Origin of the sequence: Longispora fulva (assembly GCF_015751905.1) — a bacterium.
Lineage (GTDB): Bacteria > Actinomycetota > Actinomycetes > Mycobacteriales > Micromonosporaceae > Longispora > Longispora fulva.
Window position 1 is genome coordinate 4857867 of record NZ_JADOUF010000001.1, and the last position, 451398, is coordinate 5309264.

A 451398-nucleotide genomic window follows, 5' to 3' on the forward strand; every position below is an offset into this window, starting at 1 on the left:
CTGCTCCAACTCGCGGATCGTCTGCCACAGGACCTGCTCGCCCTCGGCGTTCCTCGGCGGGAAGAACTCGAAGGAGAACGTCGGGTCGGGGTGCCGGATCAGGTCACCGATCGACGCCGGTCGAGCCGGACGGAAGGACGCGTTGTTGACTGCCACGGTCTGAGAGTACTGGTGGGCGCCCGGGGAGCAGAAGAACCACCATCATTCGGGACGGTCGGCGCTCGCCGCCCAGCCGCGCTCCCCCAACCGGCGGCCGAGACACGGCCAGGACTCCCCGCACGCCCGGCACCTGCGGGGTTGGCAGGTGGGCATGGCCGGTTCGTGCTGTCGGATCAGGTGCGCGGCGAGGCGGCGGAGGAGTTCGGCCGTGGGCGCGTTCTCGGGATCTGGCATGGGTCGATCAGATCGGGGGGCGGGGCGGGTGGGAGGGGCCGCAGTGAGGCCTGGCCCACACTTTTCCGGGGCGGGGGCGGGTCAGCCGGCGCGGCGGGTCGCCGCCGTGATCAGGTCGGTCAGCACAGCGTGCGCCCCCGGCTCGACCGGCGCCCCGTCGAGGGCGTCGTGCGCGGCGGCGGTCAGCTCGGAGATCCGGGCCTCCACGGTCGCCAGCGCCCCGGTGGACACGATCACCTCGCGCAGCGCCGCCACGCCCCGGTCGTCGAGGTCCGGGTCGCCGAGCAGGGTCGACACCACCTCGCGCTGGGCCGGGCTGCCGGCGGCCATGGCCGCGGCGACCAGGTACGTCCGCTTGCCCTCGCGCAGGTCGTCCCCCGCCGGCTTGCCCGTGACGGCCGGGTCGCCGAACACGCCCAGCTCGTCGTCGCGGAGCTGGAACGCTTCGCCGAGCGGCAGGCCGTAGGCGGAGTAGCACTTGAGCAGGGCGTCGTCGGCCCCGGCCAGGGCGCCGCCCATCAGGATCGGGCGTTCGATGGTGTATTTAGCGGACTTGTACACCGCGATCTTGCTGGCCCGCTCGACGCTGGTGTCCCGGGTGGCCACGGCGAGCACGTCCAGGTACTGGCCGGCCATCACCTCGGTGCGCATCTCGTCGAACACCGGCCGGGCCCGCGCCACGGCGACGGTGTCGACCCCCGCGCCGTCGAACAGCTCGTCCGACCAGGCCAGGCACAGGTCGCCGAGCAGGATCGCCGCGGCCCGGCCGAACGCCTCGGAGTCGCCGGCCCAGCCCTCGGCGGCGTGCCGGTCGGCGAACCGGCGGTGGATCGCCGGCAGGCCGCGCCGGGTGTCGGAGGCATCCATCACGTCGTCGTGGATCAACGCGCTGGCCTGCACGAGCTCCAGGCTCGACAGGCACGCGACCACCGCGTCGGTGTCCTGGCCGCCCGCGCCGACAAAGCCCCAGTACGCGAAGGCCGGGCGCATCCGCTTGCCCCCGCCGAGCACGAACTCCGTCAGCGCGTCGGCGACCGGCAGCAGGGCGGAGTCGATCGCGGAGAGTCGCTCGCGCTGGGCGGTCAGGAACGACTCCAACGCGGCGGTCACCCGGCGCTGTAAGGGCGCATGATCGTGGTTCACGGCCCAGACGCTAGTCGATCCGGGGGTGCCCGGAGTGTTCGGGTGCGATCATGCCGTGGAGGTCACGTTACGCCGCGTGTCGGATGGGTCCGTCGACCCGGCGGAATCCGGACCATCAGGTCATCCGGGTCCGGTGCGGGCCCGCCGGCGCCGAGCCGCGGCCGACGCCGAGCGCAGCTCGTCCTCCGGCACCCCGAGCAGTGCGGCCAGCCCGCCCCGCCAGAAGGGTCCGGGCAGCCGGCGGGACCGTTCCCACCGCGAGACCTCGTGCCGGGTCAGGGTGGGCCGGCCGGTCAGCGTGTTGAGCTCGCGGGCGAGCCGGTGCTGGCTCCAGCCCCGGGCCCGGCGTCGGCGGTGCAGGAACTCCCCCACGGTTTCGTACATGCGTTCTATATACGGGAGGGGTGCGACGTCCCCGCCAGGCCGCGCAGCCGGAAGCCGTAGAGGACCAGGGACACGCCCCAGACGATCGACCAGATCCCCAGGGTGACGGCGAGCGCGACCAGACCTTGTCCGGGGCGGACCAGCAGCACGATGCCGAGGAGGACGAAGAGGGCCCCGGAGACGTACAGCAGCCACTCGCCGGTCACCTCCTTGCGGATCTGCCAGGCGGCGTACAGGTAGAGCAGGCCGATGATGATGGACCAGACCGCGACGAACACCAGCAGCACGAGCGCGGTGACGCCCGGCCAGGCGAAGGTGCCGATCCCGGCGACGATCCCGGCGACGCCCATCAGGACGAGCAGCCAGCGGTGCTCGCCTCGGCCGGTGACGCCCAGCCAGCCGGCCGTGACCCCGTCGATGAGGGCGTAGACGCCCCAGACCAGCACGAGGGCGAGGACGGTCACGCCCGGCCAGGCGACGGCCATGATGCCGAAGACGACGGCGAGCACGCCGCGCAGGACGACGAGCCACCAGTTCCTTGCGAGGAGTTCCAGCATGTACCGATGATCAAACGGTCGCCGGGCACGTGTCCGGCGATTCCCGAAATCAGCGCAGAACCTGCTGGAAAGTGTCATAATGGTCGGCCGTGTAGTACAGGTCGCCGTCGTCGCCCGTGATCAGCCGGCGCGCGCCGCGGTCGCTCTCGCCGGGCGTCACCACGGTGTACTCGTGGTAGTAGCCGCCAGCCTTCTGCGGCAGCCGCTGGTCGCGGTTCTCGAAGATCACGCCGTCCTGCTTGTACGGGAACGGCCCGCCCTGGTCGATCAGGGTGAGCGTCTTGCGCCCCTCGGCCGGCAGGTCGGCGACCTTGATCGTCTTCAGCCCCGAGCGGGGCGTGGGGGGCGCGGTGGTCGGGCTGGGCCGGGGCTTCGTGCTCGGCGACTTTCCGGTCACCGGTGCGGTCGTGCCGTCGGGGACAGTGGCGGTGACCTGCGCGTTGTCCTTGGCGGGCGCCGTGGGGCCCGATGCCAACCTGCCGATCAGGAGGACGGCGAGGACCGCCACCACCAGGACCGCCGCCGAGGCGAGCAGGCCCTTCTGCTTAGTGTTCACGCTTCTCCAGCCAGATCCACACCGACAGCGTCGTCAGCACGAGGGCGAAACCGAACCCCAGGTCCTCGACCGGGGCGTGCGCGATCCGCCAGCCGGTGATCGCACCGGGATCATATTGGACGATGCCCCGACCGGTGAGAATCCCGTTGGACAGGAGCTGGAAGAACACGATGATCGGGTACGTCGCCCAGAAGACGCGCCCCAGCAGCAGCCTGGTCCGCAGTACCCCCAGGTCGAGCAGGACCGCGCACAGCAGCCCGGTGCCGACGGCGGCCGTGTAGGTCATCTGGCCAGCACTTTCCTGACCGCCTCGTAGCCGAGGACCGCGCACAGCGGCACGACCAGGAAGAACAGGATCTCCTCCAGCGGCAGCCGGCCCGGCAGGGTGACGCCGAGCAGCTGGCCCGGGTCGTAGTGCCAGTGCCCGGCGGCGACGGCCGCGGCGTCCCAGCAGACGAAGACGGCCGCGACCGGCAGGACCGTGAGCGCGAGTCGCCGCCAGCGCCGGAGCACCCCGGTCCGCAGCACCGGCTCGAGCCAGATCGCCGCGGTCAGGCAGCCGGCGAGCACCAGCAGGTAGGACAGATGCCTCAAAAGCCTGCGGCCTGTGCCCGGCGCTTGACCTCGGTGGACCGGTGGCTGAGCGCGGCGGCCGGCGTGCCCTCCAGGTACTCGTCAGGGGTATAGAGCCACCTGAGTGCTTCTTCGTCGTTGTACCCAGCATCACGCAAGAGGTTCAAAACACCCGGGAGGTGCTTGATCGCGAGCGGGGTCGCGAGCAGCTCGCTCGGCACCCGCAGCACCCCGTCGCGGCGCACCGCGAGGATCTGCCCCTCCCGCAGCAACTGCCGCACCTTGAGGATCGGCAGGTCGAGCCGCTCGGACACGTCCGGCAGGGTCAGCCACTCGGCTGGCGAAATTTCCGTAGTCACCCCACAAGACTAGGGCCTCCCCCAACTCCGCCTCTCGGGTTGGCCACTGGAAGGGATATTCGCCATGAACCTCCGTCGGGAAATCCGCGGAGTACTGCGCTCCGTCCGCTACGACCTGTTTCGCCGGGGCGCGCAGCCGGAGCACCCCACGCATCGAGGCATTGTGCTGCTGGGCCTGTCGTTGCTGGTCCTGACGGTGGCCGCCGCGTCGTACCTCACGGTGCTGGGCGTCGCGCACGCCGTCCGGGACGACTCCGCCGGCACCTCGGCGGCCGGCCGGCGGGACGGCGCCGAGATCCAGACCGACTCGGCGCTCGGCGGCCCGGCCGGGGCGGCACCTCGGGTCACGACGAGCCCGCGGCACCTGGTCACCCGTACCCCGGCGGCGCGGGCGACGACCGTCGTGCGGCCCGAGGAGCCGGTGCCGACGCCGGCCCGGACGTCCGCGGCGCCGACCCCGACGCCGGAGGGCAGCCCCACCCCGTCCCCCGCCCACAGCCCCTCGGCGAGCCCCAGCGCGAGCCCGACGCCCACCGCCACGGCGTCCCCCACGCCCACCGGCAGCGCGCACCCGTGAAGTCGACGGGCCGGGTGAGCCGACGGGCGTGCGCCCGGCCCGTACACTCGCGTGCGTGGACACGACTGTCGCCGACCCCCTGATCGGGGCACTGCTGGACGAGCGGTACCGCATTCGCGGCCGGGTCGCCCGGGGCGGCATGGCGACCGTGTACCACGCGGTCGACGAACGCCTCGAGCGCACGATCGCAATCAAGATCATCCATCCGACGCACGCGGGCAAGCGACAGTTCACCGACCGGTTCGAGCGCGAGGCGAAGATGATCGCCCGGCTCACCCACCCCAACATCGTCGCGGTGTACGACGAGGGCAGCCACGACGGCCTGCCCTACCTGGTGATGGAGTACGTGAAGGGCCGCACCCTGCGCGACGTGCTCAACGACAGGGTCCGGCTGGCGGCCGACGAGGCGCTGGGCATCATGGCCTCGGTGCTCGCCGCCCTGGCCGCCGCGCACCGCGCCGGGCTGGTGCACCGTGACGTCAAGCCGGAGAACGTGCTGTTGTCCGACGACGGCCAGGTCAAGGTCGCCGACTTCGGGCTCGCCCGCGCCGTCGAGGCCAGCGGCGAGGAGAACACCGCGAGCGGCCAACTGCTCGCCACCGTCGCCTACGTGGCCCCGGAGCTGGTCTCCGAGGGGTACGCGGACCCGCGCGCCGACGTATACTCCGCCGGCATCATGCTCTACGAACTCCTCACCGGCCACGTCCCCTACGAGGGCGCGCAGGCCGTCGACGTCGCCTGGCAGCACGTGGAGCGCGACGTGCCGGCCCCGTCGCGGACCGTGCCGGAGATCTCCGCCGGCCTCGACGAGCTCGTCGCCCGGGCCACCCGCCGCGACCCCGGCGCGCGGCCCACCGACGCCGGGGCGCTGCTCGCCGAGCTCAGCGCGGCCCGCGAGGACCTCGGGGCCCCGCGCCCGGCGGTCGCCCGGCACCACCCGGTCCCGCCGCCGACCGCGCCCCCGCTGGCGAATACGGCCTTCACGGCGCTGATCCCGATGGCCCGGCGGGTGGCGCGCCGGCCACCGTTCGCGGTCATCGCGGCCGTGGTCGTGATCGGGCTGCTTGTGGCTCTGGGCGGCTGGTGGTTCGGCGCCGGCCGTTACACCGAGACCCCGGCGCTGATCAACCTGGTGCAGGCCGACGCGCAGGCCCGGGCGGCGAAGGCCGGGTTCTCCCTGAAGGCCGTGGAGGGCTTCAGCGAGACCGCGCCGGTCGGCACCGTCGTCGCCCAGCGGCCGAAGGCCACGGAGTCGATCCTGCGGGGCGGCACGATCGTGGTCACGGTCTCCAAGGGGCCCGAGCGTCACACCGTCCCGGCCGACATCATCGGCATGGACGCCGACGAGGCGATGAAGGCGCTGGCGGGGCAGACGTTCAAGGTGACCCGGAGCCAGGGGTACAGCGCCACGGTCGCGGCCGGGAAGGTCACGGCCGTCGATCCGCCGGCCGGCGCCGTGCTGCCCGCCGGCGCGTCCGTCGGTGTCGTGGTCAGCAAGGGTCCGCCGCCGATCACGGTGCCCAGCGTGGTGGGCAAGAAGGTCGAGGACGCCAAGCGCGAGCTGGAGAAGCTCGGGCTGGTCGTGCGGACCACTGTCGTGAACAACGACCAGGTGGCCAAGGACAAGGTGGTCGGCCAGGACCCGGTCAGCGGCACGGGCGTGGAGGCCAACGCGACGGTGACCCTGAGCGTGAGCGCCGGGCCGCCGGTGGTGGCGGTGCCCGACGTGGGCGGGATGACGTTCGACGAGGCGAAGAAGACGCTGGAGTCGGTGGGGTTGGTCGCGGTCAAGGCGTTCAACTGGCCGGGTGGGCGCAACACGGTCTACACCCAGTCGCCGGGTGCCAATCAGCAGGTGATGAAGGGGTCGACGGTCTCACTCTGGCTCTACTGACCCGGGAGGGCCACCGAGGAGGGCGGCCTTCCCGGGCTTTGATGCTCGGCGGTCAGCAGCCGCAGGTGTAGTAGAGGATGTCCCAGTGGGTGCCCTCGTCGGTGTACAGGTTCCCCGACGGCGCCTTCCACTGGTCGCCCCAGCCGGGGATCACGCCGACGTGCGAGTAGTGCCCCTTGATGTAGTTGGTCACGCAGGTCGTCTTGCTGACGTCGACCTTGTAGCCGTTCCAGTGGCTGTAGGTGCCGGAGGAGTGGCCGGTCTCGGTGCCGCCGGTGATGTTGATGGCGCAGCCGCTGATCCGCTTGAACGTGATGATCCCGCTGACGGTGGACTGGTTGATCTGCTCGTACGAGGTGCAGGTGGAGTTGTTGCGGTCGGTGCAGCCCCCGCTGGAGGAGTGCGTGATGCCGGCGGCCGACAGCTGGCTGGCGGCCTGGGCCTGGGTGAGTTTGGTGGCGGCGAAGGCCGGGCTGGCGAACCCGACGGTGGCGGCGACCGCGACGGCGACAATCGTCAGTGCTCTATGTATCCGCATGCGCCCGACCGTAGGGCCGGGCGGGTAAAGGCCGAATGGGGCGAAGGGTAAACATCTGAACAGGACGCGGTAATACATCGAGGGACGAATGCGGCCAGCCGAACGGATGATGCCCTCTGACCTGCGCGAACCCTTGACGAGACTCCACCCTTAGGGCATCCTTGCTTAGGCCAGGCTAAGCGAAGGGGTGATTCCGTGTTCGTCTGCATCTGCGCGCGGGTGCGCGAGTGCGAGGTCCGCGACGCGATCCGCTTCGGTGCCCGCTGCGAGGAGAGCGTCGGGGACGCGTGCGGCGCGGGTACCGGCTGCGGCTCCTGCCTCGACCGGATCGCGGACCTGATCAGCGAGGAACAGCCAGCTTTGGCTACCCTTAGCGCGTAATTGCCTACCCTTAGCGACGGAGTCGGACACCGGGGGCCTTATCCTGCTGATCATGCAGGGAGATCCCACAGTCATCGAGTTCCTCAACGAGCAGCTCACCGCCGAACTGACGGCCATCAACCAGTACTTCCTCCACTCGAAGATGCAGGAGAACTGGGGCTACACCAAGCTGGCCGCGTTCACCCGGCACGAGTCCATCGACGAGATGAAGCACGCCGACAAGATCACGGACCGGATCCTGTTCCTCGACGGGCTGCCGAACTACCAGCGGCTGTTCCCGCTGCGGATCGGCGAGAGCGTCCCGGAGATGTTCCAGTGCGACATGCTCGTCGAGCAGGAGGCCATCACCCGGCTCCGCAAGGGCATCGAGTACATGCGCAAGGTCGGTGACGTCACGTCCGCGACCCTGTTCGAGGCGATCCTCGCCGACGAGGAGCACCACATCGACTACCTGGAGACCCAGCTCGCGCTGATCGAGTCGCTGGGGCTGCCGCTGTATCTGCAGAACGTGACCGAGCACCCGGAGGCGTAACCGGGTCCGTGCGTGGGCGACGACCGGTTGGTCGTCGCCCACGACGCGTTTCCGGGTACCGCGCGGGGCCGGCCAGCAGCGCCGGGCTCAGGAGCCGCCGTACAGCCGGGCGATCACGTCCTCGATCTCCGGCTCCACCACCGACAGGTCGCGCAACGCCACCACCGCCGCCAGCCGGCCCACCACCTCGCCGACCGTCGCCCCGTCCACCTCGAGCCGGACCCGGGCCCCGTCGACCTCCACCACCCGCGCCCCCGGGATCTCCAACCCCGCCGGCCAGGGCGACTCCAGATCGGCGACGATGCCGCGCCGGGAGTCGTACCGGGCGTGCAGCGCCTCCAGGGATCCGTCGTGCACCACCCGGCCGTGGTCGATCACGACGAGGCGTTCGCAGAGTTTCTCGATGTCGGCCAGGTCGTGGGTGGTGAGCACGATCGTGGTGTCGCCGGTCGCGCCCAGCTCCGCCAGGAAGCCGCGGACGGCCTGCTTGCTCATCACGTCCAGCCCGATGGTCGGCTCGTCGAGGAACAGCACCTCGGGGCCGTGCAGCAGGGCCGCGGTGATCTCCCCGCGCATCCGCTGGCCGAGGGACAGCTGGCGGACCGGGGTGTCGAGGAACTCGTCGAGGTCGAGCAGCACCCGGCAGTTCTTCAGCCGGGCGGCGTGTTCGGCCGGTGGCACGCGGTACACGTGGCGGAGCAGGTCGAAGGAGTCGCGCAGCGGCAGGTCCCACCACAGCTGGGACCGCTGGCCGAACACCGAGCCGATCCGCCGGGCCAGGGTGGTGCGCTGCGGGACCGGGTTCAGGCCGCAGACGCTGACCTGGCCGGCCGAGGGGGTCATGATGCCGGTGAGGATCTTCAGGGTGGTGGACTTGCCGGCCCCGTTCGGGCCGATGTAGCCGAGCAGTTCGCCCCGGTCGATGGCCAGGTCGACGCCGTCAACGGCGGGCACGGTGACCGCCTCACGGCGGAACCGGCCGACCTTCTTGCGAACCGTGAAGTCCTTCCGCAGTCCTCGGGTCTCAATGATCATGATCCGGTACTCCCGTAGTGACGGAGCCCGGCCCGCCAGACCGTCCGGGCGAGCAGGAAGGCGAGCAGCGCGACGGCGGGCGAGGCCCACCGCAGCGGGTCCGGTACGCCGAGCGGGTCCGAGCGGCCCAGCAGCGCGAGCGCCGGCAGGTACGCGACTGTGGCGAAGCCCAGCCCGTAGGCGAACACGCCCCGGAACCAGCCGCCGAACATGCTGGTCGGGTAGTTGGTGAAGTCCCTGCCACCGTACGTGAACGCGCTGCCCACGTCGCCGGAGTCCACCCACCAGAAGGCCAGCGCCGCGAAGACGACGAACACCGACCCGAAGAAGACGGCCCCGGCGATCGGCGCGACGACGGCCAGCACCACAGCGCCCGGGGTCCAGACCACCGGGGCCACGGTCAGCGCGACCCCGTAGAAGACCAGGGCCTGGACGATCCGGCCGAGGCGGCGGCTGGCGAAGTCGAGCACCAGGAGCTGGAGCAGGGCGGACATCGGGCGGAGCAGGACGGTGTCGAGGAGGCCGGTGCGGACGTACACCTTGAGGCGTTCGATCTCGCCGACGAGGCCGTCGGCCAGGCTGAACGCGACCACGGACAGGGCCGTGATCAGGATGACCTCCGTCCAGGCGAAGCCGCCGAGGGACCGGGTGACCCGGAACAGCATGAAGATCGCCCCGATGTCCACGGCCGCCAGGATCGTGGCGGTGACCAGGTCGAGGGCGAAGGAGGCGCGGTACTGGGCCTGGCCGCGCACCGTGGCCGCCAGTACCCGCAGATAGGGGTTGTCAGCCACCCTGCACCACCAGCCTGCGCAGCGCCCGGGCCTGCACCAGCCTGCACACCCCGAACAGCACCACCAGCCAGCCGGCCTGCATCCCGAGCACCTCCCAGGACCGCTTCTCCACGATCACGTCCAGCGGCCCCTGGAACAGCAGCGGGAACGGCGTGAGGTGCAGGAACGCCGCCACGCCGTCCGGCCAGAGTTCGACGGGGAACTGCAGCCCGCCGAACAGCCCCGACATCAGCACCCAGGCCGTCCACACGCCCCGGATGTCCAGGAGCCAGAAACACACGAGCGCGATGAGGTACCGCAGGCAGAAGCACAGTGCCGTCGACAGCACCAGCGCCACCGCGAACAACGCGTAGGTCCACGGATGACGCGGCAGGTACAGGGTGAAGAACGTCGCGCCGACCGCGATCGGGAACGCGAACCGGATCAGCATCGAGTAAAGGAATCGTCCGGACTCCGTGGCCGCCGCGCCCAGCATCAGGTCCACCGGCCGGACCAGGTCGGAGACCACGTTGCCGGTCCGTATCTGCTGCACCAGGTCCGGCTGGCCCCACACGTTGATGACGCCGATGATGCCCTGCGAGACCCACATGTACGTCGCGAGCTGCGACCGGTCGTAGCCCAGCACGGTCCCCCCGACCCCGGCCGCGACTGTGAGGAACACGTAACACTTGAGGAACCCGAAGACCGAGTTGGTGAACGCCATGGCGAACGTGGCCTGCGTATAGGTAGAAAATCGTCTATAACCTGCCCCTGCGAGGGCCAGAAAGGCTCGTAACGAACCGGCCGGAATACTGGCGGCGGGTGCGGTCACGCTTTACCCTCCTATCGACACACAAGCGGCCGAGCCTACGCCGCGCGGTGTCTCCCCGTCAGGCTAATTTTCGCAGGGTGCGTGCGGCATGAGTGACGCGAGTGTGGCCGGTGGCTGGTTCGCCACCCGTCCCTCGCTGCCCGAACCGGTCCGGGTGGAAGACGAAGTTTCGCCCGGTCCGGTGGAAGCGGTGCGAATCGCACCCGTCTCCGCGCCGCCGGCTCCGGCTTCCGTGCCCGTCCCGGCCCCGACTCCCGCACCCGTCCCGGCACCGGTTTCTCCGCCTGTCCCGGCTTCCGCACCCGTCTCCGTCGCGCCACCGGTTGCGGCCGCCCCACCGGTCGATGCCGTGGCACCCGTGGCTCCGCCCGCAGCTCAGGGCCGTGCAGTGGTCTCCGTGACACCTCCGGCGACCCTGCCCACCGCGGCCCCGGCACCCCGGGTCGAGCCGACGCCTCGCGCCCTGCCATCCCATAGCCCTGCCCCCGTCCCCGCGGCGACTCCCGCGGTCCAGGCCGCCGCTCCGGAGCCAACTCCGGCCGTCGAGGCCGTCGCGCGGCCGGTCGAGGTGCCCGCTCGGCCCCCTGTCGAGGTCGCCCCGGCGCCGGCCGTCACCGAGGTGCCCGAGGTGCCCGCGTATGTCCCGACCGACGACGCCGTCCCCTGCGACGGCGATCCCGAGCGGGCCCTCGCCGAGGCGCGCTTCCCGCTCGACCCGGTGACCCTGCGCGAGACGGTGTCCGATCCGGGCCAGCTGCGCTCGATTCGGGCGGCGCTCACCAGTCGGATTTCCGACACTTCCGATCCGGGTACCCGCGCGCGGCTCCTCGGCCTGCGCGCCGTGACCCACCGGCTGCTCGGTGAGTACGACCCGGCGCTCAGCGACGCCCGGCTCGCCGTCGAGCACGCGGAGTCCACCGACCAGCTCCGCCGGATCTCGCTGTCGCGGGCCCGGCTCGCCCGGGTGCACCAGTGGCGCGGCGAGCACCGGGCGGCCGACGAGCTGTACTTCCAGGCGAACTCCACGGAGCTGCCCGGCCCGCTGCGCGCGAGCCTGTTCACGCACGCGTCGCGGTCGGCGTACGACCAGGGCCGGCTGATCGAGGCCGCCACCTACCTCGAGCGCGCCTTGGAACTGCGCCGGCTCACCTACGACGCCGAGCTGATCGGCGAGGTCGAGCTGGTCCTCGACGCGATCGCCGAGCGCGCGACGGCCGTCGGGTTCGGGCCGATGCCCCGGCAGCGGATCTCCCCCGAGCAGCGGGTGCCGGACGGCGACTACGCCGACGCGCAGCCGTATCGCGACGGGCTGGCCTGGGTGCGCCGGGCCGAGGACGACGACTGGATGGCCGTGGACCCGGACGGCCGGGTGGTGATCTCCGCCGGGTACGACGACGTGCGCCCGTTCCGGTACGGCGTCGCGGCCGTGCGCCGGGCCAGCGGCTGGGGCGCCGTGGACACCCGGGGCAAGGTGATGCTGTCGTTCTCCTACGACCAGTTCTGCACGGCCCTGGCCGACGGGCGCTATGTCGAGGGGTTCACCGAGGAGGGCCTCGCCGTCGTGGAGCGGGGCGGGCGCAAGGGCGTGGTGGACCGGACCGGCCGGGTGCTGATCCAGCCCGCGTACCGGGGGCTGGTGATCCACCCGGTGGCGTACCTGATCGTGTCCGCCGAGCACCGGTGGGGCGCGCTGGACCGGCGCGGGGACGAGATCATCGAGCCGGTGTTCGCGTCCCGCGCAGAGGTGATCGAGCACGTGGAACGCATGATGTCCACGGCCCGCCCGGTGCTCTAGCGGCCACCGGGCGGACCGGTCGGACTACGGCCGGGAGGCCGGCGACGCCGTCTTCGCCGGGTCGCGCTCGATCACCGGGTCGAGCACCTCGTCGATCCGCTTCATCAGCTCGACGTCGAGCTTCACGCCGGCGGCCTTGACGTTGTCGCGGACCTGCTCCGGCCGGGACGCGCCGACGATCGCGGAGGCCACGTTCGGGTTCTGCAGCACCCAGGCGACCGCGAGCTGGGCCATGGTCAGGCCGGCCGCGTCGGCGAGCGGCTTGAGCTGCTGGACCCGGGTGAGGGTCTCCTCGTCGCTGACCAGGTTGCTCATGAAGTGCGCGCCGGACTTCTCATCCGTTGCCCGCGAGCCGGCCGGCGGCGGCTGACCCGGCAGGTACTTGCCGGTCAGGATGCCCTGCCGGATCGGCGACCAGACGATCTGGGACAGGCCCAGCTCCTCCGACGTCGGAATCACCTCGGCTTCGATGACCCGCCACAGCATGTTGTACTGCGGCTGGCTCGACACCAGCTGGATGTTCAGCTCCTTGGCCAGGGCCGCGGCCTCGCGGATCTCGGAGGCGCGCCACTCGGAGACCCCGATGTAGAGGGCCTTGCCCTGCCGGACGATGTCGGCGAACGCCGTCATCGTCTCCTCCAGCGGCGTCGCGTAGTCGTAGCGGTGCGCCTGGTAGAGGTCCACGTAGTCGGTGCCGAGGCGCTGGAGCGACCCGTTGATCGACTCCATGATGTGCTTGCGGGACAGGCCACGGTCGTTGCGGCCGTCGCCGGTGGGCCAGTACACCTTGGTGAAGATCTCCAGGCCCGCGCGGCGCTCGTCCTTCAGCGCGCGGCCGAGCACCGCCTCCGCGCGGGTGCCGGCGTAGACATCGGCGGTGTCGAAGGTGGTGATGCCCTCTTCCAGGGCGGCGCGGACGCAGGCCAGGGCCGCGTCCTCCTCGACCTGGGAACCGTGGGTGATCCAGTTGCCGTAGGAGATCTCACTGACGAGAAGGCCGGACCGGCCGAGATGACGAAATTCCATAGGCCCGACCCTAGCTCGTCGACCTACAGCCAGAACCGGATCAGCCCACTGCCTCCGCGCACGAAGTCCCAGGGCAGTCCGACCTTGTCCGTCATGAAGTGCACCACGCCGAAGAAGACCGAGTTGGCCGGCGGCCACCACAGCAGCGCGAACACGAACAGCATGCCCCAGGGCTGGGCCTTGTCCAGGGCGCTGCGCCAGTCGTTGGGCAGATACTCCTGGATGATGCCGTAGCCGTCGAGGCCCGGGATCGGCAGCAGGTTGAGCAGGCCCGCCGTGAACTGGAGGAACCCGAGGAACGCCAGCCCGGCCCAGAACTCCTGGTGCTCCTGCGGGTACGGGTCAGACCAGAACGGCACGGCCAGCGCCAACCCGAACACGATGTTCACCGCCGGGCCCATCGCGCTGATCAGGCTGCGCCGGAACCTGCCGCGCACCGCGCCCCGGTCGATCCACACCGCGCCGCCCGGCAGGCCGATGCCGCCGAGCAGCACGAACAGAAGCGGAAGAACGATGGACAACAGCACATGGGTGTACTTGAGGGGATTGAGCGTCAGATACCCCCGGGCGGCGACCGAATGGTCCCCGCCGCGGTAGGCGGTCAGTGCGTGCGCGAACTCGTGCAGACACAGCGACACGAGCCAGCCGCCGATGACCAGCAGGAACACGTCGAACCGGACGTTGCCGTAGCCGAGGTAGGCCATCGCGCCGCCGGCCAGGGTGAGCGCGACCAGGGCGGCGAAGATCGGACTGGGCCGGAAGTGCTCCCGCCGGGCACCGAGCTGGTAGCTCACGAAAGGAGGCTCATCCGGTACTCCTCGCGGTCGTCCTCGAGCAGGACCACGCTCGTCGCACCGGTGGCCGCGAGGTCGCGCCACTGCTGGCCCAGCCAGGACTCGGCGTCGCCCTGGTTCGGGAACGTCTCGCTCGGACCGTCCACGGGCTGCCCGTCAGCGTCCTCGTACCGCCAGATCCACGCCATTGCGTACCCCTTCGCTCCCGGTGACCGTAGGTCGCCAGCCTAGCCGGCCCCGCCCCTCGCCCCGTAGTCGTAAAACAGGTGGCAGGATGCGAAGTTATGACTGAGGCATTCGGACGGGTACTCGTGCTCGGCGGCATCCGCTCGGGCAAGTCGGAGTACGCCGAGGCGCTGCTGACCGGCGCCCCCCGCGTGACGTACCTGGCCACCGGCCCGAGCCGCGACGACGACGCGTGGGCGGAGCGCGTCAAGGCGCACCTGGCCCGCCGCCCCGAACACTGGACCACCGAGGAGGTCGGCGGCGCGCTCACCGACCGGCTGACGGACGAGTCCGCGCTGCTCGTGGACGACCTGGGCGGCTGGCTGACCGCCGCCTACGACGCCGTCGGCTGGGAGGGCCAGGTCGACCCCGACCCGCTCGTCGCCGCCGTGGCGGCCCGCCGGGGCCCGCTGGTCCTGGTCTCCCCCGAGGTGGGGCTCACGGTCGTGCAGGCCACCGAGTCCGGCCGCCGGTTCACCGACTCCCTCGGCGTCCTCAACCGCCGGCTGGCCGAGGTGTGCGACGGCGTCGTGCTCGTCGTCGCCGGCACGCCGGTGTGGCTGAAGGGCACCCCGCCCGACCGGGCCACCCTGCACCGGCGCAGCCGCACCGCGCCGGTGCGGACCCGGTCCACCCCCGGCGTCGTCGTGTCCGGCGTCGAACTGACCGAGCTGCCCGACCCGTTCGACCCGACCATGATGGGCATGCCCGACGAGGACGCCCGCGAGGCCGCCCGGGAGCGGCTGGCCACCCTGGACGTGGCCGGGCCAGGGCTCGGCGGGCTCGCCGACACCGTGGCCGTCGCCGGCGGGCAGCAGGGCACGACGGCGCCCGTGGAGTACACGGACGTGCGGCTCGTGCTGCTCAACTCCGTCGGCGACGCGCGGCCCGCGGCCGGCGAGGGCGTGTACCCGCTGCTCGCCGACCGGGCCGGGGTGCACCTGGAGATCGTGGAGCTCGCGGCCGACGACGCGGATCCGGTGCACGGCGACGTGCTCACCGCCGAGGAGGTCTCCGCCGCGATCGACCGGGGCCGGGCCCTCGCCGAGCGGGCCGTGGACGGCGGCGCCGACCTGCTGGTCCTCGGCACCCTCTCCGACGCCGGCACCCCGGCCGCCGCGATCGTCTCCCTGCTCACCGGGGCCGAGCCGCCGGCGCTGCTCGCCCGGATCGCCACCGCCGACGGCCACGTCGACGACAACGCGTGGATGGCGCGGGCGGCCACGGCGCGCGACGCGCTCCGCCGGATCCGGGCCGCCGCCCGCGACCCGCGTAGCCTGCTCGGGGCCCTCGGCGGCACGGAACTGGCCGTCGCGACCGGCGTGATCCTGGCCGCCGCCACCCGGCAGACGCCCGTGGTCATCGACGGCCCGCTGGGCGTCACTGCCGGGCTGTTGGCCCGCGACATCGCCGGCCAGACCCGGCACTGGCTGCTGCTCCTCGACCACGGCGGGCACCCGACGGTGAAGCTGGGCGCCGACGTCCTGGGCCTCTACCCGGTCCTCGACCTCAAGCTCGGCCTCGGCGAGGGCGCCAACGCCCTGGCCGCGCTGCCGCTGGCCCAGACGGCCCTCGCCCTCGGCGCGGCCCTGACCAGCGACGTCGAACCCGCCGACGGAGACTCCGACTAGTGCTCGACGGGCTCCGGTTGGCGGTCACCACGTTCACCGTGGCCCCGGTACGCGGCGGCCGGGTCGACCGGGCCACCGCCGGGGCCGCGATGCTGTGGGCCCCGGTGGTCGGCGCAGCCCTCGGGGCGGTGCTCGGCGCCGTCGCGCTCGGACTCCGCTGGGCACACGCCCCGGCGCTGCTGGGGGCCGTGGTCGTCGTCGCGCTCGGGGCGCTCGGCACGCGTGGCCTGCACCTCGACGGGTTGGCGGACACAGTGGACGGGCTCGGCTCCTACGCCGGGCCCGAGCGCGCGCTGGAGATCATGAAGAAGCCCGACGTGGGGCCGTTCGGGGTCGCCGCGATCGTGCTCACCCTGCTCGGTCAGGTGGCGGCGATCGGGGCCCTGCCCACGGCCACCGTGCTCCCGGGGCTGGTCGTGGCGACGGCTACCGGGCGGCTCGCCGTGACCTGGGCGTGCCGGGGCGGGGTGCCTGCGGCGCGGCCGTCGGGGCTGGGGGCGCTGGTCGCCGGTACCACCTCGTGGGTGCCCGCCGCAGGCCTCACCCTCCTGGTCGCGGCGGCGGCGGTCTGGGCCACCCACCGCCACTGGCCGGGGCCGGTGGCGGTCGCGGTCGCGCTGGCGTCGTCGGCGGGGCTGGTCCGGCACGCGGTGCAAAGGTTCGGCGGGGTCACCGGGGACGTGTTCGGCGCGTGCGTCGAGGTCGCCGCCACCGTGACCCTCGCGGGCCTGGCCTGGGCGTCCGCCTAACCACCGGCAACGAGCCGGCACCGGACGCGACACGGCATCGGGGAGGCCGCCGTCCCCGGCGACCTCCCCGATCCGGACGCTGCGGCTACGCCGCGTCGAACTCCTTGACCAGCTTCTTCGGCGCCGTCCGCCGCCACGCCTCCGTCAGCAGGTCCCGCAGCTCGTCGGCCTCGACGCCGGCCAGCTGGACGAGCACCCAGCCGAACCGGCCGACGTACGGCGCGAACGAGTACGTCTCCGGGTCCGACGCGATCAGCTCCGCCTGGTCCTCCTTGGAGGCCTTCACGGACACGTGCCGCGACTCGGTACCCGTGATGGCGAAGATCTTGCCGTTGACCCGGAACGTCACGTCCCCCCAGGTCGGCTCCTCCACCGCCGAGGGCAGCGCGAGCGCCAGCGCCTGGACCTGCTTGAACGTGACCACGGCTACTTGACCGACGGGTCCACGAACGGCGGCTTGACGATCGTGACCACGGACCGGCGGCCGCGCACGTCCAGCTCGACCTGGTCGCCCTCGCCCAGCCCGGAGGCCGTCGAGATCAGGGCCAGCCCGATGCCGATCTTCTTCGTCGGGGAGAACGTGCCGCTGGTGACCTCGCCGACGACCTCGTCGGTGCCGGGGCGCAGCACGGTCATGTGCGCGCGCGGGATGCCCCGGTCGGTGGCCAGGACGCCCCACAGGGTGCGCTGCGGCGCGGCCTTCTCGGCGAGCAGCGCGTCGCGGCCCCAGAACTCGGGCTTCTTCCAGCCGACGGCCCAGCCGGCCCGGGCCTGCACCGGGGAGATCTCCAGGGACAGGTCCTGGCCGTGCAGCGGGTAGCCCATCTCGGTGCGCAGCGTGTCGCGGGCGGCGAGGCCTGCGGCGCGGACCTCGATGTCGGTGCCGAACAGCGCGTCCCACACCTCGCCGGCCTGGGCGGCCGGCACGACCAGCTCGTAGCCGTGCTCGCCGGTGTAGCCGGTGCGGCAGACGGTCAGCTCGGCGTTGCCGAGCTTGGCGGACTCGAAGGACATGTAGCCGTGCTCGGTCGGCAGACCCAGCTTCTCCAGCAGCTCCGCGGAGCGCGGGCCCTGGACGGCGAGCACCGCGTAGTCGGGGTGCTGGTTGACGACCGTGATCCCGTCCGGGGCCGCGGCGACGAGGCGGCGGACGACCTCGGTGGTGTTGGAGGCGTTCGGGATCAGGAAGACGTGGTCGGGGCCGTACACGTAGGCGATCAGGTCGTCGACGACGCCGCCGGTGGCCTCGTCGCAGCACAGCGTGTACTGCGCCTTGCCGGGCGCGATCCGGTTCAGGTCGTTGGTCAGGCACCGGTTGACGAAGTCCGCGGCACCCGGGCCGGACACAGTCGCCTTGCCCAGGTGGGAGACGTCGAACACACCCACGGAATCCCGGACGGCGGCGTGCTCCTTGAGGACACCCCCTCCGGCGTACTCCAGCGGCATCTCCCAGCCACCAAACGGTGCGAACTTCGCACCAAGGGCGACATGCCGGTCGTGCAGGGGCGAGCGGAGGAGCTGTTCTGTCATGGTTGCAACTTATCGCGAGACCAGACCTGGTTAGCATCGGCAGAGAAATCGTTACCCACCGACCGCAACGGAGCATCGTGTGACCACGCTCGCCCTCGCCGACACCGACCCGGCAGAACTTCCCGTCGACGCGATCGTCGTCGGTGTGTACAGCGACGCGGATCCCGCGGCTGCTCCCCTCCTGGCCCAGGGCGCCGAGGGCGTCGACGCCGCCTTCGACGGCAAGCTGGCCGCCACCCTCGCCCTGCTGGGCGCGACCGGCGCGGTCGGCGAGGTCACCAAGCTCGCCTCGCTCGGCGCGACCACCGCGCCCGTCGTCGCCGCCGTCGGCCTCGGCACCGCCGGCCCGGCCCCGGCCGAGACCCTGCGGCGGGCCGCCGGCTCGGCCGTGCGGGCCCTGACGGGTACCGCGAAGGTCGCGCTCGCCCTGCCCGGCCTGTCCGGGGAGGACGGCGGGCTGCGCGCGGTCGCGGAGGGCGCGCTGCTCGGCGCGTACCGGTTCGCCGGGTACAAGTCGAAGCCGGCCCCCAAGGCTCCGGTGTCGACGGTCACGGTGCTGGTCACCGACGCCGCCGACAAGGAGGCCAAGGCCGAGATCAAGCGGGCCGCGGTCATCGCCGACGCCGTCACGCTGTGCCGTGACTTCGTGAACACCGCCCCGAACGAGCTGCGCCCGCCGTCGTTCGCCGACCTGGCGTCCGCCGCGGCGAAGAAGGCCGGCCTCGAGGTCGAGGTCCTCGACGAGAAGGCACTGCGCAAGGGCGGCTACGGCGGCATCCTCGCGGTCGGCGACGGCTCGGAGGCCAAGCCCCGCCTGGTCCGGATCACCTACAAGCACAAGTCGGCCAAGAAGAAGGTCGCCCTCGTCGGCAAGGGCATCACCTTCGACACCGGCGGCGTGTCCATCAAGCCGGCCGCCGGCATGTGGGAGATGAAGAGCGACATGGGCGGGGCGGCCGCCGTGATCGCCGCGATGATCGCGATCGCCGCGCTCAAGCCCAAGGTCGACGTCGTGGCGTACGCGCCGATGGCGGAGAACATGCCGTCGGGAACCGCGTACCGGCCGGGCGACATCGTCACCATGTACGGCGGCACGAAGGTCGAGGTGCTCAACACCGACGCCGAGGGCCGGATGATCCTGGGCGACGCCATCGCGCGGGCCTGCGAGGACGAGCCCAACTACCTGCTGGAGACCTCCACCCTCACCGGTGGCCAGGTCGTGTCGCTCGGCAAGCGGGTGCACGGGCTGATGGGTGACGCCGAGCTGTGCGCGCGGGTCCAGGCGGCCGGTGACCGGGTCGGCGAGCAGGGCTGGACGATGCCGCTGCCGGACGACATCAAGAAGAACATGGAGTCCGACATCGCCGACATCCTCCAGGTTTCGGCGGGTATGGACCGGGGCGGCCACATGCTGCAGGGCGGGATCTTCCTGTCGGCGTTCGTCACCGAGGGCGTCGAGTTCGCGCACATCGACGTGGCGGGCCCGTCCTACCACTCGGGTGAGCCGTACGGCTACATCGCCAAGGGCGGCACCGGCGTGCCGGTCCGCACCCTGATCGAGGCCGTCGAGGACATCGCGCGTAACGGGTAGTCACGATCGTCGGGGGTGCCGTGGCCGCGGGCCGCGGCACCTTCCGACCGTCGGGCGGTTGGCTACAGGCCCTGGGCCTTGCGCCGCGCGTTGTACTCGCGCATCCGGCCCGGGTAGCCGACCTTCGTCACCTCGTACAGCGGGATGGCCAGCTCCGTGGCGAGCCTGCCGGCCGCGTCGGGGCCGGTCACCCGGCGACGGGTCCACTCGCCGTCGTGGGCGATCAGCATGACCGTGGTCTCGGTGACAGTGGTCCTCGGCTCCAGGTACGCCTCGACGCCCTGCCGCGACCGGGCCCACTGCCGCAGGTGCTGCAGATCGGCGTTGACGGCGGCCTTGTCGGCCGTCCGGTCACCCTCGGGCTTGCGGTTCCGCCGAAACCAACCCACCGCTGATTCCTCCCTCGTCCGTCCCGGAAGCCTACCGCCGATCGACCGCGCACCATATATCGTCCAGCGCTCCCCGACCGCTGGCAACCGCGCGGGCTACTCCCGGGAAACGTGTGCTTGGGCACAGCAACCCACGGGTCGCTATGCGGGGACGCACCCTGAAGTGACAAGATGACCACGGAACTGCTGAGTCTTCTAGGAGATCACGTGAGCGACGGTTACGACGTAGTAATCCTCGGCGGCGGCAGCGGGGGCTACGCGTGTGCGTTGCGTTCCGCTCAGCTCGGCCTGACCGTGGCCCTGATCGAGAAGGACAAGGTCGGCGGCACGTGTCTGCACCGTGGCTGCATCCCGACCAAGGCCCTTCTGCACGCCGGTGAGGTCGCCGACTCCGCGCGGCACTCCGAGGACTTCGGCATCAAGGCCACGTTCGAGGGCGTCGACATGCCGGGCGTCAACAAGTACAAGGACGACGTCGTCGCCAAGCTGTACAAGGGCCTGCAGGGTCTGATCAAGTCCGCGAAGATCGACTACATCGAGGGCGCCGGCACGCTGGTCGCCCCGAACACCGTCGAGGTCGCCGGGCGCCGGATCACCGGCAAGAACGTGGTGCTGGCCACCGGGTCGTACTCGAAGACGATCCCGGGTCTCGACCTCGACGGCGAGAAGGTCCTGGCCTCCGAGCACGCGCTGAACCTGCAGAAGGTCCCCACCTCCGCGATCGTGCTGGGCGGCGGCGTCATCGGCGTCGAGTTCGCCTCCGCGTGGAAGTCGCTCGGCGCCGACGTCACCATCGTCGAGGCGCTGCCCCGGCTCGTGGCCGCCGAGGACCCGGACATCTCCAAGCAGGTCGAGCGGACGTTCCGCAAGCGCGGCATCGGCTTCAAGGTCGGCAAGCCGTTCGAGAAGCTCGAGAAGACCGCCACCGGCGTGAAGGTGACGATCGCCGGCGGCGAGACCCTCGAGGCCGAGATCCTGCTCGTCGCCGTCGGCCGTGGCCCGTCCACCGCCAACATCGGCTACGAGGCGCAGGGCATCACGATGGACCGCGGCTTCGTCCTCACCGACGAGCGCCTGAAGACCAACGTCGCGGGCGTCTACGCGGTCGGCGACATCGTCCCCGGCCTCCAGCTCGCGCACCGCGGCTTCCAGCAGGGCATCTTCGTCGCCGAGGACATCGCGGGCCTCAACCCGCCGGTGATCGACGAGTCGGGCATCCCCCGCGTCACGTACTCGGACCCCGAGGTCGCCTCCATGGGCCTCAACGAGGACAAGGCCAAGGAGCAGTACGGCTCGGACAAGATCGAGACGTACAACTACAACCTCGGCGGCAACGGCAAGAGCCAGATCCTCAAGACCCAGGGCTTCATCAAGCTGGTCCGGGTCACCGACGGCCCCGTCGTCGGCATCCACATGGTGGGCGCCCGGGTCGGCGAGCTGATCGGCGAGGCCCAGTTGATCTACAACTGGGAGGCGTACCCGGCCGAGGTCGCCCAGCTGGTGCACGGCCACCCGACCCAGAACGAGGCGCTCGGCGAGGCCTTCCTGGCCCTGGCCGGCAAGCCCCTGCACGCGCACGCCTAAGAGAAGAACCTTACGAGGGAGTCGAACGAGATGCCGGTCTCGGTAACCATGCCCGCTCTCGGTGAGAGTGTCACCGAGGGCACCATCACCCGCTGGTTGAAGCAGGAGGGGGAGCGGGTAGAGGCCGACGAGCCGCTGCTCGAGGTGTCGACCGACAAGGTCGACACCGAGATTCCCTCCCCGGTCGCCGGGGTTGTCGCCCGTATCGTCGTCGCCGAGGACGAGACCGTCCCGGTCGGCGCCGAGCTCGCTGTGATCGCCGGGGACGGCGAGACGGTCGCCGCCGCTCCGGCGGTTGCCGCTCCCGCCCCGGCCCCCGTGGTCGAGGCCCCCGCGCCGGTCCAGGCCACCGCTCCGGTGGCCGCGCCGGCTCCGGCCGCGCCGGCCGCACCCGCCGCTGCGGCGCAGGGCACCGACGTCACCATGCCGCTGCTCGGCGAGTCCGTCACCGAGGGCACGGTCACCCGGTGGCTGAAGCTCGTCGGCGAGACCGTCGAGGCCGACGAGCCGCTGCTCGAGGTGTCCACCGACAAGGTCGACACCGAGATCCCGTCGCCGGTCGCCGGCACGGTGCTGGAGATCCGCGTCGAGGAGGACGAGACGGTGCCGGTCGGCTCCGTGCTCGCCGTCATCGGCGCGGCGGGTGCCGCTCCGGCCGCCCCCGCTCCGGCGGCTCCCGCGCCCGCCCCGGTCGCCCCGGTCGCCCCGGCCCCGCCGGTCGCCGCGCCGGCTCCGGTCGCGCCCGCCCCGGTGGCCCCGGCCCCCGTGGCCCCCGCTCCGGTCCAGCCGGCCCCGGTCGCCCCGGCGCCGGTCGCGGCCACCCCGGCTCCGGCCGCTCCGGCCCGGCCCGCGCCCGTCGCGCAGACCGGTGCCGACGAGAGCAACAACGGCTACGTCACCCCGCTGGTCCGCAAGCTGGCCGGCGAGCACGGCATCGACCTGGCGTCCCTCACGGGCACCGGCGTCGGCGGCCGGATCCGCAAGCAGGACGTCCAGGACGCGATCGAGAAGGCCAAGGCCAACGTCCCGGCCGCTGTCGTCGCCGCTCCGGCTGCCGCCACGACGGCCACCGCCGCCAAGGTCGCCGCCACCCCCAGCCCGCTGCGGGGCAGCACGGTGAAGATGTCGCGCCTGCGCGCCCTCGTCGCCAAGCGGATGGTCGAGTCGCTGCAGGTCGCCGCGCAGCTCACCACCGTGGTCGAGGTGGACGTCACCCGGATCGCCAAGCTGCGCCAGCAGGCCAAGGCCGAGTTCCAGGCCCGGCACGGCGTGAAGCTGTCGTTCCTGCCGTTCTTCTCCCTGGCCGCGGTCGAGGCGCTGCAGATCCACCCGGTGGTCAACGCCAAGATCGACGAGGTGGCCGGCACGATCACGTACCCGGAGGCCGAGCACCTCGGCATGGCCGTGGACACCGAGAAGGGCCTCATGGTCCCGGTGATCAAGAACGCCGGTGACCTGAACCTCGCCGGGTTCGCCCGCCGGATCGCCGACATCGCCGAGCGCACCCGGTCCAACAAGGTCACCCCGGACGAGCTGTCGGGCGGCACCTTCACGCTGACCAACACCGGCAGCCGGGGCGCCCTGTTCGACACCCCGATCATCAACCAGCCGCAGTCGGCGATCCTCGGCACCGGGGCCGTCGTCAAGCGCGCCGTCGTCGTGACCGACCCGGACCTGGGCGAGATCATCGTGCCCCGGTCGATGGTGTACCTGGCCCTGTCCTACGACCACCGCCTGGTGGACGGCGCGGACGCGGCCCGGTTCCTGGTCACCATGAAGGAGCGGCTGGAGGCCGGCAACTTCGAGGCCGACCTCGGCCTGTAGCACCTGAGTCACTAGAGCGGCGGGCCCCATGGGGCCCGCCGCTTGCTCGTGCTCTGGCAATTGATCTAACGCCTTGGCCCGGTGAGGGCGGGGAGGCGAAGGCGGAAGGGTTCTCGCATACCGGGGTTGTATGCGAGGTTCCTGACAACGCACGCATCGTCGTCCTCACCGGGCCCCACTATGCTGCTCTGATGGATCTTGATGGACGGGTGTTCCGGGCCGTGGCGGACGTGGTCGGCGGCGACGTCGGCACGGACACGCTCTTCGCGTACCACCAGGACGGCGACCTGGTCTGGGCCAGCTACTCCGGCGGCTCGATCCGCCTCGGTCACCTGGTCGGCATCCGGTCCGGCGACACCCTCGACTTCCGCTACAGCCAGCTGACCACGGACGGCCGGACGGACGCCGGGCACTGCGTGGCCACGGTGGAGGCCCTCCCCGACGGCCGGCTGCGGCTGCACGAACGTTGGGAGTGGGAGTCGCGCGACGGCGCGGGCACGAGTGTCGTGGAAGAGGTCCGACCCTAGACTGGAGCCCATGCGGGTACTCATGTCCGGAGCGTCGGGTTTCCTCGGCACGGCCCTGTCCCACCACCTCGCGGCGCACGGCCACGAGGTGACCCGGCTGGTCCGCCGGCCGGTGCAGGCCCCCGACGAGTCGCGCTGGGACCCGTACGCGGACGTGGTCGACCTCGGCGCGCCGGACGCGGTGGTGAACCTGTCCGGGGCCGGGGTGGGCGACCGGCGGTGGACCCGCGCGTACAAGCACACGATCCGCGACAGCCGGGTCGAGCCGACGGCCGTGCTGTCCCGGGCGATCGCGGCTGCCCCGGTCAAGCCGAGGGTGATGCTCAGCGCCTCCGGGATCGGCTTCTACGGCGACACCGGCGATGTCGTGGTCACCGAGGACTCCCCGCTCGGTGAGGGCTTCCTGCAGGAGGTGTGCCGGGCGTGGGAGTCGGCGACCCGGCCGGCCGAGGACGCCGGGGTGCGGGTCGCGCATCTGCGTACCGGGCTGGTCCTGTCGGGTGCCGGTGGGCTGCTGCCCCGGATGCTGCCGCTGTTCCGGGCCGGGGTGGGGGGCCGGTTGGGGTCCGGGCGGCAGTACATGCCGTGGATCACGCTCGCCGACTGGCTCGGCGCGGCCACGTTCCTGCTGGACGCTGCGGTGCACGGGCCGGTGAACATGGTCGGGCCGGATCCGGTGACCAACGCGGAGTTCACGAAGGAGTTGGCGTCGGCCCTGCGCCGGCCGGCCGTGCTTCCGGCGCCGTCGGTGGGGTTGCGCGTGGTGCTGGGCGAGTTCAGCTCGGAGGTCCTGGCGGGGCAGCGGGCGATGCCGGCGGCGTTGACGGACGCGGGTTACCGGTTCGAGCACACCACGCTGCCGGCGGCCCTGCACTGGGCCCTGGGCGACTCCTGACCTACTGGAGCTTCACCTTGACCCCGCCGGAGAACAGCGAGTCGTGCAGCTCCAGGCTGAGCAGTTGGCCGTCCTTGGGAATGTCGAAGACGATGAGCCCGGTGACCTCATTGCCAGGATTGATTTCCGTGTACCACACCTGGGCGCTGTCTGGGTTGGCGTAGAGACTGGCGGTGGAGTCAGGGGAATAGCGCGCGTTGTTCGCCCCGAATCCCTTCTGGTTGCTGTCGGACATCGTCTGGGGTTTGTTTCCGATGTTCTTGACGGACAGGGTCACGAGGCAGAACTGTCCCTGAGCACTCTTGTTGAGATAGTCGCCGCCGACCTGGTCCACTCCGCACTCGACCTTCTTGACCACGAACTCGAACTTGCCGTCTCTGACCGGGGTGCCGATGCTGGGTGGCGGTGGTGCCGGCGCCTTGGTCGCGGCCGGCGCGGCCACAGCGCTGCCCTCATGCGGTGTTTCCGCGGTGGCGACCGTCGCGACAAAGCCCGTGCCGAGGGCCGCGATACAACAGAGCACAGCCAGGTGCCCCATTCTGGGTGCGGTCATCGTCGTCTCGATTCATGCGAACGAGAAATGACCTGACATGGCGATTCTACAACTCGACCATTACCCAGGTATCGCATCGAGTGAAAGGGCGGACCCGAGGGAAGCGATGATCGCCAATACCGCCGCTGGATCCCCGGCGCCTTCCACGAGGAGTAATTGCCTTCGCACTCCGGTCGCCGCGGCGCTCGCCCGCAGTCGGGCCACGCACTCCTCGACCGTCCCCACCGGACTGATCGCCAACAGGTGTTCCAGATACGCCGCCGGATCACGGCCGGCTCCCGGCACCAGCCGGACGTAGTCGGCCGTGGTCGCCAGCCAGCCGGGCATGGACCTCCGCAGCGCGTCCGGGTCCCCGACGAGGTGCGCCGACGCGTGCGGGGCGTCCGCCGGCCCCCCGGCCGCCCGATAGCGCTCCAACAACGCGATCTTGGAAACATCGTCATCGTGTACGCCGAGCAGCAGCGGCAACCCGCGCGCCGCCGCGAGTTCCACGGTCCCGGGCGAGGTGGCCGCGACCCACACGGTCGAGCTGCCGGCACCGGTCGCACCGACGACCCCGGCCGCGCCCACCGGCCCCGCCCCGCGCGTTGACAGTCCCAGGTCGACGGGCCGGAAGTCGAAGAACTCCCCCGCCGCCGACACCGACCCGTCCAGCGCGGACAGCAGCACGTCCATCGCCTCGGGGAACCCGTGCTCGTAGCGGGGCAGGCCGGTGCCGAACACCTCCAGGTCCACCCACGGCCCACCCCGGGCCACCCCGAGCCGGAACCGCCCGCCGGACACGGCGTCGAGCAGTAGCGCGTCCTCGGCGAGCGCGACCGGGTGCCGGTTGGACAGGATCGCCGCGGCGGTGCCGACCGTGAGGGTGGAGGTGCGGCCGAGCAGGTAGCCGGCGAGGGTCGGGGCGGAGGCGCAGCGGCCGTACCGGATGAAGTGGTGTTCGGCCAGCCACACGCCGCCGAAACCGGCCCGCTCGGCGGCGAGGGCATAGTCGACGCAGTGGTCGAGGGCCTCTCGGGCGCTCTGCCCGGGAAACTGCCCGGCCAGCAGGAACACGTCCACGGCGGCAGCGACTCCGGCAGGGACGCCGGGTGACGAGGTGTCCACCCCGGGGACGTGCCCCGGGGTGGACGGTCGATCAGCAGTCACGGAGCTCCGGCGACTGGTTGAGCAGCTGGCCGCGCGGCGAGATGAAAGCCTGGTACCGCGCACCGTCCACGGCGGACGGCCGGAACGCCGCCACCCGGTGGCAGTTCTGGAAGGCGAGCTTCACGCCGAAGTGCCGCTCGAGGCCACCCCGGATCGCGTCGGAGGCCAGGGCGCGCAGCAGCTGGCCGCGCTCCGCCTCGCTCGGCGGCGGGATCTCGTGGTCGGCCATCTCGGCCTCGCTGAGCCCGAGGTCGGCGACGACGCCGCTGACGATCTCCCAGGCGTACGGGAGGGACAGCCGGACGCAGTCGACGAACTCCGCGTCGGTGACCGTGCCGGACTCGGCGCGCTCGAGCAGGGCGGTGGGGACATCAAGGGACATGTGCTTCTCCTGTCAGTTGGAAACGGGCAGACCCAGGACGAAGTCCGGGTCGATCTGGTGCGCGAGGTCCTCGCCGGTCTTGGCGTTGGCCCAGGCCGACGCGTTGCGCAGGTGGAACTCCGCGGCCTGGGCGCTGTAGGTGGCCCAGTCCTTCCGGGTCATGTCGACGGCTCCCTTGAGCCGGGCGAGGACGGCCCGGTTGACCTCCTCCAGCGCCTCGATGGGCTGGGGGTGGCCGCGCTCGGCGGACTTGACGTAGCTGGACCGGCCGAGCCAGCCGATCAGGTCCCCGCCGACGTTCTCGCGGAGGAACTCGACGTCGGAGGCGTCCTCGACCTTGTTGCCGACGACGTCGACCCGCACGCCGTACTCGCTGGCGTAGCCGGCGTACTGCCGGTACACGCCCACGCTGCGCAGGGTCGGCTCGCAGACCAGGAAGGTCCGGTCGAACCGGGTGAACAGCCCCGAGGCGAAGGAGTCGGCCCCGGCGGTCATGTCCACGACGACGTACTCGCCGGGGCCGTCGACGAGGTGGTTGAGCACCAGTTCGACGGCGCCGACCTTGGAGTGGTAGCAGGCCACGCCCAGGTCTTCGGTGGCGAATGGCCCGGTGACCATGAGCCGCACGCCCCCGACAGCGCGGGCGAGTGAGTCATAGACCGGGTTGTCCTCGGAGATCCGCAGCAGTCGGGAGCCACGCCCGGGCGGGGTGGTCTTGACCATCGCGGCGGCGGAGCTGATCCGCGGGTTGTCCCCCCGCAGGTACTCCTTGATGTCGGGCAGCGCGTCGCCCATCGCCGGGAGCATCACGGCCTCCTCCTCCGTGGCCCCGAGGGCCGCGGCGAGGTGCTGGTTGATGTCGGCGTCGATGGCGAGCGTCGGGGCTCCGGCGTGGGCGAGGTAGCGGGAAAAGAGCGCGGCCAGGGTGGTCTTGCCGCTGCCGCCCTTCCCCACGAAGGCGATCTTCATTGTGTACTCCGGTAGTGATACCCATTTTCAATAAGGAACGTACCAGCCGGACAAAAGTTACGGACGCCCCTCTCCGGATCACGTCGACGGCACCTGTGTGCCACCACCCGCCGACGCTTCCCCTGAATCCCCGGTCCGGTTCAGGTAGTTAGGCCAGTAAATGTACAAGCCAGACGGCGGGGACGGAACGGTTGAGACGTGCCGAGTTAGACAGGAAGTGGACGCGCGGTGGCGCGCGATAGGCTTCCCTGGTGACACAGACAGCGCCGATAGAGGTCGTCCGCGCCGGGGTCGTCGACTACATGGCCGCGTGGGACGAACAGCGCCGGATCCATGAGGCCGTCGCCTCGGGGGCGGCCACCGACACGATCCTGCTGCTGGAGCACCCGAGCGTGTACACGGCGGGCAAGCGCACCGAGCCGTGGGACCGCCCGGTGGACGGCACCCCAGTGATCGACGTCGACCGGGGCGGCAAGATCACGTGGCACGGGCCGGGCCAGCTCGTGGGGTACCCGATCATGAAGCTCGACTCCAAGCTCGACGTGATCGCCTACGTGCACCGGGTCGAGGCGATGTTGGTCACGGTGTTCGCCGAGTTCGGCGTCGCCACCGCGACCATCTCCGAGCGCAAGGAACGCCGGGGCGCGGTCTGGGTGCTCGAGGACGAGCGCGGCCCGGACCGCAAGCTGGCCGCGATCGGGATCCGGGTCGCCTCGGGCGTCACCCAGCACGGGTTCTCCATCAACTGCGACCCGGACATGACGGCGTTCGACAAGATCGTGCCGTGCGGGATCCGAGACGCCGGCGTCACCTCGCTGACCCAGGAACTCGGCCGCGATGTGCCAGTCTCCGAGGTTCTCCCCGTGGTGGAACGCCATCTTGGCATGCTGCTGCCCTAGATTCTGAGGACATGCGGCGCGCACGGATCCTGGCGGTCACCGAGACGGTCCTCATCGTCCTCGGACTGGTCGGCTTCCTCGTCCTACTCCCGCACGACATCGGCGGGGACGCCTCGAAACGGTTCGAGGCGCTCAGCGCGCTGATCTGGCACGGCCGGCTGATCGGCAACGAGTACTCGCTGGTCGGGCCGCTGTTCGCCACCCCGCTGCTGCTGCTCGGGCACTGGGTGGGGCATGAGGCGGCGTGGACCCAGGAGTTCAACACCCTGGTGTTCGCCCTCGGGGTGTACGTGTCGTGGCGGCTGTTGCGCGGTCACCTGCCCGGGGCGCTGCTGCGCAGATTCTTCCTGGTACTGATCGCCGGCTCGATGTTCGCCGCCCACGTGACCGGCTTCAACGCCGAGGTGTTCACGGCCATGGGCGTCGGCGTCGGGCTGACAGCGGTGGCCGTGCGGGTCGGGATCGCCCTGGGCTGGACGGCGGCCGTGCTCGGCGTGGTCAACACCCCGGCCGTCGCGCTCGGCCTCGGCCTGGTCGTGGTGCGGCGCGGCCTGGAGACCAAGCGGTTGCGGTACGGCCTGGTCGTCCTCGCCACCGCCGCACTGATCCTCGGCGAGAGCTGGCTGCGGCGCGGCTCCCCGTTCGCCAGCGGCTACGAGGGCAACGCCGGCTACCGGACGATCATGCCGTACTCGGGGCTGGAGGGGTTCAGCTATCCGTTCCTGCTCGGGCTGCTGTCCCTGCTGCTGTCCTTCGGCAAGGGCCTGGTCTTCTACGCCCCCGGCCTGCTGCTGCCGGTCCGGGCGACCATGCGCCGGTTCCCGCTGTCCCCCGACGCGGACCTGCGCCGGCTGTACTCCTGGTGGCTGCTCTTCCTCGCCGGCCTGATCCTGATCTACTCCCCCTGGTGGGCCTGGTACGGCGGCTTCACCTGGGGACCGAGGTTCCTGCTGTTCGCCTCGCTGCCCGCGTCGCTGGCGCTGGCCGTCCGGCTGTGGGATCTGGCGGCCCCGCTGTGGGCCCGGCTGCTCACCCTCGGGGCGTGGACGCTGTCGTGCTGGGTGGCGGTGTGCGCGGCGGCGTTCACATCGGCGGCGTTCCCGGACCAGTGCTCCCGCGACACGATGGCCTACGAGGCGTTCTGCCACTACACGCCCGAGTTCAGCGCGCTGTGGTATCCGCTGGTGTTCCATCAGGGGCCGTCGTGGCGCGGCTGGGTCGCGATCGGGTACATCGCGGTGGTGTTCGTCTACCTGGCGGCGCCGCTGGTGCGGTCGATCGCGGTGGACGTGGCGGGTCCGGTGCGCGCCGCGCTGCGCGGGGTGTCGCGCGGCTGGCGCTTCTGAGCAGAGGTGGCCCGACACCGTCCGGTGCCGAGCCACGCTCCCGCTACGGGGTAACTCTGTGCAGGTCTCTCGGGAACAGGGTGACCTCGCGGATGTTGGTCGCGCCGATCAGCTGCATCACGAACCGTTCGAGCCCGATCGCGAAGCCGCCGTGCGGGGGCATCCCGAGCCGGAACACCTCCAGGTAGCTCTCGTACGGGGCCACGTCCTCGCCGCGCTCGGCGAGGGTGGCGACGTAGTCGGCGTACTTGTGCAGTCGCTGCGCCCCGCTGACCAGCTCCAGGCCCCGGAAGAGCAGGTCGAAGCCCCTCGAGTAGGGGGCCTGGCCCGGTTCCGGGTGGGTGTAGAAGGCGCGCTTGAGGGTCGGGTACCCCTCGACGAACACGAAGTCGGAGCCGTGCTCGCGCAGCCCCCACTCCCCGATCGCCCGCTCGTGCGCGGGGGCCAGGTCCAGCTCGCCCGGGTCGGCCCCGGCGATCTTCAGCGCCTCGGCGAAGTGCAAGACCGGAATCTCGACGGGTACGACCGGCAGCTCGAAGCCCAGCCCGGCGGCCTCCTCGATCATCCCGGCGACGACGTCGCGCAGGACGGCCATCACCTCGCGGTGGTCCTGGATGAAGCCCAGCTCGACGTCGAGCGAGACGTACTCGGCCAGGTGTCGGGACGTGTCGTGCGGCTCGGCCCTAAACACCGGCCCGATCTCGTAGACGCGCTCGAACACGCCGACCATCGTCTGCTTGTAGAACTGGGGCGACTGGGCGAGGTAGGCCGTGCCCCCGAAGTAGTCGACCTTGAAGACGCTCGCGCCCGACTCCGTCGCCGAGCCGACGATCTTGGGCGTGCACACCTCCGTGTACCCCTGGGCGTCGAGCACCCGGCGGAAACCCCGGATCGCCGCCGCCGACAACTCGAAGACCCGTTGACGGCTGGGATGACGCAGGGTGACGGCGGCGTGGTCCAGGAGCGTCGGCAGGGTGACGCCCAACTCGGGGCGGAACAGCTCCACCGGCAGCTCGCGGACCGGCTCCGACAGCAGCTCGATGACCGGTTCGGTGAGCTCCACCCCGCCGGGCGCGGCCGGGTTCGCGATGACCGTGCCGACGACGCCGACGACGGTCTCCTCGCCGAACCCGTCGAGCGCGCCGGGGGTGGACACGACCACCTGGGCGAGGCCCGCACGGTCGCGAACGATGAGGAAGGACACCGATTTGAGGACTCGGCGGCGGTGGGTCCAGCCGGCGATCCTGACCCGCTGGCCCACGTGGGCGGCGAGTTGGGACGAGAGAACGCGTTGCATGACACCTCCTGTGGGAACTACTCCCCGGAGGTGTGGGCGATGGGGCGCTTCGCGGTACCACCACACCTTCGCCGCCTCGTGGCGGCCTCAGTCGGTCCGTACGGGGACCATTCGGCAGAGCCAGTGGCGGTTGTCAGTCGCTGGCACCCTGCGACACAGAGAGTAGCGAACGGACGCGGAGTGTTGTCAAGGACATAAGACACGCGGTGGTGAGCCCGGTAACACGCGAGTTCAGGTGGGGGTTTGGCGGGCGTAGGCTGACCGACGTGACTGTGGTGAGCCCTGAAGGACGACGCCTTTTGAGGGTCGAGGCCCGTAACGCCGAGACCCCGATCGAGCGCAAGCCTCCGTGGATCAAGATCAAGGCGAAGATGGGTCCCGAGTACACCCAGATTCGCAATCTTGTCACGCGCGAGGGCCTGCACACAGTCTGCCAGGAGGCCGGCTGTCCCAACATCTACGAGTGCTGGGAGGACCGGGAGGCGACGTTCCTCATCGGTGGCGACCAGTGCACCCGGCGGTGTGACTTCTGCCAGATCGACACCGGCAAGCCGGCCGACTTCGACGCGGACGAGCCCCGGCGGGTGGCCGAGTCGGTCGCCCAGATGGAGCTGAAGTACGCGACGATCACCGGCGTGGCCCGCGACGACCTGCCCGACGGCGGCGCGTGGCTGTACGCGGAGACGGTCCGCCAGATCCACCAGCTCATGCCCGGCTGCGGTGTCGAGCTGCTGATCCCCGACTTCAACGCGAAGCCCGACCAGCTGGCCGAGGTGTTCGACAGCCGGCCGGAGGTGCTCGCGCACAACCTGGAGACCGTGCCCCGGATCTTCAAGCGGATCCGCCCGGCGTTTAGGTACGACCGGTCGTTGAGCGTGATCACCGAGGCGCGCAAGGCCGGCCTGGTCACCAAGTCGAACCTGATCCTCGGCATGGGCGAGGAGCGCGAGGAGATCACCCAGGCGCTCCGCGACCTCGTGGACGCCGGGTGCGAGCTGATCACGATCACGCAGTACCTGCGGCCGTCGCCGAAGCACCACCCGGTCAGCCGGTGGGTGAAGCCGGAGGAGTTCGTCGAGCTCCAGGAGGAGGCCCTGCAGATGGGCTTCGCCGGGGTCATGTCCGGGCCCCTGGTCCGGTCGAGCTACCGGGCCGGTCGGCTCTACCAGCAGGCGTTGGACGCGCGCGTCGCGTCCTGAGGTACCTCTCGGGGACCTCGCGGCAGACGTGCCGCCGCGCGTCGGGTCAGAGACGCGGCGTCACCGTATGACGGTTTTGATTGTGTGTGGGGCGGGTGTCCGGGAGGACGCCCGCCCTCTCACGCGTAGTAGTACTTCGGGCCGCTGAACGCGCCGATCGCGCACAATAGCCAGCCCAGCGCCGGCAGGAACGCCCACGGGTACGGGTCGGTCGAGCCCGCGTACAGGTCCGTGATCGCCAGGGCCGCCACCAGCGCGTAGCCCAGCAGCATCAGGCCGCCGATGATCCGCAGCGCCAGGCCCCGGATGAACGCGAACCCGAGCAGCAGCAGGAACCAGACGATCGTGACCCCGGCGATGATCCCGGTGACCGCTCCGCCCGTCTTGTACTCGCTCCCGCTCGACTCGATCATCGCCTCGCCGACGCCCGACACGAACATGGACAGCCCGCCGGCGGTGCACACGATGAGCGCGCCGATGCCGAAGTTCAGCCAGCGCAGCACCGCCGAGTCGAGGTTGGCGGCGAAGGCGAGCATCGAGCCGAAGAACAGCGACGGGATGGCGAACACGACGGCGTAGACCAGGCCGAAGCCCGGGTGCCGGGTGTCGCCGATCTCGCGCATGATGTCGTAGATCCAGGTGTTCTCGCTCCAGGGCAGGGCGAGGAGGCCGAGAGCGACGAGGCTGACGCCGATGATGGGCAGCAGGACGCTGCCGCTGGCGCGGGCCCGACGACGCGGCGGCCGAGCCGGATAAACCGGGTACGGCGGCGGATATCCGTGAGGCGGTGGCGGGGGATACACGCCCGAGACTGTAGCGACCCCGGGCCACCTCACCAGCTCCGTGATCGGGAACTAGACTCTCGGCATGGCGAAGGCGCAGCAACCAGAAAAAGTTTCCCTCCGCGACCGCCTGAAGCAGATCGGGATGGTCTTCGCGTTCACCGCGAAGCGCGACAAGCTCTTCGTGCCGCTGGTCGTCGTCGCGGTGCTCGTGCCCGTCGTCATAGCGGGTCTGCTCGTGTGGCTGCTGGGTTCGTGGCTGTGGGCCCCGACCGGCGTGCTGCTCGCGGTGCTGGGCGTCATGATCGTGCTGAACCTGCGGTCGAACACGGCGATGATGTCCGAGGCGGAGGGTCAGCCCGGCGCGGCGGCCCAGATCCTGGAGATGATGCGCGGCGACTGGCGGGTCACCCCGGCCGTGCAGCTGACGACCCAGAATGACTTCGTGCACCGGGTGATCGGCCGTCCGGGCGTGATCCTGGTCGCCGAGGGCGCCCCGGGCCGGCTGAAGAGCATGCTCGCCCAGGAGAAGAAGAAGCTCAACCGGGTGGTCGGCGACACCCCGGTGTACGACTTCATCGTGGGGAACGACGGCGACGAGGTGCCGCTGCGCAAGCTGCGGATGTCGATGATGAAGCTGCCCCGCAACATCACGGGCAAGCAGGTCAACGCCCTGGAGACCCGGCTGACGGCGCTCAGCGCTGGCCGGCCGGCGATGCCGAAGGGTCCGATCCCGAAGAACATGAAGCCGCCGCGCGGGGCGTCCCGGGGCCGCTAGCTCCGATTGCTCACCAAGGCCTGGGAACTCCGGTTCTCAGGCCTTGATCATTTTCTCAAGCCTTGATCATGATGGAGCCGACCCAGCGGTCGTGCAGGCCGCGACCGTAGTCGTCCATGATCACGGCGGGGATCACGACGGCGAGCAGCAGGCCGCGCAGGAACGCCCGGGGCACGCCGATCGGCCCGCCGTCGGGCACCAACGCGCATGCGATGTGCAGCACCCGCATTCCGGGGGTCTGACCGAACAGACCCGCGAAGAAGGTGTACTCCACCACTAGGGCGACCAGCGCCCACGCGCCCATCCAGCCGGCCTGGCTGAACGGCGCGACGATGAGCATGCACAGCAGCCAGTCGATGAGCAACGCACCGAACCGTTGGTTCATCGAGGCGAGCTCGACGGGGGTATCCTCGGCCATGATTCCGCAGCGTACCCGGCGGGTGCGCGGCCGCCCCAGGCGCAGGTCTCCGGCGTAACACGCCAGAAACATTTGGGACATGGCGGGGCAACGAGCAGGCCATACTGTCACAGGCAGTCAAGCCCCCTTGCTCGTAGACGGAGGACTGTTGTGTTCGCCAACCCGGAAGAACTGCTGAGTTACCTCAAGGACGAGGACGTAAAGTTTGTCGATGTCCGGTTCTGTGACCTTCCGGGCACGATGCAGCACTTCAACGTGCCCACGGAGTCCTTCGACGCCGCGGTGTTCACCGACGGGCTCGCGTTCGACGGTTCGTCCGTCCGCGGCTTCCAGTCGATCCACGAGTCGGACATGCTCCTGCTCCCGGACGTCACAACGGCCTTCATCGACCCGTTCCGGGCCCAGAAGACCCTCGCGCTGAACTTCTTCGTGCACGACCCGTTCACCCGCGAGGCGTACAGCCGCGACCCGCGCAACGTGGCGAAGAAGGCCGAGGCGTACCTGGCCTCCTCCGGCATCGCCGACACCGCGTTCTTCGGGGCGGAGGCCGAGTTCTACATCTTCGACTCGATCCGCCACGACACCAACGCGCACTCCGGCTACTACTTCATCGACGCCGAAGAGGGCGCGTGGAACTCCGGCCGCGAGGAAGAGGGCGGCAACAAGGGCTACAAGACCAAGTACAAGGGCGGCTACTTCCCGGTGCCGCCGGTCGACCACCAGGCCGACCTGCGTGACGCGATGTCGACGAACCTGATCGACGCGGGCTTCACCATCGAGCGGGCGCACCACGAGGTCGGCACCGGCGGCCAGGCCGAGATCAACTACCGGTTCTCCACGCTGCTCAACGCCGGCGACCAGGTGCAGCTGTTCAAGTACATCATCAAGAACACCGCGTGGCAGGCCAACAAGTCCGTCACGTTCATGCCGAAGCCGCTGTTCGGCGACAACGGCTCGGGCATGCATACCCACCAGAGCCTGTGGATGGGCGGCGAGCCCCTGTTCTACGACGAGGCCGGCTACGGCGGCCTGTCGGACCTGGCCCGCTGGTACATCGGCGGCCTGCTGCACCACGCGCCGTCGCTGCTGGCGTTCACCAACCCGACCATCAACTCGTTCCGCCGGCTCGTCCCCGGCTACGAGGCCCCGGTCAACCTGGTCTACTCGCAGCGCAACCGCTCCGCGTGCACCCGGATCCCGGTCACGGGCACCAACCCGAAGGCCAAGCGCGTCGAGTTCCGGGTGCCGGACCCGTCGGCGAACCCGTACCTGGCGTTCGCGGCCATGATGATGGCCGGCCTCGACGGCATCAAGAACAAGATCGAGCCCCCGGCCCCGATCGACAAGGACCTCTACGAGCTGCCGCCGGAGGAGCACGCGCAGGTCAAGCAGGTCCCGGGTTCGCTCGAGGAGGTGCTCGAGGCGCTCGAGGCCGACCACGACTACCTGCTCGAGGGCGGCGTGTTCACGCCGGACCTGATCGAGACGTGGATCGAGTACAAGAAGGCCAACGAGATCGACCCGGTCCGCCTGCGGCCGACCCCGCACGAGTTCGCGATGTACTACGACTGCTAGAAGTCGCCCCGAGGGTGCCCCTGCCGTGCGCGTCGCGGCGGGGGCACTCCCGTTTCCAGGGCCAGATCACACCCATCATTCGGGTACGGAGGAGCCCGACCCGGCTTCCGCCGGTCTGCGGGGCACTCCTGCCAGGTGGCTGTTGCGTGGTCGTGGCAGGCTGTCGCGGTGGCGGACATGATCGTGACCCTGGTGATCGCGTCGGTGGCGGCGTTCGTCCTGGCGGTGCTGTCCGCAGTGGCCGGATTCGGCGGCGGGGTCCTGCTGTTGCCGGTGTTCACGGGCCTGTTCGGCCTGCGCGTGGCGGTGCCGGTGTTGACGATCGCGCAGGTGGCCAGCAACGGCGGGCGGGTGTGGTTCAACCGCGCGGACCTGTCCTGGCGGCTGATCGGCCGGTTCGCGCTCGGTGCCGTGCCGCTGGCCGCAGCCGGTGGACTCCTGCTGGCCCACGCCCCGTTGTCGCCGCTCAAACGGCTACTGGGCGGGTTCCTGATCGCCGTGGTGGTGTGGCGGCGGATCAACCCGCACCCGAAGGCCCCGACGGACGGCGCGTTCGTCGCGGTCGGTGCGGCTTCGGGCCTCGGGTCGGCACTGCTGGGCTCGGTGGGGCCGTTGACCGCGCCGTTCTTCCTCGCCAAGGGCCTGCGCCGGGCCACGTACATCGGCACCGAAGCCGCCTGCGCCCTGGCGATGCACGGCACGAAGATCGCCGCCTACGGGGCCGGTGACCTGCTCACCGGGCGGGTCCTGCTCCTCGGGGCCGCGTTGACCCCGGCGACCCTGGCGGGCGCGTGGGCGGGGAGGAGGATCGTCGGACGGATCAGCGACCAGGTCTTCGTCCGGCTCATCGAGGCAGGCCTCGTCGTCGCGGGGCTGCTGTTCCTCGCCGGACTCTGAGCCACGGCAAGGCGGATCACACCACTCCAAGATCAAAGAGATACTGATCGTGACGTATGTGGCACACTATGTGTCTAGCGAGTGCCGGACAACCGCCGTACACTCCAATCCAGGGGGTGGAGATGACGACTAAATCTGACCGCATCGAAATGCGAACCGATCCGGAAACTGGGGAACGAATCGCTCAGGCTGCTGAAGCTACCCAGCAGTCTGTATCGGCGTTTGTCCGTGAGGCGGCCACGTACGCCGCCGACAAGATCCTCGCGCGTTTCGAGCACGTCCTCATGCCCGCTGAACAGTTCGACAGACTTTATGAATCGCTCGACACCCCGGACGACGCGCCCAAGATCGCCGAGGTTGCACGCCGCCCTAGGCGGTTCACCCGCAGATGACGAATTGGCAGTCAACCGTCCTGGGCCAAGAGCATGACCTCACCAAGTTCGATTGCGGCAATGCACTCCTCACCACCTGGCTGCACCGGGACGCTCTGCGCTCTCAAGCCGCAGGAGCGGCGCGAACCTTCGTGTGGACTGACGGCGATGACCCGGCGGTTGTTGCCTTCTACTCGCTAGCCCCGACCCGGATCATGCGCGACGAAGTCACGGGCGGGTTGGCAGGCGGCTACTCCCAAATCCCCGGATACCTGATCGCCCGACTTGCGCTCGACAGGTCCCTTCACGGGCAAGGGCTGGGTAGCGAACTGCTCTTCGATGCGATCGGCAGCATCGTGCGCGCAGCCGAAACTGGCGGCGGGCGTCTGATCGTTGTCGACGCGATCGACGATGCGGCGTTCGAGTTCTACCGTCACCACAACTTCAAGGCGGTCGACGGAGGCGTGGCCAGGCGGCTGTACATGAAGATCGCCACAGCCCGCAAGGAAATGCGGATCTCCAGCCTCGACATGGTCCGAGATCCTGAGACTGGGCTGGTCGCAACCACCATCCGCAGGCCAGATGGTTCCGTGTCGCCGCTCGTCATCGACCCTCAGGAAGCCAAAGCCCTCGGCGAGGCCTTCCTGAACCGCGCGGCTCAGGCCGTTCCAGGCGCCCGCGTCAGTTTTGACGACATCATCCTTGAGGTATTGGGGCGAGACCCGCGGCACGACTAGAAGGGCCGGGCCCGCCGGATTGTGCCCGGCGCCCGGCACCACGGCGCAAGGTGCCGCTGCCGACGATCCACGTCCTCGCCCCGCAGATCAACGAACCAGGCGGGGGCCGTCCGGCCCCCGCCCGGCCTTCACCTACCGGACTTGTCCACTACTTCCCACGGCCCGCGCGCCAGGCGTTCCAGCACGATCCGGCGGTCCTCCGGGTCGGCCAGTTCGGCCGCCAGCTTGTCCGCCTCGGCCCGCAGCCGGCCAGCGTCCAGGTCACCTGCCCGGGCGGCGACCCTGGCCAGGCCCTCGGCGGCGAACGCCCGGTCCCAGTCCGCGAAGGCCGCCGGGTGGGCGTCGATCAGTTCGGCGTAGCGCGACGCGTGCCGGGCGGCCACGTCGAGGAGGCCGATCGCGACGGCGACGCTGGCGATCATGTACTCGCCCCGGCCCTGGTTGGCGACCGTGCCGACCTGCATCCAGTGGTAGGTGGAGGCGTAGGCGGCGTAGAGGGCCTGTTCGCGGTCGCCGATCGGGCTGTGCTCGGACAGTCCGCCGTCGAGCACGTCCCAGGTGCCGTTGTTCAGTTCGACGCCGAACCAGCGGTGCAGGTCCTTGCCGCCGCTCTGCTGGGCGACCACGGCGGCGGCGAGTTCACGCCAGCCGGGCTGGCCGTACTCGCGGGCGACCGTCAGTTGGGCGTCGCGCAGGGACAGGTCCACGCCGGCGTCGGGGAGCACGGCGCGGACCCGGGCGAGGGCCGCCGGGTTGCCGTTGGCCGCCGCCCTGCGCAGCTCCTTCGCCTGGGCGCGGAGCTGTCCGAGGTCGGCGTTGTCGGGGATGGTCCTGGTCATGGTGTCCTCCGGTCGTCACCCGGGCCCGCTGCCACCGGGCGCGACGGGACGGCGCGCATGGCTACGCAGAGTGTTGGGGGAATCCAGGGGCACTCGGTGCTTGCCGCGGGCGGGTGGCGTCCTGGTACGCGCTGGGATCACCATAACTCATGGTGCCTGAACAGGGGAGATGACCGGGCATGGGAAGTCCACTAGCATGAATCCCCACGACGGGCAGGGGAGGTTGGGCGGTGACAGATTCGTCGACGCTGGCTGAGAAGATCGATCGTCTCTTTGACATCGTCCGGAGGCCGAATCGCGAGCAGTACAGCCACGAGGAGGTCGCTCGGGCGTGCCGGGAGGCGACCGGGGAGACGTTCTCCGCGACGTACCTGTGGCAGCTGCGCACCGGCCGGAGGGACAATCCGACGAAGCGGCACCTCGAGGCGTTGGCGCAGTTCTTCCAGGTCCCCCCGGCGTACTTCTTCGACGACCAGCAGGGCGCCCGGATCGCCGAGGAGCTGGCCCTGCTGGGCGCGCTCCGCGACGCTGCGGTGCGTGAGGTCGCGTTACGCGCCGTCACCCTGTCCCCCGAAGGGCTCGGCACGATCAGCGACATGATCGAGGCCATCGGGCGACGCGAGGCCAGCCGGCACTCCGGTGCCGCGTAACCGCGCCCTGTGGCGCAGCTGCCGGGACACGGTCTCCCACCTGGCGATCCCCGACCCGTTCGACGTCGGGGAGTTCATCACGGCACTCGCCGGGCAGCGCGGCCGGCCGATCGAGCTGGTGCCGGTGAGCGCGCCCACGGGCTCGGCCTGCGGGCTGCTGGTGAGCACCGACCACGCCGACTACATCTGTTTCCCCGAGGACACCACTCCCCTGCACCGGGAGCACATCCTGCTGCACGAGGTGGGGCACCTGGTGCGCGGCCATGTCGGGACCACGGTCCTCGACGGGGCCGCGGCCGGCGCGCTGATGCCCAACCTATCGGCTGAGCTGGTCCGGCGGGTGCTCGGCCGTGGCGGGTACACGGAGACCCAGGAGCAGGAGGCCGAGCTGATCGCGTCGCTGATCGCCCGGCGGGCCACCCGGCGCAGGACCGACGGCCCGCCGTTGGACCTGAACCTCGCCGACGGGTTCGAACGGCTGCGCTCGGTGTTCGACGGCCGGGACCACCGATGATCACGGCCGTGCCGTACGTGGCGTTCGTGGTCGCGTTGCTGGCCTCCGGGTACAAGTTGATCCGGGGTGGCGGGGCGGCCGGGCTGCGGTACCTGTGCGGGGCGATCGTCTGCTTCGGGGCCGCGGCGGCCGTGCTGGCCCCGGGCACCGTGGTGCTGGCGATCCGCTACGAGGTCTTCCCGCACACGAGCCTGCTCGTCGGCAACGGGCTGATCATGGGCGGGAGCCTGTGCCTGGCACTGCTGTCGCGCACCGTGCACAGCTCCGGCCGGCCCGTGGTGCCGCTGACGGCGTTCGTGATCTGCTACGTCACCATGCTCGTGCTGGTGTTCTCGGAGACTACCGAGTCCACGACCCATTTCAACGACACGTACGGCGACCGGCCGGCGATCGCGCTGGCGACCCTGATCTGCCTGAGCTACATCGGCTGGGGCATGTGCACGTTCTTCCGGCTCCTCGGGCACTACGTCCGGCACGCCGACGAGCCGGTGCTGCGGTTCGGCCTGCGGGTCGTGGCCACAGGTACCGTTTTCGGCCTGTCCTGGGTGGCCTGGACGTCCGTGCGGGCCGTGGGCCGGGTCGTGCACTTCCACCCGCACCTCGACCACCCGCCGCCGGTGTCGACGCTGCTGGGTGCGGTGGCCGTGCTGCTGTGGGCGCTGGGCGCGACCCTGAGCGCGTGGGGCACCCACCTGGTCCGGCCGTACCGCTGGCTGCGGGCGATGCACGGCTACCTGGCACTGGCACCACTGTGGTCGGAGCTGCACGAGGCGTTCCCGGAGATCGCGTTGGAACGGTCCACGTCCCGGCTGCCCTGGGACGCCGGCTTCGCGCTGTACCGCAGGGTGATCGAGATCCGCGACGCGCACCTGGCCCTGCGCGGCTACTTCCATCCCGAGGTGTCCGCCTGGGTCAGGGGCCAGGACCCGACCGTCGCAGAGGCCGCCCGGGTCACCGCGGCGCTCGTCGCGCACGGGGCCGGGCACCGCTATCTGACCTCCCCCGCGCCGCCGCACGATGTCGGGCCCACCGTCGAGTCCGAGGCCGCGTGGCTGATCGGCGTGACCCGGGCGTTCACCGGTTCCCGGACCGTCGCCGAGATCCGCCGACGGGTTCAGGCGGAACTGGGTGTGCCGACCGCATCGGTCACCCGATAGTGTTTCGGCGGCGCGCCCGCCCTCTTTCTAGGAGAAGTCCGTGGCTCTCGAGTTCGTCCAGGTGTCGACCACGGTCGCGTCCCAGCAGGCCGCCGCCGAGCTGGCCCGCAGCGCCGTCGAGGCCCGGCTCGCGGCGTGCGCCCAGATCGCCGGCCCCATCACGAGCATCTACTGGTGGCTCGACAGCGTGGAGTCCGCGCCGGAGTACGTGATCTGGTTCAAGACCACTGTCGAGCGTTACCAGGACCTGGAGGACCACATCCGCTCCGGGCACACCTACGACGTGCCGGAGGTGGTGTGCGTGCCCATCGTCGCTGGCAACCCCGATTACCTGTCCTGGGTCCGCGACGAGTCCACGGCCGTCGAAACCCCACAGGACTGATTCACCGGTTACGGAGGAGCCCGACCCGGGTTCCGACGGCCGTCCTCAGCACCCGCCACAGCAGGACACCTGCCAGGGCCGCCATCAGCAGCGCCCCCGGGAGTTTGGTGACCCTGGCCAGGTTGAAGCCGTCGGGCAGGATGAGGAACGCCAGGCCCGTGGCGACCCAGCCGAGCCAGCGCCGCCAGTCGGCGACGGCGAGGAGGGTGAGGGGCCACAGGGCGTACCAGGGGTGGAAGACCGGGGCGAGGAGCACGGTGCAGCCGAGCGCCCAGCCGGCTGCGGCGACGACGCGTCGGGGGGTGGCGGGGTCTGTTCGGCGTGGCCCGGCAGGGCCGGGGCGCTCCGCGCCCCGGCCCTGCCGGGCCCCCCACGGAAGACCACCCCACCCTGCGGTCCGCACGAAGAGCGCCACCAGCACGATCCCCAACACCCCGATCCCCAACGCCCGCGTCACCGGCACCGCCGTGTGCCCGGCCGGCAGGAACAGGTAGTCGATCGCGAACCCGACCCCGGTGGGCAGGGAGGTCCACTGCCGGGAGTCGCCGCTGCTGACCAGGCCGTCGACCCAGCCGAAGCCGAGCGTGGTGGCGAGGGAGACGAACCAGAGAACGACGGCGGAGACGCCAGCGAGCCCGACCCCGAATCCGAGAACCCTGCCGACCGGGGCACCGATCCGAGACTGGACCCGACCGCCGGGCTCGTCTCCGGCGGGGGTCGCGGCTTCGGCCGGGGTCCCGGCTTCGGTGGTAGCGGGGTCGCGGAGCGGGCCCGCGAGGAGCAGGGCCGCGAACGGGAGCACCACCACCGCCGTGACCTTGATCGCGAGGGCCAGCCCGAGGAGCGCCCCGACGACGAGTACCCCCCGCCAGCCGGGCCGGGCTCGGGTCGCCGCCGCCAGTGCCGCCACCACCAGGCCGATCATCAGGCCGTCGTTGTGTGCCCCGGACACGAGGTGGATGCCGACGAGCGGTGCGGCGAGGCCGAGCCACAGGGCCCGTCCCGGGTCGGTGCCGCAGGCCCGGGCCAGGGCGGGCGCACGCCAGGCGATCAGGAGCGCCCCGGCGAGCGCGATCAGCCGGAGCCAGCCGAGGGCCGCCAGCAGGCTGCCCCCGGCGAGGGCCGCCGCCGCGCCGGCGAGCACGACGAACCCGGGCCCGTACGGCGCCGGCGTGTCCCGCCAGATGAAGGAGACCGTGTCCACCCAGGGGCAGGGCAGGGCGGCGACGCCCTCCGCGTACGGGCTGTGCCCCGCGGCGTAGGTCGCCCCCTGGCAGGCGTAGGCGTACGCGTCCCTGCTGGCCAGCGGCGGGGCGAGCAGCAGCGGCAGCGCCCACAGCCCGGCGGTGACCAGCACCCACCGCACGGACAGCCCCTCCCACCCGGGCCGGGCGGGCGAGCCGGCCCGCCCGAGCCGGGCGGGGCCGGCCAGGCGGAGCCAGGCCCAGGACAGCAGTCCGACGCCGGCGGCGTACAGCACGACGGCCCCGGCCGTGCGGGGGTACCCCAGGATGCCCGGCACCGTGGAGCGCAGGTCGGCGTGCGGCAGCGCCCCGCCGAGGTACCCGGCCACGGCCAGCGCCACGGCCCCCAACAATCCGGTGTATCGGCTGATCCGCACGGAGAACATGCTGTCACGGCCGCCAAACCGGGGCGGCGGACGCTCCCGGCCGGGCATACTCGGAAGGGAGGTGGTGAGTGATGCACGCCACAGTGGGTGACAGGCTCCAGGTACACAGCCCCACGGTCGGGATCAAGGACCGGACCGGCGAGATCATCGAGGTGCGCGGGGCCGAGGGCGGGCCGCCGTACATGGTCCGTTTCGACGACGGGCACGAGTCACTGGTCTTCCCGGGTCCGGACAGCCAGGTCGTGCACCTCCCGGCGGAGTAGGCCGGGCAGACTGGGGGCCATGAGTCCAAGCTGGCGGCGCGCGCTGCCCGCCGTCGCGGTGGCGGCCGTGCTGTCGGTGGGATACCTGCTGGCCCCGCCGTTGGGGACCGACCTGTCGGCTCAGGTGGCCCGGGCCGACTTCTTCGCGGCGCACGGCTTCACCCCGATCGATTTTCGCTGGTACGGCGGGGTGGACCAGTTCGGCTACAGTCTCGTCTCGCCGGCGCTGATGGGTGCGGTGGGTCCTCGTACCCTCGGAATTCTGTCTCTGCTCACGGCGGCGCTCGCCTTCGCGGCCCTCCTGGCGCGGGCAGGCGTCCGGCGTCCGGTTCTCGGCGGCGTGGTCGGCGCGCTGTGCGTCGCCGGCAACCTGGCCTCCGGGCGGGTCACCTACGGCCTGGGCGTCGCGTTCGGCCTGCTGGCGCTGCTCGCCCTGACCGCGCCGGACCGCCGGGTGCGCTACGGCGGCGCGGCGCTCGCCGGGCTGCTCGCCGGCCTGACCAGCCCCGTCGCCGGCCTGTTCGTGGGCCTGGCCGGGGCGGCACTCCTGCTGTCCGCGGCGGTGCCACCGTCCCCCCGGACCGGAGCCGCGCGAACGTCGACGCCCTCCCGGACCGGAGCCGGACAAACGTCGACGCCCGCCGGGACCGGAGCCGCGCGAACACCGCCAACGCCCTTCCCAACCGCAGCCGCGCGGTCAACGGCGCTGCGCGGGGGTGCCGTCCTCGCCGGGGTCGGGGCCCTTGGGCTCGCGCTGACCGGGCTGCTGTTCGGCGAGGGCGGCGTGATGAACATCAGCGCCAAGGACACCCGGGGCGCGGTGATCGCGTCGCTGCTCGTGGCGGTGTTCGCGGCGCACCGGCCGGTCCGGGTCGGCGCACTGCTGTCGGCGGCCGGCGTGTTCGCGGCCTACCTGGTCCCGACCCCGGTCGGCCTGAACGCGACCCGCCTGGCGGTGATGTTCGCCCTGCCGGTCCTGGCCGCCACGGCCAGGCTCCCCCACTGGTCGACCCGCGCCCGCTCCACACAGCCCTCCACCGCTTCGTGGCGCGGCGCCCCGGCGTTCCTGCGCGCCGCCCTCGCCCTGGCCGTCGCCGCGGCGATCTGGCTCCTCGCCCCTCCGGTGGTCCTCGCCGACCTCCGCGACGCCGGCAACCCCGCCAACGAGCGCTCCTTCTACACCCCCCTCACCGAGGCCCTCGGAACCCAGCACGCCACCCGCACCGAGGTCGTCCCGACCCGCAACTACTGGGAGGCCGCCTACGTCGCCCCCCTGGCGCGGGGCTGGCTGCGCCAACTCGACCTCGAACGCAACCCGCTGCTCTACGAGAACCTCCCCGCCGGCACGAAGCTGACCGCCGACAACTACCGCGCTTGGCTGCGCGACAACGCGGTCAGCCACGTCGCGGTGTCCGACGCCGAGCCGTCGTGGCTGGCCCGCCCGGAGGCCGCCCTGATCCGGTCCGGTCTGCCGTACCTCACCGAGGTCTGGCACGACGCGCACTGGCGGCTGTACGCCGTTGCCGACCCGACCCCGGTCGTGCCCGGGCTCGTCGGTCAGGACGCCGTCAGCGTCACCTTCGCCGCCGAGGCCCCCGGCAGCCGGGTGGTCCGGGTGCGCTACTCGCGCTGGTTGCGGATGCCCGGCGGCAGGTTGACGCCCGGGCCGGGAGGCTGGACCACCGCGGAGGTACCCGGCCCGGGCCTGTTCAGAGTGTCCAGCTAGCCCGAAAAAGGACAAGTGCCGCACAGTTACTGATAAAACAGTCGCTCGACGACGGCGCGGGCGTGCCGGGCGGTGCGCAGGTACTCCTGGACGAACTCCTGCGGGTCCCCTGACCGGCCGAGTACCCGGACGATGCCGGCCAGTTCTACCCCGTGTCGGGGCAGTTGGTCGCCGGGCCGGCCCCGGATCAGCATCAGCGCGTCGCGGACCCGGCTGGCGAGCAGCCACGCGTCGCGCAGCGCCTCCTCGTCGGCGGGGTCGAGGCGGAGCGCGGCGAGGGCGGTCAGGGTCGAGGTGCCCCGGACGCCGTGGCGGAGCTGGAGCAGTTGCACGGTCCATTCGACGTCGGCGAGCCCGCCGCGGCCGAGTTTGACGTGTGTGGTCGGGTCCGCGCCCCGGGGCAGGCGTTCGCTGTCGACCCGGGCCTTGATCCGGCGGATCTCGGTGACCTGGGCGAGGGTGAGCCCGTGCGCGGGGTAGCGCACCCGGTCGGCCATCGCGACGAACTCCGCGCCCAGGGTCGGGTCACCTGCCACCGGTCGGGCGCGCAGCAGCGCCTGGACCTCCCAGACCTGGGCCCACTTGGCGTAGTACTGCCGGTAGGCGGTCAGGCTGCGGACCAGCGGGCCCTGGCGGCCCTCGGGGCGCAGCCCGGCGTCGATGATCAGGGGCGGGTCGGGGGCCGGGGCGCCCAGCAGGCTGCGGACCTGCTCGGCGATCCACATGCCCTGCTGTTCCTCGCCGTCGTCGCAGACGAACAGCACGTCCACATCGGATCCGAAGCTCTGCTCCGATCCGCCGAGCCGGCCCATGCCGATGATCGCGAACCGGCCGGCCGGGTTGGCGAGCCGGACCGTGGCGTCGAGCACGGCGTCGGTGACGTCCGACAGCGCCCGGCCGACGGCGACCGGGTCGAGTTTGCCGAGCATGTCGGCGCAGGCGATCCGGAGCAGCTCCCTGCGGCGCTGCGCCCGGATCGCCGAGACCGCCGATTCGGCCGACGTGTGCCGCGCGACCGCGGCCTCGAGTCCCCGCCGCAACGCCTCGGGGGTACTGGGCACCAGCTCCCGGTCCTCGGCCAGCAACCGCAACGCCTCTGGGTCGCGCGCCAGCAGGTCGGTGACGTAGCGCGACAGCCCCAGCAGCCGGGCCAGCCGGAGCGCGACGGGCCCCTCGTCGCGGAGCAGCCGCAGATACCAGGGCGTGGAACCCAACTTCTCCGACACGTGCCGGTACGCGAGCAGGCCCTGGTCCGGGGAGGGCGCGTCGGCCCACTCGGCGAGGAGTACCGGAAGAAGGGTCTTCTGGATCGCCGCCGTGCGCGTCACCCCACCGGTCAGCGCCTCGATGTGCCTCAGCGCCCCGGCCGGGTCGGCGAACCCGAGGATCCCGAGCCGGTCGCCGGCGGCCTTGGCGGTGAGCCGCAGCCCCTCGGTCGGCACCTTCGCGACGGCCTCCAGCAGCGGCCGGTACAGCAGCTTCTCGTGCAGCCGGCGCACCTCGCGGGCGTGCCGCCGCCACTCGCGGTCGAACTCCTCGACGGTGCTGTCCAGCGACCCGGCGAGCCAGCGCAGCCCGTGCGCGTCCGACGGCACGGTGTGCGTCCGGCGCAGCCGCTGCAACTGCAACCGGTGCTCCACGGTCCGCAGGAACAGGTACGCCTGCTCCAGGATCTCCCCGTCGGCCCGGCCCACGTAGCCGCCGGCCGTCAGCGCCCGCAGCGCCGGCAGGGTGCCTGCTGCGCGCAGCGACTCGTCGGCCCGGCCGTGCACGAGCTGCAACAGCTGCACCGTGAACTCGATGTCGCGCAGGCCGCCCGGTCCGAGCTTGATCTCCCGCTCGCCGTCGCGGTTGTGCGCCTCGACCCGGCGGCGCATCGCGCGCACGTCCTCGACGATGTTCGGCCGGTCGCCGGCCCGCCAGACCAGCGGGGTGACGTCGTCGAGCCAGGCCCGGCCGAGGTCGGCGTCGCCTGCGGCGTGCCGGGCCTTGAGCAGGGCCTGGAACTCCCAGGTGTGCGCCCATTTGCGGTAGTACGCCGCGTGGCTGGCGAGGCTTCGCACCAGCGGGCCGCTGCGTCCCTCGGGCCGCAGACCGGCGTCGACCGGCCAGGCGGCCAGGCCACAGCTGGTCATCATCGCGGCGGCGGCGGCGCTGGCGGCGGTCAAGTCGCCCTCGGCGACGAAGATGACGTCGACGTCGCTGACGTAGTTGAGCTCGTTGGCCCCGCACTTGCCCATCGCGACCACGGCCAGCTCGAAGTCCGCCGAACCTCCCGGCAGCGCCTCGGCCATCGTCGCGTCCGCGAGCCCCGACAGCGCCCGCATCGTCGCCTCGGTGTCCACGGCCCCGACAAGGTCGTCGGCTGCGATCCGCAGCAACGACCGCCGGTAGTCGCGCTTGAGGTCCCCGAGCGCCGGCACGTGGCCGTCGAGGGCCGCGATGTCCTCCGGGTACGCGATCAGGTGGTCCCCCAGCGCGGAGGACGCCCCGAGTACGGCCAGCAGCCGCGGCGCGGGCACGCCGGCCACCCCGGCCTCGGCGAGGCGTTGGAGCTGCCGGGCGGCGAGTTCGGGGTCGGCTGGGCGCATTACCGCGGCGGCAGGTCGATCAGGGTCAGCGGCCCCGGGCTCTTGCCCTGGGCCAGCTTGGCGAACCGCTCGGCGAACGGCTGCCACGTCTCGCGCACGTCGTCCATCACGGCCGCGCAGCCGGCGATCACGGTCTCCGCGTCCGTGCCCAGCTCCTTCAGCGTCTCCGCGTCGTTGGTCGCCCAGACCCGGATCATGTCCACGTCGCACTCGATGTGGAACTGCAGCCCCCACGCCCTGTCCCCGACCCGGAACGCCTGGTTGGGCCAGCGGGGCGAGGCCGCCAGCAGTGTCGCGTTCAACGGCAGCTCGGTGATCTCGTCGAAGTGCCACTGCAACGCGTCCGGCCCGAGCGGGATCTCCGAAAACAGCGCGTCACGCTCGGCGGCGTCGCGGCGGGCCACGAACCGGGCCCCGATGTTCGGCCCGTTGCGCGCCCGCTCGACCGTGCCGCCCATCGCCTGGGCCAGGATCTGCGCCCCGAGGCACACGCCCAGGGTCGGCACCCGTTCCCGGACGGCCTTGCGGAACAGCTTCTCCACCGCCGGGAACCACGGGGCGCCAGGCGTGCCGTCCGGGGCCTCGTAGGCGTCCTGCGCACCGCCCATGACCACGAACGCCGCGTAGCCCTCCAGGGTCTCCGGCAGCTCGTCGCCCGCGTGGGGCCGCACGACCTCCAGCTCCAGCCCCGCGCCGGTCAGCCAGTCGCCGAGCCTGCGCAGGTCGTCCTTCGGGTCGTTCTCGATCACCAGCGTCCGCGTCACGCTGCCAGCCTAGGCGATGCCCCCGGAGTGCCGCCGCTCACAGATCAAGACCCTTTTTGCGGGTTACGGCGACACCTGCCCCGGCATCCGTCGGCGGCTCCCGTCGGACAGCCGGGGCGTCAGCCCCGGGTCAGACGTCCTTGCCGGTCTGCGGGCTGTACACGGCGATGTGGTTGCCGGTCGGGTCGGACAGGTGCGCGAAGACCAGCCCGTCGGGGCCGTCGGTCGGCGGGGCGAGCACCTTGCCGCCGGCCGCCACAGCCGCCGCGCACGTGCCGGGCACGTCGGCGACCACGATGTAGAACGTGGCGTAGTTGGGCGCGTGGCCCTCGGTCGGGAACACCCCGCCCCGAATCGACTTGCGCGCCGGGGTCGTGACCTCGCGGTACGGCCCCTGCGCTGAGAACTGCCAGCCGAACACCGAGCCGTAGAAGGCCTCCGTGCTCCCCACGTCGTCGGTGCCGATCTCGAACCAGCCGATCCCGTTCTGCCACTCGGACATGTCGTCTCCTCAGGTGTCGTCGCGACCCGTTGCGGGCCGCAGGCCGTGCGATCGCTCCAGCCTCGGCCCCGTCCGCGACAACGTCCTGTCGGTGATTCCTGTCATACCCCGTCGGTACGGTGCCGGCATGAACCGCACGGACCGGCTGTACGCGCTCGTCGAGGAGCTCCGCGCCGTCGCGCCCCGCCCCCGCAGCGCCCGCTGGCTGGCGGCCCGGTTCGAGGTGTCCAGCCGCACCGTCGAGCGCGACCTGTCGGCCCTGCAGCAGTCCGGCGTGCCGATCTACGCCGAGCCGGGCCGCACCGGGGGCTACGTGCTCGACCGCAGCCACACGCTGCCGCCGGTCAACGTGACGCCGTCGGAGGCGATCGCGATGGCCGTGGCGTTGCACAAGCTCGCCGGCACCCCGTTCGAGGAGGGCGGCCGGGCGGCGTTGCACAAGCTGCTCGCCGTGATGCCCGCCGGCGACGTGTCGGCGACGCGGGACCTGGCCGAGCGGGTGCACATGGTCGGCCCGCCGCAGGCCCCGGTGCCCCGGGCGATCGCGGAGGCGCTGACCGCCGGCCGGGCGCTGCGCCTGATCTACCTGGACAAACAGGGCGCGGAGTCGACCCGGGTGGTCGAGCCGCTGGGCTATGTCGGCGGCCGGGCGTGGTATCTGCTGGCGTGGTGCCGGCTCCGCGACGCCGCCCGGGTGTTCCGGCTCGACCGGATCGTCGCCGTCGAGCGGCTGGACGATCCGGTGCGGCCCCGCACTTTCGGGCGTGACCAACTAGACATCCCCTGCGACCTGCTCAACGGGGTGCCGGTCGTGGGATCGTAGGCAGATGTCTCCCGGCGTGTGGGTCGTGGTGGCCGTGCTCGGCGCGGCGACCGTCGTCGGCATGCTGTGGCGCCGTTCGAACGGCCGGATGCGCGACGTGGCCGACCACACGGCCTCCGGCGGTGTCGCGGCCGGGGACGCGTCGCTGGGCGGCGCGTCGGATGCCGATGTCGGGCATCCCGCGCTCGCCGGGCTCGGGCTGGAGTGGAATCTGCCGGTGACGCTCGTGCAGTTCTCGTCCGCGTTCTGCGCGCCGTGCCGGGCGACCCGGCTGCTGTGCGCGGACGTGGCGGCCAGGATCCCGGGAGTCGGGCACGTCGAGGTCGACGCCGAGCACCACCTGGACACCGTCCGGGCGTTGGACATCCGCCGCACCCCGACCGTGCTGGTCGTCGACGCCGCCGGGCGGATCGTGCGCCGGGCCAGTGGCCTGCCGACGAGGTCACAGCTGATGACGGCTATCGCCGACCTGGTCTGATCTGCGAGAATGGCCGGGCGCCGCCGCGTACCCGAGAAGGCTTTTCGCATGTTGTTGGATCCCCGTGGGCCCCGGTTCTCCGCCGCGGTCACCGCGCTCGTCCTCATCGTCGTGCTCGTCACCGGTTCCGGGTGGCTGGCCCTCGCCCAGGCCGTCGTCTTCGCCCTCAGCGCGTTCCGCCCGGCGCTGTCGCCCTACGGCCTCGTCTACCGTGTGCTGCTCGCGCCCCGGCTGGGACGGCCGGCGGAGCTGGAGCCCGCAGCGCCGGTCCGGTTCGCCCAGCTGGTCGGGTTCGGATTCGCCGCGGTGGCGGCCGTGGGCTATCTGGCCGGTGCCCCCGTCGTCGGGGCCGTGGCCGCCGGGTTCGCGCTGGCCGCTGCGTTCCTGAACTCCGTCTTCGGCCTGTGCCTGGGCTGCGAGGCGTTCCTGCTGTACCGCAGGGCGAGGCACCGCCCGGTCCAGTCCCGCGTCCCGAACCCGGCAGCCTAAGCAGCTCTCGGCGGGCGCGCTCCGCACGCCCGCCGAGAGACACACGGCGCAGACCCCGGACCGCACAATCGCACTGTGGCCGGGTGCGCGCCGCGCACCCGGCCACAGCCGAACAATCGAGCCACGACCCCGACCTTGCCGGATGCGAACCCGCATCTCACCGGGGCGTCCCGAACAACGCCGTCGCACGGCTCCCTACACCAGCAACGCCTCCGCGCGCGACAACTCGTTGCGCTCCTCCTCGGTGAGGTGCGCGTCCGCGGCGCGGAACGCCATCGCCTCCCGGACATGGCTCAGCGGCTCCCCGAGCGCCTCCCGGTACGCGGCCAGCAGGTCCCTGGCCGGCGCGGCCAGAATGCTGTCCCCGGCGGCGACGTGCGCCAGGATGACCCCGGTCACGGCCCGGTCGAGCCCTGGCTCACCGGTGCGGGCGTTGCGCCAGTCGATCACCACCGGTCCCTTGGAGGTGATGATGACGTTGCCGGGGTGCAGGTCCAGGTGCAGTACCCGGTGATCGGGTTTGTTGGGGACCGGCGGGGGCAGCTTGTGCAGCCGCTTGTGCAGCTCGGCGAGCATCTCGCCGGCGCGCTCGGCCTCCAGGTCGCGGGAGACGAGGGCCTCGACCATGGTGGGGCCGTAGAGGCGTTCCATGATGAGGTCGCGTTGCCGGGCCGAGTAGACCCTGGGCACAGGGAAGCCCAGTGTGTGCAGCCGGGCCATGATGGTCTTCTCGCCGGCCGAGTTGCGGTTGCCCTTGTAGCGGCGCAGCACGCGGTCGCGGTCGATGGCGTAGACGTCGGCGTCCCTGCCGGACGCGAGGAGTTCCACTAGAGCATCCCGAGGTAGCGCTGGCGTTCGTAGGGGGTGACCTGTCGTCGGTACTCCTCCCACTCCGCCCGCTTGTTGGCGAGGAAGAAGTCGAACACGTGCTCGCCGAGGGTCTCGGCGACGAACTCCGAGCCGGCCATGACCTCGATGGCCTCGGCCAGATTCTGCGGCAGCGCAGCGTAGCCCATGGCGCGGCGCTCGGCGTCGGACAGGCCCCACACGTCGTCCTCGGCGCCGGGGGGCAGTTCGTAGCCCTCCTCGATGCCGCGCAGGCCGGCGGACAGCAGGACGGCGAACGCCAGGTACGGGTTGCACGCGGTGTCGGGCGAGCGGATCTCGACCCGGGCGGAGTTGGGCTTGCCGTAGGCGGGCACCCGGACGAGCGCGGAGCGGTTGGAGTGGCCCCAGCACACGTACGCCGGGGACTCGGTGATCCGGTTCTCCACGTGCTGCGGGAAGAGCCGCTTGTAGGAGTTGACCCACTGGTTGGTCACGGCGGTGAACTCGCGCGCGTGGGTGAGCAGCCCGGCGATGAAGGAGCGGGCCGTCTTGGACAGCTTCATCGGGTCGGACGGGTCGTGGAAGACGTTGCGTTCGCCTTCGAACAGCGACAGGTGGGTGTGCATGCCGCTGCCGGGCTGGTCGCTGAACGGCTTGGGCATGAACGAGGCGTGCACGCCCTGGCCGAGGGCGACCTCCTTCACCACGTGCCGGAACGTCATCACGTTGTCGGCGGTGGTCAGCGCGTCGGCGTACCGCAGGTCGATCTCCTGCTGGCCGGGGGCGACCTCGTGGTGGCTGAACTCGACGGAGATCCCGATCCGCTCGAGCGCGAGCACGGCCTGCCGGCGGAAGTCGCGGGCGGCGGCGTGGGTGGTGTTGTCGAAGTAGCCGCCGGAGTCGACCGGGCTGGGGACGGAGCCGTCGTCGGGCAGGTCGTTGAACAGGAAGAACTCGATCTCGGGGTGGGTGTAGAAGGTGAAGCCCTTCTCCGCGGCCCGCGACAGCACCCGGCGGAGCACGTGGCGGGGGTCGGCCCAGGACGGTGAGCCGTCGGGCATCAGGATGTCGCAGAACATCCGGGCGCTCTCGCCGGACGCGCCGCCCTCGAACGGGAACACCTGGAAGGTGGTGGGGTCGGGCATGGCGACCATGTCCGACTCGTACACCCGGGCGAAGCCTTCGATCGCGGAGCCGTCGAAGCCGATGCCCTCCTCGAAGGCGGCCTCCAGTTCGGCCGGGGCGACGGACACGCTCTTGAGCGTGCCGAGCACGTCCGTGAACCACAACCGGACAAACCGGATATCACGTTCTTCCAGCGTTCGCAGCACGAACTGCTGTTGCCGATCCACCGTTACGCCCCCTCAGATGACCTGTCACGACTACCGTACGGCCTTCGGGGCAAGATAGGAGCCATGCCGACACTGCGCCTCGCTCTCGCCCAGGTGAACACCACTGTCGGGGATGTCTCCGGCAACGCCGCGCTGGTCCGCGACTGGTGCCGGCGCGCGCTCGACGCGGGGGCGCAGATCGTGGCGTTCCCCGAGATGACGCTGACGGGATATCCGGTGGAGGACCTCACTTTCCGGGAGAGCTTCGTCGCCGCGTCCCGCGCCGCCGTGGACCAGCTGGCTTCCGAGGTACCGCCGGACCTGGCGGTCATCGTCGGTTATCTCGACGCGGACGGCCCGGCCCGGACGGGTTCGGACGCCGCCCGCGACCGGGGCCCCCGCGACGCGCTCGCGCTGCTGCACGGCGGGAGGGTCGCCGCCCGCTACTTCAAGCACCACCTGCCGAACTACGGCGTGTTCGACGAGGACCGGTACTTCGTGCCCGGCGACACCCTCACCGTGGTGCGGATCAACGGGGTGGACGTCGCGATGACCGTGTGCGAGGACATCTGGCAGCCGGGCGGCCCGTTCGCGGTGGCCGGCCGGGCGGAGGTGGGCCTGGTGGTGAACATCAACGCCTCGCCGTACGAGCTGAACAAGGACGACGTCCGGCTGCCGCTGGTGGCCCGTAGGGCGCGGGAGGCGAATGCCGCGGTCGCGTACGTGAACCTGGTCGGCGGCCAGGACGAGCTGGTGTTCGACGGCGACTCGATAGTGGTCTCCGCCGACGGCGAGCTGCTGGCCCGTGGCGGGCAGTTCACCGAGGAGCTGCAGGTCGTGGACCTGCACCTGCCGGCGGCGACCTCCGACGACACTGGCGACTTCGGCGAGATGCTGGTCGCCCGCACCGCGCTGCCGGCGCTGCCCGAGCTGCCGGGCGCGGCCGTCGCGCCCCGGATCGAGCCCCGGCTGGGCGACGAGGCCGAGGTGTGGGGGGCGCTGGTGACGGGGTTGCGGGACTACGTACGCAAAAATGGTTTCCGCTCGGTGATCCTCGGGCTGTCCGGCGGGATCGACTCGGCCGTGGTCGCCGCGATCGCGGTCGACGCGCTGGGCGGGGACAACGTGCACGGCGTCGCGATGCCCAGCGGCTACTCCAGCGAGCACTCCCTCGACGACGCGCAGGAGTCGGCCAAGCTCGGTGGCCTGCACTTCACCGTGCAGCCGATCGGGCCCATGTTCGACGCGTTCATGGCCAACATGAACCTCAACGGGCTGGCGGCGGAGAATCTCCAGGCCAGGATCCGGGGCATGGTCTCGATGAGCCTGTCCAACCAGCACGGCCACCTGGTGCTGTCCACCGGCAACAAGAGCGAACTCGCCGTCGGCTACGCCACGCTGTACGGCGACATGGCCGGCGGGTTCAACCCGCTCAAGGACGTGCCGAAGACCCTGGTCTGGAAGCTGGCCCGGTGGCGCAACACCGTCTCGCCGCTGATACCGGAGAACTCCATCTCCAAGCCGCCGAGCGCCGAGTTGCGGCCCGACCAGCTCGACACGGACTCCCTGCCGCCGTACGAGGAACTCGACCCGCTCCTGCACGGCTACATCGACCTGGACATGGGCAGCGCGGCGCTGAAGGCCGCCGGGCACGACCCCGCGCTGGTGGACCGGGTGCTGCGGATGGTGGACATCGCCGAGTACAAGCGGCGGCAGTCCGCGCCCGGCACGAAGATCTCGATCAAGGCGTTCGGCCGGGACCGCCGGCTGCCGATGACCAACCGGTTCCGCGAGGGCGTGTAATCACCGGCTCCCCGGCGACACATACAGGGGTATGAGGGAACGCGACGAGCCCTGGTTCCGGGCCATGTACACCGAGCACTACCCGGCAGTGGCCCGGTACGCGGTGCGCCGACTCGGCTCACCATCCGCGGCCGAGGAGCTGGCCCAGGAGGTCTTCCTGACCGCCTGGCGACGCCGGGCCGACATCCCCGGCCGGGAACTGCCGTGGCTGTACGGGGTGGCCCGCCGCCTGCTCGCCAACGAGTGGCGGCGGACCCGCCCGGCGTTCGTGGAGCTGACCGACTCGGCGGCCCCGGCCGGCGGGGTCGACGAGCTGCTCGACGTGCGCGCGGCGCTGGCCACGCTGTCCGAGGACGACCAGGAGCTGCTGCGCCTGGTCGGCTGGGAGCAGTTGTCGGTCAGCGAGGCAGCCGCGGTGCTGGGCTGCGGCCGGACGGTGTGCGCCGTGCGGCTGCACCGGGCCCGCAGACGGCTGACCGCCGCCATGGAGCGTGCCGTTCCCGCGACATCCACGCGAAGGGGAGCACTGCTGTGAACAGAGACGTCCAACGAGTCCGGGGCCTCCTCGGCCCGGCCGACCCGGCCCTGAGCACCCCGGTGGGTCCCGGCGACCCCACGGGGCTGCACCTCGACGCCGCGCACGACATCACTCCCGACGGCCGGCAGCCGGTCGTCCGACCTCGGCGCGCCCCCCGGTTCGCCCTGGCGGGCACGTTCGCCGCCGTCCTGGCGGTCGCCGGCGCGGTGGCCGTCGTCAGCCAGCTGGGCGGCGGCACCCCGGCCGCCCGTCCCGGGGCCGGCGGTTCCCAGCCGGGCGCGGTCTGCCTGGCCGCGCTGGCTACGGCGATGGGCGACGCGCCGGCCGACGGCCAGACCGGCCGCTACACGCACGTGCGGATCTCCCAGTACGGCGGCCCGGCGTGGAAGGCCTCCGAGCAGGAGACGTGGATGGCCGCTGACGGCTCGGGCCTGGTGACCATCGACGGCGCCCGCTTGGATATGCCGGCCGCCACGGGCGGCATGCCCGACCAGGCGACCCGGCTCAGGACCCTGAGCGCGAAGAGCGCGACGGCGCTGGACGCCATCGGCAACCTGGGCCGGGCGGGCGAATACCTCACCCGCCCCGAGCGCGCGGTCGTGCTGCGCAACCTCGCCGACACCCCGGGCGTGCACTGCGTGGGCGAGATGAAGGACTCCGCCGGTCGGACCGGGATCGCCGTGACGGCCTACGCCCCGCAGCTCGGCAGGAACCCGTCCACGCCGCTGCCCGCCGGGTTGGACTGCCGGCCGGCGTTCCTCACCTGCCAGGCGACGCTGATCTTCGACAAGCGGACCGGTGAGCTGCTGGCCCGCCTGGAGCCGGACCCGGCCGACCCGACGAAGGTGGCCTACGCGACATACTCGGAACGTAGCCGCACGGACACCTTGGGCTAGCTGTGAGATTGTCCACCCGACCCTGCCGGAACGGCCGGGTCGGGTGGGACGATCGGGCGTAGAACCTCTCACACCCGGGGACCCGCGAGGGCCTCGAGGGACAAGGAGACGACATGTCTTTGTACGGCGGCCCGGCCACCAAGCGCGTACGCACCCGCGATCTCCAGCTCGCCAAGGACAACGGCGAGCGGTGGGCGATGCTCACCAGCTACGACCAGTACACGGCGGGGATCTTCGACGCGGCCGGCATCCCGGTCCTGCTCGTGGGCGACTCCGCCTCCAACAACGTCTTCGGCCACTCGACCACCCTGCCGGTGACGGTCGACGAGCTGATCCCGCTGACCCGGGCCGTCGTGAAGGCCACCCAGCGCGCCCTCGTCGTGGCAGACCTGCCCTTCGGCTCGTATGAGCTGAACGCCGAGCAGGCCTTCAACACCTCCGTGCGGTTCATGAAGGAGGCCGAGGCGCACGCCGTGAAGCTCGAGGGCGGCCGCAAGCGCGCCGGGCAGATCCGGGCCCTGGTCGACGCGGGCATCCCCGTCATGGCGCACATCGGCTTCACCCCGCAGAGCGAACACACCATGGGCGGCTACCGGGTCCAGGGCCGCGGCGAGGCGGGCGCGGACATCCTCGCCGACGCGTACGCGGTCCAGGAGGCCGGAGCGTTCGCCGTCGTGATGGAGATGGTGCCCGGCGACGTGGCGGCCCGGGTGACCAAGGAGCTGCACATCCCCACGGTCGGGATCGGCGCGGGCGCGGACTGCGACGCGCAGGTGCTGGTCTGGCAGGACATGGTGGGGCTGCGGTCGGGCCCGATGCCGCGGTTCGTGAAGCGGTACGCGGACATGGCCAGCGTGCTGGAGAACGCGGCGAAGACCTACGCCGAGGAGGTCCGCGGCGGCCAGTTCCCCACCATCGAGCACACCTTCTAAACCCCTTTTCCCGGTTACTGCGACACCTGCCCCGACACGCGGCGGCGACACTCCCTCGGAGCTGTCGCCGCCGTTCGCCGTCCGCGGAACCCGGGTACCCGGAATGGGAGGTCTGCCGGCGCGCTCGGTGGGAACCTGGAGACGGGAGGCCGGAGATGACGACAATCCTGCCCAGCGCCACGCTCAGCCCCGTGACGCCGGCGTTCGTCGCGGCCCTGCGCCGCTCGTTCGCCGGTGAGCTGTTCGAACCCGGCGACGACGGGTACGAACAGGCCCGGCTCATCTGGAACGGCGCGATCACCCGCCGGCCGGGGCTGATCGCGCGCTGCTCCGGCACCGCCGACGTCCTCGCGACCGTGCGGGCGGCCCGCGAACACGGCATTCTCACGGCGATCCGCGGCGGCGGGCACAACGTGGCCGGCAACGCGCTGTGCGAGGGCGGCGTCGTTCTGGACCTGTCCGCGCTGCGCGGCGTGCGGGTCGACCCGGTCGCCCGGCTGGCCCGGGTGCAGGCCGGCGTGCTGATCGGCGCGCTCGACCGCGAGACGCAGGCGTTCGGGCTCGCCTGCCCGGCGGGGATCGTCACCGAGACCGGGGTCGCCGGGCTCACCCTCGGCGGCGGGATCGGCTGGCTGATGCGGAAGTGGGGCCTGACCTGCGACAACCTGCGGTCCGCCGATGTGGTCACGGCGGACGGGCAGGCCGTGACGGCGAGCCGGGCCGACCATGACGAGCTGTTCTGGGCGCTGCGGGGCGGGGGCGGGAACTTCGGGGTGGTCACCTCGTTCGAGTTCGACGCGCACCCGCTGGGGCCGCAGGTCCTGGCCGGCCTCGTGCTGTACCCGGCGGAGCGGGCCGAACAGGTGCTGCGCGCCTACCGGGACCACCTCACCGACGCTCCCGACGAGCTGTGCACCGGGCTGTCGCTGCGGATCGCCCCGGTGGCGCCGTATCTGCCCGCGTCGGTGCACGGCCGGCCGGTCGTGGGCGTCCCCGTCCTCTACGCCGGCCCGCCCGCCGCCGGCGAACGGGTGGTCGCGCCGATGCGCGCGCTCGCCGGTCCGCCGCTCGTGGACCTGGTCGGGCCGACCACGTTCGCCGTCCACCAGTCCCTGTTCGACAGGTCCGTGCCGGCCGGCCTCGGCTACCACTGGAAGTCGCACTACCTGCCGCCCCTGACCGACGCCGCGATCGCGACCCTCGTCGAGTGGGCCTGGCGGTTGCCCTGCGCGTCCTGCTACACGATTCTCTTCCACCTCGGTGGCGCGGTGGCCCGGCCCGACCCGGCCGACGCCGCGTTCGAGGACCGCACGGCGGAGCACGCGTTGAACGTCAACGCCGTCTGGCAGCCCGGTGAGGATCCCGACCCGCACATCGAGTGGGCACGTGAGCTGTGGTCGGCGATGGCTCCGCACGCCACCGGGGGCGTGTACGTCAACTTCCTCGGGTCCGAGGGCGAGGAGCGGGTCCGGGCGGCGTACGGCCCGGGGAAGCTGGCCCGGCTCGCGGCGGTGAAGGCCCGTTACGACCCGACGAACTTCTTCCGGGTCAACCAGAACATCGCGCCCGGGGCGCCGTGACCCTACCCGTGGGTAGGATGGCGCGCATGGACCTGCCTGACGTTTCCGCACTGACCGTCGCCATCCTCGGCGGTACCGGCGATCAGGGCAGGGGCCTCGCCCTCCGCCTGGTCAAGGCCGGCCAGCGGGTGCTGATCGGCTCCCGCACCGCCGAGCGCGGCCGGGCCGCAGGGGCTGAGGTCGGCGCCGAGGGTGGCGACAACGCCTCGGTCGCGGCGGCCGCCGACGTCGTCATCGTCGCGGTGCCCTGGGCCGGGCACGCCGAACTGCTCGCTGAACTGCGCGCGGAGCTCGTCGGGAAGATCGTGGTGGACTGCGTGAACCCGCTGGGTTTCGACAAGCAGGGTCCGTACGCGCTGGCGGTCGAGGAGGGCAGTGCGGCCCAGCAGGCGGCGGCGTTGCTGCCCGAGTCCCGGGTGACCGCGGCGTTCCACCATGTCAGCGCGCCGCTGCTGCTCGACCCCGAGGTGGCCAGCCTCGACATCGACGTGCTGGTGCTCGGCGATGACCGGGAGGCCGCGGCCGTCGTGCAGGCCCTCGCGGCGCGGATTCCCGGGATGCGCGGGATCTGGGCCGGCCGGCTGCGCAACGCGCACCAGGTGGAGGCGCTGACGGCGAACCTGATCGCGATCAACAAGCGGTACAAGGCACACGCCGGGGTGCGCGTCACCGATGTCTGATCGGGGCGGGTTCCGGGTCGTGTCGCTGGTCCCGTCGTTGACCGAGGCCGTGGCGGCCACCGCCCCGGGAACTCTGGTCGGCGCGACCGACTGGTGCACCCATCCCGCCGACCTCGACGTCGCCCGGGTCGGCGGCACCAAATGGCCGGACGTGGCGAAGGTGATCGCGCTGCGCCCCGATCTGGTGCTCGCCAACCGGGAGGAGAACCGGGAGGAGGACGTCGAGGCCTTGCGCGCCGCCGGGCTCCGGGTGCACGTCACCTATCCGCGCACGGTCGCCGAAGCCCTCGACGAACTGCGGGACATCTGCGTACTGCTCGACAGCCCCGATCCGCAATGGCTGCGAAAGGCGCGGGCGGCGTGGGAGTTCACTCCGGCGGTGACGCGTAAAGTCGCGGTGCCGATCTGGCGGAGGCCGTGGATGTGGCTCGGCGACGACACGTTCGCCGCCGACGTGCTGCGCCGGCTGGGTTACTCGACGGTCCATTCCGGGCGGTACCCGAAAAAGTCGGTGAAAGAAACGATCGACCTGGAACCGGACATCATTGTCTTTCCCGACGAGCCATACGCGTTCCATCCCGGCGACGGTCCGGAGGCGTTTGGAGAGTTTCGCAGCGCGTTTGTGTCGGGCCGTCACCTGACCTGGTACGGCCCCTCTCTGACCGATGCGCCAACCTTTTTGACGGACCAACTGAGCTGAATGGGTCATTGCCCTTTCGTGTTACCGATGTCACGCTCCCGTGGTGCTGAATGTCGTTGAGGAGTACTGGAATCGGGCTCTCGGCCGGGACACCACCCCGGGCGTGCATCTCGTGGCCGACAGCCGGGGTGGACACGGCGTCTACGTTCTCGGCACCCCGGGATGCGTCCGGGTCACGGTCCCCACGGATCTGCTCACCGACGCCGTCCTCGCCGTGCACGAGATCGCGCCGGAGACCCTGCTGACGGCGGAGTTCTGGTCGGAGGCCTTCCCGGACGGCGCGGTCCTCGGGCCCAGCCAGCACCACTACCTGACCGGCACCGACCAGCTGCCCGACCACTCCGGGATCCGCCGGCTCAACCCCGGCGACCACCTGGCGCTCGCCGAGCTGCGCTCCGCGTGCCCCGAGGCGGACTGGGAGGAGGGCGGCTTCGCCGATGAGCCCGGCGCGCTGTTCGGCGCGTTTGACGGCGGCGTGCTGCTGGCGGCGGCGAACCTGACCAACTGGAACGGGCAGCCCACCGACGTCGGTCTGCTCACCCGTCCGGAGGCGCGCCGGCGGGGCCTGGCGACCCGGACGGCGGCGGCGGCCAGCGCGCACGCCCTGCGCCTGCACGGCATCGCCCGTTTGCGGGCCCTGGTGGCCAACGTGCCGTCGATGGCGATCGCCCGCCGCCTGGGCTACACCCCCTACGGCCTCAACGTCTACGTGCGGCTGTAGAACCGCGGATCATGCGGTTACGGTGGGGCCCGACCCGGTTCTGTCGGCGAGTCGGGCCGGCCGGCTAGGCCCGGAACAGCACCCGGCGCTTCTTCGGGTCGGCCTCGGCCAGGGTGACCTGGATCCGCTCCCCCAACGGCATGGTGCCCTCGCACCGGGCGATCACGGCCGGCTCGTCGACGGCGACCACGCCGCCCTTCACTCCGTGCCGGTCGTCGAGGTCGAGCACCGCCGCCTCGAACCGTTCGCCCACCCGGTCGGCGAGCAGCACCGACTCGACCAGGTCGACGGCCCCGCGCTCGGCGGCATTCGCCCGGCGGTCGGTCCTGGACATCACGTCGGGCAGCTTCGGTAGCGCCTGGCGCGCCCAGTCGGGCACCGGCCGGCCGGCGTGCAGGGCGAGGCAGACCTCCGTCGCGTACCGGTCGGCGAGGCGGCGCAGCGGGGCCGTGACGTGCGCGTACGCCGTGGCCATGCCGGCGTGCAGCGGCTGGGCCGGCACCTCCCCGTCGAACGGGGTGTAGCCGGCGCCGCGCATCAGCTCGGCAGCGGCGTCCAGGAACGCGGCCCCGCGCGGCTCGCTCGGCGACACGGTGGCGATCACCTCGCCGACCTTCGCGTCGGCCGGCCACGCGATGCCCAGGGCCTTCGCGCACGTCTTGAGCCGGGCCACGGACTGCGGGTCCGGCGGCGGCATGGTGCGCAGCAGCCCGACCTTGCCGGCGAGCATCATCGCGCCGGCCGCGGCCCCGGTGAGCAGCGAGATCTGCGCGTTGTACTCCTCCAGCGGCGTCTGCCGGCGCAGCTCCAGCCGCCAGCCGTCGCCGTCTGGGGAGATCTCCTGCTCGGGGATCGGCAGGTTGATCGCGCCCCGGGCGAGGCCGCGCGCGACGAGCAGCGGGCCGATCACGGGCAGCAGGGCGATCGACTCGGGCAGGGTCGCCGGGTCCATCTCGTAGTTCAGTTTGGCCCGGCTGCGGACCAGGGCCCGCTCGACCTCGACGTGGGTGGTCGCGCCGTCGGGGGCCAGGTCGATCGTCCACAGCACGGCCGGGGTGTCCTGGTCGGGCAGCAGGCTGGCCTTGCCCTCGGACATCACCTTGGGGTGCAGGGGGACCTTGCCGTCGGGCAGGTAGACGGTCTGGCCGCGCAGCCAGGTTTCGGCGTCGAGGGCGCCGCCGGGGGCCACGAACGCGGCGACGTCGGCGATCGCGTAGTACACCCGGAAGCCGTCGCCCTGGCGGGTGAGGAGCATGGCCTGGTCGAGGTCCATCGAGGTCGGCGGGTCGATGGTGACGAAGGCGAGGTCGGTGCGGTCGGCCCGGGGCTCGGCGTGCGGGCCGGCCTCGGCCTCGGCGACGGCCGCTGGTGGGTATTCGCCGGGCAGTTCCAGCTCGCGGCGCAGGTCTGAGAAGTCGATCCTGGGGGCACTCGAGATCCGGGTCACGCGGTCTTTCTACCAGGTCCAGGTGACTTTTCGGCCGGACGCGCTGAGGCGGGGCCCGGCCACGGACCCCGCCTAGCGAGTTGCACTACTTCTTGGTCGTACCAGTGGATTTGCGGGCTGTTGTCTTTTTCGCGGCGGCCTTCTTGACCGCCTTCTTGACCGTGGCCTTCTTCGCCGGGGCCTTCTTGGCGGCCGTGGTCTTCGTCGGCGCGGTCTTGGTCGCCTTCTTGGCGGCGACCTTCTTGGCCGGGGCCTTCTTCGCCGTCGTCTTCTTCGCGGCCGTCGTCGTCGCCTTGCGGACGGTGCTGGCCTTCTTGGCGGCGACCTTCTTCACGGCGGCCTTCGCCGTGCTCTTGGTCGCGGCCTTCTTCGCCGGGGCCTTCTTGGCCACCGTCTTCTTGGCCACCGTCTTCTTCGCGACCGTCTTCTTGGCCACGACCTTCTTCGCGGGAGCCTTCTTCGCGGCCGTGGTCGTCTTCTTGGCGGCGGCCTTCTTCACCGCGGCCTTCTTGGTGGCGACCTTCTTGGCCGGAGCCTTCTTCGCCGCGGCCTTCGTCGCGGGGGCCGTCTTCTTCGCCACCGTCTTCTTCACAGCCTTCGTCGCGGTCTTCTTGGCCGCGGCCTTCACCGCGGTCGTCTTCTTCGCGACCTTCTTCGCCGGAGCCTTCTTAGCCGTCGTGGCCATGGTTACCTCCTCGAGAACTAGCACTGATATGTATGCAAAGTTCGCACCCGGATCAGGCCTTTTCTCCTTTCCAGCGGGCGTCTTCGGCATCCAGTCGCGCCTCGCGTTCCGCCACCATCTGTACGGCGCGGCTCGCGTCCTGCGCGGTCGCGTACGGGCCGAGGCGGTACTGCCCCGCGCACGCGTCGCCTTCGGTCTCCACGCGCTTGTGCAGCAGGCACCAGTAGTACTGGGCCGGTTCGCCGCTCGCTGAGACACCGCTAGTCATGTGATAAGAGTGCACTCACGAATCGGCACATGTGACGAATTCGTGTAAATACGCCTACGAACTGCTATGTGGAGCAGCGGGGCAGCCCGACAACTCCTTAGCCGAAAACCCTTGTATGCCAAGGAAAAAGTCGCGCGCACACCTGTCGATCGGTGTGCGCGCGCGGTACCAAAAAAATTTGGGGTCAGGGGCGCTTTTTGCCCCGGGAGACGGCCGAGACGACGCCGATCACGGCCGCGACGACGACCACGATCGGGCACAGGATGACCGCGAGGTGCCATGGCTGAAGGGATCCCATGGCGTTCAGGGTAGGGCGCGGGCGCCACCACCGGGGGCCCCGTCACCGTCCGTTAAGGGGTGAGCAGCGTCTTCGCCAGGCGGGGCAGGAAGAACGCCCAGCCGGCGATGTGCGCGGTGCGCTCGTCGGCGTCGGCGGGCGTGTACGGCCCGTGCGTGAGCTCCAGGCGCCCGCCGTCGGCGCGCACGTCCACCCGGAATGCCTTGCCTTCCCCGTCCCACTGCCAGGAGAAGGCGAGATGGGCGGCCGGATCGTGCGCCAGGACCCGGCCGGTGAGCACCCGGCCGAGGTGTTCGAAGTTCACGACGTACATGCCGTCGGCCATGAACAGCTCGCCGCCCCACCAGGCGCGCAGCACGTCGGGGTCAGTGAACGCGGCGATCGCGCGCTCGGCCGGCACTCCGGGCAGGTCGACTCCGGTGCGTAGCTCGCTCATGCGCCCGCCAGGGTGAGAAGTTTGGTGACAGTGTTCCAGTTCCGCGCGGTGCCGACGACGCCGAGGCGGCGTTCCAGGAGGTCGTTGGTGAGCTTGGAGCGGCCGGATCCGTTCGCGTACCACAGGAAGGCCTCGGTACCGTCGACCACGCACTCGTCGGGCGCGAACGGGGCCGGGTCGAGCGTGGCCAGTTTCGCCTTCGTGGGGGCGGCCGACAGGAAGTCGACGTGCACGGACTTCGGGTCGGCGACCCTGTCCGGCCACGGGTTGCGGGCCACGAGGCCGGCCAGCTCGTCGTGGCTGCGGGTCAGCACGCTGACGTTGAGCCCCAGGTCGGCGGTGATCCGGCGTTCGAGGACCCCCGCGATGCCGGGGCCCACGCCCGAGACCACGGCGTTGCCGCTCTGCAGCAGGGTGACGACCTCCGTGCAGCCCAGATCCGTCAGGGCCGCCTTCAGCCAGGCCATCGGAAGTCGGTTGGCCCCGCCGACGTTGACCGCCCGGAGCAACAAGATCCGCCTCATGTCGATCACGCTACCCTTCGGCTATGACAACGGGTCTCGTCCTCATCGACCTCATGCCGCGCATCGTCGCGTTGCCCTTCGCCCCGCACACCGGCGACGAGGTTCTCGAACGGTGTCTGCGGCTGGCGGAGACGTTCCGCGCGCAGGGCCGGCCGGTGTTCCTGGTCCGGGTCGACCGGCCGAACGTCGACGAACAGCCGCCCGGCAGCGGGTTCGCCGACGGCCTGGTCCAGCCGGGTGACGTGCTGATCGTGAAGAACACGATCGGAGCGTTCTTCGGTACGACCCTCGACGCCGACCTCCGGGCGCGCGGCGTCGACACTGTGGTGCTCGGCGGCCTGGTCACCACGATGGGCGTGGAGTCCACGGCGCGGGCGGCCTGCGACGCGGGGTACGAGGTGGAGTTCGTCGAGGACGCCATGTCGGGGTTCGCGGCCGAGGAGCACGACCTCACGGTGGGGCGGATCTTCCCCCGGTTCGGCAAGGTCACGAGGTCCGCGGACTACTGACCTTCCCGGGCTCCCGAGCGGGCCGCCCCGAGCGACGCGGCGGTGACCAGCGCGATCCCGGCCCCCTGGACGAGGCCCGGGATCTGGTGCAGCACCGCGGCCCCCACCACGAGCGCGAACGCCGGCTCCAGGCTCATCAGCGTGCCGAACGCCGACGTGGTCAGCCGGCGCAGCGCGAGCAGTTCCAGCGTGTACGGCAGCACCGGCAGCAGCAGCGCCAGAACCAGGCCGGTGAGGAGCAGTTTCAGGTCGAGGTGCGGCCACGCGGCCGGCGCGCCGAAGAACGCGGCGAACACCGCGGCGGCCGGCATGGACACCGCCAGGCCCTCGATGCCGCCGAACGCGTCGGCGACCCGCTGGGTGAGCAGGATGTACGCGCCCCAGCACGCCGCTGCCCCGAGCGCGAACCCGATCCCGACCAGGTCGGCGGTGCCCCGCCACGGTTGGGTGACGAGCAGGACGCCGCCGAACGCGAGTACCGGCCAGGCCCGGCCGCCCGGGCGGAGCAGGCCGACGGCGAGCGGGCCGAGGAACTCCACGGCGACGGCGGTGGCCAGCGGCAGCCGGGCGACGGCCTCGAAGAACAGCAGCGTGGTGCCGGCGCTGACCAGGCCGAGGACGACGGCCGTGCCGAGGTCGGCGGCGCGCATCCGCCACACCTTCGGCCGGGCGATGGCGACGAACACGACGGCCGCCCAGGCCAGGCGCAGCCACGAGGTGCCGGCCGGTCCGATGGTGGCGAACAGCGACGTGGACACGGCCGCGCCGACCTGGATGATCGCCATCGAGGCGAGGGCGAAGCCGACGGCGGGGCCCCGGGCGGCCGTGGCGGTAGCGGAGGTCATGTCCCCATCGCACCCGACCAGATCGTCCATGTCTATCGCAAGATCATGGACTAACCGTGCGGAAATCATGGACAATGGTGGGCATGGACACCCATCGACTCCAGGTCCTCGTGGAGCTGCACCGCAGGGGCACGATGCGGGCGGTCGCCGAGGCCACCGGCTACGGCACGTCGACCGTCTCCATGCACCTGGCGACCCTGGAGCGTGAGGTCGGCGCGATCCTGCTCGAACGTACCGGGCGGACGGTGCGGTTCACCCCCGCCGGTCGGCGGCTCGTGGAGCACGCGGAGGGCATTCTCGCCGCGATCGACGCCGCGCACGCCGCCCTCGGGCCGGACGGGCCGCCCAGCGGGGTGCTGCGGGTCGCGGCGTACACGAGCGCGTTGTCGGCGTTCGTACTGCCCGTGGTGCGCCCGCTCGCGGGCAGTCATCCGGATCTGCGGGTCGAGTTGCAGGAGCGCGAACCCCCGGAGGTGGCGGCGCTGCTCGCCGACGACGAGATCGACCTGGGCTTCGTGTACGACTACAACCTGGTGCCCAACTTCGCCGAGGTCGAGGCGGCGCGGTACGTCTGCTCGACGCCGATGGTGCTCGCCGTGCCGGCCGGCGCGGCGCCGACCCGGCTGGCGGACCTCGCCGGTGAGCCCTGGGTGGTCAACTCGCGCAGCGACGACGACACGGCGCTGGCGGAGCGGTGCTGCGCGCTGGCCGGTTTCGCGCCCCGGATCACGCACCGCGCCGACAGCCTGGACCTGGTGATGGACATCGTGGCCGCCGGGCTGGGCGTGGCACTGGTCCCCGACTTCCTCGCGCCGCGCCCCGAGGTGGAGCTGACCGCGATCCCGGGCGTGGACGCGCAGCGCCGGATGTACGCGATCACGCGGCCGGGGCGGCAGGCCTGGCCGGCGGCGGCGCTGCTGACCCGCCTGGTGACCGAGTACTCGCGGCGGAACCCGTGAGGCCGCTCGCACCGGCCGGCACCGGCCCTGCCGGCGGCGGCCGGCCCGTGAGGCCGGGGCTTGTCGCGTTCGATCTGGATGGCACGCTCACCCGGGGCCCGAGCTGTCTGGAGAGCATCGCCGCCGCCAACGGGTTCGCCGAGCGGATGGCCGTCTGGGAGACGTCGCGGACCGAGGCGGAGATCCGTGCGGCGCGCACCGGCGTGTGGCCGATCCTCACCGGCCTGGCCCCGGACCGGATCACCGGCCCGCTCGCGGACATCCCGCTCGCCCCGGGCGTGTTCGAGGGGCTGGGGGCGTTGCGCGCGGCGGGCGTACCCGTCGTGATCGTGTCCTTGACCTTCACGCTGACCGTGTCGTGGTTCGCCGAACGCTTCGGGGTCGACGACTTCATCGGCACCCGGCCGCACGGGCGCGGCTTCCGGCACGTGTTCCCGTGGACGAAGCCGGTGCTGCTGGCCAAGCACGCCGCCGGCCTGGGCGTCGCGATGGCCGATGTGGTGGCGGTCGGCGACAGCGTGGGCGACGTGCCGATGCTGCGCGCCGTGGGCCGGTCGGTGTTCGTCGGGCCCACGCTGCCCGACGGCCTCGCGCCGACCTGGCACCTGCCGGGGGCGTCGATCGCGGCGATCACGGCGCTCCTGCTACCGGATCACGACCATCAGACGGTTACGAGTGGCACCTGATCCGGTTTCCAGCGGTTGATCCGGGAGGTCGTCGCCCTCCGCCCCCGAAGGGCGACGACCTCCCGGAGGCTCAGGCCGGATCCACGTCCGCGTAGTCCAGGTTGGGTCCCCCGTTGGCGGTCGTGGCCACCGCCTCGACGGTATTGGCCCCGGCGGCCAGGGTCACCGTCAGCGACGTGCCGGCCCAGGTGTCCCAGTTGGTGGTCGGCCCGAACAGCCGCCCGGCCGAGACCACCGTCCCGTTCACCCGAATGTCCATCGGCCGGTTGACGGCGGTGCCGTTGGCGTACCGCAACGTGAGGGTCGCCGGCCCGGCCGCCGCAGCGTTGACCGTGAACGTCACTGCGCTGCCGACCACGTTGTCGTAGTTGACGAACCCGGTGCCGGAGTACCCCGCGTGGTTGGCCTCCACCGCGCCCTGGGTGACCAGAGCGTTCTCGGCCTCGTAGCGCTGCGACGCTGCACCCGGGTAGTCCGAGCCCACCCACGCCTCGTCGATCCGCAGCCGCTTGTAGCGGGTGGTGTCGGTGGAGGCCGCGTGCGTGTTCACGACTTCGAGGCGGACGTGCCGGGCCGTGGTCGCCGGCAGGTCGATGAACTGCACGCCCCGGCGGCTCGGCAGGGTGCCGGTCCTCACCGGGGTGCCCCAGTTCGTGCCGTCGGCGGAGACGTACACCTTGAAGTCCTTGATCCGGGCGGACTGTTCGGTGCCGGAGCGGGCGTAGCTGACGGAGTCCTCGCGCTGGTTGATCCCCAGGTACTGCACGCGCTTCGGGCTCCCGAGGTCGAAGTTCAGCGACACCGGGGTGGTCTGGTCGCTGTCCCAGTAGGTGCGGTAGTCGCCGTCCCCGGCAGCGGCGGCGCCATGCCCGGTCACCGACGCGCTGGCGGTCAGCGAGGCCGGGGAGATCCCCTGCCGCCCGGCGGTCTCGACCTTGAACACGGTGTCGTACGGGTCCCAGCCGCCCAGCCCCGACAGCCGCAGACTCCCGCCGCTCTGGGTGAACGCGACCGCCGCCCCGGTGCGCAGGTTCGACACCCTGGTGACCTTGTACCCGTTGTCGCGCACCGTCAGCGTCGCCGTCGACGGCCTGGTCAGCACGTGGATGTAGTGCAGGTCCGGATTGGTTCTGCTGACCGTGGTCACCCCGTGCGCGCCGTCGTTCCAGAAGCCCGGTTGCAGGCCGCCGAACCCGTAGCCGCCGCCCTCGGTGCCGCCGATCGACTCCCAGATCTGGTTGAGATAGGTGTTGGCGAAGTTGTTGAACGTGACCTGGTTGCCGGGGAACTTCCCGTTGACCATCGCGGTCTCGGCCATCAGGGACTTGATCGACGAGCCGGTGTTCGTGACCAGCCGGCCGAGGGTGAGCTGGTAGTCGACGGTCGAGTCGGTGCCGCCGTACCACCACGCGCCGGTCGACGGGAGCTTGAAGTCGGCCTCGATCAGGCGCGGGGCGGCGGTGTAGACGGCCTGCGGGTAGTCGTAGGCCGGGGTCATGCCCGTCTTCTGCTCGTTGCTGATCATGTCCATGATCGGCGTGTCCTCGTTGTTGTTGCTCAACGTGAAGCTCGGCCGGTCGGTGCGGATCTTCTGGTACAGCCCGTGGCTCTCCCAGTAGGCGTTGTCGTTGTCGATCCAGAACCCCGACAGATTCGGGTACTTCTGCATCACCTCGACGAAGTTGTCCTGGCTGAACTCGCCGAACCCGTCGCGTTGGGTGAGGTCGACGTTGTGCCCCTTGTAGGCCGAGTAGGCGCTGGAGTCCAGCCACTCGTGGCCGCCCTCGTCGTGCCACTGCGGATCGTCGGTCATGTAGAGCACGACCTTGAGCCCGCCGGCGTTCGCGGCCGTGATCAGCTCGCCGAGGAAGTCCCGCTTCGTGCTGCAACTCCCCGGGATGGCCGACGGCCAGGGCCGGGCGTACCCGAGCCGGCTGTGGAACGTCGCCAGCACCAGGTACTGGGTGTGCAGCTTCTTCGCCTCACTCACCCAGTAGCCCGGGGTCCAGCCGCCGGAGGTGACGGCGTTCTCCCAGGCCGAGCAGCTGGTGTAGCCCGGGGAGGTGCGCATCCCCCAGTGCAGGAACAGCCCGCCGGTCGCGTCCCGCAGGTACGCCTGCCGGGGGTGCTCCACCTCCGCCTGAGCGGGTGGTGTGCCGAAGGCGACGAGGAGCAGGGCTGCGAGGACGGCGATCAGGCCGCTGCCGCGGAACAGGCGCATGGCTACCTCTCCATCCGGGTCCGGAATCCTGAAACGAACAGGAAACCTCATTGACCAACAAGATGGAACATAGGAAGGCCTCTGTGGAGAGTCAAGCGCCCCCACCGCCCACCGGAAAGCCCGCCTTTCCCGCCCCCACTACAGTGTGGCCCGGACGAGAGGACGGCTCGGATGCGGGAACGACTCACGAACGGCTGGACCATGGGCTTCGTCGCCTGTGGACTCGCGGTGGTGGTCATCGCAGCGATCTTCGCGGGGACCACCCTGCGGCCCGACCCGCCGCGCGGGCTCGCCGCCGTCAACACCACCATCACCGCCTACCGGACAAACTCCCCCGAGTGGCAGAGCTTCGCCACCAGGTACCAGACGATGGGCGGCCTGGCGATGACCACACCTGAGAGCGACGTGATCGTGGTCGCCGTGTGGTGGGGAAAAGGCGCCGGCAGAACCCTGAAGCCTGCGACCGACTCGTGCGCCCGGCCCTACACCCTGCCCGTCCCGCCCGGCTGGCAGCCACGCGGGTTCGCGACCACCGGTGACGCGCGGCAGACGGCCATCGCGCGCGACAGGATCGACCTGACCCTGGACGGGTACCCGGATCACACCGCCTACCTCGTGTTCGGCGTTGCACCGGGCACCCTGCCGCCCTCGCCAGCGGCGCAGTCGAGCGTCCGCTGCTAAACGGGCAGCCCCATCGCGCTGGCCTCGTCGATCGCGTAGTACTCGTTGCGGCTGATCGTCGACGTCGCCGCCTCGACGACGCCCCGCACCGTGTCGACGGAATCGGAGGTGAACACGCACACCCCCCGGGTGCCGTCGGCGCTCGGCGCGACGATCGGCAGCGCGGTACCCGCCGGCAGGTCCAACTTTCCGCCCCAGAAGGCCTTCGGGTCGGACACCGAATGAATCGTGAAGACGTACATCGCCGTCTCCTTTCCCTCGCCTCGGCTTTCCCTGGCCTCGGCCCGCTGCCGAGTGGTTGCCGTCAAGGTCACTTCACCACCGCCCGAACTGCCGATCAACTGCAGGATCTGCAGTGGGCGGCGGTAGAATTCACCCATGCCGGGCTACGGTCAGTTCTGCCCGATCGCTCAGGCGGCAGAGGTGCTCACCGAACGCTGGACGCCACTCGTGATCCGCGAGCTGGCGCTCACGGGTAGCTGCCGATTCAACGACATCCAGCGCGGAGTGCCGCTGATGTCCTCCTCGCTGCTCAGCAAACGCCTACGCCAACTGGAACGGGCCGGGATCGTGGAGCACCGGCAGCGCGAATACCACCTGACCCCCGCCGGCCAGGAACTCGGGCCGGTCATCGCCCAGATCGGCATCTGGAGCGAACGCTGGCTGCGCCGCCCGATCTTCGAGGAGACCCCCGACACCGGGCTCCTCATGTGGTGGATCCGCACCACCGTCAAGTGCGACCTGCTGCCCGCCGGCCGCACCGTGGTGCACTTCAACTTCCTCGGGGCCCCGGAGAAGCTGCGCTACTTCTGGCTCGTGCTCCCCGAGGCCGACCTGTGCCTGAGCGACCCAGGGTTCGGCGTCGACATCACGGTCCGCAGCGATCCGAAGACGCTGACCGCCGTGTGGGTGGGGGATCTGGGGCTGGCCGCGGCGCTCGGCACCCACGCCGTCGAACTCGAGGGCCAGCGGACTCTGGTCCGCTCCTTCCCGCGCTGGTTCGGGCTGCACCCGCTGTTCGCCACCGTCGACCACCCGGCCAGCCGCCCCAGGCTCGCGGCGTAGCCCCGCGACCCGCGGCGTCAGCGGTCCGACGGCCGGGCCTTGCGGGGTCAGCGGGGCCGATCCGGTCCTGCGGCGTCAGCCGACGGTCGGTTCGTCGTGCCAGTCCGGGACGGTCACCGTGCCGGATACCCAGTCCCGGCGCAGGATCGCGTAACCGATCGAATCGTGCAGGATGCCGTCCGCCCCCGGCCAGGCGTCGCGGTAATGCGCCTCCTTGACGTAGCCGCAGCGGGGGAACACCCGGCGCATCGCGCTGTTGTCCCGCCGGGTGGTGCCCTCGATCCGGTGCACGTGCGGGAACTCGTCGAACACGTAGCCGGTCAGCCAGACCACCGCCAGACCACCGATCCCCCGGCCCCGGTACGCGGCCCGGATCCGCAGATCGAACAGTGGCGTGTCATCGGTCAAGTCCATCAGCCGGACCAGCCCGACGGTGTCGTCGCCCTCGACGATCCAGAACGTCCGGGCCTCGTCGTTGTCGTAGTAGCCCTCGGACGCGCGCCGGCGGACGGCGTCCCCGTCGACCACGGGCTGGACGTGGAAGGGCCAGGTCTCCCCGGTCAGGAAGTCGACCAGAGCGTCGACCTCGGTGGGCACGAAGCGCCGGTAGCGGAGTTGCACGCCCCGGACTCTACGTCGGTGATCATCAATCGGCTAGGCGAAAAGGATCAGGACGGCTCTTCGGCGCTGGTCACGCGGCGCACGCGTCCGTCAGACATGAACCACAGCCACCCGGTGGTCCTTGGGACGCGAGCCCTCACTGTCCATGACAAGCGCGCCGCCGGTGGCTACTGGGCGTCCGGCCACCCCGCACCCGCCTCCGCCAACGCTTGTTCGGATACCGGACCGTGTTCGGTCTCGAGGATCGCGGACAACTCGGCCAGCAGGTCCATCTCGAGTTGCTTCGCGACGGCTTGCGTCACGTACTGGCTGAACGCGCCACGCCCCACCCGCCGCTGAACAGCCGCAGTCAACTCTTCGGGCATCGAAAAGCTCACGTCGCGCGCCCGGCAGAGCGGCCTGACGTTGTCCGACGGGCTGAGCACGGCCTCCAGCCGCTCGTTGAGCTCTGGCGACGCGACGAGTTCCCGATAGAGCGCGAGCAGCCGAACCAGGTCGGCGTCCCCAACTCTGGGCGGCAGCGAGGCCGCCGATTCAACCGTCATAGGTTCATGCTGCCGCCGGTGGCAACCAGATACCAGTCGATCGCGCCGGTGGTGGTGATCAGGCGAATGGCAGCGGGGGTGGGACCGTGGCCAGGAGGTGGCGGGTGGTTTCCAGGCCCCAGGCGTCCAGGTCGGCGATCCGGTCCGAGCACGAGCGCAGCCCGCCGTAGCCGGCCACCACCTCCGCCCACTCCTCGCGGCGTTCCACGGCCGGCCGGACGATCAGGCAGTCGGGGTCGTTCACCCAGAACCGGCCGTGCTGGAAGGCCCTGCCGACCGTGGACAGCGCGGCACCGGCCTGGGAGGGCTGGGACAGGTCGCCGTCGTGCGGCGCGTACGCCGGGTCCACGTCCGCCGACACCCGCATGCCGTCGACCAGGCCGACGCTGGGCAGGATCGGGGCCCCGCAGCCAAGGAGGTAGGAGTCGCCGATCGCCTCGCGGATGGCGCGCATGCCGGTGGCGTACGCCTCCAGGGGGGTCTGGCCGGACTGGCGGGGGCCGGGGAGGGCTCCGGCGTACAGGAAATCGATTTTGAAGTAGTCGAAACCAGCCTCGTGCAGGCCGGTGAAGACCGCGCGGAGGTGGTCGGTGACGGCCGGGTTGGTCAGGTCGAGGCCGCGCAGGTCCTGGTCCCAGTTGTGGCCGGCGTCGCCGATCAGCCAGTCGGGGTGCTCGGCGGCCAGTTCGCTGCGCGCGCCGACCAGGAAGGGGGCGACCCAGATCCCGGACCGTCGACCGGTACCGGCGATCCGCGCGGTCAGTTCCGTCAGCGAGTCGAACCGGCCGGACAGGGTGAGCCAGTCGCCGATCCCGGACTGCCAGCCGTCATCGATCTGGATCACGTCGACGGGCAGGGCGGCGCGGTGGATGGCGTCGAGGTTCTCCAGGATGTCGGCCTCGGTGACGTCGGTGTAGTAGTGGTACCAGGAACACCAGGCGGTGGGGGCCGGGCGGATCGGGCCCATGCCGGCGGCGCGGGCGAAGTCGTCGGCCCAGGCAGCCAGGGGGTCGACCGTGGCGCTCCCGTTGGAGGTCATGGTGACCGGGCCGTCGGCTGAGACCACCACGTGGCCGTCCACGAGTGCCGCCCGGATCGACGGCACGTCCTCACCACCGGAGTAGACCCGCACCGGCCCGCCGTCGCCGGGGTCCACCGCCAACAGCCCCTCCCCGTGGAACCCCACTTCGGGACCGGGTTTGCCGGGGCGGTAGCTCATCACCTGGGTCGGCGGCCGGACCGGGCGCGGCGAGGTGCCGGTAGCCGGATGCCACGCGGTCGGACTCCAGCTCTGCCAGCCGTGCTCGTAGATCCTGGCTCGGGCCGGGTCCACGGGAATCTCGTCGACAGGTCGCACACGTCACCCCTTGTTGGCGCCGAGCGTCAGCCCGGCCACGAACTGCTTCTGCAGCAGCGAGAACACGAACACCGTCGGCAACGCGACGAGGACCGCCCCGGCCGCCAGCAGGTTGTAGTCGGTGAAGAACTGGCCGCGCAGGTTCTGCAAGGCCGTCGTCACGGGCATCTTGTCCCCGGTGGAGATCAGGACCAGCGCCCAGAGGAAGTCGTTGTAGATCCAGGTGAACTCCAGCGTCGCGAGCGCGCCGAGCGCTGGCCGACATAAGGGCAGGACGATCTGCCGGTACTGCCGCCACACGCCCGCCCCGTCCATCACCGCCGCCTCGGTCAGCTCGTGCGGGATGGTGCGCATGTAGTTGGACAGCACGAACACGCAGAACCCGGTCTGGAAGGCGACGTGGATCAGGATGACGCCCCAGTAGGAGTCGTAGAGCAGTTCGGAGTCCGACATGGCGTACGGCAGCGGGATCCGGTTGAACAGCGTGTACAGCGGGATGAGGAGCACCTGGGGCGGCAGCAGGTTGCCGGCGGTGAACATGACCAACAGGATCTTGCCGCCGGGGATCTTCTGCCGGGTGATCGCGAACGCCAGGAACGAGGCGAGGAACAGGGTCACCAACACGGCCGGGATCGCGATGACCAGGGAGTTCAGGTAGTACTTGGGCATCTCGGCGTCCTGCCACGCCTGGGTGTAGTAGTGCAGGGTGAGGTGCCGGGGCCAGGACAGGTAGCCGTACTCGGCGGTCTCCTGGTACGGGCGCAGGGAGGCGTAGACGGACAGCAGCACCGGGGCGAGCCAGCCGAGGGACACCAGGACCAGGAAGGCGTGCAGGACGACACGGGCTGGTTTGACCCGGCGGCGGGCAGGGCGTTCTCCCGGCTCCCGGGCCCCGGCGGGCAGCGGGGCCTCGGCGACGGCGACGGTCATTGTGCGTCCTCCCGGAAGACCTGGACGAGGTAGATCACGACGAACCCGAGGGAGATCGTGAGCAGGATGACGGCGAGCGCGGAGCCGAACCCGATCCGGCTGGCCTCGCCGACGATGTTGGCGCTGACGAGTACGGACAGCAGTTCCAGGCCGTTGCGGCCCTTGTTGACCACGTACACGATGTCGAACGCCCGCAGCGCCTCGATCACGGTGATCACCAGCACGATCACGTTGATCGGCCGCATCGCCGGGAACACGACCTTGACGAAGGTCTGCGCCTCGTTGGCCCCGTCGATCGACGCGGCCTCCTTGAGGGTCGGGTCGACGGCCTTGAGGCCGGCCAGGTACAGGATCATCACGTACCCGGTGTGTTTCCACGCGACCAGGGCGAGCACGGCCCACAGGTTGATGTGCGGGTCGCCGATCCAGTCGATCTTCGTGCCGCCGATGGCGTTGAGCACCCCGTCGCGGGAGTAGATCAGCTGGGCGATGAAGCCGACGACGGCCAGGGACAGCACCACCGGCAGGTACAGGGCGCTCTGGTAGAGGCGGGTGAACCGGATGCCCTTATCGAGGAGTACCGCGAAGAAGAGCCCCAGCGGGGTGGCGATGAAGCCGAGGAAACCCAGCCAGAGCACGTTGTGCCAGACGGCCGGCCAGAAGGGCGGGTAGTCGCGCACGATCTGGGTGTAGTTCTCGCCGCCGATCCAGCGCAGGGGCGAGATGCCGTCCCAGCGGCTGAAGGACAGCGCGACCGACGCGATGGTCGGGCCCCAGATCAGTGCCACCTCGAGGAGCACCGGGATGCCGACGAGGAGGGCGAACACCGCGAGGTCGCGGCGGGTGAACCGGCGTTTGCGCGCCGACCGGCGGCGCCGCGAGGGCGCCGCCGGGGAGCTGGGAGCCGAACCCACCGGGGAGCGGGCTTCGAGCGAGGGTTGTGCCACGGTGCGAGCCCCTAGTCCTTGAAGATGTTCTTCTTCTGGCTCTCGATGTTCTTGCAGATGCTGTCCACGTCCTTCGGGTTCTTCAGGAACTCCTGCAGGGACGGGATCATCACCGTGGTGGCGAAGTCGGGCCGGGTGTCGCGGTCCATGAACTGGGAGATGTTCTGCGCCCCGCTGATCAGCTCGACGGCCTTCTTCTGCAACGGGGTGTAGGTGCTGGTGTCCGCGCCCTTGTGGGTGGCGACGTTGTTCGGGTCGCTGCCCAGGTACGCGCCCTGCGCCTCCGGGGTCGCGAAGTACTTCAGCAGCTCCTTGGCGCCGGCGACGTTCTTGGCCTTCTTCGTGATCATCCAGCCGTCGATCGGGGCCTCCACGGCCTTCTGCCCGTTGGCCGGGTCGAGCTCGGGGAACGCGAAGAAGTCCAGGTCCTTGCGCTCCTCGTCGGAGAACTGGTTGCCGACGAACAGGCCCAGGACGTGCATGCCGGCCTGCTTCTTCTGCAGGGCCTGCGCGCCCTCCTGCCAGGTCAGGCCGAGCGCGCCGGCCTGGGTGTGCGGGAGGATGGAGGCCCAGTTGTCGAAGACGGCCTTGACCTTCTTGTCCTCCCAGGACTCCTTGCCGGCCATCAGGGAGACGTGGAAGTCGTAGCCGTTGAGGCGCATGTTGATGTAGTCGAACGTGCCCATCGCCGGCCAGCCCTCCTTGGCGGCGAACGCGATCGGGGTCAGCCCGTCGGTCTTCATCTTCGCGGCCAGCGTGCGGTACTCGTCCCAGGTCTTCGGGACCGTGTACCCCTTCTCCTTCCACACGCTCGGCCGGTAGAACACGGCCCACGGGTAGAGGTAGTAGGGCACGAAGTACTGCTTGCCGTCCTCGCCGGTGGACGCCTTCTTGAACGCGTCGGTGTAGCCGCCGCCGATCTCCTTCCACACGTCCGAGACGTCGGTGGCCAGGCCCTGCTTGGCGAAGAACTGCATCCGGTACCCGGCGAACCAGCTGAACACGTCGTCCGGGCTGCCCTTGAGGTACTGGTTGATCTGCTCCTGGAACGTGGTGTGCTCGATGGTGTTGATCTTCAGCGTCTTGCCGCTCTTCTTCTCGAACCCCGTGCCGGCGTCGGCGAGGGCCTTCTTCGGCAGCGCGTCGGAGAAGTTCGAGCCGAGGGTGACCGTCGTGCCGCCGGCGTCCTTGGGGCCGCTGCTACACGCCGCCAGGGTCGGCAGCGTCAGCGCGCCAGCGGCGGCGACCCCACCGCGCAGGGCGGTGCGACGGGAAAATGGGTGGCCGGCGAGTCGTGACATGACCCCTCCATGGGGTGAAAGATGGCAAGAATCAAACGTGAATCTTCATAGACGAACAACGATTACGCCATCGACCACCGTTTGTCAACGAACTCATCCGACCATCCCGTGCAAAGATGCACAGCAGTCGGAGTAGAAGCCGCACATTGGACACCTGAACCTCACGGTCATCCGATGTCTGGCTATTTTGGATACCCCAAACAGGTCACCACAACCCTCATGCCGGGCTCCAAGCCTCGGCATGAGTGTGGTGAGGGGGTATGAGGCGGTCAACGACGGTTGCCGCCAGACGGAAATCAGCCCAGGTACCTACTGCGGGGCGGGGCGCCGGGCCCCGTCAGGCGCGCGCGGCGAGGATGGTGCGGACGAGACGGGCCGGCTCCTCCAGATGCACGTCGTGGCCGGTCGGCAGGAACGCCGTCTCCAGGTGGGGAAGTTCGGGGGCGAGGGCGGCGAGTACCCGGAAAATGGTCTGCCGGCGGGCCGTCATCGCCGCAGCCAGGGGTTCTGGCAGGTGCTCGCACCGCTCCCCCGCGACCACCAGGACAGGACCGCGCACCGCCCGGAGCGTGCCCCACAGGTCGAACTCCCCGATCGCGCCGAGCAGCCGGGCGAACGCCGGATCCCCGTCCGCCGCCAACCCCGCCAGGAACCCGGAGACCACGGTGCACGCCGCCTTCGCCTCATCGGCCGGCAGATCGAAGTCCTCCGGACCCCGGGGCGCGCCGAACCCCTCGACGTTCACCGCGAGCGGGCACTCCGGGTGCCGCACCGCCCACAGTGTCGCGAGCATCCCGCCCAGCGAGTGGCCGATGACGGTCGGCCGGTCGAGCCCCAGTTGGTCGACGACGGCTTCGAGGTCTGCGACCGCGCCGTCCCACGTCCACGGCGCGCGGCCGGAATGGCCGTGTCCGCGCAGGTCCATGGCGACGACCCGCCGGCCGGCGTTCTGCAGATGCGGAACGACCCAGCGCCAGTCCTCGAGGGTGCGCCCGCCGCCGTGCAGGAGGACGACGTCGGGGCCCTCGCCGCCGTGGTCGCGGACCACGATCGGCACCTCGGCCGCGACGGCGATGTCACGGAAAAGCTCAGCCATCGCGTCATGTTCACACCATTGGCGGCCCGATAGCCAATTGTTACCAACCATTGCACTTTTACGGTGTGCAATTTCTCCTGACGTCCATGTCCCATTCGGAGGACGCCTTTCCGCTTTGGCGTTCGGCGGTGAATTTCCCGCGCTTGTGGGGCTTCATTCACCTTCGGGAATTGTGCCTCAGGTGGCGTGTTGGATGAGGTCCCAACGGGTGCCGTAAAGGTCCTCGAAGACGGCGACCGTTCCATAGGACTCCCGGCGCGGCTCCTCCAGGAATGTCACTCCGGCCGCGGTCATCCGTGCGTGGTCGGCGTCGAAGTCCTCCGTGTACAGGAACAGGGCAACCCGGCCGCCGGTCTGGTCGCCGATCCGCGCGGCCTGCTCCGGGGTGGTGGCCTCGGCGAGGAGGAGGCCGGTCCGCGCGCCGGGCGGGGTCACCACGACCCAGCGTTTGCCGTCGGGGAAAGCGGTGTCGGCGGTGAGGTCGAAGCCGACGGAGCCGGTGTAGAAGGCGATGGCCTCGTCGTAGTCGCGTACGACGAGGGTCACGAGTCCGAGATGAACCATGCGTCGATCATGCCCTGCCTGAGGCCGCCTCGCCGGCCCAGTCAGGCTCGGACTCGGTCGGGTTGGACTGGTGTGGTCGCCTTCTGAGGTGGGGCGGCCAGGCTGGGCTTCGGCCGCTGTTGTCGGGACAGGAACCTCCGTAATCGAATGACGGTTGTGGGTTTAGCGGAGTAGGAAGTCCGGGACGTGGTAGCGGATCCGGACCAGGTTCGACGCGAGGCGGATCCGGTCGGCGTCGGTGCGCCACGTGAAGTCCAACGCGTTGGCCAGCCGGTTCACCGTGTTGAACAGGAACCCGACATACAGGGCGTCCAGGATTGCCGTGTCCGACACCCCGGCCGCGCGGACGGCCCGCACGTCGGCCGTCCGGACGGCGTCGGGTTCCAGGGTCACCTTCTCCAGCAGCGCGAACATCGCCGCGACCTTGGGCTCGAAGCCGCCGTCCTGCCAGTGGTCGAGCCGTTCGACGTCCTCGCCGCCGAGCAGAATTGTCGTGGTGGCCTCGTGCACGCCGACGCAGAACCGGCACGCGTTGAGCCTGGACACGAACGCGCCGAACAGCTCCCGCTCCCCCTCGCTCCACTCCGAAGGGCCGCGCATCGCGGACTCGATGAAACGTGTCCAGGGGCGGCCGAAGAGTTCCGGCCGGTACAGCGACACCTGCACCACCGGGTCCGGATCGGTGCGGGACAGCAGGCGCATCAGCCGCAACGCGAGGCGCTGGCGCGGCCGGTGACCCTGGTCGAGGACCCGCAGGCGCACGTCAGTCCGCCTCCCGGACAGCGCGCAGCCCCGCGTCGAGACGCCGGGTGGCCGCGCCGATCGCGGCGGCCAGGGTCAGCTCGAAGATCGCGTCCTCGGAGCACCCGGCCGCGATCAAGCCCTCGATGTCGGCGTCTGTGATCTTGTACGACGCGTCGCGCACCTTCGCGACATAGTCCGCCCACGGCTCGGGCAGCGGGGTCTCGTAGTGCGCCGCCTCGCGCGTGGCCTGCTCGACGGCACCGGGCGAGGCGAGCACCGCGTACCGCAGGTCCATGACCGCCAGGGCATGCCGATCCACAGGCTGGACATTACGCGCAGTGATCGTCAGATGGGTCAGGAACGTGGCGGGTTCTCGGGATCGGCGGTGCTCACGGCCTGGTATGCCGTGTACAGGGGCTTGGCCGTCCCGTCCGCGCGGAGCAGGTCCAGCGCGCCCCCGCCGTGCGAGGCGATGGTGAACTGGCACGACAGCCAGACGTCGTGCGCGCGCAGCATGGCGAACATGGCCCGGACGTAGAAGTCCGCGTATGCCGGGTCCTCCGCCCTGGGGTCGGCGTTGTCGATGGTGTAATTCCATTCGGTGTCGGCGACCGGGATCTGCGGCCCGAGGGGCGCGCCGGTGCGGTCGCGCAGCCCCTGCAGGGTGGAGTCGATCGTCGCCCGGAGGTCGTCGTACCAGGTGCCCCACGCGTCGATCCGCGCCCGCATCGACTCGGGCGTCGCGTTCTCCTCGGCGGTCAGGTAGGTGTGGCTGGACACGAAGTCGGGCACGAAGTCCCGGTCCCGGGTGGCCCGGTAGGTCGCCCCCACCAGCGCCAGGTACCGGCGCAGGAACGCAAGGCTCCGGGCGTCGCTGTTGGCCAGCGCCGGCCCGCCGACGAAGATCTCGAACCCGAGCGACCGGGCGTAGCGCTTCAACTGGGGCACCACGTCCACCCACCAGCTCAGGTAGTCGAGGCTGCTCCAGTCGCAGTAGTGGTCGGGTTCGTTGCCGAACTCGTACAGCGACACCCGGGGACCGGCCGCCCGGATGATCTCCTCGAGCCAGTCCAGGCTCCAGTCGTCCGGGCCGTCGCCGCACTGCCCGTCCCGGATCGGGGGCAACTTGATCAGGGGTACCGCGCCGAGTTCGCCGATGCCGGCGAGGACCGCGTCGAACTCGGCCAGCGGCTGGCGGACGTCGTCGAACCTGGACCACTGTCCCCAGCGGATGACCCTGATCCGGGCGGCGCGGACGTTCTCCCTGGTGGTGGGGTCGTGGATCGCCCGGCCGCCGTCGGTCTCCCAGGAACCGATCTCGCTGCCGTAGATGAGGTCCTGGCGGTCGAACAGGGAACGGTCGGGTGCGGGCGCGGCTGTGGCCGATCCGGAGGCTCGTGCGGGGCCGGCGATGCCTGGAGCGGCAAGGGCCCCAGCGGGTGCGGCACCGGCTGGGCCGGCGATGGTGAGGGCGACCGCGAGCGCGGCCGACGCGGCGCAGAGTCTGACCAGCGCGTGAGCCATCCGAACGCCTCCCCCGTCTCGGCACGCCGACACCCTCGGGTCGGCGGCGCGCCGGTCCACAAGGGGGACGTTACGCCCGGTGCCGGCCTCATGGAGCCGGAACCATTCGGTTGTCATTTAGGAACGATGCTGACCTAATAGCGTTCTAGGCTGCATCCAGAACATCGAGAGCGAAGTCCTGGAGGACAGTCATGAACCGCGAGCGCGCCGACCTGGTCGAGACCCTGGCGAAGCACCGCTTCTTCCTGCGCAACACGACCCGCGACCTCGGGGACACCGACGCCCGCAAGCGCACCACGGTCAGCGCCCTGCACCTGGGCGGCCTGATCAAGCACGTCGCCGCGACCGAGAAAGTCTGGGTGGACTTCATCCTCACCGGCCCGGATGCGTTCATGACGGGCGAGGACTGGGAGGCCTGGGCCGCGCTGCACACGATGTTCGAGCACGAGACCCTGGAGGGGTTGCTCGCGGAGTACGAGAAGGTCGCCGCCCGGACCGACGAGCTGATCGCGACCCTGGATCTCGACGCCGACCAGCCGCTGCCGCCGGCGCCGTGGTTCGAGCCGGGCGCGCGCTGGTCGGCGCGGCGGGTGCTGCTGCACCTGATCGCGGAGACGTCCCAGCACGCCGGGCACGCGGACATCATCCGGGAGTCGCTGGACGGGGCGAAGTCGATGGGTTGAGGCGGGGTGCGCCGGCTCCCGGGGTCGGACCGTCGACCCCGGGGCGCTCGGCCGTTGGGCACAATGTGGTCCGACACTTGTCCCGGGCGGTGCAAGCGGAGGAACGACGAGCGGTGCGGCGACTCCGCCCGCCGGCACGTGCGCCCGGACCGCCGGCCGGGGCTAGATCCGCTGATAGCTCCAGCTGAGCATGTCGTACCCGTCGTAGGGCATGACGCCGTGGAACTGGCGCTGATCGTCGTCGAAGATCATCGGGAGCCATTCGTGGTCGCTGTCCCACATCGGCTTGTCCCGCACCTCGGCGAGGGGAACCCATTCGAGGGTGCCCTCCTCGTTGCCGCCGTGGTGGGTACCGGTGAAGGTGTCGACGCGGAACATGAAGCAGAGCGCGTCCGTGTTGGCGAAGTTGGTCCACATGACCGTGCCGCGCAGTGTGAGGTCTCCGGCGGTGAGGCCGGATTCCTCGGCGATCTCGCGGCGGATGCAGGTGACGGGATCCTCGCCGGCTTCGACGTGGCCTCCGAGGCCCATGTACTTCCCGAAGTGGATGTCCTGGGGGTACTTGTCGCGGCGCATCAGGAGGACGGAGCGGCGGTCCGGGGACAGGATGTAGGCGGTGGTCTGCAGTCTCGGCGAGATCATCCCCGAGTGTGGCACGCGGGGTCAGGCGCGTAGGAGTCGCGCTGTGAACGCTTGATCGGGAGGAGTGCCCCGCGCTCTCATGACCAGGTATTCGAGTAGCTCCGACTCGGACATGGAGTAGTCGGCGCCGTCGAGGACCTCGATCCGGTCGGAACGGTGCGTGACCGTGAAGGTAAGCCCGGCCTCCGCGTCCCCTGCGAAGTCCAGGTGGACCATGCAGCCGTGCGCGTAGGGGTCAAGGGCTGTCTCCGCCGGAGGCAGCCCCGCCTGGACGAATCGTCGCCGCGCGGCCTCGACCAGGTACTCGGCACGCCGGATGTCCTCGCTCACCGCATCATTCTCGCCCAGCTTCCCGATTCCTTCAGGTCCTATGCTCGGGCAAGGAATCAGCGAGTGGCAAGAATCGAGGCCCCCATGATCTGGGAACTCCAGGGTCCACCGCGGTACGTCGTCCTGTTCAGCAGTCCCGACGCGTGGCGCTACTCGATCTACACGACCCAAGGTGGGACTTTGTCGGGGCGGTTGGACATTCCTGCCGATGCGGAGCTGGCGGCGGCACGTCAGGCTGCCGCAGACAAGGTGATCGCGTTCGGGCGGAACTCGTTCGATCTCGGGATGGAAGTCACCTGGCCGGCACCTTACGATTCCGACTCCATGGTCGGGACTTGCCGCCACATGCCGGGCGGCTCGGTCCCGGACACATCCTGACGTCCGGTCACGCTGAGCGCTTCGAGTTCCCCAGGAAGTACTGGGGTGCGCCGGCGCCCGGTGGCTCCCGGACGCCGGCGCGCTTCTCAGCAGGGGTCCTCGCGGAAGGTCACGTAGCTGCCGTGGGTGCCCCACTTGTAGATGGAGCCGTCGCACTCCTCGTACAAGCTCCCGACCATGTTGGTGTGGGCCGCGTCGCTGTACCAGTAGGTGGTGCAGATGGAGCCGTAGGAACAGGCGCGAGCGTATGCCGGGGAGGCCGGCACGACCAAAGTGATCGCGGCGGTGGCCGCGACGAGTCCGGCAATGACGGTACGTCGGATCATCTCAAGCTCCCTTGCTCGGGAATCATTGACAGGATTCTATGTACGCCAGCCAGGGTGCGGCATCGCCGAAACGTCCATAGAGGACACCTGTGCCCTACCGGGTCGCGCGGACCACCCGGGCGCTCAGTGACCAGGACGTGCCGACCGCGCCGGACTCGCGGGCCACGGTCATCGCCCCGTTCGACGCGGGCATCGCGATGTCGGGGACGACCCGGCCGGGTTCGGTCGTCGTAATGGACCAGCCCTGGCCCAGCGGAAGCTCGCCGGCCGGGCAGGTCGGGGACGCGGACTTGTTCAACGAGTCCGACGGCGTCGTCGAGGTCACCGTCTCGGTGCCGGGCGGGTGGTGGCGCAGATGGCGTACGCGGTCAGGAACCAGGAGGCGGTGGTGCCGTCGGCGTCCTCATACCCGGTGACAGGGTCCCTTGGGACCGCCGGGACGCGGCCACTACCGCGCGCCCCTTGCCTCCGAGAGCGCGGTGACGCCAGGGCCGGTCAGTCGCGACAGCGCCACGCCCCGGCCGGTCAGCAGAAGCAGGAGGGCGGAGATCGGACCCTGAATATCCGCGCCCGCGCCGACCGTCCAGTCCGTGTCGGTCGCGGTCAGCCGGTAGCCCCGCAACCGGCGCCGGGCCCGGAACGGCCAGCCCATGAACCAGACCCGCTCCGCACCGGCGCGCGCGGCCGCCACGGGCATCGGATGGCTGCGACCGAGTGGGACGGCGATGTCCTGGCCGTGCACGAGAATGTCGAAGACGATATTGCGGTAGTTGGTGACCACGGGCAGTCTGCGCGAGTCGGCCAGGTCGCGCAGCTCGGCGATCAGCTGGGCGGCCGGGCGGTCGGCGTGTCGGACGGCGAGGTCGTGGTTGAGCCGGTGGAAGCTGCCCCGGGCCCGGACGCCCTCGACGAGCATCGACCACGGGCTGGGGACCTGTGGGGCCAGTGCGACGTGCGCGGCGACGTCGCGGACCCGCCAGCCCGCGCACAGCGACGGCGTCTCCCACTCCGCCGGCGCCAGGCCCGACAGCAGGTCGGCGAGGCCGCGCCGTTGGTCGGCGATCAGCCGCCAGCTCTCTTCCCTGTCCATCGCCACCTCCGAAGTTTGGTACAGTTCTCTGACTATATTAGTCAGAGAATCTGACTAAATTCAAGGAGAAGTCGATGACTGGACCGGTCAACGTCGGGCTGTTGATGTTCATCGCGCACCGGGCGATGGAGCAGCGCGTCCTCGACGCGATCGCCGCCGCCGGGTACGACGACGTCACCGTCGCCCAGGCGCGAATCCTGCAGCGGATCGCCCCCGACGGATCCCGGTTGACGGACCTGGCCGAGCAGGCCCAGATCACCAAGCAGTCGGCCGCGTTCCTCGTCGATCAGCTGGAGAAGGCCGGGTATGTGGAGCGGGTGCCTGATCCGTCCGACGCGCGGGCGCGGCTGATCCGGTTCGCCGAGCGTGGGCTGGAGGCCATTCCGGTGGCCGCGGCGGTCGCCGCGCAGGTTGAGGAGGAGTGGGGGCGGCATCTCGGCGCGCAGAAGATGCGGCAGCTGCGTGCCGCGCTCACGCTGCTGCGCGAGATCACCGACCCCTACGCCTGACGGTGATCGGAGCGGTGATGAGGAAAGTATGGGCCAGCGATATCGCCCATCGACTGACAGAATCCTTCGCATGGAGTACACCGAGGTCATCCGTCGGCGTCGCATGGTGCGCCAGTTCTCCGATCGGGAACTCAGCTCCGAGGCGATCGAGAAGATCTTGGCGAGCGCGCTGCGCGCACCCTCGGCGGGCTTCGCGCAGGGCTGGGCGTTTCTCGTGCTCACCGAGGCCGCCGACCGGGCACGTTTCTGGCGGTTCGCGCCGAACCAGGCCACGCACATGCCCGGGAGCTGCGCGGCACCGTTGATCATCGTGCCGCTGGCCAACGAGGCGATCTACATCGAGCACTACCGGAACAAGGGCAGCAACCTCACCGCGGAGAACTGGCCGGCGCCGTACTGGTTCATCGACACCGGGATGGCGACGCTGCTGATGTTGTTGACCGCCGTGGACGAGGGTCTCGACGGGCTGCTGTTCTGGCTCGTCCCCCCGGCGGAGCGAATCAAGGAGGGCTACCCGACGGCGGAGCACCTCGACGAGTTCCGGGCCGAGTTCGGGGTGCCGGCGGAGTACACGCCGGTGGGCGGGGTCGCGATCGGTTATCGATCCGAGGATCTCGCGCCGCAGCGGCCCGGGCTCGCGGAGGCGCGGCGGGGGCTGGGCGAGGTCGTGCACCGGGGCCATTGGGGCGGGTAGCGCGGTGGCCCCTGACCAGGAACCTGGTCAGGGGCCACGTCCTGTGTGCCTAGTTCACGCCGAAGTAGTAGCTCTGCGGGTCCGACATCGTCCCGTCGGCGCTACGGCTGCGCACCACCAGCTCGTGGAAGGTGGAGTCGGCCGGGGTCCAGGTGATGCTGGCCATCCGGTCCGGCCCGGCCTGTACCGTCGTCTCCTCGCCGCCGTCGAAGCTGTACACGTACGCCGTGACGTTCGGCAACACCGTCGTGAACGTGAACGTGCCGGTCACGCCGGGCCCGCCCGACCAGCCCCACTCCGGGTAGTCGGAGGAGACGACCTGCGGGCGCCCGCCCACGGTGAAGTAGTACGTCACGGAGGGGGTCTGCGTGTCACCGATCCGGCTGTAGACCTCCACGTGGTGCGAACCCGACGTCGCCGGGGTCAGCGTCACCGTGGTCACGCCGCCGGTGCCGGCCGGAGCCGACTGCCAGGCGCCGTCGTCCAGGCGGTACGCCTGCTCGGTCACGTCGGGCCGGCCGGCGGTGATGGTGAACGTGCCGGCCTTGCCCGGCCAGCCGCTCTCCTCGTTCGTCGGGTAGTCGGTCGAGGCGACGGTCGGCGCGCCGGTGTTCACGCCGAAGTTCAGGGAACTCCAGCCGGAGTGCGCGCCGTTGGCCGCGAAGCTCATCACGTAGAGGTACTGCCAGCCGGGCTGGGTGGGCGTCCAGGACACGGTCGCGGTGCCGTCCGGGGCGGCAGCCACGGTCTGCGGGTTCGCCGGATCCGACCCGAACCGGTATTCCGTCACGCCCGGCATGTTCGGCGTGAAGGTGAACGTCCCAGGTTTGCCCGGGTAGCCGGACCACTGGTAGCTCGGGTAGTCGGTGGACGAGACCTGCGGGCTGCCCTCGCCGACGATGAACGTGTAGCTCCGGGGGTCCGACAGCGTCCCGTCGGCGCTGCGGCTGCGGACGGTCATGGTGCTCCATCCGCCGGTCATCGGGGTCACGGTCACGGTGCCGACCCCGTCGACGGCCGCGACGGTCTGCTCGGCCGCGTCGCCCACCTTGTACAGGTACTCCACCACGTTCGGCATCTTCGGCCGGAACGTGAACACGCCCGGCACGTTCGGCCCACCGGTGTAGGTGTTCTCCGGGTAGTCCGTCGACGTCACCGTCGGCGCGGTCGGCACGGTGAAGGCGAACGCGCGCGGCGGCGAGAACACCCCGGCGGCGTTGCGGCTGCGCACGCTCAGCACGTTCGCGCCGCCGTGCAGCGGAGTGACGCGGACCTTGGTCGTGCCGGTCGGCGCGGCGGCGACGGTCTGCGGCGCGCCATCGTTCAGCGTGTACTGGTAGTCGACGACCCCTGTCACGTCCGACCAGAACTCGAACTCGCTGGCGATGCCGACGCCGCCCTTGATCGGGTCGCGGAAGTCCTCGGACGACACGCCCGGGCGGGTCTCGGTGACGTAGAACTGGTACCCGGGGAAGGGTCCGTCGTAGGACCGGTTGCCGGCCCGGTCGACGGCGGTGACCAGCAGGGTGTGCGGACCGCCGGAAACCGGGGTGAGGGTGACCGAGGCCGACCCGCCCGGCCCGGTGGCCGGCAGTGTGCCCCGGATCGCGGCCTGCTCGGGGAAGAACGTCTCGTACTCGTAGGCGACGATGTCGGTGTCACCGTTGGGTTTGAAGGTGAACGTGCCCGGGATGCCGGGGCCGCCGGTGCCGGGCCACTGGTCCGCCGTGTACACGGTCGCCGTCTTCACCGGCGGCTTCGGCGGGGTGTTGTCCACGGTGAAGTAGCAGGGCGCGGTCCACGCCGACTCGTCGGTGCCGTCGGAGGACTGCACGGCCCAGGCGTAGGTGCGCCCGTCGGTGAAGGTCTCGCGCGGGAAGGTGATGTAGACCGGGTAGTCGCCGGACGCGTTGGCGTACGGGTTCTCCCGTACCAGTCTCTGCGTGGGGTTGTCCGTCGGCCACACGGCGAACCGGGCGGTGATGTTGCCCCAGCTGCCGATGTCGGTGTCGGTCACCTTGGCTTGCAGTTCGAGGCCGCCGGAGTAGATCGGGAAGTAGGTCCCCGGCGAGGTGGTCGCGCAGTCACCGTTGTTGACCTTCAGAGCGGTCGGCGTGCCGGGCGGCGTGTTGTACGACAGCTCGATGCCCGACGTCGGCGCGACGAACCGGCCCATCCGGGGGTCGCCCTCGTGCGCATCGGAGATCCGCAGTTCCAGGGTCAGTTTGTCCGCACCGGACGCGACGGCCTTGCGCAACCGGGCGGCGATGTCCCAGGTGACGCGGGAGGCCGGGCAGCCCTCCGCGGCCGCCGGGGCGCCCAGACGCTCCCGCTCGGCCGGACGCTTGACCCAGGTGGTCTTCGTGGAGATCGGGTCGGTGACCCACAGTTCGGTGTGCCGCGCCTGCCGGCAGTCACCGACCGTGGTCTCCGGGGCGACGAGGGTCGCGGAGAAGACATGCAGGCCGCGCAGCGCGACAAGGTCGTAGGTGAAGTAGGACCGGGTCAGGTGGTAGCCGGTCGAGTCGCTACGGGCACCGACCGGCGCGTCCCCGGTCGGGTTGTAGTGGCTGGTCAGCGGCGTGACGACGTCGACGTACGCCCAGGCGGCCGGCGTCACCGTCCTCGTGTACCGCGCGGGGTCGGCGTGCGCCGCCCCCGTCGAGCCGGCCACGACGCCGGCAGCGGCGATCGCGAGGACTGTCAATCGGGTCAGCCAGGACCGACCCACCGAATAGCGTGAGGGAGGCACAGCTTTGCTCCTTAGAGCGACCGGGGTGAGGGGTGTTGCATGACGCCACGCGCCGGATCCGGCGACCACCCGGCCGGGCCCCGTTCCCCGTCCGCGCGCGCCGCCGGTCCACAGTAGATGCGGACCTCGTCACACACCAGCCATCGACGGACGGGTACGTCCGTGGGCGGTGCGAGCGGAGCTTCCCACGAACCGCCGCCGCGCGTCCATCACTATGCCGACGGTCGCGCGAACTGGTATGGGGAAACCGGGCGAACCGGGCCGGATGTCGAACTGTGGCGGTCGGCCGGACGCGAGGCTGGGATCAGTCGTTGTTCGCGAGGCTCTGTTGGTGGGTGCCGCGCAGAGCGAGTGCGGCGTGGACTCCTCCGGCGAGGAGCAGGAGGGCGGTGGCGGTGAAGACGGTGTCGATGCGACCGAAGGCGACTCCCGCGACGGTCGCGTGGGCGCCTGCGGGGAACGCGCCGACGATGGCTCCGGCGGCGGCGATGGAGATCAGTGAGGCGAGCTTGTATGTGGGGGCGAACACCGAGATCACCCTGCCGAGGTGGTCGCGGGGCACAGCGCCCAGGAGCACGGGCGTGGTGACGGTCTCCACCGTGCCGGCGGCGACGCTGAACAGCGCGATGGCGGCGACGGCGGGTGTGATGGCGCCGAGACGGGAGTAGAGAAGAAAGGCCCCTGCGGCGGTCATCAGCGCGATGGTGAAGATCCGGGTGTGCCCGAACCGGTCACCGAGAAAGCCGGAGGTAAGCCCGCCGATGAGAAAGCCGGCCCCCGAGGCCGCTCCGAGCAGGCCGAGCCATTTCGGGGCGGCGTGCAGGTTCTCGCTGACGAAGTACACGTCGAGTGCGCCGAGTGTTCCCGCTCCGAGCATGACGATCAGGCCGGTGATCAGGACGGCGCGCAGCACCCGATGCGCGCCGACGAGCCGCAGCCCCACGAGCAGTTCGGCACCTACGCCGGACTTCGCGGCCGGGCGTGCCCGGCTCGGTTCGCTGGGCGGGTGCGGTGTGCGGATCGAGCGAATCGCCATGAACGAGACCAGAAACGAGGCGGCGTTGACGCCCAGCGCCCACGGCACGCCGGCGGTGATGAGAAGTGGTGCCGCCAGCGGTGGGCCGATGATGGTGGCCATCGCCGAGGCTGCCTGGCCGTAGCTGGAGGCCCGGCCGCGGTGGGCGCTGGGAACGACGTCGCCGATGAGCACGAAGCGCGACGGCCCGAAGAACTGCGCGGCGGCCGTGGTCGCGACCACGGTCAGGGCGATCACCGTCAGCGTCCCCCAGACGGGTACTACCCCTGCCGGCAGCGCGGACAGCACTGTGAGGCCCGCGATCAGCACGCAGCGCAGCAGTTCGGTGCGCAGCATCGTTCGGCGCTTGTCCCAGCGGTCCGCCAGGACGCCGGCGACTGGGGCCACGAGGATGGTCACCGCGGCGATGACGGCGAGTAGGGCGCTGCTGACGGCGGGGGCGTAGGAGCGACCTTTGAGCAGGACTGCGCCGACCCACAGCAGCAGGCTGGTGTCGAAGACCGTGTTGCCGACGAGGGAGACGGCTTGGCCGAACCACAGGCGTCGGTAGTCTCGGTTGATCAGCATGACCATGGGCGCCCCGTCTCCTCACTCCGGTGGCACACACGGTAGCGGCAGGCCGCAACGTCAGTTGGGTGGGCGAATCTTGTTGCGGAACGACGGCTTAGCCGGTCAGATCTGTCAGCAGGTCCGTGAGGACACGTTCCTCCGCCACCCGTCTGCCATGCGCCATCATCACGTCGCGCAGTTGGGGATCCCATCGCGCATCGACCGGAGTCCCGGCAAGAGCCCGGCCTGCCTGGTCGGCTGCCACGGCAGCCAGGTAGTCGGCGCTGGTGTAGCGCCATGGTCGCCACGGGATCCTGGATCCCAGCAGGTTGGCGATCCGGAGGCCGCCCCAGTCGAAGTCGCCATGATAGGCCAGCTCAGCGCCGTCATGGTGGAGAGCTTCGAGGAGCCTCATCGTCGCGGTGCTCGGTTGGCCGTTGACACACACGAGCGGCGGACAGTCTGCATCCAACAGGTCAGCCGCGGCGGCGACGATCGCAGGATTCTCACAGACGAAAACCTGAGCTTTCGTGTACCGAACGGGCTCCCGGGCGAGCTGGCGCAACGTGAGCACGACAGGTTCACCGACCATGACCGCTACCTGTCGACCCAGCCTCGTACCGGGTGCCGCTGGCAGGTTGAGCGCGAGCACGGTGGAGGAGAGTTCGTCGAGGAGGACGCCGACCGTGTCCCACAGCGCGCGTCGACGTTGCGCGGGGGTCGTGTCCGGGTGATCCCCTGTCGACCAGGTCTCGCGGATCGCGGACAGTGCCAGAGCTGCGAGTGGGCGCCCCTGGTCGAGGGCGTGCTCGTCGGTCGTGGTGTCGGCCGCGTACCTCGACAGGGCGACGCCAGCCGCTGGCAGCCCGGCGAGGACCCGCGCGAGTGCGACCATCAGCGGGGCTGCTTCGGCCGGGCTGCCACCGATGCGGCGGATGAGGGCGGCGGTGCGCGGCTCGTCGTACCAGGCCCGCAACTCGGGACGCTGCGCGATGAGCGTCGCCAGTGGGGCGAGTGCGGTGTCCCAGGCTTCGGCGAGGGCCGTTTCCGCCGACGCGCGGTGCGTGATCGGCCCGAGGAGGAGGGTGACTGCCGCGTGCAGGCCGTCGGGGTGCGCGCCGCTTCGCCGTAGCGCCGCGTCGATCTCGTCGAGCGATACGGTCAGCGACGTGCCTCGGCCCGGGGGTCGGCCCAGCAGCGATTCCACCGCACGTCGCTCCTGCGGGCTGGGGCGGTTGTGGGTGATGGTGCCGGTGAGTGGTTGTCCGAGTTCGATCCGGCGGCGGGTTCGTTGGATGAGCCAGGCGGTGTCGGTGCCGCCGAGTAGCCGTCGCAGCCGGTCGGGGTCGATCACTCGAAGAGCCCTTCCTGGTTGTCGGCCGCGGGGCGGGGTTGGGCCGGGATGTGCGGGGTGGGGCGGGGTACCTGTCGGCGTTCGCGCCCGTCCCACTGCCAGGGTGTGACGAGGACGGCGTCGATGCCTTCGTGTCGGGCGAGTTGCGCGATGGCCAGCCCGGGGACTTCGGGGTAGCAGCCCCATTCGCGTTCGCTGGTCATGACCACATCGAGGTCGAATTTGGCCAGGAGGCCGAGGCATTTGGCGCGGGAGTCGTCGTCCACGCCGGCGAAGGCCTCGTCGAGGGCGATGAGCCGTGGGGCGTGCGGGTTTCCGGCCGAGCCGTAGTACGAGGAGGCCGCGGCGAACAGTGGCACGCTGGCGGCCAGTACCCGTTCGCCGCCGGAGGCGGGCCCGGCGGCGGACCGCCATTGGCCGTCCTGGTGGCGTTGGATCGCGAACTCGTGCCAGCTGCGGTAGTCCAGGGCCCGGGTGAGCTGTTCCTGCCAGGTGCCGGCGTCGTCGCGGAGTCGTTCGGCGCTGATCTGTTCGGAGAGGAACTCGCCGACCCGGCGGCGATCGGCGTCGTTCCACACGTCGGAACTTTGCCGCAGGAGTCGCTCGCGGAGTTCGGACAGCCCCGTGGGGGCGTCTTTTCCTGTGCGCCACAGCAGGCGCAGTCGCATGCCCGTGGATGTCGGGCGCTCTTCCAGCTCGCGGTTCATGTCGCTGACTTGCTGTTCGGCGGTGGAGATCAGTTCCTGGAGGGTGCCGGCCACCTCGTTGACCAGGTGGGTCTCCAGCACTTCGCGTTCGTGGGCGGAGAGGACCCGTTGCCGTTCCTCGATCTCGACTTCCAGTGCCGCGGCGAGGTCGGCGACGGGTCGGGTGCGGCCTTGGAAGGTGGTGTCGACGAGCATGGCCTCCTCGCGCACCGACAGTGCTGCGGTGTGGCCGTGGCGGGACAAGCCGTCGGCGAGGAGTTTGAATCCCGCGTTGACCTGTTGCTGGGCGAGTTCCCAGCGCCGGTCGCCGTCGTCGACGTCGGCGAGTTCCCGGTCGATGCTGCGGGCGAGGTGCACGGCTGGGGTGGCGGCCCAGGTCACGGCGGGATCGGGCACATCCAGGTGGGGGCAGGCCAACCGCATCAGGCCGGTGGCGGCGAAGTGCCGCAGCGATTCCACGGCACCGTCGCGGTCCCGGGCCGCGGATGCGAGTTCCTCGGTGAGCGTCTCCTGGCGTCCGAGCGCCTTGCCGCGCGCGTCGAGGGCCTCGCGTTCGGCAGTGCGGGCCTGGCGTTCGTCACGTTCGCATCTGCGTACGTCGGCGGCGGTCTCCGCGAGGCGGCGTTGGAGTTCGGCGACGGCCGTGCCCACGGTCGCGGCCAGGGCGTCGTGGCGTTCCGTGGCGGCGATCGCGGCGAGGGCCGCTTCGGTGTGCTCCGTGGTGGCCTCGGTGAGCCGCATTGTGACCTCGGCGAGTTCGGTGTGGGCATCCGCGGCCGTCTGACGGGCGGCCGACAGTGTCGCCGCGGCGGGCCACAGACTGGCGAGCGCGACCCGGTAGCCGTTGAGTGCCTCGCTGACGGGTTCCAGCTCGGTCCGGTCGGCGGGGAGGTCGACGTCCGTGGCGAATTCTTCTGCCCGGTTGGCGGCGAGTTCGACCTGCTCGGCGGCGTCGTACACCCGGTCCTGGAATCCTTGGTGCAGCTCCGCCAGTCGTCGTCTGGTTTCGTGCGCGGTGCGGACCATCGTGTGCGCCTCGCGCAGTTTCACGTCCTTCGGGACTTCGCCGTGCTCAGCCGCCAACGTGTCCTGCCGTGCCCGCAGTCCGCTGAGGGTCTCGGCGATCTCGGCGAGACGGGTGGCGATCTGGTCGCGTTCGACGCGCAACTCGCCGAGTCTGGCCCGCCGGGCCTGCGTCCGGGCACCCTCACCGATGTGCTCAGCGCCGTTCTTGCGCCACCGTCCGGCCAGGACACCCAGGGTGAACCGGCCGTCGGTGCCCATCCAGGTGTCCGCCGCGGACTGCGGGCCGAGGCCGATCGCGGCCAGGATTCGCCAGACGACCTCGTCTGTCAGGTCGCGGGCCTGCCGGTTCGCCGGGTCGATGGCGGGCCGGAGCACCGTGGTCAGGTTCTCAGCCACTGGTGTGGCGGCGCGGAGAAGCACGTCGTCGGCGTCGGGGAAGGACAGGGTCGCGTCGGGTGACACCCAGGCGTCGAGGATGCCGGAGGCCTCCAGCGCGGCCTCCAACCCCGATCGATCATTTTCGGGTACCTGTGGCATGAAGTCCACGACCTGCCACAGCGGGGCGCCGGCCCGATGGTCGCGGGTTCCTCGGGTGTGTGGCACGGGCGGGGCCTGGTGTCCGCCGCTCTCGAGCCGGTCGATCTCCGCGTCGATGTCGTCTCTGCGGGACTCCCCTGTTCCGCGCTCGCCCTCCAGCGCAGCCTGGGCGCGGGTCAGCTTCTCCGCAGCGTCGCGAAAAGCGACGGTCACGGCGGTCATGGCCGGGTTGTCCCCGTCGAGGGTCTCCACCCACACCTCGAGGGCGGCCAGCATGTCCTCGACGTCAGCCACGTGCAGTTCGGTGCTGTCGGACAGGTGCTCGCCGATCGCCGCCACCAGTTCCGCGCCCACCGTCGCGACCTCGTCTTCCGCGGTGGCGATCCGGCTGTCGGCCGCGGCCAACTGTGCGGTCGACCCGTCGAGCTGGCCTCGGGCGACCCGGAGTCCCTCGGTGGCCTTGTCGACGGCGTCGAGCAGGCCACGGAGCGTCCGCAGGGACGTGGCGCGTCGGGTCACGACGGTCTCGGCGGCGCGCCGGGTCGCGGTGTAGGGCTGCTCGTCTGTGGCCAGGGCAGCAACGACAGTGGCGTCGTGTTCCGTGGCGATCCTGGCCGTCACGGCGCTCTCCGTCGCCGTCGAGTGGGCCCCGGCCAGGGCCCGTTCGGCCGTGTCGAGACCCGAGGTGGCACGGTCGCGCTTGTCGGTGTGCCTGGCCACCGCCGCGACCGCCGTCTCGTAGAGGCCCCGTTGCTGATCGGCTAGTCCGGTCAGTTCCCTGGCCCGCTGGGCCGCTTCCCCCAGGCTCCGGGCGTCGCGCATCTCCGGGCTGGCGCGCAACGCCTCGTCGTGTGCGCTCAGCCGGGCCCGTTCGACGTCGAGGGCTTCGAGCTGGCGCTCGGCCGTCTCCAGCGCGGTCTGGGCCTCCTGGTGCGCCCGCTCAGTGTCGCTGAGGTCGCGGCCCAGCTTCTCGTACCGGCTCTGGGTTTCCCGTGGGCCCGCCGCTCGACGCTTGGAGGCGATCCGCGCGTACCGGTGGTACCCGGTGAGGAACTCGTCCGCGGCCTTCTTCGTCTCCCGCAGCCCTCGCAGGGCTTCACGCTCGTCGTCGAGGCTGCGGAACGCCTCGGCCACCTGAGTGATCAGGTTCTCGTCGAGGGGAGGCAGCGCCTCGGTGAGCGCGGCGGACAGCAGCCGCTCGTCGGGCCGCTTGGACAGTTGGGGCTGGCGGAGTTGGATCAGCAGGGACACCAGCGCCTCGTACCGGGAACCGAGCCCGAACAGCGCCTCGTCCACGGCCCGCCGGTAGTCGCTGGCGCGGTCATAGACCATGCCGCGCTCACCGACGGCCTCCTTGAGTCGTTCCCTGGTCAGTGCCGTCCTGGTGGGGTTCAGCAACGACAGCTCGGGGCCGATCCGCTGGTCGGTGACGAAAAACCAGTGCTTGGCGATGCCCTTGCCCGCGACGGCTTTGAGCCCGCAGCCGATCGTGATGAATCTGGCGGTGCCGTCGAGGTCACGGCGGCCGAACTCCAGCCAGGTGTAGCCGAGCCGTTCCGGGTGCGGGTATTTCCCGCCGAGCAGCAGGTTCCACTCCATGCGTTTGTTGCGGTCGCCGTCGGGTTCGACGCGGTGCGGCGACAGTTCTCCGTCGAGGAGGAACGGCAACGTCAACGCCAGGACCTTGGATTTCCCTGTGCCGTTGTTGCCGCGCAGCAGCAGCGAACCGCCATGGAAGTGGAACTCTTCCATGTCGTAGTAGAAGAGGTCGACGACTCCTGCCCGCAGCGGCTGCCAGCGTTCGCGGGTCGGCTCCGGTGTCATGTCCTTGCTCCGTTGTCGCGGATGGTGGGTTCGGCTAGGGCGTAGCGGGCGATGGCGGGCTTGGCTGTGACCTGGGCGCCGGCCACGGCGATGAGCTTGAGCGCGGTCAGGGCGTGCAGGGCCGCGTTGACCAACTCGATCTCCATCCCGGGGTCGGTGGCGTTCTTGCGCCAGTACGCCTTGTGCTCGGCGGCGAGCTTGCGGGTGAGGGTGTGCAGTTCTTCGACCTCCACCCGGTCAGGCTCGGCCGCGATGTGGCCGGCCAACAGGAGGGTCAGGTGGCTGAGCATGCCCTGGGCCGGCATCCGGATGTCGGTGAGTTCGTCGTCGGGATCGACCATGGCGATGCCCTCGGCGCGCACCTCGCCGACGAGTCCGGTGGCTTCGGTGATCCGGCCGAGGATCGCGGCGCGCTGCCGGGTCAGGTAGGACAGCTCTTCCGCGGTGAGCTCGTCGTAGTAGACGACCGGCTCCTCGAGCAGTTTCCGGGTCAGCCGGTGGCGCAGTGAGCGATTGCGCAGCTCCTCGGTGTCGGGCATGACCTCGGCGGTCAACGCCCGCATGCGCGCCTCGAAGGTCGGTTCGGTGATCGTCGACGGTCCCCGCGAGCCGGTCAACAGGCCGGAGATCACCCTGCGGTCCACGTCATACAACGCGTCCCCGGACGCCCCCAGGTAGGCCTCCTCGTCGCCGGCGACCCGGTGCAGCGCCCCCCAGTCGAGGAGGAGGCGGACGACGGCGATGAGGTCGGAGCGTTCTTCCCGGTTGTCCAGGGCGAACACGATCCCGGCGGCGGTCAGGTCCGGGTCGGCCGCGGCCATCAGGATCTGCTCGGCGAGCCGGCCCAGCGTGACCTGGCTGTCCGCGCGTTCCAGAGCCCCGAGCGCGAGGCAGGTCAGGACGTACCGGCGCCTGCCGAACGGGGCGCCGGAGCGCGGATCGCGGGCCGGGTAGGTGGCGTCATGCACCGTTGGCACGGTCTTGAACAGCCGGGCGGTCTGCGCGTCGACGACCAGCCGCCAACCGGTCTCCCGGTCGAACCAGTCCCGCAACTCGGCGGCCTGTGACCGGATGAGCCGGAACAGGTCGGGGTCGGCGAGGCCGGCCACCAGCAGCGGCCGGGCGAGTAAGGTGCGCACCGCGCGCTGGAAACGCGCGGACCGCTCCTGCGGAAGGGCCGGTTTTCTACGGGTCACCGCGATACCGTCGCCCGAGTCAGGTCGGTGATGTCGATGAGGTGTTGTGGGCCGCTGAGTACACCGTCGGTGGTGTGGATCTCGACGAGGCCGGCGTCGTCGACGAGGGTGAGCCGGACCTCCATGGTGCCGTCCCCTGTCGTGGTCCGCACTTCCTTGGTGTGCGGTCCTCGGGCGGACAGCGCGTCTCCGAGCAGGCCGAGGAAGAGCCGGAACGCCTGCGGGTCCAGCTGTCCCAGGTGAGACAGCAGGACCGGACCGTCGGTGACCAGCCGCGCCCGGGCCGCAGCGGTCTGCGCCGCCTCCTGCGCGGCACGCTCGAGGAGCAGGCGACGGGCATCGGCCCGGTCGATGACCCGGTTGGGTTGCCCGCGCCGCTCGTAGGATCCGGTGCGCCGCAGCTGCGGGCTGACCGCGAGCGGCGGTGCCTGCGCCCACGGGGTGGCGGCGGCGACGCGCTGCTCGGCCCACTCGTCGAGCGTCTGCGCGGTGACCGTCAGGTGCCGGGACGGTCCGAGCCCGAACGCGGCCCGCCACAGTTGATGCGTCGCCGCCTCGTCCGGTGCCTGGGCGAACCATCGGGCCAGTGCCCGAAAGTCAGCCGACCTGTCCGACCGGCCCGACCGCCGCTCGTTGATCACGGCGACCGCGCCCAGCAGCTGGGTGATGGCCCCGATCGCCGCCGACCGCAGCAACCTGGCCTGTGACGGACGTCGGGAATCGGCGCTGATGAACCACGAACGCAGCCCCGCCCACCGGTTCCGCCAGTGCCGCATCGCCTCCGCCACGGCCGCATCCGCCTCATCGTCGATGCCGTCGGGCACCGCGTCTGCCGCCTCCCTGCGGGCCGCGACCTCCAGCAGCGGCTCGACCCCGGCAGCCTCGATCCGCAGGGCCAGGTCCGCGATCTCCGCGCCGGAATTGGCGAGGTCGGCGATGAACCGCTCGATGTAGGAGATGAGCCTTTCCTTGTACGCCAGGAAGGCGTCCACATCATTGTCGGCGAAGTCGATCGTGCGCCGCAGCGACGCCATGAACGCCTGGGCGTTGTCCGCCAGCCCGGAGAACCGCTCGGCCACGCTGATCAACAACAGGTGGGTCTTGGCCGCGTCGAGCTCCGCACCATTTCCGGTGAGGGCGAGCAGCGCGCGCAGTTGGGTCGCGATGTCGGCCAATGCCACCGACTGCAGGACGCCGCGCCGGCCGATCGCGTCCTCGTACACCGCGATCGCCTGCTCCGCGGCCTGACCAGCCGGGGTTAGCTGGTAGAGATAGCGGGCCCGGTGGAAGTCCTCGACGGAGGTGACCCTGCCGGTGTCCGGATCGGCTCGCAGGTTGCCCCAGTGTTCCAACCTGCCGAGCGCCTCGACGACCGCATCCAGGTCATGGGTGAGGTCGAGGGCAATGTCCTCCGGGCGCAGGTGGACGGTGAAACGCTCCTTGGCCCGCATGAAAGCCAGCATCACCTTGCGGTAAAGCGCGGCGTTGGGGGCTTGGAGATGGGCGAATGGGTGCTGGGCGGGAGGGGTCTCTTCGGCCATGCCTCTTTCTCCCGACAGTCGTGCCGGCAGGGGTACTCCATCGGTCACGCTACGTTAACACGTCATCGATGGGTCACCATGTCCCGTTTTCTCACCGGATGAGAATCCACAGATCTGCCACCCGAGTCATGACAGCTCAGCCAGTCGCGCCTTTCGGCCGTGAACGTCTCAAGTTACTCGACGTTGGTCGCCGCAATCGCGGCGTCCGCCATGAACAACGCCTCAGCCACGAGGCTGCTGCGCGAGTTCGGGCACCGCGACCTTCGTCGGATCGCACTCAGTCTTGTGATGGGCACTGTCAGCGGCCAGCTCGTTTCCCCACAGGCTGCCAGTTAGCGGGGAGTCATCTGGCCGGATGGTTACGAACCGTTGCCGCTGGCCGTGCTGGCAGACTATGGGGATGATCGGTTGGCTGCGCGGGGAGGATGCCACGGCCCGTCCGCCGCTCGTTGGACTCGAGACGCTCGATTGGGCGCGGATGCAGGCTAGCGACGGTCACGACGCCGGCGATATCCCGGAGTTGCTCCGGCGACTCGCCTCGGCCCATGAGGGCAAGCCACACCGCTGGGCCGATGCGCTATTGGACGTTGTCCTTCACGGCCATTCCGGCATGTACCTAGAGCCAGCCGAGCATGTCCTGCCGTTCCTGATCGCTTTATGTGGTTCCGAGCGCGTGGACGTGGCCGAAGCTGCGGTTGAGGTGTTGTTGGAGATCGCCGACACCAGAGCATTCCACTCCCCATCGCGCCGACCGAACAGCCCCGAGCTCGACGAGTTCGAGGCCCGAGTCCAAGCCGTCCTCCACGCCGGCGTACCCACTTTTCAACTGCTGCGATCGACATGGCCCTCGCTTCAAGCAACCGCGCAGGAACTGCTCGACATCCTCGAACCTCGCGATCAATAGCCCACCCAGTCAGACGAACGAACCGTGACAGCCTCGCGGCGATCGTCACGGGCGACCATCTTAAGAACGACTACATACCCTGACATCGCGACTGGCCGTACCCGGGGCAATCCAACTGGCCACGGACAGGGCATCGAGCCCACGTCGACGACGGATACGTGCGGCGGTCAACTCCGGCTCACGACTGCGGCGAGCCGGTCGCTGATCGGGGTGATCGACGGAAGCGGCGGCTGCTGGTAGAACCATGCTTTGCGATCCCGCATGACCTGCTCGCCGTCCCGCTGCCAGTCGAAGCCGGGCCGGCGCAGCAGTCTCCTGAACACCTCACTGGCCCGGCTGTGATCGCGGTCGGCGAGGCGGTGAAACGGCAGCGGCGAGACAGACTCGTCATCGAGGTAGTCCAGCACCCGTTCCCGGTAGATTCGGCGGCGCAGCAGAGCGGGGTCAGCGAAGGCGGCCTCGATCAGCCCGAAGTCGGCGTAGAAGTTCAGCCCCTCGACCTCGTCGTAGATCACCGCCACGGTCTCGGAGTCCATCAGACCGGCGGTGTAGTCGACCGGCGCCGGGGGCTTGACTGATGGTCGGGGTGGGGTGCCTTGCGCAGCCAGGGCCGCCAGGATCTCGCGCTCGCTGAACTCCTCGTACTCGCGCATCCGATCGGCGAACTGATCGCCGGGCAGGACCACCAGGTCGGAGCCGAAGAACCGGATGAATCGACTGCGCTCGGCCCGCTGTAGTTCCCAGGCCTGGGCGAGCTTGTCCGGGTTGCGGAGGACCAGCCCTGGCTGACGCACAGCGAGGTCCGCCGCGATCCGTTCTATCTGCTGGCGCTGACCGGCGCGGAAGACCGCTGTCGAGCCGCTGATCAACCACTCCTGCCCGATGGGAACAAGGCGCGTGATCACAAACGAACGCCGGGGCATCTGGCGGAACACCGCAGGCCCCATGTTCGATCGCACCCGGTACCTCAGATCATCGATCAGGTTCACCATGATCAGTGCGTCACCGTCGCGAGCCTGGACCTCGAAGACGCCTTCGACTACCTCGCGCCACCCGAGGAGCAGGTCCCGTTCCTGTTCGGTCAGGTCCCGGCGGGCGGCGACGAATTCCTCGACCACGGTCCGACCATCGCGCAGCCGGTGCTGTAACACGAAGTAGTCGACGAACATGATCAACTGTTCATCGCTGGCCCTGGCCAGCTCCATCCCTTGGCGATGGAGTGCCTCGTGAAAGGCCTGGTCATAGCGCGACCGTTGAGAGAAGGTGACCAGTTCACTCTTGAGGTCACCACTACGCGCCACCAGATCCTCGGTCACCGCCACACCCTCCACCTGTCCGCCTCCCACTACCCTGCCGCACTGAGTCGACCCGACACTATCCAGGATCGAGTTCCTTCCGGGCAGGCATCTCTGACCTGCGCGCGGCCCACAACCGCCTGAACCCTTCGACTTCACACAGAAAACGAGCAGCGCGGCCATTGATGACGCCGAGTTGGTTAGACGCCGAACATCCTGGCCGAATCTCAACGCGAGCGATGGTTAAGCCCGGATCCGGAGTACCCGATCGAGGCGTACACGCCCCGCAGCGCTTCGACGCGCTCGGGTGCTCGATGCCTGCGGCGGACTCTGTAGGGGCGGAGATTCTCCGGGCCGTGACCGGGACACGGGTCACCGTCGTTGGCCCGCCCGCCCTCGACCGGCTCACCTCGGAGGCGCGACGGCGGGTGGGCCGTCGCGCCTCGGTCGGCGCACTACATGCGTGCGGGGGCGCTGATCCCGAGCAGGTCCAGGCCCTGGGCGAGGGTGCGGGCGGTCAGGTCGCACAGCGCCAGCCGGCTCTGGCGGACCTCACCTTCGGAGCGCAGCACGGGGCAGTGCTCGTAGAAGGTGGTGAAGGTCGAGGCGAGGGTGTGCAGGTATCCGGCGAGGCGGTGGAACTCCAGCGTCTCGGCGACGGTGTCAATGACGGGCGCGAAGGCGAGCAGTTCCAACGCGAGCGCCCGCTCGGCCGGCTCGGCGACGAGCACGGTCTGGCGGCCCTGGGGCGGTTCGATGTTGCCGCGGGTGAAGATGGACCGGATCCGGGCGTGAGCGTACTGCAGGTACGGGGCCGTGTTGCCTTCGAACGCGAGCATCCGGTCCCAGTCGAAGACGTAGTCCTTGACCCGGTCGACGGACAGGTCGGAGTACTTGATCGCTCCGATGCCCACGGCCTGGGCGACCTGGGCGCGGGTCTGCGGGTCGAGGTCCGGGTTCTTCTCCCGGATCACGGCGTCCGCGCGGGCGACGGCCTCGTCGAGCAGGTCGATGAGTTTGATCGTGCCGCCGGCCCGGGTGCGCAGCATCTTGCCGTCGGAGCCGAGTACCGAGCCGAAGCCGACGTGTGTGGCCCGCGCGGGCTCGACGAGCCAGCCGGCTTCACGCGCGGTCTGGTACACCATCTCCAGGTGCTGGCGCTGCGGGGAACCGACGACGTACAGCAGCCGGGTGGCTTTGAGTTCCTGGGTGCGGTACCGGATGGTGGCCAGGTCGGTGGCGCCGTAGCCGTAGCCGCCGTCGCGTTTGCGGACGATGACGGGCAGCGGCTCGCCGTCGCGGCCGGTGAACCCGGTCGGGAACACGCACTGCGCACCGCCGGACTCGCGCAGCAGCCCGAGCCGGTCGAGCTCGTCGACGAGCGCGCCGAGGCGGTCGTTGTAGAAGCTCTCGCCGTAGAAGTCGGTCGCGGTGAGAGTCACGTCGAGCTTGTCGTAGACGGCCAGGAAGTACTTCTCCGACTCCGCGCCCAGGAGCCGCCACAGGGCCAGGGTCTGCTCGTCGCCGCCCTGCAGGGCGACCACCCGCTGCCTGGACCGCTCGGCGAAGCCTGGATCGGCGTCGAACTTGACCCGGGCGGCCTGGTAGAAGCCGCTGAGGTCACCGACGGACAGTTCGTGGGCGGCCTCGGTCTCGCCCACGTCGAGCATGTGCTCGATCAGCATCCCGAACGGGGTGCCCCAGTCGCCGAGGTGGTTGGCGCGGATCACCTCATGCCCGAGCCAGGACAGCAGCCGGGCGGCGGCGTCGCCGATGACGGTGGAGCGCAGGTGCCCGACGTGCATCTCCTTGGCGACGTTCGGCGCGGAGTAGTCGATGGGTACGACGTCGGGATGCGCCGCCACGGGCACCCCGAAACGCGGGTCGGCGGCCACGTCGGCGACGAGGCGGCTGAGGGTCGCATCCGACACGGTGAGGTTGATGAACCCGGGGCCGGAGATCTCGATCGCGGCGACCAGGTCGGCGAGGTCGGCGTTGCGGAGGACGTCAGCGGCGATGTCCCGCGGTGCCCGTCCGAGCCGTTGGGCGAGCGGCAGTGCCCCGTCGGCCTGGAAGTGCGCGTGTGCCGATCGCCGCAGCGCGGGATCCGCCGGACCACCTGCCACGACCTCGAACGCGTACGCGAGCCGCTCATTGAGCAGCTTCTCCAGATGTGCCATGCGGGGAATCTAGTCGATCCGGCACGGCCATTTCGCGTCAGTTTCCCGGCGGGACCCGCGTCCGTGGGACCGCCGTGTGGTGGTGCCCGGGCTCGCCATCGTCAGCGAAGTGTTCGTCTTATCGGTTCTGCGACAGCTCGCCGGAGGCCGGACACAGGTCGTCGGTGGCCCTGTGCCGGACGGGATATCACTCCTCGGTAGACCGGCTGGAATGCCGATCGTCTGGTGCTGAGCTGCTGCCAGCTGGCTTGACCGCGTTGACCGTTCACGCTTCCGTTCGCCGCGATCTCGTCGCCTGGATGCCCCGGTAAACAGAGCAGGTTCCGCTTGGGGAATGTCGTGGCGGAGCTGGTCCGTGCTCTGCCATGACTCTGCCAAACCGACGTGTGGGTTGGCAGAGCAGGCCGCCGAATGCTCCGCGACCGGGAATCCGCACTGCGGCAGAGCGGAGGTATCGACCGAATTATGGCAGTGTGTGTTCTTGGCAGAGTTGTGGCAGAGCTCGCGAGAGCCGCTCTGCGGGGATTTCCGGCCTCGGCCGATGTCGCGGGAAGGGTGGGCATGATTCGCCCGCCGCACAGCCGTTTGCTGCATAAGTGCAGGTCAACGCCATGTTGATCTCTCGAACGGTGGTTGTGCCGCGTGCCTGTGGCGGGCTGGCAGAGATCGACCGCGCGGACCCCTAGAGCATGGAAAACAGGGCCTGAGCTGCACTGTTAGAGCTGTGGCAGAGCTGTATGCGTCACTGGAGCTTCCGTCGCCGCGTCCAGCGCGGCTTTCTTCTGACTCCCGGAGCACTGCCATGGACATCATCGGATCAGCCCTGACCGCCCGCGCCTTAGCCCTCGCCGCCTCTGGCGAGGCTTGGCCCCTACTGACGCGCGAGCCGGGTCCTCCGCTCGCGTTGGACTGCGCACCACCGCCACAAACCGCGTCGCCGTCGACGAGGCCTGCCGTCCCTGGACGTGGGCGTCGCAGGAGACTCCCGCCCGTCGGAGCTGCTGTGGCGGCATGTGGATGTGCACGTCGACCCGGCCCGCGACGTCGGGCTCATCGCCGACGGCGACACCCGGTGATGCGTCGGCGTGCGCCTGGCCGGCGAGTCCTGCACCTGTTCGCGGAACCCCGCGGCGTTGGCCGCGGGCTGGAACGGTCCTCGGCGACACGACCTCTGTGGGCGGGCAGGGCCGGTGTGGCAGTGGTGTGGCAGAGCGGGGGCTGTGCGTCAGCTCTGCCAAAACCCGTTTGGTTAGTGACAGGAAACGACGACGGGCTCCAGCAGTTCGCTGCCCTGGAGACCGCACGAGCTTGTTGCCCGTGACCGCCGATCGGATGGTCGCTGCGCGACGGCGTATCACACACTCAGCAGAAAGAAGTCAACCATGACTGTTTACGTAACACGTCCCATAGCCGCGGAAGGGTTGCCTCCGCCGGCCTTCACCATCCTGGTTCCCCAGGCGCCGGCGCGCCTGGCACAGCACGGTCGAGCACCCACCGGGAGCTCACACTTGGCGGGCGGCGCGTCGTTCTCGCCGCCGGCCTTAACGGCCACTAACCCCACAGTGGGGATGGCCGGTCCCGCCCGCAACCGACGACGAGACGACGGTGCGGGCGCCCGTGTGTGGGTCGGTCCGGTGGTCAGTGCCGGGGTCAGTCTTGACACGGACACCCGCACGGACTCCCCGCTGCTCGGTCACCGCAGGTCAACGCCCATCAGTGCTCGACGCGCCGTGATGCTACTGACCCACTGCATGTGGGGTCCTGCCGCAGGGGGACGGCGAAGATGAGAACCAACAACACAGATCCGCTCCTGCGGGCCCAATCAAGTCTCACCGACAGGGACCTGCGCCTGGCCGACTGGCTCTATGACCACGGGGTTCTCACCACCGACCAGATCGCCGCCGCACTGTTTCCGTCCCTGGACTTCGCCCAACGCCGCCTGCTGCGCTTGACCGCCCTCGGGGTTGTGGCGCGGTTTCGGCCGCAGCGATGGGACGGCGGGTCGCACCCGTACCACTATCTTCTCGACCAGCTCGGCACCGAGATCGTCGCCGCGCAACGCAACGACAGCCCGCCCCGCAAGGACCAGGCCCGCCGCCGACGCCACCACCTGACGAACCGGGCCAACCTTGCGCACCTGCTCGGCACGAACCAGGTGTTCACCGACCTCGCCGCGTACGCCCGCACCCACCCGGGCACGGAACTACGGCGCTGGTGGCCGGCTTCCCGCTTCTATGACGGTGCCGGGTTCTACCAACGTGGCGACAATCCCGCGATGATGATCAGTCGGCTTCCGCGCCCTGACGGCCACGGCATGTGGGCGACCGAGGGTCGCGTCGTGCCGTTCTACCTCGAGTACGACACCGGCTCCGAGCCCATCGACACCCTCGTCGACAAGGTCTCGCGCTACTCCACCATCGCCTCGATGGCCATGCGATCCTGGCCGGTGCTGTTCTGGCTGCCGAGCCTGCGGCGCGAACACAACTTCCAAGAACGCCTCGCCAACGCCAAGATCACTTCCGGGGTTCTGCTGGCCACAACGTCGGCTGACTACGTGACCGCGCGCGGACTGTCACCGGCGGAGGAGGTCTGGTGGCTGCACCGCTCTGACGGTCGACGGCGCACGTTGGCCGCCGTCCCGTACATCGACGACGCCCTCGACGGGCGACAGGAGGAGTGACTGGATGGTCGCTGACGCGAGCGTCGACCCGGCCCGGGGCACGTCGGCGGACCCGAAGTAAGGGGATGGTTCAGCTCGGTTCGGCGTCCATCGGCGAAGATGACTTGCTTTCCCGGGCGGATCCTCTAACGTCGTCAGTCACGATAAATGCACTTAAGCATCACCTGGTCGGTGACCCTGTTGACCTGTCCTCGCACCCGGCAGAGAACCCCCCACCCGCCGCAAGACCGGTCGGAGTCCCTGCCGCGCGAAGACCCCAACGGACACACCTCCACCACCCAGCACTACCGCCGCACGTTGCGGATCGACGTTCCCTCGCACGTCTCCCCGGGACGGTCCGCGCTTTCATACGGACGGTCTGAGCCGTCGATCGGCAAGCCGTCCGCAGCCGTCCTCGACGAGTCCGAGTCGTGCGTCGACCTCCGACAACGGGGTGCCTACGTTGCCGTTCGTCGCGGCTCGCCGCGCCACGGCGACGCCCGCTCCTGCGGCGTGCAGGCAGCGGGGCGCTTCACCGCATCAAGCCCGCCGGGACGACCCCGCCTGTGACAGGCTTCGCCAGCCACACCGTTCGGCACCGTCACCGCTGGTCGCATCCACGCGAGCGCGTCGTCCGCATGCGCAAGCGGCAACGCGTCCGAAGGGACCGTCGTGGCCGCAGGCCCGCGCATGCCAGAGCCCCCATGGCTGGGGTGTCGACGTCCAGCCTGGCCGCAGAGGGCCGCCTTTTTCTCTTCGTCCATGTCAACGCACGGGCCCTGGTTCGCGGCAAAGTGTGCCAAAGCGACTTGACGTTTCGGCGAAGTCGAGCGTTGATCTATGTCGTGAAATCCGAATGCATCGCCGCCGATGGGCGACCTGGCGTGACATTGTTCGAGGGTGTGAGCCGACCCTTAGCCGGCGGTCGGCCGGTGCCCCAGCGGACGCGTCGGTGGTCACGGTGACCGCGCCGCGCTGGTTTCGTGATCGCTTCCGCGACGCCGTCTGGGAGTCCGAGCAGCTCACCGCCGACCACAAAGCTGTGGCGGAAACCTACGCCCGCCACGCGCGTGACGCCCACGGCGACAAGTCCGCTGCTGCGGACCTGGCTTGGCTGACGTATGACCGGGTGCAGGTCGGCGCTGGCATACGCAGACGCAGCAACGTGAAGAAGATCCTCGACGATCTTGAGGCTGGCGGATGGCTCGTGGTGGTGCAACGCGTCCATCGCCGGCCGACCGTGTACCGCCTGACCATCCCGACCAGCCGGGCCGCCGACGGCGAAAATGCGACCACCGTAGTTCCGCCTGATGTGACTACGGTAGTTCCGCGACCAGTTCCCGGGCGGAACCACCGTAGTCACAACTATGCCGACCAGGCCCGTGCCGGTAGTCCCGACGTCGGAACTCCACCACTAGAAGAACTACCATCAATCTCATCACCATCAGCCGACGCCGTGCGCCCGGCAGACATCCGCCGGGTCATCGACGCCACCGGCGCCGATGAACACCAAGCCGCCGCGATCATCGCCAAGATCCGCAACGAGAACCAGATCCGCTCGGTCAGCGCATACCTGCGAGCAATCTCTGACGCCGACCTCCGCCTCCACCACGCCGCCCTTCACGGCCACGGCGATCAGGCCGGCGGGGACCTCGCTGCGGCGTTTGAACGGCGACGGAGCGCCGCACCCGACTGCATCCACGGCTATCCCGCAGGCGCGCTTATTCACCCGACGACCGGGCGGGCGATGTGCCCGTTGTGCCGGCGGGGAAGACCCGCGCTCACCCCCAGCCACGGTAGACCGGGCGATTGACGGACTCGCTCACCCGATCGGAGTCGGCCAAAGCGGCGCAGCCGAGCCAGCAGCCAGCTCGTTGGGCTGGTACACGATCTAGCAAAGGAACCTCGTGAAGATCACTCCGCTTAGCAAACACCTGATCGGTCCGGTGCACCACCTGATGACCCTCGGAGAGCCGTTCATCTTCGCCCGGACCACCTCCGACTATTGGGCGTACGGCGAGCTGTTCGCCTCCACCTGCCCGGTCGCTCTGATCGACGACGAGGTGGTGGGCGCCGTCATGGCTTTCCGCAGCCAGGTCGAGCCCAACGAGATCTACATCCAGGACGTGATGGTCCACCCCGGGCACCGGAATCACGGTGTCGCCTCGGCGTTGCTCGGCTCCATCCGGGATCAAGCCGCGACCTGGGGCTGCACCCGGTTGTACCTGACCTCCGAACCACAAAACACTGCCGCGCAGGCCACCTGGCGAAAGCTCGGCTTTGTCAACGTTCCTGGCGACTACGAGGTGGATGAAGTGTCCATCACGAAGGACTTCAAGGGCATGGGCAAGGACCGTGCAGTATTCGAAGTCAGGCTCCATTCCAGGTGAGGTCGGGTGCCCGGAAACGTGCCGACTGATATACCGCGCATCACAGACAAATGTTGTCTGCCCTACCGCACCACCAGGAATGGGCTCGGGTTGCCATGCCAGGTGACCACCAACTCGTCGCGCGCCCTGGTCGCCGCCACGAACAGCAACGACCGCTCGCGTTGGCGTTCCCGCTGGTGCCGTTTGGGGTCACTGTCACGATAGCTTTCGATGCCGCGACGCGGGACGAGTCCGTCACTGATACCGGCCAGGGCGATTCGTTGGTACTCCAGGCCCTTGAAACGGTGCATGGTCCCGACGTGCACGCCGTCATGGGATTTGGGGCCATCGGGGCCGATCTCCACAGCCGGAATGCCAGCCCCCGCCAACAGATCCACGACCTCGGCGACCAGCTCCCGGGTAGGCACGCATACGGCAACGGAACCGTCTGTGGCCGGGCCCCATGCGCGGAGTTGTTCCACGAGGTGTTTGCGCTCGTCCGCCCAAGTGCCGAGGCCCTGGAAGCTGGGCTCACCACCCCGCAGCAGTGACCGGTAGCCGGAGAGGTCCTCTTCCCCGCCGTCGAGGTCGTCGTAGACGGTGCCAGTGAGCAGGCTCAGCGCGGCGTGCAGAATTTGGCGGGTCGTCCGGTAGCTCAACGTCAGCCGCGCCGAGCGGCCCCGGATGTTGATCCCGAGGCTTCCCAGGGTCACGTAGTTGTCGTAGATACGCTGGTGCGTGTCGCCGACCAGAAACATGTCGTTGGGGCCGGGTGCGACCATGGCCCTGAGCATCTTCCAGTGCGCGGGGCTCAGATCCTGCGCCTCGTCAACGACGACGTGCTGGTAGCGGTAGCGCGGGATGCTTCCCGAGCTCTCCTCAGCGTTGGCGGCGTCCACGATCCGGCCGGCGCGGTCAAGTTCCAGGCGTGCGGCGCGTTCCGCGATCTGGCGCCAGGTCCAGACCCCCTGGTCCTCCAGGCGCTTGGTGTAGCGCTCGGTCAGTTGCCAGATCGAGTCGCGTTCCTCACGGGTGAGGGCACGGCCACGTCCAGCTCTGCGTACCTTGAAGTAGTCCGTTCGGGAGTTCACCACCTGGCCCAGGATGACCTGAGCCCACTCAGCTGCAAGGAACTCCGCGTCCCAGCGGTGTTCGCCCAGCTCGAGCAACAGACCATGCCATTCCTCGAGGGCCCGGTTGTCATCGATGATCCGGCGTTGGCCTCCGGCTCCGACCTCCGAGACGAGACGGCTCGCCAGCTTGTCGATGTTGACGATGTCGACCCGGGTAACGAGTTCGGGCCCGCCGAGCGCCAAGAGGCGCTCCCGCAAGTCGGCGGCGAGGTTGCGGTTGAAGGTGGTCAGGAGGATGGGCCGATCGTTGCCAGGTGCGAGCTCAAGGGCGAGGTGTTTGACCCGGTGCAGGGCGACAATGGTCTTGCCTGTGCCCGGCCCTCCTCCGACCCGCGCGGGACCGGTGTAGTCGCGTTCGACGAGCTTGCGCTGAGTGGGGTGCAGGAAGACCTGCCAGCGGGCGAATGACTCTGCGAGGATCGCCTGAAGTGCCGCGTCGTCGGTGGTGACCTGAGTGGCGGGCCGCAGTACCGCGGCCGCGTAGTCCTCCTGGTCGACGGGTTCCTCGCTCGCCACGGGGGCGGTGACCTGTTCGAGTACCTCCTCGAGAGTCTTGCCCTCGTGCAGCGCGAGCAACACGTCAGCTGTCAGCTGCGGGACGCACTCCACCAGCGCGAGGAGGTCGTCCTCCGTGCTGACACGCGCGATCGAGGCCAGCAACGCCTCCGCCACACCAAGGTCCAGCAACTCCTGGTCACTGAAGCGGGCGAAGAGCCCACGAGCCTCGATTTCGGGGCTCTCTTCCGGCTCAGTCGCCGGGATCAAGCGGCCCACCAGGCTGTCCCCAACCGCGGCGAGGTCGATGACCTCAATGCCACCCGTCACCCGGTTGATTTGGTAGGCGTACCGGTCGAGGTTGTCGTAGACGTCTTTTCGGTGTTTCACGGAGACGAGCAGGTAGTCGCCGTCGCCCACGCTCAACAGCAGCGCCCGATAGTCGGCGGACACCCGTGCCGACCACAGCCGGGAGTCGCCCTTGAGTTGCTTGAGCCGGAGCCCCGGGCTGTCGGGATTCTGGCGGAATTTGCTCTGGAACTCCCAGATCGCGCCCTTCTCAGTGCGGGAGAGTTTCAGGATCTCCTTGTCCGCGCGTTCCAGAATCCGCAGTGTCACGACGCCCTGGCTCATCGGGCCCCTTCCTGTCCGCTCTCGACGAGCAGCTCCGCCAGTTCCTCAGATGTCCAGTGCTTCGCGCCGCCGATGGCCCAACCGGCGTCGGTGTACGCCCGGTCGCGGTCCCGGATCTCGCTGTCCGCGTCGCCGAGACCAGAGACGACGATGGCGATCCGCCGGTCCGGCCAGGCGAGCTCTGCCTGCCACGCGTGGTCACCCAGCTCGTAGCCGACCTCAGGCGCGGGCAGGTTCCTGGCCAGGAGGTCGCGGACAAGCGCCTCCAGTCCGGATTCCTGCGGGTCGATGAGTTCGAGAACTCGGCCCCAGCGGGGATCCGCGTCCTGAGGCGCCGGTGTCTGGTCGTCGAACGCGGGTTCGGCTTCGCGTTGCCGACCCAGCCACGCCGCGCTCTCCTCATCAAGAGGGAGAGCCCGCTGGGCCGAAAGCAGACCGGTACCTTCCGTGACGGTCAACAGGGACGGGTCGAAATCGTCCAGCGTGCTGTACGCGAGCTGAACTCCGTCTCCGCCCCCATCCTCGAGGAACTGGACGAGGTTGCCCCAGTAGAGCCACGCGGCCCAGCGGCGCCGGTGCGCGGCCTCGTCCGTGACGATCACGGGTCGACGATCGTCGACGACGGTCAGCGCGGACCAGATCCGGGTGCCGGCACGGCCGTCCACCAGCACCGTCACGGGACAGCCGTTGTCGTCAAGCGCACGGTTCAAGATGATCCCGCCGGGCACCCGGTCCGGCAGTGGTTCCGCACGCACTGAGGCGGCCACCCGGTCAGCGATTCCGCGGGAGTCAGCGGTGGTCTGGGCGGCGTTCGACTGCTTGAGCAGGCCACCGAGCGCACCTTCGGCGAGCCCTCGCCACAGTCGCGGGTCCGGGTTACGGAGGAACTCCAGCAGCGTGTCGACCGGGTTGGTCCACACATGGTCGTTGAGCTCCTGCGCGTCTCGGCCAGTCTGCTGCTTGTACAACGCGCGGGCCGCATTCTGAGCGATGCGCTGGTACGGAGGCCAGACAGCCGCCCGGGACGTGGGGCTGCCTGTCCACGCTTCGACATCGTCCCAGGTGAGCTGGAAGACGAACAGGCCGTGCGCGTGCAGCCGCGCCCGCTTGTCCGCGTCGTCGGCGAGCCGGTTCTTGTCCGGTGCAGCGTGGTAGCCGTACCCGTCGAGGTAGACGGCGACCTCGACGGGGGCCGCGTCCAGCCGGACGAAGTGCACGTCAGGCCTCGTGCCGTACATGGTGTTCTGGAGTTTCATGCGCCAGTGCGCGACGTGGCCGTCGTCGGCGCTGAGCCTGATGTCGGCGATCCGCGCACCGTCACGGTCCGTGGAGCGGGTGATCGTCGCCCGGCTCTCGTCGCGGTTGCCCCAGTCCAGCAGAGCCTTGAGGAACCGCGCCTCCAACTCGCTCTCCACCTGCTGGAACAAGGAGATCTCGTCGGTGCGCTGGCCGGTCTCGACCTCCCAGTTGTCGAGCAGCTCGTCGAGCATGCTCAGCGCCTCGGCCCGGCTCATCAGCGGGTACTCGCGACTCCGCGCGTAGCGGAGCAGGCAACGGTGGCACGCTGGCTTGCCCTCGGAACCGCACCGGCACTCACGGATCATGTGCCTGGCCGCCTCCAGAACCTCCCTGAAGCTGCCGGCGTCACTGAGCCGGTGCAGGTAGCCGGTGCCGCCGGGTTGGGTGTCGTGGATGACGAGATACCGGCGGGTGTGACCCGTCTCCGTGTCCGGCATGACCGCCCTGACGACCCGGAGATGGTCGGGGTCGCCCCCGTACTGTGCGGCGATTCCCAGCCGGAGTGCGGCGGCGAACGACACCAACCGCTCCTCCACGAGCGCCGTCACCGCCGGGACGAGAAGCCGGAGGGCGTCGGTCCGCAATTCGTGCACCAAGACGACGTCCACGTGCTGGGCAGTCTGTGGCGACCGGCGGTTCGGGCACCACAGCCGGTGGTGTTCGGTGCCGGGGACCGGAGCGTTGCCCACGAGAGTGCCCAGTGCCGGGTTGGTGACCGGGGGGCCGTCAATGCTGGCCCCGCCGCATGCCGTACACGTGTAGAACGGGTTGAGCCGGACCTCCTCGCCCGCGAAGGCGTCCGCGGCCGGTCCGTCGTGGCGCATCGCGCCGAGGTTGAACTCCCGGATCACACCCTGGCGGGTGAAGTCGACGCCGAACGTGACCCGGCTGTGCCGCCACGAGCTCTCCACGTGGTCGGGGTCGACGTCCACCGCGATGGCCGTGGAGTAGAACCGCATGTCGCGGTCGTCGGAGTCGTCGCGGATCTTCGCGTCGTCGCGGCGGTCACTGGCCGTGGCCTTCGCGGGGCGCAGCACCTTGTACAGGTTCCCCGAGTCGGCGATCGCCGGATCCTTGCACCGATCACACGGGTCGGTGTTCTCCACGGCCGAAGAGACGCGCGCGAAACCGCAGGACGGGCACACCCGCCAGTTCTCCCACGCCGGACGGCCCGGGGTGCCGATGTCCAGCCCGGACACCTGGTGCTTGTAGCCGCGCGCGTAGTAGGTGTTGCCGGGGGCGAACTCGGTCAGCGCCCGACGGGCCGGACGGTCGTACTCGCGCAGTTCGCTGTGGTACCTGCGGTCGCCGCCGTCCACCTGCTCGTCCCAGGTGAGGGTCGCCTCCAGCGTCGTTCGGCTGTCGATCAGCGCGTAGTTGGGCAGCAGGCCGAACTCGACGAGGGTGCCGTGCGCCGAGGCACGGCCGATCTCCGCGATCCGGCGCGCGACCGCTCTGCGTTCGGACTTCAGGGCACGAAGGTCCCGTGCCTGGTCAGGGTCGGACGCGATCAGTTTGCTCTGCGCGTCATCGATCGCCCCCAGCCGGTACCGCAGGTCCGCGAGCCGCTCGTCCCACGCCTCCTCAGCGCGCCGGGCCGCTTCTTCCAGCCCCTCGGTGGCGTAGGTCCGCAAGACCCCTGCGGCCTCGTCCGTCACATCGTCGCCGAATAAGGCGAGAAAGCGATCGACGGTCGCAGTGGCATCAGGGGCGGCTCCGGAAACGAGACGGGGCAACCAGCCTGACGGGCCGAAAAGCACGGAAGCCCGGCGTGGCATCGGCGGCACACCCGGCAGGCCCTCGCGGGCGGCCAGGTCGATCAGGTGGGCGACGTACTGCCGGCGGAGAATCTCCACCGCCGACAGGTAGCAGCCCGGCGGCACGATCTCGCCGGCGATCATCTCGCGCGGATCAGTGAGGAAGTACCGGTCGCGCTCCGTGCGCCCCACCAGAGTCAGCACGAAGGCGTTGCCGCTGCGTCGCCCGGCCCGGCCGGACCGCTGCACATAGTTGGCCGGCCCGGTCGGCAAAGAGGCGAGGACGACGGCCGACAGGTCGCCGATGTCGATGCCCATCTCCAGGGTCGGCGTGCACGACAGCACATTCGGATCGGTGTACCGGGCGCCCTCCCGAAACTCCTTCTCCACCGTCTCCCGCTGCGCGCGGGTCAGGACACCGGTGTGCTCAGCGGCGACAACTCGGAAAATTCCACCATCCGTGTACAGCTGGCGGTAGTAGTCGCCCATCGCGGACTCGTCGTGGGCCTCGACGAGCAGACCGCTGCACCGGTACCGCTGACACGGCTGCCCCGCCCAGTCCGTGACTCGGTCCGGGTGCACGGTCTGCTCCCACGAACACGCGGCGCACCGCACGCCCGCACCGGCCACCTCGTCGTCCGCCAGGCGGGTGACGCGGATGTGTCCCGGTTGCAGGCCGTACACGACCGTCGCGCTGTCCTCTGTCGCGCCCGAGGCGAGCACCCCGGCAGCGGCCAGGGCGGGGAACAGCCGGACGAGGTAGTCCGTGGCCGCTTCCCGAGGAACACCGAGACACCGGGCGGTCCAGTCCTGGTACCAGTTGCCACGGGCCGTGAGTACATCAAACTGGGTCTTGCTCTTCGGGGCCGTGAGCAGGAACGACGGCGCCGAGACCCCCTCTGGGAACGCGGGCATCCCTGTGGGCCGGCCGCCCCAGATCTGCCAGCGCTTTCCTGCCTGTCGCAGATATCCGTCCAGCCACACATGCCGCACCGCGCCACGCACCCGGAGACGCTCGAGGAGGCCCCGCACGAATGCCAGGTAGCGAGAATCATCCACCGGCTGCTCGAGAAGATCGTGGCCGACCTGATGCATGTCCCGGCATAGCCGCGCGATCATGCCCGGGTCGTCGAGGGCGACCTCGGCGGTGGCTGTCCGGGTCAACTCCAGGGTGCGGCCCTGCCGGGAACGCAGCCCGAACTCCAGGATCGTCGCGAAAGCCAGCCGCTCCCCGATCAGCTCCCACGTCGCCCGGGAGCCCGAATGTTCCCCGGACAGCAACGCGTCGACACCTGGCTGATCGTGCAGATCCGGCGGCACGACCGCGGTCAGGGTCTCCGGGTCCGTCATGGCCGCCGTCACGTCGGCGATCAGGTCATTGAGGGGTACCGGCTGCCCGACCGGCAACTGGCCGACCAACAGCGAACGTAGCGAGAAGGCGTAGGACCGGTTGGCCACGAACCCGGCCCGGTGCGCCGCGTCCTGCACCGAGTCGTTGAACAGCAGGGTTTTGCGTTCCCGCTCGGCGAGTTCGCCGCCGGTGAACAGTTGGGTGATCGCGACGGAAGCGAGCGCGGCTAGGCCAGCACCCAGGTAGCGGATGCCCTGCTCCATGCCGCAGGCCGGGCACTGGTCGACGCCGGCGGCCCGGTCGTCGCCCAGATCACCGAGCACGGCGACCCCGTCGGCGGGTCCTGAGCTGTCCTTGGCGGGATCGAAGGCCCGGATGTGACCCACATCGTTGAGGACCAGGAGGCCCTCCGCCTGACCCAGCTCCTCGACCGTGGCGGCGATCAGGGCCCGGGTGCGCTTCTTGTCCCGGCCGACGCTGGCCTGGTAGATCTTCTCGGCCTCGGTAACCAATTCCTGGGGATCACGCTCCATCGACAGGGCCATCCAGCCCGAGCGTCCGCAGTGCCGACAGTAGACAGCGGGGAGCATCAGCTGGCGGTTGTCAGCGATGACCAGGTCAGCTGCCGGAGTGTCAGGCTCGGGCTCACGTTCCGGCTCCCCGTACCACCCGAACGCCGGGCTCGGGTTGACCGCCCGGCGCATCCGGGAGACGGCCCGCACCCACAAGTGGGTCTCGACGCTCAGGAGCGGGCGCTCGGGCTCCTCCGGGTTCCGGGCGAGCGACAGCAGCGCGATGAACCGGGCGAGCGCCGTCGCAGCCATCTCCGGTTGGGTGCGCAGTGCGCTCCCCCAGATGAAGGCACCTTTGCGGGGCAGCACCTCCAGGATCTCGTCCGGCGTCTTCGGCGTACCGTCGAGCACCTCGAGAATCCCTGCGGTAAGAATATGGCGGCGAAGCCGCTCCCCTAGCCACACCGGGTCGAGATTCGCCTCGCCGAGCGCCACAAACGCGATTCGCGCCATGGCATCGGGGTCGCGTGCCGGGTCGGGGATCTCCGCGAGCTCGGAGGGAGCCGGCAGCGGCAGGTCATAGTCGAGGTCGGTCACCACCTCTTCGGTGGTCGAACGGGTCTCCCCGACCAGGGAACGCTCCTCGAAAACGGTGCCGAAGACCTGGCCGGCGACCTGCCGGATCGCGTCCGCGCCGGTGACGCCCTGTCCCTCGCCCAGCGTCGCCGAGGTGGCCACCGGACAGATGTCACCCAATGGTCGACCGGGCCGACTCTGGCCGGTGGTCGCCGCGAGCCGGCGCAGCAGCATCGCCACGTCAGTGCCCTGCGCGCCGTCGTAGGTGTGGAACTCGTCGAGGACGATGTAAGCCAGGTCGGCGTCCTCCCACAGGGGCAGGTCGTCGCCGCGTTGCAGGAGCACGTCGAGCATCTTGTAGTTGGTGATCAGAATGTCGGGCGGCGTGCGGCGCATCTCGGAGCGCTTCGTCATCACCCGTGGGTAGGTCACTGCGGCCACATCGCCGATGTAGAGGCCGGCCGTCACATCCGCCAGGCCGGCCTGCTCCAGGAAGGCGTTGATGCGCTGGGTCTGGTCGGTGGCGAGGGCATTCATCGGGTACAGCAGGAGCGCCTTGACGCCGGACTTACCCTGCTTCTTCTGCCGTTGACAGTGATCCAGGATCGGGATCAGGAACGACTCGGTCTTACCGGAGCCGGTGCCCGTGGTGACCAGGGTCGGCTCAGCCGGGCCGCGCAGGGTGCTGAGTCGCTCGAAGGCGTGCGCCTGGTGGGCGTAGGGCTTGAAACCCTCCGGTGCCCACTCCAGGTGCTGCTTCCAGTCACCGTTCGCAGGGCGGAAGGGCGTGCGAATCCGGATGTACGGGCCCCGGAAGATGCCCTGCTCGGGGTGATTGAGGAACCCGGTCAGCGCGTCGGCGACGGGGGCGTCGGTGAGCGCGAACGTGGTAGTGAGGTAGCGGGTGAGGTTGCGCCGGAGACTGTCGGCGGCGAGGGTGGGCCTCACGACTCGGACCAACCGGCGTCTTTGGCGGCTTGGAGTCGCGCGGAGAAAACGGCGTGGGCTTGACGCATCTCGGCCTCGCGGTCGGCCTTGCAGAAAGGAGCCTCATAGCCAGCCGGCGGCGCAACTTTGTCAGGATCCTCCAGATGAGCCATCAACTGCACATAATCCTCTTTGGTCTGCCCAAACCCAAAGGTGTACGAGTCCGCGGCGATCTTCCGACCAGCACTATCGAACCACATTTCAGCCTCGCGATCAGCAAGGATTGGGTAGCGTGACTTGTAGAGAGCCACAAGCTCCTCAGCCTCAATTCCGAGCCAAACAGAGACAAGAGCATCGATCTCAACGAGTGCGGCGCGCCGCACACGCTCGGTACGAAGGGGAGTCCCTTGCCCCCAGACCGGACCAACTTCACCGAGCGGGGCAACGCCTGTCCAGCTGACCGCCCATTCTTCATCCAACCAATTTCCGTCATAAAGTTCGGCCCACAGGTCAGCATATGCCCGAGTGAGGCAATTGAGTCTCAATGCACGAACGGCGAGTGCCGTAGCTAGCGGGTTTTCCAAATCGGCCGCTGGCATCGCCTGAGCCTCGGCCGCATGGAGATTCGCCCTCCCAGAAATACGCACCAGGTAGTCCATCGGCAACGCAGCCCAGAATCCAGCATTAAGGACTGTTGTTATATTGTCGGACAGGCGCAGTGAATACAGCCCGTCGATATGGGCAACCCCTGGAGGAATTAGCGCCGAATAGAGTGAGCGCTCCATCGCCTTCGAGTCGATCATTTTACGCCATGCCAGGCGATAGAACTCTGTGTACGGGCGGCCATTCCAGATATCCTGGGCTGCCTGATATTGGTGAATCCCACAGGCCCGAGCATATTTGGTTCGCGGAATTGAGTCGACAGGAAGATTGGTCAAATCGTAGGAATGCCAATCTTTACCTCCCGAAAATGACTCACCGGGCTGTTTCGCAAACGGAGTAGAGACCGACAGATGAGAACCTTGAAATATGACCTCATCCATCGATTTAGGTCTACCGGCCTGCGCGCGAATCAAGCCTTTCTGCTTTGCGCCCTTCTCGTGGAAGCCAGAAGTGGACATTGGCTCCATGGACGCGAGCCGTCGCCCGTAATTCGCCAGCGCCTCGATTGCACTAGCTTCATGCGATGTGATCGGAGAGAGAAGGGGCGTCTCCTTAATCGGCGTAACAGTGTCATCTCGAAACCGCCGCCACTCAGACAAAAGCTCGAGATCCACGTGAATGACACGCGAACCATGCGGGCGCAAGTCCCATGTGCCGTTAAACTTCTGACCCGGCGCACTTCCCGTGCCATCGTGAGCTAAAGAATCCGACAGAACTGTAGCCCCATAGAGTTTGCTCAAATGCAGAAACGCAACATCTTGTTCGCTTCCGTAGGCATGAACTCCAAACTCAATATTTCTTCCAATCGGCACAGCGAATGCCCAATTTGCCGCATTTACAAATCCACCATGCACTCGCAGATGGCGATATGCAGCCGCCCGAAGTCGCCCCTCTCGGGCGCCAACGAAGTGGGTATCTGGGTGTACCAGCGCCGCAGTGCCAAGACTACTTAGATGCCCCCAGACTTGACACATGAAAGCTCGGTAGAGATCCGGTTGAGTGCCGGCGAGAAGTGGATAAGCGACACCCGACCCAAGAAACGCTCCCCCTGCGGTGTTAATTGCAAGTTCTGCCAAATACGAGGATGTTGAAGCAAATTCCATCAATATCGCCGCTTTGCGACTTCGCTTCTCCGCAATATCTGCATCGTGCGCAATCTTGAACCACGGTTCCCGTTCGGCGAGGACGCCATCCTCATCCCACTCTGGTCTCACCCATGGCGGATTTCCCGCCTGGAGGTCGAAACCTCCTCGAGCGAAGGCTTGGGCAAAGTCGAGTTCCCAGTGGAAGAAGCCCTGGCGGTCCGCGATTTCCTCCGCCGCAAGGAGCCAGGGAAAGCGTTCCGCTAGGCGGTGGGGTTCGTCCATGCCGGTCAGGCCCGGGAGCTGGTCCTCGTAGCTTTCGAGGCCGTCGAGGGACGAGAACTGGGAGACTAGGGAGTCGGCCGGGATATCTGCGCGGCCCAAGAGGGCCTCGGCGAATTCGAGCCAGTCGTCCAAGCCCGTCAGAGCCACCTTTTGAGCCAGCTTCTCCAGCACAGTCGCCTTGCGGGTGCCGGTCTGTTTGCGCGGCTTGTTGAGCGCGAGCTTCAATTGCTCCGGCTCGCCCAGGTCGAAGAGCATCCCGTGCTCCCACACCTCCAGCGGCTGGGCCTCTTCATAGACCGGCTGTTCCTCGATCCGGGCCACCGAGTTCTGCCCCGAGGCATACTCCTCCGCCGAACCGTCCAGCAACGCAGCCTTGTCCAGCGGCCAGAACCACAGGGCGCACCACACGTCCATCATGGTCTTGAGCCGCCAATAGGGTGCACCGGGAGCCTCAAGGTCGGCGAGGATCTTCTCCCGGGTGACAGCCCCCTCGACGGCCGGTAGATCCACCCCGCCCCATACGTCGATGTCCCGGCGGATCTCGTTTTCGGAGATCTCCAGGCGCTGGCGTACCAGATCCCAGAGCTTTTCCGCTCTTCTGGTCAGGGCTTGCAGGCGCTGGACCTGGCTCTTCTTTCCCTTCGCGGCTGGGACCTTCTGGATCGCTCGCCGCCAGGCGGCGAGCTTGGCGGTCTCCTCGGGAGCCAGCTCCCGCGCCTCACGCTCGCCCGCGACGGCACCCCAGCCCTTGGCCGGGAGCAGGAAGTGCAGGATGGCCCCGTCGGGGAGCGGAGTCTCCTCGCGGAGGTGGTGGTCGGTCGGTGCGGTGGTCAGCCACTGCTTGTCGGGCAGCTGGGCCGGCTTGTAGAACTTACGGCCGGCGCCGATCAGCGAGTTGCCACGGCGCAGGTGCAGGCCGAACCAGGGCGCGCGCAGCCCCGAGTGCATGACGTTGAGCCAGAGGGAGACCTCGGCCAGTTCGACAGCGGTGCGGTTGAGGTCGACGCCGTAGCAATTGTGCAGGGCGATGTAGGCCTTAACCTTCTGCAATTCGATGGCGTACTGCTCCGGGTCCAGGCTCGAGCCCAGCTCGACCTGCCGGCGGCGCAGATACTCGGCCGCGACCTGGTTGATGGCCTCATTGAGGAAGGCGCCCGAACCCAGGGCCGGCTCGCAGATGCTCCAGTCGAGCAACTCCCGGGCCTCGGTGGTGGTGCCGTCCTGGTCTAGCCGATATTTCAATGCGAGCTGGACCGTCACCTCGGTCAGCGACTGCGGGGTGTAGTAAGAAGCACTGGTCTGGCGGTCCCGGCCAGCGAGACGGTAGACGAACGAGCCGGCCGGGTAGCGGACCCGGCTACGTTCGCTGGTCTCCTCGTGCACCTTGGTGACGAACACCTCGTCCGGGTAGTCGTTCACCTTGGACGCCGGGATCATCCAGCTGCCGTCCTTGGGCTCCCCGCCCTTGGCAACTTCGTAGAGCTCCTCCGCCGCGATGAAGCCGGTGTAGGACATTAGGCCTTCGTACACGGCGCCGAGCTGGTTGATGCCGAGCTGGGCGTACGAGATGAAACCGCCGCGTTCCCTCTTCTTGCCCTTGGTCAGCATCAGGAGCCGGAGCACAGTGTGAAGGGTGCTGTTGCGCAGCCTGGTGTCGATGGTGCGGGCGGCCGGGTCCTCGGGGTCGTCCTCGGGGTGCGGCACGTGGCCGATCAGGGTGATTGAGGCGGGCAGGAACAGGTCGGAGCGCATCGGTTCGAAGCGGATGCCCTCGCCCTCGCTCGTGCCCCGCTCACCTTCGTTCCGGTGCCCCTCGTTGACCATGCGGAACAGCAGGTCCAGGGACTCGTACAGGTGGAAGCCGTTCCGGGAGGACTCACCGCCCAGGTTGCGGGCGACGAGGTCACCGAGCCGGGCGAGACTGTAGCCCTCGATGTACTCGGGATGGTCCACCGGCAGGACGCCCAGTTCGGGGCGGGCCTCGGCGTACAACAGGAAAAGGACCCGGTAGAGGTAGCGCAGTGCCTCTCGGGACAGCCGCTTGCCGAGCTCGGCGGGATCCATCACCCGCTCGGGTTGGATGCCGGCCTGCCGGATCCGGTCGAGCACCTCGTTAGCGATGAATTCCACGGACAGCCGCAGGCCCTCACGCAGCTCGGTGGACACGCCGGCAGCGTGCTGCCGCGAGCCCGCGACAAGCTCGGCGAGGGGTTCCGTGCCACCCTCGGCTGGCGGCAGCAGCGAGTCAGAGCCGAACAGGGCGGCGATCACGTCCAGCTCGCCGGCCGGCCGCGCGTCGTTGCGGCTGAACGCCACGTCGAGGCTCACGGCCAGGTAGCGGCCCTCGCCCCAAGAGGTGCGGTCGGCGAGGGTGAGCACGCCGCCGTTGAGGATCAGCACATAGCGAGGCGGCTGTTCGTCTGCGGCGAACAGGTGTGAGGCGAGTTTGAAGCCCGATTCGATCCGTTCGCGAGCTTCGAGTTCTACCGGGTGTAGCAGGCGGCCGGCCCCATCCGGGTCGGTCGCGGCATCCGGGTCAGTGGCCCAGCCGCAGTCGATCGCCACCACACCCGGCTCGGCGTGCGCGACGGTGATCAGGTGTTCGTGGCCGGCCCGTTCCACCTCGAGCTTCTGAGGTACCGGTGCGAAGCCCAGCGCCCGGAGCACCTCCCCGTGGAACTCGCGGAGCTGGTGGTACCGCTGCGTCTCGTCATCGAGGTCGACGAGTTGGGCCTTGACCTCCAGGTACGCCCGGCGCAGCTTCCTGATCCCGGTCCGGGGCGTGTCGCGCCCGGCGCGCTCGTCCGTGGCCCACCAGGCGAGCAGGCCCTTCTTCAGGGTGGCGGGCAGGATTTCGGAGAGGTAGTGGCTGGAGAGGTACTCGCCCCGGTTCGTCAGCGACTCGAAACTCATGCCGCACCGTCCAGCACCGCGAGCAGCCGCAGCATCGGCTCCCCGCTGGTCTCCAGTCGTTCGACCAGCGCGGTTTGTTCCTCAACGGTTGTCCGCACGTGCTTTTCCCTCCGGGCCCGCTGGGGTGCGATCATCGCTACATCGAAGAGGCTGTCCTGCTCCCACTGATCAAGGCGCTGCCGATAGGCCCGGAGCGGTTCGGCGATCACCTCGTCCCAGTGGGTGCGCTGGACTTCCAGGTGTGCGCGGGCGGCTTCGATGGCCGACGGCACCAGCTTCTGCAGGTCGTCGAGAGCGACCACGGCATTCGGGTTGGGCATTTTCGGCCCCACTCCCGCCTCTTCCAATGCGCGGCCCAAGGGTCGCACCACCGGGTCGCCGGGCAGACCGGAGATCGCCATCCACTCCACGACCGTCGGCTGGCCCAGGCGGTTGCAGTAGATGCCCTGGACCAAAAAGACCGGCTCAGATACCGCTGCGGTCAGCACGGGGGCCTGTTGGCGGCCCAGGCGGACGAGAACCTTGTCGACCAGCCAGTCGACCAGAGGATGGATGTCGCTGAGATAGGCGACATCGGGCCAGATCGTCGTGTCACTCTTCAGCGCCTCGTGCAGCTTGCGCTTGGCCAGCTCACGATCCGCCGTGACCTTCAGGCGCAGGGTGCCGTTAGCCCGTTGGGCTGCCAGATATGACCGGGGCAGGTCCGACAGGCGCTGTTCCAGGTCCGCGGGCGCGTTCAATGCGATCATCGTGCCCTCGCGGCGCATGCCGAGCTCGTCCTCCGCCGAGCCGTACACCTCGCGTAGTGCCTCCAGCAGGAACTCCTCCGTGGAGCCGAACAGGGACAGGACCTCGGCATGCGCCGGGTCCGGTTCGCCACTGGAGTCACCTACCGCGCCGAGCAGATCCAGAAGCACGTCGTGCTCCTCTGGGCCCGCGGCCAACGACTCCTCCACCGACTTTCCTGCCAGCAGGTCCTGCACCAGCCGGCGCTCCTCCCGCTCGGCCAGGTACTCCCCCGTCACGGCTTCGGCGGTGCCGACGCTGCGGTACGCCTCCTCCTCGCGCACCAGCAACTTCTCCGCGACGGTGCGGTCGTCCTTGGCCCCGTCGACCTCCGAGGTCAGAATCAGGGCCCGGAACTCAGGCTCGAACGCCTGCCCGTACCGGTCGATCCGGCCGTTGCGCTGCTCGATCCGGATCAGGCTCCACGGCAGGTCGTAGTGCACGAGGTGGTGGCACTGCCGGTGCAGGTTGACGCCCTCGGACGCCACATCGCCCGTAAACAGAAGCCGGACGGGGCTCCCCTCCAGCGAAAACTCCTCGACGATGCGCTGCTGCTCGGTGTCCGTGCAGCCACCGTGCATGACTCGCACCGCATTCTGGTTCTTGAATCCGAGCTTCTGCGGGACGACCGCGGCCAACCACCTCAGAGTCGCCACCCGCTCTGAGAACACCACCACCCGCAGCTCGCTCTGCGGACCGACACCGATGGCTTTGAGCTCCGCCACCAACCCGGCGAGCTTCGCGGAATCCGCGTCCGTCATCGCTCCGGTCAGCTCGCCGAGCCGCTCCAGCGCCTGGCGCTCCCGCTCCTCGACCACGCTCTTGGACGCCAGACGGTTCGTCACTGTCTCGGCCAAGGCCTGGTGGGAGGAGAGGAAGGCCTTCAACAAGGTGTACGGGAACAGCCGGCGCTCGCGGCTCACCACCGAGCGCTCAGCCCGCTGATCGCCAGCCAGCCACACCTCAGTGAGCTCGGCGAAGATCCGCTCTTCCGCCGGGCTGGCCGTCAGCCTGACCGGGACGGACGGGCCACGGTCGGCCCAGGTTCCGACTTTGGTCTGGTTCCGAACCTCGGGGCTGATCTTGGTACGTCGCAGGTAGAGGTGCTCGATATCCCGCGCCGAGTAGTCGTTGACGTCAGCGATCGCCGCCGGGTCCAGGAGTCGGATCAGCTCGGCGAACGACTTCTTGTCCCCGTTGTGCGGGGTGGCACTGGCCAGCAGGAGCGCATCCGTCTGTGAGGCCAGGAGCTTGGCGAGCCGATTGCGCAGACTCGTCTCACCGATGAGGTTGTGCGACTCGTCGATCACGACGGCGTCCCAACGGATGCTGTCGAGGTGGTGACCGTACAGTCCGACGTTCTTCAAGGTGTCGATCGAGACGATCACCCGCTTGAAATACGTGAAGGGATTACGCCCGGCCGGAATCTCCCGTTGGATCCTTTCGATGCCAACCGAGTCCAGCCGGACCAGGGGCAACGAGAACCGGCTCCACATCTCGTGTTGGAACTGCTCCAGCACGTGCTGAGGAGTGACCACCAGGATCCGGTCGCCGCGGCCCCGACGGATCAACTCCCCGAGGATCAGCCCGATCTCCAGCGTCTTGCCGAGCCCGACCACATCGGCGAGCAGGATGCGGGGCCGGAGACCCGACAGCGCCAACTCGGCGGGTCGCTGCTGGTAGATGAGGGGGTCGATCAGGAACCGGTCCGCGAGGGCCAGACCACGTTCCGACTGTGGCAGCGGGGTACGCCGCAGGACCGCCTCCAGAAATAGCCGGCTGCGTCGGAACGTCGAGCTGTCGTCGGCGATCAGCACGGTCTCCTCGGGCCGCATCACGTCGACCCGTTCCAACCCGTCGAAGAAGGTGGCTTCCTCGTCGCGGACGAACTCCGAGACGCCGAGCGCCCTGATCAGGTTGCCGTCATGGTCGGTCGGCACAGATGTGCGGACCAGCCATTCCTCGTCGCGGACAAGGATCCGGGATCCCGGCGCGTACGGTGTCGGCTGCTCGGCTGTCACCTCACGACCTCTCATGAATTTGTCTCAGCCGCCTCTTACAGGGCGGCGTGGTGGGCATACTGAGCACGAAGCCGCTCCACTAGCCAGTCGATGTCCGTTGCGGGCTGGGGTGCGGTTCGGGTTCGTCGGCCGGCCGCAATGTCGCGCGGCGGCAAGGACTCCAACTCGTCCTCGACGTCGGGATCCTCCAAAATCGGGAGCACCGTGACCCGTCCTCGTTCGGAGTAGGTCTCCCTTTCGAGCCGGTGCCGTAGCGCCTCAGCGCTCTCGCCGCCTGATGTCGCGATCTCCAGCAACTGCGACGCGACCATCGGGACGGACGGACGGCCCACCGGGTCAAAGGCGAGCATCGCCGTCATCAACGGGAGAAGCTGTGCTGGCACCCCGCTCAGATCGGGGCGATCTCCTGGGTCCGTGATCCTTCTGAGGACAGCGAGCACGCCGGCATGCGGGTACAGAGACCGACCCGTGAGTGCGTAGACCAAGGTCGCGCCGAGAGAGTACACATCGGCCGCAGCCCCGAGCTGCGGTAGCCCCTGAGCCTGTTCGGGTGGCATATAAGCGAGCGTTCCGACGATCATGCCCGGCTCCGTCAGACGCTCGTCCCGTTCGACGAGGCTCGACAAGCCGAAGTCGATCAGCTTGGGCCCATCCGGTCCAAGAAGGATGTTGCCGGGCTTCAGATCCCGATGCAGGAGTCCAACAAGATGAATCTTGTCCAGACCCTCCGCCAAGGCTGCACCGAGGATGGCACACAAGGCCACGCCAAAGGTCCCGTGCAGTTCGACGTGCTGGCTCAAGGTGATGCCCGGAACATATTCGACGGCGAGCCAAGGCGGATCCGCCATGACATCAGCGCCCTCGAAGCGCGCGATCCGCGCCCCGTGGGCCATCCGCAGGCTCTCGACCTCCAGCTCGAACCGCTCCCGAAATTGGGCATCGGCGACGCGGCCAGACTTGATGACCTTCACAGCGACCTTCTCGGCAGCCGGCGAAACCCCCAGGTACACCTGACCCATAGCACCCGAACCAAGCCGTCCGACCAATGTGTACGGACCGAGTTCAGTCGGGTCCGACGGTAGCAACGAGTCCATCAAAACCTGCTCGAGTGAGGGGATTGACGACCATCCTTCACTAAGGACGGTCCTTTTCGCCACACCCTTCTCGGCAGGAGAGTTATCGCCCAGGAGGCTCAGGATGTCCGATACCCGACAGGAGCGACGCTTCAGTGGGCTACCTAGCCAAGGAGGTATGTCACATCCGCGTGCGGTCGACGGTTGACCCTTGAATCCCGGCGCGCTCTTGTCTCCGCCACCCGTCCAGTCGAGGTCACGGAGGGCAACACTTTCCGATTGATTCACATAGGATCGTGTTCCTCACAGGCGGATGCGGAGGGCTACGCGTTGTTGACGGCATGGATGGTTCGGGCAGGCGGCGACGGAGAGCGCGAGGAGGCCGCCTTGCGGGAGGGCCTGGTCATCGCCGGGTGGGACGAACTCGACGACATCTCCGACTGCACGACCCGGGACCAGATGCGGGCCCGAGTGACTGAGGCCTATCCCGAAGGCCCCAACGGACGCATCGCCAACTGGACCGGCCAACTCTGGCGATTCGCCCAGGAGATGCGCCCCGGCGACCTGGTCGTGATCCCCCTCAAGACCCGCACCGACCAGATCGCGATCGGCCGGGTCACCGGACGCTACCTCTACCGGGCCGACGCCCCTGAGGGCTTCCGCCACGTCCGACCGGTGCGCTGGACCAGGACAGACGTTCCGCGCTCTGACGCGCGCCAGGACCTCCTGCACAGCATGGGTTCGCTACTCACGATCTGCGCGCTCGAGCGGCACGGCGCGGCACGGCGAATCGCGGTGTTGGAAGCCGGGAGGCCGGATCCCGGGCCCCTGCCGGAGGAGGTCGCGGGCGACAGCACACCCTATGAACTCCTGGACCAAGCCGGGGACACCCTCCATGGAAAACCCTTGCGCATGTCCATCCGAGAAATGTTGGGCGAGTGGAACGCGAGCCGCCGCACGCCGAGTGTGGTGGCGAAGATCGAGGCCGACCTCGCGAGCAAGGGCCTGACCACAAGGCCTGCTTTCACCGACAGCTGGATCGACACGATGGTTGAGTTGGTGCCACTCGGCGTGGAACCGACAGGGGACGAGCCCGTCACAGACAACGAGGCGGATCTTGTGGACGCGGAGGAGCTTGCCCCACTCACCGTGGTTGTTGGCAGTCTCGCGTCGGCCAACAGGACAGTCGTATCCGTGTCGCCGACTGACTCCCTACGCGCAGCCACGACGAAGATGCTGGGTCAGAACTACTCCCAACTCGCCGTGATCGACGAACACGGCGGATTCCACGGTGCCGTCACCTGGGAGTCCATCGCCAAGGCCCAGCTGACCCGCAATGAGCCGGCACTACTGGACGCCAGGATCTGGGCGCCTCCCGTCGGGTACCAGGATGACCTGCTCAGTCACTTCTCGCTCATCTCCGCACAAGGTTTCGTGTTTGTGCAGAGCACTGACCGCAAGACCATCGTCGGCATCGTCACGGCTGCCGACCTCAACGCGGAGTTCGAGACCCGGGTGCGCCCGATCGCGAAGCTCGAGGAGGCGGAACGTCGATTGCGCCGACGTGTCGGTGAGGTCGTCACTGTCGCCGAGCTGCAGAGGTTCCGTCGCGGGCGTCCGATCAACACCGTCGCGGACCTGACGTTGGGCCAGTATGCGTACGTTCTGGACCAGCATTTTGATCGGCTCACCTGGCCGTTGGACAAGGACACTGTCATCGGTCAACTGCGAGCGGTGTGCGACATCCGAAATGATCTCATGCACTTCACCCCGGACCCCCTCGACGCGACCCAGTTGAACAACCTCGACGGCTTCGTCAACCTGCTCCGCACCGTCGATCCACGTCCGTAGGTTCGTCGGCTGCATCACCCGAAAGACCAAGTTTGCGATGAGGTGTTGGTCAGCGACAGACGTGCGATCGGCCGGCCGTCATGCACGGCCGGCTCGATCAACCTTCGGCGTCGAGCTCACCAAATCCGGGGAGCATCAACGTCTCTGTAGAACCCGGCGCGACTCAAGGGGCCATCAACCCGACATCTGAACAAGCGCGATCTTGCGGCCCACCTTGAGGTAGACCTGGCCATCGCCGTTCTGAGCCAGCGTCGCGACGACCTCGCGGAGTGACTGGTACACCGCGTCCTCAGCGAGGTTGAGGATCTGCTGGTCCCCGTTGACTTCTCGAACGAGCCGCAGCCCGTTGCCCTGAGCCGTGCGGCGAACCGCTTTGATGCTCTCAGCGAAGCCAAGCTCATCTGTGATAAGAGCACCGAGCAGGGTGCCTCCGCTCGTCTCGAGGGACACGATCGGGAGGTTTTTGGCGTCGCCGAAGCTGCGCTTGGAGAATCTGGCCGTGAACTCCGCCCGGGCAGCAGCTGCGGCTTCGAGTCCGTGAAGTGCCGCAACCATCTCACCGGCGAGAAGACGCTTGATCGCCATCGGGTGCGCGCTGCCGTCCTCGCGCCGCTTGGCGATGTGCCGGATCTCCGCGTCGGTCCACTCGGTCAGCAGTTGCAGGTACGGCTCGATGAGGTGGTCGGGGATCGACATCAGCCGGCCGTACACGTCGTCGGGGCTGGCCGTGAGGCCGACGTAGTTGCCCTTGCTCTTGCTCATCTTCGCCCCGGTGCCGTCGGTGCCCTCGATCAGCGGGGTGGTGATGACGAACTCGGGCTTCTGGCCGGAGATCTCCATGACCTTGCGGCACATCTGCAGGTTGAGGAGCTGGTCGACGCCGCCGAGTTCGACGTCGGCGGTGATGGCCACCGAGTCCAGGGCCATGACGATCGAGTACATGAACTCCGCCAGCGACAGGCCCTGGCCCTCGGCGAGGCGGGTGCGGAAGTCCTCGCGCTGCAGGGACATCGACACCGGCACCCGGGACATGATCTCCACGAGCTGGGGCAGGCGGATCTCGCTGAGCCACTCGCCGTTGAACCGCAGGTCCGCCCGTGCGAAGTCGATGAACGGGGTGACCTGCTGCTGGTAGGTGCTCAGGTTCCCGGCGATGTCGGCGTCGGTGAGCGCCGGGCGCTCGCTGGACCGGCCCGACGGGTCGCCGATCTTCGCGGTGACGTCACCGATGATGAACACGACATGATGGCCCATGCGCTGGAACCGGCTGGCGATGATGATCGGCACCGCGTGCCCGATGTGCACGTCGGGCGAGGTCGGGTCGATCCCGTACTTGACCACCAGCGGCCGGCCCTCGGCGGCGGCCTTCTCGATCGCGGCGGTCAGCCCGTCCACGGACGGGATCAGGTTCAGCGACCGCCCGGCGATCAGCTCGGCCTGCTCGCGGGCCGTGAGGTCCGACAGATCCAGGGAGCGCCGAGCTGTTGTCTCGGCGAGCAGGTCATAGACGACGCCGTCATAGGAGAGGTCAGCGGTGTCGAGGATGTTCATCGCTCGGCTGACGGACTCACTAAGGCGGCTCATGGTGATCGCTGCACTCCCTCATCGTTCACGGGCTCATGTGGCCCGCGCTGGAAAACGGTCAATTTACCAGTACCGGCGGCGCGGACGGCCGTCTTTATTGCGACCACCATCGACCGGCCACGCCCGTTCGCGCAGCTCTTCGGCGACCCGATCAAGTCGGACGAATGGGTGCCCACTGACCGTCAGGCGTTGTCGTTCTCCCAACACAGGTGGGCTTGACGCCCGCGGTCACGTACTCCCTGACAACATCGCGTGCCTTGTCGATGGAGACGCGCGCCAGGTCGGCAGGGATCTCCTCCGGCTCGTCGCCCAGGCCAGCTAGACAAGCTCCCGGCCTCCTTGCCTATATCGCCAGGTCGATCGGTCTCGGGGGTCTGTCCTTCGACCGGTTCCGCTGGCCCGCCGTTCGGCTGGGTGCCGAGCACGTCTGCGAAGAGTCCCCAGGAAGTCGCTCACCTAGATCACTTCCCTTCGCTTGAAAGCTCCGAAGCCCAACGGAATCATGTCAACAGGCCAGGCGGCTACTTGTCGCTGACCGACCCACACCGAGTAACACGAGCAGCCCCAATGACAGATGGCGCCTCCGGTGTCCGGGTCGCCGGCATTGAGCCAGTCGACCAGCTCACTCATGAGATCAGACACCTCTTCGGCGGCGGGACCGACATAGGCCGGCGCGAGTGGGTCGGTGCCTGTGACGACGATGCCCTTCTGGCGGTATCTCCCTGGAGGCTTGTCCTTCCAGAACCGGGTCATCATGAAATGCTGTGCGGAGCACCATTTCGCTGTGCGAGAAGAAGTTCATTTCGGGGGTCTGCATGATCCAGGTGAGCGCGTCCCGGTAGCAGGCGACAGCTTCCCTGACTGTTCCGGGACGCTTGCCGGGACTGGTGCGCCGGTCACGATCGCCGAGGCAGAGAGAGTTGGCCCCACTCGACCCGTAATCCGCCCCGGACTGGCCGGCACCTAGGACGGCTGTCAGAGCAGGTCCTGTAGGCGCCGGCTGGTTCGGGCGTTTCACTGGCCCTGGACTTCTCCGGCCTCACCTGGCGTCCTGATCTGGCCTTGGGTCTGTGCGCGGTTCTCGGCTGACGATGAACGCGAGTGCGCACGCAGCGAGGAGTGCGACGGCGGTCATGATCGCGGTGGTGAGGGTTGTGAGTGTGGCGATGGCTCCGCCGATGAGTGCGCCGAGGGCTGCTGAGCCGATGCCGAGGAGTCGGGTGGCGGCGGTGATGCGGCCGAGCATGGTGTCGGGGGTGAGGTGTTGGCGGATGGACGCGCTGTTGATGGTGACGACTGCGGAGCCGATGCCGAGTGCGGCGAGTGTGGCTGCGGTGATCCAGGCGTTGGGGGTAATGACGACGAGTGCCCAGCAGGCGGCTTGCAGCGCGAACGCTGCCGCGTAGACCTGACGGGGGGTCCGGTTGCGGATGATCCGCGGGACGAGGGGACCGGCTGCGGTGGCGCCAAGGGCACCGGTGCCGAGGAGGAGTCCGTAGCTGGCGGTGTTGATGTGGAGGATGTCTTGGGCGTAGAGGATCAGGGTGGCTGCGGCGAGGTTGTAGCCGAGGTTGTAGCCGGTCATGCCCAGGGCGAGGGAGCGGAGTACGGGGTGGCGCAGGAGGTAGGTCAGGCCTTCGGCGATCGTGGCGCGCATGGTGGCACGGGGCGCGGCGGTGACGGGGGCGGGTTTGACGCGGGTGAGGAGCGCGGCGGAGATCAGAAACGTTGCCAGATCCAGGCCGAAGGGCAGGGCAGGGCCTGTGGTGTAGCTGACCGAGCCGATTGGTGGGCCCGCCAGCGACCGCCCGAAGGTGTCGGCTGACCACAGGCGGCCGTTGAGTTTGGTGAGCTGTTCGGGGGAACGGCCGACGAGCGCGGGGAGTATGGCGTGGGAGGCCGGTTCGAAAAAGCAGGACGCGACACCGATCAGAAAAATCGCCGCGACGAGCACGGGGACGGTGAGGAAGTCAGTGGTTAGGAGGGCGACGACGCCGGCGAGAATGGTCGCTCGTGCGAGGTCGGCGCTGATCATGACGGTTTTGCGGTTCCACCGGTCCACCAGGGCCCCGGCGGGCAGGCCAAGGAGGAGCCAGGGAGCGAAGCCTGCTGCGGTGATGGACGCGATGGCCAGCGGGTCGCGGGTGATGGACGCGGCCAGAAGCGGTGCGGCGGCGATGATCATTCCGTCGCCGGTGACGGACGCCGCCGTCGCGGCGACCAGTGCGGTGACACCCCGCGCCGGGGTATGCGCGGGTGCGGGCGGTGCGTCAGCACTCAAGGGATGCTCCTTGGCCGCGACTGCGCGGGGCTGGCTGGCTCCGCGCCGCAGGCGGCCCGACTCCGCAAACTTCTGCGACCTGTTCGGCTCGGTCGCGCACGGCCAGCCTCCCCAGCAGGCAGTTGACCGGTCAGTCCTCGAGCTGGAACGGCTGTAGGCCGTCTAGGAACTCCTGCCAGGACTTGGCCTTGAAGGTCAGGTTGTCCTCGACGGGAGCGTCATCGTCCTCTTCGGGTTCGCCTTCGTGGTCCCAGAACCAGACGGATCCGTGGTCTGTGTCGCGGAGCGACAGGCAGAACAAATTGCCGAACGCGTCGCTGGCGACGGGGAGCAGCCATGCCGGCACACGGCCCTCATAGACTTCGAGTTTGGCCCAGATGCTGGCGTAGTCGGGCACCTCGCCTACGCCGAAGATCTCCCTGACCGCCTCGTTGTTGCTGGTGAGACGCCCGCCGTCTTGTTGGAGGAGGTACGCGCGGTAGTCCTCGGGCAGAACGCCCGGGACTTGGGCGTCCAGCTCCGCGAGTTTGCTTTCGGGGGCAGGTAACGCGGTCCGGCGGTATTCGACGATCACTGGTCGTTGCCTTTCACGATCGCGACGCCACCGGCGTGGCGTACGGCTTCATGAATGTCGGTGGGTACGAGCTGCATGGTGCGTCCGTCCTGGTGATGATGCCAGGTGTACCCGTCGGGTGTGTCCTCGATGCCCGCCTTGCGGTTGGCGATCGCGTCGTCTTTCGCGCGGTCCCCGGTGAAGGTCGGGTCGAACTCCACCTGCGGGATGCCCACCCACTGATATTGGGAGAAGTTGGGATACCCGTCCGGGGTGAAGGTGACGCCGTCGGGGTATTTGGCCACCAGGCGTGGTGTCCAGCGAGGGCCGTCGTACTTCTTGCCGGCGAAGGTGAAGTTCGCTGGCAGCCGACCACTCGGTAACCGCCGCACGCCGGGCGGGATCACTCGGCCTTTGGAATCGACTCGAGATTCGGCGGGGGCTGCGGGTGCCGGCCCGCTGCCGGCGGCCCCCGCCCCTAGTTTCCCAGGCTGCTGGCCTGGGGGATCTGCCCCTGCGCGCTGGTCTTGGCCTTGGCGGTCTGGCCTTGGGCACGGCCGGCGGCGTCGTCGACCATCTGGATGAAGCCGAGCAACGGGCCGGGTTCGCCGCCGTCGAGGGCGTGCCGGACGGTCCGCTGGGCCTCGGCGAGAGGGTTGTTGGTGGCAATGATGGCGTCACGGGCTCGATCGATGGCGTTGATCGACTTCGTCAGCCGGTCCTTGACCTCCTTGGGGGTCATTCCGGCGACGATCTCGTTGACCGGGATCTCCGCGTCGCGGATGGAGGTCCCGGCGGTGATGAGGCTGGCTGTCACCTCGTCGAACGCGGCGATGACCTGCATCATGCTCGTAGCCACACCGTGCAGTCCCTGTCCACGGGCCTGCTGGAAGACCCGGTCGGCATGATCTCGACCGGCCGCCGAGTGGGTCTTGGCTTCGTCGATCTCAGTTCCAGCTCCGGACAGAGGCGTCAAGATCTCAGCGGTCGTGGTCATTGGGGCACCTTTGTGCTGGGGACGGGCAAAGCGCCCCGAATGATAGACCACGGTCCACAAGCGAGGAAACCCCAAACACACTCCGTTATGAACAAGACCGGCCCCGCCTCAAGCTCGGCTTCGCTCGCGGCCGGACAGCAGTGCCATGTGACTGACCTCGGCTCAGGACTTTGCCTTCAGGGCGGTGCCGTGCAACGCTCCGCAGCCAATCGTTCGCGACTTCCCACTTGCCAGGCATGGTCACTGTGCGTGACGCATGCAGGCATGTCCGGCAGGTGTTGGTACCCCCGTCCCGCTCTTTGGGTGCGGGCGTGGCCGGTCCGCGACGCTCAAAGCTCGCAAGCCCGCGCGGAGCACCTTCATTTGAAGCTGGCCGCCGAGTGCTCGCCAGTCCACGGGGAGCCATCTGCCCATCGGGGCGTACGCGAGCAGAACTCGCCTCCACCGGTTCGGGCTGGTGGGGTAGCGCCGATGGCATCTCATTGCCGAGACGGCCGCGAGCGACCGTGCCCGCCCGAAGGGCCACGCGGTCTCTCAGGCCGATCCCGGACACCGACGCGCCCAGCGGAGCGACGCGCGCCGATCCGCCCTGACCTATGGGCGAGCCAATGAGCCTTGTGGACTGTCATATCTTGAGCTAGCGTTAGAACATTCCTACCCACAAAAATGACAGGCGTTTCGAGTTGTCTGCGTGGGTGGCCCGCTGGTGGTTTCCGAGTGGAAGGTCGGGCCGATGATCCTGCTGGCACTCGTAGGCATCGCCGCATTGGCGGGGTGGGCGTTGACGCGCGCGTTGAAGACCGGCCGCGCCGATTACGGCCGTGCGAAGACGGAGTTCAGCACCCGCAGGCAGCAGCTGCGCCTGCTCGCCGTCGGTGTGGCGGGTTTGGCGGCCGTGGGGTTGCTGGCGGCACTGGGTCTGTCTGGCGTGTTGGGCGTCCGTCGTTTCGGCGCACCTGCGGTCGCGGAGTCCTTCGCGCCGGCCGTGTGCGAGTCCGACAACACCGGTCGTCTGTCGCTGGTCCGCACGGACGCGACCACGATTCGGTGGACCTACGCGCACGCCGACGCCGACGATGTCGACCTTGGCCGGCTGACTGTCCTGGTGGATCGCAAGCGGGTCGTGGCTGTGGTGGCCACCGGCGGGGAGGTCACCGTGACGGCCGCCCCGGTGCGGGTGACCGTGCAGGGTGGCGGGCCTGGCAGCAGGGTGCACGCCACGTGTGTCGGATGAGGCCGCAGGGCCTGAGCAGCGAGGAGCGCAGATGCAGACCCAACACGCACCGGTCGAAGACGGCCACCTACCCAGAGATCTGAGCACGGCGGTACGTGACCTGATGGTCGCCTTCTACAGCACCGCCCGCGCGGGCGCGGACCTGCTGTCGGACGGCGGCGGACCGTTCGGCTTCGACATCCAGGTGGCGATGCAGATGGCCCACCTCATCGACAGCTACCCAGTTGACCGGATCGTGGAGACGGGCTGCTGCCGGGGAGACACGACCGAGTTCATCGCCCGGGCCTGGCCCGACATCGAGGTCGTCACCTGCGACATCGACACCGAGCATGCCGAGTTCACCCGGTTGCGGTGCCGTGACCTGCCCAACGTCACCGTCCACACCGGCGACTCCGCCGACTTGATCGGGTTGCTGCTGGACGGCGCGAACTGCCCGTTGGTGTACCTCGACGCGCACTGGCGTCCGGCGTGGCCGCTGGGCCAAGAACTCGCCGCCGTGCGGCGCGGGGTGGTGGCGATCGACGACTTCGACATCGGCCACCCGCGGTTCGGGTTCGACACCTACGCCGGCTTGACCTGCGGGCGCGACGCGATCGGACAATTCCTCCCGGACATCGCCAAGGCGTTCGTCGGCGATCCGTTCGCCGACTACCCGGCGCCGTGCCTGCAGGTCGGCCGGCGCACTGGCACCTGCTACATCCCCTTCGGCGTCGAAGACGCGCCGCTGCGCTCCAGCGGATACTTCCGCGCGCTCGATCTCAGCACCGGTCAGCCGATCTGCTGGCCCGACCAGATCGGAGGTGCGCTGCGATGAGCACGCTGTTTCCGTCACGGGTGCCGTTCCTGCACGACGACTTCGACGCCGGGCAGGTGATGGCCGCCGTATGCGCGATGCGTTCCAGGCGAATCGCCCATGCCACGCCCGACTACGAGCCACCGGCCGAGTGGGGGCGGTTGCTGCTCCCGGAAGCGGCGCTGCGCGCCCAGCCTGACCGCCGGCCCCTCGATGGTGAGCCGATGAGCTCCGGCGGCCTAGCTGTCGTTGGTCACGCGGTCGCCGGTCTGGGCGTGCTGTTTCCGGCGTGGGCGCCGCTGCTGGCGCTGCCGGTCGAGTACTGGCACCTGCCCGCCTCCAGCGGGGCGGTGTCGGCGTCGGCCCCGTTCTGGCCGCAGCGAATCTTCCTCAGCCGGCAGATCATGGCCGATCCGGCGGAGGTGCATGAGCAGGTTCTGCACGAGTGGTGCCACCAGTGGCTGTACCTGATCGAGGAGGTCTGGCCCCTGCAGACCGACACGACCACCGCGATGGACCTGCCGTCAGGCACCCCGCGGCGCGCACCTCGCGAGGTGATCGGCGCCGCGCACGTCGCCGCCGTCTTGCTCCGCCTCTACCGCCGTACCGGCGAACCCGACCAGCTGCCCACGCTTCTCGACTACGGGCGCGGCTGCCTTGACTTGCTCGAGGACGCAGCCGCTGACCTGACGACCGAGGGGGCCGCGATGACGTTGATGCTGACGAAGGAGCTGCGATGACGACCGCCGTGATCGGGGACGCCGATGTGCTGGCCACCTGGCCGACCCCGTTCTACCAGCACGATCTGACCGCCACCCGTGACCCGGCCGAGGTCGCCGAGATCAACACCCAGCTCCGCGAGCTGATCTTGTCCAGGGAACACGACCAGACGCCGGTGACATTCGCGGTGATCGGCGCGACGAAAACCAGCCTGGACATTCTGCAACTGAACCACCCGGCCGTGGACTGGCTGCGCGCCCGTATCGGCGAGGCGGTACAGGCGATCGCCGGCTCGGTCGGCGCGACCACGCCGACCGAGGCGCAGGTCGACGTGGTCGCTGAGGGGTGGGCGGTGGTGTACCGCGACGGCGCCAGCCACCGGCTGCACACCCACCACGCCTCCGCCTGGTCTGGCACCTACTACATCGCCACCGGCGGCGTGGACGGCGACGCCGGGCACCTGCAGGTCATCGACCCCCGCCCTGCCGCCATCGCACGCCACGCCAGCGGTGGCGTGCACGCGGTGGAGCCGAAGCCGGGGCTGTTGGTGGCATTCCCGTCGTGGCTGCCGCACTCGGTGAAGGCGACCGTGCGTTCCGGCGGGGGCTTGCGCATCTGTGTGGCGTTCAACGCCGCCTACGTCGAAAGGATCGCCCCGTGACCGCGACCGCCACCGACCCCCACCCGCCGACCATCACCCAGGTCTCAGATCTGTGGCCCACCCGGGTCCTGATCAAACACCTCCCCCTCGAAGGGCTCCTGTCCGGTCCGATCGACCCGGCCGCCCTCGACGGCGAGGCGTCATGCGAGCAAGTCGACCTGGCCGTCCTCCTCACCGATCCTAGGCAGGTCGCGGCCGTGTTCGTCGAAGCGATGCGGGCACTGGCGGCGGCCGACCGGGCTGCGGGCCTCGCCGCACCGGACGTCACCGACGTCGCGGTACGCGCCGAGATCTGGCGGGCCGGTCACGAGCAGCCCATGCACGCCACGCCCGCGCACTACACCGGCTGGTTGTTCCTACACGGCAGCCCAGTCGATCACACCGACTCCGGGACCGTGGCGATCCTCGACCCGCGCGCAGGCGCGTCGATGTCGGCCGTGCCCGGCCTGCCCTGGGGCCGCTCACTGATCATCAACCCCGCGCCCGGATCCCTCGCCGTCGTTCCCGGCTGGCTAACCACCTCGGTCCTGCCCCTGGAACGCACCCAGACCAGCGTCGTCCTGATCGCCGAAAGCCGCCAGGCTCAGGCATAGGCCGACGCCGGACCCACCCACCCCGAAAGAGAAGGAGACAGTCGATGTCGAAGTCCCTGACCGCTCCCGGCGTGCAGCCGCTGAGCCTCGCCGGCGACAACGTCGCCCCGCACGTCGCCGCCGCCGACGTGGACAAGTTCATGGCGCTGGCCAACGCCGGCGTCCTGGCCGGCAAGAACACCCCGTGCAACGCCGTGCAGGACAACTTCTCCCTGCGCCACGACACCCGCACCCAGCTGATCACCGCCTAGAAAGCGGCCAGCTCGACCCGACGTGCCCCCGCGCCGATCAGGCACGGGGGCACGTCCCCCGTCTCCGTCCCGCCGAGCCCGCCGAAGGCGACCACCGTGTCCCACACGCTCCTGCGCAACCTCCTCGACGTCGCCCGCGTCAGCCTCCTCGACATCGACGACACCGGCCGGATCCTCATCTCCTGCGACACTGCCGGCAGTGCCGACCTGCACATGCTCACCGACGGCGCGTTGGCCCGCGTCACCGACCTTCCGGACGCCTGCACAGGCCGGTTCGGCCCCGACGGCGACCTGATCGTCCAGCACGACACCGACGGCGACGGCCACACCCGCCTGCGCCGAGCACCCCTGGCGGGAGGCCTTCCCGGCGACGCCCCGCAGACACTTCTGCCACCCGATGGCGGCGTGACGTTGCTGTGCGACACCGGTCCCGGCTGGATCGCCTACACCACCAACCGCGCCAACGGCGTCGACTTCGACCTCTACCTACGCGACACACGCACCGGCCGCGAGACGCTCCTGCACCACGGCGGGCTCATCGCCCAGGCCGCCGTCCGCGCACACCCCGACCAACCACTCAAGAACCACACCGCACTGATCACAGTCTGGTCCGACCGCCAGTTCGGCACCGAACTGCACATTCGCACCCCCGGCCACTCCCACCTGCTGCCCGCGCCGCCCGGGACGATGCAAACCCACCCGCACGTCACCCCCGCAGGGCAGCTGATCTGCGCCTCCAACGCCAACGCAGACCACGCCGAGATCATCGCCCTCGACGCCGCCGGACACCACCGCACCCTGGTGAGTGCGCCGGGGCACGACCTGTACCCGGTCGTGCCCAAGGCGGGCGGCCATCTGCTGTCGGTGCGCAACACCCACGGCTTCGACCAACTCACCCTCCACGACCCCGACGGCCAGGCAATACGCACCTTCGAGTTCGGCGAGGAGGGCGTGCACACGGTGCGCTGCTCGCCATCGGGCCGACACATCGCCGTGCACGTCAACAGCCCCGGCAGCCCCGCCGAGATCCACCACATCGACACCACCACCCTGGCGGTCACCGGCGTCTATTCCGCCCGCGCCGCCCACACGCTGCCGCCACCCAGAGCGAACGGGTTGCGGGTGGAACACGCCACGTCCATAGACGGCGAACAGGTCCCATGCCTGCTCTACCCACCCGACACCCAGGCTGGGCCGGCGCGGACGGTGCTGATGCTGCACGGTGGCCCACAGTCGCAGGACTTCCCCGTCTTCAGCCCGTTGCGGTCAGCGCTGACTGCGGCCGGCTTCCTGGTGGTATCACCCAATGTGCGGGGGTCCACCGGGTATGGCAAACGCTGGTACGGTCTCGACGACCGCGCACGCCGCGCCGACGCGATAGCCGACCTGGAAGCCATCTGGGCACACCTGCCCTCATGGGGCGGACGTCCGGACGCTGTGGTCCTGGTCGGCGGCAGCTACGGAGGCTACATGACCCTGGCAGGCCTGGCCTTTCAACCGGGCCTGTGGGCAGGCGGTGTGGACCTCATGGGCCCCAGCCGCCTGGATGACTACCTCGCCGGCACCGCCGCCTACCGCCGCGCTGTCGTCGAAGCCGAATACGGCCGCCTCGACACCGACCTCGACTTGCTGCGCGCCCTGTCCCCAGGCCACCACACGGAACGCATCACCCGGCCGGTCCTGATCATCCACGGGCGCCACGACCCGAAGATCCCCCTGGCTGAGTCCGAGAACCTCCACGCCCAACTCACCAGCCAGGGCGTTCCCAGCGAGCTGGTCGTCTACCCCGACGAAGGCCACGGCCTGGCCCACCGCCACAACCGCCTCGACGCCTACACCCGCATCCTCGACTTCATCGGCAGGTGCACACAGTGACCCAACCCATCGACACCACCGAGACCCCTCAGGCGCCGCGCCTGGGCCGGGACTTCCAACGCTACTGGCAGTCCTACACCGTCAACGCCACCGGCTCCGCGCTCGCCGCGGGTGCTCTGCCGCTCGTGGCGATCGTCGTCCTGCACGCCGACGCCCTGCAGGTGTCGCTGCTGGCGGCGGTCGGGTCCATCGCCGCGGCGATCATCTCCCTGCCGCTGGGCGCGCACGTCGACCGGGCCGACAAACGCACCATCATGATCACCACAGACGTCGTGCAGTTCGCCGCCGTCGCCTCCGTACCCCTCGCCGCCGCGTTCGGGGCGCTGACGTTCGCCCACCTGTGCCTGATCGCCATCATTCAGACCACCTGCGCCATCGCCGCGAACTCCTCGGCGTTCGCCTACGTCAAACAGGCAGTCCCGGTCGAACTGCGCACGCTGGCGAACTCGCGCACCGACACCGTCGCCTGGACCACCCAGACCCTCGGCCCCCCGGCCGGCGGCGCGCTGATCGGCCTGATCGGCCCGACCGTCACGCTCATCGCCGACGCGGCCAGCTACCTCGCCTCCGCGCTCCTGCTGCGCCGGGTCACCCCGGCTCCGCCTGCCGCCGACGCGCAGCCGGCGGCGGTGTGGTCGCGGCGGGAGCTGTTCGCCGGTTGGTCGCTCCTGCTGCGCGAGCCCGGACTGCGGGCGCTGTACTTCAACGCCATGATCTTCGGCGGCGCCATCACCTGGAGCTCCCCGCTGATCGCGATCCTCATGCTCAGAGAGGCCCACGCGACACCCCTGCAGTACGGCATCGCCCTCGGCATCCCCGGCCTCGGCGGCCTGGCCGGCGCGTGGCTGTCGCCCAAGATCGCAACCCGCCTCGGAACCAACCGCACCATGCTGATCTTCGGCCTCGCGCGCACACCCTGGCTTCTAGCGCTGCCGCTCGCCGGCTCCGGCTGGGCCGCCGTCGCCGTGATCACCGGATCACAGCTGGCCCTGATGAGCACCGCCGGGATCTTCAACCCGCTGTTTTCCACCTACCGGATGACCGCGACCCCCGACCACCTCATGGCCCGCGTCAGCGCAGCCTGGTCAGTCACCGCCAAATCCGTCCAGCCCCTGTTCATCACCGCCGGCGGGGTCCTCGCCACGGTGCTGACCATCCGGTCGTCGCTGCTGGTCGCGGGAGCGTTCTGCGTCACCAGCGCGCTGTTCCTGCCCTGGCGAACCCCAGCGACACCCCAAGGGTGAGCCGGGTGCCGACCCTGGCGGAAGCTGCTCGTCCCGTGTAGCACCGCCCAGGTAGCGGCTATGGCGCGGCGTTGTGGTCGGAGTCAGTGGCCCGGAGAAGCACTGGGGCCGCGACCAGGGTCGCCACCGCGAGCGCGATGCCGGCCGCCCACAGCGGGGCCGCCAGGCCGAACCGTAGGGCCAGGACGCCGCCGAGGACCGCGCCGAGCGGGGACGCCCCGGTGCCGAACGTGCGAAACGCCGACACGACCCGGCCGAGGAGGTCGGGCGGGGTGAGGCGCTGGCGGGCGCCGACGATTGCGACGCCGCCGAGTCCGGTGCCGGCGTAGGCCAACGTGAGCGCGGCGGCGGCGACCACAGCGTGGGTCGTCGCCGCGATGGTCAACCAGGCGATCACCTGGGCAGCCATCACGATCATCTGGGTGCGCAGTTCGCCGAGACGTTTGATGATGGGCCCGGCGACGAGGTTGATAGCGATGCTGCCAACCGCGCCGGCCGACAGCATGAACCCATACGCCGCCGTGCTCACCTTGAGCACGTCCTGGGCGTACAGGACCAGGGTGGACAGGGCGGCGGCGTACATTAGGTTGCCGACGATCACGAGTGCGCACAGCAGCCGCAGCACCCGGTGCCGTGCCAGCCATCCAGCTCCGGAGGCGATCGACCGCAGCAGCGGCTCGCGGACCCGGTCCGCGTCGGTCCGGGGCTCATCGGGCGGAAGAGTGGCGACAAGCGCCGCCGAGGCGGCGAATGTCGCGGCGTTCACCGCGAACGGCGACCACGCCAGCCACGCGAACAACGCCGACCCGGCCGGCGGCCCGGTTAGGGAACGGCCGGCGGAGAACGCGGCACCGATGCGCCCGTTGGCGGTGTGCAATGTGGCGGGGTCGCGCTCGGTCAGGTCGGCGACGACGTGCTGTTGGGCGATGTTGTGGAAGGTGTAGCCGACCATCGCGGAGGCAGCGATCACGGCCAGAGCCGGCACCGACGCCCACCCCGCCGCGATCATGACAGCCAGGGCGGCCATGCACACCGCACGGGCGGCGTCCGAGATGATCATCGTCGCCCTGTGTGGCCATCGGTCGACGAGCGCGCCGGCGAACGGGGTGACCACCAACCACGGCAGCATCTCCGCAGCGCCCACCAGCGCGACCGCCGAAGGATCTCGTGTGAGGACTGCGGTGGCCAGCGGCACGGCGGCGGCGAACATGCCGTCCCCGAGCGAGGACACGCCGACGGCGGCGTACAGGCTCCGCAGCCTGCGTGCCGCAGCCGGTCGCACCGCCGTCACCGTGTCCTCCAGGGTCTTCGAACGCGTTAGTCGAACTCGCCGGCCTTCACCGCGGCGATGAACACCGTCCACTCCTGCGGGTTGTACTGCAGGGTGGGAGAGGCGGGGCCGAGCTTGGTGTCCTGTAGCCCCTTCCATCCGTCTGGTCCGTCCCCGACCAGGACGCAGGGCTGGTCTTGCCCGCACTCGCCGTTTTGGGCGGTGCGCCAGTTGTCGAACGCCTCCAGTGGAGGCGGGGTGGGGTGCGCCATCGGTATCCCTTTCACAGGGTGGAGATCTGCTCGTCGAGCCACGCGCGTGATGCCGACACCGACAATGCGGTCTCAGTCAGCTCCCGCCACGCTTCCTCGAAGCGGGAGATGTCGCGGGGCGCGGAGAACGTTACCTGCGCGCTATAGGTCTCTGTCAATACGAAAGGAGGCGAGTCGTCAGCAGGATAATGCAACCCGAACCCGGTCGACGGCACATGCCCATAGACCGCGTCCAAAGGGATAATGTGCAGCCGCACATGCCCCAACTCAGACACCGCCCGAAGGTGGCGCAGCAGATCTGGCCGCAGGTCCCCCTCGGCGTGCGCCAGCCTCAAACGCAAAGCTGCCTCGGTCGTGATGACCTCGTACTCGGGTGAACCAGGACCAAGGCGTTTGAGTGCGCCCTCCCACCGCGCCTGCGCAGCGGCAAGCGCCTCCTCGCGGGTGACGGCCGTGAAGCCGAGCATCACCGCCTGCGCGTAGTCCAGGGTCTGCAAGGGGCCCGGGCACATCAATGGCTGGTAGTGACGGAACAGGCGTTCACGGTCGGCCATTTCCGCCAGGTCGCGCTGCCGATGCACCAGCCCGGCCCGGGTAATCATGAAGTTCGACAGCACCTCCGTGGCATCCCGCGCCAGCCCCACCAGACCGGTGCGATAGCCGGCATCGGCCATTCGAGCCTGAGCATCAATGGCGCGCTCCTGACTGAGCACCGTCTGGGACTTGTCAGCTACAACCGTCCGCATCGCTGCAATGCAGGCGTCAAGCCATGCCTCGACCAGCTCCGGCTCAGGACTGCGATCACCCGTCTCCCACCGCGACAAACCCGACTGCGACACGCCCAGCGCGGCAGCCAGAGCGGGGCCAGACAAGCGAGCGGCCTTGCGCAGCCAACGCAACTCCGAGGAAAGCGAAGCCAACGAGATCACCGCACCGTCGCCCCCTGCCGAAGCCCTGTCGATCAAACGGACTATGACAGGTTATGCCAGCTGAGGCTCGGGTGACAGGGGGGCTCATCGCGGTCGAAGGGGCACCGGGCAGTGTCCCGGTGCCCCTGGGTTGTTGCGTTTCTAGTAGATGAGTTCCTGGCGTCCGGCGGCAAGGACGAGGGTGCCGACTTCGAGGACTCTGCCGCTATCGGCGTCGCTGGCGTTGCGCAGGATCGTCATGACGACAGGGGCCTCGAGGCGCAGGGCTTCGATCTCTGCCTGGGTTGCGGCCCGGGCGCTTACGACATCTTCGTGGTGCAGGGTGATGCCGGCGTCTTCGAACCGTGAGTACATGCCGCCGGGGCCGGTTTCCTGCTCGGCGAGGATCGGGAACTGGGTGACGGTGTCGGGCGCGAACCACGACGTGGCCAGCTGGATGGGCGTGTCGGTGGTGGCCATGTGCCGGATGCGGGCAAGAACCGGGGTGCCTTCGGGCACACCGAGGAGCTCGGCGACGTCGGTGGGTGCGGACTTGGCGGGGTCGATGGTGGTGGTCACCTGCCACTGGATGCCCTTCTGCGCCAGGTCGGCGTAGAAGCCGCGCTGGTCGCCGTCGGCGGCGGCCCGGTTGCGGGCGAAGCGGCGAATCGGCAGTTCGGTGGTGCTCACGGGGTGTTCTCCTCGCTGGGCTGGCGTCAGGGTCCGTTCGGAACTTTAGAGGGCCTGGATGCCCATTCGTCCGGCAAGGGCCAATGACCGCTGGGCGGGGTGTCGGCCCCGCGAGGCGACACGGACGATGGCGCGGGCTGTTGAGTGGTGGCGGATCTGCTCGGGGGCGAACTGTTCGGCGGTCAGGAGCGTGTCGACGGCGTCGTCGTGCCGGCCAAGGCGCGCCAGGGCGCGGGCGACCTCGATGGAGTGGCGGCCCCGACGCTCGATCGGCAGTGGCGAAGTGTCCAGGTCGGCTCCCACCTCGATCGCGCGCGCCGTGTCGCCGAGTTCGATGGCGACCACGGTGCGGTGGATGGCGACGTTGACGGGCCCGAAGCCGGTGTAGCCGTAGTTGCCGTCCCGGCCGAGGCGTTCGGCCAGGCTGGAGGCGTGTCGCAGGAGCTGTTCGGCCTCGCTCCCGTTGCCGGCCTGGGCCGCGGAGCGGGCGCCGATCAGCGACAACATCCCCAGGACCGACAGGTCCAGGCCATCGGCCTCGGGCCGCGACAGGTGGGGTTCCAACAGGGTGACGGCGGCGTCGATCAATGCGACGCTCTGCCCGAACTCGCCCGCGGCGCCGAGGGTGTAGGCGACGATCCGGTACAGCGACCCGACGGTCGGCACATCGCCAGACAGCTGGGCCATTTCCAGGCCGCGCCGCGCGGTAGCGAACGCGAGGTCGGCTTCCCCGAGCTTCGGCAGAAACACGCCGATGAGCTGGTGAACACTGGCGGCCTGGCGCTGCGCTCTGCGTTGCGGGTTGCCGGTCAAGGTCCGAGAGGCGTCCACTGTCGCGGTGACCAGCTCGGGCAGGACCAGGGCGGCCCGGTTGTACCGGGAGCGCTGGTAGTCCTCCCAGGCGAACTCCACCCGTACCGCCAACTCGTCCAAGTTGACCCGCCTGTCGACGTCTGAAAGCTGGGTGGTCGGCACGAACTGACGGAAGTCGCTGAGCGCAGCCCGCAGGTCCGGGATGCTGGCGTGCTGCTCACCGTCGCGCCACTGCAGCAGGATCTGAGCGCCGAGAAGTTCCCAGAACGGCACCCCGAGCACTCCGGCAATCTGCCGCAGCACCGAGATCCGGTCGATCTCATGCCCGCCGCGTTCGACCTTGCCGAGCCAGTCACCCGTACGTCCCACCAGGCCGGCGAGTTCTTCCTGCGTCATCTTGCGCAGGTGGCGGTACTGGGCGATCCGCTGTCCGGTAGTCAGCTGAGGTTCGGCATCTCGCATGTCCACAGTCTCCCACCACAGTTACCGACTGTTCCGGAAGAAAATTCCGGGTTCACACCTCGGAGTGCCAATACGGTCATCGCACCTTCGATGTTCCAACCAAGATCATACAGCGCAAAAGCCATGATCAGACACGTTGTTCCCACTCGGTCGACCTGAGGGGGAACCGCCCGAAATGGGGCAGCCATACCTGCACCTCAACGTTGGGCGGGGGTAGGCGTCGCCGTTGGGCGGGGGTAGGCGTCGCCCTACAGGTCACGGTTCTCCAAGATCAGCGACCGCCAAGGAACGCGTACCCACGGACTCGGTGTCAACGGAGTGTCACCGAGTCGGTCCGCACCTGTCCGAGAAGCCCGTTAGGTGTGACGCCCAGAACCCGAGTCCCTGCGTGTAGCGGGGCAGGCAGGAGGAACCCGACATGGCCCAGACACGACGTCGCCGGCGCACCGGCACCGGCACCGAGACGCAGACACCGACTGGCCATTTTTTCGGATACAACCCAATCTGCCGGTGGTGGGTCATGCAGCCTCTGCCGGGCGACGGGGCATGACCACCATGACGTCCCCGGACCAATCCGCGACGACCGGCTGCAGGCCGGTCAGCTGGCCCGACTACCAGCACTCACGCCCGAACCCTTGGTCAGGCGGCAGTGATGCCGTGCCCACGCCAGGAACCTCGAAAGGTGACGCCGGCTTCCGACTTGAGCGTCCAGCCACTCACCCCGGAGCGGTCTCGGCGCCAAGGTTCAGCGGCTGTGAGCTCGCGGTGGCCGATGGGTTGTACCTGGCAGCCCATCACCACGCGACCGGGCACGCGCTTCTGGGCGACGGCGTGTTGGGTGTGGGCCTGGCGGGGTGTCTGCTCGGCGAGGCACTGCTGCGCGAGTACCTGTGGCTTGATGCTGGCCGGCTGCGGGTGGACCCGGCCACGCAGACCCCGGTCGACGCCGTGGTGCACATGGTCGTCGCGGAGGTGCGGGCCGAACCCGGCCGGCTGGCCGCGGATTGGTTGCCGGCGTTGTCTGACAGCGCGCTTGGCTGGGTCCGCCGCCGCCTGGTGCGGGCGCGGACGCTGCGCGTCGAAGAGCGTCGGATGCGCTCACCTCGGCTCGTGCCGGCCCTGCCGGGCAATGTCGAGTTGCGGGGGATCCGCCTACGTCGCGCGGTGCGCCACCCGCACGAGTTGACCGACGCTGACGTGCTGCTGCTAGCCGTCATCGACGCGATAGGCCTGGCCGGCGAGTTCTTCTCCTCCGACCCTGACCTGCACACCCTCGCCACCGGATACATCTGCGGCCTCCCTCAGCCTCTCGCGGCTTTGGTGGCGGCCGTGGACCAGGTCGTCGTCCGTTCCGTCGCAGCCCCCCGCCCCTGACTCCTGGAGATCGCTGATGTCCTTGTCTCTTGAAGCCGGCCTTAGCCCGGTCGAAGTGTCCCTGGCTCGCAACCGGCTGGGCGCCAGCCCGGTGTTGTTCTTCCTCCTGTCGGCCGCCGCACCGCTGACAGTGGTCGCCGGGGTGGTCACCGCTGGCTACGCCTCCACCGCCAACACGGCGCTGCCGGCCGGGTTCGTGCTCGTCGGGATCGTCCTGGCGGTGTTCATGGTCGGGTACCTGGCCATGTCCAAGGCCGTGCCAAACGCGGGCGCGTTCTACGCCTACGTCGCCGTCGGCATCGGCCGCGTCCCGGCGGTCGGCGTCGCGTGGACGGCCATGGTCTCGTACTTCGCGGTGCAGATGGCCGCCTACGGCGCGATCGGCGCAGCCGCCGGCCCACTGATCCACCTCGCGACCGGCTGGAACCTGCCCTGGTGGGTGATCGCGCTGGCCTGCTGGGCCGGTGTCGGGCTGCTCGGCGTGCGCCGCATCGACCTGTCCGGCAAGGTTCTCGCGCTGCTGGGCGCGGCCGAGATCTGCGTGGTGCTCGTCTTCGACGTCGCCAATCTCCTACCAGCCAGCCACCCCGGGCACGATATCGAGATCGCGGCCAGCTTCAACCCGGCCGGGCTTCTAACCGCCTCCGGCGGTGCGGTTCTGGTGCTGGCCGTGCTGGCGTTCGCGGGCGTCGAACAGGGCCCCGTCTACGGCGAGGAAGCCCGCACCGGCAGCGTCCCGCGCGCCACGTACCTCGCGGTCGGCCTCATCATCGCCGTGTACGCGATCAGCTCCTGGGCGATGACCGTGCCCGCCGGCCCGGCCCGCACCCTCCAACTCGCCGCGGAGCAGGGGCCGGAGCTGCTGTTCACCAACGCCGCAGCCAACCTGAGCACCGCCTGGGCGACCGCCGGCCGGGTCCTGTTCGCCACCAGCCTGTTCGCGGCGATGCTCAGCTTTCACAACACCACCGCCCGGTACGTGTTCGCGCTCGGCCGCGAACGGGTGCTCCCGGCGGTGTTCGGGCGGGCTTCGCGCAGAACCTTCGCGCCCAAGGCCGGATCCCTCGCGCAGTCAACGATCGCGTTCATGATCATCGCCGTGTACGCCGCAGCCGGATGGGACCCGCTGACCAAGCTGTTCTACCTCGCTGGCACCGGCGGCGCGTTCGGGATCCTGGTCCTGCTGACCGTTACCTCCGCCGCCGTCGTCGCGTTCTTCGCCGACCCCGCCCACCGCCAGCTCGCCGGGGTGTGGACAAAGCTGATTGCCCCCACCGTCGCGTGCGCGGCGCTGGCGGCGATGACGGTCCTGGCGTTGACCCACTTCGCGTCCGTCCTCGGCGTATCCGACGACTCGGCTCTGCGGTGGGCGATCCCGACCGGCCTGGCCGCCATCGGGCTCGCGGGCTGCGGTTGGGGCCTGTACCTGCGCGCCGCCCGCCCGGGTGCCTATCGCGTCATCGGTCGCGGCACCGCCGCCGTCCTGCCCACCCCCATCCTCCCGGAGGTCTCGTCATGACCCACACCTCGCCCACCATCGACGTCGACCGCGACATCCAGATCGTCCGCGCGGTCGCCGGTGACCTCGACACCGTCAACCGGATCCTGACCGCCGCGTTCACCGAGCCCGAGTCCCTGGCCGTGTGCCGGTGGCTGGTGCCCGACGACGCGCGGCGCGCGCCGGTGATGTGCGACTTCTTCGCCATCCTCACCAGCGCAGCCCTCGCCCGCGGCACGATCTACCTTGCGACCCGCGTCGGGCACCCGATCGGAGCGGGCGTGTGGTTGCACCGCATCGCACCGCTGCCCGACTCGGTCGACTACCCGGCACGGCTGGCCGCCGCCACCGGCGAACATCTGCCGCGATTCCAGACCCTCGACGCCGAGTTCGACGCCCGCCACCCGCACGAGTCGCATGATCACCTCGCACTGCTCGGCGTGCGGCCGGCCTGGCGGGGCAAGGGCATCGGCGGGCGACTGCTGCGCCACGCCCACACCCGCCTGGATGAGGTCGGTCTGCCCGCCTACCTCGAGGCGTGTGACGCCAACAGCCGCCGGCTGTACCTGCGCCATGGCTACGTCGACCACGGCGGCCCGATCCAACTGCCCGACGGCGGACCGGCCCTTCACCCGATGTGGCGGCCTGGTCCGGGACTGGCCGCCTCCTAGCAGCCGGACGGGGCGGGTGACCTGGCCGCCCCGCACGGCCCGAACATCTCTCCCACTGGTCCGAGCAGGAAGGACACCACCATGCCCGAAATGGCGAACGACCCCGCCGAGCGCATCGTCGATCAGGCCCTCGCTCGGACCGCTGACCAGCTCGCCGCCGCCCACTCCCAGCACCCCGACAACCCGCGACGCTGCGCCGCTGGCTGCCACAGTGCTTGGCCGTGCATGAGCCACCGCTTCGCCGAGCGGGCACGCCATGCGGCCAGGGGTGACTGGCGCGACGCGTGGACGGCCCGGCACGACCTGGCGTCTGCCGGCATCCCCGTGGCGGGCTGAGCGGTGAGCACCCGTCACGCCGCGCGGCTGGCCACCATCGCCGCAGTATGGGTGGCCGGCAGCGCCGTCACCACGGCACTCCTCGCCCGGTCACGCGCACGCGCCGCCCAGGAACGCGAGGCCGTCGCCCTGCACCGGGCGAAGCTGTGGCGCCAGGCCGCGCTGGTCGACGACGTCACCGGCATCGCCTCCCGCGCCGCGTGGGAGGCCCAACTGGCACGTGCCGCACACACCGACCGGCCCACCGCCGTGCTCGTCTTCGACGTGGACAGGTTCAAAGACCTCAATGAGTTATTGGGTCACCCGGGCGGCGACCGGGTCCTTCACCACGTCGCCGGCCTGCTGACTGGGGTGCTGGCCGGGCGCGGGTTCCTGGCCCGCTACGGCGGGGATGAGTTCGCCGCGCTCATCCCTCTCGACGGCCCCGACCCGCACACCCAGGCCGGCGAGCTCGCCAGCGCGCTGGCCGGCGGGCTGGTCGTGCCGGCGAGGGTGTGCGCGCCGTGGCCGGTGACGCTCAGCGTCGGCGTCGCCGTGCTGCACCCAGGAGAGGACACCGGTCAGGCGTTCGTGGCCGCCGACCGGGCGATGTTCCAGGCCAAGGACCACCGCCGACACACCCACACCGCGATGCCGCGCGCGGCATGAACTTCTGCCCGGCTGCCCCCGATGCACGGGGCAACGGTTTGCGATTCCGACTGACAGTAATCGAGCACGGCGAGGACATGATGAGCAGACACGAACTTCCCGACCACGGCCTGGTGGTGGCAGAACTTGACGCCACCGGCCCCGACGCCCGCACCGGCCTGGCCCGGCTAGTGGGTATCACCGTGTGCGACTACCAGGGCCGCGCCGACCGGCCCGACTGGCTGCCGGCAGCCGACTGCACGCTGGTCTATGACCCGCCTGGCGGATGGCTGCTGCTCGTGCCCGCCCAGGGACATATGCTTCCCTCAGGCTGGCTGCGGCAGGGCGGAGCTCCCGTTCAGCGATTCACGGCGCTGGACGGTGCCACGGTGGTGCTGGATCCGGCGCACCGTTACGAGATCCGCCAGGCCGGGGCGCGTTGCTGGCTGTGGCGGGTGCCCGTCGAGGAAGAAGCAGCCCGGTGATCGGGGCGGGCGTGCAAGACGTCTTCGACACCACCACGGCCTGGTTCGACTCGTTGCCTGGGCCGGGCCGGCTGGTGCTGGCCGCCACAGGGCAGGTGGCCGGCGAACAACACCTGGCCGACGTCGCTTCCGGCGGGGTGTGGTTCACCCTCGAGCGCGACCCGCTGTGGGCGATGCGCGAAGCGATCGGGTTGTGCGGCACCCCGGGCGTCCTTGGCGCGGCGCTGGCCCACCGCCGCGAGGACCATACCCTCGACGCGCACACCGTCGCGTTGGCCCTGACCGTGTCCGCCGACCTGACCCGCCGCCGCCGCGACCACGCCGTCACCGACAAGGCCGCCGTATGCAGCCCGGTCCGGCCGAGCCTCGTGCTCACCGGATGCTCGGCCGTACCGCACCTGATCACCGTCCACACCGGCAGTCAGCTTCGCGATCGGGTCATGTGGGAAGTCATCGATGACGCCACCGCCGAACAGGTCCACGGCGAACCCCTTCCCCCGGCCGCCGCGCGCGCCCGCCTCAACACCCATCTCCGCGAGTTGCTGGACCTGCGCGCCCGCACCCGTGCCGGATACCTCCCCGACAGTCCGCTTGGCGGGATGATCGCCGCAGTGTGCGCGGACGGACCGTTGACCATCACCGCCGTGTACCGCGAGGCCGCGACCCTCCTCCCGCTGCTCGACGACACGTTCGACGGTGCCCGATGACCACGCGCCTGGCCGAACGTGCGACGGACATCGTGTCCACGGCCGAGGTAGGTGACTTCCGCGATCCGCCCGCCGCCGGGGTACTGGCAGTGACCACGTCGCGCAGAACGGTCCTCGGCCGCCGGTGGCTCGGCACCGCCGGGCCTGACAGATCCGTGTGGTGGACTCAAGGCGCGCACGCCGACCTTGCAGCCGCCGGCCTGGAGCTGGCCGCCCACGCCGATGCTGAGGCCGCCACCATCGACAGGCCCGGCGACAGATCCGTGCGGGTCGGGTTGGCGGTGGCGTTCGCCCACCACCTCGCAACCCGTCCCCGACTCGGACCGCGCCGCGTACCGGTCACCAGTCCTGGCCCGAGCCCGGTGCCGGCCGGGTGGTATTCGGTGGCCCGGCCGTCGACACCGCCCTGTGGGAGATCACCACTGGCGTGCGCGAATACCTCCGCCACGGCCGCGCCCCAACCGATCCAGCGGCGCGGGCCTGGGTCGACGCGCACGCCCACCAGCTCGCCGGACTTCGGGGCGCCGCCCCGCACCGGCCGCCTCCCGCGTACCCCCCGCCCGCGAACTGCCAGTGCACCCTGGCCGCCGTCGACGATGCCCTGACCGCTGTTCACGCCGCCTACTCGACGAAGACCCTGCGAGCATCGCCGTGAAGATCTGAACCACCTCGGCGTGCTCGTACTGGCCGGCGGTGTCGGCTGGCTGCTGTGGCAGGCGATGCGCACCGCCCACGCCGCCCCGACTTTCCGGTAAAGCCGGCCGTCGTCGCCCCAACCCGACCTCGCGCCAATCCCCCACTCCATCGTCAAGCTCACCGTGAAGGCCAGACCATGAGACTTCCCGGCCCCGCGCGGCTGTCCTGCACAGTCGCGATCGCCCTCGTTCTGCTCGCCGGGTGCGGCGGCACCGACAAGGAGGCACCGTTGCTGACCCGCAGCAGCTCCGACGCCAGCCAGCAGGTCCAGACGTACTTCCGCGGTGTCGCGGCCACCGTCACCGGCCAGCAGGAACAGGGCAAGCAGGTCGGCCTGGGCCCGGCCCCGTGCGAAGGCCGCGCCGGCGAGACGGCCACCGACGACCGCTACTACATCCAGGGCACCTACGACCTGCCCTTCACCGCCGACCGCGACCAGCACACGGTCTTCCAGACCCTCCACGACACCTGGAAAGCCCAGGGCTACGAGTTCACCGAACCCCTCAACAAACTCCCCAGCGGCGACTGGACCCTCACCGCACGCAACCCCACCGACGGCTACAAGATCTCCGTCACCGGATACGACCACATCCTGCGCCTCCTCATCTTCTCCCCCTGCTACCAGCCACCCGCGGTGTGAGGCGGCGGAGATGATCGTCGGGGCCTCTTCCGGAGGCGAGCCAGGTCACCCGGTCGGCGTCATAGGTGGCTGCAATGTGTGTCAGGTAGAAGTAGGTGGTGATGATCGTCGGTGTGCTGCCGCCGGTCTGGCGTCACGTTCCGGCCTTCGGGTGTCGCACGGCTCAGGGTGTTGACGGCCATGGAATTTAGTCCCAGCTTAAGGAATGTGGTGCTTTCCGCCGGCACTTGTGGCCGCTTGGGCGAGCAATCAGTGTCCATTGCGGATCGACACCACGCTTACTTGGCTGGTACAAATTCTGTCGAGAGGTTAGCGATTCCCCACCTTGGTTCCGGTGAACGCTGCCCAGTCCGCGTTCGTGATGACCAGAGTCGGGCCGCAAGGGTCTTTGGAGTCTCGCAGGTGTACATTTCCGCTGGTGAAAGCAACCTCGACGCAGTCGCTGGTGTCTCCGCTGCGGGTGCTTTTACGCCAACGCATTTCTCGTGCGCCTTCGATGAACATGCCCGCCTCCCTGGCATCCGCTGCGGTACGGCCGTTACACCCGGACTGCGACCTGTCCCGCGTGGGGTTATCGTCGTCCGAAAGTCATAGGCACAGGTGAAAGGTGAGTCGATGCCGGTTTCCCCGTTCCGCGACATTGAAGATACTAGATAGGCTTGCCGTGGGGAACTGAAAACATGCTTAGCGATAGGTACCTTAGATACTGATGGTGATTCATTTGACCTTTTTGTCAGTCGGTACTGTAGCCAACCGGACAGCGGAAGCCGCGTGCGGACTCTACGTTGAAGAAGGCGTCACCTTCGGTCATCAGCGTGGTTGGTCTGATGGGGACACCGGTCTTCGTGCGGCCGCTTCGGTTACGGCAGTGAGGACGACATCATGAAGACGAGTAGACCGGCACCGGCGGGGACGGGGACCGGTCATCCTCGGGCGGTGCGGGCCGCCTACTACACCTTCTCCGTGGTGATCGCGGTCGGGCTGGGCGCGGTGATCGCCGGCGCGTTGAGCGACTACAACCGGCCGTTGAGGATCACCGCGCAGATCGGGACAACGGTCGTTCTACTCGGTCTCGCCGGATTCTTCGCCGACAGCGTCCTGGCCCGCTTTCACCGAGGGCCGTCCGGCGGCGATTCGGCGTGACCGTCGCCGAAGCCACCCCCAGCGTCCCGCAGCCGCGCCGCTTAGTATGACCGGAGCGAAGGTGGTCAGCCACGTGGAGACGTGCTTGGTCTCCGGTGTTGCCACGGCCACGATGTACACCAGGAGCACGAGCGCAAGCAAGATCAGGCCGGCCGCGACCATGATTTTGATGAGGTTGTGGGTCATGGCCTTGTTGCGCAGCAACCGTTCCCAGAAGCTCCACGCGTTGGGCTCGGTCGGTGGGGCGCCCCGCACGGAGCGGGTTTTCGCCGGTGGCGTCTGGGGTGCTGGGGCTACGAGCTCCTGGTCCTTGGCTTTGGTGACGCGGGGTGTCGCCTTCTTGGCCGGGCGGGGCGGTGGGGATGGCTGGTCGGGTCCTTCGGCCGCAGGGGCGGCGCTCGTGCGTCCCGCGGCCTTGTTCTCCGGGCTGGTCACTGGATTCCTTGAGGTCCTGCGGGCCGGTGTGCCCGCTTGTGTACCTGACCACCTCAGGGCAGGTGTCAACGTCGGTGCCGCCTACGCGGGCGGGGAGCGCGCCACTGCGGCGCGCTCCCACTGGATGGCGCGCCGGTGACGATCAGGGCCGGTACTCCTCGAGGAAGTCGGGGAGAGGGAGCGACTGCCTCTCCATCTCGACGAACGCGTCTCGGGTGACCGCCAGCTCGGCGGGTTCCTCACGGCTGACGGTGTCGGCACGGTGCCCGTCCGTGTACAGCACCGACGGCTCGTCCGAGGCGTCGAAGTCCATGATTAAGAACGCGCCGTTCATGGCCCGGAACGCGCCGACGGAGGCGGGCAACACGACGATGTCGATGTTGGGCGCTCGCGTCACGCGGAGCAGATGCTCGACCTGCTCGGCCATCACGTCGGGGCCGCCGACGCCGGAGCGCAGCACCGCCTCGTAGAGCATGTACGTCATCGACGGACGGTCATCGCGCCCCAGGAGGCGCTGGCCACGTTCCATGCGCAGCGCGGTCTTGGCCGCGACCACCGCGTCGGTGTCTTCCGCCGGGCACATCTTGCGGATCACGGTCCGGGCGTACCTGACGGTCTGGAGCACCCCAGGCACCATGAGGAGCTCGAACTGCCGGATCACCGACGCGGTCGCCTCCAGGTGCATCAGCTGCACCATCTGCGGGGAGACGAGGTGCTTGGCCGTCGCGCCCAACCCGTCGTTGCGGGCGATGCTGTCGGCCAGGCCCAGCAGCTCCGCGGCGACCTCGTCGTCCGCGCCGTACAGGTTGAGCATCACGCCGACGTCGGTGTAGGACACGCCATGGTTTCCGCGTTCGATCCTCAACACCTTCGAGACCGACCAGCGTAGCTTTGCTGCGACCTGGGCCTGAGTCAGTCCGGCCCGCTCGCGAGCGTCTTTGAGTCCGGCACGCAGCACGGCAGGCCACAGCCAGGGCCCCAAGGGGTTCTTCGACACTCTGCCACCTCCCTACTCGCGACGGACCACTCACTCGGCACAATGCTGAGTCCGAGCCTACTCCGATCCGCCCAGTCGGACCACTACCACCCAAACCTGTACCCATGAGGCCATCCACATGGGGCAAGGTGCTCCTCGGGTCGCACGTCCATGGTAGACACCGCGTGTCACACTTGCCCATTCTGCAACACATGTACGATCGTGTCTCACCCACCACCTACGCTGTGAGTGAACTGCTGGGCAGCACAACGCCAGGCAAAACATCCATAAGGTACAGAGCAGGAATCCCTGTCGCTGGACCTGCTCGATCCGCCGAACCTCGGTGGGCGCGTCGACCAGAGGGCGGCGAGTTGGGGGAACAAGCATGAATGGCTGCATGGAACGCGACGCCCGCGCGCTCACACGGGCGTTCACCGGCGCGATCGCGCCGCCCGGACGCAGCCGGCGCCCGGCGGCCGAGCTGATCCTCATTCCGCAGCCTTCTCTACTCGTTCGGCGTCCGCGGCGGGTCGTGCACGCGGCTGAACGCGACCTGTACGCGCCTCATATCCGTGATATGGGCGCCCGGCGGCAAAACCGTCCCAACCGCGACGTGACTCACATCACAGCCCGCGGGTGACGGGTTCTGCGGCGGTTGGCCCATAGGAGGTCCATGAGGACCTGCACCGGTAGAAAGGAGAACGGGATCGGCCAGCCGCGCACACGCGGCCGGGCTCCCGGCCCGGTCTCCCAGTGTGTACCACCCATCACCCCCGAGCCCGCCTCCCAACCCGCCGGGGCCACGGCGGACGGTGGCGGTGAGGGTGACGGGGCGGATATCGGCGACGACGAACTCGCGCTGGTGGCCACCGAGTGCGCCCTGACCGACCGCGATCGTGACGCCGGGCGTCGCATGGCCGATGCGGAGCTGGCCATGCGCATCCGCACCCACGGCGTCGAAGGACTCGACTACCAGGTGTTCGCCGCCGAGGCGGCCCGCTACGGCATCGCCGTGTTCCGGGTGTGGCTGGCCACCGGACACGCCTACCGCCTCGCCGCCCTGCGCAACCGCTCCGTCACCAGGCCGAAGCGCCCCCTCGACCCGGACGACCTGATCAGCCTCGCGGGGCTGATCGTCGCGGAAGGACTGAAGTACTTCACCCGCTCAGCGCTCACCGGCGGCGGATGGAACCCCGACGGGGGAGCCAGCCTCAAGACGTACTTCATCGGCGCCTGCCTGCTGCGGTTCAAAGACGCCCACGAGGCGTGGAAACCCGAACCGCCCGCCGGCCCGGACCTCGACCTACTCCCCGCCCACCTGCACCCCACCTGCGCCGACCCCGCCGACGAGGTCGTCGTGGCCCGGATGGTGTGGGACGCGTGGGAACTGCACCCACCCCAGACCCGACGCATCCTGCTGCTGCACGCCGCCGGCCTCACCCACCGCGAGATCGCCGAGGAAATCGGCCACGGACTCACCGAGGACGCCGTGGAGATCCGACTCCGGCGCGTCCGCCACACCCACACCCACACCGACAGAAAGGACAACGCCGGTGCCTGACCCACACACCCAGAAACCCGGCCAGGCCGAACACCCACTCAACCGGCAGATCCTGCGAACACTCCTCGTACACCCCGCCATCCCCGACGCGGCGCTCACCGAGCTGGCCACCGCCGCGCCCACCGCGGTCACCGCCATGCTGGGCGGACTCGTCGAACGGCGACTCGTCGACATCCTCCCCCTCGTGCACAGGGTTCCCCCCGCGCTACGTCCACCCGCCCGTTACATCCTCACCCCGGCCGGGACCCTACGAGCCCTGCGCCTGGACGAGACCCGCGACCTCATCAGCCGCTCCTCCCTCGGCAGCCCGCCCGCCCGCAAGTTGCGCACATCCGTCGATCTCAACCAGGCACTACTGGCAGTCGCCCTGTCCCTGCAAGACACCGACCACACCACCACCCGCCAAACCCTCGCCCACAACCTCCTACTCGCCGCCACCACCTCCGACACCACCACCGCCGTCACACTCCTCGACGAGATCGCCGAACACACCTGGCGCACCCGCCTACACCACGGCGACCACACCGCCTCCACCCAACTCATCGGCCTCCTCGCCCTCCAAGGCCGCCACCACGAAGCCGCCCGACTCTGCCACCAAGCACTGCAACGCGGTACCCAGCCCCTGCAACACGCCCTCTGGCTAGAACACCTCGGCCACCCCGACGAAGCCCTCGACGCGCTACGCAACGCCCACCAACAAGGCTGCCCCCACTCCGCCACCCACATGGCACGCATCCACCGCTACCACCACCCAACCCCACCCACACCCTCCCCGGCCGCCAGCGGACCCACACTGACCATCACCACCACACGCCCCTGTCCGCAACACACCCACATCGCCATCGCCGGAGAAATCGACTACGCCACTGTCGCCCACCTACGCACCGCGATAGACACCGAAGCCCACACCCCCACCCGACACATCACCCTCAACCTCGCCGACGTCACCCTCCTAGACTCCACCGGCATCGGCGTCCTCGTCGTCGCCCACCGCATCTGCCGACAACGCCACATCCACCTCACCATCGACCAACCCGGCACCCACATCACCCGAACCCTGCACGCAGTCGGAGTACTCGAACTCCTCCAAGGAAACGATTAACCGAGCCGACACCCATACCCGGCAGCGTCCCGACGACCCCGACGCCTTCGCGCCTACACCTCTAACGTGAAGAGCAGACGCGAAGGCCAAAGCCGGGGCAGCGGCCAGCATGGTCGCGATGACCCCGGACATCAGGGGCGAAGTTCGTAGCCGCAGGCCTGTGGAGGTGTGCCAACCCGTGCTGAGCGCAGCCTCGTCGCGGCGGGTTCAAAACCAGTCGGGGCCCGGTGCTGAACACCGGCTTCAATGCGGGGCCAGCCGCACCTCACGACGAACAGGCGAAATGTTAGCTATGTCTAACTTGCCTGGCCGATGAGCGCGTACCTACTCTTAGCTCGTGACAACCGCTGAACTGACGTCTTTCCAGCTCATGGAGCGCACCGAGGTGCGGCGGCAGAGCTTGTCGTCCCAGTTGGAGGTCAAGCGTCGGGCGCGGTTGGGTCAGTTTTTTACTCCAGCCCCGGTGGCGGAATTCATCGCGTCACTGGTCACGCTGCCACAGGCCGGATTGTTGCGGGTTCTTGAGCCGGGGGCGGGCGTCGGGTCGCTGGCGGCTGCGATCGTGGCTCGAGTGATACGTGAAAGTCCTGGCGTCCAGTTGGAGCTGACGGCTTGCGAGATCGACGAGACGCTACGTGAGGCACTTGAGGCCACCCTCGAAGACTGCGTGGCCACGGCCGCTGTGGCGGGAGTGAAGGTCACGGCCCAGGTGATCGGCGCGAACTACGTCGAGTGGGCGACTGGTGCCGGTGACCTCTTGACGCCGATGCGCGAGCCGTTCGATCTGATCGTGATGAACCCACCCTACGGCAAGATCAATAGGACTTCGCTAGAGCGGCGACTCACCGAGACAGCCACGGTCGAGGTTCCCAACATCTATGCCGCATTTCTCGCGTTGGGCATTAGCCAGCTCGCCCTTGGCGGTCAGATCGCGGCGATCACGCCCCGCAGCTTCACTAACGGCCCCTACTTCCGCAGCTTCCGTCGCTTCTTCCTGGAAACGATGCGCCTGGATCTCCTGCATGTGTTCGAGTCCCGCTCGACCGTGTTCGCAGACACCAACGTGCTCCAGGAGAACGTGATCTTCACTGCGACCCGTAGCCAGATGCCGGACCGCACTCCTGTGACCATCTCCGCGAGCGCCGACTACAAGGACACTCCCGAGACACACGTAGTGCCCTACGACCAGGTAGTCCACCCCAAGGACAGCGAGTACTTCCTCCACATCAGCGCCGGTGATGAGGACACCGCCCTGGCTGCCGCGCTCGCCGCACTGCCCAGCACCCTAAGCGACCTTCAAATTCAGGTCTCGACCGGTCGTGTCGTGGACTTCCGTGCCACAGAACATCTTCGAGCCGACCCCGAGCCGGGCGCCGCACCACTGATCTACCCGCTACACATGCACGAAGGCCAGATCCGATGGCCCGTACCGGGCGCGAAAAAGTGCAACGCGATCATGGTCACCCCCGCGACGGTCAAGCAGACCGTGCCCAGCGGACACTACGTCGTCGTTAAGCGACTGTCCTCGAAGGAGGAACGCCGCAGGGTAGTGGCTGCGGTCTTTGATCCCGACGAGATTGCCTGCGAGGTGGTCGGGTTCGAGAACCACGTCAACTACTTCCACCACAACCACCAGGGACTCGCCCCCGAGGTGGCCCGCGGTCTGTGTCTGTGGCTGAACTCGACCCTGCTGGACAGGTTCATTCGCCGATTCAGCGGACATACCCAGATCAACGCCACCGACCTGCGCAATCTGCGCTACCCCTCGACCCAGCAGCTCAGCGCCCTCGGCACCGCCTGGGGTGCGGGCAGCTGGCCGGACCAGAAGAAGATCGACAGCCTTGTGGGACAACACTTGGAGCCGATGCCCGCTAACCTCAGTGGTGATGAATGAGCAAACAGCGATCGACATCGGCGGCGACCCCTATAAGCAGCGGATCAACGAGGCCAGTGCACTTCTCGGACTCCTAAACTTCGACAAGGAGAGGTGCAACGAACGGTCGTCACTGACCTTGCTAGCTCTCTTGGGACTGTCGCCGGAGGATCCCTGGTCCGCAGCGCAACAGCCCATGCTCAAGACCTACGACATCATGGCCTGGCTACGTGCGACGTACGACAAGGACTACGCGCCCAACTCGCGCGAGACCATCCGGCGCTTCACTCTGCACCAGTTCATCGAGGCTGGCATGGTCGTACAGAACCCGGACGCTCCGACGCGGGCCGTCAACTCGCCGAAGAACTGCTACCAGATTGAGCCGGGCGCGTTCGCGCTGATCTGTACCTACGGCGAACCTGGCTTCGATGAGAGGCTCCAAGCCTATCTGGCCAAGCTGCCTGGTCTGCAATTCATCTACGCGAAAGAGCGGGCGATGAACCGCATCGCGGTGACGCTACCAAGTGGGGCCGAGGTTGATCTCAGCCCCGGAGGTCAGAACCCGCTCATCAAGAAGATCATCACCAGATTCTGTCCCCTGTATACACCCGGCGGTCAAGTTCTCTATCTCGGCGACACCGGCTCCAAATGGAGCGTCTTCGAGCGCGACGCCCTTGAAGCCCTCGGCGTCACCGTCGACTCCCACGGCAAAATGCCGGACCTCGTCGTCTACATGCCTGACCGCAATTGGCTGATCCTCATGGAAGCTGTGACATCCCACGGCCCCATCGACGCCAAGCGACACGGTGAATTGAAGAGGTTGTTCCAAGGTTCCACTGCGGGCCCAGTCTTCATCACCTGTTTCGAAGAGCGCGAACATCTCAGGGAATACCTAAAAGACATCGCATGGGAGACCGACGTGTGGTGCGCAGAAAACGAGACGCACCTTATTCACTTCAACGGTGAACGATTCCTCGGTCCGTATCCAGAGCCGACAGATAGGCCCGCCATATAGCCGCGATTTTGGTCGCCGAGTCCATAGGCGTTTCCAGTCCTGCTGGGTGAACAAAATTTGACTTGAGCTCCTTCCTCCGTTCGGAGGGGGAGCCCAAGTCGTCTTTCGGCCTGTGGTTGGCCTTTCAGTAGGTCGCCGCAGTCAAATACGACACATAAGCAACGAGCACGGGCCGACAGCTACGGACTGGCCGAGTCGAGCACTGTCAGCCGGTATTGATTCCCAGGCCCTAGTGAACTCGTCACCTAGCGCGCACATGTCGCCCTTTCAGAGGTGCATATTGTACTGCATTCAGAGCAATGCATTTTCCGATTTAGCTGCTGACGGTTGGTTTTCGACATCGTCAACGAACGTTGCTCGAGGTGCCTCAGTTCTGTCTAGGCCTAAGGCGGAGAGAACGTCAGGGTATACAAAGACGTGACCGCGACCTTTCCTGGATAGGCACCTCTTAAACTTTGCTGCATGCTGTTCGGAAAGGTAGCGAACGATGGCGCGATAGGGAGACCAGTCGAGGTTATGCCTCCCACCATATCGCGTACGCCCAGTGTCAAGTATTGCAGGGAGGTCGTCAGAGCTAAGTCCAATGTCCCGTAGTATTCCATCGACGCCAACAGCCAGCAAACGGATATTCGTCGGCAGTTGCTCCGAATCCCAATGATCACGGAGGGATTCGATTATGTTGTTGAACCTTCGATAGTCTTTGCTGGTTTCAGGAAGAACATCGTTTTTCTCGAGCGCCGACATCATCGCGATAGTCACTTCCGCCTGCTCAAGCGCAGCCTTCGCCTGGGCAGCGATGCGCTCTCGACGCCAGCTAAGTTGGTCGGACTTGTAAACAATGTCGTGCGTCGCGATCGTCCAGGCGTGCTGAAGAAACGTGCGGATCTGAACTTCGAACAATGTGCCCTCCACGCCCGTCGGTGGAGTCATCTCACTAGCTGGATAGCGCATGTAGAGTCTTAGATCATCAAATCGAAAGTCAGTGGGGTCCTTGGCGGTTTCCGATGAATCTCGGGGTCTCCTGACGGCGGGCCGCCCAAACAGACTGTTTACAACTTCTTCAGCACTTCCCAATGCAGAATAATTGGGAACAACCAGTACGCAACCAAAAGTGTCTTCGATCTCGCTCGGATTATCGGCTCGCCCGCACTCCATCTTTAGTGCGAAGCTTTCCTCACCTTTTACTCTACTTTCATAGTGCCAAGTCGGCGGCTTCCGAGATTGGATCTGGGAGTCAACTAGTTCCTTGAGTTTCTCCGCCACCTTCCGTTGCCTCACATACTCCGTACGGAGACTTTCGTCAATCTTCATTGGCGGCGAGTTGCGCAGTCGGGAACAATGCAGCTTCTAGGGCATTGAGCCGCACGCGCCGCTGAGGCTCCTCGGTCGTTGCTCCTACTGATGCCGCCTTATAAGCGGCAACCTGAAGATCAAAATCATTCAAAGCGTTAACGGGTGGCGTGCCATAATTCGCGTCATTGACCTCAAGGGCCTGGACCGCGTTCATGAATGACTCGTATCTCTCCGCAAAGGCTTCCAACTGTGTTTCTTCGAGCCTGTTGCGCCAGAGTGCGGTCCAGAGGATATATAGATTGTAGAACGGCTGTGCGTGTCGAGAAACCAGTTGGTAGCTTTCTTCCAGACGCTCGAGGACTCGGCGAGTTTGAAGGAACTCCTCCCTGAATTCTTCGGTATCAAACTCGGTTTCTTCCGCCTCGGGCGCATCATGATCGGCGTAAAGGCGATCTAGATCCTCTTGACTGAACCCCGAAATATCCTTCCGCAAGATGACGGCGGCCAACTCAGAAATGTTCTGTACGTCCGACATTCTTTTTTCTTTGGCTGCCGTACGCACTTTGAACGTCCGCCAAACTGATTCCGTGGCTTCTTCCTCGAGGAAGGAAATAAGCCATCCGTCGAATCTGGCATGGCGAAGCTCTTGCGCGTTAAGTTTGTTCGCATTCTTATTAAGCCTGGAGAAAACATCATTTACGTCGATAATACTTGCGTCGTCGAGTTCTTCAATTGTGAGCCGGTAGTTCCAAAGAAGCCTGCGTGCAGTAGGGTCCAAGTCCCGCCATCGGCGGCCCGCAAACCTCGTGTCTCCAAAGTCGTCGGATAGCGCGAACCGATTTTCGACGTAGAGGAGAACAGTCAAGATCCGCTGTTTGCCATCTACTACATGGTAGGTAGTGTTTCCGGTTGTATCGTCGATCGTCTTGTGAAGGAAAATTGCCGGTGACGGATAGTTTCGAAAGACCGTGTCCATAAAAAAACGTCGATCTTTGGTCGTCCAAACGCTTTTGCGCTGATACGGGGGATCAAGGTTAAGCTGCTCGTTCTTCGCTAGGTCGAGAAGCCATGTAATGTCGTGTGTCGACACCACGCGCTCTACACGTCGTAGCGGCTCGCTGGCCATGCCTGCCTCGCCCTCATTCCAGTCGTTCGAACCGTACCCACACGTACAGTTGCACCCAGCATAGATGGTGCTTTCACTCATGGGCAGACCCAAGTCGTGAGCTGTGGGGATTCACGGGAACAGCAACTCGGCTGACTCTCGTATGGATTCGGCACGTCGGGTGGCGTTCTGCCGGGTGGTGTAGGGCGCCCAACGTGCGTGGCCAGCCGCAATCAGGGCTACCACATCGGTGAGTCGCGCTCCGTCGCGCAGGAGCACCAAGTCGCGGGGGTCCCGCCCGTCCCTCTTGTGCGGGACAGTGTTGGGTAGGCCCGCCAAGATGGTCCTGACGTGCATGGGCCCGTTCGACTCCTATCTGGAGAGCGCGACAGCCTGTCGCTGATGGTCGCAGGCTGGGGTCCGGGCTGCCTAAACCGCTGCGGGGATGCTGCTAGCCGTGATCGACCCGATCGTGAGCGCGGTGACCTATTGGCCGAGGTAGAGAACGTCCTGTCGAACGCCGCAGCAGCTTCGCCCCTGGCGGCGAGCCGTCAGCGATTGTGGGCGTCGTCGGCTTCCTGTCGGCTCGGGCCCAGTCCAGCTGATCGAGGGACTAGCCGGCTTCGCCGACTCTGCGCACCGCCATCCCGCCGTTAGACGGACCTCGACGGTCCGTCAGGAGCCGATGAGAAGGTCTGTGCAATGGTTCGTGCGGATGCTGACCGGTCCGGAGTCGGTTGCTCTCGCCGAGCGCTCCCTGCGCGCTTTCGGCCCCGGGGTGGCGCCGAAGCCCGAGGCCAGCGAGGTCCAGAGCCACATTGAGTGCATGTTCTTGATGAACATCGGCCGGGCCGGCTCGATGGAGGGCGGCGGCTGGATGCCCCGCGAGGTGCCGTTCGGTATCGAGTGGATGACGCACCTCAGTCGTGCAGCCACGATGGTCCGTCGAAGCCGCGGGCACGCCCCCGGGTCCTCGCGCTGCCGGTGAGCTGCGGCACCGCCGGAGCTTTCGCCCAGTAGACGATCGGCCCGACGGAAGACGATGGTGATCACGGCAGAGCGTGCCGAGCATCGCTGCGCATCGGGGCGGGCTGTCTCGTCAGTACTAGCCTTCAGGGAAGGCAACCGTTACACCGTCCCAGGTGCCTCGCCGTCCGGGCCGCCGGTCGGCTTAGCTAGTTGACGCCGCAGGTCGTCGGCTTCTTTGGTACGGCCGAGACCATCTAGCACGTCGGCGAGGGTGCGGTGCGCCGACCGCAGGTCCGGGCCGAATCTTGCGGGGAGTTGTTCGACCAGATGTTGGTAGATGCTGATCGCTTCCGCGACCGCTGCCAGTGCCTCGGGTGATGCCACTTCCACCTTCACGCGCACCAACGCGTATCCCCACAGCGACATCGCCAGGTTGGGCAGGTACGGGGTGGGCTGGGCCTGGGCCAGCCTGCGGTACAGATCGACGGATTCCTGGCTCGGGGCCAGGGCCTCCCCCTGCCGCCCCAGCTCCGAGAGCAGGCTGCCGAGGAGGTTCAGCGACGCCGCAAGGTCGGGCAGGTAGACGGCGGGCTGGGCTTCGGCCAGCCGGCGGCGGATGGTGACGGATTCCTGGCTCGGAGCCAGGGCCTCCTCCGGCCGACCCAGCGCGAACAGCGTGGCGCCGAGGCTGGTCAACGACGTCGCGAGACTGGGTCGGTAGGCGGCGGAGTTGGTTTCGGCCAGCCGGCGGTACAGATCGACGGATTCCTGGCTCGGGGCCAACGCCTCCTCCCGCCGCCCCAGCCCCGACAGCATGGCGCCGAGGTTGGTTGATGCCCCCGCGAGGCCGGGTAGGTAGGCGGCGGGCTGGGCTTCGGCCAGCCGGCGGCGGATGGTGATGGCTTCCTGGCTCGGGGCCAGAGCCTCCTCCCGCTGACCCAGCCCGAACAGCAGGCTGGCGAGGTTGTTCAACGACGTCGCGAGTCCGGATAGGTAGGCGGCGGGCTGGGCCTTCGCCAGCCGGCGGCAGATGGTGACGGATTCGTGGCTCGGGGCCAACGCCTCCTCCCGGCGCCCCAGCTCTGACAGCAGGCGGCCGAGATTGTTCAACGACCCCGCGAGGCCGGGTAGGTAGGCGGCGGGGTTGATTTCGGCCAGGCGGCGGTACAGATCGACGGATTCCTGGCTCGGGGCCAGGGCCTCCTCCCGCCGCCCCAGCCCCGACAGCATGGCGGCGAGGTTAGTCAATGACCCTGCGAGGTCGGTCAGGTAGGCGGCGGGCTGGGCTTCGGCCAGCCGGCGGCAGATGGTGACGGATTCCTGGCTCGGGGCCAGAGCCTCCTCCAGCCGACCCAGCGCGAACAGCGTGGCGCCGAGGCTGGTCAACGACGTCGCGAGACTGGGCAGGTAGGCGGCGGGCTGGGCCTTCGCCAGCCGGCGGCGGATGGTGACGGATTCGTGGCTCGGGGCCAGGGCGTCCTCCCGCCGCCCCAGCTCTGACAGCAGGTTGCCGAGGTTGTTCAACGACCCCGCGAGGTTGGGCAGGTAGGCGGCGGGGTTGGCTTCGACCAGGCGGCGGTACAGATCGACGGATTCCTGGCTCGGGGCCAGGGCCTCCTCCCGCCGACCCAGCTCCGAGAGCAGGCTGCCCAGGAGGTTCAGCGACCCCGCAAGGTCGGGCATATAGACGGCGGGCTGGGCTTCGGCCAGCCGGCGACAGATGGTGACGGATTCCTGACCGGAGACCAGAGCCTCCTCCCGCCGACCCAGCCCGAGCAGCAGGCTGCCCAGGAGGTTCAGCGAACCTGCGAGGTCGGGCAGGTAGACGGCGGGCTGGGCTTCGGCCAGCCGGCGACAGATGGTGACGGATTCGTGACCGGGGGCCAACGCCTCCTCCCGCCGACCCAGCCCCGACAGCAGACTGCCGAGGTTGCTCAACGACCCCGCGAGGTTGGGCAGGTAGACGGCGGGGTTGGCTTCGGCCAGGCGGCGGTACAGATCGACGGATTCCTGACCGGGGGCCAACGCCTCCTCCCGCCGACCGAGCCCCGACAGCATGGCGCCGAGGTCGGTCAGCGACCCCGCGAGGTCGGGCAGGTAGACGGCGGGCTGGGCTTCGGCCAGCCCGCGGCGAATGGTGACCGATTCCTGACCGGGGGCCAAGGCCTCCTCCCGCAGCCCCAGCTCCAACAGCAGACTGCCGAGATTGTTTAACGACATCGCGAGGCCGGGTAGGTAGGCGCCGGGGTTGGCTTCGGCCAGGCGGCGGTACAGATCGACGGATTCCTGACCGGGGGCCAACGCCTCCTCCCGCCGACCCAGCTCGGAGAGCAGGCTGCCGAGATTGGTCAATGACCCTGCTAGGTCGGGCAGGTAGGCGGCGGGCTGGGCCTCGGCCAGCCCGCGGCGAATGGTGACCGATTCCTGACCGGGGGCCAAGGCCTCCTCCCGCAGCCCCAGCCTGGACAGCGTGGCACCGAGGTTGTTCAACGACCCCGCGAGGTTGGGCAGGTAGACGGCGGGCTGGGCCTCGGCCAGCTGGCGGTAGAGATCGACGGCTTCCTGGCTAGCAATGAGCGCTTCGTCGTGGCGGCCGGCATGGGACAGGCGCATGGCGTGGTTGTGGTGGATGCGGGCCTTGGCTGAACGGTCGTTGGTGTGGGCGAGGCGGTGGCGGGTGAGGGTGGTGCTGATGGCGGCGGCGGCGATGTCGAAGTCGATGTGGCGGCGGTCAGGGAGGAGGTTTTCGATGCCTTCGAGGACACCAAGGTCGAGGTCGGGAAGGTCAGCGAGGCGGATGAGGGCAGTGCCGCCCACAGCAAGCGCGAGGTCGGGACGTGTGGTGAGGAGGGGGTTGAGGAGGGTGGTGGTGATGTGGGGCCAGCGGCGGGCGGTCTCGACCAGGACGGTGACCGCCGCCGGACCCCAGGTCCTGGGTTCTCCGCCCAGGAGCGTGCGCGGCGCGGCGAGGGTCCAGGTGTCGGGTGTCCAGTGCCCGTCGGCGGTGTGGGGGTGTCCAGGAGTGCTAAGGGCGAGCATGTCCTCGCCGAGCCGGTCGGGGTGCATCGCCTCCAGCACGGTGCCCGCGCCGGGGTCATCGGGCGGGTAGCAGCGCTGGTGGTCGTCGATGATCCCGTCAGCACCCGCCTGGGTGGGAGTCAGTTGGACGGTGGCCAGGGCAGTGCGGGCGCTGGTGCGGGGCAGTGCGCCGGTGAGGGTGGCCACGTACACGGCCCGGCGCATCACGGCCGGTGGGGTGGCGATGGGATCCTCAACGCGGGCGTGCAGGATCTGCCAGTGCGCGAACTCGCGGCGCAGTAGGTACGCCGACATCGCGTGCGGCTCCGACGGCGCGATGCCGCCCTGGTGGTGGGCGTCAACGGCGACGAGGGCGGCCATGTGCACGGTGAGGACCTGGGCGAAGTCGGGACCGCCCAGCCCTGCCGGCGCCGGCACGGCTGGGGCGGCGATGCCTAGAGCGGAGGCGAACCGGCGACGGGCCGTGTGGAACAGGGCTTCGCGGTCGGTGTGCTCGCCTAGCGGGACGAGTACCTGAGCGTCGGTGTCGACACCGAGGTCGCTGTCGAGGCGGTCGGCGACCGCCGTCCACCAGAACCCTCCCGCACGGGCCAACAACAGCACCCGCACCGCGATCCCGGCGCGGGCGTGCAGCGCGGTCAGATCCGTGACCAGAGCGATCAGATGCGACGGCGGCCACCGGTCGGCGTAGTCGACCACCACCAACACCCCACCCGTCACGGGCAGCCGCACCGGGCCCCGCGACAGCGATGCAGTGTCGTGCGTGACCTTCCACACCGACCAGCCAGCCGCACCGCACCCAGCGGCCATCTGCTGGGCCAAACGGGTCTTGCCCTGCCCGCCAGCGGCGTGCACTAGGCGCACCCGCACCCCCGTGTCGTCCATCCACGACGCAAGGTCCGCAAGCTCGCTGTCACGGCCGGTGAAGTTCACCACTTGGTGCCGCGATAGCAGCAGCTGGCTCGGCTGTTTGCGGGCCTGCCCCATCGACAGCCCCGCCCCGCCCAACGGGTACTCCTGTACCCGGTAGCAGGGAGGGGTGTTGGTGATCGTGACGTTCCCGTACACCCCGGCGATCTGGATGACGTCACCGAACACCACCGTGTTCGACACACTCTGCCCCCCGGCGGGGCTCGGCCACAAGGTCACCGGTCGATGTCCACATCGCCGACGACACCATCGACCTGTAGCACATCCCCACACACTTGGGATTCCGTCACCCGCTGCCCATCCGGAGCGACTACCGCCTCAGACCCTGCCGGCCCAGTCGGAGCTGAACTTGGTGCTGTGGCCGGAGCCCTCGACGGTGCGGGTGGCCCGAACTTGACGTTGCCGTGCACATCCCGAATCTGGTTCACGCTTCCGCCCACCGCTGATTTGTTCATCGACTGCCCGCTCTCGACGGGCGGGACGCGACGCGTCAACACCAGCCCGTACACCGACACGCCCAGGCCACCCAGCCCGACGAACAAACCGATCGCACTGGCCAACTTGTCCGCCCGATCAAGACCGGCCACAACGAAGAAAGCGCCCAACCCCACCAGCGCCAACCCGCCCACCAACAACCACACCCACCGCCCAAACCTCATCCCCCCATCATCGACGGCCACCACCACTTCGACACCACATCAACAACCCCCTGTCGCACACCCGACCACACCACCACCCACGGCAACGCTCCGCGCTCTACCCCACCTACCGACACGCCCCTGATACTGACGCGCCGACCTGGGAGACGTTCACTCGGGCCTGTAGGAATATGGGTGGATCTCCAGAAATGGGGGTAACCCGTGATGTCTGATGTGACAATGGCGAAGCTCAAGGAGGCGGGTTCAGACCCGTTGATGACCGATGCTGTCGATGCCCAACTGGTGCGGCAGTTGGCGGACCGGGCCCGAGCTGAAGGGCTCCAGCTGACCGGCGAGGGCGGGTTGCTGGCGCGGTTGACGAAGGTCGTGATCGAGTCCGCTCTCGAGGGCGAGATGGATGACCACCTCGGATATGGCAAGCATGAGCGGGCCGGGCGGTCCAACGCCCGGAACGGGACCCGGGCCAAGAAGGTGCTCACCGAGGCCGGGCCGGTGGAGATCGTGGTGCCGCGGGACCGGGACGCCTCTTTCGAGCCGAAGATCGTCAAGAAGCGTCAACGGCGGCTGTCCGGGGTCGATGACCTGGTGATCTCACTGTCGGCGAAGGGCCTCACGACGGGTGAGATCTCCGCTCACCTGGCTGAGATCTATGGCGCCGAGGTCTCCAGGGACACCATCTCGGTGATCACCGACCGGGTCCTTGACGGCATGGCCGACTGGCAATCGCGTCCGCTCGATTCGGTGTATCCGGTGCTGTTCATCGACTGTGTGAACGTGAAGGTGCGCGACGGGTCGGTCGCGAACCGGCCGATCTATGTCGCCCTGGCCGTCACGGTCGACGGGACCCGCGACATTCTCGGGCTATGGGCCGGTGACGGTGGTGAGGGCGCGAAGTACTGGATGCGGGTCCTGGCCGAGATCAAGAACCGGGGAACCCAGGACGTGTGCATCGTCGTCTGCGACGGCCTCAAGGGCCTGCCAGAGGCGATCACGACAGTCTGGCCGCAGGCCGTCACGCAGACCTGCATAGTTCACCTTCTGCGCAACAGCTTCCGTTACGCCTCGCGCCGGGACTGGCCCGCCATCGCCCGCGACCTCAAACCCGTCTACACAGCCGTGTCCGAACAGGCCGCACTCGACGCGTTCGCCGCTTTCGCCGAGACCTGGGAGGCCAAGTACCCGGCGATCGTGAGGCTATGGACCAACGCCTGGACCGAGTTCACCCCGTTCCTGGCCTTCGACACCGAGATCAGAAAGATCATCTCCACCACCAACGCGATCGAGTCCATCAACTCCCGAATCCGCCGGGCCGTCAACGCCCGCGGGCACTTTCCCACCGAGCAAGCTGCCCTCAAATGCGTCTACCTCGCACTGATGAGCCTCGACCCCACCGGCGCCGGCCGCAAACGCTGGACCGCCCGATGGAAAATCGCACTCCAAGCCTTCGAAATCACCTTCGAAGGCCGCCTCGTACCCAAACTCCTCACCCACACCAGCTAGATCCACCGTTTTCCTGACAGGGCCGTTCACTCCTATACCGACATAGGCGGGCGGCGAGCAGGTCGACCGAGAACGGTCGAGGGACTGGTGGGCTCGGTCGTAGGACGCTGAGTTGAATAGATCCCGAGCTGCGCGTCTGGCACACGGCACCGACCCGCGAGCTCCAGAGCACCCATACCATGCTGCTTGCCTGGACTCGGGTCTATCGGTGACGGGGCCGCCGAGGGACATTCGCCCGGCCGGAGTGATGGCAGAAGTACGGCAGCAGCGACCAGGCCGGTGCCGTCAAGGCCATCCCGCCCCGGAGTCAGGGCAGTCAGCCTGCCCAGTGCGGCGAGTCTGCCGGAGACTGATGGGACGCCGAGCTGGCGGATGTGCGGCGCGGTCGTGGCGGGGTGTGCCGACGCCTCAGCCGGGGAACGGCCATCGAGTATTGGCGTTTGTGGCGGCGCGTATGTTGGTGCGCTGATCTCGTGGCCTGTGCCCCCGCCACAACAGGCCCGTGGAGGTGATACCAGGAATACTGCGGCCATCGGTGGACGTACCACCCCATGGCCGCGCCAGATGATCGTCGAGCATGGAGCTTTGGACTGCGGTGGGTCAAAGAATAATGGGGGGCGGCAGGCTAGCCGGCCTTGCCACCCCCGCTCAGGCCGACCTCACAGTGCGTACCTAGAGCTAGGACCAGCCTAGCCTAACTGTGCAGAGTTCGTGAACCTCAATGAACGAACTATGTAAAGATTCGCCTGCCGGCAATCTCTTGTCTGGTTGCCGACACTCATACGTGAGAATCATTGGAAGTTCTTTTTTGAAGCGCCCCCAGCATGAGCCCTGAGGTGCGGATTTACCTTTTCCCAACATCAATTAACGCGAGATCAGAACTTGTTGGGACAATTCTTTCGACCGCACGAGGGGTGTGGTCGATGTAACTAAGGCATTTAAAGTCTGCCTCATCATCTTTTCCCGAGAGGGGAGCCGCTTGCCGTGCTCGCACGCCAATGGTATTTCCTTAAGAACCCGGATCAAGGGGTTGACGTGTGGGGATCATTGCGGGCGCTGACAGCAGATGGCCGCGACCATGGCGCCTTCAATCTTAAGCTGCACGAAGGTGCCTTCCGGCAGCTACGAAAGCCGCGAGATCCCACGGGAAGGATCAAAGCCCTATGCGTGGAATGCGGCGATTCGAGCTATGATGCGCTCTACGCCGCCGACCCCCGCGGCGGCTATATGATCTTGAAGGTGGCAGCCCGGGGGCAGCTGACCGACAAGGATGTCGATTGGGTCAAGGGAGTGTGGGGCAATTCATGCGATGTGTCGGATATCTGCACCTGAACGCCCCCTTCCCAGCGGCAGTCGTTGAATGGCATTATCGGTGAAGACCGATCCCCTGGGATTGCAGCCCTCCAGTAACTCGCGGTGTCGGAAGGAGACATGATGGCTAGACTGGCTGCGGAAGGGGTCGACCACGGCAGAGTCGCCGCTGATGACTCCCAAGCACTAGCGGACGCGGAGCGACGGGCCGATCCCGCCTTCGCCGAGGGTGAGACAGACGCCAAAATCCTTCTTGATCTTCTTCGGACCTTCGCCGCCGTCCGGAAGAAGCGGGGCCTGAGCCAGGCTGAGATCGCTCAACAGATGGGCACCACCCAGAGCGCCGTATCTGACATGGAACGCGGCGTCGTTGAACCGAGACTGTCGACGCTATTGAAGTACGCACGCATACTTGCGTGCCGGCTCGGGTTGGAATTATCGGAGAAAAAGCAGTTCGGTGCGCGCATCACGGCGACCGTGCATTTCAACTCCGGGGTTCATATCAGCGAGTCCTACCGTGACCGCCATCTGCCGTACGGCGAACCAGAGACCTACGCCAAAATCACTTCCATCAACCACCCATCAGCTTTGGTTGATACCGTTGATCCTCGAGAAGAACCACTCGGCCCGGTACTGCACTGGCGGTCGCTTCGCGTTGTCGAGTCCAAACCCGGTCACGAGCAGGCTCTCACTGCCTCGATCGCGAGAGAGCTCGACAAGGTCGCTTCATGACATCAGTTGACCCGGCCAATGACGAGCGTCGCGCGACGTCCGCCAGCGTCGCCGGCCAATTGTCCCTTTTGGACATTCGCCTGACGAACGCCGACGTGAAGCTGATCTCAACATCCCATAGTTCCCCGTTGGAGACCAAGTGGGAACTTGCCGCTCGCGTCGAGGTGGTCTCCGAGGTCGTCGCCTACCACGTCAGCTACGCCTTGAAGGCAAGCGGGTCAGGACGTAAGAAGTCACCGGTCTTCGACATCTCCTTCGCGCTGATGTTGACGTTTCGCCGCACCAGCGACAAGCCCTTGGCGATCGAGGACCTCCAAGTGTTCGGCGCGTACGGGGTCGTGGAGATCGCGCACCCGTACCTGCGCGAGATGTCACATAATCTCACCGCTCGAATGGGCGTCCCACCGCTCATCGTGGAAGTCCTCGACCCCACGCGAGGCAGCCACATCGACCCACGTCAAATCGGCTTCACGAACAACAGCAAACGCTAGTAGGCGGGCACGCTGAGCGTGCCCGCCTACTAGGTAGTACGTGAGGTACTTGACCGCCAGAGCTGTTCCCGCCCGACGACAGAGCCCGATCCGGGCTACATCATGTCGCCGACGCGGTGGATCATGTGCTCGGCGATGGCCTTGATCGAGTCGGCGTGCCCGTAGGCCCACACCACCTCGCGCACGATCCACCACGCCAAACGCCCGATCCTGCCCGCGCCGATCGCGCGGCGTCCGGCCTGCGCGCCCTCCGGGAGAGCGGGCACGGACTGCTCCGCCTCCATAGGCGCTGGGCCGCGCACCAGCGTTCTACTGGTCTTACAGCGGCTCGGTACACCCTTTTTTCCACGCCTTGCCATTTTTGCCCCCTTTATGGAGACCGGTCAGCACCGTGAGGTCGGCCTTCGAAGAGTCCCGGCGGCTACCAGAACTGACTCCTCGACGATCTATGTGCTGGGCAGGTTCTCCATCGGTTTTCCTACTATAAATCTCCTGACTCCCCCAGTATGCCGCGCCGACTCCGGGAGTGCGGACGTGAACACCACGCACCTCCTGAATATGACCAACGTCACCCTATGACTGTCCTATTTGTACACTAAGTCAGATTCTCGGCAAGATTCCACTTGCGCGATAGCCAGAAGTTCCCCGGCGGTTGACGCCACGGACTCCGGTACGCACGCTTGTGCGCGGCTCGCTCTAGATCCACTGTGGGGCTCGGGCCGACTACCGGCGCCAGGCAGGGAGATGGAACGAGAAATCCGGCACACGGCGGTCGGCACTGCGGTGAGCAGGAATCGGACCCGACGTACATGAGCACCACCCCGGCTTGTCAATGTGCAGCTGCCGATGGCCTCGATCACGGCGAAGATCTTTTCCCACATCTGTTCGCGCTGGGGCATGACCTCGCGGCCTGCGACGGCGCGCTGCCATTCGGCACAGGAGCGTTCCGATCGGAACTCCACACCTCGCTGCGGGCCGCGTCCAGGCGGCGCAGGATCACGCCGGCGTCGCCGCGGGTCTCTTCCCCTTCCCACCAGCGCCGCCGTTCGGCCGGGGTCAGCGCCTTGAAGAACAGCCATTGCAGGGTGCGCTCAGCCCAGCGGCGCCCGTGCCCGTTCAGTCATCGATCAGGAACTGACGCGCCGCACCCACCACACCGCGCTCGCTGGCGATGACGGCTCGGCGGGGCGCGGGTGACGGCTGCGATATTGCCCCGGTAGAACGCGACCGCATCCCGGTCCGCCTCGGCCAGCTCCGCCCTGTCGGCGTCGGCTGAATACTGACCAGGGATCGTCGGCTGAAAGTTGACCACCTCTCGATCATCTGAGGGGTGTTGAGCGTGGAGGACTGGGCGGAGATCCGCCGGCTTCATCGGGCTGAGGGTGTGTCTATCTCGGCGATCGCGCGGAGGTTGGGCATCGCGCGGAACACGGTGAAGCGGGCGTTGGCGTCGACGGCGCCGCCGAAGTATGAGCGTGCTGCTGCGGGTTCGATCGTGGATGCGGTCGAGCCCCAGATTCGGGCGTTGTTGGCGGGGTGTCCGACGATGCCGGCGACGGTGATCGCCGAACGGATCGGCTGGTCGCGGTCGTTGACGGTGCTCAAGGACCGGGTGCGGGAGCTGCGGCCGGTGTTCCTGCCGCCGGATCCCGCGCAGCGAACCGAGTATCTGCCGGGCGAGTTGGCGCAGTGTGATCTGTGGTTCCCGCCAGCGGATGTGCCGCTGGGGTTCGGCCAGACCGGCAGGCCGCCCGTTCTGGTGATGGTCTGCGGCTACTCGAGGTTCATGACCGCGACGATGATCCCGACCCGGCAGTCACCGGATCTCCTCGCTGGCCACTGGCAGCTCATCGCAGGACTCGGGGCGGCGCCTCGGGCGTTGGTCTGGGACAACGAGTCCGCGGTCGGGCAATGGCGGGCAGGGCAGCCGCAGCTGACCGAGGCGATGAACGCCTTCCGTGGTGTGCTCGGGATCAAGGTCATCCAGTGCCGGCCCCGGGACCCGGAGGCCAAAGGCCTGGTCGAACGGGCCAACGGCTATCTGGAGACCTCGTTCCTGCCCGGCCGGGACTTCGCCTCACCATCGGACTTCAACGCCCAGCTCGGCGACTGGCTGATGCGGGCCAACCAGCGTCAGCATCGCCGGCTCGGTTGCCGCCCGGTGGATCGTTGGGAGGCTGACCGGGCCGCGATGGTCGACCTGCCCCCGGTCGCCCCGGTGGTCGGTTGGCGGATGAGCACCCGTCTGGCCAGGGACCACTATGTTCGCGTCGACGCCAACGACTACTCCGTCGACCCTGGCGTCGTTGGCCGCCGCGTTGACGTCGCTGCCGACCTCGACCGCGTGGTCGTGACCTGCGACGGACGCCCCGTTGCCCGACACGATCGTTGTTGGGCTGCGGCTCAGACGATCACTGACCCAGCCCATCACGCCGCGGCTGCGCAGCTGCGTGACGCCCGCGGCCTGGTCGCCGTTCCGGTCACCGCCACCGAGGTCGCTCACCGCGACCTCGCCGACTACGACCGCCTCTTCGGCCTGGAAGAGATCATGGAAGGGGCCGCGTGATGGCCACCAAGACCAGCCGCAACGTCGCCTCCGAGATCGCGTTTTGCGCCCGGGCGTTGAAGGCCCCGTCGCTGGCAGCCGCCGTTGAGCGTCTGGCCGAGCGGGCCCGGTCGGAGTCGTGGACGCATGAGGAGTTCCTCGTCGCCTGCCTGCAACGCGAGGTCTCAGCTAGGGAATCACACGGCGGCGAGGGACGCATCCGCTCCGCCAGGTTCCCGTCCCGCAAGAGCCTCGAGGAGTTCGACTTCGAGCACCAACGGTCGCTGAAACGCGAGATCATCGCCCACCTCGGGACCCTCGACTTCGTCGCGTCGAAGGAGAACGTGGTGTTCCTCGGCCCGCCAGGAACAGGCAAGACGCACCTGTCGATCGGCCTCGGGATCCGGGCCTGCCAGGCCGGGCACCGGGTCGCGTTCGCCACGGCCGCGCAGTGGGTCGCCCGCCTGGCCGACGCCCACCAGTCGGGCCGGCTCCAGGACGAGCTGGTCAAACTCGGCCGGGTCCCGCTCCTGATCATCGACGAGGTCGGCTACATCCCGTTCGAGCCCGAAGCGGCGAACCTGTTCTTCCAATTGGTCTCCAGCCGCTATGAACGGGCCAGTCTGATCGTGACCAGCAACAAGCCATTCGGACGCTGGGGCGAGGTGTTCGGCGACGACGTCGTAGCGGCGGCCATGATCGACCGCCTCGTCCACCACGCCGAAGTGATCTCCATGAAGGGAGACAGCTACCGGCTCAAAGACCGAGACCTCGGCCGCGTCCCAGCGGCCAACAAGACCAACGACTAACAAGATCCAACCCAGAGAGGTGGTCCATTTTCATCCGTCGCTGACTGGTCCACATTCGGACGCCGTTGACACGCCCACGCCGGAAGTGCGTCAGGTGAACCCGATCCCTCTGGTCCGCAGCCAGCGACCATCGTGATCAGGTCGTGCAGCGCCCGCGACACGCACCGGTCCGCGCCGGCCGGCACGCTCCTGCTCCGCCGGGCGTGCGATCAGGCTCGCCGCCGACGCTCGCGCGGCCGAGCCGATTACAAACCCTCTGTGCCGCCACGTCAGGGGCTGGGCTCGCGCTGGGCTGGCACTCCGACGGCCGGATCGTCGTCCTGGACGGCCTCGAAGCGGTCCCAGCCGCGCCAACGACGGGTGCGGACCGTAGCGCTGTTGTGCACCGTGAAGAACCTGCCGTACTGCACATCCCGGCTCAAGTCGTAGACATGGCCGTCGGAGACCTCGACATTGAGCCCCCGAGCAGTCCCTGTCACGAGCACCAGCAGGTTCGTCCGCACGCCGGTGAGTTCTGTCCCCTGCAACTGGGCCAGTCGACCGCCGACCAGCGTGGCGCCGGCTGGGATGTTCACGGTCATCGGTCGAGCGTCGTCACAGGTCGGGAAGACCCTCTCCTCGCACAGATCACCGGCTGCGTCCAGAATGTCCAGCTCGTGGGTGAACCGAAACAGCGAACCATCGTCAGCCTGCGACTCGGACCTCAGATAGGCCCGCACCCGCAACTCAAAGATCTCCAGCCGGGGCAGGTGCTTGTAGAACCGGACCTGCAGCACTGCGTCGTTGCTGTCCCCGAACCGGTCCAGATGCACTGGGAACTGGGTTCTGGACGCGGTGACCACGTTGATCGCGCCCCGCCAGGTGAACGCCCGAATCGCGAACAGCCTGATGAACACCACGCCCACAAACAGAGCTGGAACCAGGACCCCGACCATCGCCGCGACGCTGGCCAGCAGCTCGTGGAGATGGTTGCCGGGCTCGATCGGCAAGCTGTCCTGGCCAACCAGAGCCCTGAAAGCTGTCAGGGTCACGCTGAGGAAATTCTCGTGCCGCCGGGCCGACAATCCGTGCACTCCCGCGAACCCCGCCGCCAAGCTGAGAAGACTTCCGAACGCCCCACAAACCAACAGCCCCGCCGAGACCCGTCCCACGCGCCAGCGCAGCCCACCGGCGAAGCGCGGATGCCGCGTGAGGAAGAGCGGAATACGCGATGCCATGTGACGATCCCCCGTCTTGAGGCCGGTGGATCGATGATGACACTTGCGCTTGTCGACTGTGGATTCGCAGAGAGTCAGATGCCCGTCTCTTGAAAGGGACTGCTCCGCCCACCGGCTGGACGCTGACGGACTGCGAAATCGCACGATCATCCCGCTGAGGTGGGGGCGAAACAGTGCCACTCGGCGAAGAGGGCAAGGTGCGGCGGATCTGGCGGGTCAAGATCTCTTACCCGGAACCCAAGTTGCCAGGTAGCGGAGGCGAAGCGAACCGTCCCCAGTCCGAGGACGGGCGGGGTGATCGCATCCACTCCAAGCCGAAGAGGTGGACCGGCCGTCCCCCGGGGGCAATCGAGCGGGATCCGCGCGCTCCACTCTCGTAGAGGTGATCGTGGTTTCGTCAGCCCACCTAATGCCGACCAGCGTCTGCTCCACGCCTAAAGTCCGTCCCGTAATTGATCTTTGGCTCGCCTCGGGTGTAGTCGGTCGCTGGTGGTCGGGTCGCTTATCCGGCGAGCGTGAGGTTGTGCATCCGGGCGATACCGAGCATGGCGTGGTGGACCCCGTTGCCTTTGAGGTGGCAGTCGCGGAGGATTTTCCAGGTCTTCATGCGCGCGAAGACGTGTTCAACGCGGGCACGGACCTGCTTGTGGGACTTGTTGTGCGTCTTCTTCCAGTCCGGAAGGTCTTCGTCCTTGCTTCGGCGATGGGGTATGGCGAGTCCGGTGCCGGGATAGCCGCCGTCGGCGATCGTCAGAGTGCGGCCGACGGCGGCTTTTGCGCCGGACTCTTCCCACGCCTTGCAGTCGTTGCGGTTTCCGGGCAGAGGGCCGGCCCACAACGACGACCAGACGGGTGTCGGCGTCGATGACGACCTGGTGGTTGGTGGAGTGCCGATAGTTCTTGGACTGTTCGGCCGCTGTGTGGTCCCGGGTCGGAACCAGGGTGGCGTTCACGATGAGCACGGTGTCCTTGGAGAACCGTTTGCGGGCCTGGAGGGCGAGGATCGGCCCGAGGTGATCGATGATGCGGTCCGCGGCAGACTTGGACACTCCGAACAGCAGCGCGAGCTGGCGCATGGTCAAGTTTGTGCGCCAGTACGCCGCTACCGGCAGTGCTCGGTCCTCCAACGGAAGGCTCCACGGGCGCCCCTTGCCAACCGCATCCGCGCCCCCGCGTCGCTGCACGGTCACCAGCTTTCCGAAGCAGCGCGGGCTCAGCCCCGTGAACGGAGCTATCCAGGAGGGCTCCGACGCAGTGATCACACCAGTCACGCTGAGATCGTCGCAGCCCTGGATCAGCCCACGAACCTCACATCACCTCCCCGCCTACCGTGAGACGGCGATGCCACCAGAAGTCCGTACGCCACTGCCGGCGATCAGCGAAGGGATCAGGCAGAGTGCGGTCGAGGTATACGGCGTCCAGGGAGGCCACCTGACGCTTCAACTCGGCCCGGGACCGTAACGGCAGCTTTTGCAGAACCTCTGCAAGCACGTCACGCGCATGCCGCACATCGTCGAAGGAACAGCCTCGACACGAGCAGTGGGCAGCCTGGGGATACAAGGGCCGCCGCCCCGGCGGTTGCAAGAACGCTCGATAACGCCGCAGAGCGCGGGCCGTGGCACCGGGGAAGACGTAGTAGTCGCCAGAGAGACGCTCAACTCGATGTATCGCCAGGCTGGTACGGGTGGACAGCCCGTGAATCCGACTCGGCGTTAGGTCCTCCCAGATGCGAGGACCAGGCTGTCGGGCGCGCAGAACGCCAGGCCGTCTACGCGGCATGGGCCCTTCGGATTGCGGTCATGGCCATCATCCTGCCAGCCCCACGCCCAGGCAGCCAGGAAAAAACGGGACAGCACTTAGAGCACGTCTCATGTGGTGGCGGTCTGGGCTGGGGCATAATCGTCGTTTGTGGATGAGGTGTTGTCATGGCGGCTGGTTCCTGACGAGTTGTGGGATCTGGTCGGGCCGTTGATCCCGCGGTTTGAGGTCCGGCCTCAGGGCGGAGGGACACCGCCGGTGGCGGATCGGGCGGTGTTCACGGCGGTCGTGTATGTGCTGACCAGCGGGTGCGCCTGGCGGTACCCGCCTGCCAGTTTCGGGGTGAACTTCAAGACCGCCCACCGGCGGCCCGCGGCCTGGACCGAGGCTGGGCTGTGGCGGCGGATCCACGTCGCGGTCCTCGACGAGCTCGGTGGCCGGGGAGAGGTCGACTGGTCGAGGGCAATCGTGGACGCGGCGTCGGTGCGCGCCAAAAAGGGGGTGAACTGACCGGACGTAACCCTACCAACCGGGGCAAGCTCGGCTCGAAGCTGCATGTGCTGTCCGACGCTGCCGGCCTGCCCCTGGTGGTCGCGGCCTCCGGCGCCAACATGCACGACTCCCAGGCTCTGTGGCCGCTGCTGTACGGCATTCCGAGAACCCGGTCGCGTCGCGGACCTCGACGATCGAGGCCTGCGAAGCTGCACGCTGACAAGGCCTACGACTCCGCCGACACCCGCCGCACGCTCCGCGAACACAACATCGCCTGCCGCATCGCCCGCAAGGACATCGAGTCCTCCGAACGCCTCGGCCGGCAACGGTGGAAGATCGAACGCACCATCGCCTGGCTGTTCGGCTACCGCCGCCTGACCGTCCGCTACGAGCGGTGCGTTCCTCTTCCTCGCCGCGCCCCTGATTTGCTTCAAGAAACTCGCTCAACTCACCACATGAGACACGCTCTAAAGCGCGGCGCCTGTGTCAGACGTGGACGAAGGCGCAGTATCCATGTCGGCTAGCGATCTACGGGGTCGGAATGTACTCCGCCAGTAGGCAGTTCTCCTTGTCCGTGTCGTCTCCTTCTGGAGCTTTGTCGATCGAGACCTGGACGATTCTGCGAACGGTCTCGTTGTGCCAGGCCGCCGCGACGTCCTGCCGGATGAGCCCCTGGGTCCGTTCGTCGGCTGGTTTGCCGTCGAGCAGGCGAATCCTGACGAGTGCTCGGGCGAACTCATAGAACTCTTTGCCGGTGGTTCTCGGATCGCCACGCCGTTCTATTGCCCGGGTGAGCGCGGCCAGGGCTCCTGAGTTGTTGGGCGGGGCGGAGTCTTTGTAGGCGTACCCAAGTGCGGCCCAGTAACGGTGGTTGGCGGGCCCGAGTTCGGTGAGCGAGCGGAAGATGGGCACGGTGCGTTCGACACGTCCTTGAAATGCCGGGTCGCGCCACGACTTTCTGCGAACTTCGTCAGCGAGGAGCAGTACGTTGGCGCGGGCACTTGGGGTGGCAGCCCTAAGTGCGTTGCGCAGAGCGGACTCGTCAACGTCCGGCTCGTCGTAGTCGAGCTGCTGGAGGACGAGCCGCATCGCGTCGCCGTCGGCTTGGAAGCGTTCGCCCACATTACTGTCGACGATCCTGCGGATGTCTAGGAGTTCTCCCTGGATCTTATCCAGTTTCTTGTCGTCGTACTCGGCGAATAGGGTGGCTAGCCAGGTTCTTGTGGAGACGTAGCCAATGAGGAATCCGGTTGGAGCGTAGGTGAACATCACACCTGCCGCTATCACTCGTCCCCGTTGATCTGGGGCGAGTCCGGCTCCGACCTCCGTGATGAGGTTGCCGATCGTTCGAGCGATTGGTCCGAGCTGGACTAGACCGATGCCGACAAGGATCTTCGTCAACCAGTCGGAGATCTGCTCCAGGTTGGTATTGACCTCGTACCTACGAGAATTCTGTGTGCCGTCAGGCTGAGGGCCGGAGTTGGACCGTTCCTCCTGAAGACTCCGGGGGATTCCGAAGAGAAAGCCCAGTCCCGCACCCATCGTCGCCGCCGCCACAGCGACGACGGTAGCGGTGCCGACTGCAATCCAAGGGTCCTTTGCCTGCAACGCCACCGCCCCGAGTGTCGCGAACGGTACTGCCAGCGCGAGCGGCCGAAAGATCCCGAAGCGCTTCAGACGAATCTGCGGAGGGATGTATTCATAGGGCATCCAAGGATCATCCACTGTGACTTAGTGACGACGCCCGGGCTGGTCGACTGAACTCGGTGACGGATGCCCGACAACGTGCGGCCGGACACCTGGAGATCCACCCATATTCCTACAGGCCCCTCTGTCTGACTTTCGGTGGTGACGGTGTGTGAGGTCAGCCGAGCAGTATCCGATGGCGGAGTAAGGCGAAGCCAGCGCGTCCGTGCATTTGTCGCATGATCCGTTTCGTTTTCGTGTTCACGCCTTCTGTTCCTCCATTGTGGAATGCGAGGGTAACGGCGGCCTGGACGGCATCGCGGTCGAAGTCCAGGCCGCGGGTGAAGGCGTGCAGGTGTGGCATGCCGGCGGTGCGGGCTCGGATGATCCAGTCGTCGAGGAGGTCGGCGTTGCCTGCTGCTGGGGTGAGCAGGACTGCGAAGGAGCGGACCAGTCCGGCCAGGACGGTCATCTCGGGGCAGGCGGTGGTGAGCTCGTAGCAGAGACGTTGCTGGTCGTTGCTGAGCGTGGTGGGTCGGGTGAGGATCATGCTGGTCAGCCGGCGGGGTGAGACCGCGAGGCGGTCGGCTTCGACGCGGCCGTCGGTGATGTAGCGGTAGAGCAGATTCTGGCTGCCTGCATAGCCCAGCGCCCGGATCTCGGCCAGCAGTCGCAGGACCGGGACGGCCGGGTCGGCGTCCCGGCGTCGGCGCAGGTGATCGCGGTACGGGTCGACGAGAGTGGGCCGGTAGGCGGGCACCCGGACCAGGCGCTCGGGCTGGGAAGCGCGTGCGTACTTCTTGACGGTGTTGATCGCGATCCCGAGACGACGTCCACATTCCAGCAGCCCCACGCCATTGCCGAGCAGGTGGTGGACCTGCTGCCAGCGTTGGCGGGCGGTGACCGCCCTTCTGCTGTCCTCTCGCGGCGGCGGGCCGGACTTGCCCCAGCAGGAGCTGTGCGCGGTGACCTCCTTCAGCACCGCCTGGCCGACGTTGGACCAAATGTGCCACCTGTCCCCAACCTGCACCGCGTCGGGAATCACCCAGCGGACGGCCTCTGCGTAGGCGGCCGATCCATCCCGGGTCACGACCTCGACTCCGGGATGCTCGCGTAGCCACGACTCCAGCACCTCAACCCTGCGGCCCGGCAGAACATCGACGCGCTGGCGAGTCTCGACGTCGATCAGCACGGTGGCGTACCGGCACCGGCGCTTCAAGGCGAAATCATCCACCCCGAGCACCCGCGGAACCGGCCGCCGCGGCAGCGGCAGCCCCAGCAGCACCCGCAGGGCGGCGTGCCGGGACACCCGCACCGCCAACGCGGACAACACCCGCACCCCGGCCCGGCCAGCCAACTCCCGCACCACCACACCAATCTGCCTGGTCAGACGGGCAGTACGGCGCTGATACCGCTCCAGCACCCCAGGAAGCTGCTCCCGGAACGTCTGCCGGCAACCCCGCGTCGGACACACCAGCCGGCGCACCCGGACCCGGACCACCACCCGCCGCCCGTCCACCGGCACGTCCGCGACCGTCCGCACGTGATAGCCATGCACCCGCTCCGACAACGCCCCACACCCCGGACACGCCACCGTCTGATGTGGAGTCCAAGCCAGCACCAGGATCCGCGCGCCCTCGTCGATCACGTCCTCGATCACCAGCGGAGCCAGTCCCGAAACACCGTGGCCACAAGCTCGTCGACTTCCCTCATGCAGGGTCAACGACGACGATCACTACCCGTCACCACCGGAATGACGCTGTTGGCGATCTTGGCCTGTTCGTCCCGTATCGCGCCTGGCGTGAGGTTCGTTGGGTGTGGTGAGGCGGCCCGCGTCGGAGGTGGTGGCGATGTCGATGGGCCGTGTTTCGGGTGGGGCGATTCCGGCGGTGACGGCGCGGGTTGCTTGGGCGGCGTGTCCGAAGGGGACGCCGGCGATGTGGGTCCGGGATAAGCTTCAGGAGTTGTTCGTGGACTCCGATTTCGCCGATTGGTTCGGTGGTGATGGGCGTCATGGTGTGTCGCCGGCACGGTTGGCGTTGGTGTCGGTGTTGCAGTATGCGGAGAACCTTCCCGACCGCCAGGCCGCGCGGGCGGTGGCGTGCCGCATCGACTGGAAATACGCACTCGGTATGGACCTCGATGAGCCCGGGTTTGATCATTCGGTGCTCAGCGAGTTCCGTGACCGGCTGGCTGAGGGCGACCGCGCTGATCGGCTGCTGCAGATGATGGTCGATCGGCTGGCCACCGCGGGCTTGGTCAAGCGGCGTGGTCGGATGCGCACCGATTCCACCCACGTGCTGGCGGCGGTCCGCAAACTCAGCCGGGTCGAGCTCGTGGCAGAGACGTTGCGGACCGCGTTGGAGGCCCTCGTCCGGGTCGATGAGGTCTGGTTGTTAGGGGTGATCACGCCCGAGTGGGGACAGCGGTATGGCCGTCCGATCCGCTACGAACACCAACCCAAGGGCCAGACGGGGGTGTCTGACTACCTTCTGCAGGTCGGCGGCGACGGCATGGCGCTGCTACAGGCCGTCTACCATTCCAGCGCCCCGGCATGGGTTCAAGCGGTCGCCGAAGTTGAGCTTGCGGCAGGTCTGGGTCCAGCAGTACTGGCACGACGCCGGACAACTGCGCTGGCGGGAGACCAAGATCTCCAGGGCACGGCGCAGCCGCAACGACACACCCCGACGGGCCAAAGGGCCCGAGGTCGCAGACGACGAGCCCGCACGGGTCCCCTGGTCGAGTTCGGAGATCGTCACTCCACATGACACTGACGCCCGGTTCAGTCACAAGGCCGGGAAGATCGCCTGGATCGGATACAAGGACCACCAGACCGAGACCTGCGACGACGACGCCGTCAACGTTATCGTGCACGTTCTCACCACCCCCGCTCCCGAACAGGATGTCGAGGCGGTCAGTCCGATTCACGCCGCACTGGCCGCCGGGCAGATCATGCCAGCAGAGCACCTACTCGACAGCGGATACGTCACCCCGTACATCATCCACCAGGCCGCCACCGAACACGGGATCACGATCGTCGGGCCGGTCCGCCTGGACCCGCGGGCCGCCGACCGCCCCCGATTCGCCAAGGAAGACTTCCATATCAACTGGGAGGATCAGACCGTCACCTGCCCAAAGGGCGTGACCAGTCCGCCCTGGAAACCAACCGTCACCGACCGCAAAGCCGGCATCTCTGTCCTGTTCAGACGCGGTGACTGCAGGGCCTGCGACGTCCGCCTGCAATGCACCGGCAACATCGACGACAAGGGCCGACACCTCCTGCTGCTTCCTCGACCCCAGCAGGAAATCCAGACCCGTGTCCGCGCCCAGCAACAGACCCCCGAATGGCAGCGCCGATACGATCTGCGCGCCGGCGCGGAATCCACCGTCTCGGAGACCACCCGCGCCCACGGACTACGCCACTGCCGCTACCGCGGCCTGGCCAAAACCCACGTCCAACACGTCCTCATCGCCGCCGGCACCAACATCTGCCGCCTGGCCGCCCACGACCCGGCCCACCCACACCACCGACCACCCAGCCACCTGAAACGACTCTGCAAGACCCTGACAACCACCATCTGACCCGACAAGATCGCCAACAGCGTCCCGGAATCGCGACAGAGCCGACTTTGAGACAGTCCCCCGTGCCGGGCTTACCCCGCAGTGGTCGCGACGCGCAGGGGCCGGAATCCGGTGTCGTCGAGTTGCGCAAGCTCGTGCTCGATGTCGACGGTGCCCAGCCGAAGAAGTTGACGTTCTCGCTGTGGGCCGGGGAGATGTGCGTGAGGACCTGGTCCGGCTGCGCCGTCGACACCTTCCGCCGGTCCGAGTTGAGGTTCGAGCCGCACCGCGCCGAATACCGTTTCATTCGGGAGCCACTAGATGGCAGATTCCGGCAAGTCATCGATGGGCGTCATTGTCGATTTTTCGATTGTAGGAGTATCGGGACTGGGAGCGACTACGGTTTGACCTAGGCCGGTTGCGCCTTGGAGAAGGGTGGGAGCCGGAAGGGTCACGAGGGCTACGACGCCTGGACGATTCGAGTTGGCGGCTTTGAGTTCAACCTTGATTCCATGCTTGGCGGCTAAGAGTGATATCACTTTCGTGCCCATATAACGGGTGTTGATGATATCCAACCCAGGCGTCGGGGGATGAGCTAGGCGGTCGTTGATCAACGCGATCTTTTGGCCGATCATCCCAATTCCGCGATCCTCAACGATCAACTGGACGGCCGATCCGACACGGCGGGCCTCGACGACAGCAGCCATATCGGGTGGCGAGAACGCGGTGGCGTTGTCCAAGAGTTCGGCCAGCAGTCGTACGAGATCGTGGACGACTAAGGGCGCTATCTCGATGCCAGCCTCAATACGTCCGAAGTTCACCTTCGTATAGAGTTCGATCTCTGACTGGGCGGCACGAATCACATCGGCCAGCGGAGCAGCTTTGGAACTTTGAAATAGGGATTCCTCTCCAGCAAGAACTAGCAGGTTCTCGTCGTTGCGGCGCATGCGTGTGGCAAGGTGATCAAGGTGGAACAGCTCGGCAAGCCGGTCGGGATCCTGTTCGTTCTTTTCCATCTGGTCAAGGCTTCCGATTAGCCTATCCACCAGGATTTGAGAACGCCGCGCCAGGTTCACGAACTGCAAGCGACTTTGTTCGCTGAATATCCCGATCTGTCGACTCGATGAGGTGACGTCCAGCAACCGGTCGCGAAGCAGCGCCAGATGATCTTTGACTTGCTCCCGGTTATAGCCGCGCAGCGCGGCGTCGAACACCGGAACCGGCGGCGGCTCCTCGACTGAGGCGGCGTTGTGCTGTCGAAGGACCTCGCGCATGTGGTCCAACTCGGCTCGTACCTCATCGCGCTGCTGGATCAAGGACACGAGTTCTCGATCGATGTCGTCGCGGAGGCGCTGCTGGCGGAGCCCGGCGGAGTGGGCAACTTCCTGACTCTCAATGATCGCCGAGTGTGCGTCCGCAACAGCGGACTCGGCTGCGGCGCGAATCTCGGCCGCCTCCCGGTGGGCAGTATCGCGAATTCGGCCAGCCTCAAGCTCTGCTTCCAGCTTCGTACCTTCAGGATCGGCTGCCGCCCGTAGTCGTTGCGCCTCTGCCAATAGGCGGGCGGCCTCGGCGCGGGCTCCAGCGAGGATCTCCTCGACCGCCTCAGCGGCTTCCGAGGGCCCACCGCGACGTCGCTCTTCTCGCAGGGCAGCGCGGTGCAGGACGCGGAACTCGTCCGGGCTGCCTTCGAGTGCCTCGACGATCAGCTCGAGCTTTCCCCAGCTTGGTACTCGAGGACCCTTGAAGATCAGATGCACTGTGGAATAGACGATGGCATTTGAGGTGCGACGAGCGATCTCCCGGATCGCTGGTTCACCGGCGTCGAACCGGAGGTCGTGAAGGCGATCGAACAGCTCAGTGATCGGGCCAGGAGGTGTGGGCGACCGCTTGATCACTGACATGTTCTCTCCTCGAGTCACTGCTGTGCGCCCGCTGTGTCTGATTCTGAGCGATGGCGTGCAGAAAAATCGGGCGGTTGTCAGCAACCTGTCCAACAGCGAGCTATCTGGACGATGTCGCGTCCGGCCGCGTTATCACCGGATCGCGCCCGGTTGATGCTCGAACCGGCAGCATTACTGATGCCGCCGCAACCTGGACGCCGACTGGCCGCAGTCGACACATGCGGAAGGACAAACAATCCGTGCGAGGCCTGACCGAACTGCTTCCCCTGGTCGAAGCCGTACTCAATGCCCTGGCCGCCGCTGCGACCCTCGCCGCGGCCGGCGGCGTACTTCTTGAGCGCCGCCGACGCCGGCGCCCTGAACTGCCCGGCCGCGTCAGTCCGCACCGGCCGCGGACCACTCTCAGCTCAACGCGACGCAAACATAAGGCCGCCTCGAAGAAGCCGAACAGGCCGGAGTGACCGCCGGTAGGCGACGACGTGTGTCGCGATGCCCGTCGAGTCGAGGAGAGTAGCCCAGCCAAGATCCACGATTCTGGCGAAATCATCCTGAGGTCAGGGCAGCTCGACTCACCCTGGCCCTGGTCGAACCATCAGCGTCCGCGAAATTGTGGATGTTACCGCTATTCGCCGGCGAATGCCGCATCTCAGGACGAACCAGTTCCTCGCCATTCAGCGCGACCTGCCGCTGATGCGCTACCTGGCTCGCGAGGTTCTGGCCAGCAGCAGGCCACTAGCCACGCGAGACGCAGGCGGGGCCAGCTACTCGATCAAGGATCGGTACCTGCGGACTTCGGGCAACGTCTCGCTCGAGCCGACAGGTGCGTGGTCATCGCGTGGTCACCTAGAGTCGCGGACGCCTACTGGAATCTGGCGCGACCACCTGGAATCTAGACCGACATGTCCGCTCACTGCGATGCCTCAAGGCGCGGAAACCACCCCGAGTAATGTGGACAGAATAGAATCTAACTCAGCGTTATAGAAGATTTGACCTGCGGATAAAAAGTCCACTGCTCTGCCATTGAGCTCGCAGCCCCGGCGGCGGGTTCGCGAGACTCCAAGACGCAGGTCCGCTAGACCGAATTCGTGAGGAATGGTCCGTGCGGATGCCGACCGGCCCGGAGTCGGTTGCTCTCAACCTTCCGCCGGGTACGCCTGTCGTAGACCTCACGCGCACGACGTACGACACCGAAGGCAGGGCTGTCGAGGTCATGCTCGCCATCCTCGCTGGCGACATGGTGACGTTCGCGTACGAGTTCCCCATTCCCGACTAGGCCGGAGCACTCTCGATGTTGGACGCAGTCACCGCTACAGAGCCGGCACCCGGCGGAGCGAACGACGACTTCCTTATGGTCACGGGTCGTTGGGCGCTCGTCCTCGATGGGGTGTCGAAGTACCCCGTCGCGGATATCGGCTGCCGGCACGACGTGCCCTGGTATGTCGCACACCTCGGGGCCTACTTCAGCGCCAGCTTGGCGACCTCCGCACCAGATCGGCCGCTAGACGCGGTACTCGCCGAAGCGATTCGGCGAACTGCCGCAGATCACGCGGACGAGTGCGATCTCTCCAACCCGTTCACACCAGCCGCCACGGTCGCTGCCGTACGGGTCACCGGCGACCGGCTCGACTGGCTCGTCTTAGGAGACGCAACCGTCGCTTGGCAGCTCAAGGACGGCACGTCAGAAGCCATCACAGATGACCGGCTAGACAAGCTCACCGGTGGCCCAGTGATCGTCGCCGACGTGCGCCGCTATGACCCGTCCTACGTGATCACGGTTCGCAACCAGCCCGGCGGGTTCTGGGTCGCAGCAGCAGACCCCGACGTGGCGGCACAGGCTTACACCGGTTCACTCGCGCTCGACCAGGTCGACAGAGTTGGACTGTACTCAGACGGCATCACACGATTGGTCGAGCGCTACGGCCACACATGGACCGACCTCTTCGAGCTCGTAAACGCTGAAGGACCCCGCGCCCTGATCCACGCGGTACGAGCCGCAGAGAAGGCCGACAGCGACCCGGGCCGTTGGCGAGGCAAGCCGCACGACGACGCGACTGCCGTGATCGCAAGGGTGCTCTGAGGCTACGGCGTTCCGTCAGGGGCCGAGTAGGTCGCGGATGCGCTCGGCCACCTGGCCGGCAAGCTTCTCATGGAGCGCGTAGACCGGCTCAGTAGATCCGGCGAACCAGTCAAGACTGACTGTCATCGGCGTGCCGATGAGTGCAGTTCCCACGGCCTCGCCCAGAGGGACGCCCAGACCGCCGACCGTCGCGAGAGTTTCACCGACGACCTCGACGATGATGCGCTGGTCGTGTTCGTAGTTGTACTCGAATCCGGACACGATCAGGCACAGCATGCCACCGGGCAGCAGAGTGCCCTCAGGTGCTAGCCAGATCTCTCCGAACTGCGGACGCCTAACCGAGGTCACCGGCCAGCCCGCATCGCAGCGGCGATCCGAGCGTTACGCGCGTCGCGTTCAGGGGTCAACAGCCCCGCAGCATCCAGGGTGACCCGGTCGGCACGGATGCGCCGCTGAAGATCAGCCTTCGCTATCAGCCGGTCAACCCACGCGGACATGTCCACGCCGTCCTCAGCCGCACGCTGCCGCAGGATCTCGGCGGACGCCAGCGACAGCGTCACCTTCGTCTTCTCTGCCATACCACCGAGTGTAAGGCCGGCAGTGGTATGAGGGAAGGGCGATCACTCCCGTCCGTCGGTTGGTGAAGACGAAGCCGCCCCCAAAGCCAGCAACCCCCGGCGCTCGTTGATCTTGACCTGACGAAACTTTCCCTACGAGATCAAGGGCGGCGTCCCGCCGCCGCGCCGCCCCCGGGCGGCACGGCCCCGCTTGCACCTTCGGCACCGCGTGGCCGACCGCCCGGACGGCGCACGACGAAGCCCCCCTGACCTGTCGTGAGTTGTCACGGCAGATCAGGGGGGCTTGCTGGTTGGCGAGGTGTCGCTGTCTCTTCAAAACCGAGTGGGGTGGTCCCTCGCGTGCCCGCTCCGACGGCGTCCCGACCATCGAGGGCAACGCACGCATCGGGGAGGTCAACCGTTGTGGTGGCGGTCCCGGCATGCTCGCCGCTGGATGCAGGCCGTAGGTCTACGAACGGTGAGTCGGCGAGAACGACTGCTCGCCAAATGCCTGCCGGTCGCATGGAGTCAATCGAAGAGGGCATCTCTGGCCTGTGGAAAGCAGACAGCATCTAGGCCGTCAGATGATGTCCAATAGCAACCGGCAACACATACGGGCGCGCATACTAAGCCTCATGGGCGCTCATACGAAGGGCGACTCGCATCCGCTTGGACCGTACGGACGGGCAAAGCGGCTGATGGTGCGGGGCCTACTGACCCTCGTTGTCGGGCTGGCTTTCACTCTCATCTTCACGAACCCGACGATCAATCCGTCCAACAGTCAGCCATGGACATTCCTGGCCAGCCTGAGTTCGTTGGTCATGATCGCAGGGCTCGCAATGGTGGCAATTGGCGGCTTGCGCGCACTCTTCAATCTCGGCGGACCTAGACAGCCATGAACGGTCCCGCAGGCATCCCGTGAATCGCTTTTGATTTTTTCTCCGTGCCCTCGGCTCACGATTCCGCCAAAGTCGATCTCTGGGGGGGGTCTGTGGGGGGCCGTACCGCTCCCCGGGGGGCCACAGGGGGTCAAACGTCGCCCAGCAACGCCCAATGTCGACCATGAATACCGTGAATACAGCCAGCTCACAGCCTTGATCCAAGGCTGTGAGCTGGGAGGCGACGGACGAGTCGGCCTGTACGCCGGGTTCTGTAGCCCGGGACCGAAGTCCCGCCTGGCGGCCATCCATCTACGCCCACCGTCGCCGATGGGCTCTAGCGGTCTACCCGCGAGCTCGGGCGGGCAGCCCTCAAACGCTCACGCAGGCCCGAGGGCCCTTTTGACCTTGCTCCGGGTGGGGTTTACCTAGCCGCCCCAGTCACCTGGGGCGCTGGTGGGCTCTTACCCCACCGTTTCACCCTTACCCCGACCGAGGCCGGGGCGGTCTGTTCTCTGTGGCACTGTCCCGCGGGTCACCCCGGGTTGCCGTTAACAACCACCCTGCCCTGTGGAGCCCGGACGTTCCTCGGGTGCCCCGAAAGGCACACGCGACCGCCCGGCCGACTCGTCCGCCGTACCCCTAGCCTAGTGGATATGAAGATCCCCCTGCCGAGCAGCGCCGACGTCGGCCAGATCGAGGCGTGGGTCACGTCGCGGCCGCTCAGGGACCTGGTCCGGGCGTTCGGTGGCGCCTGGCCGACCGGTTCCCTGGCGAAGATCCTCTCCGACCTCGACGTCTTCTCCCAGGGCGTGTGGGACTTCCGCGCCGGCCAGGAGCGCCACCTGGCCCGCGTGAAGGACTTCGACCCAAACATGACGAACCTGATCATGGCGTCCTGCCGGGCACTCGGTCTGGTGGACGAGGAAGCCCCGAAGAACCAGACCTACACGCATTTTCTGGTACTGGGGGGTCTGATCCGGGCATGCATTCAGCGTCCGGAGTACGCGGCACGCCTGAGCACCCAGGTGACCACCGGCGACGTCACCGCCCTCGGCAGTTTCCGGCCGCTCACCGACGTCGAGAGGTCCCTCGCGACCAGGCTGGGGCTCGGCGAGCCGGTGACGGAGTTCGACGCGATGGACGCCGGGATGCGCCTCGCCTTCGGGCTGGGCGAACCCGTTGAGGTCACGGAGCATGTCCACCGCTACACCAGCGAGACCGGTCCGGCCAGTTACACCGTCGTCGCCGCCCCCTCCAGCGTCCCCGGCCGGCGCGCCAACACCGCAGACACCTACCGCTACTGGGCCGAGAACTACTCCCCCACCGGCGACCTCCTCCTCGTCACCTCCACCGCCTACGTCCCTCTCCAACACTGCGACGCCCTGCGAATCCTGGGCCTGGAGTACGGCTGCGGCATCGACACCGTCGGACTCGCGCCCACCGCACTCCCGTTCACCCCGGCCAACTACCTCCAGGAAGTCCGCTCGGCGATCCGCTCGATGCGCGCCCTGCACGCGGTCCTGACCTCGTGAACGTCCCGCTCCTGCTCACAGCGGGCCTGGCCGCCGGCGCGGTGAACGCCATCGCCGGCGGCGGTTCACTGATCACGTTCCCGGCGCTGATCGCCGCCGGGCTCCCTCCGGTCACCGCGAACGTGTCGAATTCGATCGCGGCCACCGGCGGGTACATCGCCAGCGTGGCTGGAAGCTGGAAGGACCTGGACCGCTCCCGGGCGCTGCGGCTGATCCCGACCGCCCTGGCGGGTGCCGCGACCGGCTGCGCGATCCTGCTCAACACCCCGGAGAGTGCCTTCGAGGCCGTGGTGCCGTTTCTGGTGTTGGCGGCGAGCCTGGCTCTGCTGGTACCCAGAAAAGAGGCGAGAGAGACGCACCCGGCGGTCGTGCATCTCACGGTCTTCGCGCTGTCCACCTACGCCGGGTACTTCGGCGCGGCCGTCGGCGTCATGCTCCTCGCCGGCCTGTCGCTCACGCTCGCCGACAAGCTGACCAGGATCAATGCCCTGAAGAACGTCATCTCCGCCTCGACGGGCCTGACGACGGCCGTCATCTTCGGGGTGTTCGCGCATGTGCACTGGGGCGCGGTGGCGCTCCTGCTGCCTGCGACGGTGATCGGCGGCTACCTGGGCGCGCGGCTGGCCCGCAGGGTCCCCGCGAAAGTCCTCCGTGCCTTCGTCGTCGTCTTCGGCGTCGCGATCGCCGCCTGGCTGTTCATCCGCTGACCCGCGCCAGGTTAAGCGGCTGGCCGCTACTCGGTGGCCCAGCCCATGGTCAGCGGATGGCCGCTCCCCGGCGCCATGGCTCGCGGTCAGCTGTTGGCCGCCTGTGGCTGATCAGGGCCACGATCGCCGGCTGACCAACTTCGCCGCTGAGCGGCTCAGCCCGCACCGCCTCGGAGGAATCGCGGGTTGGCAGGCAGGATGACCGGCTCCGGATAGCCGGTCACGGAGCGGCGGGACCTGCCGCTCCGTGACCGTGCCGCCAGGGCGGCAGTTCCGCTGATCGCAAGGAACCCACCACCCCATAGTTCACGCGCGCCGCGTGGTGCCCTCCCCGTTGATCAGGGCCGTCAGCGCGTCGGGCTTGGAGTCCTCCACCGCCGGCCTCGGGTCCCCCTCGTTCGAGGTGTAGTCCGTCGGGTGCGTGTGGTCGATGCCGTTCGGGGTGCCCAGCGCCCGGAACAGCATCGTCGCCAGCACGACGACGAGCAGGTTGGCGGCGACGGCGACGAGGCCGACGTACACCGTCATCTTTGTGTCGAAGCCGAACTTCTCCAGCGGGAACGCCGAGCCGCCGAAGTGCAACTTCTTCGTCGCGGCGTTCGGGATCTGGTACAGCATCCACAGGCCGAAGCCCAGGCCCACGGCCCAGCCGGCGATCAGCGCGTACCGGTGCAACCACCGGGTGTAGAGGCCCAGCGCCACGGCCGGCAGCGTCTGCAGGATGATCACGCCGCCAATGAGCTGCAGGTCGATGGAGAACTGCGGGTCGAGGAGCAGGATGCACAGCACCGCGCCGACCTTGACGACCAGGGACGTCACCTTGCTGACTGTGGCCTCCTGGCGGGGCGTGGCCGCCGGGTGCAGGTACTCCTTGTAGATGTTGCGGGTGAACAGGTTCGCCGCGGCGATCGACATGATCGCGGCCGGGACCAACGCGCCGATGCCGATCGCGGCGAACGCGATGCCGACGAACCAGTCGGGGAACATCTTGTCGAACAGCTGCGGGACGATCGTGTTCGTGTCGGTGCCGATCGGGGTGACCTTCGCGGCGACGGCCATGAAGCCCAGCAGCGCGATGAGGCCGAGGAGCAGGCTGTATGCGGGCAGGGCTGACATGTTGCGTTTGATGACGTCGCGGTTGCGGCTGGCCAGGACGCCGGTCACCGAGTGCGGGTAGAGGAACAGGGCCAGGGCCGAGCCGAACGCCAAAGTGACGTACTGGAGCTGGTTGTTCGAGTTCAGCAGGATGCCGTCGTTGGGGTTGGCCGTCTTGGCGTACTTGGCCTGCGCGGCGTCGAAGATCGTGCCCCAGCCGCCGAGCTTGTAGGGGATGTAGATGACGGCCACGATGATGACCAGGTAGATCAGGGTGTCCTTGACGAACGCGATCAGCGCCGGGGCACGCAGGCCCGACTTGTAGGTGTAGGCGGCCAGGATCGCGAAGGCGATGATGATCGGCAGGTGGCCCTTGACGCCCATCGACTTCAGGACGGCCTCGATGCCGACGAGCTGGAGCGCGATGTAGGGCATGGTGGCGACGATGCCGGTGACCGCGACGACCAGGGCCAGCGCCGGGGAGCCGAACCGGCCGCGCACGAAGTCGGCGGGGGTGACGTAGCCGTGCCGGTGCGAGACCGACCACAGGCGGATCAGGACCAGGAAGACCAGGGGATAGACCACGACGGTGTACGGGACCGCGAAGAACCCCATCGCGCCGGCCCCGAACACCAGGGCCGGTACCGCCACGAACGTGTAGGCGGTGTACAGGTCGCCGCCGATCAGGAACCAGCTCACCCAGGAGCCGAAGCTACGTCCGCCCAGGCCCCACTCGTCGAGGTGTTCCATGGTCTGGGGGCGACGCCACCGGGACGCGACGAAGCCCATGCCGCTGACCAGCAGGAAGAGGACAGCGAAGATGATCAGTTGTGTCCACTTGTATGTCATGACCTCTTACCCATCCGGTACACCAACGTCGTGCCCGAGACGCCCACAATGATGAAGGCGAGCTGCAGCCAGTAGAACCGGGGAAAACCAAGAAGGCGCGGCGAGTCCGCGTTGTAGACGAAAGTCAGCAGTGGGAGAACGATCGGGACCAGCAGCAGCCAGTTCCAGGGACTTCGATCGGTGCGCCGGGGCGCGGGGTCGGGGGCGGGCATCCTGGCTCCTCGGGTGACCTGGATCATGTGCCCGCGCACAGTAGCTTGTTCTGACCGTTCGGGGGAGTCCCCAACACGCCGAACGGCTGCCGTAGCGCGCCGAACGGTCAGCCCGTTACCCCGAGTTATCCCGACGCCGGGTAGGAATGACCGTCGGTGACGGGTCAGCGCGTCCCGGGTCGGGTCCGGTGCCTGCTACGCGGACGAGGGCGGGCGCCCCGGGTGGGAATTCCCGGAGCGCCCGCCGTGGTGCGGTGTTGCGGTGTCGCCCTTAGCTGAGGGTCAGGGCGGCGTCGTCGACGACGAACGAGGTCTCCAGGGAGGAGTCCTCGACGCCGTTGAACTTGATGGTCACGGTCTGCCCGGCCAGCGACGAGACGTCGAAGGTCCGCAGGACGTAACCGGCGGCGGCGTTGACGTTCGAGTACGTCGCCAGGGTGGTCGAGCCGGCGGTCACCGTGAGCTTGTCGTAGGCCACGGAGCCGGACTCGGAGGTGTCGATGTGCAGGTAGAAGCTGAGCGTGGCCTTGCAACCGGCCGGGATGCTCACCGACTGCGACACCGTGTCGGTGTGGCTGGAGCCGTAGCCGTCAAGCCACGCCTTCCAGCTACCGCCGTGTGCGGGCTCGGAGGTGCCGTTGTCGATCACGCCGGAGGTGGCGGTCCACGGTGCGGCCGAGCCGGTCTCGAAGCCGGGGTTGCCGAGCTTCTGGCCGGAGCAGGTGCCCGAGGTCGGTGTCGGGCTGACGGTCGGGCTGGTGGTCGGCTTCGGGCTGACGGTCGGGCTGGCCGTCGGGGTCGCCGACGGGCTCGGGGTCGGGCTCGACGTCTGGCTCGGGGTCGGCGACGGGGTGCCGCCGCCGGTGCAGGTCGGGTCGCCGGCCTGGGCCGGAACGCTGACCGCGTCCCACGCGGCCTTGACCGCGTTGAACTCGGTGCAGCCGGTCGCGCCGTAGAGGTTCTTGGCGGCCTGCAGCGTCCAGGTGCGGTACTTGAGGTACGAGGCGCCCGAGGTCTTCATCAGCATCGCGTTGTAGAGGATCTTCATCGTCTTCTGGATGCCGATCCCGGCGTGCGTGGAGTTGTTGCAGGTCGGGCTCGCCGGGCCGCCGGCCGGGGCGTTGCCCTGGGAGAGCAGGTAGCCCCAGTGGTTACCCGGACCGGCGCTGGCGTGCACCTCGCCGTTGGGGATCGAGCTGGAGTAGCAGTTCGGGGCGTTACTGACCAGCGACGGGTTGGCCATGTTGCGGATCGGGCCCTGGCCGACCAGGTCGATCTCCTCGCCGACGGTCCAGTCCGGCACGTCGTACGGGGCCGGCTCGTTCGCGTAGGCCTCGGTGGCCGCGCCGAACATGTCGGCGATCCACTCCTGGGTGCCGTTGCCGGAGATGCCGCCCCCGGTGTGGTCGTCGATGCCGTGGCCCATCTCGTGCGCCACCACGTCGAGCGAGCCGATCCACCCGTTGGCCTGGTTGTGCCCGATCTGGACCTGGCTGCCGTCGTAGTAGGCGTTGAGGTCCGCCAGGCCGACCCGGATCGGCCACGCGCCACCGGAGCCGTCCATGCCGTTACGACCCAGCCACTGGGTCAGCATCTTCGCCTCGGTCTGCGCCGCGAACAGGGCGTCGACGCAGACGGTTTCCTTGTTGGTGGCCGTGCCGTTGCCCCAGTTGTCGTCCGGGCCGGTGAACGTGGTGTTGTTCGCCGCGTCCTGGCAGGACAGGTTGGTGATCGTCGGGTCCGTCATCGAGAAGGTGCTGCCCGACTGGGTGGTGGCCAGCGGCACGCTCGGGCCGTCGTAGGCGGAGTTGCCGGTGCCGTGCGCCACGTGCTCCTGGGTGTGCAGCACCGTGCCGGTGAGCGCGTCGACGTCGACGGTCTGGCGGCTGTAGCCCTCGGTGCCCTTGCCGTTGACCGTGGTCTCCCAGGCCAGCCGGGGGGTGGCGCCGAGCGCGTACACGACCAGCGCGGAGCCCTCCACCTTGGCCGAGGACAGCTTGGTCTTGGCGACGGCCTCGGCCGCGGCCTGGGTCAGCTTCGGGGTGATCGACAGGTTGCCGATCGCGTGGTCCTGGGCGACCGAGGCGAACTGGAGCTGCCCGGTGTTGTTGGTGACCAGGACGAAGTCACCACCGGTGACCTTGAGGCCCTTGTACGTGCGCTCGTAGGCCACGTACTGGCTGCCCTGCGAGGAGATCGCCGGGTGCTGGACGAAGCTGTCGTCCGCGCTGGCGAGCAGGTAGGAGGGCCGGCTGGCGACGAGCGATGCGGTGGACTGCATCGCCGACGCGTACGCCGCCGCCGCGGTCGGGGCCGCCAACTCGGGGGCCGGGGCGGTGACGGCCGCGGCCGTGCCGGCGGCCGTGGCCACGAGGGCCAGGGCACCGCCCACGGTCAGTATCCGATGGGGAAGTTTCACGACTGCTCCTTCGTTCCGGACCCGACGCCGGTCGCGGACGACGGGCCGTGGTGCCGAATTTCTGAGGGGTGACGAAGTGACTTTCTTGACGTGGGCGCATTGCTGGAACCCAGGTGAGGCCGAAGCTACCCACGCCATTGCAGGCAGTCAATGCCACTTAAGTCATCGTTAGGGTTTCGGGCATCCATCACTACAGGTGACGTCCCGTGCGGCGGGTCGCGCCGATGGATGACCGCAGAGAAACAGGTCTTCACCTGCTATTTCAGTGCGGAGTGTGGTCCTGGCACGCCTGCGGCAGCCCGTTCACCGCCAGGCCGTGAGATGACATTGAGTGAGAACCTGGGCCCTCTGATGCCCGCGACTAGGCCCGGCTTCCTTGGCGTGCGCCATATTCGCACCGACAAAGAATTAACTGTTAACTCGCGCAGTGGCGCCGATTCCGCAATGCGCGACGGACGGCCGTCGAAGCGTTAACTGACAGCGCGCGAATCTCTGTTAATTATTCGGCTCCGCAGGGTTCTCCGGCACGGCCACCAAGGGGTGACCGTGCCGGGCCGCTGCCGGAGCGGCCCGGGACGCGAAGGTCAGATCCGGGCGAGGTGCGAGGTGTCGTTCACCAGGCGGACGGACACGCCCCCGTCGGGCCACGAGTCGATCAGCGACACCCCCGCCGGGTCCAGGTTCATCCGGTGCAGGAAACCCGGCCCGCCGTCGAGCGCCTCGCGCAGCACCACCTTGATCGGGCTCACGTGGCTGACCACGACGACGGTCTTGCCCGCGTACTTCTCCCGCAGCCGGGTCACCACCGCCCGCACCCGCAGGGCGACCTCGTCGAAGGACTCCCCCTCCGGCGGCGCGAGCATCGTCGAGCCCAGCCACGCGGTCAGCTCGGCCGGCCACCGGTCGGACACCTCGGCGAAGGTCAGGCCCTCCCAGATGCCGAAGTCGCACTCGATCAGGTCCGGCTCGACCGTGACCCGCCGCGCGTACCGGTCGGCGATCGCCGCGGCCGTCTGCCGGGTCCTGGTCAACGGCGAGCACACGATCGCGGCCACGTCGTCGGCGATCAGGCCGACCCGGCCGGCGGCCGCCCGCGCCTGGGCCTGTCCTCGCTCGGTCAGCGGCACGTCGCCGCGCCCCGAGTACTTCTTCTCCGTCGTCAGCGCCGTCTCTCCGTGCCGCACCAGGATCAGCCGGGTCGGGGCCTCCACGCGCGGCACCCAACCACCGGGGACGGGAGTCTCAGACGCGTGCGCCTCAGACGCCGCGTTGGTCGACACCGGGGTGCCATCCATCGCCTTGTTGGCCAGGGCGTCGGCCCGGCCGTTCTGGGCCCGAGGGATCCACTGGTAGGTGACCTTGTCAAAACCCCGGGCGAGCGCGGACGCCTCCCGGGCCAGGGGCCGCAGCCCCTCGTTCTTGATCTGCCACCGCCCCGACATCTGCTCGACGACGAGCTTGGAGTCCATCCGGACATCCACCTGGCGCGCGCCGAGCTCACCCGCGGCGCGCAGGCCGGCGATCAGGCCCGAGTACTCCGCGACGTTGTTCGTCGCGACGCCCAACGACTCCGCCCGCTCGGCGAGCACCGCACCGGTGGCGGGGTCGAGGACCACAGCGCCGTAGCCGGCAGGCCCGGGGTTGCCCCGCGAGCCGCCGTCCGCCTCGACCACGACCCGCACGGCTACAGGCCCGACTCGCCGGTCCGGACCAGGATCCGCCGGCACTCCTCGCACCGGACGACCTCGTCGGGCTTGGTGGCGCGCACCTCGGCGAGCGCGCCGCCAGACAGCTCCAGGCGGCAGCCCTCGCAGCGGCGCTGGCGGAGCATGGCCGCCCCGATGCCGCCGCTGGAGTCGCGGATCTTCTCGTACAGCGCGACGAAGTCAGCCGGCAGGTTCAGCACGATCGGGCCCCGGGATGCGCGGCGGCGCTCCTCCTCGGCGGCGATCTCGGCCAGGGCCTTGTCCCGGCTGGCCTCGGCGGCCGCCTGGGCGGCCTGCAGCGCCTCGACCCGGCCGGCGATGCCGGCGACGACGGCCGCGGCGGCCTCTCGCTTTTCCATCAGTTCGAGCTCGGAGTCCTCCAGCTCGCCCTGCCGGCGGCCGAGGGAGACCAGCTCGTGCTGGAGGGCCTCGAGTTCCTTGGCCGCGCCCTGGCCGGAGTCGAGCCGGGCCTGGTTGCGCTGGGCGCGCTGGCGGACCTGGTCGATGTCGGCCTCGAAGCGCCGGATGTCGCGGTCCAGGTCGTCGACCTCGGCCTGGGCGTTGGCCCGCTCGTCGACGATCTGGCGCAGGTCGGTGGCGACCTTGTCCAGCTCGGCGTGCTCCGGCAGGTTCTTGCGCCGGTGCGCGAGCTGGTTGAGGGCAGTGTCGACCGCCTGCAGATCAAGCACACGGAGCTGTACGAACGGGTCGACCTTCACTGGTTGGGCTCCTCAAACGTTCCACGGGTCGGTCACGGCGTCAGACACGACGGTATCTACTCCGGCCTCATCTCGCATCCGGCGGGCCAGGTCGTCGAGCCACGGGCGCTCGGTGGCCCAGTGTGCCGCGTCCAGCAGTGCCGGGCCGCCGGCCGCCAGGTGTTCGCTGGCGGGGTGGTGGCGCAGGTCGGAGGTGAGGAAGGCGTCGACACCGGCCGTGGTGGCCGCCATCAGGTAACTGTCCCCCGCGCCGCCGGAGACCGCAACCGTGCGGACGATCCGGTCGGGGTCCCCGCCCGCCCGTACCCCCCAGGAGGTGGTGGGGAGCACACTGTTGGCGTGCTCGGCGAACTCGGCGAGGGTCATGTCCTCGGCGAGTTCCCCGATCCGGCCGATCCCACGGCCACCGCCGGCCGCAGCGCCCGTCGCCGGGACCAGGGGGCGCAGGTTCGTCAGGCCGAGCCGGTCGGCGAGGGAGTCGGACACCCCAGGGTTGGCGACGTCGCCGTTGGTGTGCACGACGTGCAGGGCGACGCCCGCGCGGATCAGGTCCCGGACGATGCGGCCCTTGAACGTGGTCGCCGCGACGCTGGACACGCCCCGCAGCAGCAGGGGGTGGTGGGCGACGATCAGCTGGGCCCCGGCGTCGATGGCCTCGGCGATGGTCTCCGGCACGCAGTCGACGGTGAGGTGGACGCGGTGCACGAAGTACTCGGGGTCGCCGACGACCAGGCCGACGCGGTCCCAGTCCTCCGCCCAGGCCGGCGGGTACCACGTGTCGAGGAGTGCGAGGAGGTCCGAGAGGTTCACCGCGGCGAGGCTACCGGGTCCTCACGCGTGCGATAACGCGGCTCGCCGGGGCAGGCCCTCCATCGCCAGGTGCCACGGGAAGGAGTCCACGAGGTGCCCGCCGTGCCGGGGCTCGTGCGGGCGGTGGCCGGGGGTGTCCCACAACACCCGTACGCCCCAGCTCTCCAGGCGGCGCAGGCTCTCCCCGAACGCCGGATGCGCGGCGTGCGCGCGGTTGGAGAACGGCATGGTGACGATCGGCAGCCCGAGCCCGATGGCCTCCACGATCAGGCCCAGCGCGAGGGTGTCGCAGATCCCGGCCGCCCACTTGTTGATCGTGTTCACGGTCGCCGGGGCGACGATCACGGCGTCGGGCTCGGGGAGCACGTCCGGGTCGTCGGGATTCTTGTACGTGCTGCGCACCGGATGCCCCGTCTGCAGCACCAGCGCGTCGGTGTCGATGAACTTGGTGCCGTCCGGGGTGGCGATCACGCACACGTCCCAGCCGTCGGCCTGGGCCAACGCGACCAGCCGGCCGACCCCGGCCGCGAGCGGCGAGCCGCAGGCGATGACATAGAGGGTGTTCACGCGGCTACTCCCATGTGGTCCACGAGCTCGACGAGCTGGGTGGGCACGTTGCCCCGGTTGCGCCGGACGACCTCGCTGGCGACCTCCTGGGCCTGCGGCCGGCACAGCACCTCCGACGGGGCCAGCTCGTTGGCCTCCAGGAGCATGGTCGCCGCGCTGTCCAGCGCCCCGTACTGGGTGTGCCCGCGAGCCAGGTCGATCAGGTGGTTGGCCCGGCGCTCGGTGAGCAGCCCCTCAAACGCCGTCATGTCGATACTGGCGTGCACGTGGGCTGCGAGCTTGCCCTCGCCCATCTCGACGGCCGCTGCGGCCCGGTGCAGTTTGACGTTGGTGGGGCCGAAGCTGGTCCAGTACCGGTTGTCGTCGTGCCCTAACAGCGCCGCGGTCTCCTCGGCCTGGTCGAGCAGCTCCTTGACGGCGGCGTTGTCGCCGAGGTGCGCGGCGGCCATGGCCCCCTGCAGGAGCAGGATGCCGAAGACGCTGAGCCGGTCGGGGGTGGCCTCGGCCTCCGTCGACGGGGCGAGATGGTTGGCGACGGACACGTTGAGTTCCAGCGCCGGCTGGTGCCGGCCGAGGGAGCGCAGCGCGTTGGCGACCCGCATGGAGGCGATGCCGGTCAGCAGCGGGTCGCCGGCGCGCTGGGCGACGTTGATGGCCCGGTCGGCGGCGAGCCAGCACAGCTCGTGCTCGCCGAGTTTGCGCAGCGCCGAGGAGGAGATCATGTACACCTGGGCCAGCAGCGAGGCGGCCTGGCTCTCCTCGGCCCGGCCCCGGTACGCGCGGTCGGCGGCCTGGGCGTCGTTGATCAGGCGGGGCAGCAGCCGGGCGAGGATGCCGTACCGCACGTGCTGGAAGGTGTTCCACGCGTGGTTGACGGACTTCTCCAGCTCGCCTACGGGCGGCGGTTCGCCGAACCCGACAGGGCTGAGAAACGGGCTGATGCTGTCGTAGCACTCCAGCGACGAGCGGATCTCCTCGACCTCGACCTGGTCGATGCAGTTCGCGCTGTCGGGCTTGCGGGCGGGGTCCTTGCCCATCAGGAGCTGGACGTCGACCTGGAGGACCTCGGCGATGTCGTACAGGACGGAGAACTTGTCCAGCCTGCGCACCCCGCGCTCCACCTTGTCGACCCAGCTCTTCGATTTGCCCAGCCGGTCCGCGAACACTTGTTGGGACAAGTTGCGGCGGAGGCGCCAGTACGCCACCCGACGTCCGATGGGCAGCTCATCCACGGCCATCTCTTTGCCTCCTCGTCCAGAGATCGCACACTGTGTCTGTTGCGCTACGCAGAGGTACAAGTAACTTCTTCATGTACCGAGTTCTATTCGGGCCAACGAGCACCGCGCGAAGAAGTGACGACGGAGGAACAGCCGCCATGACGTGGAATCCTGTGCCGAGACCGGTGATTCGAACACTTCTCCGACGCTCCGCCGTGTTATACGCCCGACATGGGTGGAATGTCCTACCTGGGGCGTACCTGGCGGGGGACAAGTTCGACTGCGGCACGACCAGCTGCCCGACCATCAAATGCCACCCCGCGCACGATGACCTCGGCGCGCAACTGCGACCAACGGCCGACCCCGACCGGATCGCCACTTGGTGGTACAGGTCGCCGTTCAACGTCCTGTTGCCGACCGGGATGGGCTTCGACGTCCTGGAGGTTCCGGCGTATCTCGGCGCCCTGGCCGCCCAGATCCTCGCCGAACACGGACCCCGCGCCCCGATCAGCGTCGCGCCGTCGGGCCGGTGGATGCTCTTCGTCGCCGGCGGCGAGCCGCTACGCCCCGAACTGGACCGCCAGCTGGACATAGTCCTGCACGGGAAGGGCTCCTGGGTGCCGGCGCCGCCCACCAGGTACCCGGCGGGCAGGGTGCGCTGGGAGGTGTCCCCGGGGACGGTGAACTGGGCGCTGCCCGGGTCGTACCCGGTGCAACACGCCCTGGTCGACGCCCTCCAGCTCGCGGCGCCCCGCCAGGCCGCCTGAGTCCACCTCAACACTGCTTCGTTATATCCACTACCAACAGGTACCAACAGGTTTCGGCCATCGCCCGACAGCGGTGACCAACACCCGACCACCGACCAACGCGATCCCGAACTCCGCTCTTACATCCTGGCGGCGACGCCGGGGCTCTCCGGGACGCACGTCGGCCCCGGACCACCTGATGGTCCGGGGCCGACGGTCGCGGTCACGCGTGCACGCACAGCCCGCCCGGCTGCGAGGTGTCACAGACGTTGGCCGCGAACACGTTCGAGGCACTGCCGCTGTGGTCCACGATGTCCGCCGGCACGTTGCCGTGCGCCACATTGGCGGAGATCGTGTTGTGGGCGGCCGGCGCGCCGCCGAACCCGCCGGTCGCGGTCAGCCCCGGGATCAGCACGATCCCACCCGGGATCGGCCCCGGGCCGCCCCGGTTGTCATCGACGATGTTGGCCGACACCTGGTTGTGCTGGCCTCCGACCAACGCGATGCCCGTGCCCTGCAACGGCGGCGCGCCCTCGCCGTTCGGCGGGCAGTACACGTTGTTGTCCCGCACGATGTTGGCCGACACCTCGTTGTCCCCCTGGCCACCGGCCTGACCATCGTCTAGGAGGACGATGCCCGTGCAGTCACCCTCCAAGAAGTTCCCCTTGACGATGACGTGGTGGGAGTGCCGGACGAACGTCCCGACCGCGCTGCCCGTGACGTGGTTGCCCTCGACCCTGGTGCCGTGCGCGTCAGCGGAGTCGCCCACGTACAGGCCGGCCTCCCCGCCCGAGCCGGAAATCCAGTCGCCGACGAACTCGCCCCGAGTGGACTCGAACTCCGCGACGCCGTAATCCTCGTTGTCGACCGCGTACACCGTACGGACCGTCAACCGGTCGGTGAGGATGCCGAACACCCCGACCGTGAAGTCCCGGACGGTCAACGACTCGACGGTCACGCCGTGCACCGGGTGCCCGGGTGCGCCGAACACGCAGATCCCGGTCGGCGGGAACATGCCGGTGGCGGCGCAGGCGTTCGCACCCGCCGGCGCGATCACGGTCTCCGGGCCCGCGCCGCGGATCGTGATCCCCGGCTTGGTGACCGTGACGCCCCCCGCGTACGTCCCGGGCAGCAACTGGATGGAACCGCCCGGGAGCGCGGCGTCGACTGCGGCCTGGATCGAGCCGCCGGGCGGCACGATCTGACTGTCATCGGCCATGGCCGGCTGTGCGCCGAGGGCTATGGCCGAGGCCACGACGGCCCCGGCCACAAGGGCTCTGGCTAAACGTTGCATCTGGAAGCTACCTCCGAATAGGCGAGTGGACGAGCCGGGCCGCACCGGCGACTCCTCGGCGGACGAGCGGGGAAAGGGTCAGACGCACAGCCCAGCGGGCTGCGAGGTGCCGCACACGTTCGCCTCGAACACGTTCGAGCCGCTGCCGCTGTGGTTGATCAGGTCCGCCGGCAGGTTGCCGTGCGCCACATTGGCCTTGATCAGGTTGTGGGCGGCCGGCGCGCCGGGGCCTCCGGCCGCTGTGACGCCCGGGACGAGCAGGATGCCGCCCGGGAACGGGACCGGGCCGCCCAGGTTGTCGTCGACCTTGTTGGCCGACACCTCGTTGCGCTGGCCGCCGACGAGGATGATCCCAGCGCCCTGCAGCGGCGGGACGCCGTCCGGGCTCGGCGGACAGAACCGGTTGTTGGCGGTGACGATGTTGGCGGTGACCCGGTTGTCGCCCTGGCCGCCGGCCTGGCCGTCGTCCACCAGGGCGATACCGGTGCAGTTGCCGTCGGCGAAGTTGCCGGAGACGGTCACGTTGTGCGCGTGCCGGACGAGGACGCCCAGCGCGTTGCCCGACGTGTGGTTGCCGACGACCTTGGTGCCGTGCGCGTCGGCGATGTCGCCGACATAGAGGCCGGCGTCCTCCCTCGTGCCGCTCACCCAGTTGCCGACGAACTCGCCCCGGGTGGACTCGAACTCGGTGATGCCGTACTCGCCGTTGTCCACCGCGTGCACGGCGGTGACGTGCAGCGCGTCGGTCTGGAAGCCGATGACCCCGAACGCGTCGAAGCCCTCGACGCCCAGCGCCCGGACCGTGACGCCGTGCACGCCGATGACGCAGATCCCGCTCGGGCCCGCGTCGGCCAGGCAGTGATTGGTGCCGCCGGGACGGAGCACCGTGGCCCCGTCCGCGCCCTGGATCGTGATCCCGGGCTTGGCGACCCGCACGCCACCGTCGTACGTCCCGGGCAACAACTGGATGGTGTCGCCGGGATGCGCGGCGTCCACGGCGGCCTGGATCGACTGGCCCGGCAGCACGATGTGACTGTCGCCCCCGGCCATGGCGGGTTGGCCACCGACGGCGACGGCCGAGGCCACCACGGCCCCGGTCAGCAGGATTCTGGCGATGGGTTGCATTGGGCGTAACCTCCGGATAGGCGATGTTTGCCATCACATAGCCTGCCTCGGGGGATGCACCCGTATTGCCCGAACTTGCGAATTACTACAGCTCGTCCATCGCCTTGTAGATCCGCTTCTCCGACACCGGGTACGCGGTGCCCAGGCTCTGCGCGAAGTAGCTCACCCGCAGCTCCTCGATCATCCACCGGATCCGGGTCAGCTCCGGGCTCGGCGGCACCTCGGTGACGAGCTGGCGGTACTCCGCCTCCACCTCCTGCACCGACGCCGTCCACTGCTTGTCGCGGGCCCCGTTGGTCGGCAGCTTGTCCAGACGCTGCTCGATGCCCTTGAGGTAGCGCGGCAGGTGCGGCACCTGCCGGCCTCCGGCCGCCGCCACGAACCCGGGAAAGACCAGGCCGGACAACTGCCGGCGCATGTCGGCCAGCGCCCCGAGGTCCGCCGGGGCCTTCAACCGGCCCTCGACGGTGTGCGCGGCGGCGAGCACGAGCTGCACATGGGTGATCACGTTGTACACGACGTCAGACAGCGAGCCGCGCACGTGGTCGCGGAGCTTGGCGAACCCGTCGGCCGTCCACGCCGGGCCGCCGGCCTGCTCGACGAGCGCGTCCACGGCGCAGCTCGCGCAGTCGTCGAACATGTCGGTGGCCCGCCCGCCCGGGTAACGCGACAAGGCGAGTTTCGCCTGGTTGGACAGCCGGGCCAGCACCGGCTTCACCGGGGAGGAGATCGTCAACAACAACAGCCGACGGGTACCGACGACCATGGCCGCCGCCGCCTCCGCCTGATTCTCGAAGACCTTCACGGCCACCGAGTCGCCCGCGTCCACCAGGGCCGGGTACGCGCTCACCGGATAGCCACCGAGGTTGCGCTGGATCACCTGGGGCAGATCGCCCAGGTCCCACGACCTCACGCCGCGCCGCTCGATGGAGCTGCCCGCAGTGGCCAACTCCTGTTGCACCTTGGGCTTGAGCTGCTGTTGCAGGGCCGCGAGGTCCTTGCCCTCGGCGAGGGTGGCGCCCTTGTCGTCGAGTACCCGATACGTGATCTTCAAATGGTCCGGCACCCGCGACAGGTCCCAGTCGGCGCGCCCGATCTGGTGCCCACCGCTGTAGCGGCGCAGCTCGCGCTCCAGGCCGTCGAGCAGCGGCTCCGTGCCGGGAGTGAGCCGCTCGAGCGCGGCGGCGGCGTAGTCGGGGGCCGGCACGAAGTTGCGCCGGACCACCTTCGGCAGCGACTTGATCAGGGCCGTGACCAGGTCCTGGCGCAGGCCCGGGATCTGCCAGTCGAAGATCCCGGCCGTCAGCGTCGACAACCGGCCCAGCGGCACGTGCACCGTGACCCCGTCGGCGTCGGCCCCCGGCTCGAACTGGTAGGTCAGCGCCATGCCGTCGATCACGTCCGGGTAGTCGGTGGGGCTCAGCGCCCCGCGACCCTCGTTGATCAGCATCGCCTTGGAGAAGCTGAGCAGGTCGGGCTGCTCCCGTTTCGTCTTCTTCCACCACGAGTCGAAGTGCCGGCCGGAGACGCACTCCTTGGCGACCCGCTCGCCGTAGAACTGGTACAGGGTCTCGTCGTCGACCAGGATGTCGCGGCGGCGGGCCCGGTTCTCCAGCTCCTCGACCTCCTCAAGGAGGTCGCGGTTCTCCTGGAAGAACGCGTGGTGGGTGTTCCAGTCCCCCTCGACCAGCGCGTGCCGGATGAACAACTCCCGGGCCACCGACGGGGCGATCCGGCCGTAGTTGACCTTGCGCTGGGCGACGATCGGCACGCCGTACAGCGTGACCTTCTCATACGCCATCACCGCAGCCTGCTTCTTCTCCCAGTGCGGCTCGGAGTAGCTGCGCTTCACCAGGTGCGGGGCGAGGGGCTCGACCCACTCGGGCTCGATCTTCGCGTTGATCCGGCCCCACAGCTTCGACGTCTCCACCAGCTCGGCGGACATCACCCAGCGCGGCGGCGTCTTGAACAGCGCCGAGCCGGGGAAGATCGAGAACTTCGCGCCCCGCGCGCCGGTGTACTCCCGCTTGGCCGCGTCGAACAGCCCGATGTGCGACAACAGGCCGCTGAGCAGGGACAGGTGGATCCCCTGCGCGGCGGCCGGCGCGGTGTTCAACGGAAGGTTCAGGGTCTTGGCGACCTGGCGGAGCTGGCTGTAGATGTCCTGCCACTCGCGGACCCGCAGATAGTTGAGGAACTCCGTGCGGCACATCCGGCGGAACTGGTTGCTCGACAGCTCCTTCTGCTGCTCCAGCAGGTACTTCCACAGCGCCAGGAACGACGCGAAGTCCGAGGACTTGTCCACGAACCGGGAATGCTTCTCCGTGGCCGCCATCTGGTGCTCCGCCGGCCGTTCGCGCGGGTCCTGGATGGACAATGCCGCGGCGATCACCATGACCTCGCTGACACAACCGTGCTTGTCGGCCTCGATCACCATCCGGGCCAACCGCGGGTCCACCGGCAACTGGGCGAGCTTGCGACCCATCGGGGTCAGCCCGTCGCCGTCGAGCGCGCCCAACTCCTCCAGGAGCTGCACGCCGTCGGCGATGTTGCGCTTATCCGGCGGCTCCAGGAACGGGAACGCCGCGATGTCGCCCAGCCCGATCGACGTCATCTGCAAAATGACCGACGCCAGGTTCGTGCGCAGGATCTCCGGATCGGTGAACTCGGGCCGCGACTCGAAGTCCTCCTCCGAGTACAACCGGATGCAGATGCCGTCCGACGTACGCCCGCAGCGGCCCTTGCGCTGATTCGCCGACGCCTGCGACACCGCCTCGATCGGCAGGCGCTGCACCTTCAACCGGTGGCTGTACCGGGAGATCCGCGCCGTCCCCGGGTCGATCACGTACTTGATCCCCGGCACCGTCAGCGACGTCTCCGCCACGTTCGTCGCCAGCACCACCCGGCGACCGGCGTGCGGGGCGAACACCCGGTGCTGCTCGGCGACACTGAGCCTGGCGTAGAGCGGCAGCACCTCCGTGCCACGCAGCTTGAGCTTGTTCAGCGCGTCGGCCGTGTCGCGGATCTCCCGCTCGCCGCTGAGGAACACCAGGATGTCGCCCGGCCCCTCCGCCTGCAACTCCTCCACCGCGTCGGCGATCGCCGACGTCTGGTCGGAGTCCTCGTCCTCGATCGGGTTGTAACGCACCTCCACCGGGAACGTGCGGCCCGACACCTCGATGATCGGCGCGTCGTCGAAGTGCGCCGCGAACCGCTCCGGGTCGATCGTCGCCGACGTGATGATCACCTTCAGGTCCGGCCGCTGGGGCAGGAGCTGTTTGAGGTACCCGAGAATGAAGTCGATGTTCAGGCTGCGCTCGTGCGCCTCGTCGATGATCAGCGTGTCGTACTGCTCCAGCTTGCGGTCGTTCTGCAACTCCGCGAGCAGGATGCCGTCCGTCATCAGCTTGACCAGGGTCGTGTCGCGGACATGGTCGGTGAAGCGGACCTTGAACCCGATGGCCCCGCCCAGCTCCGTGCCCAACTCCTCGGCGATCCGGTCGGCGACCGTCCGCGCGGCCAACCGGCGCGGCTGGGTGTGCCCGATCAGGCCCCGGACCCCCCGGCCGAGCTCCAGACAGATCTTCGGCAACTGGGTGGTCTTCCCCGAACCCGTCTCACCGGCCACGATGACCACCTGGTGATCGCGGATCGCCGCGAGCAGATCGTCCTTCTTCTGGCTGACTGGCAACGCCTCGGGATACGTGATCGTCGGCACCGCCGCCCGACGCCGGGCGACCCGCTCCTCGGCCGTGGCCAGGTCAGCGGCGATCTGCGGGAGCCGGCCCTGGTCACGGCGGGCGGCGTCGAGCCGGCGACCCAGCCGACGCTGGTCGCCGAGCATCAGCTCGGGCAGCCGCTTCAGCAGGTCGGCGGGGCGGGGTGTTTCCGGTGGCGTTCCCATGTCCGCCCCAGGATAGGCGGTCGCCCGGGCGGGGTTCACCGGGTTTACGTGCCGGGCGTGGCCGGGGACACACGGCCCGGCCGTCCGGGATCAGGCCGCGCGGCCCTGTGGTCAGGATCGGACCGCGCGGCCTCCCGCCCCGGTCCGGCACTGCGGCCTGATCCGGCCTCACGGCCCGGTCAGACAGCACCGCCGGGCGGCCCGGTCAGGCCGCACTGCCGGCGGCTCGGGCGGACAGCGGCGCCCCTAAGAAGCAGGAGCGCAGGTTCGAATCCTGCCGGGGGCACACTGCAGATCTACAACAACGGTCCGTGAACGGTGATCAACTCACCGTCACGGCCGTTTTTGATTTGCCGTAGTCCACGGGGCGAGCAGTGACCTGCGTCACGGGATAGCCTCAAAATTTTTTGATGCCCCGAGGCGCAAGTACGAGCCCTGCCGGGGCACGACCCAGAACCGCAATACCGACATATCGCCGGTATACAACTGACGGTAAGTGCGACGTACATGTTGTGATGTGAAGGGCGTCGTCCATCAGGTCGACGCCCTTCTTCATGTCCTGCACCAGTCCGCCCGGCTCGTGGCGCTGACGGGGCATCATCGTGTATGCCAAGTGACTGTCCATGAATGGGTTGCGGTACGGCGGCGATTCGGCGAGCACGTGACACAACTCAGTGGGACCTCACGGGGTCGCTCCCTCATGACCACCTCAGCCCTTGCTACGGGGAGTGCTGCTCTCGGGCGAGTTCGTCGTAGACGGCCACGGGCCAGGGAACTGTGAAATACCGACGCTCGACCGCCCGAGCCAACAGCGACCGGAGCGCTTCGCCTCCGATCTCGAGCAGCCGGAACTTCTCGGGATCGCCCTGGCGAATGTTCTCAACTACATAGAGCCAGAAGTCAGGATTGCCGGCCGCTTCCTCGACCTGGCGTACCTCAAGCCACAGGTCCTGGCCCCGGGCGGCCCGGCCGTAAGCCTTCACCTCGATCGTCCGAGACCCGCTGGCGACATCACCGGCCGCACCACGGCCACGGGTGTCGTGCGCGGTCCGCCCTCGCGCGGCTTCCCAGGCCAGGACGAAGGCGACAGCGGCGTCTTCCACCTGGCGGTTGGTGACGTTCTCGGGACGAGCCGGGTCGTTCAAGGCGACCAGGTTTCCGTGGCGATCTGGCCTTCGCGGTCTACCAGCACCACGTGGATCATCGTCAGCTCTCGTCCGGTACGGGTACGGACCGCGAGGTCGCGGTAGCGCGGAAAGTCGGGCAGGACCATAAGTGATTCGTGACCGGGGTGCGTGTCCAACAGCATGATCGCCTTGAACATGGCCTGACTGAACCAGTGACCCGCCTGTGTGCTGGGCCGGGTCCGTTTGACCTCCGCGACGCGGCGGGGATCGGCGTAGTCGTCCGACGGCCAGCCCTTGACCTCCGCGCCCAGATGCCGTGGCCCCTTGTGCCCGAGGAGATCGACACCACGGGCCTTGGACGCGGTGTCGGCCATCGACGTGACAGTCCAGCCGTGCTGCCGCAGGAACACGGCGAACAACCCTTGGACACTTCCCTCCCAGGGCCACTCGCTGGCAACTCGCACCACCGGCGCGGGACGGTCAGCGCGCGCATCTGTCGAAGCTGCCAGTCGACCATCGGGCACACCCGCGCCGTTGAGGATATCGAAGCCCAGTGCCTTGAGATGGCGGCGAGCGGTGTGGCTCGTGAACTGGCCCCGAGGTACTCCGCAGCCGGCCTCGAACGCCTGCTTCACCGGAAACAGGACGCCTTCCACCCACACACCGTGCTCCCGCACGACCTCAGGCACCTCATCCCGCAGCCTCCTGGCGACCTCCCGGGCATCCACGTCCATCGACGCGCCATTGAGCACGAAACGTGTCACAGGCAACCCTTCACTCGCCGGCCAGGGTGAATGATGAATACCCCACCACCCTCTACGTTTCGGCAGCGGTCGTCAATACCGCGTCGGACGTGCGCCAACTGCGAGCCGCCGACTTGAACCAATGCCACGTAGGCTTGAACTCGCGACGAGCGGGGTGGCACGGCACACGGAATGACAAAGGGCGAACCGATCACGCCCTCGGACCACTGTCCGTTCCGGGTCGGTAAGTCATCCACAAGGCCACATCCAACACCCGCAAGGCACTGATCTTGTCCGGAACTCCCGCCTCGACGCCGAGCTCCACGAGCTGGCCGTGAAGACCTGCTCGGAGTTTCTGTCGTAGCGGTTCCCACACGATGTCGGGACTGCCGAGCGCCGCAAGAACGACAGAGTCCTGAACTGGCAGTAGGTGAGGTCGTTTGCGTGCGAGGAGCTTCGACGCAGTGGTAGGACCAACTCCGCGGAGGCGTCGAGCCTGCGTCCATAGCTCGTGGCACGCCGACATCGGGTCGGCACCCGGTGCGTCGACATCGACCAGTTCGATGTCCGTCGGGATCTGCGCAAGAAGCTGGGTGAACGTACCGCCGGGATCGTCAATGAGCAGCCAGGCCGCACGGGCGGGCACGATGATCGACAGCATGGACACCGCGATCATGTCCGCCGAAGTGAAGCGATCCTTGACCTCCGACCGGTCCCCGCCACGATCGAAGCGCTCGAACCATGCCCCGGTGTACCCGGACTTCTTTTCCCGCCAGTCGACCTCGCCGAAGTACTCGCGGAGCCGGTCAAGTGTGTCTTCGCGATTGGCGATCAGGTCATCGACTGCGGACCAGTCCGGGGTCATCTCGGGTTTTCCCTGCTTGGTCACGGCGCTCCTCGCCATGAGGTCCGTCGACCTCATCGTCCTTGACTGAACGAGCTTCGAAATATCCCCTGTAGACCACTTCGTGGACGAATCTTTCGGCGGTAGGTTCGTCCATCCTGCCGATCTGGCTCTGCATCGACAACCTACCCGTCGGATTGCCAGCCAGACCATGGGCGACCGCGACCCCGGCCCCGGAGGTGTCCCGAACGTGGCGTTGGCCGGAGGGCTCGATTGCCTTCAGGAACTCACGCCGAGTCCATTATGGATTAATTTAGTCCGAATCAGAATTTCTTGTTACAGAAGAGCCCGGTCGCATCGGATGGATAGCGGCCCATCATTGGAATGTCGTTCGCTCCGTAGATTTCGACAATTGGCGTCGTCAGCGGGCTATCCGTTATGTAATGGGTAATGACATAACGACATACCGGCTGGGCGATGTCATAGCCTTCCTGATCAATTGCGAGGTCGGTGTGGGCTTCGACTGTCGCAATCTTGACCAGAGACCCGTCTTGGTACTCCTCGACTAGCACGAGTGATTTAACGCGATTGGCCCAAGGCGGCTGAAATTCGGGCACATCGAGGAGGAATATCTCCCGCAGCGCTACGGAATCCTCACGGCGCTGGGTTGTCGTATGTGGCACCACCGCCGACTTGGACCTCTGGGGCGAAACGTGCGGCGCCGGACTCGAATCAGCTGGTGAACTGCCCACTGAACTAGCGCCAACCTTGGGAGACTCGGACGAAGGACTTGGCCGATTACTGCTTGTATATCCGGTTTTCGTAGATTCGGATTTTAGTACCTGAACGCCCCCAAAGCAGCAGCCCAGTGCCATCATCAACGTCACGCTGGCGGCAAGAACGATAGCCCATTTCTTCCTTGACCACGTTTGCGGCAAACCGACCAGAGTGAACGCCTGACGTCGAGGGCGTCGACCTCCTGCTGACTCCACATTTCGACCGTAGACGCAAATTGGTTCAAGCATCACCAATCTATTGATTGTTGTCCGGGAGGCAGAACGGAGCAGATCTACCCAGGCCCCGGTGCAGCCACGCCCAGGTTTGCAGCACCGGATCGGCGCGCTGGACCCGCCGGCACGGGTCGCACTCAGCGACCGGCAGCGTTTGCCTGCCCAGGTCGCCAGAGCGTCCTGGCCCGAGGCTCGGCCACCGCCAGCGTGTACACGCCTACCGTCAACACGCCATGCGCCGCCGCCCAGTGCAGCGAAGGCGGCTACTACATCACCAGCCTGATCATCGTCTGCGGGGAGAGCCCCGGCCAGTAGGGTCATCGCACCTCCAAGCGCGATCCGATTTGCGCAATAAAGCCTAGACTTGAGGTGCGGGGCCAGGAGTCCCGTGAAGTTAGGCACCGGGGCCAGGAGCCCCGGAACTCCCAGGCGGAGGTTGCCGGTCCATCGACCGTTCAACCTACGAAAGGGGGTGGGGGCCACAAAGAGCACCGAACGGATCAAGTTCTACGAGCTAGTGATCCAGTTCCTGAAAGTCATCCTTACCTTCTTCGGCCCGTAAGGGCCACGGGCGCGGGCGACTCAGGTCGCCCACGTTCGCGGGCGGATCTAGCAGATCCCGCACCGCGTCCTCAACCGGAACCGTCCGACACCGCAGTCCGCTCGAGCCCCTGACGCCCGTCCCGTCTCACAATCCCTCCCCTCGGCGTGCGCTCCCATAGACGTATTGTTCGTTCGTGCACGACTACCAGCCGGGGTATCCGATTGACTGCCGCACTGCGTCGATGCGTGATCGCGCCGCGCGCGGTCACCTCGGTGACTTCGAGTACGCCGCCGCACGGGTGATGGCCCGGTTCACCGGTGAGCGCGTGGTGATCCAAGACGACAACAGCGTCAACGGCATGGCCGACCTCAGAATCGACTACCGCGACGGTGTCGCAGGATTTGCCGAGGTGGTGACCGACATTGACCGCGACTACTCGGCGATGGTCAGCGCCGTACGCAACAACCAGCAGATCCCAGCACCTGCCCTCGGACGCATCTGGTGGGTCACCCTGTCGGCCAGGGCACAGCTGCGCAACCTGACCAAGGCCCTACCCAACAAGCTCCTCGCCGTTCAACAGTCCGGCGCGCTGTTCGAGATCGTCCACTGGGAGCAGCATCTGGAAAGCCACGCCTCGGACGCGGTACGCGATCTGGCTTCGCTCGGGGTTGTGCAACTTGCGTCGCGGCAGGTCCAGCCGGACGAGGACGGGAAGATCCTGATCCACGGCGAGGGCACGGGCGGCCCTGCCGAACTGAACTGGACCGCATTCACAGAATGGTTGACGCAGTTCCTGTTTGGCACACAACAGGCTGACGTGCGACGCAAACTCGCAGCCACCAACGCGGAAGAACGGCACGCGTTCGTCGGAGCATCGTTCAGCACCCCGTGGGCCGCCTACCACTCCTTGAGCGACGACTACCGCGAACTACCCACCGAGCATCCCGAACTGCCCGCCGAAATCACTCACCTTTGGGTCTGGTCCTATCCACTGGGACGCTGCATCGCCTGGTTTCCTGACGACGGCTGGTTCGACCCCAGCACCCGGTGGGCCACCCCGTAACCCGTTGCCTCTCCCGGCTCCTCTGGGCGCTCGGTCGATCAAAGTTGCAGGTCCAGCCCGGCACCCCGCTTGAGCCTCGACAGCCGCCGGAGGCCCTCGACCAGCACACGATCCGGAGCTCAGCAGCGCTACGAACCTGCGCAATATCACTCAAGGTCAAATACCCCAGCCACACAGCAACGTCCGAGCGCTTTACGCCCCGACATGCCCTGATACCCGAATCACTAGGCGCAGGTCCATCTCCTCCCGGGGGCACACTGCAGATCTACAACAGCGGTCTGTGAACGGTGATCAACTCACCGTCACGGCCGGTTTTGATTTGCCCTGAGGCGCAGGTACGAGCCCTGTCGGGGCACCAGCAAATAGCGCAAGACGCCGGCCCATATGGGCCGGCGTCTTGTCGTTGAAGCGACATATCCGCTACCCCCACTCAGGCCGAGCGTCGTCGCGGAGAGTTGGAGCCCATGCCGGGGTCGCGACTTCGTCGCTCACGTCAAGCATCTGGATTGACGCACGCTTGGCCACTCGTCCCTCATGGGCGATAATCTCCAAATGGCCGAGTCGAGCCCTGGAACCCTCAAAGAGGCGGAGGCACGTTCCGTCGCCGGGCTGCTCGGCGTTCCAGACTTCGTCTACAGACCCGAGCACGTCAGCAAGGGCAAGGCGGTCAGAGAAATCAGTGACGGCCTCCTCATCGCCGGGACCGATGGCCTGATCTTGCAGGTGAAGGGGCGGTTTACGTCGGGGCGTGATCTCCCAGCGAAAGCAGAGGGGTGGTGCCGAAAGAACGGGCTTGCAGCCCAGCGGCAAGGCCAGGGCACCCGAGCGTCGCTGCGATCGAATGCCGTCCGTGTTCGGTCACTTCGTGGCTACGAACGTGAGGTTCCTGACGCGGAGACGTGGCCCATTGTCGTGATCATCAGTCATCCCGATGACCCGGTGGTTTCTTTCCCAGCGTCCACGGACACCCTGTTTCTCTCCTTGACCGACTGGCGCCAGCTTCACTCGATGATCCGGTCCACTTACGGCGTCATCGACTACGTACGGCGCGCGTTGGCCAGCGGCGTATCCGTGCCACTCGGCCGAGAGGCCGACCGGTACCGCCTGCTGTCCGAAGCAGATGTGCACGCAGGGCGGTCACTGACCTCGTTCCCCACACTGCCGATCGCGGAACTTGATGGGCGCGACTTGGGGTACGTGGCCACCTTCGACAGGTTGATCGCGAAGGTCGCCGACGGGACCGGTGCTACCGGCTGGACGGAGGACGGTTATCTCCTCCCGGTGGAGCAACTCGACCGGGTGCCCATCACTGGCCGGGTCAGGATCGGCCGGAAGTGGTCCCAGACTTTCTTCCAGATGGTTGAGACGAAGAGCCCCCGCAGCTTCATCACGCTCGACCCCAACGGTGCCGACCGCTTAGCCTTCATGTTCGAACACGACGCTGAGGGCTCGGACGACAGCGCGGCAAGGTTCAACGCGCTGGTCGCAGACTACTGCGTTATCCGTCATCAACACGCCATCGATGCTGGCGCCGACCCAGCCTCGGTCACCTTGACGGTTGGGACGCTGTATCACCCGACGAAGGGACAGCGTTACACCTTCGTCTACTGGCAAGGCCCGCCCCCACCGATCCCTACGGTCATCCGAACCGCCTTCGAGAGCGAGTTCGGCGTCTTCAACGGCGCAACGGTTCAGTCGGCCACTACCTAGCCTGCGGCGAGGCTGCCTGCCGCTCGCGACCGGTAAAGAGTTCGCGGCCCTGCGGCCCCCGTCGAGGGCGAGCTTCGCTCTGGCGATCTTGGCCATCGGCGGTGCAGCTTCCGTCGCCACCTCACAAGCTCGACTGGGGCGCACAGACACGCAGCACCTTGCCCATGGCACCCACCCGGTGCTGCCGTCCTTAGCTGCGGCGTATGCCTGGGCCGAGATGGTGAAGAAGCTGTACGTACTCGACTGCGGTCATGCGGGACGCGGTCTACCTGGCGGTCCTCGCCGCTTTGCTCCTCGCGATTGTCTGGCCTTTCACCGTCAGCCCAGAGGCAACCGGTAACCAACTCGCCATCAGCTCCGACCGGAGGGTCAACATGCGCAACAACCTGTACACCGCCCTCGCCGAACCCGTCTCTCTCGACGGGGCCGACAAGGACCAGCAGCCCGAGCCCACCACCGACAGGCCCCGCCCCAGCACCGTCTACACCGCATCCATAGAGACCAACGACAACGACAGGATTGGGTCACTTCTCGGGGCGTTTCCAAGCTAGGTCGTGCTGAGCTCGCCGTAGCGTCTCCAGGCTTCATTCACCAGCAATGCTGCGGCCGCCGCCGGGGTCACCAGGTCCCCGATACTTGCTCTCGCACGGCCAAGCAGTACACCCTGAGGCGTGCGGGCCGGCAACCCCGCGACTTGCCTTTGGCGTGCGTACAGCGTTCCGTGGGCATGCGCGCTCTGGTACGTCCACAGCACCTCCAATCCGTGTCGCGACACCGGATCGCTTGGGAACACGACCCTGCCAACCTCGGCGACCAGCTCCGTCATGTTGAACAACTTCTTCGTCACATCGAATCGAGCTACCCCAATCTGCGCCGCTATGGCGGCAGATCTGGCGATCTGACTTTCCTTTTGCCGCACCGCTCGGTCCAGCTCAGCGACGGCGACACCAGGAAGCTGCCGTGAGGCATTGGCTAGCTTTTTGGCCTCGACCAGGCTCTCCGCCGCGATCAGGAGAGCCCGTTCTTGAGGTAGGCCCGGCGTAGCTGCAGTACCAACAGAGCCTGAGTCGCACCCATAAGCGCTGAACGCAACACCGTGTAGTACGCGGCCGGGTAGATCAAGGCAGTCGCGGTGTAGGAGTCACAGAAAACCGCAGATGCTTTATCGCAGTCAGCAGTCCGTGCCACACGACGATTGACGCAGGCATGTCCGGGAAGACAGCGTCGTCCGTAGCCAACTGGCTCCCGGGCTCAATCACGTCCGGAGTCAACCAAACCGGGCGCAGTCCCCAACTTCTCACAGTCCCTCCGGCTGGGCGTCAGGCTAAGGTGTATGACCAGTTATCGGAGTCGAAGGATCGGGGGAGGGAATCACGCGACCCCGGACGCCTTTCAGGTTCGCACCGGTCAAGTTCGCGTTGCGCAGTTCTGCATCGGTCAGATCTGCATCGGTCAAGTTCGCGTTACTAAGGTCCGCGCCGATCAAGTTCGCGCCGGTCAGATTTGCTTCGCTCACAAATGCACCGGTGAGGTTCGCGACGCCCAGGATCGCGCCCCGAAAGTTCACTTTATTCAGAAACGCGCCAGTTAGGTTCGCGGTGACCAGGTTCGCTCCGGTTAAGTTTGCTTTGGTTAGGTACGCACCAGTTAGATCCGCACCACCCAGGTATGCATGGTTCAGGTCCGCAAAAAATAAGGACGCGCCGACCAGGTTCACGTCGTTCAGACCCGTGCCGGTCAAGTTCGCGTGGTTCAGACGCGCGCCGGCTAGGTTCGCGCCGTTCAGGACTGCATAAGCCAGGTACGAGCCGTCTAGTTCCGCGCCGCCGAGGTCTGCATGGTTGAGGTCGATTCGGGCCTTCTTATCATTGGTGGGATCGCGGCGGCCGAGGACGGTGAGCGCCGCTTGAATGTCCGTGGCGGGCTGGGCAGTTGGCGCGGCGCTGGGTTGCGGGGCGGGGGCAGGCGTCGTGTGGGGGCTGTGCTGGCGGATGAAGGCGCTGAGGACTTCGATGATGGTGGGTTGGTCGTCCGGTGAGTCGTGGGTGATGCGTTCGAGTGCGTAGATGCCACCGAAACGTACGTCGATCTTGTCAGAGCCGAGTTGTTCGAAGGCTCGTCCAATCCGGTCGGTGAATTGGCCTTGTTCTTGAAGATGTTGCTGTTCGCGGTTGGCGTTGCTCGTAGATGTCAGAGTGAAGATGGCGACGATGACGGCGGCGAAGCTGGCCAGGGAGGCTGCCGCCCCTCCGAAGGCGGCGATCTTCTGGCTGCGGTCCGTTGGGATCTCCAGTTGCGTACCAGGCGCCAACTCGACCTGCATTTGGCTTTCGGGGCGGGGCCGGGGGCGTAGTACTCGTGGGGGCCGCGCCCCCGAGGGGGTTCGACTGGATGGCCTCCGGGCTGCTGGTGTTGCCTTGGAGGAGTGGGACGCGTGAGGCTTGTTCCACGCTGTGATGGCGGCGGCGAGACGAACGCGTAGGGAGGGCACTGCCTATTGGACACCGTATAGACCATCGACAGCACCGACTGAAACCTGACACTCACCAACGAGCCCCGACATTGGGACTGTAAAACCAACGGCTCTGTCGCGAATTCGGTGGTGACGGTGGGTGAGGTCAGCCGAGGAGGATCCGGTGGCGGAGGAGGGTGAATCCGGCGCGTCCGTGCATCTGGCGCATGATCCGTTTCGTCTTCGTGTTCACGCCTTCCGTTCCACCATTGTGGAATGGGAGGGTGACGGCAGCTCCGACGGCACGGCGGTCGAAGTCCAGGCCGCGGGTGAAGGCGTGCAGGTGCGGCAGGTCGGTGGCCCTGGCGTCGACGATCCAGGCGTGCAGGAGCCCGGCGTTACGCTCTGCCGGGGTGAGCAGGGCCGCGAAGGAGCCCATCAGGCTGGCCAGGGCGATCATCTCCGGGCAGGCGGTGGTGAGCTCGTCGAGGAGTTGCCGCTGGTCGTCGCTGAGGGCGTCGGGCCGGGTGAGGATCATGCTGGTCAGTCGGCGGGGTGAGACACGGTCAACGACGACGATCACTATCCGTCACCACAGAATTCGCGACAGAGCCGTTGGTTTTACAGTCCCCTTCTCAGACCGCGTCCGCGTCCTCGGGCCAGACCACGCCCACACCCTCACCACCCGCCACAACCTCGCCTACTGGCAGGCTGCGGCCGGAGACGTAGCCCAGGCAGTGGAAGGGTTCCAAGCGCTTCTCGCAGACCGCGTCCGCGTCCTCGGGCCAGACCACCCCGACACCCTCACCACCCGCGCGATCCTCGCTCGCTGGGCGCGGGCAAACCAGGGCCTCCGACGAGATCCGTAAACCAAGGAATGCATAGGGCGGATTGAGAGGTTCCAGAAAGTGGGCATGTCAAATGCGTGCGCAACTTTGAATCTTCCCGGCACCCAGGCCATAGTTGTCCAGGTCAGAGGCTGACGAGACCTGGATCGACTTCCGCCTTCCGGCGGCAGGGGCGCCACGGTCGGTGCGTCAGTACCCGCCGCCGAAGCCGACGTCGAGCCGTGGCGCGGTGACCGGCCCCGTGAGGGGTGCGGGGCCGGTCGTCACTGTCGTCCTCATGATGCTGTTCTCCATCCCCAGGAAGCCGTGGTCGGCAGTGAGGAAAGGCTAACCAGAACGGATCAGCGGAGATAGATACCAGCTGGGTCATACCACTGGCGTCGCCGACGGGCCGTACCCGGGATTCGCGACCAGCCACGCCTGGTACGCGGCGCTGCGCCCCACCACCTCCGCGTACGCGGCCGCCGCGTGCGCCACCACGCGCTCGGCGATCTCCGCGGCCGGCGAGTCCGGATGCCAGCCCAGCACGTGCCGCCACCGCAACGGCACGCCGGCCAAGGGCACCGCGGACACCCCGGGGACCACCCGGAACGTCGGCTGGCACAGCGCCACCGCGTCACCGGCAGACACCAAGTCATAGCAGCCGGCGAGGTCCGTCTCGTACATCTCCTGCGGGGTGAACCCGGCCCGCACGCACGCCGCGGCGAAACAGTCGGAGAAGCAGCCGTCGCCCGGGGTGGCCAGCCAGCGGGCGTCGGACAGCTCCGCCAGCTCCACCTCCGACCAGCCCGACGCCGGATGCGCGTCGGGAACCAGCACGAACACCGGATCCAACGCGATCTGCCGCCACTCCAGACCCTGACTGCTCGGCGGAGACGCGTCCCCGCACACCCCGATCAACGTGAAGTCGAGCCTGCTGCCGGCCACCATGCCGGCGAGCTCGTCAGCCGACCACGCCGGCAGAGTCGTGATCCGCGCGTCGGGCTGCTCGGCGGCCAGCCGGTGCACCAGGCCACCGAGGATCGGGCCGTTGACGGCACCGATCCGGTACCGCTCCAAAACCGCGGCGCTGGCCAGCCGGGCCGCGTCCTCACGCAGCCCCTCGACCGCCGGCAGCAGCACCCGGGCCCGGGCGAGCACCAGCTCGCCGAGGGCCGTGGGGCGCGCGCCGCGCCGGTCGCGGTCGAACAGCGTCCCGCCCAGGGCGCCCTCGATCCGGTGCAGCTGCGCCGTGAGCGCCGCCTGGGCCAGACCCAGCACCGCGGCGGCCTTGGTGACGCTGCCGGCCTCGGCGATCGCGCAAATCACCCGCAGATGCCGGAGCTCCAGGTTCATGTACTGACCCTAGGGCGAGACCCAGGTCACGGAGAAGCCCGCAACGGGTCACTAGGCTGGCCGAAGATCCACGAATGGGGGAGAAATTGTCCGAAATCACCACGGAAGCGGAGCTACGAGCCCTCCTCGGCGAACCGCAGCCCTCCGCCGTCGGCAAGGAACGCGTCACCCTCCAGGACACCCACCGCGCCTGGCTCGCCGCGGCCACGTTCTGCCTCGTCGGCACCTCCGACGCCGCCGGCAACTGCGACGTCTCCCCCAAGGGCGACCCGCCCGGCTTCGCCCTCGTCCTGGACGAGCGCACCCTCGCCATCCCCGAACGCCCCGGCAACCGGCGCGCCGACGGATTCCTCAACATCCTGGCCAACCCGCACGTCGGGCTCCTCTTCCTGGTACCAGGCCGCTCCGACACCCTGCGCGTCAACGGCCGCGCCCGGCTGGTCAGCGACGCCCCGTTCTTCGACCGGATGGTCGTCCGGGGTCACCGGCCGGCGCTGGCCATGATCGTCGACATCGAACAGATCTTCTTCCACTGCCCGAAGGCGTTCCTGCGCGGGCGGCTGTGGCGGTCCGAGGAGTGGGCCGAGAGGGAGGCGCCCACCTCGGCGGAGATCGCCAAGGCCATCCACCGGCAGGACCAGAGCATGGCCGAGCTGGAGGAGTACTACGGGCCGGCCTACGCGGAGCGGATCTACGACCCGAGCTGAGCGTCTCCCTCACGGCCGGCACCCGGCCCACCCGATGCCGCGCGCGCCCACGGCCGCAACCGGTAGTGGTGCCCGGCGAGCCGCGCGCCGCTCCTGACCGGGACGACCGGCCGGCCCTGTGCGCTGGCTGAACCCGTCGGGCACCTCACACCATCTCTTATGGACTGAACAACCCGGGCCCGGCGGCCGGGGCCGCGATCGCGACGTCGAGCCGCCTCCCCCAGGGGCTCGCCGGTAGCGCGACCCACCCGGCCTCAGGACTGACCCAGACACCGATCCGCCACCCGCGCCGAGCGACACGACGTCGTCGGGCAAGTGAGCCCGCCCAGCGCCGCGCGGACCGGCTCCGCCCAAGAACCCGGCCGCCACCTGCCCCGGCGTTCCACACCGCGGATCGCGCGCCCGGCGGTCGACGCTCGAGGGGACTGGCACCAAGGTGTCATGCAGCTTGGTGCCAGGTCAGAGGTGGTGACTTCCCCTCGGACACCAGGCAGAGTCGTTCTCAGCGGAGGGAATGCTCCACAAGGGAGCTGAACACCGCGAAGTACCACCAATCCTCTGCGCACGCACGGGGATCGGCCGTGCCCAGGTTCGATGCCCAACCAGCCCGCCTCACCCACCTCCACGACAAGGACACCCCTCAGCGATGAAGCGAATCCTCACGCTCGGCCTCGCGGGGCTCGCCGTCTGCGCGGCGGCGGCCGGCTGCGGCACGGGCTCCACGACCCGGGCCGACGCGCCCGCCACGACGACCAGCACCGACAGGCCGGCCCAGGCCCTGCCCGGCACGCCGTTGCCGGGCACCCCGCTGGCGGGCGCGCCGCGACCGACCACCCCGACGTCGTCCGCACCGCGCACCGCGACGCCCTCGCAAACCTCCGCCGCGGCCCCCGCCCCCGGCTCCAACTCCGGCTCCGCCCCCGGCTCCGGCTGCCCGGCGACCACGGACGTTCTGTTCACGGCGCTGAAGTCCGGCACCGGCGGCATGTACTCCCGGTCCGGCAACCCCGCCGCGTTGCGGGACCCGGTCTGCTACGCGGGCTTCGCCTCGGCCGGAACGATCGTCGACGAGAACCACCAGCCGTCGAGGGTGCTGTTCGGCTACGACGCCGCGAGCCGGCACTGGACCCCTCTCACCGTCGGCTCGGCGCATTACTGCGAGGGATTCACCCCCGAGGACGTCGCCGCCCACCTGCCCGGTTGCGGCGGCTGACCAGAACCAGCACCACCCGCTTCACCAAGCTCCACCCGTTCCGACCCCGCCACTGGCGGCGGCCGGCGATCCACCACGCCCAAGTTCCCCCTCCATAAAGGACAAATTTCGATGAATGCCCTCACCCGACGCCTGCTCGCCAGCTTCGCCGCCACGGCCGCCCTCAGCGGCACCCTGCTCGCGGCCGTCACCCCGGCACACGCCGCCTTCACCTCCACCGCAGGCGGCACCATCAGCCGCGCGGAGATCATCGAACGCGCCCAGTACTGGGTCGACCACCAGCCCGGCGACTACAACCAGGGCGCGAGCTCACCCGGCCCGACCGGGGACCGCAACTACCGCCGGGACTGCTCCGGACTCGTCGACATGGCCTGGCACCTCGACACCGACCCCAGCACCCAGGGCCTGCCCAACATCTCCACCGAGATCGCCCGCACCAATCTGCAGGCCGGCGACATCCTCGACAGCTACTACAACCACGTGATCCTCTTCAACGCCTGGGAAGCCGACCACGTCCACTACTCCTACTACGCCTTCGGCGCCACCCCGGTGCACTTCGTATCGCACGCCTCCATCACCGACACCATGATCGACAGCCACCCCGAGAACGAATACAAGGCATACCGGTACAACAAAATCGCCACCTCGGCCCCCACCGCGTCGGTGCGGAACACGAGGGTGGTCCGCAACACGGCCGGCAACTCCGACGAGGCCTTCGGGGTCGGCACCGACGGGCTGGTCTACCACTCCTGGTCGACGACCCCGGGAGTCTGGAGCGGCTGGGCGAGCCTGCCGGGCGCGACATTCGCCAGCGACCCGACCGTCGTGTACAGCCCGGTCACCAACAGCCTGGAGGTGGTGGCCCGGGGCACCGACGGCATCATGTACGACAACCGGTACACCCCGGCCGGCGGCTGGTCGGGCTGGCTGCGGCTGCCCACCAACGTCTCCCTCGTCGGCAACCCGACGTCCGTCTACAACCCGGACACCAACTCCGTCGTCGTCTACTCGATCGGCAGCGACGGCCTGATGTACCAGTCCTGGAACGCCGGCGCCGGCTGGTCGAACTGGTCCGGCCTGCCGAACACCGCCACCTTCCTGGGCAGCCCGGCGGCGGTCTACAACCCGACCGGGCACACCGTCGACGTCTTCGGCAAGGGCACCAACGCCTACTACTACGTCACCCGCTACTCCACCGCCACCGGCTGGAGCAACTGGGTCACCCCCGCCGACACCGCCACCTTCGCCGGCAGCCCGGCCGCCGTCTACAACGCCACCACCGGCAGGTCCGACGTGTTCGGGGTCGGCACCGACGGCATCATGTACCACTCGGACTCCAGCACCGGGGCCTGGACCAACTGGACCTCCCCCCGCAACACCGCCACGTTCGTCGGCGCCCCGGTGATCGCCTACAACTCCGCCACCGGCACCGAGGACGTCTTCGGGGTGGGCACCGACGGCTACCTGTACCACTCGGAATCCGGCACCAGCAGCTGGAGCAACTGGAGCACCCCCTCCTACGCCGCCACGTTCGCCGGCAGCCCGGGCCTGCTCTACAACGCCGCCGCCAACTCCGAGGACGTGTTCGGGGTCGGCACCAACGGGATCATGTACCACAGCTTCAAGACCGGCACCGGCAACTGGTCAGGCTGGAACGCGCTCGGCACCCAGCAGTTCACCAAGAGCTGACGGCCAACGGAAAGACCAGCGGCGCGCGGACCTCGGTCCGCGCGCCGCGCCCCTGTCCCCGCCCGCCTTCCCGGCACACCGGGCGTCGGGCGGGGGCCGCCGGTCAGGTCAGCGGACCGGGTTCAGGGTCCGGTCCATCGTCGGGTCCCAGTCGTCGAGCGACGGGATGTGCTCACCGGCCAGCGTGGCCGGCGGGGTGTAGCCGGCCCAGCGGCGCAGGGCCGCCGTGGCCGTGGCCGTCTCCTCGGCGGTCAACTTCGCGATGTTCGCGCCGTGGTTGGCCCCCTGGGCGACGTAGCTCAGGGAGTCCTTCGAGCCGGGGCCGAGCTTGAACGGCTCGGCGCCCCACGGGTCGTTCTGGCCGTAGACGAACAGCAGCCGGCTGCCCTTGAACTGCACCCACTGGTCGATCTCCAGCATCACCCATGGCTGGAACCACATCGGGATGTCGGCGGGCACCATGTTGCGCGGGGTGTCCTGGAACCGGTACTTCTGCTGGCTCTTGAGGTGGTCGAGCTGGATCAGCGGGTAGCCCAGCTGGGTGCCGGCCTGGTAGTAGTACGGCGTGAACGGGGCCAGGCCCTGGTCGGTGGTGGAGTCCAGGCCGCCCCAGTCGTCCAGCCACGACAGCAGGTCGTCGTCGCTGGCGGTGGTCGCCGGCACCTTGGCGCACAACGACAGCCCGCCGTACTGCCAGAAGCCCCACTGGGCGCTGTTCACCATGTACTCATAGCCGCGGTCCGGGCCGCTGACCGTCGTGAACGTGCGCCCGTTCGCCGCGGCCCACTCCTCCAGCCTCGGCTCCAGGGTCGCCCGGCGGTGCAGCGCCTCGACCTGCACGGCGTCCAGGGCCGCCCGGCACTCGGGGGTGCCGACGTTGGCGAAGAACCGGTCGTACGCCGCGTCGCTGTCGGCCACCACGTCGTTGGGGGCCACGTAGGCCACGGTGCCGTCCACGTCGTTCGGGTAGTAGCGCCGGTGGTAGACCGACGTCATCCCGCCCTTGCTCGCGCCGGTGGAGACCCACTTCGCGGTGTAGATCTTCCGCAGGGCGCTGACGATGCGGTGGTGGTCGGTGGCCGCCTGCCAGATGTTCAGCTTCGACCAGTCGGCGTTGGCGGGGATCGACGGCGTGAAGTACCGCTGCTCGACGGAGATCTGGTTACCGGCCAACAGCTGGGTCGGCTCGGAGCGGAACGCCCGGGTGGTCACGTTGTAGCCGGACGTGTGCAGCACCATCGGACGGGCCGTGTCGCGGTGCAGCAGGGTGAACCGCTGCTCGAAGGTCCCGAGCGAGGGATTGTTGTGGTCGACGTACTGCCGGAACGTCAGGATGAAGAACCGGTGCGGTGCCGCGACGGGCACCTCGGAGACCACGGTGAGACCGGGAACAGCCTTCAGCCTGGCCAGGATGTCACCCTCGGCGGCCGCGGCCGGTCGGGGCAGGCTGACCAGCCCCAGGAGCAGGGCGGCGGCGAGAAGCGAACGCCATAGACGAGACACGCATTCCTCCCGTTCGATGTATGTCCCGCGACTGTAACCACCCCCTTCGGGCAAAAGAAAGACCTGCGGACACACTGGACACAGCACTCAGGACTTCCGCCGCTGGCGCAGCCACATGACCAGCCCGATCGTCAGGCCGACCGCCGCCAGCGCGACCTTGAAGCCCACCTTGCCGAACGCGAGATGCGCCAGCCCGTGGCTCACGATCCCCAGCCACCAGTCGGCGTCGCCGAGCTTGTCGCGGTCCGGCGCGATCTGCCAGCCCCGCAACGACCAGCCCGCCACCACGAGGGACACGCCGCCCAGGCCCGCCACGACCGCTGCGAGGGTCCACCGCCGATTGGAGGGCGGGATGCGGTCATCGATCATCCTGTGAGACTAGGAGCCACCCGCCCGCCAGTCGTCCCCCCGGGGAGGGAACCACCCGGGGGCCGGGTCATCTGGACTGACTAGGGCGGCGTACTACTTCGGTCGCACGCCCAGGCCCCGGCCGACAGGACCGGGGCAGGTGTCTCCGTAACCGTCCGAAGGTGTTGATCTTGACTTTAGTGCGGCAGCGGCCTGGTGTCGATCGAGTCGCCCGAGGTCGGGTCGGTGGTGAAGAACCGCTCGTCGGGCAGCCGCGCCGGCAGCAGCACCGTGGCGACCACCGCGCCCGTGATGATGCTCGCGAGCCAGCCCCCACCCTTGGACAGGTGGTCGGCGGCGGTCGGGTCAGCGGCGTTCCACGCGAACATGTGGGTGAACACCCAGAACACCCCGGCCAGGATCGTGGCCCCGCCGACCATCCACGGCCCACTGCCGGCCACCCGCTGCGACTCGATCACCTCAAGCGCCATGGTGAACACCATCGTCACCGCGAACACGGCCACGACGGCGACCAGCACCGTGGACACGCCGGCCCGCCCGTCGAGGGCGACACTCTTGCGGAAAGTGTGCGCGATGGGGGTGAACACGTGCGCGACCGGCTTGCCGGCCAGCACCTGCCAGAGCATCATGACGCCGAGCCAGGTGGCCGTGCCGACCAACCCCGCCAGGACCGTGCCTCGAACGATGCGCATCGCCAGCACCTCCCAAAAAATCTCCTTCATGTTACCCATTTCGGGCGCGCCGCACCCCGGAAATCGCTTTGCCGACGTCCGGGCTGCCCCATAGGTTCGACAGCCATGAGCCTGCCCCCGCTGACCACCGACCGCGCCGGACTGGTCCTCACCGAGCTGGGCGTGGCCGACGCCGACGCGTACTTCGAGCTACTCCAGGCCAGCCGGGACCACCTCGGGCCCGACTACGCCGAGGAGGTCGCGGCCACCCGCACCGAGATCCTCGACTACTTCGCCTCCCCCGACGACGACAACCTGCACTACGGGCTGCGCCTCAACGGCACCCTGATCGGCAGAATCGACCTCAACCCGGTCAAGCCGCCGCACTACGTCCTCGGGTACTGGCTGGGGGCCGGGCACGTCGGCCACGGGTACGCGACGGCGGCCGGCCGGGCCGTGGCGGAGTACGCCCGGGTCAGCCTGAGGGCCACCGACCTCTTCGCCGGGGTGACGCATGGCAACGACCGGAGCGTGGCGGTGTTGCGGCGACTCGGATTCGCGGCGGTCGCCACGTTCGACGAGTACACCCGCTACCAGCTGGCGTTATGACAGCACGGGTCTGAGTCAGAAGCCGGTAGGAACGTTCCCGATGGTCCACCTGGCCACGGAGCCCTCGGGAAAGACGTCCTCGTTCGGCGGGTCCGTCGCCTGGGTTTCGATCATGTCCTCGGGGCGGATCCGGGGCGGGAGGTGCCGGTAGTCGTTCTCGACGGGCTGGGAATCGCGTTCGGCCATACCTTGAATATTGGCACGGGGGCCGCGCCATTGCCGCGCCAGCCGAACTTGAGTAGTTCAATTGACTCCACTCAGCCCGTATCAAATACGGTACGCGGCCACCGTGCAGCCAACTACTCACTCCATGCATAGCCCAACGAAACGGGCAAAAAATAGGCCAGGGCCTCTACCTGCGATGTAGAGGCCCTGGTCAAACTGGGTGGGCGCGGAGGGTTTCGAACCCCCGACCCTCCGCCAGTAAGGCGGATGCTCTCCCACTGAGCTACACGCTCCAGCCGGCGGACGGCGACGATAATCCGCCGCCAGTGGGTTCCGACGGACGCGGTCACCAGTCCAGCCGGATGCCGTACACCCCCGGCCGCGCGTCGGTGACCACCATGCACACGCTGGGGATGTGGTCGGGCAGCACCTCGCGAAGTCCGTCCTCGGGAGCGGTCAGCGAGGTCTGGTGGAACGCCTCGCAACGGGCCGGCACGACTCCCCCGGCGAAAACGATCTGGAGGGTGTACATCCGCACCCGATGCGCCAGGATCCGCCCGAGCCTGGTCGAATCCGTGGGCCCCGGAACATGCACGACATGCTCCACCGCCGTCGTGTCCCCCGCCGCCAGCGGCCGGTCGAGCAGCAGTTCGGTGCCGAGAAAGCCGCGGTCCGCCTCCCACCGCACCTCGCCGATCCGGTAACCCCGCAGGTCGGTGTACCTGGCCGGCGGCCCTCCCGGCTCGTCGGCCTGCCACAGCTCGACCAGCCGGTTCGCCCCGTCCTCGAGCGCCACCAGCGTCTGCCGGACCCGGCACCGCTGATCGCCCCCGACCGCGCCGAGCGTGATCTGCTCATCGATGCTCAACGTCTGCAGCCCGGACCGCTTCGGAATGTTCAGCGGCTCAGCCAGCTGGAGCACCTCGTCGGAGTCCCAGGCCCGCAGATCCAGGTCGCGGTTGCTGCGGCGGCCGCCCCGGGGCCGGGCCCGGGGAGAACGGAGCAGCCCGACCAGGGACCCGGCCGGCAGCGACAGCAGCTCCTCCAGGACGGCGACCCCGTGCAGCGACTCCGCCCGCTCGGGTTGGGACCGCCCGGTGCACCAGTAACTCAACGTGGCCGTACTGATCTTGATGCCGCGCTCGGCGAGCCGACACTGGAGCCTGCCCAGACCCAGGCCCCGGCGGCGCACGGCCAGCGACAACGCCAGGTGGAACGGCCCGTCCACCAGTGCCCGGTCGAGTTCGGCCTCGAGATCGGATCCCACGTCAACCCCCTGGGGTCGCACCACTCGTGCACGGAGTGTATGTCCTGCGCCCGGCCAGGTAAACGGTTACCCAGTCGCCAAATGGGGCCGGCCATGTTTCGGCCGGCCCCACCCCTCTTCCCTGCGGTGCCTAGGAGGTCGTGACGCTCACGTCGTCGAGGACGAAGCTGGTCTGTAGCGAGTAGTCCTCACTCTCGGTGAACTTCAGAGTGACCGTCTGGCCGGCGTACGCCGACAGGTCGAAGGTGCGCAGCACGTACCCGGCGGCCTTGTTGGCGTTGGAGTAGCTGCCGAGCGTGGTGCCGCCGACCAGGACCGAGAACCTGTCGTACACCGTGCTGCCCGACTCCGCGGTGTCGATGTGCAGGTAGAACTTCAGGCTCGCCTTGCAACCGGCCGGGATGGTGACCTGCTGCGACAGCGACTCCGTCGCCGTGGCGCCCTTGCCGCCGAGCCACCCGATCCGGGTACCGCCGTGCGCCGGCTGGCCCGTGGTGGCGGCCTTGATCGCCGCGGTGGTCCCGGTCCACGGCGCGGTGCCGACCTCGAACCCGCCGTTGGAGACCCGCTGCTGGCCGGCGCAACCGGCCGGGGTGGGCGAGGCCGAACCGGTCGGGGTGGGCGACGCCGAGACGGTCGGCGACGGCTGCGCGGTCGGGCTGGCCGACGCGCTCGGGCTCGGGGTGGGACCGGCGCACGCCGGCTCGCCGGCCTGGGCGACGACGCCCACGGCGGTCCACGCGGCCTTGATCGCGGTGCACTCCGCGCCGCCGTACAGGTCGTTGGTCGCCTTCAGGGTGGAAATCCGCGCCTTCGGGTACGTCTCGGTGCTCACCATGTAGGTGGTCAGCGCCCGGTACCAGATCTTGCCGGCCTTGTCGTTGCCGATCCCGTTCACCGCCGGGGCGTTGTTGCAGGTCGGGCTGTTGTAGTTCACCCCGTTGACGGCGCGCGCACCGGAGCCAACGGCCGTGAGGAAGAAGAAGTGGTTGCCGACCCCGGAGGTGTAGTGCGGGTCGTAGGACGTGCCCATGGTGGCCGTCCAGCAACCCTTCGACCGGCCGTCCTTGGTCGGGTCGTCCATGTACCGCAGCGGCGTGCCGTTGCCGTTGAGGTCGAGGACCTCGCCGATGTAGTAGTCCGGGTTGTCGTTCGGATTGTTCGCATAGAATTCGACCAGAGTGCCGAAGATGTCACTATTGGACTCGTTGATCCCGCCGGACTCCTTGAAGATCCCGGCCCCGGGGCTGCCGAAGTCCAGATTCGCCGTGTGCGAGGTCACGCCGTGGCTCATCTCGTGCCCGGCCACGTCCAGCTCGGTCAGCGGGTGCGTGTTGGACGCGCCGTCGCCGTAGGTCATGCAGTAGCAGCCGTCGTCCCAGAACGCGTTCTCGTAGTTCTGGCCGTAGTGCACGTCCGACCGGGCACCGGTGCCCTGGCCGTCGATGCCGTTGCGGCCGTGCACGTTCTTGTAGTAGTCCCAGGTGGCGGCCACGCCGTAGTGCGCGTCCACGGCAGCCGACGCCCGGTCGCTGTTCGCGTTGTTGCCGAAAGTGCTGGTGGCGCTGGAGAACGCGACCGTCTGCGACAGCGACAGCGGGCCGGAGCCGTCACCCTTGTTCTGCCCGTCGCGGGTCTCCATGTTGCCCCGGTTCGGGTCCTTCAGCTCGTAGGTCCCGTCGGCCTTCTGGTTGACGCCGATCGCCACGTTGCCGACCAGCAGGCCCTTGCCGTTCCCGGCGACCGGACCAGCGTTCACCGCCCGCGCCGGCGCGGCGCCCGAGCCGGAGCCGGCGGCGGCGAGGGTGTGGATGCTGTCCGTGGCGCCCAGGACCCTGCCCGAGGCCGCGTCGACCCGGAAGGTCGCGTTGCTCGGGGTGCCGTCGGCGGCGACCTTGTCGGCCCGCACCGCCCAGACCAGGGCCGGCGCGCCGTCGAGGGCGTCGACGGCCAGGAACGGGGTGTCCTTCACCGTGTAGCCGGCGTACCTGCCGATCGCGCCGGTCGCGGTGGCCGCGTCGAGCTTCGGGGTGGTGGCGACGTTCAGCGCCGGCCCGGCGACCGGGTCGAAGTGGCCGTCAGGGCCACTGTGCAGCGCCACCTCGCCGCCGAGCACCGGCAGACCCTTGTACGTGCGGCTGAACCGGACGTGCCGCCTGCCATCCGCCTCGACGGCGACGTCCCGGGCGGTGTACCCGTCGTACGAACGGGCTGCCGGCTGACCCGACGACGCGGTCAGCGCGGTGAGCGCCTCGCGGACGACGACGTCGCGGTCCGCGCTCGGCTGCTCGACGGCGGCGAAGCCGACGCCGGCCAGCACCCCACCGGCCAGGAGCGCCGTACTGATCAGCGCGGTCCGCCGACGTATTGCATGTGTCATGTGAGGGGGCGTCCTTCCGAGGCCACCGTGTACGGGCTCCGTGGACAGCCGCCGTACACGCCTCGCACCAAGCGAAGGTCCGCATCGTCACGCGACGTCAGCTAACAAGACATGAAGGTTCCCTCAAGGCAGCCTTAACCCGATTAACAGTCATTAACTGTTGGTGGGGGTCCTGTTGACGGCACAGCCGGGCCGTCGAACAGGGCATGTCGTAGTCGACCGACTGCCGGCTGGGTCACGCTGGTGGGCGCGGAGGGTTTCGAACCCCCGCCCTCCGCACGTCGGCGCAGCAGTGTCCGCAGGTCACAGCCTTTGACGTGCAACATCTCTGGCCCGAGGTCGAGGTGACGTGCGTTCCCGTCCCCTGCCGTTCGCCGAGTACACCGAGAGCATCGGGGACATCGACCGAGTCGTCAACATGCTCGTCGGTGGCACCCAACGGGTCATCGAGTACGCAACGCTTGGATTCGCGATCCCTCAGCCGATGCCGGACAAGGTACGCGCAGCGTTCGAGCGCCTGGTGGACGCGGGCTTCTCCACTAGGTTGGTCCGTGCCACTTGATCGCTTGACATGCCGGAGGCACGACGGCCGACAGAATGGTCCCATGAGGGAAGAGGCACGACACTCAGCAGTGGCAGCGCTGATAAGGCTTGCGGGAAGCTCCGACTTCCGCGACAGGGCGGACGCTGGGCGTGCATTGGCCAGCCTTGCCGAGATGCCGGCGGCGCGCCAGATGCTACTGAATCTCGTGCTTGACGCCAGCGACACGTTCGTCACGCGCGCGACGACGGAAGCGCTGCTGCGACGTCATGACGGCGTTGGGCTGGCGGTGGTCGCCTCAGCTCTTGCCACCGCTAACCCCAACCACGCCGATTGGATTCACACGGCGGTGCTTGACGTGTTCTTAGTGTTCGCCGATGAGCGGGACGCTGCCGTGCGGGAATGCGAGGAGCTAGCCCGTAACGACAGCAGCCAGGTACGGCAAGGCGTGGGCAGGCTGCTCGAGATGCTCGTAAAGATCAACCCGATTCTTCATCCGACTCAAGACGGCTAGCGTGCGCCCCGAGTGGTTGCCGAATTGTTCTCTACAGGATCAAGGCCGCGCCTCGCGGCGCGGCGGCCGGTGCGGCGGGCCGCCCAGCGGCAGCCGTGCCCCGGCTCTCCCCTTCCGGTCGGCCGGCGCACGGGAAGCCGCAGGCGGTCTGCCACGTCGACCGTTGTGGTTGCGGCCCGGCACCGGACCCGATGAGGACCAGGACGACGGCGACTCACTATCCGCGCACGCGCGGAGAAGCGTGAAGGTGCGTGGGGCCACTGGCGTGCCATGCCCCACCGGGGGTTCGAATCCCCCTCGGCCCGCTCTCACGAACATCCAGGCGTGCAACTCGCGTGCAACATCTCCCGGGTGATCATGGCGATCGGGGGTCACCAACGGACACCGTCCGGATCCGGACAGCAAGAGACGCCGACCCCATGTGTGCAGGTCAGCGTCTCGTCACACTGGTGGGCGCGGAGGGTTTCGAACCCCCGACCCTCCGCTTGTAAGGCGGATGCTCTCCCACTGAGCTACGCGCCCCAGCCGGCGGCGGCAACAATAACCCGCCGCCGGTAGGTTCCGGAAATCCTTAGGCCAGGGCCGCGAGCGCCTTGGTCCACGCGGACTGGTCGCGCGCCTCGCCGGGCCCGTTGACCTCGGCGAACCGGATCACGCCGTCCTTGTCGATCAGGAAGGTGCCCCGGTTGGCGAAGCCCTTCTCGTCGTTGAAGACGCCGTAGGCCTGCGCGACCGCGCCGTGCGGCCAGAAGTCGGCGAGCAGCGGGAAGTCGTAGCCCTGCTGCTCGGCCCACACCTTGTGGGTGAAGGGCGAGTCGACACTGACGGTCAGGATCTGCACGTCGTCGCTGGCGAACGCCGACAGGTTGTCCCGGACCTCGCACAGCTCGCCCTGGCAGATGCCGGTGAAGGCGAGCGGGTAGAAGACGAGCAGAACATTCTTGGTACCCCGGAAGTCGGCAAGCGCGACATCCTGGTTGTTCTGATCCTTGAGGGAGAATTCGGGTGCCGTGGTGCCGCTCTGGAGGGTCACAGGACTCCTTAACGCTGCTTCTTGGCGGAACGCGGGGCGACGAGCTTGACCGCTGCCCAGTCCGCACCCGCGCTGATGCTGGAAGTCTGCTGAAGCCCCGCGGTCGGGGCCGACTCGGTGATCTCGCTGGGCTCGACGTGACCGTCACGCCCGGACTTCGGAGTCAGCAGCCAGACGACACCGTCGTCGGCCAGTGGGCTCAGCGCGTCCACGAGAATGTCCACCAGGTCGCCGTCACCGTCACGCCACCACAGCAGCGCAACGTCGACAACCTCATCGGTGTCCTCGTCAACGAGCTCGCCGCAGCGGTCGATCAGTGCGTCGCGGAGATCCTCGTCGACGTCGTCGTCGTACCCCATCTCCATTACGACCATGCCCGGCTCAACCCCGAGCCGGTCTACCAGGCTCTTGATACCGTCGGCCTGGCCAGCCGTCGCGCTCACTGTCGAGTGCCTCCTCGTCGAAGTCCGCGGTCGTCCCAGTGACGCCCGCAGTGTGTAGTCCACACAGCCATACTGCCCCGGCGCAAGTAGCGCGCCTGCTGAATTTGGCCAACTCGCCGGAGAATACCCGTCTGACCACCTCAACGGTGCGGCGGGCGGCTCCGGAACCCCTGAACGGCCGTAAAGCTACTGGTGGGTAGCTGTGTTGATCGTCGCGTACGTGGCCGGGTGGCGTGACGGAACACCCCCAGCAGGGCAGGATGAGGACTGAAAAGCCGACTTTCTTGAACACGAAGGAACGCCCGTGGCCACCGAACGCAAGCGCCCGGTCATCAGCGACGGCCTTCCGAGCCAGCTTCCGGACATCGATCCGGCGGAGACGCTCGAGTGGATCGAGTCGCTGGACGGGGTCATCGACGAGCGAGGCCGGCAGCGCGCCCGGTACGTGATGTTGAGTCTTCTCGAACGCGCCCGTGAGCGTCAGGTCGGCGTCCCGCCGCTCACCACGACCGACTACATCAACACGATCCCGCCGGAGAGCGAGCCGTGGTTCCCGGGCGACGAGGCCCTGGAGCGCCGGATCCGGGCCTTCATCCGATGGAACGCCGCGATGACGGTCCAGCGGGCCCAGCGCCCCGGCGTGGGTGTCGGTGGTCACATCTCCACCTTCGCCAGCTCCGCCAGCCTGTACGAGGTGGGCTTCAACCACTTCTTCCGGGGTAAGAACCACCCGGGCGGCGGGGACCAGATCTTCTACCAGGGCCACGCCAGCCCCGGCATGTACGCCCGCGCGTTCATGGAGGGCCGGCTCTCCGAGGACCAGCTCGACGGGTTCCGCCAGGAGCTGTCGCACCCGGGCGGCGGGCTGCCGTCCTACCCGCACCCCCGGCTGATGCCGGACTTCTGGGAGTTCCCGACGGTGTCGATGGGCCTCGGCTCGCTGAACGCCGTGTACCAGGCCCGGTTCAACCGCTACCTGCACAACCGGGGCATCAAGGACACCTCCGACCAGCGGGTCTGGGCGTTCCTCGGCGACGGCGAGACGGACGAGCCCGAGGTGCTGGGCTCACTCGGCATCGCGGCCCGCGAGGAGCTGGACAACCTCACGTTCGTGGTCAACTGCAACCTCCAGCGCCTCGACGGCCCGGTCCGGGGCAACGGCAAGATCATGCAGGAGCTGGAGAGCCACTTCCGTGGCGCCGGCTGGAACGTGATCAAGGTCGTCTGGGGCCGGGAGTGGGACCCGCTGCTCGCCGCGGACAGCGACGGCGCGCTGGTCAACCTCATGAACACCACGCCTGACGGTGACTTCCAGACGTACAAGGCCGAGTCCGGCGCGTTCGTCCGGGAGCACTTCTTCGGCCGGGACGTGCGGACCAAGAAGATGGTCGAGCCGATGTCCGACGACGAGATCTGGGGTCTCAAGCGCGGCGGGCACGACTACCGCAAGCTGTACGCGGCGTACAAGTCGGCGGTCGAGCACACCGGGCAGCCGACGGTCATCCTGGCCAAGACCATCAAGGGCTGGACCCTGGGCGGCAACTTCGAGGGCCGCAACGCCACCCACCAGATGAAGAAGCTGACGGTCGACGACCTCAAGACGTTCCGGGACCGCCTGTTCATCCCGGTGACCGACGAGCAGCTCGCCGACCCGTACGCAGCGCCGTACTACCACCCGGGCACCGACTCCGACGAGTACCACTACATGATGGAGCGCCGCTCCCAGCTCGGCGGCAGCCTGCCGAGCCGCAGCCGCAAGGTCATCCCGCTGGCGCTGCCGCCGAAGGAGACCTACGCCGACCTGAAGAAGGGCTCCGGCAAGCAGAAGGTCGCCAGCACCATGGCGTTCGTCCGCCTGCTCAAGGACCTGATGAAGGACAAGAACATCGGCAAGCGCTGGGCGCCGATCATCCCGGACGAGGCGCGCACGTTCGGCATGGACGCCATGTTCCCCACGGCGAAGATCTACTCGCCGCACGGCCAGAACTACCTGCCGGTCGACCGGGAGCTGTTCCTGTCGTACAAGGAGTCCACGGCCGGCCAGATCCTGCACGAGGGCATCAACGAGGCCGGCTCGGTCGCGAGCTTCACGGCGGCCGGCACCTCGTACGCCACGCACGGCGAGCCGATCATCCCGCTGTACATCTTCTACTCGATGTTCGGCTTCCAGCGCACCGCCGACGGCATCTGGGCGGCGGCCGACCAGATGACCCGGGGCTTCCTGATCGGGGCCACGGCGGGTCGCACCACGCTCAACGGCGAGGGCCTGCAGCACGAGGACGGCCACTCCCACCTGATCGCGGCCACGAACCCGGCGATCGTCACGTACGACCCGGCGTGGGCGTACGAGATCGCGTACATCATGGAAGACGGTCTCCGCCGGATGTTCGGCGAGGCGCCCGAGGACATCATCTACTACCTGACGGTGTACAACGAGCCGACGCTGCAGGTCGCCGAGCCGGCGAACCTCGACGTCAACGGCCTGCTCAAGGGCATCTACCGCTACGCTGAGGCGGCCCAGCACCCCAACCTGCCCCGGGCGAACATCCTCGCCTCCGGCACGGGCATGGGCTGGGCGGTCAAGGCGCAGCACCTCCTCGCCGAGGAGTGGGGCGTAGCCGCCGACGTCTGGTCGGTCACCTCCTGGACGGAGCTGCGCCGCGACGCCATCGAGTGCGAGGAGCACAACCTCCTGCACCCGGAGGAGCCGGCCCGGATCCCGTTCGTCACCCAGCAGCTGGCCGACGCGCAGGGCCCGAAGATCGCGGTCAGCGACTTCATGCGCGCCGTACAGGACCTGATCTCGCGCTGGGTCCCGGGCGAGTACACCTCGCTGGGCACCGACGGCTGGGGCCGCTCCGACACCCGGGGCGCGCTGCGCCGGCACTTCCACGTCGACGCCGAGTCGATCGTGGTCGCCACGCTCCAGCAGCTCGCCGCGACCGGCCAGGTGCCGGCCGAGGTGGTCGCGCAGGCGGTGAAGAAGTACCAGCTGTCCGACGTGACCGCGATCGACGTGGTCGAGGCGGGCGGCGAGAGCTAGCAACCCCGCGAGGCGGGGCCGGCGCAGGATGGCCGGCCCCGCCTTTTTTCGACGGTTACGCCGCGTCCCCGACCCGGAGACAGCGGCCGACCGGGGTCCCGGTCAGCGCGCGCTGCCGCGCGGTCCCCGTCCCGGTCTGAGTCGAACCATCGCCCTGGGGACAGCGGCCCACAAACGGGGCGGTGCCAGTGCGCGCCGGACACTAGGCTCGGACCTATGCGCCTGGTGACCTTCGATCCCGCCACCGCCACCGATCGGAGCTGGGCGGAGCTGCACGCGCTCGCGTGCGCCCATCTGACCGCCGTCGCGCCGGACGAGCCGCTGCCGACCGAAGCCGAGCTGCGCCGCGACTTCGGCCCGACGTCGGCCACGGTCCGGTTGTGGAACAAGGCCCTGCGCTCGGAGTCCGGCGAACTCGTCGGCTTCGCCCGCCTGACCGTCCGCGAGGGCGAGGACACCGGCTACCTGCACGCCCTGTCGATCGCGGCCGACCACCGGCGCGCGGGGCACGGCCGGCGGCTGCTGGCGTACGCCATCGACGAGGCCAGATCGGCCGGCTGCCGCAACCTGATCGGCTGGACGGCCGGCCCCGACGGCGCCGCGTTTCTGGAGTCGGTCGGCGCCCGCACAACCGGCCGGTACCGCCGGGCCCTGCTCCGACTGCCGCTCACCTCGCCGGCCCCGCCTCTCGCGGACGGGTACCGCCTGCGCACCTGGGACGGCCCGGCACCCGACGCGCTCATCGACTCCTACGCCGTGGCCCGCGAGGCGATCAACGACGCGCCTAGGGACGCCGACGAGGCCCCGTCCCGGTACACGGCGGAGCGGATCCGCGAGATGGAGCACCGGTTGGCCGAGCGCGGCCAGCACCTGCGGGTCACCGTGGCGCTGGACTGCGACGACCAGGTGATGGGTTTCACCGGGCTGTACGTCTCGCCCGAGCCCGGTTCCCTGGTGTCCACGGCCGACGCCGCCGTGCTCGCCGCCCACCGGGGCCGGGGCCTGGCCGGGGCGCTCAAGCACGAGTCGCTGCGCCTGCTGGCCGACGCCCGGCCGGACGTCACCGAGGTGTGCACCGGCAACGACACCCGCAACGGACCGATGATCGCCGTGAACGACCGGGTGGGCTTCGTCGAGACCTCCACGTGGACCCAGGCGATCCTGGACCTATGACCTACGGCATCGCCGCGTCTGGATGCCGACCGCCACTCGCCTGGCGGTTGGACGACGTACACCCCGTGGGCAAGCCGAGCCCAGGTCGACGGCCACAAACGGTGTTGCGCGCTTTCAGGCGGCGATGACGTGCTGTTCGTCACCGAAGTCTGCGACGACCTTGAGCCGGCCGCCGAGGGCGGCGATGTAGCTGCGCAGGGTCTCCAGCTCCACATGGTCGAGGTCCCCGGACTCGATCTTGCTGATCCAGGGCTGCTTGACACCCATCACTTCGGCCACCTCGACCTGGGTCATATCGGCACGCTTGCGCAGCTCGGTGAGTTTGAACGCCCGGATCCGCTCTTCCAAGACTCGGCGCTTCTCGACGAGCGCGGTCGGATCCCCGGCACCCAGGGCGAGCGCGTCAGCCCGCACGTCCTTCCAGTTCCTCATCGGTCCTCCTTCTTCATCTCGTCGAGGTGCTCGCTGTAGCGCTGTTCGGCGACCGGGATGTTCTTGCGGTACCAACCCGACCAGTCGCCGGACTTGTCTCCCGCCACCAGCAACAGCGCCCTGCGGACTGGATCGAAGGCGAACAGGATCCTAATCTCCGTTGAGCCCGAAGAGCCGGGTCGCAACTCCTTCATATTGTGGTATTTCGAGCCCTTGAGGCGATCGACTAGCGGTCGGCCGATCGTGGGCCCGTCCTCCGCGAGCTTGTCGATAGCGTCCATCACCAGGTTCGCGGTGTCGAGGTCGCTGACGCACAAATCGAGAAACCAACGGTCAACGTCTTCGTGCAGCAGGATCTCCCAACTCACCTCCCGAACATAACCCACAAGGAATATTCCGTCAAGGAATAGTTGCCGCGAGCACGCAACCCCACACATGGGTCCGGCGTTGATGACCGGCGGCTCACCCGTCACGGGATGGCCGCAACAAACGGTTCCGCCGCGGCGCGGAAGGCCGCCGGCTGGTCGTAGTGCACGACGTGGCCCGCGCCGGGCACCTCCGCGAACGAGCCCAGCGGCAGCCGCTCCCCCATCGCTGTCAGCTCTTCCCTCGAACTTGAGCTCAGTTCACCCCGGACCACCAGCGCCGGGCATTTCACTGAGTCGAGTTCGGCGCGCATGTCGCGCTGCCAGCTGTCGACCAGCTCCAACAGCTGGGCCGGGTCGAAGTGGGGCACGAACCTGCCGTCCCTCTCGTCCATGATCTCGGCGAAGAACCGGCCCTGTCCGGCGTACTCGCGGCCGAAGAAGGCCGCCACCTCGTCGCGGGACCCGAACGATTCCGGCCAGCTGTCGAAGTACGCCCGCCAGCCGGCCGTGCGGGCCTTGCCCAGCGCGGACATGTCGATGACGACGATGCCGCGCACCAGGTCGGGTCGGCGGCCGGCGACCTGCCAGGCGGTCATCCCGCCCATCGAGTGTCCGACGAGCACCGCCGGCCCCACGTCCTCCAGGACCCGCACGACGTCCTCGACCCGGGTGTCGGTGTCGTACGGGCCCGGCGGGGCGTCGCCGTGGCCCCGGCTGTCGAGGGCGAGCACGTGGCCGTGGGCGGTCAGCCAGTCCGCGGTGCCGGTCCATGCCCTCGCCCGGCCCATCAGGCCGTGCAGCAGAACGATCGGCGCGCCGGCGCCTCCGAAGTCCTTCATGATTCATACCTCGATTCGATGTACCTCGTTTCGAGGTGCCACCATAGCACCATGCTGGTCCTGACGATCCTGGGATTCCTGGCCGAGGAGCCGCTGCACGGCTACGAGCTGCGTACCCGGATCGCGGCGCTGTCCGGGCACGCCCGGCCGGTCAGCGACGGCAGCCTGTACCCGGCGATCAACCGGCTCGTCGACAAGGGCCTCGTGGACCGGCGCACCGAGGCCGGGGCCGCCGCGGCACCCCGCCAGGTCCTGGAACTCACCGGGGCCGGTCACGCCGAGCTGCTCCGCCGGCTCCGCGAGCCGACCGACACGGAGATCAGCGACAGCACCCAGTTCTTCGCGGTACTGGCGTTCCTGTCCCGGCTGCCCGACACCGCCGAGCAGCACGCCGTCCTCCGCCGCCGGCTCGCGTTCCTCGAAGCGCCCCGAAGCTTCTTCCAGGTCGCCAGCCGCCCGGTACGCGCCCAGGACGTCGCCGACCCCTACCGGCAGGGCATGTTCGCCGTGGCCAAGGCGTCCAGCCGCGCCGAACGCACCTGGCTGCACTCGATCCTCGACACCTGACCGACCCCATAACCGGTTGGCGGGCCCCGGCGGGTCCGGCAGAATCGGGCGATGGAGCCCAATGAGACTTTGACCTGGGAGGACGTCGTCCTCCGCCGGGTGCGCCCAGAGTTCGCCGACGAGCTGCACGAGCTGATCGAGGACGGCCGCGAGCACATCGCGTCCTGGATGCCGTGGGCCGCCGAGCAGACCTACCAGGACACCGTCGACTTCCTGGCGCGCTCGGTGGCGAGTTGGGACAGCGGCGAGACGTTCAACTACTCGATCTTCGTCGACGGCCGGCTCGTCGGCGGTACCGGCATGATGACCCGGCGCGGCCCGGGCACCCTGGAGATCGGCTACTGGCTGCACCCCGACGCCGTCGGCCGGGGCATCGTCACCCGGGCCTGCCGGGCACAGATCGCCGCGGCGTTCGCGCTGCCCGGGATCGAACGGGTCGAGATCGTGCACGACGCGGCCAACACCCGCAGCGGCGCCGTACCGGCCCGGCTCGGATTCACCGAGGTCGAGCGGGTGCCCACCGACACCCGCTCCAAGAACCACACAGGGCTCGATGTGGTCTGGCGGCTGAACCGGTCCGGAGCTACTGTGAGTTGATGACCGCCGCTCGCACTGCGGCTATCCGCGCCGCGCTCGCCTCCCCGACCCAACCAGAAGAAGCGTGGCTCCGCCGCGCGGAGAACCTTCGCGAGAAGGGCAAAGCTCCAAGCCTCGAGGAGTACACGGACCGGTTACGCCCCTGGCTGGCTGAGCCCGAGCGGCTCGCCGCCGGCCTGGTGGCCAAGGACGCCGCCGCGCTCGCACGCCGCGGCGCATGATCGGTGGAGTGAGCGGCTGGGTCCTCGACGTGGCCGCGCTCCTCGAATTCGCCGACGCCACCTCCTACGCCACCGCCGTCACCCGGGCGGCCCGCCGGCACAGCCTGACGATGCTGGTGCCGATCGGCGTGCTCGCGGAGGTCTACGCCGCCCGTCCCCTGGAACGCAACCGGCTGCGGCTGGTGCCGATCCGCGACGAGCAGGACATGTGGCTGTTGTCGTTGCCGAGTGAGATGCCGGTCGAGCTGCTGGAGCGGTACACGGCGCTGGCCGACGGGGACAAGACGGCGGCGCATGTGGCGCTGCTGGCGTTGCAGCGGGGCTGGCCCGTGGTCACCGACCGCGATCAGCTGTTCCAACGGATCGTGCCCGGAGTCCAGACGATCCCGGCGTGAACCCGGCAAGGCCGGAAGCCGGGTGAATCCTTTGGCGGTGAACGCGTCTCTCATACCTGTGCCGACAACAACGTCGGCACAGGAACGGGAGGTTGTCATGGGGTTCGTCTACGCCGCCGTCGTGGTCGCGGCCGTGCTCACCTGCACGTGCGTCGTCGTGCTGCGCCGGCGGGGTCGCGCGCGTGGCTGAGTCGACCTGGCCCGGTGAGCAGCTGATCGTCGCCGCGCAGGGCGGGGACGCCGGGTCGATCGCCGTGCTGGTGTCCGGGTCGTACCCGCACGTTCGGCGGTTCGCGCGCTCGCTGTGCGCCTCGCCCGAGGACGCCGAGGACGCCGCGCAGGAGGCGCTGATCATCCTGTACCGCAAGATCGGGGCGCTGCGGGCCACCGGCGCGTTGGCGTCGTGGATGTTCCGCATCGTCCGCAACGAGTGCCTGCGCCGGATCCGGCTCACCGGGCGGCGGAGGGACCCGGTCCCGGACGGCGCGGTGCCGTCGGCCGAGGACGAGGTGCTGCACCGGCTGGAGGCGGAACGGGTGGCGGCGGCCATCGCGGCTCTGCCCGCCGACCAGCGGCGGGTGCTGATCATGCGGGACGTTCAGGGCCATCCCGGGCGGGTGGTCGCCGACTTGCTCGGCCTGAGTACCGCGGCGATGAAGTCGCGGCTGCACCGGGCCCGGGCCGCCGTCCACGACACCCTCAAAGGGGTGGACCATGGCTGAGGGTCGAAGCTTCGCCAGCGCGTCGGTGCCCCGGCACCTGGCGCGCGGCGCGGTCGGGTTCGGCGCGCTGATCGGCTCGGTGACGCTGCTTCCCGGGTACGGGCCGGTCAGTCTGCTCCTCGCACCGGTGGGACTGCTCGCGCTGCGCGGGTGCCCGACGTGTTGGGCGATCGGCCTGATCCAGACCCTGTCGAGGGGGCGGTTGCGCCGTTCCTGCACGGACGGCCGCTGCGAGCTGACCCGCGCCGACCACGCTGGGTCGGACCCCGGGGCGGATGTCACCCCGCCAGGCTCCGGCCGCCGCGCGCCGGCCCAGGAACGCGGCGTAACCATCTGATGGTGTTGATCTGGCTCTTGATCTGAGGCGCGGTGGCCCGCTGAGGGCGGGGCTGGCAAGCGTCGGCGGAAGGCGCCAGGCTCTGTCCTGCGCCTTTCGCCGACGCGCCGTCCAGCGTCGTCCTCAGCGGGTCGGTAGTTCCAGCCAGGACGAGCCCTGGTAGGTCACCGTCGCGCCGGGGGTGTCGTTCATGTCGAGGTAGAGGGAGTCCTTGCCGTCGAGGACGAGGGCGAGGCGGTGTCCGGCCGGGACGTCGTAGGCGGCGGCCGGGAAGGTCGCGTCGAGGGTGGATGTCGTCGACAGCCAGGTCACGGGCGTGTGCGTGATCAGTTGGCCGCCGCCGAGGGCGTCGAGGTCGTAGAGGTAGGCGACGACGGTGCCGCGCGGGGCGCTGGGGTTGACGGCGAGGTGCAGCTTCGCGGTGCCGCGGACCTTGACGCCGTCGGAGTAGCCGTCCGACGTCCACACGCCGGCGTTGAGTCTGCTCACGGCGGGGAGCCAGACCGTGGGCGGGATTCCGGTGAGCGTGTCCAGGGCCCCGGACACGAGGGCGACGCCGCCGTAGGCCGGGGTGTCGACGCGGGGCCAGGTCTGCCGGGACCAGCCGGTGGCCGGGGTGCCGCCCAGGTCCCCGGTGCCGTCCCACCAGCGGACCTCGCCGAGACCGAGCCGGGTGGTCGCGGTGCGGGTGGCGGCCCAGTCGGGGTAGGTCTCGACGGCGGAGGAGCCGTGCGGGCGGAGCACGACGCCCTGGCCGATGGTGCCGCCGGGGCCCAGGTACCGGTCGAACCACTGCCGGGTGGAGTCCCATACGTGGTTCGGGAGCCCGGCCAGGCCGAGTCCTTCGACGATGGCGTGGTCTCCGGGCGCGAACTCCAGGCGCTTGGGGCCGGTGAGGCGGCCGTAGAAGTCGACGAGCTGGTTGGGCGGGAAGATCGAGTCGCCGTAGGCGTTGGCCATCAGGATCGCCGGCTGGTGGGCGTTGATCCCGTCGAGGTAGGTGGCCGCGGAGCGGATCTTGGCCCAGGACTTGATGTTGTCGATGTCGCGGTTGGCGTAGAAGTCGCCGAGGATCCCGGTCAGCTCCGCGGAGGGTTTGCCGGTGATCAGGGCGGCGATGCCGAGGAAGCCGACGGACTGGCCGTGGCGGGTCTGCTGGTCGTAGAGGGAGTAGACCAGGTCCGACCAGCCGCTCATGGCGCTGACCGCCCTGATCCGGGGGTCGTGGCCGGCCGCGATGAGGCTGATGCCCGCGCCGTAGGAGATGCCGGCCGTGCCGATCCGGTCCGGGTCGACGGCCGGGTTGGCGACCATCCAGTCGACGGCGGTGCGGGCGTCGGCGACGTCCTTCGGGCCGGCGGTGTCGATCTGGCCACCGGACAGCCAGAAGCCGCGCGCGCCGTAGGACATCACGACGTAGCCGGCCTCGGCGAACTTACTCGCTTGGGCCAGGTACTCCAGGTCGTTGATGCCCCAGCTGCTGATGAACACGATCCCGGGGTGCCGGCCGGGGGTGGTGGGGGCGATGACGTTGGCCTTGAGGACGACGCCGTCGCTCGCGGTCAGGTCAAAGAACGTGAATCCGGTGGTACTGGGTGCCGCGTGCGCGGGTACCGCCGCCCCGAACAGGACGAGCGTGGCGAGCACGACAAGCGTGAGTAATCGACGCATGAACATCTCCCTATGTCCGCGAAGTTACCGGAGGGTAACGTCGATGTGTCCTGCGCCACAAGACCCGGAAGGAGACAACGGCACCAACATGGCAGGCTGGTGACCGTGAGTACCCCGGAACCACCACTGACCGCCACGATCCGCCAGATCGAACGCGCCGCCGGCTCGCTGGCCACGCAGAGCGTCGCCAAGATGGAGGACGAGCTCGGTTGGTTCCGGGAACTGCCCGCCGACCAGCGGTCCTGGGTCATGCTCGTCGCCCAGGCCGGCGTCCGGTCGTTCCTGGAGTGGCTGCGCGGCGAGGGCACCCCCGGCGAGGTCAGCGACGAGGTGTTCGACGCCGCGCCCCGCGAGCTGGCCCGGTCGATCACGCTGCAGCACACCGTCGCCCTGATCAAAGTCACGATCGACGTCGTCGAGGAGCAGGTCCCGCACCTGGCCGCCCCCGGCGAGGAGGCCGAGCTGCGGATGGCGGTGCTGCGGTTCTCCCGGGAGATCGCGTTCGCCGCCGCCCGGGTGTACGCGCGGGCCGCCGAGACCCGCGGCGCCTGGGACGCGCGCCTGCAGGCCCTGCTCGTGGACGCGCTGCTGCGCGGGGACTCCTCCGACGTGCTCGCCAGCCGAGCCGCCGCCCTGGGCTGGACGGACGCCAGCCCGGTGGCCGTGGCCGTGGGGCGCTCACCCGGCGGGGAGGCTAGCGCCGTTTTGCATGTTCTGCACCGCTACGCCCGGCGGATGGGCGTGGAGATCCTCGGCGGGGTGCACGGCGACCGGCTCGTCGTCGTCCTCGGCGGGGCCGCCGACCCCCTCGCCACGGCGGAGAAGCTGCTCGGCGGGTTCGGCGACGGGCCCGTCGTGGTCGGACCGGCCGTCGCGTCCCTGGACGAGGCCACCGAGTCGGCCCGGGCCGCACTGTCCGGTTTCCGGGCAGCCCCCGCCTGGCCCGCCGCCCCACGGCCGGTGGCGACGGCGGAGCTGCTGCCCGAGCGGGCCATCGCCGGCGACCCGGAGGCCCGGCGGATCCTGCGCACCGACATCTACGGCGCGCTCACCAAAGCCGGCGGGGAACTGCTGGACACCCTCGACGCGTTCTTCGCCGTCGGCGGGGTGCTGGAGAGCGCCGCCCGGCAGTTGTTCGTGCACCCGAACACCGTCCGGTACCGCCTCCGCCGGATCGCCGAGGTGACCGGTCTGTCCCCGATGAACCCGCGTGAGGCTTTCGCCCTGCGGGTGGCCCTGACCATCGGCCGGCTGGATCCCGTCGGATCGTGAGGTGTTTCACTCCGCGATCCCGGATCGACAGGCACGTCACACCCAACGCTCTGACCTGGTCATTTAGACTGACTCAGCTGATCGGCTGATTGTCTTTGTAGGAACCCTACAACGTTTGTCGTCAGGTTTGGTGCCCTGCGATAGGGCCCGCACCTGTCCCGATCGGCCACAGTCAGAAGGTGCTTGCCGTACTCGCTCCCGGTCAGGGCTCACAGAAGCCCGGCTTCCTCACTCCGTGGCTCGACCTGCCCGGCGTCGAACCCCGCCTGCGGTGGTGGTCGGCGCTCGCGGGCATCGACCTCGTCCACCTCGGCACGACCGCGGACGCCGACGAGATCAAGGACACCGCCAAGACCCAGCCGCTCCTCGTCGCCGCGGCCCTCCTCGCCGCCGAGCAGCTCCCGCTGCACGACGTCGCTCTGGTCGCCGGACACAGCGTCGGCGAGCTCGGCGCCGCCGCCCTCGCCGGAGTGCTCAGCCCCGAGGCCGCCGTGACCCTCGCCGGGGTCCGCGGCCGCGAGATGGCCGCCGCCTGCGCCGTCGAGCCCACCGGGATGGTCGCCATCCTCGGCGGCGACCCCGACGAGGTGCTCGCCGCCATCGAGGCCGCCGGGCTGCACCCCGCCAACCGCAACGGCGCCGGCCAGATCGTCGCCGCCGGCTCCCTCGCCGGGCTCGAGAAGCTCAGCGACAACGCGCCCGCCGGCGCGAAGATCATCAAGCTGTCCGTCGCCGGGGCGTTCCACACCCCCTACATGGCACCGGCCGAGCAGGCGCTCGTCGCCCTCGCCCCCGGGATCACGGTGCACCAGCCGAGCCGCCTCGTGCTGTCCAACCTCGACGGGTCCGCCGTCACCGGCGGCAACGAGCTCGTGCAGCGCCTCGTCCGCCAGGTCACCGCCCCCGTCCGCTGGGACCTGTGCATGGACACCCTCGCCGACCTCGGCGTGACCGCCGTGATCGAGCTGCCGCCGGCCGGCACGCTCGCCGGCCTGGTCAAGCGCACCATCAAGGGCATCGAGATCGTCAAGGTCAACACGCCCGACGACCTCAAGGCTGCCCGGGACCTCATCGCCCGGCACGGGGTCGCCCCCACCCACGAGCCCATCCCGCACTTCCAGGTCGCCGTGTCCACCGCCGCCGGCAACTTCCAGCCGGCCGAGGGCCTCACCGAAGGCTCGGACGTGAAGAACGGCCAGGTCATCGGGCACATCGAGACCCGCCAGGGCCCGATCGACGTCACCACCCACGCCGCCGGCACCCTGATCGAATGGCTCGCCAGCCCGGCGGACCCGGTCGCTCCGGGCCAGCCCCTCGCCCGGCTGCACCCGACCGGAGGTACCGCATGACCGGCTCCCGCATCGTCTCCATGGGCCACTACCAGCCCTCCAAGGTCCTCACCAACGACGACCTGGCCCAGATCGTCGAAACCAACGACGAGTGGATCCAGTCCCGGGTGGGCATCAAGGAGCGCCGGATCGCCGACACCGAGACGGTCGCCGACATGGCCGGCTGGGCCGCCGAGAAGGCCCTCGCCAACTCCGGCCTCACCGCGGCCGACATCGACCTCGTCGTGGTGGCCACCACGTCCTCCATCGACCGGTGCCCCAACATGGCGACCCGGGTCGCCCGCAAGCTCGGCATCACCGCCCCCGGCGCGTACGACATCAACACCGCCTGCTCCGGCTTCTCCTACGCCCTGGCGACCGTCGACCACGCCATCCGCGCCGGCGCCTCGAAGAACGCCATCGTCATCGGCGTCGAGAAGCTCTCCGACATCACCGACTGGACCGACCGCTCCACCGCCGTCATCTTCGGCGACGGGGCCGGCGCCGCCGTCGTGTCCGCCAGCGACGAGCCGATGATCGGCCCCGTGCTGTGGGGCTCGGACCCCGAGAAGGGCGACGCGATCGTCATCGAGGGCTGGCGGCCCTACATCCAGCAGGCCGGGCAGACCGTGTTCCGCTGGGCGACGTTCGCACTACCGGCGCTGGCCGCCGAAGCCTGCGAGCGGGCCGGCATCAAACCCAGCGAACTGGTCGCCTTCGTCCCACACCAGGCCAACCTGCGGATCATCGAACCTCTCGCCCGTAAGCTGGGCGCGCCCGACCTGATCGTCGCCCGCGACGTGGTCGAGTCCGGTAACACCTCGGCGGCATCGATCCCGATGGCGCTGTCCAAGCTGGTCGAACGGCGGGAGATCCCGTCCGGCGCGCCGGTGCTGCTGTTCGGGTTCGGCGGTGGACTGACCTATGCCGGTCAGGTCATCCGCTGCCCGTAACAGCACTTTTCCACCTATGAAAGGAACCATCAGAAATGGCTCGTGAAGAGATCGTCGAAGGCCTCGCGGAGATCCTCGAAGAGGTCGCCGGTGTGAACCCCGAGGACGTCGCCGAGGAGAAGTCCTTCACCGAGGAGCTCGACGTCGACTCGCTCTCCATGGTCGAGGTCGTCGTGGCGGCCGAGGAGAAGTTCGGCGTGAAGATCCCGGACGACGAGGTCCAGAACCTCCGCACCGTGGGTGACGCCGTCTCCTTCATCGAGAAGGCACAGGCAGCGCTGTGAGCAATGCCGACGTCGTAGTCACCGGGCTCGGCGCGACCACCCCGCTGGGCGGGGACGTCGCGTCCACCTGGGCCGGGCTACTCGCCGGTCGCTCCGGCGTCGGCCCCCTCACCCAGGACTGGGCGGCCCAGCTGACCGTACGCATCGCCGCCCAACTGGCCGAGGACCCGAGCACGAAGCTCGACCGGATCAAGGCCCGACGCATGGACCGTTCCGAGCAGGTCGCCGTCGTCGCGTCCCGCGAGGCGTGGACCGACGCCGGCCTCGACGACGTCGAGGTCGACCGCGGCCGGCTCGGGGTCGTCGTCGGCTCCGGGATCGGCGGCGCGACCACGCTGCTCGCCCAGGACGACATCCTCGAGCAGCACGGACCCCGCAAGGTGTCCCCGCACACCATCCCCATGCTGATGCCCAACGGCCCGGCCGCCTGGGTCGGCCTGACCTTCGGCGCGCAGGCCGGCGTGCACGCCCCCACCAGCGCCTGCGCCACCGGCGCCGAGGCGATCGCCTGGGGCCTGGACATGATCCGCTCCGGTCGCGCCGACGTCGTCATCGCCGGCGGCGTCGAGGCGGTCATCCACCCGCTGCCCATGGCCGGCTTCGGCTCGATGCGGGCCATGTCGATCCGCAATGACGACCCCGAGCGCGCCTCGCGGCCGTGGGACACCGACCGCGACGGCTTCGTCCTCGGCGAGGGCGCCGGCGTCGTCATCCTCGAGCGCGCCGAGCACGCGGCGGCACGCGGCGCGAAGGTCTACGCCCGGCTCTCCGGCTCCGGCATGACCTCCGACGGGTACGACATCGTGCAGCCCGACCCCGAAGGCGTCGGCCAGGCCCGCGCCATGACCCAGGCCATCAAGGAAGCCGGCCTGACCAAGCAGGACATCGGGCACGTCAACGCGCACGCCACGTCCACCCCGGTGGGCGACATCGCCGAGGTCAAGTCGATCGAGGCCGCCGTCGGGCACCACCCGGTGCTGACCGCGCCGAAGTCGATGCTCGGTCACCTGCTCGGCGCTGCCGGTGCCGTGGAGTCCATCGTGACGATCCTGTCCGTGCACCACCAGCTGATCCCGCCGACGATCAACCTGGACGTCCCGGACCCGGGGCTGACCCTGGAGGTCGTCACGGGCGAACCGCGCAAGATGCACCTGGACGCCGCGCTGAACAACTCGTTCGGCTTCGGCGGGCACAACGTCGCCCTGCTGTTCACCCGGGCTTAGGAGAAGAGCGCTGTGATGACCACGAATTCCGCTTCGACCGACGACACCATCGTCGATCACCGGGACCCGGAGCCGCGCCTCCGGGCGCTGTTCGACGCCGGTTCCATGCGGGCCATCTCGCCCCGCGACGACTCGGGCGTGATGACCGTCCGTGGTGAGATCGACGGCCAGACCGTCATCGCGTACTGCTCCGACGCCCGGCTCATGGGCGGCGCCATGGGTACCGACGGCTGCCAGCACACCGTGGACGCCATCGACGCCGCCGTCCGCGAGCGGGTGCCGGTGATCGGCATCTGGCACTCCGGCGGCGCGCGGCTCCCCGAGGGCGTCGCGGCGCTCGACGGGGTCGGCCAGGTGTTCGCGGCCATGGTCCGCGCGTCCGGTCGGGTGCCGCAGATCTCCGTGGTGCTCGGCCCGGCGGCCGGCGGCGGGGCATACGGCCCGGCCCTCACCGACATCGTGATCATGTCCGACCAGGGCCGGATCTTCGTGACCGGTCCCGAGGTCGTCCGCAGCGTCACCGGCGAGCAGGTCGACATGGAGCGCCTCGGCGGCCCGGAGCCGCACGGCCGCCGCTCCGGCGTCGTGCACATCACCACCAAGGACGAGGCCGGCGCGCTGAGCAAGGCCCGCGAGCTGGCGATCCTCCTCGGCCACCAGGGCCGGTTCTCCCCGGCCGACGTGAACGAGTCCCCGGAGCTCGGCGAGATCCTCCCCGAGCAGGTCAACCGGGCCTACGACGTCAAGCCCGTGGTCAAGGCCATGCTCGACGCCGAGGGCCCGACCGTGGAGCTGCACGCCAAGTGGGCCCCGAACGTGGTCACCACCCTCGGCCGGTTCGCCGGCCGCACGATAGGCGTGATCGCGAACAACCCGCTGCGGCTCGGCGGCTGCCTCGACGCGTCCAGCGCCGAGAAGGCCGCCCGGTTCGTCCGGATGTGCGACGCGCTCGGCGTGCCGCTGATCGTGCTCGTGGACGTCCCCGGCTACCTGCCGGGCGTCGGCCAGGAATGGGACGGCGTCGTGCGGCGCGGCGCGAAGCTGCTGCACGCGTTCGCCGAGGCCGTCGTGCCCCGGATCACCCTGGTCACCCGCAAGGCGTACGGCGGCGCGTACATCGCGATGAACTCCCGCTCGCTCGGCGCGACCGCCGTGTTCGCGTGGCCGAACACCGAGATCGCCGTCATGGGCGCCTCGGCGGCGGTCAACATCCTGGCCCGCAAGAAGCTCGCGGCCGCCAAGCCCGAGGACCGCGAGGCCCTGCGCGCCCAGCTGATCGAGGAGCAGGCCCGCACCGCCGGCGGCGTCGGCCGTGCCCTGGAGATCGGCGTCGTCGACGAGGTCATCGAGCCGGCCAAGACCCGCCGCCGGATCGCCGACGCCCTGGCCGCGGCCCCGGCCGCACGTGGCGCGCACGGGAACATCCCGCTGTAACACCCAGCACGGCGAGCGCCCCCAGCGGTCACTGGGGGCGCTCGTCGTTTCTCAACCCTTGACGGTTACGGCGACACCTGCCCCGGCACGCGACGGCCGCCCCACGCCGACCGACACCGGCGTCAGCCGGGCGCACTCGACAAGCCGCGGGTGCCGCCCCGCCCCTGGTAGCCGACCGGCAGGGTGAGGTACTCCCAGTAGCGCGTATTCGAAAGGCCGCTGGGTTGCCGGCTTCACTGGTCGTGACTGGCGACTGGGCGTGTCCGACCGCCCGGCCATCACCGCGTGCCCCGGTTGGGGCGGGTCTAGGTTTGCGTCGGGCCCATGGTGTCGATGATCTCGCCGATCGCGCTTCGGACGATGTGGGCGTCGGCCGCGGGAGCCTGGCCGGTCATGACCAGTGAGGAGTTGGCCCCCACCGGTACGGCCCAGTGCGTCTGCCACCACGGGCTGTCCTCATGGTCGTAGGCCAGCTCGCACACGTCGATGTCCTCGACGCGGTACTGCGTCACCAGTTCCTGGCCGGGTGCCGCCCAGTTGCCCCCGGTGGGCAGGCTCGTCGTGGACTGCGGGCCCTGCGGGAAGATCTCCGCGCCGCCCGGCTTCGTGAGACGAAACGGAGTGGGTCCCTCACCAGCGGGCGGCGCGCAGAGGTCGAAGCCTTCCGGCCAGGCAAAGGAGAACCAGGTGGTCTCGGCGAGCCAGTACTCGTGGGCAGGGCCGGGAAGAACGTCCACGACGCCGGGCGTCGACTCTCGCACAGATCCGCCAACCACCGTGGACACTGGTCCTTCACCGGTCTGGCAGGTCACCACCACGGAGCTGGGCGTCGAGCCGGAACGGCTGAACGCACAAGGCCCGTACGGCACCAGGCGCAGGCCAAACCCACTCAGCCGGATGTACACGTGTCCCACGGCCGGCACTCTACAGCCGTCAGGCTCCAGTCCGGGCGCCCCGTCCTTGTCCGCGTTGGCCAAGCGGCGGTCCGGTCCGCGCTGGTCGGATCGGCTGTGTCCGCGCGGATCTCGCGCCGCTCCGGCCGGGTGGGCGGCTCAGCAGCTGGAGGCCGGTAGGCCCGGCACGGGGACCGGGGACTTGCCCGAGGCCGGGGCCTTCCCGGCCAGCACCGCCGCGACCGCCTTCATCGACGCGCGCGTCCCGCCGAACACGGCGATCAGCGTCGGGGACTTCGCGGCCCCGAGCACGTACGGCGTGTCCAGCCCGATCGTCACCGCGGCGTCGGGGGCGAGGTCGGCCGCCGTGTCGCCGTAGCCGGTCAGGTGCACGCGGGTGCCGCGCGCGCCCACCTGTACCCCCCAAGGTTTGAGCTCTTCGGTGAGCCACGCGACGCGCTGTTCGTTGCCCGCCGAGCACGTGATCCGCAGCGGCCCGGGGACCCGCACCGGACAGGTGCCGCGCAGGACGGTGACGGCGGCCGCGGCGGCCTTCGCGGCGACGGCCTGGTGCTCGGCGTCGTTGACGGACTCCACGGTCGGCCGGTCCGTCCCGGCGAGCCGCTTGCGCAGGGCCAGGACCCGGCCGGCGGCCTCCAGCAGCCGCGCGCGGGGTAGCGCGCCGGACCGGAGCCCGTCGAGCAGCCCCTGGTACGCCTGCGGCAGGTTCTCCGGCATCAGCAGCAGGTCGTTGCCCGCCACCAGCGCCTTCACGGCCAGCTCGCCGGACGGCAGCGACAGGGCCTTCATGTTCAGCGCGTCGGAGACCACCACGCCCTGGAAGCCCAGTTCGCCGCGCAGAACGTCGGTGAGCACCTTGCGGGACAGCGACGACGGCACGCCGGGGTCGATCGCCCGGGTGTCCAGGTGCCCCGACATGATCATCCAGGTACCGGCGGCGATCGCCTCCCGGAACGGGGCGATATCCTGCGCGTCGAGGGTCTTGCGGTCCTGCTCCAGCACCGGCAGGCCCTCGTGGCTGTCCACGTCGGTGTGCCCGTGCCCGGGGAAGTGCTTCGGGCAGGCGGCGACGCCCTGCTGTTGGAGCCCCTTGACGGCGGCGGCGACGTGCCGGCCGACCAGCCCCGGGTCCGCGCCGTAGGCCCGCGAACCGATGACGGTGTTGCCGGGGCCACCGAGTACGTCCGCCGACGGCGCGAAGTCCACGTTGACCCCGACTGCGGCCAGCTCCGCACCGGCCATCCGCCACGCGGCCTCGGTCAGCGCCGGATCGTCTGCCGCCCCGAACGCCATCCCGGTGGGCAGCAGCGCCATGCCCTCCCGGATCCGGGTCACCGCGCCGTACTCCTGGTCGATGCCGATCAGGGGCGGCAGGCCGTCGACGGCTTTGCGCAGCCCGTCGGTCAGGGTGCGGGCCTGGGCCGGCGACTGCACGTTGGTCGTCGGGTTGGTGTCCTTCGTCGGGTCGTCGGCCGAGGCGCTGACCAGGATCAACCCCGTCAGGTGGTACTTCACCAGCAGCTCCGCCGGCGTGTTCACCCCGCCGATCCGCTGGTTGCCGGCCACCGAACCGGGCGAGACGGCGGTCGCGTCGTTGCCGTAGGCGTACGGCATCAGCACCGCCCCGACCAGCTGCTCGTCCGTGAGGCCGTCCGTCAACAGGGCTTCCTTGGGTTTTCTGGGGCTCGCGTCCGCCCCCGGGGTGTCGCATCCCGCCAGGGCGCCGCCAGCCGCCACCAGCAGAGACGAGGAGAGCAGGACGCGGCGGGTGAGGGGTGGCGACGTCATCGGGACACGTTAGCCAACCTGCGTCAACCAGGTCATCGGCGCGCCGTCGCCAGCGTGCCGGTACGGCTCGAGCTCGGAGTCCCACGCGGTGCCCAGCAGCTTGTCCAGGCCGTGCGCCAGAGCCTCCGTGCCGGTGGCGGCGGCCATCAGGGAACGCAGCCGGTCCTCGGTGAGGGTGATGTCACCATTCGCACTGATCGCGGCGCGGAACAACCCGCGGCTGGGCACGAACATGATCCGCTCGCCGTCGTACCCCGGACTGGGCTCTTCCGTGACCTCGAAACGGGTCATCGGCCACTGTTTGAGGGCAGCGGCGAGCTCAGCACCGGCGCCCGGGCGACCGGACCAGGTGCACTCCGCCCGCAGGGCAGGCGGATCCATCGGTTGTGCCGTCCACTCGAGTCGAACGGGTGTGCGCAAGACACGCCCGATCGCCCATTCGACGTGTGGACACACGGCGGATGGGGTCGAGTGGACATACACGACGCCTCGTGTAGGCACTGTTGACCTCCCGGGTGACCGAGGTTCGTCTTCCCCCACGGCCTCGATCAGCCAGAAATGTCGTTACCCATGATGCAGGCTGCGGCGGGTGTTGCGCCAGTGAACAAGAAAACTCCCGCGAAACATCCGCCGAACCGGGAGTGTACCGGTTTGTCCGTCCCTGGCCTAGTGGCAGGGCCGTTCGACTCGCCGACCGGGCTCGGGTAGACTCTTTCCGGCTAGCGTCCGCGCTGGCTACTCATCTTTTCTCACGTCCGTCTGCAAGGAGTTCCGCGTGGCTAGCAACACGTCGAAGACCGCGCGCGCGTCAGTCCGCGCCGGCCAGGCAGGTGCCGCTGGCGGCGCTCTCAGCGTCCTTGGCGAGTTCAAGTACCTGATCCCGCTGAACGGTGGCAAGCACGTCTACGTGCGCAACCTGACCAACGGCAAGACCGTGCACGCCTCGGTCACCTCGGAGAAGTTCATCGAGGAGATCCGCGTGCTGGCCGCCGCCGGGCACGGTGCCAAGATCCGCGCGGAGCTGGCCTCGCTGGCGACCGCGTACCCGAACGACGGCTGGGACGCCACCGAAGGCCGGCTGGCCGAGGCTGGCATCTTCGAGGCTGCCGCCGCCTAAGTAGTTGTGTGAAAGTGCCCCGGCAGCGTCGCTGCCGGGGCACTTTCGTGTCCGGGGCCGGACGGCGCCCCGGCCCGGGGCGGGCTGGGCCCGGGCGGGAGGGCCCCGGGCACTGTCGCGGGGCCGGGCGGATGGGGGATGCTGGCGGGATGCCGGACCTCCACGACGCGTACGCCCCGCACGTCCCCCAACGGGACCGGCGCGGCGGCCCCGCCTCCCCCGGACTCACCGCGCTCCTCGGCGTCACCCTCGGCACGATCTTCGGCGGCTTCGGCCTGGGCGTGCTGATCAGCGGCACCCTGCCGAACGTCGGACACCCCACCGCCTTCCGGATCATCGTGTGCGGCGGCGGGCTCCTCGTCGCCGCCGGCGGCTACGCCCTGGCGGTCCGCGCCGCCCTGCACGCCCGCAGACTCCGCAGGCTCGGGGCCGACATCCTCACGGCCGACGCGCTAGACGACCTTCCGCCGGCGCTCCGCGACCTCGCCGGCCGGGTCCAGGCCGCTGCCGCCCGGGTCCGGTCCAGCCAGCCGTTCACCGAGGGCTGGCTCCCCCTCGCCGACGGCGAACTCGACCGCGCGGAATGGACGGTGCTCACCGAACTGCGCGCCCTCGCCGCCCTCCCGCCCCTGCCCGTCTCCCCCGGCCTGGAGGACCTCGCAGCCGCCCGAGGGGCCCGGATCAGCACACTGAGCGAACGTATTTCGGAGATCGAGCAGCTCGCGCTCGGCGCCCAACGGCTCGAGCTGACCCTGCGTGACCAGGGAAAGCCCGCCCCGCCAGCCGTGCACACCACCGAACTGTCACAGGCAGTGGTCGCCGTGTCCGAGATGGAGGACTACATCAGGGGACGGTGAGCGGGTAACGTACGGCAACCATCGAACAGCCTCACCCCCCGAGGAGGGTCACATGGCCGCAGCCAACGGCCAGCTGGTCATCGAACGGATTCTGCGCGACCGCGAGGGAATCTGGCGCCAGATCATCGAACAGCGCAAGCTCACCCACCTGACCGGCCAGATGCTGGCCAGCTCATCGATCGCCCTCGCCGTCTACGGCGCGGTGCTCGGCTTCTCCAACGGCCCGCTGCAGGCGGTCGTCTCCCTGGTGAAGCTGCCGATCCTGTTCCTGGTGACGCTGGCGATCTGCCTGCCCACGCTGTACCTGTTCAATCTGGTCTTCGGGGCAAAGCTGTCCATCAACCAGGCCGTCTCCCTCGTGATGACCGCGATCACCGTCATGTCGACGCTGGCCCTCGCGTTCACCCCGATCAGCCTGTTCTTCCTGATCACCGCACCGAACTACAGCTTCTTCAAGCTGCTCAACGTCGCGATCCTGGTGCTCTCGGCGTTCGTGGGCCTGAAGTTCCTCACGTCGGGCATGCAGGCGTTCAACCGGCACCGCGAGGCGGAGGTGCGGCAGGCGGCCATGGTGACGCTCCAGGCTCCGGTTCCCGCGCCGGCCCTCGTGCCCGAGGCCGTGCCGGTCCCCGTGCCCGCTGGCGCCCCGGACGCCGACCCGGGCGTGACTCCCGCCGAGGCACCGGCCCCACAGGTCGTGATGGCCGGCCCGGCCAACGTCGCGATCACCGCACCGGCCCACCCGAACGGCACGCACCCGGGCATGCCGATGCCCATGCCGCCGAACATGCACCACGGCCGCCCGATGCACCCCGGGCAGCGCCCGATGCAGCCACAGCTCCCGCCGGGCGAGCGGCCGGCGAGCATGGGCCTGCTGTACATCTGGATCCTGCTCTTCGGGTTCGTCGGCACCCAGCTCGGCTGGACGCTGCGCCCGTTCTTCGGCGACCCGGACATGAAGTTCCAGCTGTTCCGGGGCATCGAGGGAAACTTCTACGTGGACATCGTCCGCACCCTCGGGGACCTGTTCTCCTGACCTCGCGCGCCCCGGGTCCCGATCGGGACCCGGGGCACCGGTACTAACCGGTCACCGGAACCTTCCCTGCCCCCAGACCCTTGACGCTGCCCGTGAGCTTGCGGTCCTTGAACGTGGTGACGAAACACTGGAAGACGCGGTTCCCGTCCCGGACCTCGGCAGCCTTCGGACCCCAGAACGTGACGTCGATCAGGTCAGAAGTCTCGAACGTTTGCTGATCCCAGCCGAGGAAATCGGTGACCGTCTTTTGACAACCCGCACCGACCGACCGGTCCCGGGCATCGTCATCGGCGGGGGCCGCATCGTCAGCGAGGGTGTAGAGACCCGCGAACTCGGTCGTGTGCGCAGCCGCACAGTCCGGCAGGAAGACGAAGTCGTGGGTCGTGCTGTTCGCGCAACCGAGCAGCAAGGGGCTGGTGCCGGCCAGCGCGCCACGCAGGGAACCCGTCCGGGTGACAAGCGTCGTGCCGGCCGCGTTCCCGACCTCCGCGACATCGCAACTGAACCAGCGCTTCGCCAGGTGATCGGCGTTCTCCTCCGTGTACGAGGTCGTCGCGACCTTGCCCGTCCCCCGCGGTCCACCGAGGAACTTGTCAGCCTCGACCCTGCAGGTCCCGTCGACCTCCTTCTCGGCGTCGGCGGCGGACAGGGACGCCGAGACCCGGCCGACGAAGAACGTCTCGATCTCGTGAGCCTTGGTGCACATGGCGAACCGGCCACCGAACGTGGGAGGGAAGCCGCTCGCCTCCGGGGTAGTCGCGCCCACGTCGGCGGCGTGGCGGCAGGTCCCCGCCTGGGGGGTCAAGGCCGAGCCGTCCCCGACCGGGCCCCGTGTGCTCCCGGCCATCTTGACGAGCAGGCCGACCACTCCCGAGCAGAGAATGAAGATTCCGACGACGAGAAAGATGACGGTCCGTTTTCGCTCCACGGCGCGGCAGCATATGCCAAGAGCGGCCGGCGCGCTGTCCCGTCGTCGACAGGGGCGTAGCGCTGCGGTGTCAGGTGGGTAGCCACTGGGACGATGGGTGCCCTCACCGCGCTGGGTTCCCTGTGGCGGGCACGGCACCACTTGTGTCCGCAAGGCGCTGCTGGCTGAACAGCCCCGGCTTCGTCGCTGGACGCCGGCGACCACGGTACCCGTCAGAGCAGGCGCTCGACCCGCCCGGAGTCGACGTCGTAGCGCGCGGCCACGACCTCGAGCCGTCCGGACGCCCACGCGTCGCTCACCAACGGAATCTCCATGATCGTCTTGACCGTCGCGAGAGTGTGCCGGCGGGAGACGTCCTCAGACCCGCCCTCCTCGCCGACAGACGCCGCGATCTGATCGACCAGAAAACCGAGATCCCCCGCGACCCGCTCCCCCGCCCTGGTGGCGTTCGTCGCCGTGAGGACAGCGCTGCAGTACTGGTGCCCCAGCACGACGATCAGCGGCACCCCCAGCCCCACCGTGAACTCCACCGACCCGAGCAGCGCCGTGTCCAGCACATGCCCGCCGGAGCGCAGCACGCACACAGAACCGAAACCCTGATCGAAAACCAACTCCGGGGGTACCCGCGAATCCAGGCACCCGATCACCACCGCGTACGGCTCCTGGGTCCGCGAATGCGCCCGCCCCGCCTCGTACGGCAGTAGCTGACCAGCAAGGAAACGCTCATTGCCGGCAACCAACGCCCGCCAGGCCTCCTGGGGGGTCCCCGGCCTGGGCGTGTGCACAGCCTCCGCGGAGGCAATCTCGTGTGGAGCCGCTCCGCTCATGCGCACGAAACTAGCAACGGTGGTGCGGCCCTGTCTGTGGAGGAAATCACGTTCCTGGGGGTGGTGGTACGGGGCTGGGTGGGCGTGGGGGGTTGGGGTTTGGGTAGGCTGTTCGGGCCGGGGCGGTAGCTCAGCCGGTTAGAGCAGGGGACTCATAATCCCTTGGTCGTGGGTTCGAGCCCCACCCGCCCCACCATTCATATGGTCTCTGACCTGTGGAAACATAGTTTTGGCCCGCCGCGCCGTGTCCGTTTTGCGGAGCGCGGTGCTCCCGTGGCGCTCCTCCGACATGGAGCGATTTATGCTGGCCGGTCCAGACGGGCCGACGATGATCCTGCGGTGACCGCTCCACCTGGCCACGGCTCCGGAAATTGCGGCTTGCTGGCGGGATGGGTGTGAGTTGCCGTCGACGCCGGCATCAGCTGGAAACAGCCTGTATATCAGCCTGGAGCGACCGCGTGCATCGGCTCGGTCGGGTACGAGCCGTAAGGATTCTGGTTTGCGCGAGGTCCCCTGGTCTGGTGCCCTGTTCGAGTGCACGCTCCGCCCCGATGGCACCGCCCGCTTCACCAGCGCGGCTCGTCCTCGGCATGGGCGGTGACCAAAGACTGGGTTGTGGTCCACGAACGCGTTACCCGACTCGTGTGCCTGAACAACCTCGATGGAACGGTCGTGTGGGATGTTCCCGTTGGCACCTGGCCGCGATCGCTGGTGCTCGCCGGCGACCGTTGTCTCGCCATCGCGCAGAACGTCCCTTACCTGGTTTGCCTGGACATCCGTACCGGGGAGCGTCTGTGGGCAGCCGAGCTTCCAGAACCCACCACCGGCCATGTGACGGTCGTTGGCGACGTCGTGTTGGCGGGCGGCTGGCGGGGGAGTTGTCAGTCCGCTCGAACATGTCCGTCATCAGAAGTTTCGTGGCCACGGCCGTGAGGGTGAGGGTGCTTGTCAAGATTTTGGCTCTGTCGCGAATCCGGTGGTGACGGTGGGTGAGGTCAGCCGAGGAGGATGCGGTGGCGGAGCAGGGCGAAGCCGGCGCGTCCGTGCATCTGGCGCATGATCCGTTTCGTTTTCGTGTTCACGCCTTCGGTGCCTCCGTTGTGGAATGGGAGGGTGACGGCGGCTTGAACGGCTTGACGGTCGAAGTCCAGGCCACGGGTGAAGGCGTGCAGGTGTGGTAGGTCGGCGCCCCGGGCTCGGGCGATCCAGCCGTCGAGGAGGTCGGCGTTGCCTGTTGCTGGGGTGAGCAGGGCTGCGAAGGAGCGGACCAGTCCGGCCAGGACGGTCATCTCGGGGCAGGCGGTGGTGAGCTCGTAGCAGAGACGTTGCTGGTCGTTGCTGAGCGTGGTGGGTCGGGTGAGGATCATGCTGGTCAGCCGGCGGGGTGAGACCGCGAGGCGGTCGGCTTCGACGCGGCCGTCGGTGATGTAGCGGTAGAGCAGATTCTGGCTGCCTGCATAGCCCAGCGCCCGGATCTCGGCCAGCAGCCGCAGGACCGGGACGGCCGGGTCGGCGTCGCGGCGTCGGCGCAGGTGATCGCGGTACGGGTCGACGAGGGTGGGCCGGTAGGCGGGCACCCGGACCAGGCGCTCGGGCTGGGAAGCGCGTGCGTACTTCTTGACGGTGTTGATCGCGATCCCGAGACGACGTCCGCATTCCAGCAGCCCCACGCCTTTGCCGAGCAGGTGGTGGACCTGCTGCCAGCGTTGGCGGGTGGTGACCGCCCGTCTGCTGTCCTCTCGCGGCGGCGGGCCGGCCTTGCCCCAGCAGGAGCTGTGCGCGGTGACCTCCTTCAGCACCGCCTGGCCGAGGTTGGACCAAATATGCCACCTGTCCCCAACCTGCACCGCGTCGGGAATCACCCGGCGGACGGCCTATGCGTAGGCGGCCGATCCGTCCCGGGTCACGACCTCGACTCCGGGATGCTCGCGTAGCCACGACTCCAGCATCTCAACCCTGCGGCCCGGCAGAACATCGATGCACTGGCGAGTCTCGGCGTCGATAAGCACGGTGGCGTACCGGCACCGGCGCTTCAAGGCGAAATCATCCACCCGGAGCACCCGCGGAACCGGCCGCCGCGGCAGCGGCAGCCCCAGCAGCACCCGCAGGGCGGTGTGCCGGGACACCAGCACCGCCAACGCGGACAACACCCGCACCCCGGCCCGGCCAGCCAACTCCCGCACCACCACACCAATCTGCCTGGTCAGACGGGCAGTACGGCGCTGATACCGCTCCAGCACCCCAGGAAGCTGCTCCCGGAACGTCTGCCGGCAACCCCGAGTCAGACACACCAGCCGGCGCACCCGGACCCGGACCACCACCCGCCGCCCGTCCACCGGCACGTCCGCGACCGTCCGCACGTGATAGCCATGCACCCGCTCCGACAACGCCCCACACCCCGGACACGCCACCATCTGATGTGGAGTCCGAGCCAGCACCAGGATCCGCGCGCCCTCGTCGATCACGTCCTCGATCACCAGCGGAGCCAGTCCCGAAAACACCGTGGCCACAAGCTCGTCGGCTTCCCTCATGCAGGATCAACGATGACGATCACTACCCGTCACCACCGGATTCGCGACAGAGCCGGCAATTCAACAACTCCCCGTGAGGGGCGCAGCGAGCACGGCGACCACCGCAGCCCGGCGTCCAGGACTGTCCAGTGTATCCGTTCAGCTCCGAATGCACGTCCACCAAAGTGGCTCGCTATTCGACTCTGTCAGCGACACAGTCAAATAGCGAGCCACCCACAACTAGATCTCTAGATCCCCGTCATGTCCGGAACAGACTCTGCGGGCCCCCAGGTCAGAATAGTCCGAAGACCCGAGCGTACAGATTCAACAACCTCCGGATCAGCATCGAGAACAACTTCAACGATTGCATCAAGGCGCAGAATCTCCGCATCCTCAGGCTTGAAGTTGAACGTGATCATCGCGCCCTCGAAGCGTACGCGGTCGATTGCACCGTACACCGTGATGCCGTCGTGAGTAGACACGGAATAGGCACCCATCCCCATTTCGATCTCACTCTCATCGACTTCATGGATGTGACATTGCAACGAAAGGGAGTTCCCTGTGCCGTCCAGTTCCTCGGCGAGCCAGACGTCAAGGTAGTCATCCTCGACGTTCTCTTCAAACCCAATCGACTTTGCCGTGTACCTCACTTGCCGCTCCTCGTCCTGATCCAACTACCTGAACCTTTCGGCCCATCCCAGGAGTACACTACATCGACGTCAAGCTCTCTTACCATCCGGTTCATCGCACCCTTGCACTGCGCACATGGCGGGAGCTGCCCCTTGATGGCAACTACGCTTCCAGGCTCCGCCGGCACCTGTCCAGCCATAGGATCGTCAGGGATGGGGTTCTTTCCTGATGATGCCCCCGAACTGCGTCCAACTCGGTGTTCAGTGTGGGAGGCTTGCTGCGCGTTTCTGCCTTTCCCGCCTAGCGCGGCAGACTCTTCGGTTGTGATATTGCCACTGCGAACTCCGTATTCAACGGTGACCTCTCCTGTCTCGGCATTGTGGTGGGTAACCTCGACAGTATGTCCTGGTGCGTTCTTCTTGGGAGGATTGGACTTAGGGTTGTTGTTTCTTGGGCTGGGCTCTCCAGGAGTTGGAGGCTTTGGGTTGTTCTTTGAAGCGTTTGGCGTGACGTCGACGTCGCTGCCATTTTTGACTTCACGTTCCAGTTGACGGTTCTGCCGTGCTTCCAGGGACTTCGCTTGCCGCTCGATCTGGGCTGCGGTGCGGGAGGTGGGGGCTGGAGGCTTGGGCTTGGGCTCTTCCCTCGGCTTGGGCTTTGCGCGATCTCTGCCGAGAATGCGTTCTCGTAAGGTGCCCTTATACTCCTGTCCGGCGACCACGGTCATGCCGCCGCCGCCGCCGCTGATTTCGGCGCCGCGGCTGAGTTGGAGGCCGGTCGGGTCGCTGTTGGCGATGGGGTTGTGGGCGGCGTATGCGTAGGGGTTGATGCCGGTGGGGTCGCCGTGGTCGATGATGGGGTCGGTGGAGAGGAATCGTCCGAGGTCGGCGTCGTATTCGCGTGCGCCGAGGCTGTTGAGGCCGGTGTGGCTGTTTTTGGGTTTGTTGAGGAATCCGCGGTCGGTGGGCCAGGTGGTGACGGGGTCACGGTCGTCGCCGTAGGGGGTGTAATACCGCTTGGTGACCTGGCCGGTGGTGGCGTTGACGGCGACGCGTCCGGAGGCTTGGGTGTCGCTGGCCATCCAGGTGAGCGTTCCGTCGGATGCGCGGATGGCTGCGGTTCCGTAGTAGCGGTTACTTGTGAGCTGGCCTCCTGCTGTACGGATGTCTTGGCCTGGCAGGTACAGCGTCGTTCCGGTGGGGTCCCGGCGGATGAGGAGCGCACCGCCGGCGTCGTAGAGGTGGGTCGTGGTCGAACCGCCCGCGCTGAGGGTGGCTACGCGGCCTTCCTCGTCCCAGGTGTATGTCTGTCCGATTCCTCGGACGGTCCCGACGAGGGTGTTGCCGTCGTTGTCGTAGGTGAAGGTCGGCCCGTCGGTGCCGTTGGTGGTGACCTTGGACAGTGCGTGCGGTTTTCCTGCGCCGTATGCGAATGATCGGGTTGTGGTCTGGCCTGGTTTGCGGCGCACGTCGGTGGCCCGGTTGCCGGCGGTGTCGAAGGTGTAGGTCTCCCAGTAGGGAGCCTTGCCTGTCAGGTCGGCCGTGGAGGGGGCCGCCGTGCAGTCACCGGGGGTCGTCCATGCTTCGGTGAGGCGGTCGATGCCGTCGTAGCGGAAGCATTGTGACTGGTTGTCGGTGGCGTCGAGGATCCGTTTGGGATTACCGACCTGGTCGTAGGTGAACTTGTCTGCTTGTACGGGGTTGCCGGCGACGGTCGCGTTGTTTTCGGCGAGGCGTCCTGTTGCGGAGTCCCACACGTAGCTGCGGGTGAGCTGTCCGGGCCCGGCGCCGGTCTTCCTGCCGGCCAGTTGGCCGATCTTCGTGTGATCGGTCTGGGTGATGTAGTCGGTGAGCCCGGCCGTGGTGGTCGGGTATCCCAGGTTGTCGTATCCGGCGGTGACTGTCTCGGCAGCCAGGCCTCCGGCAGCCGGGTAGATGACGGCTACGACGTGGTCTGCGGCGTCGTAGGCCTGCTGAATGGTGTAGTCGCCCGTGAGCTGACCTTCACCGGTCGGAATCTTGTACGTGCTCGCGGTGGCACGGCCCCGAGAGTCGTAGTTGTCCGCCGAGACGGTGTATGCCTTGCCGCCGGAGTAGCGCGTCGCAGTGGCGACGGCTCCCTTGCCGCCGGGGGCTGTGTCGTAGGTCCATTCGGCGAGCTTGACGCCGGTGTCGACCTCTCCCTTCCACGTCGCTTTCCGGCGGCCGAGGGCGTCGTTGACGTAGGAGAGTTTGTGTCCTTGGGCGTCGGTAGAGGATTTGACGTTTCCGACCTCGTCGAACGTGGAGGTGGAGGTACCCGCGTCGGGGTCTTCGGTGCTGAACCGTCGCCCTTCGAGGTCATATCCGTACTTGGTCATGTTTCCGGCCGGGCTTGTGACCTGGGTCAGCTGATCGAGCCGGTCATACAGGTACGTCGTGGACTCACCGACCCCAACGGTCGGGTAGCGCGTCGACTTGGTGGTGCGGCCGTTGGCGTCCATCTCCTGGACGGCGAGGATGCCGTCAGGCCTGGTGACGGTGATCCGATCGCCCTGGTAGGCGGTGGTGGTCTGCCACTTCTCGGCGCCCAGGGCCTTGAGGTGCTCGGCGGTCGGGCGCTCCAGGTTGTCGTAGTCGACGGTCGTCAACGACGGAATTGTTGAGTCTGCGGCGTTGACGATGCCCGAACCAGCCACGCCGTTGTTGTAGAAAGCTGCAGCCTGTGAGGTGGTCAGGCCGCGTGCGTCGTACTTGACCGCTTGCACGATCCGGCCGCCACCGGGGGCCGGGCGTTGGACCTCGCGTTGGTCCATGAAGCCGTTGTAGTAGCTGTGGGACTCCAGGTATGTTGTCCCGTTCTGCAGCTTCTTCTGCGTCACCTTCGACGGAACCGACGCCGACAGCGTGTACTCGAACAGGCTGCTCGCAGGCCCCGTGCGAGGCTCGGTCGGCGACCAAACCGCCGAGACCCGCCCGAGGGGGTCGTAGCTGACCTCGGTGACTCCACCGTTGGGGTCGGTAACCATGACAGGCGCATCGCGCCCGGGGTCAAGGTCCGTGGTGGTCACGTGTCCGGCCGCGTTCGTCGACACCGTCTTCGTCAGCGGCCCGGTTGCCGCGGGCGTGTAGGCGACGGTGGCGTCTCGTCCCAGGGCGTCCGTCGTCTTGGTTGCCCGGCCCAGGGTGTCGTAGGCCATCGTCTCGTCGAGCGTGTACGTCGACGGGGCGGTGGTCAGCTTCTCGGTGCGCGTCACCAGACCCGTGGTGCCGCTCTGGCCGAGGCCCTGACCGTCATAGAAGGTGCGTTGGCCCTGCAGAACCGTGGTCGACCCGCCGATGCCGCAGTTCGTGACTTCCTGCTGCGCGACGCGATCGACGATCGCGGCCGCGGTGTTGCGTGCGTAGCTGATGGTGGTGCAGGCGTCGTCATCGGTCGTCGTGGTGTCGCCACGGTCGGTCTCCCCGACGGGCAGACCATAGGAGTCGAAACTCGTCTCGGTCTGGGTCCACCGCCACGTGCTCGATCCCGGGATCCAGGTACGGGTGCGGGTGTCGGTTCCGGTGACCATGGTCGCCGCGAGGTCCTGGCCCCCGGCGATCGGGGTGGCACGCAGTGCGGTGCGTACCGCGGTCGGGGTGTGAATTGTGGAGTCCGCGATCTGGGCGCCGTCGAGGGACTGGGCCTCGCGGAGGTAGCCCTGGAGCCCTTCGGAGTCGGGGATCAGCTGTGTCCAGCGTTGGGCGAGGTCGGTGGGGTTGCAGTCCCAGATGGTGAGTTGGTTGCTGTTGGCGGCGAACCCAGCGGAGAGGCATTTGTTGGCGTTGGGGTTTTTGAGGGTGCCGTCGTCCTGGGGCTTCCAGACCTGCGCGGCGGTGCCGTTGCACTGGTACAGCTCGACGATGCTGCCGTTGGTGGTGGCCGCGTTGGCGACGTCGAGGCATTTTCCGGCGGCGGGGTTGAGGATCGCGCTATTGGCTTGTGGCTGCCAGACCTGGGCCGGTGAGCCGTTGCAGGAGAGGTTGACGATCGGGTTGCCGTTGGCGGTACTGGCGTTGGGGTTGTCGACGCAGCGGGCGTTCGGGGCCGTCATCAGGGCACCGCTGGCCTGGGGCTGCCATTTCTGGTTCCACTGGTTGGCGCAGTCCCAGACCTGGGCCCGCCCGCCGTTGCCCAGGGCCCAGTTGCCGATCTCCAGACACCTGCCGGTCTGCGGGTTACGCAACGAGCCGTCAGGCTGGAACTGCCACAGCTGGTTCCACGCGCCGGGCGAGCAGTCCCACAGTTGGACGATGGAGCCGTTGGCCCCGCCATATGTGGAGTCCATGTCCAGGCACTTGCCGGTGGCGGGGTTGACCAGCGGCGTGCTGACCAACAGGTCGGTCTGGCGTTTCCACACCTGGTTGGCGGCCCCGGTGCAGTCCCACGACTGCACCGCGGTGCCGTTCGCCGTGCCGGAGCCGGTGATGTTCAGACACCGCCCTGCCGTGCCGGCGATCGCCCCTGCCTGACCGGCCGTGCCGACGGCCGGAAGCACCGGTGTGCTCAGGCCGACCGAACGCGCTCCCCACACCATGGACTGGTTGTCGCCGGACGCGCGTCCGTCGCCGTGCATGCCGCGGAAGTACAGGTTGCGGTCGACCGTCTGGGGGCCGCCGGCGGCGCCGTGGGTGGTGGTGACGGTCGGGTACCCGTGCCACAGGTTCCACGACCGGGTCGCCAGCACCGAGTTTTCGGCGTAGTCGTGTGACCACAGCGCCACATCCGACGTTCCGGTCGTCGAGTAGTCGTAGTGCCAGGTCTCATCGGGCCCGCCGCCGGTGAGGTCCTTGTCGACCACATCCGTGACCAGGTACTTGTTGAACCAGCGCCACGCCGCAGGTGACTGGGCGGGTTTGTAGAACTGCGGGTAGCAGCGGTTGGGGTTGGCGTCCGGCTTGGGCTTGTAGTCGTGGTTGACGCACTCGGCACCTGAGTAGGTGACCAGGGTCTGCCCGCCGACCCCGTTGAGGATCGACCCGATCCGAAAGTGCGTGTACGGCGAGTCGCCGGCGTAGGAGCCGTAGTCGACCTTGTTGCGCATCCCCACCGGCTGGAACGTCACCGCCGGCTCGGCCAGACCCGTCGTGCCGTCCTGGGCGTAACCGGTGTGGGTGATCGTGTCCAGCCACAGGTTCGACGACATGTCGTCGGTCACCCCGGCCGAGCGGTAGGAATACGCGAGATCCCACTTATCGACGTTGCGGTAGGCCCCGGCACCAGTGTTCCAGATGAACGTGCCGACCTGGGAGATCTTGTACTGGTTGAAGAACACCGCCGACTTGGTGTTCGGGCACGACGTCGCCGACGAGCAGTACAGGTCCCACGGCGTTTCCGGATAGTCCGACGTGTTCTGCGCACACGCCCCGTTGCACCGCAGCGTCTTCTCGAAGTTCACGCGCATCGGGGCCATGGCGGTGTTTTCCTGCCCCGCCCGGGTGCCGTAGTCGATGTGATCCAGGTTCGCGTTGACGGTGTAGGACTGCACGTTGGTGTTGTTGTTCGCACCCACGTAGCCGTCGAAGCGGGTGTAGAACAGCGTCTCGCTGTTGCCCGACGGGTCGACGACGTAGTCAAGGTTCCACCGGTACGGCAGCTGGCACACCGAGCACGGGGCGCCGGCAGTAATCCCGTACACCGGCATCATCTGCGCCGAGAGCGTCTGCGCGGTGTCCCCGGGGAACCGCTTGCCCGCACCGAAGTAGTACTGGGTGCCGCCCTTGTCCGTGACCTTCCAGTACTCGCGGCTGGCGGTCCAGTTGTTCCCCAGCCCGGAGTTGCCGTCCCCAGTGGCGAACAGCTGCTCGATCTTGATCCCCGCGTCGTCAGACGCCTTCCACACCCCGGTGCCGGCGTCGCGGACCAGTTGTACGGACTTGCCGTTCCACTGCATCGTCGCGTTGTAGGCAGAGAACCAGCACTGGTCGTCGGCCGGCTTCGACGCGTCGATCAGCGCACAGGACCGAAAGCCCCGCTCGATGAAGCCCCCACCGGACAGCTTCCAGCCCTCGCCGAACACCGCCTGACCATTAGATGCCAGGGTCTGGCCGTCCACGGCCCCAGAGTCATAGGACCAGCCGACCTGCGGTGCCGGTCCGCCCATCGACGGCGGCACCTTGAACGGGTAGGAGTAGGAGAACGAACCACCCTGACCTCCCGCCGTCCACGACGACGCCTGGTTCAACGACGTCGCCGTGAACGTCGCGCCTTCAGTCGACGCGGTCGCCGCCAACGCCAGGACCATCGGAGACGAGGCAACCGTCGCCGGACTCTCCTCGGCCGCGGTCACCTGCCCCCGGCCACCGGCGTTTTTCGCCCACACACCTGCGGCGGCCGGATCGCCCGGCACCGACAGATCCGCCGTCAGCGCGCCGCCAGCGTTCACGGCACCCAGATCACGCCGGGTCACACACTCACGGCGCTCCGGGCGCGTGAGCGCGCAGGCGGGCAGCTCGAACAGGTGCAGGCGGTGCGCGTAGTCGGCGCCGAACGCGTTACGGAAGCCGTCGTAGCCCAGGCTCAGATGCGCCCGACCGGCCCCGCTCACCCCGTCCGCGCGCGACACCGACACGACCACACCCGACACGCCCGCGGCTTTCGCCACGCCCGCATCGGCCACCTGAACCCGCACGGACCCGGGAGCCTGGGAACGGTCCGCGCCCAGGCCCATCGCACCCTTCACCGGCCGGGGCAGATCCACCGGGTCGGCGACCCCGGTCACCGACACCGACATGCCACCGACATCCGTCACCGCGCCCGTGACAGGCACCGCGGCTGTCGCCGCGCCCGGCAGATCACGATGATCCGTGGACGTGACCGACGCAACATCGGCCAACCTCTCCGGCGCCCGGGCCTTGCTCTGACCCACCGGAACTGACTTCTCGGGATTCCCCGGCGCGGCACCGCCCGGGGCCGCCAACGCCGGCGGCGCGGACACCAGACTGGCTGTCAGCGCCGCTACCAGCGAGAACGTGAGGAGACGCGGTCGAAAGGACAACCATGATCGACGGCGTTGTATGGGCACGCGAAAAGGCTCAGGCACGGTGACACTCCCCGTTAGTGAGAACAGGCCGCGCTGAGACTAGGACACCACCACGAAGGACATCAATGATTGACTTCCCATCCCTTGTCGACTAAAACGACCGCCATCCGGCAACATCCCCGACAAACCCGGCCCGCCACGGAACCTGGCGGGCCGAATCAGCGAACGCTTCAGCAGATCCCGGTGGTGCACATCACCTCGTCGGCCGGCCACCGAACGTCCAAAGTCCAGACGGTCAGGAGGCGGCCCAGGGGCCGGTGATGAACGTGCCGTCCGCCGCGAACGGCGACGAGTTCGGCACACACCCACCCAGGTCGATCGTCTGCGTCACCATCACCGGCGCCGGCCGACCGGCCCCGGGGCACAGCATGTGGTCGAACCCCAGGAAGTGCCCCACCTCATGGTTGATCACATTCGTCCGGTACTCCACGATCGGCACCGCGAACCCCGGCGCGCCCCGCAACCACCGCCGCAGATTGATCATGATCGTCTGGCCGTACCGGCACGAGTACACCCCCTGGGTGTCCATCCCCGCCGAACCACACAACCTGTCCACAGTATTCGGACTCGCCAACCGGATCCGGACACTGAAATCACTCCCGCCGACCCGCTGAAACGACCACGACGCGTTCGTCAGCTTCTGCGCCGCATCGGTGACCGGCGCAGCCGCCGAACGGGTCCAACCATTCGGCGCCGAAAGGACCCGGTCCACCGTCGACGTGAAACTCGCCGCCGTCCACGCCGGCTCCGCACCCCACACGATGCCGTCCTCGACCTCGACCCGGTACTTCACCAACGTCGTACCCGCACCCACCACGTCCGTACCACCGGCCGCCGTGCTGAACGTGCCCAGACCCTGCAACGGCACCCCATCGGCCACCGGCGGCGGAGCCGGCGCCTTCGGCACATCCGCACCCGCCGGCACCGGCTTCTTCAACGTCACACTCGGCTTCGGCTTCGGAGACGCACTCGGCGACAAGGAGGGTGAAGGCGACGGGGTTGGAGAGGCAGACGGAGAGGGCGACAGAGAAGGCGATGGGGCAGCCGAAGGGCTCTGCGCCGGCGACGCGGCGTGCGCACTGGGCCTGCTACACGCCCCAAGCACCATGAGCAGGGCAAACCCTGCCACTACACACCTGGAACTCGATACCCTCACAACACCACACCCATCTTCGAAACCGACCAGTACCTTATGGTCTGATCGATCCGATCAGCAAGGCCATCCATGTCTCCAGCCAAGTGACATTCGAGAGCTCCGAGACGATCCGGTGCTCGCAGCCGCCATCGCCGTTCACATGGCACTGAGATCATCATCAATCCGACGCCGGTCAGAGCTCGTTTTGTACCCGGGGTGGGCCTGTAGGAATATGGGTGGATCTCCAGAATGGGGGGTAACCCGTGATGTCTGATGTGACAATGGCGAAGCTCAAGGAGGCGGGTTCAGACCCGTTGATGATCGATGCTGTCGATGCCCAACTGGTGCGGCAGTTGGCGGACCGGGCCCGAGCTGAAGGGCTCCAGCTGACCGGCGAGGGCGGGTTGCTGGCGCGGTTGACGAAGGTCGTGATCGAGTCCGCTCTCGAGGGCGAGATGGATGACCACCTCGGATATGGCAAGCATGAGCGGGCCGGGCGGTCCAACGCCCGGAACGGGACCCGGGCCAAGAAGGTGCTCACCGAGGCCGGGCCGGTGGAGATCGTGGTGCCGCGGGACCGGGACGCCTCTTTCGAGCCGAAGATCGTCAAGAAGCGTCAACGGCGGCTGTCCGGGGTCGATGACCTGGTGATCTCACTGTCAGCGAAGGGCCTCACGACGGGTGAGATCTCCGCTCACCTGGCTGAGATCTATGGCGCCGAGGTCTCCAGGGACACCATCTCGGTGATCACCGACCGGGTCCTTGACGGCATGGCCGACTGGCAATCGCGTCCGCTCGATTCGGTGTATCCGGTGCTGTTCATCGACTGTGTGAACGTGAAGGTGCGCGACGGGTCGGTCGCGAACCGGCCGATCTATGTCGCCCTGGCCGTCACGGTCGACGGGACCCGCGACATTCTCGGGCTATGGGCCGGTGACGGTGGTGAGGGCGCGAAGTACTGGATGCGGGTCCTGGCCGAGATCAAGAACCGGGGAACCCAGGACGTGTGCATCGTCGTCTGCGACGGCCTCAAGGGCCTGCCAGAGGCGATCACGACAGTCTGGCCGCAGGCCGTCACGCAGACCTGCATAGTTCACCTTCTGCGCAACAGCTTCCGTTACGCCTCCCGCCGGGACTGGCCCGCCATCGCCCGCGACCTCAAACCCGTCTACACAGCCGTGTCCGAACAGGCCGCACTCGACGCGTTCGCCGCTTTCGCCGAGACCTGGGAGGCCAAGTACCCGGCGATCGTGAGGCTATGGACCAACGCCTGGACCGAGTTCACCCCGTTCCTGGCCTTCGACACCGAGATCGGCAAAGATCATCTCCACCACCAACGCGATCGAGTCCATCAACTCCCGAATCCGCCGGGCCGTCAACGCCCGCGGGCACTTTCCCACCGAGCAAGCGGCCCTCAAATGCGTCTACCTCGCACTGATGAGCCTCGACCCCACCGGCGCCGGCCGCAAACGCTGGACCGCCCGATGGAAAATCGCACTCCAAGCCTTCGAAATCACCTTCGAAGGCCGCCTCGTACCCAAACTCCTCACCCACACCAGCTAGATCCACCGTTTTCCTGACAGGGCCCCCGGGGTGGCTCGTCTTCCAGGTCGCCAATTCTTGCGGGGCTGATCCTCACCTTCGGTCGGTGATAGCGTCGTCCGGCCGTCGCCGATGCGCGCCGGACTCTGGTGGAAGGATCATGTCTGATGGCTCGCTGGGAGCGCCCCAAGCGCGAAGACAAATGGTGGCACCTGCTGGTCTCCGCCGTAGCCGCCTTCGGCCTGGCGGTGTGGACGTATGTCGACATCACCCGCGCGGAACAGTCCGATGGCACGTTTCGGATCAACTGGTTACTCGGTCTGTTCTACGACATGCTCGGGAAGTGGGCCGTCGTTGGACTCCTGGCCGCGATGGGATGCGCGTTCATTGCAGTGAGCATCAGCAAACGGCGTAAGGCGCTCGCCGCAGAACATCAGGAGTAGGAGACGATCTCGACGGGGGTCGTCGGGCCCTGCGCCATGCGGGCGTGCGCGACCTTCGCCCAATTTCGCAGCGCTGGACTCGGTCAGCTCCACTCTTTCAGGTGAGGTTCGGCCAGGCCCGACCGGACTTGATGCGGGTGACCGTGCTGCTGGTGACCTGGTAGGCGTGCGCGACCTCGCGCGTGGGCCGGGGGTCGGCCCGGATGGCACGGATCTGATCGGGGCCGAGTTTTGCCGCCGACGGGGTGCCGGGTTGCCGTTTGCTGGTGACAGGGCAACGAGGACACGGGTAGGCGCCTGCAGCCCGGGACTTGACGGCCGCAGTCCAGTGGTGTCCCTGCTCGCAGCGCCAACTGACGACGTCGGCCGCCCCGGAGGTGACGTCATCACCCAAGGGTCCGTTGCTCTCCGCGTCCCACGCGGTCGCCAGCCACGGGTGAGTGATCGACAAAGGCGGGCTGACGGTGCGCGGGCAATGAAAGCACCCCCCGGCTCCCGCCACCCGGGAGGCAATCCTCGCGGTCCACAGATGTCCACGCTCGCACCGCCACGCCACGACCCGCAGGGAACCCGCCGTCACCTCGCCCGGGCCGACAGGGTTGCGGTCATGGTCCCACTGGGCCGCCAGATGCGGATGTGACTCGGGCAGAGGTTGGCGGTAGCGGCCCGCACACGCAGGACAACCGGTGCCCTCGGGGATACGGACCCGTGAAGCGATCTGGGCCTGCCACCGCCACGCGCACCACGAACACCGCCACCACGCGACGCGCCCGGACCCTGCAGTCACAGCCTGCGGAGCCATCTCGTTGCGTTCGTGGTCCCACTCAGCGGCCAGATCGGGGCGCACCTCCAGCAGGGTCCGTCCAGCCCGGCGGGTAGCCAGCCCCCGCGCCGGAGCACACACCGGACAACCGGTGCCGGTGCGCACCCGGACCCCAACCACCGCCTGCCAGGTATGGCCACACTCCCCGCACCGCCACCAAACCCGCCGCCCCGTACCCGCGGTCAGGGCCGCCGGGATCGGCCCATTGAGGTCAGCGGCCCACTCAGCCACCAACGCAGGGCACTCGGCAGCGAACAGCCCCCGGCGGACCCCGACCCGCCGACCACCGAAGCCTGCCATGCTTTCCAAGCCGTGCACCGCTATTCCATCGCTGGACCTACCGGCCGGGCCCGCTCCTCGGACAGTCGACATTCGCCCGAGGCTACCCCAACGCGACAATCCGAGCCGACATGCAGAACCTGTGCATGCTCCGCCGCGCGGAGCGCCCAGCGACTGCTGCGACATGTCGATCCCGTCTTGCCACCGGTCGTCGAAAGCCCTGCGGCGGCACGACGACCAATCAACTACGGGTACGACCAACTGTCGACGTCGTCGGCACCGTCTACGACGTCCCAATCACCCGCCCACCGGCTCGCCGAGGTCGCCGGCCTCGAACGCGATATTCTGCGAAGTCCTCTCACTCATCGCCTGGAGTTCCATGTCCGCCGGTCGGGTCACTCTCGTTCTCGCAGCCACGCTCACATTGACTGCCTGCGCCCCAGGCCCCGCCGCCACCACCACGGAGAAGACCTCCCCTGTCGCACTGTCAGACGTCGACAGCTCGGCTGCCGCGAAACGAATCGTGCTCCCCACCGAAGCCTTGAACTCCCTGCTCCCCGGCACCAAGCCTGACGTCGACCAGCCCGTTGCCACCGTCATCCTCGGATGCGGCATGGCGCTCTCCCCCCAGGAACAGCCGCAGGCGGCGTACGCCCGGGCATGGAAGGCTGGCCTTCAAACCTGGGCAGTCGGCGATTACACGGCGATGAGCGCCGGCTTCTCGTACCCCACGTTGAAGACGGCAGCCCTCCTGGACCGGGTTCGACAGAAGAAGGACACCTGCCGGATCGGCGACGTCATCGAGACGGTCGATGCCGGTCCCGGAACCGAGGCATACTGCCTCCGACGCCTGACACTGCAAGGCGACGAGCGGACCGAGTGTGTCGTCTTCGCCGGCCGCGACGTACCCGGCCATACGCTGTTCGCCGCGCTCGCATACCAGGACGCTGAGACCACCAAGGCGAAAGCCGGCCTGCTCCAGCTACTTCCCCGGGTCACCGACCAACTCGCCAGAAGCTGACCGGAGCACCACCCCGCCCTTCAGATCGATGGAGCGCCACGATGATCCACCCGTTCGGCCGGAAGTACACCGGCCCCAAGTCGCTGCCGATCGACCCGACCTATGGAGATTCCGAAGGGGCCAAACTGCAGCAGGCGATGCTCGACGGCGACTGGGCGACCACCCAGATGTTGCTGGAGGCGGCCACCGAACCTGAAGATCTGACGTTCCTGGTCAACGTCGCCTCCCAAGTCGCCGGCTGCGAGGACTGGCTTCCTGAAGTGGCGCGGTCCGCTTCCGACCCCACCCTGCCGCTACTGGTACACGGAGCCCGGGCTGTCGTCTGGGCTTGGGAGGCACGGACAAACACTCAAGCCAAATATGTTGGCAAGGAACGGTTCGCGGTCTTCTTCGAACGGTTGGCCCGCGCCGAGGGCTGCTTGCAACCAGTGGTCCGACGGGCTCCGGACAATGTCGTCGCCTGGTACTGGTTGATGAAAGCCAGTCGGTCACGACAGCGCGGTGTCACCGAAACCCGCCGACGGTTCGAGGAAGTGGCCTCGCGATGCCCTGGACACCTGCAGGCCCACCAGCAGATGCTGCAGCAACTGTCCCGCAAATGGGGCGGATCGCACGACGAAATGCACACCTTCGCCACCACAGCGATGCACAAAGCACTGGCCGGCAGCCCACTGGGCATGCTCGTCGCCGAAGCACACCTGGAGCGCTGGCTCGACTTCCGCACCGGCCTGATAGACGTGCGCGGACGACACCAGGCCAGAGCCTACATACGGTCTTCGAACGTCCTGACCGCCCTGCACGAGGCCGCAGATCTATCCGTCCGTCACCCGGACTACCAACGGCACCCGCGTACCGGGCCGATTGTCCATGGCACCTTCGCCCTGGCATTCTCACTCGCAGGCGACCAAGCCGCCGCAGCTGAACAATTCCGGCTCACCGACAACGTCGTGACCCAGTTCCCCTGGTCCTACGCCAGCGGGCTCAACCCGGCACGGGGATTCTGCCGCAGGCAGGCCAGAGCTTTCGCCCGAGCCTGAACCAGCACCTCCGCACGGAACCGGGCCAAACTGTCGAACACCCGTTTCAACTCCAGCTGCCAGAGCCGAGTAAGTCCGTCGTCGGCCCGACTGGCGGTCGGCGACCGCCAGTCGGGCCTGCTGACCGTGGCAGTCATCGTGCCGCAGGGGAGGTCGACTTGAGTCATTCTCGTAGCCGACGGCCGTCCTGCGCCCACTGAGGCAGCCATCCCCCCCCAGCGAATCCGTTTACGTTTTTTTCGAATAGCGGCAGGCTGGGTGCATGTCGAACGCACTGCGTGAACGAACCGTCCTGCCGCCGGAGGATCTGGCGGCCTTGACTCGGTTCGCCCAGGGCTTGACCAGCGTCGAGGCACCTGCCAAGGCCCAACTGATCGGCCCGGATGGCGCCCGGATCGAGATCCCTGACGACCTCTACGGTGTCCTTCGCGATGTCGTGACCGCACTGACTGAGGGTATGGCTATCTCCATCGCGCCGCACAACACCATGCTCACCACGCAGGAGGCCGCCGACCTCCTCAACATTTCCCGGCCCACCCTCGTCCGACTGCTCTCCGAGGGTGAGATCCCGCACACGACCCGCGGACGTCATCGCCGAGTCCTGCTCCGGGACGTGCTCGACTACCAGGAGCGCACCCGCAGCGAACGCCGCCAGACGCTCGACCAACTCGCCGCCGAAGCCGAAGACGACGGGCTGTACGACGTCACGGCCACCCCCAAGAGCACGAGGTAGGACCCCGCCACCATGGCCTTCCCCGCCTTCCTCGATACCTGCGTGCTCTATCCCGCCTACCTCTGCGACACCCTTGTTGCGCCTCGCTGAAGCATCGGCCTACCGACCGCTGTGGTCGCCGGACGTGCTCACTGAGCTTCGGCGAAACGTCATCGAACGCGGCGTTCCAGAAGAACGGGTCGACCGACGGATCAGCCAGATGGGCAAGGCATTCCCCGACGCTCTCGTGACCGGCTATGAATCCCTTATCGGAGGGATGACCAATGACCCCAAAGATCGCCACATACTCGCCGCCGCAGTCCGGGCACACGCCGAGGTCATCGTCACCTTAAACCTCCGCGACTTCCCGGAACCAGCTCTAAAGCCCTACGACGTCATCGCGGTCACGCCGGACGAGTTCCTGCTCGACCAACTCGACCTCTACCCGGGCACCACGATCGGGGTCCTCCGCCAACAGGCAGCCGCTCATCGACGAGAGCCGAAGACTGTCCTCGGTCTCCTCACTTTCCTTGAGCGCAGCGGATTGCCACAGTTCGCCGCCGAGGTGCGCCGACACCTCTAACCACGGATCCACCAGCCCAGATTCCACCGCTCGCGGCGACTCACCACAGAACCAAGATCAACTACTCTCAGTAGTTGCCTAGTAAAAGTCGCAGGGCGCGACGTAAGGAATTCTCAAAATCCCTTGGCCATGGGTTCGAGCCCCATTCACATTCACGGTCAAGCCACCCTCGCTGGCGATCTTTCGCACCGACCCGATCCGGACGAGCGTGTCCAGCTCACCTGACCGCCCTCCTCGTGCACGCGGATACACCAACGCGAAGACCGAGGCCGGCGGGTCCCGCCGTCAGTCAAGGTTCTTGAAATACACCATGCACTCATCGGGTACCTGGATCATCGTCCCGTTGACCCGATACTCCTCCCGTACCGTCTTGAGGTACTCGTGTGGCCAGGGTCGGTAGCCGTGCCGCAGGTACAACCGAGTGACGGCGGTGTTGTCCGCGTGGACGCCCAGGGCGATCCGCGGGCAGCCCCGACTGCGGAGCACATCCTCGGCACCGTGCAGCAGGAGGCTACCCACGCCCCGGTTTCTGAGGTCAGGCCGGACCTCGAGATGGGTGAGCACCCTGACCCCGGGGAGCCGGCGGCGCAGTTCGGGTTCGTCCGCGGGCTCGAAGGAGACGTACACGACGCCCAGTAGCTCGCTGCCTGCCCAGGCGGTCAACAGTGTCCCGCGCCCGGCACACTGGCGGTCGTAGCGGTCACGGAAGAAGAAGTGCTGCTCCATGTGGCCGACGATCGCGTCCAACTCGGCTTCTGTCGCCGGGCGGACCATACGCTCGACATCCATAGGAGTAAATGTACCGCGCCTCAGCGTACCCGGCGAGTGGTCAGTGCAGGGCCAGCAGGGCCGCGGCCAGGGTCAGCGCGAGAGCCACGGCCAGCAGGGCGACGGCCGCAGTGACCTCGACCAGACTGATCACCAGTTCGTCCATCCGATCGCGCTCCAGCTCCCGGACGGCCGCAGCGAGTCGGCGCTTGCCCTGGGTGAGCAGTCGACGCGAGGCTCCACCAGCCCACACCGCCATCCGGAGCACTCCAGCGAGCACGAGGGCGAGCCCCAGACCGGTTCCGATTCCAGCGTCGATGGTGCCAGTTCCAGCCAGCGCCACGAGCGCATTTACCAGGATCTCCCAGAGAGCTATCTTGGACATGAGGCTTCCTCTGCGTCGAAGGTGGGGGCGCCTTTCATGGACACCTCGGGTGGCAGCCTGGGGTGTCCTTTTTAGTTCATCCGGTGCCTGTGATGATACGATCTGCTCCGAGACTTCAGCTCTTCAGTGAACTTCAATGTGTTCCCTAAATTGAGGATAGGTCCTCACGTTGTCGCTGTGACCAGCCATGAAGTGAATGAATACGCAAAGTGGGTGGTCGCAGGGTCGGTAGCCACTGAAATTTGCTGAAGGGGTTGCGAAGATGGACGGTCCGGCGTTCGCGCTCGCCCGCCGGCTGCGTCAACTTCGCATGGCCGGCTGGCCGGGGACGGTCGTCACCCAATCCGCGCTGGCCACGGCGCTGGGCGTCAGCGTGCCGACAGTGTCGGCATGGGAGTCGACGAGGAAACCGACGACACTCCCAGCGCACCGGATCGCGGCGTATGCCACCTATTTCTGTACCGAGCGGTCCGTCCACGAGAGCCGGTTGCTGGATCAGTCGGAGTTGACCGGGCCCGAAAACTCGCGCCGGGCCGCCCTGGAACGGGAGCTGTCCACGCTTCTCAAGGCCATGGACGCAACCCACCCCGACGGGGCGCGCACCGCTGGGCCGTGGCGGTTCGCCGACGGGCGGCCGATCACGATCGTCTGCGCGAAGCTGCCGCCCGAGTACCACGCCGGACTGTTTGCCGATTCCACAACGGCGGAGTACGACGAGTTGTACACCGCTACCGACTTCACCGCCCTCCTCGAGCTGTACGGCCATGTTCGCGCGGTGAACCCGGACAGCGACGTCAGCTACCGGCTCTCCTCGGACCTCCGCTCGTCGGACTACGCGGGGCACCACCTGGTGGCGCTCGGCGGCGTCGACTGGAACAACATCACCAGCGAGTTGCTTTCCCTGGTCGCCCTCCCGGTCCATCAGGAGAGGCGGGACAGCCCTCAGGACCCGGGCGCGTTCGTGGTCACAGGTGACGGTGAACCGCGCAGATTCGAGACGAAGCTGCGGGCAGACGGTGCACGCACCCAGCTCATCGAGGATGTGGCGCACTTCTTCCGCGCCCCCAGCCCGTGGGAAGGCTGCACGGTGACCATCTGCAACGGCAACTTCGGGAAGGGCACGCTGGGCATCGTGCGAGCGCTCGCCGATCCCGGTTTACGCGACAGCAACGCCGCCCACCTCACGACGCGGTTCAGCGGCGACACGCTGAGCCTGCTGTGCCGGGTGCGGATGCTCGGAGGAAAGGTCATTACTCCGGACTGGACGAACCCGGACGTGATTCTGCACGAATGGGAACCCGAAACGTGACAGGTGTGCTGACCCCACCCGGTGCCATCGCCATACACCACGGACGCCATGACGAACTGTTGAACACCGTGGTCCAGCTCGAACAGGCACCTCCGGTACACGCGATCATCGTTCCCACCAGCCGCCCGGTGCATCATCTCGACCATGCGATGCGGCTCGCCGACTCCCTCGACTGTTGGCTGCTGGCCCTGTGCAGCCAACAGGCCGACGCCGCGCTGACCCGGCGGCGCGCCGAGGAGCACAGGGTGCGGGTCATCGCCGTGGACGTCCCGGCCACCCCGCAGTTGCCCCAACTCCAGACCGACCGCGTGCTGGTGGACGCCGGGCTCCACCGGCGGGCCGACACCAGCGCCAAACGCAATCTCGGGCTCACTCTGGGTCGGATGCTCGGCTGGGAGCGCGCGATGTTCCTGGACGACGACATCGTCGTGGGTAGCGCGGCGGACATCCTGGAGGCTGCGGCGCACGTGCCGTCCTACGCCGCGGTGGGGCTGACCAACGCGGGCCAGCACGACAACTCGGTGGTCTGCCACGCACACCGGCTGACTGGCGGCGAACAGGCCTGCTTCATCGGCGGCGGAGCGCTCGCCGTGTCGCCATCGCACACCCGGTCGTTCTTTCCCGCCATCTACAACGAGGACTGGTTCTTCCTGCTGGACGACGTCGGACTCGGCCGGATCGGCGTGACCAAGGGGCAGGCGAAGCAGCAACCCTACGACCCGTTCGCCGACCCCGCGCGGGCGCGGGCGGAGGAGTTCGGCGACCTGCTCGCCGAGGGCCTGTTCGCACTGTTGGACGACGGCCGTGGCGTCCGGGACGCCGACCTGGCTTACTGGCGACGGTACCGCGACATCCGGAACCGCTTCATCCGGGACATCCTGGCCCGGGCGGGTGGCGTGCACCGGCAACAGATGCGGGCGTCTTTGAACGCGGCACTGGATCAGCTCGAGACGATCACGCCAGAGTTGTGCGTTAAATACCTGGAAGCCTGGCGCGTCGACCGAACGGTCTGGGCCGAGCACATGGACAACCTGACCCTAGGTCTGCAGCCGCACGAGGCGCTGGCCTCGCTCGGACTGCCGCCCCAGATCGCGCACGCCGCAGGAGGGGTCACGCTGTTGAGGTAACTCGGCAATCCCACCATGACGCCGATGCCCAGGTGCGACAGCACGCCGAGGGCAAGGGCGAGGTGGTTGCAACCAATTCCTACGTTGCGCCAGGGTGCAGGTCTGATGCGTCTCTGCGGACGATGAACGGCTCCGGATCAGCGCGGTCAGGTGGATGCGGAATGCCGGCGGGCAGTCCTGGCGCTAGGGCTTCGAACACCCTTTCCGCCTCCGGCCAGCCGTAGTCTTCATAGCGCTCCGTGGCAACCAGCCAGCACACGCCATTGTCCAACTGCTGGACGTCGACGAACGCTCCTTGCTCGCGCAATTGTTGCGTTCCGCCGAAGCGATCGGCGAGCTCCGGGGCGAAGGCTGTCACCCAGGAGTAGCCACGAAGCCAGGTGCGGCTGCGCTCGATATCGTGTCGCGCCAACTCGCTCAGGCTCGGACCTGCCCACGATGGGTAGCTCGCGGTCGGCGGCCTGTAGGGGTAGAGCTGTTCGAATGCCGTCGCTTGCGGCCCGGCCGACGCGGACACCTCCGCGTACGTCACCGGCCACCGGCCGCAGAACGCCCGAAGTTGCTCCCGAACGGCGCGTTGCATCTGCGGGGAGCCGACGATGTGGTCGCCGGGGATCATGAGTGTGAGCGTCAGCCATCGGCGATACGGATCACTGAACGTCGCCGTGATGGACGGCGCTGAACGCGGGACCTGGGCTCCGTCCGGGCCGTACTGCACGAATTCCATCGCGGCCGTCGATGGCAGCTCGCCCAGCCGTTCCAGGAAGACTTCCCAACTTTCAGCGGTGCACACCGCTTCGGTCCAGGCACTCATATCTTTGGTGAACGGCTGCATGATCGACACGTAAGCAACGGCCGCGCCGGGCACGACTTCGACGTGGGCCGGCCCGTCGCGGCCTGTCAGGCTGTGAAACTCCCCGAGCGCCGACGGAAGAGGCTGACAGGCTTGGACGTCTTGCCACCATGCGCCAGTGAGATTTTCGGCGCAGGTGATAAACCAGTCCCGCAAGCATGCGCCGACGGCATCTCGATCAAAACTGCCATCGACCGTCACCGACGCGTAGCGGTACGGCAACCGGACTGTAGTCATATGAGGTGCTCCCGTGAATCAGTTCATCCGGTTGGTGTCGAGTAGCTTGCGGGCCGCCTCCGTGCGGGTCGCGGCCCCCAACTTGGCCAGGATCCGCGACACGTGCACGCCTGCGGTGTTCCCGCTGATGTACAGCTCAGCGGCGATCTGCCGGTTGCTCTTCCCCTCCGCGACGAGCGTCAGCACCTCCAGCTCCCGGGCGGTGAGGCCCAGCGTCGACTGCCGGGGCGCCTCGCGCCGCGAATCGGCCGGTTGCGGCTGGCATTGCGACAGTTCGTGGGGCTGGCCCAGTTCGCGCCAGATCCGCGCGGCCGTCTGCAGGTCGCCGGTGGCCATCGCCCGGTAGGCCTCGTCCACCGGGCCGGTCACCGGCACGTCCGGCAACTCGGTCGGGGTCGCGGCGGCAAGCAGTGGCCATGCCTCATGCGGGTGGGCGGCGAGATCTTCGGTGGCCAGGGTCGCGGCGTAGATCTCGGCCGCCCTGGCGGGGGTGAGGCGGATCTGCAGGGTGCGGAGCCTGATCCGGTACTTGCTGACCCAGGACTCATCACCCAGCAGTTCCTCCGCGCCCCCGGCCGTGGTCAGCGCCGCGGACCGGTCGCCCTGGGCCAGCTGGATCTCGGCGCGGCTGATCAGCAGGGCCGCGTGGCTGAGCCGGGGCAGGTCGGGCTCGCCGAGGGCCTCGTCGATCAGCTCCAGGGCTTCGGGCCAGCGGCCCAGCGCGGTCAGGGCCTGTACCCACTTGACGACCAGGATCGGCGCGTGTCGGGCGTACTCGAATGATTCGTGGGCTGTTCTGAGGCCGAGCTGGATGACCTCGATCGCGGCGGCGTGCTCCCCGAAGGCGTGCCGGGCGGAGGCCTCCCACAGGGCGACCGTGATCGTCGTCCGCGGGTCGGCGGCGGTGCGCGCGGCGGCGAAGTGTCGATAGGCCGCCGCCGGGTCCGCCGCCTTCGCTAGGCCCAGGTAGGAGTGGGCCCGGGCCGCCAGCCGGGTATCGCCGAGCCGTCCGGCGATCTCGAGGGCGGCCTCCGCATCCTGGGTAGCCCGCGCCGGGTCGCCGGCGAAGACGCTGCCGGCGGCGAGTTCGGCGAGGATCTCACCGCGCAGCAGGCCCTCTTCGGCGAGGACTTCGCCGCCGAGGAGGGCTTGGGCATCGCCTCGGAGCAGGGCCTGGTCGCTCAGGGCCAGGGCCTGGAGCAGATCCTCTCGGCCACCGGCGTTGCCGAGATTCTTCAGCCGAGCCTGACGGAGATACCGCCGAGCGTCCGGTGCGATCGCCAGGGCCTCGGCCGACCAGCCCAGGCCCGTGGACACCGCGCTCGTGGCCAGGCTGGCCTCCACCGCGTGGTCGAGCACGGTGAGCCGGTCGACGCCCGCGACCGCCGGGGCATCGTCGACCTTCGGCCACAGTTCCAGGACCCGGTGCAGCAGGTGCAGGCGTTCCGCCTCGGCACCGGTCCGCCGCGCCCGAGCGGCCGCCTGCCAAGCCGCGGCCAGGGCTCGGGGATGGTCGCCGGCGGCGTACGCGTGCGCGGCCAGCTCGGCGACGTGCTCCGGCATGGTCAGCAGCGCGGTCGCGAACTCCGCGTGCCGGCGGGTCTTCTCGACCGGTAGCAGCAGGTCATAGACGGCCTGGCGGATCAGCGCGTGCCGGAACGCGTAGCCAGTGTCGGTCGGCAGCAGGGCGTGCTTGTCGACCAGGTACCGCAGCGCATGGTGCAGGTCCCGCTCGGGCAGGCCGGCGACGGCGGCCAGCACCTCGTGCTCCACGACGGTGCCCGCGACCGCCGCGACCGTCAGGACGTGTCCCGCGTCGCCGGTCAGCTCGGGCAGCTGAGCCCGCAGCAGTTCCAGCAGCTCGGCGGGCGTGTCCTCGGGCGAGCCGCTGAGCGCCTCGACGAACAGCGGGTTGCCCCGGCTGCGTTCGAAAACCCGGGCGACGAGAGTCGGCTCCGGCTCGCGGCCGAGCAGGGCCGCCAGGTGCCGGCCCGCCTCGTGCCGGCTCAGCGGGGCCAGGGCGACCCGGTGCACGGCGGGCAGTCGGGCCAGCTCGGCGACCAGGTGCCGCAGCGCGCCGGCCGGCGCCCGATGGGTGCCGACGAGGAAGACGCCGCTGTGCCCCAGGTTCGCGACCAGGAAGGTGAGCAGCTCCAGGCTGGAGGCGTCGGCCCAGTGCAGATCCTCCAGTACGAGCACCAGCGGCCGGGCCTCGGCGGCGCGTTCCAGCACGGTGAGGACCTCACCGAACAGGCGGAACCGGTCGACCGGCAGGGCCAGGTCGGGCAGCCATGCGGCGAGCGACGTGGACGAGCCGGGCGTCAGGCCCCGCATCACGCCCACGAACGGGGCGAACGGCAACCCGTCGTTGCCGAACTCCAGGCAGCGGCCCGTCAACACCAGCGGCTGCGCGCCCAGCCGGGTGGTGAACTCGTGCACCAGCCGGGACTTGCCGATCCCGGCCTCGCCGGACAGCAGCACCATGCTGACGCTCTCGTCCCGGAACGCCGCCAGCAGCGCTGCGAGTTCCGGGCCCCGCCCGACGAAGGTAGTCACCCGGCAAAGATAACGAGATCTCGTGATTCGGCGACCCCCTCTTTACCAGCAGCATTATGGGCATGACGAACAACGACATCGCGCCTTTCCAGATCAGCGTCCCCCAGTCCGACCTCGACGACCTGCGCACCAGGCTCCAGCGGACCCGGTGGACCGACGAACTGCCGGGCGCGGGCTGGGAGCGCGGCGTGCCGGTGAGCTACCTGCGCGAGCTGGCCACCCACTGGGCCGAGAAGTTCGACTGGCGGGCCCAGGAGTCGCTGCTCAACGAGTATCCGCAGTTCACCACGGAGATCGACGGGCAGCGGGTGCACTTCCTGCACGTCCGTTCGGAGCGCGCCGACGCCACGCCGCTGCTCCTGATCCACGGCTGGCCGGGGTCGGTGGTCGACTTTCTCGACACGATCGCGCCGCTGACCGCCCCCGAGGCCGGCGAGCCGGCGTTCCACCTGGTCATCCCGTCGGTACCCGGCTTCGGTTTCTCCGGCCCGACCACCGAGACCGGCTGGACCGACACCCGGATCGCCTCCGCGTTCGCGGAGCTGATGGCCCGCCTAGGCTACGACCGCTACGGCGTGCAGGGCGGCGACATCGGCGCGTTCATCGGCCCCGCGATGGGCCGGATCGACACCGCGCACGTGATCGGGATCCACGCGAACGCTCTCGTCACCTTCCCGACCGGCGACCCCGCCGACATGGCGGCCCTGACCGACGCCGAGCAGGCACGGCTGGCCGCGATGAAGAACTTCCAGGACGACATGTCGGCGTACATGCAGCTGCAGGGCACCCGGCCGCAGACCATCGCCCACGCGCTCGCCGACTCGCCCACCGGGCAGCTCGCCTGGATCGTCGAGAAGTACCAGGAGTGGACCGACTCCGCCAAGGACCTGCCCGAGGACGCCGTGGACCTCGACCGGCTGCTGACCACCGTCAGCATCTACTGGTTCACAGACACCGCGCGCAGCGTCGCCAACTCCTACTACGAGCGCTTCCACGACGCGGCCATGTGGGCCCCGAAGCCGCCGGCGACCGTGCCGACCGGGGTCGCGGTGTTCGCCACCGCGGACTACGCCATCCGTCGGTTCGCGGAGAAGGCGCACAACATCACGCACTGGTCGGAGTTCTACCGGGGCGGGCACTTCCCGGCGCTGGAGGCGCCCGATCTGCTGGTCGGCGACATTCGCGAGTTCTTCCAGTCCCTGTAGGTCCGCCGCTGCCGCCGCGCCCCGTCACCGGGGCGGCGGCACGGGCGCGTCGGGTCACGCCGCTGGGCGAGTCGCGGAAACCGCACGCTGGCGACCGGCAGGAATGCCGAATGCGGCGGCCGGTTTCGTCCCGGCCGCCGCACCTTCGTCAGGCCGGCAGCGTCCACCGCTGGTTCGCGCCAGCGTGACACGTCCACAACAGCAGCCGCGTCCCGTTGGCCGTCCCGCCGCCCTCCGCGTCCAGGCACAGCCCCGACTTGGTGTTCTTCAGCGTCCGGTCAGCCTGCCACGTCCATCCCTGGGCGGGGGTGCCGTTGCAGTCGTAGATCTGGACGACGGTCCCGGCCGTGACGGCCCCGTTACGGGCGTCCATGCACTTGCCGAGTACGCGCAGGGTGCCGTCGCCGGGGACCGTCCACGTCTGCGCCGCGGTGCTGTTGCAGGTGTAGAGCTGCAGCGCCGTGCCGCTGGCCGAGTTGCCGTTCGTGACGTCGACGCACTTGCCGGACGTCCCGGTGATCGGGCCGGCGGGCGCGACCGGCGGCAGGGCGTCGCGGACGCGGACCGCCAGGGCGTACGGGTCCCCGGTCGGGGTCGTCGGGTAGGCGTCGCGCTGCCGGTTCCAGGTGTCCTCGACCGCGAACCAGTCGATGGACGCCGGGGTGCCACCGGACACGAGCGCCGCGTCGAGGGTGTCGAGGTAGCGGTTCCATCGCATGGCGTAGAAGTCGGCCACCAGGCCGGACAGGTCGCGGTTGGCGTAGTCGTGCAGCTGTCCACCTTCGCTGCCGTTGCGGTCGCCCCAGGTGGTGATGACGGTCCGGGCGTCGTACTCGGTCGCGGCGGAACCGGTCGCCCCGGTCAGCCAGGTGCCGAGCAGGAACCGCTTGTCCGAGCCGAGGAGCTGGTCAAGCAGCGTGAGGTCACCGGACCATTCGGTGCGCAGCTGGCGGAAGCGGGTCAGGTCGCGCGCGTCGTAGGCGGCCTTGATCTGCGGCAGCAGGGTCCGGCTGCGGTTGTCGAGGGCCTGGCGGGCGACGTCGACCACGTCGAAGTGATAGGCGTCGGTCGACTGGAGCGCCGGGGCGACCGCGAGGAGCTCAGCGAGAGCCCGCTGGACGGTCGAGGCGTCATAGCGCATCGAGCCGGGGCTCCAGGTGGCCGCCGAGGCGACAGTCAGACTCGGCCTGGCCGTGAACAAGCCGTCCTGCGACTCGCTCCAGCTGCCCGCCGGGGTGCTGTACGGGCCCTGGCGCAGCAGGTTCCACGCGGCGGTGGCGTGCGCATCGGTGCCGCCGTAGCGGCGGGCGGCGTACCCGTTGAACCAGGCCGGCTGGTCGACGGGGCCCGTGCGCCAGGCCAGCTCCATGAACAGTTCGAACGCCGCCGGGTTGGATCCCGTGCCCTCAGGCAGGTAGGCGATGCCCTTCAACGCGCTGCCCGACTTGGTGCGCCACTGCTCGAACTGGGTGGCCCACACGCCGGTGTTCGCGCCGATCGTGGTGTGTCCGCCGAAGTTGTAGATCGTGCCCATCGCATACGGCACGCCCTTCCAGGAGGACTCGCGGTTGAGCCCGGTGTACCGGTCGGACAGGCCGTCGACGATGAACAGCCGGTTGTGGTCGACGTTGTCGATGATGTCCGTCGACGGGTTGGACTGCCAGCCGAGCAGGACCCAGGTCGCGCCCGGTCGGGCGGTGTCCAGCGCGGTGAACACGCCGCGCGCGGCGTCGCCGACGGGCACGTTGCCGGCTTGGCCGCCCTCGTGCAGCAGGTCCATCTTGTACATCGTGGAGTCGCCCAGCAGGGCCCGCTGGTGTGCGTAGTAGCTGGCGGCGACCTGCGCGTAGACGGTGCTGCGCGGGTCGAGCCATGACGGTCGGGTGAAGCCCTGCCAGCCGCCCTGGGCGACGACGTTCACGCCGCCGTTACGGGAGGAGAAGTCGGTGGGCACGGTGCCGAAGTAACCCGGCAGTACCGGGGTCATGCCCAGCTCGTGGAGCCGGTCAATGATCTTCTTGCCCAGGGCCGCGCGGGCGGTGAGCTGCGCCTCGGTCACCGGGCCACCGAAGCCGGACATGTTCTGCATCAGCCACCAGGGCTGGTGCGCCGCGCCGGGGATCCAGGACTGCAACTCGGTCTTGGTGTAACCGAACTCCTGGAGGGTCGCGTAGTAGACCGCGTCGGCGCCCATCTGCACGAACACCTCGTTCGCACCGTGCAACGCCAGCAGGTCGATCTGCCGCTCGAAGGCCGGCCAGTCCCGGTACGCACCGGAGTACCCGTCATCGGTGTCGTTGAGAGCGAAACGGTGCGGCACCACGGCGTCCTGCCGCAGGGTGCCCGGGGCCGGCAGGGTGGCCGGCAGCCGGGAGGTGCTCTCGCCGGGCCAGTTGAGGTCCACGTTGGCCACATATTTCAGGTACCAGTTGACGCCGGTCAGCAGGACCGCCGGGCTGGTGCCCTGCACCCGCACCGCGCCGGCCGAGCCGGAGACGGCGAAGAAGTCGCCGCTGGCCGGCCGGGCCACCGCGTCGAAGGAGAACTGGGAGGCGTGCTGCGGCAGGAGCCGCCCGAGGGTGGCGGTGGCCGGCGCCGGGTCGAACGCGTCGGCGGCGCCGGCCGCGGAGGGGGTCACCAGCAAGGCGACGACGGTGGACAGTGCCAGAGCCACGCAGGTCACGGCCCGGGTTCGGAGGGGTCTCATCGGCTCAACAGCCTCTCTCGCTTTAGTAATGCATCGTTCTTTAATATGCGCACGGCATAGGTGAGTGTCAACCCCCGACCCGGGAACTGGCCCGCCGCGACGCGAGGGCAGCCCTCGCCTGAAGCCCGTAGTGGTCGGCGGTGTCGCGCAGCCAGTCACGTTCCGTGGTGGCGCTGACGGCGGCCGCGAGCCAGTCCACGAGCCGCTGGTCGTGGCACCGCGTCGCCCGTTGGGCGGCGTGTTCGGCCGCGAGAGCCGGGTCATGGTCGCCGGCACGATGGAGGGCGAGCGCGCGCAGCCGCAGCGCTTCGGCCTCCCCGAGGACATCCGGGGACGCTGGGAGGGTGTCGAGAAGGCGCACCGCCTCGTCGGGGCGGTCACCGGCGAGGGCGTCACAGACCCCGATCAGCGCGTTCAGCTGGCGGATCACCGGATCGCCGCCGTCCTTGACGGGTACGACGTCGACCGCGACCGGGCAGCCCAGCACCGCGAGGCGGTGCACCGCGTAGCGCAGGTGGGCCAGATCGCGGGGCCCGGTCAGGTCGTCGAATCTGCGGGCGTAGGCGATGAGATTGCGCAGGTCGCGCACCGCACCGTCGGCGTCCCCGCACTGGTCGGGCGCGACAGCCGAACGCACCCGGCTGGCCAGACACGCGTTCGCCTCCTCCGGCAGGCCCGCCGCCAGCCCGACCCGCGAGGCGTGGTGCGCGGCGCTCATCGCTTTGGCGTGCATGCCGAGCGCGGAGTAGGTCCCCGACAACGTCCGCCACGCGCCAGCCCGCGCGGCGGTGAACTCTCCGACCCCGCGCAGCGCCCGCTCGACCTGGAGGAGGCGTCCGAGGGCCTGGCCGAGTGAACCCTCCCGCCGTCGCGACCCCGGGCCCACCTGGGGGACGACCTCGTGCAGGAGGAGGGCCAGCCGGTCCGACCGGCCGAGGAACACCGCCGTGGCGATCTCGTCGAGGAGGCGCTGGATCGTCGGCGACCCGGGCGGGGTGTGGGGCACGGGTTCGCCGCCCGCGAGGTACCCGGCGGACGGTTCCAGGGTGGTGACGTTCTCTGACATGACGGTTCGACCTTTCGGGTACGAGCCCGAGGGGTGTGGGCCCGACTCCACCGGAGCAGAGGGATCGCACTCCATCGCGCGGGAGAATCGCCGGCGCGGCCGACCGGCCCCGGACAGGGAGGACTGGCCGTGCGACGTGGCCTCATCGCGGCCACCGACCGGGGACGCGGCGAGCTCATCGCCGCTCAAGCCGGATCGTCCGGTACACGTCATCCGGCCCGTTGAATTACTAACGCAATATACGTTACTATGCGCGTGAGACAGTGCACTGTCAATGCTCGAATTCGACAAAGGAGCACAGTGACCACCTCAGCGCCGGCCGCCACTGGGCCGCACGTGCTCCGGCAGATCAACGTCACCGCCGTGCTGACGGCACTGCGCCAGACCTCCTCCGCCACCGCCCGGGTCGCCGACCTGATGACCACCACCGGCCTGTCCCGCCCCGCCGTCACCAGGGCCCTGGCCGACCTGCGCGAGGCCGACCTGGTCGAGCTGATCGCCGACGACGCCGCCCGCGTCGGCCGCCCGGCCCAACGCGCCCGGTTCCGCGCCGAGCTCGGCCACGTCGCCGGCGTCGACGTCGGCCCGCACAAGATCCTGATCAAGATCGCCGACCTGGCAGGCGACATTCTCACCACCCACCGCGTCACCACCCCACCGAACGCGACCGGCCCCGACGTGTTCACCCTCGTCAGCCAGGCCCTCGACCAGGCCGTCAAAGCCGCAGGCCTCACCCACGCCGACCTGTGGGCCGTGTGCGTCGGCACCCCCGGCATCGTCGACCGCGAACACGGCGAAGTCCTCCTCGCCCCCAGCATCCCCGGCTGGGCCGGCCTGCCCGTCGTCCCCGAACTCCGCGACCGCCTGCACTGCCCCGTCCTCATCGACAACGACGTCAACCTCGCCGTCCTCGCCGAACGCTGGCAGGGCACCGCCATCGGCGTCGACTCCCTCGTCTTCGTCCAATGGGGCGAACGCATCGGCACCGGCCTCATCATCGACGGCGCACCCTACCGGGGCGCACACGCCGCCGCCGGCGAACTCGGCTTCCTCGACCTCGGCCTGCCCCCCAACGACCCCACCGGCCGACCCGCCGCCGACGAGGGCACCGGCCCCTTCGAACGCCTCGTCGGAGCCGCCGCCATCCACGAACTCGCCGTCGCCATGACCGCCGGCGACCGCGACCGGGACCTGCACGCCCAGCTCACCCGCCCCGGCGAACGCGACATCACGCCCCTGTTCACGGCGGCCGCCGCCGGCAGCCCCACCGCCATCGCCGTCATCGACCGCGTCGCCGCCCGCTTCGCCCAGGGCCTCAGCGCCCTCATCCTGCTGCTCGACCCCGAACAGGTCGTCATCGGCGGCGGCCTGTCCCGCGCCGGCGACACCCTCCTCGAACCCATCCGCCGACAGCTGCGCGGCCGCACGCTGTCGGCCACCAGCCTGCACGCCTCCACCCTCGGCGACGACGCCGTCGCACTCGGCGCGGTCCGCCACGCACTTGACGCCACGGCCGACCGCCTTGCGGCGTCGTAGAACCGGATCAGTGGCCTGAAGCGGCCGGCGGCCTGGCGCGCTGACCGCCAGCGTGGTCCCGGCCGGAAGGCCCGTCTCCGGCCTAGCGGTCGGCGACCGCCAGGGTCAGACCGAGGACCGCGAACGAACCGGCGAAGGCGCGGCGGATCCACCGCAGTACCCGGGGGCGGGACGTCACGTGGTGGCGCACGGCGGCGGCGAAGACGCCGTACAGCGCGAAGACCACGAACGTGGCCAGCATGAACACCGCGCTGAGTTCCAGCATCCGCTCGACGGAGTGCGGCTCCCCCGCCGGGACGAACTGGGGCAGGAACGCGAGGAAGAAAATCGTCAGCTTCGGGTTGAGGACGTTGAGCAGCACCCCGGAGACGATCACGCTCACCGCCGAGCGCGGACCCGGCTCGGTCCGGACCAGCAGATCCGACCTGTCCCGCAAGGTCGACCAGGCCATGTAGAGCAGGTAGACCACGCCGAGGTACTTGACGGCCTGGAACGCCACCGCGCTCGCGTGCAGCACGGCGGCGAGCCCCGTGACCGTCGCGACCATGTGCGGCACGATGCCCAGGGTGCAGCCCAGCGCAGCGACCACGCTGGCCCTGCCGCCCCGCGACAGGCCGGCCGAGAGGGTGTAGAGGACCCCGGTGCCCGGGGTGGCGACCACGATCAGGGTGGTCAGGAGGAATGCGATGCTCACCCCTCCACCCTGCGCGCATAATGGCCTGATGAGCAGGGCCAAAGGCGACGGGATCGACAGGGCCATAACTGCCGGGTCCGACTTCCTCCAGCTCGACATCTCCGCCGCGCCGGCCGGCCGCCGGGCCGACTGGCTCGCCAGCCAGCTCCGGCGCGCGATCGCCGACGGGCACGTGCCGGTGGGCGCCCGGCTGCCGGCCACCCGGGCGCTCGCCGCCGACCTGGGCGTGTCGCGCGGCGTCGTCACCGAGGCGTACCAGCGGCTTGTCGAGGACGGGCACGTCGCGGGACACGGCCGGGGCGGCACCGTCGTCGTCGCCGCCCCTGTCCCCGCTCCGACGCCCGCGACGCCCGAGCCACGGGCGACGGAACCGTTCACCACCACGCCGGGCCTGGACGTCTTCGACGTGCTGCGGGCGGCACCGGCCAGAATCGACATGTCCCCAGGGGTACCGGACCTCGCCGCGTTCCCCCGCGCGGCCTGGCTGCGGGCCGAGCGCGCCGTCCTGCACCACCTCGCCCCCGCCGACTTCGGCTACGGCGACCCGGCCGGCACCCCCGCCCTGCGCCGGGCGGTCGCCGAATGGCTCGCCCGCAACCGGGGCATCGGCGTCGACCCCCGCGACGTCGTCATCGTCGCCGGCGTGTCCCAGGCACTCGGCCTGCTGGCCCAGGCGTTCGGCCAGCACGGGATCGGCCGGGTCGCCGTCGAGGACCCCGGCTCGCTCGGCGTCCGGCAGCACCTGCGCAACTGGGGGCTGGACACGCCGCCCGTAGCCGTCGACGGCGAGGGGATCCGGGTCGACGAACTGCGCGCGACAGGCGCGCCGGCCGTGATGCTCACCCCCGCGCACCAGTTCCCCACCGGGGTGGTCCTCGGCGGGGAACGGCGGCGGCAACTCCTCCGGTGGGCCGAGGCCGGAGGCCTGGTCATCGAGGACGACTACGACGCCGAACACCGCTACGACCGGCCCCCGATGCCGGCCCTGCGCTCCGTACTCGCCGAACACGTCTGCTATGCCGGCAGCGTGTCCAAGCTGCTCGCCCCGGCGCTGCGGATCGGCTGGCTCCTCGTCCCGGCCCGCTACCGCGCGGCCGTCGTCGCCGCCAAACGCAACGCCGACCTCGGCAACGCCGCCCTGCCCCAGCTCGTCCTCGCCGAGATGATGACCTCCGGCGACCTGGAACGCCAGCTCCGGTTCCTCCGCCGCCGGCACGTCCGCCGCCGCGACGCGATGATCACCGCGATCGGCACCCACCTGCCGGGGGCCGTCGTGCACGGGGCCGCAGCGGGCCTGCACCTCACGGTCACCCTGCCGGCCGGGGTGTCCGACGTCGACCTCGCCGCCCGGGCACTCACGCTCGGCGTGAAGGTGCAGCCACTGTCCTGGCACAGCCAGCGGCCGGGCCCGGCCGGACTCGTCCTCGGATACGCGGCGAGCCCGCCGTCGGACATCGCGGACGGGATCGCCGCCGTGGGGCGGGCGCTGCGCTCCCGGTAGCCCGGTTGTGGAGCGCGGTGGACACAGGCGTGGCGACACCACCACCGACGTGTTCGCGCACGTCGCCGCCCGGTCGGTCGCGGCCCAGCCAGAGTGGCCCCACCCTTCGCTGGCCGGTCAGTCGCGGCCTGCCACAGTGGCCCACCCTTCGCCGGTCGGTCAGTCGCGGCCCTGCCAGGTGGTCACGCACGCCTCATTGCCCTCGGGATCGGACAGCACCCAGAACGCCGGCGCCTCCGCGTCGGACACCAGATGCCCGCCAGCGGCGAGCGCCGCACCGACCCGCCGGCCGGCCTCGTCGTGCGGCACGCTGACGTCGAAGTGGATCCGGTTGCGCTGCGGGCGCGGCTCGGTCATCTGCTGGAACCAGACCATGGGCCCCTCGCCGAGCGGATCGACGACGGCGTTGTCGCCGGGGGTGCCCTCCGCGTAGCCGAGCACGGCGCTCCAGAACGGCCGGACGGCCTCGATGTCCATGGCGTCGATCGCGATCTCCAACGCCTGGACCGGGCGCACGTCGCCGCCGAGCCCGGCGTCGGTGCGCCAGCCGTCCGCTACGAGCGCCCCGGTGACCGCCTCGGCCAACGCGACCTCCCTGGCCCCGACCCGCCACTCCCCCGGCGCGCGCAGCGCCAGGATCGCGCGATCGGGGCGCAGGTCGACCCGCAGGACCTCGTCGGCGGCGGCACCGCACGCCGCGGCGACCCTGGCCGCGACCGTCGCGCCCTCCGCGAACGACGCGACCCGCACGCAGGCCCGCAACTCCCCCAGGACGAGCCGCCAGCCAAGGCCGGTGACCGCGTCGGACGTTTCCTGCCGCGTGAGACTCATCCCGCGATGCTCCCACCTCCCACCGACAAAATTCCCTAGGACGGCCCGTTCGGGCGTCCTGCGCGTGATACCCCGGGCGTAGCTCCGTGGGCGGACGCCCGGGCGCGGCGGGCGGCCTACGCTCCCCGGCCATGGACCCCCGACCGTGGATCATCCGCCGGCTCCGACTCGACTTCGCGGGACTCACGGTCGCCGCCGCGTGCGCCGTGCTGTCGCTGACCCCGTCCCTGCTCCCCAGAACCTGGCTGTTCCAGGGCATCGTGACCGGCGTGGTGGCCGCGATCGGCTACGCCTTCGGGGTACTCGCGAGCTGGCTGGTCCGGCAGACCGCATCGCCGAAGCCCGGGGCCACCCTGAAACGGCACGCGTGGTGGGAGCTGTGCACCGGTGGCGCACTGGTGCTGGGGGCCGCGGTGGTGGGGCACGCGCGGATCCGGTACCCGGTGGCGGGTGGGTCGGAGGATCCGTGGGCGCGGGTGGCGCTCGTACCCGTCGGGATCGTGGTCTTTCTGGGGTTGATCCATTGTGGTCGGTCGGTGGTGTGGCTGACCGGGGTCGTGGAGCGGCTGCTGCGCCGGGTGCTGCCGGCGGGGGTGGCCGCGGCGCTGGCCGTGCTGACCGTGGTGCCGAGCACGGTGCTGGTGCTGCGCGACGGCGTGGCCGGGACGGCGCTGTCGGTGGCCGACGCGAGTTTCCGCAGCCTGGACCGGGCGGTCACGGGGAGCCCACCCGACCCGGGCTCGCTGATCGGCTGGGACACGCTCGGCGGCAAGGGCCGCGAGTTCGTCGCGAACACGCCCACGGCAGCGCGGATCGAGCAGGTCACGGGCAGAACAGCGATCAAACCCATCCGGGTGTACGCGGGGCTCGACTCCGCCCCCACGGCCCGCGACCGGGCCGCCCTGGCGGTGCGCGAGCTGGACCGCACCGGGGCGTTCGGGCGCGCCGTGCTGTGCGTCGCCACCACCACGGGCACGGGCTGGATCGACGAGCGGGCGGCCGGGGCGCTGGAGTACCTGCACGGCGGGGACACCGCCGAGGTCGCCATCCAGTACTCCTACCTGCCCAGCTGGCTGTCGTTCCTCGTCGACGGCCGCCGCGCCCAGGAGGCCGGCCGGGAACTGTTCGCCGCCGTGCGCGCCCGCTGGGCCCAACTGCCGCCGGAGCACCGCCCCAAGCTCGTCGTGTTCGGCGAGAGCCTCGGCTCCTACGGCGGCGAGTCGGCGTTCCTCGGCCCCGACGATGTGCGCCGGCACACCGACGGGGTGCTGTGGGTCGGCCCGCCGCACGCCAACGCGCTCGCCGGGCAGTACCGGGCCGGTCGGGACCCGGGCAGTACCGCCGCCGCGCCGGTGGTCGACGGCGGACGGGAGGTCCGGTTCGCCGACGGGCCCGACGACCTGCGCGGCGACTTGTCCGGCTGGGCGTTCCCCCGGGTGCTGTACCTGCAGCACGCCACCGATCCCGTCGTGTGGTGGGACCCGGCGCTGCTGACCGAGGAACCGGACTGGCTCGCCGAGCACCCCGGACGCGGGGTCCCCGACGGACTGCGCTGGTATCCGGTGGTCACGTTCTGGCAGCTCACGGTCGATCTGCTCCAGGCGCAGAGCGTGCCGGACGGGTACGGGCACCGGTACGGGCCCTCGATGGTGCACGCCTGGGCCGCGATCGCGCCACCGGCCGGCTGGACCCCGGCGGACGTCGACCGCCTGGCCGCCACCCCCATCTCCTGACCCGGCCCGCCCCGTGTCCCCGGCCGGACCGTCCACCGTGTCCAGACCGGCCGGCGCTCCCACGTCGTGATGGCGGCCCGCCGTCAGGGCGTGACCCGCGGCCGGCAGCCAACCCCGGCCGGGGCGGACGAACTCACCGTCCTGAGTGGATCCTGGTTCCGACGTCCTCGCCCAGGCACACCGCGCGCATCGCCCCCGTGGCTGCCACGTCGAACACGTGCATCAGCAGGTCCTGCTCGCCGGCCAGCACGAACGCCCCCGGATCCATCACCCGGATGTCCTTCGCGATCGCCTCGGCGTACGTCAGCTCGGTGAAGCGTCGGGCGTCCGGGGTGGTGTTCGGGTCGGCGTCGTAGACCCCGTCCACGCCGCGCTTGGCGACCAGCAGGGCGTCCGCGCCCAGCTCCAGGGCACGCTGCACGGACGGGTAGTCGGTGGTGACGTACGGCTGGCCGATGCCGCCGGCCAGTAGAACCAGGGAACCATGCTCCAGGTGTCGGATCGCGCGCAGCCGGATGAACGGCTCGGCCATGCTGGTCATCGGCATCGCGGTCATCACCCGCACATCCAGCTCGCTGACGCCGGTGAGCGCGCCGCGCAGCATCAGGGCGTTCATGACGGTGCCGAGCATGCCGATGTTGTCGGCCTCGGCGCGGTCGATGCCCCAGCCCTCGGCCATCCGCCCCCGGAAGTAGTTGCCGCCGCCGATCACGACGGCCACCTGCACGCCCAGCTCGCAGACCGAGAGGATCTCCCGGGCGACGTGCGCGAGGCTCGCCGGGTCCACGCCGGCGGTCCCGTCACCCGCCAGGGCCTCGCCACTGATCTTGAGCACGACCCTGGAATACCGCGACCCGGCCACTGTTCCCCCTTCGGTGGCCGCGCCTCCGGCGACCCGGCCGACTTTAGCCGGCCGGATCCGGCTCCGGGAGCGCGCCGGTGGTCGAGATCGACGCGAGGGCGTGCAGGCTGGCGGTGCCGGGGACGAAGTACCCGTCGTGGCCGGCCACGCCGTCGACCGGCAGCGCCCGGGCCCCGAAGTACCGGTCCGTCGGGTCGGTGTCGTGGCCGAAGCCGAGGATCGTCGCGTTCGGGATCCGGCTGATCCAGTCATCACCGCTGCGCCCGGCCCACACCCTGGCCCGGGTGCCCAGGTCCCCGGCGGTGTGCGCGCCCGTCCCGGGGCTGCCGACGAACACCAGGTCGGTGACGGTGGCCGGCAGCGCCGCGGCGGCGTGCCCGACGACCACGGAGCCGTACGAGTGTCCGACCAGCGTGATCGTGGCGTGCGGGTTCGCGAGGGCCAGCTCGGCGACGTACCCCTCGAGTTCGTGTGCGCCTACGTCGGCGCGCTCGCCCCGGGCGACGGCGAGGCTGGCGCCCTTCGGGGGCAGGTACCCGAGCCAGGCGATCACGGCGACCCGGGGGTCGTGCGCCTCGGCCGCCAGCCACCGGGCCCACTGGGCGGGCGCGCGGCGGGTCACCTTGCCGAGGCCGGTCTGGAAGTTGCCGGGCGTGACGCCGGCCCCGGGCACCAGGACAGTGATCCGGTCGGCGGTCCGCGCGTCCCCGACGACCTCCGTGACCCGGGTCAGGCCCGGGGACGGGTCAGCGACGGCCTGGGCTGCCGGCAGGACGGCGACCATGCCGAGGAACAGGACGGCGGAGAGCGCGAGGCGTCGGATCATGGCCCAGAGGCTGCCCGTCCACAGCGGAGGAACCATCACCCCACGGAGCGGTCTTCCGGGTAGCTCCCCGGCGGGACGGGCGGGACAAATTATGCGAATCCACCCCGAGTCAGCGCTACGCTAAAGGGAGGAGGCCACCATGAACGACAAGACTTCCCGGCAGTCCTACGACAGCACGGTCGACACCGAGCCCTTCCCCGGCGGCGCGCCGACCACGGAACACAAGCGGCGCTCGGAGCACTCGACCGAACCGGCCGAGGGCCCCGACGAGCCGGAGTACACGGGCGAGGAACCCTCGCGCCAGAGGTGAACGGTGAGAGGCCCCGCGGCGCGGAGCCTCCGGTCCGGGAGGGTGGGATGCCCCGCCGTCGATGGCTCGTCCCGCTTGTCGTGCTCGTCCTCTGCTGGGTGGGTTGGGCGTACCCGGCGGCGGCCGACACCGGGGCCGTGCTGCGCACCCGGATCACCGGCCCGATCACCCCGGTCGTCGCCGACCACCTCGCCGACGGGGTACGCGAGGCCGAACACGGCGGCTACCGGGCATATCTCGTGGAGTTGGACACCCCGGGCGGCCTCGACACCTCGATGCGGTCGATCATCCAGAGCTTCCTCGCCGCCCAGGTGCCCGTCATCGTGTACGTGTCCCCCGCCGGCGCCCGGGCCGCCTCCGCCGGCGCGCTGATCACCTTCTCCGCCCACATCGCCGCTATGGCCCCCGGCACGACGATCGGCGCGTCCACCCCCGTCGACCTGCAGGGCGGGAAGATCTCCGACAAGGTGATCAACGACGCCGCGGCCTTCGCCCGGACGGTCGCCACCCAGCGCGGCCGCAACGTCGAGTTCGCCGAACAGACCGTCCGCGAGGGCAGAGCCGTCACCGCCGACGAGGCGCTGAAGCTGGGCGCCGTGGACCTGGTCGCCGGCGACCGGGGAGAGCTCCTGTCCACGCTGGACGGCCGGTCGGTGGTGCTGGCCGACGGGCGGACGGTGGTGTTGCGCACCCGCGGCGTACCCGTCGTGGATCGTGGTCTGGGCGCACTGCGCTCCGTCCTGCAACTGCTCGCCGACCCGAACCTGGCGTTCCTGTTCCTGTCCCTGGGCACCCTCGCCCTGCTCTACGAACTGGCCAGTCCCGGGCACCTCGTCAGCGGCATCGTGGGCGTGATCATGCTGGTCCTGGGGTTCGTGGCCCTGAGCGTGCTGCCGATCAACACCGGCGGCGTCATCCTCGTCCTCGTCGGGCTCGCCCTGCTCGTCGCGGAGCTCTACGCCCCCGGCACCGCCGTGTTCGCGCTGACCGGAGCCGGATGCCTCCTGGCCGGCGGGCTGCTGCTGTTCCAGGGGCCGTTCCGGCTCAGCCTCGCCGTCCTGCTGCCCACGGTGCTCGTGGTCGCCGCCGGGGCCGTCGTCGCCGGCCGGCTGACCTGGGCCGCCCGGCACCGGCCGGTGCTCACCGGGCCGTCGCTGCTCGTCGGCCGGGAGGTCACGGTCCGCAGAACCGACGACGGCCGTGGCCGGGTCATGCTGGAGGGCGCGTGGTGGAACGCGCGCCGCCGCGACGGGGAACTGCGCGTGGGGCAACGGGTGCGCGTAGTCGCCATGGAGAACCTCGACCTCGTGGTCGAGCCGGCCGAGGAGGCCCCTGATGAGTAGCGGAGTATTCGGGCTCGTGCTCGCGATGATCGTCCTGTTCGCACTGTTCTCCGCCTCCGTGCGGGTGTGCCGCGAGTACGAGCGGGGCGTCATCTTCCGCCTCGGCCGGGTGATCGCAGCCAAGGGGCCGGGGCTGTTCTTCCTGATCCCGATCGTGGACCGCATGGTCCGCGTGACGCTGCGGACGATCACCAAGGAGATCCCGCCCCAGGACGTCATCACCCGCGACAACGTGACCGTGAACGTCAACGCCGTCACGTACTTCAACGTGGTCGACCCGGTCCGCTCCGTCGTCGCGATCGAGGACCACCTCGCCGCGACCTCGCAGATCGCGCAGACAACGCTGCGCAGCGTGCTCGGCCAGGTCGACCTCGACGACCTGCTGTCCAAGCGTGACGAGATCAACCAGCGCCTCCAACAGGTGATCGACGAGGTCACCCAACCGTGGGGCGTCAAGGTCAGCCTCGTCGAGGTCAAACAGGTCGAGCTGCCCGAGACGATGCGCCGCGCCATCGCCCGGCAGGCCGAGGCCGAACGCGAACGCCGCGCCAAGGTGATCCACGCCCAGGGCGAGAAACAGGCCGCCGAGGCGCTCGCCGACGCCGCCGCGATCCTCGAGACCCACCCGGCCGCGATCCAGTTGCGGGTACTGGCCACGATGGCGGAGGTCGCGACGGAACGGAACTCGACCCTGATCTTCCCGCTGCCGATCGAGTTGATGCGCCTGGTCGACGCCCTGACCCACCGGGAGTCGACCCCCTGACCGCACGGCCACCGGCGGTCAGGGGGCGTGCGGTCAGGGTTCAGGCCTGCGTGACCAGGCCTGCATGACCGGGGCTGAGGCGTGCGTGGGCCGGGGCTCAGGCCTGCGTCCAGGGCTCATACGTGCGTGGCCGGGTGCGCGATCAGGACCGGGCAGTGCGCGTGGTGGGCCAGCGCATAGCTCACCGAGCCCAGCAGCAGGCTCGCCAGCCCGCCCCGCCCCCGGGAGCCGAGCACGATCAGCCGCGCGTCCTCCGACGCCTCGACCAGGGCCTTCGTCACGTCCCGGTCGCGGCTGACAACCCCCTCCACCGCGACGCCGGGATACCGGTCCCGCCACCCCGTCAGCAGCATGTCCGGCTCGTCCTCCCCGACGTGCACGGCCCGCAGCGGCGCGCCGTGCAGCGCCGCCTCGGCGAAGGCCAGGGCGACGGCCAGTTCCGTCTCGGGCTTCGCGTCCACGCACACCACGACGGGCCCGTCCGGCCGATTCTCGCCCCGCACGACGGCGACCGGGCAGTGCGCGTGCGTCGCGACCTGGGTGGCGACGGAGCCGGCGAGGAGTTCGAGGAAGCCGCCGTGGCCACGGGCGCCGACGACGACCAGGTCGGCCGTGCGGGAGCGCTCGACGAGGACGGCCGCCGGCCCGCCCGGCACCACCTCGGGCACCGTCTCCAGGTCCGGCCGGCCGCGCCGGGCCTCGTCGGCGAGCTCCGCCAGGAACTCCGGCACCGGTTCGGCCCCCGGGTCCGGCGGATCATGAGGGAACGGGGCCAGCAGGGGTGGCGACAGCAACAGGGCCGGCGTGGTGACGCAGAGCAGGTGCAGGGGGACCCGGCGGGCGAGCGCCTCGTCGGCGGCGAACGCCACCGCGCCCCGGCTGCCGGTCGAGCCGTCGATCCCGACGACCACCCCACGCTCGGTCATGCCTCAGGCTACCCATCGGGAGTACCCGGAAAGCTGTGTTTTCCCCCGAAGTGCCATGGGTAGAGGGTGGGCATGTCCGGTACGTTCCAGCATCCGCGCAGCGCGCTGCGGCTCCGGGCCGTGCTCGCCGGCTTCGGGCTGCTGTTCTGCGCCGTGATCGGGACCCTGGCCTGGCGGGCGGGGCTGGCGTGGCTGGCAGTGCCGCTGTTCGTCCTCGCCGGGGTGGCCGCCGTCGACCTCGTCGTAATACGCCACCACCACACCCACCCCAGGTGGTAGGGGTCTTCCCCGATGGCGGCCGGGGCCGGCCGGTGTCACCATCGACGCATGGGGAAACTTCTGTTGTGGGTGACCGTCGGGATCGTCGGACTCGCGCTCGCCGGCTGGCTGGCGCTCAAGCTCATCGGGGCACTGCTCGGCGTCCTCGGCTACCTCCTGGTCGGCGCGGCCATCGTCGGCGGCGCGTACTACCTGTACACCCGGGCCCGCAGGGCCCTGACCTCCGGCCGGACCGCGAACCGGATCGAGGCGGCGATCCGGACCCGCCAGGCCGGCAAGTAGCCAACCGGCCCGGACCCCGCACGGTCCGGGCCGTCCCGACCGCCGCCAGTTACCGGATCACGAGCCGGACCAGCGCGCCGTCCGCGCCGACCATGACGCCGAGCGCCTGGACCGGCGCCAGGTCGGCCCGCTCCTCGTCGGTCATCGTGGTGCTCGCCGCGAACACCTTGCGCATGTCCGCGTAGCCGACCACCGAGGTCGTCGCGGGCCGGCCGGCCATCGCCGCGCGGTACAGCTCGTTGTCGGCGAGCGCGCCCTGCGGGTGGTAGTCCCCGTAGGTGATGGTCGTCTTCTGGCCGGTGCCGTCGACGTCGACCAGGGCCTTGAACAGGCCGAGTGACGCGCGCAGCTTGCCGGCGGTCGCCTCGTCGGGCCCGTCGGCCGTGACCTGCACGGCGGGGTGCACCAGGTCGGTGACCGCGACGCTGAGGGTCGCGCCGAACAGGCCCTTGATCCCGCCGAGCACCGTGTCGAGGGTCTTCTTGTCGAGGAGGCCCCGAAGCGCGCCGAGCTGCTGGTCGACCTGCGCGTCGAACGCGTCGTCCATGCTCTTCTTGATCGTGGGGCTGTCGTTGAGCGGCTGGACCACCGCGGCGACGGCGGCGTTGCCCGGCAGGGTCTCCAGCTGCTTGACCAGGTCGTTCTTGGGGACCAGTGTGGACGGTACGCTCTGGGCGACCCGCAGTTCGAGGCCGTCGGGGACGGCCTGCACGCCGAGCGCCACCTGGCCGACGGACTGGCCGTCGAGGGTCGCGGGGAAGCCCTCCTTCAACGACTTCCCGGCCGCCAGCACCCCGGGGCCGTCCGCCCAGCCGATCGCGACCTGGTTGGCCGGCAACTTCTTGACCACGGACGTGTACGCGTCCGTCGCCGCCAGCTTCTTCGTCACCCGTACGGCGTCGAGCGCCGCCGAGGGGGCCTTCGCGTCGCCCACGGGCACGGCGACGACGGCGTACCCGTCGGACAGCTCGAAGGTCAGCTTCGCCTTCGCCAGCGCCGCCTTCGCGCCGGAGTCGTCGGTGCTCGCGAGGGCGTAGAGCGTGACATAGCCGCTGTCGGTCTTCCACAGCGCGATGCCGAGCCGGTCGCCCAGCCAGGGCTTCGCCGCGTCGTAGGTCAGGCCGGGGATATTCGCCTCGTCGATCAGGTCCCGCTTGACGTCGGCGGTGGTGCCCTTGCGGCCGGGGAACTTGCGCACCAGATCGAGCAACTGCTTCTGCTGGCTCAGCGCCGGGTCCAGGTCGATCCGGGCGAACGCCGCGACCGTGCCGGGCAGCACCTGCTCCGGCTCCACCCCGGTCGGCGCGGTCCACAGCCGCACCGCCGCGAACGCCCCGCCTCCGAGCAGCACGGCCGCCGCGACCCCGATACCGATGAACAGGGCCGCGCGGCTCCGCCGGGGCTGAACCGGCGGCGGCGGGGCGGCGGACTGGTCGAAATCGGGCTGTTCGTACCCGATGACCGGGTCGCCGTGGGCCGACCACGGGTCGGGCTGGTCCTGAGGGTGGGTCACGTCGTGCCTTCCTGAGTGCGAGTGGCGACCGATGCTAGCCCCACGGCCGCACTTCCCGCAGTCCCGCTCAGGCGTCCGGGCCGAGCAGCGCCCCGTCCACGCCGGTGACCGTCAGGACCTGTCTGACGATGCCCATGGCGTTCGTGACCTGGTAACCGACCCCGGCCTCGCGGGCCGCGTTGCGCCCGGCGATCAGCACCCCGATCCCGGTGGAATCGAGAAACGTCACCCCCGCCAGGTCGACGGTCACCCGGGTGACCCCGGCCGTGCGGATCTCCTCCAGCACGGTGTGCAGCAGCCGGTCGTGCCCCGCCAGGTCGACCTCGCCCACGACCAGCAGGGTGCGGGCGGCACCGTCGGGGCGGGAACTCACCGTCAAAGGGGTCATACCCCAACTCTGTCACGGTCGGGCCGCCAGCACACCGGGGCGGGGTGTCGTACCCGGTTACTAGGCTCAGGCCGTGGACACCGATCCGACTGAGGACCCCCGCGCGGCGACGATCCGCGCGACGGCGTACGACCTGGCCCGGCACCTGCTCAATCCCCAGCTCCGCAAGGCGGTGCGCGCGGCCGCCCGGGGAAAACGGGTCCGGCTCGTGGTAGCCGGGGCCGGCGAGGCGATCGGAGACGTGATCGGGCGGATCCGGCCCGGCACCGGCCAGCACATCCTCGCCATCGAGGACCCGGCGGAGCCGCTGGGTTACCGGCTTGTGCGGGTGGGCGGCTGACGCCCCGGAAGGGACGCCAGCCGCCGGCGGGTGCTCAGAGCTGGCTGAACCAGCGGACCGTCGCCGCCGTGCCCCGCACGTTCGAACTCAGGTGCGCCGACCCGTGATAGTCGCCTTCGGCGAACGTGATGAGGTGCGGGTCCACGCCGTGCGCCCGCAGGCCCGCGACGCAGCTGGCCGTGTTGGCGTTGGCCGCCTGCTCGTCGGCGGCGATCTCGAACAGCCGCACCGGCACCCCCGGGGTCCAGTCCGAGCACACGGCGTCGGTGACCCGCAGGGCCGCGGCCAACCGCTCCGGCGGGTCGCGGAGCAGGTCGAACCCGTGCGGGGTGAGCAACCGCCCGACCGTGTCCGGGGTGTCGCGGAACAGCACCTCGCCGGGGACCGTGCCGTCGAACAGCGCCTCGACCCGGTCGGCGTAGGGGGCCTGGAACACCTCGTCCGGGTGGTCGTAGAGGTGGAGCTGCCGGTCGAAGGAGACCAGGAACAGCGCCGAGTAGATCACGCTCAGTTTCGGGTCGAGCTTGCCGTCGAGCAGGGCGGGGATTTCCGCGCCGCGCAGATCGTAGGCGCCGCTGATCGGGGCGAGGGCCGCGAGGCGGAACCACGGGTCACCGCCTGACTGCAGTTCGCGGCCCAGGCCGAGCGCCGCCGAGGCCCCCTGGGAGAAACCGGCCGCCAGCACCTGCCGCCTGAGAACCTTTCCCTTTCGGGGTACGAACTCCCGCGCCGCCCGCAACAGGTCCACCGAGGCGGTGGTCTCCGAGGGGACGTCCATCCAGGGGTGCGTCCCGGGGCCGGTGCCCAGCCCGAGGTAGTCGGCGGTGACCGCGGCGAACCCGGCGGCGGCGTACGTGATCGCCGGGGCCTGTCCCCAGCCGTCCTCCGCCGGCATGGACGGCGCGTCGCCCCGATAGGAGGTGGTGCCGTGCGAGTAGGACACGGTGCGCAGTTCGCGCTGGTCGTTGCGGGGCAGTACGAGCAGCCCGCTGGCCGTGGTGGGCCGGCCGGCCACGTCGACGGTGCGGTAGACGAGCCGGTAGGTGTCGACGCCGTACTTCGCGGCGCCGTCGTCGAACTCCGCGCCCCGCAGCGCGGCGGCGACCTCTTCGGCGGAATAGTAGGTGCGCATCGGGGTCGCGGAGACCAGCCGGCCCCGGGCGTCGCCCGACGCGGTGGCCGGACCGGCCGCTGCCCCCACCGTGCCGGCGACGAGGCCCGCGAGCAGCAGACCGGCGACGGCACGTCGTCCTGTGTAGATCCTCATGCGGTCGACGCTAGTTTTCGCCGGCCACGGGCTGAATCCTGTCCACCCCCGTGTTCGGGGTACCGCTAACCCCACCGACGGCGAAGGCGGGGCCCGCGAACGGACCCCGCCTCCTTACCTAGCGGATGTTACGAGGCGCTGCCGTACACCGACAGCTCCGAGGTGGACACGTAGGAGCAGCCACCGAACGGGCCGGGGCACGCGCCGCCGACGTCCGCGAGCTGGTTGCTCAGCATCGTGTACCGGAAGAACTTCACCCCGGCCGACGTGCCCGCGTTGAGCGGGATCGTCACGTTCTTGCCGCGCTGGGGAACCCCGAAGTGACCGGTCGCGGCCACCTTCCAGGTCGCGCCGTCCGTGGACGACTCCAGCTGGTAGTCACCGACGGTGGCGCTGCCGCCCACGCCGCAGGCCGAGGTCGGGTTGATGATCAGCGAGGTCACGTTGACCGCGACCGGCAGCTTGATGATCGCGTACCGGGACTTGATCGAGGTCGGTCCGGTGAACTCGGTGTTCGACACCCAGCCGGAGCCGAGCGACTGGTCGATCAGCGCGACCTGGTTGCAACCGGCGCCGAAGTCGGGGCCGTTGAAGCCCGAGATCGCGGCGCCGCCGCCGACCGAAGCCCACTCGCGGGCCAGGGCGAAGTTCGCCGTGGCGGTCGGAGCGTTGACGGTCCGCGGGCCGGCCACCGTGTCGTAGCCACCGCCGACCGCGCTGAACTTGGTGTACGTGCCGTAGGTGACACCACTGATCGTGTAGGTGCCGTCCGCGGCCGTGACCGCGTTCAGGTTGCCGCCGATGGTGCCGGTGTGGCCACCGAAGGAGATGCTGACGCCCGCGACCGGCGCGCCCGTGACGTTGTCGGTCACGGTGCCGGAGACGGTGCCCTGGGGGGTGCCCGGGGCCGGCGGGAGGCTGAAGTCCTCGGTCGGGGCGGTGTCGTCACCGTTGATCGAGCCGGCGAAGTAGCCCATGCCGCGAGCGGCGAAGGTCTTCCAGATCACGCCGTGGTACTTGCCGCCGAACACGACGGTGTCGGCGAGCAGGATCGCGTTGCGCTCGTCGAGGTACGACGGGTTGCTCGGCGACAGCTCCATCGCCCGGGTCACGAGGGACTCGGCGACCTCGCTGCCGACCTCGCAGCGCAGGTCCCACAGGGTCTCGACCCAGATCTCGCCGTCGGCGTGCACCTCGGGGCCACCGGCGGAGATCTTGCCGAAGTCGCCGTAGGTGTAGCCGCCGGGGCCGCTCTTCGCGCCGCCCGGGCAGGCCGGGTCGGTCGTGCCGACCTTGCAGTCGATCGGCTGGCTGCGGATGCCGTCGAGGCCGTGGCCCACGAAGTCACCGAGGCGCAGGTCCGCCGCGAGCTTGCGGTCGGGCTGCGAGCCCTCCTTCACGAGCAGGTCCATCGCGTACCAGTCAGACCACGCCTCGCCCATCGAGCCGGCCTGGACGTTGCCCAGGGTCGACATGCCGTTGGCGTCCACGACGAGCCGGTTGGACAGGCCGTGGGTGTACTCGTGGTAGACGATATCGGCCGAGTCGCCGCTGTTCGCCGACAGCCACGGGAAGTTGCCGTCGTTGTAGAACAGGTACATCTGCATCCGGGGCGACGAGCCGTCGGCCGGGGTGTCCATGTTCGCGTTGTTGGCGTTGCCGCCCGGCATCCCGTTGTCGGAGTTCGCGCCGTCCATGGCCTCGCCCTGGACCGGGTCGCCGTCGCGGGCGTCGAAGTTGCCGGCCTCACGGGTGAACCCGATCGGGGCCGCCTCGAGGTGGTCGTGGAACTTGCCCAGGAAGTAGTACAGCTGGACGGCGTTCTGGTTGGCGTTGGTCCGCCACGAGCCGGCCGTGGCCGGGTTCCAGGAGCACTGGTAGTGGCTGGAGCACGGCGCGCCGTCGGTCTTGATGAAGTTCTTGAAGTCGTACTTGAAGGTGCCGTCCGTGTTCGGACCGACCTCCTCGTCCGCGTCGGCGATGTTGTTGTTGTTCAGGTCCAGGTACACGTGCGCGTTCTGGCCCGACAGGTTCTTCGCGTCCTTCGGCAGACCCGACAGCGTGTTCTCCTCGCTGTCGCCGCCGCGCAGCGCGCCCGGGAAGTAGTTCCACGTGTTGCCAGTGGCCTGCTTCGGGTCGGCCTCGTGGTCGACGAGGCTCTTGCGGTAGAGCACCTGACCGGTCTCGGCGTCGAGGACGTGCAGGTAGTGCTCGCCCTTCGCCGGCCGGACGGAGACCTGCCACGCGAGGCGCGGGCCGGCGGCCGTCTGGAAGACGACCTGGGTGGCGGTGGAGTCCTTGGTGACCGGGGCCTTGGCGTCCCCGCCGACGTCCTTGAGCGCCGTACCGCGCGCGGCGGTGGCGTTCACCTTCGGGGCGGCGAACCCGGTCGGCAGACCGGCGACCGGGGAGCCGTCGATGGAGATCAGCGAACCGTCCTTGGCGACGTGCGCCTTGAGACCGTTGTTGAAGACCGTGACGCCGTTGACCTTCTGCACGAAGGACAGGTGGTGGGAGCCGACAACGTCGATGTACTCCTGGCGGAGCACCAGGCCCTCGATGTCGGCGTTCTTGAGGCCGAACGCGTCGGCGTGCTCGCGGACGTAGTTGATCGCGATCTGCGCCGGGTTGCCCTTGCTCGGGCCGGCGAGGAAGCCGTCGAGCTTGCTGACGGTACGCGGGGTGCCGGTCAGCGGGTCGAGGTCGACGGTGCCCTGCACGCCGAGCTCGGCCTTCAGGGCGCGCAGGCCCGGACGCGGGGCAGCGGCGAGGGCAGCGGACTTCAGCTGCAGCGTACGCTGGCTGGCCGAGGCGGTCCGCGAGTCGAAGAACTCGCCCTTGTCGCCCTTGGCGCTGTCACCGAACGAGGAGATCGGGGCCAGTGCCCCGTGCGGGCTCAGGCCCGGGTCGCCGTGCGCCACGGCGGGCGCGACGCCGGCGGCGAGCACGGCCGCGACGGCCGGGATGAGCCGGCCGTACGGGAGGCGTCGCCGAGGGGCGGACGGGGAGGGTAGTGCCATGGGAACCCCCTGGTTGAACACGTAAGGGATGTCGACTCGACACCCCTGCACCCGGCAGCCTGGTAGTTCCAAACAGGACGGCACAATACTGTTACCCGAACCGTTATTGATTCGCTTCACGCGGTTAAGGAAAAAACTAGAAAGTCATCGAAGCGCGTTTCTATTGACGCACCCCTTATTACATTTTCTGTTACAAGTATTCTCGCGAACGGTCACGCGCCGATCACAACTCGAACTCGGCGGGCCGACCTCTAGAATGGCCAGGTGAGCAGCCCCTTGCGTACCCGTCGGCTCTGGATCGTGCTGGCCGCCTGCTGCGTGCTCGCCGCGCTGGTGGGGGCCGTGGTCCGGTGGGGCTCCGCCGGGCCGGCCCCGCGCGCCGCCAGCTCCGCGCCGACCACGGCCACCGTGCCGACGAGTGCGCCGCCGACCACCCCCGCCGCCGTCCCGCCGCCCGCCGGCCTGCCGGTCATCACCTACGACCCGGCGCCGAAGGGATTCCCGGCCGACCCGGAACCCGCCGGCCGGACCCGGACCGCCGAGGGCCTGCACCCCAAATCCAACCTCGGCGTGTACGACGCCCCGGGCGGCACCCCCCTGGCGTTCCTCGCGCCCACCATCCTCGGCGTGCCGGTGACCGTGCCCATCGTGGCCCGCTCGGCCGGCTGGGTCGCGGTGCTGCTGCCGTCGGCGAACCGGACGATCGCCTGGACCCCGCCCGGCGACTGGGACGTGACCCCGCTGCGCGACCAGATCGTGGTGCACAAGGGCAGTCACACACTGGAGTGGTACCGCGACGACGCGCTGATGCGGTCCTGGCCCGTCACCCTGGGCGCCAAAGCCACCCCGACGCCACTCGGCCGCACCTTCGTCCTCGGCCGCTCCAGCCTGGTCGGCGACGTGTACGCCGGCACCGACGTGTTCGCCCTCGGCGCGATCCCCGACGACCCGGAGGCCGTGCCGGCCGGCCTGCGGGGCGCGCACATCGGCATCCACACCTGGTACAACGACTACACCCTGGGCAAGGACGACACCGACGGCTGCGTCCGGCTGACCAAGTCCGGCCAGCAGCTCCTGCTCAAGGAGATCGTCCCGGGCACGTCCGTGGTGGTCGTCGACTAGCGGAGGTCGTAGAAGAAGGCCGGGTGGCCTGCGGTGATGCCGCCGTCCACCGGGAGCACCACCCCGGTGATCCAGGCCGCGTCCGCGGAGGCCAGAAACGCCACGGCCGCGGCGATGTCCTCCGGCTCCCCGACCCGCCCCAACGGGTATTGCTTCGCGAAGCTCTCCAACTCCTCCGGCCGCCCCTCCCACACCCGGGTGCGCACCGTGCCCGGGGCGACCAGGTTGAACCGGACCCAGCCCGGGCCGGTGCCGAGGAGCTCCCTGCCGCGCCGGCCGTAGCGCAGCGCCAGGTTCTGGGTGAGGCTGACCAGGCCAGCCTTCGCCGCCGAGTACGCCTCGCCGCCGAACGCCGCCAGCCCGTTCACCGAACCGATCGACACTACGCTGCCGCCGCCCGGCGCGCGCAGCAGGTGCGGCAGCGCCTCCTGCACGCACCGCACGGCCCCGCCCAGCGTCGGATCGGACTGCTGGGCCCACTCGTCGTCGCCGGCCTTCTCGAAATCCCACTCCCCCGCGACGCCCACGTTGTTGACCAGCACGTCGAGCCGGCCGAACCGGGTGGCCGCCGCCGCGACGGCCGAGCGGACGGCCTCGCGGTCGCGGACGTCGCAGTGCGTGGCGAGCGCCCCGCCGCCGTGCTCGGCGAGGGTGCGGGCCAGCGCCCCGGCGGCCTCACCGTCGAGGTCGGCGACGACGACGGCCGCGCCCTCGGCGGCCAGCCGGATCGCGATGGCCCGGCCGATCCCGTGCGCGGCACCGGTCACGAACGCCACCCGGCCGTCGAACCGTCGCATCGGGCCCCCTTTTTCCGAGAGATCTCAGCGTACGTCCGCCGCGCCGTTCCGGGTGGCCCGTCCCGGGCGCGTCCGACGGGATGTCGCGGCTACTTCGGCTGGTGTTCGGTGCGGCCGCCGCGCGTCCACAACCGGTGCAGGACCGAGTCGCGCTGCCGGGGGATCGGGCCGGCCACGGGCAGCGGGACAACGAGGATCCGACCGCCGTCGTACGCGCCGCCGTCCACGGCCGTCACCCGGCCGCCCGCGTACGTCACCGGGCCGGTGACCTGGCCGCGGGCGACGCCGAAGTGCGAGGTCAGGGTGCTGTGGCCGTGCACGATCGCCCGGCCGCCGAACGCGCCGAGCAGAGCGTCGACCGCCCGGGACGCATCCGCCCCCTGAAACGCGTTGCGGTCGCAGATCCGCCGGGTCGCCTCGAACCACTCGCCGACGTCGGTGGTGTCCATCGTCCGGGCCACGGCGGCGTTCACCTCGGCGACCGTGCGGCCGAACTCCAGGTAGCGGGTGGTGTCGGAGTGCAGCAGCAGATGGTCGTCGACGAGCGCCACCGCCGGCAGGGCGCGCAGCCAGGCCAGGTGCGCGCCGGTCAGCCCGTCGAGGTCGGCCTGCCTGCCGCCCCACAGCAGCCACGTGCCGAGCAGGCCGCCCGGGTGGTCCCAACCGGGGACCGGGGCCGTGCCGAACCGGTGCGCGCCGAGGAGTTGCAACTCGTGGTTGCCCAGCAGCGCCCGCACCTCGCCGCCTGCGGCCCCGGCCCGCGCGGACAGCTGACGGATGTCGTCGATCACGCCGAGCCCGTCGGGGCCCCGGTCGACGTAGTCGCCGAGGAACCACAGCCGGGCGTCGGCGCCCGTCCAGTCCCCGGCGGCGTCGGCGAGACCGGCCGCGCGGAGGGCCGCCCGGAGTTCGGCGCGGTGGCCGTGCACGTCGGCCACGACGTACACCGGAGATGTGGATCTTGTCATTGGCCCAGGTTACCGCAGGTCAGTCCTTTGCCCGGCTCGGCTGGACCCGCTTGGGCTCGCCCGGCATCTTCGGATAGTCCGGCGGGTACGGCAGATCCCCGTTCCCCTCGCGCTCGTCGCGTTCGGCCCACTCCAACAACGGGGTCAGGTCCACCGCCGCGTCGTCGATACCGGCGTGCGGGTCGCCGATCCGGGCGAACCGCTCGGCGACCGTGGCCAGATCGAAGTCGTCCGGCTCGACCCGGGTCAGCTCGTCCCAGGTCACCGGCGTGGACACCGTGCCACGGGCCGTGGCACGCAGCGAGTAGGCGCAGGCGATCGTGCGGTCCCGGGCCATCTGGTTGTAGTCGACGAACACCTTGACGCCCCGCAACTCCTTCCACCACGCGGTGGTGACGAGGTCCGGGCGGCGGCGCTCGATCTCCCGGGCGATGGCGATCGCGGCCCGGCGGCCCTCGATGAAACCCCACCGGGGGAACATCCGCACGTAGATGTGCACGCCGCGCCCGCCGGACGTCTTCGGCCAGCCCGTCCAGCCGAGTTCGGCCAGGATCTCGCGGACCGTGCCGGCCACGGACACCGCGTCGTCGAAGTCGGTGCCGGGCTGCGGGTCCAGGTCGATCCGGAGCTCGTCGGGGTGGTCGACGTCCGTCCCGCGCACCGGCCACGGGTGAAAGACCAGGGCGTTCATCTGTACCGCCCACAGCACGTGCGCCAGGTCCGCCGGGCAGAGCTCGTCGGCGGTCCGCCCGCTCGGGAACGTGATCTCGGTGGTCTCGATCCAGTCGGGCACCCCTTTGTGGGGTACCCGCTTCTGGAAGAACATCTCGCCGCCGACCCCGCCGGGGAAACGCTGCAACATCGTCGGTCGGTGGTGCAGCGCGCGCATGATGCCCTCGCCGACCGCCTGGTAGTAGTGCACGACGTCGAGCTTGGTGAAGCCGCGTTCCGGGTAGACGACCCGCTCGGGGCTCGACACCCGCACGGTCCGCCCGGCGACCTCGATCTCGACCGCATCACCCATGATCAGCACCCTACGACCGGCGGGTGGTCCCTGGCGGGTGGTTGGAATATTCCGCCGGGGCGGAAACGGGACGCGGGGGCACGGACAGCCCGTGGGACGTGGGGGCACGGGGCGGCGGGGCATCATGGTGGGGTGGAGAAACTGGCAGAGCTGGCCCGGCTGGTCGAGGGCGGCGGGGTCGCCGTGCTCAGCGGGGCCGGGCTGTCCACCGAATCGGGCATCCCCGACTACCGGGGGCCGAAGAGCGTCCCGCGCACCCCGATGACGTACCAGACGTTCACCGGCGACCCGGCCGCCCGCCGGCGGTACTGGGCCCGCAGCCACCTCGGATGGCGCACCATCGCCCGGGCAGCCCCCAACGCCGGCCACCACGCCGTCGCGCGCCTGCAGGAACAGGGCCTGCTGTCCGGCGTCGTCACCCAGAACGTGGACGGCCTGCACCAGGCCGCCGGGGCCAGCGACGTCGTCGAACTGCACGGCAACCTCGACCGGGTCGTGTGCCTGACCTGCGGCGACGCGCTGTCCCGCGAGGAGCTGGAGTCCCGGCTCACCCAGGCCAATCCGGGGTTCGACGCGCAGGTCGCTGCACTCAACCCGGACGGGGACGTCGAACTGCCCGACGAGCGCGTCGCCGGCTTCCACATCGCCGACTGCCAGACCTGCCACGGCGGGATGCTCAAGCCGGACGTGGTGTTCTTCGGCGAGACGGTGCCCGCCGACCGGGTGCGGACGTGCTTCCAGCTGGTCGAGAACGCCCGGCTGCTGCTGGTGCTCGGATCGTCGTTGACTGTGATGTCGGGGCGGCGGTTCGTGCTCCGGGCGTCAAAGCTCGGCATCCCGGTCGCGATCGTGAACCAGGGCCCGACCCGGGGCGACTCCTACGCGGCGCTCACGGTCGACGCGCCGCTGGGCGTGGCCCTACCGGAACTGGCCAGACTCACCGGCGCGCGGCGGATCGCGGGGACGGCGAACACAACCCCGCCACGCTGACCAGCACCGACCCGTCGCGTCCCGCCGACCACGTGCTTGTTCACAGTGCACGGCGGGCCAGCACCGGGACGCCCGAGGTGGTGTGGATGTCGAAGGTCACGACCCCGATCCGGTACCGGTCATCCGAGCACTCCACCGGCCGCCCCGCAGGCGTCGCGCTCACCCGGCGCGCGCGCAACAACGGGCTGCTGCGCCGGACCCCGAGCAGGGCGGCGTCGCGCACCCCGGCGGCCACCGCGTCGATCAGGTGCTCGGCGTGCGCGAACACCGCGCCGAGCTCGTGGTGCAGCCGGTCGGTCACGGAGTCCGCGCGCGGGTCGATCCGCTCGACGGCGTCGGCGATCCAACCGGCGTAACTGGTCCGTTCGAGCATGGCCGGCTCGCCGTCCAGGCCGCGCAGCCGCAGGACGGCCAGCACCTCCCCGCCCGGGTCGAGCTGGAGCAGGCCGGCCTCGCGGACCGTGGCCGGCCGGCGGGCCATCGAGATCACCTCGCCGCTGGGTTGCCGGCCCTGGCGGCGGGCCCACTGGGCGAAACTACGCAGCTCGGCGAGGCTCTGGGTGCGCTCGGTGCCCCGGACGAGGTGCCGGGCGCCCTGCCGGGAACTGATCAGGCCCTCGGCGGCGAGGATGGCCAAGGCGTGGCGGACCGTGCCCCGGGAGACCCCGTGCTCGGCGGCCAGCTCGGCCTCCGTGGGCAGCGGGGCGCCGACCGGGAGCGCGCCCAGCGCGATGGCCTGACGGAGGGCGTCGGCGACGCCGCGGTGCAGCACCATGTTCACCTCCGAGTTGTGCACACCTGGCGGCCGGGGTCGACGCCGTTGCCAGTGTAGAACCCGGCCGGGATTCGATGGAACCTGTACAGGTGTCGCCGGCTGACGCCAGGAAGTTCCTGCCCGGGCCCCGATCAGGCCGCCCAGTGTTCACCTATGTGAATATCTATTCGTCTGCACTGACTCCCATCTGGCCTCGATCAGCCCCACAATGGGGCCTGACTTGTTCGGACAACTGACCTCGCGCCACGCTGGCGCGGCGACGAAAGGGAGACAGTCATGCTTCCCCCGCTCCGGAAACGATGGCGTTTCACCCTGCCCCTGCTCCTCCTCACCGTGCTCGCGCTCCTCGCGCCCGCCGAGCTGGGCACCGCCCAGGCCGCCGCCAGCAACGCGCTGAGCCTCAACCAGAGCTCCTACACCCCCGGCCAGAACCTGGTGGCGACCTACTCCACCACCCAGGTGTCCTCGACCAACTGGATCGGGATCTACCAGAGCACCGTGACCCCGGGCAGCTCCGCGTCGCTCAAGTGGGACTGGGCGCCGAACGCCTCGGGCACGGTCACCCTGTCGACCAGCTCGCTGTCCCCCGGCAGCTACAAGGCGTACTTCCTGGCCAACAACGGCTACACCCCGGTGACCACCCCGGTGTTCTTCACCGTGGTGTCGGCGAGCACGACGTCCACGCCGACGAGCATGCTGTGCGTCGGCCAGGGCACCTACGCGGCCGGCCAGGCCGTCAGCGCCTCCTACGCGACCGCCTCCCCGTCGTCGAGCAACTGGGTGGCCGTCTACCCCGACACGGTCACCCAGCCGAACACCTCGTACCTGAGCTGGGCGTACGCGCCGAACGCCTCCGGCACGGTCTCCGTGTCGACCAGCGGCCTGGCCGCAGGCAACTACTTCCTCTACTACCTGGCGAACAACGGCTACACCACGCTGGCCAAGGCGGCCCGGTTCTCCGTCGCTGCCACGGCCGCAGGCCCGAACCTGATCGTCAACGGCGACGGCGAGTGCGGCAACCCGTCGGCCAGCGGGTACGACGCCGTGACCCTGCCCGGCTGGCAGATCACGGGCGTGCCGACCGTCGTCGGGTACGACGTGGGCAGCGGTTTCCCCGTCGCCTCCACCCCGGGCCCGGCCAACCGGGGCAACCAGTTCCTCTCCGGTGGCGCGGTCGGTGACTCGACCCTCACCCAGACCGCCGACGTGTCGGCCGCAGGCTCGCAGATCGACGGCGGCGGCGTGACCTACAACCTGTCGGGCTGGCTCGGCGGGTACGCGGGCGAGACCTCCTCGGCGACCGTCAAGCTGGCGTTCCGCAACGCCGCCGGCACCCAGCTGGGCACGTCCCAGATCGGCCCGGTCACCGCGTCCGACCGGGGCAGCGTGACCAAGTTGCTTCAGAGGGCCACCACCGGGACCGTCCCGGCCGGCACCCGCAGCGTCGGGGTCACGGTGCAGTTCTCCGGCGTCCCGTCGCGCAACGCCTCCAACAGCTACAACGACTCCTACGCCGACAACCTGTCGCTGACCCTGTCGGCCACGGTCCCCGCGCCGGCCCTGCCGGCCCCGGTGGCCAACGCCGTCCCGCAGTTCGACCACGTGTTCTTCGTGATGCTGGAGAACAGGTCCTACGACCAGGTGATCGGCCAGGCCCCGTACCTGACCGGGATCGGCAACGCGAACGTCAAGCTCGGCCAGTCCTACGGGGCCGTGCACCCCAGCGACCCGAACTACATGGCCGTGGCCGGCGGCAGCACCTACGGCCACGTCGACAACCCGATGCCCGGCGCGATCGGCGCGCTCACCGGCAAGCACCTCGGCGACCTGACCGAGGCGGCCGGCAAGCAGTGGCGCGGCTACATCGAGGACATGGTCGCGCCGTGCAACCTGAAGAACAACGGCTACTTCGACCCGGACAACATGCCGTTCCTGTTCTTCCAGGACGTCGCGAACAACCCGGCCCGCTGCCAGGAGCACCTGCACCCGGTCAGCCAGCTGTGGACGGACCTGCAGTCCACCGCGACCACGCCGAACTTCGTGTGGTTCGAGCCGAACACCTGCAACACGATGCACAGTTGCAGCACGGCGACCGGTGACGACTGGTTCAAGAACAACCTGCCGAAGATCCTGAACTCACCGGCATGGACCCAGCAGCGTTCGCTGATCATCATCACGTTCGACGAGGACGACAGCGCCAGCGGCCAGCGGGTGCCGACGATCGTGCTCGGCTCGCAGGGGACCACGAAGACCGGGTTCACCTCCGGGACGCACTACACGCAGTACAGCATGACGCGGACGATCGAGGGGGCGCTCGGTCTGCCGCACATCACGCAGAACGACCAGTACGCGACGCCCCTGAACGACATCTGGCGTTAGTGGCACCCGTCGGGGCCGGTCACCCGGCCCCGACGGATCACGCCTTGGGACGCCGCATCGAGTACGTCACGCGCTGCAGGCGTACGGGCTGGCCGATCAGCCGGTCCGACCGATCGTAGGACTCCCAGCCCTGGGCGCCGGCCCGGTTGAGGTGCGGAATGTCGTTATACCGCTCATCGACGCCCCACCGCTCCCCGCCGCCCGGGCCGTAGAACGTCGCCTCCCAGTCCTGCACGCGATCCGCGCCGAGGCTGCCGGTCGCGATGTACTCCAGCCGCGCGTACTCCCATGTCGTCGTCACCGGACCATCATGCCGCAGCCCCGCCGCGGCCGCCCACTCAGGACAGACCAGACATCCCCACCGGGGACAGGAACCCGCCCTCGACCAGCTCCGGCACCAGCGCCGCCACCAACGCCGGCACGTCACGGCCGTACGACTCCGCCAGCCGGTCCAGTTGCCCGGCCAACGGACGGGCCGGATCGCAGGCCCCGACGAGGTCGGCGGCGAGCGCGGAGACCCGCTCCTGCGACGGCGTCCGGTCGAACGCCCCGGCCGTCGCCAGCCGGTGCCCGTCGACAGCCCAGCCCGTGCCCGAGCGCACCGACTCGACGTGCAACGTCACCTCCTCGGGGACCTCGTAGCGGGCGGCGAGCAGGTCGGAGCCGTGCGCGCGCAGCCAGTCCTGCCGGGCGAACCAGGCCAGCACGTCCCCGCCGAACCGCGGCCACGCCTCCCTGCGCTCCACCCGCACCGTCGGCGCGGCGTGCCCGGCGTTGCGCAACGTCACGACGCCCCAGCCCAGGGACTCGATCCCCTCCGCGTGCAGCCAGTCCAACCAGCCGGTCGTGTCCTCCTCCGGCGAGGTCGCCCAGTGCTCCACGTAGTCCTTCGGCGCGAACGCGTTGGCCTCCACGATCCACGCGTCCAGGCCGGCGTCGGCGGCCAGGCCGGCCAGCCGCTCGGCCCAGTCGACCCCCGCCCGGTGCGCCCACTCCCCCTCGAACTGCATGAGGCCGCCGTCGGTCAGGAGCGCCGGGGCCGCCGCGAACATCTCGGTGATGATGGCGTCGCCGGGGCGGCCGCCGTCGCGGTACACGAAAGAGGGGCTTCCGGGTTTGATGATGAACGGCGGGTTGGCCACCACCAGGTCGAACCGCCGACCGGCGACCGGCGCGAACATGTCGCCGAGCAGCAGCTCCCAGTCCAGCCCGTTGAGCGCGGCCGTGGTCGCGGCCAGCCGCAGCGCCCGGGGCAGCAGGTCGGTGCCCGTGACGTGCTCGGCGTGCTGGGACAGGTGCAGGGCCTCGATGCCGCCGCCCGTGCACAGGTCCAGGGCGGAGCCGACCGGCCGGCGGACCGTGTAGTCGGCCAGCGCGAGGGAGGAGCCGGTGATGCCCAGGACGTGGTCGGCGGCCATCGGGCGGGCCGGGGGCGCGAGGTCGGCGAGCAGCCACCACGGGCCGTAGATCTCCAGGCTCAGGGTCGCCCGTACCCCGTCGCCGTGCGCCTCGACGAGGCCGGCCGCGACGGCGTCGGCCAGTGGCAGCGGCGCGAGGGCCGCGGCCATCAGGTCCGCGGGCACCGTCCGGCCGGCCTGGAAGGCGCGCAGCAGGGTGGCCAGCGGGTCGTCGTCGGCCAGCGCCCGCAGCGCCGGCACGATGTCCCCGCCCTCGACCTCGCCGGCGAGATCGTCACCGAGCCGCTCCGACAGACCTTCCAACGTGTACCCGGCGGCGGTCAGCGCCTCCCGGAGCTGAGCGATCCCTGAACCGTCGAGGAGAGGCTGCTGTTCCACGGCCCAGACGCTACAGGGCGGGACCGGGGTCGACGGGAGGGAGCGGGTGCCGAGGGGACCCTGCCGGCCCGGCGGCCCGTCCTGACAAACCGGACACGCCGAGCGACGTCGGCGGTACCGGTCATGCGTTGTCGCAGGTCGTAGGCTCGAGCCGTGGACATGATCGAGGACTTCGGGCTGGACATCTTTGAGCCGGCGCACGACGAGACCGACGCGGCCGACCCGGCGGAGCACGCCGAACCGGAGTAGCCCGCACCGGTCAGCCGCCCAGTTCGAGCACGTAGTGGTCGCCGTCGTGCCGGAAACCGATCCGGTCGTAGTACGGGGACAGCATCCCGCGCGGGCTCACCACCCGGCGGAAGCCACGGGAGACGAACAGCTGGCTACGCCGGTACACGAACTCGCCCGGGGTCAGGTCGCGGAACCTCGGCGTCACGTAGTCCAGCCCGACCTCCGCCACCCCGTCACCGGCGTCGCGGACCAGCACGACGCCGACCGTCTCGTCCCCCGACACCACGAGGAACGCCAGCCCGCCGGCCGGCCGGGTGAACCCCGGATTGAACCGGGCGATGTCGGCGGCGTGCGCGTCGAGCACGTGGTCGACCATCCCGCCGCCCGAGGCCACCTCGACGACGGCGTACGCGCGCTCGTCATGCCGGGTGGCCAGCAGCCTGCGGAGATAGAAGGCGTTGATCAGGGCCAGAACCACGTTGAGGCCCACCATCGGCCACACGGCACGCGCGCCGTTGTACCCGATCAGCACCAGACATCCGACCAGGTTGAGGGCCCGCAGCCGCAGGATCCGGGTCTGGAGCAAAGACCAGACGAGCACGGCGGAGCCGGCCCAGCCGACAAGATCGAGCCAGTTCATCACGCGAGGCTAGCCGACGGCGCCCGCCCCGGGACGGCGTTTGCCGATCCTCGCCACCGGGTACCCCGAAGACATGACACTCATCTTGTGGCTCCTCGCGGTGATCCTGGTCGTCTCCGGAATCGTCGCCCTGTTCCGCAGACAGGTCCTCTGGGGCATCGTGCTCATCGTTGTCGGGTTCCTCGTCGGCCCCGGCGGCGTCAGCATCTTCACGTGACACCCCACGACGTCCAGAACGGACTCCGGCGCCGGCTGAGACCAGCATCTGACTACGGCGACACCTGCTCCGGGCGCGCCGGCCCTGCCCGGACCCGTCCGGTCGCGCGCGACGGCGGGCAGTGCCGTTCGACCGGCCCGTCCTAGCGGCGTTCGAGGAGCATGTCCACCGCGTCGGTGAGCTGCCACCACCACGCCGTCGCCCGGTACCGGTGCGGCGCCCCCAACGACGCCACCAGCACATCGGCGGACAACCGGCCGGCACGCGCCGCCGCCTGCCCGACCGGCCCGGCCGAGTTGGCCACCCGCTCCGGGCCCAGCAGCGGCGACGGCCGGCCCCGCCCGGCGAACAGCCCGTCGAGCAGCATCACCGCGTGGTCGAGCGCGTCCGCGGCGAGGACCGTCGTCGGGTCGGCGGGCACCGGCTCCCAACTACCGTGCACCGAACGGTGCATCGGGCGCGAGTTGGGCTCGCACGACGCGGCGAGGACCGCACCGATCCCGAGCAGGTCCACCGTCTCGGCCGGGGGCAGGTCCGCCGCCGGCGGGAGAGTGGCCCACGGGTAGCCGGTGACCAGGTCCGGCCAGTCGCGGCGGGTGAGGAAGTCCGCGAGACGATCGGGGGCGCGGAACGCGTACACCCGGCGCGTCGACCCGAGGAACAGTCGGGGGCTGCCTGCGGACAGGGTGTGCACGGGCCCGTCGGGGAGCTGGAGCACGACGGGGCGCGGGGCGGACCGGTCGGGGACGGGCGCGCCGGCCGACGCGGGCAGGTGCGCGGACTGACCGTTCGGGGCCTGGGGAATCGGCGCTGGCGAGTAGACGTGGTCGGACCCACCCGGCGCGGGCGGATAGGTGTAGCCGGATCCGCCCGGCGCGGGCGGGTGGGCGTAGGCGGGGCCGTGCGGCGGCGCGGTCGGGTCGGTGTAGAGGGAGCCGGTCGGCGGGGCGAGGGTGTAGGCCATGGGCGCCGGTTCCGGCTCAGCCCAGATCGGGGCCGGCGGATCGGGCTGCGGCACGACCGGATCCGCCCACAGTGGCAGTAGCGGCGAGGAGAACCCGTCCGACTCGGCCGGCGCGGACAGCGTCCGCAGCTCCTGGGTATCGCCTGACCCGGCCGACTGTAACGGGGCCGGGACGTTGACGGGTGGGCGTGGGGCCTGGACGGTGGCCGGCTGGCCGAGGGTCGGAGCGCTGGCCGGCTGGCGGGGGGCCGGGGCGTAGGCGGCCGCCGCTGTCGGCGGGTCCGTCAGCGCCTCCGGCGGGACGACCAGACTGCCCTCCGCCACGACCAGCTCCGGCTGCTCGAGCACGGTCGGGGCGACCCCGAACGCCCGGTGCAGCAGCGTCGCGACGGCCGGCAGCCGGCTGGACCCGCCGACCAGGAACACCCCGGCGAGCCGGCCCGGATCCTCGGCCCGCGCGCTGACCAGCGCCTCCCGGGTGGCCTCCACCGTCCGGTCGATCAGCGGGCCGGCGAGCTGGTCAAGCTCCTCGCGGCCGATCGGTGCCTCGGCCTCGATGATCGGGACGTACACGAACGCCTGGGCGGTACGAGCCAGCATCTCCTTCGCGCCGCGCACGTCGTCGAGGAACTGCCGGGCCAGCCGCCGGTCGCTGGCGCTGGCCGGATCGGCGAGCCGCGCCCACTCCTCCGACGTCCGAGGCAGCGCGGCCCGCAGGTGGCCGACGAGCGCCGAGTCGATGTCGAGCCCGCCGACGTCGTTCAGACCGGCGGCGGACAGCACCGTGGGGCCGGGGCCGACCACGGAGGCGTCGAAGGTGCCGCCGCCGAAGTCGTACACGACAAGGGCACCGTCGCGGGCCAGGGAGCCGCGCAGCACCGTCGTGAAATAGCACGCCGCGGCGACCGGCTCGGCGGCCAGCTTCGGGGTCGGCAGGCCGGCCCGCAGCGCCGCGTCGGCGAGCATCCGCAGCCGATCCGGCCCCCAGGCCGCCGGGTGGGTGAGCACCACCTCGTCGGGCGGGCCGCCGATCGTGCGGACGGCCTCCGTGTACACCCGGTGCAGCACCGCGGCGACCAGCGTCACGGCCCGGTCTGCGTTGTCGGCGTCGTCGAGCAGCCGCTTCGGGTTGGGCACGAACCGTTCGGGGGCCAGCCGGGCGCTGTGCGCGGCGTCGCGGCCGGTGAGCAGCTCTCCGGCCGGGTTGGTGAACACCCCGGACGGCAACACCGGCGACCCGTCGAACAGCAGCTGGCGGACCTGGCCGTCGGGACGACCCAGGACCGCCACGGTGTTGGAGGTACCGAAGTCGATGCCCAGCCGATGACCCATGCCGCCAAGTTATCGTGCCGCCCGTGATCCGGGTACGGTCGAGGGGTGGAATGGGCCCTGATCCCCGCGCCGTTCGGCCCGCTGGCCGTGGCCGCTGACGAGCACGGCGTCTGCCGGATCCAGTTCGAGGGGGTGCCCGGGCCGCTCGGGGACAGTCCGTATCTCGACAGTCTCCGCGAACAGATGGCGGCGTACTTCGCCGGAGAGCTCACCGAGTTCGACGTGCCGCTGTCGGTGCGGGTCGGGAGCCCGTTCGAGCGGCGGGTGTGGGCGGCACTCCGCGAGATCCCGTACGGCGAGATGGCCACGTACGGGCGGATCGCTACCGATCTGGGCGATTCGGGGGCCGCGCGCGCGGTGGGGACGGCGAACAACCACAACCCGTTGCCGATCGTGGTGCCGTGTCACCGGGTGGTCGGCGCGGATGGGAAGTTGGTGGGCTTCGGGGGCGGGCTGCACCGCAAGAAGCATCTGCTGGAGCTGGAGGCCAGGGTCCGGGTCGAGCGGGAGTTCGGTCTCTGACCTGGGTCGTGGCTGTGCCCCGCCGGGCTCCAGCTCGCGGTTTCGCGTCCAGCGGGTCTCGACTCGCGGCCCGGCCTTATCCAGCGGTCCCCGGCCGGCGGCCGTGACATGATGCGGACATGGCCCGCACGCTGCTGTTCGACGCCTCGGAGCTGCCCCCCGGCGGCTGGGACCGGCTGGACTGGCTGCTGCTGCGCGAGTCGCACGTGCACCGCTGCGCGGACGGCCCCACCCTGGACAGCGCTGTCGCGAAACTCGAGCGCCTCGACTACAAGGTCGTGCGGCTGGCCGCCGGCTCGTGGCGCGACGGGTCCGACATGCACGCGGCGCTCGCCAACGCCCTGGACTTCCCCGGGTACTACGGCCGCACCCTCGACGCCCTCAACGACGTCCTCTGGGACGTGGCCGGCTACGCCTACGGCAGCGACCCGACCACGACGGGTACCGTGCTGGCCCTCGATGGCTTCGAACGGTTCGCGGCCGGCGAGCCGGGCACGGCCGACGCGTTCCTGGACATCTTCGCCAGCCGGGCCCGTACGGCCCTCGTGATGGGCCACCCGATGCTGTGCCTCGTGGAGTCGAGGACGGAGTTCCCCCCGGTGGGCGCGACCCCGGTCCTGCGCTGGCCGTAGCGCCGACCCGACCGCCGCGCACCCGGCCCGGAGGGGCGGGCCAACGCCGCCATGGACGCCGACGACCGCTGGAACCCGGGTCGGTCCCCTCCGTGACCGTCCGGGTTCAGGGCCCTTGGGCCAGGAGCATGATCACGGCGTCGTCGGAGATCCGGCCGCCCTCCGTGTAGTCGAGCAGGTCCTTGCGCAGCGCCTCGGCCGCCGCGTCCAGGTCGGTACGGAAGTCTCGGGTCTGCGGCCGGCGGAGCAGTCCCCGGACGGGACCGGTGGCCCCCCGGACCGGACCGGTGGCCTCCCGGACCAGCCCGCCGAGCCGTTCGGTGAACGGGTAGAAGATGCCGAGCCGGCGGGCCTCGACCACCCCGTCGGTGACGAGGACCAGCACGTCGCCGGGTTCGCACGGCTCCGTCCACACGCACGGTTCGACCGCGCCGAGGTGCCCGAGCCCGAGGGGCGTGCCGGGGGCTGGCGGGCGCAGTTCGCGGACGTCGCCCCCGGCGTCGACGACGAGCGCCGGCACGTGTCCGCGGTGCAGCATCCGCACCTCGCCGCCCCGGAACTCGACGAACAGCGCGGTCACGTAGTCGTCGGGCGGCAGGTGTCGGCGGACGCTGGCCTCGACCTTGCGGGCCAGGTCGGCGAGGTCCGGCACGTCGTAGGCGGCCTCGCGGAACGCGCCGAGGACGACGGCTGCGGACTGGACGGCTTCGAGGCCCTTGCCGCGCACGTCGCCGATGACGACCCGGACGCCGTACGGGGTGGACAGCACCTCGTACAGGTCTCCGCCGATCTCGGCCTCCGCGGCGGCGGCCAGGAACCGCAGCCCGATCCGCACCCCGCCGACGGCCGCCGGCTGGGGGCGCAGGACGGCGTGCTGGGCGGCGAGCGCCACCGAGGTCACATCGGCCAACTGACGTTCACGTTTCTGGCGTAGTCGGGCGAAGTACACGAAAACTATGGTGGAGAAGATGAGTGCGCCGGTGCCGCCGAGGAACCGGTTGTCCTCGAAGGGTTTCTCGACGCCGTCGTAGACGCCGAGCAGCAGCCGTTCGGGCACCGCCACCGCGCCGACGGCGAGCACGACGACCGGCGGGGCGACGATGGCCGCGATGGCCGGGGCGACCAGGAGGTACGCGACGAAGTATGTGTGGCCCCGCCCGATCAGGTCGACGGCGCAGACCATCACGAGGATGAACACCGGCGGTCCCCACTCGCGCCACCGGGCTCGCCGGGCGGCGGGGACCCGGGCGCCAGCGCCCGCCGGACCGGCAACTCTCATACCGGCATTATCGCTTTTGGCCCCACCAGCCGGACGGCTACCCACGAACCACCGTTCCGGGCGGTCTCCACCACCGGCGGAAGCGGGGCGAGGGCGCCGCCACGGCGGGTGATGAGCCGCCGCCCCGGAGGCCCACGCCGGGACTACGAGGGCGCCGGTCTCAGGCCGCCCGCACGTGCCGTTCCAGGTCCACCAGCTCCCCGGTGTCGGGGTCGACCCGCCAGACCCGGGCCGCGCCGATGTCGAAGTACAACCCGAGCAGCCGCAGCCGGCCGGCGGCGACGGCCTCGGCGACGGCCGGATAGGTGCGCAGGTGGGTGAGCTGCTGGATCACGTTCATCCGGCCGAGCCACTCGTGCCCCTTCGTCGACGCCGACTCCGGCCAGGCCCTGGTCTCCCGGAACAGCCGCACACTCGGCTCGACGTGCCGCAGCCACGAGCCGAGCTGGCCCTCGATCCGCTTGCCGCTCAGGGTCGCCTTCATCGCGCCGCAGTCGGAGTGCCCGCAGACCACGATCGTGGACACCCCGAGAAGTCCGACGGCGAATTCCACCGCCGCCCCGATCGACGGATCAAACCCGTTTCTGGGTACGAGGTTCCCGACGTTGCGCACGCAGAACAGGTCCCCGGGCCCGCTGGCCGTGATCACGTTGGGCACGAGGCGCGAGTCGGCGCACGTGATGAAGAACTGCCCCGGTCGCTGCACCCCGGCGAGATCCTCCAGATAGGGCCGGACCAGCGCCGCTCCCCGCCGCTCGAACTCGCGCACCCCGGCGGCGATCGGGTCGCGGGCCCCGACGGCCGACGGCGCGCACTGCTGCCAGGCCCCCCACGGCGCGAACAGCCGCCCGGAGCCGGTGGGCAGGGTCTTGCGGAGCCGGGGGTGGCGGGCGCCGGCCCGCTGGTACCAGCTGTCGTGCACCTCCTCGACCGCCACCCGTCCCCCACCGGCCTCGTGTTCGGTGCGCCAGCGCCGCAGCGCCTCGAAGGCGGCGTGGTCGAGCAGGTCGACGTGCAGTTCGAGGGTGACCGCCGCGCCGGGCGGCACGTTACGCAGTTCGCGGAGCAGCCGGCCCACCCCGAGGAAGACGAGTGTGCCCCGGACGGTGACCCGCCAGCCGGTGTCGGGGCAGGGCTCGACGAGGACGGTGCAGTGCGTGAGCCGGTACACGGCGACGCAGACCGCGGACAGCAGCCCGAGGGCGACGCCGGTGACCAGCCCGCCGACGACCACCCCGGCCGCGGTGGCCAGGTAGGTGACGATCTCGTGGTGCCGCCACAGGGAGCGCAGGTGGGCCACGTCGATCAGCCGGAGTCCGCGCAGTCCGCCGAACAGGCCGGCGAGGACGGCGACCGCGCCGACGACCAGGGTGTGCCGGAATCCGACGTGCGGGGTCGGCCAGAGTTGGATGACGGTGGGCAGGCCGAGCAGGCTGTGCAGCTGGTCCAGGATGACGGTCGCCGCGGCTCCGGTGAGGGTGCCGTGCACGACCGCCGGGGACAGCGCGAGGGCCCGGTTCCCGAGCCTGGTCGCGCCCACGGCAAGTCGGACGCCGGCGGCCAGAACGACCGCCGCGCCCGCGATCGCCCAGCCGTGTTGGGCACTCAGTCCTGCTGCCAGAATGACTACAGCTAGGGGCAATTCGAGGCGAGTAATCACGCTTCGTGTGTCCATGACTACACATTGTGACGTATCTCGCAGGGGGTGTCACCGCCCGCCTGAGCTGTTAGGGTGATTTCCAAGGTTGCAGTCATAGCTCTACGGCACGTGCTCGTTACGCCCGCAAAGTGTGTGACAGGCGGGCGATCGCTTTCCCGAGCGGGACGTTCGCGCAACCGGCCAGCCCACGAGGTGTGGGTCGGTGCTAGCTACGTTGCCAGGGAGAACGCATGGCGCAGGGTGTCGTGAAGTGGTTCAACGCCGAAAAGGGCTACGGGTTCATCACGCCGGACGGCGGCGGTGCTGACCTGTTCGTTCACTTCTCAGCGATCCAGACGAACGGCTACCGTTCGCTGGAGGAGAACCAGCGGGTCGAGTTCGAGGTCACCACGGGTCAGAAGGGCCCGCAGGCTGACCAGGTTCGTCCGCTGTAACCAACAACAGCCACTCACGGGCTCGAGCCGCGCGCCAGCGCAGCACGGGCCCGTGTTTGCATTCCCCCTTCTCCCGGGGCCCGGCGTACCTAGGCTGGACGTGTACCGGCCGCCGTACGAAGGGAACCTCCGATGCCCCGTCCCACCGGTCACCGCGTCACCGCCGACGACGCCCCCGTGCAGTTCGCGGGCTGGGTCTGGTTCGCCCACGACGGCAGGTACCGCCCGGCCGGCGCCGACGTGGAGTCCCTCTACGTCGACAAGAGCACCGGGGTCGAGCGCGTGTCGTTCTCCGAGATCGAGCCCCTGATCGGCCCGGACCTCTACGACGTGAAACTGGCCCGGCACGAGTCCAAGGACGAGAACTTCCTGGTCGTGGAGGGCACCCGCTACCTCGTCGACGACGACCTCTTCGACCGGCTCGGGCTGGACCGCAACAAGCTGGAGACCACCTCCGAGGAGGACCTGCTGGCCATGCCGCAGGGCGAGGACATCCTGCTCTAGCCGTTGTCGGCCGGTCCGTCCCCGTCGATCTCGGCGGCGGATTTGGCGATCCTGCGCTTGATGTACAGCGTCGTGCCCAGCCCGAACAGCACCGCGACCACGAGCGCCACCCAGGAGAAGCCCTTCAGCCATTTCTCGGCGACCCGGCCGACGTGATAGATCGCGTACGTCGTGCCGCCGGCCCACAAGATGCCCCCGGCGGCGTTGGCGACCAGGAACCTCGGGTACGGCACCTTCAGCGCCCCGGCCAGCGGCCCGGCCAGGATCCGCAGCAACGCGACGAAACGCCCGAAGAACACCGCCCACACGCCCCAACGGTCGAACGTCTGCTCGGCCTTGGCCAGGTGCTTGGGGCCCAGGTGCTTCGGGAACCGCCGCCCCAGGCGCTCCAGCAGCGGCCGGCCGCCCCGCCGCCCGATCGTGTACCCGATCGAGTCGCCCACGATCGCGCCCAGACTCGCCCCGACCGCGACCCCCAGCGGGCTGACGATCTTGCTGGCGGCCATCAGCGAGGCGCTGACCAGCACCACTTCGCCGGGCAGCGGGATGCCCATGCTCTCCACGGCGATCACCGCGCCCACCACCAGGTAGACCACCAGCGGTGGGAGGCCGTCCAGCAGTCCCTCGACGAAGTGCACCTTGGTCAACCCCCCGGGCCGTGACAGCGTCCTCTAGTCTCAGTACGTGACCGAGCAGACCGCAGCGCCCAGAGCGCCGTTGTATGTGGTCGGCGACGTGCACGGACACCGTACCGAACTCGTGGAGGCCCTGCACTCGGCCGGCCTGACCGACGCGACCGGCCGGTGGGCCGGAGCGAACGCCGATCTGTGCTTCCTGGGCGACCTCGTCGACCGCGGCCCCGACGGCCTCGGCGTCCTCGAGCTGGTGATGAGCCTGACCGAGCAGGCCCCCGAGAGCGTGGAGTGCCTGCTCGGCAACCACGAGATCCTGCTCCTCGGCATGCACCGCTGGGGCGAGACCGAGATCTCACTCTCGACGGGCTCGGCGTCCTTCGCACGGAGCTGGCTGCGCAACGGCGGCCAGATCGAGGACCTGCACGGCATCGGCGAAAAACACCTCAGCTGGCTCCTGGAGCGGCCCCTGGCCCTCCTCGCCGACGACGAGCTCCTGGTGCACTCCGACACGATGGCGTACCTGGCGTACGGGGACTCGATCGAGGAGATCAACGCCACCGTGCACGAGGTGCTGACCGGCGACGACGAGCACGCCTGGTGGGACATCTGGCGCCGGCTGACCACCCGGTTCGCGTTCCGGGGCGCCGACGGCGAGCTCAACGCCGACGCCCTCCTCGGGGCACTCGGCGGCCGGCGGATCGTGCACGGCCACAGCCCGATCCCCGACCAGCTCAACATCGCGCCCGAGGACTCCCCGGTGCCGTATCCGTACTGCTCCGGCAAGGCCCTCAACGTCGACACCGGTCTGTGCCAGGGCGGGCCCTCGCCACTCGTGAGACTCGTCTGACCGACGCCGTACTGTAGGTGCGGGCTGTTGGCGGCGTGGGAGGTTCTGTGGCGGGCAAGATCCGGGACGAGGACATCGCACTGGTCAGGGAGCGGACGTCGATCGTCGACGTCATCTCCGAGCACGTCACCCTGAAGTCGGCCGGCGGCGGCAACATGAAGGGGCTGTGCCCCTTCCACGATGAGAAGTCCGCCTCGTTCAACGTCAGCTCAGCTCGAGGAGTTTTCTACTGTTTCGGCTGTGGGGCAGGCGGCGACGCCATCTCCTTCGTCCAGCAGGTCGAACACCTGACCTTCGTCGAGTCCATCGAGCGCCTGGCGGTCAAGGCCGGCATCCAGCTGCACTACGTCGACACCGGCCACGGCACCGGCGCCCCCCGCCAGCAGCCCGGCCAGAAGCAGCGCCTGCTCGCCGCGCACAACGACGCCGCGGAGTTCTACGCCGCCCAGCTCGGTGGCGGCGGCGCGCGGGCGGCCCGGGAGTTCCTCGCCCAGCGCGGCTTCGGCAAGGACGCCGCCGTGGACTACGGCTGCGGCTTCGCCCCCGAGGGCTGGGACTCGCTGTCGCGGCACCTGCGGCAGAAGGGCTACACCTCCCAGGAGCTGATCACGGCCGGCCTGGCCAAGGAGGCCCGGTCGGGCAGCCTGATCGACCGGTTCCGCCGCCGGTTGCTGTGGCCGATCAAGGACCTGGCCGGCGACGTGATCGGCTTCGGGGCCCGCAAGTTGTACGAGGACGACGACGGCCCGAAGTACCTGAACACCCCCGAGACGCCGCTGTACAAGAAGTCGCACGTGCTCTACGGCATCGAGCACGCCAAGAAGGAGATCGCCAAGCAGGGCCGGGCCGTCATCGTCGAGGGGTACACCGACGTGATGGCCTGCCATCTGGCCGGCGTGCAAACGGCGGTGGCGACCTGTGGCACGGCGTTCGGCGCGGACCACATCAACGTGCTCCGCCGGCTGCTGCACGATCTGAACACCAATGGCGAGATCATCTTCACCTTCGACGGGGACGCCGCCGGCCAGAAGGCCGCGTTGCGGGCGTTCGCCGACGACCAGAAGTTCGCCTCCCAGACGTACATCGCGGTCGGGCCCGACGGGATGGACCCGTGCGAGCTGCGGCTGGCCCGGGGCGACGCCGCCGTGCGGGACCTGGTCGCCCGCCGCGAACTCCTGATCACCTTCGCCCTGCGTTCGATGCTCGCCCGCTACGACCTCAACACCCCCGACGGCCGGGTCGGCGCGCTCAAGGAGGCCGCGCCGCTGGTCGCGCAGATCAAGGACCGGACACTCGGGCCGGAGTACGCGCGCAAGCTCGCCGGCGACCTCGGCATGGAGATCGAGCCGGTGCTGCGCGCGGTCCAGTCGCACTCGCGCGGCCCGGCCCAGCCCCCGGCCCGCAAGACCCCGGTGGTGACGAGCGAACCGCAGCGCCTCGTCGAGCGCGAGGCCCTGAAGCTGGCCCTGCAGGTACCGGTGATCGCGGGGCCGATGTTCGACTCGGTGGACGCGACGCCGTACACCTACGCGCCGCACATCGAGCTGCGGCTGGCCATCATGGCCGTCGGCGGGGTCTCCTCGGCCACGGCCGGCGCGAGCTGGATCGAGCTGGTCCGCGACGCCTCCGACGACCTGGCGGCCAAGGCGCTGGTCTCGGAGCTGGCCGTCGAACCGACCCGCTACGACGCCGAGCCCGACAGCCGGTACGTCAACATCGTCCTCGCCCAACTCCAGCTGCCCACGGTCGACCGGCGGCTCGCCGAACTCAAGGGCGGGCTCCAGCGGCTGAACCCGGTGGAGAGCAAGGACGAGTACCTGCGCCTGGCCGCCGAGCTGTTCGCCCTCGAACAGCAGGCCCGGGGGCTGCGCGAACAAGCCGTCGGAGGGTTGTGATGTCCTTCTTCCGCAAGCCTAAGCTGCCCGCCTCCTCGACCCCGGTGCTCGCCGACGGGGAGCGGGTGGTGGCGTGGGCTCCGCTGGCCGACGGCCACCTGGTCGCGACCAACATCGGGCTGTGGCTCACCCGCGAGCAGCGGCTCGGCTGGCACGAGGTCAGCAAGGCCACCTGGTCCGGCGAGGTGCTGACCGTGATCCCCGGACCGGCCAGCGACGACGACATCGGGCTCGTGATCGAGGCCGAGCCGGTGAGCTTCCGGCTCGCCGAACCCGGACAGGTGCCCCGCCAGGTGCACGAACGGGTCACCCGGTCGGTCGCCTACACGAGTCATCATCTGCTGCCCGGCCAGCCGGGTGGGGTGCGGGTGCTGGGGCGGCGGGTGCCCGGGATCGACGGGTTGCGGTGGGCCGTCCGGTACGACAACGGGGTCGACCCGACCGACGAGGGCGTGCAGGCCGCGACCCTCGAACTGGTCTACCGGGCCCAGCAGGAGTCCTGACGCCCTAGGCTTCGACCCGGTGCAGGGCGCGGACCACGCGCTGGCGGCCCGTGTTCGCCAGCTTGCCGGCCTGCTCCTGGACGACCCCCGCCGCCTCCTGCAACGTCGGGCTCTGCCGGACCTTGCGCCCGAGGCGGGCGATCTGCTCGTACCGTTGGCGGCCAGCCTTGGAACCCATGACATATCCGACGGCCACACCGCCGAAGAACGCGATCTTCCAGCCCATGCTCATCACCCCATACTGCCGGAAAGCAGATACCCGGTGGGTGAGGATCCCAACCGGCGAGCCGAGCCGGAAAACAATTCAGGCGCTGACTGGAGATCAGTCAGCGCCTGGTCTTGCTCCCGCGATAGGACTCGAACCTATAACCCTCCGGTTAACAGCCGAATGCTCTGCCAATTGAGCTACGCGGGATCGGCCTTGCCGTCGTGCTGGATCAGATTACATGACCCCCCCGGTGCCCGCGCAAGTCGGTACCCCGGGTGTCGAACAGGACGGCCCGTCGCCCCTCCCCGCCCCCTGATCCGGACAGCGGAGTCGACCACGATCCGCTACTGTCTGCGGTCGTGACCGAGTCCCACCGTCTGACCGACGAACGCCTCGCCTGGCTCGCCATGCGCGACTACTGCGACGAGAAGTCCCGCAGAACCGGCATCATGGGCTTCCTCAGCCGGATCCAGACCCCCGGCGCGAACAACGAGCGGCGCAGCGCGAAGATGATGGACTACGGCCTCGCCGTGGACGACGTGGCCCGCGACCTCACGCCGGCCGAGCGCGCCGAACTCCGCCGGACCGGCATGCTCCCCGGCTGGTTCGTCGAGTCCGTCGAGGCCCGCTACGCCGAGATCGTCAGGGGCCGGCGCTGACGAGGCGCTCGCCCACGGTGCGGGTGAAGACGGCCCCAGGGAAGCGGCCCACGCCGTCCGCGCGGAGCTTCGGGGCCACCTCGGTCTCGTAGGCCGCGAACGACTCCCGGGACGCGAACGTGTACCGGGATTCCACCGACCCGTCGTCGAGCGCCGTCACCTCACCGGTCAGCGCGCCGCCGGCGAGGACGGCGTCGACGTGGCCGCCGAGGAGCCAGTCGAGGTAGCGGCCACGTTCGTCTGCGTCGGCGAGGACCGCGCGCACCGAGTACACCAGCATGGTCACACCGGCTTCTTCGTGTACATGTTGAGGATGTCCTGTCCGTTGGCCGTCTCGAACATGACGCCGCTGAAGCTGGACTTGGCGTCCTTCTTCACGTTCTTGTCCACCCACGCCTTCGCGTCGGCCGACGGGGCGGTGAACGGCAGCTGTGAGGCCATCGCGAAGAACGGCTTGAGTTCCTTGTCGGTCACGGCGACCTGGCTCTGGGTACCCGTCCCGCCGTTCGCCATGATCGCCGTCACCCGGTTCTCGTCCAGGAACTGCAGCGTCACGCTGAACTCGACCCCGCTGACCGCCTTCGTGCACCGGGCGACCGTCGCGCCGGGGGCCAGGCAGGTGAAGCCCTCCCCCTTGACCTTCGCCATCACGCCCGGCACGGTCGCGCCCGGAATGTAGGTGTCCGTCTCGACGCCGTTGCCCTGCGGCCCGTAGAACCAGTAGCCGAGGCCCGCCACGAGCAGCAGGACACACAGGCCCGCGCCCAACAGGATCTTCTTCGTCTTGGGCGACCGGGGCGTGGAGATCTCGTTCTCCTGCCGCCAGGTGGCCCGGTCGGAGCGCTCGTCGGCCCGGCGCATCCGGGGCGCGTCGTCGACCAGGGGCCGCTCCGCGCTGTCGTACTCCTGCGCGGGGGCCGGAGCCGGGGGCGGCGGGGGGATCTGCTGGCCCCGGCGGGCGCGCGGCTCGTCGAAGCGCCGGCCGCCGTGCGGGACGTCCAGCCACTCGTCGTGCCGGCGCTGCTCGGCCCACGGGTCCTGCCGGACCGGCTCCTGCCACGCCTGCTCGTCGTTCCACTCGCGGCGCCGGCGACGGCGGGGCGGCGGCGGAATGCGGACCTGCTCGCTGGCGGGCAGGCCCAGGGAGGCGCTGGCCCAGGTCGGCTCGTCGTAGTGCGGCTGGCGGCCGTCCGGCTCGGCGGGGCGGCCGTAGACCCGGGGATCCGGTTCCGCGTACGCCGCCGGGACCTGCGGGAATCCGCCCGTCGCCGAGGACTGGGCCACGGCGCGGCCGTAGACGCCCGGGGTGGCCGGGTCCGGTTGGACCGGGTGACCGCCGGGGTGGTCCGGAGCCGGGGCGTAGTTGCCGGGCTGGTCCGGGGCCGGGTGGCCGTAGACGTTGGTGGCGGGCTCGGGGTAGCTGCCGGGCGCGGAGGGCTCGGCGTAACCGCCCGAAGCGGCGGGTTCCGGGTAGCCACCCGGGGCGGCGGGCTCCGGGTAGCCGGGGGCAGAAGGCGCTGGGTAGCCGCCGGGGGCGGAGGGCTCGGCGTAACCGCCCTGAGCTGCGGGTTCCGGGTATCCGCCGGGGACCGGGGACTGCGGGTAGCTGCCGGAGGGCGACGGCTGCGGATAGCCACTGGGCTGGGGGTAGCTTCCCGTCGCGGACGGCCCCGAGGGCTGTCCGTAGACCGCGGGCTCCTGCTGGGCCCATGCCCCGGTCTGTCCCGAGGGCGGGCCGTAGCTCGCGGGCTCGGCCGGCTCGGGCGGGGTGGCGCGGCCGGCCGGCTGGCCGTAGACGCCCGGCTCCTGGTATCCGGCAGGCTGCGGGTAGCTGCCGGTCTGCGCCGGGGACGCCGGCTGGCCGTAGACCGCCGGGGTCGGGTAGCCACCGGCGGGAGCGGGCTCCGGGTAGCCGCCCGGCGCGGAGGCCTGCGGGTAGCTGCCGGAAGCCGGCTCGGGGTAGGTACCCCGCGCGGCGGGCTGGGGATAGCTGCCCGTCTGCGCCGGGGACGCCGGCTGGCCGTAGACCGCCGGGGTCGGATAGGCGTCGGGCGCGGCCGGGGTCGGGTAGCCACCGGGAGCGGCCGGTGTCGGGTAGCCGCCCGGGACCGTCGGCTCCGGATAGCTGCTGGGGGTCGCCGGCTGCGGGTACGTACCCGTCGAAGAGGGTTGGCCGTAGACGGTGGGCTCGGGATAGCCGCCCGGGGCCGGCTGCCCGTAGACGGTCGGCGTCGGGTACTCCCCCGGCACGCCCGTCACCGGCTCCGGCCTGCGCATGAACCCGGTCGGCTGGTCATAGTCGTCCGGCTCGCGACGACGTCCGCCGGGAGGGGGTTCCTCCCACGGATCGCGCGGCTGTTCGTCGGGCGACTGTTCCCAAGGCTGCACACGGCGGAGTCTATCCGCTCGGTCCTCCTCACTCATCGGCGTGCTTCAAGACGGACAAAACGCTCACCCCACGTCGGAGGAGTGTCCCGGGAACAGGTGCGCCGCCGGGTCGATGGCCACCGCGGCGTTGTTGACCGCCGTCGCCGCCTCGCCGAAGCCGGTGGCGATGAGCCGGACCTTTCCCGGGTACTCCGTGATGTCGCCCGCCGCGAACACCCTCGGCAGGTTCGTCGCCATCGTCGAGTCGACCCAGACGTGCCGGCGGTCGAGTCGCAGCCCCCACTCGGCGAGCGGCCCGAGGTCGGCAACGAAGCCGAGTGCCGCGACGAGGACGTCGGCGGGCACCCGCTCGGGTTCCGCGCCCTTGGCGACGATCACCGCGCCCTCGACCCGTTCGGTGCCGAGCAGTTCGGTGACCTGGGCGTTGACGACGATCCGGACGCCGAGTTCGCGGACCCGGGCGACGGTCGCGGCGTGCGCCCGGAACGCCTCCCGGCGGTGCACGAGGGTCACGGAGGCCGCGATCGGGGCGAGCGCGTGCGCCCAGTCGAAGGCCGAGTCGCCGCCGCCGACGATGAGGACGTGCTGGCCGGCGTGGTCGTCGAGGTGCGGCACGAAGTAGACGACGCCGGCGCCGGTGAACGCGTCGGCGGCCGGCAGGTGCCGAGGACTGAAGCTGCCGATCCCGCCGGTGATCAGGACGGCTCCACAGTGGATGTCGGTGCCGTCGTCGAGGGTGAGCACCGGGCGTTCCTCGACATAGGTGAGCTTGTCCGCCTGCACGCCGAGGACGTAGCGCGGCGAGAACGTCGCGGCCTGCTCCACGAGCCCGGTGACGAGATCGCGTCCCCGGATCGCCGGGAAACCAGCCACATCGAAGATCATTTTTTCGGGGTACATCGCGGTGATCTGCCCGCCCGGCTCCGGCAACGCGTCGACCAGCACGGTGCTGAGTCCCCGGAATCCGGCATAGTACGCGGCGAACAGGCCCGCGGGGCCCGCCCCGACTATCGCGATGTCGGTGTCGATCCGACCGGTGGTCGCCATGCGCATCACCTCAACCCCACGGTATCGGGTCCCCGCGACCGGCGGAAGCCTGCGAGGATTCCGAGGATGCGACGAGGAATCCGGGCCGCCCTGTGGCTGGCCATCGTGCTCGCTGTCCTGGCGGCCCTGCCAGCGCTGTGGGCGAGGACCGTGTCGGAGGGCCACCGTTTCGCCGTCCCGGACGCCCCGTCCGCGCCCGTGGCGATCGTGTTCGGGGCGGAGCTGGCCCCGGGCGGCACCCAGCCGAAGCCCTTCCTGGCCGGCAGGCTGGACGTGGCGGCCGACCTGTACCGCGCCGGCAAGGTCACCTCCGTCCTCGTCTCCGGCGACGCGCGCGGCACCTCCGGCGACGAGGTGGGCGCGATGGAGCGCTACCTGGAGGCCAGGGGCGTGCCCGGCGACCGGATCGCCGAGGACGGCCTGGGCCTGGACAGCTACGACACCTGCCTGCGCGCCCGCGACGTGTACGGCCTGCGCCGGGTCCTGCTCGTCAGCCAGAACTTCCACCTGGTCCGCGCGGTCACGCTGTGCCGGCAGCTGGGGGTGGACGCGGACGGGGTCAACGCGCGCTGCGACAACTGCCGGACGAGCACGCTGGTGAAGAACCGGGCCCGGGACTTCGTCGCCTGCCACAAGGCCGTCTACGACCTGTGGTCGCACCGCCCGGCCGGCACGGGCTGACCCACCGGTCAGTCGGTGAGGTCAGCCGGGTCGAGAGTCATCGGGAAGGGGTAGTCCGTCGCCCACGTCTCGCCGGGGTGCACCACCGTGGTCACCGTGTACTCAGGACCGTCCAGGAGTTCGTACACGTGCAGGGAGCCGTCGCGAGCGATGCGCCAGTAGACGGGGATGCCGGCCTCCGCGTAGTAGAGCGGCTTGCTGCCCCGGTCGTTCATCTCGGTGGAACGGGAGGCGATCTCTACGACGAGCAACGCGTCGGCCGCCGGGGTCCACTCCTCGTCGCGAACCCCGTCGGGCCTCAGCACGACGATGTCGGGCACCAGACTCGCTCGGTTGAGCCGGAGCCCGAGGTTCGTCCGAATCCGACAGCCCCTCAGCGCGGCTTGACGCAGTCTGAAGGCCAGACCACCCATGACGCCCTGATGGCCCTCGTCGCCCGGTGGAGTCATGACCAGGCATCCGTCGAAGATCTCGTATCGATGACCATCCTCGGGGAGCGCTCCGACGTCGCCTTCAGTCCAGACCCAGGGAAACTGCCACTCGTAGACAGCGCTAGCCACGACAATCCTCAGCCGACGAGTCTGCGGTGCCACACCACCGCGCCCGGATCCGTCAGGCTCGCCACCTGGTCGATCACGACCCGCAGCCGGGCGGCGTCGTCCGGGGCCGCCCGCCACAGCGGCGCGAAGACCGGGTCGAGCGCGTCCGGGGACCGCACCGTCAGGGCGTGCACGAGTTCGGACAGCAGTTCGCGCTGGCGGGCGTAGCCGGGCTCGGCTCCGGGGCGGCGCATCACGTACCGGAGGGCGAGGCCCTTCAGGAGCGCGCACTGGGCCCGGGTGACCCTGGGGACGATGAGGTCCGCCGCGTACCGGGAGAGGGGTTTGTCCCCGAACTCCTCCCTGGTCGCCGACACGGCCATTGCCACGAACCGCCCGGTCAGGACGCTCGTGGCCCGCTTGAGCGCCTCCTGCGCGCCGTGGCTGCCGTCGTAGCGGGCGAGCGCGGCCAGCAGCGGGTCGGCCAGCAGCGCGTCGAGGATGGGGCGCAGGTAGGAGGGGTCCTCCGGCGAGTACTCCTCGGCGACGTCGAGGCACAGCGCCGCCCGTTCGTCGGGGTCGACCAGCGCGCCGAGGGCGATGAATCCGCCGTGGATGCCGTCCTCGACGTCGTGCACCGAGTAGGCGACGTCGTCGGACCAGTCCATGACCTGGGCCTCCAGGGACCGCCGCTCGTCGCCACGCCCCGCGGCGGCCGGACCCACCGGGTGCGGGCCGGAGGCCGGATCCGGGAAGGCCGGGAGGGCGGGGAGCCCCGTGCGGACCCAGTCGAAGACGGCGGTGTCGTCGGCGTACACGCCGAACTTGCGGGTGCCCGGCCTGCGCCGCCACGGATACTTGCAGATCGCGTCCAACGTGGCCCTGGTCAGGTTGAGCCCCGCCCCGGGGACCTTGGCCTCCAGCCGGGCGACGACCCGCAGCGTCTGCGCGTTGCCCTCGAAGCCGCCGCAGCCGGTGGCGACCGCGTGCAGCGCGTCCTCGCCGTTGTGCCCGAACGGCGGGTGGCCGAGGTCGTGGGCGAGGCAGGCGGTGTCCACGATGTCGGGGTCGCAGCCGAGGCGTTCGCCCATCTCCCGGCCGATCTGCGCGACCTCCAGGGAGTGGGTCAGCCGGGTACGGGGGAAGTCACTCGCCCCGGCGGTGTGCACCTGGGTCTTGGCGGCCAGCCGGCGGAACGCCGCCGAGTGCAGGACCCGGGCCCGGTCCCGGGCGTAGGGGCTTCGCCCGACCGAAGTGTCCTTGGGCGGCTCCGCGACGAAGCGCTCATCATCCACCCTGTTGAGGCTACCCGCGACCCTCGTGCTCCAGGCCCGCAAGTCCGCGACGGAACGACGCCACGACCGGCCGGCCCTTCGTCTTTCCGATCAGGAACACGGCGAGCTTGCCCTTGAGGTTTTTGCCCACCCTGTCGTAGGTGAGGTGGATGTGGCTGCCGCCCCGCTCGCCGGGCGTCACCCGGGCGGTAACGCCGTGGCCGGGTTCGGCGAAGTTGCTCTCCTCCACCGTCCAGGTCACGGTGCCGGGCTCGGACCAGTCGTAGCGTTCCTTCGCCCACACCGACATGCCCGGGGACTTGGTGCCCTCCCGGATGAGGGCGGACTTCTCGCCGACCTCGTAGACCTTGTACAGCTCGCGCGAGATGCCCGGCCAGATGTCGGGACGGTGTTCCGTGAAGTCGGTGAGCGCGGCGATGACCCGCTCCGGGGGCAGCGCGGAGTCGAGGTCGAGTTCCAGTGTCGTCATGGCGACCTCCGTTCGGTCACCTTGAGTCTAGGCCCGTGACCAGCCCGGGGAGCCCGTTGCGGACCGTGCCCGCAGCTGGCCCGGGGAGCCCGTTTGCGGGGTTGGGCCGCCGCTTGTCCGGGAGCCCGTTGGGGCCCGGCCGCCCGGGCGTTGCGTCCAGGCCGTGGCCGGCCCGTCGAGCCGGCCACGGCGCGCATGGCTAGCGGGAGTCGCTGCCGACCGACTCCGTCGCCGCCCGGCCGGCCTCCAGGCGCGCCACCGGCACCCGGAACGGCGAGCAGGACACGTAGTCCAGCCCGACCTCGTGGAAGAAGTGCACCGAGTCCGGGTCGCCGCCGTGCTCGCCGCAGACGCCCAGCTTGAGCCCGGGCCGGGCCGCGCGGCCCTCCGCGACGGCGATCCGGATCAGCCGGCCGACGCCGTCGCGGTCGAGGGTCTCGAAGGGCGACACCCCGAAGATGCCCTTCTCCAGGTACGCGGAGAAGAACGCCGCCTCGACGTCGTCGCGGGAGAAGCCCCACACGGTCTGGGTCAGGTCGTTGGTGCCGAACGAGAAGAACTGGGCGGCCTCGGCGATCTGGCCGGCGGTGAGCGCGGCGCGGGGCAGTTCGATCATGGTGCCGATCAGGGCGTCGACGACGACCCCGGTCTCCTCGGCGACCTCGCGGAGCACCCGCTCGGCGTCGGTGCGCACGGCTTCGAGTTCCTGCACGGCCCCGACCAGCGGGATCATGATCTCGACCTTGGGGTCGCCACCACTCTTGATCCGGTGGGCCGCCGCCTCGGCGATGGCGCGGACCTGCATCGTGAACAGGCCGGGGATGACCAGGCCGAGGCGCACGCCGCGCAGGCCGAGCATCGGGTTCTGCTCGTGCAGCTTGTGCACGGCCTGCAGCAGCCGCAGGTCGTTCTCGTGCTTCTCGCCCCGGGCCTCGGCGAGCGCCACCCGCACCGACAGCTCGGTGATGTCGGGCAGGAACTCGTGCAGCGGCGGGTCGAGCAGCCGGACGGTGACGGGCAGCCCGTCCATCGCGGCGAAGATGCCGACGAAGTCGTCGCGCTGCAACGGCAGCAGGGTCTCCAGGGCCTCGGCGCGCTCGGTGTCGCCGTCGGCGAGGATCAGCCGCTCGACGTGCTGTCGGCGCTCGCCGAGGAACATGTGCTCGGTGCGGCACAGGCCGATGCCCTGCGCGCCGAACCGACGGGCCCGCTCGGCGTCCTCCGGGGTGTCGGCGTTGGAGCGGACACCGAGGCGGCGGGCGTCGTCGGCGTGCTTCATCAGCCGGTCGACGGCGCGGACCAGGTCGTCGGACAGGTCGACGTTGCCCTCGAAGTACTCGACGACGGGCGACGGGACGACGGGGACGGAGCCCTTGTAGACCACGCCGGAGGAGCCGTCGATGGAGATGACGTCGCCCTCCTCGATCACCACGCCGTTGGGCGCGACGAGCCGGCGGCGCTTGGTGTCGACGTCGAGTTCCTCGGCGCCGCAGACGCAGGTCTTGCCCATGCCGCGCGCCACGACGGCGGCGTGCGACGTCTTGCCGCCGCGCGAGGTGAGAATGCCCTCGGCCGCGATCATGCCGTTCAGGTCGTCGGGGTTGGTCTCCCGGCGGACCAGGATCACCTTCTCGCCGGACCGGGACCACTTCACGGCCGTGTACGAGTCGAAGACGGCCTTGCCGACCGCCGCGCCCGGGGACGCGTTCATGCCCTTGCCGAGCCGTTCGGCGTTGGTCGAGCCGTCGAACCGGGGGAACATCAACATCGCCAGCTGCGCGCCGGTGACCCGCTGCAATGCCTCGTCCAGGTCGATCATGCCCTCGTCGACGAGCTGGGTGGCGATCACGAACGCGGCGGCGGCGGTCCGCTTGCCGACCCGGGTCTGCAACATCCACAGCTTGCCGCGCTCGATCGTGAACTCGATGTCGCACAGGTCGCGGTAGTGGTTCTCCAGCGTGGTCATGATGTCCATCAGCTGGTCGTAGCTGTTCTTGTCGATCTGCTGCAGGTCCTGCAGCGGCACGGTGTTGCGGATACCGGCGACGACGTCCTCGCCCTGGGCGTTGACCAGGTAGTCGCCGTACACGCCGCGCACGCCGGAGCCCGGGTCGCGGGTGAACGCCACGCCGGTGCCGGAGTCCGAGCCGAGGTTGCCGAACACCATGGAGCAGATGTTCACGGCGGTGCCCAGGTCGGCCGGGATCCGCTCCTGGCGGCGGTAGAGGACCGCGCGGTCGGAGTTCCACGAGTCGAACACCGCGTGGATGGCGTCGGCGAGCTGCTGGCGCGGGTCCTGCGGGAAGTCCTGCTTGGTGTGCTCGCGGAAGATGTCCTTGAACGTGCCGACCAGCTTCTTCAGGTCGGCCGCGTCGAGGTCGAGGTCGTCCTCGGTGCTCCGGATCCGCTTGAGCTCCTCCAGGGCGTGCTCGAAGTCCTCGCCCGGTACGCCGCACACGGTCTTGCCGAACATCTGGATCAGCCGGCGGTAGGAGTCCCACGCGAACCGGTTGTCGCCCAGGCCGATCACGGACTCGTCGGTCAGCCCGATGTTGAGCACCGTGTCCATCATGCCGGGCATCGAGAACTTCGCCCCGGACCGCACCGACACCAGCAGCGGGTCGGCCGCGTCGCCGAGCTTCTTGCCCATCTGCGCCTCGAGGGCCGCCAGGTGCTCGTCGATCTCCTGCTGGAGGCTCGCCGGCTCGTGGCCGTTGGCCAGGTACTCCTGACACGCCTCGGTGGTGATCGTGAACCCGGGCGGGACCGGCAGACCGATGTTGGTCATCTCGGCGAGGTTCGCGCCCTTGCCGCCCAGCAGATCCTTGAGGTCACGGTTGCCCTCGGCAAAGTCGTACACGAACTTCGTCACAGCAAGCCTCCAGAGCGGATGGGCAAACCGTCGTGCCCCGATGCGCGCAGGCTAGCGGTTACCCTCGGGGTCGTGGCACCCTTTGGTGACACTCGGCACATAGGCGGTTCACCTCCGTGAGCAGATGAGCGCGCCGGGGCCCTTTCGCGCGCCATTCCGCGCACGACGTGCTCGAGAAATACCCCCCTCGCGACGGCGGCAAACCGACGCCAGCCAGGGCTCCGAACCTCCGCTCATCCCGCGAATCCGGGCGACAAGCCACCCCAAAACCCTTAAACCCATCATATTTTACGGTGGGCGCCGACCCGGCACATGTCGGTCCGACAGGGCACTGCGCTCCGAACAGCCGAATGGCCGCGCCTCAGTGGAGGCACGGCCATTCGTCACGCAGCGGTACTACTTCGTCAGGCCCGCCCGGCGCAGAGCCTCGGCCATCGCGCTGTTGGCCGGCTCCTCGCGGCGCTGCTGGCGCGGCTGCCCGCCCTGCCCGCCGCCGCCACCCTGACGGCCGCCACCGGCACCGCCCTGGCCGCCGCCCTGCCGGCCACCGGCACCGCCCTGTCCGCCCTGCCGGCCGCCGGAACCGTCGCCCCCGGACCGGCCACCGCCGCCGGCCCGGCCGCCCTGGCCCGGGGCACCCTGACCACCGCCCGGCCGCCCGCCGCCCTGCCCCGGCCCGCGCTGCCCACCGGGCCCGCCGGCACCCTGGCCGCGACGCTCGCCCGGCGCACCGCCCCGGGCGGCCTCGTCCTCCAGCCGCAGCGTCAACGAGATCCGCTTGCGCGGGATGTCCACCTCGAGGACCTTGACCCGGACGATGTCCCCAGGCTTGACCACGTCGCGGGGGTCCTTGATGAACGTCTGCGACATCGCCGAGATGTGCACGAGCCCGTCCTGGTGCACGCCGACGTCCACGAACGCCCCGAACGCCGCCACGTTCGTGACGACGCCCTCCAGGAGCATGCCCGGCTCCAGGTCGGACAGCTTCTCGACGCCGTCCTTGAAGGTGGCCGTGCGGAACGCCGGGCGCGGGTCCCGGCCGGGCTTCTCCAACTCGGCGAGGATGTCGGTGACCGTCGGCAGCCCGAACGTGTCGTCCACGAAGTCGGTGGCCTTCACAGTGCGCAGGGCCGCGCCGTTGCCGATCAGGGTGGCGATGTCGCCCGTGGTGGCGGCCATGATCCGCCGGACCACCGGGTACGCCTCCGGGTGCACGCTGGAGGAGTCCAGCGGGTCGTCGCCCCCGGGGATCCGCAGGAAGCCGGCGCACTGCTCGAACGCCTTCGGCCCCAGCCGGGCCACGTCCTTGAGCGCCTTGCGGGACCGGAACGGCCCGTTGGCGTCACGGTGCCCGACGATGTTCTCGGCGAGCCCCGCGCTGATCCCCGACACCCGGGTGAGCAGCGGCGCGGAGGCGGTGTTGACGTCAACGCCGACCGCGTTCACGCAGTCCTCGACGACGGCGTCCAGCGAGCGGGACAGCTTGGCCTCGGCGAGGTCGTGCTGGTACTGCCCGACGCCGATCGACTTGGGGTCGATCTTCACGAGCTCGGCGAGCGGGTCCTGGAGCCGGCGGGCGATGGACACCGCGCCCCGGATGGACACGTCGAGGTCGGGCAGCTCGGCGGACGCGAACGCCGACGCCGAGTAGACCGACGCGCCGGCCTCCGACACCACGATCTTGGTCAGGTTGAGCTCCGGGTGCGCGGCGATCAGGTCGCCGGCCAGCTTGTCGGTCTCCCGGGAGGCGGTGCCGTTGCCGATCGCGATCAGCTCGACCTTGTACGCCGCCGCGAGCCGGGACAGCACGCCCAGCGCCTGGTCCCACTGGCGCTTCGGCTCGTGCGGGTAGATCGTGTCGTGGGCGACCACCTTGCCGGTGTCGTCCACGATGGCGACCTTCACGCCGGTCCGCAGGCCCGGGTCGAGGCCCATCGTCGGCCGGGTGCCGGCCGGGGCGGCGAGCAGCAGGTCGCGCAGGTTGGCGGCGAACACCCGGACGGCCTCGTCCTCGGCAGCCTGGCGCAGCCGCATCCGCAGGTCGATGCCCAGGTGCACGAGGATCCGGGTCCGCCACGCCCAGCGGACCGTGTCCGACAGCCACTTGTCGGCCGGGCGGCCGAGGTCTGCGACGCCGAACTTCACCGCGATGGTGCGCTCGTAGTCGCCGGTCGGCTCGGGCTCGGGCTCCAGGACGAACTCGAGGACCTCCTCCTTCTCGCCCCGGAACATGGCGAGGATCCGGTGCGAGGGCAGCTTGGTCAGCGGCTCGGCGAAGTCGAAGTAGTCGGCGAACTTCGCGCCCTCGGTCTCCTTGCCGTCGCGGACCCTGGACACGGCCCGGCCCTGGGTCCACATCCGTTCGCGCAGCTCGCCGATCAGGTCGGCGTCCTCGGCGAACCGCTCGACGAGGATCGACCGCGCGCCGTCGAGCGCGGCGGCCACATCCAGGTCGGGGCCGGCGAAGGCCGCGGCGGCGGCCTGCGGGTCCACGGTCGGATCGCCCAGGAGGCCGTCGGCCAGCGGCTCCAGGCCGGCCTCACGGGCGATCTGCGCCTTGGTCCGCCGCTTCGGCTTGTAGGGCAGGTAGATGTCCTCCAGCCGCGCCTTGGAGTCGGCGGCGAGGATCTGGGCCTCCAGGGCGTCGTCGAGCTTGCCCTGGGTGCGGATCGAGTCGAGGACGGCTGCGCGGCGCTCTTCGAGTTCCCGCAGGTAGCGGAGGCGTTCCTCGAGGGTGCGCAGCTGCGCGTCGTCGAGCATGCCGGTGGCTTCCTTGCGGTACCGCGCGATGAAGGGCACCGTCGAACCGCCGTCCAGCAGCTCGACGGCGGTCTGGACCTGGCCCTGGCGGACACCGAGCTCGTCGGCGATGCGCTGGTGAATGGAGGTCGTCACGGACCGCATTCTCTCAGGTCGCACCGACAACCCGGCGGAACAGGACCTGCACCCCGCCGGTGATGTCCCCGATGTGCGGATGATGACACGGTCCGACGTAGGCGTGCAGCAGGAAATCCGTAGTCACCTGGAGGTCGTCGACGTGGAACTCGCCGGCCGCGACCCCGCCCTCGATGATCGCCTGGAGGACGTCCCGCGCGCCGGTCATCGGGTCCCCGCCGCCGCCGTGCAGGTGGAACAGCAGGTGGTACAGGTCGGCGTGCGTCGACTCGGCCTCCACCCAGGCGGCGACGAGCCGGTCGAGCCGGTCGGCCCAGGTCAGGGCATCGTCCGAGAGTGTCGCGACCGGGTCGTGCAGCATCAGCTGCCACAGGTCGGCCTGCAGGGCCCTGATCAGGGCGTTCTTCGAGTCGAAGTACAGGTAGACGGTGCCCTTGGCCACGCCGGCCCGGTCGGCGACCCGGCTGACGGTCAGGTTGTCGTACCCGTCGGCGAGGAGCAGGTCGGCGACGGCGTCGAGGATCTGCCGGCGGCGGACGTCGGGCGGCTGGAACCGCTGCATGCTGCCTCCCAAGAATGACTGGCGGTCAGTCAGCGAACTCTACCAGCAGGCCACCACCTGCCAAGTGGATCTAGACCGCGACCCGGGACCCTCCCATACGGTGAGGGCATGACAGTTCTGCGCTACGCCGCCTTCACCCGCGACCCCGCCGCCGGCAACCCCGCCGGGGTGGTGCTCGACGCGGATCTGACCGACGCCGAGATGCTCGCGATCGCCGCCGAGGTGGGCTACTCCGAGACCGCGTTCCTCACCCGCGCCGCCGACGGCTGGACGGTCCGCTACTTCTCCCCAAAGGCGGAGGTCCCGTTCTGCGGGCACGCGACCATCGCCTCGGCCGTGGCCGTCGCCGAGCGGGTCGGGCCCGGCCCGATGCTCTTCCACACCCAGGCCGGCGAGATCCCGGTGGTCACCTCCCTGGACGCCGACGGCCAGCTCACCGCCACCCTGACCAGCGTCCCGCCGACGGTCGCCGAGGTGCCCGACGCGGACCTCGCCGAGGCGCTCGCCGCCCTGGGCTGGTCCCCGGAGGACCTCGACGCCGCCCTGCCGCCCAGGATCGGCTTCGCCGGGGCCCGGCACCTGATCCTCGCCGCAGCCACCCGCGACCGGCTCGCGAAGCTCGACTACGACTTCGAGCGGCTGCGCAACCTGATGCTGTGGCGGGACTGGACCACGGTGAAGCTGGTCTGGCGCGCGGCGGAGACCGAGTTCCACGTCCGGGACGCGTTCCCGGTCGGCGGGGTCGTCGAGGACCCCGCCACCGGAGCCTCGGCCGCGGCCCTCGGTGGCTACCTGCGCGCGCTCGGCCTGATCCAGCCGCCGGTCCGGCTGTCGATCCACCAGGGCGAGGACCTCGGCCGCCCCGGGCACCTGACCGTCGACGTGCCCGAGGGCACCGGCGGCATCCGGGTCACCGGCAACGCCGTGGCGATGGGCTGACCCGCCGGCAGGACGGTCAGGCCCCGGCCCGCTCGCGGTCGTAGTCGGCGGCGAGCGTGCCGAACAGGCGGTCGCCGATCGTGGTGTAGAAGCCCAGGTTGCACGTCGGGTCCCGGTGATGCCCGACGTGCAGCGCGGGGGTCGCGACGAGGAAGAACACCGCCGAGCGCCGCACCCGCGCCGGCGTCGGGTCCAGCCCGAGATGACCCAACACCCCGAACACCACATTCACCACGGTGTACGCCGCCACGGCCCACGCGTCGAACGTGTGGACCGCGAGCACCGCGATCCACACCGCGCCGAAGCCCAGCACCTCCGCCGGGTGCAGCGCGAACAGGGTCACCGGCCGGGCGTCGGTGAACCGGTGGTGCAGCCGGTGGGCGAGCCCGAAGACGTGGGGCAGGTGGGCGAGGGCGTGGCCGGCGTACATGACCAGGTCCATGATCAGGATGAGGAGGAACAGGTCGGTCGCCGTCCACCAGGACAGGGTCGGGTCGAGGTGGATCAGGTCGTGTTTCCACAGGTACCAGCCGGCCAGGGTCACGGTGGCGTTGCCCAGGACGGCGGCTCCCGCGAGTACCCGTTGCAAGGTCTGCTCTTCGGTTTTCCGGAGGTCGCGGACGAGCAGGTGACCGAAGGCGACGCCCGCGCCCATGATCAGGGCGTTCTCCGCGAGGGCCAGGAGTGCGGCGGCCCACGCCGGCAGCGCGCGCAACGCGTCGAGAAACTGGGCCATGAGGCAGTATTCTCCGCCGGCGCTGTCAGGTGCGACACTGCCGTTCGGCCCGGATCGGCCGGTTGTGGGATCCTCGACGGATGGCGTTGATGTTGGGGCAGCATGTCGTTGACCCGCCCGTGGTGCTCGCACCCATGGCGGGCATCACGAACGTCGCCTACCGCCAACTCTGCCGCGAGCAGGGCGCCGGCATCTACGTCTGCGAGATGATCACCACGGTGGCCCTCGCGCACCGCAACCCGAAGACCGAGAAGATGATCCGGTTCGGGCCCGAGGAGCAGCCGCGCAGCATCCAGCTCTACGGGGTCGACCCCGTGATCACCGCGAAGGCCGTCCGGCGGATCGTCGCCGAGGACCTGGCCGACCACATCGACCTCAACTTCGGCTGCTCCGTCCGCAAGATCACCAGCAAGGGCGGCGGCTCGGCGATCCCGTGGAAGCGCCGGCTGTTCGCCTCGATCGTCGCGGCGGCCGTCGACAACGCCGACGGGCTCCCCGTCACGATCAAGATGCGCAAGGGCATCGACGACGACCACCTGACGTATGTCGAGGCCGGCCTCATCGCCCAGGACGTCGGGGTCAAGTGGGTCGCCCTGCACGCCCGCACCGCGGCTCAGCGGTACTCCGGCACCGCCGACTGGGAGGCCATCGCCACCCTCAAGCAGGCCCTCGACGTGCCCGTCCTCGGCAACGGCGACATCTGGGAGGCCGACGACGCGCTCAGAATGGTCGACGAGACCGGCTGCGACGGCGTCGTCGTCGGCCGCGGCTGCCTCGGCCGGCCGTGGCTGTTCGCCGACCTGGAGGCGGCGTTCCGGGCCCGCGCGCTCGGCGTCGACCGCCCCGGGCCCGTGATGCCCTCCCTGGGCGAGGTCGCGGGCGTGATGCGCCGGCACGCCGGCCTGCTCGCCGAGTGGTTCACCAAGGAGCGCGACGGGGTCACCGACTTCCGCAAGCATGTCGCCTGGTACCTCAAGGGCTTCCCTGTCGGCGGCGAACTCCGCCGGGCGATGGCGATGTCGTCCTCGCTGATGGAGCTGGAGAACCTGCTCGGCAAGCTGGAGCACGACACCCCGTTCCCGCAGTCGGAGCTGGGGCTGCCGCGCGGCCGGACCAACTCGCCGGGGAAGGTGTTCCTGCCGGAGGGGTGGCTGGCGGACCGGGACTCCGACGAGGTGCCCGAGGGCGCGGAGCTCGACGACTCGGGCGGCTGAGCCGACCGGGTGCCGCTCGGAGCCCACAGGCCGTTACGGCCGGGGCTGCCGGCGACCGCGCACCGGCCAGCCCGGCTCATGCAGGCGGCTGGGTCCAGGCGGGACGGCCTGCTCGGGCCTCCGGGGCCGGCGACCGCCACCGCCCAGCCAGCGAGCCCGCCGCCGGCCGGCCGGCGATGGTCAGGACGTCAGCAGGCCGATGCCCAGCGTCAGTACCCCTGCCGCCAGGCAGAGCGCCCCGACCCACAGCATCGCGATCGCCTTGTTCGGCTTCGTGACGTCCTTGCCCGCCGAGGACGCGAAGAACCCGCCCGACATCAGGATCGCCGCCGCCGGCACGCCGAGCCGGGCCACCCAGCCGGCCGCCCCGGTCAGGGTGGTCGCGTCGGCGAGGAGCTGGCAGACCAGGCCGAAGATGACGAGCACCCCGGCGTGGGCGTGCCCGGCCCGGGCGAATGCCTTCTGGAACTCCGTCATCGGCACGTCGCCGCGCACGATCTTCGTGAGGAACCAGCCGCCGAACTCGATGGTGACGACCGTCAGCAGCATGATGCCGGCGAGGTTCCGGCTGGCCTCGCTCAGGGTGATGGTCACGATTTTCTCCGTCACTGGCTAGGTAAGCTATGCCAGTGACTCTAGATTCCTATCGCATCACTGGTCAACAGTATCTAGACAGTTATTTGATCAACACTGTCGAGCTGGCCGTCCAGTTGGTCAACCACCTGGCCACCGCCCGGGTCCGCGGTCGGACCGTGGAGCCGCCCACGGAGGCCGCCGAGGTGCACGCGGCCGTGCTCGCCGCCCGCGACGAGGCAGGGCTGGACGAGAAGACGGTGCTCACCGAGGGCGACACCGAGCCGCTGGCCGGGTTCAGCGTCGAACTCGGCCGGGCCCTCGACGCCTGCGCGGACCAGGACGTGGCCGGCGCGGCCGACCTGCTCAACGACCTGATGGCCCGGTACTCGGCCGTGCCCAACCTGCACGGGTTCCCCGGCCAGCCGCCGACGCTCGCGTACCACCCCGCAGGGGCCGGACTGCTCGCCTCGTGGCGCGCCGACCTGCCGGCGGGCGTGGCCACCCTGGTGGGCCTCGGGCAGACGCACCGGTTCGGCCGGTGCACGGCGGAGGGCTGTGACCTGGTGTTCTTCGACCGGACCCGGAACGCGTCCCGGCGGTTCTGCGGGGTCGGCTGCCAGAACCGGGCGAAGGCCGCCGCCTACCGGGCCCGCCGGGCCTGACCGGCGCCGTCGTCCACTGTGGCGCGGCACGGCCGGAGGCGCGGCCCCGCCGGGGGGCGAATCCGGGCATGAAAAAACTCGTCCCGGCGACCACGGGGGAAGTCGTCGGGACGAGCTATGACGGCTACTGTACCCGGCTTCCGGCCCGCCGACCAGACCACAATTTTCAGCCCCCGGTTGACCTGCGGATCCACCGATCGGCGGCCGCAGCCGGCCGCACGGCTGACAACGTCGGTCCACCGCCGGCGCGCCGGCCAAGCACCTGGTCGGGCCCGGAGCTCAGCTCGGGCCGGGTTCTGGTCGCCCGGGGCTCAGCGAGGCCCGGGGCTCAGGTCGGGCCGGGGCTCAGCTCCCCGTCTCCGTGGCCCGAGAGCCCTAGACTACGGCCCATGTGCAGACTGTTCGCCCTCACCACCGGCGGCCCCCGGGTGCATACCGCGCTGTGGCTGCTCGACGCCCCGGCGAGCCTCTCCGAGCAGAGCCGGCGGATGCCCGACGGCACGGGGCTCGGCTGGTTCAGCCTCGGCGACGAGCCGGTCCGCGACCGGGCCCCCGTGGCCGCCTACGAGGACTCCGACTTCGTCAACGAGGCGCAGCACGTCGTGTCGCACACGTTCGTGGCGCACATCCGGTACGCCACCACCGGCAAGCTCACCGTGCACAACAGCCACCCGTTCGACATCCGCGACCGGCTGTTCGCGCACAACGGGGTCGTCCGGGGCCTGGACATCATCGAGTCGTGGCTGAGCCCGCTCGACAAGGTGTTCGTGGAGGGCGAGACCGACTCGGAGCTGGCGTTCGCGTGGATCACGGCCGAGATCGAGCGGCTCGGGGACACCACGGCCGGCATCATCAGCGCCGTGCGCCGGATGGGCGAGGAGCTGCCGATCTACGCGTTCAACTTCGTGCTGGCCGAGCCGCGCCGGCTGTGGGCGCTGCGGTACCCGGACACGCATCCGTTGTGGGTGCTCAACCCGGAGGTCGGCGGGCGGGCCGGTTCGCGGCAGCTGGCCGGCGACACCGAGCCGGGGAGCCTGTCGATCGAGGCGGGCTCGGCGGCCGTGCCGGCGTACGTGATCGCCAGCGAGCGGATGGACGACGACCCGGACTGGCGGCTGCTGGAGCCGGGCGAGCTGCTGGTGATCGACGGCCTGGAGGCGACGTCGCTGTTCCCGTTCACGGAGCCGGTGCACCGGTTGACGAAGGCGGACCTGCACCCGGAGGAGGCTGCGTCCCAGATCCCGGCGTTCAGCGCCTGAAACCGCCGCGCGCCGGGGACTCCCCACCGTAACCGGATGATGGGTTGGATCTGGCTTTTGACCTGACGTCTTGGCTCAGCGGGCCCCACCCACCTAGCAGCCGGGGAGGCGTTCGATCAGGTAGAGGTCCAGGCGGTCCAGGGAGACGCGCTCCTGGGCCATGGTGTCGCGGTCGCGGACCGTCACGGCGTTGTCGTCCAAGGTGTCGAAGTCGACCGTGACGCAGAACGGCGTGCCGATCTCGTCCTGCCGCCGGTAGCGCCGCCCGATCGCGCCGGCGTCGTCGAAGTCAACCACCCAGCGCTTGCGCAGGTCAGCTGCCAGCTGCTTGGACTTCGGCGACAGCCGCTCGTTGCGCGACAGCGGCAGCACGGCCACCTTGACGGGGGCGAGCCGCGGGTCGAACCGCATCACCGTGCGGCTGTCGACGCCGCCCTTGGTGTTGGGCGCCTCGTCGACGTCGTAGGCCTCCAGGAGGAACGCGAGCACCGCACGGGTCAGGCCGGCCGCCGGCTCGATCACGTACGGCGTCCAGCGCTCGCCCTTCTCCTGGTCGAAGTAGGACAGGTCGACGCCGGAGTGCTTGGAGTGGGTCTGCAGGTCGAAGTCCGTGCGGTTGGCGACGCCTTCGAGCTCGGAGAACTCGGTGCCGCCGAACCGGAACCGGTACTCGATGTCCACGGTCCGCTTCGAGTAGTGCGAGAGCTTGTCCTTGGGGTGCTCGTACCGGCGGAGGTTCTCGGCCTTGATGCCCAGGTCGAGGTACCAGTTCCACCGCTCGTCCAGCCAGTACTCGTGCCACTGCTCGTCGGTGCCCGGCACGACGAAGAACTCCATCTCCATCTGCTCGAACTCGCGGGTGCGGAAGATGAAGTTGCCCGGCGTGATCTCGTTGCGGAACGACTTGCCGACCTGCGCGATGCCGAACGGGGGCTTCTTGCGCGCGGCGGTCTCGACGTTCTTGTAGTTGACGAAGATGCCCTGCGCGGTCTCGGGCCGCAGGTAGTGCAGGCCCTCCTCCGACTCGACCGGGCCGAGGTAGGTCTTCATCAGGCCGTTGAACATCTTCGGCTCGGTGAAGGTGCCCTTGTTCCCGCAGTTGGGGCAGTTCTGGTCGCCCAGAGCGAAGACCTTGTCCGGGTACCGCTCCGCGAACTCCTCTTCGATGTGGTCGGCCCGGAACCTCTTGTGGCAGCTCTGGCACTCGGTCAGGGGGTCGGTGAACTCCGCGATGTGCCCGGAGGCCGCCCACACGTCGCGGGCGAGGATGACCGCCGAGTCGAGCCCGACCACGTCCTCGCGCTGCTGGACCATGGACTTCCACCACTGCCGACGGACGTTGTCCTTCAGCTCCACGCCGAGCGGCCCGTAGTCCCACGCCGACCGGGTGCCGCCGTAGATCTCGCTGGACGGGAAGACGAATCCACGGCGCTTGCAGAGGCTGACGATGGCGTCAATGCGGTCGGCGGACATGCTGGGTCTGCTCCATCCGGCTGGCGGTCGGTGGTGGTTGGCAACAGTGACCCAGCGTACCCGTGGGGCTAGTTGTCACCGCCGCAGACCTCGTAGCGTTTGTCCGCTTGATCATGGATCACCCTGAATTGTCCGGACTGTGGCCCAGAGTCGTACTGGAGCTGCACCCGGACGAGCTGCACCAACGCCGTCGGCCCGCTGTCGGGGGCCTGTTCGGAGCTGATGATCGAGTAGCCGGTCAGCTTCGCGCGCGCCGACACCCGCGCCGTGTACTGCTCCGCCGTCTCCAGTTCGCGCAGCTCGGAACACTGCTCCAGGTAGGCCTTGCCGTACTCGCCCCGGACCAGCGGGCCGAGGTAGCGCTGCACGGCGTCCTGGCTCTCGGACTTCTGCTCCGAGTCGAGCCAGAAGCCAAGGCCGACGCAGCCGGCGACGCTACCGACCCCGCAGAGCACGAGGGCGGCGGCCCCGATGCCGATCCCGGCCCACATCCGGCCCTTGTCGCGCTGGGTGGGCGGGGCGACGAACGGGGGCTGGACGCCGGGGCCGGGCGGGGGCTCGGGTGGCGCGGCGGGCAACGGCTGGCCGAAGGCCTCGACGGCCTGCCCGAAGGCCGGGAAGTCCGGCCCGTAGCCGGGCGCGGCGGGCGGGGGCTGGGGCTGGCCGTAGCCGGGCGGCACGGCGTCCCAGGCGGTCTCGGCCGGCGGTTCCGTCCAGGGCTGCGGCTCGGTCACCGACGCCCCTCCTCGACGTGCACCCAGTCCCCACCCGTGACGACCAGCTCGCCGCCCGGTTCGAGGCTGGCGAGCACCTCGTACGCGCTGGGCTCCTCGATGCTCTGGGCGAGCAGCGGGGTGGCGTACATCTTCACGTCGAAGTTGCTGAGCGCCCGCCGGTACGCGCCCACCGACTTCCACTCGGTGGCCACGCACCACAGGTCGGGTTCGTCCGGGGCCCGGCCGAAGCGGCCGGACACGTATCCCGGGCAGGCGGCCAGCGCCCGGAGCGCGGCGTGCACCTTGGCGGTGAAGGCGTCGGTGTCGGTGGCGACCCGGAAACGATTGACGACGAGCATGCCGTCAACCTACCCGGCTGTCCGAACCCGTAGGCGACCTGACTCACATCCAGCAAAACCGAAGTTGACAATCATTCCCATTAAGGCGCAGAGTTGAAACATGTTCACCCGCCCCCTCGCACTCGCCGCCGCCGCGGTCCTGGCCACCGGCGCGCTCGCCGCCTGCTCGGGCGCGGACGCCTCCGACGGCAGGCTGAGCGTCGTCGCCGCCGCCTACCCCTTCCAGTGGATCTCCGAACGGGTCGGGGGTGGCGACGTGAAGGTCACCAACCTCGTCAAGCCCGGCGCGGAGCCGCACGACCTGGAGCTCACCGCGGCGCAGACCGCGCTGATCGCCGACGCGAAGCTCGTGGTGTACCTGCCGAAGTTCCAGCCGGCCGTCGACGAGGCCGTGACCCAGAACGCCAAGGACCACGCCTTCGACGTGGCCGCCGTGCAGCCGCTCTCCGACATCGTCGAGGACGGGCACGCCGGCAAGGACCCGCACGTCTGGCTCGACCCGACCCGGCTCGCGACGATCGCCGACCAGGTCGCCGACCGGCTCGCGAAGATCGACCCCACCCACGCCGACGGGTACCGGACCAGGGCCGGCGCCCTGCACGCCGAGCTGGACGCGATCGACAAGGAGTACGCCGCCGGGCTGAAGACGTGCCAGCGCACCGAGATCGTCACGGCGCACGAGGCGTTCGGCTACCTGGCTGCCCGGTACCACCTCAAGCAGGTCGGGATCGCCGGCCTGAGCCCCGACGAGGAGCCCTCGGCCCAGAAGATCGCCGAGATCATCTCCGACGCCAAGGAGCACAAGGCCACGGTCATCTTCACCGAGGCGCTGGTGAGCCCGAAGGTCGCCGAGACCATCGCCAACGGGGCCGGCGCGAAGACCCAGGTCCTCGATCCGATCGAGAGCCTGCCGGCGGGCAGTTCCGACGACTACGCCAAGATTATGCGGTCCAACCTCGGCCAGATCCGTGCAGCACTGGGGTGTTCTTGATCCTGCAGACCCGCGACCTCGTCGTCGCCTACGACGGTCGGCCCGTGCTGCGCGGCGTCTCCCTGGGCATCGCGCCCGGGGAGGTCGTCGCGCTGCTCGGCGCGAACGGCTCCGGCAAGTCCACCCTGGTCAAAGCGAGCCTGGGGCTGACCCCGATCGCGTCGGGCTCGGTGGAGCTGTTCGGCGAACCGCTGGCGAAACTCAAGAACAGATCCCGGATCGGGTACGTTCCCCAGCGCGTCGGCGCCTCCTCCGGCGTGCCGGCGACGGTCCGCGAGCTGGTGTCCGCCGGCCGGCTGGCCCGCAGGGGCTTCCTGCGCCCGGCCAGGGCCGCCGACCGGCGCGCCGTCGACTCCGCGCTCGTCGCCGTCGGGCTGGCCACGATGGCCCGGCAACCGGTCGGCACCCTCTCCGGCGGCCAGCAGCAGCGGGCCCTGATCGCCCGGGCCCTGTGCGCCGAGCCGGAACTGCTCGTGATGGACGAGCCGACCGCCGGCGTCGACGCGGCCAGCCAGCAGGCGTTCGCCGCGGCGCTCCGCCAGTTCGTCGCGGGCGGCGGCACCGTGGTCGTCGTGCTGCACGAGCTGGGCCCGCTGGAGCCGCTGATCACCCGGAGCGTCGTCCTGCACGGCGGGACGATCGCGCACGACGGCGCGGCCCCGGCCCCGGCCCCCGGGCACGCCTGCCCGGACCACGTGCACGAGCACCCGCACGCGCCGGTCACCACCCCGCGCTGGGAGCTGAACCAGTGAGCGAGCGTCAGCGAGTGAACCAGGGACACGGCGCGTTGGTGCCTCATGCGGCCGGCGAGCGAAGCGAGGCGGGCGGATGAGCTATCTGAGCTACGAGTTCTTCCAGTTGTCCCTCATCGGGGCGCTGCTGATCGGCGTGATCGCGCCCTCGGTCGGCATCTACCTGGTGCAGCGCAAGATGTCGCTGATCGGCGACGGGATCGGGCACGTGGCGCTGACCGGCGTCGCGATCGGCTTCCTGCTCCGGACGTCCCCGGTGCTCACGGCGGTCCTCGTCTCCGCCGTCGGCGCGGTGGCGATCGAGCTGATCCGCGAACGCGCGAAGGCCTCCGGGGACGTCGCGCTCGCGATGCTGTTCTACGGCGGCATCGCCGGGGGCGTCGTGCTGATCTCGCTGTCCAAGCAGGGCACGAACGCGACGCTGCAGTCCTACCTCTTCGGCTCCCTCAACGGCACGTCCCGCAGCGACCTGGCCACGATGCTGTTCCTCGGCGCCGGGGTGCTGTCCGTGACCCTGCTGGCCCGGCCGTGGCTGTACGCGGTCAGCCAGGACGAGGAGCACGCCCGGGTGTCGGGCCTGCCCGTGCGGTTCCTGAACGTCCTGCTGGCCGTGACGACGGCGGTGACCGTCACGACCGCGATGCGCGCGGTCGGGCTGCTGCTGGTCAGCGCGCTGATGGTCGTACCCGTCGCGACCGCGCAGCAGTTCACCCGGGGGTTCGGCAGCACGATGGCCGCCGCGATGGTGATCGGCGTCACGGTGTCGGGCAGCGGGGTGCTGCTGGCCGCCGAGGCGAACACCCCGCCGGGCGCGTTCATCGTTGTCCTCGCCGTGGGCCTGTTCGTACTGGTCGCGGCCCTGTCCTCCCTCCTGCGCCGCAGGAGGCCGGTGCGCGCCGCCGACGACACGGCCCGGACCGAGCCGCCGGACGTCGTCCTGGACCCAGTAACGTGAACGTTATGACTGCGCCCTTACCCCGAAGCACGAAGCAGCGCTCCGCCGTGATGGAGCTGCTCGGCGAGGTGAGTGGATTCCACAGCGCCCAGGAGCTGCACGCCATGCTCCGGGGCAAGGGCGACAAGGTCGGCCTGACGACGGTGTACCGGACGTTGCAGGCCCTCGCCGAGGCCGACGAGGTCGACGTGATGCGCCCGCCCGGCGGCGAGCACCTCTACCGCCGGTGCGGCACCGGGCACCACCACCACCTGGTCTGCCGCAGCTGCGGCAAGGCCGTCGAGGTGGAGGGTCCCGCCGTGGAGCGCTGGGCGGAGAAGACGGCCAGCGACCACGGGTTCGTGGACGTGGCGCACACGCTGGAGATCTTCGGCACCTGCCCGGAGTGCGCGGCCAAGCGGTCCTGACCGCGCGTCAGGCGTCGACCAGCTCCCGGCTCCGCCGGGTCAGCAACAGGTAGCCGAGGCACAGCGCCGTGACCACGGCGGGCACCAGCAGCGCCGTGGCCGCGAACGGCACCACGGCCAGGCAACTGGCCGCCGCCACGATCGAGGCCCACCTGCCGAGCGGGTCCGGCCACAGCAGTTTCACGCACGAGAGCGTGACCAGGACATACACGCATATGCCCAGGGTCGTCGGGGCCAGGATCAGGCGGCCGACCGGCACGTCGCCGTAGTAGCTGACCGCGAGCACCACGACGTTGGAGCAGAACAGGAACAGCGTCGACCGGTACGGGACGCCCCGGCCGCTCAGCGCCCGCAGCCAGCCGGGCATCACGCCGTCGCGGGCGAGCGCGTAGCCGAGGCGGGCGGCGCTGGCAAGATACACGTTGATCACGCCGGCGCAGATCACGCACGCCACGACGCCGGTGGTGACGCCGGCCCCGAGGCCGATCGACTCGTTCATCAGGGTGGCCAGCGGGGCGTCGGAGCCCGAGACGCTGCGGTAGGTCTCCGTGCCGATCGTGACGAACGCCAGGGCCAGGTAGACGACGCTGATCACGGCCAGGGACGTCCAGGTGGCGCGCATGACGTCGGACCGGCGGCGGAACTCCGGCACCAGGCTGGTGAGGGACTCCCAGCCGAGGAAGGCCCAGAACACCAGGACGGCGGCGGCCCCGATCGAGGACGCGCCGTGCGGGAGGGCCGGGTGGAAGGCCTCCGCGCGGACATGCGGGACGGCGAACACGATGGTGACCACGAGCAGCAGCAGGACGGCGCCGCTGAACACGAGCGACGCGTACCCGCTGACCTTGAGCCCGAGCAGGTTAAGCACGACGGGCACCACCATGAACCCCAGCGCGAACAGGTACTGCGCGCCCCGGCTCCAGCCCAGCGGCGCGCCGACGTAGCCGGCCCCAGTGAGGGACACCACGGACCAGCCAACGGCGATCTGGGCGAAGAAGAACCAGCCGATCAGCGCGCCGGCGGTCTGGCCGAACGCGCGCTGCACGATAGTGGCCACCCCGCCGAAGTCGCTGTACCGGATCGCGAGCCGGACCAGGGCGTAGACGAGGGGAACGCTCAGCAGGCTCACGGCCAGCCAGGACAGCAGCGAGGCCGGGCCGGCGATCCGGGCGGCGTGCCCGGGGAGGATCAGGACGCCGGTACCGAGCACGACCCCGGTGAACATGGCGGCACCCTGGGCGTAGCTGAGCCTGCTCGTCATTCCCCAGACTGTGCCATGTGCGCGTCGAGTTGTCGGCGCACTTTTCGGCGCAGCAGACCCGCCCCGCCGGGCATCCTGGTGACCAGGGCCGGGATGCCGCCGAGCGCCTGGCCGGCCCAGTACGTCAGGTCGAAGGCGTCGACGTGGTCGATGATCCGGGCGTCGTCGGCGAACCGGTACGCCGCCCGGACCTCGTTGACGACCGGCCGCTGCCCGAACGTGTACCGGGCCGTCCAGTGCGCCAGCGCCTTGGTGTCCCCGGTGACCCGGATGTCGGACACCTCCGCGCGCAAATCCTCGCTCCGGGAGGTCAGCATCCGCCACATCGCGCCGATCTCCGCGCCCCGCAGGTCGAACAGCGGGTCACGGAACCGGGCCTCGGGGTGGTAACACGCGGCCATCGCGTCGCCATCGCGGGCGTCGAGGGCGGCGTACAGCGTGTCGATCGTCTCCAAGATATCGGACATAAGGTGCACCTTACCGGGATCTGAGCCCCAGAGTGGCCAGCTCCAAGGTGGCCAGTGCCTTCATGGTCACCGGGTCCCTGTCCCGCCATCCGCCGGCCGGATCGGCGGCGGCCTGCCGCAACCGCTTCAGCGCCGCCGTGCTCAGGGCGCGCAGGGCCAGCAGGTCCTCGCCGGCCGGCTCGTCGCGGAGCAGCACGGCCGTCCGGGCGCGGGCGACCCACCGGGCGCGGGCGAGGATCCAGAACAGCAGGATCGGCACCGTGACCGCGACCCCGACCACGATCGCCGTGAACAGCGCGACCGTGCCGACGGTCTCGCTGCCGGTCCGGCCAGCCTCCGCCGCCGACTGGGCCACCCCGGCCGCGTCTGCGAGCTTCTGACCGAGCTCCTTGCCGACCAGCGGGATCTTGCCGGCCTCCTTGGCGGCCCCGTTCAGCGAGTCCCGGAGACTGTTGCCGTCCCTGGTGACCTGGTCGGGGATCTTGGCCAGGGCGCTGATGGCCTGGTGCAGGAGGTACGCGATCTGGACCCACAGCGCGGTCCAGGCCACGGCGGAGACGTCCGCCACAATCTGTCGGGTACGGCGCGCCGGCAACTCCGCATAGAGCTTCATACCCCCCAGTGAATAGCAGACGAGTCGCGAAGTCCGGCACCGGTGCCAGGATTCTCACAGTTTCCGGATCGTGGATCACCAGGTCAGGGCCGATCAGCCCTGCTACGGTGGTGCCCGCATACGACAGGGGAGCGCGCAGAGCGCTGAGAGTGCGGGCGACCGCTGACCCTCCACACCTGATCCGGGTAATGCCGGCGAAGGGAGTCGCTCCCCGGCTCACCCCTGGGAGAATTTCTGCGATGAGTACCAAATGGCGCACTGTGGACATTGTGGTGGTGGCGGTTCTCGCCGTCGCCTTCGGTGTCATCTTCTGGGGCTGGGACGCGCTGTGGAACGCCCTCACTCCGGTGTTCACGTTCTTCCCGCCGGCCCAGGCGATCCTCTACGGCACCTGGCTGCTGCCCGCCGTCCTCGGCGGCCTGATCATCCGCAAACCCGGTGCCGCGGTGATCCCCGAACTGGTCGCGTCCATCATCTCCTCGTTCCTCGGGAACAAGTGGGGCGTGACCGTCGTCTGGCAGGGCCTCCTTGAAGGCCTGGGCGCTGAGCTCTTCTTCCTCGTCTTCCTCTACCGGTGGTTCAAGCTGCCGGTCGCCGTCCTCGCCGCCGTGGGCGCGGGGCTCGCCGCCACGATCTTCGACGCCGTGGTCTGGTACTCGGAGCTGGAGTTCGGCGCCTTCAAGCTGCCCTATGTCGCGATCGGCACGTTCAGCGCACTGCTCATCGCCGGCGTCGGCGGCTACTACCTGACCCGGGCGCTGGCCGCCACCGGCGTCCTCGACCGGTTCCCGTCCGGCCGGGATCGCGAACTGGTTTGACCGAGCGCGGCGGGGACGCGGCATCGCCCGCACGGCCGGGAGGCGCGCGGCGTGGCCCGGCCGTGTCACTGCGGGGATTCGGCTGGCGGCACGGCGGGCGGCGGGCCTGGGCCCTGCGCGACGTCGACCTGACCATCGAGTACGGCGAACGCGTCCTGCTCCTCGGCCCGTCCGGTGCCGGCAAGTCGACCCTGCTCGCCGCGCTCGCCGGCCTGCTCCCCGGGGACTCCGGCGAACGCGAGGGCACCCTGACCGTCGGCGGCTCGGCCGGCATCGTGTTCCAGGACCCGCAGAGCCAGCTCGTGATGTCCCGGTCCGGCGACGACGTGGCGTTCGGGCTGGAGAACCTCGGTACCCCTCGGGACGAGATCTGGCCCCGGGTCGACGAGGCCCTGCGCCGGGTCGGATTCCCATATCCGCGCGACCGGCAGGTCGAGGCGCTGTCCGGCGGCGAGCAACAGCGGCTCGCCCTCGCCGGGGCGCTGGTCGCCCGGCCGGACCTGCTGCTCCTCGACGAGCCGACGGCCAATCTCGACCCGGCCGGGGCCGCGCTGGTCCGCGAAGCGATCGGCCGGGCGCTGGGCGACGCGACGATGGTGCTGGTGGAGCACCGGGTCGCCGAGGCGTTGCCGCTGGTGGACCGGGTTGTCGTGCTGGAGCCGGGTGGCGGGATCATGGCCGACGGGGCGCCGGCGGAGGTGTTCGCCCGGTACGGGGCCGCGCTGGCGGCTGCCGGGGTGTGGGTTCCGGGCTCCACCGGGGCGTCGACCGGGGGCGGTGTTGGCCTGGGGGCCGGGGGCGGCGGGTCCACGGTCGGGTCGGGCGAAAACCTGCTGACCGGGGCGGACCTCACCCTCCGCTACGCCGGTGCGGCGACGACCGCCCTCCCCCCGACCCACATCCGGGTACGAGCCGGGGAGTCCCTGGCCATCGTCGGCCCCAACGGAGCCGGCAAGTCGAGCCTCGCGCTCCTGCTGGGCGGCCTGCTCGCCCCCACCACCGGCACGCTCACCTCGGCCCTGGCCCCCGGCGCGCCGCACCGCTGGCCGGCGCGCGACCTGGCCCGGCGGATCGGTTCGGTGTTCCAGAACCCCGAGCACCAGTTCGTCACCCAGCGGGTCGTGGACGAACTCACCCTCGCCGCCCCGCGCGCCCGGGCCGACGAACTCCTCGACCGGCTTGGGTTGGCGGGGCTGGCGGCGGCGAACCCGTACACGTTGTCGGGCGGCGAACAGCGCCGGCTCTCGGTCGCCACGGCCCTGGCGGCGGCCCCGCGGGTGCTGGTCCTCGACGAGCCGACGTTCGGCCAGGACCTGCGGACCTGGCGGGAACTGGTGACCCTGATCGGGGAGCTGCGCGACGCCGGGCACGGATTGGCGATCGTGACCCACGACGCGGACTTCGTGGCGGCGTGCGCGGACCGGGTCCAGACCCTGGGGCGGGTGCCCGGTGACGCGTCCGGCTCGGGGCTCTGGCACCGCGCCGTGCCGCGCGATGGAGCGGCCGGGGGATCGCGGTGAGGTTCGGTGCGCCCTTGGTGGCGCGGGAGACGGCGCTGACCCGGCGGTCCCCCGTCGCCAAGCTGGGTGCGGCGACGATCCTGTCGTTCGCGCTGATCAGCACACTGGACGCCGTCGCGCCGGCCATCGCGCTGGCCGGCACCCTCGCTGTCGTGCCCCTGTTCGGCATCCCACTCAGCCGGCTGGTCGTACGGTGCTGGCCGCTGCTGGTGTCGGCGCTGGGCATGGTCGTCGCCACCGCGCTGTTCGCGGCGGAGCCGACCGGGGAGCACCTGTTCTGGGCCGTGACCACCGGCTCGGTCGGCAACGGGTTCAGCCTGGCGCTGCGGCTGCTGGCCGTGGCGTTGCCGGGCGTGGTGGCGTTCGCGACCATCGACCCCACGGACCTCGCCGACGCGCTGATCCAGCAGGTCCGGTTGTCGCCGAGGTACGCGATCGGCACCCTCGCGGCCCTGCGCCTGCTCCCCCTGCTCGCCGACGAGTGGCGGCTGCTGGTGTTGGCCCGTCGGGCGCGCGGAGTGGCTGCCCGTGGCCCGGTGTCGTGGGCCCGGATCGCGGCGGGGACGGCGTTCGCGCTGCTCGTCGGGGCGATCCGCAAGGGGGTCCGGCTCGCGGTGGCGATGGACGCGCGCGGTTTCGCCTCGGGCCGGCCCCGGACGAACGCCCGGGTCAGCACGTTCACGGTGGCGGACGGGCTGCTCGTGGCGGGGGCTGTGGCACTCGCCGCGCTGGCCCTGGGCGTGAGCCTGGCGACGGGGGCGTTCCGTCCCCTGCTCTGACGCCGCTCAACATGTCCCGCCCAGCGCACGGCTGGCCTGGGGCCGCGCTCCGCGCGGCCCCAGGCCGACCACCGCCGACTACCGCCGACGAGTAGGCGTAGGCACCGGCCGCCCCGTGGGCCGCTGCGTCGGCCCGGCGGTCGGCGTCGCACTGGGCTCTGGATCCGGCACCGGCACCGGCCCCTCGCTGACGTAGATCGTCACGGTCGACCCCTTGGGCGCGCTCCCCGACGGGAACACGTCCGCGACCTGCCCGGCCGGAACCTCCGAAGTGATCTTGTTCGGGGCCACGACCGCGGAGAACCCGGCCGCCCGCAACTCAGCGGTCGCCTCCTCGACACTGCGACCCCGCACGTCGGGCACCCGGACCTCCTCCCCGAACGCCACCTTGCGGTCGGGCGCGACGAAGTCCTTGTCGGCCCCGTACCCGGCTCCGGCCTTGAGGGTTTTCGCGACGGCCATGTTCACGTTGCCGGCGAAGGACGCCCCGATCGCGTTGCGCGGGCTGTCCGGGTCACCGGCGATCCCCGCCGCGGCGAGCCCCGGGGTGAAGCCGGCGAACGACTCGGTCTCGTTCCGCTCGGACGACCCGGTCTTGCCGGCGAGGGACCGCCCGACGACGTTGCGCAGGCCCCCGGCGGTGCTGCCGTCGCACTTCCCGAACACCGACCTGTCACCCACCGTGCACCGGGCTGCGTCGGTGGCCGCGCGGGCCACGTCGGCCTCGAAGACCCGCTTGCACTGCGGCTGGGCGACGTCGACGGTCGCGCCGCCGGCGTCGGTGATGGAGTTGACCGGCAGCGGCTTGCAGTAGGTGCCCTCGGCGGCGACCGTGGCGTACGCGTTGGCCAGGTCCAGCGGCGAGGTCGCGGACACGCCCAGCGTGAACGGCCCCCACTCGGACGCGTCGTCGGCGAGCGTCTTGTCCCCGTTGCGGAACTGGATGCCCATCTTCTTGGCCATCTCGACGGCCTTGTCGGCGCCGACCTGCTCCTCGAGCCAGACGAAATAGGTGTTCACCGAGCGGCCGAAGCCGTCCCACATGGTGCGCCGGCCGGCCATGGACGGGTCTGCGTTGGTCGGGCAGTACTTCCCGTCGCAGGTCGCGGGCCCGGGATCCGCCGGATACTTGCTCTTGTACTTGTTGGGCGCGTCGAACGTCGTGTTCAACGGCATCCCAGCCTCCAGCGCCGCGAGCATCGTGAACATCTTGAACGTCGAGCCGGCCTGGAAGCCCGGGGCCGCGTCCCCGCCGGCGATCAGCGGCACGGTGGTGTTCGGGTAGCTGCCCCGCCCGGCGCCTCCGGTGTTGGCCCCGTTCTGCGACTCGTCGTTGGAGTAGTTGCGGTTGACGGCCATGGACCGGATCCGACCGGTACCGGGCTCCACGGTCGCCACGCCCAGCGCGAACGGGCTGTCCTTCTTGATCTGCTCGGCGATGGCCTGCTCGGACGCCTTCTGCACGGCGGGGTCGAGCGAGGTGACGACGGTGTACCCGCCGCGCTTCAGGTTCGCCTCGCGCTCCTGCGGGTTCGCCCCGAACGCTGGCTGCTCAAGCCACCAGCGCTTGAAGTACCCGCAGAAGAAGCCCCAGCCGTTCGTGCCCTGACTGCGCGACAGGCAGTCGTCGGGCGCGGCCTTCAGCGTGAGCGCGACGGGTGCGGCCTGGGCGGCGGTCGCGACGGCCGGGTCGGCGTACTTCAGCTCGACCATCTGCTTCAGGATCCAGTTGCGCCGGCCGGCGGCGGCGTCCTTGTTCTTCACCGGGTCGTAGTCGCCGGGGGCCTGGACCAGGCCGGCGAGCAGCGCGGACTCCTCCAGGGTGAGGTCCTTGGGCTCCTTGGAGAAGTACGCCTCGCTGGCGGCGAACACCCCGTAGGCGCCGTTGCCGAAGTAGGCGATGTTCAGGTACCGGCGGAGGATCTCGTTCTTGTCGAGCTCCTTCTCCAGGGCGAGCGCGTAGCTCATCTCCTTGAGTTTGCGTTCCGTCGTCACCTCGGTGGCGGCCTGCTGCCCGGCCTTGGAGTCGGCGGTATAGAGCAGGACATTCCGGATGTACTGCATCGTCAGCGTCGACGCGCCCTGCGCCACCCCGCCGGACGTCACGTTGCTGACCAGTGCCCGGAGCACGCCCTTGGCGTCGACCCCGTGGTGCTCGTAGAACCGGTTGTCCTCGGCGGAGACGATCGCGTCCCGCATCACCTGCGGGATCTCCTCGAGGGTGACGTCCCGGCGGTTCTGGTCGTAGAACGTCGTGATCAGAGTCTTGCCGTCGGAGGCGTAGAGGTAGCTGCTCTGCGGGGTGGGCGGGTTCTTCAACGCCGCCGGCAGGTCGTTGTACTCGCCGCCCAGCACCTGGGTCGACAGTCCGACGATCAGGGCGAGCGGCAGAACGACGACCGTCAGCACGGCGGAGGCGATGCCACCCACCAAGAGCAGGGTCAACGCTTTCGAGAGCTTGCTCCGGGACTTCACCTGACGACATTTACACGGATGTCAGGATGCGACGACCGTGGAAGGGGAAGCGGGACGACGATCACATGCCGTTAAGCGGACACCGGGGCCACCGGGTTGGGAATCGCCCCGCCGAACCGGCGGTCACGCTGGGCGAACAGCTCGCAGGCGTACCAGAGGTGCCGGCGGTCGAAGTCCGGCCACAGGACGTCGAGGGAGACGAACTCGGCGTACGCCGCCTGCCAGATCATGAACCCCGACATCCGCTGCTCGCCCGAGGACCGCAGCACGAGGTCCACGTCCGGGATGTCCGGACAGTACAGGTACTTCTGAATCGTCTTCTCGGTGATCTTGTCGGGCTTGAGCCGCCCGGCCGCGACCTCCTGCGCGATCCGGGTCACCGCGTCGGTCACCTCCGGCTTGCCGCCGTAGTTCACGCAGAACTGCAGGGTCAGCTTGTCGTTCTTCTTCGACAGCTCCTCGGCGACCTCCAGCTCCTTGATCACGCTGGCCCACAGCTTCGGCCGCCGCCCGGCCCACCGGACCCGCACGCCCATCGCGTTCAGCTCGTCGCGGCGGCGGCGGATCACGTCCCGGTTGAAGCCCATCAGGAAGCGGACCTCCTCCGGCGACCGCTTCCAGTTCTCCGTCGAGAACGCCCACGCGCTGATGTTCTTCACGCCCAGCTCCAGCGCGCCCTCGATCACGTCGAACAGCGACGTCTCGCCCTGCTCGTGACCCGCCGTGCGGGGCAGACCGCGCTGCTTCGCCCACCGACCGTTGCCGTCCATGATGACGGCGACGTGCTTCGGGATCGCGTCCTTGGGCAGGGCCGGCGGACGCACCCCGGACGGGTGCGGGTTCGGGGCGCGGTAGGTCACGCTCGCTCCTTCGTCATTGCTGTGGACGGTGTCATCGCTGGTTCGTTCGCGGTGCCGTGTGTGGGGTAGTTCGCGGTGCGATCGACCAGCGGCAAGGAGCGTAGCGCGCGCTCCAGATGCCACTGGAGATGCGCCGCGACAAGTCCACTGGCCTCCCGCCGGTTCGCCACATCACTGGCGTCGGCGAGCTTCCAGTCCCCGGAGTTCAACGCCGACATCAGCCCCAGCGTCGCCGGGGCCGGCCGGGCCGCGCCGGGCGGCTGGCACGACGAGCACACCGACCCGCCGGACGCCACGCTGAACGCCCGGTGCGGCCCGGGCGTGGCACAGACCGCGCATTCCACCAGCGCCGGAGCCCACCCCGCGGTCGTCATAGCCCGCAAGAAATACGCGTCGAGTACGAGCGGAGCCGCGTGCTCCCGCCCGGCGAGCGCCCGCAGCGCCCCCAACGTCAACTGGAACAACCGCAGCGCGACCTCGCCCTCCTCGGGCGTCAACCGCTCGGCCGTCTCACACACGGCACTCGCCGCCGTGTACGCCGGATAGTCCTGGGCGATCCGCGCCGCGTACAACTCGACGGCCTCGACCTGGGAAACGGTGTGCAGCCCGTTACGCCCCTCGGCGAGTTGCAGCTCCACGTGCCCGAACGGCTCCAGCCGGGCCCCGAACTTCGAACTCGTCCGCCGCACCCCACGCGCGACGGCCCTGATCCGCCCCGTCCGCCGGGTCAGCACGGTGACGATCCGGTCGGACTCGCCGAGCTTCTGGACGCGGAGCACCACCCCGTCATCCCGGAACAGCCGGCTCCGATACCCCTGCGTCACGCCCCCATTGTGCCTGCCGCCCGAGTACCCGCCGCCCGGCGGCCCGCGCCCGGCGACCCGGCGATGCGCGACTGCCGCTCGGCGACCCGCCGGAACCGACACGGCGCTGGAATTCGTCCCCGACCCTGCTCCATGCAACCGAAGCAGATCCCGGTCCCCGGCAACCCACTGTGGTACTGCACCCACTGGGCCGGGGTGATCACCTCGCGCAGGTAGGACTCGTAGTCGGCCTGCTCCCGCGCGGTCAGATTCATTCGAGCATTCCCATCCCGGTCAGGAGCCGGACGGCGGCCCGGTAGGCGGGACAGGGCCAGATCTCCCGGGTCCCGGACTCGTCGCGGCAGGTAACGCAGAACCCGCCGGAGGTCTCGTAGTGGATAGCCAACGCCACCTCCGCCTGAAGCGGAGTCATCTGCTCACTCATAGTTGCGATGCTCGCAATATTCTCACATGATCGCAAGTTATGCTCGAATATTTCTCATCAGGCGTAGGTATTCCGATCATGTTTCACTTGTGTCAGCATATGTGGAGGAGATCTGTAGCGGTTATTACCCGCCAGGGAGGATGCACCGTGAAACTCACGTTTGTTCGCAAATGGGAAGACTCTGGAAAGACTGGCTGTCCCGCGCTCTATGAGGCAGACCGGCCCGGGATGTATGTGGTGCAGGGGTGGAAGCTCGACGCCGAGACCCGCGCCCAGCTCCGCGACCTTGCCTGCGACGAGGATGCGATCCTGGTGCCCGCCGACGTGATCGCCGGGATTCGGGCCGGAGAGATCGGATGAGCGAACTGATCGTCAGCGACGACAACTTCTTCGATCAGTTCCAGCACACCGCATTCCGTCTGGAGGTCCAGCCGGTCTACCTGGTCGACAGCGAGCAGGCCCTTGTCGCACGGTTTCTAGGTGGCGATCTGACCCCGCCATGGGACACCCAGGCGGACAAGACCTGGTTTGACGAGATTCGTCGCGTCACCGGCGAGGGCCGCCGCATCGAGCGGGTCCGTGTCCAACCGGACCCGCCCACCGACTACCTGCGGTGGGAACGTTGGGCCGGGCAGTGGAACATCGAGGCGGGCGAAACGCTCAACTACATGACCCCGGCGAAAGCTCGGAAGATCGGCCTGCCCATAGACTACGACTGGTGGTTGTTCGACTCGGCAGTCCTCGCGAAGATGAACTTCAACTCCGATGGCCGCCTGTTGGACATCGAAAACATCACCGACGCGGAGACCGTTCTGCGACACTGCCAGTGGCGGGACCTGGCCGTCCACTACGGCGTGCCCGACAAGCCACCACTAGCTCCATAAGGACCTCCCATCTGTGACTAGCAGTGACGACCGACTCGCCCAGGCCGTCAGCCTGGGCGAGCAGCTTCGTGCCCTTCGAAAGAGGGTCGACCTCACAGGGGATGCGCTAGCCGCAGGTCAGGGCTGGCCGCAGTCCAAGGTGTCGAAGATCGAGAACGGCAAGCAACTCCCGACCGAAGAGGACATTCGTCTGTGGGCCGCGGTCTGCGGAGCCGACTCCGAAATGACGGGACAGCTCCTCGCGCTCGCTCGGGAGGCGCAGCACAGCTATGAAAGCTGGCGTGTCCAGATGCGGTCGGGGCAAGGCGCCATCCAGCGCCGCTACAACGAGATGACGCGCAAAGCGGCTCTCATCCGGGACATCGAGACCGGATGTATTCCCGGCATGTTGCAGACCGCCGAATACATCCGGGCACGAATGACCGAAAACGCTTGGCTTCATCGTGAGGATCTCAGCCTCACTCCGGAACAGGTCGCGGAGACTCACAGGCTCGACATCGAAGCAGGCACCGCCGAGCGGCTCAAGCGGCAGCACTTGCTCTACGAGCCCGGCCGCAGGTTCGAGTTTCTCGCCACCGAAGCTTCACTGCGTTTCCTGCTGTGCCCGCCCCAGGCGATGCTGGGCCAGCTCGACCGGCTGCTCGCGATCATCGACGGCATGCCCAATGTGACGCTGGGGATCGTTCCCTTCGACGTGTTTCTCCCCTACACGCCACCTGAGGGATTTCTGCTGCTCGACAAGGTCGCCATCGTGGAGACCGTCGCCGGCGAGACGTTCTACCGGGGTGAGGACGCGGGGCCCTACCTGCGCGCGTGGGATCTGCTCGCTGCCGAGGCCAGATTCGGGGCGGAGGCCCGCGAGATCGTGCTCCGGTCGATCCGGGCCCTCCGCGTCGCCCACCCGCAGTAGGCCGGCGCGGGACGGATGGTCCCAGCCCGAAACTTCCGGTTCGGATACACCTTCGCGAGGGGTCGACTAGCGTGGACCCGAGTGCCAGATTGGCCGTTGTCCCTGGTCAGCCCCAGTCTGGGACGACATCCCGACGGGAGGGCCGATGAAGAGTCTCGACGCGCCGTACGCCGACTGGTTCGCCGCCGCCGACGCCCACGACACCAGCCCGCTGCCCGGCCTGTTGACCCCGGACTGCGAGCTCGTGGCCCCCGGCGTCAGCCTGCGCGGCCCGGAACAGATCGCCGGCTGGACCCAGGTGTTCTACGACGCCTTCCCGGACATCTCGCACCCGATCAGCGCCACGGTCACCGCCGGGGACTCGGTCGCCGTCGAACTGCACACCGTCGGCACCCACACCGGACCGCTCGTCGGTCCGCAGGGCACGGTGCCGCCGACGGGTCGACCGCTGGACCTGCGGGTGGCCAATGTCATCACCCGCGCCGGAGACCGGATCGCCTCGTTACGCATCTACTACGACCATGTCGAGTTCCTCACCCAGCTCGGCCTGATGTAGCCGGAGGCCCCAGGGCTGAGGCCGGCGGCGCCCTCCAGCCACAGGTCGCTGACGCGCGCCGGTCCAGGGACCGCCGTAACCGTCAAATGATCTTCATGGGGTTAGAGGGGCATGTGCATGATGTGGAGGCCGACGTAGCCCTCTGTCGGGTGCAGGAAGCCCTCCGGGAGGGTGCCGATGATGGTGAAGCCCAGGGACCGCCACAGGGCCACCGCCCGCACGTTGGTGGCGACCACGGCGTTGAACTGCATCGCGCGGTAGCCCTCGGCGCGCGCCCACGACAGGACGTGTTCGCCGAGCGCCCGGCCGACCCCCTGCCCGGAATGCTCGGGGGAAACCATGAAGCTCGCGCTGGCGATGTGCGAGGCGCCGCCCATGTGGTTGGGGTTCATCTTGGCGGTGCCCAGCACGGTGCCGTCGTCGGAGACCGCCACGACCGTGCGCGACGGCGCGGACAGCATCCACATGGCGCGGGCCCGGGACTCGGACGTGTCACGGTCGAAGGTGTAGGTCTCCCCCGCCGCGATGATGCCGTGCATGAACGGCCAGATCGCCGGCCAGTCCTCGGCGGTCGCTTCCCTGATGATCATGTGTTCCAGGATAGGAGGGCCGGCGGGGCCCCGTAACCCCGCCGGCCCGGTCAGCGCGCGTGGAACGATGCCCACAGCGGGACCCTCGGGGTCACCTGCAGGGGCATGCGCGCTTCGGGGGGAGTCCGGTCGCCCTTTCGGCCGTTGCACGCCGAGCAGGCGGCGACGGTGTTCTCCCAGTGGTTCTGCCCGCCCCGGGACCGGGGCAGGACGTGGTCGATCGTGCTGGCGGCCTTGCCGCAGTACCCGCAGCGGTGGCCGTCGCGGGTGAGCACCCCGGCGCGGGACCAGGACGGGCCGCGGCCCCGGCGCCAGCGGGTCACCACGTAGTGCACGAGGCGGACGACCTTGGGAACCGGGAAGACCCCGATCCGCTGGTCCGGCTCGGCCTCGTGGACCTCGGCGACCCTGCGGTAGAGCATCCGGATCGCGTGCTTGAGGCTGACTCGGTGCAGGGGTCCGAGGTCGGCGTTGATGACGAGTACGGCGTGCACCGCGTCCTCCTTCGTGTTCTGGTGGTGGGAACGAAAAAACCGCCCGTCCCCGGTGGGGTGGGCGGCGGCTGACCAGCGGGAACGCTAGACGTGCCACCGACCCGGGTCGGGAAGACCGTGCGCCGACGGGGCGCCGCACGCCAGGCGGCGGGCTTCCGTTGCGGTGCACCACATGTCGGTCTCCGTTTGGTCGGGGTTGATGGCCAGAACCCTACGGCGGCCCGAGGGGCCGTCGCAATGCGATTAACCGGGGTACGGTCCCCCTGTGGATCTAGAGAAATCGCGGCTGTCCTTCGGTGCCGCCGCCACCGACTACGACACCCACCGCCCCAGCTACCCGGCCGAGGCGCTCCGCTGGCTCCTCGGCGAACGGCCCCTGCGGGTGGTCGACCTCGGTGCTGGCACGGGCCTGCTGACCCGGGTGCTGGTGGCCCTCGGGCACGAGGTCCTGCCTGTGGAACCCGACCCGGGGATGCGCGCCCGGCTCGACGCCGCGACCCCGGGCGTGACGTCGCTGGACGGCTCCGCCGAGCACATCCCGCTACCGGACGCGAGCGTCGACGCCGTGGTCGCCGGCCAGGCCTACCACTGGTTCGACCGGGAGCGTGCGCACCCGGAGCTGGCCCGGGTGATCCGGCCGGGCGGGGTGTTCGGCCCCGTGTGGAACATGCGCGACGAGTCCGTGCCGTGGGTCGAGGCCCTGAGCGCGATCACCAGCTCGGGCGACGGCAGTAGGCGACTGGCCTTCCTCGTCGGGGACTTCGGGGCCGGGTTCGAGCCGCCGGTCAGCGAGAAGTTCGCGCACAGCATGCCGATGACGGCCGACAGTCTCGTCGCGCTGATGTCGACGCGTTCGACCTACCTGACGGCGGCCCCGGAGCGGCAGGAGGAGATCCGGGACGGGATCCGCGCGCTGACGGCCGGGCTGCCGGAGACGTTCCCTATGCCGTACCAGACGGTGGTCCACCGGGGCGTGCGGCGCTGACGTCGCGGTTCCTGCTCCCGGGCCGGCGCGGCTGGCCCGGGAGCGGGAGATCCGGATCAGTCCCGCGCGGTGTGCGGGATTCGGGCGGCGTACGGGTGACCCGCCGCCGCCCGCACCTCAGAAACCCAGCTTGCGCAGCTGCTTCGGGTCGCGCTGCCACTCCTTGGCCACCCGGATGTGCAGATCCAGATAGATCCGGGTACCCAGCAGCTTCTCGATCTCCGCCCGGGACCTGCTGCCCACGTCCCGCAACCGGCTGCCCTTGTGCCCGATGATGATGGCCTTCTGCGAGGGCCGCTCGACGTACAGGTCGGCGAAGATCCGGGTCACCCCGTCCTCGACCTGCACCTCCTCGACCATGACGGCGATGGAGTGCGGCAGCTCGTCGCGGACCCCCTCCAGCGCGGCCTCGCGGATCAGCTCGGCGATCAGCACGTTCTCCGGCTCGTCGGTCAGCGCGTCGTCCGGGTACAGCTGCGGCGACTTCGGCAGCAGCCGGGTCATGACCTGCAACAGGACGTCGACCTGCTCCCCGGACACCGCCGACACCGGCACGATCTCGGCGAACGCGCCCAACTCCGCCACCGCCAGCAACTGCTCGGCCAGCCGCTCCTTGGAGACCAGGTCCGTCTTCGTGACCACGGCGATGATGGTCGCCTTCAGCTCGCTGATCTCGCTGGTGATGAACGTGTCGCCCTTGCCGATGTCCTCGTCCGCCGGGATGCACAGGCCGATCACGTCGACCTCGCTCCAGGTCTGGCGGACCAGGTCGTTCAGCCGCTCGCCCAGCAGGGTGCGCGGCCGGTGCAGGCCCGGGGTGTCGACCAGGATCAGCTGGCCCTCCGGGCGGTGCACGACGCCCCGAATGATGTGCCGGGTGGTCTGCGGCTTGCTGCTGGTGATCGCGATCTTCGCGCCGACCAGGGCGTTCGTCAACGTGGACTTGCCGGCGTTCGGCCGGCCCACGAAGCACGCGAACCCGGCCCGGAAGTCGACGCGCTCGGCGCCGATGCCGGCCGAGCCGCCGGCGCCGGTGCTCGGGGTGAGGATCTGCTTCGCGCCGGCCTTGTGGGTGCCGGCCTGGCGCTGGGTGCCCGGGTCGCGGGGCACGGGCTTGGCGCGTGCGCCGTCCCTGGCCGCGGAGCCTCCGGAGGTCTTGCGCTGGGCGCCCTGGTCGCGGGAGCCAGGCCTGGCCTGGCCCTGGTCGCGACCCGCGGCGTGGTCACGGGCCGGACCCTGGTCACGAGCCGCGCTGCGGTCACGGGGCAGGCCCCGGTCCTGGGCGCCCTCACCACGGAACGACGGCTTCGCCGGACCTGAGGTGCGGCGCGCGTCACCCCTGGTCGGAGCGTCCGCCCCCGCCGCATGCGCGGCGTTGCCAGCCGCCCGCGCCCCCGGGCCGCGCTTCCAGACCGGCTTCGTCGACGGGTACCAGTCCTTGCCCTCGGCCTTGGGCTTGTCGTCCTTTTCCGGCTTGTGCCGGCCGGACCCCTTCGAGCCCGCGCGGCTCACGCCGACCCCAGCAACGCGCCGGACGGGTCCGCCACGTACAGCGGGGCGGCCGGCGACAGGTCGTGCACGGCGGCCAGCCCCGCGGCGTCGACCACGGAACCCTCGGTCACCACGACCGCCGCCTCGATCTTCGCCGCCCCGGCCGCCACGGCCTGGGCCACGGCACCCTGCAGCGCGCTCAGCGACAGGCTGGGCAGCGCGACGGTCGCCGCCGCGTACGTCCGGCCGTCCCCGTCGCGGACCGCCGCCCCCTCGGGGGCCCCGATCCGGGCCCTGGCCGACCTGGCCAGCGTCACCAGCTTGCCGTCCTCCGCGTCCAGCTCAGTCATCAGAACCCTCCCCATCTGTCACTTGGCGTACTACCACGGTATCGATCCTGTTCCGCCGGCCGGCAGTGCCCTCGGCGGTCAGCTCCAGCCCGGCCACCACGGCCTGGGCACCCGGGATCGGCACCCGGCCGAGGGCCTGGGCGAGCAGCCCGCCCACGGTCTCCACGTCCTCGGCCGGGATCTCCATCCCGAACATCTCACCCAGATCCTCGATCGACAGCCGGGCGAGGACCCGCAGGGAGCCGTCGGACAGCTTCTCGACCGGGGGGCGCTCGACGTCGTACTCGTCGGTGATCTCGCCCACGATCTCCTCGAGGATGTCCTCGATCGTGACCAGGCCGGCCGTGCCGCCGTACTCGTCGACGACGATCGCGATGTGGATCCTGGCCGCCTGCATCTCGCGGAGCAGGTCGTCCACCGGCTTGGACTCGGGCACGAACTCCGCCGAACGCATCAGCTCGCGGACCGGCAGGTCCGGGCTCTCCAGCCGGCGGATGATGTCCTTGAGGTAGATCACGCCGAGCACGTCGTCGATGCTCTCGCCGATCACGGGGATCCGGGAGAAGCCGCTGCGGATGGCCAGCGCCATCGCCTGGCGCAGCGCCTTGCGTTCCTCGATCCACACCATGTCGGTCCGGGGCACCATGACCTCGCGGGCGATGGTGTCGCCCAGCTCGATCACCGAGTAGATCATCGTGCGTTCGTCGTGGTCGACCGTACCGCGCTCCTCGGCCAGGTCGACCATCTCGCGCAGCTCGGTGGCCGTGGAGAACGGACCCTCCCGGAACCCCCTGCCCGGGGTCACGGCGTTGCCGATCACGATCAGCAGCCGGGCCAGCGGGCCCAACGCCCGGCCGATCCAGCGGACGAAGGGGGCGGCGGCCAGCGCCACCGGATACGCGTGCTGCCGGCCCAGGGTCCTCGGCCCCACCCCGACGATCACGAAGCTGACCACGGTCATCGAGGCCGCCGTCACCGTCGCGGCCTGCCAACCGGCCGACCACGTGTCGATCGCGACCAGCGCGACCAGGGTGGTGGCGGTCAGTTCGAAAGCGAGCCGGAGCAGCAGGAGCAGGTTCAGGTAGTGCGGCTTGTCGCCGGCGACGATCTCCAGCGAGCGGGCGCCCCGGACCCCGGCCCGGGCGAGCTCGCCGCTCCGGGCCGGGGAGACGACCGTCACGGCCGCGTCCACGGCCGCGAAGACCCCAGCGAAGAGCACCAGCGTGACCGCGACGGCCAGCAGGGTTGTGTCGGGCATCAGGCCTTGCTCGCCCGCCATCCGGTGAGCAGCTTGCCCTGGAGCCCGAACATCTCGCGCTCCTCCTCCGGCTCGGCGTGGTCGTAGCCGAGCAGGTGCAGCACGCCGTGCACGGTGAGCATGTGCAGCTCGTCGTCGGTGGAGTGCCCGGCGGTCTTGGCCTGGTTGGCCGCGACCTCCGGGCACAGCACGATGTCGCCCAGCAGCGCCGGCTCGTCGTGCTCGGTGCCGTTGCCGGGACCCCGGTCGACGCTCATCTCGTCCATCGGGAACGCGAGGACGTCGGTGGGACCGTCACCGCCCATCCACCGCTGGTTCAGCTCCGCCATGTACTCGACCTCGACCAGCAGGATCGACAGCTCGGCGAGCGGGTTGATCCCCATCTCGTCGAGTGCGTACCTGGCCACGGCGAGGATCGGGTCCGTGGCGGTCTCTACCCCGGACTCGTTCGCGATCTCGATGGACACGTGTGCTCTAACTCCTGCTTGTCTAGCGCCGACGCCCCTGCTGCCGGGCGGGCAGCGGGTGCGGTCGGGCCTCCTGTCGCGCGTCGTCCCACTTGGCGTACGCGTCGACGATGTCGCCGACCAGCCTATGACGTACCACGTCGGAGCTCGCGAGCTGGGCGAAGTGCACGTCTTCCACGCCTTCGAGGATCTCCCGGACGACCCGCAGGCCGCTGTGCGTCCCGTTGGGCAGGTCGACCTGGGTGACGTCGCCCGTCACCACGATCTTGGAACCGAAGCCGAGCCGGGTGAGGAACATCTTCATCTGCTCGGGCGTGGTGTTCTGCGCCTCGTCGAGGACGACGAACGCGTCGTTGAGCGTCCGGCCCCGCATGTACGCCAGGGGTGCGACCTCGATCGTGCCGTTCTGCATGAGGCGCGGGATCGACTCGGGATCGATCATGTCGTGCAGCGCGTCGTACAGCGGGCGCAGGTAAGGGTCGATCTTGTCGTAGAGCGTGCCCGGCAGGAAGCCCAGCCGCTCGCCGGCCTCCACGGCCGGCCGGGTCAGGATGATCCGGGTGACCTGCTTGGCCTGCAACGCCTGGACGGCCTTGGCCATCGCCAGATACGTCTTACCGGTACCGGCGGGGCCGATGCCGAACACGATCGTGTGCTCGTCGATCGCGTCCACATACCGCTTCTGGTTGAGGGTCTTCGGGCGGATCGTCTTGCCGCGCCGGGACAGGATGTTGAGGGTCAGCACCTCCGCCGGCCGCTCCTCGCCACCGCCCTCGATCATGCCCACCGTGCGGCGGACAGCGTCTGCCGTCAAGGGCTCGCCTTTCTCGATGAACTCCAGCAGCTCGGTGAAGACCCGCTCGGCCAGGGCGTTGTCGGCCGGCTCGCCGGTGAAGGTGATCTCGTTGCCCCGGACGAGCACGTCGCTCTTCAGGGACTTCTCCACGAGTTTGAGCATTTCGTCACGGGGACCCAGCAGCTGCACCATCCAGCTCGGGTCGCTCACGGTGATCTTGGACTGAACCCGCTGCGCCGCGGTAGGGGGTGTTCCGGACATACGTTGGCCCGTAGGGGCCTGTCCCACCTGCTCTCCCTGCCCAGGGCCGGCACCGGCCGGCCGCCTCTGATGCACCCATGGTATCGGGAGAACCCCCGGGCGGCCCGCCTGATTTTCCCGCCGGTCAGGAAAAAGAGCCCCCGGTGAAGTCCTGCTGGTCGCGGCTGAACCGGTACGTCGCCCAGTGCATGGCGACCACGGCGCCCGACGCGTCGCGGGTCAGCCGGAGCAGCTCGCCGACCTCGCGCCCCGACACGGTGCGCAGCACGTCCACCGACCGCGGCTCGAACACCGCCGGCGCCCGGTCCACGGGCACCCCGGCCGCCCGGGCCACGAGCCGGCCGTCCTCCCAGCGGAACACGTGCTCGAAACCCTCGCCCCACCACCGGCCGAGAACAGACCGGAATTCTTCGGGTACCGGCCCGGCCGGCGACCACGGCTCGACATCCGCCGGATCCGCCTCCACGGCAGCGCCCAGCAGCTCGTGCGCCAACTCCAGCACCACGGCCCCGTTGCCGGCGGATCCGAGGGTGGCGGCCCCCATGCCGCGCGGGGCCCCGGGGCCCCGCCGGCCGTACGCCGCGGCCAGGAAGCCCGGCATCGCCCCGTCGTGGCCCACGTGCACCACCCGGTCGCCCTGCGGCACCACGATCAGGCCGAGCCCGAAGGCCGCCAGCCAGGCCTCGGCGTCACTGGTCGTGACCGGCCAGCGCGCCTCCTCCATCGTCGCCTCGGCCAGCACGGAGCCGGTCGGGTCGACACTCGCCGGGTCGGCCAGGAACGCCGCCCAGCGGGCCAGGTCGCGCGCCGTGCCCCACAGCTGCGCGGCCGGGGCGATCCCGCCGGACTCCAGGCGGGGCTCGACGCGGGCATGGTCGGAGTACGCGTCGACCTGGTAGCCGGTCACCGCCGTGTCCGTCGGCTGCACGGTGACGCCGGTCAGGCCCAGCGGGGTGAGCACGAGGTCGGTGAGGACCTCGGCCCACGTGCCGCCGCGCAGGGTCGCCACGGCCTGGCCGACGAGCGCGAGGCCCAGGTTCGAGTAGTGGAACCGGCGCGCGGACGGCAGCACCTGCTCGGCCCGGTGCAGCTCGGTCAGCAGGGTGTCGATGTCCGGCACGTTGAGGGTGTCCCAGACGTCGCCGTCGGGCTCGCGCTGGATGCCGGAGGTGTGGCTGAGCAGCCGCCGGTACGTGTGCTCCCCGTGCGCGCCCAGCCGCAGGTGCTTGCCGACCGGGTCGTCGAGGTCGAGCAGCCCGGCGTCGCGGGCCTGCAACGCCAGCACGGCCGTGAACGTCTTCGTCACCGAGCCGATCCGGAACTGGCTCGCGTCGTCCAACGGCCGGTCGGTGCCCGACCCGCCCACCGCGAACGTCCAGTCGGGGCGGTCGGCGCGCACCACCGCCGCCTGCACCGCCGGAACCCGGCCCTCCGCCTGCGCACCGCGGACCCGCCGCTCCAGCTCCTTCATGCCGGCGACGCTATCAGCCGACGGCGGCTGGTCGATAACGGTCAGATCTCAGCCCAGGTGCCCCAACGCGCGCCCGCCGAGAACGTGCAGGTGGACGTGGAACACCGACTGGCCGGCCTCGGCACCGGTGTTGGTCACCAGCCGGAACGAGTCCAGCCCGTCCGCCTTCGCGACCTGTCCGGCGGCGGCCACCAGCTCGCCGGCGAGGGCCGGGTCGGCGGTGGCGAGCTCGACGGCGTTGTCGTAGTGCGTCTTCGGGACGACCACGACATGGGTGGGGGCCTGCGGGTGGATGTCGCGGAAGGCCAGCAGGTGCTCGGTGTCGAGCACGACGGTGGCGGGCAGTTCGCCCCGGACGATCCGGCAGAACAGACAGTCGGTCACGGAACCCAGGGTATCGGCCCCACCGATCACCGGGTACCGGGGCGACCGGCGAGGGACGCGGAAAGGTTACCGGGACGTCGGCCCGGGGCTGCCGCGGCAGCCACTCGTCTACCAGCGGCCGAGCCGGGCCGACAACACCGACAGCGCCGCCACCCCGGCGGTCGAGGTGCGCAGCACGTTCGGCCCCAGCCGGACCGGGATCGCCCCCCGATCGGCGAAGTCGAGCACCTCGTTGGAGTCGATGCCGCCCTCCGGGCCGACCACGAGCGTGATGTCCCCGGCCGGCAACGGCACCGTGGACAGCGCGATGTCCGCCTCCTCGTGCAGGACGAACGTCGGCGTCACCCCGGCCGTGCCGCGCAGCTCCGACACTGTGGGGAACCAGGCCCGCCGGGACTGCTTGGCCGCCTCCCTGGCCACCGACCGCCACTTCTCCAGCGACTTGGCCGCCCGCTCGCCCTTCCAGTGCGTGATCGACCGGGACGCCTGCCAGGGCACGATCTCGTCCACCCCGACCTCGGTCATGGCCTGCACGGCGAGCTCCGCGCGGTCGCCCTTCGGCAGTCCCTGCACCACGACGAGCCGGGGGGCGGGGGCTTCGGTGAAGAAGCGCTCCTCCACGCGTACCCCCAGAGCGCTCTTGGCGACGTCGACCACGACGCACTCGGCGGTGGCCCCGGCGCCGTCACCCAGCAGCAGCCGCTCGCCGACCCGCAGCCGCTGCACGTCGGCGGCGTGCCGGCCCTCGGGTCCGTCCAGGGTGAACCGGTCGCCGACCGGCAGCTCCTCGACCCAGAACAACGCCAGACTCACGCGCACTCCTCCGCTCGGGCCGGCGACCCAGGTCGGGCACCGGTGGCCGCCCCGCGACCACCCGCGAGGATAACCCGCCCCCGGCCCCGGAACGCGCCGACGACGCGACCCGGCGGGGCAGCGCACAGGCCCGCCGACGCGAACGGGCCCGGGCGACCAACGAAGGTCACCCGGGCCCGGACAGCCGCACGGCTCCTACTTGAGCGCGTCCTTCACCCGCGAGAAGAACCCGCCGCCCTGCTTCGTCACCTCGACCAGCTCCTCGCCCCGCGACCGCGCGAACTCGCGCAGCAGCCGCTCGGACTCGCCGTCCAGCTTCGTCGGGGTCTTCACGTCCAGGTGCACGTATATGTCGCCCCGGCCGTTGCCGCGCAGGTGCGGGACGCCCTTGGCGCGCAGCCGCAGGTTGCTGCCCGGCTGGGTGCCCGGCCGGATGTCGATCAGCTCCTCGCTGTCCAGGGTCTTGATCGTCAGCTGGGTGCCGAGCGCCGCGGCCGTCATCGGCACGGACACGGTGCAGTGCAGGTCGTCGCCCTTGCGGGTGTAGACCTCGTGCCGGCGCTCGTGGATCTCCACGTACAGGTCGCCGGCCGGGCCGCCTCCGGGACCGACCTCGCCCTGCCCGGAGAGCCGGATCCGCATGCCGTCCTCGACGCCGCCCGGGATCTTCACGGTCAGGTTGCGCCGCGACCGGACCCTGCCGTCGCCGTTGCAGGTCGCGCACGGGCTGGGGATAACGCTGCCGAAGCCCTGGCACGCCGCGCACGGCCGGGCGGTGACGACCTGGCCGAGGAACGTGCGCTGCACGCTCTGCACCTCGCCGCGGCCCTGGCAGACGTCACAGGTCACCGGGGTGGTGCCGACGGCACAACCGCCGCCGTCGCAGGTCGCGCACACGATGGCCGTGTCGACGGTCAGCGGGGCCTCCAGGCCGAACGCCGTCTCGTGCAGGTCCAGCTCGAGCCGCAGGACCGCGTCAGCACCCGCGCGCACCCGCGAACGCGGGCCCCGGCCGGCCGAGTTGCCGAAGAAGGCGTCCATGATGTCCTGGAAACCGACGAACGGGCTGCCGCCCGGAGGCATGCCGCCGCCGTTAGGCGCGAGCGGGTCGCCACCGAGGTCGACCATCTGGCGCTTCTGCGGGTCGGACAGCACCTCGTAGGCGGCACTGATGTCCTTGAACTGCTCCTGCGCCTCTGGGGCCGGGTTGACGTCCGGGTGGAACTGGCGGGCCAGCTTCCGGTACGCCTTCTTCAACTCGTCCTGGCTGGCGTCCCGGCTCACGCCCAGGATCGCGTAGTAGTCCTTGGCCACTGTCGTCCTAACTCAGTTTTGGGAGTTCTGGGCGAGAATCTCGCCGACATAACGGGCCACCGCTCGGACGGTGGCCATGGTTCCGGGGTAGTCCATCCGGGTGGGGCCGAGGACCCCGAGGCCCCCGACGGCTGTCGTGCCGGGGCCGTAACCCGTGGAGACCACCGAGGTGGAGCGGAGGTCGACGAACTCGTTCTCGTCGCCGATCAGGACCCGGACCATGCTGGAGGAGTCGGACTCGCCGATGAGCTTGAGCAGCACGACCTCCTCCTCGATGGCCTCGAGAATCGGCATCAGCGAGCCGGGGAAGTCCAGCGCGCTGCGGGTCAGGTTGACGGTGCCGGCGAGGGCCAGGCGCTCCTCGCCGCGCTCGACCAGTGTCTCCAGGAGCACGGTCGACAGACTGATCATGGCCGGGCGGAGGTCGAAACGCACCTCTTCGACCAATGCCTGCACCAAGGTCGGCGTGTCGACCAGTTTCTTACCGACCAGCTTCTCGTTGATCTGCCGCCGCAGGGCCATGATCGACTCGTCGTCGGTCGGGCCCGGCAGCTCGCACAGCCGCTGCTCGACCCGGCCGGTGTCGGTGATCATGACCAGCATGATCCGGGTGGTGCTGACCGCAATCAGCTCCAGGTGCCGCACGGCGCTGCGGGTCAGCGACGGGTACTGCACGACAGCGACCTGCCGGGTCAGCTGCGCCAACAACCGGACAGAACGGTGCACGACGTCATCGAGGTCGACCGAGCCGTCGAGAAAGCGCTGGATGGCCCGCTTCTCCGCGGGGCTCATCGGCTTGATCCGGCTGAGCTTGTCGACGAACAGCCGGTAACCCTTGTCGGTGGGCACCCGCCCGGCGCTGGTGTGCGGCTGGCGGATGTAGCCCTCCTCCTCGAGGACGGCCATGTCGTTGCGCACTGTGGCGGAGGACACCCGCAGGTTGTGCCGCTCGACCAGCGCCTTGCTGCCGACCGGCTCCTGGGTGGCGACGTAGTCTTCGACGATCGCGCGCAGAACGTCCAGTTTCCGCTCATCCATCGGCACGCGCATCACCTCCCTGGCACTCCCGTGGCGTGAGTGCCAGTCTACGACCGCTGACAAGTCATGTGCCGACTCAGCTGTCAGCTTGCTGTCAGCTGACAGACTTCCGTGATCACGACCACTAGGTTGTCGGCATGACTCAACCCCCACCGCCTGGGTACGGGTACCCCCCGCCACCCCCGGCCAACTCCGACGACAAGACCTGGGCGCTCGTCGCCACGTTCGGTGCTGCCGTCGGCGCGTTCATCTCCTGCGGCGTGCTCGGTTTCGCCGGCCCGCTCGTGGCGTATCTGGCGAAGGGCAAGGAGTCGGCGGCCGTCCGCTCGACCTCGCTCGCCGCGCTGAACTTCCACGCCCCGCTGAGCGTCGCGGCGTTCGTGCTCGGGATCATCGAGCAGTGCGGCGGCCGGGTGCCCTACGTCGGCTGGCTGGTCTCGATCCTCGCCGGTCTCGTCGCGCTCGTCGTCTTCGTGGGCCAGATCGTGTTCGGCATCATCGCCGGCATGAAGGCCAACGAGGGCCAGCCGTACAGCTACCCGTTCAACTTCAATTTCATCAAGTAAGTAGGCCTGGCGCAGGGCTCCCCTACCGGGGAGCCCTGGCCTACCCTGACGTCGTGGCTGACAACGATCCCGATTTCCCCGTCACCGGCCCGCCGTGGAACCCTCCGGGTCCGGCGGTCCCTCCCGGCGGCTACCAGGTGCCTCCGCCCGGCTATCGGATGCCCCCGCCACAGCTCCAGCGGCAGGCCCCCGGCACCGGCTACGGGCACGGCGGCCCGGCCGACCCCTCGGATCCGGCCTACTCCGGCCCGGCCCCGACCCGCCAGGAGATCTCCGACTCCGCCCTGACCCACTTCCTGGGCCTGCTGGGCATCCTCGGCCCGATCCTGATGTACGCGCTGAAGGGTTCCACCTCGCGCTGGGTCAAGGCCAACGCCTCGGAATCGCTGAACTTCCACATCTCGATGATCTTCTGGTCGCTCGGCTGGGTCATGGTGTCGATGCTGGCGGCCTGCGGGCTCGGCGCCATCACCCACGGGTTCGGCTTCCTGCTGATCTTCGTGCTGATGTTCGTCCCGTTGCTGGTGTCGGTCACGTTCTCGGTGCTCGCCGGGATCGCGGCGAACAAGGGCGAGTTCTACCGGTACCCGTTGACGATCCGGATGATCAAGGGCTGACCTCGGCGGTCACGGTCTCCGTGCCGTTCGCGTCCTTCTTCTTCGTCCAGGACCCGTCCTTGGCCGTCCACTCCATGCCGGCGTAGCGCACGGCGCGCACCCCGTGCTCCTCGGCGCGGGCGACCAGCCAGTGCGCGTACTGCCAGCCGGACTGGGCGTCGCGCGGCTTGAGGTCCATGGTCGTGGCCTTCGTCGCCCCGGCCTGGCCCCAGTCGGCCTTGAGCGCGTCGGCGAGGGCCGCGACGGCCACGGCGCCCTGCTGCTTCGGGTCGCCCGGCAGCGTGCACGCCACGGCCTGCCCCGCCGAGCCGCCGAGCGCCCTGGTGAGGATCTCGGACTTCTCCACCCACTGCTCGTACAACTCCGGGTGCGCGCTGACCTGCACGGCCTGGGCGGCGTCCGTGACGCGCATGTCCTGCCAGCCGGGCACCTTGACCAGCTTGTCGTAGAACTTGCCGCTCGTGTACCGCTGGTCGGCGATCTGCTCCGGGGTGCCCCAGCCCATGCTGGGCCGTTGCTGGAACAGGCCGATCGAGTCGCGGTCCCCGCCGGTCAGGTTGCGGATCTTCGACTCCTGCCAGGCGGTGGCCAGCGCGACGACGACCGCCCGCTCGGGCAGCTTGCGCCGGATGCCCACCGCGGCGATGGTCGCGGCGTTGGCTAACTGGTCGGCGTCGAGGACCACCTTCCCACCGGCGGTCACCGTGCACGACTTGGTCGAGACCGGGATCTTGAACTTCTCACCGAAGTACTGGGCGACGAAATAGCCGCCGGTGCACATCACGAGCACAGAAATGACCAATACGGTGAGTAACGTCCTGACCCGCATGGGACACCACCCTACGCGGAACGCCGGCCCTCCGGCACCCACGAGGGGACACGCTTCTCGGCGTACGCGGCCACACCCTCGCGGCCCTCCGTGGACAGGAAATATCCGGCGGACAGGTCGGCGAGTTCCCGCAGCCGCTCACGGACCGGAGTCCTGAGCAGTCCCTTCGCGCCGGCCAGCGCGCCCGGGGCGCCCAGGACGAGCGCGTCGAGGTACCGGCGGACGGCCGGATCGAGGTCGGACTCCGGCACGGCGGCTGTCACGAGTCCGACATGCTCGGCCCGGTGCCCGTCGAACACCTCGCCCGTCAGGTACAGCTCGGAGGCCGCACGGGGCGTGAGCCGGGGCAGGACGGTGGCGGAGATCACCGCCGGGATGACCCCCAGCCGGACCTCGGTGAACGCGAACGTCGCGGCCGTGGTGCACACCGCGATGTCGGCGGCGGCGATCAGGCCGAGGCCGCCCGCGCGGGCCGGGCCGGCGATCCTGGCGACGACCGGCTTCGGGGCCTCCACCAGGTCGGCGAGCAGGTCCACGAGCGCCGCGGCGGGCACCTGGCCGGACTCGCGGGCCGCAGCGGTCTCCTTCAGGTCCGCCCCGGAGCAGAACACCGGGCCGGCGTGGTCGAGCAGGATCACCCGGACCGCGTCGTCGGCCAGCGCCGCGCGGAGAGCGTCGGTGAACTGCCTGATCAGGGGCGTCGACAGCGCGTTGCGGTTGCCCGGGCTGTCGAGAGTGAGCGTCGCCACGCCCTCGGCGGCGGCGTACCTGACGAGTTCTTCGGCCATGACCGGCACACTAGTGGTTATGCCAGGCGTACTCCCCTCCGGCGCTCCCGTCCCCACGGACGGCTCGCTGCCCCCCGCTGCCCTTGCCGCCGCAGGTTCATCCGGTTTCGGGGTGTATGCCCATGTCCCGTTCTGCGCCTCCCGGTGCGGCTACTGCGACTTCAACACCTACACGCCAAGCGAGGGCGTGACCCAGACCGGCTACGTCAACCAGGTCCTCGCCGAGCTGAAGCTCGCCTCCCGGGTCCTCCGCGGGCCCCGGCCCGTGTCCGCCGTCTTCGTCGGCGGCGGCACCCCGACCCTGCTGCCGCCGTCCGAGCTGGGCCGGCTGCTGGAGAAGATCGACGCGACCTGGGGTTTCACCTCGGACGTGGAGATCACCACGGAAGCGAACCCGGAGACGGTCGACCCGGTCATGCTCAAGGAGCTGCGCTCGGCCGGCTTCAACCGGATCTCGCTGGGCATGCAGTCCGCGGCCCCGCACGTGCTGGCCGTCCTCGACCGCAAGCACAGCCCCGGCCGCGCCGTGCAGGCCGCGCAGGAGGCCCGGGCCGCCGGCTTCGACCATGTCAACCTCGACCTGATCTACGGTACGCCGGGCGAGCGCCCCGAGGACTTCGCCGCCTCCCTGCAGGCCGTCCTCGACGCCGGCGTCGACCACGTCAGCGCGTACGCCCTGATCATCGAGGACGGCACCCGGCTGGCCGCCCGGATGCGCCGCGGCGAGCTGCCGTACCCGGACGACGACGTGGCCGCCGACCGCTACCTGGCCGCGTCGTCCACCCTGGAGTCCGCCGGCCTGCACTGGTACGAGGTCTCCAACTGGGCCCGCCCCGGCGGCGAGTGCAAGCACAACCTGCTCTACTGGCGCGGCGGCGACTGGTGGGGCCTCGGGCCGGGCGCGCACAGCCACGTCGGCGGGGTGCGGTGGTGGAACGTGAAGCACCCGAACACGTACGCCGCCCGGGCCGCCGACAAGGTGTCCCCCGGCGTCGGCCGGGAGCTGCTCACGAAGGAGGAGCGCCGGATCGAGGACATCATGCTCCGGCTGCGCCTGGCCGAGGGGCTGCCGCTGGACCTGCTCGACGGGGCCGGGCTGGCCGCCGCGCACCGCGCCGTCGAGGACGGGCTGCTGACTCTGGCCGAGGACCGCGCGGTGCTGACCCTGCGGGGCCGGCTGCTCGCGGACGCGGTGATCCGGGACCTGACCTGACCGGCCGCCGGCCGAACCCGGCCCGGCCCGGCCGGGTTCGGCCGGCCCGGCCATCCGGCCCTCCGGCCGGTGATCAACTACACGTAGTTGCGCTTTCCGCAGGGTCGGAAGCCGCAAGAGCGTGTAGTTGATCACGGGTGGGAGGGTGAACCCGGGTCAAACCGCCCAGGCGTACTGGGCCGGCCACGAGGCCGCCACGCCCAGCGCCGCCGCGGCGCGGTGCGGCCAGTGCGGGTCGCGGAGCAGTTCACGGCCCAGGAGGACGGCGTCCGCCTGGCCGGTTGCCACGATGTCCTCGGCCTGCTTCGGTTCGGTGATCAGGCCGACCGCACCGACCGGCACCCCAGCCTCGGCGCGCACCCGCGCGGCGAACGGCACCTGGAAGCCCGGGCCGGTGACGACCTTGGCGTCCCGGGCGATCCCGCCGGAGGACGTGTCCACGAGGTCCACGCCGTGCTCGCGGAGCAGCCGGGCCAGCTCGACGGTGTCATCCACTGTCCAGCCCTCACGGGGGTCATCGAGATTCTCGGTCAGCCAGTCGGTCGCCGAGGTGCGGTAGAACACCGGCAGGTCGGCCGGCCACGCGGCCCGGACCGCGTCCACGACCTCCAGCGCGAACCTGGCCCGGTTGGCGAAGGACCCGCCGTAGGAGTCGGTGCGGTGGTTGGTGTGCGGGGAGAGGAACTCGTGGATCAGGTACCCGTGCGCGCCGTGCACCTCGACCACCTGGAACCCGGCGGCCAGCGCCCGGCGCGCGGCGGCGCCGAAGTCCGCGACGATCCCCCGGATCTCCTCGACGCTCAGCTCGCTCGGGGTGCGCAGCCGGGCGAACGCCTCGGCGCTGGGCGCGACCGGGGTCCAGCCGCCGTCGGCGTCGGCGACCGTCGGGGCCTCGACCCACGGGGCGGTCGTGGAGGCCTTGCGGCCGGCGTGCGCGAGCTGGATGCCGGGGACCACGCCCTGGCTGGTGAGGAGGTCCACGATCCGGGTGAACGCGTCACCCTGGGTGTCGTTCCACAGCCCCAGGTCCGAGGGCGTGATCCGGCCCTGCGGGTTGACCGCCGTCGCCTCGACCAGGATCAGGCCGGCCCCACCGGCGGCCCGCGCGCCCAGGTGGGCGAGGTGCCAGTCGTTCGGCACGCCGTCCACCGCGCTGTACTGGCACATCGGGGCCATCCAGATCCGGTTCGGGATGGTGAGCGATCGCAGGGTGATGGGCTCGAACAGGGCGCTCACGGCCACTCCTTGAAATACGACGTTCCTCGTACTACGACGAATCTGAAACTACCACGACTGTCGTACTATGGAAACCATGTCGCCGCGAGCACTGCCCCACCCCGCCACGGACGAGATCACGCTGGAGGCGGTGCTGCACGCGCTGGCCGACCCGGTCCGGCTCCGGATCACCACGATGCTGGCCGAGGGGCACGAGGACATGGCGTGCATCGCGTTCGACCTGCCGGTGACGAAATCCACGACCACCCACCACTTCCGGGTACTGCGGGAGGCCGGCGTGATCGCGCAGCACTACCAGGGCACCTCGAAGATGAGCACCCTGCGCCGCGACGACCTGGACGCGCTGTTCCCCGGGCTGCTGTCGAGCGTGCTGAGCGCGGCGGCGCGGCAGGCCAACTGACGAGGCCCTGGTGCCGTCCGACGACGCCGACCAGCAGCTGGTCGGTCGTGGCCTAGCGGATCGACAGGTGAACGTGGTTGGTGTGCACGGCCGCCGGGCCGCCGCTGCCGGAGTACGACCGCCAGCCGGTGCCCGGCATCCAGATCTGCCGGTACCAGATCACGTAGAGCACCGCGAGCCGGTCGGCGTTGGCGATGTACCAGGCCGCGAGCCGGTTGCCGTACTCGCGGTCAGCGCCCTGGGCGTCCACGTCCTGGAACCCGGTCGCGTTGGCCGCCCAGTCACACGCCCGGCCGCGCGGGTGCTCCCCGCCGTCCTCGTTGGACCGGTAACACGAGACGAAGTGGTCGAACCCGGCCTTCTTCGTCTCCTGGTACGCGTGCAGCGTCCGCGGCGAGACGCACCCGCTCGTGGTCGGGTCCTTCACCGTGCAGCCCTCAGGCGGCCAGCTGCCGTCCGGGTTGCGCGGCGCGGGCACGGCGTTGGCCGGCAGCTCGCCGAACCCGAGGGTCGGGTCGCCGCCGCCGGCCGAGCGCAGGGCCTTGAGCGCGTCGTCCTGGCGCTTCTTCAGCTCCTTGAGCTGGCTCTCCTGCTCGTTGATCGCCGCGTCGAGGTCCTTGCGCTGCTGGGCGAGCTTGGCCTGGGCGTTCTTCAGGTCGGTGATCGCGTGCGCGTCCCGTTCGGACATGTAGCGCATGGTGGCCGCCGACTGGAGGTAGCTGTCGGCGGAGTTGCTGTTCAACAGGACATTGAGCTCACTCGTCGTCCCACCCTTGTACTGCGCCGCCGCGAGCCGCCCGACCGCCACGCCCAGGTCCTTGACCCTGGCCTCGCTGGTCGTCACCTCGCCCGACAGCTCCACCTGGCGCTTCTTGGCGTTGGCGATGGCCGTCTTCGCGTCCTGGTACCCCTTCGAGGCGTTCTCCAGGGCGTCGCGCAGTTCCTTCGTGCCGCCCTCGGGGTCGGCACTCGCCGGAGCCCCGATCAGAAGGGTGGCCGCCATGACGGCGGCCATCAATGCGGCGACGCGACGACGTAATGACATGGGTTACTTTTTACCAGCCGACTTGTCCGGGGCGTCACTGGTGCTCAGCGCTGCGATGAAGGCCTCCTGCGGAACCTCCACCCGGCCGACCATCTTCATGCGCTTCTTGCCCTCTTTCTGCTTCTCGAGCAGTTTGCGCTTCCGGGTGATGTCACCGCCGTAGCACTTCGCGAGGACGTCCTTGCGGATCGCGCGGATGTTCTCCCGGGCGATGACCCGCGAACCGATCGCCGCCTGGATCGGCACCTCGAACTGCTGGCGCGGGATCAGCTTCTGCAGCTTCGAGGTCATCGAGACCCCGTAGGTGTAGGCCTTGTCCTTGTGGACGATCGCGGAGAACGCGTCGACCGGCTCGCCCTGCAGGAGGATGTCCACCTTGACCAGGTCGGCGACCTGCTCGCCCGAGGGCTCGTAGTCCAGGGAGGCGTAGCCCTTCGTCCGGCTCTTGAGCTGGTCGAAGAAGTCGAAGATGATCTCGCCGAGCGGCAGCAGGTACCGCAGTTCGACCCGGTCGGCCGACAGGTAGTCCATGCCCTGCAGCACGCCGCGCCGGCTCTGGCACAGCTCCATGATCGCGCCGACGTAGTCGTTGGGCGCCAGGACCGTGACCCGCGCCACCGGCTCGGAGACGGAGGCGACCTTGCCCGTCGGGTACTCGCTCGGGTTGGTGACGACGATCTCCTGGCCGTCGTCGGTGGTGACCTTGTAGACCACGTTCGGGGCGGTCGCGATCAGGTCCAGGCCGAACTCGCGCTCGAGCCGCTCCTGGATGATCTCCAGGTGCAGCAGCCCGAGGAAGCCGCACCGGAAGCCGAAGCCCAGCGCCGCGGACGTCTCCGGCTCGTACACCAGGGACGCGTCGTTCAGCTTCAGCTTGTCCAGGGCCTCGCGCAGCTCCGGGTAGTCGGAGCCGTCGAGCGGGTACAGGCCGGAGAAGACCATCGGCTTCGGGTCCTTGTAGCCGCCCAGGGCCTCGGTGGCCGGCCGCGAGTTCAGGGTGACCGTGTCGCCGACCCGGGACTGGCGGACGTCCTTCACGCCGGTGATCAGGTAGCCGACCTCGCCGACGCCCAGCCCGGGGTGCTTCTGCGGCTCCGGGGAGCTGACCCCGATCTCCAGCAGCTCGTGCACCGCGCCGGTGGACATCATCTTGATCCGGTCGCGGGCCGTGATGTGGCCGTCGATGACCCGGATATAGGTGATCACGCCCCGGTACACGTCGTAGACCGAGTCGAAGATCATGGCGCGGGCGGGCGCGGCGGCGTCCCCGACCGGCGGGGTCATCTGCCGGACGACCTCGTCGAGGAGGTGCTCGACGCCCATCCCGGTCTTACCGGAGACCCGCAGGCAGTCCTCGGGCTCGCAGCCGATCAGGTGGGCGAGCTCCTCGGCGTACTTCTCCGGCTGGGCGGCCGGCAGGTCGATCTTGTTCAGCACCGGGATGATCTTGAGGTTGTTCTCCAGCGCCAGGTACAGGTTCGCCAGGGTCTGCGCCTCGATGCCCTGCGCGGCGTCCACCAGCAGGATCGCGCCCTCGCAGGCGGCCAGGGACCGGGACACCTCGTAGGTGAAGTCCACGTGTCCGGGCGTGTCGATCATGTTCAGGACGGCCTGGTAGCCGGCCTGCTCGCCCTCCTTGACCGTCCACGGCATCCGGACGGCCTGGCTCTTGATCGTGATGCCACGCTCACGCTCGATGTCCATCCGGTCGAGGTACTGCGCCCGCATCTGCCGAGGGTCGACCACACCGGTCAGCTGCAGCATCCGGTCGGCAAGGGTCGACTTGCCGTGGTCGATGTGGGCAATGATGCAGAAGTTCCGGATGTATCCGGGTTCCGTCGCGCCTGGGTCGAGCTTCACTGGCACGGTGTCCTCGGGTCGATGGGCGTGGGCTGTCTCCGATGATCCCACAAACCGCGTGGCACCCCGGCTGGTGGCTGGTGCACGATCATGACCATGCGCAACCCCGCCGTCGACTACACCGCCACCGCGGTCCGCCCGGCATGGGATTCCCTGCCGGAATCCGTCCGTTCCCTGGTCTCCGACCGGCTCGGCGGACCGGTCACGTCCGGCCCGTCCGCCGGCGCCGGCTTCTCCGGCGGATTCGCGGCCGTGGTGCGCGGCTCCGGCCAGTTCTTCGTGAAAGCGGTCAGCGAGACCGACAGCCCCCACATCGCCGCCAACTACCGGCGCGAGGCCGTGATCAACCAGGCCCTTCCTTCCGGGGTACCGGTCCCCCGCGTGCACTGGATCGACCAGGTCGACGGCTGGGTCGTCCTCGCCCTCGACCCGGTCGACAGCGCCCGGATGCCCGGCCTCGACGACCTGGACCGGGTGCTCGCCTCCTGGCACGGGGTGATCGACGCCCTGGCCACCCCGTCCCAGGCGCTCCTCGACGTGGGCCTGAACACAGCCGAGGACGACAACGGCCCGGCCTTCGCCGGCTGGCGACGGATCGCCGCCGGGGAGATCCCCTCATCGATCCTGGGCGACTGGTTCCCCCGCGAACTGATCACCCCACTCGCCGTACTGGAGGACGGCTGGGCCCCGGCCACCGCCGGCACGGCCGTCGTCCACCACGACCTGCGGATGGACAACGTCGTCCTCGACGGCGAGGGCGCCCCGTGGTTCTGCGACTGGAACTGGCCGGCGCTCGCCGCCAGCTGGCTCGACCTGCCGCCGCTGCTGGTCCCGGCGTTCGCGGCGGGCCGGGACACCTCGGCTCTGCTCGCCGCCCAGCCGTGCATGACCGGCGTGTCCCCGGAACAGGTGGACGCGCTCCTCGCGGCCGTCGCCGGATACTGGCTGGTGGCCGGCTCGCACGACTTCATCCCGGCGTCGCCCTGGCTGCGCCAGCACCAGACGTGGTCCGGCGAGGCCACGGTGCGGTGGATCGCCCAACGACGGGGCTGGACGCTGAACTAAGCTCCTGACCTGGGGTTCCGTCCAGGTGTCCCCGGCCTGGGTCCGGGTCTGAGTTGGGCTCATTTTGGCCCCAACGGCGCGGGCTGGTAACCTTGCAATTCGCGCGTGCCCATTCGTGGATCTGATCCGTGAGGACGGCGTGCGTTTGGTAAATGACCCGACTCACAAGACCGAGGCTGTGTCGCGTGGCGAATATCAAGTCCCAGATCAAGCGCAACCGGCAGAACGAGAAGGCTCGCCTGCGCAACAAGGCGGTCAAGTCTTCGCTGAAGACCGCCATCCGTAAGTACCGCGAGGCGGTCACGGGCGGCAACGTCGAGGCTGCTGGTGAGCTCCTGAAGGACGCCACCCGCAAGCTGGACAAGGCTGCGAGCAAGGGCGTCATCCACAAGAACCAGGCCGCGAACCGCAAGTCGTCGATCGCGACCGACTTCGCCAAGCTGTCTGCCTAGTCAGACCTCTACTGAGCCGTCCCAGCATCGCTGGGGCGGCTTAGTGTCGTTTCCGCCACACTGCACTGTCCGGTTCTCCCCCGTCCGGTACTAAGATGCGGCGGTGACGACGCCTTCGCAGCCGCAACCTGACCCGTCCGCCGTCCCGGCACCGCCCGAGGGCGGCGTTCCGCTGTACTGGCCGGAGAATCAGGCCCCGGCGTCAGCTCCGGCCCAGGCCGGGCCCGCGCACCAGCCGCTGTGGCCGGCCGAGGACCCCCAGTCGCCCCTGATCCCGGGCCCGCCCGTGCCGAGTCCGCCGTCGGGGAGCCCCACCTGGTACGTGCCCGGGCAGGACGAGGTCGGCTCCCCCGCGCAGCCGGGCTCGTCGCAGGAGATCCTGGGGCACGCGTCGCAGGTGACAGGACAGGACTGGGCGGGGCAGCAGCCGGCACAGACCGGAGCGTCCCCGTGGCAGTCCAACCCCTACGCGGCTCCCGCACCGGGAGCCGACCCGTACGCCGCAGCGCCCTACGGGGCGCAGCCTGCCGCACCGTATGCCGCGCCGTATGGGGCGCAGCCGGGGGCCTACGGCTCGCCGTCCGGGCCCTACGGCGCGGGTCAGGCCCCGCCGTACGGGCAGCCGGCCTACGGGACGCCCGGCTACTCGCCGCAGCAGCCCCCCGGCCGGTCCGGCGTCAACGTCGGTCTGGTCGTCGGGCTCGTCGCCGTGACGCTCGTCATCGTCCTGCTCGGCTCGGCCGCGCTCGTCTGGGCCCTCAACCGCGACTCCACCCCGACCGGTCAAGGCACCCCGACCGGGGCGATCACCGGCCTCGTCGACTACCGGACCACCAACCCCGGCGCGCTGACGCAGAACCACACCACCGACCCGGTGACCTACCCCATGTCCCCACCGGCCGGCGGCCCGCACTTCCCGGTCTGGCAGAACTGCATGGGCGACGTGTACACCAAGAAGATCACTTCGGAGAAGGCCGTGCACAGCCTGGAACACGGGGCCGTGTGGATCACCTACGACCCGCAGCGGGTGGGGGCCGCGGACGTGGAGAAGTTGGCTGCGAGGGTGCGTGGCGTGGAGTACACGTTGATGAGTCCTTTTCCGGGGCAGGGGCCGAAGATCTCGATCCAGGCCTGGGGGTACCAGCTCGGGGTCGACAGCGCGAGCGACAAGCGGATCGGCCAGTTCCTGCAGAAGTACCGGGTGACGGCCAGCCTGGAGCCCGGGGCGGTGTGCTCGGGCGGGGCTACCGAATAGGGGGCGCCGGGGGTGGTCTGCTAGTCTTTCCGAGGTTCGCAAGGGCCCCCGTAGCTCAGGGGATAGAGCGCTGCCCTCCGGAGGCAGAAGCGCAGGTTCGAATCCTGCCGGGGGCACCACAGTCTGAACAGGCAAAAGAAGCCTCTGACCAGCCGTTTGGCGGTCAGAGGCTTCTCTCGTCTTACCCGGCTATCCACGGCCGTTTCCGGCTCTCAGCGGCTGCTCATGCCAAATACGTGCGCAAGTTTTGCGCGGGCCGATGACCGAATGCGGCCTGCACTCGCTGCCGCAGAATCTCCGTCCCGCCATCGAGGCACTTGGCGTAGATCTTGTGCAGGATCTCCACCGAGTGCCCCGCCCACTCAGCTACATCGGTGGACGGCACTCCCCCGTTGAGCCACGTGGACACTGCGGCGTGCCGCAGGTCATAGGGCGTCGCGGCGAGCGGGCCGGCAGCGACGGACGCGGTGAAGACGCTCGCCCTTGTTTTCCTCCACGTTCGGTTGATCGTGAACTTCGGCAGTTCGCTGCCGTTGCGCTCCCCCACGAACAGCCGACCGTCGTCGGCGGTGCCAAACAGCTTGATGTGCTCGTGCAGGAGAGCCGTCAGCTCGGGCGGGCACGGTACCGTCCTGGTCTCTCCGATGGCCCGCTGCTTGGGCTGACGCCGCTCACGGTTCGCCCCGCTGTCGGTCCACGCCTTCCCGCGTAGGGCTCCGCGAACTCCAGATGAATCTCTCCCCACCCCGCTTCGGGAATCGACAGGTTCTCCATGGCGAGGGCTACGGCCTCCTCGGGTCGCATCGCAGCCAAGCAGAGGCACCCGAAGAACGCCACCAGGCGCGGGCCGCTGCCCTGCTGATCGCGAACCGCCCGCAGTAGCGTGCGCGCCTGGAACGGGTTGGCCACCGACCGGCGGTCAACCGTGTGGACCGTTCGCGGCGCTGTCCGGAAACACTGCGATCGGCTCGAAACTCGCGCCCATTTCTGGAACCTGGAGCGTAGTTTGATCTAGGTGAAGGGCGCAGGAGAAGACCCGCAGCCAGCGATGCGGTCAATGGCCGGCGAACCTGTCTCAACGCCCATGACGACGGCCTCCCGCGAGTCTTCGACGCTCTATCAAGCCGCCGACGGCAGTGAACTGCCCCTGCTGGTCTTCGAACCGGGCGACGGCACACCGCCCCGTGCGGGCATCGTCATGTTCCACGGCGGCGCGCTGCGCCAGGGATCGGCCGACACCCTCGCGCCGCACTGCCGCACCCTGGCGGCACGCGGAATCCTCGCGGCCTCCGCCGGGTACCGACTGCTCGGGCACGGCGCCGCCAGCATCGACGACTGCATCGCAGATGTCCGGCGCGCGATCGAACAGTTCGCGCGACTGGCCGACCAGCGCGGCCTGGGAGCATCGCGTCTGGCCTCGGGTGGCAGTTCGGCTGGGGCTCACCTCGCCCTGGTCGCCGCGATGATCGCCCCGAACGAGCCCGCCCCGGCACCGAAGCCCGGCGTCGCAGCCGTCGTGGCCCTCAACCCCGCCGGGCTCGATCTACGCTCCCTCGCCCCAGACGCACAACGCAGCCTCGAACAGCAGGCCGGCATCCGCGAAGGCCGACTGACCGACTACTCAATGATCGAGTTCGTACAGCCGGGAAACCCACCGACACTGATTCACCACGGCACCCGCGACGAGGTCGAGCCGATCGAAAGCGTGCGGCGGTACCGAGACGCGATGGAGCGCTCGGGCAACGAGTGCACGCTTCGCGAGTACGAACACGCCGAACACGGATTCCACTATCCGGGCAACAGCACGCACTTCGACGACGTCATCGCCGACACAGCGCGGTTCCTCCTCGACCTGATCACAGCGAAGTGAACGGGCAGACATCCACGTCGGGCCGCTGCTCCGGGAGTGGCGACAGCGACGGAATCTGCCCCAACTGGACCTTGCCCACCTGGCGGACACCTCAGCCCGGCATGTGAGCTTCGTGGAGACCGGCCGCTCGCGGCCCAGTCGAGCCCTGCTATCGCGGCTGGCGGACCATCTTGACGTCCCCGTCAGGCACCGCAACGCCCTGTACGTGGCGGCGGGATACGCGCCGGCCTTCGAACGGTCCCGGCTGGACTCCCCCCGGCTCAGGCTCGTCAACCAGACCATCGAACGCCTCTTCGAGGCCTACGAACCCTTCCCCGCTCTGGCCCTCGACGCCGACGAGGACATCGTCTCGATGAACCGCGGGGCCGCGCTGCTCGCCCGCGACCTCCCCGCCAGACTGCTCGAACCGCCCGTCAATCTCATGCGCGTGGCGCTGCACCCGGACGGACTGGCCCGCCAGATCGTGAACCTGGCGGAGTGGCGCGAGCACATGCTCGGACGGCTCTACCGGCAGATGATCCACTCAGGACTGCCGAGCCTGCGCTCCCTGTACCAGGAGGTGTCGGGGTACGCGGACACACACGTGGGCACCGGGGCAGTGGTGGACGACAGCGTTCTGACCCAGCTGCACATGCGCCTGTTCGACACCGAGATTCGACTGTTCAGCACCATCACGACGTTCGGCGCCACCACCGACATGACCGTGGCGGAGCTGTCGCTGGAGACCTTCCACCCTGCCGACGACCACACCGCCAAGGTCTTCAGAAAGGCGCTGGAGGCCAGAACGGAACCGGCGCGCCCGGCCGGATGAACGTGAGCGGAAAGGCCTTCCGTTCCATCCGGCCTCCGGCTCTCACCGGCCTCATGCGCACGTGTGCCGTTCGCCGTTCAGCTGGCCGAGCACACGCGGGCGCACCGGTGAGTTCCTCGCCGAGATGTCGGCCCTGGGCGCCACGGTCGACCTGCGATTCCGCTTCTCCGAAGGCCACGTCACCTCCGATCTCGCCTCCGAGCGCGGCCTCTACCAACGGGTACTGCCCACGAAGGACGAACAGCGGTCCGGCTACGGCCGCTTCCACACGATCGCCCGCAAGCACGACGGCGGCTGGCGACTCACCGTGGACTACAGTTTCGCCAGGGCCAGCGGCACGCGCACCAGGTCCGTGTCCACGCCCGGTCGGGCCGGAACGAGGCTGAAGCCCTGTTCGGACGTCGGGTCGTAGGCCACCACGAGGCCGTGGGCGCGGAGTCGGGCGGTCCAGTCGCGTACCCGGAAATGGGTTTCCAGGTCCAGCTGGTCGCCGGCCCGGCGGCGCTCCTCGTCGCGCAGGCGGGTGAGGAGGAGGTGGAACTGGTGGATCGGGCGGGGTTCCCAGGGGATGAGGTCGCTGAACCGGGTCCGGGTCTCCTCTGCCATCAGTGTCATTGTTGTTCCTTCGTTGTCATACATGCATCGACCACGGTAGGCGCACAGACAGCGGCTTGTCGCCGGATTTAGCAGCTCAGAGACATGCGACTCCGGTCACTCCGCGAGTTGGAAGTGCCAGAGGACGAGGGCCGTCATGCCGGCGCGGGCGGCGTTCGCGGCTTCGGGGATCCAGGGGTGCAGGGCCCAGACGTCCGGCGGCTGGGTCAGGTCGAGGGGTTCGGCGACATCATCCGGCTCGACCGTTACCGGGCGGGCGGGTTCCTCGCAGGCGCGGACCAGGAATCCGTGCTGGAGTGCGGCGCGCAGGTACTCGCCTGTGGAGTGGCGCCAGTTGCGCATGTAGCCGACGTTTCCGTCGGTGTCGTGCTCAAAGAGCGGGTACAGGGTCGACCCGATGAAGTGACCGGGCATGGTGGAGATGATCAGGTGTCCGCCCGGCTTGAGGACGCGGGCCGCCTCGGCGAAGAACAGTCCCAGGTCCTGCAGGTGGGACAGGGCGAGTGTGCACACGACGTGGTCGGCGCTCGCGTCGTCGACGGGGAGCGCGGTGAAGGAGGCTTCCGCGAACTCCGCTTCGGGGACGTTGTCGTGCGCGCGGGCCAGCATGCCCGGTGAGATGTCGAATCCGAGGACTCGGTGGCCGCGTCGGGCGAGTTCGCGGCTGATCCGGCCGGTGCCGCACGCCGCGTCGATGGTCACTCCCGGCTCGAGTTCGTCCAGCACGGGGAGCAGGACCTCATCCTGGATGGGGAAGGCCCCGTTGGGCTCGCCGTCGTAGGTCACGGCCCAGTTGTCGTAGCCATGCTCGGTCGGCATGACCGGGATGTCGGTGCCGGCCCCGAACTCGTCGGCGCGGTCGAGGAGGTCGCGGATCTCGGCGATCCGGGCGGCGGTGAAGTCACGGTCGTGTTCGCCGGCGAACGCCCGCAGCAGGGCCACTCCCTCCAGGCCGAGGAGGTAGGCGAGGGGATGCTGGTGGATGGATGACATGTGGAGGGCAGCCTTCCGTGTCGGGTTCGAGGGCCCTGAGACACTTCCCGCCCCCGGCACCGAGCCTAGGCACCGCGCCGGAAACGGCAACCGAGTTACCGCTCCTGTCGGCCTCGCACTGGCCTGCGTCGTCGGCCTCCTCGTCGATGGCCGGCTCCCGCTGGACGGGTCAACGGGTTCCCCCTTGTCGGCGACAGGTGAGGGATCCGGGGCAACCGCAAGGTCTTGGCCACAGGCTGTTGCGCCTTCGCTACTGAGTGAGTTTCTCAATCGTAAAATCAAAGAAGTTAAGTTCTGGGTGTTGTGATCTTAAGATTTCTCAGGCAGCATAGGGGTATGGAATGGCAGGAGCTGACGCAGCTCACCCAGGGGCAGCCGCTGGTCGTCGAGCGGGTGCGGCTGCCGGAGCGCGGGATCGTGATCGAGGGGGCCTTCGAGTTGCCGCAGCTCGCGCAGCTGGAGGTCTCCGACCAGGTGTTCGTCACGGCGTTCGTCCGCTGCCACGGTTCCATCAAGGAGATGGAGCGGATCTTCGGGGTGAGCTACCCGACGATCAAGAACCGGTTGAACCGGATCGCCAACAGTCTCGAGTACATCGACACCGACCCCGCCCCGTCCCGGTCAGAGGTGCTGGAACGGCTCCAGCGAGGCGAGATCGACGTGCACGAGGCCGTCACGGAACTGCGGTCCCGCCAGTGACAACTCCAGGGGAGAGAACATGAACGACGAGCGCATGCAGGTACTGCAGATGGTGGCGTCCGGGCAGGTCACCGCCGAGGAGGGCGGCTTTCTGCTCGCCGCGCTGGACCACGACGGGGCCCCGGCCGCCGGGGGCGACGCCGTGGCGGCCCAGGGCCGGCCCAGGTATCTGCGGGTGATGGTCACCGAGCACGGGGAGCACGGCAAGAAGGTGAACGTCCGGGTGCCGATCCAGCTCCTTCGGGCCGGCGTGAAGCTCGGCACCATGCTGCCGGACCAGGCCAAGGACAAGGTCAACGACGCCCTGCGCCAGAAGGGTGCGGCGTTCGACATCAGCGGGCTCAAGGCCGAGGACCTCGACCTGCTGCTCGAACACCTCGACGACCTGACGGTCGACGTGGAGGGCGACAAGAGCAGCACGGTGCGGTTCAGCGTCGAGCGCTGAACCTGACTGTGGTGCCGGCCGGTGGGCCGGCACCACATGGTTCACCGGGTGGCGAGGAAACCCAACGCCAGACCGGTGAGGAAACAGCAGACGGCGACTTTGGCGATGAACTCTCCGGAACACACGATCTTCATGGCACCGTTGTACGGTGGAAACGCGCGCGGCGTATACGGCCAGCGCGGACCGTCGTGGATGGACCTCCCGGCGCGGAGGTAACCGGAGAGAGGTCGCCGACCGTGTTCGACGAAGACGACCTGAGCGGGATCGTGGTCAATCTCAACCGCCGCGATCCGGTGGTGCGCGGCCGGCTCGCCAACCATCCGCTCACCCGGTCGTATCTGGAGGCCGGTACCCGGCTGGTGGACCGGGAGTTCTTCGCCGTGCCCACCGAGGGGTTCACCCGGCCGCTGGCCACCCTCACCAGGGAGACCGTGATCGCCGAGGTGGCCGACGAGCCGTCGGAGCTGGCGAAACGGTCCAGTGTCGGGTCGTTCCGCGACCGGTGGGCGTACTTTCCGGACTACCTGTCGGACCTCGCGCGGTACACGCTGCGGATCCGGCGCTGGTCGCTGCACACCGAGCTCGCCGAGCAGGCGGTGCCGGCACTGTCCGGCGGGGATTTCGTGGCGGCGCTAGAGGAGATCGCGTACCGGGACATGGTGTACGTGTCGGGGACCGCTTCCACGGCGATGCGGTTCCGGTTCCTGCTCACCGCGTGGGCGGAGCAGGACGAGCAGCTCCGCGGGGCCATGACGTCGGTGTACCGGGACATCACGGACCACTGGTCGGCGATGTGCGAATCGGTGTTCGCCGCCCGAGGGTTGCGGCTGCGGCCCGGGGTGACGTTCGAGCAGCTTTCGGTCCTGTTGACGGCGTTGGCCGAAGGGCTGGCGCTGCGGGCCGCCGGGGATCCCGGGGCGCCGATGCTCGATCATGAGCGGCGGCGGTCGATCCTGGGGACGGGGGCGATGGCGTTGTTCGCGGGAATGGTGGATTCCGGGGACGGGCGGGAGCTGGGCGCGGTGGTCGCGGACGTCGCGGAGGCCTCCGAACGGGGCTGAGGGCCCGTCGACAACTCGCCGGGCCCTCATCGCGCTATTCGGTCCACTCCCAGCTGGTTCCGGGTCCGGCGACCAGCACAGGACCTGGCGGCGTGTACAGCAGCCAGTGGTTCATGTCCGTCGAGTGGATCGGGAAGACCCGGAGCGCCACCTCGTCGAACACCAGCTCCAGTCCCAGGCTCGGGCCGGACACCGACACCGCCGTCAGGACCCGGCCCTCGATCGCGCGCACGGCGGTCTCCAGGGTGTCTCGGTCGTCCTCGGAGCCGGCGAGGATCTCGGTCGCGGAGTCGATCCGCCAGGCCGCGCCGTAGATCCACAGGTGCCAGTCGCCGGTGTTGCCCGTGAGGTCCAGCGTGAGGAAGCTGCCGTGGCCGAGCTTCACGGCCCTGGTCCCGGTGCCGATGAGACGGTTCACGGTGTCGCTGATCGTCGCGGCGTTCATCTGATCGACAGGCATCCCGTCATCCTTCATTCGCGGCCTCCCAGGTTGTCGTCCACGACCATCTAGGCGCAGGCCGTCGCCTTCTATGGTCGCCCCATCATCAGGTGTGCTGCCGTCCCGCGCCTACGGGTCAGGGTTCGTCGACACGCCGATGGAGGGCTATGAAGGCCGGAAGACGCGGGTCAGCGCGACAGGGCTGCGCGGAGTACCCGGAGGAGGCGGTCCGGGCGGAGCAGGCCCTCCGGGCGGTCGAGCAGGCCCGTGACCCGGACGAACGCCGCCGACAGCGAAGCGTCCGTGACGGCGGCGGCGTGCAGGTGCGGCAGGTACGCGTTGACCAGCCGGGTCTTCAGCGACCGGTGCCCCAGCACCTCGGGGAACGCCAGATCCGCCCCCGTCGCCAGCTGCCACGGCACGTCGACCACCCGCGCGATCTCGCGGAAATACCGCCGCCAGCTCGGCGACGGGTTGCCCAGCAGGTGCCGGCGCAGCGCCGCGGCCTGCAGGGCGGCCACGGTCATCCCCTGGCCGTAGACCGGATTGAACGAACACACGGCGTCGCCGAGGACCAGCAGGCCTTCGGGGAAGCCGGTGAGGTGCTCGTAGCGGTGCCGGATGTTGGCCGGGTAGCGGAAGGCGACCGGGTCGTCGAGGGGCTTGCCCTCGTTGATCAGGCGGTGCACGTCCGTCAGGGGCACCCCGGCGGCGAAGTCGACGAAGCCGTCGGGGTCGGTGGGCGGGTAGTCGCCGAGCAGGCCGACCAGCGTGACCATGTACCGGCCGTCCTCCTGGCGGGCGATCCCCGCGCCCCGGGGATGCTCCCGCGTCCAGTTCACCAGGATGAGCCGGTCGGTGCCCAGGGCGTCGTCCGGCATGTCGTAGGTGCGCGAGGCGTAGCCGACGTCGGTGTGCACCCGGTCCGCCGTGGGCCGCGCAAAACCCAGACCTTCCAACCACAGCGGGGTACGCGAGCCCCGGCCCGTCGCGTCGACCACCAGGTCCGCCCTGATCGTGGTGGTCCGCCCGGCGCCGTCGCGGACGGTCACCCCGGTGATGGTCGTCCGGTCGGTGCTGGCGGTCAGGTCGACGATGTCGCGGCCGTCGGCGAGGCGTACCCCCGGAAGGGCCCGGACGCGAGCCCGGACCTGGCCCTCCAGCAGCGGCCGGCTGGGAAACAGCACCGGTTGTCCGATGTCGACCTGGCGGATCCGGTGCCCGGACAGCAGCCAGCGGATGCCGCCCAGCAGGTCACCGCTCGGCGCGCCGGCCCCGATCAGGTCGGCGGTCAGGCCGGGGAACAGTTCGTCGAGGACCTCGCCGCCGCGGGCGAGCAGGGCGTGCAGGTGCCGACCCTGGGGGACGCCGCGGCGCTGGGCCGAGCCGTCCGGGAGCTCGTCGCGTTCCACGACCGTGACCTGGCCGTAGAACTCGGACAGGACCCTCGCGGTCAGCAGGCCGGCCATGCTGCCGCCGAGAACCACCGCGCTGCCGTCTGGCATGCCCGACCACCGCCTCCCAGGAAGAGGCCAGCGTATCGACGGCCGGTCTACTGTGGATTCTTCGAGATTGCGGTGTCCCGGATGAGATCGGCGCCCAGCGGGGTCAGCGCGTGTACCACCGAGCCGCCCACCCTGGTCGTCGTGATCAGGCCGGCGTCGCGCAGCACCGTCGCGTGCTGGCTCGCCGACGCCACCGACGTGCCCACCCGCTGGGCGACCTGGGTCGTCGAGCCGGCGTTCGACAGCGTCGACAGGACGGCCGCGCGGGTCCGGCCGAGCAGGGACACCAACCTGTCGCCGGGGGCAGCCGGGGTCGGGTCGTGCGGGATCGGGTACGCGAGCACGGCCGGGCCGACAGGCGGCTGCACGAAGCTCGACACCCCGCCGAAGAACAGCGGCACCAGGGTCAGACCGCCGCCGTCGAGGTGGAAGTCCAGCGCCTGGTCCGGGGCTGCCGGGCAGCGGATCGTCAGGGTCGGGGCCGTCCACCGGATGTCCGGGTGCAGGGTGTCCAGCAGCCGGTCGAGGCCGGCGTCGAGCAGCACCTGACCCCGGGTCGCACGGTCGGCCGTCACCCGGGCGGAGACGGTGTGCCACTCGGGCGCGAGACCCACATTGTGGTACGCCGTGAGCACCGCCCCCAGCTCCCTGCGCGCCGACGTGTTCCCGGTCGCGAGGTCGCGCGCCCACGGGGACAGCGCGCCGGTCTCGGCCAGCTCCGCGCGGATCTGCGCCGTCGGGGCGGACACCACCCGGTCGAGCGCCGTACGGAAGTCGCGGGCCCCGACCGGGGTGAGGAAGTCGGGTCTGGTGCCGAGGACCGGCATCAGGTCGAGGACGGGGCGGATCCTCGGGGACAGCTTCGGCAGCACCGAGCGGCGCCACCGGCCGGTCCACGAGCCGCCCCACGCGCCGTTGAGCATCAGCACGCTGTGTTGCAGCTCGAGCATCACGTCCGGGCCGGTGGCGAGGGTGACCCTGCCCAGGTCGGCCGGTGTGAAGTGGATGCGCAGCACCGGTCCAGCATGCGGGGCGGAGATCACCGTTCCGTCACGACCGGCGGGGTTTCAGGCACCGCTGAAAGGCGTGGTGGCGGCACCGCCCGGCCGGCGATCCTCGTCGGCATGGACAGACGAAGCGTTCTGAAGACCGGCGTCGCGGCCCTGGCCGCCACGGCCGGAGCTGTCGCCCTCGGGGCACCGGCCTCGGCGAACACCGGCCTGATCAAGGAGTACGTCATCAACCGCGAGCCCGGGGCCAACCCCGAGGGCATCGAGGTCACCTCCGACGGCACCATGTACGTCACCAGCGTCGCGACCGGCGCCGTCTACCGTGGCCACGTCTGCGAGCCGGACCTGCGCCCCTTCCTCGCCCCGGGCACCGACGGCCGGACCTCGGCGACCGGCGTGCACCGCGACCGGCGCGGCCGGCTGTTCGTCGCGGGCGCGGCCACCGGCAGCCTGTTCGTGTACGACCGTTCGGGCCGCCTGCTGGCCCAGCGCACCGTGGACGCGTCGGCGTCGTTCCTCAACGACATGTCCTTCACGTCCGACGCCGTGTACGTCACCGACTCCGTCAACCAGACCATCTGGCGCGCCGCGCTCACCGGCGACCGGGTCGGCCAGCTGGCCCCGTGGGTGACGGTCGGCGCGTTCGACCCGGTGCCGCAGTTCCTCAACGGGATCGTGACGAGCTCGGACGGTCGGGTGCTGCTGGTGGGCGAGCAGGCGGCGGACGTGACGTACCGGATCGATCTGGCGACCCGCAAGGTCAGCGCCGTGCGGATCGCCGACGGTCAGATCTTCTCCGGCGACGGTTTCCTGCTGGAGGGCCGCCGGCTCTACGGGGTGTGGAACCGGTCGAACGCCGCCGGCGAGTGGGAGTTCCTCACCCGGCTCGTCGAGCTGAACCGCGACTACACGGCCGCGCGGGTCGTCGCGGACTCCGCCGCCGTGAGCGGGAAGGTCGGCCCGACGACGATCGCCAGGGACCGGGGCCGGCTGCTGTGGGTGAACAGCCAACTGCCGTCCGCGCCCGGCACCCCGCCCTACCTGGTCACCGAGGTACCGGGTCTCCGCTGACCGCCCGGCGGCCCGGACCCGGGCTACCGGCCCGAACCGCGCGAGGACCGGCTCTCCGGACCGGTCAGCGGAAGTCGGCGGCACGGCGCGCGACCCAGCGCGCGTACGTGCCGCCGGCCCGGCCGGTGATCCGTTCGAACGCCGGCTCGATCTCCGCCGTCGTGCCCGAGGCGGACGCGAGCAGGCGCACCAGCACCTCGGCCACGCCGGCCGGCATGAACGCCGCCATCTCCTCGCGGGCCCGCTCCGGGGTCAGCTCCTCGAACCGCAGCTCGCGGCCCAGCACCTCGCCGAGGATCCGGACCCGGTCGGTCTGGGTGAGCGACGCCGGCCCCGTCAGGGTGTACGCCTCCCCCACGTGCCCGTCGTCCAACAGCGCACGCACCGCCACCTCGGCGATGTCCCGCTCGTCGATGGGCGCGCTGGCCGCGTCCCCGTACGCCGCGCGGACCACGCCCCCGTGCCGGATCATCCCGGCCCAGCCCAGGTCGTTGGCCATGAACGCCCCGGGCCGCAGGAACGTCCACGGCAGACCCGAGTCGCGCACGGACCGCTCGCACTCGGCGTGCCAGCGGGCGATGTCGTTGGTCTGCTCGAAGTTCACGGCCATCGAGGACAGCAGGACGATCCGGCCGACGCCCTCGTCGCCGGCCGCGGTCAGGAAGTCGTCGAGCGCCCCGTGCACCGGGAACAGGTAGGCCCGGTCGACGTCGCGGAGGGCCGCCGGCAGGGTCTCGGGGCGGCGGAGGTCGCCTTCGAGGACCTCCACGCCGTCGGGCAGGCCGGCGGTGCCCGGGTCGCGGCTGATCGCGCGGACCTTCTCGCCGGCCTCGAGCAGCTGGGTGACGACGTGCCGACCGACGTTTCCGGTGGCTCCGGTTACCAGAATCATGACGAGTGTCCCTTTCGGAGGAGTCCCGTCGATGTTAACCAGTTGGGGAATTAACGTCAATGCACCAGTTGGGGAATAGAGTTCCCCCGCAGGTGAAGTAGCCTGAGCCGATGGAGGCACCCACCGGCAGTCGGCGCACCCCGGCCCCCGAGGAACGGCAGCGCGACGCCGAACGCTCGCGCCGGCACCTCCTCACCGCCGCGCTGGAGGTCTTCGCGGCCAAGGGGTACGCGGGCGCGCGGGTGCAGGACATCGCCGACCGCGCCGGCGTCAACAAACGCCTGATCAACTACTACTTCGGCGGCAAGGAGGGGCTCTACACCGCGCTGCGGAGCGAGTGGCTGCGACGCGAGGCCGAGTTCGCCACCCCGGACCTGTCGATCTCCGACCTCACCACCCGGTACCTGCACGAGGTGCTCACGAACCCGCAGGCGATCCGGCTCGTCCTGTGGCACGGGCTCGCCGACGAGGACGTCGCGCCGCCGGAGCCGGCCGAGGACCTCTCCGACCTGTACCGCCGCCAGGAACTCGGCGAACTGGCCGCCGACCTGGATCCGGCGTCGTTCATGCTCGCCATGATGAGCATGGTGATGGCCCCGATCACGCTGCCACACATCGTCCGGCAACTGTTCGGCGTCGAGCCGGACTCCCCGGAGTTCGAGGCCCGGTACGCCGAACAGCTGCGCCGGATCGTGGGCATGCTCGGCGAGCGGCGCTGACCGCGGTACCCGTGTCCCCGCACGGTGCCCCAAGGCGGGTCGGGACAATGGGCGGATGGCACCTGACACCTGTCCCTGTGGGCTCGGCGAGCCCTACCACGCGTGCTGCGGGCGCTTCCACGCCGGCCAGTCCGCCCCGACCGCCGAGACGCTGATGCGCTCCCGGTTCAGCGCGTTCGCGGTCGGGGACGTGGCATACCTGCTGCGGTCGTGGCACCCGAGCACCCGGCCGCGGGAGCTGGAGTTGGACCCTGACCTGCGGTGGGTCCGGCTGGAGGTGCTCGGCGGCACCGGCGGCGGGCTGTTCGACACCGAGGGCACGGTGGAGTTCCGGGCGCACTACCGCGAAGGCGGCCGGCCCGGGACGATGCACGAGCACAGCCGCTTCCTCCGCGACGCGGGCCACTGGGTCTACGTCGGCCCGGTCTAGCGCGGCACCACCGCCGTGACCTCCACCTCCAACAACGCGTCCGGATGGAACAGCCGCCGCACCTCCACAGTGGTACTGGCCGGCGGCGTGCCCGGGAACAGCCTCCTGCGGACCGCGCCGTAGCCCGGCAGGTCGCCCAGGTCGGTCATGAACGTCCGGATGTGCGCGATGTCCGCGAGCCCCGCCCCGTGCGCGGCGAGGATCTCCCCGAGGAGTTCGAAGATCCGCTCGGACTGGGCGGTGATGTCGCCCGGACCGACCACCGCGCCGGTGTCGTCGGCCGCGATCTGACCGGACGTGACGAGGAGGGCTCCGGGGCCGGGGTCGAGGCGCGCAACGTGGGCGAACCGGTCGCCGTAGGGTGCGGACACGCCGGCCGGATTGTCGAGGGTCAACTTCAATGTGGTTCTCCTTGGAGTGATGGGTGCCGCGACGCGACCGACCCGGAAGCCAGACCGACATGGCGGCCGGACGCGCGGGAGCGGCACGGCTGGTTCGTCGACAGGCGCCGGGGCGTTGCGGCCCTGGGACCGGTGCCGGGACGCCCAACGGCAGGGCCCGGGAACGTGTCCGCTCAGACGAGGGTCGCCAGGTCGGCTGACTGGTCGGCGGCGGCGTGCAGCGTGCCCGACGCGGCGCGGGCGACCGGGGCCGGCGCGTCACCGAGGGCAGCCAACGCCAGGTCGATGTCCTTGGCCGCCAGGGCGATCGCGAACGACGCCCCGGTCGCCGTCCCCCGGGCGATCGCGCCCCCGAGCGGTCCCGGCGCGAGTACCTCCAACGCCGTGTCCCGGTCGACCCCGACCGCCGCCGCGACGGCCAGGGTGTCCGCGAGCGCCGCCAGCCCGGTGACCAGGGACGTGTTGAGCACGAGCTTGAGGGCCGCGCCGCTCCCGGTGGGTCCACACCGGCGTACGGTCCCGAGCGCCCCGAGCACCGGGGCCACCCGGTCGACAGCGTGGTCAGGGCCGCCGGCGAACACCCGGAGGGTGCCGGCCGCCGCAGCGTCGACGCTGCCACCGACGGGCGCGTCGACGAGGTCGACCCCGGGCGGAAGCCGGCGGGCCAGGTCGCGGACGGCGTCCGGGCCGATCGTGGACATGTCCACCAGGGTCGCGCCCGGGGCCAGTGTCCCGGCGGCGCCGTCCGGTCCGAAGAGCACGGCGTCGACGGCCGCAGCGTCGGTGAGCATCGTGATCACGAGTTCGGCCCCGGCGACGGCCTCGGAGGGGGTGCCGGCGGGGCGCGCGCCGAGGGCGGTGAGCGCGGTGATGCGGGTCGGGGTGCGGTTCCAGACCGTGAGCTGGTGGCCGGCTCCGAGCAGGCGGCGGGCGATCGGCGCGCCCATGTGTCCCGTGCCGAGCAGGGCGATGACTGTCATGATCAATACGCTAGGTGACCGGATGGCATGCGACCAACGACTCTTCGGCATCGTACCCATCATGTTTTAGCATGGGTTGGTGCAGATCCAGTCGCTGGAAGTGTTCCGGGCCGTCGCCGCGCATGGGTCGATCACCGCGGCCGCCCGGGCGCTGCGTTTCACCCAGTCGGCCGTGTCCCGGCAGATCGCGGCCCTGGAGGCCGACACCGGAGCGCTCCTGTTCGACCGGCTGCCCCGGGGCGTGGCCCTCACCGAGGAGGGCCGCTGCCTGCTCGCGCACACCGGCGCGGTACTGGACCGGCTCGACGTCGCCCGGCGCGAGCTGGCGACGCTCCGTGACGGGACAGGCGGGCGGCTGCGGGTCGGCGCGTTCGCGACCGCCGTCGCCGCCCTCGTGCCGCGCGCGCTGGCCGCGTTCCGCGACACGCATCCGGACGTGACATCGTCGCTGGTGGAGGGCCTGACGCCGGCGCTGCTGGACCGGCTGGAGTCCGGGGACGCCGACGTGTCCGTGGTCAGCGCGGCCCCGGACCGACCCCTCGACCGGGCGCGGTTCGAACTGCACCACCTGCTCGACGAGCACATGCTCGTCGCCGTGCCGCGCACCCACCGGCTGGCCCGCCGACGCACGGTGCGCTACACCGAACTGGCCGGGGAGTCGTTCATCGCCGCATCGGCGACGCCGGAGAACACCCTGCTCGCGGGCAGTCTGCCGCTCGGCTTCCAGCCCCGGGTCGACTTCGTCGTCGGCGAGTGGACCGGCAAACTCGGCTGCGTGGCCGCCGGGCTCGGCGTCACCCTGATCCCGGCCCTCGCCGTCCGCGCCGCCCCGGCGGACATCGCGCTGATCCGGCTGCACCGCGACGAGGTGTCGGTGCGCCAGGTGTTCGCGACGACGGTCGCGGGGCGCGCCACGCCCGCGGCGGTGACGGCATTCGTCGCCCAATTGCGCGAGGTCGCGGCCACCCTCTGAGAGATCAACCCCTTCAGGCGGTTACGGCGACACCTGCCCCGGCGCGCATCGGCGACTCCCCGTCAGACGCTCTCTAGGCATCGCTCCCGCGCACTCCACCGTGAGTCGCGCCCAGCGCCTTGCTCGCGTCGATGATGAGCTGGCGCGCCGGCTCCCCGACAACCGCGTCGCTCCACAGGCGCTCCATGATGCGCAGATACGCCGCCGATTCGTCGGCATCGTGCTGGGTCTCCCCGACGAAGGTCTCGCTGACGGCGAGGTCGTCGTACAGCTGGAACGAGTTCTGCGGGGTGGTCGCGAGCTGCCTGCCCATGGGGAGGATGCCGAACCGGATGTTGGGCATCCCCACGATCGTCTGGAGGCGGTCGAGCTGGCCTCGCATGGTGGGCGCCGGGCAGAGCATCCAGCGCAGCACGGGCTCCGCGAGAAGGAACTCGAACTGGTGGGTTCCGTCGTAGAGCATCTGCTGGCGCTGCATCCGGGCGGCGACGGCCGCGTCGATGTCCTCGACGTCGAGGTCGTGGAGGACGACCATCTCGGAGAACACGCGGCGGGCGTACTCGGCCGTCTGGATCAGGCCGGGGACGTAGACGGTCTCGAAGTGGCGGATCATCCGGGACTTCGAGACGAGCTCGTTGTAGGAGGTCTGCACCTCGGCCTGCCCTTGGCGCATGCGACGTCGCCAGTCCTGGTGCTTCTCCTGGATCTGTTCCAGAAGTTCCAGCAGCTCCTGGGCCTCGGTCGGGGTGCCGCCGCAGGTCCTCACCCAGGCGTCGATGTCCGCGCCGGCGGGGGCCTGTTTGCCGTTCTCCAGCTTGCTGACCTTGCTCGGCGGCCAGCCGTTGGCCTCGGCGAGACTCTTGCTGGCGAGGCCCGCCCGCGTGCGCAGGGCACGCAGGCGGGTCGCCATGCCGTCGGGCTGGTTGAGCCAGTCCTGGATGAGGTTCACGGTGAAGGTCTTCCTGCTATGCGGCGTCGTCCGGAGTGCTGTGTCGGACCGCCAGGTCTCGCCAGGCGAGTGCCTGCACCAGGTTCGCGGGGTCGGTGATCAGTTCGTTGCTGAGGCGGTGGCCGGTGTCATCGAACCGCATGACGATCAGGCGGTGGGAGTCCAGGAGCCACCAGTCGAAGTTGCCGGCCGCAGGCAGCAGGCCGACCTCGTGGGCACGCCGCCGGGTCAGGTACCGGATCGTCTCGCCCGCTCCGGTGTTCCAGGTCCCGATCCAACGCTCCCACCGTTGGTAGTCGGTCGGCGGGTCCTCGTGCACCCGCACCCTCTCGATCCGCTTTCCCTGTCCCGTGAGCTTGGCGACCTGGGTGAACCAGTCGGCAAGCTCGGGGACCTCAGTCGGGGGTTGAGGGTCGCCGGCCAGGAACCGCGCCACCGTGTCGTGCTCGCAGGGCTCGGAGTACGCCGGCTGCAGCTCCAGCCGGAACGCGGTGTCCGCGAACGTACCGAGAGCCTCGCCGAACTCGGCGTCGGTGAGCGGGATACCCATGGTCAGCCGACCTCGCGGAGCCGGTCGAGGACGTTGGCGGGGACGAAGACACCGTCCTCGCCGTCGGCGAGCTGGCGAAGCTGCGCCCGCTCGGCGTCGGTGAGCTTGACGCCCTGGACGACGTAGCCGCCCTCGGTCGCGTACAGGGCCGGGCATCCGCCACCGCCGCTGTTGGTGTCTTTCCACAGGAACTCGAGGTCTCGCACGACTCGCTCCTTCCGTGGCCACGCCTGGGGTCGGCGCAGATCCCCATGATGCTCGCACTTTCTCTGAGTTTCTAGCAAGTGTCCGGACGAAATTTCGCAGATGCCCGGCCCATCCTGCTAGCGAACAGATATCTGATACCTCGCGAGACCTCACCCGCCCTCAGATGGAGAACTTTCTTGAAATTTCTTGCAATTGGGAAGGGGAGGGCCTACCTTGGGCGATACGTCTCGGGAGGCAGGGGCTTGTGGCCTCCTACGGCTCATGTGCGGCCCGCTATCCCGGAGGGACCCATGCTCGAACTGTCCACTGACCAACGCAATCTCTTGTCCATGTGCCTGGTCGGCCTCGTCGACGAGTACGGGCCGGGCGACCTGGACGCGCTGATCTTCCGTGACCCCCTCGGCCGATTCGGAGTCGGCCCTGGCCCACAGGCCCCGGCAGGCTGCGAGCCGGTGGTCACGCGGGCCATGGTCGACCGACTCATGGTCACCCACGTCTTCGTGCCACAGGACTTCCAGAGCCCCGCGCAACTGGCCTCGTTCGTCGAAACACTCTGCCAGGCGGTGCGCCTGCCATGACCAGCCCAACCCTGGAACTGCCCATCACGAAGCCACCACGGCACGCCCGCAGGCGGACACATCCACCCAATGACCGCGCCGAAGCGATAGCCGAAGCCATCTGCCTTGCCGTCGCTGCCGTGTTCGTCGTGGCGATGTTCACCTACGCCATCGTCGCGGTCTTCGGATGCACGGCTGTCGTCGCCCAGCTGCGCGAGGTGGCGGCCACCCTCTGAGGGCGAACCCGCCAGCGCGACGGTTCTAGTCGGTCTCGTACCAGGCTGCCGGGTGGGCCGGGGCGTGGTGGGGTGGCCGGGTCCTTGATCCGGGATCGGATGCCGCGTCCGGCGAAGGGTTCGCTGGTGGCCGGTCCGGCCCGGCGGGCAACGCGCCCGTCAGCGCTGGCGGCCGGTCGGGCCTGGCGGGCAGTGTGCCCCTCGGACCGGTGCGTGCCGGGCCGGGGACCTCCGTAACCGTCTGATGGGGTTGATCTCAGGGGGTGTGGCGGGCCCGGAGGAGGGCGGCGGTCTCGGCGTCGGCCGGGAGGAACGCCTCCAGGTGCAGCTCGGCGAGGGTCACGTCCACGGCCGTCGCGAACGAGGTCAGCGTCGTGAGCAGCCGCAACTCCCCGTCGGCGGTGCGCAGCCGCAGGGGGACGGCGAAGCCCAGGTGGTCGGGGCCGGGCGGGGCGGCCGGCGGCAGGTAGCCCTCCAGTTCCGTGCGGAGTGCGTCCAGTGCCGAGTCGGGGCTGCGCAGGGCCCGGCCGCGCAGGCTCTCCACGATGTGCCGGCCCCAGTCGGCGAGGTTCACCACCCGCCGCGCCATCCCGTCGGGATGCAGCGCGAGGCGCAGGACGTTGACCGGGGGTGTGAGCAGCTCGGGGGCCGCGCCCTCGGTCAGCACGGACAGTGCGCTGTTCGCGGCGACCAGTTCGCCGTGCGGGCCGGCCACGATCGCCGGATACGGCAGGTGCCCGTCGAGGATGCTGTCCAGCGCGTCGCGGACCGGGCGCAGCAGTGGCGCGTCCAGCCGGGACTCGGCGAACAGTGGGGCGTAGCCGGCGGCGAGGAGCAGCGCGTTGCGTTCCCGCAGCGTGAGGCCCAGTGACTCGGCGAGGCGGACCACGATCTCCCGGCCGGGGCGGGACCGGCCGCGTTCCATGAAGCTCAGGTGCCGTTGGGTGGTGCCGGCGCGGATCGCGAGTTCGAGCTGGCTGACCCGGCGGGAGGTGCGCCAGCGGCGCAGTTCGCCGGCGAAGGGGCCCGGCTGCACGAGGGTGTCCACCCTCCAGTTGTAGCCGATCTTGGGCACGGGCGATACCTCGCGGGGAATTGCTGGTCACCGGCGCCCCGGACATGATCGTTTCCAGGCCGCCCGGAGGGGCGCGAGGGAGAGGGAGACCCATGAGCACCGCAGATGTCATCCGCCGGTACAACGACGTGTTCCAACTGCACGACGCCGACGCGCTCGACGCGCTGATCGCCGAGGACTGCGTCATCGAGAACCTCGACGGCAGGCGCACCGAGGGCAAGGCGGCGTGCGTGGCGTGGTGGCGGGCGATCGCCGAGAACCGGGACGCGCGCTTCGAGATCGAGGACGTCTTCGTCTCCGACGACCGGGCCGCCATCCGCTGGACGTACGTGTACCCGGGCGGCTCCAACCGGGGCGTGAACCTGATGCGGGTCCGCGACGGGCTGATCGTCGAGGGCCTCGGCTACACCAAGAGCTCCTGATGCGCGCCTACTACCTGGACAGTCTCGGCTCGTTCGACGGCATCGTCGCCCGGGACACCCCGGAGCCCACACCCGGCCCGACCGGCATCGTCGTGCGGGTGCGTGCCGTCGCCCTCAACCGCCGCGACGTGGCGATCGTCAACGGCACCTACCCGCTGCCTTCCGTGCCCGGGGTGATCCCGGTCAGCGACGGGGCCGGCGAGGTCGTCGCCGTCGGCCCGGACGTGACCCGGTTCAAGGTCGGCGACCGGGTGGTCGGCAGCTACTTCGCGAAGTGGCTCGACGGCCGGCTGAACGTCGGGCTGATCGACCAGCTGGGGTGCACCCTGGACGGGATGCTCACGGAGTACGCGCTGCTGGACCAGGACTGGGCCGCGCCGATCCCCGCGCACCTGACCTGGGAGGAGGCCGCCAGCCTGCCGTGCTCGGGCACCACGGCCTGGAACTCGCTCACCGGCGGGGAGCCGCTGCTGCCCGGTCAGACGGTGCTCACCCTGGGCACGGGCGCCGTGTCGCTGGCCGCCGTGCAGTTCGCGAAGCTGATGGGGGCCACCGTCATCTCCACGACGTCCAGCGCGGCCAAGGGCGAGCGGCTGCTGGCACTGGGCGCAGACCACGTCGTCAACTACGCGACCACCCCCGACTGGGGCAGCGCCGTGCGCGAGCTGACCGGCGGGGCCGGCGTCGACCTGGTCGTGGAGACCAACGGGCCGAAGACCATCGAGCAGTCGATGCGGGCGACGGGGCTGTACGGGCAGGTCGTGCTCCTGATCACCGGCAGCGCGTCGAGGCCGGGGATCGAGATCTCCAACGCGGCGTACGCGTCGAGCATGGCCACCATCCGCAGGGTGTTCGTCGGCAGCCGGACGCACCTGGAGACCATGCTGGCGGCGGTGTCCGCGCACGGGCTACGGCCGGTGGTGGACCGGGTGTTCGACTACGCCGAGGTGCATGAGGCGTACCGGTACTTCGACAAGTCCAGCGGGTTCGGCAAGGTGGTCGTGCGGGTGGCGTGAGCCGGGCGTGCCCGGGCCGGCCCTCTCCGGCCCGGGCACGCCTCGCCCCCGGTCTAGCCCAGCGCCCGCGCCACGGCCGTCCGCAGCGCCGGCAGCTTCGCGTACAGCGCGTCGCCCGGGCAGTCCGTCGAGTTGTAGTCGCGGTGTCCCTTGATCGCGGTCCTCGGATCCAGCTTGTACTGGTCGCACAGGTACGCGCACAGCTGCACCAGCGCGTTCCACTGCGCCGTCGGCGGCAGCACCGACATGTACGTGCCCTCGTTCTCGATCCCGATCGTGTGGTCGTTGTGCCCGGACACCTGCGCGCCCTGCACCAGCTTGTGCTGGCCGATCGAGGGCAGCACCTTGTCCCGGCCCTCCATCAGATGCCCGCCGCGCGAGGTGGTGAAGTGCTGGCCGACGTCGTCCCAGCCGTTGGTGTCCATGTGGTGGTTCTGGATCGACTTCGACAGCGCCTTCGCGTGGGCCACGGAGTAGTCCGTGCTGTTCGGGGTGTCGGTGTGGTGCACGATGATCCGGTCCGGCTTGCGGTTGAGGACAGTGATCGGGTGCTTCGGGGCCCGGGCGCCCCACTGGGCCCGGGTCAGGATGGTGGGCCTCGCCACGGCTTCGGCGGCCCCGGCGGCCTCGGCGGTGCCGACGACCAGCAGTCCGCTGGCGGCCACAGCGAGACCCGCTCCGGCGTACTGGAGAAGTGCGCGTCGGGAGATGTCAGTCATGGCCCGAAAGGTAGGAGCGGGCGCTGAACGTCGGCTGAACGTACCGCGCGTGCCGTAACCGTTTCCGCGCCTACCGCACTGGTATGACCTGAATGATCAACCCCGCGCGGGATTCGGCCGACCCCGGACGCCCGTAGTGTCCGGTTCGACATTCAGGACGTGCGCGAGCCGGAGTGGGGTCACAGTGGATGTTCGGATGCTCGGCCCCTTCGAGCTGGTGTCCCCGGCCGGCACGCTCGCGCTCGGCGGGCCCCGCCGCAGGGCCACGATGGCACTGCTGGCCGTGCGGGCCGGCACCGTCGTCTCCGTCGACCAGATCATCGACGGCGTGTGGGGCGACACCGCGCCGCCCGGCGTCCGCAACCAGATCCAGGTGTACGTCTCCGCCCTGCGCGGCCTCCTCACCGGCCAGGGCGAGTCCCGCGACCTGATCCAGACCCACCCGGGCGGCTACCTGTTCCGGCCCCGGCGGGACGCCGTCGACCTGCGGCTGTTCGAGGACCGGGTGACCGACGCCGACGGCGCGCTGGCCCGGGGCCGGCTCACGGAGGCTGGTGGCCTGCTCCGGGAGGCGCTCGCGCTGTGGCGGGGACCGGCGCTCGGCGGGGTCACCGGACGGTTCGCCGAGACCGAGGCCGCCCGGCTCGCCGAGCGCCGGATCGCCGTGATCGAGCAGCGCCTCGACATCGACCTGGCGCTCGGCCGGCACCCGGCGCTGGTGGCGGAGCTGGTGAACCTGGTCGACGAGTACCCGTTGCGGGAGGTGTTGCGGGCCCGGCTGATGCTCGCCCTCTACCTCGGCGACCGCACGGCCGAGGCGCTGTCCGTGTACCGCGACGCCCGGGCCACGCTCGTCGAGGAGCTGGGCATCGAGCCCGGTACCCGGCTCCGCGAGCTGGAACAGGCCATCCTGCGCGGCGACCGGCCGGCGGTGCTCGCCGAGCGCTGGCTGTCCGACGCGCGGCTGTCGGCCCCGGCGCCGGCCCCCGCCCCGGCCGTCGCTGGCCGGGCCGCCCACCTGCCGGCGGACCTCGCCGAGTTCGTGGGCCGGCACGCCGAGATCTCCGCCGCCGTCGCGACCCTGTCCGGCACCGGCCCCGCGCCGGCGACCCTGGTCATCGTGGGCCAGCCGGGGATGGGCAAGACGTCGCTGGCGGTGCACCTCGGGCACCGGGTCCGCGACCAGTTCCCCGACGGCCAGCTGTACGTGAACCTGCGCGGCCCGCAGGGCGACCCGGAGACCGTGCTCGGCTCCTTCCTCCGCGCGCTCGGCCGCACCGGCCCGCTCCCCGACAACCTGGCCGAACGCAGCGCGCTGTACCGGTCGGCGCTGGCCGACCAGCGGATCCTCGTGGTCCTCGACGACGCGGCGTCCGAGCGGCAGGTCCGGCCGCTGCTCCCCGGCAGCGGCACGTGCGCGGTCCTGGTGACCAGCCGGGCGAACCTGGCCGGCCTGGGCACCCACCGGCTCGTCCTGGAACCGCTGGGCGAGGAGTACGCGCTGACCCTGCTCGCCGGCGTCGTCGGCCGCGACCGGGTGACCGCGGAACTCGACGCGGCCGGGGAGATCGTGCACCTGTGCGGGTACCTGCCGCTGGCGGTGCAGATCGCGGCCATGCGGCTGTCCACCCGGCCGCACTGGAGCCTGGAGCGGCTGGCCAGGGCGCTGCGCGACGAGCACCGCCGGCTCGACGAGCTGGCCGTCGGCGACCTGGAGCTGCGGGCCAGCCTGGCGCTCAGCTACGACGGGCTGCCGGCCGCCGCCCGGGTCGGGTTCCGCCGCCTCGGCCTGGTCGGGGCGGCCGACGTGCCGTCCTGGGTGGTGGCGGCGCTGCTCGACGTGGGCCCGGAGGATGCCGACGACGTGCTGGACGAGCTGGTGGACGTGCACCTGCTGGAGCCGCACCCCGGGCAGCCGGACGGCTCGGTGCGCTACCGGATGCACGACCTGCCCCGGCTGTACGCCAGGGAGCGCGCCGAGGCCGAGGATCCCGCCGAGGTCCGGCTGGCGGCGGTGCGCCGGGTGTTCGACGCGTACCTCGACATCGCCGGGCGGGCCAACGCGGCCCTGGCCAGCGACTTCGTCGGCGCCCCTCCCCCGTCCGCCCCGCGCTGGGCGTTGCCGGACGGCCTGGCCGAGGAGCTGTGCGCCGCCCCGCTGGACTGGTTCGAGACCGAACGCGCCTCGATCGTCAGCGCGGTCGGGCAGGCCGTGGAGCTGGGCGACGCCGCCACCGCGGGAGGGCTCGCCGCGGCGTCGGCAACGTTCTTCGAGGTGCGCAACTACTTCGACGACTGGCAGCGCACCCACCGGGCGGCGCTGGACCTGTGCGCCGCGCGGGGGGACGCCCTGACCGCCGTGCCGCTGCGCCGCAACCTCGGCGAACTGCACACCATCCAGGACAACTACGACCTGGCCGTCGAGCACTTCAGCACGGCCCTGGTCGACGCGCGCGCCCTCGGCCTCACCGGGCAGGAGGCCGCTTGCCTGGCCGGGCTGGGCTACCTGCGCCGGGTGCTGGGCCAGTACGCCGCGGCCACGGAGGCGTTCACCGAGGCGGCCAGGCTGGGTCGCGAGCTGCGCAACCCCGCATGCGAGGTGTACGCGACCCTCGGCCTCGGCGTGATCTGCCGCGAGACCGGCCGGGCGGCCGAGAGCACCGCGCACTACGAGCACGGCCGGACGTTGAGCCTGGCCAGCGCGTACCGGCCCGGCGAGGCCCAGGCCCTGCGCGGCCTCGGACTCCTGGCTCTCGACCGCGACGCCCTCGACGAGGCCGAGGAACACCTGGCCGCCGCCCGGGACATCCACGTCGGCTCCGGTGACCGGCTCGGCCAGGCGCACGCCCTGCTCTGGCTCGCCGAGATCCGGATCCGCCGGGGCGCGCTGCCCGCCGGCGAGACCATGCTCGCCTGGTGCCTGCTCGTGTACCGCGAACACGACAACGCGTTCGGCCAGGCCCTGACGCTGCGCCGGCTCGGGTCGGCGCACCTGACCGGGGGCAGGGTCGACTCGGCCCGGGGCGCGCTGACCGAGGCGGTGCGGATCTGGCGGCGGCTGCGGTCCCCGTACTGGCTCGCGGACTCCCTCGACGTGCTGGTGGCGGTGGAGGACCGGCGCGGCGACGAAGCCGCGGCGAACTCCGCCAGGCAGGAGGCCCGCCGGCTGCGCGCCGGACTGCGGACCGAGGCCGCCGTCGCCGCCGGGGTGCGCTGAACGTCGCGCGGTCAGCCGTCGTTCAGTGTCCGATCAGGACCGTCGACCAGGGTGGTCATCGACACAGCGACCCACCTTGGAGGACGTCATGATCCGCAAGACCCTCACCTCGCTCGCCCTGATCGGGGTCACCGGCGCGGCGATCGCCGTCGCCAGCTTCGGCGGCGCGGCCTACGCCTCGCCCACCACCGAGGCGATCCCGGGCGTCGAGAACGCCTCGATCCTCGTAGCCTGCACGTCCAACGGCGCGGACGAGACCCACACCGGCGCCCAGATCCTGGCCCGGGGCAAGCTGTGGATCACGGAGAAGGTGCCGTACAGCCAGACCAACTGCCACAAGAACGTCAACGGCACCTACCGCCAGGACTGCTCCGGCTTCGTCTCGATGGCCTGGGGCCTGAAGGACTCGCACTGGACCGGCAACATCCTCGACGTGTCGAAGAAGATCTCGAAGAGCAGCATGAAGCCGGGCGACGCGTTCTGGGTGCACAACTCCTCGCACCAGCACATGGGCCTGTTCGTGAAGTGGGTCGGCGCGGCCGGCGGCGCGGCGATCGTCTACGAGGAGAGCAGCTCCGGCACCAACGCCCACCAGAGCACGTGGAGCGCGAGCCGGGTCGCGGAGTTCACCGCCCTGCGCTACAACCACTTCCACTAGCCGCACCCTCCGGCCACCCGGCCGGCGAAATCCCGTCGGCCGGCACTCCTCAGAGTGCCGGCCGGCACTCGTCGGGGACCAGCAGCGCCGCACGCAGCGCGTCCGCCAGGGGATTCGGGGCCCGGCGCGGCGTCACCACCCCGATGTGCCGGACCGGACGCGGCTGCTCGACGGCCAGCACCGCCACCTCGCCACCCGGCGGCAGCAGCGCGATCCACGGGATCAGCGCCACCCCCACCCCGGCGGCGACGAGCGACTGGGCGAAGAAGTAGTCGGTGGTGGCGGCCAGGATGTGTGGCTCGAAGCCGGCCAGGGCGGCGTACCCGTCGAGAATCGCCCGGGTTTTCGAGCAGCCCAGCACCCAGCGGTCCCCGGCCAGCTCCGTGAGGTGCGCGGACTCCCGCCCGGCCAGCGGGTGTCCGCGCGGCACGACGATCCACAGCGGATCGTCCTGGACCGGGGTCCAGGTCAGGCCGGAACGGTCCCCGGCGCGGACCGGCGGCGGGCCGCCGAAATGGTAGGACAACGCCAGGTCCGCCCGGCCCTCCCGCACCCACGGCAGCGCCACCTCCGGCTCCCCCTCCAGCACCGTCAGTTCCACGTCGGGGTGCGCGGCCACGAACCGGGTCAGCGCCGCCGGCAGCAGCTCGCGCCCGCCGCTGGTGAACGTGGCGACCGTCAGCGCCGCCCGCCCCGACGCGAGCCGGTCGATCTGTTCCTGCGCGTGGCTCAGCTCGGCCGTGATCGCGTCGGCGGCCTCGACGAGCAGTCGGCCCGGGGCGGTGAGCACCACGCCCCGGGTGCTGCGCTCGACGACCCGGGCACCCAGGGTGCGTTCGAGGGCCGCGATCTGCTGGGACACCGCCGACGGGGTGAACAGCAGCGCCTCCGCCGCCCGGCTGAAGCTGCCGTGCCGGGCGACCTCGCGCAGCACCCGGAGCCGCTGGACGTCGATCATCAGTACCCCTAACAGCTGGTTAAGCAGATCACCACTTCTGCTAATCACCCTAGCGGGGCAGGCTGACCGGCATGGACATCCTCGTGATCGGCGGCAGCCGGTACTTCGGCAGACTCCTCGTCGACCAGCTCGTCGCGTCCGGCGCGCGCGTCACGCTCCTCAACCGGGGCTCGACCCCGCCCCCGCCGGGCGTCGAACACGTCCGCGCCGACCGCGACGACGAGGCCGGGCTGGTCGCCGCCCTGGCTGGCCGGACGTTCGACGTCGTCGTCGACCAGGTCTGCTACACCCCGCGGCAGGCGGCGATCGCACGCCGGGTCTTCACCGGCCGCTACGTGATGACCTCGACCATCGAGGTGTACGACCGGGCCACGGCCACCGCCCCGCTCCCTGAGAGCGCGTTCGACGCGGCGACGTGGCCGGTCGATCTGACCCTGCCGTGGGAGGACCCGGCGTTCCGCGAGGCCCACTACGCCGAGGGCAAGCGCCAGGCGGAGGCGGTGTTCGCCCGGGACCCGGCGTTCCCGTTCGTCGCGGTCCGCACCGCGCACGTCCTCGGCGGCGCCGACTTCACCGGCCGGCTCGCGCACTACACCGACCGGGCCCGGACCGGCGAACCGGTCGTCGTGCACCGCGATCCGCACCCGTCCTCGTTCACCCGCCCGGAGGAGATCGCCGATTTCCTGTCCTTCGCGGCCACCGCCGACTTCCTCGGCCCCGTCAACGTCCGGTCGCACGGCGAGTTCTCGGCGGTCGACCTGTGCGCCCGGCTCGGAGCCGCGTACCGCGAGCCGGAGCCGGGCGAGGAGGCGTCGCCGTTCTCGTTCGAGCGCTACTACGGCATGTCCAACGCCCGGGGCACGGAGCTGGGCTTCGCGTTCTCGGACACGGCCGACTGGCTGCCCGGGGTCCTCGCAGCCTGACCGGGCTGCAACCGGGGCAGTATTCCGGAACGGCTCTACACCTTCTGCGGTAGGCCCCTTGCGACCCCGAGGGGACGACACCGCTTGTCCCGTCAACTATGTTGCGTCAATGTGGCCGATACTGCCCCGGGCCAGGCAGCTGGTCGCGGCGAATCCGCTCGCGGTGGACGTGGTGTACACGGGGCTGGTCACCGCGGTCAGCCTGCCGTTGAGCCACGAACACGTGCCCGGATCGTGGGGCGACACCGACGGGCTCGGTGACGTCCTGGTCATCGCGATGAACCTGCCGTTGGTGGCGCGGCGGCGGGCACCGGGAACGGTGGTGGCCGCGTGCCTGGGGCTGTGGACGGTCTACATCACCCTGAACTACTGGCCGGTGGTGGGCACGTACCCCGCCCTGTTCGCGCTGTACACCCTGGCGGCGCTGCGACCGCCCCGGACCGCGGCCCCGTGGATGGCCGCCGCCACCGCGATCTGGATCTACGCCGGACTGCACACCCCGGAGAGCTCGATGGTGGCCGTCGTCGCGCAGGGCGTCATCGTGCCGGCCCTGGTCTGGCGGTTCGGCCACACCGCCCGGCAGACGACGCTGCGCAACCACCAGCTCGCAGACCTGGCCGAGCGGCTGCGGCTCGAACAGGAGGACCGGGCCAGCCGCGCCGTCGTCGACGAGCGGGTCCGGATCGCCAGGGAACTGCACGACGTGGTCGCGCACCACATCTCCGTCATCTCCGTGCACTCCGGCCTCGCCCGGTACGTGTTCGACTCCGACCCCGACACCGCCCGCCGCGCGCTGGGCACGATCCGCGACACCAGCGCCGAGGTGCTCGACGAGATGCGCCGACTCCTCGCCCTGCTGCGGATCGGCCCGGACGCCCGCCCGTACGACCCGGCCCCCGGCGTCGCCCGGCTCGACGAACTCGCCCGGCGGCTCACCGAGGCCGGCCTGCCCGTCGAGGTCGTCGTCACCGGCGAACCACGCGCACTGGCCCCGGGCGTCGACCAGTGCGTGTACCGGATCGTGCAGGAGTCCCTAACCAACGCGCTGCGGCACGCGATGCCCACCACGGCGACCGTCGCGCTGACCTACGAGCCCGAACTGCTCGCCGTCGCCGTCACCGACGACGGCCCGGCCGGGTCGACCCCCGACGCGGCCCGTCCCGGACCTGGCTCCCCGGCGCCAGCCGCAACCGGGTCGAACGCGGCGTCGCCGGGCGCGACCCGGCCGGGCGCGGCGCGGTCAGGGGTGGCCGCGGCGCCCGGCGTGGGCCACGGACTCGTCGGCATGCGCGAACGCGCCGTCCTGTACGGCGGCACCCTCACGGCCGGCCCGCGCGAGGAGGGCGGCTTCGCCGTCACGCTGGCCCTCCCCCTGCCGAGGCTCGGATGACGCCAGGCGGTGACCACCGGGCATCCCGTGCGGCGGAAGGCTCGGGGCCCGGCGACAACCAGGCGTCTCCCGCGCACACGGCACCCGACAGCGCCCGGCCGATCCGGGTCCTCGTCGTCGACGACCAGCCCCTGATCCGCGCCGGCCTCGCCTCGCTGATCCGCGCCGCCCCGGACCTGGACGTCGTCGCCGAGGCCGCCGACGGCGAGCAGGCGGTGACCCTGGCCGCGGCGACCCGCCCCGACGTGGTCCTGATGGACATCCGGATGCCCGGGATGAGCGGCGTCACCGCCACGGCGCGGATCCTCGCGGCCCCGGCCCGGCCCAGCCCCAGGGTCCTGATCCTGACGACCCTCGACGTCGACGAGTACGTCTACGCCGCGCTCCAGGCCGGTGCCTGCGGTTTCCTGCTCAAGGACACCCCGCCGGAGCGCCTGATCGCGGCGATCGCCACCGTCTCCGCCGGGGACGTGCTGCTCGCCCCGGCCGTGACCCGACGGCTGATCGAGACGTTCGCGCCCCGGTCGGCACCCGCCGTGGCGATCCCCGGGTTGACGGCGCGGGAGGGCGAGGTGCTGCGGCTCGTGGCCCGGGGACTGTCCAACGGGGACATCGCCGCCGAACTCGTGCTCAGCGAGGCGACGGTGAAGACCCACGTGAGCCGGGTGATGACCAAGCTGGGGCTGGGCAGCCGGGCCCAGGTGGTGGTGTTCGCCTACGAGAACCGGCTGGTCACGCCCCGAAAACCGGGCTAGCGGGTCGGCGGCGGACGACGGCCCGCGCCGGGCGGGCGTCTGGCACCGGGAAGGCGCTGCGGGCCGCGCGGCACAATGATGGGCGTGCCTGTCACCGCCGAGGACGTCCGCAGCATCGCCCTGTCCCTGCCGCGCACCACCGAGCACCTGGTCCGCGACCGGATCAAGTTCCGGATCCGCAGCATCGTGTACGCGTCCCTGTCCGCCGACGAGACGCTGCTGGGCTTCGGGTACCCGAAGGAGGAGCGCGCGGCCCTCGTCGCCGCCGAGCCCGACAAGTTCCTGATGCCCGTCCCGTCCGACGAGCGCTACAACTGGGTGCGGGTCCGGCTCGCGGCGATCGACCGCGCGGAGCTGCGCGAGCTGGTCGTGGACGCGTGGCGGATGTGCGTGCCGAAGAAGGTCGCGCTGGAGTACCTCACCCGCCTGGACGTGCGGCACGCCGAAGACACCGACGCGGACTAGGCGATCGTGAACCCCAGCGCCTGGGCCACCACCACGGCCTGCTCGGCGTTGATCAACGCCCCGTCCGTGGCCGTCACGGTCGGGTCCAGCGCGCTCAGGTCGCTCCCCCGCAGATCGGCCCGCGAGAACCGCGCACCGTGCAGCTGGGCCGCCGACAGGTCCACCCCGGCGAACACGGCGTCCTCGCAGTGCGCGCCGGTCAGGTCGACCTCGCGCATGCGTACCCCCTGGAAGGTCGCGCCGCGCAGGTCGGCGCCCGCCAGCGCGACGAAGGACCAGTCGCCGCCCGTGACCCGGATCGGCCGCAGCTCGCACTGCGCGAACTGGCTCCCGGTCAGCTTGCACCCGGTGAACTCGGCCTCGAAGAAGTTGCACCGGGTGAACCCGCAGCGCAGGAATGCCGCGTCGTCGTGCCGCGAGGCGTTGAACCGGACGTTGCCGAAGGTGCACTCCTCGAACACTGTGCCCCTGGTCGACGCCTCGGTCAGGTCGAGATGCCCGAACTCGCACCGCAGGTAGTGCCGCTCGGTGAACTCCTCGGCGTACCAGTCGAGGTTTCTGAACGTCTGGTCCTCGATCAACTCCGTCACGCGCCCACGCTACCCCTGCCCCTCGGGAACAATGGGGGTGACGACCCCGGGAGGCCACATGTCCGAGTCCACCACAGTGCCGGCGACCCGGCTGGAACCCGCCTCGCGGTGGGCCGGCTTCCTGGGCTCCGTGGGCCGGGCCGTGCGCCCGGCGTCCTTCGGGGCCGACCCGACCGGCGAGCGCCTCGAACGGGTCCTGCGCTCGCCCAACTTCCGCGACGGTTCGTTCCGCAACTCCGAGCCGGCCCGGATGATCGTGCAGAAGGGCATGGTCCGGGAGTACTTCCTGGGGGCCGGCCGCCGCCAGCGCTACCCCGGCACCCCGATCCAGGTGTACGCCGACACCGCCGCCGACCTCGCCACCCCCTCCGACACCGGCCTGCGGACCACCTGGATGGGCCACGCCACGGTGTTCGTCGAGATCGACGGCCACCGGGTGCTGTTCGACCCGGTCTGGGGGAAGCGCTGCTCGCCGTTCACGTTCGCCGGACCCGGCCGGTTCCACCCGGTGCCGGTGGCCCTCGACGCGCTCGACCCGGACGTGGTGGTCATCTCGCACGACCACTACGACCACCTCGACATGCCGTCGATCCGCGCGCTGGTGTCCTCCCGCGCGGTGTTCGCCGTGCCGCTCGGCGTCGGCGCGCACCTGGAGTACTGGGGCGTGCCCGCCGGCCGCATCGTCGAGCTGGACTGGGACGAGTCCGCCGAGGTCGCCGGCCTGGGGCTCACCGCGACCCCGGCCCGGCACTTCTGCGGCCGGGGCATCCGCAACGGCACCCACACCCTGTGGGCGTCGTGGGCGGTCGCCGGGCCCGAGCACCGGGTGTTCCACAGCGGCGACACGGGATACTTCGCCGGATTCGCCACGATCGGCGCCCAGCACGGGCCGTTCGACCTGACCATGATCCAGATTGGCGCGTACAGCGAGTTCTGGCCGGACATCCACATGACCCCGGAGGAGGGCGTCCAGGCCCACGCCGACCTGGCCGGGGCCGCGCTGCTGCCGATCCACTGGGGCACGTTCAACCTGGCCCTGCACCCGTGGAACGAGCCGGCCGACCGCACCCTGGCCTCCGCCCGGCAGGCGGGCGCCCGGGTGGCGATCCCCCGCCCGGGCCAGCCGTTCGAGCCGACCCTGGCAGCGCCGACCGCCGCCTGGTGGCGCTAGAAAGAACATCGGACGGTTACGGCGACACCTGCCCCGGGTTCCATCGGCGACCCGTGGCCGGCCGTCAGCCCAGGTCTTCGAGGACCGCCGCGACCTTGCGCAGCCCCTCCTCGACGAACGCCGGGACGGTGTCCCAGTAGTACGGCAGCCCGAGGAGCGCCGTCGACAGAGCCCAGCCCCGCCCGCGCCGCCAGGTGTCGTCGTCGTAACCGGACTCCGCGCGGAACACCTCGCGGGCCGGGGCGTCGAACAGGTTCCACGCCGGCATCAGGTCCACGGCCGGATCGCCCAGGCCGAGCCCGCCGAAGTCGATCACCGCGGACAGTCGACGCCGGTCCACCAGCAGGTTGCCGGCCTGCAGGTCCCCGTGGACCCACACCGGCGGCCCGGCCCACGGTGCGGCGGCGAGCGCGTCCTCCCAGGCCGAGGTCACCCGCGCGCCGTCGACCCGGTCGCCCAGTTCGGCGATCGCCGCCCGGGTGATCTCGTCGCGGGCGGCGAGCGGCACACCCCGGGTGGCGCCGGTCTTCACCGGGCCGCCGGTGGTGTCCACGCCGTGCAGCGCGCGGACGAATGCCGCCAGGTCCGCCGCCGCCGGGCCGGGGTCGACGTTGTCGGCCGTCGGGTTCTCCCCGGACAGCCACGGGACCACCGACCACCGCCACGGGTACCCCTCGCCGGGCCCGCCGAGCGCGACCGGCAGCGGCACGGGCAACGGCAGGTGCGGGGCGAGCACCGGCAACCACCGGCTGTCGCTGTCGGCCTGGTCGAGGGCCCAGTCGATCCGGGGCATCCGGGCGAGCAGGTCACCGCCGATCCGGTACAGCATGTGATCGGTGCCGACCGGCGGCAACGCGGTGACCGGCAGATCGGCCCACTGCGGGAACTGGTGCGCGACGAGGCGGCGGACCTGCTCAGCGTCGGTTCTGATCTCGTTCTCGTGCATCATCGGCACGGAGCCTAGCCGCGCCCCGCAGGGCGGAGCGATCGGATTTCACCCCGGACCGGTCAGGCCGAACTGTCCGCGCCGCCCCCGCCGCCGCGACCGGCCCTGAGGTCAGCGGTGACGGCGTCGAGCAGGGCGCGCGGCCGGGCGGTGGTCGTGGATAGAGTTTCGCCATGGCGCTGGTCCGAAGGCTCGGTACGACCGACGCCGTCCTCGTCGGCCTCGGCGCGATGCTCGGCGCCGGGGTGTTCTCGGCGCTGGCCCCGGCCGCCCGGGCCGCCGGGGGCTGGCTGCTGGCCGGGCTGGCGGTCGCGGCCGTGGTCGCCGGGTGCAACGCGATGTCCTCGGCCCGGCTCGCGGCGCTGTACCCGGAGTCCGGCGGCACCTACGTCTACGGCCGCCGCCGGCTCGGCCCGTTCTGGGGCTACCTGGCCGGCTGGGCGTTCGTGGTGGGCAAGACGGCCTCGTGCGCGGCGATGGCGCTGACATTCGCCTCGTACGCGTTCCCGGGCTGGGAGCGGCCGGCGGCCGTGGGCGCGGTCGCGGCGCTGACCGCGCTGAACTGGCGGGGTGTGCACAAGTCCGCGCTGGCCACCCGGGTGATCGTCGCGGTGGTGCTGGCCGTGCTCGCCGCGGTGGTGGTCGCCGGCCTGTCCGGGCCGGCGGGCCTGGAGCTGGCCCCGGCCGGCCCGTTGCGGGTGTCCGGCGTGCTCCAGGCGGCCGGGCTGCTGTTCTTCGCGTTCGCCGGCTACGCCCGGATCGCCACCCTGGGCGAGGAGGTGCGCGATCCCGCGACCACCATCCCGCGTGCGATCGGGATCGCCCTGGTCACGACCCTTGTCGTGTACGCGGCCGTCGCCGCCACCGCCCTGTCCGTCCTCGGCCCCGACCGCCTGGGGGCGAGCGCCGTGCCGCTGGCCGACACCGTGACCGCGGCCGGGGCCGGCTGGCTGGTGCCCGTGGTCCGGGTCGGGGCGGCCGTGGCGGCGTTGGGCTCCCTGCTGGCGCTGATCCTGGGGGTGTCGCGGACGTCGTTCGCGATGGCCCGGGACCGTTACCTGCCCGGTTTCCTGACCGCCGTGCACCCCAGGTTCCACGTGCCGCACCGGGCGGAGGTGGCCGTCGGCGTGCTCGTGGCGGTGCTGGCCGCGACCGTCGACCTGCGGGGCGCGATCGGGTTCTCCTCGTTCGGCGTCCTGCTGTACTACGCCATCGCCAACGCGTCGGCGCTCACCCTGCGCCGGCACGAACCCGGCGGGGCCGAACCGGCCAGGGGCCGCGCCGCCGGCATCAGGTCGGTCGCGGGTCGGGTCGTCGGGGTCGTCGGGCTGGTCGGGTGCCTCGTGCTGGTGGCCACCCTGCCCCGGGCCAGCGTGTTCGCCGGCCTCGTCGTCCTCGCGGTCGGAGCGGCGCTGTACCTCGTCACCCGGTCACGGGCGCAACAGCCACCACACGAACGCGCCGAGGCCGACCAGCCCGGCGGCCAGTAGCGCCCGCAGTCGGCGGCGCGGCCGGCCCACCACGTCGGCGACGACCACGCTCACGTTGTCCGGCCCGCCGCCCTCCAGGGCCAGCTGGATCAGCCGGGCCGCGCACCGGTCCGGGTCCGGCTCGGTGCGCAGCGTCATCGCGATGTCCGCTGTGGACACCGCGTCGGACAGCCCGTCGCTGCACAGCAGATAACGGTCGCCGGGTACCGCGCGCCGCCGGGTTACCGTCGCGTCGAACGGCTCGCCCTGCAGCACCCGGGTGACGACCGACTTGTGCGGGTGCGTACTCACCTCGTCGGGGCTGATCCGGCCCTGGTCGACCAGCAACTGCACATACGTGTCATCCCTGGTCAACTGCGCGAACTCCCCGGCGTGCAGCACATATGCCCGCGAGTCCCCGGCGTGCGCCAGGATCAGCCGGTTGCCCGACAGCAGCAGCGTCGTCAGGGTGGTCGCCATCCCCGACAGCGCCGGGTCGGCGGCCACCGCCTCCCGGATCCGCCGGTTCGCCGTGTCGTACGCCGTCCGCAGCGCCGTCACCGGGTCGCGCGGCTCGGGCGTGTCCAGGGGCCGCAGCGCCCCGATCGCCAGGTCGCTGGCCACCTCGCCGGCCGCCTCGCCTCCGACCCCGTCGGCGATGGCCACGAGCTGCGCGCCCGAGTAAAGGCTGTCCTCGTTGATCGGCCGCCGGAGTCCGAGGTGGCTCGCGGCCCCGCGACGCAGCGTGAGGGATGTACTCATGATGCGATGATGCCCGGGCCGGCAGACTGGTGTCTGTACGCACTAGTACGTAGAGGGGGTCGGGGTGACGGCGTTGCCGATGGCCGGGCGGGGCGAGGAGCTCGCCGCGATCCTCGGCGCCTGGAAACAGGTCGGCGACCAGTCACAGATCGTGGTGCTCACCGGCGAGGCCGGGGTCGGCAAGAGCCGGCTCGTCGCGGAGGCCCTGGCCGCGCTGCGCCCACGGCCGACGAGAGTTCTGGCTGGTCAGGCCCGCAGTCACGCCCCGTCCCCGTACGACTGGACGGCGTCGGCGCTCAGCGGCCACCCGGTCGAGGACCTGCCCGGGCCGGCCGACGCGCTGGCGTGGCTCACCCAGCGCCCCGACGCGCGGCGCGAGTTCAGCCCCGGGATGCTGCTGCGGGTGGCCGTGGACGTCACCCGGGCGGTCCTCGGCGACGGGCCGGGCGTGCTCGTCGTGGAGGACCTGCACGACCTGGACCCGGCGAGCCTGGCCCTGGTCGCCGAACTCGCGGCCACCCCGCTGCCAGCCCTGGTCATCGTCACCAGCCGGGCCCCCGACGCGCTCGCCGGCCGGGTGCTGGCCCGGCTCGGCGGCACCCCGCGCACCGTGCGCCGGCACCTGGGCCCGCTGTCCCCGGACGAGGTCGCCGACGTGCTCGAGTCGGCGTTCGGTACCCGGGCGGGCGCGGCGGCCGTCCACGAGCGGACCGGCGGCAACGCCTTCTGGCTCACCGAACTGGTCGCGGCCTTCCGCACCGCCGGCCCGGAGGCGTTGGTGGACGCGCCGCTGCCCGCGCACCTGGCCTCCCTGGTCACCGACCGGCTGGTCGGCGAGGCCCCGGAGACGATCCGGTTCGCCCACGCCGCAGCCCTCCTCGGCGGTGCCGCGGCCCTGGCGCTGGCTGCCGGCCAGACCGGCCAGGCGGCGGAATCGGCGGGATCGGCCGCCCTGACGCCCGGCAGCGCCCGCACGGGTGACCCGGCCACGTCGGCCGACGCCCCGGCCGGCGGGACGGTCGACACCGACGCGGCCGTGCACCGGCTGGTCAGCCTCGGGATCCTGGTGCTGGGAGCCGACGGGGCGCCGGGGTTCCGGTACCCACTGACGCGCGAAGCGATCGCCGACAGCGTGCTGCCGGCGGAGCGGGCGGCGCTCCTGGCCCGCGCCGGGGGTCCCGAGCCGCACCTGACCGGCCGCGAACGCGAGGTGCTCAGCTGCGTGGCGGCCGGCATGACCAACCAGCAGGCCGCCACCTCGCTGGGCATCTCGATCCGGACCGTCACCGTGCACGTGTCCAACCTGCTCCGCAAGACCGGCTCGGCCTCGCGCACCGAGGCGGCGCTGTGGGCCGTCCGCAACGGCTACACGGAGTAGCCGACGAGGTGCCTCCCCCTCGCGGAGGAGCCCGCGCCCGGCTCCCCTAGGGGGGTTAACCCCCCAGTCGAATCGGGGGGTCTCCGGATGGTTCCAGAGTGGCCCGTCGACCAGGCTTATGCCCGTGGAAACCCGGACTCACTCTGGAAGGAACGTCGCGATGTCGAAGAGCCCATGGACGGTACGGGTGGCGCGGTTCAGCGCCACCCACCCGTGGCGCGTCATCGGACTCTGGGTGGTATTCGTCGCCCTGTGCTTCACGGTCGGCCAGTTCGCCGGCACCAACCAGCTGAGCAACTCCGACCAGAGCATCGGCGAGGCCAGCAGGGCCGAGAAAATCATCAAAGACGGTCATTTCGACAACCCCGCCGTCGAGAACATCCTCATCACCCCACTGTCGGGTGACCTGGACAAGGGGCTCGCCGACCAGGCTGCCGCCTCGGCCACGACCCGGCTCCGCGCCCTGGACGGCGTGGCCGAGGTGGGCGACCCGGTGCCAGCCCCCAACGGCAAGGCGATGATCGTGCGGGTGACGCTCAAGGGCGAGCACCAGGGCGCGAGCGACCGGATCCAGCCCCTGCTGGACGCGACGGCGGCGACCCAGAAGGAGTACCCGGGGATCAGGGTCGAGGAGGTCGGCGGCGCGTCGATCGGCAAGGCCCTCGACGCGACGCTCGGCAAGGACTTCCAGAAGGCCGAGCTGTTCAGCATCCCGGTGACCCTGATCATCCTGCTGCTCGCGTTCGGCGCGCTGATCGCGGCCGGCATCCCGCTGATCCTGGCCCTGACGTCCGTCGCCGCGGCGATCGGCCTCTCGGCGGCGGCTTCGCATCTGGTACCGGCCGTCGACGCCGTCGGCAGCGTCATCCTCCTGATCGGCATGGCGGTGGGTGTCGACTACTCCCTGTTCTACCTGCGCAGGGAGCGCGAGGAGCGGGCCAAGGGCGCCACGCACATCGACGCCATCGAGTTGGCGGCCAAGACGTCCGGCCACGCGGTCGTGGTGTCCGGCATCGCCGTCATCGTGTCCATGGCGGGGCTGTTCCTGGCCCAGGACGGCGTGTTCTCCTCCTTCGCCGTCGGTTCGATCCTTGTGGTGGCGATCGCGGTCACCGGTTCGCTGACCGTGCTGCCGGCCGTGCTCGGCAAGCTGGGCCGCTGGGTCGACCGGCCCCGGGTCCCGCTGCTGTGGCGGCTCACGGCCCGCAAGGGTGGCCAACCGAGGTTCTGGCCGCTGGTGCTGCGCCCGGCGCTCAAGTACCCGCTGGTCACGTTCGTGCTGGCCGCCGTGGCGCTGCTCGCGCTGGCCGCACCGGCGCTGAACATGACCCTGAAGCTCCCCGGCGACGAGGACCTGCCCCGCAACACCCCGGTCATGCAGGCCTACGACCGGATGACGGCCGCGTTCCCGAGCACCGGCACGAGCCACGAGGTGGCGATCCGGGGCGAGGGCCCGGCCGTGACGAAGGCGATCGCCGACCTGGTGGCCCGGACCAAGGGCGACCCGCTGTTCGCCCAGGACGGCCTGGAGAAGCCGATGGTGTCGGCCGACGGGAAGATCACCGTCCTGTCGATCTCCACCCCGCACGCCAGCGGCAGCGAGGAGGCGCACCGGTCGCTGGAGAAGCTCCGCAAGGAGATCGTGCCGGCCACGCTGGGCACGCTGTCCGGCGTCGACTACGGGGTGACCGGTTCGGTCGCCGGTGACGTCGACTACGCCGAGCACGTCAAGGAGAAGCTGCCGCTCGTCATCGGCTTCGTGCTGCTGCTGACCTTCATCATGATGACAGTGGTGTTCCGCTCGGTCGTGGTGGCCTTCACCGCCATCGTGCTGAACATGCTGTCGGTCGGGGCCGCGTACGGGCTGCTGGTGCTCGTCTTCCAGCACGACTGGGCGGAGAAGCTGCTGGACTTCCGCTCCAACCACGCGGTGGTGTCCTGGCTGCCGCTGTTCCTGTTCGTGATCCTGTTCGGACTGTCGATGGACTACCACGTGTTCGTGGTCAGCCGGATCCGGGAGGCCGTGCTGCGCGGCGTGCCGAACCGGCAGGCGGTCGCCGAGGGCATCACCGGCTCGGCCGGCGTGGTGACCAGCGCGGCGGCGGTCATGGTCGCGGTGTTCGCGATCTTCGCCACGCTCAGCACGGTCGACATGAAGCAGCTCGGGGTCGGGCTGGCCGCCGCGATCCTGATCGACGCGACGATCATCCGGGCCGTGGTGCTCCCCAGCCTGATGACGCTGCTCGGCAATGCCAACTGGTGGGCGCCGAAGTTCCTCCGCGGGAAGTCGGCCCCGCCGGCCCCCGCCCCGGAGCGGGAGCTGCACCCGGTCGGCTAGCGAGGGCGGCAGGCCCGGGCGCTCGGCCCGGGCGGCACGCGGCGGCGGTGACCCGAGGGGGGTCACCGCCGCCGCGTCGTTCCAGGTTGCGGGATGATGACCTCATGATTGACGTGGAGATCCGGGATGACATGGTCCGACTCGGCCAGTTCCTCAAACTCGCCGGGGTACTGGACACCGGCGGCGAGATCAAGTCCCTGATCGCCTCCGGGGACGTGGACGTGAACGACGAGGTGGAGACCCGACGGGGCCGCCAGTTGCACCGTGGCGACGTCGTCGCGCTGGGTAGCCACCGGTGGCGGGTGGCGTGATCACGCTCTGACCAGCCGCGACAGCCAGCTTGGATACGTTGGCACAGCACGTTTTCCGGAGGTGAGTACGATCCACCTTTCGGGTCTCGCAAGGGGAGTTGAGCGTGCGGCTGGCAGTCGACCTCGGCACGTCGCACACGGTCGCCGTCGTGCGCCGCGACGGCCAACCGGTCCGGGCACTCCTGTTCGACGGTTCCCCCATGCTGCCGTCCGGGGTGTTCATCGACCCGGCTGGTGAGCTACTCACCGGCAAGGACGCCGAGCGGCTGGCCCGGGGCGCGCCGGACCGGTTCGAGCCGCACCCGAAACGGGGCGTCGACGAGGGCTACGCGCTGCTCGGCCAGACCGAGGTGGCCGTCCCCGACCTGCTGGCGGCGATCCTGCGCCGGGTGTCCGTCGAGGCCCGGCACGCCGGGGTCGACCCGGCCGGCGGCCTGATCCTGACCTGCCCGGCCGACTGGGGCACTCCGCGCCGGGACGTGTTGCGCGAGGCCGCCCGCCGGGCCGGCATGCACGACGTCCGCCTCGTCGAGGAGCCGGTCGCCGCCGCCACGTACTGCCTGGACGTCCTCGGCCAGCAGATCTCCGTCGGCCAGGTCCTCGCCGTGTTCGACTTCGGCGGCGGCACCCTGGACGTGACCGTCGTCCGCCGCGACCCGGTGGGCCTGTCCGTCCTGGCCACCGGCGGCCTCGACGACCTCGGCGGCCTCGACGTGGACGCGGCCCTCGTCGGGCACGTTGGCCAGGTCCTGGCCATGCACGACCCGGACGCGTGGCGGCGGCTGGCCGCGCCGGACACGACGGCCGAGCAGCGCGACCGGCGGGCGTTCTGGGCGGAGGTCCGCTCCGCCAAGGAGATGCTGTCGCGGGCGTCGAGCGCCCCGGTGCAGGTCCCCGGCCGCGAGGAGGCCCTGCACCTGACCCGCGAGGAGCTCAACCGGGTCGCTGGCCCCCTGATCGACCGGGCCGTGGACGAGACCCGCCGGGTGCTGCAACGCGCCGGGGTCGGAGCCGACGTGCTCGCCGGGATCTTCCTGGTCGGCGGTTCGAGCCGGATCCCGCTCGTGGCCAGCCGGCTGCACGCCCGGTTCGGGGTCGCGCCGATGGTGCCGGAGCAGCCGGAGTTGCCGGTGGCGCACGGCGGCCTGTTGTGCGCGGACGCCACGGACGCCCAGATGTCGGCCACCCCGATGTCGGCCCCGCCGGTGTCGGGCGTGCCGATCTCCGGGCCGCCCGTCTCGGGGGTCCCGGTCTCCGGCCAACCGACCTCGGGCCAGCCCTACCCGGGCGCGTTCGGCCAGCCCGGCACTGCGGGCGCGTTCGGCCAGCCCGGCCAGCCCGGCACCGGCCAGCCGACCGGCCCCAACGCCATCGGCCAGGTGGGCTACCCGGCCTACCCGCCGGCTCCCGGCTACGCCGGCCAGCCCCCGCAGGCCACCATGCCCCCGGGCTACCCGCAGACCGGTTCCGTCCCCGCTCCCCCGCCGGGCACCGGCTCGGCCACCCCGCCGCAGGGCTACGCGGCCCACACCGCCCCCCGCACGGGCGGCCAGCCCTTCCCCCCGCCCGGCTACGGCGTCAAGCCCGAACCCGTCACCCTCGTGCCCCCGAGGCGGCGCAAGGGCATGTGGAAGACGCCGTTCCGCTTCCTGCTCCCGATCGGCATGGCGATCGTGATCGCGGCGGCCGCCGGCTTCGGCCCCGCCAAGAACCTGCTCAAGAGCATCGGCGAGAAGGCCAGCACGGTCACCGACAACCTCGGCTCCAACGTCGGCGGCCTGAACACGTCGGGCAAGCTGGAGCAGACCCAGAACGTGCCCCTGCCGAACACCGGCGCGGCGGCGGTCGCGGTCTCCGGCGACGTGGCGTACTTCGGCTCGGTGAAGGCCGGCGGCACGGACATCGTCGCGCTGCCGGTCAAGGGCGGTGCCGAGGTGTGGCACCAGACGGTGACCGTGGCCGAGTCCGACATCAAGATGACCGTCGTCAGCGGGGTGCTGCTGATCGGCGGCCGGGACACCCGGGCGGCGGTGAACGCCGCGGACGGCAAGATCCTGTGGAACAGCAAGCCGTGGAAGGCGCGCCGGGACCTGGCGTACATCGGCACGGACGCCATCGTCGAGGGGCGCGACGGGTTCAAGCCGGCGGTGTTCCGGGTCGACCTGAAGACCGGGGCCGACAAGTGGACCCGGCTCCAGCCGGGCGGTGACCTGCTGATCAACGACATGCGGCTCGCGTACGTGCACCGGACCTGGGGCGCCGGGGCCGAGGGGGTCACCGCCGCCCCCGACGAGTTCCCCGAGTCGCTGGGCGCGCAGCCCGAGGTCGTCATGCTGGACGACGACAGCGGCAAGGGCTTCGTGATCGACGCGAACGGCAAGGACAAGGTCGCCAAGTCCGTGCCGCTGGACAAGTCGAAGTGGGCCGTGTTCGGCGGGCTGGTCGTCGGGATCCAGAAGGACCAGCCGACGCTGGCCGCGTACAAGATGACGGATCTTTCCAAGGCCTGGGAGATCCCCTACCCGCCGGGGACGTCCTTCGGCGACGTGAGCGCCTGCGGCCCGACCCTGGTGTGCATCGCCACCCAGTCCTCCGGGCAGTCGGGCATGTCGATCTCCGCCCTGAAGGTGGCCGACGGGACGAAGGCCTGGACCCACAACTGGACGTCCGGCAGCGTGTCGAACCTGGGCTGTCTGGTGCTCAGCTCGAAGCTGCTGTGCGGTTCGAAGTCGTTCGGCTACCTCAACGACGCCGTGGTGCTCGACCCCGACCACGGCGAGAAGGAGGGCCGCGCGGTCGGCAAGACCGTGACGATCCGCGCGATCGCCGGCCAGCGCTACGTCCAGCAGGGCTACGAGATGACCGGCTGGGCCGTGAGCGTCGGCGACCTGACCACCGACAAGGTGACGAAGTCGCTGTCCATCGGCAAGGAACAGCTGTCCACGGTCGCGATCTCCGGCGACACGGTGGTCATGGTCGACGGGGAGCGGCACGTGCGCGTCATGCGGATCTCCTGACCCGGCACACTCGGGGGATGGAGATCCTGCGCGCCGGCGACCGTGTCCCCACCCCGTGGCTGAACGGGGGTGGCGTCACCCGGGCGGTCGCCGCCGGCCCGCCCGGTGCGGGGCTGACCGACTTCGACTGGCGGGTCAGCCTGGCCGACGTCGCGGCCAGCGGCCCGTTCTCGACGTTCGCCGGGATCGACCGGATCATCACCGTGGTGGCCGGGGCCGGGATGACCCTCACGGTCGACGGCGTTCCCACCACGGTCACCGACGGGTCCGGCCCCTTCGCCTTCCCCGGCGACGTCTTGACCGACTGCGTGCTCGTGGCCGGCCCGATCGTCGACTTCAACGTGATGACCCGCCGGGGCCGGGTGTCCGCCCGGGTGGACCTGGTCTCCGCCGCTGCGGCGCTGGCCGGCCCGACGGTGCTGGTCGTGGTCCTGACCGGCCGGGCGGAGCTGTCCGTGGCCGACCCCGCCGGCCTTGACCCCACCCGCAGAACTCTCGACCGGTACGACGCCGCCCTGCTCACCGACGAAACCGGCACCCTGGCCGTCGATGGACTGGCCGCGGTGGTCCATCTCGATCCCACCCAGCCGGGCGGGCTACGGTAACGCCATGTCGGACTACGTGTACCCACCGGTCATCGCCGCAGCCAAGCTCATGTTCCGCCTGCTGGACATGAAGATCACGGTCATCGGCGCGGAGAACGTGCCCCGCGAGGGCGGTGCGGTGCTGGCCAGCAACCACGTCAGCTACCTGGACTTCATCTTCGCCGGCCTCGGCGCCCAGGAGTCCCGCCGACTGGTGCGGTTCATGGCGAAACAGGAGATCTTCGAGCATTCCATCGGCGGGCCGCTGATGCGGGGCATGCACCACATTCCGGTCGATCGGGACTTCGGGATCGGTTCGTACAAGGCCGCGCTCTCGGCGTTGAAAGCCGGCGAGGTGGTGGGAATCTTCCCCGAGGCGACCATCAGCCAGAGCTTCACCGTGAAGGACATGAAGAGCGGAGCGGCCCGGTTGGCGGCGGGCGCGGGAGTACCGTTGATCCCGGTGGCCCTGTGGGGCACCCAGCGGCTGTGGACGAAGGGCCGGCCGCGCACGTTGACCAGGCGGCACACCCCGATCACGATCATCGTCGGTGAGCCGTGGCGCATCGAACGGCGAGCTGACCAGAATGAGACGAACGCGGAGCTCAGAGCACGGATGTCGGCCCTTCTCGACCGCGCACAACGCGAATATCCGGATTCGCCCGCCGGCCCCGAGGATTCATGGTGGCTTCCCGCACACTTGGGCGGCTCAGCCCCCACCCCCACTACCGATCCGAGCGAACCTACGATACCGTAACCTACGCTACCGTAGGTCCCTGACAAGCACGTGGAGGCCACTGTGACCGCCGAGTCCCCCTCGTCCACGGTCCTGTTACGCGAACTGGAGCCGGTCGTTGAGGCCAACCTCAACCGACACATGGCGACAGCCAAGGAGTGGTTTCCGCACGAGTACGTGCCGTGGAGTCAGGGCACCGACTTCGACGGCGTTCTTGGCGGCAAGGCGTGGGACGTCGAGCAGTCCCCGCTCTCCGACATCGCCAGGACGTCACTGATCGTCAACCTCCTCACCGAGGACAACCTGCCCAGCTACCACCACGAGATCGCGACCCTGTTCGGCCGCGACGGCGCGTGGGGCACCTGGGTGCACCGGTGGACGGCCGAGGAGGGCCGGCACGGCATGGCCATCCGGGACTACCTGCTCGCCACGCGCGCGGTGGACCCGATCGCCCTGGAGCGGGCGCGGATGGTGCACATGTCCACCCCGTTCGTGAACACCTACAACGAGACGGCGATCCACTCGATCGCCTACGTCTCGTTCCAGGAGCTCGCGACGCGGGTGGCGCACCGCAACACGGGCAAGATCAGCGGTGACCCGATCTGCGACCAGCTCCTGGCCAAGATCGCCACCGACGAGAACCTGCACATGGTGTTCTACCGCAACCTGCTCAACGCGACGTTCGACCTCGCACCCGACGTGGCGATGCGCGCCGTGTACGACGTGGTCAGCACCTTCCAGATGCCCGGCAACGGGATCGAGAACTTCGGCCGCAAGTCGGTGCAGATCGCGATGGCCGGCATCTACGACCTGCGGATCCACCACGACGAGGTGGTGATCCCGGTGCTGCGCAACATCCGGGCGTTCGAGCGCGACGGCCTGGCCGGCGACGGCGAGAAGGCACGCGAGCAGCTCGCCGACTTCATGACCACGCTCGACGGCCAGGCGCGCCGGTTCACCGAGAAGCGCGACGCGCTCAACGCGAAGCGGGCGGCCCGCGCGGCCTGACCTGTTCCACCGCGGCCCGTCACAGTTCCTCTGTGGTGGGCCGCGTTCCTTTTCGGGGTACCCATTACAGAAAGTAGTTTTCTGGCTACTTTTTGCCGGAAATGTGCCCTGACCAGCGAGCCCTCTCCCCGTTGCGACAAAAGGGGCACAAGCTCCCGTGAACCCTTCTCGCCTCATGTGGAGAGACACGGTTAACTAGACCGGTGTCTACAGGAGGCCCCCGTGAACCGCACCCGCCCCCCGGGGATCCAGGGGTGAACGGAGTCGCGTCCTCCGAGTGCACCGACGCCCAGATGATCGAGGTGTCCCTGCACGACTCGGAACACTTCGCCGCGCTCTACGACCGCCACGCCGACCAGCTCTACCGGTACGCGTACCGCAGGGTCGGCCCCGGCGTCGTCGAGGACATCGTGGCCGACACGTTCGTCGCGGCGTTCCGTCGCCGGGACAGCTACGACCTGACCTGCCCCGACGCCCGCGCCTGGCTGTTTGGCATCCTGACCAGGGAGATCGCCCGACACCTCCGCAGGGAGAAGGCACGCTACCGGGCGATGGCCCGGGCGTTCACGACCGCCGAGGAGGAGGATCCGGCGCTGCGGGTCGTGGCCGACGTCGCGGCGACGGCCCTGCGCGGGGAGCTGGCCGCCGCGCTCGCCCGACTGTCGGCCGGCGACCGGCACGTCCTGCTGCTGATCGCCTGGGGCGACCTGACGTACGAGGAGACGGCCCGGGCGCTGGACATCCCGATCGGCACCGTCCGGTCCCGGCTGAACCGGGCCCGCCGCCGGGTCAGGTACGCACTGGGGAACACCAATCCGATGAGCACCAGCGAGGAGCGAGGGTGAACGAGCAGGACTTGCTCCAGGATCTCGGCGACCTCCTGGACCCGCCCGGCCGCGTGGCCCCCGCCCGGCTGCGCGAACGGGTGCTGCGCGCCACCGCCACCCGGCCGGGACACCGGCGCGGGATCTGGGGCACCGTCACGCGGCTGGCCGGCGAAGCCCTGCCGGGCGGGGCGGCGTGGCCGACGCGGCTGCTGCGGACCGTCGGCGACACGCTGCGGCCCGGACTCGGCACCCGGCGGATCGGGCTGAAGTTCGCCCTGGTCGGCGCGCTGGCGGCCGTGATCGCCGCCGGCATGTTCGCGATGCAGACCAGCCGGGTCGGCGGCCTGCCCCCGGTGGCCAACGCCGAGGCCGGCGAGGTGCTGCGCGGGGCTGCCGACTCGGCGCGCCAGGACCAGGGGCTGGCCGCCCGACCGGAGCAGTTCGTGTACGTGGAGTCGGTCACCTGGTACCCGAAGCAGGGCGAACCCGGACAGAGCACGGTCCGGTCGTGGCTCTCCGTCGACGGCACCCGCGACGGTCTGATCTCCTCCGACCTGCCCGGACGCGCCGGCCTCACCGACCAGCCGGTCCCCGGCTGCCGCGACGGCCGGGCCGCGGAGTGGGAGCCGGACGGCACGCTGTCGGCGGACCGGACCCGGCCGTGCACCCCCGAACCGGGCTACCTCGCCGACGTGCCCACCGACCCGGTCCGGGCCCGCGCGCGGCTGTACACGGAGGCCGCCGGCGACGACCGCGACCAGGACGCGTTCGTGGCCGTCGGGGCGCTGCTCACCCGGGGCTACCTCGCGCCGGCCGCCCGGGCCGCGCTGTTCACCGCCGCGGCGACCATCCCGGGCGTGCAGGTGGTCCGGGACGTGGCCGACGCCGCCGGCCGGCTCGGCGTCGCCGTGGCCCGCACGGACCGCGGCGTGCGCTACGAGCTGGTGTTCGATCCGGCCACCCACGCGCTGCGCGGGTGGCAGCAGCGGCCGGTGGACGGCGGGATGGACATGCGGATGCTGCGCCCGGTGGCGTTCGTGCGGGTGGCCGTGGTGGACCGGGCGGGCCAGCTGCCATAGCCGGCCGGGCCCGGTCCCGTCAGGACGGGGTGGGCCCGGTCCCGCTACGGCCAGTACTGGTCCGGGCTGTTCGCCGTGAAGATCCAGCCACCGTTGCAGTCCAGGAAGTCCACGCTCGTGTACCCGCGCCCCGATCCCGACACCGGCTCACTGTCGAGCGGGTAGTGCCCGAGGCTGTAGGTGTCGACCGTGTACTGGTACCTCGGCTGGCCATTGACGAAGATGAACACGTTGGCCTTGCACTCCCCCCGGGTCCGGGAGTTGAGGTAGAAGTCACCCCACAGCGCCTTCGACGCGGCCTTGTAGCTGATGCACGGCCGGGCGTCGGAGACGTTCTGGCAGCCGCCACCCGAGGCCGACGCCGCGGTCGGGCCGCCGGGCGAGAAGGACGCCGCCGAGTGCGGCTTCGGCTGGTCGGCGCCCTTCAGCACGGTCACCTGGTGCCCGTAACCGGGGGCGGCGTGCGCCGGGGTCTGGACGACGAGCGCCGCCGTCGCGACACAGAACGCGAGAAGTGCTACGCGGGGCTTTGACATGGGTCCTCCAGGACTGCGGGCGCGGCGTGCGCCAGGAATCCTATCTGGATCCGGCGAGAATCCTCGCGGCTCCCGCCATCAGATGGTCGGCGAGCACATCGACGTGCCGGTTGCGCCAGTCGGCCAGCGGCGTCCCCCGGACGTCGTGGTTGAACGCGCCCACCGGGGAACCGGACGACACGTCCAGGGCCGCCAGCGCGTCGCGGGCCTCGTCGGTCGCGCCGGCCTCCGGGGTGGGATGGTTCACGGAACCGGCCACCACGAAGTCCGCCCCGAGCAGGAACGCCGCGGCGACGCCCTCCGGGGTGCCGAGCCCGCCGCCGTACCCGATCCGGGTCGGCGAGCCGAACCGGTCGCGCATCCGGACCAGCGCGAGGAGGTGCGCGACGTTGCCGCCGAGGACGGCGATGTCGGTGGCGACCGGTAGGCCGAGGACGTCGACCGGCAGCCCGGCGCCCGGTGGCAGCGGGCGGAGGAACGGCTCCGCCGCGGCCGGGGACGCCACGTTGACGAGGAGCTGGCGGGGCCCGGCGGAGAACCGGTACCGCAGCAGGTCCGGGGTCACGGCCGTGTACCCGGTCGCGTCGACGAACCGGACCCCGGCGTCGAGGTAGCGGTCCACCAGGTCCGCCTCGTGCGCCGCCGGCAGTTCCATGCCGAAGGGCGTGCCGCGCAGTTCGTCCAGGGCCGCGTCGACCGCCGCCAGGGGCATGTGCTCGGCCCCGTAGAAGCCGAGCAGGCCGGACGTGCCGAGTCGCAGGCACAGTTCCACGGAGGTCACCGCCGAGGGCAGCGCCCCGGCCAGGTACGCGTGCCGCACCCCGTAGTCCGCACGGAACGCCGCACTACCCAGTGTCGAAGTCATGCCCACAAGAGGAACATGTCCGAGTTGCGGAACGTGGTCGGGGTGGCTTCGACGGCGCTACAGTCGGGGCCATGGTCATGCGGGCGACATGGAACGGCACGGTCATCGCGGAGTCCGACGACACGGTGATCGTGGAGAGCAACCACTACTTCCCGAGAGCGGCCGTGCGCTGGGAGCACCTCACCGACAGTGACACGCACACCACCTGCCACTGGAAGGGCCTCGCGTCCTACTACTCGATCTCGGTGGGCGGCGAGACCAACCCGGACGCGGTCTGGTTCTACCCGGAGCCCTTCGAGGCCGCCGAGCACGTCCGCGACCGCGTCGCGTTCTGGCGCGGCGTGGAGATCACCTCCGTCTAGCTGCCCCTGGCCGGGATGCGCCCCGGCAACCGGGCGCATCCGGCGCGACGGCTGACCGGGTGGTCGTCACGGGCGGCGGGATGGCCTAGGGTTCCTGGCATGCGTAGCGGAACCTTGTCGGCAATTGTCCTGGCCATCACGGCCGTCGCCACCGCCGGTTGCGGCACCGACCCGGCCCCGGCGGCCGACGCCCCGGCAGCGGGAGCCGGCGCGAAGACGGTGTGCACGGCCGACGACGTGAAGGTCGGCGGCGAGGCCGGCAAGCGGCCGACCGTGACGATCCCGGACACCTGCACCCCGCCGACCACGCTCCTGATGAAGGACCTCACCCCGGGCAAGGATCCGGTCGTGAAGGCCGGGGACGCGGTGGACACCCAGTACCTGCTGGTCACCTGGTCCAACAAGAAAGAGGTCGACGCCTCCTGGAACCGCGGCCAGACCTTCCAGGTGGCCCCGGTCGGCCAGGCCCGGGTCATCGCCGGCTGGAACGAGGGCCTGATCGGCATGAAGCAGGGCTCCCGCCGCCTCCTGATCATCCCGGCGGACAAGGGCTACGGCGCGCAGGGCAACAGCGGCATCAAGGGCGGCGAGACGCTCGTCTTCGTCGTGGACGCCGCCAAGGTCAACGGCGCGGCGCAGCAGTAGATCAAACCCTTTTCTCTGATTACGGCGGGGGCCGACCCGACACGCGTCGGCCCCGCCCAGACCAGGTGCGAAGTTAGTCCAGGAAACCGTGGCGGACCGCGTACAGCGCCGCCTGGGTCCTGTCCTGGACGCCCAGCTTGGTCAGCACCGCGCTGACGTGGGTCTTCACCGTCTTCTCCGCCAGCCCCAGCTCCCGGGCCACCTCACGGTTGGAACGCCCCCTGGCCAGTTCGACGAGGACCTGGCGCTCGCGGGCGGTGAGCCTGGCGTCGGGGGCCGGGCGTTCGCCGGCGGCGAGCAGCTGGGCCACATCGGGGTGCAGGAGCACGTGTCCGGCGTGCACGGCCCGGATCGCCGCGGCCAGGGCCGGCGGGTCGATGTTCTTGTAGACGTAGCCGGCGGCCCCGGCCCGCACGGCCGGCAGGACAGCCGACGGCTCGGTGAAACTCGTGATCACCAGCACCCGGGCCGGGTTGCCGCGGTCCCGGAGTCCGCGCAGCGCGGCGACCCCGTCGGCGCCGGGCATCTTCAGGTCGAGGACGACCACGTCGGGGCGCAACTCCTCGGCGACGGTCACGCACTCGTCGCCGTCGCCAGCCTCGCCCACGACGTCGATGTCGTCCTGGAGTTCGAGGAAGGTGCGCAGGCCCTGCCGGACGACGGGATGGTCGTCGACGATCATGACCCTGATCCGGTCACCGGCCATCGAGGGGCACCTCCATCCGGATCGTCGTCCCGCCGGCCCCGGACGCGACAGTGAGCTTCCCGCCGGCCACCCGGGCCCGGTCCCGCATCGACGCCAGGCCGAGCCGGCGGGTCGCCCGTCCGGCCTCCGTGGGGTCGAAGCCCCGGCCGTTGTCGGAGACCAGCAGGTAGACGACCCGGTCGCGGGCGAACAACGCCACGTCGACCGCGGCGGCCCCGGAGTGCCGCAGCGCGTTGTGCAGGGCCTCCTGGGCGATCCGGAACACGGCCTCCTGCTGCGGCGGGGACAGCTTCGGCAGATCACCGGCCGTGAAGGACACCGAGGCCTCGTGCACCCGGTCGAGGAGTTCGACGTGCTTGCGCAGCGCCAGGGCCATCCCGTCGCCGGCCAGCTCCGCCGGCAGCAGCCCGGTGACCACGGCGTGCAGCTCGTCCACGGCCTCGGCGGCGAGCTGGCGGACCGTCGCGAGCTGCTCGGCGGCCCTGGCCGGGTCCCGTTCCAGGAGGGTGCTGGCCGCCTCCGCCGTAAGCCGGAGACTGAACAGCTTCTGGGTGACGGCGTCGTGCAGTTCGCGGGCGATCCTGGTCCGTTCCTCGAGGATGGACAGCTCGCGGCCCCGCTCGTACAGGCGGGCGTTGACCAGGGCGATCGCGGCGTGCGCCGCCAGCAGGGTCAGCAGCTCGGAGTCGGCTGCCGTGAACCCGCCCGGCTTGTTGGCCAGGTACAGGCCACCGAGGATCTCGTCGCCGTCGGTGATCGGCATGCCGAGGAACGCCCTGAGGTCAGGGTGGGCCGCCGGCCAGTACCCCTCGAAGCCCGGGTGGTCGTGGATGTCGTCGAGCAGGACCGGCTTCGGGTCGTGCAGCATCGCGCCGAGCACCCCGTGCTGGCGGGGCAGGGGGCCGATCGCCGCCCACTCCTCGTCGGTGATCCCGTCGACCACGAACTCGGCGAACGAGCCGGCGGCGTCGGGCACCCCGAGGGCCGCGTACCGGGCGCCCAGCAGCTTGCGGGCCGACGTGACGATCGTCTGCAGCACGTCGCGGGCCGACAGGTGCGAGGTGACGGCGAGGACGGCCGCGCTCACCTCGCGCAGTTCCGCCCGGTCCAGGGAACTCACGCGCCCGCCCCGCCGCGCCCGCTCTCGCTCATGTCCCCACCGTACCGAGCGGGCGGTCCGCCGGGATCGGGCCGGGGACCTAGGTCAGAAGTCGCAGGCCCCGGCCGACCCGGGCCCGATGGCGGGCGCTCCCGGCCGCCATAGCGTCGAGAACACACCCACTCAGGAGGTACGCGATGTCCGTCGCCATCATCACCGGCGCTTCCCGCGGCCTGGGCCTGGCCCTCGCCACCGGCCTCGCCGACGCCGGCTGGAACCTCGTCCTGACCGCCCGGGGCGCGCAGGCCCTCGACGAGGCCGTCCGGCTGCTCCCCGCAGGCTCGGCGGTGGCCGTCCCCGGCGACGTCACCGACGCGTGGCACCGCGAGGCCGTGCTCACCGCCGCCGACGAACTCGGCGGGGTAGACCTGCTGGTCAACAATGCCGGCATCCTCGGCCCGAGCCCGCTGCCGCCGGTCGCCGACCTGCCGATCGACGCCCTGCGCGCGGTGTACGAGGTCAACGTCCTCGCCCCGCTCGCCCTCGCCCAGGCGGCGCTCCCGACCCTGCGGGCTCGGGGCGGGGCCCTGGTCAACATCTCCTCGGACGCGGCCGTGGTCCCGTACGAGGGCTGGGGCGGCTACGGCTCCGGCAAGGCCGCCCTGGACCTGCTCAGCGGCGTCCTGGCCGTCGAGGAGCCCGGGGTGCGGGTCTGGTGGGTCGACCCCGGTGACCTGCGGACCCGGATGCACCAGGAGGCGTACCCGGGGGAGGACATCAGCGACCGACCCGAGCCGGCTTCCGTGGTGCCGGCGTTCCTGAAGCTGCTCGGCGACCGGCCCGCGTCCGGTCGGGTGCGGCTCGCATGAGGGGGCTGTGGCTGCCGTACGAGACGGCGGACCTGGACACGGCGACGCGGTTCTACACCGCGCTCGGCCTGGAGCAGGTCGACGGCTGGGACCGCGACGGGGAGCGGGGGGTGGTGCTGCGGGTCCCGGGGCCGGCGTTCGTCGAGCTGGTCACGTATGACCGCGCCGCCCGGCTCCCCGACGCCGCCGGGCCCCAGCCCGGCACTCAGACCCCGCCCGGGTCGAACGGGCCGGCGCCGGGGCCCGGACCCGCCCCGCTCGCCTTCGAGTTCGCCACCCCCGCCGCCGTGCTCGCCGAACACCGCCGCCTCGGCGGGCGGGCCCCGGCCCGGTACCCCCGGGGGCATTTCGGTTTCGACCTGCGAGGCCCCGACGGCACCCCCCTGATGATCTGGAGTGAGACGTGACGGTCCTGGACTTCGTCCTCCCCGCCGAGCTGGAGGCGCACGACCCGCCGGAGGCCCGGGGCCTGACCCGCGACGGGGTCCGGCTCCTCGTCGGCCGGGCCGGCTCCGGCGCGGTCGCCCACCACCGGTTCGCCGACCTGCCCGACCTGCTCGAACCCGGCGACGTGCTCGTCGTGAACACCTCGGCCACGATGCCCGCCGCCGTGCGGGTCCCCGGCTCGGAGCTGTCGGTGCACTTCTCCACCGAGCTGCCCGACGGCCAGTGGCTGGTGGAGCTGCGCCGGGGGCTCGCGCAGTACTCCGCGGCCCGGTCCGGGGACGTCCTCGCCCTGCCCGGCGGCGCGACCGTCACCCTGACCGCGCCGTACTCCCGGGGCCGGCTCTGGCACGCCCTCATCGACGCAGACGGCCCGGTCCCCGCCTACCTGGGCAGACACGGCCAGCCGATCCGGTACGGCTACGTCCCGCGGCCCTGGCCGCTCAGCTCCTACCAGACGGTGTTCGGCACCGAACCGGGCAGCGCGGAGATGCCCAGCGCCGCCCGGCCGTTCACCCACGAGCTGGTCACCCGGCTGGTGTCGGCGGGCGTGCTCGTGGTGCCCGTGCTCCTGCACACCGGGGTGGCGTCGCCGGAGGCGCACGAGCGGCCGTACCCGGAGCGGTTCGCGGTCTCCGAGCACACCGCGCGGGTCGTCAACCAGGCGACCGGCCGGATCATCGCGGTCGGGACCACGGCCGTCCGGGCGCTGGAGAGCGCGGTCCGGCCCGACGGCACCGTGGCGGCCACGGCCGGCTGGACCGACCTGATCATCACCCCGGAGCGGGGCGTGCGGGTGGTCGACGGCCTCCTCACCGGCCTGCACGAGCCGCGCGCGTCCCATCTGGACATGCTCGCGGCGATCTGCGGCACCGACCTGCTCGACCGGTGCTACACGGCGGCGGTCGGGGCCGGGTACCTGTGGCACGAGTTCGGGGACCTGAACCTTCTCCTCCCCTAAATTGCATCTGTCCATGCAGGACCGCTTTGCAGTGTTAACGCATTGCTATTAGTGGCGAACCCTTGACACTCTTCGACCCGGCGGAGTTCCATTTTGCTATGTCGCGTTTACTTTCCGGGAACCGGGAACGACAGTAGTGAATACATGGAGGTCCCGCCGATGAGTACTGGCCCCGTTGTCGTGGTCGGATTCGTGGTTGCCCTGCTCAGGACCATGGAAACGTTCCAACCGGCCGACTCTGTCATCATTGTCGACGAGCCCGACGTGTTCCGGAAGAAGGATGCCGCACCGAAGGTCGCAGAAGCCCGTTGCGTCGCCGACACGATCGAATTCGAATACTTCAACCTGCCGGCCGCGGCCGATGAGTTCTTTCACCGGTACCGTGATCTGAACCCGTCGGCGATCATTCCGGCCGTCGACTACGCCGTGCCATTCGCGGCCCGCCTCGCCGAACGGTACGGCGTCGCCGGCTCCACCTACGGCGCGGCGACCCTCCTGCGCGACAAGGAACTGCTCCGCCTCGTGGCCCGCGCGGCGGGGATCGCCAACCCGGCGTCCGTCCCCGTCGCCGGCCCCGACGAGGTGCACGCGTTCATGGCCGCGCACCCCGGCCCGGCCATCCTCAAGCCGGCGAACCGGCAGGCCGCGATCGGCACCCGGATCCTCGCCGAGCCGGCCGAGATCGACGCCAGCTGGACCGACTGCCTCGACCAGGACGAGGGCATCGCGACCCCGGACCGGGCGATGCCGCTGCGGATGCTCGTCGAGGAGTACGTCAAGGGTGACGAGTTCAGCGTCGAGATGGTGCTCCGCGGCGGGGCGCCCCTGTTCGGCAACGTCACGGCCAAGGCGCTGATCCCGGGGCCGAAGCCGGTGGAGAACGGGCACATCGTCCCGGCCGACATCCCGGCGGCCCTCACCGACGCCCTGAACGCCGAGACCGTCCGGCTGTTGGACGCCGTCGGCTTCGACACCGGCTTCGTGCACTGCGAATGGATCGTCCGCGACGGCGAGATCTACCTGGTCGAGTGCGCCGGCCGGATGCCCGGCGACATGATCATGGACCTGATCCGCGAGGCCTGGTCCTTCAACATGGTCGAGTACTACTTCGAGGTGATGCGCGGCGGGACCCCGTCGCGGGCCGTCCCCGTCGACGCCCCGGCCGGCGCGGCCATCTGGTTCCTGCACACCGAGCCGGGCGAGGTGCTCAGCGTCGACGGCCTCGACGAGGCCCGCCAGGGGCCGGGCGTGCTCCAGGTGGACATGCTCGTCCAGCCGGGCGGCCGGGTGCACGAGCTGCGCAGCTCCTGGGACCGGGCCGGGCTGGCCGTGGCGCGGGCGGAGTCCCCCGCCGCGGCCCTGGCGGCCGCCCGGGAGGCCATCGACACCCTGACGGTGAAGTTCGCCTGACAACCAGAAAGGGCCCCACGCTGCTCGCGTGGGGCCCTTTCTGTCGTGACTACTACTTCTTGTCGACCAGTTCCTTCTTGCGCGGCGCCGGCACCTCACGCGGCACGAAGAAGCCCTTGACCGCCGGCCCGAGGGCCCCGATCTTGTTCATCTTCTTCGGGATCGCGGCACCCTTGTAGTCCAGCGTGCCGTGGCCGTGGTCGTCGACCGGGCCGAGCGGCTGGTGCACCTCGTAGAAGCGGCCGTCGGGGGCCCGCTTGATGATGCCCGTCTCGATACCGTGCACCAGGACCTCGCGGTCGTGCTGCTGGAGGCCGAGGCAGATCCGGTAGGTGATCCAGTACGCCGCCGGCGGGGCCAGCAGCAGCAGGATCCGACCGGCCCATGTCATCGCGTTCAGGCTGATGTCGAAGTGCTGGGCGATCACGTCGTTGCCGCCCGACAGGAACAACACCATGTAGAACGCCACGGCCATGGCGCCCAGCGCCGTACGCACCGGCACGTCACGCGGCCGCTGCAACAGGTGGTGGTGCGCGTGGTCCTTCATGAACCGGGCCTCGAGGAACGGATACAGCAGGCCCAGGTTCACGATGACGCCCGGCAGGATCACCGCCGCCCAGAAGATCGGCGGGATCGTGTGGTCGAAGACCCTGATCTCCCACGCCGGCCAGAGGCGGGCGATGCCGTCGAGGAACATGACGTACCAGTCGGGCTGGCTGGCAGAGGAGACGACGGAGGCCTGGTACGGACCGAACAGCCAGATCGGGTTGATCTGGAACAGACCGCCCATGAACGCGATCACCGCGAAGGTGATCATGAAGAAGCCGCCGCCCTTCATGGCGAACCCTGGGAACATCCGGACGCCCACGACGTTGTCGTTGGTCCGACCCGGGCCCGGCCACTGGGTGTGCTTCTGCTTGACCAGCAGACCCATGTGCGCGCCGATCAACCCGAGAATGATCGCCGGGAAGATCAACACGTGCAGGATGTAGAACCGCGGAATGATCACGGTGCCGGGGAACTCGCCCCCGAACAGCGCGAACCCTGCCCACGAGCCGATCACCGGGATCGACTGGGTGATCGCGTTGATGACCCGCAGACCGGTGCCGGACAGGCCGTCGTCGGGGATCGAGTACCCGAAGAGGCCCTCCATGAAGCCCAGCCAGAACAGCAGGAAGCCGATCATCCAGTTGGCCTCGCGCGGCTTGCGGAACGCGCCGGTGAAGAACACCCGGAGCATGTGGATCACGATCGCCGCCATGAACAGCAGGGCTGCCCAGTGGTGCATCTGGCGGATGATCAGACCACCGCGGACCTCGAACGAGATCGCCAGCGTCGACTCGTACGCCTTGGACATCTCGATGCCCTTCAGCGGCGTGTAGACACCGTTGTACGCGACCTCCTCCATCGAGGGGTCGAAGAACAGGCTGAGGAACGTACCGGTCAGCAGCAGCACGATGAACGAGTAGAGCGCGATCTCACCGAGCAGGAACGACCAGTGGTCGGGGAAGACCTTGTTGAACAGCTTGCGCATCGGACTCGCGACATGGAACCGCTCGTCGATCTGCAGCGCGCTGCGCTTGGGCAGCGTGGCGAGGTCGATCTTCTTCGTCTTCATGGCCGCTCCCAGAAGGCCGCGCCGACCGGCACCTTGTAGTCGGACTTGGCGACGAAGAAGCCCTCTTCGTCGACCGTGATCGGCAGCATCGGCAGCCGCCGCGTCGCCGGGCCGAAGATCGGCTTGGCGTTGTCCGTGATCTGGAACTGCGACTGGTGGCACGGGCACAGCAGCCGGTTCGTCTGCTGCTCGTACAGGCTCGCGGGGCAGCCCAGGTGCGTGCAGATCTTCGAGTACGCGACGAAGTTCTCCCACATGCCCCCACTGTTGGGGTCATCCGGGTTCGTCAGCGCGTTGACCGGCTTGTTCGCCAGGTTCTTACGGGTCTCCGTCGCGTCACCGTCGCGCAGGTGGATCAGCAGCGTCGGCGAGTCGGCGTGCTTGTTCGTCGTGCCGCCCTCGACGCCCGGGAAGGCCGTGAGCTGGCCGCCGACGCTGACGTCCTCCGGCCGGATCGGCGTGCCGTCCTCGCGGACGAGCCGCACCGCCTTGCCGTCGTTGTACGACTTCGCGTCGAACCCGGTCTTCATCAGGTCCTGGTTCTTGTGCGGGTCCTTGATCATGCCGCCGAGCGGCACGATCGCCGCCGCGCCCAGCGGCAGCATGCCGAAGGCCAGCGCGCCCTTGAGCAGCGGGCGACGCCGGGTCGCGCCGAGCTCGTCGTTCATGTTGAGCAGCGTCGCGCCCGTGAGCTTCTGCTCGGTGGTGTCGACGTCGTTGTGCCGCTCCTGGACCGCGATCTCCGAGGGGAGCAGCCGCTTGGCCCAGATGATCTGCGCGGCGCCGAGGCCGAGCAGGGCGAGCCCGAGGCCGAGGCCGAGGATCGGGGTGTAGAACTTGTCCCGGCCCGAGCCGGCGCTGTACTCCCACGGCCACCAGATGTAGGCCACCACGAAGACGAGCGCGCCGACGCCCGTCGCGAGGAACCAGGCCGCGATGTTGCGCTCGACCCGCTTCTCCGCCTTGGTGCCCGGGACGGGGAACCGCGGCTCGTAGTGGACGATCTCCACCCCGTCGCGCCGCGCCCCCTCACGGACCAGGTCGAACCGCGTCAGCGACGGGTCATCCGGGTCGAAGGTGCTGTTGTTGTCCTGACTGCTCATGACTTCCCTGCGATCCAGAGGCTTGCGAAGATCAAGAAAGTGATGCCGACCACGAAGATCGCCAGGCCCTCGGTGACCGGGCCGAGCCGGCCCAGACCGAAGCCGCCCGGGTCCTGGTCCGACCGCATGTACTCCACGTACGCGATGACGTCCTTCTTCTCCTGCGGAGTGAGCTGGTTGTCACCGAACACCGGCATGTTCTGCGGACCGGTCAGCATCGCGCCGTACAGCTGCGCGGAGGTGGCCTCCGTCAGCGGCGGCGCGAACTTGCCGGAGGACAGGGCCGCCCCGCCACCGGTGAACCCGTGGCACTGGGAGCAGTTGACCCGGAACAACCGGCCGCCGTTGGCGAGGTTGTCGCTCTTGTACTCGCCCGGCAGCTGCGGACCACCGCCCAGCTCCTGGATGTACTGGCCGATCGCCTTGGTCTGCTCGTCGTTGAAGACGGGCGCCTTGCGCTGGGCCTGGGCGCCCTGGGCCGCCATCGGCATCCGACCGGTGCCGACCTGGAACTCGACGGCGGCGGAACCGACGCCGATCAGGCTCGGCCCGCGGTCCTTGACGCCCTCGCCGTTGCGGCCGTGGCAGCTGATGCAGCTGACGTCGTAGAGCCGCTTACCCTCCTCGGCCTTGGCCGACAGGGTCGCCTTGGCGCCGTCGTCCGCCTGAGAGCTGGGGATCAGCGCTGCGTAGACACCGCCGGCCAGGGCCAGCGCGGCCAGCATCCTGGCAGCGGCACCGATCCGCCGCCGCAACTTGCTCGGCACGCGGCGGACAGGTGGCTTCTCTGAGGTCATGTCGTCACCTTGCGGTCGCTCGACGAGGTTCATCGTCACTTCAGGAAGTAGATCATGGCGAACAGGGCGATCCAGACCACGTCGACGAAGTGCCAGTAGTACGACACGACGATCGCGGAGGTCGCCTGCGCTGGCGTGAAGCGCGAGAGCGTGGTGCGGATCATCACGAAGATGAAGGCGATGAGCCCGCCGGTCACGTGCAGACCGTGGAAGCCGGTCGTCAGGTAGAACACCGTGCCGTACCCGTCGCCGGGGAGGCTGATGCCCTCGTTCATGACCAGGTTGCGGTACTCGTTCGCCTGACCCAGCACGAACGCCAACCCCATGAGGAAGCTGATCGTGAACCAGATCCGCAGCTTGTGCGCGTCCCCGCGTTCCGCAGCGAACACGCCGAACTGGCAGGTCACGGAGGACAGGACCAGGATGACGGTGAAGACCAACGCGTAGGACACGTTGAGCTTCTCCGTCTGCTGCTCCCACAGACCCGGGTGGGCGTTCGGCATGGCTGCTCGGATGGAGAAGTACATCGCGAACAGAGCCGCGAAGAACATGAGTTCGCTCGAGAGCCAGACGATCGTCCCCACACTGACCATGTTCGGACGGGTCAGGGAGTGGATCCGGCTCTTCTCGATGGCTGAGGCGGCTGTCACGGGGCCATTATTGCCCCTAGATCGCCCCGGGGTACGCCGGGGTGGGAATAACCGCGTGTCGCGGCGACTAGTACGATCCGATCGTTCCATACCCGCACCCGTGGGAGCCTGGCGAGATGACTGCTCAGAAGTACACCGTCCTGCTGTACAGCGACGACCAGCTCATCCGCGAGCGGATGCGTCTCGCGATCGGCCCGCGGCCCGCCGACGACGTCGAGGTGACGTTCGTCGAGGCGGACACCCACGGCGCCGTGCTGCGCACCCTGGACGGCTCCGAGATCGACCTGCTGGTCCTCGACGGCGAGGCGGCCCCCGCCGGTGGCCTGGGCATCGCCCGCCAGGTGAAGGACGACTACACCGACTCTCCCCCCGTGCTCCTCGTGATCGCGCGGGCGGCCGACCGGTGGCTGGCCTCCTACGCCAACGTCGAGGCGACGATCCTGCACCCGATCGACCCGATGGAGACGGCCGGCATCGTGGCCGACCTGCTCCGCAAGCGAAAGATCTAGCCAGCCCCCCTCATCCCGGAGGCCGTCATGGGCACCCGCACCTGGCCGCACCTGCTCACGACGCTGCTGTCCGGCGACGAGCTGTCCAGCGCGGACACCGCCTGGGCCATGGGCGAGATCATGTCCGGGGAGGCCACGCCAGCGCAGATCGCCGGATTCGCGGTCGCGCTCCGGGCGAAGGGCCCCACCGCGACCGAGATGACCGGTCTCGTCGGGTCGATGCTCGAACACGCCCCGAACGTCGACGTCGACCGCGACGCGGTGGACATCGTCGGCACCGGTGGTGACCGTGCCCACACCGTGAACATCTCGACGATGGCCGCGCTGGTCATCGCCGGTACCGGTACCCGGGTCGTCAAGCACGGCAGCAGGTCGGCCTCCTCGCTGTGCGGGGCCGCCGACCTGCTCGAACACCTGGGCATCCCCCTCGACCTCGGGCCGGCGGGCGTCGCGACCTGTGTCCGCGAGGTCGGCATCGGGTTCTGCTTCGCCGCCCGGTTCCACCCGGGGATGAGGCACGCCGCCGTCCCCCGCCGCGAGCTGGGCGTGCCCACGGCGTTCAACTTCCTCGGCCCACTGGCCAACCCGGCCCGGCCCCGCGCGGCGGCCGTCGGCTGCTTCGACGAGTCCATGGCCCCGGTGATGGCCGAGGTGTACGCCCGCAGGGGCGACTCCGTCCTCGTCATGCGCGGCGAGGACGGCCTGGACGAGTTCACCACCTCCGCGCCGACCCGGATCTGGGCCGTCAGCGGCGGCCGGGTGACCGAGACGGTCCTCGACGCGCTGGACTTCGGCATCCCCCGCTCCGACACCGACGCGCTGCGCGGGGGCGACGCGGACTTCAACGCCGCCGTGACCCACCGGCTGCTGGCCGGTGAGACGGGCCCGGTGCGCGACGCCGTCGTCCTGAACGCCGCAGCCGGCCTGGCGGCCCACGAGGGCCTCAGCGACCTCCACGGGGCGCTGCGTCGGGGTCTGGAGCGCGCGGCCGAGGCCATCGACTCCGGGGCGGCCAAGCTGCTGCTGGAGCGCTGGGTGGCCGCGGCGAACACGGCCCGCGCCGCCGAGTAGTTCCGGGCCCCCGGCAGGACAGACGTCAGCGCCCCGGCACCGCCGAACGGGCTCCGCCCGCGCCGCCCAACAGAAAAGGCCCCCGCCGAAGCGGGGGCCTTTCTCGTGTCTGCTGCTAGATGTGCTCGGGGTGCTCGCCCGGGTGCCCGGCCTCGAAGGCCTTCTGCGCGCCCGTGTAGTACTCGAACAGCAGGCCGGCCGTCGCCGTGAGGATCATGACGAACCCGAGGCCGATCAGCCACGGCTTCCAGAACACGATGCCCATGCCCGTCAGCGCCGCGCACAGCGCCAGGCCGAACGGCCAGTAGCTGCCCGGGGAGAAGAAGCCGATCTCGCCGGCGCCCTCGTGGATCTCCGCTTCCTCGCGGTCCTCGGGACGCAGGTCGATCCGGCGCGCCACGAACCAGAAGTACAGCGCGCACATCATGCACAGCGTGCCGGACAGGATCAGGGCGACGACGCCGATCCAGTCCATGTGCTTCTGCGGGCCGTCGATGCTGGCCTCGGTGACCATGTAGTGGTCGGAGTACCACGCGTAGAACCCGGCCGACGCGTAGATGAACACGGCGACCATGCCGAAGATCTTGTATTCGGTCCTCATCGGTTACGCCCCGCTCAGCTCGTCGTACGCGCGTCGCGCTTGGTCTTGAACGGGTCCGTCGTCACGGCGATCGGCGCCTCGCCCGCGGCCTCGAGGGCCTCGGGGGTGCTCTTGCCGGCCTTCTTCGCCGCGAGGAACTTCTCGTAGTTCTCCGGCGTGACGGCCCGAAGTTCGAAGTTCATCATCGAGTGGTACGTGCCGCACAGCTCGGCGCACCGGCCGACGAACGCGCCGGTCTTCTCGACCTTCACCTGGAACTTGTTGGTGACGCCCGGGATCTGGTCCCGCTTGAACAGCAGCTCCGGCACCCAGAAGGAGTGGATGACGTCCTTGCTGACCTGCTTGAACTCGATCGTCTTGCCGACCGGCACCACGAGGACCGGCACGTAGTCGGTCGAGCCGATCGTGTCGACGGGCTGGCCGTCGGGGCCGTTCTGGCCCAGGTAGCGGAACTGCCAGTTCCACTTGAACGCCACGACCTCGACCGTGACGGCCGGGTTCGGGTCGATCTTGTTGACGTAGGTCTGCGCGATCGCGGTGTAGTAGAAGAGCACGGCGACGATGAGGAAGGGCAGTACCGAGTACAGCACCTCCATCGGCGCGTTGTACCGCGTCTGCGGCGGCAACGCGTCGCCCTTCTTCCGGTAGCGCACGATGCACCAGAAGATCAGGCCCCACACCAGGATGCCCACGACGAACGCGGCGACCACGGAACCGATCCACAGGTCGTACATGCGCTGGGACTGCGGGGTGATGCCACCCTTGGGCCAACCGAAGTGGAACGCGTCGTCGACCGTGCAGCCGCCGAGCAGCATCACGAGGGCGATGCCACCACCGGCCAGTCCGGCGATACGCCGCAGGCCCATCCCATGACCGGGAGAGTTGTCGACCACCGGCTCCTGCCTCCTTGGAACGCCGCGAACACCGAATACGGCAAGGTCGTCTTGACGGTCGCAGAGTACTTGACTACGGACACCCGACCTGGCTGGGGGTCGGCGTGTCCGACCCCGCGCAACGGTCGGGCACCGCCCCGCACGACTTCGCACAGGCTACGTTCAGGGTATGCGCAGCGGCTATCTCGACGCGGCCTCATCGGCTCCTTTGCACCCCGTGGCGCGGGAGGCCTGGGCCGCGGCCCTCACCGACGGCTGGGCCGACCCGGCCCGGCTCTACACCCAGGCGCGCCGCGCCCGCCAGCTCCTCGACGCCGCCCGCGCGACCACGGCCGACTGCCTCGGCGTGCGGCCCGACGAGCTGACGTTCTGCGCGAGCGGCACCCAGGCGGCGCACCTGGCCATCGAGGGCGCCCGCAGGGGCCGCAAACGCGAGTCGGTCACGCATTCGGCGGTCGAGCACTCCGCCGTCCTGCACGCCGCCGCCCTCGGCCCGGCCGTCGAGGTGCCGGTGGACCGACTGGGCCGGGTGGACCTCGCCGCCTGGACCGCCGCGATCACCCCTGAGACGGCCGTGGCGGCCCTGATGAGCGCCAACCACGAGGTCGGGACCGTCCAGCCCGTCGCGGAGGCTGCCGAGGCCTGCGCGGCACACGGCGTCCCGCTGTACGTGGACGCCGCCCAGTCCCTCGGCCGGCTCCCCGTCCCGCCCGGCTGGTCCCTGCTCACCGGCAGCGCGCACAAGTGGGGCGGCCCGCCCGGCGTGGGCCTGCTCGTGGTGCGCAAGGGCACCCGGTGGCGCCGCCCCGGCCCCGCCGACGAACGCGAGCCGGGCCGTGACCTGCCCTCCATCGTGGCCGCGGCGGCCTCGCTGCGCGCCGTGCTCGCCGACGCCGACGCCGAGGACACCCGGCTGCGGGCCCTCGTCACCCGGATCCGCGCCAGTGTGGCGAAGATCCCCGACGTCGAGGTGATCGGCGACCCCGACGGCCGGCTGCCGCACCTGGTGACCTTCTCCTGCCTCTACATCGACGGCGAGGCCCTGCTGCACGCCCTCGACCGGCGCGGCTACGCGGTGTCCTCCGGCTCCAGCTGCACGTCGTCGACCCTGCACCCCAGCCACGTACTCGTCGCGATGGGCGCGCTCAGCCACGGCAACGTCCGGGTGTCCCTGCACCGGGAGACGACGACCGACGACGTCGACGGTTTCCTCGCGGCCCTGCCGGAGGTCGTCGCCGGACTGCGGAAGGAGGCGGGAGTGTGACGATCACCATCGACTGTCTCGGTCAGCGCTGCCCGCTGCCGGTGATCGCGCTCGCCAAACGGCTGCCGGACGCGGCCGTGGGCGACGTGATCCGGGTGCTCGCCGACGACCCGGCCGCCGCCAACGACATTCCCGCGTGGTGCCGGATGCGGGGCCAGGAATACGTCGGCGGGCACACCGTGAACGGTGCGCCCGCCTTCGACGTGCGTCGCCTGAGCTGACGACCCAGGCCGGCACCGCAGGCCCGACCGGGCGCGCGGCGCGGTGTCAGCCGCGGATCCGACCTACTTGACCAGGAAGGGCCGGACCTCGGCCGCGGCGGCGTCGCCGTAGGAGTCCGCCAGCCGCTCCAGGAACCCGGCAGGCTTCACCTGGTACTCCTGCGTGCCCACCGTCTCCAGCACCAGCGTCGCCAGCAACGAACCGATCTGCGCCGACCGCTCCAGCGACAGGCCCCACGACTGCCCGGCCAGGAACCCGGCCCGGAACGCGTCGCCGACGCCGGTCGGGTCGTACGCGGCGATCTCCTTCGCCACCGGCACATGGATGCGCTCCATGCCCCGGCCGGTGATCTCCGCCCCGTCCTTGCCCAGCGTGGTGACCCGGATCTCGACCTTTTCCAGCACCTCGGCGTCGGACAGACCGGTCTTGCTCTCCAGCAGGCTCTTCTCGTACTCGTTCGTGAAGAGGATCTTCGCGCCGTCGATCAGCCGCAGCGCGTCGTCGCCGCTCATCCGGGCCAGCTGCTGCGACGGGTCCGCCGCGAACGCGATCCCCCGCTGCCGGCACTCGTCGGAGTGCCGCAGCATGCCCTCGGGGTCGTTCGCCCCGACGAGGACCAGGTCCAGCCCGCCGACCCGCTCGACGATCGGGCCGAGCTCGATGTCACGGGCCTCGGACATCGCGCCGGCGTAGAACGAGGCGATCTGGTTCATGTCGTTGTCCGTGGTGCACACGAACCGCGCCGTGTGTGCGATCTCGCTCACGTGCACGGAGTCGCAGTCGACGCCGTGCCGGCTCAGCCAGGACCGGTAGTCGTCGAAGTCGGCGCCGACCGCGCCGACCAGCAGCGGGCTCAGGCCCAACTGGCCCATGCCGAAGGCGATGTTGGCGGCCACTCCGCCGCGGCGGACGACCAGGTCGTCGACGAGGAAGGACAGCGAGACCTTGTGCAGCTGGTCCGCGAGGAGCTGCTCCGCGAACCGCCCCGGGAAGTGCATGAGGTGGTCGGTGGCAATCGAACCGGTGACTGCGATCTTCATCGATAGACCTTTCGGGTACGGACAACGCCGCGACAGAGTACCGAACATGCGAAAAGCCCCGCTAGAAGCGGGGCTTTCCAGCTTCCCCGGCCACCGGAGCGGAGGGGAGTCTTGCCTAGTGGAACGAGTCGCCGCAGGCGCAGGAGCCGCCGGCGTTCGGGTTGTCGATCGTGAAACCCTGCTGGTCGATCTTGTCGACGAAGTCGATCGAGGCACCCGCGAGGTACGGGATGCTCATCCGGTCCACGACGACCTCGAAGCCGTCGTACTCGCTGACGACGTCGCCGTCGAGCGAACGCTCGTCGAAGAAGAGCTGGTAGCGCAGGCCAGAACATCCGCCCGGCTGCACCGCGATCCGCAGGCGGAGGTCCTCACGGCCTTCCTGCTCGATCAGGGCCTTGACCTTGGCGGCGGCGGCGTCAGTGACACCGACGTTCTCAGCCTTGACCTCGGTCTTCTCGGTGGTCTCGGTGGTCTCCGAAACGGTCACGTGGTACTCCCTGGCGTGCCTGGTGATAGGTCCGCCTCGTACAACGTCCGTCGTCGTGGCGGTATTTCTCATGG

General features: G+C 69.8%; 436 protein-coding genes, 5 tRNA genes, 1 other RNA gene, 8 pseudogenes and 1 riboswitch (1 of these 451 cut by a window edge). Of the genes and pseudogenes, 214 read left to right on the forward strand and 236 right to left on the reverse strand.

The genetic code is table 11. The features are described 5' to 3' along the window. The 9 genes from metF to IW245_RS21645 all read right to left on the reverse strand — a co-directional run. Positions 1–156, reverse strand: partial view of a methylenetetrahydrofolate reductase [NAD(P)H] gene (metF, locus tag IW245_RS21605; RefSeq protein ID WP_197004988.1) — the 5' portion only. The gene continues 768 nt to the left of window position 1, outside the view; only the first 156 of its 924 coding nucleotides appear in the window; its start codon is at positions 154–156; its stop codon lies beyond the left edge, outside the window. 45 nt (positions 157–201) lie between these two features. Next, on the reverse strand, positions 202–393 hold the full coding sequence (locus tag IW245_RS21610) for a hypothetical protein (protein WP_197004989.1): 192 nt from the start codon (positions 391–393) through the stop codon (positions 202–204). A gap of 81 nt (positions 394–474) precedes the next feature. After that, positions 475–1536, reverse strand: a complete 1062-nt coding sequence (locus IW245_RS21615) for a polyprenyl synthetase family protein (protein WP_197004990.1) — start codon at positions 1534–1536, stop codon at positions 475–477. Positions 1537–1656: 120 nt separating this feature from the next. Beyond that, positions 1657–1920, reverse strand: coding sequence for a helix-turn-helix transcriptional regulator (locus tag IW245_RS21620; RefSeq protein ID WP_197004991.1), 264 nt, complete (start codon positions 1918–1920; stop codon positions 1657–1659). Positions 1921–1925: 5 nt separating this feature from the next. Then, positions 1926–2477, reverse strand: coding sequence for an HdeD family acid-resistance protein (locus IW245_RS21625; RefSeq protein WP_197004992.1), 552 nt, complete (start codon positions 2475–2477; stop codon positions 1926–1928). A gap of 49 nt (positions 2478–2526) precedes the next feature. Beyond that, complete coding sequence (locus IW245_RS21630) at positions 2527–3033, reverse strand: guanyl-specific ribonuclease (protein ID WP_197004993.1); 507 nt, start codon at positions 3031–3033, stop codon at positions 2527–2529. Then, positions 3023–3319, reverse strand: coding sequence for a lycopene cyclase domain-containing protein (locus tag IW245_RS21635; protein WP_197004994.1), 297 nt, complete (start codon positions 3317–3319; stop codon positions 3023–3025). The genes IW245_RS21630 and IW245_RS21635 overlap by 11 nt, the downstream gene beginning before the upstream one ends. Then, a complete protein-coding gene (locus IW245_RS21640; RefSeq protein ID WP_197004995.1) occupies positions 3316–3627 on the reverse strand; it encodes a lycopene cyclase domain-containing protein in 312 nt (103 codons plus the stop codon). Before IW245_RS21640 ends, IW245_RS21635 begins: the two co-directional genes overlap by 4 nt. After that, positions 3624–3965: an Rv2175c family DNA-binding protein gene (locus IW245_RS21645; RefSeq protein WP_197004996.1), complete on the reverse strand. Its 342-nt coding sequence runs from the start codon at positions 3963–3965 to the stop codon at positions 3624–3626. Before IW245_RS21645 ends, IW245_RS21640 begins: the two co-directional genes overlap by 4 nt. A 64-nt stretch (positions 3966–4029) precedes the next feature. On the opposite strand from IW245_RS21645, the gene IW245_RS21650 reads away from it, so the two are divergent. Beyond that, the gene (locus IW245_RS21650) at positions 4030–4542 is read left to right on the forward strand and encodes a hypothetical protein (RefSeq protein ID WP_197004997.1); all 513 of its coding nucleotides are present in this window, start codon (positions 4030–4032) and stop codon (positions 4540–4542) included. Positions 4543–4597: 55 nt separating this feature from the next. Further along, complete coding sequence (gene pknB / locus IW245_RS21655) at positions 4598–6436, forward strand: Stk1 family PASTA domain-containing Ser/Thr kinase (RefSeq protein ID WP_197004998.1); 1839 nt, start codon at positions 4598–4600, stop codon at positions 6434–6436. Between the two features lie 52 nt (positions 6437–6488). On the opposite strand, the gene IW245_RS21660 is transcribed toward pknB, so the two are convergent. Then, entirely contained in the window at positions 6489–6974 is a 486-nt protein-coding gene (locus tag IW245_RS21660) for a hypothetical protein (protein WP_197004999.1), read from the reverse strand. A 195-nt stretch (positions 6975–7169) separates the two neighbouring features. Between IW245_RS21660 and IW245_RS40880 the strand changes: the two genes are divergently transcribed. Next, positions 7170–7355 carry a (2Fe-2S)-binding protein gene (locus tag IW245_RS40880; protein ID WP_197005000.1) on the forward strand — a complete coding sequence of 62 codons (186 nt, stop codon included), beginning with the start codon at positions 7170–7172 and terminating at the stop codon, positions 7353–7355. A 52-nt stretch (positions 7356–7407) separates the two neighbouring features. Next, complete coding sequence (gene bfr, locus IW245_RS21670; protein WP_197005001.1) at positions 7408–7887, forward strand: bacterioferritin; 480 nt, start codon at positions 7408–7410, stop codon at positions 7885–7887. Positions 7888–7974: 87 nt separating this feature from the next. Here the strand turns inward: bfr and IW245_RS21675 are convergent, their stop codons facing one another. From IW245_RS21675 to IW245_RS21685, 3 genes are read right to left on the reverse strand one after another with little or no spacing between them, the layout of a single operon-like run. Next, on the reverse strand, positions 7975–8922 hold the full coding sequence (locus IW245_RS21675; protein ID WP_231398889.1) for an ABC transporter ATP-binding protein: 948 nt from the start codon (positions 8920–8922) through the stop codon (positions 7975–7977). Further along, positions 8919–9716, reverse strand: coding sequence for an ABC transporter permease (locus IW245_RS21680; RefSeq protein WP_197005002.1), 798 nt, complete (start codon positions 9714–9716; stop codon positions 8919–8921). The genes IW245_RS21675 and IW245_RS21680 overlap by 4 nt, the downstream gene beginning before the upstream one ends. Further along, positions 9709–10419, reverse strand: a complete 711-nt coding sequence (locus tag IW245_RS21685) for an ABC transporter permease (protein ID WP_197005003.1) — start codon at positions 10417–10419, stop codon at positions 9709–9711. Before IW245_RS21685 ends, IW245_RS21680 begins: the two co-directional genes overlap by 8 nt. A 505-nt stretch (positions 10420–10924) precedes the next feature. Between IW245_RS21685 and IW245_RS42310 the strand changes: the two genes are divergently transcribed. Further along, on the forward strand, positions 10925–12322 hold the full coding sequence (locus tag IW245_RS42310; RefSeq protein ID WP_197005004.1) for a WG repeat-containing protein: 1398 nt from the start codon (positions 10925–10927) through the stop codon (positions 12320–12322). A 24-nt stretch (positions 12323–12346) separates the two neighbouring features. Here the strand turns inward: IW245_RS42310 and IW245_RS21695 are convergent, their stop codons facing one another. The 3 genes from IW245_RS21695 to IW245_RS21705 are packed head-to-tail and all read right to left on the reverse strand — an operon-like array spanning position 12347 to position 14330. Next, entirely contained in the window at positions 12347–13348 is a 1002-nt protein-coding gene (locus IW245_RS21695; RefSeq protein ID WP_197005005.1) for an aldo/keto reductase family protein, read from the reverse strand. Positions 13349–13371: 23 nt separating this feature from the next. Beyond that, a complete protein-coding gene (locus IW245_RS21700; RefSeq protein WP_197005006.1) occupies positions 13372–14142 on the reverse strand; it encodes a site-2 protease family protein in 771 nt (256 codons plus the stop codon). After that, positions 14139–14330: a hypothetical protein gene (locus IW245_RS21705; protein ID WP_197005007.1), complete on the reverse strand. Its 192-nt coding sequence runs from the start codon at positions 14328–14330 to the stop codon at positions 14139–14141. The genes IW245_RS21700 and IW245_RS21705 overlap by 4 nt, the downstream gene beginning before the upstream one ends. 96 nt (positions 14331–14426) lie before the next feature. Here IW245_RS21705 and IW245_RS21710 point away from each other — a divergent pair, with 96 nt between their 5' ends. Continuing rightward, positions 14427–15998 carry a bifunctional adenosylcobinamide kinase/adenosylcobinamide-phosphate guanylyltransferase gene (locus tag IW245_RS21710; protein ID WP_197005008.1) on the forward strand — a complete coding sequence of 524 codons (1572 nt, stop codon included), beginning with the start codon at positions 14427–14429 and terminating at the stop codon, positions 15996–15998. Continuing rightward, complete coding sequence (locus IW245_RS21715; protein WP_197005009.1) at positions 15998–16747, forward strand: adenosylcobinamide-GDP ribazoletransferase; 750 nt, start codon at positions 15998–16000, stop codon at positions 16745–16747. Before IW245_RS21710 ends, IW245_RS21715 begins: the two co-directional genes overlap by 1 nt. An 85-nt stretch (positions 16748–16832) precedes the next feature. Here the strand turns inward: IW245_RS21715 and IW245_RS21720 are convergent, their stop codons facing one another. Further along, entirely contained in the window at positions 16833–17171 is a 339-nt protein-coding gene (locus tag IW245_RS21720) for an MmcQ/YjbR family DNA-binding protein (protein ID WP_197005010.1), read from the reverse strand. Between the two features lie 2 nt (positions 17172–17173). After that, the gene (gene gcvT, locus IW245_RS21725; RefSeq protein WP_197005011.1) at positions 17174–18277 is read right to left on the reverse strand and encodes a glycine cleavage system aminomethyltransferase GcvT; all 1104 of its coding nucleotides are present in this window, start codon (positions 18275–18277) and stop codon (positions 17174–17176) included. Positions 18278–18356: 79 nt separating this feature from the next. On the opposite strand from gcvT, the gene IW245_RS21730 reads away from it, so the two are divergent. Further along, a complete protein-coding gene (locus tag IW245_RS21730; protein WP_197005012.1) occupies positions 18357–19868 on the forward strand; it encodes a leucyl aminopeptidase in 1512 nt (503 codons plus the stop codon). A gap of 62 nt (positions 19869–19930) precedes the next feature. Here the strand turns inward: IW245_RS21730 and IW245_RS21735 are convergent, their stop codons facing one another. Beyond that, positions 19931–20257 (reverse strand): hypothetical protein, encoded by a 327-nt coding sequence (locus IW245_RS21735; protein ID WP_197005013.1) that lies wholly within the window; start codon positions 20255–20257, stop codon positions 19931–19933. A gap of 171 nt (positions 20258–20428) precedes the next feature. Between IW245_RS21735 and lpdA the strand changes: the two genes are divergently transcribed. The 4 genes from lpdA (at position 20429) to IW245_RS21755 (ending at position 25087) form a co-directional block, all read left to right on the forward strand. Next, the gene (lpdA, locus tag IW245_RS21740) at positions 20429–21841 is read left to right on the forward strand and encodes a dihydrolipoyl dehydrogenase (RefSeq protein ID WP_197005014.1); all 1413 of its coding nucleotides are present in this window, start codon (positions 20429–20431) and stop codon (positions 21839–21841) included. Positions 21842–21871: 30 nt separating this feature from the next. After that, positions 21872–23665, forward strand: a complete 1794-nt coding sequence (gene sucB, locus IW245_RS21745) for a 2-oxoglutarate dehydrogenase, E2 component, dihydrolipoamide succinyltransferase (protein ID WP_197005015.1) — start codon at positions 21872–21874, stop codon at positions 23663–23665. 191 nt (positions 23666–23856) lie between these two features. Beyond that, positions 23857–24192, forward strand: a complete 336-nt coding sequence (locus tag IW245_RS21750; RefSeq protein ID WP_197005016.1) for an avidin-fold protein — start codon at positions 23857–23859, stop codon at positions 24190–24192. Between the two features lie 10 nt (positions 24193–24202). Beyond that, complete coding sequence (locus IW245_RS21755) at positions 24203–25087, forward strand: TIGR01777 family oxidoreductase (protein WP_197005017.1); 885 nt, start codon at positions 24203–24205, stop codon at positions 25085–25087. Position 25088: 1 nt separating this feature from the next. Here the strand turns inward: IW245_RS21755 and IW245_RS21760 are convergent, their stop codons facing one another. Genes IW245_RS21760 through IW245_RS21775 form a run of 4 tightly spaced genes read right to left on the reverse strand, consistent with a single transcriptional unit; the run spans position 25089 to position 28140 of the window. After that, positions 25089–25640, reverse strand: a complete 552-nt coding sequence (locus IW245_RS21760) for a DUF4352 domain-containing protein (RefSeq protein ID WP_197005018.1) — start codon at positions 25638–25640, stop codon at positions 25089–25091. A gap of 60 nt (positions 25641–25700) precedes the next feature. Further along, entirely contained in the window at positions 25701–26789 is a 1089-nt protein-coding gene (locus tag IW245_RS21765; protein ID WP_233473052.1) for an LLM class flavin-dependent oxidoreductase, read from the reverse strand. Then, positions 26779–27171 (reverse strand): SCO5389 family protein, encoded by a 393-nt coding sequence (locus tag IW245_RS21770; RefSeq protein ID WP_197005019.1) that lies wholly within the window; start codon positions 27169–27171, stop codon positions 26779–26781. The genes IW245_RS21765 and IW245_RS21770 overlap by 11 nt, the downstream gene beginning before the upstream one ends. Before the next feature lie 12 nt (positions 27172–27183). Further along, complete coding sequence (locus tag IW245_RS21775; RefSeq protein ID WP_197005020.1) at positions 27184–28140, reverse strand: ATP-binding protein; 957 nt, start codon at positions 28138–28140, stop codon at positions 27184–27186. Positions 28141–28388: 248 nt separating this feature from the next. On the opposite strand from IW245_RS21775, the gene lipB reads away from it, so the two are divergent. Together lipB and IW245_RS21785 are read left to right on the forward strand one after the other, a co-directional pair. Continuing rightward, on the forward strand, positions 28389–29039 hold the full coding sequence (lipB, locus tag IW245_RS21780) for a lipoyl(octanoyl) transferase LipB (RefSeq protein ID WP_197008627.1): 651 nt from the start codon (positions 28389–28391) through the stop codon (positions 29037–29039). An 11-nt stretch (positions 29040–29050) separates the two neighbouring features. Next, on the forward strand, positions 29051–30385 hold the full coding sequence (locus tag IW245_RS21785) for a hypothetical protein (protein WP_197005021.1): 1335 nt from the start codon (positions 29051–29053) through the stop codon (positions 30383–30385). A 43-nt stretch (positions 30386–30428) separates the two neighbouring features. Here the strand turns inward: IW245_RS21785 and aspS are convergent, their stop codons facing one another. Then, positions 30429–31682 carry an aspartate--tRNA(Asn) ligase gene (gene aspS, locus IW245_RS21790; RefSeq protein WP_197005022.1) on the reverse strand — a complete coding sequence of 418 codons (1254 nt, stop codon included), beginning with the start codon at positions 31680–31682 and terminating at the stop codon, positions 30429–30431. A gap of 266 nt (positions 31683–31948) precedes the next feature. Here aspS and lipA point away from each other — a divergent pair, with 266 nt between their 5' ends. After that, on the forward strand, positions 31949–32881 hold the full coding sequence (gene lipA, locus IW245_RS21795; protein WP_197005023.1) for a lipoyl synthase: 933 nt from the start codon (positions 31949–31951) through the stop codon (positions 32879–32881). Between the two features lie 119 nt (positions 32882–33000). Here the strand turns inward: lipA and IW245_RS21800 are convergent, their stop codons facing one another. Next, the gene (locus IW245_RS21800; RefSeq protein ID WP_197005024.1) at positions 33001–33684 is read right to left on the reverse strand and encodes a hypothetical protein; all 684 of its coding nucleotides are present in this window, start codon (positions 33682–33684) and stop codon (positions 33001–33003) included. Positions 33685–33748: 64 nt separating this feature from the next. On the opposite strand from IW245_RS21800, the gene IW245_RS21805 reads away from it, so the two are divergent. Then, a complete protein-coding gene (locus tag IW245_RS21805; protein WP_197005025.1) occupies positions 33749–34441 on the forward strand; it encodes a DUF4191 domain-containing protein in 693 nt (230 codons plus the stop codon). A gap of 55 nt (positions 34442–34496) precedes the next feature. Here the strand turns inward: IW245_RS21805 and IW245_RS21810 are convergent, their stop codons facing one another. Beyond that, entirely contained in the window at positions 34497–34859 is a 363-nt protein-coding gene (locus IW245_RS21810; RefSeq protein ID WP_197005026.1) for an RDD family protein, read from the reverse strand. A 150-nt stretch (positions 34860–35009) separates the two neighbouring features. On the opposite strand from IW245_RS21810, the gene glnA (IW245_RS21815) reads away from it, so the two are divergent. The 4 genes from glnA (IW245_RS21815) (at position 35010) to IW245_RS21830 (ending at position 38439) form a co-directional block, all read left to right on the forward strand. Then, positions 35010–36434, forward strand: coding sequence for a type I glutamate--ammonia ligase (gene glnA, locus IW245_RS21815; RefSeq protein WP_197005027.1), 1425 nt, complete (start codon positions 35010–35012; stop codon positions 36432–36434). 177 nt (positions 36435–36611) lie between these two features. Next, entirely contained in the window at positions 36612–37331 is a 720-nt protein-coding gene (locus tag IW245_RS21820; protein WP_197008628.1) for a sulfite exporter TauE/SafE family protein, read from the forward strand. Positions 37332–37453: 122 nt separating this feature from the next. Further along, positions 37454–37723, forward strand: a complete 270-nt coding sequence (locus IW245_RS21825) for a type II toxin-antitoxin system TacA family antitoxin (RefSeq protein WP_231400030.1) — start codon at positions 37454–37456, stop codon at positions 37721–37723. Continuing rightward, complete coding sequence (locus IW245_RS21830; protein ID WP_197005029.1) at positions 37720–38439, forward strand: GNAT family N-acetyltransferase; 720 nt, start codon at positions 37720–37722, stop codon at positions 38437–38439. The genes IW245_RS21825 and IW245_RS21830 overlap by 4 nt, the downstream gene beginning before the upstream one ends. A 128-nt stretch (positions 38440–38567) precedes the next feature. On the opposite strand, the gene IW245_RS21835 is transcribed toward IW245_RS21830, so the two are convergent. Then, positions 38568–39278, reverse strand: coding sequence for a hypothetical protein (locus IW245_RS21835; protein ID WP_197005030.1), 711 nt, complete (start codon positions 39276–39278; stop codon positions 38568–38570). Positions 39279–39508: 230 nt separating this feature from the next. Between IW245_RS21835 and IW245_RS21840 the strand changes: the two genes are divergently transcribed. From IW245_RS21840 to cutA, 4 genes are read left to right on the forward strand one after another with little or no spacing between them, the layout of a single operon-like run. Next, positions 39509–39928 (forward strand): helix-turn-helix domain-containing protein, encoded by a 420-nt coding sequence (locus tag IW245_RS21840; RefSeq protein ID WP_197005031.1) that lies wholly within the window; start codon positions 39509–39511, stop codon positions 39926–39928. Then, positions 39918–40442, forward strand: coding sequence for a hypothetical protein (locus IW245_RS21845; protein WP_197005032.1), 525 nt, complete (start codon positions 39918–39920; stop codon positions 40440–40442). The genes IW245_RS21840 and IW245_RS21845 overlap by 11 nt, the downstream gene beginning before the upstream one ends. Beyond that, a complete protein-coding gene (locus IW245_RS21850) occupies positions 40439–41599 on the forward strand; it encodes an MAB_1171c family putative transporter (RefSeq protein WP_197005033.1) in 1161 nt (386 codons plus the stop codon). Before IW245_RS21845 ends, IW245_RS21850 begins: the two co-directional genes overlap by 4 nt. A gap of 40 nt (positions 41600–41639) precedes the next feature. After that, the gene (gene cutA, locus IW245_RS21855) at positions 41640–41981 is read left to right on the forward strand and encodes a divalent-cation tolerance protein CutA (RefSeq protein ID WP_197005034.1); all 342 of its coding nucleotides are present in this window, start codon (positions 41640–41642) and stop codon (positions 41979–41981) included. Between the two features lies 1 nt (position 41982). On the opposite strand, the gene mptB is transcribed toward cutA, so the two are convergent. Then, positions 41983–43602, reverse strand: a complete 1620-nt coding sequence (gene mptB, locus IW245_RS21860; protein WP_233473053.1) for a polyprenol phosphomannose-dependent alpha 1,6 mannosyltransferase MptB — start codon at positions 43600–43602, stop codon at positions 41983–41985. An 80-nt stretch (positions 43603–43682) separates the two neighbouring features. On the opposite strand from mptB, the gene IW245_RS21865 reads away from it, so the two are divergent. Together IW245_RS21865 and IW245_RS21870 are read left to right on the forward strand one after the other, a co-directional pair. After that, on the forward strand, positions 43683–43874 hold the full coding sequence (locus tag IW245_RS21865) for a DUF1918 domain-containing protein (RefSeq protein ID WP_197005036.1): 192 nt from the start codon (positions 43683–43685) through the stop codon (positions 43872–43874). A gap of 19 nt (positions 43875–43893) precedes the next feature. Beyond that, positions 43894–45600, forward strand: coding sequence for a hypothetical protein (locus tag IW245_RS21870; protein WP_197005037.1), 1707 nt, complete (start codon positions 43894–43896; stop codon positions 45598–45600). A 26-nt stretch (positions 45601–45626) separates the two neighbouring features. Here IW245_RS21870 and IW245_RS21875 read toward each other — a convergent pair whose 3' ends face one another. From IW245_RS21875 to IW245_RS21885, 3 genes are all read right to left on the reverse strand, one after another. After that, on the reverse strand, positions 45627–48278 hold the full coding sequence (locus IW245_RS21875) for a bifunctional [glutamine synthetase] adenylyltransferase/[glutamine synthetase]-adenylyl-L-tyrosine phosphorylase (RefSeq protein WP_455429843.1): 2652 nt from the start codon (positions 48276–48278) through the stop codon (positions 45627–45629). Further along, positions 48191–48955 (reverse strand): type 1 glutamine amidotransferase, encoded by a 765-nt coding sequence (locus IW245_RS21880; protein ID WP_197005039.1) that lies wholly within the window; start codon positions 48953–48955, stop codon positions 48191–48193. The genes IW245_RS21875 and IW245_RS21880 overlap by 88 nt, the downstream gene beginning before the upstream one ends. Before the next feature lie 130 nt (positions 48956–49085). Beyond that, positions 49086–49457, reverse strand: coding sequence for a VOC family protein (locus IW245_RS21885; protein WP_197005040.1), 372 nt, complete (start codon positions 49455–49457; stop codon positions 49086–49088). Between the two features lie 127 nt (positions 49458–49584). Here IW245_RS21885 and IW245_RS21890 point away from each other — a divergent pair, with 127 nt between their 5' ends. The 3 genes from IW245_RS21890 to IW245_RS21900 are packed head-to-tail and all read left to right on the forward strand — an operon-like array spanning position 49585 to position 51247. Next, the gene (locus IW245_RS21890; RefSeq protein WP_197005041.1) at positions 49585–50280 is read left to right on the forward strand and encodes a helix-turn-helix transcriptional regulator; all 696 of its coding nucleotides are present in this window, start codon (positions 49585–49587) and stop codon (positions 50278–50280) included. A gap of 4 nt (positions 50281–50284) precedes the next feature. Then, positions 50285–50758: a thioredoxin family protein gene (locus IW245_RS21895; protein WP_197005042.1), complete on the forward strand. Its 474-nt coding sequence runs from the start codon at positions 50285–50287 to the stop codon at positions 50756–50758. Positions 50759–50806: 48 nt separating this feature from the next. Continuing rightward, entirely contained in the window at positions 50807–51247 is a 441-nt protein-coding gene (locus IW245_RS21900) for a DUF4395 domain-containing protein (RefSeq protein WP_197005043.1), read from the forward strand. A 195-nt stretch (positions 51248–51442) separates the two neighbouring features. On the opposite strand, the gene IW245_RS21905 is transcribed toward IW245_RS21900, so the two are convergent. Together IW245_RS21905 and glnA (IW245_RS21910) are read right to left on the reverse strand one after the other, a co-directional pair. Beyond that, entirely contained in the window at positions 51443–52075 is a 633-nt protein-coding gene (locus IW245_RS21905; protein ID WP_197005044.1) for a phosphotransferase, read from the reverse strand. Then, complete coding sequence (gene glnA, locus IW245_RS21910) at positions 52075–53427, reverse strand: type I glutamate--ammonia ligase (RefSeq protein ID WP_197005045.1); 1353 nt, start codon at positions 53425–53427, stop codon at positions 52075–52077. Before glnA (IW245_RS21910) ends, IW245_RS21905 begins: the two co-directional genes overlap by 1 nt. A gap of 63 nt (positions 53428–53490) precedes the next feature. On the opposite strand from glnA (IW245_RS21910), the gene IW245_RS21915 reads away from it, so the two are divergent. The 8 genes from IW245_RS21915 (at position 53491) to IW245_RS21950 (ending at position 61256) form a co-directional block, all read left to right on the forward strand. Next, positions 53491–55209 (forward strand): NAD+ synthase, encoded by a 1719-nt coding sequence (locus tag IW245_RS21915; RefSeq protein ID WP_197005046.1) that lies wholly within the window; start codon positions 53491–53493, stop codon positions 55207–55209. Positions 55210–55240: 31 nt separating this feature from the next. Beyond that, complete coding sequence (locus IW245_RS21920; protein ID WP_197005047.1) at positions 55241–55744, forward strand: RNA polymerase sigma factor; 504 nt, start codon at positions 55241–55243, stop codon at positions 55742–55744. Further along, entirely contained in the window at positions 55741–56643 is a 903-nt protein-coding gene (locus IW245_RS21925) for a hypothetical protein (protein WP_197005048.1), read from the forward strand. The genes IW245_RS21920 and IW245_RS21925 overlap by 4 nt, the downstream gene beginning before the upstream one ends. Positions 56644–56756: 113 nt before the next feature. Then, positions 56757–57575, forward strand: coding sequence for a 3-methyl-2-oxobutanoate hydroxymethyltransferase (gene panB / locus IW245_RS21930; protein ID WP_197005049.1), 819 nt, complete (start codon positions 56757–56759; stop codon positions 57573–57575). 155 nt (positions 57576–57730) lie between these two features. Beyond that, complete coding sequence (locus tag IW245_RS21935) at positions 57731–59155, forward strand: FAD-binding oxidoreductase (RefSeq protein ID WP_197005050.1); 1425 nt, start codon at positions 57731–57733, stop codon at positions 59153–59155. A 26-nt stretch (positions 59156–59181) separates the two neighbouring features. Beyond that, complete coding sequence (gene npdG / locus IW245_RS21940) at positions 59182–59835, forward strand: NADPH-dependent F420 reductase (RefSeq protein ID WP_197005051.1); 654 nt, start codon at positions 59182–59184, stop codon at positions 59833–59835. Further along, entirely contained in the window at positions 59828–60535 is a 708-nt protein-coding gene (locus IW245_RS21945; RefSeq protein ID WP_197005052.1) for a helical backbone metal receptor, read from the forward strand. Before npdG ends, IW245_RS21945 begins: the two co-directional genes overlap by 8 nt. A gap of 43 nt (positions 60536–60578) precedes the next feature. After that, entirely contained in the window at positions 60579–61256 is a 678-nt protein-coding gene (locus tag IW245_RS21950; protein ID WP_197005053.1) for a GNAT family N-acetyltransferase, read from the forward strand. A 64-nt stretch (positions 61257–61320) separates the two neighbouring features. Here the strand turns inward: IW245_RS21950 and IW245_RS21955 are convergent, their stop codons facing one another. The 5 genes from IW245_RS21955 to IW245_RS21975 form a co-directional block, all read right to left on the reverse strand. After that, positions 61321–62703 carry an RNB domain-containing ribonuclease gene (locus tag IW245_RS21955; RefSeq protein WP_197005054.1) on the reverse strand — a complete coding sequence of 461 codons (1383 nt, stop codon included), beginning with the start codon at positions 62701–62703 and terminating at the stop codon, positions 61321–61323. A gap of 85 nt (positions 62704–62788) precedes the next feature. Continuing rightward, positions 62789–63388 (reverse strand): histone H1-like repetitive region-containing protein, encoded by a 600-nt coding sequence (locus IW245_RS21960; protein WP_197005055.1) that lies wholly within the window; start codon positions 63386–63388, stop codon positions 62789–62791. Positions 63389–63440: 52 nt separating this feature from the next. Then, positions 63441–63656 carry a hypothetical protein gene (locus IW245_RS21965; RefSeq protein ID WP_197005056.1) on the reverse strand — a complete coding sequence of 72 codons (216 nt, stop codon included), beginning with the start codon at positions 63654–63656 and terminating at the stop codon, positions 63441–63443. Positions 63657–64006: 350 nt separating this feature from the next. Beyond that, the gene (locus tag IW245_RS21970) at positions 64007–64390 is read right to left on the reverse strand and encodes an SRPBCC family protein (RefSeq protein WP_197005057.1); all 384 of its coding nucleotides are present in this window, start codon (positions 64388–64390) and stop codon (positions 64007–64009) included. After that, entirely contained in the window at positions 64387–64914 is a 528-nt protein-coding gene (locus IW245_RS21975; protein WP_197005058.1) for a DUF1697 domain-containing protein, read from the reverse strand. The genes IW245_RS21970 and IW245_RS21975 overlap by 4 nt, the downstream gene beginning before the upstream one ends. A 23-nt stretch (positions 64915–64937) precedes the next feature. Between IW245_RS21975 and IW245_RS21980 the strand changes: the two genes are divergently transcribed. Then, on the forward strand, positions 64938–65423 hold the full coding sequence (locus IW245_RS21980; RefSeq protein WP_197005059.1) for an isochorismatase family protein: 486 nt from the start codon (positions 64938–64940) through the stop codon (positions 65421–65423). On the opposite strand, the gene IW245_RS21985 is transcribed toward IW245_RS21980, so the two are convergent. Further along, positions 65417–66268, reverse strand: a complete 852-nt coding sequence (locus IW245_RS21985; RefSeq protein WP_231398891.1) for an EamA family transporter — start codon at positions 66266–66268, stop codon at positions 65417–65419. The two genes, IW245_RS21980 and IW245_RS21985, sit on opposite strands and share 7 nt — an antisense overlap. A gap of 83 nt (positions 66269–66351) precedes the next feature. On the opposite strand from IW245_RS21985, the gene IW245_RS21990 reads away from it, so the two are divergent. Beyond that, positions 66352–67227, forward strand: coding sequence for a LysR family transcriptional regulator (locus tag IW245_RS21990; RefSeq protein ID WP_197005061.1), 876 nt, complete (start codon positions 66352–66354; stop codon positions 67225–67227). Then, positions 67224–67913: an HAD family hydrolase gene (locus tag IW245_RS21995; RefSeq protein ID WP_197005062.1), complete on the forward strand. Its 690-nt coding sequence runs from the start codon at positions 67224–67226 to the stop codon at positions 67911–67913. The genes IW245_RS21990 and IW245_RS21995 overlap by 4 nt, the downstream gene beginning before the upstream one ends. A gap of 70 nt (positions 67914–67983) precedes the next feature. On the opposite strand, the gene IW245_RS22000 is transcribed toward IW245_RS21995, so the two are convergent. Then, the gene (locus tag IW245_RS22000; RefSeq protein ID WP_197005063.1) at positions 67984–70134 is read right to left on the reverse strand and encodes a discoidin domain-containing protein; all 2151 of its coding nucleotides are present in this window, start codon (positions 70132–70134) and stop codon (positions 67984–67986) included. A gap of 171 nt (positions 70135–70305) precedes the next feature. Here IW245_RS22000 and IW245_RS22005 point away from each other — a divergent pair, with 171 nt between their 5' ends. Beyond that, the gene (locus tag IW245_RS22005; protein ID WP_197005064.1) at positions 70306–70815 is read left to right on the forward strand and encodes a hypothetical protein; all 510 of its coding nucleotides are present in this window, start codon (positions 70306–70308) and stop codon (positions 70813–70815) included. On the opposite strand, the gene IW245_RS22010 is transcribed toward IW245_RS22005, so the two are convergent. Continuing rightward, positions 70812–71057: a hypothetical protein gene (locus IW245_RS22010; RefSeq protein WP_197005065.1), complete on the reverse strand. Its 246-nt coding sequence runs from the start codon at positions 71055–71057 to the stop codon at positions 70812–70814. The genes IW245_RS22005 and IW245_RS22010 overlap by 4 nt on opposite strands. A gap of 136 nt (positions 71058–71193) precedes the next feature. On the opposite strand from IW245_RS22010, the gene IW245_RS22015 reads away from it, so the two are divergent. Next, positions 71194–71880 (forward strand): winged helix-turn-helix transcriptional regulator, encoded by a 687-nt coding sequence (locus IW245_RS22015; protein WP_197005066.1) that lies wholly within the window; start codon positions 71194–71196, stop codon positions 71878–71880. 75 nt (positions 71881–71955) lie between these two features. Here the strand turns inward: IW245_RS22015 and IW245_RS22020 are convergent, their stop codons facing one another. From IW245_RS22020 to IW245_RS22070, 11 genes are all read right to left on the reverse strand, one after another. Beyond that, positions 71956–72501, reverse strand: coding sequence for a GNAT family N-acetyltransferase (locus IW245_RS22020; RefSeq protein WP_197005067.1), 546 nt, complete (start codon positions 72499–72501; stop codon positions 71956–71958). Between the two features lie 167 nt (positions 72502–72668). Next, positions 72669–73046, reverse strand: a complete 378-nt coding sequence (locus tag IW245_RS22025) for a hypothetical protein (protein WP_197005068.1) — start codon at positions 73044–73046, stop codon at positions 72669–72671. Positions 73047–73104: 58 nt separating this feature from the next. Then, positions 73105–74403 (reverse strand): glycoside hydrolase family 36 protein, encoded by a 1299-nt coding sequence (locus IW245_RS22030; RefSeq protein WP_197005069.1) that lies wholly within the window; start codon positions 74401–74403, stop codon positions 73105–73107. 3 nt (positions 74404–74406) lie between these two features. Beyond that, on the reverse strand, positions 74407–75333 hold the full coding sequence (locus tag IW245_RS22035) for a carbohydrate ABC transporter permease (protein ID WP_197005070.1): 927 nt from the start codon (positions 75331–75333) through the stop codon (positions 74407–74409). Next, entirely contained in the window at positions 75330–76280 is a 951-nt protein-coding gene (locus tag IW245_RS42315) for a carbohydrate ABC transporter permease (RefSeq protein WP_233473054.1), read from the reverse strand. Before IW245_RS42315 ends, IW245_RS22035 begins: the two co-directional genes overlap by 4 nt. A gap of 11 nt (positions 76281–76291) precedes the next feature. Then, positions 76292–77581: an ABC transporter substrate-binding protein gene (locus tag IW245_RS22045; RefSeq protein ID WP_197005071.1), complete on the reverse strand. Its 1290-nt coding sequence runs from the start codon at positions 77579–77581 to the stop codon at positions 76292–76294. Positions 77582–77918: 337 nt separating this feature from the next. Continuing rightward, the gene (locus IW245_RS22050) at positions 77919–78677 is read right to left on the reverse strand and encodes an alpha/beta fold hydrolase (RefSeq protein WP_197005072.1); all 759 of its coding nucleotides are present in this window, start codon (positions 78675–78677) and stop codon (positions 77919–77921) included. A 177-nt stretch (positions 78678–78854) separates the two neighbouring features. Continuing rightward, complete coding sequence (locus IW245_RS22055; protein ID WP_197005073.1) at positions 78855–79241, reverse strand: VOC family protein; 387 nt, start codon at positions 79239–79241, stop codon at positions 78855–78857. Positions 79242–79403: 162 nt separating this feature from the next. Next, a complete protein-coding gene (locus IW245_RS22060; protein ID WP_197005074.1) occupies positions 79404–80003 on the reverse strand; it encodes a peroxidase-related enzyme in 600 nt (199 codons plus the stop codon). A gap of 1 nt (position 80004) precedes the next feature. Then, positions 80005–80304 (reverse strand): hypothetical protein, encoded by a 300-nt coding sequence (locus IW245_RS22065; RefSeq protein ID WP_197005075.1) that lies wholly within the window; start codon positions 80302–80304, stop codon positions 80005–80007. A gap of 35 nt (positions 80305–80339) precedes the next feature. Beyond that, complete coding sequence (locus tag IW245_RS22070) at positions 80340–81509, reverse strand: glycoside hydrolase family protein (RefSeq protein ID WP_197005076.1); 1170 nt, start codon at positions 81507–81509, stop codon at positions 80340–80342. Positions 81510–81700: 191 nt separating this feature from the next. Here IW245_RS22070 and IW245_RS22075 point away from each other — a divergent pair, with 191 nt between their 5' ends. Next, positions 81701–82192 carry a DinB family protein gene (locus IW245_RS22075; protein WP_197005077.1) on the forward strand — a complete coding sequence of 164 codons (492 nt, stop codon included), beginning with the start codon at positions 81701–81703 and terminating at the stop codon, positions 82190–82192. A gap of 162 nt (positions 82193–82354) precedes the next feature. Here the strand turns inward: IW245_RS22075 and IW245_RS22080 are convergent, their stop codons facing one another. Then, positions 82355–82834 (reverse strand): NUDIX hydrolase, encoded by a 480-nt coding sequence (locus IW245_RS22080; RefSeq protein ID WP_197005078.1) that lies wholly within the window; start codon positions 82832–82834, stop codon positions 82355–82357. Positions 82835–82855: 21 nt separating this feature from the next. After that, positions 82856–83164 carry a hypothetical protein gene (locus IW245_RS22085; RefSeq protein WP_197005079.1) on the reverse strand — a complete coding sequence of 103 codons (309 nt, stop codon included), beginning with the start codon at positions 83162–83164 and terminating at the stop codon, positions 82856–82858. Between the two features lie 84 nt (positions 83165–83248). Between IW245_RS22085 and IW245_RS22090 the strand changes: the two genes are divergently transcribed. Next, on the forward strand, positions 83249–83542 hold the full coding sequence (locus IW245_RS22090) for a hypothetical protein (RefSeq protein ID WP_197005080.1): 294 nt from the start codon (positions 83249–83251) through the stop codon (positions 83540–83542). 86 nt (positions 83543–83628) lie between these two features. On the opposite strand, the gene IW245_RS22095 is transcribed toward IW245_RS22090, so the two are convergent. The 3 genes from IW245_RS22095 to IW245_RS22105 form a co-directional block, all read right to left on the reverse strand. After that, complete coding sequence (locus IW245_RS22095; protein ID WP_197005081.1) at positions 83629–83868, reverse strand: DUF6289 family protein; 240 nt, start codon at positions 83866–83868, stop codon at positions 83629–83631. Between the two features lie 94 nt (positions 83869–83962). After that, positions 83963–84193, reverse strand: a complete 231-nt coding sequence (locus IW245_RS22100) for a hypothetical protein (protein ID WP_197005082.1) — start codon at positions 84191–84193, stop codon at positions 83963–83965. 123 nt (positions 84194–84316) lie between these two features. After that, complete coding sequence (locus tag IW245_RS22105) at positions 84317–84958, reverse strand: maleylpyruvate isomerase family mycothiol-dependent enzyme (RefSeq protein WP_197005083.1); 642 nt, start codon at positions 84956–84958, stop codon at positions 84317–84319. Between the two features lie 74 nt (positions 84959–85032). On the opposite strand from IW245_RS22105, the gene IW245_RS22110 reads away from it, so the two are divergent. Together IW245_RS22110 and IW245_RS22115 are read left to right on the forward strand one after the other, a co-directional pair. Further along, a complete protein-coding gene (locus IW245_RS22110) occupies positions 85033–85467 on the forward strand; it encodes a MarR family winged helix-turn-helix transcriptional regulator (protein WP_197005084.1) in 435 nt (144 codons plus the stop codon). A 70-nt stretch (positions 85468–85537) separates the two neighbouring features. After that, positions 85538–86161, forward strand: a complete 624-nt coding sequence (locus IW245_RS22115; RefSeq protein WP_197005085.1) for a nitroreductase family protein — start codon at positions 85538–85540, stop codon at positions 86159–86161. A 49-nt stretch (positions 86162–86210) separates the two neighbouring features. On the opposite strand, the gene IW245_RS22120 is transcribed toward IW245_RS22115, so the two are convergent. The 6 genes from IW245_RS22120 to IW245_RS22145 form a co-directional block, all read right to left on the reverse strand. Continuing rightward, complete coding sequence (locus IW245_RS22120; RefSeq protein WP_197005086.1) at positions 86211–88913, reverse strand: hypothetical protein; 2703 nt, start codon at positions 88911–88913, stop codon at positions 86211–86213. Between the two features lie 304 nt (positions 88914–89217). Then, positions 89218–90516, reverse strand: coding sequence for an MFS transporter (locus tag IW245_RS22125; protein WP_197005087.1), 1299 nt, complete (start codon positions 90514–90516; stop codon positions 89218–89220). 97 nt (positions 90517–90613) lie between these two features. After that, positions 90614–91852: a TIGR02679 family protein gene (locus IW245_RS22130; protein WP_197005088.1), complete on the reverse strand. Its 1239-nt coding sequence runs from the start codon at positions 91850–91852 to the stop codon at positions 90614–90616. Next, positions 91849–95946 (reverse strand): TIGR02680 family protein, encoded by a 4098-nt coding sequence (locus IW245_RS22135; protein WP_197005089.1) that lies wholly within the window; start codon positions 95944–95946, stop codon positions 91849–91851. Before IW245_RS22135 ends, IW245_RS22130 begins: the two co-directional genes overlap by 4 nt. Continuing rightward, the gene (locus IW245_RS22140; RefSeq protein WP_197005090.1) at positions 95943–97142 is read right to left on the reverse strand and encodes a TIGR02678 family protein; all 1200 of its coding nucleotides are present in this window, start codon (positions 97140–97142) and stop codon (positions 95943–95945) included. Before IW245_RS22140 ends, IW245_RS22135 begins: the two co-directional genes overlap by 4 nt. Further along, entirely contained in the window at positions 97139–98683 is a 1545-nt protein-coding gene (locus tag IW245_RS22145; RefSeq protein WP_197005091.1) for a TIGR02677 family protein, read from the reverse strand. Before IW245_RS22145 ends, IW245_RS22140 begins: the two co-directional genes overlap by 4 nt. Positions 98684–99083: 400 nt before the next feature. Here IW245_RS22145 and IW245_RS22150 point away from each other — a divergent pair, with 400 nt between their 5' ends. Further along, positions 99084–99587 carry a hypothetical protein gene (locus IW245_RS22150; protein ID WP_197005092.1) on the forward strand — a complete coding sequence of 168 codons (504 nt, stop codon included), beginning with the start codon at positions 99084–99086 and terminating at the stop codon, positions 99585–99587. A 167-nt stretch (positions 99588–99754) separates the two neighbouring features. Here the strand turns inward: IW245_RS22150 and IW245_RS22155 are convergent, their stop codons facing one another. Both IW245_RS22155 and argS read right to left on the reverse strand, forming a co-directional pair. After that, complete coding sequence (locus IW245_RS22155) at positions 99755–100903, reverse strand: DUF7986 domain-containing protein (protein WP_197005093.1); 1149 nt, start codon at positions 100901–100903, stop codon at positions 99755–99757. A 434-nt stretch (positions 100904–101337) separates the two neighbouring features. Next, positions 101338–103062, reverse strand: a complete 1725-nt coding sequence (argS, locus tag IW245_RS22160) for an arginine--tRNA ligase (RefSeq protein WP_197005094.1) — start codon at positions 103060–103062, stop codon at positions 101338–101340. 1783 nt (positions 103063–104845) lie between these two features. Here argS and IW245_RS22165 point away from each other — a divergent pair. The 3 genes from IW245_RS22165 to IW245_RS22175 all read left to right on the forward strand — a co-directional run bounded on the left by IW245_RS22165 (position 104846) and on the right by IW245_RS22175 (position 108111). After that, the gene (locus IW245_RS22165; RefSeq protein ID WP_197005095.1) at positions 104846–105742 is read left to right on the forward strand and encodes a replication-relaxation family protein; all 897 of its coding nucleotides are present in this window, start codon (positions 104846–104848) and stop codon (positions 105740–105742) included. A gap of 931 nt (positions 105743–106673) precedes the next feature. Further along, positions 106674–107534, forward strand: a complete 861-nt coding sequence (locus tag IW245_RS22170; protein ID WP_197005096.1) for a hypothetical protein — start codon at positions 106674–106676, stop codon at positions 107532–107534. A 94-nt stretch (positions 107535–107628) separates the two neighbouring features. Further along, entirely contained in the window at positions 107629–108111 is a 483-nt protein-coding gene (locus IW245_RS22175; RefSeq protein ID WP_197005097.1) for a GNAT family N-acetyltransferase, read from the forward strand. A 62-nt stretch (positions 108112–108173) separates the two neighbouring features. On the opposite strand, the gene IW245_RS22180 is transcribed toward IW245_RS22175, so the two are convergent. From IW245_RS22180 to IW245_RS22200, 5 genes are all read right to left on the reverse strand, one after another. After that, complete coding sequence (locus tag IW245_RS22180) at positions 108174–110351, reverse strand: UvrD-helicase domain-containing protein (protein ID WP_197005098.1); 2178 nt, start codon at positions 110349–110351, stop codon at positions 108174–108176. Then, positions 110348–116794, reverse strand: coding sequence for a DEAD/DEAH box helicase family protein (locus IW245_RS22185; protein ID WP_197005099.1), 6447 nt, complete (start codon positions 116792–116794; stop codon positions 110348–110350). Before IW245_RS22185 ends, IW245_RS22180 begins: the two co-directional genes overlap by 4 nt. Then, positions 116791–121716, reverse strand: a complete 4926-nt coding sequence (locus IW245_RS22190; RefSeq protein WP_197005100.1) for a DNA methyltransferase family protein — start codon at positions 121714–121716, stop codon at positions 116791–116793. Before IW245_RS22190 ends, IW245_RS22185 begins: the two co-directional genes overlap by 4 nt. Further along, a complete protein-coding gene (locus IW245_RS22195; protein ID WP_231398894.1) occupies positions 121713–124355 on the reverse strand; it encodes a DEAD/DEAH box helicase in 2643 nt (880 codons plus the stop codon). The genes IW245_RS22190 and IW245_RS22195 overlap by 4 nt, the downstream gene beginning before the upstream one ends. 203 nt (positions 124356–124558) lie before the next feature. Next, positions 124559–125617: a serine/threonine-protein kinase gene (locus IW245_RS22200; protein ID WP_197005102.1), complete on the reverse strand. Its 1059-nt coding sequence runs from the start codon at positions 125615–125617 to the stop codon at positions 124559–124561. 183 nt (positions 125618–125800) lie between these two features. On the opposite strand from IW245_RS22200, the gene IW245_RS22205 reads away from it, so the two are divergent. Continuing rightward, positions 125801–127447, forward strand: a complete 1647-nt coding sequence (locus IW245_RS22205) for a DUF8426 domain-containing protein (protein ID WP_197005103.1) — start codon at positions 125801–125803, stop codon at positions 127445–127447. A gap of 174 nt (positions 127448–127621) precedes the next feature. On the opposite strand, the gene tyrS is transcribed toward IW245_RS22205, so the two are convergent. The 6 genes from tyrS to IW245_RS22240 form a co-directional block, all read right to left on the reverse strand. After that, the gene (gene tyrS / locus IW245_RS22210) at positions 127622–129031 is read right to left on the reverse strand and encodes a tyrosine--tRNA ligase (protein ID WP_197005104.1); all 1410 of its coding nucleotides are present in this window, start codon (positions 129029–129031) and stop codon (positions 127622–127624) included. A gap of 456 nt (positions 129032–129487) precedes the next feature. Then, complete coding sequence (locus IW245_RS22220) at positions 129488–129784, reverse strand: hypothetical protein (protein WP_197005105.1); 297 nt, start codon at positions 129782–129784, stop codon at positions 129488–129490. A gap of 286 nt (positions 129785–130070) precedes the next feature. Then, positions 130071–131312 carry an MFS transporter gene (locus tag IW245_RS22225; RefSeq protein WP_267920073.1) on the reverse strand — a complete coding sequence of 414 codons (1242 nt, stop codon included), beginning with the start codon at positions 131310–131312 and terminating at the stop codon, positions 130071–130073. Positions 131313–131442: 130 nt separating this feature from the next. Beyond that, positions 131443–131886, reverse strand: a complete 444-nt coding sequence (locus IW245_RS22230; protein ID WP_197005107.1) for an SMI1/KNR4 family protein — start codon at positions 131884–131886, stop codon at positions 131443–131445. Beyond that, entirely contained in the window at positions 131883–132272 is a 390-nt protein-coding gene (locus tag IW245_RS22235) for an HNH endonuclease (protein ID WP_197005108.1), read from the reverse strand. The genes IW245_RS22230 and IW245_RS22235 overlap by 4 nt, the downstream gene beginning before the upstream one ends. Before the next feature lie 71 nt (positions 132273–132343). Beyond that, entirely contained in the window at positions 132344–132862 is a 519-nt protein-coding gene (locus IW245_RS22240) for a DUF6244 family protein (RefSeq protein WP_197005109.1), read from the reverse strand. A 733-nt stretch (positions 132863–133595) separates the two neighbouring features. Between IW245_RS22240 and IW245_RS22245 the strand changes: the two genes are divergently transcribed. The 8 genes from IW245_RS22245 (at position 133596) to IW245_RS22280 (ending at position 140233) form a co-directional block, all read left to right on the forward strand. Beyond that, entirely contained in the window at positions 133596–134096 is a 501-nt protein-coding gene (locus tag IW245_RS22245) for a hypothetical protein (protein WP_197005110.1), read from the forward strand. A gap of 31 nt (positions 134097–134127) precedes the next feature. After that, on the forward strand, positions 134128–134910 hold the full coding sequence (locus IW245_RS22250; RefSeq protein ID WP_197005111.1) for an O-methyltransferase: 783 nt from the start codon (positions 134128–134130) through the stop codon (positions 134908–134910). Beyond that, positions 134907–135629: a hypothetical protein gene (locus IW245_RS22255; RefSeq protein WP_197005112.1), complete on the forward strand. Its 723-nt coding sequence runs from the start codon at positions 134907–134909 to the stop codon at positions 135627–135629. The genes IW245_RS22250 and IW245_RS22255 overlap by 4 nt, the downstream gene beginning before the upstream one ends. Continuing rightward, positions 135626–136270, forward strand: a complete 645-nt coding sequence (locus IW245_RS22260; RefSeq protein WP_197005113.1) for a TIGR02466 family protein — start codon at positions 135626–135628, stop codon at positions 136268–136270. Before IW245_RS22255 ends, IW245_RS22260 begins: the two co-directional genes overlap by 4 nt. After that, entirely contained in the window at positions 136267–136863 is a 597-nt protein-coding gene (locus IW245_RS22265; RefSeq protein WP_197005114.1) for a hypothetical protein, read from the forward strand. Before IW245_RS22260 ends, IW245_RS22265 begins: the two co-directional genes overlap by 4 nt. 44 nt (positions 136864–136907) lie before the next feature. Then, on the forward strand, positions 136908–137114 hold the full coding sequence (locus IW245_RS22270; protein ID WP_197005115.1) for a hypothetical protein: 207 nt from the start codon (positions 136908–136910) through the stop codon (positions 137112–137114). Between the two features lie 96 nt (positions 137115–137210). Beyond that, positions 137211–138989 (forward strand): S9 family peptidase, encoded by a 1779-nt coding sequence (locus IW245_RS42320; protein WP_197005116.1) that lies wholly within the window; start codon positions 137211–137213, stop codon positions 138987–138989. Next, positions 138986–140233: an MFS transporter gene (locus tag IW245_RS22280; RefSeq protein ID WP_197005117.1), complete on the forward strand. Its 1248-nt coding sequence runs from the start codon at positions 138986–138988 to the stop codon at positions 140231–140233. Before IW245_RS42320 ends, IW245_RS22280 begins: the two co-directional genes overlap by 4 nt. 58 nt (positions 140234–140291) lie before the next feature. On the opposite strand, the gene IW245_RS22285 is transcribed toward IW245_RS22280, so the two are convergent. The 5 genes from IW245_RS22285 to IW245_RS22305 form a co-directional block, all read right to left on the reverse strand. Further along, on the reverse strand, positions 140292–141515 hold the full coding sequence (locus IW245_RS22285; protein WP_197005118.1) for an MFS transporter: 1224 nt from the start codon (positions 141513–141515) through the stop codon (positions 140292–140294). 35 nt (positions 141516–141550) lie between these two features. After that, on the reverse strand, positions 141551–141775 hold the full coding sequence (locus IW245_RS22290) for a DUF397 domain-containing protein (RefSeq protein ID WP_197005119.1): 225 nt from the start codon (positions 141773–141775) through the stop codon (positions 141551–141553). Between the two features lie 11 nt (positions 141776–141786). Continuing rightward, on the reverse strand, positions 141787–142740 hold the full coding sequence (locus tag IW245_RS22295) for a helix-turn-helix domain-containing protein (RefSeq protein ID WP_197005120.1): 954 nt from the start codon (positions 142738–142740) through the stop codon (positions 141787–141789). Positions 142741–142845: 105 nt separating this feature from the next. Then, entirely contained in the window at positions 142846–143373 is a 528-nt protein-coding gene (locus IW245_RS22300; RefSeq protein ID WP_197005121.1) for a UTRA domain-containing protein, read from the reverse strand. 45 nt (positions 143374–143418) lie between these two features. Then, entirely contained in the window at positions 143419–144648 is a 1230-nt protein-coding gene (locus IW245_RS22305) for a helix-turn-helix domain-containing protein (RefSeq protein WP_197005122.1), read from the reverse strand. Between the two features lie 765 nt (positions 144649–145413). Here IW245_RS22305 and IW245_RS22310 point away from each other — a divergent pair. The 9 genes from IW245_RS22310 to IW245_RS22350 all read left to right on the forward strand — a co-directional run bounded on the left by IW245_RS22310 (position 145414) and on the right by IW245_RS22350 (position 151682). Next, a complete protein-coding gene (locus tag IW245_RS22310) occupies positions 145414–146022 on the forward strand; it encodes a GPP34 family phosphoprotein (RefSeq protein ID WP_197005123.1) in 609 nt (202 codons plus the stop codon). A 55-nt stretch (positions 146023–146077) separates the two neighbouring features. Further along, positions 146078–147541 (forward strand): APC family permease, encoded by a 1464-nt coding sequence (locus IW245_RS22315; RefSeq protein ID WP_197005124.1) that lies wholly within the window; start codon positions 146078–146080, stop codon positions 147539–147541. Further along, the gene (locus IW245_RS22320; protein ID WP_197005125.1) at positions 147538–148191 is read left to right on the forward strand and encodes a GNAT family N-acetyltransferase; all 654 of its coding nucleotides are present in this window, start codon (positions 147538–147540) and stop codon (positions 148189–148191) included. The genes IW245_RS22315 and IW245_RS22320 overlap by 4 nt, the downstream gene beginning before the upstream one ends. A 90-nt stretch (positions 148192–148281) precedes the next feature. Next, on the forward strand, positions 148282–148527 hold the full coding sequence (locus IW245_RS22325) for a hypothetical protein (protein WP_197005126.1): 246 nt from the start codon (positions 148282–148284) through the stop codon (positions 148525–148527). Between the two features lie 3 nt (positions 148528–148530). Further along, complete coding sequence (locus IW245_RS22330) at positions 148531–149175, forward strand: GGDEF domain-containing protein (protein ID WP_197005127.1); 645 nt, start codon at positions 148531–148533, stop codon at positions 149173–149175. Between the two features lie 77 nt (positions 149176–149252). Next, positions 149253–149639, forward strand: coding sequence for a hypothetical protein (locus IW245_RS22335; RefSeq protein ID WP_197005128.1), 387 nt, complete (start codon positions 149253–149255; stop codon positions 149637–149639). Then, entirely contained in the window at positions 149636–150346 is a 711-nt protein-coding gene (locus tag IW245_RS22340) for a hypothetical protein (protein ID WP_197005129.1), read from the forward strand. Before IW245_RS22335 ends, IW245_RS22340 begins: the two co-directional genes overlap by 4 nt. A gap of 373 nt (positions 150347–150719) precedes the next feature. Next, on the forward strand, positions 150720–151001 hold the full coding sequence (locus tag IW245_RS22345) for a hypothetical protein (protein ID WP_197005130.1): 282 nt from the start codon (positions 150720–150722) through the stop codon (positions 150999–151001). A 177-nt stretch (positions 151002–151178) separates the two neighbouring features. Further along, complete coding sequence (locus IW245_RS22350) at positions 151179–151682, forward strand: hypothetical protein (RefSeq protein WP_197005131.1); 504 nt, start codon at positions 151179–151181, stop codon at positions 151680–151682. A 309-nt stretch (positions 151683–151991) separates the two neighbouring features. Here IW245_RS22350 and IW245_RS22355 read toward each other — a convergent pair whose 3' ends face one another. Beyond that, a complete protein-coding gene (locus tag IW245_RS22355) occupies positions 151992–152186 on the reverse strand; it encodes a DUF397 domain-containing protein (RefSeq protein ID WP_197005132.1) in 195 nt (64 codons plus the stop codon). 378 nt (positions 152187–152564) lie between these two features. On the opposite strand from IW245_RS22355, the gene IW245_RS22360 reads away from it, so the two are divergent. Continuing rightward, the gene (locus tag IW245_RS22360) at positions 152565–152825 is read left to right on the forward strand and encodes a hypothetical protein (protein ID WP_197005133.1); all 261 of its coding nucleotides are present in this window, start codon (positions 152565–152567) and stop codon (positions 152823–152825) included. Between the two features lie 577 nt (positions 152826–153402). On the opposite strand, the gene IW245_RS22365 is transcribed toward IW245_RS22360, so the two are convergent. Then, a complete protein-coding gene (locus IW245_RS22365) occupies positions 153403–154257 on the reverse strand; it encodes a helix-turn-helix domain-containing protein (RefSeq protein ID WP_197005134.1) in 855 nt (284 codons plus the stop codon). A gap of 376 nt (positions 154258–154633) precedes the next feature. Between IW245_RS22365 and IW245_RS22370 the strand changes: the two genes are divergently transcribed. The 5 genes from IW245_RS22370 to IW245_RS22390 all read left to right on the forward strand — a co-directional run bounded on the left by IW245_RS22370 (position 154634) and on the right by IW245_RS22390 (position 159787). Next, positions 154634–154876: a hypothetical protein gene (locus IW245_RS22370; RefSeq protein WP_197005135.1), complete on the forward strand. Its 243-nt coding sequence runs from the start codon at positions 154634–154636 to the stop codon at positions 154874–154876. A 33-nt stretch (positions 154877–154909) separates the two neighbouring features. Then, entirely contained in the window at positions 154910–155797 is an 888-nt protein-coding gene (locus tag IW245_RS22375; RefSeq protein WP_197005136.1) for an RNA polymerase sigma factor, read from the forward strand. Further along, positions 155790–156899, forward strand: a complete 1110-nt coding sequence (locus IW245_RS42325; RefSeq protein ID WP_197005137.1) for an STAS domain-containing protein — start codon at positions 155790–155792, stop codon at positions 156897–156899. Before IW245_RS22375 ends, IW245_RS42325 begins: the two co-directional genes overlap by 8 nt. A 337-nt stretch (positions 156900–157236) precedes the next feature. After that, entirely contained in the window at positions 157237–158793 is a 1557-nt protein-coding gene (locus tag IW245_RS22385) for an Eco57I restriction-modification methylase domain-containing protein (RefSeq protein ID WP_197005138.1), read from the forward strand. Beyond that, the gene (locus IW245_RS22390; RefSeq protein ID WP_197005139.1) at positions 158786–159787 is read left to right on the forward strand and encodes a BsuBI/PstI family type II restriction endonuclease; all 1002 of its coding nucleotides are present in this window, start codon (positions 158786–158788) and stop codon (positions 159785–159787) included. The genes IW245_RS22385 and IW245_RS22390 overlap by 8 nt, the downstream gene beginning before the upstream one ends. A gap of 291 nt (positions 159788–160078) precedes the next feature. On the opposite strand, the gene IW245_RS22395 is transcribed toward IW245_RS22390, so the two are convergent. Together IW245_RS22395 and IW245_RS22400 are read right to left on the reverse strand one after the other, a co-directional pair. After that, the gene (locus IW245_RS22395; RefSeq protein ID WP_197005140.1) at positions 160079–161050 is read right to left on the reverse strand and encodes a RelA/SpoT-related domain-containing protein; all 972 of its coding nucleotides are present in this window, start codon (positions 161048–161050) and stop codon (positions 160079–160081) included. A 37-nt stretch (positions 161051–161087) separates the two neighbouring features. Further along, positions 161088–162287 (reverse strand): GmrSD restriction endonuclease domain-containing protein, encoded by a 1200-nt coding sequence (locus IW245_RS22400; protein ID WP_197005141.1) that lies wholly within the window; start codon positions 162285–162287, stop codon positions 161088–161090. Positions 162288–162894: 607 nt separating this feature from the next. On the opposite strand from IW245_RS22400, the gene IW245_RS22405 reads away from it, so the two are divergent. Then, positions 162895–163173 carry a hypothetical protein gene (locus tag IW245_RS22405; protein WP_197005142.1) on the forward strand — a complete coding sequence of 93 codons (279 nt, stop codon included), beginning with the start codon at positions 162895–162897 and terminating at the stop codon, positions 163171–163173. A 140-nt stretch (positions 163174–163313) separates the two neighbouring features. Here IW245_RS22405 and IW245_RS42330 read toward each other — a convergent pair whose 3' ends face one another. Both IW245_RS42330 and IW245_RS22415 read right to left on the reverse strand, forming a co-directional pair. Then, positions 163314–167306, reverse strand: a complete 3993-nt coding sequence (locus IW245_RS42330; RefSeq protein ID WP_307788904.1) for a tetratricopeptide repeat protein — start codon at positions 167304–167306, stop codon at positions 163314–163316. A gap of 32 nt (positions 167307–167338) precedes the next feature. Beyond that, positions 167339–167809 carry a hypothetical protein gene (locus IW245_RS22415; protein ID WP_233473055.1) on the reverse strand — a complete coding sequence of 157 codons (471 nt, stop codon included), beginning with the start codon at positions 167807–167809 and terminating at the stop codon, positions 167339–167341. 228 nt (positions 167810–168037) lie between these two features. On the opposite strand from IW245_RS22415, the gene IW245_RS22420 reads away from it, so the two are divergent. The 4 genes from IW245_RS22420 (at position 168038) to IW245_RS22435 (ending at position 171816) form a co-directional block, all read left to right on the forward strand. Continuing rightward, on the forward strand, positions 168038–169282 hold the full coding sequence (locus IW245_RS22420; RefSeq protein ID WP_231400070.1) for an IS256 family transposase: 1245 nt from the start codon (positions 168038–168040) through the stop codon (positions 169280–169282). A 984-nt stretch (positions 169283–170266) separates the two neighbouring features. Further along, positions 170267–170614, forward strand: coding sequence for a hypothetical protein (locus IW245_RS22425; protein ID WP_197005145.1), 348 nt, complete (start codon positions 170267–170269; stop codon positions 170612–170614). 102 nt (positions 170615–170716) lie between these two features. After that, the gene (locus IW245_RS22430) at positions 170717–171325 is read left to right on the forward strand and encodes a helix-turn-helix domain-containing protein (protein ID WP_197005146.1); all 609 of its coding nucleotides are present in this window, start codon (positions 170717–170719) and stop codon (positions 171323–171325) included. Next, positions 171322–171816: a hypothetical protein gene (locus IW245_RS22435; protein ID WP_197005147.1), complete on the forward strand. Its 495-nt coding sequence runs from the start codon at positions 171322–171324 to the stop codon at positions 171814–171816. The genes IW245_RS22430 and IW245_RS22435 overlap by 4 nt, the downstream gene beginning before the upstream one ends. 95 nt (positions 171817–171911) lie before the next feature. Here IW245_RS22435 and IW245_RS22440 read toward each other — a convergent pair whose 3' ends face one another. Further along, positions 171912–172082 (reverse strand): hypothetical protein, encoded by a 171-nt coding sequence (locus IW245_RS22440; RefSeq protein WP_197005148.1) that lies wholly within the window; start codon positions 172080–172082, stop codon positions 171912–171914. A 1064-nt stretch (positions 172083–173146) separates the two neighbouring features. On the opposite strand from IW245_RS22440, the gene istA reads away from it, so the two are divergent. Together istA and istB are read left to right on the forward strand one after the other, a co-directional pair. Then, entirely contained in the window at positions 173147–174382 is a 1236-nt protein-coding gene (gene istA, locus IW245_RS22445; protein ID WP_197005149.1) for an IS21 family transposase, read from the forward strand. Continuing rightward, positions 174382–175170: an IS21-like element helper ATPase IstB gene (gene istB, locus IW245_RS22450; protein WP_197005150.1), complete on the forward strand. Its 789-nt coding sequence runs from the start codon at positions 174382–174384 to the stop codon at positions 175168–175170. Before istA ends, istB begins: the two co-directional genes overlap by 1 nt. A 269-nt stretch (positions 175171–175439) precedes the next feature. On the opposite strand, the gene IW245_RS22455 is transcribed toward istB, so the two are convergent. Then, positions 175440–176387 (reverse strand): hypothetical protein, encoded by a 948-nt coding sequence (locus tag IW245_RS22455; RefSeq protein WP_197005151.1) that lies wholly within the window; start codon positions 176385–176387, stop codon positions 175440–175442. 502 nt (positions 176388–176889) lie between these two features. Continuing rightward, positions 176890–177658 (reverse strand): annotated as a pseudogene (locus IW245_RS22460) (transposase). 637 nt (positions 177659–178295) lie between these two features. Between IW245_RS22460 and IW245_RS22465 the strand changes: the two are divergent. Beyond that, positions 178296–179096: pseudogene (locus tag IW245_RS22465) on the forward strand (IS5 family transposase). Between the two features lie 69 nt (positions 179097–179165). Here IW245_RS22465 and IW245_RS22470 read toward each other — a convergent pair. Further along, positions 179166–180347, reverse strand: coding sequence for a hypothetical protein (locus tag IW245_RS22470; RefSeq protein WP_197005152.1), 1182 nt, complete (start codon positions 180345–180347; stop codon positions 179166–179168). Positions 180348–180501: 154 nt separating this feature from the next. Continuing rightward, positions 180502–182036, reverse strand: a pseudogene (locus IW245_RS22475) (ISL3 family transposase). Between the two features lie 137 nt (positions 182037–182173). Here IW245_RS22475 and IW245_RS22480 point away from each other — a divergent pair. Then, positions 182174–183091: a transposase gene (locus tag IW245_RS22480; protein ID WP_197005153.1), complete on the forward strand. Its 918-nt coding sequence runs from the start codon at positions 182174–182176 to the stop codon at positions 183089–183091. Between the two features lie 100 nt (positions 183092–183191). After that, positions 183192–183905, forward strand: coding sequence for a transposase (locus IW245_RS22485; protein ID WP_197008951.1), 714 nt, complete (start codon positions 183192–183194; stop codon positions 183903–183905). Positions 183906–184201: 296 nt separating this feature from the next. Here the strand turns inward: IW245_RS22485 and IW245_RS22490 are convergent, their stop codons facing one another. Next, positions 184202–185788: a sensor histidine kinase gene (locus IW245_RS22490; protein WP_197005154.1), complete on the reverse strand. Its 1587-nt coding sequence runs from the start codon at positions 185786–185788 to the stop codon at positions 184202–184204. Between the two features lie 1081 nt (positions 185789–186869). Between IW245_RS22490 and IW245_RS22495 the strand changes: the two genes are divergently transcribed. Next, complete coding sequence (locus IW245_RS22495) at positions 186870–187061, forward strand: UTRA domain-containing protein (protein WP_267920138.1); 192 nt, start codon at positions 186870–186872, stop codon at positions 187059–187061. A 15-nt stretch (positions 187062–187076) separates the two neighbouring features. Beyond that, positions 187077–187865, forward strand: a complete 789-nt coding sequence (locus IW245_RS22500; protein WP_197005155.1) for a protein phosphatase 2C domain-containing protein — start codon at positions 187077–187079, stop codon at positions 187863–187865. 15 nt (positions 187866–187880) lie between these two features. Here the strand turns inward: IW245_RS22500 and IW245_RS22505 are convergent, their stop codons facing one another. The 3 genes from IW245_RS22505 to rnpB form a co-directional block, all read right to left on the reverse strand. Continuing rightward, positions 187881–188141, reverse strand: coding sequence for a hypothetical protein (locus tag IW245_RS22505; protein ID WP_197005156.1), 261 nt, complete (start codon positions 188139–188141; stop codon positions 187881–187883). 68 nt (positions 188142–188209) lie between these two features. Continuing rightward, entirely contained in the window at positions 188210–188443 is a 234-nt protein-coding gene (locus tag IW245_RS22510; protein ID WP_197005157.1) for a hypothetical protein, read from the reverse strand. A gap of 1102 nt (positions 188444–189545) precedes the next feature. Next, an RNA gene (gene rnpB, locus IW245_RS22515) (RNase P RNA component class A) lies at positions 189546–189930 on the reverse strand. Positions 189931–189956: 26 nt separating this feature from the next. On the opposite strand from rnpB, the gene IW245_RS22520 reads away from it, so the two are divergent. Further along, the gene (locus IW245_RS22520; protein WP_197005158.1) at positions 189957–190835 is read left to right on the forward strand and encodes a hypothetical protein; all 879 of its coding nucleotides are present in this window, start codon (positions 189957–189959) and stop codon (positions 190833–190835) included. Continuing rightward, positions 190832–191542 (forward strand): sulfite exporter TauE/SafE family protein, encoded by a 711-nt coding sequence (locus IW245_RS22525; RefSeq protein WP_197005159.1) that lies wholly within the window; start codon positions 190832–190834, stop codon positions 191540–191542. The genes IW245_RS22520 and IW245_RS22525 overlap by 4 nt, the downstream gene beginning before the upstream one ends. Before the next feature lie 306 nt (positions 191543–191848). On the opposite strand, the gene mctP is transcribed toward IW245_RS22525, so the two are convergent. From mctP to IW245_RS22565, 8 genes are all read right to left on the reverse strand, one after another. Next, a complete protein-coding gene (gene mctP, locus IW245_RS22530; RefSeq protein ID WP_197005160.1) occupies positions 191849–193486 on the reverse strand; it encodes a monocarboxylate uptake permease MctP in 1638 nt (545 codons plus the stop codon). Then, a complete protein-coding gene (locus IW245_RS22535; RefSeq protein ID WP_197008633.1) occupies positions 193483–193698 on the reverse strand; it encodes a DUF3311 domain-containing protein in 216 nt (71 codons plus the stop codon). The genes mctP and IW245_RS22535 overlap by 4 nt, the downstream gene beginning before the upstream one ends. A gap of 271 nt (positions 193699–193969) precedes the next feature. Then, positions 193970–196117, reverse strand: coding sequence for a M4 family metallopeptidase (locus IW245_RS22540; RefSeq protein WP_307788906.1), 2148 nt, complete (start codon positions 196115–196117; stop codon positions 193970–193972). Between the two features lie 584 nt (positions 196118–196701). Further along, positions 196702–197799 carry a bifunctional RNase H/acid phosphatase gene (locus tag IW245_RS22545; RefSeq protein WP_197005162.1) on the reverse strand — a complete coding sequence of 366 codons (1098 nt, stop codon included), beginning with the start codon at positions 197797–197799 and terminating at the stop codon, positions 196702–196704. Positions 197800–197801: 2 nt separating this feature from the next. Then, a complete protein-coding gene (locus IW245_RS22550; protein ID WP_197005163.1) occupies positions 197802–198542 on the reverse strand; it encodes a zinc ribbon domain-containing protein in 741 nt (246 codons plus the stop codon). Positions 198543–198554: 12 nt separating this feature from the next. After that, positions 198555–199352, reverse strand: a complete 798-nt coding sequence (locus tag IW245_RS22555) for a Nif3-like dinuclear metal center hexameric protein (RefSeq protein WP_197005164.1) — start codon at positions 199350–199352, stop codon at positions 198555–198557. Between the two features lie 21 nt (positions 199353–199373). Next, entirely contained in the window at positions 199374–199919 is a 546-nt protein-coding gene (locus IW245_RS22560; protein ID WP_197005165.1) for a flavoprotein, read from the reverse strand. Next, a complete protein-coding gene (locus tag IW245_RS22565; RefSeq protein WP_197005166.1) occupies positions 199916–201151 on the reverse strand; it encodes a helix-turn-helix domain-containing protein in 1236 nt (411 codons plus the stop codon). Before IW245_RS22565 ends, IW245_RS22560 begins: the two co-directional genes overlap by 4 nt. 200 nt (positions 201152–201351) lie before the next feature. On the opposite strand from IW245_RS22565, the gene IW245_RS22570 reads away from it, so the two are divergent. Further along, the gene (locus tag IW245_RS22570; protein ID WP_197005167.1) at positions 201352–201903 is read left to right on the forward strand and encodes a bifunctional DNA primase/polymerase; all 552 of its coding nucleotides are present in this window, start codon (positions 201352–201354) and stop codon (positions 201901–201903) included. 202 nt (positions 201904–202105) lie between these two features. Here the strand turns inward: IW245_RS22570 and IW245_RS22575 are convergent, their stop codons facing one another. The 7 genes from IW245_RS22575 to IW245_RS22605 all read right to left on the reverse strand — a co-directional run bounded on the left by IW245_RS22575 (position 202106) and on the right by IW245_RS22605 (position 211605). Beyond that, a complete protein-coding gene (locus tag IW245_RS22575; RefSeq protein ID WP_197005168.1) occupies positions 202106–203101 on the reverse strand; it encodes a right-handed parallel beta-helix repeat-containing protein in 996 nt (331 codons plus the stop codon). Between the two features lie 153 nt (positions 203102–203254). Continuing rightward, positions 203255–204301 carry a right-handed parallel beta-helix repeat-containing protein gene (locus tag IW245_RS22580; protein ID WP_197005169.1) on the reverse strand — a complete coding sequence of 349 codons (1047 nt, stop codon included), beginning with the start codon at positions 204299–204301 and terminating at the stop codon, positions 203255–203257. 85 nt (positions 204302–204386) lie between these two features. Then, a complete protein-coding gene (gene hrpA / locus IW245_RS22585; RefSeq protein WP_197005170.1) occupies positions 204387–208205 on the reverse strand; it encodes an ATP-dependent RNA helicase HrpA in 3819 nt (1272 codons plus the stop codon). 719 nt (positions 208206–208924) lie between these two features. Further along, on the reverse strand, positions 208925–209350 hold the full coding sequence (locus IW245_RS22590; protein WP_197005171.1) for a protein NO VEIN domain-containing protein: 426 nt from the start codon (positions 209348–209350) through the stop codon (positions 208925–208927). Next, complete coding sequence (locus IW245_RS22595; protein ID WP_197005172.1) at positions 209347–210096, reverse strand: hypothetical protein; 750 nt, start codon at positions 210094–210096, stop codon at positions 209347–209349. The genes IW245_RS22590 and IW245_RS22595 overlap by 4 nt, the downstream gene beginning before the upstream one ends. 190 nt (positions 210097–210286) lie before the next feature. Further along, a complete protein-coding gene (locus tag IW245_RS22600) occupies positions 210287–210964 on the reverse strand; it encodes a DUF6308 family protein (RefSeq protein ID WP_197005173.1) in 678 nt (225 codons plus the stop codon). Positions 210965–211242: 278 nt separating this feature from the next. Beyond that, the gene (locus IW245_RS22605) at positions 211243–211605 is read right to left on the reverse strand and encodes a hypothetical protein (RefSeq protein WP_197005174.1); all 363 of its coding nucleotides are present in this window, start codon (positions 211603–211605) and stop codon (positions 211243–211245) included. Between the two features lie 1061 nt (positions 211606–212666). Between IW245_RS22605 and IW245_RS22610 the strand changes: the two genes are divergently transcribed. The 4 genes from IW245_RS22610 (at position 212667) to IW245_RS22625 (ending at position 216210) form a co-directional block, all read left to right on the forward strand. After that, a complete protein-coding gene (locus IW245_RS22610) occupies positions 212667–213536 on the forward strand; it encodes a hypothetical protein (RefSeq protein WP_233473202.1) in 870 nt (289 codons plus the stop codon). A gap of 552 nt (positions 213537–214088) precedes the next feature. After that, positions 214089–215246, forward strand: a complete 1158-nt coding sequence (locus tag IW245_RS22615; protein ID WP_197005175.1) for a hypothetical protein — start codon at positions 214089–214091, stop codon at positions 215244–215246. Positions 215247–215497: 251 nt separating this feature from the next. Next, positions 215498–215797 carry a hypothetical protein gene (locus IW245_RS22620; protein ID WP_197005176.1) on the forward strand — a complete coding sequence of 100 codons (300 nt, stop codon included), beginning with the start codon at positions 215498–215500 and terminating at the stop codon, positions 215795–215797. Between the two features lie 176 nt (positions 215798–215973). Beyond that, positions 215974–216210 carry a hypothetical protein gene (locus tag IW245_RS22625; RefSeq protein WP_197005177.1) on the forward strand — a complete coding sequence of 79 codons (237 nt, stop codon included), beginning with the start codon at positions 215974–215976 and terminating at the stop codon, positions 216208–216210. Positions 216211–216570: 360 nt separating this feature from the next. Here IW245_RS22625 and IW245_RS22630 read toward each other — a convergent pair whose 3' ends face one another. Both IW245_RS22630 and IW245_RS22635 read right to left on the reverse strand, forming a co-directional pair. Continuing rightward, positions 216571–217569, reverse strand: coding sequence for a pentapeptide repeat-containing protein (locus IW245_RS22630; RefSeq protein ID WP_197005178.1), 999 nt, complete (start codon positions 217567–217569; stop codon positions 216571–216573). A gap of 295 nt (positions 217570–217864) precedes the next feature. Next, a pseudogene (locus tag IW245_RS22635) lies at positions 217865–218260 on the reverse strand (transposase); the annotation flags it as partial. Between IW245_RS22635 and IW245_RS22640 the strand changes: the two are divergent. Beyond that, on the forward strand, positions 218235–218567 hold the full coding sequence (locus IW245_RS22640; RefSeq protein ID WP_197005179.1) for a tetratricopeptide repeat protein: 333 nt from the start codon (positions 218235–218237) through the stop codon (positions 218565–218567). The pseudogene IW245_RS22635 and the gene IW245_RS22640 sit on opposite strands and share 26 nt — an antisense overlap. A 345-nt stretch (positions 218568–218912) precedes the next feature. On the opposite strand, the gene IW245_RS22645 is transcribed toward IW245_RS22640, so the two are convergent. Beyond that, entirely contained in the window at positions 218913–219881 is a 969-nt protein-coding gene (locus IW245_RS22645) for a LysR family transcriptional regulator (protein ID WP_197005180.1), read from the reverse strand. Positions 219882–219955: 74 nt separating this feature from the next. Here IW245_RS22645 and IW245_RS22650 point away from each other — a divergent pair, with 74 nt between their 5' ends. The 3 genes from IW245_RS22650 to IW245_RS22660 all read left to right on the forward strand — a co-directional run bounded on the left by IW245_RS22650 (position 219956) and on the right by IW245_RS22660 (position 223490). Next, positions 219956–220588 (forward strand): pyridoxamine 5'-phosphate oxidase family protein, encoded by a 633-nt coding sequence (locus IW245_RS22650; RefSeq protein WP_197005181.1) that lies wholly within the window; start codon positions 219956–219958, stop codon positions 220586–220588. Between the two features lie 646 nt (positions 220589–221234). Next, positions 221235–221801, forward strand: coding sequence for an RAD23 family protein (locus IW245_RS22655; RefSeq protein WP_197005182.1), 567 nt, complete (start codon positions 221235–221237; stop codon positions 221799–221801). A gap of 111 nt (positions 221802–221912) precedes the next feature. Continuing rightward, positions 221913–223490, forward strand: coding sequence for a PLL family lectin (locus tag IW245_RS22660; RefSeq protein WP_197005183.1), 1578 nt, complete (start codon positions 221913–221915; stop codon positions 223488–223490). Positions 223491–223598: 108 nt separating this feature from the next. On the opposite strand, the gene IW245_RS22665 is transcribed toward IW245_RS22660, so the two are convergent. The 3 genes from IW245_RS22665 to IW245_RS22675 all read right to left on the reverse strand — a co-directional run bounded on the left by IW245_RS22665 (position 223599) and on the right by IW245_RS22675 (position 226054). Further along, positions 223599–224993 carry a S28 family serine protease gene (locus IW245_RS22665; protein WP_197005184.1) on the reverse strand — a complete coding sequence of 465 codons (1395 nt, stop codon included), beginning with the start codon at positions 224991–224993 and terminating at the stop codon, positions 223599–223601. Between the two features lie 87 nt (positions 224994–225080). Further along, positions 225081–225362 carry a hypothetical protein gene (locus IW245_RS22670; RefSeq protein WP_197005185.1) on the reverse strand — a complete coding sequence of 94 codons (282 nt, stop codon included), beginning with the start codon at positions 225360–225362 and terminating at the stop codon, positions 225081–225083. A gap of 176 nt (positions 225363–225538) precedes the next feature. Then, positions 225539–226054: a hypothetical protein gene (locus IW245_RS22675; RefSeq protein WP_197005186.1), complete on the reverse strand. Its 516-nt coding sequence runs from the start codon at positions 226052–226054 to the stop codon at positions 225539–225541. A gap of 105 nt (positions 226055–226159) precedes the next feature. Between IW245_RS22675 and IW245_RS22680 the strand changes: the two genes are divergently transcribed. Further along, positions 226160–226642 (forward strand): GNAT family N-acetyltransferase, encoded by a 483-nt coding sequence (locus tag IW245_RS22680; RefSeq protein ID WP_197005187.1) that lies wholly within the window; start codon positions 226160–226162, stop codon positions 226640–226642. Between the two features lie 15 nt (positions 226643–226657). On the opposite strand, the gene IW245_RS22685 is transcribed toward IW245_RS22680, so the two are convergent. The 4 genes from IW245_RS22685 to IW245_RS22700 all read right to left on the reverse strand — a co-directional run bounded on the left by IW245_RS22685 (position 226658) and on the right by IW245_RS22700 (position 230454). After that, entirely contained in the window at positions 226658–226828 is a 171-nt protein-coding gene (locus tag IW245_RS22685) for a hypothetical protein (protein ID WP_197005188.1), read from the reverse strand. A gap of 200 nt (positions 226829–227028) precedes the next feature. Continuing rightward, positions 227029–227100, reverse strand: a tRNA-Val gene (locus IW245_RS22690). Positions 227101–227153: 53 nt separating this feature from the next. Continuing rightward, a complete protein-coding gene (locus tag IW245_RS22695) occupies positions 227154–228074 on the reverse strand; it encodes a hypothetical protein (RefSeq protein ID WP_197005189.1) in 921 nt (306 codons plus the stop codon). 130 nt (positions 228075–228204) lie between these two features. Next, positions 228205–230454 carry a M4 family metallopeptidase gene (locus tag IW245_RS22700; protein WP_197005190.1) on the reverse strand — a complete coding sequence of 750 codons (2250 nt, stop codon included), beginning with the start codon at positions 230452–230454 and terminating at the stop codon, positions 228205–228207. A 326-nt stretch (positions 230455–230780) separates the two neighbouring features. Between IW245_RS22700 and IW245_RS22705 the strand changes: the two are divergent. Together IW245_RS22705 and IW245_RS22710 are read left to right on the forward strand one after the other, a co-directional pair. Further along, a pseudogene (locus IW245_RS22705) lies at positions 230781–231016 on the forward strand (YdcF family protein); the annotation flags it as partial. Between the two features lie 43 nt (positions 231017–231059). Beyond that, the gene (locus IW245_RS22710) at positions 231060–231509 is read left to right on the forward strand and encodes a hypothetical protein (RefSeq protein ID WP_197005192.1); all 450 of its coding nucleotides are present in this window, start codon (positions 231060–231062) and stop codon (positions 231507–231509) included. 447 nt (positions 231510–231956) lie between these two features. Here the strand turns inward: IW245_RS22710 and IW245_RS22715 are convergent. The 3 genes from IW245_RS22715 to IW245_RS22725 form a co-directional block, all read right to left on the reverse strand. Next, positions 231957–232031 (reverse strand) — tRNA-Val (locus IW245_RS22715). Positions 232032–232080: 49 nt separating this feature from the next. Next, a complete protein-coding gene (locus tag IW245_RS22720; RefSeq protein WP_197005193.1) occupies positions 232081–232542 on the reverse strand; it encodes a peroxiredoxin in 462 nt (153 codons plus the stop codon). Positions 232543–232550: 8 nt separating this feature from the next. After that, positions 232551–232985, reverse strand: a complete 435-nt coding sequence (locus tag IW245_RS22725) for a DUF3052 domain-containing protein (protein ID WP_197005194.1) — start codon at positions 232983–232985, stop codon at positions 232551–232553. Positions 232986–233289: 304 nt separating this feature from the next. On the opposite strand from IW245_RS22725, the gene aceE reads away from it, so the two are divergent. Beyond that, positions 233290–236028, forward strand: a complete 2739-nt coding sequence (gene aceE / locus IW245_RS22730) for a pyruvate dehydrogenase (acetyl-transferring), homodimeric type (protein ID WP_197005195.1) — start codon at positions 233290–233292, stop codon at positions 236026–236028. Positions 236029–236244: 216 nt separating this feature from the next. Then, entirely contained in the window at positions 236245–237201 is a 957-nt protein-coding gene (locus IW245_RS22735; protein WP_197005196.1) for a GNAT family N-acetyltransferase, read from the forward strand. A 114-nt stretch (positions 237202–237315) separates the two neighbouring features. Here IW245_RS22735 and IW245_RS22740 read toward each other — a convergent pair whose 3' ends face one another. The 3 genes from IW245_RS22740 to IW245_RS22750 form a co-directional block, all read right to left on the reverse strand. After that, complete coding sequence (locus IW245_RS22740) at positions 237316–237633, reverse strand: helix-turn-helix domain-containing protein (protein ID WP_197005197.1); 318 nt, start codon at positions 237631–237633, stop codon at positions 237316–237318. After that, positions 237630–238001 (reverse strand): type II toxin-antitoxin system RelE/ParE family toxin, encoded by a 372-nt coding sequence (locus IW245_RS22745; RefSeq protein ID WP_372445219.1) that lies wholly within the window; start codon positions 237999–238001, stop codon positions 237630–237632. The genes IW245_RS22740 and IW245_RS22745 overlap by 4 nt, the downstream gene beginning before the upstream one ends. A gap of 101 nt (positions 238002–238102) precedes the next feature. After that, a complete protein-coding gene (locus IW245_RS22750) occupies positions 238103–238840 on the reverse strand; it encodes an alpha/beta fold hydrolase (RefSeq protein ID WP_197005198.1) in 738 nt (245 codons plus the stop codon). Positions 238841–238891: 51 nt separating this feature from the next. Between IW245_RS22750 and IW245_RS22755 the strand changes: the two genes are divergently transcribed. The 6 genes from IW245_RS22755 (at position 238892) to IW245_RS22780 (ending at position 241679) form a co-directional block, all read left to right on the forward strand. Further along, entirely contained in the window at positions 238892–239407 is a 516-nt protein-coding gene (locus IW245_RS22755; protein WP_197005199.1) for a PadR family transcriptional regulator, read from the forward strand. 51 nt (positions 239408–239458) lie between these two features. Next, positions 239459–240004: a GNAT family N-acetyltransferase gene (locus IW245_RS22760; RefSeq protein ID WP_197005200.1), complete on the forward strand. Its 546-nt coding sequence runs from the start codon at positions 239459–239461 to the stop codon at positions 240002–240004. After that, positions 240004–240225: a hypothetical protein gene (locus IW245_RS22765; RefSeq protein ID WP_197005201.1), complete on the forward strand. Its 222-nt coding sequence runs from the start codon at positions 240004–240006 to the stop codon at positions 240223–240225. The genes IW245_RS22760 and IW245_RS22765 overlap by 1 nt, the downstream gene beginning before the upstream one ends. A gap of 8 nt (positions 240226–240233) precedes the next feature. Further along, a complete protein-coding gene (locus IW245_RS22770) occupies positions 240234–240620 on the forward strand; it encodes a hypothetical protein (protein WP_197005202.1) in 387 nt (128 codons plus the stop codon). Between the two features lie 182 nt (positions 240621–240802). Then, on the forward strand, positions 240803–241342 hold the full coding sequence (locus IW245_RS22775; RefSeq protein ID WP_197005203.1) for an RNA polymerase sigma factor: 540 nt from the start codon (positions 240803–240805) through the stop codon (positions 241340–241342). Further along, the gene (locus IW245_RS22780) at positions 241335–241679 is read left to right on the forward strand and encodes a hypothetical protein (protein WP_197005204.1); all 345 of its coding nucleotides are present in this window, start codon (positions 241335–241337) and stop codon (positions 241677–241679) included. The genes IW245_RS22775 and IW245_RS22780 overlap by 8 nt, the downstream gene beginning before the upstream one ends. 123 nt (positions 241680–241802) lie before the next feature. Here the strand turns inward: IW245_RS22780 and IW245_RS22785 are convergent, their stop codons facing one another. After that, entirely contained in the window at positions 241803–243350 is a 1548-nt protein-coding gene (locus IW245_RS22785) for a CocE/NonD family hydrolase (RefSeq protein ID WP_197005205.1), read from the reverse strand. A 105-nt stretch (positions 243351–243455) separates the two neighbouring features. Here IW245_RS22785 and IW245_RS22790 point away from each other — a divergent pair, with 105 nt between their 5' ends. The 6 genes from IW245_RS22790 to IW245_RS22815 all read left to right on the forward strand — a co-directional run bounded on the left by IW245_RS22790 (position 243456) and on the right by IW245_RS22815 (position 249844). Beyond that, entirely contained in the window at positions 243456–244622 is a 1167-nt protein-coding gene (locus IW245_RS22790) for a PucR family transcriptional regulator (RefSeq protein ID WP_197005206.1), read from the forward strand. A gap of 179 nt (positions 244623–244801) precedes the next feature. Next, on the forward strand, positions 244802–245971 hold the full coding sequence (locus IW245_RS22795; RefSeq protein WP_197005207.1) for an acyltransferase domain-containing protein: 1170 nt from the start codon (positions 244802–244804) through the stop codon (positions 245969–245971). Beyond that, on the forward strand, positions 245968–246903 hold the full coding sequence (locus IW245_RS22800) for a beta-ketoacyl-ACP synthase III (RefSeq protein ID WP_197005208.1): 936 nt from the start codon (positions 245968–245970) through the stop codon (positions 246901–246903). Before IW245_RS22795 ends, IW245_RS22800 begins: the two co-directional genes overlap by 4 nt. A gap of 35 nt (positions 246904–246938) precedes the next feature. After that, a complete protein-coding gene (locus IW245_RS22805) occupies positions 246939–247187 on the forward strand; it encodes an acyl carrier protein (protein ID WP_197005209.1) in 249 nt (82 codons plus the stop codon). Further along, entirely contained in the window at positions 247184–248410 is a 1227-nt protein-coding gene (fabF, locus tag IW245_RS22810; RefSeq protein ID WP_197005210.1) for a beta-ketoacyl-ACP synthase II, read from the forward strand. Before IW245_RS22805 ends, fabF begins: the two co-directional genes overlap by 4 nt. Positions 248411–248425: 15 nt before the next feature. Next, positions 248426–249844 carry an acyl-CoA carboxylase subunit beta gene (locus IW245_RS22815; protein ID WP_197005211.1) on the forward strand — a complete coding sequence of 473 codons (1419 nt, stop codon included), beginning with the start codon at positions 248426–248428 and terminating at the stop codon, positions 249842–249844. A 305-nt stretch (positions 249845–250149) separates the two neighbouring features. Here the strand turns inward: IW245_RS22815 and IW245_RS22820 are convergent, their stop codons facing one another. The 3 genes from IW245_RS22820 to IW245_RS22830 all read right to left on the reverse strand — a co-directional run bounded on the left by IW245_RS22820 (position 250150) and on the right by IW245_RS22830 (position 253047). Continuing rightward, entirely contained in the window at positions 250150–250605 is a 456-nt protein-coding gene (locus IW245_RS22820) for a hypothetical protein (protein ID WP_197005212.1), read from the reverse strand. Positions 250606–250896: 291 nt separating this feature from the next. Beyond that, a complete protein-coding gene (locus tag IW245_RS22825; protein WP_197005213.1) occupies positions 250897–252546 on the reverse strand; it encodes a glycoside hydrolase family 3 protein in 1650 nt (549 codons plus the stop codon). 9 nt (positions 252547–252555) lie between these two features. Continuing rightward, the gene (locus IW245_RS22830) at positions 252556–253047 is read right to left on the reverse strand and encodes a DUF3145 domain-containing protein (RefSeq protein WP_197005214.1); all 492 of its coding nucleotides are present in this window, start codon (positions 253045–253047) and stop codon (positions 252556–252558) included. Between the two features lie 274 nt (positions 253048–253321). Between IW245_RS22830 and IW245_RS22835 the strand changes: the two genes are divergently transcribed. From IW245_RS22835 to IW245_RS22845, 3 genes are all read left to right on the forward strand, one after another. Next, positions 253322–253663, forward strand: a complete 342-nt coding sequence (locus IW245_RS22835; RefSeq protein ID WP_197005215.1) for a hypothetical protein — start codon at positions 253322–253324, stop codon at positions 253661–253663. A 149-nt stretch (positions 253664–253812) separates the two neighbouring features. Then, positions 253813–254520 (forward strand): hypothetical protein, encoded by a 708-nt coding sequence (locus tag IW245_RS22840; RefSeq protein ID WP_197005216.1) that lies wholly within the window; start codon positions 253813–253815, stop codon positions 254518–254520. A 52-nt stretch (positions 254521–254572) separates the two neighbouring features. Continuing rightward, positions 254573–255556 carry a hypothetical protein gene (locus tag IW245_RS22845; RefSeq protein WP_197005217.1) on the forward strand — a complete coding sequence of 328 codons (984 nt, stop codon included), beginning with the start codon at positions 254573–254575 and terminating at the stop codon, positions 255554–255556. A 43-nt stretch (positions 255557–255599) separates the two neighbouring features. On the opposite strand, the gene IW245_RS22850 is transcribed toward IW245_RS22845, so the two are convergent. Both IW245_RS22850 and IW245_RS22855 read right to left on the reverse strand, forming a co-directional pair. After that, positions 255600–256484: a septum formation family protein gene (locus tag IW245_RS22850; RefSeq protein WP_197005218.1), complete on the reverse strand. Its 885-nt coding sequence runs from the start codon at positions 256482–256484 to the stop codon at positions 255600–255602. A gap of 212 nt (positions 256485–256696) precedes the next feature. After that, a complete protein-coding gene (locus IW245_RS22855) occupies positions 256697–257311 on the reverse strand; it encodes a carbonic anhydrase (protein ID WP_197005219.1) in 615 nt (204 codons plus the stop codon). Between the two features lie 119 nt (positions 257312–257430). Between IW245_RS22855 and IW245_RS22860 the strand changes: the two genes are divergently transcribed. Beyond that, positions 257431–257507: transfer RNA gene (locus tag IW245_RS22860), tRNA-Ile, on the forward strand. Between the two features lie 338 nt (positions 257508–257845). Then, complete coding sequence (locus IW245_RS42860) at positions 257846–258244, forward strand: outer membrane protein assembly factor BamB family protein (protein ID WP_197005220.1); 399 nt, start codon at positions 257846–257848, stop codon at positions 258242–258244. Positions 258245–258306: 62 nt separating this feature from the next. Here IW245_RS42860 and IW245_RS22870 read toward each other — a convergent pair. The 4 genes and pseudogenes from IW245_RS22870 to IW245_RS22885 form a co-directional block, all read right to left on the reverse strand. Then, positions 258307–259842, reverse strand: a pseudogene (locus IW245_RS22870) (ISL3 family transposase). A 227-nt stretch (positions 259843–260069) separates the two neighbouring features. Beyond that, positions 260070–260495: an Imm10 family immunity protein gene (locus IW245_RS22875; RefSeq protein ID WP_197005221.1), complete on the reverse strand. Its 426-nt coding sequence runs from the start codon at positions 260493–260495 to the stop codon at positions 260070–260072. Next, entirely contained in the window at positions 260468–267337 is a 6870-nt protein-coding gene (locus IW245_RS22880) for a ricin-type beta-trefoil lectin domain protein (RefSeq protein WP_197005222.1), read from the reverse strand. The genes IW245_RS22875 and IW245_RS22880 overlap by 28 nt, the downstream gene beginning before the upstream one ends. A gap of 409 nt (positions 267338–267746) precedes the next feature. Next, on the reverse strand, positions 267747–268454 hold the full coding sequence (locus tag IW245_RS22885) for a DUF3152 domain-containing protein (RefSeq protein WP_197005223.1): 708 nt from the start codon (positions 268452–268454) through the stop codon (positions 267747–267749). A 509-nt stretch (positions 268455–268963) separates the two neighbouring features. Between IW245_RS22885 and IW245_RS22890 the strand changes: the two are divergent. Both IW245_RS22890 and IW245_RS22895 read left to right on the forward strand, forming a co-directional pair. Continuing rightward, a pseudogene (locus IW245_RS22890) lies at positions 268964–270209 on the forward strand (IS256 family transposase). A 146-nt stretch (positions 270210–270355) separates the two neighbouring features. Next, complete coding sequence (locus tag IW245_RS22895) at positions 270356–270631, forward strand: hypothetical protein (RefSeq protein ID WP_197005224.1); 276 nt, start codon at positions 270356–270358, stop codon at positions 270629–270631. A gap of 97 nt (positions 270632–270728) precedes the next feature. Here the strand turns inward: IW245_RS22895 and IW245_RS40905 are convergent, their stop codons facing one another. Further along, positions 270729–271082 carry a zinc-ribbon domain-containing protein gene (locus IW245_RS40905; RefSeq protein ID WP_231398898.1) on the reverse strand — a complete coding sequence of 118 codons (354 nt, stop codon included), beginning with the start codon at positions 271080–271082 and terminating at the stop codon, positions 270729–270731. A 30-nt stretch (positions 271083–271112) separates the two neighbouring features. Then, positions 271113–271919: pseudogene (locus IW245_RS42710) on the reverse strand (zinc-ribbon domain-containing protein); the annotation flags it as partial. Between the two features lie 337 nt (positions 271920–272256). Between IW245_RS42710 and IW245_RS22905 the strand changes: the two are divergent. The 4 genes from IW245_RS22905 (at position 272257) to IW245_RS22920 (ending at position 275086) form a co-directional block, all read left to right on the forward strand. After that, on the forward strand, positions 272257–272754 hold the full coding sequence (locus IW245_RS22905) for a hypothetical protein (protein WP_197005226.1): 498 nt from the start codon (positions 272257–272259) through the stop codon (positions 272752–272754). A gap of 41 nt (positions 272755–272795) precedes the next feature. Beyond that, positions 272796–273791: a DUF4034 domain-containing protein gene (locus IW245_RS22910; protein ID WP_197005227.1), complete on the forward strand. Its 996-nt coding sequence runs from the start codon at positions 272796–272798 to the stop codon at positions 273789–273791. A 262-nt stretch (positions 273792–274053) separates the two neighbouring features. Further along, positions 274054–274524: a helix-turn-helix domain-containing protein gene (locus IW245_RS22915; RefSeq protein ID WP_197005228.1), complete on the forward strand. Its 471-nt coding sequence runs from the start codon at positions 274054–274056 to the stop codon at positions 274522–274524. Between the two features lie 76 nt (positions 274525–274600). Continuing rightward, positions 274601–275086: a PIN domain-containing protein gene (locus IW245_RS22920; protein ID WP_231398900.1), complete on the forward strand. Its 486-nt coding sequence runs from the start codon at positions 274601–274603 to the stop codon at positions 275084–275086. 285 nt (positions 275087–275371) lie between these two features. Here the strand turns inward: IW245_RS22920 and IW245_RS22925 are convergent, their stop codons facing one another. Further along, entirely contained in the window at positions 275372–275875 is a 504-nt protein-coding gene (locus IW245_RS22925; protein WP_197005229.1) for a GNAT family N-acetyltransferase, read from the reverse strand. A 40-nt stretch (positions 275876–275915) separates the two neighbouring features. Further along, positions 275916–276239: a hypothetical protein gene (locus IW245_RS22930; protein WP_197005230.1), complete on the reverse strand. Its 324-nt coding sequence runs from the start codon at positions 276237–276239 to the stop codon at positions 275916–275918. Positions 276240–276501: 262 nt separating this feature from the next. Between IW245_RS22930 and IW245_RS22935 the strand changes: the two genes are divergently transcribed. After that, complete coding sequence (locus IW245_RS22935; RefSeq protein ID WP_197005231.1) at positions 276502–277548, forward strand: helix-turn-helix domain-containing protein; 1047 nt, start codon at positions 276502–276504, stop codon at positions 277546–277548. Positions 277549–277607: 59 nt separating this feature from the next. Beyond that, the gene (locus IW245_RS22940) at positions 277608–278675 is read left to right on the forward strand and encodes a hypothetical protein (protein WP_197005232.1); all 1068 of its coding nucleotides are present in this window, start codon (positions 277608–277610) and stop codon (positions 278673–278675) included. 79 nt (positions 278676–278754) lie between these two features. Here the strand turns inward: IW245_RS22940 and IW245_RS22945 are convergent, their stop codons facing one another. Together IW245_RS22945 and IW245_RS42335 are read right to left on the reverse strand one after the other, a co-directional pair. Further along, positions 278755–279765 carry a hypothetical protein gene (locus IW245_RS22945; RefSeq protein WP_197005233.1) on the reverse strand — a complete coding sequence of 337 codons (1011 nt, stop codon included), beginning with the start codon at positions 279763–279765 and terminating at the stop codon, positions 278755–278757. Positions 279766–279783: 18 nt separating this feature from the next. After that, positions 279784–282321: an ATP-binding protein gene (locus IW245_RS42335; protein WP_197005234.1), complete on the reverse strand. Its 2538-nt coding sequence runs from the start codon at positions 282319–282321 to the stop codon at positions 279784–279786. A 62-nt stretch (positions 282322–282383) separates the two neighbouring features. Here IW245_RS42335 and IW245_RS22955 point away from each other — a divergent pair, with 62 nt between their 5' ends. Continuing rightward, positions 282384–283526 (forward strand): epoxide hydrolase family protein, encoded by a 1143-nt coding sequence (locus tag IW245_RS22955; RefSeq protein ID WP_203787651.1) that lies wholly within the window; start codon positions 282384–282386, stop codon positions 283524–283526. Positions 283527–283674: 148 nt separating this feature from the next. Here IW245_RS22955 and IW245_RS22960 read toward each other — a convergent pair whose 3' ends face one another. Continuing rightward, the gene (locus IW245_RS22960) at positions 283675–286233 is read right to left on the reverse strand and encodes an alpha-N-acetylglucosaminidase (RefSeq protein ID WP_197005235.1); all 2559 of its coding nucleotides are present in this window, start codon (positions 286231–286233) and stop codon (positions 283675–283677) included. Positions 286234–286300: 67 nt separating this feature from the next. After that, positions 286301–287299, reverse strand: coding sequence for a hypothetical protein (locus IW245_RS22965; RefSeq protein WP_197005236.1), 999 nt, complete (start codon positions 287297–287299; stop codon positions 286301–286303). Between the two features lie 300 nt (positions 287300–287599). Between IW245_RS22965 and IW245_RS22970 the strand changes: the two genes are divergently transcribed. Beyond that, positions 287600–288835, forward strand: coding sequence for an ROK family transcriptional regulator (locus IW245_RS22970; protein WP_197005237.1), 1236 nt, complete (start codon positions 287600–287602; stop codon positions 288833–288835). Between the two features lie 82 nt (positions 288836–288917). On the opposite strand, the gene IW245_RS22975 is transcribed toward IW245_RS22970, so the two are convergent. After that, on the reverse strand, positions 288918–289529 hold the full coding sequence (locus IW245_RS22975; protein WP_197005238.1) for a LysE family translocator: 612 nt from the start codon (positions 289527–289529) through the stop codon (positions 288918–288920). Between the two features lie 28 nt (positions 289530–289557). On the opposite strand from IW245_RS22975, the gene pdxR reads away from it, so the two are divergent. Continuing rightward, complete coding sequence (gene pdxR / locus IW245_RS22980) at positions 289558–291030, forward strand: MocR-like pyridoxine biosynthesis transcription factor PdxR (RefSeq protein ID WP_197005239.1); 1473 nt, start codon at positions 289558–289560, stop codon at positions 291028–291030. 159 nt (positions 291031–291189) lie between these two features. Here pdxR and IW245_RS22985 read toward each other — a convergent pair whose 3' ends face one another. After that, positions 291190–291861, reverse strand: coding sequence for a VOC family protein (locus IW245_RS22985; protein ID WP_197005240.1), 672 nt, complete (start codon positions 291859–291861; stop codon positions 291190–291192). Between the two features lie 131 nt (positions 291862–291992). Here IW245_RS22985 and IW245_RS22990 point away from each other — a divergent pair, with 131 nt between their 5' ends. Further along, the gene (locus IW245_RS22990; RefSeq protein ID WP_197005241.1) at positions 291993–293594 is read left to right on the forward strand and encodes an alpha/beta hydrolase; all 1602 of its coding nucleotides are present in this window, start codon (positions 291993–291995) and stop codon (positions 293592–293594) included. Between the two features lie 133 nt (positions 293595–293727). On the opposite strand, the gene pyrH is transcribed toward IW245_RS22990, so the two are convergent. Both pyrH and IW245_RS23000 read right to left on the reverse strand, forming a co-directional pair. Further along, the gene (pyrH, locus tag IW245_RS22995) at positions 293728–294429 is read right to left on the reverse strand and encodes a UMP kinase (protein WP_233473155.1); all 702 of its coding nucleotides are present in this window, start codon (positions 294427–294429) and stop codon (positions 293728–293730) included. A gap of 70 nt (positions 294430–294499) precedes the next feature. Next, on the reverse strand, positions 294500–295282 hold the full coding sequence (locus IW245_RS23000; RefSeq protein ID WP_231398901.1) for an alpha/beta hydrolase: 783 nt from the start codon (positions 295280–295282) through the stop codon (positions 294500–294502). Between the two features lie 139 nt (positions 295283–295421). Here IW245_RS23000 and IW245_RS23005 point away from each other — a divergent pair, with 139 nt between their 5' ends. The 3 genes from IW245_RS23005 to IW245_RS23015 are packed head-to-tail and all read left to right on the forward strand — an operon-like array spanning position 295422 to position 297698. Beyond that, positions 295422–295592, forward strand: a complete 171-nt coding sequence (locus IW245_RS23005) for a hypothetical protein (protein WP_197005243.1) — start codon at positions 295422–295424, stop codon at positions 295590–295592. A 47-nt stretch (positions 295593–295639) separates the two neighbouring features. Beyond that, positions 295640–296935 (forward strand): NfeD family protein, encoded by a 1296-nt coding sequence (locus tag IW245_RS23010; RefSeq protein ID WP_197005244.1) that lies wholly within the window; start codon positions 295640–295642, stop codon positions 296933–296935. Further along, on the forward strand, positions 296928–297698 hold the full coding sequence (locus IW245_RS23015) for a slipin family protein (protein WP_197005245.1): 771 nt from the start codon (positions 296928–296930) through the stop codon (positions 297696–297698). Before IW245_RS23010 ends, IW245_RS23015 begins: the two co-directional genes overlap by 8 nt. A 116-nt stretch (positions 297699–297814) precedes the next feature. On the opposite strand, the gene IW245_RS23020 is transcribed toward IW245_RS23015, so the two are convergent. Then, on the reverse strand, positions 297815–298624 hold the full coding sequence (locus IW245_RS23020; protein ID WP_197005246.1) for a universal stress protein: 810 nt from the start codon (positions 298622–298624) through the stop codon (positions 297815–297817). A gap of 72 nt (positions 298625–298696) precedes the next feature. On the opposite strand from IW245_RS23020, the gene IW245_RS23025 reads away from it, so the two are divergent. Further along, positions 298697–298903 carry a DUF6343 family protein gene (locus IW245_RS23025; protein ID WP_197008952.1) on the forward strand — a complete coding sequence of 69 codons (207 nt, stop codon included), beginning with the start codon at positions 298697–298699 and terminating at the stop codon, positions 298901–298903. Between the two features lie 48 nt (positions 298904–298951). After that, on the forward strand, positions 298952–299185 hold the full coding sequence (locus tag IW245_RS23030) for a hypothetical protein (RefSeq protein WP_197005247.1): 234 nt from the start codon (positions 298952–298954) through the stop codon (positions 299183–299185). A gap of 49 nt (positions 299186–299234) precedes the next feature. Here the strand turns inward: IW245_RS23030 and IW245_RS23035 are convergent, their stop codons facing one another. Then, a complete protein-coding gene (locus tag IW245_RS23035; protein WP_197005248.1) occupies positions 299235–300698 on the reverse strand; it encodes a hypothetical protein in 1464 nt (487 codons plus the stop codon). A gap of 67 nt (positions 300699–300765) precedes the next feature. Continuing rightward, on the reverse strand, positions 300766–301086 hold the full coding sequence (locus IW245_RS23040) for an STAS domain-containing protein (RefSeq protein ID WP_197005249.1): 321 nt from the start codon (positions 301084–301086) through the stop codon (positions 300766–300768). A gap of 73 nt (positions 301087–301159) precedes the next feature. Between IW245_RS23040 and IW245_RS23045 the strand changes: the two genes are divergently transcribed. Continuing rightward, complete coding sequence (locus tag IW245_RS23045; protein WP_197005250.1) at positions 301160–301426, forward strand: hypothetical protein; 267 nt, start codon at positions 301160–301162, stop codon at positions 301424–301426. 34 nt (positions 301427–301460) lie between these two features. Here IW245_RS23045 and IW245_RS23050 read toward each other — a convergent pair whose 3' ends face one another. Next, complete coding sequence (locus IW245_RS23050) at positions 301461–302693, reverse strand: lipase (protein WP_197005251.1); 1233 nt, start codon at positions 302691–302693, stop codon at positions 301461–301463. A 128-nt stretch (positions 302694–302821) separates the two neighbouring features. Next, positions 302822–305713, reverse strand: coding sequence for a M36 family metallopeptidase (locus IW245_RS23055; RefSeq protein ID WP_197005252.1), 2892 nt, complete (start codon positions 305711–305713; stop codon positions 302822–302824). Positions 305714–305977: 264 nt separating this feature from the next. Between IW245_RS23055 and IW245_RS23060 the strand changes: the two genes are divergently transcribed. Further along, on the forward strand, positions 305978–306835 hold the full coding sequence (locus IW245_RS23060; protein WP_197005253.1) for a L,D-transpeptidase: 858 nt from the start codon (positions 305978–305980) through the stop codon (positions 306833–306835). Here the strand turns inward: IW245_RS23060 and IW245_RS23065 are convergent. The 3 genes from IW245_RS23065 to ligD all read right to left on the reverse strand — a co-directional run bounded on the left by IW245_RS23065 (position 306832) and on the right by ligD (position 309624). Next, positions 306832–307632: an SDR family NAD(P)-dependent oxidoreductase gene (locus tag IW245_RS23065; RefSeq protein WP_197005254.1), complete on the reverse strand. Its 801-nt coding sequence runs from the start codon at positions 307630–307632 to the stop codon at positions 306832–306834. The two genes, IW245_RS23060 and IW245_RS23065, sit on opposite strands and share 4 nt — an antisense overlap. A gap of 89 nt (positions 307633–307721) precedes the next feature. Further along, positions 307722–308600: a metallophosphoesterase gene (locus IW245_RS23070; protein ID WP_197005255.1), complete on the reverse strand. Its 879-nt coding sequence runs from the start codon at positions 308598–308600 to the stop codon at positions 307722–307724. Between the two features lie 19 nt (positions 308601–308619). After that, complete coding sequence (ligD, locus tag IW245_RS23075) at positions 308620–309624, reverse strand: non-homologous end-joining DNA ligase (protein ID WP_197005256.1); 1005 nt, start codon at positions 309622–309624, stop codon at positions 308620–308622. Between the two features lie 132 nt (positions 309625–309756). On the opposite strand from ligD, the gene IW245_RS23080 reads away from it, so the two are divergent. Beyond that, on the forward strand, positions 309757–310614 hold the full coding sequence (locus IW245_RS23080; protein ID WP_197005257.1) for an NAD-dependent protein deacetylase: 858 nt from the start codon (positions 309757–309759) through the stop codon (positions 310612–310614). Between the two features lie 40 nt (positions 310615–310654). Here IW245_RS23080 and IW245_RS23085 read toward each other — a convergent pair whose 3' ends face one another. Then, positions 310655–311389, reverse strand: a complete 735-nt coding sequence (locus IW245_RS23085; protein ID WP_197005258.1) for a GntR family transcriptional regulator — start codon at positions 311387–311389, stop codon at positions 310655–310657. 276 nt (positions 311390–311665) lie between these two features. Here IW245_RS23085 and IW245_RS23090 point away from each other — a divergent pair, with 276 nt between their 5' ends. Continuing rightward, positions 311666–313768: an alkaline phosphatase family protein gene (locus IW245_RS23090; protein ID WP_197005259.1), complete on the forward strand. Its 2103-nt coding sequence runs from the start codon at positions 311666–311668 to the stop codon at positions 313766–313768. A gap of 37 nt (positions 313769–313805) precedes the next feature. On the opposite strand, the gene IW245_RS23095 is transcribed toward IW245_RS23090, so the two are convergent. The 3 genes from IW245_RS23095 to IW245_RS23105 all read right to left on the reverse strand — a co-directional run bounded on the left by IW245_RS23095 (position 313806) and on the right by IW245_RS23105 (position 316435). After that, positions 313806–314069 carry a hypothetical protein gene (locus tag IW245_RS23095; protein ID WP_197005260.1) on the reverse strand — a complete coding sequence of 88 codons (264 nt, stop codon included), beginning with the start codon at positions 314067–314069 and terminating at the stop codon, positions 313806–313808. A gap of 37 nt (positions 314070–314106) precedes the next feature. After that, entirely contained in the window at positions 314107–315564 is a 1458-nt protein-coding gene (locus tag IW245_RS23100; RefSeq protein ID WP_197005261.1) for a DUF7059 domain-containing protein, read from the reverse strand. Positions 315565–315823: 259 nt separating this feature from the next. Further along, positions 315824–316435: a hypothetical protein gene (locus IW245_RS23105; RefSeq protein ID WP_197005262.1), complete on the reverse strand. Its 612-nt coding sequence runs from the start codon at positions 316433–316435 to the stop codon at positions 315824–315826. 73 nt (positions 316436–316508) lie between these two features. Between IW245_RS23105 and IW245_RS23110 the strand changes: the two genes are divergently transcribed. Beyond that, the gene (locus IW245_RS23110; RefSeq protein ID WP_197005263.1) at positions 316509–316652 is read left to right on the forward strand and encodes a GPGG-motif small membrane protein; all 144 of its coding nucleotides are present in this window, start codon (positions 316509–316511) and stop codon (positions 316650–316652) included. A gap of 142 nt (positions 316653–316794) precedes the next feature. On the opposite strand, the gene IW245_RS23115 is transcribed toward IW245_RS23110, so the two are convergent. Beyond that, complete coding sequence (locus IW245_RS23115; RefSeq protein WP_197005264.1) at positions 316795–318948, reverse strand: Hsp70 family protein; 2154 nt, start codon at positions 318946–318948, stop codon at positions 316795–316797. A 45-nt stretch (positions 318949–318993) separates the two neighbouring features. Between IW245_RS23115 and IW245_RS23120 the strand changes: the two genes are divergently transcribed. Beyond that, entirely contained in the window at positions 318994–319470 is a 477-nt protein-coding gene (locus IW245_RS23120; protein ID WP_197005265.1) for a methylated-DNA--[protein]-cysteine S-methyltransferase, read from the forward strand. A gap of 119 nt (positions 319471–319589) precedes the next feature. Then, on the forward strand, positions 319590–320102 hold the full coding sequence (locus IW245_RS23125; RefSeq protein ID WP_197005266.1) for a barstar family protein: 513 nt from the start codon (positions 319590–319592) through the stop codon (positions 320100–320102). A 106-nt stretch (positions 320103–320208) separates the two neighbouring features. Here IW245_RS23125 and IW245_RS23130 read toward each other — a convergent pair whose 3' ends face one another. Beyond that, positions 320209–321381, reverse strand: coding sequence for a PP2C family protein-serine/threonine phosphatase (locus IW245_RS23130; protein ID WP_197005267.1), 1173 nt, complete (start codon positions 321379–321381; stop codon positions 320209–320211). 160 nt (positions 321382–321541) lie between these two features. Further along, positions 321542–323056 carry a carbonic anhydrase gene (locus IW245_RS23135; protein ID WP_197005268.1) on the reverse strand — a complete coding sequence of 505 codons (1515 nt, stop codon included), beginning with the start codon at positions 323054–323056 and terminating at the stop codon, positions 321542–321544. 215 nt (positions 323057–323271) lie between these two features. Here IW245_RS23135 and IW245_RS23140 point away from each other — a divergent pair, with 215 nt between their 5' ends. Together IW245_RS23140 and IW245_RS23145 are read left to right on the forward strand one after the other, a co-directional pair. Beyond that, positions 323272–323475 (forward strand): cold-shock protein, encoded by a 204-nt coding sequence (locus tag IW245_RS23140; protein WP_197005269.1) that lies wholly within the window; start codon positions 323272–323274, stop codon positions 323473–323475. 132 nt (positions 323476–323607) lie between these two features. Then, positions 323608–323979 (forward strand): hypothetical protein, encoded by a 372-nt coding sequence (locus IW245_RS23145; RefSeq protein WP_197005270.1) that lies wholly within the window; start codon positions 323608–323610, stop codon positions 323977–323979. Here the strand turns inward: IW245_RS23145 and IW245_RS23150 are convergent. Further along, positions 323976–324617, reverse strand: a complete 642-nt coding sequence (locus IW245_RS23150; protein ID WP_233473154.1) for a DedA family protein — start codon at positions 324615–324617, stop codon at positions 323976–323978. The two genes, IW245_RS23145 and IW245_RS23150, sit on opposite strands and share 4 nt — an antisense overlap. 46 nt (positions 324618–324663) lie before the next feature. Between IW245_RS23150 and IW245_RS23155 the strand changes: the two genes are divergently transcribed. The 3 genes from IW245_RS23155 to IW245_RS23165 are packed head-to-tail and all read left to right on the forward strand — an operon-like array spanning position 324664 to position 327859. After that, the gene (locus IW245_RS23155; protein ID WP_197005271.1) at positions 324664–325461 is read left to right on the forward strand and encodes a metallophosphoesterase; all 798 of its coding nucleotides are present in this window, start codon (positions 324664–324666) and stop codon (positions 325459–325461) included. Between the two features lie 47 nt (positions 325462–325508). After that, complete coding sequence (gene dnaG, locus IW245_RS23160) at positions 325509–327356, forward strand: DNA primase (protein ID WP_197005272.1); 1848 nt, start codon at positions 325509–325511, stop codon at positions 327354–327356. After that, on the forward strand, positions 327356–327859 hold the full coding sequence (locus IW245_RS23165) for a hypothetical protein (protein ID WP_231398903.1): 504 nt from the start codon (positions 327356–327358) through the stop codon (positions 327857–327859). The genes dnaG and IW245_RS23165 overlap by 1 nt, the downstream gene beginning before the upstream one ends. A 4-nt stretch (positions 327860–327863) precedes the next feature. Here IW245_RS23165 and IW245_RS23170 read toward each other — a convergent pair whose 3' ends face one another. Together IW245_RS23170 and IW245_RS23175 are read right to left on the reverse strand one after the other, a co-directional pair. Then, positions 327864–328091: a hypothetical protein gene (locus IW245_RS23170; RefSeq protein WP_231398904.1), complete on the reverse strand. Its 228-nt coding sequence runs from the start codon at positions 328089–328091 to the stop codon at positions 327864–327866. Between the two features lie 110 nt (positions 328092–328201). Continuing rightward, positions 328202–328274: transfer RNA gene (locus IW245_RS23175), tRNA-Asn, on the reverse strand. A 152-nt stretch (positions 328275–328426) separates the two neighbouring features. On the opposite strand from IW245_RS23175, the gene IW245_RS23180 reads away from it, so the two are divergent. Next, positions 328427–328726: a hypothetical protein gene (locus IW245_RS23180; RefSeq protein WP_197005274.1), complete on the forward strand. Its 300-nt coding sequence runs from the start codon at positions 328427–328429 to the stop codon at positions 328724–328726. Here IW245_RS23180 and IW245_RS23185 read toward each other — a convergent pair. The 3 genes from IW245_RS23185 to IW245_RS23195 form a co-directional block, all read right to left on the reverse strand. Continuing rightward, positions 328710–329006, reverse strand: a complete 297-nt coding sequence (locus tag IW245_RS23185) for a DUF4286 family protein (protein WP_197008640.1) — start codon at positions 329004–329006, stop codon at positions 328710–328712. The genes IW245_RS23180 and IW245_RS23185 overlap by 17 nt on opposite strands. Before the next feature lie 2 nt (positions 329007–329008). Then, on the reverse strand, positions 329009–331114 hold the full coding sequence (locus tag IW245_RS23190; RefSeq protein WP_197005275.1) for a hypothetical protein: 2106 nt from the start codon (positions 331112–331114) through the stop codon (positions 329009–329011). Between the two features lie 63 nt (positions 331115–331177). After that, a complete protein-coding gene (locus tag IW245_RS23195; RefSeq protein WP_197005276.1) occupies positions 331178–332161 on the reverse strand; it encodes an NAD(P)/FAD-dependent oxidoreductase in 984 nt (327 codons plus the stop codon). A 66-nt stretch (positions 332162–332227) separates the two neighbouring features. Here IW245_RS23195 and IW245_RS23200 point away from each other — a divergent pair, with 66 nt between their 5' ends. Beyond that, complete coding sequence (locus IW245_RS23200; RefSeq protein ID WP_197005277.1) at positions 332228–332842, forward strand: SanA/YdcF family protein; 615 nt, start codon at positions 332228–332230, stop codon at positions 332840–332842. A gap of 8 nt (positions 332843–332850) precedes the next feature. Here IW245_RS23200 and IW245_RS23205 read toward each other — a convergent pair whose 3' ends face one another. The 6 genes from IW245_RS23205 to IW245_RS23230 form a co-directional block, all read right to left on the reverse strand. Continuing rightward, positions 332851–333519, reverse strand: coding sequence for a Uma2 family endonuclease (locus IW245_RS23205; protein WP_307788908.1), 669 nt, complete (start codon positions 333517–333519; stop codon positions 332851–332853). Continuing rightward, a complete protein-coding gene (locus IW245_RS23210; RefSeq protein ID WP_197005279.1) occupies positions 333411–334676 on the reverse strand; it encodes a deoxyguanosinetriphosphate triphosphohydrolase family protein in 1266 nt (421 codons plus the stop codon). Before IW245_RS23210 ends, IW245_RS23205 begins: the two co-directional genes overlap by 109 nt. 10 nt (positions 334677–334686) lie before the next feature. After that, a complete protein-coding gene (locus tag IW245_RS23215) occupies positions 334687–335145 on the reverse strand; it encodes an SRPBCC family protein (protein ID WP_197005280.1) in 459 nt (152 codons plus the stop codon). Between the two features lie 199 nt (positions 335146–335344). Then, positions 335345–338017 (reverse strand): pyruvate, phosphate dikinase, encoded by a 2673-nt coding sequence (gene ppdK / locus IW245_RS23220; RefSeq protein WP_197005281.1) that lies wholly within the window; start codon positions 338015–338017, stop codon positions 335345–335347. Positions 338018–338413: 396 nt separating this feature from the next. Next, a complete protein-coding gene (locus tag IW245_RS23225; RefSeq protein ID WP_307788909.1) occupies positions 338414–340912 on the reverse strand; it encodes a Tex family protein in 2499 nt (832 codons plus the stop codon). Between the two features lie 13 nt (positions 340913–340925). Further along, positions 340926–341474, reverse strand: a complete 549-nt coding sequence (locus IW245_RS23230) for a TetR/AcrR family transcriptional regulator (RefSeq protein ID WP_197005283.1) — start codon at positions 341472–341474, stop codon at positions 340926–340928. Positions 341475–341582: 108 nt separating this feature from the next. On the opposite strand from IW245_RS23230, the gene IW245_RS23235 reads away from it, so the two are divergent. Continuing rightward, positions 341583–342413 (forward strand): PhzF family phenazine biosynthesis protein, encoded by an 831-nt coding sequence (locus IW245_RS23235; protein WP_197005284.1) that lies wholly within the window; start codon positions 341583–341585, stop codon positions 342411–342413. Positions 342414–342429: 16 nt separating this feature from the next. Here IW245_RS23235 and IW245_RS23240 read toward each other — a convergent pair whose 3' ends face one another. Next, positions 342430–343149 (reverse strand): sterol desaturase family protein, encoded by a 720-nt coding sequence (locus IW245_RS23240; protein WP_197005285.1) that lies wholly within the window; start codon positions 343147–343149, stop codon positions 342430–342432. An 80-nt stretch (positions 343150–343229) separates the two neighbouring features. Here IW245_RS23240 and dusB point away from each other — a divergent pair, with 80 nt between their 5' ends. Continuing rightward, positions 343230–344363 carry a tRNA dihydrouridine synthase DusB gene (gene dusB / locus IW245_RS23245; RefSeq protein ID WP_197005286.1) on the forward strand — a complete coding sequence of 378 codons (1134 nt, stop codon included), beginning with the start codon at positions 343230–343232 and terminating at the stop codon, positions 344361–344363. Positions 344364–344543: 180 nt separating this feature from the next. On the opposite strand, the gene IW245_RS23250 is transcribed toward dusB, so the two are convergent. After that, positions 344544–344957: a hypothetical protein gene (locus tag IW245_RS23250; protein ID WP_233473153.1), complete on the reverse strand. Its 414-nt coding sequence runs from the start codon at positions 344955–344957 to the stop codon at positions 344544–344546. 86 nt (positions 344958–345043) lie between these two features. Between IW245_RS23250 and IW245_RS40910 the strand changes: the two genes are divergently transcribed. Next, entirely contained in the window at positions 345044–345601 is a 558-nt protein-coding gene (locus IW245_RS40910) for a CGNR zinc finger domain-containing protein (RefSeq protein ID WP_231398907.1), read from the forward strand. A 389-nt stretch (positions 345602–345990) separates the two neighbouring features. Continuing rightward, entirely contained in the window at positions 345991–346860 is an 870-nt protein-coding gene (locus tag IW245_RS23260) for a class II glutamine amidotransferase (protein ID WP_197005287.1), read from the forward strand. A gap of 93 nt (positions 346861–346953) precedes the next feature. On the opposite strand, the gene IW245_RS23265 is transcribed toward IW245_RS23260, so the two are convergent. The 3 genes from IW245_RS23265 to IW245_RS23275 all read right to left on the reverse strand — a co-directional run bounded on the left by IW245_RS23265 (position 346954) and on the right by IW245_RS23275 (position 349408). Then, positions 346954–348333, reverse strand: coding sequence for a glycine--tRNA ligase (locus IW245_RS23265; protein ID WP_197005288.1), 1380 nt, complete (start codon positions 348331–348333; stop codon positions 346954–346956). Between the two features lie 68 nt (positions 348334–348401). Continuing rightward, positions 348402–349067, reverse strand: coding sequence for a hypothetical protein (locus IW245_RS23270; RefSeq protein ID WP_197005289.1), 666 nt, complete (start codon positions 349065–349067; stop codon positions 348402–348404). Beyond that, on the reverse strand, positions 349064–349408 hold the full coding sequence (locus IW245_RS23275) for an antibiotic biosynthesis monooxygenase family protein (protein ID WP_197005290.1): 345 nt from the start codon (positions 349406–349408) through the stop codon (positions 349064–349066). Before IW245_RS23275 ends, IW245_RS23270 begins: the two co-directional genes overlap by 4 nt. Positions 349409–349508: 100 nt before the next feature. On the opposite strand from IW245_RS23275, the gene IW245_RS23280 reads away from it, so the two are divergent. The 4 genes from IW245_RS23280 (at position 349509) to IW245_RS23295 (ending at position 352513) form a co-directional block, all read left to right on the forward strand. After that, positions 349509–350399 carry a metal ABC transporter substrate-binding protein gene (locus tag IW245_RS23280; protein WP_197005291.1) on the forward strand — a complete coding sequence of 297 codons (891 nt, stop codon included), beginning with the start codon at positions 349509–349511 and terminating at the stop codon, positions 350397–350399. Further along, positions 350390–351151, forward strand: a complete 762-nt coding sequence (locus tag IW245_RS23285; protein WP_197005292.1) for a metal ABC transporter ATP-binding protein — start codon at positions 350390–350392, stop codon at positions 351149–351151. The genes IW245_RS23280 and IW245_RS23285 overlap by 10 nt, the downstream gene beginning before the upstream one ends. Positions 351152–351227: 76 nt before the next feature. Continuing rightward, complete coding sequence (locus tag IW245_RS23290; RefSeq protein WP_197005293.1) at positions 351228–352106, forward strand: metal ABC transporter permease; 879 nt, start codon at positions 351228–351230, stop codon at positions 352104–352106. A gap of 5 nt (positions 352107–352111) precedes the next feature. After that, complete coding sequence (locus tag IW245_RS23295; RefSeq protein WP_197005294.1) at positions 352112–352513, forward strand: Fur family transcriptional regulator; 402 nt, start codon at positions 352112–352114, stop codon at positions 352511–352513. A 7-nt stretch (positions 352514–352520) separates the two neighbouring features. Here IW245_RS23295 and IW245_RS23300 read toward each other — a convergent pair whose 3' ends face one another. The 3 genes from IW245_RS23300 to IW245_RS23310 are packed head-to-tail and all read right to left on the reverse strand — an operon-like array spanning position 352521 to position 354854. Continuing rightward, a complete protein-coding gene (locus tag IW245_RS23300; RefSeq protein WP_197005295.1) occupies positions 352521–353774 on the reverse strand; it encodes an APC family permease in 1254 nt (417 codons plus the stop codon). Continuing rightward, positions 353771–354241, reverse strand: a complete 471-nt coding sequence (locus tag IW245_RS23305; RefSeq protein WP_197005296.1) for a nuclear transport factor 2 family protein — start codon at positions 354239–354241, stop codon at positions 353771–353773. The genes IW245_RS23300 and IW245_RS23305 overlap by 4 nt, the downstream gene beginning before the upstream one ends. 10 nt (positions 354242–354251) lie before the next feature. Further along, on the reverse strand, positions 354252–354854 hold the full coding sequence (locus IW245_RS23310) for a hypothetical protein (protein ID WP_197005297.1): 603 nt from the start codon (positions 354852–354854) through the stop codon (positions 354252–354254). A 115-nt stretch (positions 354855–354969) separates the two neighbouring features. After that, a riboswitch (TPP riboswitch) is annotated at positions 354970–355074 on the forward strand. A 19-nt stretch (positions 355075–355093) separates the two neighbouring features. On the opposite strand from IW245_RS23310, the gene IW245_RS23315 reads away from it, so the two are divergent. The 3 genes from IW245_RS23315 (at position 355094) to IW245_RS23325 (ending at position 357971) form a co-directional block, all read left to right on the forward strand. Continuing rightward, a complete protein-coding gene (locus IW245_RS23315) occupies positions 355094–355672 on the forward strand; it encodes an ECF transporter S component (RefSeq protein WP_197005298.1) in 579 nt (192 codons plus the stop codon). A gap of 62 nt (positions 355673–355734) precedes the next feature. Then, positions 355735–357192 carry an ABC transporter ATP-binding protein gene (locus IW245_RS23320; RefSeq protein WP_197005299.1) on the forward strand — a complete coding sequence of 486 codons (1458 nt, stop codon included), beginning with the start codon at positions 355735–355737 and terminating at the stop codon, positions 357190–357192. Continuing rightward, entirely contained in the window at positions 357189–357971 is a 783-nt protein-coding gene (locus IW245_RS23325; RefSeq protein ID WP_197005300.1) for an energy-coupling factor transporter transmembrane component T family protein, read from the forward strand. The genes IW245_RS23320 and IW245_RS23325 overlap by 4 nt, the downstream gene beginning before the upstream one ends. 78 nt (positions 357972–358049) lie before the next feature. Here the strand turns inward: IW245_RS23325 and IW245_RS23330 are convergent, their stop codons facing one another. From IW245_RS23330 to IW245_RS23350, 5 genes are all read right to left on the reverse strand, one after another. Beyond that, positions 358050–360401 (reverse strand): transglycosylase domain-containing protein, encoded by a 2352-nt coding sequence (locus tag IW245_RS23330; protein ID WP_233473151.1) that lies wholly within the window; start codon positions 360399–360401, stop codon positions 358050–358052. Between the two features lie 116 nt (positions 360402–360517). After that, the gene (locus IW245_RS23335) at positions 360518–361306 is read right to left on the reverse strand and encodes an isoprenyl transferase (RefSeq protein WP_197005301.1); all 789 of its coding nucleotides are present in this window, start codon (positions 361304–361306) and stop codon (positions 360518–360520) included. After that, positions 361303–362130 carry a DNA repair protein RecO gene (gene recO, locus IW245_RS23340; protein ID WP_197005302.1) on the reverse strand — a complete coding sequence of 276 codons (828 nt, stop codon included), beginning with the start codon at positions 362128–362130 and terminating at the stop codon, positions 361303–361305. Before recO ends, IW245_RS23335 begins: the two co-directional genes overlap by 4 nt. Then, a complete protein-coding gene (locus tag IW245_RS23345) occupies positions 362127–362384 on the reverse strand; it encodes a hypothetical protein (RefSeq protein WP_197005303.1) in 258 nt (85 codons plus the stop codon). Before IW245_RS23345 ends, recO begins: the two co-directional genes overlap by 4 nt. After that, entirely contained in the window at positions 362381–362554 is a 174-nt protein-coding gene (locus IW245_RS23350) for a hypothetical protein (protein WP_197005304.1), read from the reverse strand. The genes IW245_RS23345 and IW245_RS23350 overlap by 4 nt, the downstream gene beginning before the upstream one ends. A gap of 147 nt (positions 362555–362701) precedes the next feature. On the opposite strand from IW245_RS23350, the gene IW245_RS23355 reads away from it, so the two are divergent. From IW245_RS23355 to IW245_RS23370, 4 genes are all read left to right on the forward strand, one after another. Then, entirely contained in the window at positions 362702–362914 is a 213-nt protein-coding gene (locus tag IW245_RS23355; protein ID WP_197005305.1) for a hypothetical protein, read from the forward strand. Continuing rightward, on the forward strand, positions 362911–363438 hold the full coding sequence (locus IW245_RS23360; protein WP_197005306.1) for a DUF6879 family protein: 528 nt from the start codon (positions 362911–362913) through the stop codon (positions 363436–363438). Before IW245_RS23355 ends, IW245_RS23360 begins: the two co-directional genes overlap by 4 nt. A 13-nt stretch (positions 363439–363451) precedes the next feature. Next, positions 363452–364348: a helix-turn-helix domain-containing protein gene (locus IW245_RS23365; protein WP_197005307.1), complete on the forward strand. Its 897-nt coding sequence runs from the start codon at positions 363452–363454 to the stop codon at positions 364346–364348. Between the two features lie 145 nt (positions 364349–364493). Next, positions 364494–364904, forward strand: a complete 411-nt coding sequence (locus IW245_RS23370) for an ester cyclase (RefSeq protein ID WP_197005308.1) — start codon at positions 364494–364496, stop codon at positions 364902–364904. A gap of 101 nt (positions 364905–365005) precedes the next feature. Here IW245_RS23370 and IW245_RS23375 read toward each other — a convergent pair whose 3' ends face one another. Together IW245_RS23375 and IW245_RS23380 are read right to left on the reverse strand one after the other, a co-directional pair. Beyond that, positions 365006–365494, reverse strand: a complete 489-nt coding sequence (locus IW245_RS23375; protein WP_197005309.1) for a GNAT family N-acetyltransferase — start codon at positions 365492–365494, stop codon at positions 365006–365008. Between the two features lie 50 nt (positions 365495–365544). Further along, a complete protein-coding gene (locus tag IW245_RS23380; protein ID WP_197005310.1) occupies positions 365545–365988 on the reverse strand; it encodes an HNH endonuclease in 444 nt (147 codons plus the stop codon). 265 nt (positions 365989–366253) lie between these two features. On the opposite strand from IW245_RS23380, the gene IW245_RS23385 reads away from it, so the two are divergent. Beyond that, positions 366254–366973: a class I SAM-dependent methyltransferase gene (locus tag IW245_RS23385; protein WP_197005311.1), complete on the forward strand. Its 720-nt coding sequence runs from the start codon at positions 366254–366256 to the stop codon at positions 366971–366973. Positions 366974–367090: 117 nt separating this feature from the next. Here IW245_RS23385 and era read toward each other — a convergent pair whose 3' ends face one another. From era to hrcA, 10 genes are all read right to left on the reverse strand, one after another. Beyond that, positions 367091–367984: a GTPase Era gene (era, locus tag IW245_RS23390; RefSeq protein WP_197008644.1), complete on the reverse strand. Its 894-nt coding sequence runs from the start codon at positions 367982–367984 to the stop codon at positions 367091–367093. Positions 367985–368481: 497 nt separating this feature from the next. Beyond that, positions 368482–368814: a cytidine deaminase-like protein gene (locus IW245_RS23395; protein ID WP_197005312.1), complete on the reverse strand. Its 333-nt coding sequence runs from the start codon at positions 368812–368814 to the stop codon at positions 368482–368484. Further along, positions 368807–370093, reverse strand: a complete 1287-nt coding sequence (locus IW245_RS23400; RefSeq protein ID WP_197005313.1) for a hemolysin family protein — start codon at positions 370091–370093, stop codon at positions 368807–368809. The genes IW245_RS23395 and IW245_RS23400 overlap by 8 nt, the downstream gene beginning before the upstream one ends. Then, a complete protein-coding gene (gene ybeY, locus IW245_RS23405; RefSeq protein WP_197005314.1) occupies positions 370072–370539 on the reverse strand; it encodes an rRNA maturation RNase YbeY in 468 nt (155 codons plus the stop codon). Before ybeY ends, IW245_RS23400 begins: the two co-directional genes overlap by 22 nt. A gap of 22 nt (positions 370540–370561) precedes the next feature. After that, a complete protein-coding gene (locus tag IW245_RS23410) occupies positions 370562–371596 on the reverse strand; it encodes a PhoH family protein (protein WP_197005315.1) in 1035 nt (344 codons plus the stop codon). A 124-nt stretch (positions 371597–371720) separates the two neighbouring features. Next, positions 371721–373067, reverse strand: a complete 1347-nt coding sequence (locus IW245_RS23415; RefSeq protein WP_197005316.1) for a serine hydrolase domain-containing protein — start codon at positions 373065–373067, stop codon at positions 371721–371723. 48 nt (positions 373068–373115) lie between these two features. Then, positions 373116–373451: a histidine triad nucleotide-binding protein gene (locus tag IW245_RS23420; RefSeq protein WP_197005317.1), complete on the reverse strand. Its 336-nt coding sequence runs from the start codon at positions 373449–373451 to the stop codon at positions 373116–373118. A 108-nt stretch (positions 373452–373559) separates the two neighbouring features. Further along, on the reverse strand, positions 373560–374264 hold the full coding sequence (locus IW245_RS23425) for a 16S rRNA (uracil(1498)-N(3))-methyltransferase (protein WP_197005318.1): 705 nt from the start codon (positions 374262–374264) through the stop codon (positions 373560–373562). A 195-nt stretch (positions 374265–374459) separates the two neighbouring features. Then, positions 374460–375578 carry a molecular chaperone DnaJ gene (gene dnaJ / locus IW245_RS23430; protein WP_197005319.1) on the reverse strand — a complete coding sequence of 373 codons (1119 nt, stop codon included), beginning with the start codon at positions 375576–375578 and terminating at the stop codon, positions 374460–374462. A gap of 12 nt (positions 375579–375590) precedes the next feature. Continuing rightward, on the reverse strand, positions 375591–376622 hold the full coding sequence (gene hrcA / locus IW245_RS23435) for a heat-inducible transcriptional repressor HrcA (protein WP_233473150.1): 1032 nt from the start codon (positions 376620–376622) through the stop codon (positions 375591–375593). A gap of 131 nt (positions 376623–376753) precedes the next feature. Between hrcA and IW245_RS23440 the strand changes: the two genes are divergently transcribed. Together IW245_RS23440 and IW245_RS41745 are read left to right on the forward strand one after the other, a co-directional pair. Continuing rightward, positions 376754–377182, forward strand: coding sequence for a DUF4870 domain-containing protein (locus IW245_RS23440; protein ID WP_197005321.1), 429 nt, complete (start codon positions 376754–376756; stop codon positions 377180–377182). A 53-nt stretch (positions 377183–377235) separates the two neighbouring features. After that, positions 377236–377799 (forward strand): DUF4870 domain-containing protein, encoded by a 564-nt coding sequence (locus IW245_RS41745; RefSeq protein ID WP_197005322.1) that lies wholly within the window; start codon positions 377236–377238, stop codon positions 377797–377799. Here the strand turns inward: IW245_RS41745 and IW245_RS23450 are convergent. Together IW245_RS23450 and IW245_RS23455 are read right to left on the reverse strand one after the other, a co-directional pair. Next, positions 377789–378628 carry a hypothetical protein gene (locus IW245_RS23450; RefSeq protein WP_197005323.1) on the reverse strand — a complete coding sequence of 280 codons (840 nt, stop codon included), beginning with the start codon at positions 378626–378628 and terminating at the stop codon, positions 377789–377791. The two genes, IW245_RS41745 and IW245_RS23450, sit on opposite strands and share 11 nt — an antisense overlap. 11 nt (positions 378629–378639) lie before the next feature. Next, positions 378640–379416, reverse strand: a complete 777-nt coding sequence (locus IW245_RS23455; protein ID WP_197005324.1) for an enoyl-CoA hydratase-related protein — start codon at positions 379414–379416, stop codon at positions 378640–378642. A gap of 19 nt (positions 379417–379435) precedes the next feature. On the opposite strand from IW245_RS23455, the gene hemW reads away from it, so the two are divergent. Continuing rightward, a complete protein-coding gene (hemW, locus tag IW245_RS23460; protein ID WP_197005325.1) occupies positions 379436–380629 on the forward strand; it encodes a radical SAM family heme chaperone HemW in 1194 nt (397 codons plus the stop codon). 156 nt (positions 380630–380785) lie between these two features. On the opposite strand, the gene IW245_RS23465 is transcribed toward hemW, so the two are convergent. Beyond that, a complete protein-coding gene (locus IW245_RS23465; protein WP_197005326.1) occupies positions 380786–381865 on the reverse strand; it encodes an NADH:flavin oxidoreductase/NADH oxidase in 1080 nt (359 codons plus the stop codon). Positions 381866–381941: 76 nt separating this feature from the next. On the opposite strand from IW245_RS23465, the gene IW245_RS23470 reads away from it, so the two are divergent. Continuing rightward, the gene (locus tag IW245_RS23470; RefSeq protein ID WP_231398908.1) at positions 381942–382265 is read left to right on the forward strand and encodes an ArsR/SmtB family transcription factor; all 324 of its coding nucleotides are present in this window, start codon (positions 381942–381944) and stop codon (positions 382263–382265) included. A 52-nt stretch (positions 382266–382317) separates the two neighbouring features. Here the strand turns inward: IW245_RS23470 and IW245_RS23475 are convergent, their stop codons facing one another. Both IW245_RS23475 and lepA read right to left on the reverse strand, forming a co-directional pair. Beyond that, complete coding sequence (locus IW245_RS23475; RefSeq protein WP_231398909.1) at positions 382318–383310, reverse strand: coiled-coil domain-containing protein; 993 nt, start codon at positions 383308–383310, stop codon at positions 382318–382320. 3 nt (positions 383311–383313) lie between these two features. Beyond that, on the reverse strand, positions 383314–385176 hold the full coding sequence (lepA, locus tag IW245_RS23480) for a translation elongation factor 4 (RefSeq protein WP_372445221.1): 1863 nt from the start codon (positions 385174–385176) through the stop codon (positions 383314–383316). A gap of 90 nt (positions 385177–385266) precedes the next feature. Between lepA and IW245_RS23485 the strand changes: the two genes are divergently transcribed. The 4 genes from IW245_RS23485 (at position 385267) to IW245_RS23500 (ending at position 388061) form a co-directional block, all read left to right on the forward strand. Continuing rightward, positions 385267–386235, forward strand: coding sequence for a phosphotransferase (locus IW245_RS23485; RefSeq protein WP_197005329.1), 969 nt, complete (start codon positions 385267–385269; stop codon positions 386233–386235). 185 nt (positions 386236–386420) lie between these two features. After that, positions 386421–386687 (forward strand): 30S ribosomal protein S20, encoded by a 267-nt coding sequence (gene rpsT, locus IW245_RS23490; protein WP_197005330.1) that lies wholly within the window; start codon positions 386421–386423, stop codon positions 386685–386687. 103 nt (positions 386688–386790) lie between these two features. After that, positions 386791–387942, forward strand: a complete 1152-nt coding sequence (locus IW245_RS42340) for a thioredoxin-like domain-containing protein (protein WP_197005331.1) — start codon at positions 386791–386793, stop codon at positions 387940–387942. 44 nt (positions 387943–387986) lie between these two features. After that, positions 387987–388061 (forward strand) — tRNA-Arg (locus IW245_RS23500). A gap of 104 nt (positions 388062–388165) precedes the next feature. Here IW245_RS23500 and IW245_RS23505 read toward each other — a convergent pair. After that, a complete protein-coding gene (locus IW245_RS23505) occupies positions 388166–388489 on the reverse strand; it encodes a site-specific integrase (RefSeq protein ID WP_197005332.1) in 324 nt (107 codons plus the stop codon). A 537-nt stretch (positions 388490–389026) separates the two neighbouring features. Here IW245_RS23505 and IW245_RS23510 point away from each other — a divergent pair. Beyond that, positions 389027–389812: an alpha/beta hydrolase gene (locus tag IW245_RS23510; protein ID WP_197005333.1), complete on the forward strand. Its 786-nt coding sequence runs from the start codon at positions 389027–389029 to the stop codon at positions 389810–389812. A gap of 25 nt (positions 389813–389837) precedes the next feature. Further along, positions 389838–390623, forward strand: coding sequence for a helix-turn-helix domain-containing protein (locus tag IW245_RS23515; RefSeq protein ID WP_267920121.1), 786 nt, complete (start codon positions 389838–389840; stop codon positions 390621–390623). Positions 390624–390935: 312 nt separating this feature from the next. Here the strand turns inward: IW245_RS23515 and IW245_RS23520 are convergent, their stop codons facing one another. Both IW245_RS23520 and IW245_RS23525 read right to left on the reverse strand, forming a co-directional pair. Continuing rightward, complete coding sequence (locus tag IW245_RS23520) at positions 390936–391238, reverse strand: hypothetical protein (protein WP_197005335.1); 303 nt, start codon at positions 391236–391238, stop codon at positions 390936–390938. Between the two features lie 96 nt (positions 391239–391334). Next, the gene (locus IW245_RS23525; RefSeq protein WP_197005336.1) at positions 391335–392231 is read right to left on the reverse strand and encodes a class I SAM-dependent methyltransferase; all 897 of its coding nucleotides are present in this window, start codon (positions 392229–392231) and stop codon (positions 391335–391337) included. Positions 392232–392567: 336 nt separating this feature from the next. On the opposite strand from IW245_RS23525, the gene IW245_RS23530 reads away from it, so the two are divergent. From IW245_RS23530 to IW245_RS23540, 3 genes are all read left to right on the forward strand, one after another. After that, complete coding sequence (locus IW245_RS23530; protein ID WP_197005337.1) at positions 392568–392930, forward strand: DUF2089 domain-containing protein; 363 nt, start codon at positions 392568–392570, stop codon at positions 392928–392930. A 19-nt stretch (positions 392931–392949) separates the two neighbouring features. After that, positions 392950–393375 (forward strand): hypothetical protein, encoded by a 426-nt coding sequence (locus IW245_RS23535; protein WP_197005338.1) that lies wholly within the window; start codon positions 392950–392952, stop codon positions 393373–393375. 236 nt (positions 393376–393611) lie between these two features. Further along, entirely contained in the window at positions 393612–394436 is an 825-nt protein-coding gene (locus tag IW245_RS23540; protein WP_197005339.1) for a hypothetical protein, read from the forward strand. Positions 394437–394470: 34 nt separating this feature from the next. On the opposite strand, the gene IW245_RS23545 is transcribed toward IW245_RS23540, so the two are convergent. From IW245_RS23545 to IW245_RS23555, 3 genes are all read right to left on the reverse strand, one after another. Beyond that, entirely contained in the window at positions 394471–394896 is a 426-nt protein-coding gene (locus tag IW245_RS23545) for a hypothetical protein (protein ID WP_197005340.1), read from the reverse strand. A 167-nt stretch (positions 394897–395063) separates the two neighbouring features. Then, positions 395064–396380, reverse strand: a complete 1317-nt coding sequence (locus IW245_RS23550; protein ID WP_197005341.1) for an FAD-dependent oxidoreductase — start codon at positions 396378–396380, stop codon at positions 395064–395066. Positions 396381–396427: 47 nt separating this feature from the next. Next, the gene (locus IW245_RS23555; RefSeq protein WP_197005342.1) at positions 396428–397396 is read right to left on the reverse strand and encodes an ArsR/SmtB family transcription factor; all 969 of its coding nucleotides are present in this window, start codon (positions 397394–397396) and stop codon (positions 396428–396430) included. A 108-nt stretch (positions 397397–397504) separates the two neighbouring features. Between IW245_RS23555 and IW245_RS23560 the strand changes: the two genes are divergently transcribed. Then, a complete protein-coding gene (locus IW245_RS23560) occupies positions 397505–398461 on the forward strand; it encodes an SMP-30/gluconolactonase/LRE family protein (protein ID WP_197005343.1) in 957 nt (318 codons plus the stop codon). 64 nt (positions 398462–398525) lie between these two features. Here the strand turns inward: IW245_RS23560 and IW245_RS23565 are convergent, their stop codons facing one another. After that, on the reverse strand, positions 398526–399353 hold the full coding sequence (locus IW245_RS23565) for an SDR family oxidoreductase (protein WP_197005344.1): 828 nt from the start codon (positions 399351–399353) through the stop codon (positions 398526–398528). A gap of 110 nt (positions 399354–399463) precedes the next feature. Between IW245_RS23565 and IW245_RS23570 the strand changes: the two genes are divergently transcribed. Beyond that, positions 399464–400072, forward strand: coding sequence for a TetR/AcrR family transcriptional regulator (locus IW245_RS23570; RefSeq protein WP_197005345.1), 609 nt, complete (start codon positions 399464–399466; stop codon positions 400070–400072). Positions 400073–400127: 55 nt separating this feature from the next. Next, positions 400128–400502 (forward strand): YchJ family protein, encoded by a 375-nt coding sequence (locus IW245_RS23575; protein WP_197005346.1) that lies wholly within the window; start codon positions 400128–400130, stop codon positions 400500–400502. Here the strand turns inward: IW245_RS23575 and IW245_RS23580 are convergent. Next, complete coding sequence (locus tag IW245_RS23580) at positions 400499–400903, reverse strand: RidA family protein (RefSeq protein ID WP_197005347.1); 405 nt, start codon at positions 400901–400903, stop codon at positions 400499–400501. The genes IW245_RS23575 and IW245_RS23580 overlap by 4 nt on opposite strands. A 173-nt stretch (positions 400904–401076) precedes the next feature. Continuing rightward, the gene (locus tag IW245_RS23585) at positions 401077–401883 is read right to left on the reverse strand and encodes an NAD(P)-dependent oxidoreductase (protein ID WP_197005348.1); all 807 of its coding nucleotides are present in this window, start codon (positions 401881–401883) and stop codon (positions 401077–401079) included. A gap of 79 nt (positions 401884–401962) precedes the next feature. Here IW245_RS23585 and IW245_RS23590 point away from each other — a divergent pair, with 79 nt between their 5' ends. Further along, positions 401963–402856 carry a LysR family transcriptional regulator gene (locus IW245_RS23590; RefSeq protein ID WP_197005349.1) on the forward strand — a complete coding sequence of 298 codons (894 nt, stop codon included), beginning with the start codon at positions 401963–401965 and terminating at the stop codon, positions 402854–402856. 73 nt (positions 402857–402929) lie between these two features. On the opposite strand, the gene IW245_RS23595 is transcribed toward IW245_RS23590, so the two are convergent. The 3 genes from IW245_RS23595 to IW245_RS23605 are packed head-to-tail and all read right to left on the reverse strand — an operon-like array spanning position 402930 to position 404561. Beyond that, positions 402930–403805 (reverse strand): helix-turn-helix domain-containing protein, encoded by an 876-nt coding sequence (locus IW245_RS23595; RefSeq protein ID WP_197005350.1) that lies wholly within the window; start codon positions 403803–403805, stop codon positions 402930–402932. Between the two features lie 16 nt (positions 403806–403821). Then, positions 403822–404355 (reverse strand): DUF6879 family protein, encoded by a 534-nt coding sequence (locus IW245_RS23600; protein WP_197005351.1) that lies wholly within the window; start codon positions 404353–404355, stop codon positions 403822–403824. A 2-nt stretch (positions 404356–404357) separates the two neighbouring features. Beyond that, a complete protein-coding gene (locus IW245_RS23605; RefSeq protein WP_197005352.1) occupies positions 404358–404561 on the reverse strand; it encodes a lipid A biosynthesis lauroyl acyltransferase in 204 nt (67 codons plus the stop codon). Between the two features lie 291 nt (positions 404562–404852). Between IW245_RS23605 and IW245_RS23610 the strand changes: the two genes are divergently transcribed. Further along, a complete protein-coding gene (locus IW245_RS23610; RefSeq protein ID WP_197005353.1) occupies positions 404853–405140 on the forward strand; it encodes a hypothetical protein in 288 nt (95 codons plus the stop codon). Beyond that, complete coding sequence (locus IW245_RS23615; protein ID WP_197005354.1) at positions 405137–405355, forward strand: hypothetical protein; 219 nt, start codon at positions 405137–405139, stop codon at positions 405353–405355. The genes IW245_RS23610 and IW245_RS23615 overlap by 4 nt, the downstream gene beginning before the upstream one ends. A 256-nt stretch (positions 405356–405611) precedes the next feature. Here the strand turns inward: IW245_RS23615 and IW245_RS23620 are convergent, their stop codons facing one another. Then, complete coding sequence (locus tag IW245_RS23620) at positions 405612–406430, reverse strand: helix-turn-helix domain-containing protein (protein ID WP_233473149.1); 819 nt, start codon at positions 406428–406430, stop codon at positions 405612–405614. A gap of 92 nt (positions 406431–406522) precedes the next feature. On the opposite strand from IW245_RS23620, the gene IW245_RS23625 reads away from it, so the two are divergent. Beyond that, positions 406523–406852, forward strand: a complete 330-nt coding sequence (locus tag IW245_RS23625) for a nuclear transport factor 2 family protein (protein WP_197005355.1) — start codon at positions 406523–406525, stop codon at positions 406850–406852. After that, positions 406852–407868, forward strand: a complete 1017-nt coding sequence (locus tag IW245_RS23630; RefSeq protein ID WP_197005356.1) for a zinc-dependent alcohol dehydrogenase family protein — start codon at positions 406852–406854, stop codon at positions 407866–407868. The genes IW245_RS23625 and IW245_RS23630 overlap by 1 nt, the downstream gene beginning before the upstream one ends. Positions 407869–407921: 53 nt before the next feature. Here the strand turns inward: IW245_RS23630 and IW245_RS23635 are convergent, their stop codons facing one another. Beyond that, positions 407922–408587: a peptidoglycan recognition protein family protein gene (locus IW245_RS23635; protein ID WP_197005357.1), complete on the reverse strand. Its 666-nt coding sequence runs from the start codon at positions 408585–408587 to the stop codon at positions 407922–407924. Between the two features lie 196 nt (positions 408588–408783). Between IW245_RS23635 and IW245_RS23640 the strand changes: the two genes are divergently transcribed. After that, positions 408784–411804 carry an AfsR/SARP family transcriptional regulator gene (locus IW245_RS23640; RefSeq protein WP_197005358.1) on the forward strand — a complete coding sequence of 1007 codons (3021 nt, stop codon included), beginning with the start codon at positions 408784–408786 and terminating at the stop codon, positions 411802–411804. Between the two features lie 88 nt (positions 411805–411892). Beyond that, positions 411893–412462, forward strand: coding sequence for an NlpC/P60 family protein (locus IW245_RS23645; protein WP_197005359.1), 570 nt, complete (start codon positions 411893–411895; stop codon positions 412460–412462). A gap of 49 nt (positions 412463–412511) precedes the next feature. On the opposite strand, the gene IW245_RS23650 is transcribed toward IW245_RS23645, so the two are convergent. Further along, positions 412512–413420 carry a LysR family transcriptional regulator gene (locus IW245_RS23650; RefSeq protein WP_197005360.1) on the reverse strand — a complete coding sequence of 303 codons (909 nt, stop codon included), beginning with the start codon at positions 413418–413420 and terminating at the stop codon, positions 412512–412514. 71 nt (positions 413421–413491) lie between these two features. On the opposite strand from IW245_RS23650, the gene IW245_RS23655 reads away from it, so the two are divergent. From IW245_RS23655 to IW245_RS23670, 4 genes are all read left to right on the forward strand, one after another. After that, the gene (locus IW245_RS23655; RefSeq protein ID WP_197005361.1) at positions 413492–414343 is read left to right on the forward strand and encodes an NAD-dependent epimerase/dehydratase family protein; all 852 of its coding nucleotides are present in this window, start codon (positions 413492–413494) and stop codon (positions 414341–414343) included. A gap of 109 nt (positions 414344–414452) precedes the next feature. After that, positions 414453–415733 carry a sensor histidine kinase gene (locus IW245_RS23660; protein ID WP_197005362.1) on the forward strand — a complete coding sequence of 427 codons (1281 nt, stop codon included), beginning with the start codon at positions 414453–414455 and terminating at the stop codon, positions 415731–415733. Next, a complete protein-coding gene (locus IW245_RS23665) occupies positions 415730–416488 on the forward strand; it encodes a response regulator (protein ID WP_197005363.1) in 759 nt (252 codons plus the stop codon). The genes IW245_RS23660 and IW245_RS23665 overlap by 4 nt, the downstream gene beginning before the upstream one ends. A gap of 84 nt (positions 416489–416572) precedes the next feature. Then, entirely contained in the window at positions 416573–416953 is a 381-nt protein-coding gene (locus IW245_RS23670) for an MmcQ/YjbR family DNA-binding protein (protein WP_233473148.1), read from the forward strand. Here IW245_RS23670 and IW245_RS23675 read toward each other — a convergent pair. Next, positions 416950–417543 carry a pentapeptide repeat-containing protein gene (locus tag IW245_RS23675; RefSeq protein WP_197005364.1) on the reverse strand — a complete coding sequence of 198 codons (594 nt, stop codon included), beginning with the start codon at positions 417541–417543 and terminating at the stop codon, positions 416950–416952. The two genes, IW245_RS23670 and IW245_RS23675, sit on opposite strands and share 4 nt — an antisense overlap. A 58-nt stretch (positions 417544–417601) precedes the next feature. Here IW245_RS23675 and IW245_RS23680 point away from each other — a divergent pair, with 58 nt between their 5' ends. Next, positions 417602–418714: an MBL fold metallo-hydrolase gene (locus IW245_RS23680; protein ID WP_197005365.1), complete on the forward strand. Its 1113-nt coding sequence runs from the start codon at positions 417602–417604 to the stop codon at positions 418712–418714. A 64-nt stretch (positions 418715–418778) separates the two neighbouring features. On the opposite strand, the gene IW245_RS23685 is transcribed toward IW245_RS23680, so the two are convergent. Then, the gene (locus tag IW245_RS23685; protein WP_197005366.1) at positions 418779–419663 is read right to left on the reverse strand and encodes an aminoglycoside phosphotransferase family protein; all 885 of its coding nucleotides are present in this window, start codon (positions 419661–419663) and stop codon (positions 418779–418781) included. A gap of 170 nt (positions 419664–419833) precedes the next feature. Here IW245_RS23685 and IW245_RS23690 point away from each other — a divergent pair, with 170 nt between their 5' ends. Next, entirely contained in the window at positions 419834–421150 is a 1317-nt protein-coding gene (locus IW245_RS23690; protein ID WP_197005367.1) for an APC family permease, read from the forward strand. On the opposite strand, the gene IW245_RS23695 is transcribed toward IW245_RS23690, so the two are convergent. Then, a complete protein-coding gene (locus IW245_RS23695) occupies positions 421091–421891 on the reverse strand; it encodes a PP2C family protein-serine/threonine phosphatase (protein ID WP_197005368.1) in 801 nt (266 codons plus the stop codon). The genes IW245_RS23690 and IW245_RS23695 overlap by 60 nt on opposite strands. Positions 421892–421955: 64 nt before the next feature. On the opposite strand from IW245_RS23695, the gene IW245_RS23700 reads away from it, so the two are divergent. The 9 genes from IW245_RS23700 (at position 421956) to IW245_RS23740 (ending at position 433169) form a co-directional block, all read left to right on the forward strand. Continuing rightward, positions 421956–423269, forward strand: coding sequence for an AAA family ATPase (locus tag IW245_RS23700; protein ID WP_197005369.1), 1314 nt, complete (start codon positions 421956–421958; stop codon positions 423267–423269). Between the two features lie 160 nt (positions 423270–423429). Continuing rightward, positions 423430–425607, forward strand: a complete 2178-nt coding sequence (locus IW245_RS23705) for an MMPL family transporter (RefSeq protein WP_197005370.1) — start codon at positions 423430–423432, stop codon at positions 425605–425607. Positions 425608–425711: 104 nt separating this feature from the next. Next, complete coding sequence (locus IW245_RS23710; protein ID WP_197005371.1) at positions 425712–425918, forward strand: RNA-binding S4 domain-containing protein; 207 nt, start codon at positions 425712–425714, stop codon at positions 425916–425918. 104 nt (positions 425919–426022) lie between these two features. Next, positions 426023–428935, forward strand: coding sequence for an Hsp70 family protein (locus IW245_RS23715; RefSeq protein WP_197005372.1), 2913 nt, complete (start codon positions 426023–426025; stop codon positions 428933–428935). A 17-nt stretch (positions 428936–428952) separates the two neighbouring features. Further along, positions 428953–429540, forward strand: coding sequence for a HutD/Ves family protein (locus IW245_RS23720; RefSeq protein ID WP_197005373.1), 588 nt, complete (start codon positions 428953–428955; stop codon positions 429538–429540). 4 nt (positions 429541–429544) lie between these two features. Further along, positions 429545–430276, forward strand: coding sequence for a lysophospholipid acyltransferase family protein (locus tag IW245_RS23725; protein WP_197005374.1), 732 nt, complete (start codon positions 429545–429547; stop codon positions 430274–430276). 42 nt (positions 430277–430318) lie between these two features. Beyond that, positions 430319–431263, forward strand: coding sequence for an acyl-ACP desaturase (locus IW245_RS23730; RefSeq protein ID WP_197005375.1), 945 nt, complete (start codon positions 430319–430321; stop codon positions 431261–431263). A gap of 293 nt (positions 431264–431556) precedes the next feature. Continuing rightward, complete coding sequence (locus tag IW245_RS23735) at positions 431557–432108, forward strand: RNA polymerase sigma factor (RefSeq protein ID WP_197008647.1); 552 nt, start codon at positions 431557–431559, stop codon at positions 432106–432108. Further along, positions 432105–433169: a CU044_5270 family protein gene (locus tag IW245_RS23740; RefSeq protein ID WP_197005376.1), complete on the forward strand. Its 1065-nt coding sequence runs from the start codon at positions 432105–432107 to the stop codon at positions 433167–433169. Before IW245_RS23735 ends, IW245_RS23740 begins: the two co-directional genes overlap by 4 nt. A gap of 44 nt (positions 433170–433213) precedes the next feature. On the opposite strand, the gene IW245_RS23745 is transcribed toward IW245_RS23740, so the two are convergent. Together IW245_RS23745 and IW245_RS23750 are read right to left on the reverse strand one after the other, a co-directional pair. After that, positions 433214–433705: a hypothetical protein gene (locus IW245_RS23745; protein ID WP_197005377.1), complete on the reverse strand. Its 492-nt coding sequence runs from the start codon at positions 433703–433705 to the stop codon at positions 433214–433216. 40 nt (positions 433706–433745) lie between these two features. Next, the gene (locus IW245_RS23750; protein ID WP_197005378.1) at positions 433746–434570 is read right to left on the reverse strand and encodes a beta/alpha barrel domain-containing protein; all 825 of its coding nucleotides are present in this window, start codon (positions 434568–434570) and stop codon (positions 433746–433748) included. Positions 434571–434647: 77 nt separating this feature from the next. Between IW245_RS23750 and IW245_RS23755 the strand changes: the two genes are divergently transcribed. Both IW245_RS23755 and IW245_RS23760 read left to right on the forward strand, forming a co-directional pair. Further along, positions 434648–434932, forward strand: a complete 285-nt coding sequence (locus IW245_RS23755) for a DUF427 domain-containing protein (RefSeq protein WP_372445225.1) — start codon at positions 434648–434650, stop codon at positions 434930–434932. Between the two features lie 99 nt (positions 434933–435031). Continuing rightward, a complete protein-coding gene (locus IW245_RS23760) occupies positions 435032–435577 on the forward strand; it encodes an FKBP-type peptidyl-prolyl cis-trans isomerase (protein WP_197005380.1) in 546 nt (181 codons plus the stop codon). A 73-nt stretch (positions 435578–435650) separates the two neighbouring features. On the opposite strand, the gene IW245_RS23765 is transcribed toward IW245_RS23760, so the two are convergent. Further along, positions 435651–436283 (reverse strand): response regulator, encoded by a 633-nt coding sequence (locus tag IW245_RS23765; protein WP_197005381.1) that lies wholly within the window; start codon positions 436281–436283, stop codon positions 435651–435653. After that, complete coding sequence (locus IW245_RS23770; RefSeq protein ID WP_197005382.1) at positions 436273–437403, reverse strand: GAF domain-containing sensor histidine kinase; 1131 nt, start codon at positions 437401–437403, stop codon at positions 436273–436275. Before IW245_RS23770 ends, IW245_RS23765 begins: the two co-directional genes overlap by 11 nt. Positions 437404–437579: 176 nt before the next feature. Between IW245_RS23770 and IW245_RS23775 the strand changes: the two genes are divergently transcribed. The 4 genes from IW245_RS23775 to IW245_RS23790 all read left to right on the forward strand — a co-directional run bounded on the left by IW245_RS23775 (position 437580) and on the right by IW245_RS23790 (position 441066). Next, positions 437580–438251, forward strand: coding sequence for an SDR family NAD(P)-dependent oxidoreductase (locus IW245_RS23775; RefSeq protein ID WP_197005383.1), 672 nt, complete (start codon positions 437580–437582; stop codon positions 438249–438251). Next, positions 438248–438658 carry a VOC family protein gene (locus tag IW245_RS23780; protein WP_197005384.1) on the forward strand — a complete coding sequence of 137 codons (411 nt, stop codon included), beginning with the start codon at positions 438248–438250 and terminating at the stop codon, positions 438656–438658. The genes IW245_RS23775 and IW245_RS23780 overlap by 4 nt, the downstream gene beginning before the upstream one ends. After that, positions 438655–439656 (forward strand): S-adenosylmethionine:tRNA ribosyltransferase-isomerase, encoded by a 1002-nt coding sequence (locus IW245_RS23785; RefSeq protein WP_197005385.1) that lies wholly within the window; start codon positions 438655–438657, stop codon positions 439654–439656. The genes IW245_RS23780 and IW245_RS23785 overlap by 4 nt, the downstream gene beginning before the upstream one ends. Before the next feature lie 159 nt (positions 439657–439815). After that, positions 439816–441066, forward strand: a complete 1251-nt coding sequence (locus tag IW245_RS23790) for an ATP-grasp domain-containing protein (RefSeq protein WP_197005386.1) — start codon at positions 439816–439818, stop codon at positions 441064–441066. Positions 441067–441118: 52 nt separating this feature from the next. On the opposite strand, the gene qcrB is transcribed toward IW245_RS23790, so the two are convergent. Genes qcrB through ctaE form a run of 4 tightly spaced genes read right to left on the reverse strand, consistent with a single transcriptional unit; the run spans position 441119 to position 445234 of the window. Then, on the reverse strand, positions 441119–442684 hold the full coding sequence (qcrB, locus tag IW245_RS23795; RefSeq protein ID WP_197005387.1) for a cytochrome bc1 complex cytochrome b subunit: 1566 nt from the start codon (positions 442682–442684) through the stop codon (positions 441119–441121). Next, positions 442681–443787 carry a cytochrome bc1 complex Rieske iron-sulfur subunit gene (qcrA, locus tag IW245_RS23800; protein ID WP_197005388.1) on the reverse strand — a complete coding sequence of 369 codons (1107 nt, stop codon included), beginning with the start codon at positions 443785–443787 and terminating at the stop codon, positions 442681–442683. Before qcrA ends, qcrB begins: the two co-directional genes overlap by 4 nt. After that, on the reverse strand, positions 443784–444584 hold the full coding sequence (gene qcrC / locus IW245_RS23805; protein WP_197005389.1) for a cytochrome bc1 complex diheme cytochrome c subunit: 801 nt from the start codon (positions 444582–444584) through the stop codon (positions 443784–443786). Before qcrC ends, qcrA begins: the two co-directional genes overlap by 4 nt. Positions 444585–444619: 35 nt before the next feature. Further along, the gene (gene ctaE / locus IW245_RS23810; RefSeq protein ID WP_197005390.1) at positions 444620–445234 is read right to left on the reverse strand and encodes an aa3-type cytochrome oxidase subunit III; all 615 of its coding nucleotides are present in this window, start codon (positions 445232–445234) and stop codon (positions 444620–444622) included. Between the two features lie 116 nt (positions 445235–445350). Between ctaE and IW245_RS23815 the strand changes: the two genes are divergently transcribed. Further along, complete coding sequence (locus IW245_RS23815; protein ID WP_197005391.1) at positions 445351–445743, forward strand: hypothetical protein; 393 nt, start codon at positions 445351–445353, stop codon at positions 445741–445743. Between the two features lie 27 nt (positions 445744–445770). Further along, positions 445771–446814, forward strand: a complete 1044-nt coding sequence (trpD, locus tag IW245_RS23820; RefSeq protein WP_197005392.1) for an anthranilate phosphoribosyltransferase — start codon at positions 445771–445773, stop codon at positions 446812–446814. 115 nt (positions 446815–446929) lie between these two features. Here the strand turns inward: trpD and IW245_RS23825 are convergent, their stop codons facing one another. Both IW245_RS23825 and ctaC read right to left on the reverse strand, forming a co-directional pair. Further along, positions 446930–447415, reverse strand: a complete 486-nt coding sequence (locus IW245_RS23825; RefSeq protein WP_197005393.1) for a cytochrome c oxidase subunit 4 — start codon at positions 447413–447415, stop codon at positions 446930–446932. 14 nt (positions 447416–447429) lie between these two features. Continuing rightward, positions 447430–448281 (reverse strand): aa3-type cytochrome oxidase subunit II, encoded by an 852-nt coding sequence (gene ctaC / locus IW245_RS23830; RefSeq protein WP_197005394.1) that lies wholly within the window; start codon positions 448279–448281, stop codon positions 447430–447432. A gap of 196 nt (positions 448282–448477) precedes the next feature. Here ctaC and IW245_RS23835 point away from each other — a divergent pair, with 196 nt between their 5' ends. Continuing rightward, positions 448478–449572, forward strand: coding sequence for a cysteine desulfurase family protein (locus IW245_RS23835; RefSeq protein WP_197005395.1), 1095 nt, complete (start codon positions 448478–448480; stop codon positions 449570–449572). Beyond that, a complete protein-coding gene (locus IW245_RS23840) occupies positions 449569–449793 on the forward strand; it encodes a sulfurtransferase TusA family protein (RefSeq protein ID WP_197005396.1) in 225 nt (74 codons plus the stop codon). The genes IW245_RS23835 and IW245_RS23840 overlap by 4 nt, the downstream gene beginning before the upstream one ends. 63 nt (positions 449794–449856) lie before the next feature. Here IW245_RS23840 and IW245_RS23845 read toward each other — a convergent pair whose 3' ends face one another. Both IW245_RS23845 and erpA read right to left on the reverse strand, forming a co-directional pair. Continuing rightward, positions 449857–450834 (reverse strand): carbohydrate kinase family protein, encoded by a 978-nt coding sequence (locus IW245_RS23845; protein ID WP_197005397.1) that lies wholly within the window; start codon positions 450832–450834, stop codon positions 449857–449859. A gap of 115 nt (positions 450835–450949) precedes the next feature. Further along, positions 450950–451324 (reverse strand): iron-sulfur cluster insertion protein ErpA, encoded by a 375-nt coding sequence (gene erpA / locus IW245_RS23850; protein ID WP_197005398.1) that lies wholly within the window; start codon positions 451322–451324, stop codon positions 450950–450952. Between the last annotated feature and the right edge of the window lie 74 nt (positions 451325–451398).

Excerpts from the sequence above, each read along its gene's own strand:
- IW245_RS21610 (WP_197004989.1), bottom strand. The coding sequence starts at position 393 with ATGCCAGATCCCGAGAACGCGCCCACGGCCGAACTCCTCCGCCGCCTC.
- IW245_RS21620 (WP_197004991.1), bottom strand. The coding sequence starts at position 1,920 with ATGTACGAAACCGTGGGGGAGTTCCTGCACCGCCGACGCCGGGCCCGG.
- IW245_RS21625 (WP_197004992.1), bottom strand. The coding sequence starts at position 2,477 with ATGCTGGAACTCCTCGCAAGGAACTGGTGGCTCGTCGTCCTGCGCGGC.
- IW245_RS21635 (WP_197004994.1), bottom strand. The coding sequence starts at position 3,319 with ATGACCTACACGGCCGCCGTCGGCACCGGGCTGCTGTGCGCGGTCCTG.
- IW245_RS21650 (WP_197004997.1), top strand. The coding sequence starts at position 4,030 with ATGAACCTCCGTCGGGAAATCCGCGGAGTACTGCGCTCCGTCCGCTAC.
- IW245_RS21660 (WP_197004999.1), bottom strand. The coding sequence starts at position 6,974 with ATGCGGATACATAGAGCACTGACGATTGTCGCCGTCGCGGTCGCCGCC.
- bfr (WP_197005001.1), top strand. The coding sequence starts at position 7,408 with ATGCAGGGAGATCCCACAGTCATCGAGTTCCTCAACGAGCAGCTCACC.
- IW245_RS21675 (WP_231398889.1), bottom strand. The coding sequence starts at position 8,922 with ATGATCATTGAGACCCGAGGACTGCGGAAGGACTTCACGGTTCGCAAG.
- IW245_RS21685 (WP_197005003.1), bottom strand. The coding sequence starts at position 10,419 with ATGGCGTTCACCAACTCGGTCTTCGGGTTCCTCAAGTGTTACGTGTTC.
- IW245_RS21695 (WP_197005005.1), bottom strand. The coding sequence starts at position 13,348 with ATGGAATTTCGTCATCTCGGCCGGTCCGGCCTTCTCGTCAGTGAGATC.
- IW245_RS21705 (WP_197005007.1), bottom strand. The coding sequence starts at position 14,330 with ATGGCGTGGATCTGGCGGTACGAGGACGCTGACGGGCAGCCCGTGGAC.
- IW245_RS21710 (WP_197005008.1), top strand. The coding sequence starts at position 14,427 with ATGACTGAGGCATTCGGACGGGTACTCGTGCTCGGCGGCATCCGCTCG.
- gcvT (WP_197005011.1), bottom strand. The coding sequence starts at position 18,277 with ATGACAGAACAGCTCCTCCGCTCGCCCCTGCACGACCGGCATGTCGCC.
- lpdA (WP_197005014.1), top strand. The coding sequence starts at position 20,429 with ATGACCACGGAACTGCTGAGTCTTCTAGGAGATCACGTGAGCGACGGT.
- sucB (WP_197005015.1), top strand. The coding sequence starts at position 21,872 with ATGCCGGTCTCGGTAACCATGCCCGCTCTCGGTGAGAGTGTCACCGAG.
- IW245_RS21750 (WP_197005016.1), top strand. The coding sequence starts at position 23,857 with ATGGATCTTGATGGACGGGTGTTCCGGGCCGTGGCGGACGTGGTCGGC.
- IW245_RS21755 (WP_197005017.1), top strand. The coding sequence starts at position 24,203 with ATGCGGGTACTCATGTCCGGAGCGTCGGGTTTCCTCGGCACGGCCCTG.
- IW245_RS21760 (WP_197005018.1), bottom strand. The coding sequence starts at position 25,640 with ATGACCGCACCCAGAATGGGGCACCTGGCTGTGCTCTGTTGTATCGCG.
- IW245_RS21770 (WP_197005019.1), bottom strand. The coding sequence starts at position 27,171 with ATGTCCCTTGATGTCCCCACCGCCCTGCTCGAGCGCGCCGAGTCCGGC.
- IW245_RS21775 (WP_197005020.1), bottom strand. The coding sequence starts at position 28,140 with ATGAAGATCGCCTTCGTGGGGAAGGGCGGCAGCGGCAAGACCACCCTG.
- IW245_RS21785 (WP_197005021.1), top strand. The coding sequence starts at position 29,051 with ATGCGGCGCGCACGGATCCTGGCGGTCACCGAGACGGTCCTCATCGTC.
- aspS (WP_197005022.1), bottom strand. The coding sequence starts at position 31,682 with ATGCAACGCGTTCTCTCGTCCCAACTCGCCGCCCACGTGGGCCAGCGG.
- IW245_RS21805 (WP_197005025.1), top strand. The coding sequence starts at position 33,749 with ATGGCGAAGGCGCAGCAACCAGAAAAAGTTTCCCTCCGCGACCGCCTG.
- IW245_RS21810 (WP_197005026.1), bottom strand. The coding sequence starts at position 34,859 with ATGGCCGAGGATACCCCCGTCGAGCTCGCCTCGATGAACCAACGGTTC.
- IW245_RS21820 (WP_197008628.1), top strand. The coding sequence starts at position 36,612 with ATGATCGTGACCCTGGTGATCGCGTCGGTGGCGGCGTTCGTCCTGGCG.
- IW245_RS21825 (WP_231400030.1), top strand. The coding sequence starts at position 37,454 with ATGACGACTAAATCTGACCGCATCGAAATGCGAACCGATCCGGAAACT.
- IW245_RS21830 (WP_197005029.1), top strand. The coding sequence starts at position 37,720 with ATGACGAATTGGCAGTCAACCGTCCTGGGCCAAGAGCATGACCTCACC.
- IW245_RS21835 (WP_197005030.1), bottom strand. The coding sequence starts at position 39,278 with ATGACCAGGACCATCCCCGACAACGCCGACCTCGGACAGCTCCGCGCC.
- IW245_RS21850 (WP_197005033.1), top strand. The coding sequence starts at position 40,439 with ATGATCACGGCCGTGCCGTACGTGGCGTTCGTGGTCGCGTTGCTGGCC.
- IW245_RS21865 (WP_197005036.1), top strand. The coding sequence starts at position 43,683 with ATGCACGCCACAGTGGGTGACAGGCTCCAGGTACACAGCCCCACGGTC.
- IW245_RS21870 (WP_197005037.1), top strand. The coding sequence starts at position 43,894 with ATGAGTCCAAGCTGGCGGCGCGCGCTGCCCGCCGTCGCGGTGGCGGCC.
- IW245_RS21885 (WP_197005040.1), bottom strand. The coding sequence starts at position 49,457 with ATGTCCGAGTGGCAGAACGGGATCGGCTGGTTCGAGATCGGCACCGAC.
- IW245_RS21890 (WP_197005041.1), top strand. The coding sequence starts at position 49,585 with ATGAACCGCACGGACCGGCTGTACGCGCTCGTCGAGGAGCTCCGCGCC.
- IW245_RS21895 (WP_197005042.1), top strand. The coding sequence starts at position 50,285 with ATGTCTCCCGGCGTGTGGGTCGTGGTGGCCGTGCTCGGCGCGGCGACC.
- IW245_RS21900 (WP_197005043.1), top strand. The coding sequence starts at position 50,807 with ATGTTGTTGGATCCCCGTGGGCCCCGGTTCTCCGCCGCGGTCACCGCG.
- IW245_RS21915 (WP_197005046.1), top strand. The coding sequence starts at position 53,491 with ATGCCGACACTGCGCCTCGCTCTCGCCCAGGTGAACACCACTGTCGGG.
- IW245_RS21920 (WP_197005047.1), top strand. The coding sequence starts at position 55,241 with ATGAGGGAACGCGACGAGCCCTGGTTCCGGGCCATGTACACCGAGCAC.
- panB (WP_197005049.1), top strand. The coding sequence starts at position 56,757 with ATGTCTTTGTACGGCGGCCCGGCCACCAAGCGCGTACGCACCCGCGAT.
- IW245_RS21935 (WP_197005050.1), top strand. The coding sequence starts at position 57,731 with ATGACGACAATCCTGCCCAGCGCCACGCTCAGCCCCGTGACGCCGGCG.
- npdG (WP_197005051.1), top strand. The coding sequence starts at position 59,182 with ATGGACCTGCCTGACGTTTCCGCACTGACCGTCGCCATCCTCGGCGGT.
- IW245_RS21945 (WP_197005052.1), top strand. The coding sequence starts at position 59,828 with ATGTCTGATCGGGGCGGGTTCCGGGTCGTGTCGCTGGTCCCGTCGTTG.
- IW245_RS21960 (WP_197005055.1), bottom strand. The coding sequence starts at position 63,388 with ATGGCCACGACGGCTAAGAAGGCTCCGGCGAAGAAGGTCGCGAAGAAG.
- IW245_RS21965 (WP_197005056.1), bottom strand. The coding sequence starts at position 63,656 with ATGACTAGCGGTGTCTCAGCGAGCGGCGAACCGGCCCAGTACTACTGG.
- IW245_RS21970 (WP_197005057.1), bottom strand. The coding sequence starts at position 64,390 with ATGAGCGAGCTACGCACCGGAGTCGACCTGCCCGGAGTGCCGGCCGAG.
- IW245_RS21975 (WP_197005058.1), bottom strand. The coding sequence starts at position 64,914 with ATGAGGCGGATCTTGTTGCTCCGGGCGGTCAACGTCGGCGGGGCCAAC.
- IW245_RS21980 (WP_197005059.1), top strand. The coding sequence starts at position 64,938 with ATGACAACGGGTCTCGTCCTCATCGACCTCATGCCGCGCATCGTCGCG.
- IW245_RS21985 (WP_231398891.1), bottom strand. The coding sequence starts at position 66,268 with ATGACCTCCGCTACCGCCACGGCCGCCCGGGGCCCCGCCGTCGGCTTC.
- IW245_RS21990 (WP_197005061.1), top strand. The coding sequence starts at position 66,352 with ATGGACACCCATCGACTCCAGGTCCTCGTGGAGCTGCACCGCAGGGGC.
- IW245_RS22000 (WP_197005063.1), bottom strand. The coding sequence starts at position 70,134 with ATGCGCCTGTTCCGCGGCAGCGGCCTGATCGCCGTCCTCGCAGCCCTG.
- IW245_RS22005 (WP_197005064.1), top strand. The coding sequence starts at position 70,306 with ATGCGGGAACGACTCACGAACGGCTGGACCATGGGCTTCGTCGCCTGT.
- IW245_RS22010 (WP_197005065.1), bottom strand. The coding sequence starts at position 71,057 with ATGTACGTCTTCACGATTCATTCGGTGTCCGACCCGAAGGCCTTCTGG.
- IW245_RS22015 (WP_197005066.1), top strand. The coding sequence starts at position 71,194 with ATGCCGGGCTACGGTCAGTTCTGCCCGATCGCTCAGGCGGCAGAGGTG.
- IW245_RS22025 (WP_197005068.1), bottom strand. The coding sequence starts at position 73,046 with ATGACGGTTGAATCGGCGGCCTCGCTGCCGCCCAGAGTTGGGGACGCC.
- IW245_RS22035 (WP_197005070.1), bottom strand. The coding sequence starts at position 75,333 with ATGACCGTCGCCGTCGCCGAGGCCCCGCTGCCCGCCGGGGCCCGGGAG.
- IW245_RS22045 (WP_197005071.1), bottom strand. The coding sequence starts at position 77,581 with ATGTCACGACTCGCCGGCCACCCATTTTCCCGTCGCACCGCCCTGCGC.
- IW245_RS22050 (WP_197005072.1), bottom strand. The coding sequence starts at position 78,677 with ATGGCTGAGCTTTTCCGTGACATCGCCGTCGCGGCCGAGGTGCCGATC.
- IW245_RS22055 (WP_197005073.1), bottom strand. The coding sequence starts at position 79,241 with ATGGTTCATCTCGGACTCGTGACCCTCGTCGTACGCGACTACGACGAG.
- IW245_RS22070 (WP_197005076.1), bottom strand. The coding sequence starts at position 81,509 with ATGGCTCACGCGCTGGTCAGACTCTGCGCCGCGTCGGCCGCGCTCGCG.
- IW245_RS22075 (WP_197005077.1), top strand. The coding sequence starts at position 81,701 with ATGAACCGCGAGCGCGCCGACCTGGTCGAGACCCTGGCGAAGCACCGC.
- IW245_RS22080 (WP_197005078.1), bottom strand. The coding sequence starts at position 82,834 with ATGATCTCGCCGAGACTGCAGACCACCGCCTACATCCTGTCCCCGGAC.
- IW245_RS22090 (WP_197005080.1), top strand. The coding sequence starts at position 83,249 with ATGATCTGGGAACTCCAGGGTCCACCGCGGTACGTCGTCCTGTTCAGC.
- IW245_RS22095 (WP_197005081.1), bottom strand. The coding sequence starts at position 83,868 with ATGATCCGACGTACCGTCATTGCCGGACTCGTCGCGGCCACCGCCGCG.
- IW245_RS22105 (WP_197005083.1), bottom strand. The coding sequence starts at position 84,958 with ATGGACAGGGAAGAGAGCTGGCGGCTGATCGCCGACCAACGGCGCGGC.
- IW245_RS22110 (WP_197005084.1), top strand. The coding sequence starts at position 85,033 with ATGACTGGACCGGTCAACGTCGGGCTGTTGATGTTCATCGCGCACCGG.
- IW245_RS22115 (WP_197005085.1), top strand. The coding sequence starts at position 85,538 with ATGGAGTACACCGAGGTCATCCGTCGGCGTCGCATGGTGCGCCAGTTC.
- IW245_RS22125 (WP_197005087.1), bottom strand. The coding sequence starts at position 90,516 with ATGCTGATCAACCGAGACTACCGACGCCTGTGGTTCGGCCAAGCCGTC.
- IW245_RS22135 (WP_197005089.1), bottom strand. The coding sequence starts at position 95,946 with ATGACACCGGAGCCGACCCGCGAACGCTGGCAGCCGCTGCGGGCAGGA.
- IW245_RS22145 (WP_197005091.1), bottom strand. The coding sequence starts at position 98,683 with ATGGCCGAAGAGACCCCTCCCGCCCAGCACCCATTCGCCCATCTCCAA.
- IW245_RS22150 (WP_197005092.1), top strand. The coding sequence starts at position 99,084 with ATGATCGGTTGGCTGCGCGGGGAGGATGCCACGGCCCGTCCGCCGCTC.
- argS (WP_197005094.1), bottom strand. The coding sequence starts at position 103,062 with ATGGCACATCTGGAGAAGCTGCTCAATGAGCGGCTCGCGTACGCGTTC.
- IW245_RS22165 (WP_197005095.1), top strand. The coding sequence starts at position 104,846 with ATGAGAACCAACAACACAGATCCGCTCCTGCGGGCCCAATCAAGTCTC.
- IW245_RS22180 (WP_197005098.1), bottom strand. The coding sequence starts at position 110,351 with ATGAGCCAGGGCGTCGTGACACTGCGGATTCTGGAACGCGCGGACAAG.
- IW245_RS22190 (WP_197005100.1), bottom strand. The coding sequence starts at position 121,716 with ATGAGTTTCGAGTCGCTGACGAACCGGGGCGAGTACCTCTCCAGCCAC.
- IW245_RS22200 (WP_197005102.1), bottom strand. The coding sequence starts at position 125,617 with ATGGACTCGTTGCTACCGTCGGACCCGACTGAACTCGGTCCGTACACA.
- tyrS (WP_197005104.1), bottom strand. The coding sequence starts at position 129,031 with ATGAGCCGCCTTAGTGAGTCCGTCAGCCGAGCGATGAACATCCTCGAC.
- IW245_RS22220 (WP_197005105.1), bottom strand. The coding sequence starts at position 129,784 with ATGACCCGGTTCTGGAAGGACAAGCCTCCAGGGAGATACCGCCAGAAG.
- IW245_RS22240 (WP_197005109.1), bottom strand. The coding sequence starts at position 132,862 with ATGACCACGACCGCTGAGATCTTGACGCCTCTGTCCGGAGCTGGAACT.
- IW245_RS22245 (WP_197005110.1), top strand. The coding sequence starts at position 133,596 with ATGATCCTGCTGGCACTCGTAGGCATCGCCGCATTGGCGGGGTGGGCG.
- IW245_RS22250 (WP_197005111.1), top strand. The coding sequence starts at position 134,128 with ATGCAGACCCAACACGCACCGGTCGAAGACGGCCACCTACCCAGAGAT.
- IW245_RS22255 (WP_197005112.1), top strand. The coding sequence starts at position 134,907 with ATGAGCACGCTGTTTCCGTCACGGGTGCCGTTCCTGCACGACGACTTC.
- IW245_RS22260 (WP_197005113.1), top strand. The coding sequence starts at position 135,626 with ATGACGACCGCCGTGATCGGGGACGCCGATGTGCTGGCCACCTGGCCG.
- IW245_RS22270 (WP_197005115.1), top strand. The coding sequence starts at position 136,908 with ATGTCGAAGTCCCTGACCGCTCCCGGCGTGCAGCCGCTGAGCCTCGCC.
- IW245_RS22290 (WP_197005119.1), bottom strand. The coding sequence starts at position 141,775 with ATGGCGCACCCCACCCCGCCTCCACTGGAGGCGTTCGACAACTGGCGC.
- IW245_RS22305 (WP_197005122.1), bottom strand. The coding sequence starts at position 144,648 with ATGCGAGATGCCGAACCTCAGCTGACTACCGGACAGCGGATCGCCCAG.
- IW245_RS22320 (WP_197005125.1), top strand. The coding sequence starts at position 147,538 with ATGACCCACACCTCGCCCACCATCGACGTCGACCGCGACATCCAGATC.
- IW245_RS22325 (WP_197005126.1), top strand. The coding sequence starts at position 148,282 with ATGGCGAACGACCCCGCCGAGCGCATCGTCGATCAGGCCCTCGCTCGG.
- IW245_RS22335 (WP_197005128.1), top strand. The coding sequence starts at position 149,253 with ATGATGAGCAGACACGAACTTCCCGACCACGGCCTGGTGGTGGCAGAA.
- IW245_RS22350 (WP_197005131.1), top strand. The coding sequence starts at position 151,179 with ATGAGACTTCCCGGCCCCGCGCGGCTGTCCTGCACAGTCGCGATCGCC.
- IW245_RS22355 (WP_197005132.1), bottom strand. The coding sequence starts at position 152,186 with ATGTTCATCGAAGGCGCACGAGAAATGCGTTGGCGTAAAAGCACCCGC.
- IW245_RS22360 (WP_197005133.1), top strand. The coding sequence starts at position 152,565 with ATGAAGACGAGTAGACCGGCACCGGCGGGGACGGGGACCGGTCATCCT.
- IW245_RS22370 (WP_197005135.1), top strand. The coding sequence starts at position 154,634 with ATGGAACGCGACGCCCGCGCGCTCACACGGGCGTTCACCGGCGCGATC.
- IW245_RS22375 (WP_197005136.1), top strand. The coding sequence starts at position 154,910 with ATGAGGACCTGCACCGGTAGAAAGGAGAACGGGATCGGCCAGCCGCGC.
- IW245_RS22390 (WP_197005139.1), top strand. The coding sequence starts at position 158,786 with ATGAATGAGCAAACAGCGATCGACATCGGCGGCGACCCCTATAAGCAG.
- IW245_RS22400 (WP_197005141.1), bottom strand. The coding sequence starts at position 162,287 with ATGAGTGAAAGCACCATCTATGCTGGGTGCAACTGTACGTGTGGGTAC.
- IW245_RS22420 (WP_231400070.1), top strand. The coding sequence starts at position 168,038 with ATGACCGATGCTGTCGATGCCCAACTGGTGCGGCAGTTGGCGGACCGG.
- IW245_RS22430 (WP_197005146.1), top strand. The coding sequence starts at position 170,717 with ATGGCTAGACTGGCTGCGGAAGGGGTCGACCACGGCAGAGTCGCCGCT.
- IW245_RS22435 (WP_197005147.1), top strand. The coding sequence starts at position 171,322 with ATGACATCAGTTGACCCGGCCAATGACGAGCGTCGCGCGACGTCCGCC.
- istB (WP_197005150.1), top strand. The coding sequence starts at position 174,382 with ATGGCCACCAAGACCAGCCGCAACGTCGCCTCCGAGATCGCGTTTTGC.
- IW245_RS22455 (WP_197005151.1), bottom strand. The coding sequence starts at position 176,387 with ATGGCATCGCGTATTCCGCTCTTCCTCACGCGGCATCCGCGCTTCGCC.
- IW245_RS22470 (WP_197005152.1), bottom strand. The coding sequence starts at position 180,347 with ATGCCCTATGAATACATCCCTCCGCAGATTCGTCTGAAGCGCTTCGGG.
- IW245_RS22480 (WP_197005153.1), top strand. The coding sequence starts at position 182,174 with ATGTCGATGGGCCGTGTTTCGGGTGGGGCGATTCCGGCGGTGACGGCG.
- IW245_RS22490 (WP_197005154.1), bottom strand. The coding sequence starts at position 185,788 with ATGTCAGTGATCAAGCGGTCGCCCACACCTCCTGGCCCGATCACTGAG.
- IW245_RS22500 (WP_197005155.1), top strand. The coding sequence starts at position 187,077 with ATGTTGGACGCAGTCACCGCTACAGAGCCGGCACCCGGCGGAGCGAAC.
- IW245_RS22505 (WP_197005156.1), bottom strand. The coding sequence starts at position 188,141 with ATGCTGTGCCTGATCGTGTCCGGATTCGAGTACAACTACGAACACGAC.
- IW245_RS22510 (WP_197005157.1), bottom strand. The coding sequence starts at position 188,443 with ATGGCAGAGAAGACGAAGGTGACGCTGTCGCTGGCGTCCGCCGAGATC.
- IW245_RS22520 (WP_197005158.1), top strand. The coding sequence starts at position 189,957 with ATGAAGATCCCCCTGCCGAGCAGCGCCGACGTCGGCCAGATCGAGGCG.
- mctP (WP_197005160.1), bottom strand. The coding sequence starts at position 193,486 with ATGACATACAAGTGGACACAACTGATCATCTTCGCTGTCCTCTTCCTG.
- IW245_RS22535 (WP_197008633.1), bottom strand. The coding sequence starts at position 193,698 with ATGCCCGCCCCCGACCCCGCGCCCCGGCGCACCGATCGAAGTCCCTGG.
- IW245_RS22575 (WP_197005168.1), bottom strand. The coding sequence starts at position 203,101 with ATGGCCGATGACAGTCAGATCGTGCCGCCCGGCGGCTCGATCCAGGCC.
- IW245_RS22580 (WP_197005169.1), bottom strand. The coding sequence starts at position 204,301 with ATGCAACCCATCGCCAGAATCCTGCTGACCGGGGCCGTGGTGGCCTCG.
- hrpA (WP_197005170.1), bottom strand. The coding sequence starts at position 208,205 with ATGGGAACGCCACCGGAAACACCCCGCCCCGCCGACCTGCTGAAGCGG.
- IW245_RS22615 (WP_197005175.1), top strand. The coding sequence starts at position 214,089 with ATGGCCGAGTCGAGCCCTGGAACCCTCAAAGAGGCGGAGGCACGTTCC.
- IW245_RS22620 (WP_197005176.1), top strand. The coding sequence starts at position 215,498 with ATGCGGGACGCGGTCTACCTGGCGGTCCTCGCCGCTTTGCTCCTCGCG.
- IW245_RS22625 (WP_197005177.1), top strand. The coding sequence starts at position 215,974 with ATGCGCGCTCTGGTACGTCCACAGCACCTCCAATCCGTGTCGCGACAC.
- IW245_RS22630 (WP_197005178.1), bottom strand. The coding sequence starts at position 217,569 with ATGCAGGTCGAGTTGGCGCCTGGTACGCAACTGGAGATCCCAACGGAC.
- IW245_RS22640 (WP_197005179.1), top strand. The coding sequence starts at position 218,235 with ATGCTGGTCAGTCGGCGGGGTGAGACACGGTCAACGACGACGATCACT.
- IW245_RS22645 (WP_197005180.1), bottom strand. The coding sequence starts at position 219,881 with ATGAACCTGGAGCTCCGGCATCTGCGGGTGATTTGCGCGATCGCCGAG.
- IW245_RS22650 (WP_197005181.1), top strand. The coding sequence starts at position 219,956 with ATGGGGGAGAAATTGTCCGAAATCACCACGGAAGCGGAGCTACGAGCC.
- IW245_RS22655 (WP_197005182.1), top strand. The coding sequence starts at position 221,235 with ATGAAGCGAATCCTCACGCTCGGCCTCGCGGGGCTCGCCGTCTGCGCG.
- IW245_RS22660 (WP_197005183.1), top strand. The coding sequence starts at position 221,913 with ATGAATGCCCTCACCCGACGCCTGCTCGCCAGCTTCGCCGCCACGGCC.
- IW245_RS22670 (WP_197005185.1), bottom strand. The coding sequence starts at position 225,362 with ATGATCGATGACCGCATCCCGCCCTCCAATCGGCGGTGGACCCTCGCA.
- IW245_RS22675 (WP_197005186.1), bottom strand. The coding sequence starts at position 226,054 with ATGCGCATCGTTCGAGGCACGGTCCTGGCGGGGTTGGTCGGCACGGCC.
- IW245_RS22680 (WP_197005187.1), top strand. The coding sequence starts at position 226,160 with ATGAGCCTGCCCCCGCTGACCACCGACCGCGCCGGACTGGTCCTCACC.
- IW245_RS22685 (WP_197005188.1), bottom strand. The coding sequence starts at position 226,828 with ATGGCCGAACGCGATTCCCAGCCCGTCGAGAACGACTACCGGCACCTC.
- IW245_RS22700 (WP_197005190.1), bottom strand. The coding sequence starts at position 230,454 with ATGACACATGCAATACGTCGGCGGACCGCGCTGATCAGTACGGCGCTC.
- IW245_RS22710 (WP_197005192.1), top strand. The coding sequence starts at position 231,060 with ATGAGGGAAGAGGCACGACACTCAGCAGTGGCAGCGCTGATAAGGCTT.
- IW245_RS22735 (WP_197005196.1), top strand. The coding sequence starts at position 236,245 with ATGCGCCTGGTGACCTTCGATCCCGCCACCGCCACCGATCGGAGCTGG.
- IW245_RS22740 (WP_197005197.1), bottom strand. The coding sequence starts at position 237,633 with ATGAGGAACTGGAAGGACGTGCGGGCTGACGCGCTCGCCCTGGGTGCC.
- IW245_RS22750 (WP_197005198.1), bottom strand. The coding sequence starts at position 238,840 with ATGAAGGACTTCGGAGGCGCCGGCGCGCCGATCGTTCTGCTGCACGGC.
- IW245_RS22755 (WP_197005199.1), top strand. The coding sequence starts at position 238,892 with ATGCTGGTCCTGACGATCCTGGGATTCCTGGCCGAGGAGCCGCTGCAC.
- IW245_RS22760 (WP_197005200.1), top strand. The coding sequence starts at position 239,459 with ATGGAGCCCAATGAGACTTTGACCTGGGAGGACGTCGTCCTCCGCCGG.
- IW245_RS22765 (WP_197005201.1), top strand. The coding sequence starts at position 240,004 with ATGACCGCCGCTCGCACTGCGGCTATCCGCGCCGCGCTCGCCTCCCCG.
- IW245_RS22780 (WP_197005204.1), top strand. The coding sequence starts at position 241,335 with ATGGCTGAGGGTCGAAGCTTCGCCAGCGCGTCGGTGCCCCGGCACCTG.
- IW245_RS22785 (WP_197005205.1), bottom strand. The coding sequence starts at position 243,350 with ATGCGTCGATTACTCACGCTTGTCGTGCTCGCCACGCTCGTCCTGTTC.
- IW245_RS22800 (WP_197005208.1), top strand. The coding sequence starts at position 245,968 with ATGACCGGCTCCCGCATCGTCTCCATGGGCCACTACCAGCCCTCCAAG.
- IW245_RS22805 (WP_197005209.1), top strand. The coding sequence starts at position 246,939 with ATGGCTCGTGAAGAGATCGTCGAAGGCCTCGCGGAGATCCTCGAAGAG.
- IW245_RS22815 (WP_197005211.1), top strand. The coding sequence starts at position 248,426 with ATGACCACGAATTCCGCTTCGACCGACGACACCATCGTCGATCACCGG.
- IW245_RS22825 (WP_197005213.1), bottom strand. The coding sequence starts at position 252,546 with ATGACGTCGCCACCCCTCACCCGCCGCGTCCTGCTCTCCTCGTCTCTG.
- IW245_RS22840 (WP_197005216.1), top strand. The coding sequence starts at position 253,813 with ATGCCGGACCTCCACGACGCGTACGCCCCGCACGTCCCCCAACGGGAC.
- IW245_RS22845 (WP_197005217.1), top strand. The coding sequence starts at position 254,573 with ATGGCCGCAGCCAACGGCCAGCTGGTCATCGAACGGATTCTGCGCGAC.
- IW245_RS22855 (WP_197005219.1), bottom strand. The coding sequence starts at position 257,311 with ATGAGCGGAGCGGCTCCACACGAGATTGCCTCCGCGGAGGCTGTGCAC.
- IW245_RS22895 (WP_197005224.1), top strand. The coding sequence starts at position 270,356 with ATGGCTCGCTGGGAGCGCCCCAAGCGCGAAGACAAATGGTGGCACCTG.
- IW245_RS22910 (WP_197005227.1), top strand. The coding sequence starts at position 272,796 with ATGATCCACCCGTTCGGCCGGAAGTACACCGGCCCCAAGTCGCTGCCG.
- IW245_RS22915 (WP_197005228.1), top strand. The coding sequence starts at position 274,054 with ATGTCGAACGCACTGCGTGAACGAACCGTCCTGCCGCCGGAGGATCTG.
- IW245_RS22925 (WP_197005229.1), bottom strand. The coding sequence starts at position 275,875 with ATGGATGTCGAGCGTATGGTCCGCCCGGCGACAGAAGCCGAGTTGGAC.
- IW245_RS22930 (WP_197005230.1), bottom strand. The coding sequence starts at position 276,239 with ATGTCCAAGATAGCTCTCTGGGAGATCCTGGTAAATGCGCTCGTGGCG.
- IW245_RS22935 (WP_197005231.1), top strand. The coding sequence starts at position 276,502 with ATGGACGGTCCGGCGTTCGCGCTCGCCCGCCGGCTGCGTCAACTTCGC.
- IW245_RS22945 (WP_197005233.1), bottom strand. The coding sequence starts at position 279,765 with ATGACTACAGTCCGGTTGCCGTACCGCTACGCGTCGGTGACGGTCGAT.
- IW245_RS22955 (WP_203787651.1), top strand. The coding sequence starts at position 282,384 with ATGACGAACAACGACATCGCGCCTTTCCAGATCAGCGTCCCCCAGTCC.
- IW245_RS22960 (WP_197005235.1), bottom strand. The coding sequence starts at position 286,233 with ATGAGACCCCTCCGAACCCGGGCCGTGACCTGCGTGGCTCTGGCACTG.
- IW245_RS22965 (WP_197005236.1), bottom strand. The coding sequence starts at position 287,299 with ATGTCAGAGAACGTCACCACCCTGGAACCGTCCGCCGGGTACCTCGCG.
- pdxR (WP_197005239.1), top strand. The coding sequence starts at position 289,558 with ATGAGCAGGGCCAAAGGCGACGGGATCGACAGGGCCATAACTGCCGGG.
- IW245_RS22985 (WP_197005240.1), bottom strand. The coding sequence starts at position 291,861 with ATGAGTCTCACGCGGCAGGAAACGTCCGACGCGGTCACCGGCCTTGGC.
- IW245_RS22990 (WP_197005241.1), top strand. The coding sequence starts at position 291,993 with ATGGACCCCCGACCGTGGATCATCCGCCGGCTCCGACTCGACTTCGCG.
- IW245_RS23000 (WP_231398901.1), bottom strand. The coding sequence starts at position 295,282 with ATGATCCGACGCCTCGCGCTCTCCGCCGTCCTGTTCCTCGGCATGGTC.
- IW245_RS23005 (WP_197005243.1), top strand. The coding sequence starts at position 295,422 with ATGAACGACAAGACTTCCCGGCAGTCCTACGACAGCACGGTCGACACC.
- IW245_RS23010 (WP_197005244.1), top strand. The coding sequence starts at position 295,640 with ATGCCCCGCCGTCGATGGCTCGTCCCGCTTGTCGTGCTCGTCCTCTGC.
- IW245_RS23015 (WP_197005245.1), top strand. The coding sequence starts at position 296,928 with ATGAGTAGCGGAGTATTCGGGCTCGTGCTCGCGATGATCGTCCTGTTC.
- IW245_RS23020 (WP_197005246.1), bottom strand. The coding sequence starts at position 298,624 with ATGACCGAGCGTGGGGTGGTCGTCGGGATCGACGGCTCGACCGGCAGC.
- IW245_RS23025 (WP_197008952.1), top strand. The coding sequence starts at position 298,697 with ATGTCCGGTACGTTCCAGCATCCGCGCAGCGCGCTGCGGCTCCGGGCC.
- IW245_RS23030 (WP_197005247.1), top strand. The coding sequence starts at position 298,952 with ATGGGGAAACTTCTGTTGTGGGTGACCGTCGGGATCGTCGGACTCGCG.
- IW245_RS23040 (WP_197005249.1), bottom strand. The coding sequence starts at position 301,086 with ATGACCCCTTTGACGGTGAGTTCCCGCCCCGACGGTGCCGCCCGCACC.
- IW245_RS23050 (WP_197005251.1), bottom strand. The coding sequence starts at position 302,693 with ATGAGGATCTACACAGGACGACGTGCCGTCGCCGGTCTGCTGCTCGCG.
- IW245_RS23055 (WP_197005252.1), bottom strand. The coding sequence starts at position 305,713 with ATGGCACTACCCTCCCCGTCCGCCCCTCGGCGACGCCTCCCGTACGGC.
- IW245_RS23065 (WP_197005254.1), bottom strand. The coding sequence starts at position 307,632 with ATGCGACGGTTCGACGGCCGGGTGGCGTTCGTGACCGGTGCCGCGCAC.
- IW245_RS23070 (WP_197005255.1), bottom strand. The coding sequence starts at position 308,600 with ATGACAAGATCCACATCTCCGGTGTACGTCGTGGCCGACGTGCACGGC.
- ligD (WP_197005256.1), bottom strand. The coding sequence starts at position 309,624 with ATGGGTGATGCGGTCGAGATCGAGGTCGCCGGGCGGACCGTGCGGGTG.
- IW245_RS23085 (WP_197005258.1), bottom strand. The coding sequence starts at position 311,389 with ATGGTGCTGCACCGCGGCGTCGCCGACGCCCTCCGTCAGGCCATCGCG.
- IW245_RS23090 (WP_197005259.1), top strand. The coding sequence starts at position 311,666 with ATGCTTCCCCCGCTCCGGAAACGATGGCGTTTCACCCTGCCCCTGCTC.
- IW245_RS23105 (WP_197005262.1), bottom strand. The coding sequence starts at position 316,435 with ATGAACTGGCTCGATCTTGTCGGCTGGGCCGGCTCCGCCGTGCTCGTC.
- IW245_RS23110 (WP_197005263.1), top strand. The coding sequence starts at position 316,509 with ATGACACTCATCTTGTGGCTCCTCGCGGTGATCCTGGTCGTCTCCGGA.
- IW245_RS23115 (WP_197005264.1), bottom strand. The coding sequence starts at position 318,948 with ATGGGTCATCGGCTGGGCATCGACTTCGGTACCTCCAACACCGTGGCG.
- IW245_RS23125 (WP_197005266.1), top strand. The coding sequence starts at position 319,590 with ATGGCCCGCACGCTGCTGTTCGACGCCTCGGAGCTGCCCCCCGGCGGC.
- IW245_RS23130 (WP_197005267.1), bottom strand. The coding sequence starts at position 321,381 with ATGAGAGTTGCCGGTCCGGCGGGCGCTGGCGCCCGGGTCCCCGCCGCC.
- IW245_RS23135 (WP_197005268.1), bottom strand. The coding sequence starts at position 323,056 with ATGGACACACGAAGCGTGATTACTCGCCTCGAATTGCCCCTAGCTGTA.
- IW245_RS23140 (WP_197005269.1), top strand. The coding sequence starts at position 323,272 with ATGGCGCAGGGTGTCGTGAAGTGGTTCAACGCCGAAAAGGGCTACGGG.
- IW245_RS23145 (WP_197005270.1), top strand. The coding sequence starts at position 323,608 with ATGCCCCGTCCCACCGGTCACCGCGTCACCGCCGACGACGCCCCCGTG.
- IW245_RS23165 (WP_231398903.1), top strand. The coding sequence starts at position 327,356 with ATGTCCTTCTTCCGCAAGCCTAAGCTGCCCGCCTCCTCGACCCCGGTG.
- IW245_RS23170 (WP_231398904.1), bottom strand. The coding sequence starts at position 328,091 with ATGAGCATGGGCTGGAAGATCGCGTTCTTCGGCGGTGTGGCCGTCGGA.
- IW245_RS23185 (WP_197008640.1), bottom strand. The coding sequence starts at position 329,006 with ATGCTGGTGTACTCGGTGCGCGCGGTCCTCGCCGACGCAGACGAACGT.
- IW245_RS23195 (WP_197005276.1), bottom strand. The coding sequence starts at position 332,161 with ATGGCGACCACCGGTCGGATCGACACCGACATCGCGATAGTCGGGGCG.
- IW245_RS23200 (WP_197005277.1), top strand. The coding sequence starts at position 332,228 with ATGCGACGAGGAATCCGGGCCGCCCTGTGGCTGGCCATCGTGCTCGCT.
- IW245_RS23215 (WP_197005280.1), bottom strand. The coding sequence starts at position 335,145 with ATGACGACACTGGAACTCGACCTCGACTCCGCGCTGCCCCCGGAGCGG.
- IW245_RS23230 (WP_197005283.1), bottom strand. The coding sequence starts at position 341,474 with ATGCAGCGGTTCCAGCCGCCCGACGTCCGCCGCCGGCAGATCCTCGAC.
- IW245_RS23235 (WP_197005284.1), top strand. The coding sequence starts at position 341,583 with ATGACAGTTCTGCGCTACGCCGCCTTCACCCGCGACCCCGCCGCCGGC.
- IW245_RS23240 (WP_197005285.1), bottom strand. The coding sequence starts at position 343,149 with ATGGCCCAGTTTCTCGACGCGTTGCGCGCGCTGCCGGCGTGGGCCGCC.
- dusB (WP_197005286.1), top strand. The coding sequence starts at position 343,230 with ATGGCGTTGATGTTGGGGCAGCATGTCGTTGACCCGCCCGTGGTGCTC.
- IW245_RS23260 (WP_197005287.1), top strand. The coding sequence starts at position 345,991 with ATGTGCAGACTGTTCGCCCTCACCACCGGCGGCCCCCGGGTGCATACC.
- IW245_RS23265 (WP_197005288.1), bottom strand. The coding sequence starts at position 348,333 with ATGTCCGCCGACCGCATTGACGCCATCGTCAGCCTCTGCAAGCGCCGT.
- IW245_RS23275 (WP_197005290.1), bottom strand. The coding sequence starts at position 349,408 with ATGCTCGTCGTCAATCGTTTCCGGGTCGCCACCGACACCGACGCCTTC.
- IW245_RS23280 (WP_197005291.1), top strand. The coding sequence starts at position 349,509 with ATGTTCACCCGCCCCCTCGCACTCGCCGCCGCCGCGGTCCTGGCCACC.
- IW245_RS23290 (WP_197005293.1), top strand. The coding sequence starts at position 351,228 with ATGAGCTATCTGAGCTACGAGTTCTTCCAGTTGTCCCTCATCGGGGCG.
- IW245_RS23295 (WP_197005294.1), top strand. The coding sequence starts at position 352,112 with ATGACTGCGCCCTTACCCCGAAGCACGAAGCAGCGCTCCGCCGTGATG.
- IW245_RS23300 (WP_197005295.1), bottom strand. The coding sequence starts at position 353,774 with ATGACGAGCAGGCTCAGCTACGCCCAGGGTGCCGCCATGTTCACCGGG.
- IW245_RS23305 (WP_197005296.1), bottom strand. The coding sequence starts at position 354,241 with ATGTCCGATATCTTGGAGACGATCGACACGCTGTACGCCGCCCTCGAC.
- IW245_RS23310 (WP_197005297.1), bottom strand. The coding sequence starts at position 354,854 with ATGAAGCTCTATGCGGAGTTGCCGGCGCGCCGTACCCGACAGATTGTG.
- IW245_RS23315 (WP_197005298.1), top strand. The coding sequence starts at position 355,094 with ATGAGTACCAAATGGCGCACTGTGGACATTGTGGTGGTGGCGGTTCTC.
- IW245_RS23345 (WP_197005303.1), bottom strand. The coding sequence starts at position 362,384 with ATGAATCTGACCGCGCGGGAGCAGGCCGACTACGAGTCCTACCTGCGC.
- IW245_RS23350 (WP_197005304.1), bottom strand. The coding sequence starts at position 362,554 with ATGAGTGAGCAGATGACTCCGCTTCAGGCGGAGGTGGCGTTGGCTATC.
- IW245_RS23360 (WP_197005306.1), top strand. The coding sequence starts at position 362,911 with ATGAGCGAACTGATCGTCAGCGACGACAACTTCTTCGATCAGTTCCAG.
- IW245_RS23370 (WP_197005308.1), top strand. The coding sequence starts at position 364,494 with ATGAAGAGTCTCGACGCGCCGTACGCCGACTGGTTCGCCGCCGCCGAC.
- IW245_RS23375 (WP_197005309.1), bottom strand. The coding sequence starts at position 365,494 with ATGATCATCAGGGAAGCGACCGCCGAGGACTGGCCGGCGATCTGGCCG.
- IW245_RS23395 (WP_197005312.1), bottom strand. The coding sequence starts at position 368,814 with ATGACTGAGCTGGACGCGGAGGACGGCAAGCTGGTGACGCTGGCCAGG.
- IW245_RS23400 (WP_197005313.1), bottom strand. The coding sequence starts at position 370,093 with ATGGCGGGCGAGCAAGGCCTGATGCCCGACACAACCCTGCTGGCCGTC.
- IW245_RS23410 (WP_197005315.1), bottom strand. The coding sequence starts at position 371,596 with ATGTCCGGAACACCCCCTACCGCGGCGCAGCGGGTTCAGTCCAAGATC.
- IW245_RS23415 (WP_197005316.1), bottom strand. The coding sequence starts at position 373,067 with ATGAAGGAGCTGGAGCGGCGGGTCCGCGGTGCGCAGGCGGAGGGCCGG.
- IW245_RS23440 (WP_197005321.1), top strand. The coding sequence starts at position 376,754 with ATGACTCAACCCCCACCGCCTGGGTACGGGTACCCCCCGCCACCCCCG.
- IW245_RS23450 (WP_197005323.1), bottom strand. The coding sequence starts at position 378,628 with ATGCGGGTCAGGACGTTACTCACCGTATTGGTCATTTCTGTGCTCGTG.
- IW245_RS23455 (WP_197005324.1), bottom strand. The coding sequence starts at position 379,416 with ATGGCCGAAGAACTCGTCAGGTACGCCGCCGCCGAGGGCGTGGCGACG.
- hemW (WP_197005325.1), top strand. The coding sequence starts at position 379,436 with ATGCCAGGCGTACTCCCCTCCGGCGCTCCCGTCCCCACGGACGGCTCG.
- IW245_RS23470 (WP_231398908.1), top strand. The coding sequence starts at position 381,942 with ATGTCGCCGCGAGCACTGCCCCACCCCGCCACGGACGAGATCACGCTG.
- IW245_RS23475 (WP_231398909.1), bottom strand. The coding sequence starts at position 383,310 with ATGTCATTACGTCGTCGCGTCGCCGCATTGATGGCCGCCGTCATGGCG.
- IW245_RS23485 (WP_197005329.1), top strand. The coding sequence starts at position 385,267 with ATGCGCAACCCCGCCGTCGACTACACCGCCACCGCGGTCCGCCCGGCA.
- IW245_RS23510 (WP_197005333.1), top strand. The coding sequence starts at position 389,027 with ATGACGACGGCCTCCCGCGAGTCTTCGACGCTCTATCAAGCCGCCGAC.
- IW245_RS23520 (WP_197005335.1), bottom strand. The coding sequence starts at position 391,238 with ATGACACTGATGGCAGAGGAGACCCGGACCCGGTTCAGCGACCTCATC.
- IW245_RS23525 (WP_197005336.1), bottom strand. The coding sequence starts at position 392,231 with ATGTCATCCATCCACCAGCATCCCCTCGCCTACCTCCTCGGCCTGGAG.
- IW245_RS23530 (WP_197005337.1), top strand. The coding sequence starts at position 392,568 with ATGGAATGGCAGGAGCTGACGCAGCTCACCCAGGGGCAGCCGCTGGTC.
- IW245_RS23535 (WP_197005338.1), top strand. The coding sequence starts at position 392,950 with ATGAACGACGAGCGCATGCAGGTACTGCAGATGGTGGCGTCCGGGCAG.
- IW245_RS23545 (WP_197005340.1), bottom strand. The coding sequence starts at position 394,896 with ATGCCTGTCGATCAGATGAACGCCGCGACGATCAGCGACACCGTGAAC.
- IW245_RS23550 (WP_197005341.1), bottom strand. The coding sequence starts at position 396,380 with ATGCCAGACGGCAGCGCGGTGGTTCTCGGCGGCAGCATGGCCGGCCTG.
- IW245_RS23560 (WP_197005343.1), top strand. The coding sequence starts at position 397,505 with ATGGACAGACGAAGCGTTCTGAAGACCGGCGTCGCGGCCCTGGCCGCC.
- IW245_RS23565 (WP_197005344.1), bottom strand. The coding sequence starts at position 399,353 with ATGATTCTGGTAACCGGAGCCACCGGAAACGTCGGTCGGCACGTCGTC.
- IW245_RS23570 (WP_197005345.1), top strand. The coding sequence starts at position 399,464 with ATGGAGGCACCCACCGGCAGTCGGCGCACCCCGGCCCCCGAGGAACGG.
- IW245_RS23575 (WP_197005346.1), top strand. The coding sequence starts at position 400,128 with ATGGCACCTGACACCTGTCCCTGTGGGCTCGGCGAGCCCTACCACGCG.
- IW245_RS23585 (WP_197005348.1), bottom strand. The coding sequence starts at position 401,883 with ATGACAGTCATCGCCCTGCTCGGCACGGGACACATGGGCGCGCCGATC.
- IW245_RS23600 (WP_197005351.1), bottom strand. The coding sequence starts at position 404,355 with ATGGGTATCCCGCTCACCGACGCCGAGTTCGGCGAGGCTCTCGGTACG.
- IW245_RS23610 (WP_197005353.1), top strand. The coding sequence starts at position 404,853 with ATGCTCGAACTGTCCACTGACCAACGCAATCTCTTGTCCATGTGCCTG.
- IW245_RS23615 (WP_197005354.1), top strand. The coding sequence starts at position 405,137 with ATGACCAGCCCAACCCTGGAACTGCCCATCACGAAGCCACCACGGCAC.
- IW245_RS23625 (WP_197005355.1), top strand. The coding sequence starts at position 406,523 with ATGAGCACCGCAGATGTCATCCGCCGGTACAACGACGTGTTCCAACTG.
- IW245_RS23630 (WP_197005356.1), top strand. The coding sequence starts at position 406,852 with ATGCGCGCCTACTACCTGGACAGTCTCGGCTCGTTCGACGGCATCGTC.
- IW245_RS23635 (WP_197005357.1), bottom strand. The coding sequence starts at position 408,587 with ATGACTGACATCTCCCGACGCGCACTTCTCCAGTACGCCGGAGCGGGT.
- IW245_RS23640 (WP_197005358.1), top strand. The coding sequence starts at position 408,784 with ATGCTCGGCCCCTTCGAGCTGGTGTCCCCGGCCGGCACGCTCGCGCTC.
- IW245_RS23645 (WP_197005359.1), top strand. The coding sequence starts at position 411,893 with ATGATCCGCAAGACCCTCACCTCGCTCGCCCTGATCGGGGTCACCGGC.
- IW245_RS23650 (WP_197005360.1), bottom strand. The coding sequence starts at position 413,420 with ATGATCGACGTCCAGCGGCTCCGGGTGCTGCGCGAGGTCGCCCGGCAC.
- IW245_RS23655 (WP_197005361.1), top strand. The coding sequence starts at position 413,492 with ATGGACATCCTCGTGATCGGCGGCAGCCGGTACTTCGGCAGACTCCTC.
- IW245_RS23660 (WP_197005362.1), top strand. The coding sequence starts at position 414,453 with ATGTGGCCGATACTGCCCCGGGCCAGGCAGCTGGTCGCGGCGAATCCG.
- IW245_RS23665 (WP_197005363.1), top strand. The coding sequence starts at position 415,730 with ATGACGCCAGGCGGTGACCACCGGGCATCCCGTGCGGCGGAAGGCTCG.
- IW245_RS23680 (WP_197005365.1), top strand. The coding sequence starts at position 417,602 with ATGTCCGAGTCCACCACAGTGCCGGCGACCCGGCTGGAACCCGCCTCG.
- IW245_RS23685 (WP_197005366.1), bottom strand. The coding sequence starts at position 419,663 with ATGATGCACGAGAACGAGATCAGAACCGACGCTGAGCAGGTCCGCCGC.
- IW245_RS23690 (WP_197005367.1), top strand. The coding sequence starts at position 419,834 with ATGGCGCTGGTCCGAAGGCTCGGTACGACCGACGCCGTCCTCGTCGGC.
- IW245_RS23695 (WP_197005368.1), bottom strand. The coding sequence starts at position 421,891 with ATGAGTACATCCCTCACGCTGCGTCGCGGGGCCGCGAGCCACCTCGGA.
- IW245_RS23705 (WP_197005370.1), top strand. The coding sequence starts at position 423,430 with ATGTCGAAGAGCCCATGGACGGTACGGGTGGCGCGGTTCAGCGCCACC.
- IW245_RS23710 (WP_197005371.1), top strand. The coding sequence starts at position 425,712 with ATGATTGACGTGGAGATCCGGGATGACATGGTCCGACTCGGCCAGTTC.
- IW245_RS23720 (WP_197005373.1), top strand. The coding sequence starts at position 428,953 with ATGGAGATCCTGCGCGCCGGCGACCGTGTCCCCACCCCGTGGCTGAAC.
- IW245_RS23725 (WP_197005374.1), top strand. The coding sequence starts at position 429,545 with ATGTCGGACTACGTGTACCCACCGGTCATCGCCGCAGCCAAGCTCATG.
- IW245_RS23735 (WP_197008647.1), top strand. The coding sequence starts at position 431,557 with ATGATCGAGGTGTCCCTGCACGACTCGGAACACTTCGCCGCGCTCTAC.
- IW245_RS23745 (WP_197005377.1), bottom strand. The coding sequence starts at position 433,705 with ATGTCAAAGCCCCGCGTAGCACTTCTCGCGTTCTGTGTCGCGACGGCG.
- IW245_RS23750 (WP_197005378.1), bottom strand. The coding sequence starts at position 434,570 with ATGACTTCGACACTGGGTAGTGCGGCGTTCCGTGCGGACTACGGGGTG.
- IW245_RS23755 (WP_372445225.1), top strand. The coding sequence starts at position 434,648 with ATGCGGGCGACATGGAACGGCACGGTCATCGCGGAGTCCGACGACACG.
- IW245_RS23760 (WP_197005380.1), top strand. The coding sequence starts at position 435,032 with ATGCGTAGCGGAACCTTGTCGGCAATTGTCCTGGCCATCACGGCCGTC.
- IW245_RS23765 (WP_197005381.1), bottom strand. The coding sequence starts at position 436,283 with ATGGCCGGTGACCGGATCAGGGTCATGATCGTCGACGACCATCCCGTC.
- IW245_RS23775 (WP_197005383.1), top strand. The coding sequence starts at position 437,580 with ATGTCCGTCGCCATCATCACCGGCGCTTCCCGCGGCCTGGGCCTGGCC.
- IW245_RS23780 (WP_197005384.1), top strand. The coding sequence starts at position 438,248 with ATGAGGGGGCTGTGGCTGCCGTACGAGACGGCGGACCTGGACACGGCG.
- IW245_RS23790 (WP_197005386.1), top strand. The coding sequence starts at position 439,816 with ATGAGTACTGGCCCCGTTGTCGTGGTCGGATTCGTGGTTGCCCTGCTC.
- qcrB (WP_197005387.1), bottom strand. The coding sequence starts at position 442,684 with ATGAAGACGAAGAAGATCGACCTCGCCACGCTGCCCAAGCGCAGCGCG.
- qcrA (WP_197005388.1), bottom strand. The coding sequence starts at position 443,787 with ATGAGCAGTCAGGACAACAACAGCACCTTCGACCCGGATGACCCGTCG.
- qcrC (WP_197005389.1), bottom strand. The coding sequence starts at position 444,584 with ATGACCTCAGAGAAGCCACCTGTCCGCCGCGTGCCGAGCAAGTTGCGG.
- IW245_RS23815 (WP_197005391.1), top strand. The coding sequence starts at position 445,351 with ATGACTGCTCAGAAGTACACCGTCCTGCTGTACAGCGACGACCAGCTC.
- trpD (WP_197005392.1), top strand. The coding sequence starts at position 445,771 with ATGGGCACCCGCACCTGGCCGCACCTGCTCACGACGCTGCTGTCCGGC.
- IW245_RS23825 (WP_197005393.1), bottom strand. The coding sequence starts at position 447,415 with ATGAGGACCGAATACAAGATCTTCGGCATGGTCGCCGTGTTCATCTAC.
- ctaC (WP_197005394.1), bottom strand. The coding sequence starts at position 448,281 with ATGGGCCTGCGGCGTATCGCCGGACTGGCCGGTGGTGGCATCGCCCTC.
- IW245_RS23835 (WP_197005395.1), top strand. The coding sequence starts at position 448,478 with ATGCGCAGCGGCTATCTCGACGCGGCCTCATCGGCTCCTTTGCACCCC.
- IW245_RS23845 (WP_197005397.1), bottom strand. The coding sequence starts at position 450,834 with ATGAAGATCGCAGTCACCGGTTCGATTGCCACCGACCACCTCATGCAC.